This window comes from Pseudomonas sp. MM211, assembly GCF_020386635.1.
Classification (GTDB): domain Bacteria; phylum Pseudomonadota; class Gammaproteobacteria; order Pseudomonadales; family Pseudomonadaceae; genus Aquipseudomonas.
In genome coordinates this window covers 1,553,825-2,015,197 of sequence record NZ_CP081942.1, presented here as the reverse complement: position 1 = coordinate 2,015,197, position 461,373 = coordinate 1,553,825, and the positions used below count along the sequence as shown (strand labels likewise).

Here is a 461,373-nt window from a genome sequence, read left to right as displayed (position 1 = left end):
CCTGGCGCTGTCCTTCCTGTTCCCGTACATGGCCGATGAACTGCAGCTCAGCAACAGCCACCTGGGCATGCTGTCTTCGGTGCTGGCGCTGGCCTGGGCAGTTTCTGGTGCGCTGGTGGGCGCCTGGTCGGATCGCAGGGGTGTGCGCAAGCCACTACTGATTGTCGCCGTCATCCTGTTTTCCCTGTGCTCGGCACTCTCGGGCCTGGTTTCAGGTTTTCTCAGCCTGTTGCTGTTTCGCGCCATCATGGGGTTGGCCGAAGGGCCGATCCTGCCGTTGTCCCAATCGCTGATGGTAGAGGCTTCATCGCCCCATCGCCGGGGGCTCAACATGGGGCTATTGCAGGGGTCGGCAGCGGGTCTGCTGGGTGCGGTAATCGGCCCGCCGGTGCTGATTGCTCTTGCTGAGGCCTACGGCTGGCGGCATGCGTTCATTGTGTCGCTGCTGCCCGGGCTGCTGATTGCCTGGTTGATCTGGCGCTATGTGCGCAAGGATGAACCACGCCCGGCACCGGTTGCCGGCGCCAAAGCCACGGGGCATCGGCTGGCCTTACTTAAAAGTCGCAACATCCTGCTGTGTACGCTGATCAGCTGTGTGTTTTTAACCTGGTTCGTCATCCTGATCTCCTTTACCCCGACGTTTCTCGTCAGTGTTCGTGGCTACAGCCCGCCGAGCATGGGCGCGATCATGAGTTGCCTGGGCGCCGCCTGGGTAATCTGGGGATTCGTGGTGCCAAGCATCTCTGACCGAATCGGCCGACGGCCCACCCTGGTCATTTTCTCGTTGGTCGCCGCGTGCTGCCCGATTGCGCTGCTGTACGCACCTTCTCCGCTCGTGCTGGGCGTGCTGATGGTGATTACCTATACGGGACTGGGCTGCTTCACGCTGTTCATGGCGACCATCCCGGCCGAAACCGTGCCGCGTGAGGTGATGGCCACGGCGCTGGGCATGATCATGGGCGTGGGAGAACTGGTGGGCGGATTCGTGGCGCCTACCGTCGCTGGGTTTGCTGCTGACCAGTTCGGGCTGTCCATCGTGATGTGGATCTCCTGCGGTGGCGCCTTGCTGTCAGCGGGCTTGTCACTATTGCTTAAGGAAACCGCACCGACGGTACTGCAACGCCGCGCACAGGCGCTTTCAGCGGCCCAGGTAAATTCGCTGTAGCCATTCAACCGACCGGAGCCTGTACAAGGCGTGGTGACCTGCACCACGCCAACACACTCGCTCGCCACAACAACAATAAAAATGAGCCCCAAATCATGAGTCCTCTCATCCGTTTTTGTGTGTGTTCACTCGTCGCGTTCACCTACCCCCAGGCCTGGGCACAGGATCGTGAAGGGCCGCTGGCCGAACTGGGCAATCAGTTGGCCGATTACGGCATCCAGTCTCATGTGCTGATCACCAACATTTCGATGAAAAACCTCGACACCGGCCCTCGCCCCCACAGCTTCGGCAACAGCGGCAATCTGTATGTCGGCGCAGACATCGACCTGGGCACACTCAGTGGCCTGGATGGTGCGGCGGTGCATTTCGAACAAACCGTGTTCATCCTCGATAAAGGTACCGGCCAACCAACGGCAGGCGAATGGCAGGGTGCCGCCGGTACCTATTTCGCCGGAGCGCCGCTGCACAACGACATTACCAGCACCCAGTTGAGCCTGCTGACCTACGAACAGAAATGGTTCGATGGCCAGCTCGACATGCACATTGGGCGTACCAATGGCCGGCGGTATTTCTACATCTACAACTGCGAAACGGGCGTCACTTGCAATGACCCGATCCTGGAGGCTTCGAGCGGCATGCTGCCGCCGCCCTTCGGTGCCTGGGGCGGCTACCTGAAGTATCAGGTCAACCCGAGCCTCTACGTGCACGGCGGTGCGTTCGAATCCAACCCGGTGGATTACCTGAAAAAACGCAAGGGCCTGGATTTCAGCACCGACGATGCAAGCGGTACAACTTTCCTATTGGGCATTGGCAGCAAACCTGGCGATGACAACACTCAGTATGAGCTCAATGCCTACTTCAACTCGTCCAAACAGGTCGACCCGCTGACAGGGGAGAGCGAGCACGGCACTGCAGGCGGCTTCTTCAAATTCCGCCAGACGCTGTGGCGTGATGGGCTGCAGGGTTTGCAAGCATTCGGCTCGCTGTCAGCGGCCGCCGATGAAAAACAAGCCTTCAGCCATTTCGCCGAAGCCGGTGTGACCTACCTCGCCCCCTTTGATCGCCCGCAGGACAAGCTCAACTTCAAAGCCAGCTACGTGCAGGTCAATTCCCACCAACTGCAGTTCCAGCAGCGCCTGCGTACTGCCGCCGGTGGTGACCCCGAAATGGGCGAGCGCAACGTTTATGCGCTGGAGGCCAACGGCCATTTTGCTCTGACCCGCCACCTGGCCATCGAGCCCAGCATCCAGTACCTGATCAACCCGGACAACTTCTACAACCCCGGCGCACCGCAACTGAGCAACAACGGTTTCGTGATCGGCCTGGGCCTGACGTTCGACGCAGGCGGCGCGCTGGGCCTGTGAACGCCCAGCATCAATCAACGGTGATGAACTGTTTTACTGACCCATGAGGCATCGATGACTATGTTTATCAGCAATCTGTTTGCAGGAAAGGTCGCGCTGGTCAGCGGCGGGACTTCGGGAATCGGTCTGGCGACCGCCGAATACCTGGCTCGGCACGGCGCCCGTGTAGTGGCGATCGGGCTCGGCGCCGAGGCGACCGTCGTCGCCGATGGGGTGACGCTCGATCTTCGCGAAGTAAACGTAACCGATGACGAAGCCCTCAAGGCCGTTATCCAGAGCCTCGATCGCCTCGACATTCTGGTGCCCGCCGCGGGCGGCACACTGGGGGAAAAGGAGATGGAATGGGAGGCCTTCAACCAGGTGTTGTCGGTGCAGCTCAACGCCGTGTACCGGCTCATCAACCTGGCGTACCCGCTGCTCGCCCAGCACGGTGGCTCGATCATCAATATCGCGTCGATGTTTTCCTACTTCGGTGGCGGCAAGCTGGTGGCCTACTCGGCGGCCAAGGGGGCGATCGTGCAGATCACCAAGTCCCTCGCCGAGGCCTATGCACCGGATAACATTCGCGTTAATGCGGTGGCGCCGGGGTGGATCACCACGCCGCTGCTGGCGAAAATCGATGACCAGCCGAGGATTGACCGCCTGCTGTCGCGCACACCCATGAAGCGATTTGGCAGTGCCGAAGAGGTCGCTAAGGTAATCGCCTTCCTGGCTTCTGATGCGGCGTCATTCGTGAACGGCGTGGTGCTGCCCGTCGATGGTGGATACCTGACCACTGCTATCTGATATCAGCCGCTTTACACGTGCACCTCCTGGGAGGTGCACTTGAGTCCGACCGTTTAAGAAAACGCCCCGTGTCACCCGCAAGAGTGTGTATCAGTAGCAAGCGCTTTGGTTTGCGTGGCCAGGCAGGCACTCATTCGTTCTTAAGATCGAACCGTTTAGCTGATCGAACTGGGCTACCCCCACGGCGCCACGCATACATGAACATTTGCGGGTTGAGGCATCGGCAGCCAGCCGCAAACGCTTGCGCCAGGCCTGGCACGGCGGTTCTTGAACGGATGGGGCCTGGTAGACGAACTGCACTCAAGGTTGCTGAACACCTCTATTCGGAGGGCCGCTCGTAGCGCTGCCGAATACGTTCCAGTTCACCCGAACTGCGCAACTGCTCCAGCGCACGGGCCCAGGCTGCAACAAGCTCATCATCACTGTCACGACTGAAAGCGATATACAGCGATGAGCGATAGAGCTCGATAGGAATTCGCCGTAGGGTGCCGGGAGCGATGTTCAACTGGCGGCTGTAATACGCCACCCCGGAGTCAGTGTCGCCAATGATGATATCGGTGCGCCCAGCCAACAACATGCGATAAAGCTGCTGACTTTCGGTTGCCCGTGCGTCGAGGTTCCTGAAGCCCAGCGACTGCAGCATGCTCGGCACCAGGCCAGCATGCCGCGTAGTGACCTTCGGAGCACGCAGCAGTTGCTCCAGGGACGTCACGGGGCGCACTGCATTCGCCAACTGGTAGGGGTGGATCGACTCTTCCACGATCGGCCCGACCCACTTGTACAAAGCCTCGCGCTCCACCGTGCGGAACATGGAAAACATGATGGTTCTGGGCCGGCTTTGCAGTGTGTGTGAGGCACGCATGCTGGGCACCACCACCACCTCGAAATCATCGCCATTCAGCGCCATGATGGCGCGAACGATATCCGTGGCCATGCCGGTAAGCTGGTCGTTTTCCTGATAGTTGTAGGGTGCCCATTCTTCGGTGACGACCTGATAGGGCTCGGCCCAGACAGGGTTACCGAGCAACAGACAGAACAGCGCCGCGGTGAGTAATGAATGCTTCACGTGTTCTGCCTGGGATACTGTTCATCAGGGTAAAAGTGCCAGCTATGCAAGCATAGCCTCTGGCACGACTCGGCACCTGACGTACCTCGTAAAAGCACGAGAATGGCATGCAGTCTCCCTGCTCTCAGCAGGGCAGCCATCAACAAAGCTAGAGCGGACTGCAGCGCGGCAACCGACTCAGCCGCGGCGAATATCCCGCGCGGCACCGCGGAAAGAACGACGGCCCTTTCGGGCCGTCGCAGATAGTCATGAACCCTGGGTGTACGCCATCAAGGCAGCGGCTCGAACTTGAGTTCGCTCAGGCTCTGCACCTTGTCTTCACGCACCATCTTGTACTCGGTGTTGGGGCCGATCCAACGCTCCCAGATGGCGTCGATTTCACCTGCAGCTTCCATCGTGTAGAGCGTCTCGTTGACCTTGGCGAGGAAAGCCGGTTCGCCTTTACGCATACCGGCGCCGACGGGTTCAAGGGCCATGGGTTCCTTGGCGATGGCCAGCTCGATGCCGCTCTGCTTGGCTTGCCCGACCAGCTTGATGGCGGTCATGGTGTTGGTCACCAGGCCGACTACCTTGTTCTGCTGCAGGGCCATGTAGGCCGAGCCGGTATCCTGGAACGTCACGGGCGTGGCATCGGCCAGTCGGATGGATTGCTCGGAGGTGGAGCCCTTGGTCGAGCTGATGCGCTTACCCTTGAAAAATTCCTTGGGTTTGTCGCCATTGGCGGCACGCACCACCAGGGTTTCCTTGGCGATGTAGTACGGATCGCTGAACTGGATCTGGTCGGCGCGGCTCTTGGTGTAGGCCAGGTTGGCGAAGATCACATCAACGCGGCCCATCTTCACTTCAGGAATGCGTGCCTCGACGGACAGCGGCTTGAGCTCCAGCTCCACGCCCAGATGCTTGGCCAGTGCCTTGCACAGGTCAACGTCCATGCCCACCAGTTCGCGGGTTTTCGGATCCGGAGCGGAGAACGGCGGCACGTCGGCATAGACGCCGCAGCTCAGGCTCTTCTTGCTTATCACATCACTCAGTTGATCAGCCTGGGCCAGCGAAACCGCCAGCGGGGACAGCGCACATACAGCCAACAAACGCTTCAAGCTCATGGGATAACTCCTGGACTCGTGAATGGATCAGTGGTGGCCTGCGGCCTCAGTGGCTGCGCAGGTCGGAAATGAAGCGCTGAGCACGCGGGTGTTCAGGCTGCTGGAAGAACGCCTCGGGCTTGGACTTCTCCAGGATCTGGCCGGCATCCATGAACCAGATGGTGTCGGCCACCTCCCGGGCGAAGTTCATCTCGTGGGTCACGCACATCATGGTCATGCCCTCTTTCGCCAGGCCCTTCATGACGCTGAGCACCTCACCGACCATTTCCGGGTCGAGCGCACTGGTGGGTTCGTCGAACAGCATCACCGGCGGCTCCATTGCCAGCGCCCGGGCGATCGCTACACGCTGCTGCTGACCGCCGGAAAGCTGCGCCGGGTAAGCACCGGCCTTGTGCGAGAGGCCAACGCGATCGAGCAGCTGCATGGCCCGCGCCTTGGCTTCGGAGGCCTTGAGACCACGCACCTTGGTCGGGGTGAGAATGATGTTGTCCAGCACAGACAGGTGCGGGAACAGGTTGAAGCTCTGGAACACGAAACCCACCCGGCTGCGCAGGCGATTGACGTTGGCGTCGGTGCCATTGACGTCGTGACCGTCGAACAGGATCTGGCCTTGCTGGATGCTCTCCAGGCGATTGACCGTGCGAATCAGAGTCGACTTGCCGGAACCCGAGGGCCCGCACAGCACCACCACCTCACCGCGTTTCACGTCGGCACTGATGTTGGTCAGTGCCTGGTACTCGCCGTACCACTTGTTGACCTGGGAAAACATGATCATCGGATGCATGGGCGCGCCCTCAATTGTCGGTAGTCAGAACGGGGCGTTTGCTCGCCACCGGCTCGGTGCTGCCCAGGCGTTTGCGGGCGATACGGCGCTCGACCGCGTCGGCCAGCCGGGTCAGGCCGTAGCAGAGTACGTAGTAGGTAACAGCCAGGATGAAGAACACCTGGAACGGCTTGGTCAGCAGTTGGTTGTTGACCTGGTTGGCGGCGAAGGTGACCTCCTGGACGTTGATCACGTAGCCCAGCGAGGTCTCCTTGATGATCGAGATGAACTGGCTGATCAGGCTCGGCAGTGAGTTGTACAGCGCCTGCGGCAGAATCACCCACGCCGTGGTGCGCATGTAGCCCAGACCCAGCGCCCGAGAAGCTTCGTACTGCCCCGGCGGCAAGGCCTGGATGCCACCGCGCACGATCTCGCACAGGTAGGCGCTCTGATAAAGCACCAGGGTGCAGAGCATGGTGGTGAAGCCAGTGATGTTGTGGCCGATGATCAGCGGTACCAGAAAATAGGTCCAGAAGATCACCATCAGCAGCGGGATGCCGCGCATCACGTAAACCCACACCGTGGCCGGGTAGCGCAGCCAGCGCCACGGAGACACCCGCGCCAAGGCCATCAGAACACCCAACGGAAAGGCCAGGATCAATGCCAGCGCAGCGAGAGTTAGCGTGGTGGCGAGGCCACCCAGGGCGCCGTGGGGGTACTGGCCAACCAGGAACAGCGTCCAGTTGTCCCGCAGGATCGTGTAGATATCGAACATCGCCGCTTACCTCGCCATCGCTTTGTTGAAGTGGCGAGCCAGCAAGGCGCCCAGGCCCATCAGGGCCAGGGAGAACCCCAGATACACCACGGTGGCGACCAGGTAGGCCTCGAAAGTACGAAAGGTGTAGTTCTCCACTTCACGCGTGGCGTAGGTCAGCTCCACGACGCCGATGGCCATCACCAGGCTGGTGTTCTTGAACAGCAGCACCGTGTGGTTGATCAGCGACGGCAGGCTGTTGCGGATGCCTTGCGGCAGGATCACATAGCGCATCGAGCGGATGTAGCCCAGGCCCATAGCCCTTGCGGCCTCGGTCTGCCCCGTGGGAATGGCGCGCAGACCGCCACGGATGTCTTCGCTGAAATAGGCGGCCTGACACAGGCCCAGAGCGATCAGCGAGAAGAGAAATTCGGTGCTGTAGTTGGCCAGCCAGATCTGCGTGGATTCCGACAGCAGAGTTGGGATGCCGAAGTACCACAGCATCAGTTGCACCAGGGTCGGCACGTTGCGGTGATAGGACACATAAGCCGCCACCGCACCTTCGGCGTAGCGATTGCCGGTGAGGCGAACCGACACCAGCACCAGGGCCAGCACCATGGCCAGGCACCAGGCGAAGAACGCCAGTTGCAGCGTCATGCCGATGCCCTTCAGGATCAGCTCGGCGTACTCGCCTTGCAGGATCGCGGAAAGATCGAAATCAGTCGTCATGGTCAGGTTCCAGTGACTTCAGCTTGGGGCAGGAGCAAGGCGCCAGTCTGCGCTGGCGCGGATGAAGCAGGCGGCTTGGGCCGCTCTGGGAATGGAGCCTGACGAAACTGCGCCTTCAGATTTCCCCTGGGCGTGCGGTGGAAAGCCCGCCGGGTACTTGCAAGGTCGGGGTGATTTCCATATGGCCGATGTTCACGGCTACGGGGGCGGCGATGGCGAAGGCGATGGCATCGGCGATGTCCTTCGCCTCGGGCAGTTCAAAGCCCTCCAGGAAGCGTTTGCGCACCTCTTCGGAGTCGCCGTGCACATGGGCGAAGATGTCAGTGGCGACGCGCCCCGGACAGATCTCGGTGACCCGCACGCGCTTGCCGAAAGCATCCACCCGCAACTGCTTGGAGAGCATGCTCACTGCAGCCTTGGTCGCGTGGTAGGTGGCATTGCCACCGAAGTTGTAGGCGGCGGCGATTGAGCTGATGTTGACGATGTGGCCACGGTCGCGCTCGACCATGCCCGGCAACGCCAGGCGGGCGATCTGCAATACCGCACGCAGGTTGACGTCGACCAGCAGGTCGATGCCTTCGGCGTCGGCCTTGAGCAGCGAGCCAGGGCGGTCGACCCCGGCATTGTTGACCACCACGTCGAAGACATGGGTACGGAACAGCTCGGTCAGCCCGGCCAGATCGGTGACGTCGATGGCGTGGGCGATGCAGCCGGTGCGCTGCGCCAGCTCGGCCAGCTTGTCGGCGCTACGGGCCAGGGCATGAACCTGCAGCCCCTCGGCACACAGACGCTCGACGACGGCAGCGCCGATCCCGGAGGAAGCGCCGGTGACCAGCGCGGTTTGGTAATCGGAAAATGGCATTGCGGGTTCCTCTGATTCATCTGCCACCGCCAACCATGAGGGGCGATGGCCTTTCACTGGACTGTAACCACTGCCGTTCGGGGCGACCAAGACGCAATGATTGTGTGGCAATAAGCTGCGCTTATGACCCGCCCAACAGTTGTGTAATCGGGGTGATCACCCCGCCCTGGCGCTCGATGCTGTCGCGGATGCTGCGTGCGAAGCTGACCGCACCCGGTGTATCGCCGTGCAGCAGAATGGAACGTGCATTCACCGCCACACGCTTGCCGGTGATGGTGGTCACCGTGCCGTCTTCGAGCAATTGGCTGATGCGGGCCATCACTTGCCCGTGATCGCTGACTACCGCGCCGGGCGTACCACGAGGCACCAGCAGGCAATCGTCGTCATAGGCACGGTCAGCGAGAAAAGTGGTGGCCACGCGCAGCCCGCATTGCTCCGCTGCGCGCTCGATGGCCTGGCTGGTCGATGAGCTGATGATGATGTTCGGATCGAAACTCGCCACCGCCCGGATCAGCGGCGTCGCCAGATCCGCGTCCGCCGCGGCCATATTGCCCAGGGCACCATGCAAGCTCATGTGGCTGACGCGGTACCCGGCCGCCGCGGCGATGCCGGCGAGCGCACCGAGCTGGTAGACCACCATGCAGCACAACTCGCGGATCTCGACGTTCATCCGCCGCCGGCCGAACCCCTGCAGATCAGGGAAGCCGACATGAGCGCCGAGATCGATGCCTTGCGCCTTGGCGTTGCGCACCGTGGCATCCATGATCAGCGGGTCGCCGGCATGAAAACCGCAGGCTACGTTGGCCGAGGAAATCAGCGCCATCAGGGCTTCGTCCTCACCCATTTTCCAGGGGCCGAAGCCCTCGCCCAGGTCGGCGTTCAAATCGATCTTCACGATGCCAGCTCCTCCAACTCGAACAGGGTCTGGCCGAAACCCACGACCTGGCCGTCCGCTACCTGCACCTCGCGAACCCGTCCGGCGAACTCGGAGCGTACCGGCAGGAACAGCGCCCCGACCTGCAGCATGCCGACCAGTTGACCACTATCGATCTCATCGCCGCTGCGCACAAAAGGCGCGGCTTCATCCGGATGGGTGGCGAAGAACACGCCTGGGCCGCTGGCTTTCACTACCGCCGCCAGACGCTCCACGCCATACGCAGGTGTGCTGCGGGTTGGCAGCGAAGCGCCCGCGTCGCTTCGCACGCTACGCCGCAGCAGTACGCTCTCGTCGCCGCGCTTCAACTCGATGACGCTCAACCCGGCTTCGCCGAGCCAGCCGGCCAGTTGGCGGATCTCTTCAATCTTCATCAGCGATGTCCTCACGTGCGCCGCGCCAGTTGCTGGCGGGTGCGTTCGATGAATGCCCGATTGCTCTCCAGCGCATCCAGCGCCTCCTCATAGCTGCAGGCGACGAAACGCACCTTGCTGCCGATAGCGGCCTGGCCCAGTCGCCAGATATCCGCGTCGATCACCGTGGCGAATTTCGGGTAGCCGCCGCTGGGCTGCGCATCGCGCATCTGCACGATCGGCTGGCCGCCATGGGGAACCTGAATCACCCCCGGCACGATGCCGTGGGAGCGTATCTCCAGCGGCCGCTCCGGCAGCAGGGGCGTACCTTCCAGGCGATAGCCGTAGCGATTGCTCTGTGGGGTGATCTTCCATTCGGCGGCGAAGAACTCATCTCTCGACCGAGCGCTGAAACACTCGAACTCTGCAGCAGGCAATACGCGGATCGCGGCACGGCCCTCCACGCTCAAGGGCAAGGCCGCGAGCGCCGATACGACGCCGAAGTCGGCTGGCCGGTCGAACCCGGCATGGGCCGCCGGAATGATGTCGCCACGCTCCAGCGCACGCCCCTGCCAACCACCGAAGGCGCCGCGCAACTGAGTGCTGCGCGAGCCCAGCACCTGCGGCACGTCGACACCGCCAGCCAGGCACAGGTAGGCACGGCTGCCGGAACTCGGATACGTCAGCTTCAGCACCTGCCCCTTGCGCCCGTGCGCCACCCAGTTGGGCGGCAGACGCTGGCCGTCGAGACGTGCGGCGCAGGCGGCACCGGTGATGGCGAAGGTGCAGTCCTCGGTGAAGCGCACCTCGAAGGGAAACAATGGAATCTCGATGCCCGCGGCGCCAGGATCGTTGCCCAGCAGCAGGTTGCCGAGCTGCAGGGACAGCGCATCCATCGCCCCGGAAGTACCGACGCCATATCCCAGGCTGCCGTGGCGGCCAAGATCCTGAACCGTAGCCAGTGCCGTGGCGCTGATGATCTCGATCATCGGATGATCCTCTCGATACGCAGACGCAGTTGATCGCCCGGCTGCAGGATCGCCGGTGGCGTTCGCTCGGCATCGAAAAACACCATCGACGTGCGGCCGATGGTGTTCCAGCCGCTGGGGCCGGCCGACGCGGAAATACCGGTCTGCACGCCGCCGATGGAAACGGCGCCAGCACCGATGCTCAGTACCGGCACCTGGCGCCGCGGCGTGGCCAGACGCGGATCCATGCCGCCGAGGTAGCAGTAGCCCGGGTGGCTGCCCAGGGCATAGACCGGGTATAGCGGTTCGCTATGCAGGTTGGCGATGGTCTCGATATCCAGGCCGGTATGGGCGATGACATCGGCCATGTGAGGGCCGTCTTCGCCACCGTAAACCACCGGCAACTCGACGATGCGGCCCTCGATGGGCAGCGGCGCCACACGCTCCCAGCCTTCGAGCAACCGAGTACGCAGGCCGGCGATATCACGCGGCGGCGTGGCGAAGCTCAGCATCAGGTTGTTCATGCCCGGTACCGCTTCATGCACCGCGGGCCAGTCTTTCGCCAATCCTGCCAGGGCCCAGATACGCTGCTGAGTGACCAGTTCCAGTTCGCCAGGTGCCTCGAACAGCAAGGCCGTTGTGCCCAGCAGGCTGATGTGCGGTGTCATTGCGAAGCCCTCTGCTGCAGCCAGCGTTCAAGATGGTGAATGTCCACACCGCCCTCGCAGAACGCCGGATCCTGAAGAATCTCGCGGTGCAGCGCGATGTTGGTGGAGATGCCGCCCACGGCCATTTCGCTCAGGGCAAGCCGCATGCGCGCCAGCGCCTCGGCACGGGTCGCGCCCTGGGTGATGACCTTGGCGATCATCGAGTCGTAATAAGGTGGTACCCGATAACCCTGGCTGACATGGGAGTCGACACGCACGCCGATACCGCCCGGCAACTGCCATTCGCTGACCTGGCCCGGGGTAGGCATGAAGGTGCGCGGATCTTCGGCGTTGATCCGGCATTCCAGCGAGTGCCCGACCGTGCGAATGTCCGCCTGGGTCAGGCTCAGGCGCTCGCCCAAGGCCATGCGAATCTGTTGCTGGACGATATCGATACCGGTGGTCACTTCAGTTACCGGGTGCTCGACCTGCAGCCGCGTGTTCATCTCGATGAAGAAGAACGCATCGTTCTCGAAGAGAAACTCGAAGGTGCCAACGCCGCGATAACCGATCTGCCGGCACGCCTCGGCGCAGCGTTCGCCGACCTGGGCGATCAGCGCCAGATCTATGCCGGGTGCAGGGGCTTCCTCGAGTACCTTTTGATGGCGGCGCTGCATCGAACAATCCCGCGAACCCAACCACAGCGCATTGCCATAGGCATCGCAGAGCACCTGGATCTCAACATGGCGCGGGTGGCCAAGGAATTTCTCGATGTACAGCTCCGGGTTGCCGAACGCCCGGCGTGCTTCCTCACCAGTCACGGCGATGGCATCGAGCAGTTGCGCAGCTTCGTGAACCACGCGCATGCCGCGGCCGCCACCACCACCTGCAGCCTTGACGATCACCGGGTAGCCGATCTCCTCGGCAATCGCCTGGATCGCCCGTGGGTCGCCAGGCAGGCTGGAGTCAGGCCCTGGTACACAGGGCACGCCGGCCAGGCGCATGGCCCGCTTGGCGGCAACCTTGTCGCCCATGGTGCGAATGCATTCGGCACTGGGGCCGATGAAGGTCATGCCGGCCCGTTCGATACGCTCGGCGAAGCTGGCGTTCTCGGAGAGAAAGCCATAGCCGGGGTGAATGGCCTGAGCTCCCGTGACCTGTGCAGCGTCCAGCAGCGCCTGCTGGTTCAGGTAGCTCTGCCCTGGCGACGCTGGGCCGATACACAGCGCCTCATCGGCCAATTGTACGTAGCGGGCATCGCGATCGGCCTCGGAATACACCGCCACCGTCTTCAGCCCCAGGCCCTTGCAGGCGCGCTGGATACGCAGGGCGATCTCCCCACGGTTGGCGATCAATACCTTGTCAAACATCGTGGTTCTCCGTGGTGAGACCGCCCACACGGGCTACGCCCGCCGGGCAATTTGGCTTCGCCGCTGCGCCGCGTTGCGGCTGGTCACCACGGTTGGCGATTGATACGTTGTCGAACATCAGCATTCTCCCGCCCTTGCTCACGCGATACGCACCAGCACCTGGCCAGCCTCGACCTCGGTGCCGCTGGCCGCCAGGATCGCCTCGACCACACCGTCGGCTTCGGCCTTGAGCGGGTGGAACATCTTCATCGCCTCGAGTACCGCCAGGGTCTGGCCAGCCTTGACCTGCGCGCCAACCTCGATGAACGGCGGCTGATCCGGTGCAGGGGTGAAATGCACGATGCCGTGCAGCGGCGCCTTGGCCTGGTAGCCGCTGACCTGCGCCTGCGGCTTGCTGCTGGCTGGTCGAGAAATCACTGCCGGCGCGGCAATGGAAGCGGTGGCAAGCTGGCCGTGCTCACGCAGCAGACGCAATTGCGCACCCTCCTCGCTAAGGGTCAGCTCGCTCAGGTCGGATTCGGCCATCAGGTCGATCAATGCTTTTATGCGTTCGGGTTTCATCTATGGCCCCTGCCGATGAAAAATTGGCTGAGGGCAATGTATCGAGGCCATTTCGCAGCGGCCAAGACGGTTTGGCTGTGGGGAGATAAGACGACCTTATGACCCCTCACCCTCCGCTGGTGGGCGGCCTGCGCGCATTTCCGCGACCAGTTCGAGAAGGATCGCCTTGACCGCCTGCGCAGGCACCGACAGCGGCAAGTGGCCAGACAGACACAGCGCCAGCGGCGCTTCGATGTCCGGCTCGACGATGCGACTCAGGTACAGGCCATGGGTATCAGCCAGTACCTGGGCAGCCGACTCCGGCAGGATGGTCGAACCGAAGTGATCGGCAACCGCAGCGGCCAGGGTGGTGGACGACTCGATTTCCGCAACCACCTGAGCGCTCATCTCGATGCGCAGAAAGGCCTCGTCGACCAGCCGGCGCATCACGTTGTAGGTACGCGGCAGCAGCAGTTCGAAGGCGGCGACCTCGCTCAGGGTGACCCGCTCGCGGCCTTGCAAGGCCGGCTCAGCGCTGACCAGACAGAGCGGCTCGCGCATTAGCTGAATGAAGCTCAGGCCATGTACTTCGCGCCCACCATAGAGCACCGCCATGTCCATGCGGCCGTTCATGATCAGCTCGCTGAGAGTGGTCCCGAAGTTCTCGTTGAGGTAGAGCAGGATCCCCGGATGCTTTTCGCGCACGCGCCTGAGCAATGGCAACGACAGTGTCGACGCCGCGGTTCCCGGCGCCAGCCCCACCGACACCGGGCCGGACAAGGCCAGACCACTCGCGTTGACGTCACTCTGCGCCTGTTCGCACTGGCGCAGGATCACCTGGGCATGGCCGTACAGCACCTTGCCGGCCTCGGTCGGCGTCACTCCGCGCTTGGTGCGGATCAGCAGTTGCTGCTGCAACTCGGACTCCAGGGTGCTGAGCTGCTGGCTCAACGCGGGCTGGGCGATATGCAGTACATCGGCGGCCTGGGTCAGGCTGCCGATGTCGACGATCTTGACGAAATACTTGAGGCGACGGAGGTTCAAGGTGCACCGCTCTGTACGGATGAGTAGCCCGGACAGAGCAATAGGCGGGCCAACGCATACCGACGGCGCCCCAGGATGCATAAGCGTTTCGTATGGCTACACCTCAGTAGGCAACACTCCCTGTTCTGGAGCCTACGCCCCAGCTGTCGCACAGCATTGGTGCGCGGCACGCGGAGCGCTATCCATAAGCACTTCCTATCAAACCAGAACGAACTCGTCTTATGGCGCCTGTGCAGCCGAGCCGTAACGTAATCCTCATCAAGGCCCTAACCGAGGATCGTTCCCGTGACCGCTTCCCGCATCGCTGCCCGCGTGCTTCGCATTAAACCTTCCCCCAGCAGCGCTGCCGCCGACCGGGCCAACGAGCTGCGTCGTGCGGGCAAGTCCATCATCAACCTGGTGGTCGGCGAGCCCGATTTCGACACCCCGGAACACATTCGCCAGGCAGCCGCCCAGGCCATCGAAAACGGCGAAACGCGCTATACGCTCAACGCCGGTACCGCAGCCCTGCGCGATGCCATCGCCGCCAAACTGGAGCGCGAGAACGGCCTCAGCTATCCGGCCAGTCAGGTGGTGGTGACCAGCGGCGCCAAGGCCGCGATCTTCAATGCCCTGGCCGCAACGCTGGGCAGCGATGACGAAGTGCTGATCCCTGCACCCTACTGGGTCTCCTACCCGGACATGGTGCTGGCCTGCGACGGCCGCCCGGTGGCCCTGCCCTGCCCGGAAGAAAACCAGTTCAAGCTCACCGCCGCGCAACTGCGCGATGCGATCACTCCGCGTACCCGCTGGCTGCTGCTCAACTCACCGAGCAACCCGACCGGCGCCACCTACAGTGCCGAGCAATACCGTGCATTGGCCGACGTGCTGCTGGACTACCCGAACGTGCTGGTGATGACCGACGACATCTACGAGCACATCCGCTACGACGAGCGCCCCATCAGCCACCTGCTCAGCGTCGAGCCAGCTCTGCGCGAGCGGGTGCTGATCATCAACGGCGTGTCGAAGACCTACGCCATGACCGGCTGGCGAATCGGCTACGCAGCTGGCCCGAGCGACATCATCAACGCCATGGCCACCCTGCAGTCGCAGTCCACCAGCAATGCCTGCTCGGTCAGCCAGGCCGCCGCCGTGGCGGCGCTGGAAGGCGATCAGCGTTTCGTTGGCGAGAGCGTCAAGGTCTACCAGCAACGCCGCGACCGTTGCTTGGAGCTGATCAACGCCATCGACGGCCTGAGTTGCATCAAGCCAGAGGGCGCCTTCTACCTTTACGTCAACTGCGGTGCCCTGCTCGGCAAGCGCACGCCCGACGGCAAGGTGCTGGCAGCCGACACCGACGTGGTGCTGTACCTGCTGGAAAGTCAGGGTGTCGCGGTGGTTGCCGGAACCGCCTACGGCCTGGCGCCGTTCTTCCGCATGTCCACCGCCACGGCCATCGAAACCCTGGAAACCGGCTGCACGCGAATCGCGGCAGCCGTGGCCGAGTTGCGCTGAGCGGCGCGCCATGACGATGCCGAGCCAGCCGCCGATGACGTTCGCCCAGTCGCTGCTGGCGATGCTCGGCATCTCCCTGGTGCTGATGCTCTCGGCACTCGACCAGACGGTGATCGGCAACGCGCTGCCAAGCATCGTCAACGAGCTGCAGGGCTTCGAACTGTACGCTTGGGTCGCCACCGGCTACCTGCTCGCCTCCATCGTCACCATTCCGATCTTCGGCCGCTTGGGCGACTACTACGGCCGCAAGCCGTTCGTCCTCGCCGCCACGGTGATCTTCACCTTGGCGTCGCTGGTCTGCGCCCTGACCGACAGCATGCTGGTGCTGGTCATCGGCCGCATCCTGCAGGGCGTCGGCGGCGGCATGCTGATCGGCACGGCATTCGCCTGCGTGCCCGAGCTGTTCCCGGATACCCGCCAGCGCCTGCGCTGGCAGATACTGCTCAGCGCCATGTTCAGCGTGGTCAACGCCATCGGGCCGGGCCTGGGCGGTTACCTCACCGGCGAGTTCGGTTGGCGCTCGGTGTTCTGGTTGAATATTCCCCTGGGCGCACTGGCCCTGTTCTTCGCCTGGCGCTTCTTGCCCTGGTATCGCCCGCAGACCGGGGCGGCGATGAACCTCGACTGGGTCGGGGCGCTGCTGATCGTGCTGGTGCTGGGCAGCCTGCAGTTGTTCGTCGAGCGCCTGGAACAGGCCGACCTGCTGCTGTGCTCGCTGCTCGGCGCACTGCTCTGCAGCGCCGCATTCACCCTGTGGCGCTGGGAACGACGCTGCCGTTTTGCCCTGCTACCGAAAGAGCTATTCACACAACCGAGCCTGCGCCTGCTGTTCCTGCTATCGATGCTCGCCGGCGCGATCATGTTCACCCTGCTGTATTACCTGCCGCTGCTGCTGCAGGGCTGCTATGGCTACTCACCGCAGGACGCCGGCCTGTTGATCACACCGCTGGCCCTGAGCATTACCCTCGGGGCCATCGTCAACGGCCGTATCGTCACCCGCATGAGCAACCCCAATCTGCTGCCGCTCGCGGGCTTCTGCGCACTGCTGGCAGCCTGCCTAGGGCTGGCCTGGGTCGGTCTGTCGGCCAGTTTCAACCTGCTGCTTGGCCTGATCCTACTGGCCGGGCTGGGGCTCGGTTTCATCCTGCTCAACCTCACAGTGTTCACCCAGACTCTCGCCGCGCATCAGTTCCTTGGTATCGCTACCGCACTCACCCAGTCATTGCGCCTGGTCGGCGGCCTGCTCGGCACGGCCATGATGGCCGTGCTGGTCAAGCTGCTCTACGCCAGCACCCTGCAGCGCAGCCTGATCGCTGCAGGTGAAGGGGATGCCCTGGCGCAATTCGCCGACCCGCAGGTGCTGTTGCAACACGTAGCCAGCGGCGCACAGACACCGCTGCTGATGCTGGCGCGCGGCGCCCTCGCCCAATCGATCGGCGTCGGTCTGCTGCTCTGCGCCGCCCTCGGTGTTCTGGCCCTGATCGTTCTTTACCGCTTGCCGCCGGTGGCGTTACCGCGCGTGCGGGCTCCCGTTGCTCCCGAAAAACAACAACCTTGACTGCCAACCTTTGACTGCCTCCCACAACACTCAATGACAACCAGAGGATGAACACGATGGAGCGACTCAATCGCGCCCCCATGCTAGCGACAGGCCTGTGCGGCCTGCTCATCGCGCAACAGGGCCAGGCAGCAGGTTTCGTGGAAGACACCAAGGCCAGCATCCTGGCGCGAAATTTCTTCAGCAATGCGGACAACCGCAGCGGCAGTGCAGACCCGAGCTACACCCAGGAGTGGGGTCAAGGCTTCATGCTCAACGTGCAGTCAGGGTTCACCGAAGGCACGGTCGGTTTCGGCGTGGATCTCATCGGCCAGTGGGGCATCCGTCTGGACTCGGGCAAAGGCCGCCACTACAACCCCGAGAGCAACAACTTCAACGGCAACGTATTCCCCACCGACAGCGATGGCCGTGCGGTCGATCAGTTCGGTAGCCTGGGCGGCACGCTGAAGGCACGCTTCGCGGAAACCGAACTGCGCTACGGCACACTGATTCCCAAACTGCCGGTGGTGGTGTCCACCGATCGCATGCTGCAACAGACCTTCCGCGGCGGTCAGATCCAGTCCAAGGATCTGGATGGTTTCACCTTCACCGCCGGCCAGCTCGAACACGTCATGGGGCGCGGCTCGAGCAACCAGATGGGCATGTCGATTCCCGGCGCGAACAACCCGCGAACCGGTGAGTTCGTCAACACGTTCTACTACGCTGGGGTCGACTACAAGCCGCTCGACAACCTCACCCTGCAGTACTACTACGGCAACCTCGAAGACTTCTACAAACAGCATTTCGTTGGTGCGCTGTACGACCTGAAACTCGGCGAAGGCACGCTGCGCAGCGACCTGCGCCATTTCAACAACCGCTCTGATGGTGCCAACGGCCATGACTCGGCCTTCTACACCAATGGCTACTATGGAAACGGCGTGACCAGAGGCGAGGTCGACAGCCGCATGACCAGCGCCCTGCTCTCCTATCTGATTCAGGGCCACACCTTCGCGGCCGGCTACCAGGTGGTCAGCGGCGACAGCGATGCCGTGTGGCTCAACCAGGGGGATGGCTCCTCTGCCTATTTCATGACGGAATCGATGATCGGCAAGTTCCAGCGCGCCGGTGAACGCACCTGGCAAGTGCGCTACGGTTACGATTTCGCCAGTGCCGGTGTGCCAGGCCTGACCTTCGTCGGCATGTACGAAAGCGGCTCACACATCAAAGCGGCCGACGGTGACAAGAAGGAGTGGGAACGCAACGTGACCCTCGCCTATACCGTGCAGTCCGGCCCGGCAAAGAACCTCAACATCCAGCTTCGCCACGCGCAGTTGCGCTCCACCGTGGGCAATCAGCGCGACGCGGACGAGCACCGGATTCTGATCAACTACCCGATCAATATCCTCTGACCCCGCAGATCGCAGCGGCGCCAAGCCGCTGCACCGCAGGTCAGGCCTCACGACAAGCGCTGACGCAACCGTGCCGATGTCCACTCGGAGAAGATCAGCGTGGCCGGGTCAGCCGCTCCTTCTCGTTGCTCGGTGCGTCGGCCACCCTGTCGTCATTGGCGTCGGTGTAGCGTAAGCACTGCCCAGCGGCAACAGCGCGTAGAGCAGGCGGAACAGGTAACCGAACGCAGCATTTTCTCCTAGCAGAAAGCGTGGCGAATCAGCACAGCGGCGCCTCACCTCCAGGCTGCTCACCGAGCATCAGATCGATCCGGTTGGCCAGCGCCTCCAGCGAGAAGGGTTTGGTCAGCAAATGCATGTGCGGGCCGAGGAAGTCTTCACGCTTCATGGCGCCCTCGGCATAGCCGGTCAGGAACAGCACAGGCAAACCGGGTTTGAGCTGCTGCACAACCTCGGCGAGCTGTCGGCCGTTCATACCGGGCAAGCCGACATCCGTTACCAGCAGGTCAAGGCTCGGCAGATTGTTTAACTGCGCCAGTGCTTCTTCGGCCTCGCGTGCCACCACCACCCGATAGCCGAGCTCGACCAGTGCGGCCTGATTGATCAGGCGCACCGAGTCGTCGTCCTCGACCAGCAGAATGGTTTGACCGTTACCGGACAACCTCACCTCACTGGGAATCTGTATCTGCAGGCTGTGGCTACTGCTCACCGGCAGGCAGATCGACACGGTGGTGCCCTTGTCCTCAACGCTGTCGATGGAGAGTCGGCCGTCACTCTGCTTGGCGAAGCCATAGACCATCGACAATCCCAGGCCGGTGCCCTGCCCGATGGGTTTGGTGGTGAAGAAGGGGTCGAAAACCTTGTTGAGCAAGTGTTCGGGGATGCCCACACCGGTGTCGCTGACATCGATGCAGACATGCCCGGCCTCGCCCAAGCCGCCCTCCTTCACTGGCTCCAGAGGTGCGTTGCTGGCTCGGGTTCTAATCGTCAGGGTGCCGCCCCGAGGCATGGCATCACGGCCGTTGATCACCAGGTTGAGCAATGCGTTTTCCAACTGATTGGTATCGGCGCACACCCACGGATCGCTCTCGCAGAGGTCGAGCTGCACACTCACCTGCTCGGTCACCGTGCGTTGCAGCAACTCGTGAAGCGAGAGAATCAGCCCGTTGACCGACAAAGGCTTGGAGTCCAACGATTGACGCCGCGAGAACGCCAGCAGGCGCTGGGTCAGCGAGGCGGCGCGCTGGGCCGATGAGTAGGCGGCATCCATGAAGCGCTCGACGCCATCGAGCTTGCCCTTGGCCAGGCGTAGCTTCATGAGCTCCATGGCACTCATCACGCCAGTGAGCATGTTGTTGAAGTCGTGGGCGATCCCGCCGGTCAGTTGGCCAACCGCTTCCATTTTCAGGGACTGACGCAATTGCTCTTCGGCCCGGGCACGCTCGTCGCTCTCCAGCTTCAGTTTTTCGACCGCGGCATTGAGCGCCTGGGTGCGCGCCCTGACCTGAATTTCGAGCTCTTCGTTGAAGCGCCGGAGTGACTGCTCGGAGCGCTTCTCATCGTTGATATCGAGGATGACCGAAGCGGCGCCAATGAGGTGCTGGCTTTCGTCATAGAGCGGGATGGCGCTGACCCTCATCCAGGACTGATCGCCCTCATCCGTCTGGTAGCTGAAGTCGATACCGGCGACCGGCTCACCCCGCAGGGCTCGTGCCCCGGGAAACATGCTGGGTTTGAGCAGGTTACCGCGCTCATCGTGACCGACCCAGCGGCTCACATGCGCGGGGCTCAGGGAGGGAATCACATCGTCAGGTACGCAGCGTCGATAACGCGGGTTGCTGACCAGCGATTTGCCGTGGCTGTCCATGAAGCACACGCCGACCGGAATGTTCTCCAGCAGCGTATGCATGCGCGCGCGTTCTTCGGCCAGTTCGGCCAGGCGATCACGCATGTCGAACTGCCGCTCGCGGGAGCGCCAGGCCGCGGCAACGGCACTGATCAGCGACGCAGAGCTAAGCGGGCGTTCGAGTACCAGCACATGCCCGGCAGCCGCTGGCAAGCGCAGCCGGGCTGCTTCCGTAGCACGGCCGGTGCGACCTTTATTGGAGGCCAGAAGGATGATCGGAATTTCCGACCAGGCGGCCTGTTCTTCCAGAGCACGCCCGAGCATCGAGACGTCGCCGACCAGGGCTTCCTCGGTGAGCACTACCACGCCAGCCTGATCCCCAATCGCGCTGATCAAAGGGGCCAGACGATCATGCAACTGCACGGGGTAGGTCGCTGCGAACAGCTTGCTCAGGCTCAAGCCATCGCCCTTGAAGGGCGCGCAGATGAGTAAGCGCCGGCTCTCTCCATTCAGATCGTTAGCCACGCGATCGCTCTTCCATCAACGGTTGCTCGGCACCGTAATACTCCGGCGTACCGGTCAACACGCCGCGAAAGTCCACCAAGGGCTCGCCGACGCGCACGCCTTGAGCATCGATTCTCAGCTCTCGAATGGTGTCTTCATGGGCGCCGCCACGGTGCTTCATCACCGAAATGGCTTTGCGCAGGCGGCCTTGCGCCTCGAAGAAGCGGATCAGGATCACCGTATCAGCCACGTAAGAAACGTTGAGATTGGTGGCCATCGAGCCCATCAGCCCGTGCTGCGGGTTGATCAGGAAGGTCACCACGCCCTGCTGGCTGAGGTAGGACATCAGCTCGTGCATCTGCAAGATCAGCTGCTGCTCCTGGGGCATGGCAGCCATGTAGCCATTCAGGCTGTCCACGACCAGCAGCGAGCTACCGCGGGTCTCCACTTCAGTGCGCACACGCCATGCAAACTCACCCGGCGAGATTTCCGCGGGGTCGATCTGCTGAATCACCAACTGGCCGGTCGCCACGTAATGGCTGAGTTGCAGCCCCATGCTGTCGGCGCGCGCCAGCAGCGTTCCGATACGTTCGTCGAACTCGTAAATAGTGCAGTTCTCGCCCCGTGCACAGGCCGCTGCCAGGTAAACCAGTGCCAGGGTCGTCTTGCCCGAGCCTGCAGGGCCGGTGACCAGCGTGCTGGTGCCGCGGATCGGACCGCCAACCAGCAGGTCGTCGAGTTCCTGCACGCCACTCTTGATCGGCTCGTTGGTGTACTCGGCGTTGTGCTTGGCGGCGATCAGACGTGGATAGACTTCCAGGCCACCTTTGCGGATGGTGAAGTCGTGAAAGCCTGCGGTGAAGTCGACACCGCGCAGTTTCTGCACCTGCAGACGACGGCGGGCAGCGCCGAAATCAAGGGTCAGGCGCTCCAGGGTGACCACACCATGGCAGAGGCTGTGCAGATGGTTGTCACGCTCGCCGCTGATGGTGGTCAGGTCGTCGACCAGCAGGACGGTGATGTCGCGGCCGGCGAAGAACTGCTTCAACGCCAGCACCTGGCGCCGGTAGCGCAGCGGGTCCTGTGCGAGCAGGCGCATCTCCGAAAGGCTGTCGAATACCAGGCGCTTGGGCCGTAGCTGTTCAACACGCTGCTGGATAAGCTTGATGGTGCCGCCGAGTTCGGCTTCCCAAGGGTGGAGTATCGACTGTTCGTAGTCCTCACCGAGCACTTCTTCGGTGGAGGAGAACTCGAACAGGTCGATCCCTTCCAGCGTCCAGCCGTGAGACCTGGCAACGCTGTCCAGCTCTTCGCTGGTTTCCGAGAGCGTGATGTACAGAACCGGCTCGCCGGCGGCAACGCCCTCGAGCAGAAACTGCAAACCCAGCGTGGTTTTCCCTGCCCCAGGTGTTCCCTCAAGCAGGTACAAGCGATTGCTGGGCAAACCACCCTTCAGCACCACATCGAAACCGGCATTCCCTGTCGATACCACTGGCCTTGTCTCTACCATTTTCCACTCCAGAAGTGCTCCGCTGGATGGTCAGGGGAGTCGGCGCTTTCAGTATGGACGCACTCGAACGCCAGGCCAGTGATGACCTGATCAGTTCCAATATCCACTTGGGGTGAGACCACAGCAATCTATAGAAAGCCCAACAGATTTCATATTGGCCAGGCGATGCCAGCTGATGCTTCTAAACCGTGCGTTCTGATCAGCAAGTTTATGGCACGCAAAGCGCTGAGAAGAATCAGTATACGAAGCTGATTTTTAGGCTGTAATGGGTTGGCGTCATCTCGAGGGGCAGCAGCAATCATGGGTAAGTGGGTGCCATTCTGAAAAATCTGAGCCGTGAAGAACTGGAAGCAGAGGTGCTACGGCTGCGTGCCACCCTTGAAGCAGCGGGCATCGATCCGTCGTACGCGGACGTACAGCCTGCCCTGCAGCAACGCCTCGCCCCCCGAGCGGCGCCTGATCATGCACGCTCACAGGGTGATGCTCCCCAACAGACCAGCCAGATGGATCAGGCCAGGAAGGCGGCACGGCAACGCGCAGTGTTCGAAAGCGCCATCGATTTCGCCATCGTGCTGACCGACCCGGCCGGGTTCATCACCGACTGGAATCAGGGCGCGACGCACATCATGGGCTGGACCCTGGAGGAAATGCGCGGCCAGGACGCCCGGCTGTTCTTTACGCCCGAAGACCGCGCCAAGGGCAGGGTCGAGCACGAGATGCACTGCGCCCTGCAATACGGACGGGCAGCTGACGAGCGCTGGCACCTGCGCAAAGGCGGCCAGCGTTTCTGGGCCTCGGGCGAACTGATGCCTCTCTACGACGAAAGCGACGTGCATCTCGGCTTCATGAAGATCCTGCGCGACCGCACCAGTGAGCACCTGGCGGGCCAGGCGATGGAGGAAACCAAGGAACGCTATCGGCTCGCCGCCAGGGCGACCAACGATGCCGTCTGGGATTGGGATCTGGCCGCCAACCACGTCCTCTGGAATGAAGCCCTGGAAGATGCTTATGGCTACTCACCGGCGAGCACTGAAAACAGCGGTGACTGGTGGATGGCCCGCATTCACCCGGACGACCGGGCCCGTATCGATGCCTCGATCCACGCCGTCATCGATGGTACCGGCACGGACTGGACAGACGGCTACCGCTTCCAGCGCCAGGACGGCTCCTACGCCGAAGTACTCGATCGCGGCCATGTGATCCGTAACCCGGACGGGCGTGCCGTACGCATGATCGGCGCCATGCTCGATCTCACCAAAATGCGCAGCGCCGAAACGGCCTTGCGCAAAAGTGAAGAGCGCTTCCGCACCATCCTCGACACCATCGAGGCGGCTTTCGCTATCGTCGAGGTCAAGTTCGATGCTGACGATCACCCCGTGGACTACCGCTTCGTCGAGGTCAACCCGGCGTTCGAGAGGCAGTCGGGCGTCGACCTGCGCGGCAAGTGGGTAACCGAATATGCACCGGATCTGGAACAGTTCTGGTTCGATATGTATGGCCACGTGGCCAAGACAGGCGAGCCGACCAATTTCGAGAACTACGCCAAGGCGTTCGAGCGCTGGTTCGACGTGCGTGCAGTTCGAGTCGGCGAACCCGACGAGCGCAAGATCGGCATCTTCTTCAATGACGTGACCGAGCGCCGTAACGCTCAGGAACGTTTGCGCATCAGCGAGGCGCTCGCTCGCGAGAACGTCGAGCGCGTGCAACTGGCACTTGCCGCTGGTGCGATCATCGGCACCTGGCACTGGGATATGCAGGCCGACCGATTTACAGTCGACGAAGCCTTCGCTGTCGCCTTCGGCCTCGATCCGAACCTGGGTCGTGAAGGCCTCGACCGCGAGCAGGTGGTAGCGACCGTGCACCCAGACGACAGGGACGGGCTGATCGCTTCGGTCAACGAAGCAGCCCTGCGTGGCGGCGCCTACATTCATCAGTACCGGGTCAGACGCGCGGATGGCCAGTACTACTGGATCGAGGCCAACGGGCGCGTCGACCACGCCGCGGATGGCACGCCAGTGAGTTTCCCCGGCGTGCTCATCGACGTCGAAGAACGACGCACCGTGGAGGCCGAGCGGGATCGCGCCATCACTGCACTGCGAGTGCTCAACGACACCCTGGAACAACGCGTGGCCGAGCGCACCAATGAATTGATGCGGGCCGAGGAAAAACTGCGCCAGTCACAGAAGATGGAAGCCGTCGGCCAACTGACTGGTGGCCTCGCACACGATTTCAACAACCTGCTGGCCGGCATTTCCGGCTCGCTGGAGCTGCTCGGCATCCGCGTCGCCCAGGGTCGCCTGAGCGATATCGACAAGTACATGGCGGCAGCCCAGGGCGCCGCGAAACGGGCCGCAGCCCTCACCCACCGACTGCTCGCCTTCTCCCGTCGGCAGACTCTGGATCCACAGCCCACCGATGTGAACAGGCTGATGACTGGAATGAGCGAGCTGATTCAGCGCACGGTAGGCCCCAGCATCGCGCTCGAAACGGTCGGCGCGGCGGGCCTGTGGACGGCGCTGGCCGATGCCAGCCAGCTCGAGAATGCGCTGCTGAACCTGTGCATCAACGCCCGTGACGCCATGCCAGATGGCGGCCGCATCACCATCGAGACCGCCAATCGCTGGATGGATCGCGATATCGCACGCGCCCACGACATTCCCGAGGGGCAGTACCTTTCGCTGTCGGTTACCGACACCGGCACTGGCATGTCACCCGAGGTCATCGCCAAAGCCTTCGATCCGTTCTTCACCACCAAACCCATCGGCCAGGGCACCGGGCTTGGCCTGTCGATGATTTACGGGTTCGCCAAGCAATCGGGCGGGCAGGTGCGCATCCACTCCACCCTCGGCCAGGGAACCACCATCAGCATCTACCTGCCGCGCTATCACGGCGACGCCAGCGAAGACAGCAGCGAAGCCATCACCACGTCGGCCTCGCTTCCGGAAACGGGTGAGACGATTCTGGTCGTGGATGACGAACCGACGGTACGCATGCTGCTGACCGACGTGCTGAGCGATCTCGGCTACACCGTGGTCGAGGCAGCCGACAGCGTAGCGGGGCTGAAGGTGCTGCGCTCCAACGTGCAGATCGATCTGCTGATCACCGACGTCGGCCTGCCTGGCGGCATGAATGGCCGCCAGATGGCCGATGCCGGACGAGAAATTCGACCAAACCTGAAGACCCTCTTCATCACCGGCTACGCGGAAAACGCCGCCATCGGCAACGGCCACCTCGGGCCAGGGATGCAGGTGCTGACCAAACCGTTCGCGGTCGACACGCTGGTGTCACGCGTGCGCGACCTGATGAGCGTCTAGCGCCGAGTGAAATGCCTCAGCTGTCCGGGCTGATCGACAGCTCCGGCTGGTGGCTGACCGGGAAGTTCATCGAGCGGGCGATGAAGCATTTTTCATGTGCCGCGTGATGCAACGCTCTGGCTCGCTCGATATCGGAACCCGAAGCCAGAACCACCTTGGGCCGCAACACCACCGAGGTGAACTGGCCCGCGCCATCGCCCTGCTCGAGCATGACTCCCTGGGCGTTGTCCTCGTAGGCCGTGACCACGATTCCGGCTTCGGCACACAAGCCGAGGTACCAGAGCTTGTGGCAGGCGGACAGAGACGCGACCAGCAGTTCTTCCGGATTCCAGCGCGCCGGGTCACCACGAAAGCTCGGGTCGGACGAACCATCGATCGGGCTTTTGCCCTGTGCCTGGATGCTGTGCGCACGGCTGTAGCCACGGTAAGACGATGTGCCCGTGCCCTGATTACCCGTCCAGGTAACCAGAACGTCGTAGGTGTGCAGCTTGTCTGCCATCTGATCTCTCCACGCACTGGAATGCCGACCCGAAGTGGTCGGCAGAAGGGCGCCAGTCTCGGCGCTTCATGTACTCAGGCGCAAGCGCGTGCCTGCCTGTTTGCTGCCACCGGGCGCACCAGGCTGAGCAGGCCCAACAGCGCCAATCCAGCGCCGACCCACAGTGGCGCGCGCAGGCCATATCCCGCTTCGATGGCGGCACCGCCGGCCCAACTTCCCAGCGCCAGCCCGGCGGTGATCACCGAAGTGTGCAGGGTGTTGACCAGCGCCCCGGACTCGGCGGCCTTCATCACCCGCGCGACCATCGCCGGGTTGAGTGCCACGCCGGTCATGCCGAGGGCGATGAAGCAGGCCAGGTTCAGCCAAACCTGATCGCCAGCCAGGGCAAAGCCCGTCAAGGCGAGCACCAGCAGGGTCAGGCCCCAGCCCAGCGCAGTGAAGGTATGCCGATCGGCAAAACGCCCGACGATCATGTTGCCCAGCAGGTTGGCGACGCCGTAAAGCGCCAGCAGCGGGGCCACGTGCGCAGGCTCGACGCCTACTTCATGAATCAGGATGGGCGCGCAGTAGCTGAATGCCGCGAAGGTGGCACCGATGATCAGCCCGCTGGTGAGGTAGGCGCCCCACAGGCTGCGGTTGTTCAGCGAGGCCAGCTGTCGATTCAGACCGGCCTCGCCGCCTGGCGAGCTGGACGGCAGGCGCATGGCAGCCAGGGCGGTACAGATCAGCGCAAGCGCCACCACGACCCAGGAGCTGGCACGCCAGCCGTAATGCTGCTCGACCCAGGCGGTTAGCGGCACGCCTGCGACCGGAGAAAGCATCAGGCCTGCCAACACTACCGAGATGGCCCTGCCGCGCGCCGCCTGTTCGACCATCGCGGCGCAAACCGTCATGCACAGGCCGATGCAGGCAGCGCTGGCCACCCCCATGATGATCCGTGCCAGCGCCAATACCAGGTAACTCGGCGCAGCTGCGGCCAGCGCACCGGCCGCCACGTAGACGGTCAGCAGGCCGATCAGCGCGTGCTTGTTGCTGATACCGCGCGAGAGCAGCAGAAGGGTCACCGGCGGGCCACCGAGGGCCATGCCCAGAGCGTACAGGGCGATCAGATTGCCGACCTGCGCCAGGCTGACCGAAAAGGCCTCGGCCAGGGCGGGCATCATCCCGGCGACCATGAATTCGGCGGTGACCAACGAGAAGATCGTGGCCCCCAGCAGGTAGACGGTAGCGGGTAGTTTGGAGCGGCTGGTCATAAATACTCGGCGGGGTAAAACGGGCTGACACCCTATTCATACTTGAACGAGTGGTCAAATAAATGACCGCATCAGGCTCAACGCAAATGCGCGTCGTAGAGCGGCTCGAACCTGCGACAGTGTGTCCGCTTGACACTCGATCAAGAAACTATTTGTTACATTCAGCCTCGAATGTTAGCATCGATTTACCGTGATGAGCAGACGATACCCGAGTATCGCACCCCTTGATGTTGGGCTGGATGATGCCTTTTGCACGCCAGCTGTCCCGATGTGAATGAAGCACAATTAGAGCGGCCGCCAAGGTCTGCCAGCCCTGTTTTGGATGCAACCTGACGTGGAGCAAGCAGACCAGCGCGAGCCGCACTGCGCGGCAATTGCCCTATCTGGTCGTGGTTTCGAACCGTTGCCGCAGAGCGCCCACGCCAGCGTCCAGAACCTGAAAGTCGTCGCCTCCTGCTTGGGTGGTTGCGGCTGTCGCCATCCCGTTCGCACTGGGAGTTGGACTGCACGTGGAGGTGCCCGGCCTTGGCCCTGCAACATCCGGCTTTCTTGTGAGCAGTCATAGGTGGCCTCTACATGTTGTTGTCCAAACCCACTTCGCGACGGAAGTTTCTGCTTTCCTCGCTGATCGCCCTCCCCGCGCTGGGCGTGACCATCAAAGGCCTGAGCGCAGCCTCCGCTGCAGAGATGATCGCGCCAGCACTCGACAGCTACACACCGACCTTTTTCAGTGCCACCGAGTGGACTTTCATGATGGCCGCCTGTGACCGTCTGATTCCCGCTGGCGGCAAAGCGCCTGGGGCCCTGGAAACCAACGTCCCGGTCTTCATGGATCAGCAGCTGGCCAGCGACCTGGGTAGCGAAATCTACCTCGAGGGCCCCTTCGACCTCGCCGCGCCAGCGACCCTCGGCTACCAGATTCCCTACCTGCCGCAGCAGATCTATCGCAACGGCATCAAGGCCGTGGATGCCTGGTGCCAGGACGCCCACCACGACCGCTTCGCCCTGCTCGATGCCACGACGCAGAACAGCGTGCTGAAAAAGCTCGAAGCCGGTGAAGTCGACTTCGCGGCCTTCGGCGAAGAGGTGCTCGGCTCCAAGCTGTTCTTCAGCGAAATGCTGTCGCTCTCCCAGCAGGGCTACCTGTCCGACCCGATCTACGGCGGCAACAAGGGCATGAAGGCGTGGATCGCCATCGGCTTTCCGGGCGCCCGTGCCAGCTACCTGGAATGGGTCGCCCAGCACAACGTCAAGTACCCCCTCGGGCCGGTCAGCCTCAACGGCGACCGCGGCTGATTTTCTTTTCGCGCAGCGTTTAAGCAAGCAAGGTTTTTTATGTCAGACATTACCAATGACGAAGTCGATGTCGTCGTAGTCGGCCTGGGTTGGACCGGCTCCTTGATGAGCATCGAACTGGCCCAGGCGGGTTTGAAAGTACGCGCTCTGGAGCGTGGGGAAGATCGCAACAATGCCGACTTCGCCTACCCCAAGCCTGCTGACCAGTACGCCTACGCGGTACGCAACAAGGTCATGGTCAGTCCCAAGGATGGCGCCCTGACGGTGCGCCACAACAGCCACAGCACCGCCCTGCCGACCCGCAAGTGGGGCGCCTTCGTGCCCGGCACCGGCGTGGGTGGCTCGGGCCTGCACTGGACCGGCGTACTGATCCGCCCGACGCCGACCGACATCAAGCTCAAGACCTACGCCGACCAGGCCTACGGCAAGGGCATCCTGCAGGACGACATGCGCATCGGTGACTACCCGTTCACCTGGGACGAGATCGAGCCCTACCTCGACAAGTTCGACAAGATCTGCGGGCTGTCGGGCAATACCGGCAACCTGCAGGGCCGCATCATCGAAGGCGGCGACCCGTTCGAAGGGCCGCGCTCCAGTCCGTTCCCGTTGCCGGCGCTGGAAGACACGCTCAACAACAAGCTGTTCGCCGACGCCGCGCGCAAGCTCGGCTATCACCCGTTTCCCAACCCGTCGGCCAACGTCTCGCGCGCCTGGACCAACCCCTACGGTAACCAGATCGCGCCGTGCAACTACTGCGGCTACTGCAGCAAGTACCCCTGCCTGAACTACTCCAAGGCTTCGCCGCAAACGGCGGTGATGGACTCCCTCAAACGCCTGGAAAACTTCTCCTACCGCACGCGGGCCAACGTTCTGCGCGTCGAGCTGCATGCCGATGGCAAGACCGCACGTGGCGTCACCTACGCCGACGAACACGGCAACACGGTGTTCCAGCCGGCGAAGATCGTCGTGCTGGCCGGCTTCCAGTTCGTCAACGTGCGCCTGATGCTGCTCTCCGGAATCGGCAAGCCTTACGACCCGGTTACCGAGACAGGCACCATCGGCCGCGATTACGCCTACCTCAGCGTCGGCGGCTCGACCCTGTTCTTCAAGGACAAGCAGTTCAATCCGTTCGCCACGGCCGGCGCCACCGGGCAGATGTTCAACGACATCTCGCCGGGCAACTACGACGGCCCTTCGCTGGGTTTCATCGGCGGCGCCAAGATTCACAGCTCGCAGGCCACCGGCACGCCGATCGGCACCGCGCTGCCAGGCGGCACACCGGCCTGGGGCCAGGGCTGGAAAGACGGCATGACCGACTGGTACGGCCACTCCATGAAGGTGAGCATTTCCACCGGCTGCATGTCCTACCGCGGCCACTACCTGGATCTCGATCCCACCTACAAGGATCCATGGGGCCAGCCACTGCTGCGCATCACCTTCGACTGGAAGGAGAACGAGCTGAAGCTGCAGCAATACCTGCGCGGCATCGTGCAGAACATCACCCGCGAGCTGGGGCCGGACAGCGTCTCCGAGAGCTTCCTGGCGATGGATTCGCACTGGGACATCACCAAGTACGTGTCCACCCACAACGTGGGCGGCGCCGTGATGGGCGACAACCCGAAAACCAGCGCGCTCAACCGCTACCTGCAGAGCTGGGACGTGCACAACGTCTTCGTGCCGGGCGGTAACGCCTTTCCGCAGAACTTCCAGGCCAACCCCACGGCCCTGATCGGTGCACTGACCCTGTTCGCCGCCCAGGCCATCAAGGATCAGTACCTGAAGAACCCCGGCCCACTGGTGCAGGCATGAGGAGCGCAGAGATGAAATCCACACCCCGTTCTCTGCTCCTCAAGCTGCTGGTCATCGGTCTGCTGCTCGCCGCACTGGCCTGGCTGGCCAGCATCGCCCTGAACCGCTCGGGCGACGCCTCGGCGCAGCTCAGCCAGCCCGTCATCCCGGCATTGATCAGCCAGGGCGAGTACCTGGCGCGTGCCGGTGACTGCGTGGCCTGCCATACCAGCCGCGGCGGCAAGGCCTTCGCTGGCGGCCTCGGGATCGAGTCGCCGATCGGCACCATCTACTCCACCAACATCACCCCGGACAAACAGACCGGGATCGGTGACTGGACCTATGGCGAGTTCGAACGTGCCATTCGCCGCGGCGTTGGCCACGACGGCAGCGCGCTGTACCCGGCGATGCCCTACCCGTCCTACGCCAAGGTCTCGGATGCCGACATGCAGGCGCTGTACGCCTACTTCATGCAGGGCGTGCAGCCGGTGGAACAGGCCAACCAAGCCAACGACATACCCTGGCCATTGTCGATCCGCTGGCCTCTGGCCTATTGGCGCACGCTGTTCTCGCCATCGCCGGAGTCCGCTGCCGAGGCGCTGAAAGTCACAACCAGCGATGCCGATGCGCAGATCGCCCGCGGTGCCTACCTGGTGCAGGGCTTGGGCCACTGCGGCTCCTGCCATACGCCACGGGCGCTGACCATGCAGGAGAAGGGCCTCGATGAAAGTGCGCCCGACTACCTGAGCGGCGCCGAGCTCAACGACTGGGCCGTGACCTCGCTGCGCGGCATGCCGCACTGGTCACAGGAGGAAATCGTCGACTACCTGGGTACGGGCCGTAACGCCAAGGCCTCGGTGGCCGGCGAGATGACCGACGTGGTGGCCAACAGCACCTCGCACATGTCGGACGACGACCTGCACGCCATGGCGGCCTACCTGAAGTCCCTCGCCGCCGACAGCCAGCCGGCCACCGCCCATCAGCCCCAGCGCAGCGAGGCGACCACCCGCAAGCTGACGGCGGCCACCGACCTGACCCTCGGCGAGCGTCTGTATCTGGACAACTGCGGCGCCTGTCACTTCGTGGCGGGTGACGGCGCGCCTCGAGTGTTCCCACGCCTGGACGGTGCTTCGGTGATCAACGCGGAAAACCCCAGCGCCCTGCTGCACGTGATCCTCGCCGGTGCGCAAACGCCATCGACGGCACGCGCACCTTCGATCCTGCCGATGCCGGGCTTCGCCGATCGCATGGACGACGCCGAGGTCGCCGAACTGGCCACCTTCCTGCGTCAGGGCTGGTCGAACGACGCGCCTGCAGTATCTGCCGAGCAGGTCAGCAAGGTACGCGCCTCGCTGGCTAGCGAGCATGTAGGCGAAAAGGAACTGGCGCCGAGCGAGGAGTAGTCACCGAGGAAGCAGATACCCTGCACCTGTGCTGGCGACGACAAACCGCCAGCCCGAAGCCCCTGATGCTCGATGAGTGTCAGGGGCTTTTTCTTGTGCGGTTGCTGGCTCTCTCGTCGCCTGAGCGGATAGATGAACGGGCTCAGCCGGCCGCCCAGCGAAAACGCACGCCAGCCACTTCGCCGTCGGGTAGGACGCCTGCGCGAAGATTCCACAGCAGAGCGGGGATCAGCAACCTGGGTGGTTCCAGGCCTGCATCGCGCTCTTCACGCCATTCGATGAACTGCGCGGCACTGACGCCTTGATGCATGTGCTGGTTATGCAGGCGCTGCTCCTCAACGGAGCACCAGGCCCGTGGCGCGCGATCCTGTGGATAGTCGTGGCACATGAACAGGCGGGTGTCACCCGGCAGCTCGAGCAGACGCCGAATGGAGCGATACAGCTGGGCAGCACTGCCGCCTGGGAAGTCGCAGCGTGCCGTGCCGATGTCCGGCTGGAACAGGGTGTCGCCGACGAACACGTGCCGTTCCTCGATCAGAAAGGCCGTGTCGGCAGGCGTATGCCCGGGCACATGCAGCGCTCGGGCCGACAGAGCACCAATGGTGAAGTCTTCGTCGGCGGCGAACAGGTGGTCGAACTGGCCGCTCGCCCGGCAGTAATCCTCAGGCAGCTGGAAGCGCGCCTGGAAGGTGCGTTGCACCTCGCCAATATCTCGCCCGGCAGCGACCCGCCCACCGCTGCGCTCACGCAGATAGGCAGCGGCAGTGAGGTGATCGGCATGGATATGGGTTTCCAGAATCCACTGCACCTGCAGGTGCCTGGCCTCTATCGCCCGTAACAGGGCATCCGCCGGCGCACTGTCGAGCACACCGGACTCGACGTCGTAGCCAAGCAGCGGATCGATCACCGCACAGGCGCTGCCGGCTCCAGCGTGCACGAGATAGCTGAACGTCGACGTCTGCGTATCGAAGAAACTTTCGATCTGCAGCGCGTCCTCTTCCAGCGTGCTCATCAGGCGCTCACCGAACCGTCATTCAGGCAGACAGCGGCGAATGGCATCGATGGCCTGCTCAACGTCGGCGAGCGTGGTGTATCGGCCGAGGCTCAGGCGGATGCTGCGATACGCCTGGGTGTCATCGAGGCCGAGCGCCAGCAGCACATGGGACGGCGCACTGCTGGCCGAATTGCAGGCCGAGGTGGACGAGAACGCCAGCGTGCCCAACAGGTTCTCGGCATCGAACCAGGGATGGTCGATGCACAGGTTGAGGGTATGCGGCACACGGTTCTCGGCGCAGCCGTTGAGGCGCACGCCGGGTAGCGCCAGCAGCCCTTCGCGCAGTTGCGCGCAAAGGTGAGCAATGCGCGTGTTTTCTTCGCCCATCAGCTCGCCAGCAAGGGCGAAGGCGCTGCCCATGCCGACGATCTGGTGGGTGGCCAGGGTGCCGGAGCGCAGCCCCTGCTCATGCCCGCCACCGTGAATCTGTGCCTGGATCAACGAGCGCGCGCGCTCACCGACGTAAAGAGCGCCAATGCCTTTGGGACCATAGGTCTTGTGGGCGGAAAAGGACATCAGATCCACCGGCAAGGCGGACAGGTCGATGGCCACCTTGCCGGTAGCCTGGGCGGCGTCCACATGGAACAGCGCGCCGCGCTGACGAACCAACTCCCCCACCGCGGCGATATCGGTCAGCGTACCGAGTTCGTTGTTGATCAGCATCAGCGAGACCAGCAGGGTGTCGTCACGCAAGGCTGCCGCGACCGCCTCGGGCTGGATGATGCCGTTGGCATCGGGCTGCAGCCAGGTCACTTCGAAGCCTTCGCGTTCCAGTTGTCCGGCGGTATCCAGCACGGCCTTGTGCTCGAGGCGGCTGGTGATGATGTGCCGGCGGCCATCAGCCAGCGCGGCTACGCCCTTGAGCGCCAGGTTGTTCGATTCGGTCGCCCCGGACGTCCAAACCAGACGATCCGCAGTGGTGCCCACCAGCGCCGCCACCTGCTTGCGGGCCTTCTCGACCGCAAGACGAGCACGCTGCCCAAAGGAATGCGAGGCGGACGCCGGGTTGCCGAACACTACGTCACGGCCCATGCACGCCAGCATGTCCTGAATGACCGCGTCGTCGATGGGGGTGGTAGCGGCGTAATCGAAATACAGTTCTGGCATAGAGGTAACGGCCGTGCAGATGATTGAAGGCGCCGTGCTAGACGGCTTTGTCTGAGAGACCATGCTAAGAGAGCGAGACGTGAAAAATTTTGTTATTTCACTGTTCGCAAGCATAAGAAACGGAATAGATTTCCACCCTAGCTAAAGTAATCGAAATTATTTTCCAGACTTAGCCCATTTCATACTGACGATATTCCCTAATCGTCTTATCAGGAGTTTTCTCAACCGTGGACAAGTTCGACCGCGCTCTTCTCGCGCTGCTACAGCAGGACTGCACCCAGCCGCTAGGTGAGATCGCCGAGCGCGTCGGCTTGAGCAATACGGCCTGCTGGCGACGCATTCAGAAGCTTGAGGAAAGCGGCGTGATCGGCGCGCGCGTGGCCCTGCTCGATCCGCGCAAGATCGGTGTGGCGGTCACGGTGTTCGCCTTCGTGCGCACCAATCAGCACAACGCCGAATGGCTCAAGCACTTCCACAGCCAGGTGGCGGAGATCGACGAGGTGGTCGATTTCTATCGCATGGCGGGCGTCACCGATTACCTGCTGCGCCTGGTAGTGCACGACATCGAGGGCTACGACGCCGTGTACAAGCGCCTGATCGAGATTCCCGGCATCGCCGATATCAGCTCCAGCTTTGCCATGGAACGGATCAAATCGACCACGGCGTTGCCGCTTCATCAGGTGGGTAAGTGAGCGACCGAAGGGTGACTGGTGAAACCCGGGATTCCGGGTTAGTTTGGCCGCCCCGTTATCCATGACGATTTCTGCCATGTCTCTACGCAACCTGCATCGCCTGACCATTCTCGGCCTGGTGTTCTTCATCCTTGGCCTGATCGGCGTCGTCTATGCGCTGTACGCCATCTACAACGGGCCGAGCCCGACCAACCCGGATCTCACCCGCAGCCTGATGATAGCGGCGGGCATGCAGTTGACCGGCTACGTGCTGCTCAACCGCAACCGCTGGCGGATGATGGTCGGCAAGTCGAAGAAGTAGCGCCAAGCTCGCCTGGCGTGAGCTTGGCGCTTGATGCAGCTCTCAACGGAACGGCGGCTCGTCGAAGCTGCGCAGCTTGCGCGAGTGCAGCGAGTTGAGCTGGCCGCGCAGCAGATCCAGGGCGGCGATACCGATGTGCAGATGCTGGGTCACCGCCCGCTCGTAGAAGGCACCCGCCGCGCCCGGCAGCTTGATCTCGCTGTGCAGCGGTTTGTCCGACACGCACAGCAAGGTGCCGTACGGTACGCGCAGGCGATAGCCTTGCGCTGCGATGGTGCCGCTTTCCATGTCCACCGCCACGGCCCGTGACAGGTTGATCAGCGGCCGCTCCTGGGCCCAGCGCAGCTCCCAGTTGCGGTCGTCGTAGGTCAGCACGGTGCCGGTGCGCAGCCGACGCTTGAGATCGTCCCCCCGCTCGCCAGTCACCTGCGCAGCGGCATCCTGCAGCGCCTGCTGCACCTCGGCCAGGGCCGGCAGCGGAATGTGCGGTGGCAACACCCGGTCGAGAATGCCGTCGCGACGCATGTAGGCGTGGGCCAGCACGTAGTCACCGATGGTCTGCGACTGACGCAGGCCGCCGCAGTGGCCGATCATCAGCCAGCAATGCGGGCGCAACACGGCAAGGTGGTCGGTGATGTTCTTGGCGTTGGACGGATCGACGCCGATGTTGACCAGGGTAATGCCATCACCATCGGCGGCCTGCAGGTGGTAGGCCGGCATCTGGTAGCGGTGCCAGACCACGGTCTCGATGATCGCCTGCATCTCGCCTTCGGGCATGCCGCGCTCGATCACCACATTGCCCGGCAGCACCATGCGCTCGAAGCGCGACTCGCCGTTGAGCATGTCCAGACCGTTGCGAATGAACTGGTCGACGTAGCGGTGATAGTTGGTCAACAGAATCCATGGCTGCACATGGCGCCAGTCGCTGCCGGTGTAATGCACCAGGCGACGCAGGGAGAAGTCCACCCGGGCGGCGTCGAACAGCGCCAGCGGCAGCGGGTCGGTATTTTCCCAGTCGTACAGGCCATCGGCGGTGCCATCGGTGGCGGCCGACAGGTCGGTGCTGGGGAATACTCGCGCCAGCTCTGCCGCGGTCACACCGGAGCCGGCCAGCTCATCGCCCTGCTCCACCACGTACGGGTAAGGAATGTACTGCTGGCTGACGCCGACCTCGACGGTCAGGGTGAAGTCGGCCATCAGCGGCTGCAATTGCTCGAGCAGGTACTTACGAAACGCCGCCGGGTGGGTGATGGTGACGCTGTAGGTGCCGGGCACCTGCACCTTGGCGTAGGCACGCACGGTGGTCGGCACTTCGCCCTGGCAGTCGTAGGTCAGACGCAATTCGGGGTAGCGAAACAGCTCACGCTCTTCGGCATCCGGACGGACACGGTCTTTCAGGTAGCGCTTGAGCGCCTGGCTCAGGCCCTCGGTGGCGCGCTGGTGCAGCACCGCCAGACGATCGACGGCTTCTTCGGCAGAGTGGACGACGATAAAAGCGTCGTCTGTAGAAAGGGACATGCACGATTCCTTATCGTGGAGATCATGGGGTTATAGCTGACACGCATTACAGGCCGGGTGCAAGTGCGGCGATCATTGCGGCCATGCACTGACGATGCGCTCCAGCGCCTGTTTGAGTTCGGCGCGACTGCGGGCAGCCGCCAGGCTGATGCGAATGGCGTTGGCCGCAGCAGGGCCGACGGCGAACACTTCGGCAGGCACCACGTCGACACCGGCCGCTCGGCATTTAGCGGCCAGATCACAGCTATCGACAGACTCCAGCCACAGGTGTGGCGCCACCTCGCAGCCCTGCGGCATGCGTGCACCGAGCACCCGCGCGGCAAGGCGCCAGCGCTGCTGCAATTCGTCACGTTGCCAGGCCAGCTTGCGCGCGGCGGTGCCGTCTTCGATCCACTCGCAGGCCAGCGCCAGGCACAACGGCGAGACCGCCCAGCCGGTGGCGTGCCCTTGCGGGTCGATGCGCTTGAGCAGCGCCTGCGGCCCATGCACGAAGCCCAGTCGCAGGCCCGGGGCGACGGTTTTCGACAAACTGGTAACCAGCAGGCTGCGTTCCGGCACCGATGCGGCCAGCGGCGCCTGGCTGCCCAGCGCGCCGTAGACGTCATCCTCGATCAGCCACAGACCATGGCGCTCCACCAGCTCGGCGATGTGCTGGCGTCGTTGGCTATCCATGCTGCTGCCCGTGGGGTTCTGCAGGCAGGGCGTAAGCACCAGCACCCTAGCGCCGGTGGCACGCACCTGCCGGTCGAGATCCTGAGGGAGGATGCCGCGCTCATCCATCGCCACGCCGTGCAGGGGCAAACGCAACTGCCGCGCAGCAGCCTTGATCCCGGGCGCGGTGAAGGCCTCGACCAGCACCGGATCACCGGCCTCGCAAAGCGCCAGCAACGCCGCAGATACACCCTGCTGAGCCCCCGCGCAGAGCAACACTTGCGACGGCGGAGCGTGCAGACCACGTTGCTGCAGCCACAGACTGCCAGCCAGCCGCCCGCGCATTTCCAACTCCGCCGGCGCGTAGGCCTGCAGTGCGTCGAGGCGGCCCTCCGTAATCAGGCGCTGCAAGCTGCGTGACAGATCATCGCTGTCGCCGTCATGCACTGGCACGTTGGTCGACAGGTCGATGCCCTGCGCGGGCTGGCCGGGCTGCTTGAGGTGAAAAAGGCTGGCCTCGTGGCTATCCGCCAGAACATAGGTGCCGCGCCCGACCTCGCCGGACACCAGGTGGCGCCGCGCGGCTTCGCGATAAGCCTGCATCACCGTGCTCGGGTTGATACCCAGCGTCCAGGCGAGCCGGCGCTGCGGCGGCAGGCGCTCACCGGGCTTGAGCTCACCCTTGCCGATGGCGCTGGAAATCGCCTCGACCAGTGCCAGGTAAGTGGGCAGCGCGCTGCCTTGCAGATCAGGTAACCACATTGTTTGCCATGCAATATAAAGATTTACCCATACAATGACAGCGCCGTAGCATCGGGTCAAAGCCAACCGGGAGCCCCCAGATGTTCGACCTTGCCGCACTACGTCAAGCCGTTACCCTGATTCGCCCGAGCGTTCCGGCGACGCCGCAGTTCGCCTGGCCGCTGCTGGCTGAGCGACTGGGTTGCGAGGTATGGGTAAAGCATGAGAACCACACGCCAACAGGCGCCTTCAAGGTGCGCGGTGGCCTGGTCTATGTGGACGCGCTGCTGCGCCGCGAGCCGGCAACTGCCGGCCTGGTTTCGGCCACTCGCGGCAACCACGGGCAAAGCATGGCGCTGGCCGCAGGCAAGGCCGGGCTGCCGATCAGCATCGTGGTACCGCAAGGCAACGCCCGCGAGAAGAATGCGGCCATGGCCGCCCTGGGCGCCGAAGTGATCGAGTTCGGTCGCGACTTCGACGAGGCCCGCGCCAGAGCGGCAGAACTGGCAGCGCAACGTGGCCTGCATTTCGTGCCATCGCTGCACCCGGATCTGATCCGCGGCGTCGCCACCTATGCCCTGGAATTGTTCGAGGCCGCACCACCACTCAAGCGTATCTATGTGCCGATCGGCCTCGGCTCGGGTATCTGCGGGGTGATCCGCACCCGCGACCTGCTCGGCCTGGATACCGAAGTGATCGGGGTGGTGAGCAGCGCCGCCGATGCCTACGCGCAGAGCTTCGCGGCCGGGCGGGTCATCTGTACCGACAGCGCCGACACCATCGCCGATGGCATGGCCTGCCGCATGCCACAGCCCGAGGCGCTGGAAATCATCCGCGCCGGTGCCGCACGTATCGTGCGGGTCGATGACGACGAGATCCGCCAAGCCATTCGCATCCTCCATGAAGACACCCACAACCTCGCCGAAGGCGCTGGAGCGGCAGCTCTGGCGGCACTGATTCAGGAGCGTGAAATCAATCAGGACGAGCGCGCGGCGGTGGTGCTCAGCGGTGCCAATATCGACCGCGCGGCCCTGGCCTCGATTCTGACCTGAAGCGCTGCGCAGCCAGCTCTGGCGCAGCGGCTTAAACGCTGATCGACACCGTCGAACCGACGGAAACCGAAATGGAAAGGCCACCACCGCCCATGTCGCTGGCGGCCTTTTCGACGTCGGCCAGCTGCTTGTCGATATCACCGAGCAGCTTCTTGCTCTCCTCGTCCGGCGCGGCACTGAGCTGCGCCTTGACCATGGCCAGCAGTTGCTTGAGCTGACGGGCGACCTTTTTCAGCTCTTCGGCATCGGCACGGCGCTGCTGGTCGTCGCGGTCATTACGGCTTCGCTCCGTGGTGGTTTGCGCCTGCTCGTCGCCCTCGGCATCGCCATCCTCGATAGACGCCTCTTCGGTTGCCGCAACAGTAGCCGTAGCGGTTTCGGGGTTGGCGTCGACGTCTGGCTGCACCTCGCTAATCGCCTCTACAGGCGTGGCCGTTTCGGTTGCCTGAGCACCTTCGGTAGCGCTACTCGATGCCTGAGTGGCGCCAGCACTCAGAGTGCCAGTGCTTCCGCCGGAAGGCTCCTTGAGCACCGAAGCGGCCTGGCCGAGTTCCTGAGCCAGTTGCTTGATCTGCCGCAATGCGCCCTTCGCTGCGGCCGGGCCGAGGGCCATGACCAGTTGCTTGAGCATTTCGATGCGTTTCTTGATGTCTTCGAGGCGCTGGCGGGCGGCTTCCTTGCGAGACTCCTGCTGATTAGCCTGCATGTCGCGCAACTTGGCTGACGCTTCGCGCATGGTTTTCATGCGCTTTTGTGCGTAGTCGCTCAAGGTAACGGTTACCGAGGGCTGCTGCTTTTCGGGCTCGCTGGCAGCGGTCGGCGTTGCCGCAGAAGTGTCACCACTGGCACGAGTTGCCGACGTCTTGACGGGCGTTGTGGTGGTGACCGTGATAGTCGACATGCTACGTCCTGTGCCTGACGAATGTGCCAGGTTATCGGCTCATTGCAGGCAAACTTGAACCTGGGGCTCAATCAGGCGGCGGCGGTCGTGACGCCTGAAAACAAAAAGCCCCGGCAACAGTGGCCGGGGCTTTTCGTGAAAACGGTGGCGTATCGAGCGCCAGCGGCAAGTCAGTACTTGCTGCGGAAATCGCGCAACTCATCTTCTGCCTTTTCCTTGGTCCAGCCGTAACGTTCCTGCAGCTTGCCAGCCAGGTACTCGCTATGGCCTTCGGCGACATCCAGGTCGTCATTGGTGAGCTTGCCCCAGCGGGTTTTGATATCGCCGCTGAGCTGCTTCCACTTACCTTTGATAATGTCGGAATTCATGATTCAACTCTCCTGTTCACAGGGAAGAAAGCAGGCTCAGCGAGCCTGCCCGGAAACATGATCAGTCGGCAGTTTTCAGGCCGTCAGCCGAAACAGCTTGAACGCCTTTGATTTCTTTGGCTTTGGCGACAGCAAGGTCACGTTCAGCTTCGGTAGCCACGACACCGGACAGGGCAACGACACCCTTGTTGGTTTCGACTTTGATGTCCAGAGCGCTCAGACCATCGTCAGCCAGGAAGGTCGACTTCACTTTGCTGGTGATCCAGGTATCGGACACAGCCTCTTCAGCTTTGTCCATGGTGTTGGCAGCCAGCATGGTCGGCTGGGTGCTGCTGTAAGTGTCAGCGAAAGCGGTACCCGCCACGGACAAGCTCAGGGCGGTCGCGGTGATAGCAGCAAAAGCGAACTTATTGATTGGCTGTTTCATGGGTAACACTCCTGATTATTCGAGTTGGCCACATCCAACTACAGGCTGTGGCTTCCCCCTAGTTATCGCAAGCGCTGTGCCACTTTTAGAAAACAAATATATTCCTTTAAAAACAAATACTTAAACAACACAAAGAAATGCTTTTCCCGTGCAAACTGCATGCTCAAGCGAAACAGCTCAGGCAGATTGCACGAAATCTAAAAGCGCTCGATAAAGTGCGGATAACGGCCAGAAAAAAGCCGGTCAATTGACCGGCTTTTCGATTCGAGCAAGAGATGTACGCTTACTTGACGACCTTGAGGCTCGGTCGACCGGTTGGCCGTGGCGGCTCGTCGTCAGGTGGCCCCTGCTCGTCCTCAACATCCGCTACCTCGGGTTGCGTAACCGGCGGCTCCAGGTCGAAGACCATGCCTTGGCCATTCTCCCGGGCATAAATAGCCAACACCGCAGGCGATGGCACAAACAGGCTATGGGCAACGCCACCAAAACGGCCCTCGAAGCTCACGGCATCGTTTTTGATGGCCAATTCGCGCACCGCGCTAGGCGATACGTTGAGCACGATCTGCCCGTCGCTGACGAAACCCGTAGGTACCTTGACGCCCGGATACTCCGCGTTAACCAGCAGATGGGGCGTGCAATCGTTGTCGACGATCCACTCGTAGAGCGCACGAATCAGATAGGGACGACTGGAGTTCATCAAACCTCCTGGGTTTGGGCACGCCGCTGGCGGCGAGCAGGTAAAAATGGGCTAACGCATGTCACGTTCGACGTCGGACAGGCTCTGGCGAAAAGTCTCGCGGGCAAACTGCCGATCCATATAGTCGAGCAGCGGTTTGGCCGGCTTTGACAACTCGATCCCCAGCACCGGCAGGCGCCAGAGAATCGGCAGCAGGCAGCAGTCTACCAAGCTCAACTCATCACTGAGAAAAAATGACTTTTCGGCAAACAGCGGCGAGACGCCTGTCAGACTCTCGCGCAACTCCTTGCGCGCCTGGACACGAGCGGCTTCCTTGCTGCGCGGGTCGAGAATCAGGTCGACCAACGAGCACCAGTCGCGCTGAATACGGTGCATCAACAGACGCGTGTTGCCACGTGCTACCGGATACACGGGCATCAAAGGGGGATGGGGGTAACGCTCATCCAGGTACTCCATGATCACCGTAGGCTCGTACAGCGCCAGGTCACGGTCGACCAGAGTCGGCAGGCTCGCGTAAGGATTGGCCTCGAGCAACTTGGTCGGGGAACGCCCCCGCTCGACACTGATGATCTCCGCGGCAACGCTCTTTTCGGCGAGCACAATACGTACGCGGTGGGAATATTGGTCGGCAGGGTCGGAATAACAGGCCAACCTATTGGTCGCAGCCAAGGCGATCCTCCAGTTTTTTAGAGCACAAAAAATCGCCGAGAGAGACTTTCAAAGTCGCCCGCGACGGCCCGTGAGGGCGACCGCCAGGGATGGTAGGTCATAAAAAATCGCCAGGAGCAGTTTTGATGTCACTCACGACGGCCTAATAGGGTGGCCACCATAGAGCACAGGCCACAAAAAAACCTGCGCAACCCTAGAAGAATTGCGCAGGTCGGCCATGATACCGGATGCGGTCAGTGCACGTCTTTCCAGTACTCACGCTTGAGCAGATAGGCGAACACGAAGAACACCGCCAGGTACAACAATACGTAGGTGCCGATACGCTGCATATGCAGCTTGTTCGGGTCGGCCGAGTAGGCGAGGAAGGTCACCAGGTTACGCACTTTGTCATCGAATGCCTGCGGGCTGAGCTTGCCGCTGTTCGGCTCGAGCACCAGTTGATCGCAGGCCTCAATGGTGAGCGGCGTACCGGTCAGCGGGTCGTACTGTTTCTTGCCGTTGTCCACCACCTGCACCTGCTTGCAGCCCATGTACTGACGCCCTTGCAGGCCGCCCAGCACGTTGGGCATGCCGACGTTGGGGAATACCAGGTTGTTGGCCCCCAGCGGCCGCGCCGGATCGTCATAGAAGGTACGCAGGTAGGTGTACAGCCAGTCGTTGCCGCGCACCCGGGCGACCAGGGTCAGATCGGGCGGCGCGGCGCCGAACCAGCGCTTGGCGTCTTCGGGTTTCATGCCGATGTTCATGTGATCGCCGATCTTGGCGTCGGTGAACACCAGGTTTTTCATCATCTGCTCTTCGGAAACGCCAATGTCTGCGGCGACGCGCTCGTAGCGCTGGAACTTGGCACTGTGGCAACCCATGCAATAGTTGGCGAACGTACGCGCGCCATCCTGCAGCGCCGCCTTGTCGGTCAGGTCGATATCGGCCTTGTCCAGCGTCACGCCATGACCTCCGGCCGCCAAGGACAGCGCAGGCAGTAATGCGACTACACATGCAGCAAATAGCTTTCTCATCAGCCTGTCACCCTTTCAGGAACCGGTTTGGTCTTTTCCATCCTGGTGTAGAAGGGCATCAGGATGAAGTACGCGAAGTACAGGAAGGTGCACACCTGCGACAGCAACGTACGGCCCGGAGTCGGCGGCAGAACACCCAGCACGCCGAGGATGACGAAGGACACGCAGAACACCAGCAGCCAGAGCTTGCTCAGCCAGCCCTTGTAGCGCATCGAGCGGATCGGGCTGCGATCCAGCCAGGGCAGCACGAACAGCACGGCAATGGCGGCGCCCATGGCGATCACGCCCATGAGCTTGTCGGGGATCGCCCGCAAGATCGCGTAGAAGGGTGTGAAGTACCAGACCGGAGCGATGTGCTCGGGCGTCTTGAACGGGTTGGCCTGCTCGAAGTTGGGCTTCTCGAGGAAGTAGCCGCCCATTTCCGGGAAGAAGAACACCACGAAACAGAACACGAAGAGGAACACCACCACGCCGACGATATCCTTCACCGTGTAGTAGGGGTGGAAGGGGATGCCGTCGAGGGGGATGCCGTTCTCATCCTTGTACTTCTTGATGTCGATGCCATCCGGGTTGTTCGAGCCGACTTCGTGCAGTGCCAGGATGTGCAGCACTACCAGCCCGAGAATGACGATCGGCAGGGCCACCACGTGCAGGGCGAAGAAGCGGTTCAGGGTGATGCCGGAGATCAGGTAGTCGCCGCGAATCCACTCGGTCAGCGCATCGCCGATGAACGGAATGGCGCCGAACAGCGAGATGATCACCTGGGCGCCCCAGTAGGACATCTGCCCCCACGGCAGCAGGTATCCCATGAAGGCTTCGGCCATCAGCATCAGGTAGATCAGCATGCCGAAGATCCACACCAGCTCGCGGGGCTTCTGGTACGAGCCGTAGAGCAGGCCGCGGAACATGTGCAGATAGACGACGATGAAGAACGCTGACGCGCCGGTCGAGTGCATGTAGCGCAGAATCGCGCCGTGCGGCGTATCACCAGTACGGATGTCACGCATGATGCCTTCGACCGAAGCAAAGGCGCCTTCGGCGGTGGGCGTGTAGCTCATGGTCAGCCAGACACCGGTGAGCAATTGGTTGACCAGCACCAGCAGGGCCAGGGAGCCGAAGAAGTACAGGAAGTTGAAGTTCTTCGGTGCGTAATACTTGGCGAGGTGGTCGTTCCACATCTTGGTGGCGGGGAAGCGTGCGTCCACCCACTCCATGAATTTGCTCATCATGCTTGCTCCTGATCCACGCCGATGATGATCACGTCAGCCGACTCGTAGGTATGCGGCGGCACGGGCAGGTTCAGCGGCGCCGGCTGCGACTTGTAGACGCGTCCGGCGAGGTCGTAACGGGAACCGTGGCACGGGCAGAAATAGCCGCCGACCCAATTCTCGCCGAGATCGGCAGGCGCCACTTCAGGGCGGAACGACGGTGCGCAGCCCAGGTGCGTGCACAGCCCGACCAGCAGGAGGATTTCCGGCTTGATCGAGCGGGTTTTCGGATCAACGTAGGTGGGCTGCACCGAGCTTTTCGAGTCCGCGTCAGCCAGCTGCCCCTCGATCTTGCCGAGGTTGCTCAATATCTCCTCGGTGCGCCGCATGATGAATACCGGCTGCCCGCGCCACTCGGCGACCATCTGCTGGCCAGGTTCGATCTTGCCAACATTCACCTTGACCGGAGCACCTGCGGCTTTGGCCTTGGCGCTCGGATACCACGACCCCACAAACGGAACTGCAGCCCCCACCGCTCCAGCAGCGCCAACCACTGAAGTGGCCGCCACCAGAAAGCGACGCCGGCCCGCATTCACGCCGTCATTGCTCATTCAGTCGTCTCCCCATCGGCTTTCCAGCCTGTTGTTCAGGCCTTTAATAAGTAAGTGTTGGGTGCGCAGAAAAGCGGCCAGACGGTAATGAAGAAGCCATCCAGAAAATGCTTATGCCCACTTTCAAGAAGCTGAAAACCGTGCAGAACAGAGCGTCACGCGGCCGTAATCCATTCAGGGGTCATCGCAGACTTTAATCCATTCCCAGGTCTCAGCCGCTGCTGAAGCAGGTTATTACCTGCTACGTCACTCACGGGAATTGATGCAAAAGTCCAGATGGTCGCGTACACCGATAAGCCTGACTGCAACCCGGCGCGAGATTCGCACAGGCGGGCACGCTGACTCATGACGCGCATCAACGAAGCGATAGGTAGGCCGAAAACGCAGCGCTCGAGCGGAGCAGGCAAGAAAGCGTGGCCGAAAGTAGAAATGAAAAACGCCCAGCTCCGTGAGGAAACTGGGCGTTTTCGAGTACCGAAGCGAATTAACGCTTGGAGTACTGAGGACGCTTACGTGCTTTACGCAGACCAACTTTCTTACGTTCTACTTCACGAGCATCGCGAGTCACGAAGCCTGCTTTACGCAGAGCTGGACGCAGAGACTCGTCGTAGTCCATCAGAGCGCGGGTGATACCGTGACGGATCGCACCAGCTTGACCGCTCACACCACCACCGACAACGGTGACGTAGATGTCGAATTTCTCGACCATCTCGGTCAGCTCCAGCGGCTGGCGAACTACCATGCGGGCAGTTTCACGACCGAAGAAGGTGTCCAGGGTGCGGTTGTTGATGGAGATTTTGCCAGTGCCCGGACGCAGGAAAACGCGTGCGGTTGCAGTTTTGCGACGGCCAGTGCCGTAATTTTGAGTCGCCGACATAATGAACTATTCCGTTAAAACTTCAGTTCTTGGGGCTGCTGAGCAGTATGAGGGTGAGCAGCGCCCGCATAGACTTTCAGCTTACGGTACATGTCGCGACCCAGCGGGTTCTTCGGCAGCATGCCTTTAACCGCGGTCTCGATCACGCGCTCAGGCGCCTTGGCGATCAGCTTGTCGAAGCTGATCGACTTGATGCCACCCGGGAAACCGGAGTGAGAGTAGTACATTTTGTCGGTGGTTTTAGCACCGGTCACACGAACCTGCTCGGCGTTGATAACGACGATGTAGTCGCCGGTGTCAACGTGAGGGGTGTACTCAGGCTTGTGCTTGCCACGCAGGCGGCTAGCGATTTCAGTAGCCAGACGACCCAGGGTCTGGCCAGCAGCGTCGATCACAAACCAGTCGCGCTTTACTGTTTCTGGTTTAGCGGTAAAAGTTTTCATTCTTTATAGCCTCAGGGGCCGCCCTGCAAAATTAGACGGCGGATCTTACTGAATAGTGCTTACTTTGACAAGTCAAAGGCAGCCGAATTCGGGCGCTATCGGGGGCTCGGGTCAGCGCGACCGCGTACGGCAAGATTCTTCGGCAGGCGGCGCATCACTTCCACCGCAGAAAGAGGTGCGGAATTATGACGATTGCGAAAAAAATTTCAACCTGCTTGTATGCGCTTTTTATCAGAGGGCTCTCCAATGGAATACCGCCAGCTCGGCCGAACCGATCTCAATGTCAGCTCCCTGTGCCTGGGCACCATGACCTGGGGCGAACAGAACGACGCCCCTGAGGCGTTTGCGCAGATCGATCGCGCCAAGGCCTACGGCATCAATTTCATCGACACGGCGGAGATGTATCCAGTCCCGCCGCGCGCCGAAACCTATAGCAAGACCGAACAGATCATCGGCGAATACTTCAAGCAGCGTGGCGACCGCGCCGACTGGATCCTAGCCAGCAAGATCGCCGGCCCTGGCAATGGCATCACCCATATCAGGGGCGGCGATCTCAAGCACAACCGCCAGCACATCGTGGCAGCCCTGGACGCCAGCCTTGAGCGCCTGCAGACCGACTGGATCGACCTTTATCAGTTGCACTGGCCAGAGCGTCCGACCAATTTCTTCGGTCAGCTCGGCTACAACCATCAGGACAGCGACTTCACGCCCATCGAGGAAATTCTCGATGCCCTGGATGAGCAGGTCAAAGCCGGCAAGATCCGCCACATCGGCCTGTCCAACGAAACGCCATGGGGCACCATGAAATTCCTGCAAGCCGCAGAACGCCGCGGCATGTCCCGCGTGGTCTCCATCCAGAACCCTTACAACCTGCTCAACCGCAGCTTCGAAGTGGGCCTGGCGGAAGTGGCGATTCGTGAACAGTGCGGCCTGCTGGCCTACTCGCCGCTGGCGTTCGGCATGTTGTCGGGCAAGTACGAAAACGGCGCGCGCCCGGAAAACGCCCGCCTGACCCTGTTCAGCCGCTTCGCCCGCTATAACAGCCCAGAAACCGTAGCAGCCTGCTCGCGCTACGTGGCCCTGGCCCGCGAACATGGCCTGGATCCAGCACAGATGGCCCTGGCGTTCGTCACCAGCCGCCCGTTCGTGACCAGCAACATCATCGGCGCCACTTCGCTGCAGCAACTGGAGTCCAACCTGGCGAGCAGCGAGCTGAAACTCAGCGATGCCGTGCTGGAAGGCATCGAGGCGATCCACAAGACCCAGCCAAACCCGGCGCCCTGACGGCGGTTGTTTTCCGGACGAGCGGTGGCAGTTGCCAGTGGTGGGCTGAAGCCCACCCTACGACTGACCCGTACCTCGCAAGCGCCAATTGAGTATCCATTGAGTAGGGTGGGCTTCAGCCCACCAAATCCGCAACACAGGTAACCCTGGCTAAAGAAGTTTCGGCCCCTTGGTATCGCGGCGCGATGCCAAGCGGTCGGCTAGGCGGGTTGGTTCAGGCAGCCGATAACCTTTATCCCAGCTCATCACCAGCTCCACGGCTCGATCCATGCTGACTCGATGACCCGGCGAGACGATCAGTGGCCGCACCTTGCGTTTGCTGCGCAGCATCCAGGCGATCTGCCGCCCCTGACGGTCGAGCAATTCGACCTTGTCGCCCCGCTCTTCCCCCAATTCTGCGTGATGGCCGGTAAGAATCTTCTTCGCCACGCCGATGGTCGGCCGGCCGCTGACCACCCCAAGATGCGCCGCGATGCCTAGCCCCCGCGGGTGGGCGATGCCGTGACCGTCGACCACGATCAGATCCGGCTCTTGCGGCAGTCCCGCCAGCGCCGTGATCAGCGCCGGCAGCTCGCGAAAGGACAGCAGGCCCGGCACATAAGGCATGCTGGTGGGAATGCGCGCCACGCATTCGGCAAGCGGCTGCAAGGTCTCGGCATCCAGCAATATCGCCGCAGCGCGAGTGATCTCACCGCCCTCCTCGAAGCCGACATCGACACCTGCCAGCAGTCGCAGCGGCGGATAGTCATCCTCCAGACGAACCTGCTCGGCCAGTTGTTTCTGCAGGGTTCTCGCAGCAGCCGGAGTGCCATCCCAGCCGGCAAATGGCGAGGCGGCAAGTTCGGAAAAGGCAATCATGGCGACGGCTCCCAAGATGAAGGTTACAAGACCAGACTGGACGCAGCCGCTATAAAAGAAGACGCTTCAGCCACAGCCTGACGGCTTTACCATCAGGTTGACCCAATCACTCTAATAAGAACAACAGCCATGCCCAGCCCATCATCCTCACTCACTCGCGTGAGTATTCTCGCCACGCCCGGCGTATTCGCTTCGACCCTCATGCAAGCCAGAGATTTCTTTCATATGGCCGGCCTGCGCCATGGCAAGCAGCAGGGACTGGGGTTGGTACCGACCTTCGAGGTTCGCCTGGTCAGCCCGGACGGCTTGCCCGTGCGCAGTTTCAGCGATGTGCAGCTACCCGTCGATGGCCCGCTGGACGACAAGGCAGAGCTGATCATTCTGCCGGCGTTCTGGGACGATTACGACGCGCTGTGCGAACGTTATCCGCAGGTATTCGACTGGCTGCGTGAGCGTCATGCCGCAGGCGCCAGCCTGTGCGGGGAAGCCAACGGGGTATTCTGGATGGCGGCCAGCGGCCTGCTCGACGGCAAGGAGGCGACCACCTGCTGGCGTTTCTTCAGCGAGTTCGCTCAGCGTTTTCCGCCCGTGATACTGAACCAGGACAAGCACCTTACCGACGCCGACAACCTTTATTGCGTGGCCGGCCCGACCTCGGCCTGCGACCTGTATATCTACCTGATCGAACGCTTCTGCGGCACCAGCGTGGCGCAGAGCGTGGCCCGCGACATCCTCTACGAGGTACGCCGCAACTACACGCCTGGGCGTATCGGCTTCGGTGGCCAGAAGCAGCATCAGGATCCAAAGATCCTGCAGATCCAGCAATGGCTCGAAGACCACTTCGCCGAACGTTTCCGTTTCGAAGACGTGGCCCGCGAGCACGGCATGAGCATCCGCAACTTCATGCGCCGCTTCCACACCGCCACCGGCGACAAGCCGCTGTATTACCTGCAGCGGCTGCGCATCGAAACGGCCAAAGGGCTGCTGTCTTCGTCGCCGAAGAGCATCAAGACCGTCAGCTACGAGATCGGTTACGACGATGCCAGCTTCTTCGCCCGCCTGTTCCGCCAGCACACCGGCCTGTCGCCGAACCACTATCGGCAGAAATTTCTGCAGCAAGCACAGCAGGCAAGCAGCGACATCTAACACCAAAAAAGGCCGTAAGCCCTGCTCCTGTTCAGAAGCGAGCTTACGGCCTTTGGCGTTGCAGTCAGCCGATCAGGGCTTGTGCGGGCGCGACAGGAACTCGTGGGATTGCATTTCCAGCAGACGACTGAGGGTGCGCTGGAATTCGAAGCTCAGGCGACCACCGGTGTACAGATCCTTGAGCTCCACTTCAGCGGAGATGATCAGTTTGACGTTGCGGTCGTAGAACTCGTCCACCAGGTTGATGAAGCGGCGCGCCATGTCTTCCTTGGATACGCTCATCTGCTCGACGTTGGAGAGGATCACCGAATGGAAGATCTTGCCCAGCTCGATGTAATCGTTCTGGCTACGCGGGCCATCGCACAGCTCGCGGAAGTCGAACCAGCCCACATCACCGCCGACACGGCGAGCGTTGATGGCGCGGTTCTCGATCATCAGCGCTTCGTTTTCCTTAACGCTGGCCTTCTCGTGCAGCAGGCTCTTGAAGCTCTTCTCCAGGCTCTGCTCGGCAGCTTCGCCCAGCGGAAAGTGGAACAGCTCGGCCTGCTCCAGCGCACGCAGGCGGTAATCGATACCGCTGTCGACGTTGACGATTTCGGTGTGCACCTTGAGCAGCTCGATGGCTGGCAGGAAGCGAGCACGCTGCAGGCCGTCCTTGTAGAGACCATCCGGCACGATGTTGGACGTCGAGACCAGGGTCACGCCGTTCTTGAACATCTCTTCGAGCAGGGTCGCCAGGATCATCGCGTCGGTGATGTCGGAGACGAAGAACTCATCGAAGCAGATCACCCGGAACTGCTCGGAGAAGCGCTTGCCGATCACGGTCAGCGGGTTCTTGACGTCCTTGAGGGTGCGCATCTCTTCGTGCACGCGCTTCATGAAGCGGTGGAAGTGAGTACGTTCCTTTTCCTTGAACGGCAGCGCGTCGAAGAAGGTGTCGACCAGATAGGTCTTGCCGCGGCCAACGCCGCCCCAGAAGTACAGGCCCTTGACCGGGGTGACGGTCTTCTTGCCGAACAACTTGCCGAGCACGCCGGGCTTGCTGCGATCATCGGCGATCAGCTCGTCGTACAGACGCTGCAGGTGGCGCACGGCCTTTTCCTGAGCGGCATCGTGAAAGAAGTCCGGACGTTTGAGGTCGGCCTGGTAGCGTTCGAGCGGAGTCATAGTGCGTAAACCGGGCAAATGAAGCGGGGGCGACACTTTAACGACGCCCCCGAGGATTGGCAAATTGGCCCTATCAGCAGCGGGGCTATGGTCTCAGACCGCCCGACTGCTTATAGGTGTCAGGCTTCTTCCGGCGCCAGCGCTTCGCGCAAGCGCGCGACAGCAGCTTCGGTGGCTGCCGCATCGGCGAATGCGGGGCTTTCGCCGACCCGTTGCTCATCCAGCCACACGCCAAAGGTGTTGCCCTGCACGCGAATATCCAGCGGTTCGCCGGCCTGCAGGCGTTTGCTCACCTGGCCTGCCGCCTTGCCATCGGCGAAGGATGGCGACAGCAGCAGTTGCTCGCCGTCTGCATCCAGCAGACGGAAACGGAAGCTGCCGTCTTCGTCGCGGAAGCTGACGAAACGGGCGCGCTTGGCAGCCTTCTTCTTCACGCTCTCGCTACCTGCTGCCTGGCTACGGAACGAGCGCAGGCCAACCGCTTCGCGCAGCTCACCGAGGAACGGCGTCGCGGTACGCCGAGCCTTGGCGGCGCCAGCCAGCAGAATGTCCTCGAGGTCAGCCGGGCGGGCGATCAGCGTGTGGTAACGCTCGCGCGCTTCACCCAGCTCGGCATCCAGCAGCTCATAAAGCGCCTGCTTGGCTTCGCCCCAGGCCAGCCCGCCGATCAGCGCGGCGCGGAAGTCGGCCTGCTGGGTCGGTGCGGCAAAAGCTTGATAGAGGGTGAACAGGTGAGAGTTGTCCGGATCTTTCGCCTCGCCGGGCAGCTTGGAGTCGGTGACGATGCGCGCCACGGCGTCCTTCAACTGCTTGGGGCTGGAGAACAGAGGAATGGTGTTGTCGTAGCTCTTCGACATCTTGCGGCCGTCGAGGCCCGGCAAAGTCGCCACGTCTTCCTCGATCACCGCCTCGGGCAGCTTGAACAGATCCTTGCCCTGGCCAAACAGGTGGTTGAAACGCTGGCCAATATCGCGAGCCATTTCCACGTGCTGGATCTGGTCACGACCGACCGGCACCTTCTGCGCATTGAACAGCAGAATGTCCGCCGCCATCAGGATCGGGTAGCTGAACAGGCCCATGGTCACGCCGGCATCCGGGTCTTCACCCTGCTCGACGTTCTTGTCCACAGAAGCCTTGTAGGCGTGGGCACGGTTGAGCAGGCCCTTGCCGGCCACGCAGGTCAGCAGCCAGCACAGCTCGGTGATTTCCGGGATATCGGACTGGCGATAGAAGGTCGCCTTGTCGGTATCCAGGCCCAGCGCCAGCCAGGTGGCCGCGATTTCCAAGCGCGAACGCTGGATGCGCAACGGGTCATCGCACTTGATCAGTGCGTGATAGTCGGCAAGGAAATAGAAAGAGTCCGCGTCAGGGCTACGGCTGGCGACGATGGCCGGGCGAATGGCGCCCGCGTAGTTACCCAGGTGCGGCGTGCCGGTGGTGGTGATGCCGGTAAGAATACGAGTGGTCATGACGATCGCTTAAACAGAAGATAGACGGCTGACGGATGCACCCTCAGAGGCGAGGTAGCAGCAGATCTTTCAGGTCGGTCAACTTGCCGTGGAAGAAGTGCCCGCATTCTGCCACTTTCAGCAGCTCGTGGGCACGCCCGAGGTTGGCGGACCAATCGTATACACGCTGTGGTTCGATGACTTCGTCGGCGTCCGGCTGGATCACCACCAGCGGGCAGCGTTCGGCGGGCGGCGTATCGGCAGTCAAGCGAGTGACAGCCGGGGCGATCATGAACAACTTTGCGGGCTCGATGCCCTGCTGTTCCAGGCGGCCGCCGAGGCTGGCGGCGACGAAGCCACCAAAGGAAAACCCAAGCAAGGTCAGCGGCAGCTCGGGATAGCGTGCGCGCAACCAGTGAGCGACAGCTTCAGCATCATCGACCTCGCCCGTACCCATGTCATGGCTGCCGGCACTGGCACCGACACCGCGGTAGTTGAAACGCAGGGTATGAAAGCCCGCATCACGAGCGGTACGCTGCAACGTCGACACCACTTTGTTGAGCATGGTGCCGCCCTGCACGGGATTGGGGTGGCAGATCAGCGCGACACCGCGCGCTTCGGCCACCTCCAGGCAAAGGGCTTCAAGCTGGCCACTCGGGCCATCGATCATTACGGGGGTTTCGCGGATGAGCAACAGTGAACTCCGTGACCTTGATTCGGGTCGACTCGTCTAGCATTTAACCTTCGCGCACCAGCACTTAGCGGTGTACAGCGCAGGTTCCAGCCGTTAACGTAAAGCAAAGCCGTTTAGAGAGGAAGGACTCGTGGAACAGACGCTCACCGCCTGGTTGCTACCGGCACTTACCCTGGTCGCAGGCATCGCCATCGGTTTTCTGATCGCTCGCGTGGCGCCTCACGCTGCGCCCAGCCGCACTCAGCGCCAACTGGACGACATGCAAGAACGCTTCGAGGCTTACCAGAGCGAAGTGGTGACCCACTTCAACACCACTGCCAATCTGGTCAAGAAACTGACCCAGAGCTATCACGACGTTCAGGAGCACCTGTCCCACGGTGCCGATCGCCTGGCCCTCGACGAAGTGACGCGCCAGCGCCTGCTCGCCACCCTGCACGCCGAGCCGAGCAGCAGCGACAAACGCGAACGCCTGACGCCGCCGCGCGACATGGAAATCCCCAAGGACTACGCACCCAAAAGTGCCGACGTTCCCGGCATGCTCGATGAGGGCTACGGCCTGAAAAATCGTCACTGATGCAGTGGCGCGAGTAATCCAAACCCCGCCGCATGGCGGGGTTTTGCTTTACGATTCCGAATCGAGCTGAACAGGGAAGCGATTCGATGGCAGCAAACAGTTCACACCACCCTACCCGCCAGGCGCTGATGGATGCAGCCCGTCAGTTGCTGGACAGCGGCCGCGCCTTCAGCAGCCTCAGCCTGCGCGAAGTGACACGCGTCGCCGGTATCGTACCGACCGGCTTCTACCGGCACTTCAAGGACATGGACGCCCTGGGCCTGGCCTTGGTGGCCGAAGTGGGCGAGACCTTCCGTATCACCCTGCGCCAGGTACGGCGCAACGAATTCGAGCTGGGCGGCATCATCGACGCCTCGGTGCAGATCTTTCTCAGCGCCGTGGAGCAGAACCGCGGCCAGTTCCTGTTTCTCGCCCGCGAGCAGTTCGGCGGCTCGCTGCCCGTGCGCCTGGCACTGGCCACCTTCCGTGAAGACATCGCCGCCGACCTGGCCAGCGACCTCAGCCTGATGCCCAAGCTGCAGCACCTCGATGAGCCGGCGCGCAGCATGCTGGCGGATCTGGTGGTGAAAACCGTGTTCGCCACCCTGCCGGAACTGATCGACGCGCAGTCTTCTTCTCTGCCCCTGCACAAGCGCCCTGAGACCAAGATGATCGAGCAATTGCGCTTCATCCTGATCGGCGCCAAACGCTGGCGGGGGCTGGGCCTAAGCGACTCCGCAGAAGACTGAACCGGCGCCTGTCGCGATTGGCTGAAAAAACATCAGCCCGCGGCAGGCCCCAGATCCATTGGCCTGCACCAGGCTACTCCCACTTTATCCACAGCTTGCTCCACAACTGTCGTGGATAACCCTCCGCTCATCGCTCGATGGTTTTACTCAAGCAGCTGAAATCGTTGAAGTATTTCTTGACTTCGGAAGCCTTTCGCTAGGCTTTTTCCAGCCACCATGCACTGATCAGATAATGATCATCGCGCTACAAGCCACGTCACTCGTGCCCTGCAGACAGGCATGCTCATCTTATCCACAGCCCTGCCCACAGGAGTAGTGGACAATCTGACGCGTATCCAGGCGATGAATATAAGTCGCTGTTTTTGATCAAAAAATTGCCTGATCAAAAAAAGCGCTAAAGGCTACAGCCCAGGCGCGAGCGGCGCTACGTCGTGTTGCTCACACCTTCGAAACAGGCTTATCAACAGGCTTTGTGTGTAACTCTGCGGCAGCCAGGCTTTTTACACAGATGCAAAAAAGCCGCTGACGAAGCAGCGGCCTTTGCTGTACTCGGGATGCTTAGTCGACCAAGGTCAGCGCGCCTTTCATCAGCGCCGCGTGGCCTGGGAACGAGCAGAAGAACTGATAGCTTTGCGCTGCGTCCAGCTTGCTGACGTCGAAGGTCACCGAATCCGACTCGCCACCGCCGATCAGCTTGGTATGCGCGATCACACGCTCATCGCCTTCCTTCAGGTAACCCTTGTCGACACCGGCGGCGATGCCATCGGTGCTGACGCCTTGCACGTCAGCGGTTTTCGCCAGCACCAGGTTATGCCCCATCACATGCTTGGGCAGATTGCCGACGTGCTTGAGCTCGATGGTGAAGGTCTTGCAGCTCTTGCTGACCTCGATCTCCTTGGTATCGAAGGTCATCTGGTCGGTGGAGTGAACCTCCACCGTGCACTCGGCAGCCAACAACGGAGCACTGGCGAGAACCAGCACGGAGGCGACGACAAACTTGCGAATCATGGGAGTCTCCTTGGCAGTAGATGGGTGCAGCGTGCCCTATCGGAACGCGCTTGCCCATGACCTGAGGCAACAGACCGCAGTGTCATCCGCAAAACCTATCGACGCGATCCAGACAAACAAGCAGCCAGAGCGCGAGCGCAGGCTTACCTTGAGGCCATGTTCGAGAGGAGAAATGTCATGACAATGATGGAAAGCCTGCAACAGTGGTTTGCCGCTTATGCACAAGGCGCTACGGGTACTTGAGCGACGTGTGAGATCGCGTCGCGGGAGAAATCGAATCGCCGGCAAGCCGGCTCCTACGTACCCGAATCCAGTCTCGATGGGTAGGAGCCCGCTTGCGGGCGATAAAGGTGAAGGCGCTCAGTGCCCGCCCAGGTAGGCGTTGCGCACTTCCTGGTTGCCGAGCAGTTCCTGCCCCGTGCCGGTCATGCGGATTTCGCCGGTGACCATCACGTAGGCGCGGTCGCTGAGGCGCAGGGCGTGGTTGGCGTTCTGCTCGACCAGGAAGATGGTCATGCCGGTCTGCGCCAGCTCGCGCAGCGTGGCGAAGATCTGCTTGACCACGATGGGTGCCAAACCCAACGACGGCTCGTCGAGCAGCAGCAGCTTGGGTCGGCTCATCAGCGCCCGGGCGATGGCCAGCATCTGCTGCTCACCGCCGGACATGGTCATCGCCCGCTGATTGCGCCGCTCCTTGAGGCGTGGGAACAGCTCGAACATGCGCTGCATGTCCTCGGCGGCATGCTTGGTGCCGATGGGGATGGTGCCCATGAGCAGGTTCTCTTCGACGCTCATGTCAGGAAACACCCGGCGCCCTTCCGGGGACTGGGCGATGCCGTTGGAGGCCACGAAGTGGGTGCTCTTACGGGTGATGTCTTCCCCCTGATAGAGGATCTGCCCGCCACTGGCCCGCGGTTGGCCGAAGATCGACATCAGCAGCGTCGACTTGCCCGCACCATTGGCGCCGATCAGGCTCACCGTCTCGCCTGGATCGATGTGCAGGTTGACCTTCTTCAGCGCCTGGATCTGCCCGTAATGCACGTCGACGTCCTTGAACGCCAGAATCGGAGCCACGTTGATGTCGGTCATGCCACCTCCTCCTCGTCCGCACCGAGGTAGGCGGCGATCACTTTCGGGTCGTTCTTGATGGCGTCCGGGCCGCCCTGGGCGATGACCAGACCATGGTCGAGCACGATGATGTGGTCGGAAATGCTCATCACCATGCCCATGTCGTGCTCGATCAACAGCACGGTCAGGCCATGTTCGTCGCGCAGCAGGCGGATGATCTTGCTCAGCGCATGGGTTTCCGACGGGTTGAGGCCGGCGGCCGGTTCGTCCAGGCAGATCAGCTCAGGGCCGGTGCACATGGCTCGGGCGATTTCCAGACGACGTTGCTGGCCGTAGGAGAGTTCGCCAGCCAGATGATTGGCGTGGTCGACCAGGTTGACCACCTCCAGCCAGTAGAACGCTGTGTCCAGCAGCTTGCTTTCGGTGCGCCGGTAACCGGGGGTGTTGAGGACACCGGCGATCAGGCTGCGCTGGGCGAGCATGTGCTGGGCCACCAGCAGGTTCTCCAGCACGGTCATTTCCTTGAACAGGCGAATGTTCTGGAAGGTGCGTGCCAGGCCGGCGCGGTTGACCAGGTGGGTGCCGCCGAACATCTTGTACCAGAGCCTGGAACCGAACTGCCGGGGCTTGATGAAGTCGTCTGCGGCGAAGGGCTCGCCGAGGATGCGGATCACATCGGTCTGCTTGCTCTGCGCATTGAGCAGGATCTTGCCGCCAGTGGCCGAGTAGAAACCGGTCAGGCAGTTGAACACCGTGGTCTTGCCGGCGCCATTGGGGCCGATCAGTGCCGAGATGGTGTTGCGCTTGATGGAAAAGTTGACGTCGTTGAGCGCCTTGATGCCACCGAAATGCATCATCAGGCTGTCGACCGAGAGGATGTTGTCGCTCATGGCGCGACTCCTTTACGCGGGGCGATGCCGATGCGATTGATGCGGATCAGCCCGCGTGGCCGCCAGATCATCATCACCACCATGAGAATGCCGAACAGCAGCACCCGGTAGTCGGCGAAGCTGCGCAGCAGTTCCGGGGTGATGGTCAACACGAAGGCGGCGATCACCACCCCGACCGTCGACCCCATGCCGCCGAGCACCACGATGGCGAGAATCAGCGCCGACTCGAAGAAGGTGAACGAGGTCGGGTTGACGAAGCCCTGATAGGTGGCGAAGAACACGCCGGCGATACCGGCGGTGGACGCCCCCAGGGTGAAGGCCGAGAGCTTGACCAGCACGTGGTTCAGGCCCATGGAACGGCAGGCGATCTCATCCTCACGCAGCGCTTCCCAGGCGCGGCCGACCGGCATGCGCGTGAGGCGATGCTTGACGTACAGCACCAGCAGCACGACCAGCACCAGCACCGCGTAGATGAACAGGAACTTCATGTTTGGGTTGTAGGCCACGCCAAAGAACTCGTGGTACGGCACGCCGCCATCCTTGGCACGACGGGCGAACTCCAGACCGAAGAAGGTCGGCGCCGGCGCGCTCATGCCGTTGGGGCCGCCGGTGAGTTCAAGCCAGTTGGTCAGCACCAGCCGGATGATCTCGCCAAAGCCGAGGGTGACGATGGCCAGGTAATCCCCGTGCATTCGCAACACCGGAAAGCCCAATATCGTCCCGGCGAAGGCTGCCATCAGCGCCGCCAGCGGCAGCATGCTCCAGAAGCCCAGGCCCAGGTACTCATAGCCCATGGTCAGGCCGTAGGCACCGATGGCGTAGAAGCCGACGAAACCCAGATCGAGCAGCCCGGCGAGGCCGACCACGATGTTCAGGCCCAGGCCGAGCAGCACGTAGATCAGACCGAGGATGATCACCGTCAGCAGGTACTTGTTGGCGAAGAACGGGAAGATGATCGCCAGCACGATCAGCCCCGGAATGATCCAGCGCATCCGCGACACGTAGCCCGGTGGCTGCACGCCGACACCACCACCGGAGCGCTCGAAGCCCTCCAGCACCGTGCGCCCCTTGCTGGTCTGCAGGAACAGGCTGAGCAGCAGGCGGCCGACCATCACCGCGCCGACCATCCACGCCACGCGGTCGATCCGCATGTTGAAGTCATACCCCTGCAGCACTACGCCGACCACGGGGCCAAACACGATGAGCGCGATCAGGCCAGCCATCAGGCTGTCGATCAGGCTCTTTTTCACATCGATAGAAGAAGAAGTCGTACTCACGGCTTACACCTTGGTTACCTGAGGACGGCCCAGCAGGCCCTGGGGACGGAAGATCAGAATCAACACCAGCAGCGAGAAACTGAACACGTCCTTGTAATCGGAATTCACCATGCCGGAGAACTGCGCCTCGGCCACGCCGAGAATCAGCCCGCCGAGCATCGCGCCGGGCAGCGAACCGATGCCGCCGAGCACCGCTGCGGTGAAGGCTTTGATGCCGATGATGAAGCCGGCGTAGAAATCGAAGGTGCCGTAGTTGAGGGTGATCAACACCCCGGCCAGCGCGCCCATGGAAGCGCCGATGACGAACACGTAGGAAATCACCCGGTCGGTATTGATACCGAGGATCTGCGCCATCTTGCGATCCTGCTGAGTGGCGCGGCACATGCGCCCAAGGCGGGTGTTCTGGATGATGAAGGTCAGCGCCAGCATGCCGATGATGGCCGCCGCGATGATGAACAGCTTGGTGTAGGTGATCATCACGTAACCGTCACCTACATGCAGACGCAACGCGCCTTCGAGCATGGTCGGAATACCCTGCTGCCGCGCGCCCTGGCTGAGCTGCACGTAGTTCTGCAGAATCAGCGACATACCGATGGCACTGATCAGCGGCGCCAGCCGTGTGGAGTTGCGCAGGGGTTTGTAGGCGATGCGTTCGATGGCGAAGCCGTACACCCCAGTGACCACGATGGTGAAGACCAGCGTGCCGAGGATCACCAGCGGGAAGGAATGCACACCGAAGAAACCCAGTAGCGCGATGGCAATGGCAGCCAGGTAGGCGGAGACCATGTACACCTCGCCGTGGGCGAAGTTGATCATGCCGATGATGCCGTAAACCATGGTGTAGCCGATGGCGATCAAACCGTAGACCGAACCGAGGGTCAGGCCGTTGACCAGTTGCTGCAGGAAGATGCCGTCCATTGAAGAATCTCTGAGTCAGTGACGGAAAAAAGCGCGCAGTCGCCAGGCGACCGCAGCAGCCCCGGCAGGTCATGACCCACCGGGTTTGGAGGTTTGTTCGCGAGTGGCAGGGCAATGGAGATGGAGCAATCACTTGTGGAAGCGGCCGGGCGGCGATCCGCTTTAGCCGCGAGTGGTTCTGGCCAGGCTGAAAAGCTCGTGGCTAAAGCCACTCCCACACAGGCGATACCCACTTCTGCCCTGCTCCTCGTAAAACCCCTTCTCTTAAAGCTGCTTGTATTTGCCGTCAGCGCCCCACTGATACATCACGTAGTCAGAGACTTTCAGGTCGCCCTTCTCGTCGAACTCCTTCTTGCCCATCACGGTGGAGACTGGGTTGGCCTTCAGCCACTCGGCGGCTTTGACGCCGTCGGTGCCCTTGATGCCGGTGAATGCGGCGGCAACCACTTGCAACGAGGCATAGGAGTACAGGGTGTAACCTTCAGGCTCGTAACCGTTGGCGCGGAATTTCTCGAGCACCGCCTTGCCGTCCGGAATCAGGCGCGGATCGGCGCCGAAGGTCATCAGAACGCCATCGACGTATTGCGGATCGCCAGCGGTGCCGACCAGTTCGTCGGTCACGATGCCGTCGCCAGAGACGAACTTGGCGGTCACGCCCTGCTCGCGCATCTGCCGTACCAGCGGGCCGGCCTCGGCGTGCAGGCCACCGAAGTAGACCACCTCGGCACCGCTCGCGCGGATCTTGGTGACCAGTGCGTTGAAGTCCTTCTCGCCGCGGGTCAGACCTTCGTACATCACTTCCTTCACGCCACGCTTGTTGAGCTGCGCACGGGTGGCGTCGGCCAGGCCCTGGCCGTAGGTGTCCTTGTCGTGCACCACGGCGACCTTGGTGGCCTTGAGCTGATCGACGATGTAATCACCGGCGACGATGCCCTGCTGGTCGTCGCGGCCGCACATGCGCAGCATCGCGGACAGACCACGCTCGGTGACCTGCGGGTTGGTCGAAGCCGGAGTAACGGCGAGAATGCCCGCCTCGTCATACACCTCGGAAGCCGGCATGGTGGAGGACGAGCAGAAGTGCCCGATCACTGCGACCACCTTGTCCGAGTCGACCATACGGTTGGCTACGGAAACGGCCTGCTTCGGCTCACAGGCGTCGTCGCCCTTGACCAGCTTGATCTGCTCGCCATTGATGCCGCCCGCTGCGTTGATATCCGCCGCCGCCTGCTCGGCGCCACGCCACAGCTGATCACCGAAAGCTGCGTTGCCGCCGGTCATGGGGCCGCCCACACCTATAACGATATCGGCATGCGCAAGAGAGGAAAAACCCAATGCGCCGGTAACCGCTAGCGCCAGGAAAGCTTTCTGAAAAGACTTGTGAGGCATGGACGTGCTCCTGAGGAGTTTTAGGATTGGCCCTCCTGCAAGAGCAAGCCCTATGCCACTTCCACGTCCAGCGGCCGAAGGTATAACTGAAATGCGTGCTGAGAATGCCCAACGGCATAAGCTTGGAGAGTCGTTCCAAGGAATGCGTCATTTTCGATTAAAAAGGCGCCACGATCGCTGCAGACTGCTACCAACTACGCACCTTGACCGAGCAACGCATCGTCCAAGCTGGTGCAACAATCCGAAACACCGGGTTTATACGTGCACGGTTGGTGAGCGCCAACCGGGATCGTGTTTGGGAGATCGGAGGTTGATTCCAGAGCGGTCACGATGCTGACTGGGCTGCTGTAGGGAAAAGCCGCCCGTTGTAACCGGTAACAACCCGAAATCGCCCTGCACCGTTGCCGGGCAGGGCGATTTCATTTCGGTTCAGGCGGGGCTTATTGCGGCCACTTCATTTCGCCCTTGATGACCTTTGCACTCAGCTCCAGCGACGACTCTTCCGCAAGATTCGGGTAGCGCTCGCGCATCGCTGCAATCAGTTGCGCCGAGTCCTCTGCCTTTTTTGCTTCTTGCTCGAAAGCCAACAGATAGTCGCGGGTATCGGCAATCGCTTGCGGCGAATCCGGCACGCTGCCATCGGCATTGTTCAGGTAATGCCCCGGTACCACCTTGGTCGGCTTCAGCGCAGTGATGGCGTCCAGAGTGCCCAGCCAATCGCGGCGCGATTGCTCGGTCTGGGTATCGGCCAGCCACATATGGATATTGGCCGACACTGGAATGCCGCCCACCACCGTCTTCAGCGACGGAATCCACACGAAAGTACGCTTCGGCTCAGGCCCACGAATCTCCAGCACCTGACCGTCCACCGTCAGCTTCGGCGCGCTCAGCGCCTGCGGCACCACCAGAGCTTTGGGCGCGTTGTCCTTGAGGATCGGCCCCCAATGCGCCAGCTTGCCGTCCTTGTTCGCCTCGATGGCCGCAACGGTTTCGGCGGTGGCGACGATCTTCGCGTCCGGGAAGGCGCGGTGAATCACATCCAGGCCGAAGTAGTAATCCGGGTCACTGTGGCTGATATAGACAGTGGTGAGCTTCTTACCCGTGGCACGCACCATCTCGACCAGCGCCTGCGCATCGTTGCTCTGGAACTGCGCATCGATCAACACCGCCTCGGTCGACCCCGAAACGATCTGCGACGACACCGGAAAAATCGAGCGTTCGCCCGGGTTGTACAACTCCAACTTCAACGGCTCGGCCGCCAATGCATGGCCAGCCATGGACAGCACGACACTACCGAACAACAAAGGGCGCAACAGACGCAGAGCACTCATGGCATAGCCTCGGAGAGAAAGATTCCGGGCCATCATAGGGTGACGGATTGATTCGAAATACGGCCTTATCTGCAATGCTTTGTTGCTCATACCAGAGCAAATTCGTAGCACAGCGCGAACCAGTCTACGCAAACTCATGCAACGCTCTGCGACCAAAAGCCATCAGCACCCAGTGGCGCACCGCCAGTATTTCGCAGTAAGGTCGGCCATCGCCTTTCAAGGAAGAACCATGGCCAGCAAGAACGCGCCCGCCGCCCACCAAAAACACCTCGCCGTCCTCATCGATGCCGACAATGCCCCCGCCGCCATCGTCGAAGGCCTTTTCGAAGAAATCGCCAAATACGGCGTCGCCAGCGTGAAGCGCATCTACGGTGACTGGACACTGCCCAACCTGGGCAGTTGGAAGAAGGTGCTGCTCGACCACTCCATCCAGCCGATCCAGCAGTTCGCATACACCAAAGGCAAGAATGCGACCGACAGTTCGTTAATCATCGATGCTATGGATCTGCTCTATACGCGGCGATTCGATGGGTTTTGCTTGATATCCAGTGACAGCGACTTCACTCGGCTGGCTGCTCGGCTGCGTGAGGAAGGCTTGGAAGTTATCGGTTTTGGGGAGCAGAAAACGCCACAGCCATTCGTTAAGGCGTGCGACAAGTTTATCTACACCGAGCTGCTGCGTAATGACGTAGCGGAGATGGATAACTTACCACCGGTACAACCCGCTCTCAAATCACTATCAAGTGACTCCGCACCATTAGAAAACGAGCATACCGAAAACACCACGCCCAAAATTCCGGTGAAATTGATCACCAAAGTCATTGATGACATCTCTGACGAAGAGGGCTGGGTGCACATGGGTGCTCTGGGCGACAACCTGCGCAAACTGAAATCCGACTTTGACCCACGCCTCTACGGATTTAAAAAGCTCACTGATCTCATCAAGGCACGCAACGGTCAATTCGAATTGCGGGAACGCGGAGCGACACCGACAGGCGGGAAAGTATTATTTGTGCGAAATCGAAAAGCACTAATAAAGCTATAAGCACGCGGTTGCTTGCGCACTTACGACTCAACACGCACCAATTAAAATAAAGAGCTTACAAAGAGATGCAGATAATCAACAAAGTCACCATAAAATACTTCCGCTCACTTCATTACGCCGACCTAAAAAAATGCTCATCAATTAATATTATCTCCGGAAGAAACGACGTAGGAAAATCGAATATAATCAAATCACTGAATTTATTTTTCAACGGGCAAACCGACTGGGAAAGCAGCTTTGATTTTTACGACAACTTCTCAAAAAAGCGACTTGAAGAGGTACGAAAAGAGAGCGTTAAAGGAAAGCAGTTCATAAGTATTACAATTGAATTTATTCGCCCAACAAACTACAAAGGAAGCCTGCCAGAGAAATTCAACGTAGAAAGAAAATGGTACAGGGACAGCAGAACATATGAACAATCAAACAACTTAGCATCATTAGAAAAAGCAAAAAAACTACCATCAACACTAACAACCGCACAAAGAAGCCTAGCAACCTTTCTTAACAAAATACATTTTGAGTATGTCCCTGCAATACGAGACAGGGCTTACGTAAACGAGCTTCTTAGTCGACTGCAACGAACATTATTAGACTCTACAATCAACCAAAACGAGGCATTGCTTGCTACAGCCAATACTTTAGCAGAGCACATAGAAGGACAAATAGGCGATCTAAAATCGGATTTCGAGTCTGCAACACATATTGAAACCTCCATTACACCTCCAAGCAATATATCCGCCTTATTCCAGTCCTTTTTGGTTTCAACTAAAACAAGTGACGGTTCTGTACCTTTACGATTTAGAGGCGACGGATTACAGTCACGCTATATTGCTTCCGTGCTTTACTACATTGCGATAAACACCAATGATTTCTATATATGGGGTTATGAAGAGCCAGAAATTGCGCTGGAGTACTCACACGTTACCAATATAGCGCGAGACTTCCATAACAAATATTCAGATAGAGCGCAGATTTTTGTTAGCACACACTCGCCTGCGTTCATAGCATTAGAAGGTGAAAAAGTTAGCTGCTATCGCATATCTCAAGAAAACTCAGACACGATCGTAGCCAACATCGCACTTAGTGAAGACTTCAAACACAAGGAAAAGCTTAAAGAAGAGCTTGGAATACTGGAGATCCAAAAGGAAGTACATGAATTTTACTCATCAGAGCTGGAAAAGCTCAACAATCTAAACACGAGAATTCGAGAATTAGAAACAGAAGCTAACGAGCGAAATAGCCCACTCATCGTTACCGAAGGAAGAACTGACAAAGAAATAATTGATGAGGCCTTTAAAAAAACAGAAGGAACAGACATAAGTTTTCTTATTAGAGCATGTGACAACTCTGGCGGAAGTGGTGATAACGGAGGCGCGGGCACGCTAGCAAGGCTTATAGAATCAATTCACCCAGAAGATAACCGCCTCGTCATTGCAATTTTTGATAATGATGATGAAGGACAAAGTGAATTCAAAAAACTAAGCAAAAACTTCTCTACAGCCCACTGGAACGAAGAAGTCAAGCAACATAAGAACAGATTGGCATGGGCCGTTCTACTTCCAGAACCTGAGTTTAGGAAAGGGTTTGTGAAGGCAAAAAATCTTTGCATAGAGTATCTCTTTGACGATGAAATTCTAGCAAAGCCATTTTCAGACGGAAAAACACTAGAAATAAAACCAGCTCAATCTGCGCTTTTATTAGGAAACCAACGCCAAGAAAACTTGCCTTTTGAAATAACAAACTTCCTCCAAGAAGAAGCTATAAAATATAGAAAAATTGGTGCTGGTAAAGACAAATTTTTCAAGGAAATCATAAAGCCTCTTAAAAAAGAAAGTTTCTCGGCCTTTCTTCCATTAATTGAGATCTTAAAGAAAATATCTTCAACGCAACAAGCAATATAAACTCACTCTAAACTCATCTCTTAGAATGGATTATCACGCTGGGTCAGCAACGTGGAATCCTGTGCAACGGAATGCATCAGGCATACGCCCCTTCAGAGGGCCGAACGGAATCCTTGTGTAGAGGGTTGAGCGGCATGGATGCCGCGAGAGCCGCGATGGGCCAGGGATGGCCCTTCGTGGGGGGCCGCCTAGGCCGGGCCCTCGGAGCAATGATGGAGCGAGACCCGGATGCAGGGGCACAGACCTTTTGGTTCCTTTTGGGCGGGGCCGGCCATCCGGCGTTTGCCAAAAGGGACTCGCCGTAAGGGCGAAACCAGTTTGGCAGGCGATAAATAGGCGGCGCCGGAGTGCGATCCAAGAAGAGTGGATACAACCGCAAGAAATGCGTCGCTGCTGATAGAGATTCGCGGGCATGGCCCGCTCCCACAAGTTGCTGCCCCACAGTTCCCCTCCCACAGGCATGGGCAGCACGCAGACTTCTCGGGCACCAATAAAAAGGCCGATTAACTGATCGGCCTTTTCGCTACCTCACCCCACCTCAGCTATTACTCGGAAACGCAAACTGCGCGGCCTCGTGGCTCTTGCGTTGCGGCCAGCGCTGGGTGATGGATTTGCGGCGGGTGTAGAAGCGCACGCCGTCGGGGCCGTAGGCGTGGAGGTCGCCGAACAGGGAGCGCTTCCAGCCGCCGAAGCTGTGGTAGGCCACCGGTACCGGCAGCGGTACGTTGACGCCGACCATGCCCACTTCGATCTCGTCGCAGAACAGCCGCGCGGCTTCACCGTCGCGGGTGAAGATGCAGGTGCCGTTGCCGTATTCGTGATCGTTGATCAGTTGCATGGCCGCCTCCAGGCTGTCCACACGGACGATGCACAGCACCGGGCCAAAGATCTCGTCGGTGTAGATGGTCATGTCCGCTGTCACTCGGTCGAACAGGGTGCCGCCGAGGAAGAAGCCGTTTTCATTGCCGGACACGCTCAGGCCACGGCCATCCACCACCAGCTCGGCACCCGCCTGCACGCCGGCGTCGATGTAGCCGGTGACCTTGTCCTTCGCCGCGGCGGTGACCAGCGGGCCCATGTCGAGGCCGCACTGGGTGCCGGCGCCGATCTTCAGGGCCTTGATCTGCGGAACAATCTTGTCGACCAGCGCATCGGCGATCTGGTCGCCCACGCACACGGCCACGGAGATGGCCATGCAGCGCTCGCCGCAAGAGCCGTAGGCGGCGCCCATCAGTGCGCTGACGGCGTTGTCCAGGTCGGCATCGGGCATCAGCACCGCGTGGTTCTTGGCGCCACCCAGGGCCTGCACGCGTTTGCCGCGCTTGCTGCCTTCGGCGTAGATGTATTCGGCGATGGGCGTGGAACCGACGAAGCTCAGGGCCTTGACCTCGGGCGCCTGGATCAGCGCATCCACTGCGGTCTTGTCGCCGTGCACGACGTTGAGCACGCCTTTGGGCAGGCCGGCTTCGTGCAGCAACTGGGCGATGTACAGGGTGGAGCTGGGGTCGCGCTCGGAGGGTTTGAGGATGAAGCAGTTGCCGCAGACGATGGCCAGCGGATACATCCACAAAGGCACCATGGCCGGGAAGTTGAATGGAGTGATGCCAGCGACCACGCCCACCGGCTGGAAGTCGCTCCAGGCGTCGATGTTGGGGCCAACGTTGCGGGTGTATTCACCCTTGAGAATTTCCGGCGCAGAGCAGGCGTACTCGACGTTCTCGATACCGCGTTTGAGTTCGCCGGCAGCGTCTTCGACGGTCTTGCCGTGCTCTTCGCTGATCAGTTTGGCGATGGCGTCCTCATGCTGCTCGAGCAGTTGCTTGAAGCGGAACATGACCTGAGCGCGCTTGGCCGGCGGCGTGTTGCGCCAGACCGGGAACGCCTCCTTGGCAGAGTCGATGGCCTGCTGCACGGTGGCCACATCGGCCAGGGCGACGCGGCGTACCGCTTCACCGGTAGCGGGGTTGAAGACCTCGGCGCTGCGGCCGCCCTGGCCGTCGGTGAGTTCGCCGTGGATCAGGTGCTGGATGATGGTCATGGAGCTTCCTCGATTGGAGACGTTGTGTAGGAGCTGGCTTGCCGGCGATCAATCCTGCAAGCATCGCCGGCAAGCCGGCTCCTACAGAAATGGTTTCAATGCGCTTTGATTTCGGTTTCGACGAAGACCACTTCATGGTCGCTGGCGTTGATCACGTTGTGTTCCACCCCCGCCTTGCGGAAGTAGCTCTGCCCGGCCACCAGCGGGGCGTGCCTGTCGCCCTCCGGGGTTTCCAGCAGCAGCGTGCCGTCGGTCATGGGCACCACCACGTAATCGTAACCATGCCGGTGGCGACCGGTTTCGCTACCCGGCGCGAACCGCCATTCGGTGACGATCACCTCGTCGTTATCCACCTGCACGGTGGCTACCGCCTGCTGTCGGACAGCCATCAGTCGATCCTTTGCAGGACATCGCCCACGGCGCTGAACACGCGGTCGAGGTCTTCGATCTTGGCGTTGAACATCGGCCCGAACTGCAGGCCGTCGCCGCCGAAACGTACGTAGAAGCCGGCTTTCCACAGTGCCACACCGGCCTCGAAGGGACGGATCGACGGGTCGCCATCACGGGGCGCCAGCTGGATCGCGCCAGCGAGGCCGCAGTTGCGGATGTCGACGATGTGCTTGGCGCCCTTGAGGCCATGGATGGCGTTCTCGAACTTCGGCGCCAGCTCGGCGGACTGCTGCACCAGGTTCTCGCGTTTGAGCAGCTCCAGCGAAGCCAGGCCGGCGGCGCAGGCGACCGGGTGGGCGGAGTAGGTGTAGCCGTGGGTGAATTCGATCATGTGCTCGGGCGTCGGCTGGCCCATGAAGGTCTGGTAGATCTCGCGGGTGGCGATCACCGCGCCCATGGGCACGGCGCCGTTGGTGATCTGCTTGGCGACGTTGACGATGTCCGGGGTGACGCCGAAATACTCAGCGCCCGTCCATTTGCCCATGCGCCCGAACGCGGTGATCACTTCGTCGAAGATCAGCAGGATGTTGTGCTGGGTGCAGATCTCGCGCAGGCGCTGCAGATAACCGGCAGGCGGCACGAGGACGCCGGCCGAGCCGGACATCGGCTCGACGATCACCGCGGCAATGTTGGAGGCGTCATGCAGCTCGATCAGCTTGAGCATCTCGTTGGCCAGTTCGACGCCGCCAGTCTCGGCCGCGCCCCTGGTGAAGGCCATGCCCGGCTGCAGGGTATGCGGCAGGTGATCCACATCCATCAACTGGCCGTACATCTTGCGGTTGCCACCAATGCCGCCGAGCGCGGTGCCGGCGATGTTGACGCCGTGGTAACCACGGGCGCGGCCGATCATGCGGGTCTTGCTGGCCTGGCCCTTCAGGCGCCAGTAGGCCTTGGCCATCTTCACGGCGGTATCGGCGCACTCGGAACCGGAGCCGGTGAAGAACACGTGGTTGAGGTCACCCGGCATCAGGTCGGCGACTTCCTCGGCCAGCTTGAACGACAGCGGATGGGCGTACTGAAAGCCCGGCGAGTAATCGAGGGTGCCGAGCTGCTTGGCGACTGCTTCCTGAATCTCCTTGCGGCAGTGACCGGCGCCGCAGGTGCACAGGCCGGACAGGCTGTCGTAGACCTTGCGACCGGAGTCGTCGGTCAGCCAGGAGCCTTCGGCGCTGACGATGATCCGCGGGTCGCGCTGAAAGCTGCGGTTGGCGGAAAACGGCATCCAGTGGGCATCCAGCTTGAGCTGGCTGGCCAGGGGCGGCGTGGCGGTCTGCGGCATGTTCATGGCGATGGCCTCGGCAGTGGCGGCGTGATCGGGAGTAACGTGGGAGGGGCTTTAGCCGCGAGAATCGACAGCAATCGCGGCTGAAGCCGCTCCCACAAGTAAGTGCATCAGTTGCCTGGAAAGGTGCCACAGGCATAAAGTCACTCAAACCCGACTCTTCTTATCCTCAGTTCACTGGTGACTAAACAATGAGCGTTCGACGCCCGGAGCCCCTGGCTCAGGTCAGCGATTTCGATATTCGCCTGCTCAAGCTGTTTCGCAGCGTGGTCGAGTGCGGTGGTTTTTCCGCTGCGGAGAGCGCGCTGGGCATCGGTCGCTCGGCGATCAGCCAGCAGATGAGCGACCTGGAGCAGCGCCTCGGCCTGCGCCTGTGCCAGCGCGGCCGCGCCGGCTTCGCGCTGACCGAAGAAGGGCGCGAGGTGTACCAGTCGACACAGCAGTTGCTGGCCGCGCTGGAGAGTTTTCGCACCGAGGTCAACGGCCTGCACCAGCACCTGCGCGGCGAGCTGAATATCGGCCTGACCGACAACCTGGTGACGGTGCCGCACATGCGCATCACCGGCGCCCTCGCCCGCCTCAAGGATCGCGGCCCGGACGTACGCGTGCATATCCGCATGACGCCCCCCAGCGAGGTCGAACAGGGCGTGCTCGACGGGCGCCTGCACGTGGGCGTGGTGCCGATGGTTGGCGGCCTTTCCGGCCTCGATTACCAACCGCTGTACGACGAGCGCTCGCTGCTCTACTGCGCCGTCGGCCACCCGTTGTTCTATGTGGATGACAAGGAACTGCCGGACGAACGCCTCAATGCCCAGGACGCCATCGCCCCGACCTTTCGCCTGCCACCGGACATCCAGAACCACTACCAGGCCCTGAACTGCACAGCCAGCGCCTCGGATCGCGAAGGCATGGCCTTTCTGATCCTCACCGGGCGCTATATCGGCTACCTGCCGGATCACTACGCAGCCGCCTGGATCAAGGAAGGCCGCCTGCGTGCGCTGAAAGCCGACACGCGCTTCTACGACCTCAACCTGGCCTCGGTGACGCGCAAGGGCCGCCGCCCGCACCTGGTGCTGGAGACCTTTCTCGAGGAGCTGGCGGCGAGCGCGTGAGAGATCATTTTGATCAATTAGATGTGCGTTTGAATTGGCTGCTACAAGGCGGAAGCAGACGTTCGCGTAACTTGTGGGAGGGGCCGGGCGGCGATCCGCTTTAGCCGCGAGCTCTTTACGCCTAGCTAGGCAAAATCGAGGCTAAAGCCTCTCCCACAAAAGCTCTGCTCACTGGCCGCTTCCGCCACCACCCTGCCATGCAGCGCTTACTCGATCTTCTCGTAGCTGCCGCCACATGTGACGAAGCAGTTCTTGTAGACCTCCGAGCAGGTTCGGTAGTCAGGCCCGTCGATTGCCGTGGGCTTCGGGCACAGCGTTTTGAGATTGGGATCTTCGGTGGAATGCAGGCAGTTCTGGTAGCTCTGGTTCTGGCTGTCATGGATGACTTTGAAGCCTTGGTAGGACTCATCCTCACGGCGCTCACAGGCCCGCTGCGTTTCGTTGCACTGCTGGACGCAGGCCTGGCCTTCGGCAGTTTGCGGCGGCACTTCGCGGTACTGGGTACAAGCGCCCAGTAGTGTCAGCAGAGCAAATACGGGTAAAAACAGATGGCCAGACAACACGGGTTGCAGGATCCTTTGGCAACGGTTCAGGCAGGCAACCTGAACATTCCAGACGCATCAGAGAAGCTGATGGGCTCAGCTGTGATGGCCGTCGTAAAGCTTGGTTCCCTCTTAGCAGGTCAACCGTTAGCGACATACCCGGTAACAGGCTGTCGACAATCCATGAGGCTGGGCGTCTAGTCTCAAGCCATTGTCTCTTCAACCAGCCTCTGGAGCACGCCATGCCTAATCGTCGCCATTTCCTGCAGGGCAGCGCTGCCCTGATGACCCTCGCGGCCGGTAGCCAGTTGTTGCCGGGCTTCGCTTTCGCCGCGAATCCGGCCCCGCTGCTGCAACGCAAGATTCCCTCGAGTGGCGAGGCGCTGCCGGTGATCGGCCTGGGCACGTCGCAAACCTTCAACGTAAGCCTCGACGACGCCAGCCTGAAACCGTTGGACGAGGTAGTGCGCGCCTTCATCAATGGCGGTGCCACGCTGATCGATACCGCCCCCAGTTACGGCACCGCCGAAGCGGTGACCGGCGAGCTGCTCAAGCGCACCAAGACCCAGGGCAAGGCATTTCTCGCTTCCAAGCTGTCGAGCACCGGACGCGAGCGCGGCCTGGCGCAGTTCGAGGCGAGCCTGAAAGCCCTGCAGACCGACAAGATGGACCTGCTACAGGTGCACAACCTGCAGGACACCACCACGCAGTTGGCGTTGGCCCGTGAGCTGCGCGAACAGGGCAAGGTGCGCTACATCGGTATCACCCATTACATCGAGTCGGCCCACGACGACCTGCTCGAGGTGCTGGCCAAGGAGAAGGTCGACTTCGTCCAACTCAACTATTCGGTGGGCGAGCGCAATGCCGAGAAACGCCTGCTGCCCTACTGTGCCGAGCACGGCATCGCCACGCTGATCAACCGTCCGTTCCAGCGTGCGCAGCTGCTCGGCCGGGTGAAAGGCAAGCCGCTGCCGGAGTGGGCCAACGAGATCGATGCGACGTCCTGGGCGCAGTTGCTGCTCAAGTTCATCCTCGCCAACGAAGCGGTTACCGCGGTGATTCCGGCCACCTCGAACCCGCGCTATGTGGTCGACAATCTCAAGGCAGGCCAGGGCCGGCTGCCCAATGCCGAGCTGCGCGAGCGCATCGTCCAGGCCTTCAGTTGAGCGAATACATTGGCCGGCAGTGAGACCGGCCAGATATTTTCGGCGGCAAGCGCTTGTCACGTCGGCGGGTTCTGGAGTATCTGTTCTTGCGCTGTGCCCTCTGAACAGAACGGAAGCCTCCGATGTCCCTCGACGCCCTCGCCCCTAGCGCCACTTCCGGCAAGCCGAATGGCCGGATCCGGCAGAAGAACATAGAAGCGATCATCGCTGCCGCCGAAGACGAGTTCGCACGGCACGGCTTCAAGGGCACCAGCATGAACACCATCGCCCAGGCGGTGGGCCTGCCCAAGGCCAACCTGCATTATTACTTCAGCAGCAAGCAGGGCCTGTACCTGGCGGTGCTGAATAACATCCTCACCCTGTGGGACAGCGCCTTCAGCAATCTGCGCGTCGACGATGATCCGGCCGAGGCCCTGGAGCGCTACATTCGCGCCAAGATGGAGTACTCGCGCCGCTACCCCAAGGCTTCACGCATCTTCGCCATGGAAGTGATCAGCGGCGGTGTGTGCCTGTCGCAGCATTTCGGCAAGGATCACCAGAGCTGGTTTCGCGAGCGTGCGGCAGTTTTCGAAAGCTGGATCGCCGACGGCAAGATGGATGCGGTGGATCCCATGCACCTGATTTTCCTGCTCTGGGGCAGCACCCAGCATTACGCCGACTTCGCCTCCGAGATCTGTCGTGTCAGCGGTCGCTCGCGACTGACCAAGCAGGATTACCAGGCCGCTGCCGATAACCTGGTGCGCATCATCCTCAAGGGCTGCGGACTGAAGCCGAGCGTCTGATGTCCTTTCTGTTACTCGCTCCTTGCGACTACCGCGAGGAGATCCGCAAGAGCCGCTTTCTCGCCCAGGCCCGCGCCATTAACCATGCAGCGGACGCTCAGGCGCTCATCGAGCAGCTCAGCGACCCAAGCGCGTCGCACAACTGCTGGGCCTGGAAGCTCGGCCAACAGTATCGTTTCAGTGACGACGGCGAGCCCGGCGGCACCGCAGGCCGGCCGATCCTCGCCGCCATCGAGGCTCAAGGGTTCGATGGCGTGGCCGTGGTGGTGACGCGCTGGTACGGCGGCATCCAGCTCGGTACCGGCGGCCTGGCCCGCGCCTACGGCGGCAGCGCCAACAAATGCCTGCAGAACGCCGAGCGTCAGGAGCAGGTGGCGCGCCTCTCCTGTTCCTGCCATTGCGGGTTCGCCGAGCTGGCGTTGCTCAAATCACGCCTGGGCGAGTTCGATGCCGTACTGGAGCAGGAAACCTTCGACGCCCTTGGCGCCGAGCTGCAACTGGCCGTGCCGCAGACGCACATCGACGCCCTGCAGCGCCTGCTCGCCGACATCAGCCGCGGGCGTAGCCGCCTGCAATTGCCTGACTGAGGCTTGACCTCCCCGCGCATGACACGACAAGGTTGTGGCTTTGCACCGGGAGCCGCCCCATGAGCCTGCAATCCGTTCGTGCCTTCTTCGCCGAGAAGGCGCCTGACCTGCACGTCATCGAACTCGACACCAGCACCGCTACCGTGGCCCTGGCGGCCGAGGCCCACAGCGTGGAGCCCGGGCAGATCGCCAAGACCCTGGCCTTTCGCATGGGCGAGCGAAATCTGCTGATCGTCGCCCGCGGCGATGCGCGCATCGATAACCGCAAGATCAAGGAAACCTTCGGCAGCAAGGCCAAGATGCTCGATGCCGACAGCGTACTCGCCCTGACCAGTCACCCGGTCGGCGGTGTGTGCCCGTTCGGCCTCGCCACGCCACTGCCGGTGTATTGCGATGTATCACTGCGCGCGTTCGAAGAAGTGGTGCCGGCTGCTGGCAGTATCCACAGCGCAGTGCGTATCAGCCCGACGCGCATGGCCGAACTGGTCGAAGCCGAGTGGGTGGACGTGTGCCAGTCGCTGCCCGTTGAAAGCCACGAAGTCGCGGCCCCCTGAAACTGGAGAAACCATGAAACCGCACCTGCTGATTCTCAACCCGCTCAGCGAGGCCAGCCTGGCACGTATCGCCGAGCGCTTCGAGGTAACTCATGCGCCCAATGCTGCAGCGCGGGAAGCGGCCATCTCGGAGCACGCCGACCGCGTGCAGGCGGTACTGACCATCGGCACCATCGGCCTGACCGGCGAAGAAATCGCCCGCCTGCCGAAACTGGGCTTCGTCGGCACCCTCGGCGTGGGCTATGAAAAGGTCGACCTGGAGGCAGCCCGTGCCCGTGGCATCGCCATGAGCAACGGCGCCGGCAGCAACGCCGACTGCGTCGCCGATCACGCCATGGCCCTGCTGCTGGCAGCCATTCGCGATGTGCGCCGCCTGGACGTCGCCTGCCGCGCCGGCATCTGGCGCGATGCGCTGCCGATGACCGATGGTGTGTGCGGCAAGCGCCTGGGCATTCTCGGCCTCGGTGCCATCGGCGAAAAACTCGCCCGCCGCGCAGCGGCCTTCGACATGCCGGTGGGCTATCACAATCGCTCGGCCAAAGCGGACAGCCCGCATCGCTACTTCGCCAGCGCTCTGGAACTGGCGCGCTGGAGCGACTGCCTGGTGGTGGCCATTCCTGGCGGCGCCTCGACCTTCCATCTGGTCAACACCGAGGTGCTCGACGCGCTAGGGCCGCAGGGTTATCTGGTCAACGTGGCGCGCGGCAGCGTGGTGGACACCGCCGCGCTGGGCAGCGCACTGCGCGAAAAACGCATCCGTGCCGCGGCGCTGGATGTCTACGAAAGCGAGCCGCTACCGCCCAGCGAGCTGCTCGACCTCGACAACCTGACCATCACCCCGCACGTGGGCGGCAACTCGCCCCAGGCGCTGGAACAGTCGTTGACGCAGTTCCTCGAGAATATCGACCGGCATTTCCGCGGTGAGCCGCTGCTGACGCCGATCTAAGAATCTGTTCACGATCTTTTTAGGCGACATTAAAGAGGCTGCTACAAGGCAGAAGCGGACGTTTGCGCAACGTGTAGGAGGGGCCGGGCGGCGATCCGCTTTAGCCCCGAGCTTTTTATCAAGGCAAACAAAGAGCTCGGGGCTAAAGCCCCTCCTACAAAAGCCAGGCATTCACCGGCCGCTTCCGCCTTTTTGAAGTCAAGGCGCTGAAGTCGAGCCGAAAGATCGTGAACTGGCTCTCATACCTCAACCTCCCCCACTGACCTGCAAACCAATACCCAGGGCCTTGGCCAGCGAAAGCGGCAACAGCAGGGTATCGAGCAAGGCGCTGGCCGGCAGGTCGACCGCAGCATAGGCAGGCGCCTCGGCCCCGAAACGCTCGACCGGGCAGCAACCGCCCTGCAGCGCATACCAGTCCAGCCGGGTACCGGCGTAAACCACCGGCGCACCGGGCTTGGCGGCGTCCAGCGTGCGCGCGGTGGCGCAGCCGCCCATATGCAGGCAGGCCAGCAACACGGCGCAGAGCGTGTGCTTACTCATCGCCACTGTTGAGGTGATGCTCGCCCCAGCGCGGCAGCATGTCCTGAGGAATATTCAGGCAGTTGAGAATCCGCGCGACCACGAAGTCGACCAGGTCATCCACAGTCTGCGGCTGGTGATAGAAACCAGGCGAGGCCGGCAGGATGGTCACGCCCAGATTGGAAAGCTTGAGCATGTGCTCGAGATGAATGCTCGAGTATGGCGCCTCACGCGGTACCAGAATCAGCTGGCGGCGCTCCTTGAGGGCCACGTCGGCGGCACGCTCGATCAGGTTGTTGCAGGCGCCGGTGGCGATCGCCGACAGGGTGCCGGTGCTGCACGGCACCACCACCATGGCCGAGGGTGCGCCGGAGCCGGACGCCACCGGGGCCATCCAGTCTTCCTTGCCGTAGACACGAATCTGCCCATCGGTGGCGCCGGTGTATTCGGTGAGAAACGCCTGCATGGCCTGGGGCTTGGCCGGCAGGCTGACGTCCGTCTCGGTGGCCATCACCAGCTGCGCGGCCTTGGAAATCAGGAAGTGCACTTCCCGGTCCTCACGCACCAGGCAGTCGAGCAGCCGCAACCCATACTGCGCACCGGAGGCGCCGGTCATGGCGAGAGTAATGCGCTCCGGGCCGGCCACGCTCATGCCTCCAGCGCCGCGGCCAGCTTGCCGTGCAAGCCGCCGAAACCACCATTGCTCATGATCACCACCTGGGTACCAGGGCGAACCAGCGCCTTGACCCCAGCGATGATCGCCTCCAGCGAATCGCAGACCTGAGTGGGATTGGATGCGCCGGCAACAGTGGCCGCCAGATCCCAGCCCAGGTTCGGCGGCGCGTACCAGAACACCGCATCGGCCTGCACGGCGGAGTGCGCCAGGCCATCGCGATGGGCGCCGAGTTTCATGGAGTTGGAGCGCGGTTCGATGATCGCGATGACCTGCTCATCACCCACACGCTTGCGCAGGCCGTCGAGGGTGGTCGCGATGGCAGTCGGGTGATGGGCGAAGTCGTCATAGACGGTCACACCCTTCACTTCGGCGACCTTCTCCATACGCCGCTTGGCATTGATGAAACGTCCCAGCGCCTCGATGCCCAGCGCCGGCACGACACCGACATGCCGCGCCGCAGCCAGCACAGCCAGCGCATTGGCGACGTTGTGCTGGCCGGTCAGCCCCCACTCCACCACGCCCTCGACCTTGCCATCGAAACTCACCTCGAACCGCGAGCCGTCGGCTGCGAGCAGGCGCGCCTGCCACTGCCCACCTTCGCCAGTGGTCTGCACGGGCGTCCAGCAGCCCATGCCGATCACCCGCGCCAAGGCGGTTTCGCTGGCTGGGTGGATGACCAGGCCTTCGCCGGGAATGATCCGCACCAGATGGTGGAACTGCCGCTCGATGGCCGCGAGATCCGGAAAGATATCCGCGTGGTCGAACTCGAGGTTGTTGAGGATCGCGGTACGCGGGCGGTAGTGGACGAACTTGCTGCGCTTGTCGAAGAACGCGCTGTCGTATTCATCGGCCTCGACCACGAAGAACGGCGTATCGCCCAGACGCGCGGAAATGCCGAAGTTCTGCGGCACGCCACCAATCAGGAAGCCCGGCGCCATGCCCGCGTGCTCGAGCACCCAGGCGAGCATGCTCGAACTGCTGGTCTTGCCGTGGGTGCCCGCCACCGCCATCACCCAACGGCCCTGCAGCACATGGTCGGCCAGCCACTGAGGCCCGGACACGTAGGGCAGCCCCTTGTTGAGCACGTACTCCACCGCCGGGTTGCCGCGGCTCATGGCATTGCCTACCACCACCAGATCGGGTGCCGGCTGCAGGTGAGCGGGATCGTAGCCCTGCATCAGCTCGATGCCCTGGGCCTCGAGCTGGGTACTCATGGGCGGATAGACATTGGCATCGGAACCGGTGACGCGATGGCCCAGCTCCTTGGCCAGCACGGCCAGCGACCCCATGAACGTACCGCAGATGCCGAGAATGTGGATATGCATGAAAACCTCGAAAACAGGCGCGCCGAAAGCCGGGCGAACCGAGTGAAAACATGGCCGCAGATTAGCACAGCAGCGCCCCGCATCCTGCCTGCCAGGCGTCCCCAGGCGAGCAAGACTCAGTCGCGTAGCGCTGCCAGATGCATCTGCCAGGCAACCAGGCCTCCCATTGCGATCAACAGCGCGTAACGCCTGCGCGCTTGCGGTAAGCGGATGGCCTGCTTAAGGTGACGCCACCCTGCAATCGAGCTTTTGTCATGTGGTCGTTTAGCGCCTGGCGCCGTCGGCGCATCCTCTCCCGCAACCCTGTCAGCGACAGCAGCTGGGCCGTCGTGCGCCAGCGCCTGCCGATTCTCGACGGGCTCAGCGAAGAAGAGCAGCAGCGCCTGCGCGAGCGCGCCGTGCTGTTTCTGCACAACAAACACCTGACTACCCTGCCCGGCCTCGAACTCGACCACGACGACCGCCTGGCCCTGGCAACGCTGGCCGAACTGCCACTGCTCGGCCTGGCCGACCTCAACTGGTATCAGGGCTTCCACGAGGTCATTCTCTATCCGGACGACTTCGTCAGCCCGCAGCGCCATCGTGATTCCGGCGGTATCGAACATGAGTGGGATGGCGAGCACAGCGGCGAGGCATGGCAGCAGGGCCCGGTCATTCTCGCCTGGCCCGGCGTGCAAGCCAGCGGCGGCTGGGAAGGCTACAACCTGGTGATCCACGAACTGGCACACAAGCTGGACATGCTCGGTGGCGACGCCAACGGCCTGCCGCCGCTGCACAGCAATATGGATATCCAGCAATGGGCCCTTGCCATGCAGCAAGCGTTCGACAGCATGAACGCCGAGCTGGACGCCGATGAGGAGGCGCAGACCGCTATCGATCCCTATGCAGCGGAAAACCCCGCCGAGTTCTTTGCGGTGACCAGCGAGTATTTCTTCAACGCTCCCGACCTGCTCGACGAGGCCTTTCCAGCGGTCTACGCCCAGTTGCGTCTGTTCTATCGACAGGATCCGCTGGCACGTTTGCGCCGCCTGCAGGTCGAACACCCGGACTATCAGGAACCCAACCCCGCCCAGCCGGATACGACCAATGGCTGTAATGGCAACGACGCGGGAATCCACCTATAATCCGGCCACTTTTTTGGCCCACATCAGGGAGTCACCCATGAGCTACAGCAAGGTTCCGGCCGGTAAAGACCTGCCGAATGACATCTACGTCGCTATCGAGATCCCGGCCAACCACGCGCCGATCAAATACGAAATCGATCACGACACCGACTGCCTGTTCGTCGACCGTTTCATGGCCACCCCGATGTTCTACCCGGCCAACTACGGCTTCATCCCGCACACCCTGGCCGACGACGGTGACCCCCTCGACGTGCTGGTAGTGACCCCGTACCCAGTAGCACCAGGCTCGGTGATCCGCGCCCGTCCGGTCGGCGTGCTGCACATGACCGACGAAGCCGGTGGCGACGCCAAGCTGATCGCCGTCCCGCACGACAAGCTGACCACCATCTACAAAGACATCAAGGAATACACCGACCTGCCCCCGCTGCTGATCGAGCAGATCAAGCACTTCTTCGAGAACTACAAAGATCTCGAGAAAGGCAAATGGGTCAAAGTCGAAGGCTGGGGCAACGCTGAAGCCGCCCGCGCCGAGATCACCAAGGCGGCTGCTGCTTATCAAAAGTAAGCACAACCTGCCTTACGAAAGCCGGCCACAAGCCGGCTTTTTTATGGGCGCAATTTGCCTTCAGCCCAGAGTACGGCCGAAGAACGCGAGCAGTTGGCGCCAGCCATGTTCGGCGGCGTCCTGGTCGTAGACGGGAAAGTCCGGCTTCATCCAGCCGTGCTTGGCGGGGTAGGTTTGCGAACTGAAGGTCACGCCGGCATCGTTTAGTGCTTTCTCGAAACGCTCGGCCATCTCCGGCGGGTAACTGCCATCGCCCTCGGCCGCCGCAATATAGAGTTCGGCCTGGAGCGCAGGTGCAGAGCGGTGTGGGCTGTCAGCGGCGTCGGTCGCCAGGTTGCCACCGTGAAAGCTGGCGATGGCCGCGAAACGCTCGGGTCGCGTACCACCTGCAGAGATCGCCATACCGCCGCCCATGCAGAAGCCCACCGCGCCGACCCGCTGCCCATGCACGTCACTGCGCTGGTCGAGGTAAGCGAGATAGACATCGGTGTCCGCTGCCGCCTTGGCATTGCCGGTGGTTGCCATCAGTGGCCCGAGAATCACACGGAAGTCGCCCTTGAACACTTCCCTGGGGTCGAACGGCCCGTAGGCGCCGTAGCGGTAATACAGATCCGGCAGCAGAACCACATAGCCCGCATCGGCCAACCGCTGAGCCATGGCGAGCTCCGCGGGGCGGATGCCGCCGGCGTCCATGTAGAAGATGACCGCAGGGCCGCCCTGCCCGCCAGCCGGCGTGAACACGTGGGCCGGGCATCGGCCGTCTGGCGTGGTGATGACGATTTGCTCGTGAGCCATGTTGATCCTCCTGTTGAATGCTCCCCCCAGCGCCAGGCGATGACGGGCATAAGTGAACGAGGCTAGGTATTGGTCAACAGGATGGCAATCGAGTGCCCAGTGATTTCAAAGCGCCGCTCTTAGAACCCAAGCCACCAACAACACGTGAAACAGGCAATTGCCGTGGGCAGCGGTGATTCCCGGCACCGCTGACGGGCTGTACGTGGCAAGACCTTTCACTGCGCCCATAAAAAAGCCAGGGCATCTGCCCTGGCTTCGAGTGCACTGCCTCGGCGCTACACCGCTTTCAGGCGCAGTTCCTTGGGCATGGAGAAGGTCACGTTCTCCGGGCGGCCGTCGAGTTCCTGGACGTTGCTGGCGCCCCACTCGCCGAGCTTGTCGATCACACCACGCACCAGCACTTCAGGGGCGGAGGCGCCGGCGGTGATGCCGATGCCCTTGGCGCCCTCGAACCATTCGCGCTTGAGGTCATCGGCGCCGTCGATCAGGTAGGCAGGCGTGCCCATCCGCTCGGCCAATTCGCGCAAGCGGTTGGAGTTGGAGCTATTGGGGCTACCGACCACTAGCAGGACGTCGCACTCGTCAGCCAGTTGCTTGACCGCATCCTGGCGGTTCTGGGTGGCGTAGCAGATGTCGTCCTTGCGCGGGCCGCCGATAGTGGGGAAGCGTGTGCGCAGGGCATCGATGACCTTGCTGGTGTCGTCCATCGACAGCGTGGTCTGGGTCACGAAGGCCAGGGAGTCGGGGTCGCGCACCTGCAGCTTGGCGACATCCGCCTCGTCTTCGACCAGATAGATCGCGCCGCCATTGCTGGCGTCGTACTGGCCCATGGTGCCTTCGACTTCCGGGTGACCGGCATGGCCGATAAGGATGCACTCGCGGCCGTCACGGCTGTAGCGCACCACTTCCAGGTGCACCTTGGTGACCAGCGGGCAGGTGGCGTCGAACACTTTCAGGCCACGGTTGGTGGCTTCGTTGCGCACGGCCTGGGATACGCCGTGGGCGCTGAAGATGACGATGACGTCATCGGGAACCTGATCCAGCTCTTCGACGAATATCGCGCCGCGGGAGCGCAGATCCTCGACCACGAACTTGTTGTGCACCACTTCGTGACGCACGTAGATCGGCGGATCGAACACCTCGAGGGCGCGGTTGACGATCTCGATGGCGCGGTCGACACCGGCGCAGAAACCGCGGGGATTGGCGAGTTTGATATGCATGGCACGCTCGGCACGGAAGCTTGAGTGGAGAGTGTATCGCGTAAGCCCAAAAGACCTTACGCGATAGACAGCGCGTTCACGAGGAATGTCCGTCTGATCAGCTGGCGTCTCGTCAGATCGCCTGGACGTCGATGATCTCGACGTCGAACGTCAGCGTCTTGCCAGCCAGCGGGTGATTGAAGTCGATGGTCACCTGAGCGTCATCGAAGGCTTTGACCACACCGGGCAGTTCGGTATTGGCGGCGTCGTTGAAGATCACCAGCAGCCCCTCGGACAATTCCATGCCCTGAAACTGCGAACGCGGCATGATCTGCACGTTCTGCGGGTTCGGCTGACCGAAGCCCTGCTCCGGCAGCACGGTCACGCTGCGCTTGTCGCCGGCCTTGAAGCCATACAGCGCGGACTCGAACCCCGGCAGCAGGTTGCCGTCACCGACCTTGAAGGTTGGCGGCTGCTTGTCGAAGGTGCTGTCGACGACATCACCGTTGTCCAGCTTCAGCGCGAAATGCAGGGTCACCTGCCGATCCGGGCCGATACGTACATCAGTCACGTGCCACCTCTTCTTCCGACTTCTTGCTCTTGAACATGTCCAGCGCCAGCAGCACGGCACCGACGGTGATCGCGCTGTCGGCCAGGTTGAACGCCGGGAAATACCAGCGGTTCTGCCAGTGCACCAGAATGAAGTCGACCACGTGGCCAAACACCACGCGATCCACCAGGTTGCCCAGCGCGCCGCCGAGCACCAAGGCCAGGCCGACGGCCAGCCAGGTCTCGTCGGGCTTCAGACGCTTGAGCCACACCACCAGCACCACGCTGACCACCAGGGCGATCAGGGTGAACAGCCAGCGCTGCCAGCCGCCCGCACCAGCCAGGAAGCTGAAGGCGGCGCCGGTGTTGTAGGCCAGCGTCCAGCTGAAGTAGTCGGGAATGACCACGATGCGCTCGTACATCTGCAGGTTGTTGTCGAACCAGTACTTGGTGATCTGATCGACCACGAAGATCACCACGCTCAACCACACCCAGCCGAGCTTGCCGAAACGCGCGCTCATGACTGCATCTCCGCGATGCGGGCCAAAGCCTTACGCATGGTGGCGCACCTCACCCTTGCCTTCGATGTTGTCCACGCAACGGCCACAGATCTCCGGGTGGTTGGCATGGGTGCCGACGTCGGCGCAGAAGTGCCAGCAGCGCGCGCACTTGGTCAGGCCGGATTTGACGATCTTCAGCTTCAGCCCGCTGACTTCGGTCTGCACCGCGTCAGCCGGCGCAGCGGCCAACGGTGCCAGGCTGGCACCGGAGGTGATCAGCACGAAACGCAGTTCATCGCCCAGACGGGTCAGGTCGGCAACCAGCGACTCTTCACCGTACAGGGTCACTTCGGCCTGCAGGTTGCCACCGATCAGCTTGGCGCTGCGCTGGTTCTCCAGTTCCTTGTTGACCGCGGTCTTGACTGCCATGACGCGATCCCAGAAGGCGCGATCCAGCTCGAAACCGGCCGGCAGCTCGCTCAGGCCCTGGTACCAGGTGTTGAGCATCACCGATTCGTTACGCTCGCCCGGCAGGTACTGCCAGATTTCGTCCGCGGTGAACGACAGGATCGGCGCGATCCAGCGCACCAGCGCTTCGGCGATATGGAACATGGCGGTCTGGCAGGAGCGACGCGCCACGCTGTCGGCGGCGGTGGTGTACTGACGATCCTTGATGATGTCGAGGTAGAAGCCACCCAGCTCCTGCACGCAGAAGTTGTGCACCTTCTGGTACACGTTCCAGAAGCGATAGCTGGTGTAAGCCTCTTCGATCTCGCGCTGCAGCAGCAGGGCACGGTCTACCGCCCAACGATCCAGGGCCAGCATGTCTTCGGGGGCCAGCAGGTGCTGAGCCGGATCGAAGCCGCTGAGGTTGGAGAGCAGGAAGCGTGCAGTGTTGCGGATACGCCGGTAGGCATCGGCGCTGCGCTGCAGGATCTGGTCAGAGACCGCCATCTCGCCCGAGTAATCGGTGGAGGAAACCCACAGGCGCAGGATGTCGGCGCCTAGGCTGTCGATGACCTTCTGCGGCGCAACAACGTTGCCCAGCGATTTGGACTGCTTGCGGCCCTGCTCGTCGACGGTGAAGCCGTGGGTCAGCAGTTCCTTGTACGGCGCGTGACCGTCGATGGCACAACCAGTCAGCAGCGAGGAGTGGAACCAGCCGCGGTGCTGGTCGGAGCCTTCCAGATAGAGGTCGGCGGCCGGATCGCTCGGGTGCGCCAGCTCGGCATGGGAGCCGCGCAGCACATGCCAGTGAGTGGTACCGGAATCGAACCAGACGTCCAGGGTGTCACGGCTCTTGTCGTACTGGCCGGCTTCATCACCCAGCAGCTCGGCGGTGTCGAGATTGAACCAGGCTTCGATGCCTTCCTGCTCGACACGCTGCGCCACCTGCTCCATCAGCTCGGCGGTACGCGGGTGCAGCTCGCCGCTTTCCTTGTGCGTGAAGAACGGGATCGGCACGCCCCAATTGCGCTGACGCGAGATGCACCAGTCAGGGCGGCCGGCGATCATGCTGTGCAGGCGCGCCTGGCCCCAGGCCGGTACGAATTGGGTTTCTTCGATGGCTGCCAGCGAGCGCTCACGCAGGGTGGAACCCTCGTTCGGCTGCTTGTCCATGCCAATGAACCACTGCGCGGTGGCGCGGTAGATCAGCGGCGTCTTGTGACGCCAGCAGTGCATGTAGCTGTGGTTGATCGCTTCGTGCTTGAGCAGCGCGCCAACTTCTTCGAGCTTGGCGACGATGGCCGGGTTGGCCTTCCAGATGAACTGGCCACCGAAGAACGGCAGCGACTCGACGTAGACGCCGTTGCTCTGCACCGGGTTGAGGATGTCGTCGTTGCTCATGCCGTAGCGTTTGCAGCTGTAGAAGTCGTCCTCACCGTAGGCTGGCGCGGAGTGCACGATACCGGTGCCGGCACCCAGTTCGACGTAGTCGGCCAGGTAAAGCGGCGACAGGCGATCGTAGAACGGATGACGGAAATTGATCAGTTCCAGCTTGGCGCCCGCCGCGATGGCGACGACTTCGCCCTGCAGGCCATAACGTTGCAGGCTGCTCTCGACCATTTCTTCGGCCAACAGCAACAGGCGATCACCGACGTCCACCAGGGCGTAGTTGAATTCTGGGTGCACGTTCAGCGCCTGGTTGGCCGGGATGGTCCAGGGCGTGGTGGTCCAGATGACGATGCTGGTCGGCTTGCTCAGGCTGGCCAGGCCGAATGCGGCGGCCAGCTTGTCGGCGTCTTCGATCGGGAAGGCAACGTCGATGGCATCGGACTTCTTGTCCTGATACTCGACTTCGGCCTCGGCCAGTGCCGAACCGCAATCGAAACAGAAGTTGACCGGCTTCAGGCCCTTGAACACGAAGCCCTTCTTGACGATCTCCGCCAAGGCGCGGATTTCACCGGCCTCGTTGGCGAAGTTCATGGTCAGGTACGGGTTGTTCCACTCGCCCAGCACGCCGAGGCGGATGAAGTTGCCCTTCTGCTCCTCGACCTGCTCGCCGGCGTAGGTACGGCAACGCTCGCGGGTCAGGTCGGCCGGCTGGTTCTTGCCGAAAGTGGTTTCGACCTTGTGCTCGATCGGCAGGCCATGGCAATCCCAGCCCGGTACGTAAGGCGCATCGAAGCCCGCGATGGTCTTGGAGCGGGTGATGATGTCCTTGAGAATTTTGTTCAGCGCGTGACCGATATGAATGCTGCCGTTCGCATAGGGCGGGCCGTCGTGCAGGACGAACTTCGGCCGGTCGGCGCCAATCTCACGCAGCTTCTGATACAGACCAATGTCGTCCCAGCGTTGCAGGATTTGCGGCTCGCGCTGCGGCAGGCCAGCCTTCATCGGGAACTGGGTATCAGGAAGATTCAACGTGGCTTTATAGTCGGTCATCTCGGCTCTTCACTTAAGCGGTTGGCCGTGCCAATGGGCGCGGGCGGCGGCAATATCGGCAGCAATTGCCGTCTTCAGTGCCTCGAGTGAGGCGAAACGCTGCTCATCGCGCAGCTTGTGGTGGAATGCCACCGTCAAACGCCGGCCATACAGGTCGCCGGCAAAATCCAGCAGGTGCACCTCGAGGTGGGCGCTCCCGTCACCGGCCACGCTGGGGCGCACGCCAATATTGGCGACGCCGGGCCATGGCCGGCCATCTATCTCGGCGCTGACCAGGTAGACCCCGGTCAGCGGCGCGCGCTTGCGCTTGAGCTGCACGTTGGCGGTCGGCGCATTCAATTGACGCCCAAGCTTCTGCCCGTGCAGCACCCGCCCGACGATTCGGAACGGTCGCCCAAGCATGCCTTCGGCGACCTTGAAATCACCGTTGGCCAGGGCCTCACGCACGCGCGTACTGCTGACCCGCTGACCATCGACCTCCACGGTCTTGGCCGCCTCGACGGTAAAGCCTTCGCGCTGTGCGGCCTCGGCCAGAAAGGCGAAATCACCCGCGCGGTCGCAACCAAAGCGGAAGTCGTCACCCACTTCCAGATGCAGAACGCCCAGACCATCGAGCAATACGCGCTGCACGAACTCGGCCGCGCTCAACTCGCGCAAGCGTGGGTTGAAGGCCAGGCACAGCACACGGTCGACACCTTCGGCAGCCAGCAGCGCGAGCTTGTCACGCAGGCGGCTCAACCGGGCAGGTGCGCCCTTGGGGTCGAAGTATTCACGCGGTTGCGGCTCGAACAGCACCACGCAACTCGGTACGCCAAGCTCCGCCGAACGCTCACGTAAACGCGCCAGAATCGCCTGGTGGCCACGATGAACGCCGTCGAAATTACCGATGGTGGCGACGCAGCCCCGATGCTGGGGCCGCAGATTATGAAGGCCTCGAACCAGCTGCATAACGCACTTCTTGCTCACAAAGTGGCCAATTATACGCACAGCGGCTGGCGCCGGGTAGGTTGATACGGTGCTCTATTACTGGCACCACAGATTAGCCCGGCACACTCACTCAACCGACCGAACGACGGGCGAAGTCGCGCAGACGGAAACCGAGAATGCCCAGCACCGCGAAATAGCTCAACGCCCCAGCCGCAACCAATGCGCCCAGACGCAGCAAGCGCTGCAACATATTGCCATCGGCCCAAGCCGGCATCAGCCACAGCATGCCGCTCAGCACCACAACCATCACCAGCACCGCCGCCAGCAGCTTGCTGGCAAACAAGCCCCAGCCAGGCTGCGGCTGGTAGAAGCCGCGAGCACGTAATTTCCAGAACAGCAGCCCCGCATTCAGGCAGGCCGCCAAGCCAATGGACAAGGCCAAACCGGCATGCGCCAGGGGGATAACGAAGACGAACAGCACGTTCATCACCTGCGTCATCAGCAGGGTGAACATGGCGATGCGCACGGGGGTACGAATATCCTGGCGAGCGTAGAACGCCGGGGCCAGCACCTTGACCAGCAGCATGCCGAGCAGGCCTACCGAATAGGCGAGCAACGCGCGCTGGGTCATATCGGCATCGGCGGCAGTGAACTTGCCGTACTGAAACAGCGCCACCACCAGCGGCTCGGACAGCAGCGCCAAAGCCAACGCACAGGGCAGCGCGAGCAGAACGCAAAGACGCAGCCCCCAGTCGAGTAGCTTCGAGTAGGCGGCAGGATCCTCGCCAGCATGGGTCTTCGCCAGCGACGGCAGCAGAATAGTACCCAGCGCCACGCCCAGCACACCGGCAGGCAACTCCATCAGGCGGTCGGCGTAATACATCCACGACACCGAACCGGCCACCAGAAAGGAAGCAAACACGGTGTTGATGATCAGGGAAATCTGCGCCACCGATACGCCGAGGATCGCCGGCCCCATCTGCCGCAGCACACGCCACACGCCGCTGTCGCGAAGATTGAGGCGCGGTAGCACCAGCAGACCGATCTTGCGCAGGTGCGGCAGTTGATACAGCAACTGCAGCAACCCGCCGACCAGCACCGCCCAGCCCATGGCCATGATCGGCGGATCGAAATACGGAGTCAGAAACAGTGCAAAGAAAATCATGCTGACATTGAGCAGCGTCGGCACGAAAGCCGGTACGGCAAAGCGGTTCCAGGTGTTGAGCAACGCACCGACGAAGGACGACAGCGAAATCAGGAATATATAAGGAAAGGTCACTCTCAAAAGATCGCTGGTCAGCTCGAAGCGCTCAGGGTTGTCGCTGAAGCCCGGCGCCGATGCCCAGACGATCCACGGCGCGGCCAGCACGCCGAGCAGCGTCACCAGAGCCAGTACCAGAGTCAGCTGACCAGCCACATAAGCGACGAAGGTGCGGGTTGCTTCCTCGCCCTTCTGCGTCTTGTACTCCGCCAGGATCGGCACGAAGGCTTGAGAAAAAGCGCCTTCGGCAAATATGCGACGCAGCAGGTTCGGCAGCTTGAATGCCACCACGAAGGCATCCGAGGCGATACCGGCACCAAAGATCCTGGCCATGATGGTGTCGCGCACGAAACCGAGAACCCGCGACAGCATGGTGATGGAGCTGACTGCGGCCAGCGACTTGAGTAAGTTCATTCAGCGAAAGCGCCCTGGTTCAGGTTCGAAGCGTTGGTCAACGTCATGCACACCGACCAGAGTCGGTTGCTGCATTTCGCCAGACACAGACCACAAAATTTCCTGCTCGTGCGGCATTCACCTGCACGGGCGGCGAGTGTAGAATCCCCACGCCGAGAAAGCACCCTTCCCGTCCGGCAGTTCGTAATGATCGAGCAGTGATCCGCCTTGACAAGCACGCCACTCGCCTGCATGATTCGCGGCCTTATTTGTTTGTAACCCATAGTTTTCGAGGAGCTTGACGGTGGCCAATACACCTTCTGCCAAAAAACGCGCAAAACAGGCTGAGAAGCGTCGTAGCCATAACGCCAGCCTGCGCTCCATGGTTCGTACCTACATCAAGAACGTAGTCAAGGCTATCGACGCCAAAGACCACGAGAAAGCACAAGCTGCTTACGTTCTGGCTGTGCCTGTTATCGACCGTATGGCCGACAAAGGCATCATCCACAAGAACAAGGCTGCTCGTCACAAGAGCCGCCTGAACGGTCACGTTAAAGCACTCAGCCAAGCTGCTGCTTAAACGACCCGTTTCGTGAAAAACCGACCTCAGGGTCGGTTTTTTATTGCCTGCAGAAAAGTACAACGGGCAAGCCTCCAACCACTTCAAGCCCAAGATTGATCTGCCGATATCCTGACATCGTCCGTCGCATGGTGCGCGGATAACGAAAGGGATGTCTGCTATGTGGCTGAGAGGATTGGATATAGGAAAGCGCGCCGGCTTGGCGTTCGCACTGCTGGCAGCCCTGCTGCTGGGGCTTGGGAGCTTTGCGCTGTCGCAGATGAACCGTATGGACACCGCCTCGGATCAGATACGCGACAACTGGCTGCCCTCACTGATCACGGCCGAAGGCCTGGCAACCAACATAGGCCGTATACGCGCCCTGACGCTGCGCAGCGTACTGCTGACCGACGAAGCCGAACGGCAAAACACCCTCAGCATAATCGACGGCCTGGTAAAGGCAGTTCCTGAACAGTTCGACGCCTACGCCAAACTGGTCAGCTCACCCCAGGAGCAGACCCTTCTCGACCAGCTTCACAAAGCCTACGATGAATACGCCAACCTGCAACAGCAGGTAGTAGCCGCGGCACGCGCCGGGCGCATAGACGAAGCCACCCGCCTGGCCAACGGGCCGCTCTCCGCTTACGCCGACGGTCTGGCGGCAGCGATCAAGAACATCTCCAGCTTCAACAATGACGGTGCCATAAAGTCTACGGATGCCAGCCAGGCTGCGTTTGACGACGCCGAACGGATGGTCATCACCACGCTGGTCATCAGCCTTGCCCTCACCGTGCTATTGGCCGTCGTACTGACCCGCAGCATCGTCGGGCCACTGGGCGAATCCCTGCGCGTCGCCGAGGTCATCGCCGCCGGCGACCTGACCCAAAGCATTCAGGTGAAGGGCACGGATGAGCCGGCTCGCCTGATGACCGCCCTGCAGGCCATGCAGAAGAACCTGCACGCTGCCATCCAGAGCATTTCCGACTCCTCGAACCAGCTGGCGTCGGCCTCCGAAGAACTGCATGCGGTTACCGAGGACTCCACCCGCGGCCTGCATCAGCAGAACACCGAAATCGAACAGGCCGCCACGGCAGTCAACGAGATGACCGCCGCTGTGGAAGAAGTGGCGCGCAATGCGGTAAGTACCTCGGAAGCCTCCCAGGCCTCAAACACCACGGCGCTGAGGGGCCGCGAGCAGGTACGCGAAACCGTCGAGTCAATCAGCCAACTGACCCGGGATGTAACCGCTACATCCAGTGAAGTCGAGCAGCTCGCCGAGCGGATTCGTGAAATCAGCAAGGTGCTCGATGTGATCCGCTCGATTGCCGAGCAGACCAACCTGCTCGCGCTCAACGCTGCTATCGAAGCGGCACGGGCCGGCGATGCCGGGCGCGGATTCGCGGTGGTCGCTGACGAGGTTCGCGCCCTGGCGCACCGCACCCAGCAATCGACCCAGGAAATCGAGGGCATGATCGGCGGCATTCAGACGGGCACCGAAAAAACCGTCGCCGCCATGCAGAACAGCAATGACCGAGCACGCTCGACACTGGAAGTGGCAAAAGGCGCCGGTAGCGCACTGGAGCAGATCACCGAAGCGATCGCCATGATCAACGAACGCAACCTGGTGATCGCCAGCGCCTCGGAAGAACAGGCTCAGGTCGCCCGGGAAGTGGATCGCAATCTGGTGAACATTCGCGACCTGTCGCTGCAGACATCCGCTGGCGCCAACCAGACCAGCGCCGCCAGCCAGGAGCTCTCGCGCCTGGCCGTCGACCTCAACACACTGGTCGCGCGGTTCCGGATCTGAAGCTCGCCAAGGGAAAGAGGTTCGTGGGCAGACGCTCACGAATCCAAAGCGCGGCGACTTACTGCGCCTTCTGCCAGGGCAGAATCGGAATGGCGGTCACCGCATTCTGCGGGCTTCCTTCGATGATCCGGTCACTGTAGACCAGATACACCAGGGTGTTGCGCTTCTGGTCAAAGAACCGCACTACCTGCATGGTCTTGAACACCAGTGACGTACGCTCGCGGAAGACTTCCTCGCCATCCTTGAGCTCACCGGCGAAGCTGATCGGGCCGACCTGTCGGCAGGCAATGGATGCCTCGGCGCGGTCTTCCGCCAAGCCGAGACCACCCTTCACGCCGCCGGTCTTGGCCCGCGACAGGTAGCAGGTCACGCCCGCCACCTTGGGATCGTCGAACGCCTCGACGACGATCTTGTCGTTCGGCCCTACCCACTTGAAGACGGTAGACACCTGCCCGATCTCTTCGGCCATAGCCCCCCAAGGGCAAAGCCATCAACGTTGCTGCAACCAACAGAAGCCTACGCATCGCAACCTCCAAAGCAGCCATTTACACCAGAATCAGGTTATCGCGATGCACCAGCTCGGTTTCATCGACGTAGCCCAGCAGCCGCTCGATCTCATCCGAAGGACGGCCAATGATCTTCTGCGCCTCGAGCGCACTGTAGTTAGCCAGGCCGCGGGCGATCTCACGACCGTCCGGCGCCACGCACACCACCATCTCGCCACGGCGGAAACTGCCCTGCACGGCCTTCACGCCAACCGGCAGCAGGCTCTTGCGGTCGGACACCAGCGCCTTGACCGCACCAGCATCCAGCACCAGGGTGCCACGCGTCTGCAGATGCCCTGCCAGCCACTGCTTGCGCGCCGCCAGCATGCCGCGCTCCGGCACCAGCAGAGTGCCAAGCAATTCGCCGGCCTTGAGGCGCGCCAGCACCTGCTCAATGGCACCACCAACGATCACCGTATGCGCACCGGAGCGGGCCGCCAGGCGTGCGGCGCGAAGCTTGGTCTGCATGCCGCCACGCCCCAGCGCGCCACCGACACCACCGGCCACGGCATCCAGCGCCGGGTCATCGGCACGCGCCTCGTGGATCAGCTGGGCATCGGGGTTGTTACGTGGATCGGCATCGAACATACCGTCGCGGTCGGTAAGGATCACCAACAGGTCGGCTTCCACCAGATTGGCCACCAGCGCCGCCAGGGTGTCGTTGTCACCGAAGCGGATGCCATCGGTCACCACGGTATCGTTCTCGTTGATCACCGGCACCACGTCGAGATCGATCAGCGTGCGCAGGGTGCTGCGTGCATTGAGGTAGCGCTTGCGATCGGACAGGTCGTCATGGGTCAGCAGGATCTGCGCCGTGCGCCGGCCATGCTCACCGAAACTCGACTCCCAAGCCTGCACCAGGCCCATCTGGCCGATGGCTGCAGCCGCCTGTAACTCGTGGATGGCACTCGGTCGCGCAGTCCAGCCGAGACGGCTCATACCCGCCGCCACCGCGCCGGAGGATACCAACACCAGCTCGACGCCCTGAGCACGCAACGCCACCATCTGCTCGACCCACACCGCCATGGCGCCGCGATCCAAGCCTTTGCCGTCGGCCGTCAGCAAGGCACTGCCAATCTTCACCACCCAGCGCTGCGCACCACTTACCTTGTCACGCATGTTTTCCAACCTTAGCCAGACACGTACTTTCGCAAGCCATCACCGACGGCAACAGCCGAACTTACAAAAACGCCGCTAAAAAGCGGCGTCTGTCGTCCAATCAATCCCGGACGTAAATGATTTCCGGGCCGTCCTCTTCGTCTTCCTGATCCCAGAAGCTGTCGTCCTCGTCGACATCAGCAACCGCCCGCACACCAGTGCGACGCAGCGCACGCTTGTCATCCAGCGCCTGCAATTGAGCGCGCGCCTCATCTTCGATACGGGTATCGAGCTCAGCCAACTCAGCTGCATATTCCGGATTCTCCTGGATGCGCTCAGCACGCGCCTCAAGGAAGTCCATGATGTCATAACACAGCTGCTCAGTGCCCTCGCGCGCCAGCGCAGAAACTACATACACCGGCCCAGTCCACTCGATCCGCGCAACGATTTCAGCGACCCGCGCCTCCTGCTCCTCATCGAGGATCTGGTCGGCCTTGTTCAGCACCAGCCAACGCTCACGCTCCGCCAGCGACGGGCTGAACTTGGTCAGCTCGGCAACGATGACGGCAGCCGACTCCGCCGGATCGGTCAGATCCAACGGCGCCATGTCGACGAGATGCAGCAGCAAGCGAGTACGCGACAAATGCTTGAGGAAACGAATCCCCAGGCCGGCACCGTCGGAAGCGCCCTCGATCAGGCCTGGAATGTCGGCGACCACGAAGCTCTTGTAGCGGTCGACACTCACCACACCCAGATTCGGGATCAAGGTGGTGAAGGGATAATCAGCAACCTTCGGCTTGGCCGCCGAAATCGAACGGATCAAGGTGCTCTTGCCAGCATTGGGCAGGCCAAGCAGACCAACATCCGCCAGCACTTTCAATTCCAGCTTGAGGTCGCGTGCATCACCCGGCTTACCTGGCGTGGTCTGCCGTGGCGCACGGTTGGTACTGGATTTGAAGCGGGTATTACCCAGGCCATGCCAGCCGCCCTGAGCGACGAGCAGGCGCTGCCCAGCCTTGGTCAGGTCGCCAATTACTTCCTGGGTACCGGCGTCGATTACCGTGGTACCAATCGGTACCGGCAGAATCAGATCTTCACCCTTGGCCCCGGTGCAATCGGTACTACCACCCTTATCACCATTCGGCGCCTGGAAGCGACGGGTGTATCGGTAGTCCACCAACGTATTGAGGTTCGCGGCAGCCTCGATATAAATCGAGCCGCCGTCACCACCGTCACCGCCGTTGGGGCCACCGTTCTCGATGAACTTCTCACGACGGAAGCTCATCATGCCGTTACCACCATCACCAGCTTTTACAGAAATCGATACTTCATCGACGAATTTCATGGATACGCCTCCCGCTTAAAACGCGGGTCACTGAAACAAGAAACACCGGGTGCTTGCAAAATTGCCCTGAAACCGCCCGCGTTAACCCAGGACAGTTTGGCAAGAACCCACGCAATACGTGCCTTACAGCCTTTTTCCAGATCGGAAAGCAGAGCCAAGCCACGCCATAGGATACAGAAACAAAAAAGCCCCGTCGCAGGACGGGGCTTTTCCAGCAACGTCGCGATTAAGCTGCGACGACGCTCACGTAACGGCGGTTGAACGCGCCTTTTACTTCAAACTTGATCACGCCTTCGATTTTCGCGAAGAGGGTGTGATCTTTACCCATGCCAACGCCGTAACCAGCGTGGAATTGGGTGCCGCGCTGACGCACGATGATGTTGCCAGGAATGATTTTCTGGCCGCCATACATCTTCACGCCAAGGCGTTTGGCTTCTGAGTCGCGACCGTTGCGGGTACTACCGCCAGCTTTTTTGTGTGCCATGAGTTCAATACTCCTATAAAGGGCTCAGACGAGACGTATCAGGCCTGAATACCGGTGATTTTGATCTCAGTGAACCACTGACGGTGGCCCTGACGCTTCATGTGGTGCTTACGACGACGGAACTTGATGATGGTAACTTTATCGTGGCGACCTTGCGAAACGACTTCAGCTACAACCTTGGCGCCGTCAACGACTGGTGCGCCGATGGTCACGTCATCACCGTTGCCGATCAGCAACACGCGGTCGAAAGTCACTGCTTCGCCAGTGGCGATTTCCAGTTTCTCGACCTTGAGGTATTCGCCTTCGGTGACTTTGTATTGCTTGCCACCAGTAACAATTACTGCGTACATGGTAAATCTCCGTTAATCCTGCTCACCCAGCGCTTTATAGGAATAAGTGTCGGCTGGCATGGCTGCTTGGGGCCGGAAGGACACCCTTGCAATTGCGTAAGGCAGGGAAATACCCAGGGGGAAGTTCAGGGTGCGCGATTGTACGCAAGCCCCCAGAGCTGCGCAAGCGCCATAAGCGCTCGCCTTGACAGCCCCTACCCTGGCACATAGGGTCTGCTGCCTTTATCAGAGCGCCCCAGTAGCCCTTCGGCTTGCGCTGAAACCTCAACAGCACCTAACATGCCGCGCAACCTAGAAGGAGCACGTGTCGCTGATGCAACCCCAGGCTTTTTACAGTGTGGTAGCGGATGACTTTACCGCCGTGGACGGCATTATCCGTCAACAGCTGGTTTCCCGCGTCCCGCTGGTCGAGAAGATCGGCGACTACATCATTTCCGCCGGTGGCAAACGCCTGCGTCCGCTGCTCGTGCTGCTCAGTGGCAAAGCCCTGGGCATGAGCGATGACCGGCTGCGCCTGCTCGCTGCCACCATCGAGTTCCTGCACACCGCCACCTTGCTGCACGACGATGTGGTCGACATGTCCGACATGCGCCGTGGCCGCAGCACTGCCAACGCACAATGGGGCAACGCGCCAAGCGTGCTGGTCGGCGACTTCCTCTATTCGCGCTCGTTCGAAATGATGGTCGAGCTCGGCTCGATGCCGGTGATGAAGATCCTTGCCAAGGCCACCCGGGTGATCGCCGAAGGCGAAGTGCTGCAGCTGACCAAAATCCGCGACGCCAGCACTACCGAAGAAACCTACATGGAAGTCATCCGCGGCAAGACCGCCATGCTGTTCGAGGCCTCGACCCAGAGCGCCGCCGCGCTGGCTGAAGCCACGCCGGAGCAGAACGAAGCACTGCGCACATTCGGCGATCACCTCGGCGTCGCCTTCCAACTGGTCGACGACCTGCTCGACTACAAGGGCGATGCGGCCACCCTGGGCAAGAACGTCGGTGACGACCTGGCCGAAGGCAAGCCCACTCTGCCGCTGATCTACACCATGCGCGAAGGCAAGCCGGAACAGGCAGCACTGGTGCGCAAGGCGATTCAGAAAGGCGGCCTGGAAGATCTGGAAAGCATCCGCAATGCCGTGGAAGCCGCTGGTGCCCTTGATTACACCGCCAACCTGGCCCGCGAGTACGCCGAACGCGCCATCGCCTGCCTGGAAGTGCTACCACCGAGCCCGTATCGCGACGCGCTGGTAGAACTCAGCCACTTCGCCGTAGCTCGCACCCACTAAGCACCGCGAACAGCGTACCGAAGCCCGTCCATGTGACGGGCTTTTTTGTGACTCTCGCTTTGGATCGCTCGGTCGCCCCATCACCAGCGACAGAAAATCCCTACTGAAAGCCGGATCGACGAAAGGCCACGATTAAAGCTTGCTATTAACGTAATAAGAATTATTCTCATATCTACCACTGACTCAGGGAGATGATGAGCATGACTTACTTGATAGATGCCTGGCTGGATCGCCCTCATCCCTATCTGCGCATCCTGCACCGGGAAACAGGCGAAGTTTGCGCCGTTCTCGAAGAAGAAGCGTTGGATGAGCTGCGTAAACAGGGTGATCTGGATCTGCATGAGCTGAATTCCAGCGAGCCGCTGGTGCTCAAGGAACTGGTGCGTAGCCTGTTCCTGTACTGCTATGCCCGAGCCTTGCGCCCGTGACAGGTGGCGATAGTCGCCTCAAAGCTTAAGGTGGACGTTTCACCGCCCACCTTGTGCAATCGCGATGGTGGGCGGAAAGGACGGATCAAGCGCCCGATCCGACCCATGCAACGATTACAGAATGTCGAGCAGCTCGACATCAAACACCAGCACGCTGTGCGGTGGGATGCTGCCAACGCCTTGGGCGCCGTAGGCCAGTTCGCTCGGCACGTACAGGCGCCACTTGCTGCCGGTACCCATCAGTTGCAGGGCTTCGGTCCAGCCAGCGATCACGCCACCGACCGGGAATTCGGCCGGCTGGCCGCGCTCGTAGGAGCTGTCGAATACGCTGCCGTCGATCAGGGTGCCATGGTAATGAGTGCGCACGCTGTCGTCGCGCGATGGCTTGGCGCCCTCGCCTGCGGTCAGTACTTCGTACTGCAGGCCGGACTCCAGCACGGTAATGCCTTGGCGCTTGGCGTTCTCGGCCAAGAAGGCCAGGCCTTCACCGGCAGCCGCGTCGGCCTTGGCCTTGGCTTCAGCCTGCATGACATCGCGGATCACCTTGAAGCTGGCCGACAGATCGGCTTCGCTGACACGGCTTTCCTGACCGGCGAACGCATCGGACAGACCAGCCAATACGGCGTCAAGGCTGACGCCCGGCGGCGGGTTGTCACGCAGCTGGCCACCGAGTTGACGGCCAATGCCGTAGCTGACGCGTGCTTCGTCAGTAGAAAGATTGAGTTCGGACATATCGCCGCTCCGCAAGCTGGAAAAAAGGCCGGCTAGCCTAGCACGCCTTACCAGCGGCTGCGCAGGCTCACCGGCACGCGCAGCGCGTCGCGGGTGCCGCCGGGCAGGCCGCACATCTCGTCGTAGGCCGATGCATGCACCAGGAATAACGGTACTTCCGGTAGCTCCTGCAGCAGATCCCTGGCGTGCTCCACCGAGCGCAGGTGCAGATTGCGTCCGGCGTCATCGACGAGATGGCCGCGCTGCTGGCTGCCAATGATCTGCAGCAGGTAGATGCCGCCTTCCAGGGAGATCAGTTCGAGCTCGCTTACCGCACCATCGCGAGCCGCGCGCAGCAATTCGGGCAGAGTCATGGCATGTCCTCGATAGCGGGAGCGCCCACTATACGTTCGCAGCCCCGCAGATAACAAAACGCCCGGCTTTCCAGTGGAAAGTCGGGCGTCCTTGACCAGGTCGACGATCAGTCGTGCTTGGTCAGTTTGTCCAGGTAGCCCATGGCGAAGGCCGAAACGACGAAGGTCATGTGGATGATCACATACCACATGAGGTGATCGGGATCATGGTTACGCGCATCCATGAACACCCGCAGCAGGTGAATCGAGGAGATCGCCACGATGGAGGCCGCCACCTTCATTTTCAGCGAGCTGGAATCCATCTTGCCGAGCCAGCTGAGCTTTTCCTTACCTTCGTCGATGTCCAGTTGCGAAACGAAGTTCTCGTAGCCGGACATCATTACCATCACCAGCAGACCACCGACCAGGGCCATGTCGACAAGCGACAGTAGCACCAGAATCAACTCCGCTTCAGCCATGGCGAAGATGTTGGGCAGGATGTGGAAAATTTCCTGGAAGAACTTCAGTGCCAGTGCCAGCAGGCCGAGCGACAGGCCGAAATAGATGGGGGCCAGCAGCCAGCGCGATGCGTACATCGCGTTTTCGATAAAGCGTTCCATGGACTCTCACAGATGATTGAAACAGCGCGCGAGTATACCCAGCGCTGGAGCGCAGGCAAGCCACCACCGGCAGCCGCAAAGACGCCCATATAACGCAAATCGCGGCTGTCATGCAGATTGTGGATAAAAACTGCGACGCAACGCCGCAGTAGAAGGTTCGGCGCCCCAAAAAGGCGCCTGATACGACTTGCGATCAGCTATCGGGCCAGGACAGGTGCACATCGCCCGAGTGCCCGCTGTCGCCATTGAGTCGGCGCAGCTCCGCTTGGGCATGCAGGCGCCAGATGGGCGGCTCACTGCAGGCAGCATAACCTTGAACGGCCAGGCTTTCGGCAATCTCGTCGAGCAGCTCTTCGACCACCAAAGGCCCGTGGAATGGGCCTTGGGCCTTGACAGCGGAGGGTTGTCTAGCGGACATGCCGGCGATACAGATCAGTGTCCACAGCCCGCGCTCACCTGCCAGCGGTAGCACCGAACACTCGATGCGGGTGGTCACGCCCAGGTATTCACGGGTCAGGCAGAGGCTACGCGACATGGCGGCAATCCTCGCGGGAACAGACTTGCAGCCTACACCCGTAACCCTGTTCGGCAAAGGCAGGTTTATTCACAGAACCTGTGGATAACTCTGTGCATGACAGGTGAGCAAGCGCGGCCATCCAGCAGACTGAGTAGCCGCGGGCGAGGCGTTCATGAATTGATCAACTCGCCCGCGCCCGACTCACTCGAGCGACGGCTTTTTCTCCCGCGGCTTCTTCGGCGTCTTCTCTGGTAGCGCAGCGGTCAGCGCTTCCTTGGCCTGCTCAGGCTTGTCTTCCTCACCCATGCCGATCTCAGCGATCTCGCGCAGACGCTCGACCACTCGGGCATTGACGCTGCCTTTTGGGAACACGCCCTTGTCGTCCGGCGTACCCGCATCTTCGCCGACCAGCAGGCTCAGGGCCTCGTCGACATGGCGCACGGAATAGACATGGAATTGCCCGGCGCGCACGGCCTGCAACACACGCTCGTCGAGCATCAGGGTGGAGACGTTCGAGTGCGGGATGATCGCCCCCTGCTCGCCGGTCAGCCCACGGGCCTCGCAGAGACGGAAGAAGCCTTCGATCTTCTCGTTGACCCCGCCGACGGCCTGCACTTCACCGAACTGGTTGATCGAACCGGTAATCGCGAAGCACTGCTTGAGCGGCGTGCGCGACAAGGCCGAGATCAGCGTACAGACCTCGCCGAGCGAGGCGCTGTCACCGTCCACATAGCCGTAGGACTGCTCCAGCGCGATGCTCGCGGAGATCTCCAGCGGGAATTCCTGGGCGTAACGGCTGCCGAGGAAGCCGGTGAGAATCATCACCCCCTTGGAGTGGATCGGCTGACCGAGGTTGACCTCACGCTCAATGTCGACGATGCCTGAACCGCCCGGATAGACGGTCGCGGAAATCCGCGCAGGCACGCCGAACGCCGAGTCACCAACCTCAAGCACGGTCAGGCCGTTGCATTTGCCGATGGCCGCACCGGCGGTGTCAATGAGGATGATACCGGCCAGCATGTCGTCGATGATCCGCGCGGAGACCCGCCCGGTGCGCGTGGCCTTGGCCTTGAGCGCACGCTCGATATGGTCGGCGTCGGTGACGGTTTCACCGGCCAGGTTGCGGATGAAGTCCGCCTCGCTGACCAGTTGGAACAGATCACCGATGCGCGCCGACAGCCGACCCTGATGCTCTGCCAGGCGTGCGCTGTAGGTCGCCAGGCGAGCCACAGCCGCGGCGCTCAACGGCGCCATGCCTTCTTCGTTGGTGCGGGTTTTCATCAACTGGGCGAACTGCTCCAGGCTATCGTCCGCCAGGGGTATGTCCTCGTCGAAATCGACCAGCACCCGGAACATCTCCTGGAAGTCCGGATCGGCGTCCTGCAGCGCGTAATAGAGCTGACGCGAACCTATGATCACCACCTTGAGCTGCAGCGGGATGGTTTCCGGATTGAGGGTGACCGTGGCGATACGGCCCAGATCGGCCAGCGGCGACTCCATCTTCAGCTTGCGTGACTGCAGGGCGCGCTTCAGGGCTTCCCAGACGAATGGCTCGCTGAGGAACTTCTCCGCTTCGAGAATCAGGAAGCCGCCGTTGGCACGGTGTAACGCGCCCGGGCGCAGTTGGCGATAGCTGGTGTAGAGCGCCCCCTGATCGGTGTTGTACTCGATACGGCCGAACAGGTTGTCGTAGGTCGGGTGGGGTTCGAACACCACCGGCGCACCGCCGTTAGCGTGGTGACCGACGATCAGGCTCGGCGCATACAGCTCCTCGAGCATCTTGCGGGTCTGCGCGTCGGCCTTTTCCACTTCGATAAGCAGGTCGACGACACTTTTCAGCAAGTCCACCTGCATCGCTTGCAGGTATGCACAGACGCCCGCGTTCTCGGCGTATTTCTGCGAGAGCGGCGCCAGCAGCGGCTGCAAGGCGACGGTGATGGTGTCCTCGTTGAGCTGACGCAATTGGTTGCTCGACTCGCGCTTCCATTGCGGCAGGCTGGCCAGCTCCTCGTTGAGGCGCTCCTCCAGCATGGAGATATCGGCGTGGAAACGCTCTCGATCCGCTTCCGGCAACTGGGCGAACTCGGTCTCGTCAACGGACTTGCCTTCGAGCATTGGCGTGAAGGCGATGTTGGTGCTGTCACGGTACAGGGCGATGCCGCGCTCCAGAGACAGCCGCTCGATCACATCCAGTGCCTGGTCGTAGCGCTTGTTGAACGCGCGGTCGATGGCGCTCTTTTTCTGCTGAAACGATGGGTGCTCGAACACTGCGGGAAAGGTCGCCAACAGGTTGTCGATCAGCACGTTGATATCAGCGATGAACTCCCCGGCGGTACCGGCAGCCAGTTCCACGGCACGGGGCTCGCGGGGTTCATCGAAGTGATTGACGTAGACGCGATCCGGCGGGGTCTCCAGGCGCTTGCCCTCGGCCCGCAGGTAGCGTTTGACGAAGGAGAACCGGCCGGTGCCCGGCTCGCCCATGACGAATACGTTATAACCGGGGCGCGGCATGGCCACGCCGAACTGCAGCGCCTGGACGGCACGTTCCTGGCCAAGCACGCCACGGAAAGGTTCCAGATCATCGGTGGTGGTGAAGGCGAACTGCTGAGGCGAGAAGGGACGAGTGAGTGCATCGGGCGCCAGGCGCAGGCCGGCTGCAACGGGATCGGGCATCGGAGATCCTTAATTACCGCAGAGAAGTGTCTGCATTCTCGCGCCGCCCGCTTCCCCCTGGCAAGGCACCGATGCCAACCGGTATCGACCTGCCCCGCAGAAACCAAAACGCCCGCAGCAAGTGCGGGCGTCTGGTGTCAGCGTAAGGCTTACAGGTAGAAGGATTTCAGCGGCGGGAAGCCGTTGAATTCAACCGCGCTGTAGCTGGTGGTGTAGGCGCCGGTGGAGAACCAGTACAGGCGATCACCACTGGCCAGGTTCAGCGGCAGGCCGTACTTGTAGTGCTCGTACATAATGTCGGCGCTGTCGCAGGTCGGCCCGGCGATGACCACTTCTTCCATCTCGCCCTTCTTCTCGGTCCAGACCGGGAATTTGATGGCTTCGTCCATGGTTTCGATCAGGCCGCTGAACTTGCCCACATCGGTGTACACCCAACGCTCGACGGCGGTACGCGACTTGCGCGCGACCAACACCACTTCGCTGACCAGGATGCCGGCGTTGGCGATCAGCGAGCGGCCTGGCTCGAGGATGATTTCCGGCAGCTCGTCGCCGAAATCGTCCTTGAGGAAGCGGATGATTTCTTCAGCGTAGGTTTCCAGGCTGTTGGTACGGGTGATGTAGTTGGCCGGGAAGCCGCCACCCATGTTGATCATCTGCAGCACGATGCCGTCTTCTTCCTTCAAACGCTCGAAGATCACCTTGACCTTGGCGATGGCGGCATCCCACACGTCGATGTCGCGCTGCTGTGAGCCCACGTGGAAGGAAATGCCATAAGGCACCAGGCCCAGTTGCTTGGCGAGGATCAGCAGGTCCATGGCCATGTCGGTCTGGCAGCCGAACTTGCGCGACAGCGGCCAATCGGCAGAAGTCGAGCCTTCGGTGAGGATACGTACGTAGATCTTCGAGCCCGGTGCGGCCTTGGCGATGTTGCGCAGGTCGGCTTCCGAGTCGGTGGCGAACAGGCGCACGCCCTTCTCGTAGAAGTAGCGAACGTCACGGGCTTTCTTGATGGTGTTGCCGTAGCTCATGCGATCCGGGGTGACGCCAGCCGACAGCACCTTGTCCAGCTCGTAGATCGAGGCGATGTCGAAGTTCGAGCCTTTGTCGCGCAGCAACTCGATGATCTCGATCGCCGGGTTGGCCTTGACGGCGTAGTACACCTTGGCGAATTCGAAACCGGCGCGCAGGTCGTCATAGGCCTGCTTGATGATCGCGGTGTCGATCACCACGAACGGGGTTTCATGCTGGTCTGCGAAGTTCTTCATGCGGTTGAAGGTTTCGCGTGGGTAGTAATCTTCGACCTTGATCGACATGCGGGGCTCCAAATGGCTAAACCATGAACACTATGATTCGGGCAGTTGAACCGGGCACAGGTTCAACCGGGTGTCGGGGGCGGCCATTAACAACAGACCGGAAAGCCTGTTGCCAGGCCTGGAACGTCTGATCAGTTTCCCCACTTTGGTTCGCCTACTTCCCAAGGCATGTCGCCGAGAATTGCCGTGCCTGGAATCAGGCGCCGCAACCTCTCGTCGTCAGTACTTGAGCCGGATGGATCGTTGCCAGCATGGACGTTCGGCCGCGGACTTTAAGACCATGCCCCGCTCAGATCAATCAAAAATTGTCCCTGAGGGCACTGTCGTTTCCCGAGCGTTTTGGATTCCACACGCAACACAGCGAAATGCTGCACAGCCGCGGCCCCCACACGAAAACCCCGTGCCCGGCATTGAGCCTGGCACAGAGTGCTTTCACGACGATGACAGCGGGTTTTCAGATGCCCAGAACAGGGCAGCAAGGCGGCAAACGCGCAACTGCCAGACAGTTGCGCGTGCCGTAGCGAGCGCTTAGCGGAAGCGCTCGACTTCGCGGTGCAGATCGGCAGCCAGGGTCTCCAGTTCCTTGGAGGTGTGGGCCAGATTGGCAATCACTTCACGCTGCTCGCCGTTGGCCTGAGCGATGCTCTGCAGGTTGCTGCTGAGCACCGTGGCGGTGCTGCTCTGCTCGCTGGTCGCGGTGGTGATGGCGGCGAACTGATCGCCAGCGGCGCTGGTCTGCTCGGCGATATGGGTCAACGCAGCGGCGACCTTGGCGTTCAGTTGCAAGCCGTTCTGCATCAATTGACGGCCCTGCTCCATGCTGCTGATGGCGCTGCTGGTTTCACCCTGGATGCTGCCGATCATGCTGGAGATTTCGGTGGTCGCTTCACGGGTACGCCCAGCCAGGCTGCGCACTTCGTCGGCGACCACGGCGAAGCCACGGCCCTGCTCACCGGCACGGGCGGCCTCGATGGCCGCGTTGAGCGCCAGCAGGTTGGTCTGGTCGGCGATCGAGGTGATGACGCTGAGGATGCCACCGATCTCCTGGGAGCGCTGACCGAGGCTGTCGATGACCTTGGCGGCGCTGTTCAGCGACGAGGAGATCTGCTCCAGCGCATTGGAGGCCTCTTCCATGGAGGTACGGCCGATGCGGGTCTGGCTGGCGTTCTCGCTGGCCATGCGTTCGGTGCTGCGCATGTTGTCGGCGATGTTCAGCGAGGTGGCGCTGAACTCTTCCACTGCACCGGCCATGCTGCTGATCTCACCGGACTGCTGTTCGATGCCTTCATAGGCACCGCGCGACAGACCGGACAGCGCTTCGGCGCGCTGATTGACGTTGCCAGCGGCGGCGCGGACGCGCGCGACCATGGTCGACAGCGCAGCGCCCATCTGGTTGAAGTTGCGCGACAGCTCGCCGATCTCGTCGTTGCTGGTGACATCCAGGCGTACGCTCAGGTCGCCGGCGCCTAGCGCCTGAGCCTGACGCACCAGGTCGCCAAGCGGGCGCAGCTTGCGACGCAACAGCCAGATCACCGCGAGCACGGCAAGCACCAGGGTCACCAGGCTGCCGATCGCCAACTGGCTACCGACGCGCCAGGTCACCGCCTGGATTTCCTCTTCCGGCATGCTCGCCACGACCGTCCACGGGCCACCGGCGAACGGCACGGCAACGCTGTAGAACTGCTGCTCACCATCGCTCCAGAAACCACCTTTGCCCGGCGTACCCAGCACGCTGGCCATGTTGGCGGTCAGTTGCTCGGGGCGCTGTGCGGCATAAGGGGGAACCAGCCACTTGCTCTGATCGTCGAGCAGCGCCAGGGAACCGGTGCTGCCAATGCGGAAGCGCTGCAGGTTGGCGAACTGGGCGTTCTGCGCATCGGTGTAATCGAAGCCGACGAACAGCACGGCGATCACCCGACCCGCGCTGTCACGCACCGGGGTGTACTGGGTCATGTAGAAACGCTCGAACAGCAGCGCGCGGCCAACGTAGTTGTTGCCGGCCAGCAGCCGTGCGTAGGCAGGATGATTGCGATCGAGCACGGTGCCGATGGCACGGCCGCCGTCCTGCTTGGTCAGCGACGTGGTCACACGGACGAAATCATCGCCGTCGCGCACGAAGATGGTCGCCACACCCGCGGTGAGCTGGCGGAACTCGTCGACTTCCGTAAAGTTGTTATTCAACAAGGTGCTGCCCAGGTACAACGCTGGAGCCTGCAGTGAACCGACCGCAACCCGCTCGTCCGAGCTGACGTTCAACCCGCTGCTGAAGCGCCGCTCGAACAACCCAGCCAGCCGCTGTGTGCTCTCGCGCAGGCTGTCGTGAAAGGTGCTCAGTTGGTCAGCCAGCAGACGCGCTTCGCTGCCCAGGTGTTCTTCACGGGTAACGAGGTTGGCGCTACTCAGCGAGCGCAGGGCGAACAGCGTGCTGACGCTGATCAGTAGCACCAGCATGGCGGCAAGGGCCGTCGCCAGTTGCCAGGCGATACGGGAACGAGGTTGGTTCATGAATATCTCCGAGCTCCATCGTCCCTGTATGGAGTAATTGAATAAATTGTGATCAGCCTGTACGTCGGCGAGCGCGGAGAATACTTGAGAGTTTTAGTGCGTCAATGGCCATCATGACGCTATCACCCCATTTTTTACGTGGAGTAATAAAAACGTCTCGTCGATGAACGTTTTCAGCGACCTTCTAGCGGCGCAACTCAACCTCGGGCAATTGCATGGCCGCCACTTCGGCGAGCAGGAACTCGGCCAGCCGCTCGAAACGCTCCTGACCGCGGCGGGCTTTGGGCCACACCAGATAATAGCTTTCGCCGCTGGACACGGCGGTCGGCCAGGGCAGCGCCAGGCGGCCCAGCAGCACGTCCTCGGCGACCATGGCCAGATCGCCGATCGACACGCCGTAGCCACGGGCGGCAGCGACGATGCCCAACTCCAGGGTGTCGAACACCTGGCCGCCCTTGAGCGACACCTGGTCGGTCAGGCCCATGGCCTGCAGCCAGCGGCGCCAGTCACGGCGGTCGGGCGTCGGGTGTACCAGCTCGGCCTGCTGCAGGCGGCTGACGTCCCACGGCTTTTCGCCAGAGGCGCCTGGCGCGTAGACCGGGATCAACCATTCCTCGAATAGCCGCACGCTATGCCATTCGTTGCTGAAGGTGCCGGCACTGAGCAACACGGCGCAATCGAAAGGCTCATGGAAAAAGTCCACACGATCGAGATCCATCCAGGCGCTGGTGAGCTGCACTTCAAGGTCGGCATGCCGGGCGCGAAACAGCGACAGGCGAGCCAGCAGCCAGCGCATGGTCAGGGTCGAAGGCGCCTTGAGACGCAAGGTGCCGTCCTCCACGAGCAGGGTCGCGCAGGCCCGCTCCAAGGACTCGAAACCTTCGTGCACACCCGGCAACAGCAGACTCGCCGGCTCGGTCAGGTGCACCGCCCGGCCGCGGCGCTCGAACAGCCGGCAGGCGAAGTAATCCTCCAGGCTGCGAATGTGCCGGCTCACCGCGCTCTGGGTGATCGCCAGCTCATCAGCGGCACGGGTGAAAGAGCAATGCCGCGCGGCGGCCTCGAAGGCGCGCAGGGCATAGAGAGGTGGCAGGCGCCGCGTCACTGCATTGAACCATGAGTTTTAATCATGCCTGGCATCGCTATTTTCCTTTTGTGGGCACTGGCTACAAACCGGAGAATAGCCGTCATTGCTCATCTCCCGACAGTCTGGAGATGCTTACCCTACCGAAGTTTTACTCATCATGAAAAATCCCCTTGGTCACGAGCTGCGTGCACTGCTACGCCTGGCAGGCCCGCTGATCTCCGCGCAGCTGGCCCATGCGCTGATGATCTTCACCGACACATTGATGATGGCCATGCTCGGCCCTGGGCAGTTGGCCGGCGGCGCGCTGGGCGCGACCTGCTACTTCATTTTCTCGATCTTCTGCACGGGGTGTGATCGCCGCCGTGGGCAGCATGATCGCCATTCGCCACGGCGCAGGCGACCCGGAGGGCGTCACTCGCCTGCTGCGCAACGGCCTGTGGCTGGCCCTGCTGCTGGGCGTCATCAGCGCGCTGTGCCTCAATGGCCTTGGCCCGCTGCTGCCGCACCTGGGTCAGGATCCCGCCGCCGCCAGTCAGGCCATGAATTTCCTGCGCCCGCTGTCGCTGGGCCTGCCCGCTTACCTGTGCTTTATGGCCCTGCGCGGCTTCACCAGCGCCATCGGCCGTCCCGGCCCGGTGATGACCATCAGCATCGTCGGCACCCTTGCCAACTTTGTCATCAACTATGCGTTGATCAAAGGCTGGTTGGGCGTAGACCTGGGCCTGAGCGGTATCGGTCTGACCACCGCGCTGGTCAGCAGCGCCATGGCGCTGGCCCTGGGGCTGTACATCCTGATGTCGCCGAACTACCAGCATTACAAGCTGCGCGGCGGTCTGGGTCGCCCGCAGCGCGCCGAGATCCGCGCCCTACTGCGCCTCGGCCTGCCGATTGGCGGCACCTATGCCGCGGAGCAAGGCCTGTTTACCTTCGCCACCCTGTGCATGGGCGCCCTGGGCAGCGTGCAGTTGGCGGCACACCAGATCGCCATGCAGTCGGTCGCCCTGGCCTTTATCGTGCCCCATGGTCTTTCTTATGCGGTGACCTTTCGGGTCGGCATGCATTACGGCGCCGACCGCCTGCACATGTCGCGCCTGGCCGGCCACCTGGGCATGGGGATGGGCGCCGCGCTAATGCTGCTGTTCGCCCTGGCGTTCTGGTTACTGCCGGAGTGGATCATCAGTCTGTTCCTCGACCGCCACGATCCGGCGTTCGCCGATATCGTCACCCTGGCGGTGAGCCTGCTGGCGATCGCCGCCTGGTTCGAGCTGTTCGACGGCCTGCAGAGCATCGCCATGGGCGCGATACGTGGTCTTAACGACGGCCGTCTGACCCTGGTGATCGGTCTGACCGGCTACTGGTGCATTGGCGCGCCGCTGGCCTGGCTGCTGGCCTTTCCGGCCGGCTGGGGCGCCCACGGCGTGTGGTGGGGCTTGGCTGCGGGCCTGGCGGTGACGGCGAGCGGCCTGGTGCTGGGCTTTCGCTGGAAGACTGCGCGCCTGCAACGGCCGAAAGCCATGCAGGCCTACCTGTCATAAGCGGCTGCCTGCGAATCCGGATTGCAGCGGCTAGGGTCGACCGCAGCGTAGCGACTGGTGCACGCCCGCCGACAGAAAGCGCGCCAGCTCGGCCAACGGCATCGCCTTGCTGACCAGATAACCCTGCACCTGATCGCAGCCGAACTCACGCAGCAGTTGCAACTGTTCGGCGCTCTCCACGCCTTCAGCAACCACCTGCAGATCCAGGTTGTGAGCCAGATTGATCATCGCTTTCACCAGCTTCTGGCTGTGCGGGCGCAACTCCATGCCAGTGACGAAGCTGCGGTCGATCTTCAGCAGGGCGATGGGCAGATTGCTGAGGTGCTCGAACGACGAGAAGCCCGTGCCAAAGTCGTCGAGAGAAAAGCGCACACCCAGATGGCCGAGGCGCCGCATGGTCTGCTGCACATATTCACTACGGCGCATCACCGCGGTCTCGGTGAGTTCGAATTCCAGCCAGCGGCTGTCGATGCCACAGCTCTCGATCAGTCGCTCCAGGGTCGGCAGCAACTGGCTGTCCTGAAACTGGCGAAACGACAGGTTGACCGCCATATGCAACGTGGGATGGCCTCGCTCGCCCAGCCACTGCATGTCGCGCAGCGCGCGGTCGATCACCCAGTAGCCGAGCGGCACGATCAGCCCACACTCCTCGGCCAGCGGCACGAACGCACTCGGCATCAGCAGGCCATGCTGCTCATGCTTCCAACGTACCAGCGCTTCCAGCCCAACGATTTCGCCGGTATGCAGGCACAGCCGCGGTTGATAGTGCAGCTGTAATTCCTCGCGGCGCAGTGCCCGGCGCAACTCGCGCTGCAGATCAGCCTGGCTGAGCATGTCGCGATCCAGGCGCTCGTCATACAGGTGATAGGTACAACCCTGACGGCTCTTGGCCTGCTGCATGGCGACGTGGGCATGCCACATCAGAGTATCGGCATTGATCGCCGGTTTGGCGTGAACCACACCCAAGCTGCAGCCCAGCAGTAGGCTTTCACCCTCTATCCAGTAAGGCTCACCCAAGGCGTCGGCCACCTGTTGCACCCAGCGTTTGGCGCGCGTGGGGTCGTCACAGGTATCGAGCAGCAGAGCGAACTCGTCACCACCGAGGCGTGCCAGTTGATCGCCACGCCCCAAGTGCCCCTTGAGACGCGCGACCACCTGCAGGATCAGATGATCACCCGCACGGTGCCCGAGGGTGTCGTTAGCCTGGTGGAAGTTGTCCATATCCAAGTGCACCAGCGCCAAGCCGCGCCGGCTGTGATCGCCGAGGCGCGCGGCCAACAGCGTCTGGAAACCCTGACGATTGGCGATTCCGGTTAGCGCATCCTGTTCGGTCAGGTGCTGCAGGGTTGCCTGCAAGCGACCCTGCTCACGCACGTAGCGCAGGCAGCGACGAACGACGTCATCGCTCAGTTGATCGAGCACCAGCCAATCACAGACCTGGGTCGGCGCGTGTTCAGGCTCGCTTTCCAGCAACAGGATAATGGGTGCGAGGCATTGCCCCGGGGCAGGCAAATGAGCCTCAGTGGCCAGCAATACCACGTCATGGCTCTGCTCGAGTAGCACCGCGGCGGCAGGCCAACTGGCGGTGCAAATCAAGGAGACTGGGGCGCCCAGGGCCTCCAGGCGCTCGTGCAGCAACTCGCTCCACTGCGGCATCTCAGCCAGCAGGATCAGGCGCAATGGCTCAACGAATGCGCTCAAGAAAACTCCCCCGGTGCACGAAAGTACGGACGAAAATCGCCCCTGAATGCGCCATATCCGACGTCAAATCAAGCACTTCCATGTGAAACGCGGGACATCCTGCGACAAACACGCAGAGCCGACAAGCCCAGCGGCGAAACTCGCCGCCAACCCGGTCACATAACCGCAAGGGATTGAGCACCGTAAAAGCGCGGCCGTCGGCGGGGGCTAACTTCCGTCATCAAAGCAACGAATGACATAAGACTTTCAGCTAAAATGCGCGGCCATTTCCCTTAGCGGTAACCACGATGTCCCGACTCAATCCCCGGCAGCAAGAAGCCGTGAACTACGTCGGCGGCCCTCTTTTGGTGCTTGCCGGCGCAGGCTCCGGCAAGACCAGCGTGATCACCCGCAAGATCGCCCACCTGGTGCAGAACTGCGGTATCCGTGCCCAGCACATCGTCGCCATGACCTTCACCAACAAGGCCGCTCGCGAGATGAAAGAGCGTGTCGGCACTCTGCTCAAAGGCCCCGAGGCCCGCGGCCTGACCGTGTCGACCTTTCACAACCTGGGCATGAACATCATCCGCAAGGAATACGCGCGCCTGGGCTACAAACCCGGCTTCTCGATCTTCGACGACGGCGACATCAAGGCGCTGCTGACGGACATCATGCAGAAGGAGTACGCAGGCGACGACGGTGCCGATGAGGTCAAGAACACCATCGACAGCTGGAAGAACGACCTGATCCTGCCTGACGAAGCCCTGGCCAATGCCCGCGGCCCCAAGGAGCAGACGGCCGCCATCGTCTACCTGCATTACCAGCGCACGCTCAAGGCGTACAACGCGGTGGACTTCAACGACCTGATCCTGCTGCCGGTGAAACTGTTCCAGGAACACGCCGACATTCTGGAAAAATGGCAGAACCGCATCCGCTACCTGCTCGTCGACGAATACCAGGACACCAACTCCAGCCAGTACCTGCTGGTGAAGCTGCTGGTGGGCATGCGCAACCAGATCACCGTGGTGGGCGACGACGATCAGTCGATCTACGCCTGGCGCGGTGCGCGGCCGGAGAACCTCAACCTGCTCAAGGAAGACTACCCGTCGCTCAAGGTGGTGATGCTCGAGCAGAACTACCGCTCCACCAGCCGCATCCTCAAATGCGCCAACGTGCTGATCGCCAACAACCCCCACGCGTTCGAAAAGCAGTTGTGGAGCGAGATGGGCATGGGCGACGAGATCCGCGTGATCCGCACCCGCAACGAAGACGCCGAGTGCGAGCGCGTGGCGCTGGAGATTCTCACCGAGCACTTGCGCACCCAGCGCCCCTACAGTGATTTCGCCATCCTCTATCGCGGCAACTACCAGGCCAAGCTGATGGAGCTGAAGCTGCAGCACCACCAGATTCCCTATCGCCTCTCTGGCGGCACCAGCTTCTTCGCCCGCCAGGAAGTGAAGGATCTGATGAGCTACTTCCGCCTACTGGTCAACCCGGATGACGACAACGCCTTTCTGCGGGTGATCAACGTGCCGCGCCGCGAGATCGGCTCCACGACCCTGGAAAAGCTCGGCAACTACGCCAACGAACGCAAGATCAGCATGTACGCCGCCAGCGACGAAATCGGTCTCGGCGAGCACCTGGACAGCCGCTACACCGATCGCCTGGCGCGCTTCAAACGCTGGATGGACGGCGTGCGCGAACAGTGCGTGGTCAACGAGCCGATCGCCGCCATCCGCAGCATGGTGATGGACATCGACTACGAGAACTGGCTGCGCCAGAACGCCTCCAGCGACAAGGTCGCGGACGCGCGCATGGGCAACGTCTGGTTCCTGGTCGATGCATTGAAGAACACCCTCGACAAGGACGAAGAGGGCGACATGACCATCGAGGACGCCATCGGCAAGCTGGTACTGCGCGACATGCTCGAACGCCAGCAGGAAGAGGAAGACGGCGCCGACGGTGTGCAGATGATGACCATGCACGCTTCCAAGGGGCTGGAATTTCCCTCGGTATACATCATCGGTTTCGAGGAGGAAATCCTCCCCCACCGTTCCAGCATCGAAGCCGACACCATCGAAGAAGAACGGCGCCTGGCCTACGTGGGCATCACCCGCGCCAAGCGCAACCTGGCCCTGACCTTCGCCGCCAAACGCAAGCAGTACGGCGAGATCATCGACTGTTCGCCGAGCCGTTTCCTCAACGAACTGCCACCCGAAGACCTTACCTGGGAAGGCATGGAAGAGGCGCCAGTGGAGGTCAAAGCCGCTCGCGGTAACGACGCCCTGGCCAGCATGCGCGCCATGCTCAAGCGCTGATACCGAGCAATCGGTCGCCCGGGTCGAGCGCAGCGACACACGGTTAGATTTACCTGGGTATCTCGCTGCTCAACCCAGGCTACGTTTTCACCGAGCCCACTACCTCGACGGGCACCTGCATAACATTTCGTAGTCAGAGTGAGAGGCCGGCCATTGCTGCCGGCCATCCGTTATCGTCCAGCTACTTTTGCAAGAGGCCCGGAACCATGCGCACGCTCACTCTCGACCTCGACACCCTGACCCAGTTGATCAATGGTCGCGAAACCCTGGAGCACTGGCTCGATCTGGAGGCCGGTACCGTGCTGACCTTGTCATCGGAAGATCAGGGCAGCGACCAACAGCAGCAGATCCAGCTGAACCCCGAGCGCTACGCCGCCGTGCCCAACCTCGACGGTGCCCAGCGCGTTGCCATGCGCGAGTCCTTTCTGTTCACCCTCAACGACCTCAACGCACACCCGTTGCTCAGCGCAGCCCTGACCGGGCGCAAGCCGCTGCGCGCCTTCGATTACGAAATCGACTACTTCCCTGTGCTGCGCCAGCAATGGCACGACTACGAACAGAAGCAACTGCGCGAATACGCCCTCAACTGGTTGTTCGAACTGGGCCTGGAACCGGCGCCGGACAAGCTGCCGCTAGATACCCGCGGCATCCCCAAGGATATCCTGCGGCGGCTGACCAAAAGCGCCTGAGCCAGACGGCTAGAGTTGCGGCTGATAAACCGGCTTCGCCGCCGGACGGCGCAAGCCCACCGCCAGCAGCGCGCCAAACACGGCAATCAGGGCACTGAAGAAAAGTGCCCGGTTCAACCCCTCCACCGGATCGTCGGCGGCATTGGCAACCGACACCAGAATGGCCAGGCCCAGCGCCCCACCGATCTGCTGCACGGTAGATGTCATGCCACCGGCCACCCCCTGCTGGCCGGTGGGGATACCCTGCCCCGCGCACACCCACATCGCCGTCCAGGTCATGCCCTGGCCCAGGCTCAGCAGCGTGATGGCCGGCAGCAACTGCAGATAGCCGTCGACCCGTACCAGCCCGAACGTCTGCCAGGCAATTCCCAGAGCCCCGGCCAGCAGCCCCAGGAGCAGCGTCACGCGCGGGCCGAAGCGTGCCAGCATCGGTTCGGCCAGGGCGATACCCAGTGTGCACACCAGGGTCGCCGGTAGAAACGCCAAGCCGGTCTGCAGAACACTGAAGCCGTACACCTGCCCGTAGTAGATGGCCAGGAAGTAGTACTGAACCCCAAAGCTGCTCATGAACACCGCTGTGATCAGCATCGCCAGCCACAGGCTGCGGCGGCGTAACAGTTGCAGATGCATCAGGGGATCGGCCGCCCTGCGTTCGATCCATACGAACAGCCCCAGCAACAGCAACGCCGCCACGAATGCACTGGCGACTTCAGGCGTTGCCCAGCCCCACTCCGGCCCCTGGATGAATGCCAGCACCAGCAGGCTGCCCCCGGCGGTGACGCAGAACGCCCCAGGCAGATCGAAGCTGCGGCCCCTGTCGAGCGGTGCGTCTTCGCCGATCCAGCGCCCCGCTGCCCAGGCGCAACCACCCGCCAGCGGTACATTGACGAGAAATACCGCCTCCCAGCCGAAGCCCTGGGTCAACACACCGCCCAGTAACGCCCCCAGCGCCAGACCGGCAGCCGATGCCGCGCTCCAGATTGCCAGCGCTCGATTACGCGCGGCCCCTTCCGCGAAGTTGCCATTGATCAGGGCCAGCGTGGCGGGGAACAGCATCGCCGCGCCAACTCCTTGCAGCGCCCGGGCCAGTACCAGCAGCAGTGGCGAATCCGTGCAGCCACCGGCCAGAGACGCCACGGCGAAAAGGGTCTGGCCAATGCGATACATGCGGCGGCGACCAAGCAGGTCGGCGCAGCGCCCGCCAAGCAGTAGGCAACCACCAAAAGCGACGCTGTAGGCACTGATCACCCATTGCAGTTGCTGCGCAGAGAAATTGAGCTCTTCACCGATGCTCGGCAAGGCGACGAAAAGGATGGTCGCATCAAGGGCGATGATCAGTTGTGCGCAGGCAAGTAGTGCCAGCATCAGGCGGGGTTGGGGAGACGGCATGCAAAAGACTCTGCTGATGGACGGCTCCGCAGTTTCATTCATGCGCTGCAGATGATAAATACGCATCAAATCCTTTCAGTGATGAAAAAAGTCATGGATCTTAACGCGGTGCAATTGCTACTCAAGGTGGCCGAGCTGCGCAGCTTCACCCTTGCCGCGCATGCCACGGGCCTGACTCAGTCCGGTCTGTCACGCGCCATCGCTCGCCTGGAGCGTGAACTGGGCACACGCCTGCTCAACCGCAATACCCGCAGCGTGAGCCTGACGCCCGACGGCACCTTGTTGCGCGACCAGTGCGCGCCGCTGCTCGCGGGCCTGGAGGATGCCGAACGGGAGTTGCTCGACCGCCGCTGCGAGCCCAGCGGCGTGTTGCGCCTGACCGCGCCCTCGGCCTTTGGCCGCATCGTGTTGCTGCCGCTGCTGGGCGAGTTGAGCCAGCGTTATCCACAGCTGCACATCGAAAGCACCCTGAGCGACCGGGTGGTGGATATCGTCGAGGACGGCTTCGACCTTGCCGTGCGCACCGGGCGTATCGACGATCAGCGCATGATCGCCCGCCCGCTCAGGGCCACGCGCTGGATCTGCGTGGCCACGCCCGCTTACCTGGCTCGTCGCGGCGTACCGCAGAACCTCGACGACCTGGCCAGTCACGATTGCCTGGCCGTGCGTAATCCACGGGACGGAAAGCTGGTCGCCTGGCAGTTCATCGACACCGGTAGGCCGCAAGATGTGGAGGCCAGCGGCCGGCTGATCTTCGATAACGGTGACGCCCTGCTCGAAGCCGCTCGCCTTGGGCTGGGGGTCGCCCAGCTGATGGACTTCGCGGTGGCCGATGACCTTGCCGCCGGGCGCCTGATCGAAGTGCTGCAACCTTTCGCTGGCCGCCAGCGGGAAATCGCCGTCGTCTACCCACCATCACGACAGCGCTCACCACGGATCACCGCATTCACGCAGATCCTGTTCGAGCGCTGGGGCCGTGACTAGAGCCTGTTGACGTTTCACCCACGGCCGCGCCGCAGCCCTGCTAACGTCAACAGACCCTAGCCGCGATATTGGCTGCGCAGTTACTGCCTGCGGGTCAGCCGTCGGACGCCAAGTGGCGAGAGGTGCGGTTTCGCTACAAATGATCGGCAATTTGAGGGAAAATCCGCCGCTTTGCTCTTGAGCCCAGAGGATCGATCGTGGAGTCGTTGAAACAGAAGATATGCAGTGAAGGTACCGTCCTGTCCGATCAAGTGCTCAAGGTCGATGCCTTTCTCAATCACCAGATCGACCCACAGCTGATGCAGCAGATCGGCCACGAGTTCGCCGAGCGCTTCAAGGGTCAGGGCATCACCAAGATCGTCACCATCGAGGCCTCGGGCATCGCCCCGGCAGTGATGGCTGGCCTGGAGCTGGGCGTGCCGGTGATCTTCGCCCGCAAATACCAGTCGTTGACGCTCACCGACAACCTCTACATTTCCAAGGTGTTCTCGTTCACCAAGCAGACCGAGAGCACCCTGGCCATTTCCTCCAAGCACCTGAATGCCAATGACCACGTATTGCTGGTCGATGACTTCCTGGCCAACGGCCACGCCGCCAAGGCGCTGATCGATCTGGTCGGCCAAGCTGGCGCCAGCATCGCCGGTATCGGCGTGGTGATCGAGAAGTCGTTCCAGAGCGGCCGCGCGACGCTGGACGCCGAGGGTTATCGCATCGAATCCCTGGCGCGCATCCAGTCCCTGGCCGGCGGCAAGGTCACTTTCCTCGAGTAACTGTCGCTTTCAATCCTGAGAGCAACAGCCTTTGGTACAGCTCCTCGCGCAAGCCGTCGGGCTGTTCCAGCCCCATGCGCTGCAGGTGCGCGGGAAAGTCTTCGGCAGGCGGTGGATCGAGCGCCGCCTTGCCCAGTTCCAGCACTTCGCTTAGCCGGAACTTGCCCTTCAACCAGGTAAGGGCGCGCAACAAGTCCTGCTCCTCCGGGCTGAAATCGCTGCCCAGCGGATACTCCGCGAATGACGCCCCATGCCGATTGGCAATCGCCTGCAGGCGCTCGGGTGTGTTGTCTGTGAAGCGCGGGTCGAGCCGGAAATCCTTCGGCAGCTTGCCGGCCTCAATGGCTTGCTCCATCAGCTGTGCCTGAAAGCGTGAGTCGCTGACGCCCAGCAGGGCTTCGATCACTTGGGCGTCGGTCTTGCCGCGCAGATCGGCGATGCCATATTCGGTGATCACCACGTCGCGTAAATGCCGTGGGATGGTCACGTGACCATATTCCCAGACGATGTTCGAGCTCACCTCGCCTGCGGATTCGCGCCAGCTGCGCAGCAGCAGAATCGAGCGTGCATCCGGCAACGCATGGCCCTGGGCGACGAAGTTGTACTGCCCGCCCACGCCGCTGAGCACGCGCCCATCTTCCAGCTGATCGGCAACCGCCGCGCCAAGCAGGGTGACGGTGAACACGCTGTTGATGAAGCGCGCCTCGACGCGCTGCAGGCGCTTGAGCTCCTCCTCGCCGTACAGCTCGTTGATGAAGCCGATGCCGGTCATGCCGAAGCGACTGCGCTGCTGGGCATCCATGTCGGCGAGACGCTGATAGAACGACTGCGGCCCCAGAAAGAAGCCGCCATGCACCCACACGCCAAGCTTGGCCGGCGTCAGGTAATCGCGCAGGGCCGCCTGGCTGAGCGGGTCGGAGAGTTCGGTGGAGCATTGCTGATCGGTCGGCAGCAACAGGTTCTCGCCCTGCAGCTTGAGGTTGGCATCCAGCAGCCCGCCCTCCTGCATCCAGTTCAGGGTCGCTTCATCCAGGCGCTCCGGCAGGCCGGCGTCGAGCATGGCCTGCACGCCGCGTGGATGACCATTGGCATCCAGCGCACCGGCGCTGGCCAGACGCTGTACCCGCACATCCGGGTAAACGACGCGACGGATTACACCGGAGTCGGTCAGCGCCAGCAGGCCGTTGACGAACATTTCGCTGCAACCGTAAAGCCCCACGTCGAACGGTTGCTGATCGCCAAGCAGCGCGGTCAGCGGATGCGCCTGCCCATCGTGCAGATCGGCCAGCACCGCGCGGTAGCTGGCGTTACTCGCGTGGCGGCTCAGCAAAGCGGCGCTGACCGCATCGCCCATCGCGCCGATGCCGATCTGCAAGGTGCCGCCATCACGCACCAAGCTGCTGGCGTGCAGGCCGATACAGTGATCCTGCACCGTCACAGGCATGTTCGGGGTGGAGAACAGCGTGCTGGCTTCGCTTTCCTGCAGCTGAAGATCGAAGGTTTCACGGGGCAATTCGGCATCGCCGGGCATGTACGGCAACTGCTCGTGTACCTGAGCCAGGCAAAGAATGGTTTCGCCACGCTCGCGGCGCGCCTGAAGCAGGGGAAGCAGATCCAGGGTGATATCCGGATTGCAACTCAGGCTGAAGTGGCCGGGCCGGCTGGCGTCCTCGGCAACCAGCTGCGCTACCACATTGACGCCCTTGGCGTTGATGTCGCGGGCGGCGTGGCTGTAGTTGCTGCTGGTGTAGTCCTGCTGCGCCGAGGCGCTGTCGAGCAGGCTGCCGGGCTGCAGGAAGAACTGCTCGATGCGTACATTGGGCGGCAACGTGTCGCCCTGCAAGTCGGCGAGAAAATCCAGCTCGAGATAATCGCCATACACGCGCTCGACAAAAGGCTCGAGAAAGCGCCGCTGCAAATCCTGCCCCGCCCGAGGCCGTCCCAAACAGAGCGCGGTGTAGATGGTTAGCTCGCGCTCCGGCATGTCGCGCACCCTTGCATAGAGTGCATTGACCCACCGATTGGGTTTGCCCAGGCCGAGTGGCAAACCCAGATGGATAGGCCCGTCAATTTCGTTCAGAACGCGGTCAACGGCTTGCTCGATAGAACACTGTTGGGGCATGCAGCTCTCCAGGCAAATGGTCACGGCAGTGTGCGTTGGACTGCCTGATCTTGCCTTTTGCTGCAATTTTGTCATCACGCTGAAACAACAAAGCCGCCCTGGGGCGGCTTTGAGCTGTGCGCAAATCGCCGTTTACAGCCCGGACATTTTTTCGATGGCGCCGCGCAATTCGTCGTCCGAGCAGTCGCCACAGGTGCCCCTCGGCGGCATTGCATTGATGCCGGCAATCGCCTTGGCGAGGATGCCGTCAACACCACCCTGCTTGTCCGCGAGGACTTTCCAAGCAGCCGTATCGCCAATCTTCGGTGCACCGAGCAGCCCCGGCGTGTGGCACGCCGTGCAGTGCCTGGCGATGATGTCATCGGCGCTGCGTGAAGCACCGCCAGTAGCAACCGCAACAGCCTCGATACCTTCGCACTCCTGCCCGGAGACACACACCTGGCCGACGGGCTTGATCCGCTCGGCTATCGCCTCGTCGGTGGTCGCCTGGGCATTCAAGGCCCATAGCGCCAGGGCAAATGCTGGCACCGCTAGCATGCTTCTAATTGGGTTCACACAGATGCCCTCATGGGTGGCTAGTCACGCTTGCGGCCACGGTTTCGCAAGCCTGCGAATTATAACGACTGGCCCAGATGGCGGAAATGACCCAACTTGTCGCAGGGATATTGAACCCATGACGTAGATCAACGGCAGCGTGAATTGCCACGCTGCCGCTCACGGTTTTAGAAGTTTGCCGGGGTGGTGGCACTGATCAACCGGGCAGGTTGATCGAAGGGATTGCGAAAGCGATGGGGCTTGCTGCTCTCGAAGTAATAGCTGTCGCCACTCTCGAGAACGAACACTTCGTCACCCACGGTGAGTTCGAGGCGCCCTTCGACCAGCATGCCGGTCTCCTCGCCCTCGTGGGCGTACATCTCCAGGCCGGTATCGCTGTGCGGTGGGTAGGTTTCGTCGAGAAAGGAAATGGCCCGGCTGGGGTGCGCCTTGCCGATCAGCTTCATGGTGATCGCACCACTGTGGATATCGGTCAACTCGCTGGCGCGGTAGACCACCTGTATCTGATTGTCCTGCTCAGCTTCGGGAGAAAAGAACTCCACCAGCGACATGGGAATGCCAGCCAGCACCTTCTTCAACGAGCTGATCGAGGGGCTTACGCTGTTCTTCTCGATCATCGAGATAGTGCTGTTGGTAACCCCCGCCCGCTTGGCGAGTTCGCGCTGGGAAAGCCCTTTGAGCTTACGGATCGATTGCAGGCGTAGACCGACGTCCAATGTTGGATGCCCTCAGGAAAGACATGGAATTGGCCGCATCATGGCAACAGTGTTCAGTATTTACAACAGTCTGAACACTTTGAAACAGCCTAGCCTTCGCTGTAGATGAGCGGCACGCGCCGCACGTTGCAGAACAACTGATAGGGAATGGTGCCTGCGGCGATGGCGACATCGCTGGCCAACACGCCCGAGCCCCAGAACTCGACGCGACTGCCCAGCCCGGCAGCGGGCAGATCACTGAGGTCGACGGTCAGCATGTCCATCGACACACGGCCGATGATCTGCGATGGCTGGCCATCGATAAGCACCGGTGTGCCGGTCGGAGCGTGACGCGGGTATCCGTCGGCATAGCCCATGGCGACCACCCCCACGCGGGTGGCCCGCTCACTGGTGAAGCGCGCGCCGTAGCCGACCGGCTCGCCTGCGGGCAGGTCGCGTACGCTGATCACCCGCGACTCCAGCGTCATGACCGGTTTTAACCGGGCCGCGATGTCGTGAGCCTGCTCGAAAGGCGTGGCGCCGTAGAGCATGATGCCGGGGCGCGACCAGTCGCTGGGAATGCTCGGCCAACCGAGCAGCGCTGGCGAGTTGCGCAGGCTGACCTCGGCGGCAAGCCCTTCACGGGCCTTGAAGAACACCGCCAGTTGCTCGTCGCTGCGCACGTTGTCGAGTTCGTCGGCGCGGGAGAAGTGGCTCATCAGCACGATCTTCGCCACCTTGCCGCTGGCCAGCAGGCGCCGGTAGGCCGCCTGATAATCGGCCGGATGAAAGCCGACACGGTGCATGCCGCTATCGAGCTTCAGCCAGATGTTCAAAGGGCGCTTGAGACTCGCCTGCTCGATGGCTTCGAGTTGCCACGCCGCATGCACTACGCACCACAGTTCGTGCCTGTCGATCAGCTCCAGCTCGGCCGGCTCGAAAAAACCCTCGAGCAGCAGGATGGGCCCGCTGATCCCCGCCTCGCGCAGTTGCAAGGCCTCTTCGATACAGGCCACGGCGAAACCATCAGCACCCTGCAACGCTTGGGCACAGCGCACCGCTCCGTGCCCGTAGGCATCGGCCTTGACCACTGCCAGCGCGCGCGCGCCGGACAGTTCACGGGCCAGTTGATAGTTGTGACGCAGGGCTTGCAGATCGATCAGGGCACGGGCGGGACGCATGATTATCTCGGTTAACGGAAAAGACACACTACTAAGGCGGAAGCGGCCGTTCGTTGTGGGGCGCCAATTGGTGGGCTGAAGCCCACCCTACGGTTAGATGCGCGGTTGTAGGGTGGACTTCAGCCCACCAAATCGAATGTCCGCTATCGCCTTATTGCAGTCAGAACATCTCGTGTAGAGCGTGAGCCGGCCGTTAGGGTAAAGCAGCAATCACGGTCATCTCCACAAGCACATCCGGCGAATACAGTTTGGCTTCGACGCAGGCGCGGGCCGGAGACTGGCCAGCTGGTACCCAGGCATCCCAGACCTTGTTCAGGCCTTCGCGATCATCGATGTTCTTCAGGAAGATGGTGATCGACAGGATGCGCGTCTTGTCGGTGCCGGCTTCGGCAAGGAACGCGTCGATGCTGTCCAGGGTCGCCTTGGTCTGGGCCTCAATGCCTTCGCTATGGTCTTCATCCAGCTGGCCGGCCAGGTAGACGGTGCCATTGTGAATGACGATTTCGCTCAGACGCGGTTCAGTTCGCAGGCGCTGTATGGACATGGGTGTTCGACTCCTTGGTTGTGCCATAACGGGAAATATCCAGGCCTTCGCTGCTGATTTGCGGGCGTTTCCTGGCGATGATATCCGCGAGGAAGCGCCCGGAGCCACAGGCCATAGTCCAGCCTAGGGTACCGTGTCCGGTGTTCAGAAACAGGTTTCGATACGGTGTTGCGCCAACGATCGGCGTGCCATCCGGGGTTGCCGGGCGCAGGCCAGTCCAGAAATCGGCCTGACTCAGATCGCCGCCCTGTGGATACAGGTCACCGACGATCATCTCCAGGGTTTCCCGGCGACGTGGATCGAGGCTGAGATCGAAGCCAGCGATTTCGGCCATGCCGCCAACGCGGATGCGCTGGTCGAAACGGGTGATCGCGACCTTGTAGGTCTCGTCGAGGATGGTCGAGGTCGGCGCCATGTCCGGGTTGGTGATCGGCACGGTCAGCGAATAGCCCTTGAGCGGATACACCGGCGCGCGCACGCCCAGCGGCTTGAGTAGTTGCGGGCTGTAGCTGCCCAGCGCCAGCACGTAACGATCGGCGGTTTCCAGCTTGCCGTCGATCCACACACCGTTGATGCGGTCACCGGCGAAATCCAGGCGCTGGATGGTCTCACCGAAACGGAACTGCACACCCAACGCAACTGCCATCTCGGCTAGCTTGCGGGTAAACATCTGGCAATCGCCAGTCTGGTCGTTGGGCAGACGCAGGGCACCAGCGAGCTTGTCGGTGACGCCGGCCAGCGCCGGCTCGACCTTGGCGATGCCGGCCCGGTCGAGCAACTCGTAGGGCACGCCGGACTGCTCCAGCACGGCGATGTCCTTGGCCGCGTTATCCACCTGCGCCTGGGTGCGGAAGATTTGCGTGGTGCCCAGCTGACGCCCTTCATAGGCAAGACCGGTTTCCGCACGCAGCTCGTCGAGGCAGTCACGGCTGTACTCGGACAGGCGCACCATGCGCTCCTTGTTCACCGCATAACGGCTGGCGGTGCAGTTGCGCAGCATCTGCGCCATCCACAGATACTGGTCGATATCGCCGGTCATCTTGATCGCCAGTGGCGCGTGCTTCTGCAGCAGCCACTTGATGGCTTTGAGCGGCACACCTGGCGCCGCCCAAGGCGAGGCATAGCCCGGCGACACCTGGCCAGCGTTGGCGAAGCTGGTTTCCATGGCAGGGCCATTCTGGCGATCCACGACCACCACCTCGAAACCCTGACGGGCCAGGTAATACGCACTGGCCGTACCGATAACACCGCTACCAAGCACCAGAACCCGCATATGTTCTCCTCGCCGCGACGATGCACTGGCGTATTACGTTCTGAGAAGTCGATGCGTACAGTATAGAAAGTGGATAGCAGTGCTTTTCACTGTATATAGGCCTATATTCAAAAAGAGTTCTTGGTTTAATTGCCTTTCATGGAGGAGGCCGACCATGCGCACCCAACACCAGAGCCGCCGCGAGCTGGACAAGATCGATCGCAACATCCTGCGCATCCTTCAGGAGGACGGCCGCATCTCCTTCACCGAGCTGGGCGAACGGGTCGGCCTGTCCACCACACCCTGCACGGAGCGGGTACGCCGCCTGGAGCGCGAAGGCATCATCATGGGCTATCACGCCCGCCTCAATCCGCAGAACCTCAAGGCCAGCCTGCTGGTATTCGTGGAGATCAGCCTGGACTACAAATCCGGCGACACCTTCGAAGACTTCCGCCGCGCCGTGCTCAAACTGCCCCACGTACTGGAATGCCACCTGGTATCCGGCGACTTCGACTACCTGGTAAAAGCGCGCATCAACGAAATGGCCAGCTACCGCAAACTGCTCGGCGACATCCTCCTCAAGCTGCCCCATGTGCGCGAGTCGAAGAGCTATATCGTGATGGAAGAAGTGAAGGAGAGTTTGGCGCTGCCGGTGCCGGAATAACTACCTGATGGTTCCCACTCTCTGCGTACCGTAGGGTGGAAAACCGCGAAGCGTTTTCCACCGGTTGGCTCAACGCCGGCACAGCCTTGTGCAGTGATTAGTGGATAAGCTTCGCGTTATCCACCCTACTTGATGCCCGACGCAGCGCCCCCGGTTAACATTCTCACACAGGAACGTGGGCACCATCAGGCCCCGCCAAATGCCTAGACCAACACCTGCCGCGTAGTGGCGATAAGCTGGTGCACCTGGCGCTCGACGCTCGCCTCGATAGGCTGCTCGGGCGCACGTCCATGCGGGCACGGCAGGTTGGGGGTGGTGCCGAACAGGCGGCAGATCAGCGGGCGCTGGTCGTAGACCTGGCAACCCTGAGGGCCGAGGTGCACGCAGTTGTACTCGGCCAGCGCGGCGTCCTGCTCGGCGGCGGTCTTGCGCGGCAGGCGCGACATCTCTTCCGACGAAGCGGTCACCGGGCCGCAGCAGTCGTGACAGCCGGGCACGCAATCGAAGCGCGGGATCTGTCGGCGCAGCAGGTCTATCTTGCGGCTGGTGCAGCTCATGGTCACGGCTCGGAAATGGATGGCGCGCATGGTACAGGCGAGCCCGCCCGCCGCAAAGGATGCGACGGCAGCATCCTCTGCGCGCCATCGCGGGTTGGCGCAGGGCAAAGTCAGCGCTTATGCTTCGTCAATTTTTACAAACACAAAACTCAGGATTTCGCACATGACCGCCCGTGCCCACCCGCCGGTTCATAGCGCCGAGCATGCCCCGTCCTACTACGCCGCGAGCACCAACCTGCAAGTCGATTATCCGCCGCTGCAGGGTGAGCAGCGCGCCGACGTGTGCATCGTTGGCGGGGGCTTCTCCGGCCTGAACACGGCCATCGAGCTTGCCCAGAAGGGCCTGTCGGTGGTGTTGCTGGAGGCCCATCGAATCGGCTGGGGCGCCAGCGGGCGTAACGGCGGGCAGCTGATTCGCGGTGTCGGCCATGGCGTCGAGCAGTTCGAGTCGGTGATCGGCGCCAGCGGCGTGCGCGAGCTGAAGCTGATGGGCCTCGAAGCGGTGGAGATCGTGCGCCGCCGGGTCGAGCAGTTCGGGATTGCCTGCGACCTGACCTGGGGTTACTGCGACCTGGCCAACAAGCCCCGCGACCTCGCCGGTTTCGCCGAAGACGCCGCCGAGCTGCAGAGCCTCGGCTATCGCCACGAACTGCGTCTGCTGCAACCGGAACAGATGCACGAGGTGGTCGGCTCCAGCCGCTATGTCGGCGGCCTGATCGACATGGGCTCGGGGCACCTGCATCCACTCAATCTGGCGCTGGGCGAAGCCGCTGCGGCGCACAGCCTGGGCGTACGGCTGTACGAGCATTCGGCGGCCACACGCATCGACTACGGCACTGAAATCCGCGTGCACACGGCTCACGGCGTGGTACGTGCCGGGCAACTGGTGCTGGGTTGCAATGCCTATATCCGCGACCTGAACCCGACCCTGGGCGGCAAGGTGCTGCCTGCCGGCAGTTACATCATCGCCACCGAGCCGTTGAGCGAGGAGCAGGCCAGTGCGCTGATCCCGCAGAACATGGCGCTCTGTGACCAACGGGTGGCGGTCGATTATTACCGCCTGTCCGCCGACCGTCGCTTGCTGTTCGGCGGCGCCTGCCACTATTCCGGCAGCGACCCTGCGGATATTGCCGCCTACATGCGGCCCAAGATGCTGGCCGTCTTTCCGCAGCTGGACGATGTGCGTATCGACTACCAATGGGGCGGGATGATAGGCATTGGCGCGAATCGCCTGCCGCAGATTGGTCAACTGAAGGATCAGCCCAACGTCTTTTATGCCCAGGCCTACGCAGGCCACGGCGTGAACGCCACGCACCTGGCCGGCAAGCTGCTCGCCGAGGCCATCACCGGGCAGGCTGGTGGCGGCTTCGAGCTGTTTGCCAAGGTGCCGCACATGACCTTCCCCGGCGGCCGCTACCTGCGTTCACCGCTTCTGGCACTGGGTATGCTCTGGCACCGGCTGAAAGAGCTGGCCTGACGCAGCCCGCAGCGCAGCGATACTCAGGACGGAAAACCCCGGGTACCGCTGCGCTGCATGCCCACCTCTAGAGTTTCCAGAACGGCAGCGAGGCTTCTCTGCGGGCTTGATCCTGGGTCAGCCCGATATCGCGAAGTTGCGCATCGCTCAGCTCGAGCAGCGCGCGGCGGGTCACCAAGCGGCGCATGAACAGTTTCCAGCGATGGGTCAGCACCTCACGTGGCGGCACCAGCGCCGCCACAGGTTGCCGTGCCGAGCCATTCAGCTCGCTGCTGCTGAGGGTCAATCGCACATCGCTTAATCCGTTCATCTCGCTCTCCTGCACCGGGTGGTCATGGGAGATCATGATGGCAAGTGATGAAAGTGCATGACAGATCCAAAAAAACGGAATTAAATCCATACAGATCTCAGCGAAACCCAACTGAATGGTTGGTTACGCGGCCATCTGTACCGGTCTCCGATTCACTTTTTGCATACAGGCGCTGACCATGACCCTCTATACCAATCTGGCCGAGCTGATTGGCGAGCGTATCGAACAGGGCCTGTATCGGCCAGGTGATCGCTTGCCATCGGTACGCGCCTTGAGCCAGGAACACGGAGTCAGCCTGAGCACGGTGCAGCAGGCTTATCGGCATTTGGAAGATCGCGGCCTCGCCCTGCCGAAGCCGAAGTCCGGCTATTTCGTCCCCCAGGGCCGCGCCAAACCGGCGCTGCCGAAGATAAGCCGGGCACCGCAGCGGCCAGTGGAAGTGTCGCAGTGGGATCAGGTGCTGGAGCAGATCGCCTTTGCACCGCGCAACGATTTCATCCAGCTTGGTCGCGGCCGACCGGACATCGACAGCCCGACCCTCAAGCCGCTGCTGCGCTCACTGTCGCGCCTGAGCCGCAAGCAGGATCTGCAGACCCTGACCTACGGTAGCATTCACGGCGACCAGCGCCTACGCGAGCAGATCGCCCGCCTGACGCTCGACTCGGGTTGCCAGCTGAGCCATGAAGACATCGTCATCACCACCGGCTGCCACGAAGCGCTATCCGCAGCGATCCGCGCGATCTGCGAGCCTGGCGATATCGTCGCTGTCGACTCGCCAAGCTTCCATGGCGTGATGCAGGCGCTCAAAGGCTTCGGCATGAAGGCTCTGGAGCTGCCGACCGACCCGCTCACCGGCATCAGCCTGGAAGCGCTGGAGCTGGCTCTCGAACAATGGCCGATCAAGGCCATCCAGCTCACCCCGACCTGCAACAACCCGCTGGGCTACATCATGCCGGAGGCCAACAAACGCGCCCTGCTGGCCCTCGCCCAGCGCCACGACGTGGCGATCATCGAAGACGATGTGTATGGCGAGCTGGCCTTCCACTACCCGCGCCCACGCACCATCAAATCCTATGACGACGACGGCCGGGTACTGCTCTGCAGTTCGTTCTCCAAGACCTTGGCGCCGGGTTTTCGGGTTGGCTGGATAGCACCGGGGCGTTATCTCGATCAGGTGCTGCACATGAAGTACATGGGCACCGGCGCCACCGCCCAGTTGCCGCAGCTGGCGCTGGCCGAGTACATCGAAGGTGGTCATTACGAGCCGCATCTGCGCCGTATGCGCGCGCAATACGCCCGTGGCCTGGATCAGATGAGCGACTGGGTAAGCCGCTACTTTCCACCTTCGGTACGGGTCAGCCAGCCCCAGGGCGGTTTCATGATCTGGGTGGAGATGCCGGAAGGCTTCGACAGCCAGCGCCTGAACCGCGAACTGGCGGTGCACAAGGTGCAGATCGCGCCGGGCAGCATCTTTTCCGCCGCTGGCAAATACCGCAATTGCCTGCGCATGAACTTCGCCTCACGGCATACCGCAAGCATCGAGGCGGCCGTGCGCAAGGTCGGCGAAACCGTGGCGGCCATGTTGGAAGAATCTAGAGACTGAATCTTTTCAAGCGCAGCGGCGTCCTATCAGCACTCCCCCAGACAGCCGATGGAGGCTGCGACTGTGCCCTTGCGCTTGCTCTTTATTCTTCTGCTGAGCCTCGCTGGCTGCGCCAATCAGGTGCCCATCGTGCCCAGCCAGGCCATCCCCGCAGCCGACTCCTCGTTCGGCGCAGCGCTTGAAGCACGTGCAGCCGAGCATCAGGGCCACTCGGGGTTTCGCCTGTTGCCAGCAAGCAACGAGGCCTTCGCAGCCCGCGCCGAACTGATTCGCGCGGCGCAGCACAGCCTCGATCTGCAGTACTACATCGTGCACGACGGCTTGAGTACTCGGGCACTGGTCAAGGAGTTGCTGCAAGCGGCGGATCGTGGCGTGCGGATTCGCTTTCTGCTCGACGACACCACCAGCGACGGCAAGGATTATCAGATCGCCCTGCTGGCGGCTCACCCGAATATTCAGATCCGCGTGTTCAACCCGCTGCACCTTGGCCGCATGACCGGCGTCACGCGCCTGCTCGGCCGTGGCCTGAACCTGTCACAGCAGCACCGGCGCATGCACAACAAGCTGTGGCTGGCCGACAGCGCCGCGGCCATCGTCGGTGGCCGCAACCTGGGTGACGAATACTTCGACGCCGAGCCGAACATGAACTTCACCGACATCGACATGCTGGCCGTCGGCCCCGTGGCGCATGATCTGTCGCAGAGTTTCGACCAGTACTGGAACAGCTCCCTGAGCAAACCCATCGAGCAGTTCGTCTGGCAGCAACCTTCGCAAAAGGATCTGGACAAGGCACGCAAGGGGCTACGCGATTACCTGGACACCGCCCGCGTGGAGCAGCCGACACTCTACAAGCGCCTGCTCGCTTACCAACAGGAACCACAGTTGCAGAAGTGGCTGGGGGAGCTGATCTGGGCGCCCGGCTTCGCCCTGTGGGATGCGCCAAGCAAGGTGCTGGCCAGCGGCGAGCCGGCCCCGCACCTGCTGCTGACCACCCAATTAGGCCCCCATCTGCAGGCCACAAAGAGTGATCTGGTGATGGTGTCGGCCTACTTCGTGCCGGCCCAGGCAGGCTTGGAGTTCCTCACCGGCCTGGCCGACAAGGACGTGGATATCCGCTTGCTGACCAATGCTCTGGAAGCCACCGACGTACCCGCCGTACACGGTGGCTACGCGCCCTACCGGCAGGAAATGCTCGAGCACGGCATCCGCCTGTTCGAGTTGCGCCGCCAACCTGGCGCCGACTCGCCCCCGGCCTACAGTTTCAGTGGCGGCTCGGATTCCAGCCTGCACAGCAAGGCACTGGTGATCGACCGGCAGAAATCCTTCGTCGGCTCCTTCAACGTCGACCCGCGCTCGGTGCTCTGGAACACCGAAGTGGGTGTGCTGGTGGACAGCCCCAAGCTGGCGGCCTACCTGCGTGAACTGGCCCTACAGGGCATGAAACCCTCGGTCAGCTACGAAGTGCGCCTGCAGCCTGACGGCGACGGCACACGCATGGTCTGGGTCGGTGAGGACGACGGCAAAACCTTCGAGCTGCACGAAGAACCCGGCAACCGCTGGCAGCATTTCAATGCATGGTTCTCGCGAGTCATCGGGCTGGAGAAGATGCTATAGCGTGACGCGCTCGTCGAACGCATCAGGCCGCCAGGCCAGCCACACGAACCCCGCCGCGCCGAGCGCCATGAGGATCGGCAAGGCATGCCCGCTGACCCACTGGCTAACCGCCCCGGTCGCCAGCGGGCCGATCAGGCAGCCGATGCCCCATAGCTGAGCCACGTGGGAGTTGGCGCGAACCAATTGATCATCTCGAAAGCGCTCGCCGATCAGAATCAGCGACAGGGTGAACAGGCCGCCAGCACTGGCGCCGAACAGCACCAGCACCGGCCAGATCAGCGGCGTATGCAGGAGCAGCGGAATGCCCAGGCTGGAGAACAGCAGCACCACCCCGCAGCCACGAAACAGCGTGACCCGCGAGATGCGATCGGCGAGCAGGCCGATGGGTAACTGCAGCGCCGCGTCACCGACCACCACCACGCTGGCCATGAACAGCGCGACTTCCTGGGTGAAGCCCTGACGCAGACCGTAGATCGGCAGAAGGGTGAGCATCATCGCCTCGAAGGCGGCAAACAGCGCCACCGCCCAGGCAATTGCCGGCATACGTTGGCAGAACACCAGCAAACCGCGCCCCGAAGCGCTGTGCGCATCGACCACGGGCGCACCGGTACGGCCGATCAGCAGCAGCGACCCGCCGATCAGCAAGGTGATACCGAACCAGAAGCCCAGGTCCGTATCGGTACCGAGCACGCTCAGCAGCAACGGCCCACATAGCTGGCTCAGCGCATAACCGGTGCCATACAGCGCGACCAAGCGGCCACGCCACTTTTCCACGGCCAACTGGTTGATCCAGCTTTCACCGAGGATGAACACCACGGTCAGGGTCACGCCAAGCAGCAGGCGCAACAGCAGCCACACGGCGTAGCTCTGCATCAGCGCCAACCCGGCGACCGACAGCGCACCGACCAGCAGACACAGCTGCATCAGCCGTGGCGTGGGGCAACGCGAAGCCAGCCGGCCCGCCAGCGAGGCGCCCAACAGCACGCCGATGGCAGGCGTGGCCGCCATGATGCCGATAGCGAACGAGCCATAGCCCCAGCTTTCCAGACGCAAGGACACCAGCGGCATGGTGGTGCCCATCGCCAGGCCGATACTGATCACCGCCGCGCAAACGGCGAAGTAGGTTCCCCAACGCATTACTGGCTCCAAAGGCAAAGCACAGCGGCCGGGCTCCATGGAGCCCGGCCGCCGAGTCGATCTAGCCCGCCTGCTGGCGAGCTTACCCGTGGAGGATCAGAGTTTGATCCAGGTGGCTTTCAGTTCGGTGTACTTGTCGAAGGCGTGCAGCGACTTGTCACGGCCGTTGCCCGACTGCTTGAAGCCACCGAACGGTGCGGTCATGTCGCCACCGTCGTACTGGTTGACCCACACGCTGCCAGCGCGCAACGCACGAGCCGTCAGATGCGCCTTGGAAAGATCCGCCGTCCACACCGCCGCGGCCAGGCCGTAAACGGTGTCGTTGGCGATCTGCACGGCCTGCTCGGCACTCTCGAAACCGATCACCGAAAGCACCGGCCCGAAGATTTCCTCGCGGGCGATGGTCATGGCATTGGTCACGCCGTCGAAAATGGTCGGTTCGACATAAGTGCCGCCGCTCTCTTCCAGGGTGCGTTTGCCGCCGATCACCAACTTGGCGCCGTCCTTGTGGCCGGCCTCGATGTAGCCGAGCACGGTGTTCATCTGCTGGGTGTCGACCAGCGCACCGACATTGGTGTCCGGATCGAGTGGGTTGCCAGCCTTCCAGCCCTTCAGGGCCTCGACCACCATGGGCACGAAGCGCTCCTTGATGGAGTTTTCCACCAACAGACGCGAGCCTGCAGTACACACTTCGCCCTGATTGAAGGCGATGGCGCTGGCGGCGGATTCGGCCGCGGCCTGCAGATCCGGTGCATCGGCGAAGACGATGTTCGGACTCTTGCCGCCGGCCTCCAGCCACACGCGCTTCATGTTCGATTCGCCGGCATAGATCATCAGTTGCTTGGCGATCTTGGTAGAGCCGGTGAACACCAGGGTATCGACGTCCATGTGAAGGGCCAGGGCCTTGCCCACGGTGTGGCCATGGCCGGGCAGCACGTTGAGCACACCAGCCGGAATACCCGCTTCCACAGCCAGAGCCGCAACACGAATGGCGGTCAACGGGGATTTCTCGGACGGCTTGAGGATCACCGAGTTACCGGTAGCCAGCGCCGGGCCGAGCTTCCAGGAAGCCATCGTCAGCGGGAAATTCCACGGCACGATGGCGGCCACTACGCCGACCGGTTCACGGGTGACCAGACCGAGCTGATCGTGGGGCGTCGGCGCGACTTCGTCGTAGACCTTGTCGATGGCCTCGGCGCTCCAACGGATGGCACTGGCCGCAGCAGGAATGTCGATGTTCAAGGAGTCGCTGATCGGCTTGCCCATGTCGAGGGTTTCCAGCAATGCCAGCTCCTCGGCATTGGCCAGCAGCAGTTCGGAGAAGCGGATCATCTTCTGCTTGCGCTTGGCCGGTGCGAGACGCGACCAGGCGCCCGAGTCGAACGCCGCACGCGCCGACTTGACCGCCAGTTCGGCGTCAGCCAGATCGCAACTGGCGACCTGGCCCAGCACCCGGCCGTCGACCGGGCTGATGCACTCAAAGGTTTCGCCACTCTGGGCGGCCTGATACTTACCCTGCACGAAGGCACGGGTCTCGATCTTCAGATCCTTGGCACGCTGCTCCCAGTCGGCACGAGTCAAACGGGTCATTCGGTCATCCTCATTCGTCGGTAAAGGCGCCTAACGCCTTGGAAACTGCGAGCCACACTAAACCAGCGCCCGCAGGATTTTCAATATTCTTGACACTTCGTCGGGGAATCCCCTTGTTACGTTCAATTTATTAAACATAGACTCGAGCCAATCGTTAGCGGCCCGTTGCAAAGCGCAGGTGGTTTTCAACAGCCTGTTACGCCGCGCCGCCCCGGGCCGTCGATGGGCATGGGATGATCGCTGCACGTTCTCGGATTGACCACGGAAGCGAATATGAATATCCAACAGATTGTCGATTTCGCCCAGGGCGGCAGCAGCGCCGAAGAGTACCGCCCAGCCCCTGAAAAAATCCTCAAGGGCGACCCGCTGCAGCAGGTACGCAACCATTACGCCAGCCCTTGCGGCCAGTTCAATGCGGGCGTCTGGGAGGGCGACGTCGGCCAGTGGACGGTGAGCTACACCGAGCACGAATACTGCGAAATCCTCCAGGGCGTTTCCGTGCTGCGCGACGGCGAAGGCAATGCCAAGACTGTGCGCGTCGGCGACCGCTTCGTGATCCCGGCCGGCTTCGTCGGCACCTGGGAAGTGCTGGAGCATTGCCGCAAGGTCTATGTGATCTTCGAGCAGGCCTGACTACTGCCGCTGGTTGAAGCGGAGCCTTGAACGGTTACCGCTCGATCCGCCAGCACCAGCGGCCAGCCGGCGGTGCAACGCTCGATACGCGCCTCGACGCCATAGGCGAGTCGTAGCCAGTCGGGATCCAGTACTTGATCTGCCGTGCCCAGCCGATAGTGGCCGCCGGGCGCCAGCAACAGCAGGCGATCACAATGGCGCAGCGCCAGGTTGAGGTCATGGCAGGCGACCAGGGCGATGCAGCCTTGCTCCTGAGTGAGTTCACGTACCACCTGCAACACCCGCAACTGCCAGCGCAGATCCAGGGCGCTGGTCGGCTCGTCGAGCAATAACAGACGTGGCTCGCTGACCAGCACCTGGGCCAGCCCAACCAACTGGCGCTGCCCGCCGGACAGCTCACTGAGGCGCCGCAACGCCAGCGCCTCGATGCCCAGCCGTGACAGCACGGCGGAAATGCGAGCGTCCGTATCCCCTGCTGCGCCGCGAGCCCGGCAAGCGCCCTGCAGCAGTTCATAAGCCAGCAGCGAGGTCGCCTGGGGCAGATGCTGCGGCAGATAGCCGACGCGCGCGCTCTGTCGCCAGGGCGCAATACCGAGCAGCGCCTTGCCTCCCAACAGCACCTCTCCTGTCGCCTTGTGCATGCCCGCCAGGGCGCGGATCAGGGTCGACTTGCCCACCCCGTTCGGCCCCAGCACCGCCACCATGGCGCCGGGTTCGATAGGCTCCAGGCTCAGGTTCTCCAGCACCAACCGTTTGCCGTGAGCCAGACGCAGGTTACGAATCAGCAGGCTCATCCACTCACACTCCGCCCACGGGCCAGGATCAACGCCACGAACAGCGGCACACCGACCACTGCGGTCACCAGGCCGACCGGCAAGATGACGCCGGGCAGCAAGGCGCGGCTGGCCAGCGATGCCAGCGACAGCAGCAAGGCGCCGGCAAGGGCGCTGCCGGGCAGGAAGAAGCGGTGATCCTCCCCGAGCAGCAGGCGCGCTACATGGGGGCCGACCAGGCCGACAAAGCCCACTTCACCAACGAACGCCGTCGCCACCCCGGTCAGCAGGCTGACCCGTAACAGCGCCAGCGCGCGCAGGCGCTCGACACGAATACCGAGGCTGCGCGCCTGCTCCTCCCCTGCTCGCAAGGTGGTCATCGCCCAGGCCTGACTCATGGCCCACAACAGGCACAGCGACAGCACCCCGGCAACCAGCGCGACCCGCTGCAGATCGGCACGCGCCAGGCTGCCGAGCGTCCAGAAGACGATCTGCTGCAGGGCGTCGGCGCTGGCCAGGAACTGCAACATGCCGACCAGTGCGTTGAGCCCGAACAACAGAGCGATCCCGAACAGCACCAGGGTGTGCAGCGCGGGGCCGAGCAGGCGCGCCATCAGCAGCAACAGCAGGCAAGCAAGCAAGGCGCAAACGAACGCCGCCAGCGGCAACAGCACCTGCTGGCCCAGGCTGCCAAGCGACGGGTTGAACACGATGACCAGCGATGCGCCCAGTGTCGCGGCAGCGCCAACGCCCAGGGTGAAAGGGCTGGCCAGGGAGTTGTTCAATGCAGTCTGCATTTCCGCACCGGCCAGCCCAAGGCTGGCACCGACTACCAGGGCCATCAACGCGTACGGCACGCGCACTTCGTGAATGATCACCCACCGCGCAGGCGCCAGACTTTCCGGCTGCAGCAACCCCTGCAGCACCTGCCACCAGCCGAGGCCCGCCGGGCCGGTGGCCAGGTCGCTGATGAAGGACGCGCCAAGCAGCAGGGTCAGAATCCCCAGGCAGATCACCCGGCGCCAGGCCAGTCGCCGATAACCGCGGCGCAGTTCGCTCGCACTCACAGGCTGATCCAGTAGGTGCCTTGCAGCGGCACCGGTTGAAACTCGGCGTACAACTGCGCGAGCGTGGCTTGAGGGTCGAGGTCGGCGAATACGTCGGGGTACAGCCAGCGGGCGAATACCTGCACCGCCACCACATTGAAGGGGCTGTTGTAGAAACCGTGCCAGATGGCATGGGTCTGCCCATTGCGGATCGCCGCCAGGTGGCGGATGCCGCCCTTGCTGACCAACCGCTGCAACGACTCACGGGCCGGCTCGGCTTGCACGCCAGGCCCCAGGGCAATGTAGGGCGCGCCCTCGGCCAGGCTGTTCGCCGAACCCACCGCGCTGGCCACGTAATGATCCACCGGCTGGCTGAGCAGCAATTCGAGACTCAACACACCGGCATGCCCCGGCAGATAGTCCGTTGCCAGGCTACGACCACCAGCAGCTTCCAGCAGGCCGGCGAGCATGCCGCGCGCCATGCTTTCGCAGCAACCATCGCCCAGCCCGGCTCGGCTATGCAGGAACACCTGGGGGCCGGGCGGGCCTGGCAATGCATCGCTTACCGCAGCAAGTGCCCTGGCGTGCGCAGCGACGAATGCCTCTGCACGCGCTTCGCGCCCCAGGGCCCTGCCCAGCAGGCGGATGCTCAGCGGGGTATTGATCAGCGGCTGCTCGCGGAAATCGACGAACAACACCGCGACGCCAGCACGCTGCAACTGCTCGGTAAGACGCTGCTGGTGGCTGCCGGGGCCATGACCGGACAGGCTGAAGATCGCCAGATCCGGCGCCAGGCTCAGCACCTGTTCCAGGCTGAAGGTATCGGCCGAGCCCTGGCCAATGCGCGGCACCTGCTGCAACGCCGGAAAGGCTTCGCGGTACTGCCGGTCGGTGCCGGGATCGATCAACGCCAGGTCAGCCGGCATACCCACCAGACGGTCGAGCACCTGCTGGCCCTCGAGAATCCCCAGCACCGGCAACAGGCGCCCCTCGCCGAGAACGATGCGCTGCACCTGCGCGGGCACCTCGACCTGACGCCCGGCGATATCGGTGAGCACCTGCCCGGCGTTAGCCAAGGTGGACTGCAGTGCCAGCAAGATGAGCAAAACGCCCGGCATCACACCGGGCGCACGGATCGACCAACCCATCAGATACGCAGCGCCACACCGAGACGCACTTCGCGACCGGGCTCGTAGGAACCACGAACGCCCTCGAAGTCGGGTATGTGGGTGAAGTCTTCGTTGCTGGCGTGATCCAGGTACTGCTTGTCGAACAGGTTCTTCAGGGTCAGGGTCAAGGTCAGGCGGTCGGCCGCCAACGGCAACCACTCCGCGTACAGGTCATGCACGCCATACCCCGGTTTGCTCACCGTGCCCTCCCCGGTGTGCAACGAGTCGATGCTCTCCACGAAACGGCCCTGCCAGCCAACCGTGAGGTTCTCGTTGGCGCGGTAATCGGCGAAGGTCGTCCAGGTGTCGCCAAGGCTGGTGCCCTGGCCGTTGTGTTCGTAGACGTTCAGGCGGCGCCCATCGAGCCGGGCATTGTTGTGGTGATAGCTCAGGCCGGCACTCACGCGCTGCCAGTGGTAGGCGGTCTGCAGCAGCACGCCTTCGCTCTTCAGGTCACCGATGTTGCCGTAGACGTTGGGCGCGCCGATGGGGTCGGCGACGGCGTCCTTGATGCGCGTCTCGTAGAGTTTGCCAGACAGCTCCCAGCTGGCCAGCCGATACTCGAAACCGACCTCGCTGGTGCGAGCGCGCTCGGCCTTGGTGTTCGGGTCATTGCGCGAGGAGTCCATCTTGAAGGCATCGCGCACCTGCGGGCCACGCAGGGCACGGGTATGGCCGGCGAGCAGGGTCAGCTCGGGAGTCAACGCATAGCGCGCGCTGAGGTTTGGGCTGACGCCGTCTTCGCGGAAGCGCTGGTCGTCGCGATCATCGAGCTTGTAACGGTCATAGCGCAGGCCGGCACCGATCTGCAGGCGCTCGGTCAGTTGCAGGCTGTCCTGCACATAGAGGCCGAGGATGCTGCCATCTTCGCTGGTCTCTTCACGATTACCCTCTGGGCCGAGGGTGCCGCGGTCGTCGCGATAATCGACGCCGTAGGTCAGCGTGTGACGCCCCAAGTGGCTGGTGTTGCGCAGGTCGAAACCGCTGCTGCGCGTGCTGCCGAAGTACAGGCCGAAACGCCCGTCCTGCTGCAGCTCGACTTCGTTGTGGAAGGTGGTCAGCTCGACATCGACGAGGTCGTTGTCCAGCGGCTTGAAGGCGTAGTTGAGCGTCCAGGTCTCCCGCTCGCTGCGCATCGGATACAGGCGGTTGAAGCCGCTGGGAATCCACTGCGGGCGCTGGCTGCGCTCGCCGTCGTCGGTGCGCTGCTCATAGCTCAGACGCAGGGTCTGGGATTCGCTGAGCTTGCCCACCAGCTTGGTGAAGCCGAGCTTCTGCCGCGCGCCAGTACCCAGCACGTCGTCGTTGTTGCCGTCTTCGTAATCGTTCTGATCCTGATAACTGGCCACCGCCAGCGCCGACCAGTTCTCGTTGAAGCGGCCGTACAGGCTGGTACTGCTCTTGTAGCCTTCGCCGTTGCTGAAGTAACCGCCCTTGACCAACGCGCCAAAGGACTCGCCCTCGCGCAGCAGATCGTCCGGGTCTTTGGTCACAAAGCGGATGGAGCCACCCAGCGCACCCGGGCCAGCGGTTGCGTCGCCGGTACCGGCCTGCACCTCGGCGCGCTTGAGCAGCTCAGGCTCGATGCCGATTCGTCCGGTGTGGTGGAAGGTCTGCCCGGCCTGGCTGGCACCGTCGATGGTGATGTTCAGTTGGGTATCTTCGAAACCGCGCAGGTAGAGCTTCTGGGCGATCCCCGCGCCGCCACCGACGGTGACTTCCGGGTTGCTCTCGAACACGTCCTGCAGGTCATTAGCCTGCAGGCGCTCGATCTGCTCGGCCTCGACGGTATCAGCGCGCTCGCTGGCCACCGCCGTCACCGAACTGGGTGCCAGCTCCAGCGACGAAGCAGTGCTCTGCGCCTGGGCATTGCCCAGAAAACCGCCGGTGACCAAGGCGCCCAGCAATGACAGTCGATAAGGACAACGGTGCATGAATGATCCCTCCCCAAGAAAGATGCAAATATTTCGTATTTGCAAATTCTTATCGAATACAGCGCTGGGGACGTACAACTTTTACAACTGTTACGACTGGCCGCTCGCCTGCTGCGGCAGGCAGATGGTCATCTGCAGGCCGCCACCCTCTCGATTGCTCGCCCGGATGCTGCCGCCCGTGGCACGAATCTGCCGTTGCGCCAGCGCCAATCCGAGGCCGTAACCGGCACGCTCGCTGCCCGCCCGGAAGAACGGCTGGAAGATCCGCTCCAGCCACTGTTCGTCAACGCCCGGGCCCTGATCACGGATCTGCAACTGCCAGGCCTGCTCATCGGCCTGCAGGTCGACCTCGACCACTCCACCTGGCGGTGTGTGGTCGAGGGCATTGCGCACCACGTTCTCGATGGCCTGCCCCAGCGCGCGATGACTGCTGCCAGCCAGCACCGCCTGCCCCGGCAGATGCGCCAGCAGTTGGCGATCCGGGTACTCGAAGCGGGCATCATCGAGAATGCTGTCGAGCAACTCGGTGAGATCGAGGGTTTCGTCACGCAACTGCGGACGCTCGTTCTCCAGCCAGCTGAGGGTCAGGGCATCCTCGACCAACTGGCGCATGCCGTTGCAATCGTCACGGATGCGCTCGAGCAACACGCGGCTGTCGGCGCCCTGTTCGGCCAGGCTGACCGCCATTTCGATGCGGGTCAGCGGCGTGCGCAGTTCGTGGGACATGTCCGCCAGGCGCTGGCGCTGGTCGATGATCAGTTGCCCGGTGCGCTCGGCCATGGCGTCGAAGGTATCCGCCAGGCTGGCCAGCTCATCATTGCGCGAACCGAGCAGCGAGCGCACCCGCACGTCGTAGCGGCCATCGCTGAACTGCCGCGTGGCCTGTTCGAGTCGCCGTAGCGGCTGCATCAAGTGGCGGTACAGCACCAGGCACACGATCAGCAGCAGCACCAGCGGCACCACCAGTTGCAACAACAATTTGGCGTAGTGCCAGTTCAGGCCGGGGCGCATGCGTTGGGGCAACTGGATCAGAAAACTGGCACTGCGATCACTGAAGGGAATATCCATGATCGGGTTTTCCGCGAAGTACAGGTGGATCTTCCAGCTGACATCGCGGCCCAGGCCGAAACCTTCTTGAAAGCGTTCCGACAGCTCGCCGGCCAGCGGCCGCACCTCGGCTTGCACCACAGCGGCCCAAGTCTGCTCCTGCTGCTGCAACGTATTGAGCCAGCGCTCCAGCGCCTGGTGATCGCCACCGCGATACAGCGACTCGGCCTGTTCGCCATAGTGCCGCAACGTGCGCTGGTGCTCGGCGTCGATAAAGCTCATGCGCTCTTCGGTCTGCCAGGCGACCCGGGCGATGATCCAGAACAGCCCGACGCTGCCCACGGCGATGACGATGCACAGTTTCCAGAACAGGCGCCGGTTCATTGGAATACGTAACCCCGGCCATGCAGGGTCTGCAGGCGATCCGTCGCCAGGCCCGCCTCTCCCAGCAACCGGCGTATGCGGCTGATGTGCATGTCCAGGCTACGGTCATAGCTGCTGTAATCGCGTTCCAGCACCGTGCGATACAGGTAGGGCTTGCTGAGCGCTTCACCACGGTAGCTGACCAGATGCCAGAGCACACGAAACTGGATCGGCGTGAGGCTGACCTCGCGCTCGTTGACCGTGACCCGCTGGGCATGACGCTCGAGGCGCAATTCGTCGACCTGCAGTTGCTGCACGTCTGCCGGGCGCACGCTGTCGGTCACCCGGGTACGCCGCAACACGGCATCGATGCGCAGTTGCAGCTCGGTGATGTTGAACGGTTTGGGCAGGTAGTCATCGGCACCATGGCGCAGGCCACGAATGCGTTCTTCCTCGGCGCCACAGGCAGTCAGCATGATCACAGGCGTCTGCTGGTGCTCACGCAGGCGGCGCAGAACGGAAAAGCCGTTGAGATCCGGCAGCAGCACGTCCAGCAGCACCAGATCCGGCGCATCGCTGATCGCCATGCCGAGCCCCGCTTCGCCCAAGTGACTTGAGCTAGTGGCATAGCCTTGCCCGCGCAACAGCTCACCGAGCTGTGCGCACAAGGTACGGTCGTCCTCGATGATCAGAATGCGTGCAAGGCTGGCCGACATCCCCCCTCCAATTCGGCACGCCACGCGCCAGAACGTCAAAGATAATAATTATCAAGAAGGATAAGCCTATCAACTGATGGTGTCAGCCGTCGGATAAACCGACAGTTTTTAGAAGAGCCCCTAAAAAACTGGCGTCCAAAAGCCGCAAGATGACAAAATGCCACTACTCATAATCCTAGCGCGCAACAGTAGATTTACAGGAGCGCCTTCGTCGTGCCGGTTCCAACCCCATTTCCCTACACAAAGCTCGTGGTCGGCATGCTTGCCGCTTTACATGGGTTGTTTTTCGTCGAGACCTCTCAAGCACGAGGTAATGGTGGCAATGGGTACAGTACTGCGGGTAACGGCGGTCAGGGGGATGGCCAAAGCGGTGGCGGGGGTTACTGGGGAAGCTGGGATACACGCCAGACTGGCAGCGAAGGCAATGGCGCCATAGGTGGTCATGGTCATGTTGCCGATGGGGGGGCAGGTGGCAATGCTGGCCGCCAGTTGAATAGCAGCGTTGCACAGTTGAACAGCGCAAATGGGCAGAACGGAAGTGCAGGACAGAATACCCAGACGGGATACGGTGCCGGTGGAGGTGGCGCCGGAGGTGCAGGCGTTTTTCTGAACGGTGATGGCCTGTCAGTCAACCTGGCACCTTCCAGTCATCTGCAAGGAGGCAACGGCGGCAACGGTGGAGAGGCAATCCTGGCTGCAGGCGGTGGTGGTGGTGGTGGTGCCGGCATTCAGGGTACCGGCAACCGCACCTATATCCAGATTGGAACAGCGGCGCAGGTCACCGGCGGCAACGGTGGTAATGGCGGCAATAGCCTCAATAACGATCCGACCTCCGGTGGGGGAGGCGGTGGTGGTGGCGGCAGCGGTGTGAACCTACAGGGCAACGCCAATACCCTGGAGGTACTGGGGCAGATACGAGGCGGCAATGGCAGTACTGGCGGTAGCGCACCCGACAGCACCCGCAACGGTATAGGCGGCATGGGCGCCGCAGGTGTTCGCCTGCAGGGCAATGACAACAGACTGATTGTCACTGGTTTGATCAGCGGAGGCCTGAGCGCTACCGACGGACGCTATGCGGAGTCGGTAAGACTCCTGGGTAACAACAATCGCCTTGAGTTGCACGCTGGGTATTCGTTCCAGGGCAACGTGGCGTCTACAGGTACCGGCAATGCGCTGGTACTGGGCGGTACTAGCCAGGCCAGCTTCGACCTGGGTTCCATCGGCACGCAGTTGCTCAATTTCACATCATTCGAGAAGACGGGAAGCAGTACCTGGACACTGACCGGTACCAACCACAATAGCCGCAACTGGAGCGTGCTGGGCGGCACCTTGATCGGTTCGACGAACAGTTTTGGCAATGGCAACCTCAGCACTACTGCCCATCTGGTGTTCGACCAGTCTCAAGCCGGCACCTATAGCGGCTCCATCAGCGGTACTGGCAATCTGAGCAAAGCGGGGGCCGGAACCCTGACACTACTCGGCAACCATACCTATACAGGTATGACCACCATTGCCCAAGGCACTCTGCAGGTAGGCAGTGGAGGAAGCGGTAGTTCGCTAAACGGAAATGTGGTCAACCACGCCACACTGGTGTTCAACCACTCGAACAGCGCCCAACTCAACGGCACCCAATCAGGCACAGGGCAACTGATCAAAAGCGGCACGGGCACACTGATCCTCACCGGCATTAACAACCACACCGGAGGTACTCAGATCAGTACAGGCAATCTGCAGATCGGCAATGGCGGTACTACTGGCAGTATCACCGGCAATATCAGCAACAACGCGGCCCTAAGCTTCAATCGCAGCGACACCCTCACCTATGCAGGCAACATCACCGGCACCGGGCGCGTTAATCAGGCAGGCAGCGGCACGCTGATTATCACTGGCGACAATCAGCATACCGGCGGTACCCAAATCAGTGCAGGCACCCTGCAGATCGGTAACAGCGGTACAACCGGCAGTATCAGCGGCACTATCCTCAACAACGCCACCCTTAACTTTGATCGCAGTGATGACATCATTTACCTGGACACCATCTCGGGTACTGGCCAGGTAGTGCAAACGGGGAGCAGCAATCTCACCCTTGGCAATGGCAACAGCTATCAGGGTGGTACCCGAATCGTCAGCGGCAGCTTGACTGGCGACATAGGCAGCTTTGGTAGCGGCGCCATCGTCAATGACGCCACCCTGATCATCGACCAGCAATTCGACGGCATACTGAACAACAGACTGTCCGGCAGCGGCGCCCTGCGCAAGACCGGTACCGGCAAGTTGATCATCGAAACCAACAGCAGCGCAGGCAGTGGCACGCTGATCGAATCAGGCAGCCTGATCGTCGGCGGTTCGGCCGGCAGCGTTGCTACATTAAGCAGTGTGCTGATCAGCGCCGCTGACACCCGCCTCGGCGGGCACGGACGGATCATAGGTGACGTGCAGATGCTCAATGGCTCGACCTTGGCCCCCGGCAACTCCATCGGTACCCTTACCGTGGACGGCAACCTGAGTTTTGCCGCGGGGTCGACGTTCGAAATTGAGGTCGATCCCAGCGGCACCTCGGATCGGCTGATCAGTACTCAGACCGTCGACCTCGGTGGAACCACCTTACAAGTGCTCGCCAATCTCGGCGATTGGTCAGCGGCGACCACTTACACAATCATCAGCGCAGGTCGGGTCGACGGAACCTTCGCTGCGGTGAGCAGCAACCTAGCCTTCTTGACCACGAGCCTGGACTACAGCCTTGCCAACGAGGTGCACCTGACGTTGCTGCGCAACGACGTTCGCTTCGACAGCGTGGCCCATACTTACAACCAGCGCGCCACGGCCGATGCGGTCGAGTCGGCCGGTGTAGAGCAGCGTGTCTACAGGGCGGTCAGCGTACTCGACCCGGATGGTGCGCGGCTCGCCTTCGACAGCCTGTCCGGCGAATTGCACGCCAGCCTGCAAAGCGCGCTGCTCGACGATAGTCGCTACCTGCGCGACGGCATCAATGCACGCCTGTTGGCCGCTCAGCATCTGCTGGCAGGTAGCGGGCGGCTCAACAGCGGAGACGGCGTGAACCTATGGCTACAAGGCTATGGTGGACAGGCACAGAATGAAGACGACGGCAATGCCAGCAACCTGAATCGCGATAGCAACGGAACACTGCTCGGTGGCGACCTGGCCCTCGGCGATAACTGGCAAGTCGGCGCAGCCGTTGGCCTGGGTAAAACTGACATCAAGGACGGCCGCGACGCGTCGGCAGACATCGACTCACGCTCCCTGGCCGTCTATGCCAGCGCTGAATGGAATGCCATCAAGCTGCGAACGGGCGCGGCACGCTCCTGGCATGACGTCAGCACACGACGCAAGGTCAAGGCGGGGACATTCAGCGAGCAAACCCACGTTAGCTACGCTGCCAATACCACACAGGCTTTCGCCGAGCTGGGCTATCGTCTGCAGTTTGCAGACTATCAGGTAGAGCCCTTCATCGGCCTTGCCCATGCCCAGGTCGAGCGGGACGGTTTCCGCGAACGCGGTGGCGACAGCGCCCTGCAGGCTCGCCGCGAGAAACACGATCTAAGCTACTCGACGCTGGGCGTTAATGGTGTCCTGCCGCTCGGCAGGCTGGGCAATACCCCAGTGAGCCTGCAAGGCAGCCTTGGCTGGCAACGCGCGCTCCGCGACGCTTCTGCCGATAGCCGCCACGGCCTTGCCAGCGGCGAAATCTTTCGCGTACGCGGTACGCCCACAGAGCGCAACAGTGCCACAGCTAGGCTCGGTCTCAGCGCGCAACTGACCGCAAAAGTGAACGTAACACTGGACTACAGTGGGCGCGTCGGCGAAAGCGTTACGGACAATAGCCTCCGCCTGGGTGTATCCATCGGATTCTGAACAGCGACCAAACAAGCACAACGCTTATCAGGGAGCTCAGGGTGGTGTTAGCGGAAGCCACCAGAACTGGCCGATTGAATCCAATCCATACCGGATCGCCACGGAGGCGCCAGAGCAGTTAGCCATCGCCATACAACGCCACCTGACCTACCGCCTGCCAACGCGGCAAATACAGAAACGGTGGCGACGCGCTGGCCAGCGCATTGTCCAGTTCCAGGCGATACCAAGTGCTCTGTATGCCCTCCACGCACGCGGGATGTTCACATCAGGGAGGCCCACCTGTTGCCAATCGCCAATGCGCAACGCGCCAAGCAGCTCCGAGAGCTCCACCGTGGATGCGTGCTCAATCAGGCGCTAGGCCTCGGTAATTCACAGCGCATGCTTCGACTCGTCAGCCAACAAAGGCCCACCCAGCAGTCACAGGCAGAACAGCAGAACCGCTCTCACCCCTGCGTGCCCCACATGGATGGGGGAAATGCCGCGCGCCAGCCGGGAGCGGGCGCGGATCGCGGGAAGATCCTGCCCGCCCTAACCCGCCACCTGCTCCGCCGGCGAGACGATGCTGCTCTTGCCGCGCGAGCGCCCGGAGCTGAGGTAATCGGCGATGGATTCCTGGGTGACTTCGCCAAGGAAGTCGTTGTCGGCGCTGAGCACCGGTAGCCAGGAGCGGTTGAACTCGTACATGCGCGACAGCAGGATGCGCAGGTGTTCGTCGTGGGAGGCGGTGGCGTTGAACGGCTGCAGGAATGGCTGTACCGAGCCGCCCTGCCCGCGCAGGTCACGGCGGCGAATGTAGCCGAGGGCCTTCTTCTGCGCATCGGTCACCACCAGGTGGCGGCGGTCATGCTCTTCCATCAATTCCACGGCGTCGGCGACTGCGGTTTCCGGCAACACCGACGGGGCATCGTCGGCAGCGTCTTCGGCACGGATCAGCAGCAGGCGCTTGAGGGTGCTGTCCTGACCGACGAAACCGCTGACGAAGTCGTCTGCAGGATGCGCCAACAGGGTATCCGGGTGATCGAACTGGAGCAGCTTGCCATCCTTGAAGATGGCGATCTTGTCGCCCAGTTTGATGGCTTCGTCGATGTCGTGGCTGACCATGATCACGGTCTTGTTGAGCGCCCGCTGCATCTGGAAGAACTCGTTCTGGATGGCGTCGCGGTTGACCGGGTCGACCGCGCCGAAGGGTTCGTCCATCAGCAGTACCGGTGCATCGGCTGCCAGGGCACGGATCACGCCGATACGCTGTTGCTGGCCACCGGACAGCTCACGGGGATAGCGCGACAGGTATTGCTTGGGCTCCAGTTGCACCATGCTCATCAGCTCGACCGCCCGCTCGTGGCAACGCTTCTTGTCCCAACCGAGCAACTTGGGCACCACGGTGATGTTCTCCTCGATGGTCATGTTGGGGAACAGACCGATCTGCTGGATCACATAACCGATGTTGCGACGCAGGGTCACTTCGTCGATGCCGGTGGTGTCTTCGCCGTTGATCAGCACCCGCCCGGAGGTCGGTTCGATAAGCCGGTTGATCATCTTCAGCGTGGTGCTCTTGCCACAACCGGACGGGCCGAGAAACACGCAGATCTGCCCTTCGTCGACGGTCAGGCTGACTTCGTTGACGGCTACGACGTCTTTGCCTTTCTGGTGAAATTTCTTGGTCAGTTTATCGAGTTGAATCATGTCCGAATCCTCAGTGGGCGGCTTTCAGGCCACGGGGAGTGAGCGTTTTCTGCAGCCACTGCAAAAACAGGTCGGCGACGATGGCGAGCAGGCTCACCAGCACCGCGCCGACGAGAAGGGTGGCCATGTCGCTGCGACTGATGGCCGTGAGAATCAGCACGCCAAGGCCGCCAGCGCCAATGGTGGCGGCGATGGTCATCACACCGATGTTCATCACCACGGCGGTGCGCACGCCAGCCAGAATGACCGGCACGGCGATGGGCAGCTCGACCATGCGCAGGCGCTGCCAGAAACTCATGCCGATGCCTTTACCCGCCTCGCGAATGCCCGGCTCGACGCTGCTCAACGCCAGGTAGGTGTTGCGCAGGATCGGCAGCAGTGAATAGAGGAACACGGCGGTGACGGCCGGCAGCGGCCCGAGGCCCTGGCCGAACTGCGAGTAGAACGGCAACAGTAGCCCGAACAGCGCGATGGCCGGCAGCGTCAGCACCACGGTAGCGGCGCCCTGCAGCGGCCCGGCAATCCACGGGAAGCGGGTCATCAGAATGCCCAGCGGCACACCAATGACGATCGCCAGGCCAACGGCGATGCCCACCAGGGCGATGTGCTCACCGGTCAGGCTGACGACTTGTGCCCAGTCGATATGCTGAAAAGCGGTCATGAAATCCATATCAACGATCCCCCTCGATCAGTTTCTGTTCACGAAGGAAATCGGCGGCCACCGCAGCGGGTGTCTCGCGGTCGACATCGACGCGGGCGTTGAGGCGACGCATGGTGGCGTCGTCCAGGCGCTCGGCCAGGGGTTTGAGCAGGGCCTCCAGATCAGGGTGCTCCTTCAGGTAGTCGGCATTCACCACAGGGGCTGCGGTGTAGTCAGGGAAGTAGCCCTTGTCGTCCTCAAGCAGGCGCAGGCCAAAGGAGTCCAGACGGCCATCGGTGGTGTACACCAGGCCGACGAACACCTGACCGTTGCGCAGCGCGGTGTAGACCAGGCCAGGATCCATCTGGCGGATCTCGTTACGGGTGAAGGTCAGGCCATACTCCTTGACCAGCCCATCGAGGCCGTCGGAGCGGTTGGCGAATTCGATATCCAGTGCCAGCAGGCGATTGCCGTCACCCGATTGCTGCGTGGCTTCGGCCAGGTCGCTGATGTTTTTGATATCGGGGTGCTCCTCGGCGACCTTCTCCGGCAGTGCCAGGGCATAGGTGTTGTTGAAGCGGGTCGGCGTCAGCCAGATTGCACCGGTCTTGGCATCCAGCTCCTTGACCCGTGCGTAGGCAGCTTCCTTGTCGAGGCGCTCGGTCACCTTGTTGTAGGCCACCAGCGAGGTACCGGTGTATTCCCAGGTCAGATCCAGTTGGCCGTTCTTCATGGCATTCCAGGCAATGGTGCTGCCCAGATTGCCGACGATGCGCGACTGATAGCCGTGGGGCTGCAGGTACTGCGCGGTGAGTTCCGAGAGGATCGCCTGCTCGGTAAATACCTTGGCGCCGATGCGAATTTCCGCCGCCTGGCTGGTAGCGGCCAGTAGCATGCCGAGGCCAAGAACAAATGACTTCATCAAGGTCTCCATTAGCGGGCCAGGCCTCGCTCGAACCAGAAACGGCTGACCGCGGCCACCAGGCCGTCGAGCAGCAGCGCCAGCAGGGCAGTGGCTGCCGCGCCCAGAATCAGCAATGGCTGATCTTCCAGGGCAATAGCCGGAAAGATCAGACTGCCGAGGCTGTTGGCGCCGATCAGAAAAACCAGCGGTGCAGTGCCAACGTTCAGCGCCAGCGCGACGCGCACGCCGCCAACGATGATCGGTACGGCGTTGGGCAATTCGACCTGCCAGAGCACCTGGCCGGGTGTCATGCCGATACCGGTGGCCGCCTCCTTCAGCGAACCCGGCACGTTGCGCAAACCTTCATAGGTGTTACGCACGATGGGCAGCAATGAGGCGAGAAACAGTGCGAGCACCGCCGGGCCATTGCCGATACCGACGATGGACAGGGCAATCGCCAGCACCGCCAGCGGCGGCACGGTGTTGCCCACGTTGAACACCTGCATGATGCGCTCGGCACTGTGCTCGCGCCCCGGTCGACTGAGCAGGATGCCCGCGGGGATTCCCACCGCCAGCGCTGCGAACATCGACAGGAACACCAGATACAGATGCGCCTGCAGGTAGAAGATGAGGTCTTCGCGGTGCGAAGCGAGCACTGCGGGGGTGATCCAGTGGATCAGCAAGGCCAGTACCGCAACCAGCGCCACAGCGCCCAGCAGCACCTTGCCCAAGCTTTTCAGCATGTTTCGACTCCAATCAGCAACGGGCATCAGCCCGTCGAGCTGGCCGGACGCGTTGCGCGTCAGCCGTCAAACACCGGAAGGAAAAACAACTCGTCAGACTCTCTGCATGCCTCTGCAGATGTGCCTCACAGCCTCCCGGCCCATGTGTACTCGACCGCTCATACGCTGCTGCGGTTCAACCCTTTTGCCATCGTTCTGCCATGTGCGAACGCCCACCAGCGCCACACATCCAGTTACAAGCCAGGTATCATCGGCCCTCCGTGGTACTCGCCGGGATGGCGAAACCCAGCTCTCAAAGGAGACCTTGTGCTCGACCTCGTAGCCGCCTTCATCGTCCTCACTACCCTGCTCACCTACGTCAACTACCGCTTCATCCGCCTGCCGCCGACCATTGGCGTGATGGCCACCGCGCTGATCTTTTCGCTGATCGCCCAGGGCCTGAGCCAGCTCGGCTACCCGCTGATCGAGCTGGAAGCCCAGGAAATCATTCGCCGCATCGATTTCTCCGACATTCTCATGACCTGGTTCCTGCCGGCCCTGCTGTTCGCCGGTGCCCTGCACGTGGACTTGAGCGACCTGCGCAGCTACAAGTGGCCCATCGGCTTACTGGCTACCGTCGGCGTACTGATCGCCACCAGCGTGATCGGCACACTGGCGTTCTACATCTTTGCCCTGTTCGGCTGGCACGTGGATTTCATCTACTGCCTGCTGTTCGGCGCATTGATCTCGCCTACCGACCCGATTGCGGTGATGGGCATTCTCAAGTCGTCGGGCGCACCAAAGCCGCTGGCGACCACCATCGTCGGCGAGTCGTTGTTCAATGACGGCACCGCAGTGGTGGTGTTCACCATCCTGCTCGGCATCCTGCAACTGGGCAGTACGCCGACGCTGGGGACGGTGAGCTGGCTGTTCATCCATGAGGCCGTGGGCGGGCTGCTGTTCGGCGCGGCGCTGGGCTATGGCGTGCTGCTGATGCTGCGCAGCATCGACCAGTACCAGGTCGAAGTGATGCTCACCCTGGCGCTGGTATTCGGCGGCGCGGCACTGGCTGCACGGCTGCACGTGTCCGGGCCGATCGCCATGGTGGTGGCCGGCCTGATCATCGGCAACATGGGCCGCAAGCATGCGATGTCGGACGAATCGCGCCGCTACGTGGACGGTTTCTGGGAGTTGATCGACGAAATTCTCAATGCACTGCTGTTCGCCCTGATCGGTCTGGAGCTGCTGCTCCTGCCGTTCTCGTGGCTGCACATCATCGCAGCCTTCGTGCTTGGCGGCGCGGTACTGGTGGCGCGTCTGCTGACCGTTGCTCCAGCCATTCTGTTCATGCGCCGCAGCGCTGGCGGGCGCCGCCAGGTGTCCCACGGGGCGATCCGCATCCTCACCTGGGGCGGCTTGCGGGGTGGCGTATCGGTAGCCCTGGCACTGTCGCTGCCACTGGGTGAGGAACGTGACCTGCTACTGAGCCTGACCTATATCGTCGTGCTCACCTCGATCCTGCTGCAGGGATTGTCCATCGGGCCGTTGGTCAGCCGGCTGTACCGCGACATGCCGAAAGCCGCTACGGACGATCATCACTAGCCGCGTAAGCAAACTGGCGACATGCGTGTCGCCAGCTCTTCACATCTAAAGACGTGACTCCAACACCAGCAGGTTATTTTCCACGCGCCAGCCAACCCGGTTGAGATAGCTCATACCAAGCAGCGCCTCCTTCGGCGATGCGCCTTCCAGCACCACGGCTTCAACGCCCAGCACCTGCAGCGCGCCGACACTCACCTTGTCGAGCGTGATGCGCCATCCGCGGGCAGTACCACTGGCGGTATTGACCTGAATCGGCTGCCCGCGCGTGCGGTAGTCGATGCCAAGACGACGGGCCTGGGTTTCATTGAGGGCGACAGAAGTAGCGCCGGTATCGACCAGAAACTGCTGCGAGCGGCCATTGATCGCGCCCTCAGCCCAGTAATGACCACCATTGCTGCGGGCGATGCTCAGGGTCTGTTTCTGCGGCTCGACGAAACCGTCGGTGTTGTATTCACGGCTCAGGCTGTAGCTGCGCTCCACGCCGTCGACTCGCAACACGGCGCTGCGGCTGTCGGCGCTTACCACCTGCACGCCCCCCGGCCCACTCTGGCCCACACGCACCAACTTGCGCTGGCCATCGACAGAAATGACTGCAGCCCCCGGGAACAGGCCGACGACCTGCACCTGCGGTGCAGCCAGAGTCAACTGAGCAGCCAGCAGGCCGGCCATGCCACAGATCAATCGACGCATCCCTGCCTCTCTCGCCTAATCGAAGGGGTAGTGTTGGCCCCAGCGCTCGAAGACCGGACGCAACGCGTCGTGCTCAACGAGTTCGGCCATACGCTGGTCATACAGCTTCGCCAGTGCGCGGCCGCGCTGGGTATCGGCAAAGCCGATGTACAGCGGCAAACGAATCAGGTCGGTGACCCGGTACTTCGACGGGTCGGAAGCACCCGCAAGCACCTCCTGAACCTCGGGCTGGGCATCGATGTAGTAGTCGGCATGATCGTAGGCAAGCATCGGCAAGATGCCGCCACGGCGCAGCAGTTCGTTGTAGTGTTTGAGGCCAGGAATGTAGCGCTGGTACTCGTAACCGCGCATCCACACCAGACGCGAAGCGGAGAGCGCTTTCTGATCCGGCAGGGGCTTGCTGGCCAGGCTCAGGGCGCTGATCAAATCCGAGTCGTAGTGCCAAGTCGGGTACACCACACCGCCGCTGACCTCGTTCTGGTAGGACGCCACCCAGGCATCCGCCTCACCACGCTGCACAAGGCCGACTGAACGGGTGTAGGGCACGATCTGCATGTCCAGCTTGACCCCTGCGGGCTCGAATACCAGGCGCAGGATGTCCCAGGACAGGCCCGTGCCGTCAGCATTGATGCGATCCACCCAAACATCGCTGGCCATGCGGATGTTCGCGGGCACCTCGCTGCTCGCCTGGGCGCAGACGCTCAACGACAACAGTAAAGCCAGCCAGAAACCGTGAATCATCGCACCTCCAGGGTTAGGCGAAACCCAGGCTGGTCGCAAGGCCGTTGCCCCAGCCCCACACCAGCAACTGCATGGCCAGCCAGGCGAAAACACCCGCCAACACATCATCAAGCATGATGCCGAAGCCGCCGTGAACGTGCCGGTCAATCCAGCGAATGGGCCACGGTTTGAGGATGTCGAAAAAGCGGAACATCAGAAAGCCCACCAACACCCAGCCCCAGCCTTCCGGCACCAGCCACAGGGTGATCCACATACCGACCATTTCGTCCCAGACGATGCCCTCGTGGTCGTGTACACGCAGATCTTCGGCCACCTTGCCGCACAGCCAGACACCGAACAGCATGGTGACGCCCAGCATCAACCAGTACCCCCAGTCCGGCAACATCTGCCACAGCGGGATGAACGGCACCGCGACCATCGAGCCCCAGGTGCCAGGCGCTTTCGGCAGAGTACCTGAGCCGAAGCCAAAGGCGAGGAAATGCCAAGGGTTGCGCCACACTGAGGGCGGCACGAATTCGGCGGGGACTTGTTTGGGATGATCAGTCACGTTGCGATCCGAAATGTTGGTAGCCGCTTTTCAGCGGCTGGATGGCTCGGCCTTCGGCGTCCTGCACATGTACGCCCTGCCCGGCCTCGACCCGACCGATCACGTGTACAGGCTGCCCCATGGCGCGCAGCCCGTCCAGCCTCTCGGCAGGCAGAGTAAAGGCAAGCACGTAGTCATCGCCACCACCAAGCGCCAGCTGGCGTGCAGTTTCGTCGCCCGCGCAGGCACGCAGAGCGGTGGACAACGGCACGCGCTGCTGCTCGACGAGCAACGCCACACTGGATGCTCTGGCGATATGCCCGCAGTCGGCGAGCAGGCCGTCAGAGATATCCAGCGCCGCCGTGGCCAGACCTCGCAAGGCCTGGCCGAGCGCCAATTGCGGCAGCGGCGACCAGTAGTGCGCCAGCAACTGCGCGCTGCCCTCCTGCTCTTCACGCTCGCCCAGCACAAAGGGCAAAGCCCCCGCCGCATCGCCAAGCGGGCCGCCAACACACAGCAGGTCGCCAGCGCGCGCACCGGCGCGGGTCAGCGCCTGGCCTTTGGGCACACGGCCGAATACCGTCAGGGTCAGGCTCAAGGGCCCGCGCGTGGTATCGCCACCGACCAAGCACATGCCGCACTGGCTCGCCATGCTTTCCAGCCCGGCCGTGAAGTCGGCCAGCCAGTCAGGGGAAACATCAGGAAGGGTCAGCGCCAGGGTAAAGGCTAGAGGCGTCGCGCCCATGGCGGCCAGGTCACTGGCGGAGACGGCCAACGCGCGCTGGCCCAGTAAGCGCCCAGCAGCATCAGCAGGAAAATGCACGCCAGCGACCAGGGTGTCGGTGGACACCGCCAGTTGTTCACCGGCGGGCACTTCCAGCAGGGCGCAGTCGTCGCCAATCCCCAGCACCACACCATCGGCCGCCCGCGCGCAGGCGGCAGCAGCGAAGTAATGACGGATCAGCTCGAACTCGCCCAACACACTCAGCGCTTGCTGTTGAAGTCGCGGACTTCGTCGGCACGCAGCTTCGGCGCCAGCTTGTCCAGCACGCCATTGACGAACTTGTGCCCGTCGGTGGCACCAAAGATCTTGGCCAGCTCGATGCCTTCGTTGATCACCACGCGGTACGGCACGTCGATGCGGTTACGCAGCTCGTAGGTGGACAGACGCAGGATGGACAGCTCGACCGGGTCGATCTCGGCCAACGGACGATCGAGCAAGGGCTCGAACGCGCTGTCGATCTCGGTCTTCTGACGCGGCACGCCATGCAGAATTTCGTGGAAGTAGGCTCCGTCGACCGCACTGAAGTCGTTGTCGACGCGGAACTGGGCCTCGATCTCGTTGAGCGCCTGCCCGGCGATATGCCAGGAGTACAGTGCCTGCATGGCCAGCGTACGCGCCTGACGGCGGGCAAGTACCTTGGCGCTTGGGCCCTTTTTGACTGGCTTGCTGTCGTTCTGGCTCACTTGGCCTCCAACTGTGCCAGCAGGCTGACCATTTCCAGAGCAGACAAGGCAGCTTCAGCGCCCTTGTTGCCGGCCTTGGTGCCGGAACGCTCGATGGCTTGCTCGATGGAGTCGACAGTCAGCACGCCGAAAGCGACTGGTACGCCAAACTCCATGGATACCTGGGCCAGGCCCTTGGTGCACTCGCCTGCCACGTATTCGAAGTGCGGCGTGCCGCCACGGATCACTGCGCCGAGGGCGATGATCGCGTTGTACTCGCCGCGCTGGGCGACTTTCTGGGCAACCAGCGGAATTTCGAAGGCACCTGGCGCACGGATGATGGTGATGTCGCTTTCGCTCACGCCATGGCGTACCAGGGCGTCGACGGCGCCGCTGACCAGGCTTTCGACCACGAAGCTGTTGAAGCGGCCGACCACCAGGGCGAAGCGACCCTCGGGAGCGATGAAATTACCTTCGATAGTCTTGAGTGTCATAGCGAGTTCTCGAGCTGTCTTTTAAAGAGCCAGGGCCTGCCGTGGCAGGCCCTGAAAATAGTGTCGGTGGGCTAAAGGTAGCTCACCGCGATAGTCACCCGTTATTTCGGGGGCAGGTATTCTACAACTTCCAGATCGAAACCGGATATCGCATTGAACTTCATCGGCGCACTCATCAGGCGCATCTTGCGCACACCGAGGTCACGCAGAATCTGCGAACCAGCACCGACCGTGCTGTAGGTACTCGGCGTCTTGCTGGTAGCACCATCCGCTTCACGGATATGCGCCAGCACTTCGTCGCCGTCCAGCGAATGGCCGAGCAGCAGCACCACGCCGCTACCGGCATTGGCCACTTCGGTCATCGCCGCGCGCAGGCTCCAGCGGCCAGGCTGGCGCACCATCAGCAGGTCGCGCATCGGATCCATGTTGTGTACGCGCACCAGGGTCGGCTCTTCCGGGCAGATGGTGCCCAGGGTCAACGCCATGTGCACGTCGCCTTCCACCGAATCGCGATAGGTGACCAGATGGAACTGGCCGACTTCACTATCCAGCGGCTGCTCGGTCACGCGGGTAACGGTGCGCTCGTGCAGCATTCGGTAGTGAATCAGGTCGGCGATGGTGCCAATCTTGATGCCATGCTGTTCGGCGAACACTTCCAGCTCTGGGCGACGAGCCATGGTGCCGTCGTCGTTCATGATCTCGCAGATCACCCCACTCGGCTCAAAGCCACCCATGCGCGCCAGGTCGCAGGCTGCTTCGGTGTGGCCGGCACGCGCCAGCACGCCACCGGGCTGGGCCATCAGCGGAAAGATATGGCCGGGGCTGACGATATCTTCGGCAACCGCGTTCTTCGCAGCAGCAGCCTGCACGGTGCGGGCACGGTCAGCGGCGGAGATGCCGGTGGTGACGCCCTCTGCGGCTTCGATGGAGACGGTGAACTTGGTGCCAAAGCCGGAACCGTTGCGCGGCGCCATAAGCGGCAGCTTGAGGGTTTCGCAGCGCTCACGGGTCATCGGCATGCAGATCAGGCCACGGGCGAAGCGTGCCATGAAGTTGATGTGCTCGGCGGTCACGCATTCCGAGGCGATGATCAAGTCGCCTTCGTTCTCGCGGTCTTCGTCATCCATGAGGATGACCATCTTGCCGGCACGAATGTCTTCGACCAGCTCTTCGATACTGTTGAGTGCCATGGTGGCGGTGTCCTTAATTCTTCAGGTAGCCGTGTTCGGCGAGAAAACCTTCGGTGAGCCCGGCACTGCTGGGCTCGGCGGCCTTGTCACCGAGCAGCAGGCGCTCCAGGTAACGGGCCAGCAGGTCGACCTCGAGATTGACCCGGCGCCCGGGGCGGTAGTCGGCCATGATGGTTTCGGCCAAGGTGTGCGGCACGATGGTCAGTTCGAACTCGGCACCATCCACGGCATTCACCGTGAGGCTGGTACCGTCGACGGTAATCGAACCCTTGTGGGCGATGTACTTGGCCAACTCGCGCGGGGCCCGCACCTTGAACTGGATGGCGCGGGCGTTCTCCTCACGGGAAATGATCTCGCCGACGCCATCGACATGACCGCTAACCAGATGGCCACCCAGGCGAGTGGTAGGCGTCAGGGCCTTTTCCAGATTGACCGGGCTACCGGTCTTGAGATCGATAAAGGCAGTACGCGCCAGGGTTTCGCGGCTGACATCGGCCCAAAAGCCGTCGCCTGGCAATTCGACCGCGGTCAGGCACACACCATTGACCGCGATGCTATCGCCCAGAGCCACATCAGCCAGGTCGAGCTTGGCGGTCTTGACGTAGACACGCACATCGCCGCCCTTGGGGGTGATGGCGGCAATGCTGCCGATGGATGCGATGATTCCAGTGAACATTAAGTGCTCCTCGTCAGACCGGCAGTTCTTTGAGCTTGCGCAGCGTATCGGCACAAGTACGCGCCGCTTCGGCACCCTTGACCAGGAAATGCTCGCGGAAGAACGTCTGGTGCTCTTCGCCGGCATGGAAATGGTGGGGCGTAAGCACTGCAGAGAACACCGGTACGTCGGTTTCCAGCTGCACCTGCATCAGGCCCTCGATCACCGCCTGGGCGACAAACTCGTGACGGTAGATGCCGCCATCGACCACCAGCCCGGCAGCGACGATGCCAGCATAGCGGCCGCTCTTGGCCAGACGCTTGGCATGCAGGGGAATTTCGAAGGCGCCGCCGACTTCGAAGCAGTCGATCTCGCCAGCGGCATAGCCCTGGCGCTGCATTTCTTCGATAAAGGCATTGCGGGACTGATCGACGATTTCGCGGTGCCAGCAGGCCTGCACGAAGGCGACCCGGCGTACTTGAGAAGTAATGGACATGTTCAACTCCTGTTTATGGCTAAAACAGGGCAGCTTTGATCGATAGGGACAGTACAGACATGCGGCAGCCACAAGGGCGCCCAGCCAGGCAATCCCGCTCTCTCTTCATCCGGACTATACCGTCGGCTCCGGAATCACACCGGATCTGCTTGTCCCCGGGCGGCTGGTGGCCGTACCGGGCGCTCGCGGGCTAGGAGCATTGCGCGCCATTACCGCCGGTGGGGAATTACACCCCGCCCTGAGAACGTTTTGGCCGCGCTGTGCGGCCGACAGCTTTTTACCATAGTTGCAGCTGCGGTGCACGGCGGGCGTGCGCCAGCGGCGTCTTCAGGAGGCGGGGTCGGGCACGGCGATGATTCGCCAATCGTCACCCACTGCACGCATGTCGACGATCTTCAACGGCTTGGCCTCGGCCATCCGCGCCAGGGGCAGATCGAGCAGCGGCCTGGCACTGGAGCCAAGGAACTTGGGGGCGACGAACAACTGGTATTCATCGACCAGTCCCAGCCGGGCGAAAGCGCCAGCCAGTTTCGGCCCAGCCTCAACCAACACCTCGTTGGCCCCCCGACTAGCAAGCTCGAGCAGCAGCTTGCGCAGATCGACATGGCCGTTGTTGCCCGGTATCGCCAGTAGTTCGTGACCCTCATCGAGGTAGCGATCCCGCGAGGCTGCCGCCGCGCAAGTCGCCACCAACGCTGAACCAGCCTGGAAGAACGGCGCACTCAGCGGAACACGCAAACGCCCATCGACCAGCACGCGCAGCGGCGGGCGCGCCTGAGCCAGCGCCGTGAGTTCGGCGCCCAGGCCCAGCTCGTCGGGTCTTACCGTCAAGCGCGCTCCATCGGCCAGCAGCGTGTCAGCACCACTCAGCACAACACTCGAGCGCGCCCGCAGTCGTTGCACCGCAGCACGAGCGGCCGGCCCGGTGATCCATTGGCTTTCGCCGCTGGCCATGGCCGTGCGCCCGTCCAGGCTCATGGCGAGCTTGACGCGCACCAGCGGCAGGCCCTTTTCCATTCGCTTGACGAAGCCGGCATTCAGCGCCCGCGCCTCACTTTCCAACACACCGCCTTGCACCGAGATGCCGGCATTCATCAGCCTCAACAGCCCCCTGCCGGCCACCTGCGGGTTGGGATCCTGCATGGCCGCTACCACCCTGGCGACGCCTGCCTCGACCAGAGCATCCGCGCAGGGCGGTGTGCGCCCATGGTGGCTGCACGGCTCGAGGGTAACGTAGGCGGTGGCGCCGCGCGCTTTGTCGCCGGCCTGACGCAAGGCGTACACCTCGGCATGGGGCTCGCCGGCCTTGGCGTGCCAGCCTTCGCCAACGATCTTGCCGTCGCGCACGATCACGCAACCGACACGGGGATTGGGGTGAGTGGAATACAGCCCCTTGCGCGCCAACTCGATCGCGCGGGCCATGAATGCCTGATCGTTGGTGCTCATCTCAGTCCTGATTGGGCTCGCGGGAAAGACGGTCGATTTCCTCACGGAATTCATTGAGATCCTGGAAGCGGCGATACACCGAAGCGAAGCGGATATAGGCCACTTCGTCGAGTTTCTGCAGCTCGGTCATCACCAGCTCGCCAAGCACCAGCGACTTGATCTCGCGCTCGCCAGTGGCCCGTAGTCGATGTTTGATATGGGCGATGGCCGCCTCCAGCCGCTCGATGCTCACCGGGCGTTTTTCCAGCGCACGCTGCATGCCGGCGCGCAGCTTGTCTTCGTCGAAGGGCTGGCGGCTGCCGTCCTGCTTGATCAGGCGTGGCATCACCAGCTCGGCGGTCTCGAAGGTGGTGAAACGCTCACCACAGGCCAGGCATTCTCGGCGGCGACGCACCTGATCGCCCTCGGCGACCAGACGCGAATCGATGACCTTGGTGTCGTTGGCAGAGCAGAAGGGGCAGTGCATGGTTGGGAAAGCCAGGCGGGAAAGCCAGCATGGTAGCGCATCCACCCGACCCGGTGCCAAGCGCCGCAGGGCCACTTTCCTTTGCATTCACCGGTGGCTATGGGGAGAATCCAGGCATTGCCCGCCTGCCAGGATCCCTCCATGCCATTGCGCCCGCTCGCCCTGCTCAGTCTCGCCGCCTTGCTCGTCGCTTGCGCCGGCGAAACACCACCACCTGCCGCCCCACCCGCAGCGCCTGCGCCCCAACAGGAACCTGCTGCGACGCCGACGCATCTGCGCGAAATAACCGGCACGTTACTCGACGTGCCAGCAGGCGCCGATGTGGAACTGGCACTCATGACCATCAATGAACGCGGTCTGCCTCACAAGCTGCTGGGTAACATCCTGCTGCGTGGAACCGGTGCACCGTTGCCGTTCCGCCTGCAGTTCAACCCCGAGAACTTCGATCAGGGCATCCGCGTAGAGCTGCGCGGCCGCGTTCATCAGTCGGGCAAGCTGGTGTTGCACATGCCTAGCCAGTTGATCCGTGAGCCGCAGAGCCAAACACTCGGCGAAGTGCGCGTAACGCCTGCGCTGTGACACCACCGCACCACCTGCAGGCGGCCCTCGGCGAACTGCTCGGCGATGCCCGCGTGAGCGCGACCACCCTGCCGGGTACCGACCTGCGCCTGTGGTTGATCGACCCGGCGAACATGGATCGCTGCTTCAGCCCTGAAGAAACTCGACGCATTCTCGAGGAGCCACCTTACTGGTGCTTCTGCTGGGCCAGTGGCCTGGTACTGGTGGACTGGCTGGCCCAGCACCCGGAATGGGTACGCGGCAAACGGGTGCTGGATGTCGGTAGCGGCTCAGGCGTGGCAGCCATCGCTGCCGTGCGGGCAGGCGCGGCGCAGGTGGTGGCCTGCGACCTGGATCCGCTGGCGCTAGCGGCCTGCCAGGCCAATGCCGAACTCAATGGCGTGCAGCTGGAATACTCGAGTGATCTGTTCGCCGAACGGTGTGACTACGACCTGGCGATCGTCGCCGACGTGCTCTACGACCGCGCCAACCTGCCCCTGCTCGACCGCGTTCTCGAACATGCCCGCCAGGTGTTGGTTGCTGACTCTCGAGTGCGGGACTTCAGTCATCCGGCCTATCGACGCATCGGCGGCCTGGAGGGTTGTACCTGGCCGGATCTGGCAGAGCCGGAAACCTTCCGCCACGTCAGCCTCTATCATGCCGAAGGTGGCCCCTTGTAGCCGCGCACCTGCGCCCGCATTTATAGTCATACCCATTTTCGCCCGGACAGAGACCGACCATGAGCGACACCCCCTATATCTTCGAGATCAACGGCGCCGCCCAGTTTGAGCAACTGGTCATCGAGAACTCCTTCACCAAGCCTGTGCTGGTGGACTTCTGGGCCGAATGGTGCGCGCCCTGCAAGGCGCTGATGCCGTTGCTGGAGCAGATCACCGTGGGCTATCAGGGTGAATTGCTACTGGCCAAGGTCAACTGCGATATCGAGCAGGAAATCGTCGCCCGTTTCGGCATCCGCAGTTTGCCGACCGTGGTGCTGTTCAAGAATGGTCAACCGGTCGACGGTTTCCAGGGCGCGCAACCCGAATCGGCGATCCGCGCCCTGCTGCAGCCCCATGTCGCCGAGCCTGCTGCGCCTGAGGCCGACCTGCTGGAAGTAGCCCAGCAAGCCTTCGCCGATGGCCGCATCGGCGAGGCCGAAGCCCTGCTCAAGCAGAAACTCGGCGAGGACAACAGCAACGCTGCCGCGCTGATTCTGTATGCCCGCTGCCTGGCCGAGCGTGGCGAACTGGGCGAGGCGCAGCAGGTACTCGATGCGGTAAAGGGTGATGAACACAAACAGGCCCTGGCTGGTGCACGCGCGCAACTGACCTTCCTGCGCGAAGCGGCCGAACTGCCGGATGCCGCCACCCTGAAGAGTCGCCTGGCGCAGAATGCAGAAGACGACGAGGCCACTCTACAACTGGCCATCCAGCAGCTCGCCCGTCAGCAATACGAGCCGGCTCTGGAGGCCCTGCTGAAACTCTTCGTGCGCAACCGCAACTACGCCGACGGCCTGCCCCACAAGACCCTGCTGCAAGTGTTCGACCTGCTCGGCAACGACCACCCGCTGGTGACCACCTACCGCCGCCGGGTGTATCAGGCCCTCTATTAATTCCGAGAACCTGTCCCGTAGGAGCTCGCTTGCCGGAGATGCAATGTTGATGTCGACATCGCTATCGCCGGCAAGCCGGCTCCTACAAAGACTTGCTGGTTACGACTGTTCTACCCAGCAATAAACCGGCGCATCCGGGCCGGTTTCCATGCGTACCTGCTCGCAATGACGCAGGCGCACCAACAAGCGCTTGCCCGCCACCTCACCGCCAGCCAGAGCAGCCAGTTGCGCCAACAACTGCGGCCCCTCGACACGCCCGGCGCGGCGCAACAGCTCGAGTACCGTTTGCCATTGGCCGTCCTGATCAGGCTGAACCGTCTGAGGTGTCGCCGCGGCCGTGCTCTGCGCAGCCACCGGTACAGCTGCCGTCAGTTGCGCCCAGTCCTGTGGATCGAGTTCCACCGTCAAATCCACCGGCCAGTCGCCGATCCGTCCACGAATACGCACCATCACCACCTCCAAACTATCCGGATGCCATGCTCCCACAGGCAGGCAAACCAAGCATCCCCTCTATCTCCGCCCATAAATTTGTTATAACGTATCAATACCTTCAACGCATCGGAGCCTTTTCATGCGCCGCCTATTGCTCGCCCTGCCCTTCGCCCTGCTTCCTCTGGCCGCTGTTCACGCACAGAACCATGACCACGATCACGACCATGAACACGGTAGCCTCGGCAAACATGAGCACGGTGTCGCCACGCTGAACGTCGCGCTCGAGGGCAACACCCTGGAGATCGAACTGGAGAGCCCGGCCATGAACATCGTCGGCTTCGAGCATGCCGCAACCAGCGAGGCCGACAAGAAAACCGTCGCCGCCGCCCGCGCTCTGCTGGAAAAGCCACTCGCGCTGTTCAGCCTGCCCGCTGCAGCCGGTTGCAGCCTCACCGAGCATGAACTGCAAAGCCCGCTGTTCGGTAACGCTGAAGCCGACCACGACCACGACCACGACCACGATGAACATGCTGACGGCGACGAGCATCACCACGAGCACAGCGATATCGATGCCGACTACAGCTTTACCTGCAAACAGCCGGGCGCTCTGAAGACGCTCGACCTGTCGGCCTTCTACAAGCAGTTCCCGGCGACCCAGAAGATCAACGTGCAACTGATCGGCCCAAGCGGCCAGCAGGGTGTCGAGTCGACGCCGGCCAATGCACAACTGACGTTCTGATCGGCTTGGCGGATGCCTCCAGCAGGAGGCATCCGCATTCGCACACGTCCTGCAACACCCCTCGGGTCAGCATTTCGCGCCCATGACTGGCACACTTGCCCCTTTCATCTCCAGCGCCAGCAGTCCCCATGACCTCAGCACTGATCGAACTCACCGACCTCGGTTTCTCCTGGCCCGGCCAGGACGAGCTTCTGGATATCCCGAATTTTCACCTGCAGCGCGGCGAAACCCTGTTTCTCAAGGGCCCCAGCGGCAGTGGCAAGACCACCCTGCTCGGCCTGCTCGGCGGCGTGCAGAAGCCTGGCCGAGGCAACATTCGCCTGCTCGGCGAGGATCTCGCCGCCCTCTCGGCAGCGCGCCGGGATCGCTTCCGTGTCGACCACACCGGCTACATCTTTCAGCAATTCAACCTGCTGCCCTTTCTCAGCGTTCGCGCCAACGTCGAACTGCCCTGCCGCTTCTCCAGCCTTCGTGCACAACGTGCAACGCAGCGCTATGGCAGCGTGGATCAGGCGGCGGCGAAACTGTTGGAGCACCTGGGCCTGCGCCCAGAGTTGCTCGAACGGCGTGCGGACTCGCTTTCCATCGGCCAGCAACAGCGCGTAGCCGCGGCTCGCGCACTGATCGGCCAGCCGGAGCTGGTGATTGCCGACGAACCGACTTCGGCGCTGGACGCCGATGCGCGCCAGGCCTTCCTCGAACTACTGTTCGGCGAATGCCGAGATGTCGGCGCCAGCCTGCTGTTCGTCAGCCACGACCAGAGCCTGGCCCCGCTGTTCGACCGCAGCCTGTCGCTGGCCGAACTCAACCGCGCCAGCAAACCCCAGGAGGTCTGAGGTGTTCCTGTTACGACTCGCCTTGGCCAGTCTGGCCAACCGCCGCTTCACCGCTCTGCTCACGGTCTTCGCCATCGCCCTGTCGGTGTGTCTGCTGCTCGCCGTGGAGCGGGTGCGCACCGAAGCCCGCGCCAGCTTCGCCAATACCATCAGTGGTACCGACCTGATCGTCGGCGCCCGTTCCGGCAGCGTGAATCTGCTGCTGTACTCGGTGTTCCGTATCGGCAATGCCACCAACAACATCCGCTGGGACAGTTTCGAGAAGCTCGCCGCGCACCGCCAGGTCGACTGGGCCATCCCGATTTCTCTGGGCGACTCGCACCGAGGCTACCGGGTGATGGGCACCGACGCGGGTTATTTCGACCATTACCACTACGGGCGTGGACAGTCGCTGCAACTGGCTCAAGGCGAACGCTTCCACGACCTCTTCGAGGTGGTACTGGGCGCCGAAGTGGCCCAGGCCCTGAACTACAAGCTCGGCGACAAACTGGTGCTGTCCCATGGGGTCGCGACCATCAGCCTGCAGCAGCACGATGACAAGCCGTTCGTGGTCAGCGGCATCCTCGCCCGCACCGGCACGCCGGTGGATCGCACCCTGCATATTTCCTTGGAGGGCATGGAGGCGCTACACGTCGACTGGCAAAACGGCGTACCGGCCCGCGGCGCCGGCAAGATAAGCGCCGACCAGGCTCGGGAGATGAACCTGCAGCCCAAGGCCATCACCGCGGTGATGCTCGGCCTGAAGAGCAAGATCGCCACCTTCGCGGTTCAGCGCGAGGTCAACGAGTACCGCGGCGAACCGCTGCTGGCGATTCTCCCTGGCGTTGCGCTGCAGGAGTTGTGGAGCCTGATGGGCACGGCAGAAAAGGCGCTGTTCGTTGTGTCGTTGTTCGTGGTGCTGACGGGATTGATCGGCATGCTCACGGCCATCCTCACCAGCCTCAACGAACGGCGCCGGGAGATGGCCATCCTCCGTTCGGTGGGGGCGCGGCCGTGGCACGTCGCCAGCCTGCTGATCCTCGAAGCCTTCTCCCTGGCCGTGGCGGGCGTCGTCGCCGGTGTCGCCCTGCTGTACGGCGGCATCGCCAGCGCACAGGGTTATGTGCAGGCCAACTACGGGCTGTATCTGCCATTGAGTGCGCCGACACCCTATGAGTGGACGCTGCTCGGCGCTATTCTGGCGGCCGCTCTGCTGATGGGCTGCGTACCGGCCTGGCGGGCCTATCGGCAGTCGTTGGCAGATGGTCTGTCCATCCGCCTCTGAGAACCTACTCACGATCGGCTGCGCGTCGGCCCTGCGGCGTTGAAAACAAGCTCGGAAAGCTCATTTACATCAGTAAACTCCGCTTCCTCGCTTATTTTCGCCTTGCAGGGCTCTAGCTCGCACAATCGTGAATAGGTTCTGAATATTCGGAGCCGGCAGCGGCTCCGTTTTCAATCAAGAGGTAGTGTCATGTTCCGCGCTCTGCTCATCGCCCTTCTCATGACCCTGGCAGCTCCGCTGTGGGCTGCCAAACTGCGCACGCTGAACTGGCAGGAGCTGATTCCCGAGAACGCGCCGCCACAGATCGCCCAGATGACGCCGATGCATGACATGTCGCAGCTGGGCGACGCGCTTTCCGAAGGGGGCGCCGCCTCGCTGCAGCAGTTTCCGTCTGCGCCAGTGGTCAAGGAGATGGACGGCCAGCAGATCAAGATTCCGGGCTATATCGTGCCGCTGGACGTAACCGAGGAAGGTCGGGTTACCGAGTTCCTGCTGGTGCCCTACTTCGGCGCCTGCATCCACGTGCCGCCACCACCCTCCAACCAGATCATCCATGTCACCGCCGAACTGGGCGTGCTGCTTGATGCGCTGTACCAGCCGTTCTGGATCGAGGGCCCACTGAAGGTCGAGCACAGCAGCAGTGAGCTGGCCGAAGTCGGTTATCAGATGGCTGCGGACAAAATCTACCCATACGAGCTGCCGGCCAACTGACATCGTGGCAAAAAGTCGCACCCTGCCGTCCATGAGCATTGAGCTGAGTCAAAGGACGCTTCGCCAGGCGCCCTAACCTGACGTCATCCGAGATTATCGTATGACCCGTTAGGAGCTCACCATGTACAAGTCGCTGTTCTCTGCCTCTCTGATCGCCCTGGCGCTGGCTGCCTCTGCGGCGCAGGCGCACCAGGCCGGAGATATCCTCGTTCGCGCGGGCGCCATCACGGTCAACCCGAAAGCCGACAGCTCCACGGTCAAGGTCGACCGCGGCGGCCTTGCCGGTACCGACCTGAGCGGCAAGGCGACCATGAGCAGCGACACTCAGCTGGGCCTCAACTTCGCCTACATGCTCACTGACAACATCGGCATCGAACTGCTCGCCGCCACGCCGTTCGAACATGACGTGAAGATCAAGGGCACCGCGCTGGATGCCGCCAACGGCAAACTCGGCACCTTGAAACACCTGCCACCGACCCTGAGCGTCGTCTACTACCCGCTCGACTCGAAATCGGTGTTCCAGCCCTATGTCGGCGCCGGCATCAACTACACCTGGATCTATGACGAACACGTAGGCAGCCGCGCCAGCACAGCCGGCTTCGACAATTTCCGGGCGAAGAATTCCTGGGGCCTGGCCTGGCAGATCGGTGCCGACTACATGCTCACCGACAACCTGCTGATCAACGCCCAGGCGCGCTACATCGACATCGACACCACCGCCTACGTCGACCACCCCGGCCTCGGCGTACGCGCCAAGGTAGACGTCGACGTCGATCCGTTCGTGTACATGGTTGGCCTGGGCTACAAGTTCTAGGAACCTGCTTACGAGCGCAATGTGGCGGGAGCGGACATGGGGTGCTGCTGCTTTTGTGGGAGGGGCTTTAGCCCCGATTTGGTCTGTCTAGGTATAAAGAGCTCGCGGCTAAAGCCGCTCCCACGAGGTCGCTGAAAGTAAGCTTCTGCCTTGTAGCGGCCATTTGCCCAGGTCGAAAGTCCGTGCACAGCTGCCAAGCCCCCCTAAAACGCAGAAAGCCGGCAACGCCGGCTTTCTGCTTTCTGGTATCTGACGACTCAGCTATTGAGCAAAGCAGCCAACCCATCGCGCAGTGTGGTCTGCGCTGGCAACTGGTAGTGCTCGGACAAACGGCCATTGTCTGCACGGGAATGACGGATATCGCCCGCGCGTGAATCGAGGTGGGTAACCGCCGGCAGGCCGCCAAGCAATTCGCCGATCTGCGCCAACAGTTGTTTGAGGCTCACCGTCTCGTTCCAGCCAACATTTACCGCGCCCTGTGCCACCTGCTTGGCGTCCAGCGCCTGCTGCAGCAACTCGACCAGATCGGCGACATAGAAGAAATCGCGGGTCTGCTCGCCGTCACCGAACACACTGATCGGCAGGCCCTGCTGGGCACGCTGGGTGAAGATGCTGATCACCCCGGAATACGGCGAGGACGGATCCTGACGCGGGCCGAAGACGTTGAAGAAGCGGAAGATCGCCGGCTCCAGGCCATGCTGGCGCGCGTAGAACTCCAGATAATGCTCACTGGCCAGTTTGTCCGCCGCATAAGGGGTCAGCGGCGCCTTGGCGGTGTTTTCATCGATCGCCTGACCTTCCCCATTGTTGCCGTAGACCGCGGCGCTGGAGGCGAATACCACACGTCGTACACCGTGTTCGCGCATCGCTTCGCAGATGTTTAGGGTACCGATGAAATTGCTCTGGTGAGTGCTGACCGGATCGTCCACCGACGCCTGCACCGACGCCACGGCGGCGAGATGCACCACTGCGCCACAACCGGCCACGGCTCGACTAACGAGCCCTGCATCTGCCACGTCACCCTCGATAAAGGTCAACCGCGAATCATCCACCGGCAGATTGGCCAGCTTGCCCATGGACAGGTTGTCCAGCACACGCACACTGTGGCCGCGTGCCAGCAGGGCGTCGACCAGATTGGAGCCGATGAAGCCGGCGCCACCAGTTACGAGAATAGGTCGGTCAGACATGGCGATAATACTGCTCCAGCAAGCTCGGCAGGCCGGCACGCCAGGCGCGCGGCTTGACGCCGAAAGTGTGTAGGATTTTCTTGCACGACATCACGCCATGCTGCGGCTCTTCGGCAGCGTCGCCCCGTGCGGCGTGAGCCTGACCGGAGATGTCCTCAAGGAGGTTCTGACGAATGTGCCGCGCTTCGCTCAGGATCGCCTGGCCGAGCGCCAGCGACGTGGTCGCCTCGTGCCCACCATAGTGATAGGTGCCCCACAGCGGCGCGGCGCAGTCGAGCTGCTTGAGCACGGCAAGGATGACCCGCGCAGCATCGTCTACCGGAGTCGGATTGCCCCGCCGATCATCGGCCAGGAATAGCGCCTCTGCACGCTCGGCTCGCACCAGGAAACGCGCCAGCAACCCGTCCGGGCTGTCATCGAGCACCCAGCCGAAGCGTAGCAGCACATGCCGCGGGCACAGGGCGCGAACGCTCTGCTCCATGCGCGCCAGCACCTGCCCACGCAGGCCAAGGGGCTGCGCCTCATCCTTCTCGCTGTATGCGGTGGCGCGGGCGCCATCGAACACGCGATAGCTGGAAGGCTGCAGCAGACGAATATCATGGTGCTGACACAGCTCAGCCAGGCGCTCCACAGCACGTTCCTGAGCGACGAAGCGCTCCTCGCTGACCTGCGAGGCCTGAAACCAGTCGAAATAATAGGCGAGGTTGATCACCGCATCGGGGCGGGTATCGTCGACCAACTGAGTCAGGCTGGCGGCATCCCAACCCTGGGCCGGCGGGCGGGGTGCGAGGAAACCGATATCTTCTTCGGCTCCAAGGCGAATCAACGCCCGACCCAGCGTACTGCCACCACCCAGCAACAACAGGCGCATGCGCATAACGAAACTAGAGGCTCCACAATCAGGTTTGAGCGTGCACCGCGCAATGGCGCGCCAACCGCTAAATTCTCGGCAGATCCCGGACGGTTCAGCCCATGGCCTGCATTTTGCTGTTTTTACCCCGCGGCGTCATCAACCACGCACAACCTTGACGCCCATCGATGGATCGAGGACACCTGGTCACCCAATCGGCATCGCTGGCAACCCGAGCCAGATGCAGTGGTCATAGTGCCAAGCAAAGAGACAATGAAAGGACGAAAAATTTGAGAAAGCTGATGTTCCTGGCCTGCTGTGCGGTGCTCGCCTACGGCCTGTTCCGACCGGAGCCACCACCGGATCTGTTCGACGAATCGGACAAGTTCCTGCACCTGCTGGCCTTTGCCGGCCTGTCGTTGGTCAGCCGCATCGCCTTCCCAACCGTGCCGGGCTGGCTGCTGTGGAGCCTGCTCTACATCCAGGCGCCGCTGCTGGAATGGCTGCAGCACTACTTGCAGCCTAGTCGCGAATTCAGCCAGTTGGACGTTCTTGCCAACCTGTGCGGCATCAGCATCGCGCTGGTGTTATGGATCTGCCAGGGTCTGCTGCGTAAACGCTTCTTCAGCCCGGCCTGAACGCTGGCAGCAGGCTGAACGAAAAAGGCCCCGCATTGCGGGGCCTTTTGCTGTCACGGCTGACGATCAGAACGGGATATCGTCATCGAAGCTGTCGTAGTCCTGAGCGGGCTGCGGCTTCTGCTGCTGCGGAGCGGACTGACGCGGAGCCTGTTGCTGCGGCTCGCGCTGCGGTGCCGGGCGCGACTGACGCGGGGCGGAGTCGCCACCGCCCGCGTTGTCCGGGCGGCCGCCAAGCAGCTGCATGGTGCCCTGCATGTCGACGATGATTTCGGTGGTGTAACGCTTCACACCGTCCTTTTCCCACTCGCGGGTCTGCAGCTTGCCCTCGATGTAGACCTGAGAACCCTTGCGCAGATACTCACCGGCAATTTCCGCAACCTTGCCGAACAGCGAAACGCGGTGCCACTCGGTCTTTTCGACCTTCTGCCCAGTCTGCTTGTCCGTCCACTGCTCGCTGGTAGCCAGGCTCAGGTTGGTCACGGCGTTGCCGCTGGGCAGATAGCGCGTTTCCGGATCCTGTCCGCAGGTACCGACCAGAATAACTTTGTTAACCCCACGGGCCATAACGCTCTCCTACTTTCAGCACGTCACCGGCGCCGCTTCGATCAAGCGCTGCAGCGACGTGCGATCCAATTGTTGGGTATCCACTTTCACATAGATGGCAGCCTCTTCGGCCACCACTACGGCATCCGCCACTCCGGGCACTGCCTGAATTCGCTCGGCCAAGCCTGCTTCCTGCAACGCCACGATCGATAGCGGCAAACGCAGGCTGGTTACATACGGCGGTTCGCGCATAGTAACAGCAAAGGCAAGCCAAAGAAGCGTCAACAGCGCACAGCCGCCGAACACGCCGGCCAACCCGTAATGCTGATACAGCCAGCCGCCCATGATGCCGCCAAGGGCCGAGCCAAGGAACTGGCTGGTCGAATAAACGCCCATAGCAGTGCCTTTGCCGCCCGCTGGCGCCACCTTGCTGATCAGTGATGGCAGCGAAGCCTCCAGCAAGTTGAACGCGGTAAAAAACACCACGATGCCAAGCACCAGGTTGCGCAAGCCATGGCCGAACGCCCAGAAATACAGTTCACAGCAAAGCAGTACGATCACCGAGCCGATCAGCACGCGGCGCATCTGGCGCTTCTTCTCGCCGTAAATGATGAACGGCACCATCAGGAAAAAACCACCGAGCAGCGCGGTCAGGTAAACCCACCAGTGCTGCTCCTTGGGCAGGCCGCCCTGCTCCACCAGCGCCAAAGGCAGGGCGATGAAGCTGGCCATCAGGATGGCGTGCAATGCGAAGATGGCGAAGTCCAGCCGCAGCAGATCCGGATGCTTCAGGGTCGGCCACAACGCCTGCTTGGCGACCCCGGATTCACGGTGCTGCAGCGGCCCGGCGCTAGCGGGCACCATGCCGGCTACGATGATGATTCCCAGCAGCGCCATGGCGCCAGTGGCCAGGAACAGACCGGACAGCCCGAACGCGCGGGTCAGCAGCGGCCCGACCACCATGGCGATGGCGAAGGACAGGCCGATGCTCATGCCGATCATGGCCATGGCCTTGGTGCGGTGCTGTTCGCGGGTCAGATCGGACAGCAGGGCCATCACCGCCGCAGAGATCGCCCCGGCGCCCTGTAGCACGCGACCGGCGATCACCCCCCAGATGGAATCGGCATTGGCTGCCAGCAAACTGCCCGCAGCGAACACCACGAGGCCGAAGTAGATCACTGGGCGCCGGCCGATGCGATCGGACAGCACGCCAAAGGGGATCTGCAGAAAGGCCTGGGTCAGACCATAGGCGCCAATGGCCAAACCGATCAGGGCCGGGGTTGAACCGGCGAGCTCTTGCCCATAGGTAGCCAATACCGGCAGTACCATGAACATGCCCAGCATGCGAAATGCGAACACCAGTGCCAGCCCACCGGCTGCCCGAGTCTCCGCGCCACTCATGCGTTCGCTGTGCGAATCGCGCATCGTCGATAACCTGTTGAAACAAGCCGGCGATTCTACCAGTCGAAGCCCTATGGGCACAGCAGCGGCGCTTTGCCGCACGGCTGTCGCCCCCCGTATACTCGGCGGTTTATCCGCCCGCCACGCGAGGCTGTTTTGGACAAGATTCTGATCCGGGGTGCACGCACCCATAATCTCAAGAACATCGACCTGACCCTGCCACGTGACAAACTGATCGTGATCACCGGTCTGTCTGGCTCGGGCAAGTCGTCCCTGGCCTTCGACACCCTGTACGCCGAGGGCCAGCGCCGCTACGTCGAATCGCTATCGGCCTACGCCCGGCAATTCCTGTCGATGATGGAAAAGCCTGACGTCGACACCATCGAAGGCTTGTCGCCAGCCATTTCCATCGAGCAGAAGTCCACCTCGCATAACCCGCGCTCGACGGTCGGCACCATCACCGAGATCTACGATTACCTGCGCCTGCTCTACGCCCGCGCTGGCCAACCACGCTGCCCGGATCACGACCTGCCACTGGAAGCACAAACCGTCAGCCAGATGGTCGACCAGGTGCTCGCCCTGCCCGAAGGCAGCAAGCTGATGCTCTTGGCTCCGGTGATTCGCGAGCGCAAGGGCGAGCACCTCGCCGTGTTCGACGAACTACGCGCCCAGGGTTTCGTGCGCGTACGGGTCAACGGCAAGCTTTACGAACTCGACGAACTACCGAAGCTCGACAAGCAGAAGAAGCACAGCATCGATGCCGTGGTCGACCGCTTCAAAGCCCGCGGCGATCTGCAGCAGCGCCTGGCCGAATCCTTCGAGACGGCCCTCAAGCTGGCCGACGGGCTGGCGCTGATCGCGCCGATGGAGGGCGAAGAAGGTGAAGAAATCATCTTCTCCGCGCGCTTCGCCTGCCCGGTTTGCGGTCACTCGATCAGCGAGCTGGAACCCAAGTTGTTTTCCTTCAACAACCCGGCTGGGGCCTGCCCGACCTGCGACGGTCTGGGTGTGAAGCAGTTCTTCGATAACAAACGTCTGGTCAACGGTGAGCTCACCCTGGCCGAAGGCGCAATACGCGGGTGGGACAGACGTAACGTCTACTACTTCCAAATGCTCGGCTCCCTGGCCTCCCACTATGGCTTCAGCCTGGAGAAACCCTTCGCGGAGCTGGACAGCGATCACCAAAAAATCATTCTCAGCGGTAGCGGCTCACAGAACGTCGACTTCAAGTACCTCAACGACCGTGGCGACATCGTCAAACGCTCGCACCCGTTCGAAGGCATCGTGCCCAACCTCGAACGGCGCTATCGCGAGACCGAATCGACCAGCGTGCGCGAAGAGCTCGCCAAGTTCCTCAGCACCCAGCCCTGCCCTGACTGCCGCGGCACTCGCCTGCGCCGCGAGGCTCGCCACGTGTGGGTCGGTGAAAAGACCCTACCAGCGGTCACTGGAATGCCGATCAGTTCGGCCAGCGACTACTTCGGCAGCCTGACCCTGGAAGGTCGACGTGGTGAGATCGCCAGCAAGATTCTCAAGGAAATCTGCGAACGCCTGCAGTTCCTGGTCAACGTCGGCCTCGACTACCTGACCCTGGATCGCAGCGCCGATACCCTGTCCGGTGGCGAGGCGCAGCGTATCCGTCTGGCCAGCCAGATCGGCGCAGGCCTGGTGGGTGTCATGTACATCCTCGACGAGCCCTCCATCGGTCTGCACCAGCGCGATAACGAACGCCTGCTCGGCACCCTGCGCCACCTGCGCGATATCGGTAACACGGTGATCGTGGTCGAGCACGACGAGGACGCCATCCGCATGGCCGACTACGTGGTCGATATCGGCCCAGGCGCTGGCGTGCATGGCGGCCAGATCGTCGCCGAAGGTACCGCCGCCGAAGTCATGGCTCACCCGGACTCGCTGACCGGCATGTACCTGTCGGGTCGCAAGAAGATCGCCGTACCGGCCAAACGCACACCCCGTGATAAGAAGCTGTCGCTGAAAATCAAAGGCGCTCGCGGTAACAACCTGCAGAACGTCAACCTGGATATTCCCATCGGCCTGCTGACCTGCGTGACGGGCGTATCCGGTTCAGGCAAGTCGACGCTGATCAACAACACCCTGTTTCCGCTCAGCGCCACCGCCCTGAACGGCGCCACTACGCTGGAAGCAGCAACTCACGACAGCATCGACGGCTTGCAGCATCTGGACAAGGTCGTGGATATCGATCAGAGCCCGATCGGCCGTACGCCACGTTCAAACCCGGCCACTTACACCGGACTGTTCACGCCGATTCGTGAACTGTTCGCCGGCGTCCCCGAGTCACGCTCGCGGGGTTACGGCCCTGGGCGTTTTTCGTTCAACGTCAAGGGCGGGCGCTGCGAGGCTTGCCAGGGCGATGGTCTGATCAAGGTGGAGATGCACTTCCTACCGGATATCTACGTGCCCTGTGACGTGTGCAAGAGCAAGCGTTACAACCGCGAAACGCTGGAGATCAAGTACAAGGGCAAGAGCATCCACGAAGTGCTGGAGATGACCATCGAAGACGCCCGTGGCTTCTTCGATGCAGTGCCGGCGCTGGCGCGCAAGCTGCAGACACTGATGGACGTGGGCCTTTCGTACATCAAGCTCGGGCAATCGGCGACCACTCTTTCCGGGGGCGAGGCGCAGCGGGTCAAGCTGTCACGCGAGCTGTCCAAGCGTGATACCGGCAAGACCCTGTACATCCTCGACGAACCGACCACCGGCCTGCACTTCGCCGATATCCAGCAGTTGCTGGACGTGCTGCACCGCCTCCGCGATCACGGCAACACCGTCGTGGTGATCGAGCACAACCTCGACGTGATCAAGACCGCCGACTGGTTGGTGGATCTAGGTCCGGAGGGTGGCTCCAAAGGCGGCCAGATCATCGCCTGCGGTACGCCGGAAGAGGTTGCGGAAATGCCGCAATCACACACAGGGCACTTCCTCAAACCGCTGCTGGAGCGTGACAGGGCCTGATCACCCCCCACTAGCGAAAAAGCCCCGCATGTGCGGGGCTTTTTCTTGGCGGCGATTCACATCTGGCCTTGCAGATACTTTTCCAGGCCCAGCTTGCCGATCAGCTGCAGCTGAATCTCCAGCCAGTAGGCGTGATCCTCTTCGGTATCCTTGAGCTGCAGCAGCAGAATATCGCGGCTCTGGTAATCCTGATGGCGCTCGCACAGCTCGATGCCTTTGCTCAGCGCAGCACGCACCTGGTACTCCAGCGCCAGATCCAGCTTCAGCGCATCGGGCACGGTTTGGCCGAAGGTGAAGGCGTCGGGCACCATGTCCGGCACACCCTCGAGGAAGATGATGCGCTTGAGCAGCGCATCAGCGTGCTGCGTCTCTTCTTCCATCTCGTGATTGATGCGCTCGTAGAGCTTGCTGAAACCCCAGTCCTCGTAAAGCCGCGAGTGAATGAAGTACTGATCGCGCGCCGCCAGCTCACCCTTGAGCAGCACTTTCAGATAATCGATAACTTCAATATGGCCTTTCATGCCTAGGAATCCTTGCTGCACTCGGTGGAATGGATGAATGCTCCGCTCCACATACGCTACGGTCAAGTAAAAAGCACAACGCCTCCATTAAGGAGGCGCTGGCTGTATCGACTCGAAAGACCGGGCGGGCGCCCGGTCAGCCGTCAAGCAAGATCGAAACGGTCGAGGTTCATAACCTTGGTCCATGCCGCCACGAAGTCCTCGATGAAGCGAGCGTCGGCACTGGCATAGACTTCCGCCTGAGCGCGGAGGATGGCGTTGGAGCCGAATACCAGATCGACACGGGTGGCGGTCCACTTCAGCTCACCACTCTTGCGGTCACGTCCTTCGTAAAGGTTGCCATTACCCGGCACTGCCTTCCACACCGTGCCCATGTCGAGCAGGTTGACGAAGAAGTCGTTGCTAAGCGCCCCCGGCTTGTCGGTGAACACCCCGTGGCCCGCTCCACCCACGTTGATATTGATCGCACGCAGGCCGCCGATCAGCACCGTCAATTCCGGCGCGGTCAAGGTCAACAGCTGCGCCTTGTCGATCAGCAACGCCTCGGCAGGCACGCTGTAGCGCCCCTTGAGGTAGTTGCGGAAACCGTCGGCGACCGGTTCGAGCACAGCGAAGGATTCGACGTCAGTCTGCTCCTGCGAGGCATCAGCCCTCCCGGCAGAGAACGGTACGCTTACCGCGTGACCGGCCTTGCTGGCGGCCTGCTCGATACCGGCACTACCGGCCAGCACGATCAGATCGGCCAAACTCACCTGCTTGCCGCCGGTGGCGGTGCGGTTGAACTCGCCACGGATACCTTCAAGAATCGCTAGAACGCTGGCCAGCTGCTCAGGCTGGTTGGCGGCCCAGTCCTTCTGTGGCGCGAGGTGCAGACGTGCACCATTGGCACCGCCGCGCTTGTCGGATCCACGGAAGGTAGACGCCGAAGCCCAGGCCGTACCGACCAGCTCGGACACCGACAGACCGGAGGCCAGCACGCGGGCCTTGAGCGCCGCGACGTCAGCATCGTCAATCAACGGGTGATGGACAGCCGGCAGCGGGTCTTGCCAGAGCAGGTCTTCCTTCGGTACTTCCGGCCCCAGATAACGCGACTTCGGATCGAGGTCACGGTGGGTCAGCTTGAACCAGGCGCGGGCGAATGCTTCGGCGAATGCCTGCGGGTTCTCCAGGAACCGTCGGGAGATTTTCTCGTACGCCGGGTCGACGCGCAGCGACAGGTCGGTGGTCAACATGGTCGGCAGATGCTTCTTCGAAGGATCGTGCGCATCGGGAATGATCGCATCCGCGCCCTTGGCTACCCACTGGTGGGCGCCCGCCGGGCTCTTGGTCAGTTCCCACTCGAACCTGAACAGGTTCTCGAAGAAGTTGTTGCTCCACTGCGCAGGCGTGGTCGTCCAGGTCACTTCCAGGCCACTGGTGATCGCATCGCCGGCCTTGCCGCTGCCAAACGAGCTCGCCCAGCCCAGGCCCTGCTCCTCGAGACCGGCGGCCTCGGGCTCGGCGCCGACGTTGTCCGCCGGCCCGGCGCCATGGGTCTTGCCGAAAGTGTGGCCACCGGCAATCAGCGCGACGGTTTCTTCGTCGTTCATGGCCATGCGCGCGAAAGTCTCGCGGATGTCATGGGCCGCCGCGAGCGGATCGGGATTTCCCTCCGGGCCTTCAGGGTTGACGTAGATCAGCCCCATCTGCACGGCAGCGAGCGGATTTTCCAGGTTGCGCCCCTGGTCGTCGGTGCGATCATGCTCCTGGCCATGCAGCTCTTCATCGGCCACGACCACGCCTGTATCGTCATTACTGCCGGCCGCACCCTTGCCATAGCGGTTATCACCACCCAGCCAGGTCTTCTCGGTGCCCCAGTAGACGTCCTGATCCGGCTCCCACGTGTCCACACGTCCGCCAGCAAAGCCGAAAGTCCGGAAGCCCATGGTTTCCAGGGCGACATTGCCGGTGAGCACCAGCAGGTCGGCCCAGGAAATCTTCTGGCCATACTTCTGCTTGATCGGCCACAGCAGGCGGCGCGACTTGTCGATATTGACGTTGTCTGGCCAGCTGTTGAGCGGTGCGAAACGCTGCTGTCCACGCGCTGCGCCACCGCGGCCATCGCCGGTACGGTAGGTGCCGGCGGCGTGCCAGGCCATGCGGATGAATTGCGGGCCGTAGTGGCCGAAGTCGGCCGGCCACCAGTCCTGCGTGTCGGTCATCAACGCACGCAAATCTTTTTTCAGCGCCTCGTAATCAAGCGACTGAAAAGCTTCGGCATAGTCGAAAGTCTCGCCCAATGGGTTGGACTTGGAGGAATGCTGGTGCAGCAGGTCGACACGCAGCTGGCTCGGCCACCAGTCGCGGTTGCCAGTGCCGCCGCCAGCGGTATGCTTCGGCGTTGCCTCAGAAGCACTCCCCGAGAAAGGGCATTTGCCTTCAGTCTTCTCACTCATCGTCGTCTATCTCCTTACCAGGCTTAATCGTTCCCGACTAAGCGGGATTGGCATTGAGTATCGACGAGCGGTAGCGAACTCTCAAATGAATAAGGCCTTACAGACCGATAGTTTTTAACTAAAAATGAGGCATAAAAAAACCGGGCCTAAGCCCGGTTCTTCTTGCAACGATGCCTTACTCGGCAGCTTCTACTGCGCCACCGACCGGACGGTCGACCAGCTCAACATAAGCCATCGGGGCATTGTCGCCAGCGCGGAAACCGCACTTGAGGATACGCAGGTAACCGCCCTGACGGGTGGCGTAGCGCTTGCCCAGATCGTTGAACAGTTTACCAACGATAGCTTTCGAACGAGTACGGTCGAAAGCCAGACGACGGTTGGCGACGCTGTCTTCTTTAGCCAGGGTAATCAGCGGCTCGGCAACGCGGCGCAGTTCCTTGGCTTTCGGCAGAGTAGTTTTGATCAGCTCATGCTCGAACAGCGATACCGCCATGTTTTGAAACATGGCCTTGCGGTGAGCGCTGGTGCGGCTGAGGTGACGGCCACTTTTACGATGACGCATGGTTCAATTCCTTACCAAACTTCACGTTCGGTGATGATGACGATCAGGCAGTCGCCTTATCGTCTTTCTTCAGACTTGCCGGCGGCCAGTTGTCGAGGCGCATACCGAGGGACAGACCACGGGAAGCCAGAACGTCCTTGATTTCAGTCAGGGATTTCTTGCCCAGGTTCGGCGTTTTCAACAGCTCTACTTCGGTGCGCTGGATCAGGTCACCGATGTAGTAGATGTTTTCTGCCTTGAGGCAGTTGGCCGAACGAACGGTCAGTTCCAGGTCATCAACCGGACGGAGCAGGATCGGATCGATCTCGTCTTCCTGTTCGATTACAACAGGCTCGCTGTCACCTTTGAGGTCGACGAATGCAGCCAACTGCTGTTGCAGGATGGTTGCAGCACGACGGATAGCCTCTTCAGGATCCAGGGTACCGTTGGTTTCGAGGTCGATAACCAGTTTGTCCAGGTTGGTGCGCTGCTCAACACGAGCGTTTTCCACCACGTAAGACACGCGACGCACAGGGCTGAAGGAAGAATCGAGCTGCAAGCGACCAATGCTGCGGCTCTCGTCTTCATCACTCTGGCGCGAATCAGCTGGCTCATAGCCGCGACCACGAGCTACAACGAGCTTCATGTTCAACGCGCCATTGGAAGCCAGGTTGGCGATTACGTGGTCGCCGTTGACGATTTCAACATCATGATCCAGCTGAATATCGGCAGCGGTTACGACGCCAGAGCCCTTCTTCGCCAGAGTCAGTGTAACTTCGTCTCGACCATGCAGCTTGATTGCCAGACCTTTAAGGTTAAGCAGGATTTCAATTACGTCTTCCTGAATACCTTCGATGGCGCTGTACTCATGGAGTACACCATCAATCTCGGCCTCGACTACTGCACAGCCAGGCATGGAGGACAACAGGATGCGACGCAGCGCGTTGCCCAGGGTATGGCCGAAACCACGCTCGAGAGGCTCGAGAGTGATCTTGGCGCGGGTCGGACTGACCACCTGCACATCGATATGGCGGGGGGTCAGGAACTCATTTACCGAAATCTGCATGGATGCACCTATTTTCTAGCCCTTACTTGGAGTAGAGCTCGACAATCAGGCTTTCGTTGATGTCAGCGGAGAGATCACCACGAGCCGGGACGCTTTTGAACACGCCAGACTTTTTCTCGGTGTCTACATCTACCCACTCAACACGGCCACGCTGAGCACACAGCTCAAGAGCCTGAACGATGCGCAGCTGATTCTTCGACTTCTCGCGTACTGCAACCACGTCGCCAGCTTTAACCTGGTAGGACGGTACGTTTACAGTTTTGCCGTTTACGCTGATCGCTTTGTGCGAAACCAGCTGACGGGATTCAGCGCGGGTAGCGCCGTAGCCCATACGGTAAACAACGTTATCCAGACGGCATTCGAGCAGTTGCAGCAGGTTCTCACCAGTAGCGCCTTTCTTGCCGGCAGCTTCTTTGTAGTAACCGCTGAATTGACGCTCGAGTACGCCGTAGATACGACGAACTTTTTGCTTCTCACGCAGCTGGGTGCCGTAGTCGGACTGACGGCCACGGCGCTGGCCGTGAATACCTGGGGCTGCTTCGAGGTTGCACTTCGATTCCAGGGCGCGAACACCGCTTTTCAGGAAAAGATCTGTGCCTTCACGACGAGACAGTTTGCATTTGGGATCAATGTAACGAGCCATTTCTCACTGTCTCCTGATTACACGCGACGCTTCTTCGAAGGACGGCACCCGTTATGCGGGATGGGCGTCACATCGGTGATGCTGGCGATCTTGTAACCGCAACCGTTAAGAGCACGGACTGCGGACTCACGACCCGGACTATACCTTTGACGTTTACGTCGAGGTTCTTCAGGCCATATTCCAGCGCAGCTTGACCAGCACGTTCAGCAGCCACCTGGGCAGCGAACGGGGTGGACTTGCGAGAACCGCGGAAACCCGAGCCACCGGAGGTAGCCCAAGACAGGGCGTTACCTTGACGGTCGGTAATGGTCACGATGGTGTTGTTGAAAGAAGCGTGGATGTGGGCGATGCCATCAACCACCGTCTTCTTGACTTTCTTACGAGTACGAGCAGCAGGTTTTGCCATGACTAAATTCCTGTCGATTCGCGAACGCGATTACTTGCGGATCGGCTTACGCGGGCCCTTACGGGTGCGCGCGTTGGTCTTGGTACGCTGACCGCGCACCGGGAGGCCGCGACGATGACGCAGACCGCGGTAGCAGCCCAGATCCATCAAGCGCTTGATTTTCATGTTCACTTCACGGCGCAGATCACCCTCGGTATTAACCTTGGCGACTTCACCACGCAGCTGCTCGATCTGCTCGTCAGAGAGATCCTTGATCTTTGCCGCCGGATTTACACCGGTAGCTGCACAGATTTTCTGTGCGGTGGTGCGACCGACACCAAAGATGTAGGTCAACGAGATAACAGTGTGCTTGTTATCCGGAATGTTAACGCCTGCAATACGGGCCATTCAGTGGAACTCCAATTGACAGCTACCTACGCCCCGGAAGCCAAGAAATGGGGCGCAAGATATTATCGCTGTAGAAACAAATAATCAACCCGGCAGCGCACTAGCTGCCGGGCTTATAGCTTCGATCACACTCAGCCTTGGCGCTGTTTGTGACGCGGTTCCGCGCTGCAAATCACTCGCACAACACCTTCACGGCGAATAATTTTGCAGTTACGGCACAGCTTTTTCACCGATGCACGAACTTTCATCACCAACTCCTCGAACCTTATGGACACTTCAGCGGAGCATGCCGCTGCCGTAACCCTTCAGGTTGGCTTTCTTCATCAGGGATTCGTACTGGTGCGAAACGAGGTGCGATTGTACTTGCGACATGAAGTCCATCACAACCACTACCACGATCAGCAACGAGGTCCCGCCAAGGTAGAACGGTACGTTGGCCGCCACCACCAGGAACTGGGGCAACAAGCATACGGCCGTCATGTACAGAGCACCGAACATGGTCAAGCGAGTCAGAACGCCATCGATATAGCGCGCAGACTGCTCACCGGGACGGATACCCGGAATAAAGGCACCGGACTTCTTCAGGTTTTCCGCTACGTCTTTCGGGTTGAACATCAGCGCTGTGTAGAAGAAGCAGAAGAAAACAATCCCCGCACTAAACAGCAAAATGTTCAACGGCTGACCAGGAGCGATAGCCTGTGAAATATCCTGCAGCCAGCCCATACCATCGGACTGACCAAACCAGGCACCCAGCGAGGCCGGGAACAACAGAAGGCTGCTGGCGAAAATGGCCGGGATTACGCCCGCCATGTTCACCTTCAACGGCAGGTGGCTGGTCTGCGCCGCGAAGACCTTACGGCCCTGCTGACGCTTGGCGTAGTGCACAGCAATACGACGCTGGCCACGCTCAATGAACACCACGAAACCGATAATCGCTACTGCCAACAAACCGATGGCGATAAGAGCGAAGATATTGATATCGCCCTGCCGAGCAGACTCGAAAGACTGCCCAATCGCCGACGGCAGACCGGCTACGATGCCCGCAAAAATCAGCATCGAAATACCGTTGCCAACACCGCGCTCGGTGATCTGCTCGCCCAGCCACATCATGAACATCGCACCCGCCACGAACGTGGTGACTGCAACGAAGTGGAAGCCGAAATCGACCGAAAACGCTACACCCTGACTCGCCAGGCCAACGGACATGCCGATAGCTTGGACGAAAGCCAGGATCAAGGTGCCGTAGCGGGTGTATTGACTGATCTTGCGACGACCAGCCTCACCTTCCTTCTTCAACTGTTCCAACTGCGGGCTGACAGCGGTCATCAGCTGCATGATGATCGATGCCGAGATGTACGGCATGATCCCCAGTGCAAAGATACTCATCCGCTCCAGCGCGCCGCCGGAAAACATGTTGAACAAGCTAAGAATGGTCCCTCATTCTGTCGGAACAGATCAGCTAGACGATCAGGGTTTATGCCTGGAACTGGGATATGCGCACCGATTCGATAGACGATGATCGCCATGAACAGAAAGCGCAGACGAGCCCAGAGCTCGGACAACCCGCCACCAGCCAGCGCAGAGAGAGCACCTTGCTTAGCCATTTATTCCTCGAACTTACCGCCAGCTGCTTCGATAGCCGCGCGCGCACCTTTGGTGGCGGCGATACCTTTAAGGGTGACCGCACGAGTAATCTCACCGGACAGCATGACTTTCACACGCTGTACGTTTTGATTAATCAGATTGGCATCCTTCAGCGCTTGCAGAGTAACTACGTCGCCTTCGATCTTGTTCAGCTCGGAAGTACGCACTTCTGCGCGATCCATAGCTTTCAGAGACACGAAACCGAACTTAGGAAGACGACGGTGCAGAGGCTGCTGGCCGCCTTCGAAACCCGGAGCAATAGTGCCACCGGAGCGGGAGGTTTGACCTTTGTGGCCACGGCCACCAGTCTTACCCAAACCACTACCGATACCACGGCCCGGACGGTGCTTCTCGCGACGGGAACCCGGCGCTGGACTCAAATCGTTCAGGTACATGGATCAACCCTCCACACGGAGAAGGTAATAAGCCTTGTTAATCATGCCGCGATTTTCCGGGGTATCCAGAACTTCGACGGTGTGATTGATACGACGCAGGCCAAGACCCTTGACGCAGGCTTTATGGTTGGCCAAACGGCCATTGGTGCTCTTGATCAGAGTCACTTTGACGGTATTAGCCATGATTAGAGAATCTCCCCGACACTCTTGCCACGCTTGGCTGCAACCGAATCCGGAGACTGCATAGCCTTCAGACCTTTGAAAGTGGCATGAACCACGTTCACAGGGTTGGTAGAGCCGTAGCACTTGGCCAGAACGTTCTGCACACCAGCGACTTCAAGGACGGCACGCATGGCGCCACCAGCGATGATGCCGGTACCTTCGGAAGCAGGCTGCATGTACACCTTCGAAGCGCCATGGGCGGACTTCATTGCGTACTGCAGGGTGGTGCCGTTCAGATCGACTTGAATCATGTTGCGACGAGCAGCTTCCATAGCTTTCTGGATAGCAGCCGGCACTTCACGAGATTTGCCACGGCCGAAACCTACACGACCCTTACCATCACCTACCACGGTCAACGCGGTGAAGGTGAAGATACGGCCGCCTTTAACGGTCTTGGCAACGCGGTTCACTTGAACCAGCTTCTCGATATAGCCTTCGTCGCGCTTTTGGTCGTTATTTGCCATAACTTAGAACTCCAGCCCGCCTTCACGAGCAGCATCAGCCAGCGCTTTGACGCGGCCGTGGTACTTGAAGCCAGAACGGTCGAATGCAACCTGAGTCACACCTGCGGCTTTCGCACGCTCGGCAACCAGCTCACCAACTTTCTTGGCCGCGTCGACGTTGCCGGTGGCTTCGTCACGCAGTGCTTTGTCCAAGGTAGAGGCGCTGGCCAGAACCTTGCTGCCGTCGGCCGAGATGACCTGGGCATAGATGTGCTGCGAAGAGCGGTACACGCAGAGACGCACGGCTTCGAGCTCGTGCATTTTCAGGCGTGCTTTGCGAGCGCGACGCAGACGAGTAACTTTTTTGTCGGTCATTTCCTAGCCCCTTACTTCTTCTTGGCTTCTTTACGGCGGACGACTTCGTCAGCGTAACGAACACCTTTGCCCTTGTAAGGCTCAGGACGACGGAAATCACGAATTTCCGCAGCAACCTGACCAACCAGCTGCTTGTCGACACCCTTGATGAGGATCTCGGTCTGGTTCGGGGTTTCGGCAACAACGCCTTCCGGCAGTTGATAGTCGATAGGGTGAGAGAAGCCCAACGCCAGATTGAGAACCTGGCCCTTGGCCTGTGCCTTGTAACCAACACCCACCAGCTGGAGCTTGCGCTCGAAGCCCTGGCTTACGCCGATGACCATGTTGTTAACCAATGCACGGGTAGTACCAGCCATCGCACGAGTCTGCTGATCACCATTGCGAGCAGAGAAACGCAGCTCACCGGATTCTTGCAGGACTTCAACGGACGAGTGAACGTTCAGTTCCAGAGCGCCCTTGGCACCCTTCACCGAAAGCTGTTGGCCGGCGAGTTTGATCTCTACACCAGCGGGCAGCTTGACGGGGTTTTTAGCAACGCGAGACATGCTTATCCCCCCTTAGAACACAGTGCAAAGCACTTCGCCGCCGACACCGGCAGCGCGCGCAGCGCGGTCGTCATCACACCTTTGTTGGTGGAGACGATGGAAACACCGAGACCGCCACGAACTTTCGGCAGATCATCGACGGATTTGTACTGGCGAAGGCCAGGACGGCTGACGCGCTTCACTTCTTCGATAACCGGACGGCCTTCGAAGTACTTAAGCTCGATGGACAGCTGCGGCTTTGCTTCGCCGCTGATCTGATAACCCGCAACATAACCTTCGTCTTTGAGAACTTTGGCTACGGCCACCTTCAGGGTAGAAGAAGGCATGCTTACGACGGACTTTTCAGCCATCTGGGCATTACGGATACGAGTTAGCATGTCCGCTAACGGGTCCTGCATACTCATGGGCTAGACGCTCCTGATACAAAAAGAATTAGCCTCTCGGCTAAGAATCACCAGAACTCACGGAAATCCGGACTCAGGCGAGCCGGGCATTCTAGAGACTGATCAAAAATGAATCAAGCCCCAAAAGGGGCTTGATTCATATTGCTTGTCCGCCGGAGCTAACTCCGGCGGTTTCCGCAGCGGCTTACCAGCTGGCTTTAACCAGACCTGGTACGTCGCCACGCATAGCTGCTTCACGCAGCTTGATGCGCGACAGACCGAACTTGCGGAAGACACCGTGCGGGCGGCCAGTGATGCGGCAGCGGTTGCGCAGGCGCGAAGCGCTGGCATCACGGGGTTGCTTCTGCAGGGCTACCTGAGCTTCCCAACGCGCTTCCGGAGAGGCTTCCGGATTGACGATGGTAGCTTTCAGCTCGGCACGCTTTTTGGCGTACTTGGCGACCGTGAGCTGACGCTTCAGCTCGCGGTTTTTCATGCTCGTCTTGGCCATATTCCTACTCCAATCAGTTGCGGAACGGGAATTTGAAAGCACGCAGCAGAGCGCGGCCTTCATCATCCGAACGGGCAGTAGTGGTCAGAGTGATGTCCAGACCACGCAGCGCATCGATCTTGTCGTAATCGATTTCCGGGAAAATGATCTGCTCTTTCACGCCCATGCTGTAGTTACCACGACCATCGAAGGACTTGGCATTCAGGCCGCGGAAGTCACGCACGCGCGGCAGGGAGATGGACAGCAGACGATCCAGGAACTCGTACATACGTTCGCGACGCAGAGTAACCTTGACGCCAATCGGCCAACCTTCACGAACCTTGAAACCAGCGATCGACTTGCGGGCATAAGTCACGATGACTTTCTGGCCGGTAATCTTCTCGAGGTCGGCAACTGCGTGCTCGATGATTTTCTTATCACCGATCGCTTCGCCCAAGCCCATGTTCAGGGTGATCTTGGTGATGCGCGGAACTTCCATCACGTTACCCAGCTTAAGCTCTTCCTTCAGCTTGGGCGCGATTTCCTTCCGGTAAATCTCTTTTAGTCGTGCCATGGTGTTTTACCTATGATTCTCAAGCGCCAACCGGCTTCTGGGTGGACTTGAAGACACGAATTTTCTTGCCGTCTTCAACTTTGAAACCAACGCGATCAGCCTTGTTGGTTTCGCCATTGAAAATGGCAACGTTGGAAGCGCTCAGCGGCGCTTCTTTCTCGACGATACCGCCTTGAACGCCCGACATCGGGTTCGGCTTGGTATGACGCTTCACCAGGTTGATACCACCGACGACCAAACGGTCGTCAGCGAGAACCTTGAGCACCTTACCGCGCTTACCTTTGTCTTTGCCGGCGATCACGATGATCTCGTCGTCACGACGAATCTTTTGCATGTCGGATCTCCTTAAAGCACTTCAGGGGCAAGCGAGACGATCTTCATGAACTTCTCAGTACGAAGCTCACGGGTCACTGGCCCGAAGATACGGGTACCAATCGGCTCTTGCTTGTTGTTCAGAAGAACAGCAGCGTTGCCGTCGAAGCGGATGATCGAACCGTCGGCACGACGAACGCCGTGACGGGTACGAACTACAACCGCGGTCATGACCTGACCTTTCTTCACTTTGCCGCGCGGAATTGCTTCCTTGACGGTGACCTTGATGATGTCGCCGATGCCAGCGTAGCGGCGATGCGAGCCACCCAGCACCTTGATGCACATGACGCGGCGTGCACCACTGTTGTCGGCAACATCGAGCATGGATTGAGTCTGAATCATATAATTTCTCCGACCCCTAGTCCTTAGACTTCCACTGCGCGTTCGAGAACTTCAACCAGAGCCCAAGACTTGGTCTTGGCCAGCGGACGCGTTTCGGTAATCGAAACTTTGTCGCCGATCTTGCACTGATTGCTTTCGTCGTGCGCGTGCAGCTTGGTCGAACGCTTGACGTATTTACCGTAGATCGGGTGCTTAACGCGACGCTCGATCAGTACGGTGATGGTCTTGTCCATCTTGTCGCTGACAACACGGCCAGTCAGCGTACGGACTGTTTTTTCGGCTTCAGCCATGATTACTTACCTGCCTGCTGGTTGAGCACAGTCTTCACACGAGCGATGTCGCGCTTAACTTGCGAGAGCAGGTGAGACTGCCCCAACTGGCCAGTTGCTTTCTGCATACGCAGATTGAACTGGTCGCGCAGCAGGCCGAGCAGCTGCTCGTTCAACTGCTGTGCTGATTTTTCACGAAGTTCATTCGCTTTCATCACATCACCGTCCGCTTAACAAAAGTGGTGGCGAGCGGCAGCTTTGCAGCAGCCAGGGCGAAAGCCTCACGCGCCAACTCTTCAGAAACGCCTTCGATCTCGTACAGGACTTTGCCTGGCTGGATCTGGGCTACCCAATACTCGACGCTACCCTTGCCTTTACCCATCCGCACTTCAAGAGGCTTCTTGGTAACTGGCTTGTCAGGGAACACGCGAATCCAGATTTTCCCGCCACGTTTCACGTGACGAGTCAGAGCACGACGAGCGGACTCAATCTGACGGGCGGTGAGACGACCGCGGGCAACAGACTTCAGCGCAAATTCGCCGAAGCTGACTTTGCTACCGCGCTGTGCCAAGCCACGGTTGTGGCCAGTCATCTGCTTGCGGAACTTCGTACGCTTTGGTTGCAACATGTGGCGTACCCCTTACTTAGCAGCTTTTTTACGAGGCGCAGGTGCTTGCGGTTTCAGTTCTTCATGGCGGCCACCAATGACCTCACCCTTGAAGATCCAAACCTTGACACCGATCACACCGTAAGTGGTGTGCGCTTCGTACGTGGCATAGTCGATATCGGCACGCAGGGTGTGCAACGGCACACGACCTTCGCGATACCATTCGGTACGTGCGATTTCCGCACCGCCGAGACGACCGCTCACCTGGATTTTGATGCCCTTGGCACCAATACGCATGGCGTTCTGTACCGCGCGCTTCATAGCACGACGGAACATCACACGACGCTCCAGCTGCTGAGCAACGCTCTGTGCAACCAACATACCGTCGAGCTCCGGCTTACGGATCTCTTCGATATTGATGTGCACAGGCACGCCCATTTGCTTGGTCAGGTCCCTGACGCAGTTTCTCAACATCTTCACCTTTCTTGCCGATCACGATGCCGGGACGAGCGGTGTGGATGGTGATGCGTGCGGTTTGGGCCGGACGAGCGATCTCGACACGGCTTACGGACGCGCTTTTTAGTTTGTCGAGGAGGTATTCACGCACCTTCAGATCAGCGAACAGGTAGTCCGCATAAGTCCGGCCGTCTGCATACCAGACGGAGGTGTGTTCCTTGACGATTCCCAGGCGTATGCCAGTGGGATGTACTTTCTGACCCATCTGAACGACTCCGTTACTTGTCCGCAACCTTGACAGTGATATGGCAAGACCGCTTGACGATGCGATCAGCGCGGCCTTTGGCACGCGGCATGATGCGCTTAAGCGAACGCCCCTCGTTGACGAAAACGGTGCTGACCTTCAGGTCATCAACGTCTGCGCCTTCGTTGTGCTCGGCGTTGGCTACAGCCGACTCCAGCACTTTCTTGATGATTTCCGCGGCTTTCTTACTGCTAAAAGCCAGCAGGTTGAGCGCTTCGCCCACCTTCTTCCCGCGGATCTGGTCGGCGACCAAGCGGGCTTTCTGGGCGGATATGCGAGCGCCCGACAACTTAGCGGCTACTTCCATTTCCTTACCCCTTAACGCTTGGCTTTCTTGTCAGCCACGTGCCCACGATAGGTACGAGTGCCGGCAAATTCGCCCAGTTTGTGGCCGACCATGTCTTCGTTCACAAGAACTGGGACGTGTAGGCGACCGTTATGCACGGCGATGGTCAAACCGACCATTTGCGGCAGAATCATCGAACGACGCGACCAGGTTTTAACCGGCTTGCGATCATTCTTTTCTGCTGCCACTTCGACCTTCTTCAGTAGGTGAAGATCGATGAAAGGACCTTTTTTCAGAGAACGTGGCACTGTCGTATCCCTCTAGTTACTTGCGACGACGGACGATCATGTTGTCGGTGCGTTTGTTACCACGAGTCTTCGCGCCCTTAGTCGGGAAGCCCCATGGAGACACCGGATGACGACCACCAGAGGTACGACCTTCACCACCACCGTGTGGGTGGTCGACCGGGTTCATGGCAACACCACGAACGGTCGGGCGAACGCCACGCCAGCGTTTGGCACCAGCTTTACCCAGCGAACGCAGGCTGTGCTCGGAGTTCGAGACTTCACCCAGGGTCGCACGGCATTCGGCCAGTACTTTACGCATTTCACCGCTGCGCAGACGCAGGGTGACGTAGACGCCTTCACGAGCGATCAGCTGAGCCGAAGCACCAGCGGAACGAGCGATTTGAGCACCTTTGCCCGGCTTCAGTTCGATACCGTGAACGGTCGAACCAACCGGAATGTTACGCAGCGGCAGGCTGTTACCGGCCTTGATCGGCGCCATCGAACCTGCGACCAGCTGATCGCCGGCGCTCACACCTTTCGGTGCGATGATGTAACGACGCTCACCATCTGCATATTTCAGCAGAGCGATGTGCGCGGTACGGTTCGGGTCATATTCAACGCGTTCGACAGTGGCTGGGATGCCATCTTTGTCGTTACGACGAAAATCGACCAGACGGTAATGCTGCTTGTGACCACCACCGATATGACGGGTAGTGATACGGCCGTTGTTGTTACGACCGCCAGTCTTCGACTTCTTCTCGAGCAGTGGAGCATGAGGAGCGCCTTTGTGCAGCTCCTGATTGACCACCTTGACCACAAAACGGCGGCCCGGGGAAGTCGGTTTGCATTTAACGATTGCCATGATGCACCCCTTCCTTACTCAGCACTGCTGGTGGCGAAATCGAGATCCTGGCCTGGCTGAAGGGAGATGATCGCCTTCTTCCAGTCGTTACGCTTGCCCAGACCGCGAGCGGTGCGCTTGCTCTTACCCAGAACGTTCTGAGTAGTGACATGCTGAACCTTCACGCTGAACAGGCTTTCGACGGCCTTCTTGATTTCCAGCTTGGTTGCGTCAGTTGCAACCTTGAAAACGAACTGGCTTTTCTTGTCTGCCAGAGTCGTGGCCTTCTCGGAGATGTGCGGGCCAAGCAGCACTTTGAATACGCGTTCCTGGTTCATCCCAGCAGCTCCTCGAATTTCTTCACGGCAGAAACGGTGATCAGCACCTTTTCATACGCGATCAGACTGACCGGATCGGAACCCTGCACGTCACGAACATCGACATGCGGCAGGTTGCGAGCAGCCAGGTACAGATTTTGATCGACAGCGTCAGACACGATCAGAACGTCAGTCAGACCCATGTCGTTCAGCTTGCCCAGCAGCTCTTTGGTTTTCGGAGCTTCGACAGCGAAGTCTTCAACCACTACCAGACGGTCGCTACGGACCAGCTCAGCAAGAATCGAACGGATCGCAGCGCGATACATCTTCTTGTTCAGCTTCTGATCATGGCTCTGCGGACGAGCTGCGAAAGTCACACCACCGCCACGCCAGATCGGACCACGAGTGGTACCAGCACGCGCACGGCCAGTACCCTTCTGACGCCACGGGCGCTTACCGCCACCGGAAACGTCGGAACGAGTCTTCTGCTGCTTGCTGCCCTGACGACCGCCAGCCATATAGGCTACGACTGCTTGGTGAACCAGGGTCTCGTTGTAGTCGCCACCGAAAGTCGCATCAGAGACTTCGATCGCTTGAGCGCCATTTACATTTAATTGCATGTCAGCTTCCCCTTAACCGCGAGCCTTGGCAGCCGGACGTACAACCAAGTTGCCGCCAGTAGCGCCAGGAACGGCACCCTTGACCAGCAGCAGGTTGCGTTCAGCATCCACGCGCACTACTTCCAGGGACTGCACAGTCACGCGCTCAGCACCCATGTGACCGGACATTTTCTTGCCCTTGAAGACACGACCCGGAGTCTGGCACTGGCCAATCGAACCCGGAACGCGGTGGGACACGGAGTTACCGTGAGTGTTGTCCTGGCCGCGGAAATTCCAACGCTTGATGGTACCGGCAAAGCCTTTACCTTTGGACTGACCAGTCACATCGACCAGTTGACCAGCTTGGAATATTTCAGCGTTGATCAGATCACCAGCCTGGTAGTCGCCTTCTTCAAGACGGAATTCCAGAACAGTGCGACCTGCCGCGACGTTCGCCTTAGCGAAGTGACCTGCCTGAGCAGCGGTAACACGAGAAGCACGACGCTCACCAACAGTGACTTGCACTGCACGATAGCCATCGGACTCTTCAGTTTTAAACTGGGTAACTCGATTCGGCTCGATCTCAATGACCGTAACCGGAATGGAGACACCTTCTTCGGTAAAAATACGGGTCATACCGCATTTACGACCGACTACACCAATAGTCATGTTGTAACCTCATGAGTGTACGGGGCTTTCACCCGCTATGGCCGCCCATTTCAGAGCGTTACACGACTAAGACCTCAAACGGTCTTAGCCGAGGCTGATCTGCACTTCCACACCGGCCGCAAGATCAAGCTTCATCAGCGCATCAACGGTTTTATCCGTCGGCTGGACGATGTCCAGAACACGCTTATGAGTACGGATCTCGAACTGATCGCGCGCGTCTTTGTTGACGTGCGGTGAAGTCAGTACGGTGAACCGCTCTTTGCGGGTAGGCAGGGGAATGGACCACGCACCTGAGCACCAGTACGTTTCGCGGTTTCCACGATTTCCTGGGTTGATTGATCGATCAGGCGATGGTCAAAAGCCTTCAACCGAATACGGATTTGTTGGTTTTGCATTTTGACCTCAGATTCCAAGCTGCTATTCCCAACGGACGCAATACGCCCGTTAAAAGGAGGCGTGATTCTATAGACGCCCCTAGCAGGTGTCAACCCAATAAAAAAGCCCCCGCAAGCGGAGGCTTTTTCTTAAATCATCACTTACGCGATGATTTTGGCTACGACGCCGGCGCCGACGGTACGACCGCCTTCACGAATGGCGAAACGCAGACCTTCTTCCATTGCGATGGTTTTGATCAGAGTGACAGTCATCTGGATGTTGTCACCTGGCATTACCATTTCAACGCCTTCCGGCAGTTCGCAGTTACCAGTCACGTCAGTAGTACGGAAGTAGAACTGAGGACGATAGCCTTTGAAGAACGGAGTATGACGGCCGCCTTCTTCTTTGCTCAGCACATACACTTCTGCAGTGAAGGTAGTGTGCGGCTTAACCGAACCCGGCTTGACCAGAACCTGGCCACGCTCTACGTCGTCACGCTTGGTGCCGCGCAGCAGCACACCGCAGTTCTCGCCAGCACGACCTTCGTCGAGCAGCTTGCGGAACATCTCAACACCAGTACAGGTGGTTTTGACGGTGTCACGCAGACCAACAATTTCCAGCTCTTCCTGGATCTTGATGATGCCACGCTCGATACGGCCAGTTACCACGGTGCCACGACCGGAGATCGAGAACACGTCTTCGATTGGCATCAGGAACGGCTTGTCGATAGCGCGCACTGGATCTGGGATGTAGCTGTCCAGAGTCTCAACCAACTTCTTGACGGCAGTGGTGCCCATCTCGTTGTCGTCTTGACCATTCAGCGCCATCAGAGCCGAACCGATGATGATCGGAGTGTCGTCGCCTGGGAAATCGTAAGCGCTGAGCAGGTCACGCACTTCCATTTCCACCAGCTCCAGCAGCTCGGCGTCGTCAACCATGTCAGCCTTGTTCAGGAAGACAACGATGTACGGAACACCTACCTGACGGGACAGCAGGATGTGCTCGCGAGTCTGCGGCATCGGGCCGTCAGCAGCGGAGCAAACCAGGATAGCGCCGTCCATCTGCGCAGCACCGGTGATCATGTTTTTCACATAGTCAGCGTGACCTGGGCAGTCAACGTGCGCGTAGTGGCGAATCGAAGAGTTGTACTCAACGTGCGCAGTGTTGATGGTGATACCACGAGCCTTCTCTTCCGGCGCGCTGTCGATCTTGTCGAAAGCAACTACGGCGCTACCGAAAACTTCGGAGCAAACGCGAGTCAGAGCGGCGGTCAGCGTGGTTTTACCATGGTCAACGTGACCAATGGTGCCAACGTTGACGTGAGGTTTGCTACGTTCAAATTTTTCTTTAGCCACGACAATTAACTCCTTGCCTAAAGGGCTGAATCAGCCTTGTTTTTTGGTTACAGACTCGACGATGTGCGACGGAGCTGTATTGTATTTTTTGAATTCCATAGAGTAGCTTGCGCGACCCTGAGACATGGAACGGACGTCGGTCGCATAACCGAACATCTCACCCAGCGGAACTTCGGCGCGAATTACTTTGCCGGAGATCGTGTCTTCCATACCCAAGATCATGCCGCGACGGCGGTTAAGGTCGCCCATCACGTCACCCATATAGTCTTCAGGGGTAACAACCTCTACCGCCATGATCGGCTCGAGCAACTCACCACCGCCCTTCTGGGCCAGTTGCTTGGTTGCCATGGAAGCAGCCACCTTGAACGCCATCTCGTTGGAGTCGACGTCATGGTAAGAACCATCGAACACGGTAGCCTTCAGGCCGATCAGCGGATAGCCGGCTACAACGCCGTTCTTCATCTGCTCTTCGATACCCTTCTGGATAGCCGGGATGTATTCCTTAGGAATCACACCGCCCACTACTTCGTTCACGAACTGCAGACCTTCCTGACCTTCGTCAGCAGGTGCAAAGCGAACCCAGCAATGACCGAACTGACCACGGCCACCGGACTGACGCACGAACTTGCCTTCGATTTCGCAGCTCTTCGTGATGCGCTCACGATAGGAAACCTGAGGCTTACCGATGTTGGCTTCGACGTTGAACTCGCGGCGCATACGGTCGACCAGGATGTCCAGGTGCAACTCGCCCATACCGGAGATGATCGTCTGACCAGTCTCTTCATCAGTTTTGACACGGAAAGACGGGTCTTCCTGAGCAAGCTTGCCCAGAGCGATACCCATTTTTTCCTGGTCATCCTTGGTCTTAGGCTCTACGGCAACCGAAATAACCGGCTCCGGGAAGTCCATGCGAACGAGGATGATTGGCTTGTCAGCGTTGCACAGAGTCTCACCAGTGGTGACGTCCTTCATGCCGATCAGAGCAGCGATGTCGCCAGCGCGTACTTCTTTGATCTCTTCGCGGGCGTTTGCGTGCATCTGCACCATACGACCCACACGCTCTTTCTTGCCTTTGACCGAGTTGATCACGCCGTCGCCGGAGGCCAACACGCCCGAGTAAACGCGGACGAAGGTCAGAGTACCCACGAATGGGTCGGTAGCGATCTTGAACGCCAGAGCCGAGAAAGGCTCGCTGTCATCGGCGTGACGCTCCATCTCTTCTTCTTCGTTATCAGGGTTGGAACCCTTGATAGCTGGAATGTCGGTTGGAGCAGGCAGGTAGTCGATAACGGCGTCGAGAACCAGGGGAACACCCTTGTTCTTGAAGGAAGAACCGCAAACAGCCAGAACGATCTCACCAGCGATAGTACGCTGACGCAGAGCGAGCTTGATTTCCTCGTTGGTGAGTTCTTCACCCTCGAGGTACTTGTTCATCAGCTCTTCGTTGGCTTCGGCCGCAGCCTCAACCATGTTGCCGCGCCATTTTTCGGCTTCTTCCAGCAACTCAGCAGGGATGTCCTTGCGAACAGGAACCATGCCCTTGTCGGAATCATTCCAGTACACAGCCTGCATGTTGATCAGATCGATCTGACCCTGGAAGTTGTCTTCCGAGCCGATAGCCAGCTGAATCGGCACCGGAGTGTGACCCAGACGCTGTTTGATCTGACCGATAACGCGCAGGAAGTCTGCACCGGCACGATCCATCTTGTTTACGTAAACAAGACGCGGAACACCGTACTTGTTGGCTTGACGCCATACGGTTTCCGACTGAGGCTCAACGCCCGAGGTACCGCAGAACACAACGACCGCGCCGTCGAGTACGCGCAGAGAACGCTCAACTTCAATGGTGAAGTCTACGTGCCCGGGGGTATCGATGACGTTGAAGCGGTGCTCATCCTTGTACTGCTTCTCGGAGCCTTTCCAGAAGGCGGTGATAGCAGCGGAAGTGATGGTAATACCACGCTCCTGCTCCTGCACCATCCAGTCTGTGGTCGCGGCGCCATCATGCACCTCGCCCATTTTGTGGCTTTTGCCGGTGTAAAAAAGGACGCGCTCGGTGGTAGTGGTTTTACCAGCATCCACGTGAGCCACGATACCGATGTTACGGTAGCGATTAATCGGTGTAGTACGAGCCATAAAGCCCTCGCAAATTGAGTGACGCTAAAATTAGAAGCGGTAGTGCGAGAAAGCCTTGTTGGCTTCAGCCATACGGTGCACGTCTTCACGCTTCTTAACTGCAGCACCTTTGCCTTCTGCAGCATCCAACAGTTCGCCAGCCAAACGCAGGGCCATGGATTTCTCGCCACGCTTACGGGCGAAATCCACCAACCAGCGCATGGCCAGGGCGTTACGACGGGACGGACGAACTTCGACCGGAACCTGGTAAGTAGCACCGCCTACACGGCGCGACTTCACTTCGACCAGCGGAGCGATGGCGTCGAGAGCTTTCTCGAAGATTTCCAGGGGATCGCTGTTCTTACGCTCTTTAACCTTCTCCAGGGCGCCATAAACGATACGCTCAGCAACGGCTTTCTTGCCGCTCTCCATCACGTGGTTCATGAACTTGGCCAGGATTTGGCTTCCGTATTTTGGATCGTCAAGCACTTCGCGCTTGGCTGCTACACGACGTCTTGGCATTTGATAAGCCCTCAAACGGTCTTCAGGTTAGCCCGGAACTGTAACCATCTGGTTACGCCCGACCTTACTCTTATCGACTCAATAAAATTAGAAACTGCATTCAGTACCGACGGCCGATCACTTCGGACGCTTGGTACCGTACTTCGAACGACCCTGGTTACGGCCTTTGACACCCGAGGTGTCCAGCGAGCCGCGAACGGTGTGATAACGCACACCTGGCAAGTCTTTTACACGACCGCCACGGATCAGCACGACGCTGTGCTCTTGCAGGTTGTGGCCTTCACCGCCGATGTACGAGGAAACCTCGAAACCGTTGGTCAGGCGAACACGGCAAACTTTACGCAGTGCCGAGTTAGGTTTTTTCGGCGTGGTGGTATACACGCGAGTGCATACGCCACGACGCTGGGGGCAGTTCTGCAGCGCAGGTACGTCGGATTTCTCGACGATACGCTTGCGCGGCTGACGCACCAGCTGGTTGATAGTTGCCATCTACTAGCTCCACTGTCCGTCTTTCGACGCTATTTATTTACACCATAAATAAATGGCAGGGCTTATGCCCTGCCATATTTAGGGGTGCATGAGTCTAAAGAGACTAGCCCCCCCAGTCAAGACACGAGCCCCGACCGCTAAGCGGCCGGGGCACGTTCTCAATTTTCGCTGGAGTTCAACGCTTCGGTCAGCGCCGCTTCCACTTCGCTCGCGCTCACACGCACAGGCTTGTCAGCCTCGCGACGACGTTTACGCTCGCTGTGGTAAGCAAGACCGGTACCTGCCGGGATCAGACGACCCACGACCACGTTCTCCTTCAGGCCACGCAGGAAGTCGCGCTTGCCAGTAACCGCCGCCTCGGTGAGGACGCGAGTGGTTTCCTGGAAGGATGCCGCCGAGATGAACGACTCGGTGGACAGCGACGCCTTGGTGATACCCAGCAGTACGCGGGAATACTTGGCGATGAACTTGTCCTGCTCGGACAGACGCTCGTTCTCGCCCAGTACGTGAGTCAGCTCCATCTGGTCGCCCTTGATGAAGGTGGAATCACCCGACTCGGCAATCTCGACCTTGCGCAGCATCTGGCGCAGGATGGTCTCGATGTGCTTGTCGTTGATCTTCACGCCCTGCAGACGGTAAACGTCCTGGATCTCGTTGACGATGTACTTGGCCAGCGCGCTCACACCCAGCAGACGCAGGATGTCGTGCGGATCGCTCGGACCGTCGGAGATAACTTCACCCTTGTTGACCTGCTCACCTTCGAACACGTTCAGGTGGCGCCATTTCGGGATCAGCTCTTCGTACGGATCGCTGCCATCGGTCGGCGTGATGACCAGACGGCGCTTGCCCTTGGTCTCCTTGCCGAAGGCGATGGTACCGCTGATTTCCGCAAGAATCGCAGCCTCTTTCGGACGACGCGCCTCGAACAAGTCAGCAACACGCGGCAAACCACCGGTGATGTCACGTGTCTTCGAGGTTTCTTGCGGGATACGGGCGATAACGTCACCAACCGCAACCTGAGCACCGTCTGCCACACCAACAAGGGCGTTAGCAGGCAGGAAGTACTGTGCTGGTACGTCAGTACCTGGCAGCAGCAGATCCTTGCCGTTGGCATCAACCAGTTTCACGGCCGGACGGATGTCCTTGCCAGCAACCGGACGATCCTTGGCATCGAGAACTTCGATGTTGGTCAAACCGGTCAACTCGTCGGTCTGACGCTTGATGGTGATGCCGTCCTCCATACCTACGAAGGTGACGGTACCTTTCATCTCGGTAACGATCGGGTGGGTGTGCGGATCCCACTTGGCGACGATGGCGCCAGCGTCGACCTTGTCACCTTCCTTGACGGAAATGACCGCACCGTACGGCAGCTTGTAGCGCTCGCGCTCACGGCCGAACTCGTCAGCGATAGCCAGCTCACCGGAACGCGATACCGCGATCAGGTTGCCGTCCAGACGTTCGACGTGCTTCAGGTTGTGCAGACGAACCGCACCGCCGTTCTTCACCTGGACGCTGTCGGCAGCCGAAGTCCGGCTTGCCGCACCACCGATGTGGAACGTACGCATGGTCAGCTGGGTACCCGGCTCACCAATCGACTGTGCAGCAATAACGCCGACTGCTTCACCGATGTTGATCTGGTGACCGCGAGCCAGGTCGCGACCGTAGCACTTGGCGCAGATGCCATAACGGGTTTCACAGCTGATCGGCGAACGCACGACGACTTCGTCGATGCTGTTCAGCTCGATGAACTCGACCCACTGCTCGTCGACCAGGGTACCGGCCGGAACGATGACTTCTTCGGTGCCTGGTTTGAACACATCGCGAGCGATGACACGACCCAGAACACGCTCACCGAGCGGCTCGACCACGTCGCCACCTTCGATGTGCGGAGTCATGTACAGACCCTGCTCGGTACCGCAATCGATCTCGGTCACTACCAGATCCTGCGCCACGTCGACGAGACGACGGGTCAGGTAACCGGAGTTCGCGGTCTTCAGTGCGGTATCCGCCAGACCTTTACGAGCACCGTGAGTGGAGATGAAGTACTGCAGTACCGACAGGCCTTCACGGAAGTTCGCGGTGATCGGCGTCTCGATGATCGAGCCGTCCGGCTTGGCCATCAGACCACGCATACCAGCCAGCTGACGGATCTGCGCGGCGGAACCACGAGCACCGGAGTCGGCCATCATGTACATGGAGTTGAAGGACTCCTGATCGACTTCATTGCCGTCGCGGTCGATGACCTTCTCTTTCGAGAGGTTGGCCATCATCGCCTTGGACACTTCGTCGTTGGCCTTGGACCAGAGGTCGATCACTTTGTTGTACTTCTCGCCCTGGGTTACCAGGCCGGAGGCGTACTGCGATTCGATCTCTTTAACTTCCTCGGTGGCGGCGTCAATGATGCGCGCCTTCTCATCCGGGATAACGAAGTCGTTCACACCAATCGACACACCCGAGATGGTCGAGTAGGCGAAACCGGTGTACATCAACTGGTCAGCGAAGATTACCGTGTCTTTCAAGCCAACAGTGCGGTAGCACTGGTTGATCAGCTTGGAGATGGCCTTCTTCTTCATCGGGTGGTTGACCACGTCATACGACAGGCCGGCCGGAACGATTTGGAACAGCAGCGCACGGCCGACAGTGGTGTCGACGATACGCGTGTTCTTGGTGATGCTGCCGTCACGGTCTTTGATCACTTCGTTGATGCGCACTTTTACGCGAGCATGCAGCGAAGCCTGGCCGCCACGGAAAACCCGGTCAACTTCCTGCAGATCAGCGAATACACGGCCTTCGCCTTTGGCGTTGATCGCTTCGCGGGTCATGTAATACAGACCCAGTACCACGTCCTGGGAGGGTACGATGATCGGCTCGCCGTTGGCTGGCGACAGGATGTTGTTGGTCGACATCATCAGCGCGCGCGCTTCGAGCTGGGCTTCCAGCGTCAGCGGTACGTGCACGGCCATCTGGTCGCCGTCGAAGTCGGCGTTGTACGCGGCGCAGACCAGCGGGTGAAGCTGGATAGCCTTACCTTCGATCAGAACCGGCTCAAACGCCTGGATGCCCAGACGGTGAAGCGTTGGTGCACGGTTGAGCAGAACCGGGTGTTCGCGAATCACTTCAGCGAGAACGTCCCAAACCTCTGGCAGCTCGCGCTCGACCATCTTCTTGGCAGCTTTGATGGTGGTAGCAAGACCACGCATTTCCAGCTTGCCGAAAATGAACGGTTTGAACAGCTCGAGAGCCATCTTCTTCGGCAGACCGCACTGGTGCAGGCGCAGGGTCGGGCCTACGGTAATTACCGAACGACCCGAGTAGTCAACACGCTTACCGAGCAGGTTCTGACGGAAACGACCTTGCTTACCCTTGATCATGTCAGCCAGGGATTTCAGAGGACGCTTGTTCGAACCGGTGATAGCGCGGCCACGACGACCGTTGTCGAGCAGTGCGTCGACAGCTTCCTGCAGCATGCGCTTTTCGTTGCGCACGATGATGTCGGGAGCCGAGAGGTCGAGCAGACGCTTCAGACGGTTGTTACGGTTGATAACGCGGCGATACAGATCGTTGAGGTCAGAGGTCGCAAAACGACCACCGTCCAACGGTACCAGCGGACGCAGGTCTGGCGGCAGAACCGGCAGAACGGTCAGCACCATCCACTCAGGCAGGTTGCCCGAGCCGAGGAAGGCTTCCATCAGTTTCAGACGCTTGGACAGCTTCTTGATCTTGGTTTCCGAGTTGGTTTGCGGAATCTCTTCACGCAGACGGCCAATCTCGTGCTCCAGGTCGATCGCGTGCAGCAGCTCGCGGACAGCTTCAGCACCCATGCGGGCGTCGAAGTCGTCACCGAACTCTTCCAGCGCTTCGAAATATTGCTCGTCGTTCAGCAACTGACCCTTTTCAAGGGTGGTCATGCCTGGATCGATAACGACATAGCTCTCGAAGTAGAGAACGCGCTCGATATCACGCAGGGTCATGTCCATCAGCAAACCAATACGGCTCGGCAGGGACTTCAGGAACCAGATGTGAGCAACCGGCGAAGCCAGTTCGATGTGCGCCATGCGCTCACGACGAACCTTGGCCAGCGCGACTTCAACACCGCACTTCTCGCAAATCACACCACGGTGCTTCAGGCGCTTGTACTTACCGCACAGGCACTCGTAGTCCTTTACCGGGCCAAAGATCTTGGCGCAGAACAGGCCGTCACGCTCGGGCTTGAACGTACGGTAGTTGATGGTTTCCGGCTTTTTAACTTCACCGAACGACCACGAACGGATCATCTCCGGCGAAGCCAATGCAATGCGGATGGCGTCGAATTCTTCGACTTGACCCTGGTTTTTCAGCAAATTCAGTAGGTCTTTCAAGGCCTTTCCTCCTGGCGGAGCAGGCAGCGGGCATAAAGCCCCGCTGCCGATTCACGTCGTGTTATTCGGTTTCCAGATCGATATCGATACCGAGCGAACGGATCTCTTTGATCAACACGTTGAAGGACTCGGGCATGCCCGGCTCCATGCGGTGATCGCCATCCACGATGTTCTTGTACATCTTGGTACGGCCGTTCACGTCGTCCGACTTGACGGTCAACATTTCCTGCAGGGTGTAGGCGGCGCCGTAAGCTTCCAGAGCCCAGACCTCCATCTCCCCGAAGCGCTGACCACCGAACTGCGCCTTACCACCCAGCGGCTGCTGAGTAACCAGGCTGTAGGAACCCGTGGAACGCGCGTGCATCTTGTCGTCCACCAGGTGGTTCAGTTTCAGCATGTACATGTAACCAACAGTGGTCGTACGTTCGAACTGATTGCCGGTACGCCCGTCGATAAGCTGCATCTGACCGCTTTCTGGCAGATCTGCCAGTTTCAGCATGGCCTTGATTTCGCTTTCCTTGGCGCCGTCGAACACCGGCGTCGCCATTGGCACGCCGCCACGCAGGTTCTTCGCCAGATCCAGAATTTCCTGATCCGAGAAAGTGTCCAGCTGTTCGTTGCGACCGCCGATCTCGTTGTAGATCTCGTGCAGGAACTTACGCAGCTCAGCGACCTTGCGTTGCTCTTCGAGCATACGGTTGATCTTCTCGCCCAACCCTTTGGCCGCGAGGCCCAGGTGGGTTTCGAGGATCTGACCGACGTTCATACGCGACGGTACGCCCAGCGGGTTCAGAACGATGTCGACCGGCGTGCCATGCACGTCATGCGGCATGTCTTCGACCGGCATGATCACCGAGACCACACCCTTGTTACCGTGACGACCGGCCATCTTGTCACCCGGCTGGATGCGACGACGGATTGCCAGGTAGACCTTGACGATCTTCAGTACGCCTGGAGCCAGGTCATCGCCCTGCTGCAGCTTGCGCTTTTTGTCTTCGAACTTGTCGTCGAGCAGCTGACGGCGGTCGGAGATGTAGGCCTGAGCCTTTTCCAACTGCTCGTTCAGTGCATCTTCAGCCATGCGCAGCTTGAACCACTGGCCACGCTCCAGACCGTCGAGCACTTCGTCAGTGATCGCAGCACCTTTCTTCAGGCCAGCGCCGCCTTCGGCGACCTTGCCAACCAGAGCGGCACGCAGACGCTCGAAGGTCGCGCCTTCGACGATGCGGAACTCTTCGTTCAGATCCTTACGGATCTCGTCCAGCTGGCTCTTCTCGATCGACAGAGCACGAGCATCACGCTCGACGCCGTCACGGGTGAAGACCTGTACGTCGATAACAGTACCTTTGGTGCCGGTTGGCACGCGCAGGGAGGTGTCTTTAACGTCGCTGGCCTTCTCACCGAAGATCGCACGCAGCAGCTTCTCTTCTGGCGTCAGCTGGGTTTCGCCCTTCGGCGTTACCTTGCCAACCAGAATGTCGCCAGGGCCAACTTCAGCACCAACGTAGACGATACCGGCTTCGTCGAGCTTGTTCAGTGCAGCTTCACCGACGTTCGGGATGTCCGCAGAGATTTCCTCTGGGCCGAGCTTGGTATCACGCGCCACACAGGTCAGTTCCTGGATGTGGATCGTGGTGAAGCGGTCTTCCTGAACCACGCGCTCGGAGAGCAGGATGGAGTCTTCGAAGTTGTAACCGTTCCACGGCATGAACGCGACGCGCATGTTCTGACCCAGCGCCAGTTCACCCATGTCGGTGGACGGGCCGTCAGCCATGATGTCGCTACGCACAACCACATCACCTTTCTTCACCAGCGGACGCTGGTTGATGCAGGTGTTCTGGTTGGAGCGGGTGTATTTGGTCAGGTTGTAGATGTCTACACCGGCTTCACCCGTTTCGACTTCATCGTTGGCAACGCGAACCACGATACGGCTGGCATCGACGGAGTCGATCACGCCACCGCGGCGAGCCACGACGCAAACGCCCGAGTCGCGCGCTACGTTGCGCTCCATGCCAGTACCAACCAGCGGCTTATCAGCACGCAGGGTGGGTACAGCCTGACGCTGCATGTTGGAACCCATCAACGCACGGTTGGCGTCATCGTGTTCCAGGAACGGGATCAGCGACGCTGCAACCGAAACAACCTGCTTCGGCGAAACGTCCATCAAGGTAACGTCTTCCGGCGCCTTGACGGTGAACTCGTTCAGGTGACGAACAGCTACCAGCTCGTCGATCAGTTGACCCTTGTCATTCAGGGTCGCCGATGCCTGGGCGATAACGTGATCGGCCTCTTCGATAGCCGACAGGAAGACGATTTCATCGGTGACCTTGCCTTCCTGAACAACGCGGTATGGGCTTTCCAGGAAGCCATACTGGTTGGTGCGGGCATACGCCGCCAGGGAGTTGATCAGACCGATGTTCGGACCTTCCGGCGTTTCAATCGGGCACACACGGCCGTAATGGGTCGGGTGTACGTCGCGGACTTCGAAGCCTGCGCGCTCACGGGTCAGACCGCCCGGGCCGAGTGCAGATACACGGCGCTTGTGGGTGATCTCGGAAAGCGGGTTGTTCTGGTCCATGAACTGGGAAAGCTGGCTGGAACCGAAGAACTCTTTCACCGCTGCCGCAACCGGCTTGGCGTTGATCAGATCCTGCGGCATCAGGCCTTCGCTTTCGGCCATCGACAGACGCTCTTTGACCGCACGCTCAACACGTACCAGGCCAACGCGGAACTGATTCTCGGCCATCTCACCGACGCAACGTACACGGCGGTTACCCAGGTGGTCGATGTCATCGACGATGCCCTTGCCGTTACGGATGTCGACCAGAGTCTTCAGAACGGCAACGATGTCTTCTTTGCACAACACGCCCGAACCTTCGATCTCGGTACGACCGATACGACGGTTGAACTTCATGCGACCAACAGCGGAAAGGTCGTACCGCTCTGGGCTGAAGAACAGGTTGTTGAACAACGTTTCAGCAGCATCCTTGGTAGGCGGCTCGCCTGGACGCATCATGCGATAGATCTCGACCAGCGCTTCCAGCTGATTGGTGGTGCTATCGATCTTCAGCGTGTCGCTGATGAACGGACCACAGTCGATGTCGTTGGTGTACAGCGTCTCGATGCGGACAACCTGAGCCTTGGCGATCTTGGCCAGCAGCTCGACCGACAGCTCGGTGTTGCACTCGCAGAGGATTTCACCGGTAGCCGGGTGCACGATCGCCTTGGCGCTGGTGCGGCCGATCAGGTAGTCGAACGGTACGTCCAGCTCCTTGATACCGGCTTTGTCCAACTGGTTAATGTGGCGAGCGGTAATACGACGACCTTGCTCAACAATCACCTTGCCGGCGCCGTCCAGAATGTCCTGGCTGGCGATTTCACCACGCAGACGATGCGGGACGAGCTCCAGGCTCAGGCCTTCACCTTTGACGTGGAAAACGTTGGTGGTATAGAAGGCATCAAGCACTTCTTCAGTGCTGTAGCCCAGCGCGCGCAGCAGAACCGAAGCCGGCAGCTTGCGGCGGCGGTCGATACGTACGAATACCGCATCCTTAGGATCGAACTCGAAGTCCAACCAGGAACCGCGGTAAGGAATGATGCGAGCGGAATACAGCAGCTTGCCCGAGCTGTGAGTCTTGCCACGGTCGTGGTCGAAGAACACACCTGGGGAACGGTGCAGCTGGGAAACGATCACTCGCTCGGTACCGTTGATAACGAAGGTACCGTTCTCGGTCATGAGCGGAATTTCGCCCATGTACACTTCCTGCTCCTTGATGTCCTTGATCGCTTTGTTCGACGATTCTTTGTCGAAAATGATCAGGCGCACTTTCACACGCAGCGGGACAGCATAGGTCACACCGCGCAGCGTGCATTCCTTGACATCGAACGCCGGCTCGCCGAGACGATAACCGACGTATTCCAGAGCAGCGTTGCCGGAGTAGCTGATGATCGGAAATACAGATTTGAAGGCCGCATGCAGGCCGATGTCGCGGAACTGTTCCTTGCTCGCGCCTTGCTGCAGGAATTCGCGGTACGAATCCAGCTGAATGGCCAGGAGGTAAGGCACATCCATGACATCCGGCAACTTGCTAAAGTCCTTGCGGATACGTTTTTTCTCAGTATATGAGTAAGCCATCAGCGTTCCCCAGCTTGGTCACCTGCTTATTTGGCTTCTCCGACGGGAGCAGCCAGAAACTCGTGCAAACCCTAGGTTTGCTCCACCTCGTTGGTGGGTCTTTCACGTTCCAAGCCTGGGCTATCGAAGAGCCGAGTTAGAACGGAAAAAGGCCGGTGGCAAGAGCCACCAGCCGTCAGCCTTGTGCGATTCGCGCGGGCTGTAGACGCAATGTCGTCGCTTACTTGAGCTCGACTTTGGCGCCTGCTTCTTCCAGAGCTTTTTTGGCAGCTTCGGCTTCGTCTTTCGACACGCCTTCTTTGACCACGCCAGGAGCGCCGTCAACAACTGCTTTAGCTTCTTTCAGACCCAGACCGGTCAGTTCGCGAACAGCCTTGATGACGTTCACTTTCTTCTCGCCAGCTTCGGTCAGAATGACGTTGAACTCGGTTTGCTCTTCAGCAACAGCAGCAACAGCAGCTGGGCCAGCGGAAGCAGCAGCGGCAGTAACGCCAAACTTCTCTTCCATTGCTTTGATCAGTTCAACAACTTCCAGAACGGTTTTCTGGCCGATTGCTTCGATGATGTCTTCGTTAGACAGAGCCATGACTCTAATTCCTGTATTGGGGGACAGCCTTCGCGACCGTCAAATTAAACAAATAGCGTGAGAAAGAATGGCGTGCCTTAAGCGGCGGCGGCTTCTTTCTGATCGCGAACGGCCGCCAAAGTACGAGCCAGTTTGCTGGTAGCGCCTTGAATCACGCTCATCAGCTGGGAAATGGCTTCGTCATAAGTCGGCAGAGTTGCCAGTACGTCGATCTGATTGGCTGCGAGGAACTGACCCTCGAACGCAGCTGCCTTGATCTCGAACTTGTCCTGACCCTTAGCGAACTCTTTGAAGATACGGGCAGCAGCACCCGGATGTTCGTTGGAGAAAGCAATCAGGGTCGGGCCTTTGAACACGTCGTTGAGCACATCATATTGAGTGCCTTCAACAGCGCGGCGCAGCAGGGTATTACGTACAACACGTACGTACACACCAGATGCGCGGGCCTCTTTACGGAGTCCGGTCATAGCGCTTACGGTCACGCCGCGGGCATCAGCCACAACAGCAGACAGGGCAGCTTTGGCAGCCTCGTTGACTTCAGCGACGATGGCCTTCTTGTCTTCGAGTTTAATTGCCACGGGTTTACTCCTGGATGTTACCGTTTCGCCCGACCAAGGTCGGACGGCGTTTTGGTGTCTGATTCGGTAAGAATCGGGAGCACCATCTGCGTAGGGTTGAAGATTGCTCTTCGGGTTTGAGGCTAGCGCCCCCTACGGTCTTGGATAGCCCCCGCCAGGCAGGGAATACCCAATTTTTTCGCTGCAGGCGCACTACATGCGCCTGCAGTCATTCATTAAGCGTCCAGCGAACCTTGGTCAATCACCAGACCCGGGCCCATAGTGGTGCTCAGGGTCACGCGCTTGACGTAGATGCCTTTCGAGGTCGAAGGCTTCAGGCGCTTCAGGTCGGCCAGCAGTGCTTCCACGTTCTGTTTCAGCTTGTCGGCTTCAAAGCCAACCTTGCCAACGGAGCTATGGATGATGCCGTTCTTGTCAGTACGGAAACGCACCTGACCAGCCTTGGCATTCTTGACTGCAGTAGCAACGTCCGGAGTCACAGTGCCGACTTTCGGGTTAGGCATCAGGCCGCGCGGGCCGAGAACCTGGCCCAACTGGCCAACAACGCGCATGGCATCCGGAGAGGCGATGACCACGTCATAGTTCAGGTCGCCGGCTTTCATTTCAGCAGCCAGATCGTCCATGCCTACACGGTCAGCGCCGGCAGCCAGAGCAGCTTCAGCGCCCGGGCCCTGGGTGAACACGGCAACGCGAACGCTTTTGCCAGTGCCGTTCGGCAGCACTGTAGCGCCACGAACAACCTGATCTGATTTACGCGGATCAACACCGAGGTTGATAGCGATATCAACGGACTCGGAGAACTTGACAGCGGAGATTTCAGCCAGCAGAGCAGCAGCTTCGACGAAGCTGTAAGCCTTGCCCGGCTCTACTTTGGCCGCGATAGCCTTTTGGCGCTTAGTCAGCTTAGCCATTACACACCCTCCACGTTGAGGCCCATGCTACGAGCAGAACCGGCGATAGTACGCACGGCTGCATCCATATCAGCTGCAGTCAGATCAGCCTGCTTGGTCTTGGCGATCTCTTCGAGCTGGGCACGAGTAACGGTACCGACCTTGACGGTATTCGGACGAGCCGAACCGCTGGTCAGACCGGCTGCTTTTTTCAGCAGCACGGAAGCTGGGGTGCTCTTAGTTTCAAAGGTGAAGCTACGGTCGCTGTAAACAGTGATGATCACTGGAGTCGGCAGACCAGGTTCCATGCCCTGAGTCTTGGCGTTGAACGCCTTGCAGAATTCCATGATATTCACGCCGTGCTGACCCAGAGCCGGGCCGACGGGTGGCGACGGGTTGGCCTGAGCGGCCTTTACTTGCAGCTTGATATAAGCCGTGATTTTCTTAGCCATTAGCTACTCCAGTTACGGGTTCTAGCGCCTCGCGGCTCCCCGGTTATTGCCTGTTTATCCCAGTGACAACAAAACCCCGCAGTCTATGACTGCGGGGTATGGGATGCGGTTGTCAGTTACGACTTCTCGACCTGACTAAACTCCAGCTCGACCGGTGTTGAACGACCAAAAATGGTCACTGCCACCTGGATACGGCTTTTCTCGTAATTCACTTCTTCGACGACGCCACTGAAATCAGCAAACGGGCCATCGACCACACGAACCATCTCGCCCGGTTCGAACAAGGTTTTTGGCTTCGGCTTGTCACCATTATCGGCAACACGACGCAGAATAGCGTCAGCTTCTTTTTCAGTGATAGGCGCAGGCTTATCGGCAGTACCACCAATGAACCCCATGACGCGCGGGGTATCTTTGATCAAGTGCCAGGTAGCCTCGTTCATTTCCATCTGCACTAACACATAACCAGGAAAGAACTTTCGCTCGCTCTTGCGCTTCTGGCCATTACGCATTTCAACCACTTCTTCAGTGGGAACCAGAATCTCGCCGAAATCATCTTCCATTCCGGCGAACTTTACGCGCTCGATCAGCGAACGCATTACATGCTTCTCGTAGCCCGAGTAAGCATGCACAACGTACCAACGCTTAGCCACGGGAAATCCTATTTCAACTTACGATAAACGACACAAGCCAACCGAGGAGCGAATCGAGCCCCCACAACATCAAAGCCATGACAAGCACGACTAGGACGACGATCAGCGTGGTTTGCGTGGTTTCCTGACGACTTGGCCAGACAACCTTGCGAATCTCGACGCGGGCTTCTTTGACCAGGGCAAAAAACGCCTGACCCTTGGCCGTCTGCAGGGCAACAGCAGCAGCAGCTACCGCCAGAACCAGCAATGCAACGACACGGTACAGAATCGGTTCACCAGAGAAGTACTGATTACCGACCACCCCTACAACCACAAGCAGGGCCGCCACAATCCACTTAAGCAGATCGAAGCGAGAGTCTTTGGCTTCAGACTTAACATTCATGAACAAGGATCCTGTGAGAAGACACGCCAAATTCACTAGAAAATGGCAGGTCAGGAGGGAATCGAACCCCCAACCTACGGTTTTGGAGACCGTCGCTCTGCCAATTGAGCTACTGACCTAATACAAAATCAGGCCGACCATTATGCCGGCCCGACGGGGACAGATCAAACGATTATTCGATGATCTTTGCTACGACGCCGGCGCCGACGGTACGACCGCCTTCACGAATGGCGAAACGCAGACCTTCTTCCATTGCGATGGTTTTGATCAGAGTGACAGTCATCTGGATGTTGTCACCTGGCATTACCATTTCAACGCCTTCCGGCAGTTCGCAGTTACCAGTCACGTCAGTAGTACGGAAGTAGAACTGAGGACGATAGCCTTTGAAGAACGGAGTATGACGGCCGCCTTCTTCTTTGCTCAGCACATACACTTCTGCAGTGAAGGTAGTGTGCGGCTTAACCGAACCCGGCTTGACCAGAACCTGGCCACGCTCTACGTCGTCACGCTTGGTGCCGCGCAGCAGCACACCGCAGTTCTCGCCAGCACGACCTTCGTCGAGCAGCTTGCGGAACATCTCAACACCAGTACAGGTGGTTTTGACGGTGTCACGCAGACCAACAATTTCCAGCTCTTCCTGGATCTTGATGATGCCACGCTCGATACGGCCAGTTACCACGGTGCCACGACCGGAGATCGAGAACACGTCTTCGATTGGCATCAGGAACGGCTTGTCGATAGCGCGCACTGGATCTGGGATGTAGCTGTCCAGAGTCTCAACCAACTTCTTGACGGCAGTGGTGCCCATCTCGTTGTCGTCTTGACCATTCAGCGCCATCAGAGCCGAACCGATGATGATCGGAGTGTCGTCGCCTGGGAAATCGTAAGCGCTGAGCAGGTCACGCACTTCCATTTCCACCAGCTCCAGCAGCTCGGCGTCGTCAACCATGTCAGCCTTGTTCAGGAAGACAACGATGTACGGAACACCTACCTGACGGGACAGCAGGATGTGCTCGCGAGTCTGCGGCATCGGGCCGTCAGCAGCGGAGCAAACCAGGATAGCGCCGTCCATCTGCGCAGCACCGGTGATCATGTTTTTCACATAGTCAGCGTGACCTGGGCAGTCAACGTGCGCGTAGTGGCGAATCGAAGAGTTGTACTCAACGTGCGCAGTGTTGATGGTGATACCACGAGCCTTCTCTTCCGGCGCGCTGTCGATCTTGTCGAAAGCAACTACGGCGCTACCGAAAACTTCGGAGCAAACGCGAGTCAGAGCGGCGGTCAGCGTGGTTTTACCATGGTCAACGTGACCAATGGTGCCAACGTTGACGTGAGGTTTGCTACGTTCAAATTTTTCTTTAGCCATTTTGACCGTCTCCGCACGAAGTATTCAGCAAGTAATATCGCCATTAAAATAAAGGCAGATACTTTCATATCTGCCTTTATTAAATGGAGCTCATGAGCGGATTCGAACCGCTGACCTCACCCTTACCAAGGGTGTGCTCTACCAACTGAGCTACATGAGCAAACTATGTCGCAAGACCAAAAAAGCTGGAGCGGGCAGCGGGAATCGAACCCGCATCATCAGCTTGGAAGGCTGAGGTTCTACCACTAAACTATGCCCGCATAGCCTATAGCTCATGCTCAAATCTGGTGGAGGGAGAAGGATTCGAACCTTCGAAGTCGTAGACGTCAGATTTACAGTCTGATCCCTTTGGCCGCTCGGGAACCCCTCCATAACGAGGCGGCATTTTCAGTATCTGCCACCCTACTGTCAAGCACTTTCTCATTTAAAAACCTGAGCTTAGCGGCACTGACAGCAACTTCGCAGAATCACCAACTAAGGCGAGCACCCTGCGAAGCGGGCGCCATTCTATGCATTCTATCGAGGGCTTGCAACCCCCTCGCACGGCATTAATTGATGCTGTAAACCGTTGAAGTCCAAAGACAAACGCTCGAGCAACGAATCATCCACCAAACGCCGGCTTTCGGGAGCGATACGCACCCAATGACGGCGGTTGGCTCGCGGCAGTTCACGAAGCAATGGCTCGTAGCCCGAAACACGCAAACGGGAGATCACGCTATCGGCAGAATCATGACGAGGAAAAATACCCAGGGAGATACCATTGGACAGATCCCCCTGCGTAATGATGTAGCTGTCGATCTTGCGCGCCTGCAGCTCTCGCAACTGCCGCAACGATGCCTGACGCGAGGCCATCGGGGGTAGATACACCCAGTAGTCGACAGCCCCGGCAGACTCGACAACCTGCACCTGCGAGCGGATATCCAGACTGAGTAAGCGCTGCTCGACCTGCTCGGCACCCGCGTCCTCCTCAAAACTGCCTAGGAACAAGCACACCGTCTCGCTCGCCGGCGCCTCGTCAACTGCAGGAGCGCGTCGCTGCTGGGGCTCGGATTCGCTCAGCAACTGAATGTCACGCCGACTTTCCTGATAGAGCGACAGCGGAGCGACCTCTTTTGCATGCATTGGCGCCTGCTGTTGATGCCACACATAGTAGAAGGCATTCAGCACCACCAGCAGCATGAAAAACCAGCGCATAACTTACTCCCCCCCAATGGACAAGCGATCGCCAAGCCAACGAACACAAGATCCGGTACCACGCGCGCAGCGGCCACCCACTCGACGGCCAGTGCAGCGTCCCCCCCCGTCAGAAAAACCGTCACGTCATCACCACACTGCTGGCGAGCCAGGTCAAGCTGGGTAGCAACAAAACCGCGCAGCATCAATAAACAGCCGCGCTCTACCGCTTCGGCCGTAGAGTGACCAGGCGTCAAGCTGTGCTGCGCACGCTCCGCAACAGCATCGTCATAACGAATACGTCGTGTATGAGTGCGTAGCTGATTACGCATCAGCGGCATTCCCGGGCAGATGAATCCCCCAAGGTGATTACCAGCTGCATCAATGAAGTCAGATGTGATCGCAGTACCCAGATCAAGTACCAGGCAGGCACGTCGCTCTAAACTATAGGCGCCGACCACCGCAAGCCAGCGATCAAGCCCCAAGCGCTGGTATTCATCATAACCATTGCTCACACCAGCCAAGACCTTCGCAGGCGCAGCAACCACGCAGTCGATACCGAAACGCGCTGTCAGTGCATCTATCAGCTGCCGCGTTTCATCTTCTGTACGCACACTGACAAGACGACAGGAAAACAGCTCCCCTGGAAACCGAGCGTTCAAAGCGTTGAGCAGTTCTTCATCGCTACCGACAACCCCACCCTCAAGCACCCGGGCACCGTCGCCCCTAGGCAACACCCGCCACTTAATAAAGCTATTGCCGCAATCAAGCTCAAGAATCATCACGCAACCTCAAACTGAGCTCACCACCACTGAATACGCGCTCGTTTCCATCAATATCCAGGCGCAACGCGCCGGTGTCATCGACACCTAACACACGCCCTTCCACAACCTGCACGCCTGCGGCGAGCGAAACCGCACGCCCCTGCCATAGGTGGTTAGCCTCCCATTCCTCGCGCAGTGCGGCAAAACCATGCAAACCATGCAATTCCAGGTAACGCTCAAGCTGAGCACCTAGACGACTCAAGAAACTATTGCGATCAATCTGCGCTCCCAGTACCTGACGGATCGACGTCCATGGCTGATCGATAACATCTCGCGCCACTACACGCATATTAATATTGACCCCGATGCCAATGACCACATGACAGACGTCAGCAGGGTCACCAGATAACTCCAACAGTATGCCGGCGATTTTACGGCCGCCCACTAGCAAGTCATTGGGCCATTTAAGGCCAACACCTGAAACACCGGCCTCGCGAATGGTCTGTAGCAGAGCCAGGCCTACAACCAGGCTCAACCCCTCGATCTGACGCATACCGCCAGTAATACGCAGCACTAGACTGTAATAAAGGTTTTCCCCGAACGGGCTGACCCAGTTGCGCCCGCGGCGCCCGCGGCCTGCAGTCTGCTGCTCGGCAACGATCAGGAAAGGAGGCGCAGCTCCAGCCGCCAGACGGCGCATGGCCTCTGCATTGGTGGAGTCGACCTGCTGCAGAAGCGTGATGGGCCAACTCCCCAAGTGGCCAGAGGCGGCACTGACCAATAGAGAAAGCGGCGCCTCGAGGCGATAACCGCGACCACGCACCTTATGGATGCTGAGATCGAACTCAGCCTCAAGCGCCTGCAGCCGCTTCCAGATCGCCGCGCGGCTTACACCAACCGCAGCGCCGAGCTCTTCACCCGAGTGAAACTGACCGTCTTGTAGAAGTCGCAATAAAGGCTGCATGCTAAACCTGCCGTGCAATAAGGTGCGCATGATAGCGACGAGGCTCACCCCTGCCTACCGAGGCCGGAAATGCAATTCCCTCCTTCGGCTCAGAACAGTTACTGGGCACCGATATCAGAATGACTTACTCAGAGCATTACCACGATTGTCGCAGTCGTTACCGATGCTCGTGAGCTTCTCTCAGCCGGGCAATTCTCAGCATGACTGGGACTGATCCAAGCCTGCACTCCTAAGGAGCAAAGAATGAGCAATCCACTCAGCGACTGGATCAGACCGCAGCAATGCTGGCTCAACCAAAGCATTGCCACTATCGCCCGCGAACAAAGGGCTCTCAAAATCCAAGCCTCTCGCGCGCAGGATGGGCTTTGTAGGAGCCGGCTTGCCGGCGAGCAGCGGTTGAGGAGCATCGCCGGCAAGCCAGCTCCTACGTGCGGCCTGTGGCACGCCCTGGATCCCTACCCGCCGCTCCTCTTTCCCGCTTTTCCGGCGCCCAAAAGGACGAAACCCCAGACCTCTGTCGAGATCTGGGGTTTCTAGTAGAAGCTTGACGATGACCTACTCTCACATGGAGAAACTCCACACTACCATCGGCGATGCATCGTTTCACTACTGAGTTCGGGATGGGATCAGGTGGTTCCAACGCTCTATGGTCGTCAAGCAATCTGGTTGGGGAGTCGATGTTTAAGTCGCTTCCCCGAATTGGGTATGTGATATCAGTTGGTATTGCGTGTTCTTTTACAAATTTTCGGCATTACTGTCGACTTCTACCGTCTAACAGCCAAATTGTTTGGGTGTTATATGGTCAAGCCTCACGGGCAATTAGTACTGGTTAGCTCAACGCCTCACAACGCTTACACACCCAGCCTATCAACGTCGTAGTCTTCGACGGCCCTTTAGGGAACTCAAGGTTCCAGTGAGATCTCATCTTGAGGCAAGTTTCCCGCTTAGATGCTTTCAGCGGTTATCTTTCCCGAACATAGCTACCCGGCAATGCCACTGGCGTGACAACCGGAACACCAGAGGTTCGTCCACTCCGGTCCTCTCGTACTAGGAGCAGCCCCTCTCAAATCTCAAACGTCCACGGCAGATAGGGACCGAACTGTCTCACGACGTTCTAAACCCAGCTCGCGTACCACTTTAAATGGCGAACAGCCATACCCTTGGGACCGGCTTCAGCCCCAGGATGTGATGAGCCGACATCGAGGTGCCAAACACCGCCGTCGATATGAACTCTTGGGCGGTATCAGCCTGTTATCCCCGGAGTACCTTTTATCCGTTGAGCGATGGCCCTTCCATACAGAACCACCGGATCACTAAGACCTACTTTCGTACCTGCTCGACGTGTCTGTCTCGCAGTCAAGCGCGCTTTTGCCTTTATACTCTACGACCGATTTCCGACCGGTCTGAGCGCACCTTCGTACTCCTCCGTTACTCTTTAGGAGGAGACCGCCCCAGTCAAACTACCCACCATACACTGTCCTCGATCCGGATAACGGACCAGAGTTAGAACCTCAAGGTTGCCAGGGTGGTATTTCAAGGTTGGCTCCATGAGAACTAGCGTCCCCACTTCAAAGCCTCCCACCTATCCTACACAAGCAAGCTCAAAGTCCAGTGCAAAGCTATAGTAAAGGTTCACGGGGTCTTTCCGTCTAGCCGCGGATACACTGCATCTTCACAGCGATTTCAATTTCACTGAGTCTCGGGTGGAGACAGCGCCGCCATCGTTACGCCATTCGTGCAGGTCGGAACTTACCCGACAAGGAATTTCGCTACCTTAGGACCGTTATAGTTACGGCCGCCGTTTACCGGGGCTTCGATCAAGAGCTTCGCGTTAGCTAACCCCATCAATTAACCTTCCGGCACCGGGCAGGCGTCACACCCTATACGTCCACTTTCGTGTTTGCAGAGTGCTGTGTTTTTAATAAACAGTCGCAGCGGCCTGGTATCTTCGACCGGCATGTGCTTACGGGGTAAACCCTTCACACTCACCGGCGCACCTTCTCCCGAAGTTACGGTGCCATTTTGCCTAGTTCCTTCACCCGAGTTCTCTCAAGCGCCTTGGTATTCTCTACCTAACCACCTGTGTCGGTTTGGGGTACGGTTCCTAATTACCTGAAGCTTAGAAGCTTTTCCTGGAAGCATGGCATCAACCACTTCATCGTCCTAAAGGACAACTCGTCATCAGCTCTCGGCCTTGATCTCCCGGATTTACCTAAGAAATCAGCCTACCACCTTAAACACGGACAACCAACGCCGTGCTGGCCTAGCCTTCTCCGTCCCTCCATCGCAGTAATTAGAAGTACGGGAATATTAACCCGTTTCCCATCGACTACGCATTTCTGCCTCGCCTTAGGGGCCGACTCACCCTGCGTCGATTAACGTTGCGCAGGAAACCTTGGTCTTTCGGCGTGGGAGTTTTTCACTCCCATTGTCGTTACTCATGTCAGCATTCGCACTTCTGATACCTCCAGCAAGCTTCTCAACTCACCTTCACAGGCTTACAGAACGCTCCTCTACCGCTCATCCTAAGATGAACCCGTAGCTTCGGTGTATGGTTTGAGCCCCGTTACATCTTCCGCGCAGGCCGACTCGACTAGTGAGCTATTACGCTTTCTTTAAAGGGTGGCTGCTTCTAAGCCAACCTCCTAGCTGTCTAAGCCTTCCCACATCGTTTCCCACTTAACCATAACTTTGGGACCTTAGCTGACGGTCTGGGTTGTTTCCCTTTTCACGACGGACGTTAGCACCCGCCGTGTGTCTCCCGTGCTGACACTTGCTGGTATTCGGAGTTTGCATCGGTTTGGTAAGTCGGGATGACCCCCTAGCCGAAACAGTGCTCTACCCCCAGCAGTGATACACGAGGCGCTACCTAAATAGCTTTCGAGGAGAACCAGCTATCTCCGAGCTTGATTAGCCTTTCACTCCGATCCACAGGTCATCCGCTAACTTTTCAACGGTAGTCGGTTCGATCCTCCAGTTAGTGTTACCCAACCTTCAACCTGCCCATGGATAGATCGCCCGGTTTCGGGTCTATACCCAGCGACTAAACGCCCTATTAAGACTCGCTTTCGCTACGCCTCCCCTATTCGGTTAAGCTCGCCACTGAATATAAGTCGCTGACCCATTATACAAAAGGTACGCAGTCACCCAACAAAGTAGGCTCCCACTGCTTGTACGCATACGGTTTCAGGATCTATTTCACTCCCCTCTCCGGGGTTCTTTTCGCCTTTCCCTCACGGTACTAGTTCACTATCGGTCAGTCAGTAGTATTTAGCCTTGGAGGATGAATTCCCCCATATTCAGACAAAGTTTCTCGTGCTCCGTCCTACTCGATTTCATTGAAAAGAGATTTTCGTGTACGGGGCTATCACCCACTACGGCGGAACTTTCCAGAACCTTCCACTAATCTCTAATCAACTTAAGGGCTAGTCCCCGTTCGCTCGCCACTACTAAGGGAATCTCGGTTGATTTCTTTTCCTCAGGGTACTTAGATGTTTCAGTTCCCCTGGTTCGCCTCATGCACCTATGTATTCAGTGCATGATACCCAGCTTATGCTAGGTGGGTTCCCCCATTCAGAGATCTCCGGATCAAAGTCTGTTTGCCGACTCCCCGGAGCTTATCGCAGGCTACAACGTCTTTCATCGCCTCTGACTGCCAAGGCATCCACCGTATGCGCTTCTTCACTTGACCATATAACCCCAAGCAATCTGGTTACTGTCTATAACGTGAAGACGACATTCGCCGAAAATTTGCACTTGAGAACAACGCAAATTTTACCTTGACCAAATTAATTACCAGTGAAAGTAATTAATCAGTCACTTCTATCACATACCCAAATTTTTAAAGAACGATTTTTCTGACTGGTCAAAGACCAGAAATCAACACTCATCTGCCTAAACAGGAATGCTCATTTCTGAACTCTAATTCTCAACAATCTCGAGGCTGTAAGTGGTGGAGCCAAGCGGGATCGAACCGCTGACCTCCTGCGTGCAAGGCAGGCGCTCTCCCAGCTGAGCTATGGCCCCAAATACTTCCAAGGCCTGCACCCTCAACAATTGGTGGGTCTGGGCAGATTCGAACTGCCGACCTCACCCTTATCAGGGGTGCGCTCTAACCAACTGAGCTACAGACCCAATCGTCTTTCGCAATGAATCAAGCAATTCGTGTGGGTGCTTATGAATAAGCTGGGATCTTTCGATTAAGGAGGTGATCCAGCCGCAGGTTCCCCTACGGCTACCTTGTTACGACTTCACCCCAGTCATGAATCACACCGTGGTAACCGTCCCCCCGAAGGTTAGACTAGCTACTTCTGGTGCAACCCACTCCCATGGTGTGACGGGCGGTGTGTACAAGGCCCGGGAACGTATTCACCGTGACATTCTGATTCACGATTACTAGCGATTCCGACTTCACGCAGTCGAGTTGCAGACTGCGATCCGGACTACGATCGGTTTTATGGGATTAGCTCCACCTCGCGGCTTGGCAACCCTTTGTACCGACCATTGTAGCACGTGTGTAGCCCAGGCCGTAAGGGCCATGATGACTTGACGTCATCCCCACCTTCCTCCGGTTTGTCACCGGCAGTCTCCTTAGAGTTCCCACCATTACGTGCTGGTAACTAAGGACAAGGGTTGCGCTCGTTACGGGACTTAACCCAACATCTCACGACACGAGCTGACGACAGCCATGCAGCACCTGTGTCTGAGTTCCCGAAGGCACCAATCCATCTCTGGAAAGTTCTCAGCATGTCAAGGCCTGGTAAGGTTCTTCGCGTTGCTTCGAATTAAACCACATGCTCCACCGCTTGTGCGGGCCCCCGTCAATTCATTTGAGTTTTAACCTTGCGGCCGTACTCCCCAGGCGGTCAACTTAATGCGTTAGCTGCGCCACTAAGTCCTCAAGGAACCCAACGGCTAGTTGACATCGTTTACGGCGTGGACTACCAGGGTATCTAATCCTGTTTGCTCCCCACGCTTTCGCACCTCAGTGTCAGTATCAGTCCAGGTGGTCGCCTTCGCCACTGGTGTTCCTTCCTATATCTACGCATTTCACCGCTACACAGGAAATTCCACCACCCTCTACCGTACTCTAGCTTGCCAGTTTTGGATGCAGTTCCCAGGTTGAGCCCGGGGCTTTCACATCCAACTTAACAAACCACCTACGCGCGCTTTACGCCCAGTAATTCCGATTAACGCTTGCACCCTCTGTATTACCGCGGCTGCTGGCACAGAGTTAGCCGGTGCTTATTCTGTCGGTAACGTCAAAACAGCAAAGTATTAATTTACTGCCCTTCCTCCCAACTTAAAGTGCTTTACAATCCGAAGACCTTCTTCACACACGCGGCATGGCTGGATCAGGCTTTCGCCCATTGTCCAATATTCCCCACTGCTGCCTCCCGTAGGAGTCTGGACCGTGTCTCAGTTCCAGTGTGACTGATCATCCTCTCAGACCAGTTACGGATCGTCGCCTTGGTGAGCCTTTACCTCACCAACTAGCTAATCCGACCTAGGCTCATCTATTAGCGCAAGGCCCGAAGGTCCCTGCTTTCTCCCGTAGGACGTATGCGGTATTAGCGTTCCTTTCGAAACGTTGTCCCCCACTAATAGGCAGATTCCTAGGCATTACTCACCCGTCCGCCGCTGAATCAGGGAGCAAGCTCCCGTCAACCGCTCGACTTGCATGTGTTAGGCCTGCCGCCAGCGTTCAATCTGAGCCATGATCAAACTCTTCAGTTCAATACTGCATGGGTTTTGAGAAAACCCTAAACTTGGCTCAGCAATCGCAAACTCTTCAATTAAGAAGAAAAAACTCTATTACGAGTGTTTACTTGTGATGCTGATAATCTTGCGATCCTCAGTCTTAGCTCACAAGCACCCACACGAATTGCTTGATTCAATTGTTAAAGAACGTTTGGTTAAGTCTTTCGTCTCAACCGAGGCGCGCATCTTACAGCAGCCTCATTTCCTGTCAAGTTGTTTTTGAAGAATTTTTTCTTTCTTCTCAACACCTTGCAGCACCCAACCAGATCATCTTCTCTCCAGCGGGAGGCGCATTCTACAGCGTTACAACCTGCTGTCAACACCCTCTTTACCGCCTTCGATCAAACCTGATCGAACCACCAACAGAGCCACTCAAACCACCCTGTCGATGCCGGCGCATTCTACTCGAATTCGCCGTCCGTGCAACCCTTATTTTCTTCTAACTTCCTGATTAACAAGGAGTTTTCAGATCAGGCTGCGCCGGAAGTGGTGCGCATTATAGGCAGCCAGAATCTCAGGTCAATGGTTTATTTCAGGTTTATTCGGATTTAAGTGTAATCCGGGCAAAAGCCTTTTTGCCGGCCTGGCAGACATGGGTCGCCCCCAGCTTGAATACGAAGGCGCGATCAACTACCTGGCCATCCACCCGCACACCACCAGAGCTCAGCAGGTCGCGAGCGACTGCAGCGTTCTTAACCAATCCTGCCTTATTAAGGAGAGCGGCAATCGGCATGTCTTCGGCAGAAGCAAGCTCGACCTCTGGCAGATCTTCCGGCAGCTCGCCGTCCTTCATACGATTACCGGCGGAACGGTGCGCAGTGGCAGCCGCTTCCTCACCATGGAAACGCGCGACGATCTCTTCGGCCAGCTTGATTTTGATATCACGAGGGTTGGCGCCATTCTCGACATCCGTCTTGAACTGCCCGATCTCATCCATGGAGCGGAAGCTCAGCAATTCGAAGTAGCGCCACATCAGCGCATCTGGCATCGACACCAGCTTGTTGTACATGACGCCGGGCGCTTCCTGGATACCTATATAGTTGCCCAGAGACTTGGACATCTTCTTCACGCCATCCAGACCTTCGAGCAGCGGCATGGTGACCACGCACTGAGAAGCCTGACCGTATGCGCGCTGCAGCTCACGCCCCATCAGCAAATTGAATTTCTGATCGGTGCCACCCAGCTCGACGTCAGCGCGCAACGCAACGGAGTCATAGCCCTGCACCAGCGGGTAAAGGAACTCGTGAATGGCGATAGGCTGATTGCCGGTGTAGCGCTTGTCGAAGTCATCGCGCTCGAGCATCCGCGCCACGGTGTACTGGGAAGCCAGGCGAATGAAGTCGGCAGGCGTCAGTTCGTTGATCCATGTGGAGTTAAAGGCAACTTCGGTCTTCGCCGGATCGAGGATCTTGAACACCTGCTGTTTATAAGTCTCGGCATTGTCGAGAACCTGCTCGCGAGTCAGCGGCGGGCGGGTAGCACTCTTGCCGCTGGGATCACCGATCATTCCGGTGAAGTCGCCAATAAGGAAGATCACCTGATGGCCCAGATCCTGGAACTGGCGCAGCTTATTAATAAGCACGGTATGACCAAGGTGCAGATCCGGCGCCGTCGGATCGAAGCCAGCCTTGATACGTAGCGGCTCGCCACGCTTGAGCTTCTCGATCAGCTCCGCCTCAACCAAGACTTCTTCCGCACCGCGCTTGATCAGCGCGAGCTGCTCTTCAACCGACTTCATAAGGACTCACAATCACCGAATTCAAAGGGGAACCAACCATACAAGATCACGGACAAATGACAAGTTTTGCCCAGTGCAAAGCCAGAGACGTGCCAGCCATCACCTTCAGGGTTGCCTCAAGGTGGATTTGGTTATATTTTATACAGTTACTGCATATTCATCAGTTTCTTCTTTTTCCTCTTCATCTTTTCACTTCAAAAAGCAGCCCTATGACCTCGACAACTAAAGCGCCGCCGCTCTATCCCAAAACCCACATCATTGCAGCGAGCGGCGTAGCCGCGCTGCTCAGCCTGGCCCTCCTGGTGTTCCCTTCCCGGGAAGTAGAAGCGAAAAAGACCTTTCTCAATCTCGACATGGACAACGGCTCGGAGCAGGTGCAGCAGAACTTACCGACGCCTCCGGCAGACGTTGCACAAGAGCAACCTGCCGATGAGTCACCTTTCGCGCAAATAGAAGGTAGTGAAGACACTCAGAACGCTGAACTGGAGGCCGAGCCGCAGGTAGCCGAGCAACCGCCGGAAGATCCACTCAGCAAAACCGTTGCTGTGGCCAATGGCGATACGCTTTCCACGGTGTTCAGCAAGGTCGGCCTGTCTGCCAACACCCTGCATGACGTGATCAACAGCAGCAAGGAAGCCAAGCAACTGAGCCGCCTCAAGGTCGGCCAGGAGCTGCAGTTCAAGCTCAGCGAAGACGGCCAGCTGGAAGGCCTGCACAGCAAGCTCAGCGATCTGGAAAGCGTCAGCGTGAGCAAGACGGAAAAGGGCTACGACTTCAAGCGCGAGCTGGTCAAGCCGGATGTCCGTGATGCCTACGCTCACGGAGTGATCAATAGCTCGCTGTTCGTGTCTGCGAAACGCGCCGGCCTGTCGCATAACCTGACAATGGATCTGGCCAACATCTTTGGCTACGACATCGACTTTGCCATGGATATTCGCCAGGGCGATGAATTCGAAGTCATCTATCAAGAGAAGGTCGTTGCCGACAAGTCCGTTGGTACCGGCAACATTCTGTCCGCTCGCTTCACCAACCGCGGCAAGACTTATACGGCCGTGCGTTACACCGACAAGCAGGGCAACGTCAGCTATTACGATGCAGACGGCAACAGCATGCGCAAGGCATTCATCCGTACGCCGGTAGACTTCGCCCGCATCAGCTCGCGCTTCTCCAATGGCCGCAAGCATCCGATCCTCAACAAGATTCGCGCCCACAAAGGTGTGGATTACGCAGCCCCGCGCGGCACCCCGATCAAGGCAGCGGGCGATGGCAAGGTCATTCTCGCCGGTCGCAAGGGTGGTTACGGCAACACCGTGGTACTGCAACACGGCAGCCGCTATCGCACTCTGTACGCTCACATGCAGGGCTTTGCCAAAGGTGTGCGTACCGGCGGCAGCGTCAAGCAGGGTCAAATCATCGGTTACATCGGTACCACCGGCCTGTCTACCGGCCCGCATCTGCACTATGAGTTCCAGGTCAACGGTACTCACGTAGACCCGCTGAGCCAGAAGCTGCCGATGTCCGACCCCATCGCGCGCCAAGACAAACAGCGTTTCCTGCAGATGAGCAAGCCGCTGATGGCACGCATGGATCAGGAAAAAGCCACCATGCTCGCGCTGAACAAGCGTTAAGCCGATGCTCTACCTTGGCGTGATGTCCGGCACCAGTCTCGATGGGCTGGACATCGCCCTTATCGAGCAAGGCGAGCACAGCAAGCTGCTCGCCCATCATTACCAGCCCCTTCCCGACTCGCTCCGTGAACAGTTGCTGGCACTCTGCAGCTCTGGCCCGGACGAACTAGCACGTGCCGCCATCGCCGAACAGCAATGGGCACAACTGGTAGCCGAGGGCGTGCATCGCCTGCTGGCCGAACAGAATCTCCAGCCGCAAGCCATCCGCGCCATTGGCAGCCATGGGCAAACAGTGCGCCACGAGCCGGCCCGGGGCTTCACCATCCAGATTAGCAATGCCGCTCTGCTAGCCGAACTTACCGGTATCACCGTTGTGGCCGACTTTCGTCGCCGCGATGTCGCAGCGGGCGGCCAAGGCGCGCCACTGGTGCCGGCATTTCATGAGGCGCTGTTTGCCAGCCCCGGCTCGGCTCGGGCGATCTTGAATGTGGGCGGTTTCAGTAACCTTAGCCTGCTCGAAGAAGGCAAGCCGGCACTGGGTTTCGATTGCGGCCCAGGCAACGTCTTGATGGACGCCTGGATTCACCATCATCAAGGGCAGGCCTACGACCGCGATGGTGCCTGGGCGGCCAGCGGCCAGGTACAGGACGAGCTGCTCAGGGCGCTTGTAAGCGATCCATTCTTCCAGGCCACCGGCCCGAAAAGCACCGGCCGTGAACTGTTCAACCTGCCATGGCTGATGGAACAACTGGAAAGGCATCCAGAATACAAAGCAGAAGATGTGCAGGCCACGCTGCTCGAGCTGACGGCCACCAGCATCGTCACCTCGCTGCAACAGGCTCAACCGCATTGCAGCGAATTGCTGGTATGTGGCGGCGGCGCCCACAACAGGACATTGATCGGCCGCTTGCAAGCGCTGCTACCGGGCGCGCAGGTCAGCAGCACTGACGATCACGGCGTACCGGCCGACTGGGTGGAGGCCATGGCTTTCGCCTGGCTCGCCCATTGCTGCCTCAATGGCATCCCCGGCAATCGCCCGGAGGTCACCGGCGCCCGTGGCCGGCGAGTTCTTGGGGCCATTTACCCGGCGTAGCGCGCAACGAAAAACGCCGCGCAGATGCGCGGCGTTTTCATGCACGGCGGGATGACTCAGATCGAGAACGAAGAGCCGCAGCCACAGGTAGTGGTCGCATTAGGATTCTTGATCACGAAACGCGAACCCTCCAGACCTTCCTGATAGTCCACCTCGGAGCCCACCAGATACTGGAAGCTCATGGGGTCAACGACCAGAGCAACGCCCTCACGCTCAATGATCGTGTCATCATCGGCCACTTCTTCATCGAAGGTGAAACCGTACTGGAAACCGGAGCAGCCGCCGCCAGTGACGAACACACGCAGTTTCAGGCGCGGGTTGCCTTCTTCATCAACCAGGTTCTTAACCTTGCTTGCCGCCCCTTGCGTGAACTGCATCGCTGCGGTGGGGGTGAAGGTTTCGACGCTCATGTTTCTCTCCCGGCGCCAGGCGCCATACTGCGTTGTAGCGCTACATTATCCGCTTACCCTAGAAAAGCGGTCAACTATTCTACGTCGTCCACGCTCTCGGGTAGCTCCAACGGTCTGCCCTGCTCCTTGATCGGCCGCAAACCGCCCTCGACCTGTGCGCCCATGGCCATTTCCATCAGGCCGTAATAGAGGTTGCCGCGCACCCGAGCCTTCGGCCCCAGCTCGACATGCTGGCTGGCGTAGACATCACCGATGATCTCGCCATCGATCACTATATGGGGGGCGCGCACCTCACCTTCAACCTGCCCGTCGACACTAACCCGTACCAAGCCTTCCTCGGTGCGAATATCGCCAAGCACCCGGCCATCGATTTGCACAGCGCCCTGAAACTCCAGATCACCGCGGAATGCCGCGCCCGCTGCGATCAAACTGGTCTTGCCAGTGAAGCGCTGCATGTCTGCCTTGCCCTTACCTTTATTCCACATCGCGAACCATCACTTATCAGTCAGTCCATTCGATTTGACGCTCGACGGGCTTGCCACCCTCGACATCGGCCTTGATACGTATCTGCTGCGGCTCGAACCCTTCGGGGAGCTGCAGCTCACCGAGACGTCCGCCTTCTGGAATCGCTTGCAGGTGCTTGAAAGCGAATGGAATCGACTGCTCGGTCGAACCATCCGGCAAATCACCGCTCAACTGCGCCAGTTGCAGGCTTTTCGCCTTGCCGGCCTGCCGCCCATCAACCTGCACCTGCAATCGCCCCTGCATAGGTTTGTCATCCTTGCCGACCCGGCTGAGCATGATCTTGAAGCGGAACAACCCCGCCTGCTCGGTGGGGTGAATGTCGAAGCTGCGGATGAGCAGCCCATCGACCCGGCTGTCCGGAGCCAAGACACCTTTATAGAAGGCTAGCTCCTGTTGCTGCTTGAAGTTCTGTTCCTCGAGCAACTTGATATTCAGGCGACTCTGCTCATTGGACTGTTGTGCCAACTGCTCGCCACTGCTGAGCACCACCATGCGCTGACGCAGTTCGTCCACCTCGCGCGCCTGTTCGTCGAGGCGAACCTGCATCGACTGCGCTTCGACGCCCTGCTCCTGCATCGCCCTGGTCTGCCACCAGCTTCCCAGATAGAAAGCGCTGGGTACGGCCATCAGCAGGAGGATCAATGCAACACGAAGGCGCCGCTCATGGGCGCGATTGCTAGGACGGACTTCCCAACCCGACATCAGGCAAGCCACCCGCGCGCGCCGCGATGGCGGGCAGGCAGTGTTGTCGAAGTGATGGCGGATACAGGCATCGGGTGCCTCGAGGCTGGTAAGAGATGACGATCATAAAGGCGAGACCGCCTGCGGCCAACCGTCTTGATGACTATTGAGACCATGGGCACTAGTATCGAAGCACTTATTACCGAGAGGAACGGCAATGCTCTACCTGTGGATCAAAGCTCTGCATATCGTCGCCATGGTCTGCTGGTTCGCCGGTCTGTTCTACCTGCCACGTCTGTTCGTGTACCACGCCATGAGTGAGGACGCGCCGAGCCGCGAACGCTTCAGCGTCATGCAGCGCAAGCTGTACCGCGGCATCATGACCCCGGCCATGATAGCCACCCTGGTATTCGGCATTGGCTTGTTGGTGATGGTACCGGGCTGGATGAGTCAGGGCTGGATGCACGCCAAGCTGACTCTGGTGTTGCTGCTGGTTGGTTACCACCATGTCTGCGGCGCCATGTACAAGCGCCTGGCCCGCGGCGAGAACAAGCGTAGTCATGTGTTCTATCGCTGGTTCAACGAAGTACCGGTATTGCTGCTCATCGCCATCGTCATCCTGGTGGTGGTCAAACCCTTCTGACCAAGACCTGCCAAGGAGCCCTCCATGTCTCTGCCCGCATTGCTGGAAAAGCGTCTGCGTTTGCCGCTGGTCGCCGCACCGATGTTCCTGGTTTCCAACCCTGCGCTGGTGACCGCTTGCTGCAACAACGGCATCGTCGGCAGCTTCCCGGCCCTGAACCAGCGTGACAGCGCAGGCTTCGAGGGCTGGCTGGATGAGATCGAAGCAGGCCTGCGGGAAGATAGCGCACCCTACGCCGTCAACCTGATCGTACACGCCAGTAACCCGCGCCTGGAGCAAGACCTCGCCATCTGCGCAGCCCACCGGGTGCCGATCATCATCACCAGCCTCGGTGCGGTGAAGGAGGTCGTCGATACCGTACATGCCTATGGCGGCCTGGTCTTCCATGACGTCACCACCCGCCGTCATGCAGAAAAGGCCGCCGAGGCGGGTGTCGACGGGCTCATCGCCGTCGCCGCGGGCGCGGGTGGCCATGCTGGAACCTGGAGCCCCTTTGCGCTGATTGCAGAAATCCGCCAGTTCTTCGACAAGACCGTACTGCTGGCAGGCAGCATCAACAGCGGTCATGAAATCCTCGCAGCGCAGATACTTGGAGCCGACCTGGCGTACATGGGCACTCGTTTCGTCGCCACTCAGGAGAGTACTGCGGGTCAGGACTACAAGCAGATGATCATCGAGGCCCGTGCCAGCGACATCATCCACACACCGGCGGTCTCCGGCGTCCCTGCCAGCTTCATGCGCCAGAGCCTGGAACGAGCAGGTTTCGACATGCAGACCCTACAAGGCGCTCACCCTGGCGCCAAGCTCAAGCCACTCGACGAGGAAGCCAAGGCTTGGAAGACCGTCTGGTCGGCGGGTCAGGGCGTAGGCGGAATTGCTGATGTGCCCTCGGTCAGCGAGCTGATTACCCGCCTGGATCGCGAGTATCAGTTGGCCCTAACGTCGAAGCTGCCAGCAAGCTGAGAACCAACACTCAGCCGTGTGCGAAAGTCTCCCATGCTCACTTGCCGAAGGCATGATGGAACGATAGGGTCTGCCAACTCTCTCCCGTGCAGACAAGGACGCGCGCATGAGCCAGCTCCGCTACAAAATCGTCTTCGATGGCAGCCTGATGCCCGACACCTCGATGGACACAGTCAAGGCCAATCTGGCCAGCCTGTTCAAGAGTGACCGCGCGCGCATCGACACCCTGTTCGGTCGGGGGCCCATCGCCCTGAAGCGCGACCTGGCAGAAGACGAAGCCAACCAGTATTTGACCGTACTGCAGCGTGCCGGCGCCCAAGCACGCAAGGAGCCCGACCTGTCAGCTGCGCTGAGTCTTGTGGAAACGGACGAGGAGAAGGCCGTCAGCGCTGCGCCTATCGAACAATCTCAACAGGCGATGGACTGCCCGAAATGCGGTCATCAGCAAACGGTCGCAGCTGAATGCTCGGCCTGTGGCGTGATCATCGAAAAGTACCTGGCTCGCCAGGCGACCCTCGCCGAAAGCACACTGACGCAACCGGCGCCGATCGTGTCGAATCTGCAGCAAACGCCCTACACGCCACCTCGCGCCAATATCGACACCTACGCCGGTCAGGTCGGCGAATTGAAAGTCAACTCGTTCAATGGGCGTATTGGCCGCATGCGCTACCTGGCCTGGTCACTGGTGCTTATGTTTGGCTTCACTGTGCTGATCGCCGCGCTGTCCGCTGTCAGCCTGCTGTCGGAAATCCTGGGCAGTATCCTGATCATCGGCGCGGCTATCGGCATGCTGGTCATCAGTGTGCAGATAGGCGTCCAGCGTCTGCACGATATGGGCTGGACTGGCTGGCTATGGCTGCTCAACCTGGTGCCGATCGTCAACAGTGTGTTCTGGATCATCATGCTGGTAGTACCAGGCACCGTCGGCAGCAATCGCTTCGGCCCGGAACCGCCGCCCAACAGCCTGGCAGTCAACCTGCTGGCCGGCCTGTTTATCGTTCTGATGGTCGGCGGGTTGCTGACGCTGTTCCTCAGCGGTTTTGCCATCCTGGCCGTGCTCAGCATGTTCTTCGACCAGATGGTGAGCGGATCCTGATCGATCCCGCTGCATTTATTTTCCCTGTCGGCGTTGCCACTGCAGCGCTGACAGGCCTGTTGCGGATAGGCTATACGCCCGTCACGGACAGCATCAGGAGAACGCCATGCCCCGCTATGCCCTGGTCACCGGTGCTTCCAGTGGTATCGGCCTCGCCCTGGCCGAAGCATTGGCACGCCGCGGGCGTAACCTGATCCTCATCGCACGCCATCGTGACGCACTAGAAAGCATCGCCTACGAGCTGACGCAGCGCTTTTCCGTCGAAGTCCTGTTCCGTGTTTGCGACCTCAGTGAACCCCTGCAGTTATCCGGACTGATGCACGAGCTCGAGCAGAACGGTCTGGTCATCGAGCTGCTGGTAAACAATGCGGGGCTCGGCAGCGCCGGCGCATTCGTTGCCCAGGACTGGAGCCGTGAACAGGAGTTGCTGGAAGTGAACGTGCTGGCCCTGGCGCGCCTGTGCCACTCCATCGGCACGGTAATGGCCGGGCGTGGCAGCGGGCAGATCCTCAACGTGGCGTCGATAGCTGCTTTCCAGCCAGGGCCATGGATGAGCAATTACTACGCGAGCAAGGCTTACGTCCTGCATTTCTCCGAAGGCCTGCGCGAAGAGCTGCGACCTTATGGCGTCAAGGTGTCGGTACTCTGCCCTGGGCCGAAGCGTAGCGCGTTCTTCCGCAATGCCCAGCTTGATGCCAGCGCCCTGGAGAACGGCAAGTTGATGCTCAGCGCCGAGGAAGTTGCACTGATCGCGGTGCGTGGTCTGGACAACAACCGCGCGATCATCATTCCCGGCTGGCGTAATCGCCTGCTGAGCCTGGCGCCACGGTTCTTCCCACGGCTGTTGGTGCGCCGATTCGCGGCGCGGCTCAACCGGCGTTTTGGCCGAGCTTGATCGACCACTTCAATTTGCGCTGACCGTCCGCCCCCGCGCCCAATCCCGCAACTCGGCCAGTGGCTCAGCCATGATCACCGACAAAGGCGACGTGGCCTGGATACCACGCAGCAGCATGCCATGGTCGACGGACTGCTGCTGCGCCTGAGAGGCGTACAGCGCGCTGACCACCACCTGCTCGATCTCCGCCCCGGAAAAACCGCTGCTGGCTGCCGCCAACTGCGGCAGGTCGTAGGCCGTGGCATCCAGCTCGCGGCGTTGCAGATGGATACGGAAGATCTCGGCGCGGGTTTCCACGTCCGGCAGGTCGACGAAGAACAACTCGTCGAAGCGCCCCTTGCGCACCAGCTCGGGCGGCAGGCGACCAATGACGTTGGCCGTAGCGACCATGAACACCGATGATTTTCGCTCGGCCATCCAGGTCAGCAGCGTACCGAGCACACGCTGGCTGACGCCGCCGTCCTGATCGCCGCTTGCCAGGCCCTTCTCGATCTCGTCGACCCACAGCACGCAGGGCGACATCTGCTCGGCCAGCTTCAGTGCCTCGCGCAGGTTGCGCTCGGTTTCCCCAAAGAACTTGTTGTACAGGCAGGCGAAATCCAGGCGCAGCAGCGGCAAGCCCCACAGCCCGGCTACCGCCTTGGCCGCCAGGCTCTTACCCGAGCCTTGTACGCCGACCAGCAGCACGCCCTTGGGCAGGTCGACACCTGTGCCGTCGAAGAAGATTCGCTGGCGCTCGCCGAGCCAGCGCTTGAGGTTGCTCAGGCCACCGACATCGGCGAAACGCGCAGTGTCGTACTCGTAACTGAGTACGCCATCGAGGTCGAGCAGCTCGAACTTGGCCTTGTTGAGCTCCGGCAGGTCTTCCTGAGTGATAGCACCGTCGTCGCAGATCAGGTTGCGCGCCAGCAGCCGTGCTTCTGCGTGGCTCATACCACGCAAGTTCTTCACCACCTGCTGCAAGGTGCGGTTGTCGGTGCGGACACGGCGATTGCGGTTGCGCTCGCTCCAGCGCGTGGCCTCATCGCGGACGATCCCCAGCAGTTCGTCCTCCCCAGGCAACGCCAGGTTGAAACGCGCCGCATAGCGCTGCACTTCAGGCGGTAACTTGCAGGCGTGGGACACCAGCACCACCGTAGGCGCCTGGCTGCCATCAGCCATGGCGATTTCCTTGAGCAGGCGCACCAGCTTAGGGTTATCGACCATAAAGGGATGCAGGTCGCACAACACGTAGAGGTTTGCCTGAGGGTCGGCCTTGATCAGCCGCAACGCGGCTTCCGGTTCGGTACTACCGCTTTCGGCGAAAGTCTCTCCGGCAAAGCCGGCGCGCTGCAGCCCTTCGGTGACCGACCAAGTGAGCAGGCCCAGGCCACGGCGTACCGCCAGACCGGTCAGCGTCTCCAGCACCCGCCGTTCATCCCATGACTCGATGAGCACCAGCTTGACCTTGGAATCGAGTACCAATCCCAGGTCGTGAATATCGTTCTTCACAGCAACTCCTTATGCCCTAGAGGCAGCGCCATACTCCCGCCAACCGACAGCGCCGGGCAAGTGCCGAATGCACAACTGGAGAGGCAGCACACGTTTGCGGCTCGATGCCGCTGCCGCCCGCCGAACACGGCAGACCTTTTGCGGTAAACTGCTCGCTCATGTCCTCGCCGGAGAACCCTCATGGCCAACGACCGCCATTATTCGCCCGTCGACCGACTGCTGCTGCAAGCCGACATGGCGCTGCGCACGCTGCTGCCTTTCAGTGGCCAGCCGAGCCGTCCATCGCCAGCCATCGTCGAACCCGAGGCGCAGCTCGACGCGAAACAGACTCGCCACATCGCTGGTCTGATGCGCATCAATCACACTGGGGAAGTCTGCGCGCAGGCGCTGTATCAGGGTCAGGCACTGACCGCCAAGCTGCCACGCGTGCGTGCGGCGATGGAGCATGCGGCAGATGAAGAAATCGATCACCTGGCCTGGTGCGAACAACGCATTCGCCAGTTGGGCAGCCACCCGAGCGTGCTGAATCCGCTGTTCTACGGGCTGTCGTTCGGTGTTGGCGCCGTAGCCGGTCTGGTCAGCGACCGGGTAAGCCTGGGTTTCGTCGCGGCAACGGAAGACCAGGTGGTCAAACACCTGGATGAACACCTCGAACAGATTCCCGAAGAAGATGGCAAATCCAGAGCCATCCTCGAGCAAATGCGCCGCGACGAGCAGGAACACGCCAACAGCGCGCTGGATGCCGGCGGTGCGCGCTTTCCGGCGCCAGTCAAACTGGGCATGACGCTACTCTCGAAGGTCATGACCAAGACCACCTACCGGATCTGACCAATAGAAGAAGGGCGATCAATGCATCGCCCTTCTTCTTCAAGCACCCAGTTCGACGATTTCGTAATCGTGGGTGATTTCCACACCGGCACGGCCGAGCATGATCGAGGCCGAGCAGTATTTCTCGGCAGACAGCTCAACCGCACGCTTGACCTGGGCCTCTTTCAAACCACGGCCTTTCACCACGAAATGCAGATGGATCTTGGTGAAGACCTTGGGATCGTCGATGGCGCGCTCGGCTTCGAGAAAGGCTTCGCAGCTTTCGACTGGCTGGCGGGATTTCTTGAGGATGCTCACCACATCGAAATTGCTGCAGCCACCCAGGCCGATCAGCAACATCTCCATCGGGCGCACGCCCAGATTGCGGCCGCCATTTTCCGGCGGGCCGTCCATCACCACCGCATGGCCACTACCCGACTCGCCTAGAAACAGCGCTTCGCCTGCCCATTGAACGCGAGCTTTCATCGTTGCGGCCCCTCCTTTTAAAAGACCAAAAGCTTATCACAGGGCGACTTTTACGACGGGTGCCACAGATGCTGCTAGAGTTCACAAGCGGAACGTGCAATACCTCACAAAACAGTTCCTCTGGAAGTATCACTGTTCATGATGATGCCGTTTTAGTGGCACAATCACTGATATCGAAGCGCGACACATCGTTATCAGTCGATAAGAACAAGATATCCACCAGGGCGCTATCGATCACAACGCATTGCATGCAACGTCATATTCCGCTGCAAAAATGTGGGCATCTGCTGTGTTAAAGGCGCTTTCAGATATCGCTATACACACCAGAGAGCCGGCATCTGCCTTGCGAGATAGTCAAGCACTTGGGTCTAGGCGGCGTCACTTACCGCGTCTGTCAGGCTTATCTTTCTATATTCGGGACTCAGGCATGGTCGCAATCACTCTCACACCTAAAGTCAAAAACTTCGACAAACTCCTCGCGAATTGTCATCGCCGTCGCTATACAGCCAAAAGCACCATCATTTATGCAGGCGATCGCAGCGAAACGCTGTATTTCATCGTCAAGGGCTCGGTCACCATCCTGATCGAAGACGATGATGGCCGTGAGATGATCATCGCCTACCTCAATCCCGGGGATTTCTTCGGCGAGATGGGGCTATTTGGCAAGGAAGGTGTAGAGAAAGAGCGTAGCGCCTGGGTTCGTGCGAAGACTGAATGTGAAGTCGGCGAACTGAGCTACACCAAGTTCCGCGAACTGACTCAGCAAGATCCGGACATCCTCTTCGCGCTGGGCACACAGATGGCCGAGCGACTGCGCAACACGACTCGCAAGGTCGGCGACCTGGCGTTTCTCGACGTTACCGGTCGCGTTGCCCGCACCCTCCTCGACCTCTGCAAACAGCCCGATGCGATGACTCATCCGGATGGCATGCAGATCAAGATCACCCGTCAGGAAATCGGCCGTATTGTCGGTTGTTCTCGGGAGATGGTCGGGCGCGTACTCAAGGCTCTGGAAGAACAGGGCCTGGTGCACGTCAAAGGCAAGACCATGGTGGTCTTCGGCACTCGCTGAACCACTGGCAGGGCATCCGTGGATGCCCTGCCCTACTTTCAAGCCTTGGCAGCGACCGTCAGGGCTTCGACTTCAGGGCGCTTGATCAGCGCATAGACCACGCCGGTCACCAGACTGCCCGCCACGATTGCCAGCAGATACAGCAACGCATGGTTGATCGCGTTGGGGATCAGCAGCACGAACAAGCCACCGTGCGGCGCCATCAGCTTGCAGCCGAAGTACATCGACAGCGCACCCGTCAGCGCGCCACCGGCGATGCTGGCCGGAATGACCCGCAGCGGATCCTTCGCGGCGAAGGGAATCGCCCCTTCGGAAATGAAGCACAACCCCAGCACACCCGCCGCCTTGCCAGCTTCGCGCTCTGTCTGGCTGAACTTGCGGCGCGCCAGCACAGTGGCGATGGCCATGCCGATGGGCGGCACCATCCCGGCGGCCATGGTCGCGGCCATCGGTGCGTAACTCTGCGATGCCAGCAGGCCAACGGAAAACGCGTAGGCTGCCTTGTTGATCGGCCCACCGAGATCCACGCACATCATGCCGCCAAGCAGCAGCCCGAGCAGGATTGCATTGGTAGTGCCCATGTTCTGCAGGAACACCTCCAAGGCAGCCATGATCCCGGCGACCGGCGTACCGATCACGTAGATCATCGCGAGGCCGGTGACCAGGCTGGCCAGCAGCGGTATCAGCAGGATCGGTTTCAACGCCTCGATGCTCTGCGGTAGGCGCAACCAGCGATTCAGCGCCAAGGCTAGATAACCCGCAAGGAAGCCGGCGATGATGCCCCCCAGGAAACCGGTACCCAGGGCACTGGCCAACATGCCACCAATCATCCCTGGCGCCAGCCCCGGGCGATCCGCGATCGAATAGGCGATGTAACCTGCCAACACGGGAATCATCAGCGCAAAGGCTGCTTCGCCACCGATCTTCATCAGCGCGGCAGGCAACGTGCCCTCCTGCTTGAACGCCTCGATACCGAACACGAAGGACAGAGCGATCAACAGACCACCCGCCACCACCATCGGCAACATGAACGACACGCCGGTCAGCAGATGCTTGTATGGGCCGCTCTTGCTGCCCGACTTGCCGGCATCGGCGCTCTGCGACTGCCCAGCCCCCTGCTGCGCAACGCCCTCGGCCAGCGCCTTCTGCAGCGTTTGCTTCGGCTGTTTCAAGGCAACGCCGGTGCCGCAGCGATAGACTTTCTTGCCGGCGAAACGCTCGGTCTCGACCTCGATGTCCGTGGCCAGCAGCACCACATCAGCGGCGGCGATGCTGGCGTCGTCGAGCAGATTGCGCGCACCAACCGAACCGCGGGTTTCAACTTTCAGGTCGTAACCCAACTGCTCGGCAGCCTGTTGCAGCGCTTCGGCAGCCATGAAGGTGTGGGCGACACCGGTTGGGCAGGCGGTAATCGCCACCAGCTTCGGCTTGCCGCCAGACGAGGCAGCCGCCACCGGCGCGGCCTTTTCAAGCACCTGCGCCTGCTCGGCAGCGACCAGAAGAAACTGCTTCGGGTCGGCCAGCGCTTCGGACGGCGTGGATTGCACCACGCGTTTGCCAACGAAGCGTTGCAGATCCAGCTCGCCGGTTTTCACCACCAGCACCAGTTCGGCCGCGGCGATATCGGTTTCGCTCAAGGGCGAGCCGATCGCCTTGGGATCATGCACTTCAACCTGGGTGAACCAACCCAGACGCTCGGCGGCGGCCTGCAACAGGCGCGAACACAGAACGCTGGTGACCTGGCCGTTGGGGCAGGCGGTAATGATCAGCACATTCATTGCAACGACCTCTTGTTATTGTTTCGACGTCACAGCCACCGCCGCTTCCAGGCGGGCCAGCTGTTGCCGATCGTGAATTCCGAATCCGATTTGCGTGACCGCCTGGGCGGCCACCGCCGTCGCCAGGCGCAGCGTGCGCTCGGCAGGCCAGTCACTGAGCAGGCCATGCAAGGTAGCGGCGAGCAGCGAGTCGCCAGCACCAACGGTGCTGACCACCTCGACCTGTGGCGGCTGCGCGTGGAGCACGCCATGGGGGCCGAACCAGTCAGCGCCCTGCGCGCCGCGCGACAGCAGCACATGTTTGATGCCCCCCTCCTGCAACTCACGGATGGCGTCATCCAGGCGCTCGGGAGATGCCGACGCCAGGTCGCAGGCCTCGGCCAGTTCCTCTTCATTGGGTTTGATCAGCCAGGGTTCCGCCGTCAAGCCGGCACGCAAGGCTGCACCACTGGTGTCCAGCGCCAGCGGCAAGCCGAGGCTAACCAGGCGACGCAGCAGTGCGCCGAACCACTCGATCGTCACACCGCGCGGCAGACTGCCGGCGACGACGACAGCGTCGTGCCCAACGGCGATCTGTTCCAACTGATCCAGCAGTTGCTGCTGATGCGCCGCATCGACTTCCGGCCCGGGGCCATTGAGATCGGTGACACAGCCGTCACGCTCGGCAAGTTTGATGTTGCTACGGGTCTCGCCGGGCACCCGCACGAACGCGTCGATGAAACCACGACGCTGAAACAACTGCTCGAACGGCGCAGCATTGGCCTGGCCGAGAAAGCCGCTGACGGTGACTTTGTGGCCGAGATCGGCGAGCACCTGGGAGACGTTGAGCCCCTTGCCTGCCGCATGACTGCTCATCCCCAGACTGCGATTGACCGCACCGGGCTGCAGGGTATCGAGGCTGACGGTGAGATCCAGCGCCGGGTTCAGGGTCAGGGTGAGAATGCGCGCCATCAGTGTGTCTCCTCGACCAGCGCCCGCACCGCAGCGGCGCTGCCCAGGGTCAGGGCCTGCTGCGCCTGCACCTGGCTGTGATGAAGATCCAGTTCACGGACTCGCGCCTTGACCAGCGGGATGCTGCGTGCGGCGACACTCAGTTCGTCGACACCCAGCCCGACCAGCAGCGGGATGGCGAGCATGTCGGCCGCCAGCTCACCGCAGACGCCGACCCACTTACCTTCAGCGTGGGCAGCCTCGACGGTCATGCCGATCAGGCGCAGCACCGATGGATGCAAGCCGTCCGCCTGGGCCGACAGGGTGGGATGGCCGCGGTCGATGGCCAGGGTGTACTGGGTCAGGTCGTTGGTACCGATACTGAAGAAGTCCACCTCGCGGGCCAGCACCGGCGCCATCAGGGCGGCGGATGGCACTTCGATCATGATCCCCAGTTGCAGGTCGTCCAGCGGAATTTCCTGACGCAGCTTCTCGACCATCGCGCGCGCTGCGCGCCATTCTTCGAGTTGCCCGACCATCGGGAACATGATGCGCAAGGGACGACCATCGGCTGCCTGCAGCAAGGCACGCAGCTGGGTTTCCATAATGTCCGGGCGTTGCAGGGTCAGGCGTATGCCGCGCACACCGAGGAAGGGGTTTTCCTCCTCCGGCATCGGCCAGTAGGGCAAGGGCTTGTCGCCCCCCACATCCAGCGTGCGCACTACCAGCGGCCGGCCTTGCAGGGCATCGAGCACACGTCGGTACTCGGCCTCCTGAGTCGCTACGTCCGGCGCCTGGGAGTGATCCATGAACACCAGCTCGGTACGCAGCAGGCCCACAGCCTCGGCGCCCAGCTCGACCGCAGCGGCAGCTTCACCGCTGGCGCCAATGTTCACGGCGACCTCGACTGCGTGACCATCACGGGTACGCGCCGGGTGCATACGCTCGCCATGGGCGCGCTCGCGGCGCTGCTCGCTGGCCTGCCGCTCGCGTTCGGCCTGAGCCAGGGTGGCATCGTCCGGCGCGACCCAGACCTGACCGCGGTCACCGTCGAGCAGCAGTCGAGTGCCCTGCTGCAAGGCCAGCAGGCCTTCGCCGGCGCCGACCACACTGGGAATTCCCAGAGCACGGGCGATGATCGCGCTGTGCGCAGTGGCACCACCGCGAGCGGTGACGATACCGGCGACGCGTTTACGGTCGAGGCTGGCGACGTCCGAAGGGCCGACCTCGCCCATCACCAGAATGTAGGGTTCGGCGGGTTCTTGAGGCGCCTCGACGCCACAGAGATGCGCCAGCACACGGCGACCGATATCACGCAGGTCGGCGGCGCGCTCCGCCAACAATGCATCGTGGAGCGATTCCTGCTGAGTCGCGGCCGCCTCGATCTCGCCGATCCACGCGGCCTGCGCACTGGCGCCCGCCGCCAGGCGCGCATCGACGTCTTCACGCAGGGCAGGATCGCGCAGCATCGCCTGGTGGGTGACGAAAATGTCGCGCACGCTGGCTTCCTGGCTACGCTCGACCAGCCGTTGAATCTCGCCATCGATATGCTGCAGAGCGGCATCCAGGCGCGCCCGCTCTACGCTGACGCCCTCACCCTCGGCTGGATAATCGAGGCGCGGCACTCGGCGCACGAAAGCAGGGCCGCTGGCGATACCCGGCGACGCGGCGACTGCCTGCAAACGGGTGCCGGCAGATGGCGCGCTGGGCGCCGCATCCGCTTCAGGCGGGGGCGGTGAATCGACTACCTGCTCGGCTGACTCCGGGGGCAGCGGCTCGACCTCTTCACCCAGACCGGCACGAACAGCCGCTTCGATAGCCGGCAATGCGTCGTCAGCGATCGTGGGCTCGGCACTGAACTCCAGCACCTGGCCACGTCGTGCACCCAGCGCCAGCAGCTTACTCAAGCTCTTCGCCGAAACGCCGGCCGCAGCGCCCTCGGCCAGACGCACGCGGATGTCACCACTGAAACTTTGCGCGAGCTCGCTCAGTGTTTTGGCCGGACGGGCGTGCAGCCCGTGAGCATTGGCCAGAGTGATGCGCAACACCGGCCAATCCGGAGGAAGCTCGGCGCCCAGCGCTTCGAGCACGCCGCGGCTGGTGGTGGCATGTGCCAGGGCGTCACCCTGCCCGGCGATCAGCAGATCGCAGAGACGCTCGAGCACCTTGCGGTGTCCCTCCCCCAGGCAGGCGAGGCAGAACAGCCCGGCTACCGGCTGACCTGCCTGCTGCAGCGGCTGTGACGGCGTGACGAAAGCCAGGCCAGGGCGTTCGACGCTCTGCTCGCTGCTCAACCACCACAGCCCGTTGCCCAGTGGCAGGGGCTCGCCCTGAACCAGGCTGCCGGAGAAACCGGTGGCCGTGCAGCCCGCCTTCTTCAGCAGGCGAGCGCCTTGCCAGGCCAACTCGTCCAGATCTTCTGCGTTGACGCCCAGCCCGACCAGCTGGCTATCCAGCGCCAGCTCCTGAGGTGCACCCTGCAGCAGGGCGAGAATGGCATCTGCATCCTGTGCTTCGCGCAACGCCTGACTCAGGTCACCTTCGCCAAGCGCGCGAGTGAGCAGTTGCAGCAAACGCAGGTGTTCATCGGAGCGAGCGGCAATCGCGATGGCCAGGTACACGCGTTGGCCGTCGCCCCAGTCCACACCCTGCGGGTACTGGATCAGGCGCATACCGGTCTGGAAAACCTGATCGCGGGTTTCCGGCGTGCCATGCGGAATGGCGATGCCCTGCCCCAGGTAGGTCGAGCCCTGCCGTTCGCGGGCCTGCATACCATCCAGATAGCCGGACGCGACCAAGCCGTCGGCGACCAGGCTGTCGGCCAGATCGGCCAGCGCCTGTTGCTTGTCCGCGGCCTGTCGGCCCATCTGGATCTGCGAAGGGTGTAGTTCGAGCATGACGTTTCTCCTCGAGCAAGACCGGCGCGGTGCACGGGCTTGGCGGACATTCTTGTTAGCTTAGTCGACTCGTTTGCTGAATCGTTTCATCTAGCGCTGGCACGTTACCTGATAATCGGTAATCCTTGAAGTCCGCCAGAGGAGACGCACCTTGAAACTGACCGACATCGCCCGCCTGGCTGGCGTATCGCTAACCACCGCCAGCTATGTGATCAACGGCCAGGCTGCCAAGCGCCGGATCAGTGCCGCTACCGTGCAGCGCGTGCTGGAAGTGGTGGAGAAGCACGACTATCGCCCGAACTCACAGGCCGCCGGCCTGCGACGCGGAGAAAGCCGTTGCCTCGGTTTCATCCTTCCGGATCTGGAAAACCCCAGCTATGCGCGCCTGGCCAAACTGCTCGAACAGCGTGCCCGGGAAGCGGGTTATCAGTTGCTGATCGCCAGCTCCGATGACCGGCCGGACAGCGAGCGGCAGTTGCTCGAGCTGTTCCGCTCGCGCCGCTGCGATGCACTGATCGTCGCCAGCTGCCTGCCTCAGGACGCACCCGAATACCGTCAATTGATCGCGGTCGGCACCCCGGTGATCGCAGTGGATCGTGCCCTGGATCCCAGCCACCTGTACTCGGTGATCAGCGATGATCGTCAGGCCGGCGAGTTGCTGACCAGAAGCCTGCTGCAGCCGCTGCCACGCCAGGCCGCCTTGATCGGTGCCCGCCCGGAACTGCCGATCAGCCAGGCCCGCGAACAGGGCTTTCGAGACGCCCTGGCGGACTTCGATGGCCTGATCAGCGTCAGTCATGGTGAACAGTTCAGTCGCCAATGGGGTCATCGGCAGATGCGTGAGCTGATGGCTCAGGGCAGCTTGCCAGACGTACTGGTGACCACCGCCTACGTGCTGCTCGAGGGTGTACTGGACGCGCTGTACGAACATCCGGAAATGGATACCAGCCGCCTGCGCCTCGGCACGTTCGGGGATGCCCAGCTACTGGATTTCCTGCCCATGCGCGTCAACGCCATTTCACAGCAGCACGAGCGCATCGCCGACCGGGTATTCCAACGCCTCCTCGACGCCCTGGACGGAACCTACCAGCCCGGCCTGGACGCCATCGAGCGGCACCTGAAAATCCGCTTCAGCGGTTAGCGCCCTGGCGCATCTGTTCCAATAGCGGTGCGCATTCGTTGGGCTGGTCGCCGCTCGGCGCCACCAGCGCAACCAACCCCGCAGCGGGCGCCACCAGCGCGCCCAGCGCCAGCATGCCGGCGCCACGCAGTAGCAGGGGGCCGGCCTTCACGCCCGGGCGCGGCTCCTTGAACGTACCGCGCACGTACAGCGGCGAGCGCAGCGAGAACACCCGGAAGCCCTTGGACTCCGGGGTGATGGTCAGATCTAGCTGCTCGCTGCCGAAATTTACCGTACCGTCGATGCCGATCAAGGCATTCTCGGTGTCGATCACCATCAACTCCGGCTTCAATACACCCTGCTTGATATTCAGGTTGGCGGCTGCGCAATTGATCTCCACGTCGTCATCACCGAACAGGCGGCCAACCACATAGTTACCCACGTTCAACCCTGCGATCTCCATCAGGTTGCGACTGACGCGCCCGTCGTTGATCAGCAGTTTGATGCGACCGTTGGAACTGCCCAGCAGGGTCGCCACCGAATTACCGGTGCCGCTGATCGTCGCGTCGCCATTCAGGGCCCCTAGGCTGCTCTGCATCACTTCCACGCTGGGGAACAACTGACGCAGGCGGAAATTACGGGCGCGCAGCTGCGCCTCGGCTTTGAGCGGCGTGCCGCGGCCATCCAGACGCAGGGTGGAATCCAGGCGCCCACCGGCTACCCCGAAACGCAGAGGTTCGAGGCTAAGCATGCCTTCGTTGAGCACCACGTGAGTAAACAGGTCGGTGAATGGCAGCTCCTCGCTGTGCACGATGCGCTTGCCGGTGAAGCTGACATCGGCATCCATATCGCGCCAGCGCTCGGTCTGGAACGCCTCGACCGGCAATACCTTGTTGCCCGGCTGAACGCTGGCGGCGCCGCGCTCTTTTTTCTCGGCATTCGAGTCGGCACCGATCAGTGGCGCCAGGTCGGCGAAGCGCAGTTGGTTGGAGACCAGCGCGCCGGACAGTTTGGGACGCGGCTCGCGAGCCACGAACGTTAGGTCGCCATGGATGTCACTGTCGCCGATACGCCCATTGAATTTCTCGTAGCGGAACAACGGCCCATCAGCGTCCTGCAATTGCGCGACCAGACGGCCGTCGGTGGAATAGGCTGGAGTATCCGGTAGCGTAACGCCGGTCAATGGATAGAGATTGCCAAGGCTGGCGCCCGACAGTCGCAGGCGCAGGTCGAGAGCGCCGAGGCTCTTAGGATCGGTCAAGGTACCGGCGACCTGTACACGGGTGGTTCCAGCCCGCACGTCAGCCTGCACCGGGAATGGCTGGCGAGCATCCTGCAGGGCCAGCAGGCCGCCGATCTTACCGCTGCCGGTCAGCGCCTGGCCCTTGTAACGGCCCTTGGCCTGCCAGGCGAAGGCGTAATCCTGCGGCGTCACTGTGGTTTCGTCTTGTTGACTGGCGGTCTTGCCGACGATTTCGTTGAAGGCGATAGGCTCGCCGAGCGGCTCCACCAACAGGTTCACGCTGGCTTGCAGGGTCTGATCGTCGTAGCGCAGCTGCGCCTTGTCGAAACCGATGGTGCCGATATCCATCACCCAAGGTGCCGCAGGCTCCTCGTCCGGCTGCTCCTGTGCACCGAGATCGAAGGTCCAGTTGTCACGGCCATCGGCGAGCCGCTCCAGCGCCGCATCGGCGCCGGTCAGGTGAATGCGCGGGATGGAAACGGTTTTCCACAAAAGCGGCAGCGGTGACAGACTGGCCTCGACACGTTGCAGGCTGACGAAATGATCGCCCTTGGCCCACTCGGGATTACCCAGGCTAAGCTGCTCGGCGGAGACGTGCGGCCAGGGTATCCAGGCGCGCAACCCGGGCTCTTCGCGTTCGCGCTGCCAGCTCACGGCCAGGTTGCCTTCGATGGCGAAAGGACGGTTGAGCGCTTCGGACACTCGCGAATTGATCGTTGGCTTGAGCAGGTTCCAGTCGAACAGCACCAGAAACAACATCAGCGCTGCGATCAACAACAACAGACTGGCAAGGCACCAGCCAAGTATCTTGCGAAGACGCATCATGCGGCCGCCCTTTGCTTTCGGCGATCCCCACAACCGCCGTCCCTGTGAGGTTCGACTGGCCAACGGCAGGAATGACTCACAGAATGTTGCACCCCATTTGTACGCAGGCACCGTTCAAACCACTCTTCACCTGCCCGGCAGAACACTATGCAACTGATCGACACCCACACCCATCTCGACTTTCCCGACTTCGATAACGACCGCATCGAGGTACTGGCGCAAGCCCGCACGCTCGGCGTAGAGCGGCTCGTGGTACTGGGTGTCGAGCACGGCAACTGGCAACGCCTGTGGGATCAGGTGCAGGTGCACGAGGGACTGTACGCGGCTTTCGGCCTGCATCCGGTTTACCTGAATGAGCACCGTGCCGAAGATCTTCAGTTGCTGCAGGACTGGCTGGAGCGCCTACACGGTCACAAGAAACTCTGCGCCATCGGCGAGTTCGGCCTGGATTACTACTTGGAAGAACTCGATCGCGACCGCCAACAATCACTCTTCGAGGCGCAACTGGCGCTGGCGGAACGCTTCGAGTTGCCGGCTCTGCTGCACGTGCGCCGAGCCCATGCACCCGTAATCGCCGCATTAAAGCGCTTCAAATTGCCCCGCGCTGGCATCATCCACGCCTTTGCCGGCAGCTACGAGGAAGCCAGAGAATACCTGAAGCTAGGGTTCAAGCTCGGCCTCGGCGGGGCACCGACCTGGCCCCAGGCCAAACGCCTGCGCCAAGTGATTGCAAAGCTACCGCTGGATGTCATCGTGCTTGAGACCGACTCACCGGACATGGCGCCGGCCATGCATCCTAATCTGCGCAACAGCCCCGCTCACCTGCCAGACATCTGCCGTGAACTGGCACCGCTGCTCGGGGTTGCCCCAGAAGCGCTGGCGGCGGCCAGCAGCCGCAACGCCATGCAGCTGTTCGGCTGGCAGGACTAAAACAACAGCGTCCACAGGGCAATGGCGGCGAACCAGAGGATGGCAGTGCGCACCAGCAATTGCCACAGGCTGTCCAGCGTGGCCACGCCGGCTTCGCCCAGCAGCGGCTCCGGTGTCTCGGCTGCGGCGCGGGCGGCCCCGGAGGCCAGTTGGGCAGCGGAGATATCCCAACTGAGGGCTTCGTGGAGCAGAGCACGGCTCACAGCGATGAAATTGCCGACCAGCGCAAAGCTGGCAGCCAGCACACGCACCGGCAACCAATCGAAGGCATGACGCAACTGACCAGCACGCTCACGCAGGGCATCGGACTGAGTGTGCTCGACGAGCAACGCCAGCAGCCGATAAGCCAGCGCAGCCAGAGGCCCGAGCAGGACATACCAGAAGATCACCGCGAAAAAGCTCTGGTACGCCTGCCAGACCATGAAGGTCTGTACGTTGGGCAGCAGCGTGGCTTCACCCTCGCCGTCGACACCCAGATCACGCTGCGCCACCAGGTAGGCCGCTTCGCCATCACCGCGCCGCCAGCTGTCACGAAAAGGCCCGAGGGCGGCCAGCAGGTCGCCACGGCCAAGGCTGTAGGTCACCACCAGCAGGTGTAACGGCAAAAGCAGCCAGCCATAGGCCAGCGGCGCGAGCAACTTCAGGATCAACGCCAGTATCAACAGCGGCACACCAACCAGCAGGATGATCGCCAGCCACGGCGAATCGCTGGTCGTGCCGCTACGCTCCAGGCGCCCGAGCGCACGCAGCCAGGGCTCGTCATGTTGAACACGCTGGCGCCAGGAGGAGAACTTTTCGATCCACAGCACCAGCAGCAACACCAGGAAACTCATGATGCCTCCTTATCAGTCATCAATGCGCGGCGCAGCCGCGTCCAGTCGAATGCAGGCCCCGGATCGGTCTTGCGCCCAGGCGCGATATCGCTATGCCCGCAGATACGTTCGACGGTAATCGCCGGATACGCGCTCTGCAGCACGCGGGTCAATTCGGTCAGCGCAGCGTACTGCGCGTCCGTGAACGGCAGGTGATCGGTTCCTTCGAGCTCGATTCCCAGAGAGAAGTCGTTGCAGTTCTCCCTGCCATCAAAACAGGAAACACCGGCATGCCAGGCACGATCCAGGCACGATACGAACTGGATAACGGTACCGTCACGCTCGATCAGAAAGTGCGCTGACACCGCCATGCTGGCGATACCGGCAAAGTACGGATGCGCATCGGCTTGCAGACAGTTACTGAAGAACGCCTGCACCTGTCCGGTGCCGAACTGGCCAGGCGGCAGGCTGATGTTATGAATCACCAGCAAGGAAATCTCAGCCTGCGGGCGCTCATTGAAATTGGGCGAAGGACAGTGCTGAATCCCTTGATACCAGCCGTCTTCGAGTTGCTTGTGCATACGTGCTCCCCGAACGAGCGCACACTCTAGGGGCTGTTCAGGCTGCAGCGCAAGTTGCGGCGAGGTGAAAGCGTTTACAGGCGGCTGAAACGACTTGCGGCCTAATTAGGCCGCAAGGGGGAGGAACAGGTTGCGCAGAGAGCGGACTCAGGCGTTCTTTAGACGGCGCAAATTGCCGATTACCGACTCCAACGCACGGTCGAACAGCAACGCATCGTCCAGCAGGCGCACGGCATTGCGATGAAACTCGATCGCCAGGCCAGCGCGGGACTTCTCCAATACCTTCATCCCCGTACGATTGACGAAGATGAATTTACCGGTTGGCTTGATGATCGCGGCCAATTTACAGCGCAACTTGTGTTCTTCGTCTTCCTGAAACTCGACCCAGCTACCGACGCGCAGTGCATCTACATGCTGCAGCGCCTCGTCATCGCTGGCGATTACCGGCTCTTCTTCTTCGACACGCGTCTGCCCTGGCGCGAGCAAGACGATCTCCTCGAGCACTTCGACCATGGCCGAAACGCTCTCTTCATCTTCAGGAGGCAATTCAAGCAAAGGCAATTCAATGCCGACGGCAGAGAGTGCCGAACGCTGAACATCGTCCGACTCGCTTGAAGAACTGCGCTCGGCATCGGGCAGGGAGCGCTTGAAACGCTGGAATGCCTGCACGTGCAACGCTTCGAGCTGTGCGAAGAATTCACTGGTAGAGAACGGATCGAACGCGGCGCTGGCCATTCCTTCACGCAGCGCCTTGAGCAAACCGGGCACCAGCTCAAGCAGATGCAGACGCGCCTCGGGATTCTCGTGAAGCTCCACGCTCCAGATCAAATCGTCCATAGTGGCCAGAGATGCCAGCCATTGCTCGGAGTCGGTGCCGTGCTTGAGGCACGTCAGCATCATGACCTTGCTCCAGGCCTCACGGAGTAGGCGCACGACCACTTCTGGCATTGTTTTGCCCAGCAGCCGCTCATTTAGCGCCTGCTCGACCTCGCGGCGCGCCAACTCAGCACGTGCACTGCCTTCTTCGGCATCGCGGGTACGCTGCTCGAGCAGTTCGCTGCGCCGACGTTCATCACCGGTAAAGGCCAGGAAATCCGCCAGCAACTCGGAGAAGATCGCAGGATCGTCGGTAAAGTCGTTGAGCAGCCGCTGCACCACTTGTTCGATTTTCTGATACAGGCTGTCGCGCTGGCTGTGGTCATGCTCGCCCCAGCCCAACGCCGCAGTCGCGATCTCATTGAGCAAGCGGCGCGCTGGGTGACTACCACGACTGAAAAAGGTCTTGTCGATAACGGCGACCTTGAGCATAGGAATCTGCAGGCGCGCGATCAGCGCTTTCAACGAGTCCGGCAGGCTGCGGTCATCAAGGATGAACTCGAACAGCATCGACACCAGGTTGATAACGTCTTCATCGACTTCGCCTACCACCCGCACCCGACCGCTCTTGGCGCTGGCGCGAGTCAGCAGATGTTCCAATTGCGCGCGCAGATCGACATCCATCGGCGCCTGAATGGGTGCGCGCTGCTGCATGTGCGACAGCAAACGCATCAAGTCATTGGTGGAAATCGGCATCGCATTGGCCGGCGCCTGACGCCGTGTGGATTCGTCATTACGGGACTGCGACAGCAGCTCCTGCAACGCACCGAAGACTTCACGCACCTCGTCGTCGCCGTAACCTGCGGCAGACAGGTCAACGCTTTCTGCCTGCTCATGACGGGTAGGACGATTGGAGCTGGCAGGACGACGAGCCGACGTGGACTTCAACTCGGGCAACACGCCAGCCTCGACCAGAATGCCGTTGGCATCGCCATAGAGTTGTTCGAGGCCACTCAACACGTATTTCTCGAACAACTTGAGGATGATCAGTTTGACTTTGATCTCGACGCCCAGACCGCTGCACGAATCGAGGAACAGCTCGCTAAGCGAAACCGGCCCAAGCGGGTTGGATTTGTCATCGAGTTTCTTGCTGACCACGGCATTGAGGCGAGTGGTCAAGTGGGTGAGCGCCACTTGGTCGCGGCTCATCACCTTGGCAATCATGGAATCCAGTGCGACGGTTTCTTCAAGCTCATCGTTCTGCACAAGCGACAGACTGTCGAAGGAAACCGCATCGAGTGTCGGCGCTTTGCCAACCACATATTGATTCAGACTGGCGAAGGATTCGAAAACCTTCTGTAGAAAGCCACGCTCAATACCTTTGCGTTTGAGACGCAGGTCGCGCATGGCTTCGAAAAACGCATTCTGCTCGGCGTTGCTCGTGGCGCGATCGGCCATGTCGAACAGGGTGTCATCAGCATTGTCGAATAATGCTTGCAGAGCCTGCTTGAGCTGCGTGGCAGCCCGATCGCGAACCAGAACGATAGACGCAGGTAGCCTTACAGCCGCCGTGTGAGCCGTGTCAGAAACCATTTTGTTCAGATGCACCACGTTGGCATCGGTTTTCATCACGATCTCCTGCGCTCGGCGCTGACGGAGCAAGCTGGATCAGGAAGGCAAAAGTCATCTTAACGTCAACGATGTGACGTCAATACTTCCATAGCACAACAATATAGGAATGCTGCTGGAGATACCAAAGCAAATACTTACAGATATGACCTGCGTCACAGGTGCCTGGGGCTGTCGTCACCAAGTACGCGCATGTGACCGAGTGTTACCGCCAGGGTTCATTTTTAGCCGATGAACGTAGCACCGCCGGCGACTCCCCCTATAATCGCCGCCTCAGCCAATCGGAGGCCACATGCCGAATCTACTGCTCACCGAGCTCCGCGCCGAAATCGAGGCCAACGTCCGTCGCAGCTTGCGCGAAGATATTGGCAGTGGCGACATCACCGCCCAACTGATCCCCGAATCGCGCCTGGCCCATGCCACGGTGATCACCCGAGAAGATGCGGTGGTCTGCGGCACTGCCTGGGTAGACGAAGTATTCCGTCAACTCGACCCGCGTGTAGCGGTGCACTGGCAGGTGCAGGATGGCCAGCGGGTAACGCCTAACCAGGCGCTGTTCCACCTCGAAGGCCCGGCACGGGCGCTGCTTAGCGGCGAACGCAGCGCGCTGAACTTCCTGCAGACCCTGTCGGCCGTGGCGACCCGCTGCCAACATTACGCCGCGCTGGTGCAAGGCACTGAGGTCAAACTGCTCGATACCCGCAAGACCCTGCCCGGCCTGCGCCTGGCGCAGAAGTATGCAGTGACCCAGGGCGGCTGCCACAACCACCGCATCGGGCTGTTCGACGCCTTCCTTATAAAGGAGAACCACATCGCCGCGTGTGGAGGTATCGAAGCCGCAGTGGCTGCTGCACGCCACATCGCACCCGGCAAACCGGTCGAAGTGGAAGTGGAAAGCCTGGAAGAACTCGAACAGGCCCTGGCTGCTGGAGCCGATATCGTCATGCTTGATGAGCTGTCGCTCGAGGATATGCGCCGCGCCGTGAGTATCAATGCCGGCCGCGCCAAACTCGAAGCCTCTGGCGGCGTGAACGAAAGCACCTTGCGCAGCATTGCCGAGACGGGCGTGGATTACGTATCCATCGGCACCCTGACCAAGGACGTCAAGGCGGTGGACCTGTCCATGCGCCTGTCGCTCTAAGCGGCCGCCAGATACGACAATGGCGCCCTCGGCAGGCAGTGTGAAAACTACTGCGCTCGGTCATGCGGCGTTAAAAACCAGCTCAAAATGCTCATTTACAACTCGTAAACTGCGCTTTTTCGCCGGTTTTTGCCTTGCCTGACCTTCGCTCGCTACGTTTTCACACGGCCTGTCGGGCGCCGTTGTCGTATTCAGTCAGTCAACATCAGGGCTGACGATAAAACGCTTACGCTCGGGGAAGAACAGACGCTCCAGTTCGGCGCCCGGATTGTCCGCACGCATGAACGCTTCACCGACCAGGAAGGCATACACGTCGCTGATTTCCATCAGCTCCACGTCGGCACGGTTGAGGATGCCGCTTTCGGTAACCACCAGACGGTCGCGGGGAATGCGCGGCAGCAGATCCAGGGTGGTTTCCAGATTGACCTCGAAGGTGTGCAGGTTACGGTTGTTCACGCCGACCAGGGGCGTGTCCAGCACGTTCAGTGCGCGCTCGAGTTCATCGCCGTCATGCACCTCCACCAGCACGTCGAGATCGAAGGCCTTGGCCGTTGCCGCCAGCTCACCCATCTGCGCATCGGACAGTGCCGAGACGATCAGCAGCACGCAGTCGGCACCCAATGCCCGCGCCTCGACGATCTGGTACGGGTCGATCATGAAATCCTTGCGGATCACCGGCAGCGAACACGCCGCACGCCCTTCCTGTAGGTAGCGGTCTGCGCCCTGAAAGAAGTCGATATCGGTGAGGATCGACAGGCAGGTCGCGCCGCCATCCTGATAGCTCTGGGCAATTTCCGCCGGCACGAAGTTTTCACGGAGCACACCCTTGCTGGGCGATGCCTTCTTGATCTCGGCGATCACCGCCGGCTGCTTGCTCTTGGCCTTCTCGATCAGCGCGGCGGCAAAGCCACGTGGCGCATCGGCCGCGCGCGCTTCGCGCTCGACCTCGGCCAGGCTGACGATCGCACGTCGGGCCGCGACCTCCTCGGCTTTGCGGGCGAGGATCTTTTCCAGAACGGTGGGAATGCTCACCCTTCATTCTCCTGTTTGAATACCGCGGTAAAGGACACCAACTCTTCCATCTTTTCCCGGGCTAGGCCGGTGTGCAGCGCGTCATGAGCCAGGCTCATGCCATCGCTCAGGTTGTCGGCATGGTCTGCGGCATACAGCGCAGCACCGGCATTGAGCACGATGATATCGGCAGCCTTCTGGCCGACCTCGCTCTTGCGGCGGCCCAGCGCATCGCGGATCAGTTCCAACGACTGCACGGCGCCGTCAACGGTCAAGCCGATCAGGCTCTGACTCTTGATGCCAAAGTCTTCGGGCTGGATGCGGTACTCGCTGACCACACCATTCTTCAGCTCGGCGACGAAGGTGGGCGCCGCCAGGCTTATCTCATCGAGACCATCCTGCGCATGCACTACCAGCACATGCTCGCTGCCAAGGCGCTGCAGCACTTCGGCCATCGGCCGGCACAGCGCCTGGCTGAATACGCCAACCACCTGGTGCTTGGCGCCAGCCGGGTTAGTCATCGGGCCGAGCATATTGAACAGCGTACGTAGGCCGAGCTCACGACGTGGGCCGATGGCGTGCTTCATCGCGCCGTGATGGGACGGCGCGAACATGAAGCCGACACCGACGGTCTCGACGCAGCGCGCCACCTGTACTGGCGTGAGACCCAGATAGACACCAGCGGCCTCGAGCAGGTCGGCACTGCCGCTCTTGCCCGAGACAGCACGGTTGCCGTGCTTGGCCACTTTGCCACCCGCCGCAGCGACGACGAAGGCCGCCGCGGTGGAGACGTTGAAGATATTCATGCCGTCGCCACCGGTACCGCAGGTGTCGACCAGCCGTTCAGCAGCGATCTCCACCGGCGAGGCCAGTTCACGCATCACGCTGGCAGCCCCGACGATCTCGTCGATGGTCTCGCTCTTCATGCGCATGCCCATGAGAAAGGCGCCGATCTGCGCGTCGGTGCACTGCCCGGTCATGATTTCGCGCATCACGTCGCGCATTTCCTCGGTGGACAGATCCAGCTGGGTGACGATGCGGTTGAGGGCTTCCTTGATGTTCATGCGCGCACGCCTCCGGTCTGCTTGAGGAAGTTGGCGAACAGTTCATGGCCCTGCTCGGTAAGAATCGACTCAGGGTGAAACTGCACGCCCTCGACGTTCAGGGTCTTGTGACGCAGACCCATGATCTCGTCGACGGAGCCATCTTCATTGGCCGTCCAGGCGGTGATTTCCAGGCAGTCCGGAAGGCTGTCACGCTTGACCACCAGGGAGTGATAGCGGGTCACGGTGAGCGGATTGTTAAGGCCGGCGAACACGCCTTTGTCCTCATGGAACACCGGGCTGGTCTTGCCGTGCATCACCTGACGGGCGCGCACCACATCACCGCCGTAGGCCTGACCAATGCTCTGGTGGCCCAGGCAGACGCCGAGGATCGGCAGCTTGCCAGCGAAATGCATGATGGCCTCGATGGAGACCCCAGCTTCGGTGGGCGTGCACGGCCCTGGAGAGACGACGATGCGCTCGGGCTGCAACGCCTCGATTTGAGCAATGGTCAGTTCATCGTTACGGATAACGTGAACATCGGCACCCAGCTCGCCCAGGTACTGCACCACGTTGTAGGTAAAGGAGTCGTAGTTGTCGATCATCAGCAGCATTTTAGATTTAACCCTTTGATTTACTGCTCTTCAGCCAATCGCCTTGTTATCAACACCCTCATGGGTACCCGCATTATTTCATGCTGGGAACAATGAACGTCTGGGGCTGGAGCAAGGCAGAGAGAATCTTCCGGCATGGCCGGAGAAAAAGAGATCAGGCGCGCCAACGCCAACGGGCGTGGGCTTTGATGACTAGCATCAGAAGGGTACTGCTGGCATTCACGGGGAAGGTCTCGCGTTTATCTGCCCGCACAGTAGCCCAGCGCGTTACGGCGTGCAATATCACACTGCTCGTCATCCAACGGAGCTAGGGTCTGTTGACGTTTCAGCGCGAGCCGCGTTGCCGCGAGAAATCACGCCAGGCTAGGCGGAGGACGCAGGGAATGGTTGTTCTCTTGCCAAGTCCTCCAACAACGCATGGCGAGATTTCCCGCGCAACCCGAAGGGCCGGGCCAGTTTTAGCGCGATGCTGCGTTTCTCGGTGGCTCATTTGGCCAGCCAAACTTCGCACCTCGTGCCTTGCCTCGCGCTAAAACTGGCTCCGGCGCGGCCGTGCGTGAAACGTCAACAGACCCTAGGACACACACAGGCCACTGTAAAGTTCGGTGAGCGGTAAAAGCGACTGCGGTACTCTGTATTCTTTGCAATCGGAACGGCCAAGATGTCGACGATAAATTTTGGCCCCGACCTTCGCGCCGTTGCGAAGATCGAGGCAATTCCGATGATTCTGCGCATGGTCAAACATGTGACCGGCCTGCGCTTCGCGGCCGTCGCCCGAGTCACCGATAAGCAATGGGTCACGTGCGCGGTCGACGACTCGATCGACTTCGGGCTCAAGCCAGGCGACGAGTTGGCGCTTGAGACCACTATCTGCGATGAGATCCGCCAGCACCGCACGCCGGTGCTGTTTGGGCATGCCAGTGAACATCCCATCTTTTCCAGGCACCACACGCCCAAATTTTACGGCCTGGAAAGTTACGTCTCGATCCCGATCATCCGCGCCAATGGAGACTTCTTCGGCACGCTCTGCGCGATCGACCCGGCGCCAGCCAACCTCGATATAGACGTCATCACCGAAACGCTCACGCTTTTCGCACAATTGATCGCCGCGAATCTGGATATGCAGGCTTCCGTGGAGCAAAGCCAGCGAGAGCTGGAGGTCGAGAAAGAAACCGGGCACCTGCGTGAACAATTGATCGCGGTGCTTGGCCACGATCTACGCACACCATTGAGCGCGGTGCGGATGGGCGCCGACATTCTTGAATCCAAGCTGGTTGACCGTCCCGAGCGCCGGCTCGCCACCGCGATTCAAAGCAGTGCCAAACGTATGGGCTCGTTGATCGAGAACATCCTCGACTTCGCCCGCGGTCGGCTGGGTAGCGGTATTCCGGTCGAGCCCAAAATGGTTGCCAATCTGCAGACCGACTTCGAGCGCGTCATCAGCGAAATTACTGAGGCCTATCCTGCCGCGGTCATCGAGCACTCGGTGAACGTACCGCAGGCGAACCTGTGCGATCCGGTGCGCCTCTGCCAGTTACTTTCCAACCTGCTGGCCAACGCCGTCACCCACGGTCGCCACGGCACCCCGATCAAGGTGAATGTCGGCGTGGAAGACGGCCATCTGGTGCTCTGTGTGTGGAATGAGGGCGTGCCGATCGATCCCGAATTGATGCCCAAGCTTTTTCAGCCCTACACCCGCTCGGAACTGGGGCAGCGCGAAGGCTTGGGATTGGGCCTGTATATCGCCGCAGAGATCATCAGGGGCCACAACGGCACGGTTTGCGTTGTTTCCAATGAAACGGACGGCACCTCCTTCACCGCCCGGCTGCCTACCTTGGCTGCCGGGGATTAGCAGGCGCTACTCACCAATACCGAGCAAGCCTCCACGGATGCTCATCCGTAATGCGAATGGCGTCAGCAACATTAACGATCCAGGCTTATCGTTCGCGCATAGGCCTGGCACATCCCTAGGGCGATGATCGCCCGGTCTCCTCGTTCGGCGATACTGACAATTCGTTGAGCAGATCCCGCATCAATGTCGGCTCGGTGGGCTCCATCCACCAGGCGTCCGGTACTGGCGGTGGAGGGCACTGCGTCACCACCTGCATCGGCGGTACCGGGGTTGGCGAGTAGGACTGACAGCCGTAGCTCAGCAGTAGCGAGACGATCACGCAGGCGCTCAGCACTTGTTTGCGCATCGGTAAGTCTCCTGTGTTGGTTCTGGGATATCGCCTGCAGCTGCTGCTCCAGCGTCAGGCGCTTTTCATTTGCGCGCCGGGCCTCACCGGCTGCGGCGCTCTGGGCCATGGCCAGCGTGTCGGCATGCAGTTTGTCGCGCACGGCGATTTGCTGTTCGAGCTCGCGGCCCTGTTCGGCCATCCGCTCGCCCAGCCGCCAGCCTTGGGCAAGCCAGCCAAGGCTGGCGGCACCGACCAGTAGCGCCACAGCCAGGCCAGCGCTCGCGAGCACGCGGTAGTTGAGTGGGATCAGCGATAGCCAGCTCATGCTGCCACCTGCCCGCCGCCTGCGCTGTACCTGGCCAGCAGGTCAGACTGGTCGCAGGCTTCAGCAGCGCGTTCTTTTTCGTAGTTGCACAACAGTGCGCTCAGTTCATGTTCACGCTGACCGTAGCCAGCCCCTGGCAGGCTGGCCCAGATTGGCGCGGCAGCCGTGATGGCGCGTTCTATTCGCCCATCACGGATATGCGCAAGCGCGCCGCACTCATCGAGCAGTTTCACCGCAGCCAGATCCTGCGCCTCTGGCGTGAAGCGACCATGGAAGCGGTAAAGGCTGACGATCGAGTCCCAGGTACGGGCCAGAAACTGATAGCGCCCGGCCGCCGTGGACTTGATGCGATAGCGCGGCAGGTCGATCAGTTGTCGCGGGTGCGCGCGGTAATCGCCGAACAGCGTGCCACCTACCAGTACGTTGTAGCCGTCATCACTGTGGGGGATGGTCGAGGTGCCTTCGCTCCAGGCGAGCATGTCGAGAAAGGCGAGCACGTTGGTGCCGCCTGCCTGGGCAGCAGTAATACGGGCCATGAGAATTCTCCTATCTGGAATGGCCCACCGAAGCGGGCCATGTCAGGCTGTGTGAAAACTACTGCGCTCGGTCATGCGGCGTTAAAAACCAGCTCAAAATGCTCATTTACAACTCGTAAACTGCGCTTTTTCGCCGGTTTTTGCCTTGCTTGACCTTCGCTCGCTACGTTTTCACACGGCCTGATGTCGATTGGTTTAACGAGGCCCGTAGGCGGTGGTGGTGTTGCCGATGCGTGCCATCAACGAGCGCGTGTTCGGCTTCAGGGTGCCGTCGTTGCGATCCATGCCATTGGGCGCATCGTCGGCGTCACCGGGGCCAGCCAGCCACTGGAAGCGCAGGATATGGTTGGCATCGAAGTACTTGTGCAGCTCGGTGAAATAGGTGCGCATGCCGGGCACGTGATCCGGCCCACCGAACTCGCCAGCGATACCCCGCTTGCCGTTGGCCTTGAGCCAGTCGACGTAGGGACGCCAGTCCGCAACACGATCGCGGTAGCTGATCGACTCGCTGGCGGCCGTCCATTTGCCGCCGCCCACGCCGTCCTTGTCCGGGTACTGGTGCGCCTCGTAAAGCAGGCGACCAGCAGGGTCGGTGAGGTTCTTGAGCGCGTCCGAACGAGCCGGCCAGTGCAGTGCAGTACTGAAGGCATTGCCCGCCACGGTGATGAAGTGCCGCGAGTCCTCGGCACGAACCGCGTTGATAAGACGCTGCACATTGGCGCTCCACAAGGCTTCGACGTTCACCCCGCCATCGGCTTGAGTACCCGCATTGTGCGGCTCGTTCATCAGCCCGTAGCCGAGTACGCCTGGCTCGTCCTTGAACGTCTGCACAATGGCCGCCCAGATGCGCGCCAGCAGTGGGTAATCAACCGGGCAGTCAGACGCGCCGATCGATGTCCACAGCGCATAGCCACCGCCCCAGGACTGCACGGTGCGGCCGGCTACCGGGCCAGAGGCGCGGACATACCAGCGGGCGTAGTTATGCATGTCGAGCAGGGAATACCCACCCCAGCTATGCACATGGCGGATGGCCTTGCGGATTTCCTCGATGTAGCCCTGACGCAAGGTGAAACCACCTGCACCATCGAGAATGGCGATGCGTTCACCGGCGAACGGCAAGCGCGCAGCGAATGGCTTGCCATTCAAACCGCCCGCATAGGACTTGATGTAGTCAGGCTGATGCCCGCGAGGCGCGATGGTGCGGTAGTGCGTATCGAGGGAAGCAGTGGTGATGGCGTCCACGTAGGGGTTGTTACCCAACCCAGCAACGTTGAAACCGATAAGCGGAAACTCACCGGCTGCGGCCATCTGGTCAAAGGTTTTAATGCTCATGGTATTTCCTCCAGACGAAAAAAAGCCCGCATTGCCGCGGGCCTTGATGAAGTGGAACAGTTGAGTGAAGGGGCCAGCCAGCGGCCCCAAGGGGTCAAGGCAGGTGATCGCAGACAAGCTGCGCCACATGCTCGTTATAGGCAGACGCCAGTGCGTCAGTCGGGTACAGCTTTACGTACGATCTTCGACACGCTCTGCGTGCACGTCGGAACAGTGGGGTGGGCACTCACGGATGACGCCAGCCAGGTTGCCTCCCGAACGAAACACCGCCACGGCGAACACCGCCAGCAACAGCACCAGCGACCATGCCTGCGCCGGTAACTTCAGGTCGCCCAGCATGATCTGCAACATCGCGGATCCCGAGCTGCCCATCAGCAACATCGCCATGCAACTCATACCGCGTCTAAAACGTGCGCCATGCCGGCGGTAGGTGAACAAGCGTACGAATACAGCGCCACACAGGCAGAACGTCGCATGCGTGAGTACGAGACTAATCATCGTTGCCTCCTCGCGCCTCGACCCCAGGCGGGGCCCCGCGACGCTTGATTGCCGCCAGCATGATCGTTACCACCAGCCCCGCACCGGCAAACCCTGCCGGCCCGGAATAGGCAAAGGGACGCATACCGTAGAATTCGAAATCGACGATCGCCGGGGTAAACAGATAACCCATCACGAACGACGTCATGAAGAACGTCAGGCGATTCCATAACGGCAGCTCTTGTGTAGTGGTGAAGTAGACCAGTGCTCCAAACAAGGCCCCGACCGCAGCCTCTCCGTTGATGCTATTCAAGATCGCGGGCAGATTGACTCCCAAGGTGCTAGCCATTAACACGCTACCGGGCTCGCTCATTATAAAAATCCTCCCCGTGGCCAGCGGCCACGACGACGTCCCCATACGCAACGGGGTTTGTTATTAGAAGCCACAGCAACGCGAGGAGGGTTGCCTGGTGGCGAGCCCCCCGCACCTCGTTGAGCGGCGGAAATAAAAAGCCCCGCTCGTCTGCAAGGCCCTGGGTCACGGATTGCCGATAGGGCCGCCCAATGACGGAAACAAAAAACCCGGCGCGGAGCCGGGTTTTACGAGGCTGGCTGGTGGCCCACCTCGTTGACGTTGATCAATTTATATCCCCCGATTCTCAGGGTCACAAGGCACCTGCGGCCATCAGCGGAAACGCGCCGAGAAAAAGCGGACACGATGGGGTTTGGCACACGCAGCGCCTCGATAAATCAGACGCGCACGCCTCCACCGACACGGCGACTGGAACCGCGCAGGTGAACCATCAAAGGTTTTCAGAGGGATTATCGGAAGCGCCGCCGGGTGTTTCTAACACGCAGAGTGGACAGGAACAGAAGGAAAAAGCGCGCTCAAGCGGCGCGCTTCAGGAGTTGTGATTGGATAACCTTGTGCGCCTGCCCCAGGCGCCGATAGAACTGCGAGCGACTGCAATCGCATGCTGCCCACTTCTCGCCCGGTGAGCACGCGTCGCCACAGTAGTGTTCGATGACGACCTGCCGTTGCTCTGGTGAGAGGTGCTTGCTGACGATCCATTCGATCTCAGCGGTTCTGTCTAGCAGCACCCGGCTACCCCGCTCGCCTCGAATCAACACACCCTGTGTAGCCATCAGCGAAGCGATAACATTGCCACCGAACCCTGAGCCAAGATTTTTCTCGCTGCCCAGCCGTTCATCGGCCCAAATCTGTAGTGCGTCGTCGATATAGGAAATCATGATACTCCTCCTGCCGTCCCACTGACGGCGATAACGGGTAAGCCCCTAGCGCTCACTGCGCATGCCGGGCTGAAAACGGGTCGAGCCATACCGGTGATCGACAGATGAAAAAATAATCACGATTCGTGTTTTATTCAAGGTGAAAACTGCGCTATAAATATTTCACATCGTGATTACTGGAGCGCCGTCATGGAAACTCTCGGGAAACGCATCAAGCACCTGCGTAAAAGCAGAGGCCTTAGCCAACAGCTATTGGCCGAAGCGTGCGGCTGGTCGTCCCAGTCGCGCATTGGTAATTACGAAAGTGATCTGCGTGAGCCGAGCCTGGCGGATCTGCTGCTGCTCGCACCGGCACTGGGCGTGAGCATCGCCGAGCTCGCCGGCAGTGAGGCGCTACCCGAGCCTGCGAGTGCGGCAAGTGACACGCTGGACGTGGGCCACGCCCGCGGCGGCGAGGTGCCGGTGGTAGGGCATGCGCAGCTGGGCACCCATGGGTATTTCGAAGAGATCGACTTTCCTGTCGGCCATGGAGACGGCTACTTGCGCATCCACAGTGACGACCCGAACGCCTATGGCCTGCGGGTCAGCGGCGACAGCATGCATCCACGGATCAAGAACGGTGAGTACGTGCTGATCGAGCCGAACAAGGCCTTCCATGCCGGTGATGAAGTGATGGTACGCACCCTCGATGGGCAGGCGATGATCAAGGAATACATCTACCTGCGTGACGGCATGTACCGCTTCGACAGTGTCAACCAGAACCACCCGCCCATTCATATCCCGCAGGACAACGTCAGCAAGATTCACCTGGTGGGCGGCATCCTCAAATCGTCGCGTTTTACCGAAGATTGATCACACACCTGTCAACCAACCGGGAGTCACCCGATACCGAGCCCTTGCCATGAACACTCAGCCTGAGCCGCCCCTGCCGCTCCAGACGCTGGAGCTACTTTTTCGCACCCACGGCGACGTGCTGGTGCCCATCGACCGAGTGCGTACGGTGTACTTCCGTCACCTGAGCCCGGACAACTTCATTCGCGCCATCGCGTCCGGGCGACTGAACCTGCCGATCACCACCCTGGACAGCAGCGCCAAGGCGCCCAAGTTCATCGAACTGCATCATCTGGCCGCCTACATCGACAGCCGCGCGAGTGTCGCCCATGGGCAACCGGGCGGCGACCAGCCAAGCACATCCGCAGCCTGAAGACTGCTCAATGGGTGGCAGCGTCCACAGGCCTGCAACGAAACAGCCACGGTGTCCACCAATCGCTTCTGTAGGCGCCCCACGATGCAAAAAGCCCCATCCGCTTGGATGGGGCTTTTGTGCTCAGCCTAGAACTGTGGTGCTACGGTACTCAGGAGCCGCTTTGCTCGGCCAACGCCACGGCCTTGAACATGGCGCGGCGCTTGTTGAGCGTCTCCTCCCACTCCAGCGCGGGAACCGAGTCGGCGACGATGCCGGCGCCGGCCTGGACGTGCAATTCGCCGTCCTTGATCACTGCGGTGCGGATGGCGATGGCGGTGTCCATGTTGCCGTTCCAGGCGTAGTAACCGACCGCGCCACCGTAGACGCCACGCTTGACCGGTTCGAGCTCGTCGATGATTTCCATCGCGCGGATCTTCGGTGCGCCCGAGAGCGTGCCGGCCGGCAGAATGGCGCGCAGGGCGTCCATGGAAGTGAGGCCTTTTTTCAGCTCGCCAGTGACGTTGGAGACGATGTGCATGACGTTGGAATAACGCTCGATGACCATCTTCTCGGTAAGCTTCACCGAGCCGATTTCGGAGACGCGCCCGGTGTCATTGCGGCCCAGGTCGATGAGCATCAGGTGCTCGGCGACTTCCTTGGCGTCGGAGAGCAGATCCTCTTCCAGCGCCAGATCGGCCTCTTCGGTGGCGCCCCGCGGACGGGTGCCGGCGATGGGGCGCACGGTGACCAGGTTGTCTTCGACGCGCACCAGCACTTCCGGCGACGAGCCGACGACGTGGAAGTCACCGAAGTTGAAGAAGTACATGTACGGCGTCGGGTTGATGCAACGCAGCGCGCGGTACAGGTCGATGGGCGCGGCCTTGAACGGGATCGACATGCGCTGGGAGATCACCACCTGCATGCAGTCGCCGGCGAGGATGTAATCCTTAATGGCGTTAACCGAGCGCTCGTAGTCGTCGCGGCTGAAGCTGGAGCGGAAGGACGGCTCCTCACCCGACGCCTTGTTCAGGTGCACACCGAGGCGCGGCGTGAAGGGCTGACGCAGCTTGTGCAGGATGCCCTGCAGCTGTTCCTGGCCACGCGAGAAGGCTTCAGGCTCGGCAGGGTCGGCCAGCACGATGGCGTGCATCTTGCCGGCCAGGTTGTCGAACACCACCACGGCGTCGGAGACCATCAGCAGGATATCCGGGGTGCCCAGGGTGTCGGGGTTTACACCGCCGGCCAGCTTCGGCTCCACATAGCGCACGCTGTCGTAGGCGAAGTAACCGACCAGGCCGCCGTTGAAACGCGGCAGACCGGCAATGGTCGGTACGTTGTAGCGAGCCTTGAAGGTCTCGACGAACTCCAGCGGGTCGGCACATTCATGGCGTTCGACTTCGATGCCGTCGGTGCTGACGACCACGTCATGCCCGTGCACACGCAGCACGGTACGCGCCGGCAGGCCGATGATCGAATAACGACCCCATTTCTCCCCGCCCTGCACCGACTCGAGCAGGTAGGAATTGGGCGCGTCGGCCAGCTTCAGGTAGATCGACAACGGCGTGTCGAAGTCGGCGATGGTTTCGCAGGCAAGCGGAATGCGGTTGTAGCCTTCAGCGGCTAAACGCAGGAATTCTTCATGGATCATGATCAGCCTCGTGGCTTGGAAAGTCGGTCAGTGCGAACGGGCCGCCTGTTGCGGCAGATGAATGTCAGGCGCGCCAGCGCCAACGGGCCAGGGCCTTGATGACTTTCATCCAGAGTTTGCCGGTGACCACCACGGGAGTATCTCGAAGAGGGGGAATAACGAGCGGCCAAGGTAGCGCAGCCGCTCGCTTCAGGCAACCAAATGCCGTTAGAGCAGTTCGGCCAGGCTATCGACTACCCGTTGTGGCTCTTCTTCGGCGATTGGCCGGCCGTGGTTGTAGCCGTAGCTCACCGCCACACAGGGCACACTCGCGGCGCGGGCAGCGAGTACGTCGCTGCGCGAGTCGCCGATGAACAGCGACTGTGCAGCCGTCACCCCGGCAAGGTGCATCACCTGCAGCAACGCGGCCGGGTCGGGCTTCTGCTGGGGCAGGGTGTCGCCACCGATGATCCAGCGGAAGTACCCGCCCAGGCCAACCTGCTCGAGCAGCGGCGCGACGAAACGCTCCGGCTTGTTGGTGACCACGGCCAGCTCGACGGCGGCAGTGCTCAGGGCCTCCAGCAGTTCGTGAACACCCGGATAGAGGGTGATCAGCTCATGGCAATCGGCATAGATATCGAGAAAGCGCGCCAGGGCGACATCCGTCTCGGCGTCGCTGACAACGGCGTGCTCGATGCTGCCGGCCAGGGCGCGGCGAACCAGCACCCGCGCCCCATTACCGACCCACGTGCGCACCCGTTCGACGCCCGCCGGCTCACGACCCAGCTCGGTCAGCATGCGGTCGACGGCGGTGGCCAGATCCGGCACCGAATCGACCAGCGTACCGTCCAGGTCGAACATCACCAGACGGGGCAGCTCACCGGCGCACAGCGCGCGCAGCGGTTTCATCCACGCACCTGGGCCAGCTCGGCACGCATGGCGTCGATCACGGTTTTGTAGTCCGGCTGGTTGAAGATCGCCGAGCCGGCGACGAAGGTGTCGGCGCCCGCTTCGGCGATCTCGCGGATATTCTTGGCGCTGACGCCACCATCGATCTCCAGACGGATATCACGGCCGCTGGCGTCGATCAGGGCGCGGGCTTCACGCAGTTTATCGAGGGTGCCGGGGATGAACTTCTGGCCACCGAAACCGGGGTTGACGCTCATCAGCAGGATCATGTCGACCTTGTCCATCACGTACTTCAGTACGTCCAGCGAAGTCGCCGGATTGAACACCAGGCCGCACTTGGCGCCGCCATCCTTGATCAACTGCAGGGAGCGGTCGACGTGCAGGCTGGCTTCGGGGTGGAAGGTGATGTAGCTGGCACCGGCTTCGAGGAAGTCACCGATGATGCGATCCACCGGGCTGACCATCAGGTGCACGTCGATGGGCGCGGTAACGCCGTACTTGCGCAGCGCCGTGCAGACCATCGGGCCGATGGTCAGGTTGGGCACGTAGTGGTTATCCATGACATCGAAATGGACGATGTCCGCCCCGGCGGCGAGTACGTTGTCCACTTCCTCACCCAGACGGGCGAAATCGGCGGAAAGGATCGACGGGGCGATGGCGAAGGGTTGCATGGCGCACCTCTGAGAACGTTTTTACGACCTCGCGAGCTAGAGCCGGGCTAGGCAAAAACAGGCGAGGAAGCGGAGTTTACTGAAGTAAATGAGCATTCCGAGCCTGTTTTTAACGACGCCTGGCCGACGCGCAGCAGATCGTAAAAGGTTCGTAGTGCTTGGTCACGGTGGCGCGCATTGTAACGACTGGCACGTCTTTGATCGACAGGCACAGGGCTGGAGTCTGGGCCGCTCGTAGCTTGGGTTGAGCGCAGCGATCCCCAGGGCGACGTCCGGGCGCCGCTACGCTCGACCTGGGCTACACACTGAAGCCGATGCCACGCGGAAACGCGCTGACTGAAGATGGCGGCGGTAGCTGCCATCTCGGTGCGGCGAGTATCGTTTCGCTGGCAAGCCAGCTCCTACACGAGCCTATGCTCGTAGCCTGTGGTTGAGCGCAGCGATACCCAGGGGCGCTCCCGGATGTCGCTGCGCTCGACCCAGGCTACGCTTGCAAACCTCAAGCACGCTGATCAGCTTTTCTACCAACGCCTCGAAAGAGCCGCTCAAATACCCAGGCAGAGATACTTGATCTCCAGATACTCATCGAGACCGTACTTGGAGCCCTCGCGGCCCAGGCCGGAGGCTTTCATGCCGCCGAACGGCGCCACTTCGTTGGAGATCAGCCCGGTATTGATGCCGACCATGCCGTATTCCAACGCCTCGGCCACCCGGAAGGTGCGGCCCAGATCGCGGGTGTAGAAGTAGCAGGCCAGACCGAACTCGGTGTCGTTGGCCTGGCGTACCACGTCGGCTTCGTCGCTGAAACGGAATAACGGTGCGAGCGGGCCGAAGGTCTCCTCGCGGGCCACGCGCATCTCGGTGGTTACGTCTGCCAGCACGGTCGGTTCGAAAAAGTTGCCGCCCAGCGCCTTGCCGCCCTGCACGACCCTGGCGCCCTTCTCCAGCGCATCGGCCAGGTGCGCCTGCACCTTGGCCACCGCGTTGCCGTCGATCAGCGGGCCGGTGGTTACACCCGCCTCAATGCCCTGACCGACCTTGAGTTTGCCAACCGCTGCCGCGAGCTTCTCCGCAAAGGCATCGTAGACCGCATCATGGACATAGATACGATTGGCACACACGCAGGTCTGCCCGGCGTTGCGGTACTTGGCGACCATGGCGCCCTCTACTGCGGCATCCAGGTCGGCATCGGCGAAGACGATGAAGGGCGCATTGCCGCCCAGTTCCAAGGACAGCTTCTTGAGCGTCGGCGCGCACTGCTCCATGAGCTTGATGCCGACACCGGTAGAGCCGGTGAACGACAGCTTGCGCACGATGGGGTTGGCACACAGTTCGCCGCCCACTTCACGGGAACGCTCGGCATTGGCCGGCAATACGCTGAACAACCCGGCCGGGATGCCAGCACGCTCGGCCAATACGGCCAGAGCAAGGGCGCTGAAAGGCGTTTGCGGCGCAGGTTTGAGCACCATCGCGCAGCCGGCCGCCAGGGCCGGGCCGGCCTTGCGGGTGATCATCGCCGCCGGGAAATTCCAGGGCGTGATCGCAGCGGTCACGCCGACCGGCTCCTTGGTCACCAGCAGGCGTTTGTCAGGTTGGTGGCCGGGGATGGTATCGCCGTAGACGCGCTTGGCTTCCTCGGCGAACCACTCGATGAACGAGGCGGCATACAGCACTTCGCCGCGCGCTTCGCTCAGTGGCTTGCCCTGCTCGGCCGTCATGATCTGCGCCAGGTCTTCCTGGTTGGCAAGCATCAGCTCAAACCAGTTGCGCAGGCGTGCCGCGCGCTCCTTGGCAGTCAGCGCGCGCCAGGCTGGCTGGGCATCACGCGCAGCCTCGATGGCGGCGCGGGTCTGGGCGGCGCCCAGGTTCGGCACGCGGCCCAAGGATTCACCATTGGCCGGATTGAAGATTTCCGTGGTGGCGCCATCGTTGGCGTCGCTCCACTGGCCATTGATATACGCCTGATGACGCAGCAGATCGGGATCGTTGAGTTTCATGGTCACTCCTGTAGTCGGGAGCTCTCGGCTCCCGGCAATGCTGTTTAGTCTTTGTTCACGGGTTCGGCGGGCGGCAGATCCTTGCTGAAGGTCTGGTCGTTCTCACCGCGGAAGAAACGGGTGCCGTAGATCAGCAGGCACAGGCCGAGACCGATGGCGAACGCCCAGCCGGCGCCCTTGATCGCCAGCACCGCGCCGATCACCCCGGCGATGCCCAGGTCGCGCTGGCTGCGCGCTTCCATGATGCCCAGGCGTACGCTCACGTAGCCCTGGATCAGCAGGGTCAGCGCCAGGGCCACGCCGAGAATCGGTTGCACCAGGGTCACTACCGGCAACAGCAGCAAGCCGGTGTTGGTGCCCCAGCGGAACGAGCCGACGCCGCCGTAGATGGATTTCATCGCCTTGGCGCCGCCCTTGAAGCGCTCGGTGATCACCACCTGCATGGCTGCCCACTGCGGGCCGCACATGGCCACATCGGGATCGAGGATGCTCATCAGCGCGTTACGCCCGCCGAACAGCAGGTGCGAGCGATTGGGATCGAAGTCGATCTTCTCGTCGCGGCGCACCTTGCCGCCCTCGTCGAGGATCGCCTGGTTGCTCAGTACATCGCCGAATACCACCAGATAGGCGGCCAGCACGGTAGGGACGGCGGTGACGAACATCATCAGCGGCGGCATACCGAGGCCGAACACCGTGTATTCGTTCCACAGGGTGATGAAGTCGGGCTTGCTGATGCCCCACTCGATGCTCGGCCAGGGTGCTTCGCCGAAGATCGGCGCGACGATCACCGCCAGCAGGATGATCGGGAAGATGCCCAGCTTGGCGAAGTTCCACCAGAAGCGGTTGCGCTTCTTCAGCTCCTGGAAGTGCATGGAGAACACAAGGTAGAAGGCCACGCCGATGGCGATAGAGATCGTCCAAGGGAAGGCGTCGAAGCGGCCGCCTTCCTTGAACACGGTGACCACCGCACTGAGCCCGGCGCCCATGATGATCCCGGCCTTGAGCGCCGAGGGCACCAGCGACACCACCCGGCGCGCCATCCCGGTCATGCCCAGGCCGATGGAGAATATCCCCAGCATCAACTGGAAGGCGATCAGCGCGTGCACCCGCTCGGCGCCCTCCGGGAACTGGCTGCAATAGGCCATGAGCATGGGAATGGCCGGCGTGATCCAGCCCGGCACCACCGGGTCGCCAAGCAGGTGGTGTATCAGGTACAGCAGGCCGTTGAGCATGACCACCGCCAGCGCCACCTCGAACGGCATGCCGAGGAATTCGGTCATCAGCGGGATCGCCGCCAGATCCACCGCGCACATCAGCAGACCCTGCATGTAGTCGGAGATTTCGAAGCGGTAATGGATGAAAGGCAGACGCAGCTTGAATGGCCCAAGGGGCGTGTAGGGCGCTTCCGGGCCCTGCTCGTGCAGATCGGACATCTTGGATTTACCTAGTGTTATTAGTATGGACGTAAACCAGTACGCCCCGGCAGAACCGGGGCGCTTCATCAGCTGTTGCGGGTTATCAATAGGCGGCGCGGTAGATCTGCTCGATATCGCCGGCAGTCAGGCGACGTGGGTTGTTGCGCATCAGGCGGTCGATCTTGCTGGCCTCCTCGGCCATGGCCGGGATGGCGTCTTCCGGCACGCCGAAGCTGCGCATGCCCTTGGGGATATCGACGCTGGCGCACAGCTCGGCCATGGCCTCGACCGCCAGGTCGGCAGCGGCCTTGTCACTAAGCCCGTGGGTCTGCACGCCCATGGCGGTGGCGATTTCGGCCATGCGCTCGACGCAGGCAAGCTTGTTCCAGGCCATCACGTAGGGCAGCAGCAGCGCGTTGCTGACCCCGTGGGCGATGTTGAAACGCCCGCCCAACGGATAAGCCAGGGCATGCACCGCACCGACGCCGGCATTGCCGAATGCCATGCCGGCCATCAGGCTGGCGGTGGCCATGTCTTCACGCGCGACGAGGTCGGCCGGGTTGGCGTAGGCTTTGGGCAGCGCTTTGCTGATCAGCTTGATGGCGCCAATGGCCAGCGCATCGGTGATCGGCGAGGCATTCACCGACAGGTACGACTCCACGGCATGCACCAGGGCATCGACGCCACTGGCCGCCGTCACGCTGCGCGGGCAGGTCAGGGTCATCAGCGGGCTGACGAGGGCGACGTCGGGCAACAGATAGTCGCTGACGATGCCTTTTTTCAGTTGCGCCTTCTTGTCGGAAAGAATCGACACGTTGGTCACTTCCGAACCTGTACCCGCCGTGGTCGGGATGGCGATCAGCGGAGGGCCTTTACGCTTGACCTGGTCGACGCCGAACAGCTCTTCCAGCGCGCCGTCATGGCCGACGTAACCGGCCACCGCCTTGGCGATATCGATGGCGCTGCCGCCACCGACGCCGATCAGGCCATCATGGCCGCCCGCGCGGTACACCTTGGCGCAGGCTTCGACGATGGCGATCTCAGGCTCCGGCTCGACGCCATCGAAGATGCCATAGGCGCGCTCGCCCAGTTGTTTGAGGACGTGATCGACGGTGCCCGACTTGATCAGGATGGCGTCGGTTACGATCAGCGGGTTCTGTATGTTCAGACGGGGCAGTTCGTTCGCCAGTTGCTCGACGGCGCCTTGGCCGGTCAGCAGCTTATTGGCGATCTTGAATGCGGCAATACTCATCATCAGGCCCTTTTATGTGGTGTTCAGCTTTGCGGGTTCGGGCCTGTCATAGCGATTCCTGTGCCAGCCTGACGAAACCCTTGCTGTAGACGGGTTGCGTCGATTTGCCACAGGCTATTGGGGTGCTGCAGCGATCAGCAAATGGATCAAAAAGGCCTCGCTTGATCCACTTACCAATCAGCCTTGCTCCCAGCGCTTCATCTTCTGCACCAGGGTGGCCTGGCTCAAGCCGAGCACGCGGGCGGCTTCGCGGGTGGTCTTGTGCTGCACCAGCGCCTTGCGGATCAGCCGGCGCTCGAGCTGTTCGACCTGCTTGCGCAGTGGCAGCAGGCTGTCGTCACTGGCATCACGCTCACTGCTGCGCATCTCTTCGGGTAGGTCGAAGAGCTCCACCGCTGCGCCGCTGCAGGTGACTACCAGGCGCTCGACCAGATTGATCAGTTCGCGGATGTTGCCCGGCCAGGAATAGTCGGTCAGCGCATCCAGCGCCTCCAGCTCCCACTCCAACTCGCGCCCGTAGCGCTGATTGAATTCGGCCAGGTAGAAGTCGAGCAGCGGCTGGATCTCCTCGCGCCGCTCACGCAGTGCCGGAATGTGGATCGGTACCACGTTGAGCCGGTAGTAGAGGTCGGCACGGAAACGCCCTTCGCTGACCATGGCGCGCAGGTCATGGTGGGTGGCGGTGATGATGCGCACGTCCACTTCCTTCAACTCTAGGCCGCCGACCGGAATGAAGCGGCTTTCCTCGATGACCTTGAGCAACTTCACCTGCAGCGCCAGCGGCAGGTCGCCAATCTCGTCGAGAAACACCGTGCCATGGTGCGCCAGCTCCAGCAGACCACGCTTGCCCTTGCTGCCGGCGCCGGTGAAAGCACCCGCGACGTAACCGAACAGCTCGGCTTCGATCAGGTTTTCCGGCAAGGCGCCGCAATTCAGCGCCAGAAAGGGCTGCGCGGCCCGCGGGCTGCTCTTGTGGATGTACTGGGCGATCAGCGTCTTGCCGACACCGGTCTCGCCCTGCAGCAGCACCTTCACATCACTGGCGGCGACCTGGCGGGCCTGAGCGAACACCCGCCCGGATGCCGGGTGATCAGCCACCGGCGAGGCGTCGAGCAGATCGTCACGCTGGCCAGCGTGCAGGCGCGCGGTGCTGTTGCGCAGCTGCTTGAGCTGTTGCAACTCGTCACGCTCGTGCTTCATGCGCAGCAATTCGGTCATGTCGCGCACGGTGCTGACCACGTAACGCACCTGGCCTTCGGCGGTGAAGATCGGCGTGCCACTGACTAGCAGGCGCTTGCCCTGGCTGACGCTCTGCATCAGCGACAGCGCCCTGCCCTCCTTGAGCACCCGCAGCGACACCGACTGGGAAATCACCCCCTGCTCGACCAGCGCCTGCATGTGCTGGCCAACCACATCCTCGCTGCGCAGCCCGGTGAGCCGCTCGTAAGCGCTGTTGACCTTGAGGGTGATGCCATCGGCATCGGTGATGTACACGCCGTCGTGCAGCGCATCGAGCAGCTCGCGAAAACTGGGATCGTCGAAATCCATGGGGCTTTCCGGGAAACGCGGGAGAGCGCGGCAGTTTACCCGCATGCACTCACCAGGCATAAAAAATGGCCGGGAGCCATTTTTAACGTCGCTCGCGACGGCCCGCAGGGTGGCCGCCAGGGATGGCTGGCCATAAAAAAACCGCCGCAACCGAGGGGTGTGCGGCGGTTACGGCAGAGCCGTAGAAAACTTATTCGGCCTGGGTACGCAGCTTCTCGCTGCGCCCGCGCAGCCACTCGAGGGTCAGCAACAGCAGAATCGAGAAGCCGATTAGCAGGGTTGCTGCAGCGGCGATGGTCGGGCTGAGGTTTTCGCGAATGCCGCTGAACATCTGCCGTGGCAGGGTGACCTGCTGCGGGCCGGCGAGAAACAGGGTCACCACCACTTCGTCGAACGAGGTGGCGAAAGCGAACAAGGCGCCAGAAATCACCCCGGGCGCGATCAGCGGCAAAGTCACCCGGCGGAACGCGGTGATCGGTGACGCACCGAGGCTGGCGGCGGCACGCACCAGGTTGTAATTGAACCCCTGCAGCGTGGCCGACACGGTGATGATCACGAACGGCACGCCCAATACCGCGTGCACCACGATCAGCGACAGGTAGCCGTTGGCCAGGCCGAGCGGCGCGAAGAACAGGTAGCTGGCGACGCCGATGATCACCACCGGTACTACCATTGGCGAAATCAGCAGGCTCATCACCAGCGCCTTGCCGCGAAAGTCCGAGCGGGTCAGGCCGATGGCCGCCAAGGTACCCAGAACCATCGCCAGCACGGTCGCCGCCGGGGCGATGATCATGCTGTTCTTCAGCGCACGCATCCACCCGGCCGAGCCGAAGAAGTCCTCGTACCAGCGCATCGAGAACCCCTGCATCGGGTAGATCAGGAAGGTGCCGGAGTTGAACGACAGCGGCACGATCACCAAGATCGGCAGCACCAGAAACAGCAGTACCAAGCCGCAGAGCAGACGCAGGCCGTAGTACCAGGCGCGCTCCACGGGAGACATGTAGGGGCTCAGCATTTTCTATTCTCCATTCCATAAGCAGGTCGCTAAAAAACTACCTGCGTTGCCGCTACTTCGTTAAAACATCCTCAAAATGCTCATGTACAAAAGTACACTCCGCTTTTTCGTCTGTTTTGCCTAATAGCGGCTGCCTCGCTAACGTTTTTCAACAGACTGCTAACCCAGACGCAGGCGACCTGCGCCCACCAGCCAGCTGTAAACCATGTAGAGCAGCAGCGTGGCGACCAGCAGCAAGCCGCCCAGTGCGGTGGCCATGCCCCAGTTGATGGTGGTGTTGGTGTAGAAGGCGACGAAGTAGCTGACCATCTGGTCGCTCGGGCTGCCCAGCAACGCCGGGGTGATGTAGTAGCCGATGGACAGGATGAACACCAGCAGACAGCCTGCGCCGACGCCGGCCAGGGTCTGCGGGAAATACACCCGCCAGAAGCTGGCGAACGGATGACAGCCAAGCGAGATCGCCGCACGCATATAGCTTGGCGATATGCCCTTCATCACGCTGTAGATCGGCAGGATCATGAACGGCAGCATGATGTGCACCATGGAGATGTACACACCCGCTCGGTTGAACACTAACTCCAGCGGTTGGTCGATCAACCCCAGCTTGATCAGCGCCGAGTTGATCAGACCGCCCGACTGCAGGAGCACGATCCAGGCGGCGACGCGCACCAGAATCGACGTCCAGAACGGCAGCAGCACCATGATCATCAGCAGGTTGCCCTGGCGGGTCGGCAAGTTGGCCAGCAGGTAAGCCAACGGATAGGCCAGTGCCAGACAAATGGCGGTGATCACCGCGCCCATCCAGAACGTACGGGCGAAGATGTCCAGGTAGATGGCCTGATCCGGCGTGGTCTTGACCACGGCGCCGCTGTCGTCGACCCGATGATCGAGCGAAGCAAGCAGGTAGTAAGACGTCCAGGAACTGGTGTTGCGACGGATCACCTGCCAGTAGGCGGGGTCACCCCAGCGCTCGTCGAAAGACTCCAGGGCCTCCTTGTAGGATGCCGGCTCGGCCTCGAACGGCAATGCACGACCGGTCTTGGCCAACAGGCTGCGGTAGCCGGCCAGTTCCATGTTCAGGCGCTTGGACAGGTCGCCCAGTTTCTGCTGTTCACGGGCCTCGGCCAAATCAAGCGCCAGTGCCTGATAGACAGGTTCGGCAGGCAGGCCACGACCGTCCCACGACTCGATGGCGGTGACGGTTCTCGGCATCGAGCCGATCACGTCCGGGTTATCCACACTGCGGTTGAGCAGCGCCACGATTGGCACCAGAAAGGTGAAGACGAGAAACAGCACCAGCGGCAGGATCAACGCCTGAGACTTAAGGCGATTCATCCGCTCGGCGCGCGCCAGACGCTGCTTGAGCGAGGGGCCGGCGACCTCGGCATGGGGCACTGCTAGGGCCATGGGGCTAACTCCGGTGAAACAGAAAAGGAATTCGGGGGTAGAGCCAGAGCGCCTGCGTGCAGGCGCTCCTTGCAACGGGTGAAAGCAGCTGCGCTTTCACCTTTGAGCGAGCCGTTACTTGGCAGCCCAGGAGTTGAAACGCTGCTCCAGTACTTCGCCGAAGTCGGCCCAGAAGGTCACGTCCATGGCCACCTGATTGGCGATGTTCTGCGGTGCGGTCGGCAGGTCGGCAGCGATCTTGGCGTCCAGCAGATCCACCGCTTTCGGGTTGACCGGCCCGTAGGCGATGTTTTCCGAATAGGTCTTCTGGTTTTCCGCCTGCAGGGTGTAGGCGATGAACTTCAGGGCTTCGTCCTTGTTCTTCGCGCCTTTCGGGATCGCCCAGGCGTCGAAGTCGTAGATGCCACCGTCCCACACCACTTTCAGGCTGCTGCCTTCTTTCTGGGTGGCGGCGATGCGGCCGTTGTAGGCCGAACTCATGACCACGTCACCGGAAGCGAGATACTGAGGCGGCTGAGCGCCGGCTTCCCACCACTGGATGTAAGGCTTGAGCTCGTCCAGTTTCTTGAACGCGCGCTCCTGGCCGTCCTTGCTCGCCAGCACCTTGTAGACGTCCTTCGGCGCGACGCCGTCGGCCATCAGGGCGAACTCGAGGGTGTACTTGGCGCCTTTTCGCAGGCCACGCTTGCCCGGGAATTTCTTCACGTCCCAGAAATCGGCCCAACTGGTCGGTGCGGTGGTCAGCTTGTCGGCGTTGTAGGCCATGACGGTCGACCAGACGAAGAAGCCGACGCCACAGAAGGAGGCAGCACCTGGCACCAGGGCGTTCTTGTCGCCAACCACCGAGTAGTCGATCTCTTCGAACAGGTCTTCGTCGCAACCACGCGCCAGTTCTGGGGATTCCACCTCGACCAGATCCCACGACACGCTGTTGGTGTCGACCATGGCTTTGACCTTGGCCATTTCACCGTTGTACTCGCCAGCGATGATCTTGCCGTTACCCGCCGCTTCCCACGGCTGGTAGTAGGCCTTGACCTGGGCGTCCTTGTTGGCGCCACCGAAGTTGATGACGGTAAGGTCTGCAGCGTGAACCTGTGCAGCGCAGACCAGCCCCAGTGTCAGCGCGGAAAGGGAGAATATCTTCGACATTTTTATGTTGGCTCCAAGTGCTGTGGTAAAGCGCAAAACGCCGATCATTCCGCCGACAGCGGATCAAGGGCGCGAACGTGCTCGACCTGCCAGCCGAGCGGGATCACGTCACCGACGGCAAGCGCAGAATCGAGCTCGGCAATCGGCTGTTTGACGAAGAAATCGGTCTTGCCGCACACCTCGAGGCGCACCCGAACGTGGTCACCGAGGTAGATAAATTCGGACACACGACCGGAAAAGCGGTTGTCGCAGGTCTGCGCTGCAGCGTTCAGGCGAATGCGCTCCGGGCGGATCGACAGACTCACCGCATCGCCCGGCTGACCGACATTGACCGCCAGCGCCTGTACCTTCTCGCCACGGCTCAGCTGCACGATGCAGTTGTCGCCATTACGCTCCACCAACTGGCCGGCGAAGCGATTGTTCTCACCGATGAACTGGGCGACGAAGGTGTTGCACGGCGACTCGTAAAGTTCACGCGGCGGGGCGATCTGCTGAATCTCGCCCTGATGGAACACGGCGACGCGATCGGACATGGTCAGCGCTTCGCTCTGGTCGTGGGTCACATAGACCACGGTCACGCCCAGGCGCTGGTGGATGTGCTTGATCTCCATCTGCATGTGTTCACGCAACTGCTTATCCAGCGCCCCGAGCGGTTCGTCCATCAGTACCAGTTGTGGCTCGAACACCAGGGCACGGGCTAACGCCACACGCTGCTGCTGGCCACCGGACAACTGCGCCGGATACCGGCTGGCGAAGGCATCAAGCTGTACCATCGACAGCGCACGCTTGACCCGTTCACTGACGTCGGCCTTGCTCATGCCGCGCACAGTCAGAGGAAATGCCAGGTTTTCCAGCACGGTCATGTGCGGGAACAGCGCGTAATTCTGGAACACCATGCCGATGTCGCGCTTGTGCGGCGGCACGTTGTTGAGGCGCTTGCCGGCCAGAATAATTTCGCCAGCTGTGGGCGTTTCGAAACCAGCCAGCATCATCAGGCTGGTGGTCTTGCCGGAGCCGGATGGCCCAAGCAGGGTCAGGAACTCGCCTTTGCGAATGTCCAGGTTGAGGTCTTTGACGATCAGGTTCTCGCCATCGTAGCTCTTTTGCACGCCACGAAAGCTAACCAGGATGTCGCTCGAAGAAGTGTCGCCCATCACCGCACCTGCCTGTTGTTCTACCGTGCCTCAAGACTAGAACCGGCGTTAGAACCTGAAAATCGGGCGTGCTGACACTTTGATATAAGGGAGACGGAAAGGCGCTTGTAGGGCGAGCCCTACAGCTGTGTCGCAAATAGATAAGTCCTTGAGGCGCACCTACGATTCGATCAACTGCAACCTAGAAAGAACGTGTCGCGAATAGACACGTCGGTCTGTCAGACCAGCTTATGCTCGACCGCGTAACGCACCAGGTCGGCGACCGAATGCAGGTTGAGCTTCTGCATCAGGCGCGCCTTGTGGGTGCTGATGGTCTTGCTGCTGAGCGCCAGGTGAGCGGCGATCTCGTTGACGCCCTCTCCTTGCACCAGGCGCTCGAACACTGAAAATTCGCGTTCGGAAAGCCGCGCGTGAGGTGGCCGAGCATCAGTCAGGCCAACCTCGAAGACCATCCGATCGGCCAGATCAGGGTCGATGTAGCGCCCCCCGCCGGCCACCTTGCGGATCGCCGTCAGCAGCAAGGCCGGGTCGCTGTCCTTGGTGGCATAACCGGCAGCGCCGACCTTCAGAGCCCGGGCCGCCATCTGCGCTTCGTTGTGCATCGACAGCACCAGGATCGCTGGCGGCTGGGGCAGTGCACGAATTCGCGGAATCGCTTCCAGGCCGTTGACGCCGGGCATGGAGATATCCAGCAGCACAACCTCACAGGGCGTGTGCCGCAGGGTTTCCAGCAGTTGCTCACCGTTACTCGCCTCGCCGACCACTTGCAGGTCGCGGGCCATGCCGATCAGTTGCTTGATGCCTTCGCGGACGATGGTGTGGTCTTCCGCCACCAATACTCGGATCACGTGCTCAACCTCTGCTCAGTCATTGGACACACACTCATGCAGCGGCACCCTGACCCGCAACAGAGTACCTTCGCCGGGACGGCTGTCGAGGGTCAATTGTCCGCCGAGCATCAGCACCCGCTCGCGCATGCCCACCAGTCCAAAGGAATCGGTACGTACAGCAGCTGGATTGAAGCCGCGGCCGTCGTCACTGATCGACAGGCGCAGGCTGTCGCCCAGCAGTTCCAGGCGCACCGTCACCGTGTGTGCGTCGGCATGGCGCATGACGTTGGTCAGCGACTCCTGAAGGATGCGAAATAACCCGGTCGCCTTGGCATCACTCAGCGGCGGCACGTTCTCGGGCACCTCGACCAGGCAGGGAATCTGCGTGCGCGCTTCGAAACGCCGTGCCTGCCACTCAATGGCCGAGGCGATGCCAGCGTCCAGAATCGGTGGACGCAGCGCGGTGGCCACATCACGCACCAATTGGAACAACTGGGCGATCAGCTTCTTCATGTTGTTCAGGCGATCACGCAGGCCGGGGTCAAGATCGGCGTAACCCAGTTCGCACATTGAGGTTTCCAGCTTGAGCACGGTCAGCACTTGGCCTAGTTCGTCATGCACTTCACGGGCAATGCGCGCTTTCTCCTCCTCACGCACGCTTTCCAGGTGCGCCGACAGATCGCGCAGACGCACCTGCGATTCAGCCAGCGCCAGCTCGTTGCGTTTGTTCTCGCTGATGTCCCAGACCACGCCGTCCCAGATCAGCCGACCGTCTGCCATGCGCCGGGCCATGGCCTTGATGTCGACCCAGCGCGACTCGCCGGTGTGGGTGAGCATGCGCCCCTGCCAGTGCCAGTCGCTGTCACTGTCGAAGGCGCGATCCTGGACGCGGTGGTAGCCGGCCTTGTCGTCCGGGTGCACCAGGCTGCGCAGCCCATGATCGGGTGCCAGCAGCGTCGACGCGCGATAGCCGACCAGGCTTTCGCTGCCTTCCCCGATGAAGGCGAACAACGCCGGATCACCCGGGCGGGCGCGCTCCAGGCGAAACACCACGCCAGGCACGTTGGAGGCGATGCCTTGCAGCCGCGCCTCACTCTCCTGCAGCGCGGCCAGGGCACGGCGACGCTCGGTGACATCGGTGATGAACACCACCAGGTACTCGGTATCGCGGTACTGCAGAAAACTCAGCGATACGTCCACCGGCAAACGACTGCCATCGGCCCGCAGGCATTCTGTCTCGAAGCTCGGTGGCCGCTCGTCGCCACTGCGCGCCAGCCGCCATAGGTTGAGCCAGCGATCCATGCTCAGGCTCGGCTCGAAATCACTTAATGGCCGGTCGACCAATCCGCCACTGCGGCAGCCCAGCATTGCCTCCGCCGCACGGTTGGCATAACGCACATGGCTGTCCCAATTGACCCAGAGGATGCCCACCGTGCTGTTGTCGATGGAGAATTGCGACAGCCGCAGTGCATCGCGGGCAACCTCGCGCAGCTCAATCTCGTGACGCGCGGCGAGCAGACGAAACTCCAGGGTGTCGCGTTGGCGCCTCATCAACAGCGCCAGCAGCAGTGCGAAGACCAGCAGCAGACCGAGCAGCAGGCTGATTCCGCGCCAGAAGCTCGACGAGCTTTCCTGCTGCAGGTAACTCGGCGGCAACCAGCGATTGTGCAGATCGTCCAGCTCGCGGGCGGGCACACTGCGTAACGCAACGTCGACGATGGCCGACAGCTCCGGCCAGTCACGCCGTGTGGCGACGCGCAGTAACTGCGGAAAACCGATATCACCGACGATCGCCAAGCCAAGAAATTCCGGCTCACGGGACAGGCGCCCCAGCTGCGCTTCATCGAGTACCGCGTAGCTGGCCTGCCGATTGAGTACTCGCTGCAGGGCCTGGCGCGGTGAGCTGGCGCTGTCCAGCTTGAGCTTCGGATAGCTGCTGCGCAGGTAATCGAGCACGGTGTTCGATACTTTTAAAGCAATGGGCGAACGCCCGTCGAGCTGTTCCAGATCGACCGAGCCGCTGCTGTCCCGTTCACCGATCAGCAAGTGCGATACGCGCAGGAAGGGATCGGAAAACACCCAGCGGCGCAGCCCGGCGGGCGTCTGGCCAAGACCACTGGCCAGGTCGATCTGATCATTGTGCAGCGCCTGCTCCAGCTCTTCCTGAGTCTGGAAGGTACGCCAGCGCAACTGCACGCCCATCAATGCGGCCAGAGTGTGCATCATCTCGACATTGGCGCCGGTCAGACGGTGCAGGCGTCGGTCGAGTTGCGCATAGGGCGTCTGCAATACCACTCCAGCACGCAGTACGGGGTGGTCGGCCAGCCATTGCTGCTGCGCCGCATCGAAAATCGGCGCGGGGGCAGGCGGCGACTCATTCGCCCACAGCGCGGTCGGCAGGCTCAGCAGCAGGAGAAACAGCCAGCGGTGGATCATGCTCGGGCACCGAAAGACACAAGGAGGCAGCAGGGGCCAATGGCCGCCGCGAAAGCTGCATTAAGCTACATCAGGATCTGACAAATCCACGACAAGTTGGCGAGCGCCATGGTTTCAGCAAGACCGCGGCTTGCGCTGAAACGTCAACAGCCCCTAGTCTCTAAGCGCTATTCACATTCGAGCCATACGATGACGCGCTTTCGACACTCGCCACGCTACGTGCTGTGCCTTGCGCTCCTGGCAGGCAGCTTGTCTGCACAGGGCGAGCAGAGCACGCCGGCCGAAGCAGGCGAAAAGGCTGATGCTAAACCTGAGCAGCGCGCGCCTCTGGCCGAACGCAGTGACCTCGAAGCCCTGGCACTCGAACGGCAGCTGGCAGCCAATGAGCAGCAGCGCCTCGACGCCGCCGGCACACAGTTTCTCGCACTTTGGTTGCCAGCCAACGACCCTGCACCCAAGGGTGCAGTGGTTCTGCTGCCGGGCGATGACGAGAGTGCCGATGCGCCGAGGGTCATCGGCCCCTTGCGGCAAAAGCTACCGGATGCTGGCTGGCACAGCCTGAGCCTGAGTCTGCCGGATCCTCAGGGCGCCAACCTTCCGCTGCGCGTCGCCGAACCGCCCGCGGCGGCGGGCGAGGCGCCGGCCGAGAAATCTGCGGAGCCGGCCACGCCCGAGCCGACACCAGCACCAGCTACCGAGCCAGCCCAAAACGCAGAGGCCGCGCGCGCCGCGCATGTCGAGCGGGTGTTCGCGCGAATCGACGCGGGCATCGCCTTCGCCGCACAACAGCAGGCCAAAACAGTGGTGCTGCTGGGCCACGGCAGCGGCGCCTATTGGGCGGCACGCTATATCGCCGAGCGCAAACCGGCCAATGTTACGCACCTGCTGTTGGTGGACATCCATCAGCCAGAAGGCTTCGAGTCGCCAATCAATGACCTGCTGACGCAACTCAAGGCCAGTGTCGGTGACTTCTATTACCGCGACAGCCCTACCGCTCGACAGGCAGCGCTATTGCGCAAGCAGCTCAGTCAGCGGCAGAAGCAGCCGGCCTTCGTGCAGGTTGGCCTGGATGCGCTACCGGGCAATCCAGCAGTTGGCGAAGAGCAGTTGTTCCGTCGCTTGCGCGGCTGGCTGGACAAGCAGGCCGGCGGTGGCAAGTAAGCGTCCGCCCCAGCGCTGCTGCAAACTCGCCTCGCCGGCTTAACGAAAGCCCTGGCGCTGGCGGATCAAGGCATAGGCGTTGTGCAGCTCGCGGGTCTTATCGGTGGCCTCACGGACTTTATCGGGCGCCGCACCACTGCCGGCCATCTTGTCCGGGTGATGACGACTGAGCAGACGCCGGTAGGCTTTCTTGATCTGCTGCGCGTCGCTTTCCGCATTCACGCCGAGCAGACGCAGCGCTTGCTGATAGCTGTCAGGAGCGGCAGTCGGTGGCCCACGACGTGGTGAGTAGGTAGCGCTCAACGCCTCTTGGGCATTGGCCGAAACCCCCAGCCATTTACCCCACAGCAAGATCAACTCGCGTTCGGCCTGCCCCACCTTGCCATCGGCCCAAGCCATGCGCCAACAGGCTCGCAATAGTGCATCCGCATCGGCGCGCTGGCGTTGTAGAGCGCCACGCAGATTATCCTGCCCCGTCTTGCCCCGGGAAAATGCCTCGATGGCTGCAGCCTTGGCTGACTCGCCGACGGCCAGACGCTGCATCTCGGCACGGGCCTGGCGGATATGCGCCTGCTGCACCACACCATCGCTTTTCGCCAAGCGGCCAAGCATGACGAACAGCAAGTGTTCATCACCCACGGTTGATGAGCTACGCAGTCGCTTCCCCAACACCTTCCAGCCACGCAGACCGAGGCGCCGGTCGAGCACCTGCCCCAGCAGCCCGCCGAGCAGCAGCCCGGGGATGCTCGCCAGTGCATAGCCCGCCACGGCACCTACCAGCGTCAGCGGCCAGTACATCTCAGCGCTCGCCCGTCAGCAGGCGTTCGACTTCGGCCAGCCGCTCGTGGGTACCGACATCGACCCAGCACCCGGAAAAACACTCACCACTGACTTGCCCGGCCGCCATGGCGTCGCGCAGCAGAGGGGCGAGTTTGAAGGCACCCGGCTGGCTGCTCGCGAACAGTGCCGCGCTCAGCACGGCGATACCGCTGTAGGTGAAGCTGTTGCGGCCTGCGACGGCATCTTCGACCTGGCCGCCCTGCAGCTGGAAGTCGCCTTTCGGGTGGTGAGGCGGGTTGTCCACCAGCACCAAATGCGCCTGCCCGCTCAGCGGACGGCGCAGCTTGGCGAAATCGTAATCCGTGAAGATATCGCCATTGACCACCACGAAAGGCTCATCACCCAGCAGCGGCAGCGCCTTGAAGATCCCACCGCCGGTCTCCAGCGGCTCGCCCTCGGGCGAGTAGTGAATGCTTACGCCATAGCGCTCGCCATCACCGAGATAATCCTCGATCTGCTGGCCGAGCCAGGCGTGGTTGACTACCAACTCGGTAAAACCGGCACGAGCCAGAGCCCGCACGTGGTATTCGATCAGTGGCACACCGGCGGCTCGCACCAAGGGCTTTGGCGTATGCAGCGTCAGCGGCCGCAGCCGCTCGCCCTTGCCGGCGGCGAGAATCATCGCCTTCATCGGGCAGCCCCCGCAGCTTGCTTGAGCTGGGAAATCAGTTCGCCAAGCTCTGCCAGTTCCGGCCGCCTGCCGAGTACCGCGTCTATATAGGCGAAGAAACGCGGCACATCAGCCAGGTAGCGGGGCTTGCCGTCCCGGTGGCAGATGCGCGCGAAAATGCCAATCACCTTGAGGTGGCGCTGTACGCCCATCAGGTCGCTGGCGCGCAGGAAGTCCTGCACATCGTCCTGCACCGGTATGCCTGCGGCACGGGCCTGCTGCCAGTAATCTTCCAGCCAGGCCTGCACCCGCGCTTCCGGCCAGCTGAGGAAGGCATCCTTGAACAGGCTGGTGATGTCATAGGTAACGGGATCATAGACGGCGTCCTGAAAGTCCAGCACACCGGGGTTGGGCTCGCTGATCATCAGGTTGCGCGGCATGTAGTCACGGTGCACCAGCACCTTGGGCTGGGCCAGGGCACTGTCGATCAGCAGGGTACAGATGCGCTCCCAGGCGGCCTGCTGGGCGGAATCGAAGGTAATGCCCAGCTCTCGGGCAACATACCAATCCGGAAACAATTGCAGCTCACGGCGCAACAAGGCGTCATCGTAGTGTGGCAATGGCTCGTCCATCGGCAGTCGCTGATAAGCCAGCAACGCGTCAATGGCCGGGCTGAACAGACTATCGGCGTTGTCGCTGTCGATCACGTCCAGGTAAGTCTGTCGGCCAAGATCGCTGAGCAGCAGAAACCCCTGCTCGAGATCCGCCGCATGGATAAGCGGCACGTTGAGATCGGCGCGCGCCAGCAAGCTCGCTATGTCGACGAACGGTCGGCAGTTTTCCTGTGGCGGCGGCGCATCCATCACGATCAGGCTGCGGCCAGCGGCCTGCCAGCGGAAATATCGGCGGAAGCTGGCGTCGCTACTGGCTGGCTGCAATGAGGCATGTGGCACCTCGCCCCAGTGTTTTGCAGCGAATAATTCTTGCAACTGGGGCGCCAGCCACTGTTGCAGACGCTGCAGACGTACATCTTGATCAGGCATTACAAGGGTCTCCGACGGCGCTAGCCGTTGCGCGGGTCATGCTTTATTATCCAGCATCTTTTTCAGCCCATCGAGAGGCGTGCGGCCCCTGGGGCCAAAAGCGCACAGGAAGCCCGGAAAACAAGATGGCAGTAAAATACCCCGCTTTTCGTAAGAAATTCCCGCTTCTGGTAACGGGCGGCCTGTTGGCCCTTCAGCCTTTCGCCAGCCCATTCGCCACAGCTGCCGAGCAGTTCAACTGCCAGGCATCGCCTACCGGCGGTTGGGCCTGTGCGCCGCAAACCAGCACGGCCAATCTGCCTATACGCCCGACGCACAGCACCAATGCGGTGAGCGCCGGCACGGCTACTACGGCAGCAGCTAAGCCTGAGACCAAGGCGGCGCCAACGCAAGTCACCGAAAGTGGTGGCCGAGCGCTGGCTTCACGTAGTGCCGACTACAGCCACCTGGACTGGGTACCACGCGAGCAGCTGACCAGTGCGCAGCTGGCCGAGATCGGCCCATCCTGCTCAGGCTCTTATATCGAGCCGAGCCGCCCGGGCATGAACGACACTACGCCGATGAGCGAAGCGCCGATGTTCGTGTCTGCCAAGGCTTCTCGCTATCAGCAGGAAGAACAGGTCGCCACCCTCGCCGGTGATGTGGTCGTGCGCCAGGCCGGCATGCAGGTCGAGGCCGACGAGGCCAACCTGCACCAGGCCGAAAACCGCGGCGAGCTGATCGGCAACGTGCGCCTGCGCGACAAGGGGGCTCTGGTCGTCGGCGATCGTGCCGAGCTGCAACTGGACAACGGTGAAGCGCAGATCGAAAACGCCGAATACGTGATGCACGCCGCTCATGTACGTGGCAGCGCGGCCTACGCCAAGCGCGAAGAAACCGCCATCATCCGCCTCAAGGATGGTACTTACACCAGCTGCGAACCAGGCAGCAACGCGTGGCACCTGACGGGTAACAACATCACCCTGAACCCAGCCACCGGCTTCGGTACCGCGACCAACGTCACCCTGCGGGTCAAGGATTTCCCGGTGTTCTACACACCGTACATCTACTTCCCAATCGATGACCGTCGCCAGTCCGGCTTCTTGCCACCCAGCTTCGGCAGTTCCGGCAGCAATGGCCTGACCCTGCAGACACCCTACTATTTCAACCTGGCGCCGAATTTCGATGCCACTTTGTATCCGACCTACATGGCTAAACGCGGCCTGCTGCTCGAGGGCGAGTTCCGCTATCTGACCCAAAACAGCGAGGGCCAAGTCGGCGGTGGTTATCTTGACGACCAGGAAGACGAGCGCAAACTGCAGTCGGGTTACAAAGACCAGCGTTGGATGTATAGCTGGCAGCACAAGCAGGGCTTGAATGACCGCCTCTTGGCCGAAGTCGACTACACCGATATCAGTGACCCCTACTACTTCCAGGATCTGAAGACGGATCTGGGAATCGAAACATCCACGTATGTGAACCAGCGTGGCACGCTAACCTGGCGTGGTGACAGCTACACCGCACGGCTCAACGCTCATGCCTACGAGCTGGCCACTATCACCGACGTGACCCCGTACGATCGTTTGCCTCAGATCACTCTGGACGGCAAGCTGCCTTTCGAGCCGGGCGGTCTGAACTTCACCTACGGCACCGAGCTTGTACGCTTCGATCGCGACCTGCGTAGCGGAAACTACATCGACCAGAATGGCAACGTCGAAGGCCCATGGAACGACGTAAATATCCAGGGTCTAGCCCGCTCTACTGGCACTCGTATGCATGTAGAGCCAGCAGTCAGCCTGCCGCTGGACTGGAGTTGGGGCTTCATCAAGCCTCAGATCAAGTACCTGCAGACCAACTACGACCTGGATATCGATCAGCAAGGCAGGAACACGCTGCTCGCCGATGAGCAGTTCAGCAGCAGCCAGAACCGCGGCGTGGGTATGTTCAGCGTCGACAGCGGCCTATATTTCGACCGCCAGACATCGCTATTTGGGCGCGAAGCTCGCCAAACACTCGAGCCACGCCTGTTCTACCTCTATGTGCCCGAAGAAGATCAGACCGATATCCCGGTATTCGACACTGGCGAGAGCAGCTTCAACTACGCATCGCTGTGGCGCGAAAACCGCTTCAGCGGTAAGGATCGCATCGGCGACGAAAACAAGATTTCCCTTGGCGTAAGCAGCCGCTGGATCGAACCGAATGGTTTCGAGCGTCAGCGCTTCAGCATCGGCCAGGCCTTCTACTTCGAAGACCGTCAAGTGCAGATGCCTGGCATCGACTACCGCACACGTGATGAGTCGCAGTCCTCGGTATCGCCGTACGCTCTGGAATACATGTATCGCTACAACCAGGACTGGCGCTTCACCTCGGACTTCAACTGGGATCCGGACGCGCACCGTACCCGTTCGGGTAGCGCCATGTTCCACTACCAGCCAGCCGACAACCCACGCAAGATCGTCAACGTCGGCTATCGCTATCGCAACGACACCCTCAACTACGACCAGAGTACCGGTCGCTGGGGCTTCGGTAGTGACTACGGTACGCCAGGCACCGACACCTACATCAAGGACTACTACAAGATCAGCCAGCACGACTTCTCCGTCATCTGGCCACTCGGCCCGCAGTGGAGCGTTATTTCCCGCTGGCAGTACGACTACGGCCGCAACCGTACCCTGGAAGCCTTCGGCGGCTTCGAGTACGACAGCTGCTGCTGGAAGCTGCGCGTCATCAACCGCTACTGGATCGACTACGACGAGGTCAGCCTCAACCCCTCGCGTAACGACGAGCCAGATAACGGCATCTTCCTGCAAATCGTCCTCAAAGGCCTGGGCGGCGTGACGGGTAGCAACGTTGAGACATTCCTCGACCAAGGCATTCAAGGTTATCGTAAACGTGAAGATCAAGCTTTCTGAGTGCGTGCGCCCGCTGCTGCTGGGCGCGCTGTTTCTGGGTACCGCGGCACACGCCGATGTACAGCCCCTCAACCGCGTGGTGGCGATCGTCGATAACGACGTGATCATGCAGACCCAACTCGACGCCCGTGTTCGCGAGGTGCAACAGACCATCGCCAAGCGCGGTGCCGAGGTACCACCGGCCAATGTACTGACTCAGCAGGTGCTGGATCGCCTGATCATCGAGAACATTCAGTTGCAGATGGGCGAGCGCTCCGGCATTCGCATCAGCGACGAGGAGCTCAATGAGGCAATCACTACCATTGCCCAGCGCAATGGCATGAACGTCGAGCAATTCCGCGCCGCACTGGCCCAGGATGGCTTGTCCTTCAATGAAGCCCGCGATCAGGTTTCCCGCGAAATGGTCATCAGCCGCGTGCGCCAGCGCCGTGTGGCTGAGCGCATCCAGGTGACGGATCAGGAAGTGAAAAACTTCCTGGCCTCCGATCTGGGCAAGATGCAACTCTCCGAAGAGTTCCGCCTGGCCAACATCGTCATCCCTGTGCAGGAAGACGCGTCTTCCGATGCGCTGCAGACCGCCGAACGTCGTGCCCAGGATATCTACCAGCAAGCGCGCCAGGGCGCCGACTTCGGCCAACTGGCCATCGCCAACTCCGCCAGTGAAACGGCGCTGGAAGGCGGTGAAATGGGCTGGCGCAAAGCGGCTCAACTGCCGCCGCCTTTCGACAGCATGCTGGGTGCCATGAGTGTGGGTGACGTGAGCGAGCCGATCCGTACGCCAGGCGGCTTCATTCTGCTCAAAGTGCTGGAAAAGCGTGGTGGTGAGGCTGCAGCCGTACGTGACGAAGTCAACGTGCGCCATATCCTGATCAAACCCAGCGAAATCCGTAGCGAAGCGGAAGCTCAGGTTCTGGCAGAGCGTCTCTACCAGCGCATCCAGTCTGGAGAAGACTTCGCCGAACTGGCGAAAAACTTCTCCGAAGACCCGGGTTCGGCCCTCAATGGCGGTAGCCTGAGCTGGATCGATCCCAACGCCCTGGTACCCGAATTCCGCGAAGTGATGAACAACACCGCCAGCGGTGAAGTTTCCAAGCCGTTCAAGAGCCAGTTCGGCTGGCACGTACTGCAGGTCATGGGCCGACGCGCCACTGACAGCAGCGAGCAGATGCGTGAACAGCAGGCCCTCAACCTGCTGCGCAATCGCAAGTACGAGGAAGAGCTACAGACCTGGCTACGCCAGATCCGCGATGAAGCCTACGTGGAGACCAAGCTGTAAGCTTGGTTGTATGCTGCACGACTAAGCCCGGCCCAGCGCCGGGCTTTTTCATTTCTGTCTGCGCTAGAATCGCTAGCGACCTGCCTTCGAGAGTTGATCATGCCCCACAGCCTGCGCTTCGCCCTTACCCCCGGAGAACCGGCAGGCATCGGCCCGGATCTGTGCCTGTTGCTCGCTCGCGAGCGCCAGGCACATGCACTGATCTGCATCGCCAGTACGGCACTTATGCAGGAGCGCGCGGTGCAGTTAGGGCTGGATATCAGCCTGATCGAAGCCAGCCCCGATAACTGGCCGCAGCAACCAGCTCCTGCTGGCAGCCTGTATGTGTGGGATACACCACTCGGCCAACGGGTAGAAACCGGCCATCTGGACAAGGCCAATGCCACCTACGTACTGCAAACCCTGACCCGCGCCGGTCAGGGCTGCATGAACGGCGACTTCGCAGGATTGATCACCGCCCCGGTACATAAAGGAGTGATCAACGAGGCCGGCATCAGCTTTTCAGGCCATACCGAATTTCTCGCCGAACTGACTCACACTGAACAGGTGGTGATGATGCTGGCGACGCGGGGATTGCGCGTTGCCCTGGTGACGACACATCTGCCGCTCAAAGATGTCGCAAGCGCGATCACCCATGAGCGCCTGCTGCGTGTGACGCGCATCCTGCACACCGACCTGCGTGACAAATTCGGCATTGCCGAACCGCGCATCCTGGTCTGCGGCCTTAATCCACACGCCGGTGAAGGCGGCCACTTAGGGCGCGAAGAGATGGAGATCATCGAACCGACACTGCAGCAACTGCGTGCCGAAGGCTTGAACCTTATCGGCCCTCTGCCCGCCGATACACTGTTTACACCCAAACACCTCGAACACTGCGATGCGGTGTTGGCCATGTATCACGACCAAGGGCTACCGGTGCTCAAATACAAAGGATTCGGCGCGGCGGTGAACGTAACCCTCGGTTTGCCGATTATCCGTACTTCAGTCGATCACGGTACCGCCCTGGATCTGGCAGGTACTGGTCGCATCGATTGCGGTAGCCTGCAGGTCGCACTGGAGACCGCCTATGAAATGGCCCAAAGCAGCGGTGCACGCAAGACCTGAAGCCTTCAGCCCCCCTTCAACGGCGAGCAGCAACGCGCTTGACGGTCGTTCCCTGCTAGACTGCGCGTTTTCGCCTGACCGCTTTATGCTCTTGCTTGATGCTTGCAGCTTGAAGCTTGGAGCTGCTTTTTGATGTCCGAGCCCTACCAACACCGTGCGCGCAAACGTTTCGGCCAGAACTTTCTTCACGATGCCGGGGTGATCCATCGCATCCTGCGGGCCATCCATGCGCGCGATAGCGAACACCTGCTGGAAATCGGCCCAGGCCAGGGCGCACTCACCGAAGGGTTGCTGAACAGCGGTGCACAACTCGATGTGATCGAACTGGATCTCGACCTGATTCCCATCCTGGAAGCGAAATTCGGTGCAGAACCACGCTTCCGCCTGAATCAGGGCGACGCCTTGAAGTTCGATTTCGCTCGCCTGCAAGCCGAACCCAACAGCCTGCGCGTCGTCGGCAACCTGCCCTACAACATCTCCACACCGCTGATTTTCCACCTGCTGGCCAATGCCCACCTGATCCGCGACATGCACTTCATGCTGCAGAAGGAAGTGGTCGAGCGCTTGGCTGCCGGCCCCGGCGGCGGTGATTGGGGACGGCTGTCGATCATGGTGCAGTACCACTGCGAGGTGGAGCACCTGTTCAACGTCGGCCCCGGTGCCTTCAATCCGCCCCCCAAGGTTGATTCAGCGATCGTCCGCCTGACGCCGCACAAACAGCTGCCGCACCCTGCCAAAGATCACCATCTGCTCGAGCGTGTGGTGCGCGAAGCGTTCAATCAGCGCCGCAAGACCCTGCGCAACACCCTCAAGGCTCTGCTTCCAGCCAGCGAGATCGAAGCGGCAGGCGTCGATGGCAGCTTGCGCCCGGAACAGCTGGATCTGGCCGCATTCGTGCGTTTGGCCGACCAGTTAGCCGAACAACCCGTTCCCTCGCTCACCTGACTTACCGAGTGCCCATGTCCGACTCTCGCTACCAGATCGACGTCAGCATCATCACCCGTTACCTGCCGGAGCAGTCACAGCCGCAGCAGAATCGCTTCGCCTTTGCTTACGACGTGACCATCGCCAACAACGGCGAACTGTCAGCGCAACTGCTGTCGCGCCACTGGCTGATCACCGATGGCAATGGTCAGGTTCAGGAGGTACGCGGCGCAGGTGTGGTTGGCGAGCAGCCACTGATCGAGCCTGGCACCAGCCACAGCTATAGCAGCGGTACATTGATGGCGACCCAGGTTGGCACCATGCAGGGCAGTTACCAAATGATCGCCAATGACGGTCAGCGCTTCGACGCCCTCATTGCCCCCTTCCGCCTCGCGGTGCCGGGTGCCCTGCACTGATGGCAACCTATGCCATTGGTGATCTACAAGGTTGCCTGAAGCCGCTGCAATGCTTACTGGAGCGTGTCGCCTTCGATCCTGAGCGGGATCGGCTGTGGCTGGTCGGCGACTTGGTCAATCGCGGGCCCGAATCGCTGGAAACCTTACGGTTTCTGTACCGAATGCGTGATTCACTGGTCTGTGTACTGGGCAATCACGACCTGCACCTGCTGGCCGCCTCACGCAATATTGAACGGCTCAAGCGTGGCGACACGTTGCGGGAAATCCTTGAGGCAGCCGATCGCGACGACTTACTCGACTGGCTGCGCAAACAGAAGCTGCTGCACTACGATGAGCAGCGCGATATAGCGCTGGTACATGCAGGCATTCCCCCGCAATGGAACATGGCCAAGGCGCTCAGGCGCGCTGAAGAAGTCGAGAACGCCCTGCGTGACGACGCCCTCTACCCAATGTTCCTCGACGGCATGTACGGCAACGAACCCGCGCGCTGGAACAAGGAGCTGCAAGGTGTGACGCGGCTGCGGGTGATCACCAACTACTTCACCCGTATGCGCTTCTGCAAGGCGGACGGCACCCTGGATCTGAAAAGCAAGGAAGGCCTTGGTACGGCTCCCGCCGGCTACCTTCCCTGGTTCAGCCACAAGCAGCGCAAAACCCGTGGCCATAAGATCGTCTTCGGCCACTGGGCTTCCCTGGAGGGACATTGCGATGAACCTGGGGTATTTGCCCTGGACTCGGGCTGCGTGTGGGGGGGTAGTTTGACTTTGATGAATATCGACAGCGGCGAATACCATCGCTGCGACTGTAGCGAGGAAACAGCATGAGCGAGTTCAAACGCATCCCCCCGGAGCAGGCCCAGGCCCTGCGTGAGAATGGTGCTGTGGTAGTCGACGTCCGTGACCCACAAAGTTTCGCTGCCGGGCATATCAGCGGCTCGCAGCACCTGGACAACTACTCCCTGGCTGATTTCATTGCCAAGGCCGATCTCGATGGGCCAGTGATCGTCGCCTGCTACCACGGCAACTCCAGCCAGAACGCAGCCGCCTACCTGGTTGGCCAGGGTTTTTCCGACGTTTACAGCCTCGACGGCGGCTTCGAACTCTGGCGCAACACTTACCCACAGGAAACCGCCTCCAGCCAGCCGGAATGAAAAATCGCCGGGAGCCATTTGCAACCTCGCTGGCGACAACCCGCAAGTTGGCCGCCAAGGATGGCAGTCCATAAAAAATTTTAGCCGCCAGGCCCGCGCCAGCACTGGGCTCGGCTCTCCCCAGAGTGCTGCAACGGCACGACTGCCTGCGATTGCGCCTTGACCTTGGCGATTCCGAACTATCCTTACCTCAGGCCATCCCAATTCAGGTAGCCGGCCAATCGGCCGAACGGGCCATCGGTAACCACCTTCAGCAGACAGTCAGGCCATGCAACGAATGGTCATGGCGGGAGAAGGCAGCCGATACGCCGCGCGGGTATTACTCGCTCGGCGGCTGTCCTTGAACCTGCCACGCCACGGACAGGCCGACCACGAGGTTCTGACTAGCTGCGGGGTGCTCGGGGGATTCATCTCGGTAGCGCAAGCTCCGGGTCTGCATGCACCCGCTCGACCGATCCCGGCCGGCTCCAAGCATCGAGCGAGGTGAAGTCATGAGCATTTTCAGTCACTTCCAGCAACGATTCGAGGCGACCCGCCAGGAGGAGTACTCGCTGCAAGAGTACCTCGAACTGTGCAAACAGGATCGCAGCACCTACGCCAGTGCTTCCGAACGCCTGCTGATGGCAATCGGCGAGCCGGAGCTGCTCGATACGTCGCACAACTCGCGTTTATCACGCATATTTTCCAATAAGGTGATCCGCCGCTACCCCGCCTTCGCCGACTTCCATGGCATGGAAGAGTGCATTGAGCAGATCGTTTCCTACTTCCGCCACGCAGCTCAAGGCCTGGAAGAAAAGAAACAGATCCTTTATCTGCTAGGCCCCGTCGGTGGCGGTAAATCGTCCCTGGCCGAGAAGCTCAAACAACTGATGGAGAAGGTGCCCTTTTACGCCATCAAGGGCTCACCGGTATTCGAATCTCCTCTTGGGCTATTCAATGCAGATGAGGACGCCGCCATCCTCGCAGAAGATTACGGCATTGAACGACGCTATCTGGGTAGCATCATGTCGCCGTGGGCCAGCAAGCGCCTGGCCGAGTTCGGGGGCGATATCAGCCAGTTCCGCGTGGTCAAGCTCTACCCCTCGATCCTCAATCAGATCGCCATCGCCAAGACCGAGCCCGGCGACGAGAACAACCAGGATATCTCTGCGTTGGTCGGCAAAGTGGATATCCGCAAGCTCGAAGAGTACCCGCAGAACGATGCCGACGCTTACAGCTACTCGGGCGCGCTGTGCCGGGCCAACCAGGGCCTGATGGAGTTCGTCGAGATGTTCAAGGCACCGATAAAGGTGCTGCATCCACTGCTCACTGCCACTCAGGAAGGCAACTACAACAGCACCGAAGGCCTGGGGGCGATCCCCTACAACGGTATTCTGCTGGCCCACTCCAATGAATCGGAATGGCACACCTTCCGCAACAACAAGAACAACGAAGCGTTCATCGACCGTATCTACATCGTCAAGGTGCCCTACTGCCTGCGCGTCAACGACGAGATCAAGATCTACGACAAGCTGTTGATCAGCAGCTCGCTGGCCAACGCCCACTGCGCGCCGGACACCCTGAAGATGCTCGCCCAGTTCTCTACCCTGTCGCGCCTCAAGGAGCCGGACAACTCCAACATCTACTCGAAGATGCGCGTCTACGACGGCGAGAACCTCAAGGACACCGACCCCAAGGCCAAGTCGATTCAGGAATACCGCGATGCCGCTGGCGTCGACGAAGGCATGAATGGTCTGTCGACCCGCTTCGCCTTCAAGATTCTCTCCAAGGTGTTCAACTTCGACCCCCATGAAATCGCCGCCAACCCGGTGCATCTGCTCTATGTGCTGGAACAGCAGATCGAGCAGGAACAGTTCCCCAGCGAAGTGCGCGAGCGTTACCTGCGCTTCATCAAGGAGTACCTGGCACCGCGCTACATCGAATTCATCGGCAAGGAGATTCAGACCGCTTATCTCGAGTCCTACAGCGAATATGGCCAGAACATCTTCGACCGTTACGTGCTGTACGCCGATTTCTGGATCCAGGATCAGGAGTACCGCGACCCGGAGACCGGTGAAATCCTCAACCGCGTAGCCCTCAACGAGGAGCTGGAGAAGATCGAGAAACCGGCCGGCATCAGCAACCCGAAAGACTTCCGCAACGAAATTGTCAACTTCGTGCTGCGCGCCCGCGCCAACAACAACGGCAAGAATCCGACCTGGCTGAGCTACGAGAAGCTGCGCGTGGTCATCGAGAAGAAGATGTTCTCCAACACTGAGGATCTGCTGCCCGTCATCAGTTTCAACGCCAAAGCCAGCAAAGAGGATCAGCAGAAGCACAACGACTTCGTCAACCGCATGGTCGAGCGCGGCTACACCGAGAAGCAGGTTCGCCTGCTGTCCGAATGGTATTTGCGCGTACGTAAATCGCAGTAAGCGGCCTCAGGCTTCAGGCCATGGCGGCTCAGCCGCCCGTGGCTTGAAGCCTGTAGCGCCCGGAGGGCTTGTATGAGCTACGTGATCGACCGTCGCCTGAATGGCAAGAACAAGAGCACGGTGAACCGCCAGCGGTTCATCCGTCGTTACCGTGATCACATCAAGAAGGCCGTGGAAGAGGCGGTCAGCCGCCGCTCCATCACCGACATGGAACACGGCGAACAGATCAGCATTCCAGGGCGCGATATCGACGAACCGGTATTGCACCATGGCCGGGGCGGCAAACAGACCGTCGTGCATCCCGGCAACAAGGATTTCATCGCTGGCGAACGCATCCCACGTCCGCAGGGCGGTGGTGGCGGCCAGGGTGCTGGCAAGGCCAGCAATTCCGGCGATGGCATGGATGAATTCGTCTTTCAGATCACTCAGGAAGAATTTCTCGATTTCATGTTCGAGGATCTGGAGCTGCCCAATTTGGTAAAACGCCATCTGACCGGCGCCGAGACCTTCAAGACCGTACGCGCCGGTATCAGCAGCGAGGGCAACCCGTCGCGGATCAACATCATCCGCACCTTGCGTTCGGCTCACGCGCGGCGCATCGCGCTATCCGGCAGCAGCCGGGCAAAGCTGCGGGAGACCAAAGCCGAGCTGGAACGCCTGCGTAGAGAAGAACCGGACAACTTCGGCGATATTCAGCTCCTCGAAGCCGAAATAGAGCGGCTTAGCGCGCGCATTCACCGCGTTCCGTTTCTCGACACGTTCGACCTCAAGTACAACTTGCTGGTCAAACACCCCACTCCCAGCTCCAAGGCGGTGATGTTCTGCCTGATGGACGTATCCGGCTCCATGACCCAGGCGACCAAAGATGTCGCCAAGCGCTTCTTCATCCTTCTCTACCTGTTCCTCAAGCGCAATTACGACAAGATCGACGTGGTCTTCATCCGCCACCACACCAGCGCCAAGGAAGTGGACGAGGAAGAGTTCTTCTACTCGCGGGAAACCGGCGGCACCATCGTGTCCAGCGCCCTGAAAATGATGCAGGAGATCATGGCCGAGCGTTATCCGGTCAACGAATGGAACATCTACGGCGCCCAGGCTTCCGACGGTGACAACTGGAACGACGACTCACCGGTGTGCCGCGACATCCTGATCAAGCAGATCATGCCCTTCGTGCAGTACTTCACCTACGTGGAAATCACCCCGCGCGAACACCAGGCCCTGTGGTTCGAATACGAACGGGTCGCCGAAGCCTTCGACGAGACCTTCGCCCAGCAGCAACTGGTATCGGCGGGCGACATCTACCCGGTATTCCGCGAACTGTTCCAGCGGAGGCTTTCGACATGAGCAGCAACGCCAGCAGCAGGAAACGCCAGCCCCTGTCCACTGGGTCGGAATGGACCTTCGAGCTGATCCGCGACTATGACCGGGAAATCAGCCGGCTCGCCGAACGCTACGCACTGGATACCTACCCGAACCAGATTGAGGTGATCACCGCCGAGCAGATGATGGATGCCTATGCCTCCGTGGGCATGCCGCTGGGCTATCACCACTGGTCGTACGGCAAGCAGTTTCTCAGCACCGAGAAATCCTACAGCCGTGGGCAGATGGGCCTGGCCTACGAAATCGTGATCAACTCCGACCCTTGCATCGCCTACCTGATGGAGGAAAACACCATCACCATGCAGGCGCTGGTGATCGCTCATGCCTGCTATGGACACAACAGCTTCTTCAAGGGTAATTACCTGTTCCGCACCTGGACGGACGCCAGTTCGATCATCGATTACCTGGTGTTCGCCAAGCAGTACATCACCCAGTGCGAAGAGCGCCATGGCATCGATGCGGTCGAGGATCTGATCGACTCCTGCCATGCGCTGATGAATTACGGCGTGGATCGCTACAAACGCCCTTACCCGATATCAGCCGAGGAAGAGCGCCGTCGTCAGAAAGATCGCGAAGAGCACCTGCAGCGCCAGATCAACGACCTGTGGCGTACCATCCCCAAGAGCGCCAGCAAGGCCGGCGATGAGGACAACAAGCGCTTTCCGGCAGAGCCGCAGGAAAACATCCTCTATTTTCTGGAAAAACATGCGCCGCTGCTCGAGCCCTGGCAGCGCGAAGTGATCCGCATCGTGCGCAAGATCGCCCAGTACTTCTATCCACAGCGCCAGACTCAGGTGATGAACGAAGGCTGGGCAACGTTCTGGCACTACACCCTGATGAACGACCTCTACGACGAGGGCCTCGTTACCGAGGGCTTCATGATGGAGTTTTTGCAATCACACACCAGCGTGGTGCTTCAGCCGTCTTTCGACAGCCCTTACTACAGCGGCATCAACCCCTACGCCCTGGGGTTTGCCATGTACCGCGACATCCGCCGCATCTGCGAAGAGCCGACCGAGGAGGATCGCCACTGGTTCCCCGACATCGCCGGCAGCGACTGGCTGAGCACACTGAAATTCGCCATGACCAGCTTCAAGGACGAGAGCTTCATCCTCCAGTACCTATCGCCCAAGGTCATCCGCGACCTCAAGTTGTTCAGCATTCTCGACGACGACCAGAAAGACGAACTGAGCGTACCGGCCATCCACGATGAACCCGGCTACCAGGTCATTCGCGAAATCCTGGCTGCCCAGTACAACCTGGGCAATCGCGAACCCAACGTACAGATATGGAACATCGACCGACGTGGCGATCGCTCACTGACCTTGCGCCACTTCCAACACGATCGTAAACCACTGGGCAACTCCACCGAAGACGTGCTCAAACACCTGCACCGCTTGTGGGGTTTCGATATTCACCTGCAAACGCTGCAAGGTGAACAGATCGTCAATACTCACCACGTACCACCGAAGAACGCCGCCTCGGACGGCGACTTGCCACGTCTGGATCTGCACATCCCTCCCCTCTGAACACCGGGCCCAACCTGGGCCCGGTGATGCCTACGCGACGACAGGCTCCGACGCAGCGGTTATCCTCTGCCCATGACGGAGATCCCTATGCATATCTACAAAGTCGGCGGCGCGGTACGCGACCGCCTACTCGGGCGGCCGGTCACCGAGATCGACTGGGTCGTGGTTGGCAGCACTGCAGAGGCCATGCTGGAAGCGGGCTATCGCCCGGTCGGTGCAGATTTTCCGGTGTTTCTGCACCCGCAAACCGGTGAGGAATATGCGCTGGCACGCACCGAACGCAAGAGTGGCCGCGGCTACGGCGGTTTCACCTTCCACGCCAGCCCGGAAGTAACGCTGGAAGAGGATCTGATCCGCCGCGACCTGACCATCAACGCCATCGCCGAAGACCAATACGGCCAGCTTATTGACCCGTACGGCGGGCAACGCGACCTCGCCGCCAAACAGCTGCGCCATGTATCTCCAGCTTTTGCCGAAGATCCGCTGCGCGTTCTGCGCGTGGCCCGCTTCGCTGCCCGCTATGCACCGCTAGGCTTTACCGTGGCAGCCGAGACCCTGACGCTGATGCGCCAGCTTGCCGAATCCGGTGAGCTGGACGCTCTCACGCCCGAGCGCAGCTGGAAGGAGATGTCCCGCGCGCTGATGGAACCGAGGCCTGATGTTTTCATTCAAGTGCTGCGCGATTGCGGCGCCTTGGCGGCCATGCTGCCAGAGGTGGATGCCCTCTTTGGCGTGCCGCAGCCAGCGGCACACCACCCGGAGGTCGACACTGGCATTCATGTGCTGGCCGTGCTGCGCCAGTGCGCCGAGCACGGGCAACCTCTGCCGGTGCGCTGGGCCTGCCTGCTGCATGACGTGGGCAAGGGGCTGACCAAACCTGCCGATTGGCCCCGACACATAGCTCATGAGCACCGAGGTATCCCGCTGATCAAGGCGATCAACAGCCGCTGCAAGGTGCCTCGGGAGTGCCAGGAGTTGGCCGAGCTGGTCGGCGAGTTTCATACCCACGCACACCGTGCCCTGGAGTTGCGCGCCTCGACCCTACTGGAGCTGATGCAGCGCTTTGACGTGTTCCGCCGCCCGCAACGCTTCGAGGCCTTTGTCGCGGCCAGCGAGATGGATGCCCGCGGCCGTCATGGGTTGGAACAGCGTGAATATCCGCAGGCCGCCTACCTGCTGGACGCCATGCAGGCGGTTCGCCAAGTGGTCGTGCAACCGTTACTGGAGCGCGGCTACAAGGGCGCGGAACTGGGCGAAGCGCTTAATCGCGAGCGCCTTGCCGCGCTGAAGGCATTCAAGGGAGCCTAGGGTCTGTTGCCGTTTCACGCACGGCCGCGTTGAAACGGCAACAGACCCTAGGGCGACGGCAGCAACTCGTCAGGCGTCAGCTCGGCACCGCGCCACTGGAAGGAAACCGGCCACAGTTGCTGCTCGATCCGCGCCTCGCGCCACAACTGGGCGAAGCTGCGACCTACACCCGGATGCTCGACATCGGGCACCAGCAGAGCCAGCGGCCTGAGCACGAAGGCATTCCTGAGAATCTCCGCACGCGGTAGCACCAATCCATCGAAACTGCCGACCAACGTGTCATACATCAGCACGTCGATGTCCAGCGGCAAGCCCTTTCGATCCGGCGCATAGCGACCGTTATCAGCTTCGATGAATTTCAGCCGGCGATCCAGTTCAAGCAGCGGTAACTCGGTATATCCAGCAATCACCAGATTGAAGAACGGGCCACTCTTGATGCCAACTGCCAGGCTTTCGAAGACTGGCGAGCAGCGCATGTCGGTGATGATATCGGCCAGGGCATCGAGACCAGCGCGCAGGTGCACTTCGCGCTCCATGTTGCTGCCCAGGCCCAGCAGTATCGGGGTTAGCGACATCCGCGCTCGATCTCCACGCCAACACCACCACGGGCAGCAGGCACAGCGCCCGGCTTGGTCAGACGCAGGCGAACCCAGGGAATGCCGAACTCGCTCATCAGCAGTGCGGCCAGGCGCTCGGCGAAGGTTTCCACGAGGATGAACTGCGACTCGCTGGCGAAGGCCTGGATGCGCGTGGACACCGAGGCGTAATCCAGCGCCTTGCTCAAATCATCATCTTCGGCCGCCGGACGGTTATCCCAGCCCAGCCACAGATCCAGCTGCAGGCATTGGCGAATGGTGCGCTCCCAGTCGTAGGCACCGATAACGGTGTCGACTTCCAGACCCGCGATAAACACTGTGTCCAAGCATGCTCTCCACGGCACGACAAGCTCGCCGTACCTCGTTAGAATCGGGCATCCCCCGGCGCGGAATGGATACCATGTTTTGGTTGCTGGCGATCCTCGCCTACCTGCTCGGCTCGCTGTCCTTCGCTATCCTGCTCAGCCGCATGACCGGCCTGGCAGACCCGCGCGCCAGCGGTTCGGGCAATCCCGGCGCCACCAATATGCTACGGGTGGCCGGCAAACGCCTGGCCATTCTCACGCTGATTGGCGATCTGTTCAAAGGTTTGCTGCCGGTCATGCTTGCCGCCCACCTTGGATTCGAGCTGCAACAGCAGGCTTGGCTGGGGCTGGCGGCCGTGGTCGGGCACCTTTACCCGGTCTACTTTCGCTTTCGCGGAGGCAAAGGCGTCGCTACCGCAGCCGGCATGCTGCTGGGCCTGTATCCACCCGCGGCGCTGCTGGCGCTGTGCACCTGGCTGCTGACCTTCACGCTGACCCGCACCAGCTCCCTCGCCGCACTGACCGCTGCACCGCTGACATTGCCCCTGCTCGCCTGGCAACAGCCAGCCGCGCTGCTGCCGATGTGCGTACTGAGCGGGCTGATCGTCTGGCGCCACCGCAGCAATCTACGCGATCTATGGGCTGGCCGTGAGCGGCATTTCTAGATCCTCGCCATGAGCGAGCTTCATGCCACCAGACGGCGTCACAACGCCGGTAACTGCTCCATCGGCCAGCGCGCCTGCACGCTGATCGCCAGATCCTGATGCTGCCCGGCCAGCAGACGCTGGCACCCGGCGTAGGCGATCATCGCGCCATTGTCGGTACAGAATGCCGGACGGGCGTAAAAGACCTTGCCCTTCAGCGCTGCAAGCATGTCTTCCAGCGACAGGCGCAGTGCCTGATTGGCGCTTACGCCGCCGGCGATCACCAGGCTATTGAGGCCCGTCTGCTTGAGCGCCCGCCGACATTTGATGGTCAGCGTCTCGACCACCGCCTGCTGGAACGCCAGGGCCACGTCACAGCGAGTCTGCTCGCTGTCGTCGCCATTGGCGCAGCATTGCTGCCAGGTATTGAGGGTGAAGGTCTTCAGGCCACTGAAGCTGAAATCCAGGCCAGGGCGATCGGTCATCGGCTTCGGGAACACGAAGCGCCCTGGCGTGCCGCGCTCGGCAAGCCGGGCGATTTCCGGACCACCGGGGTAACGCAGCCCCATCAGCTTGGCGGTCTTGTCGAACGCTTCGCCGGCAGCATCGTCCAGCGACTCGCCGAGCAACTGGTATTCACCGATTCCGTCGACCCGAACCAGCTGGGTATGCCCACCCGACACCAACAAAGCGACGAACGGAAAAGCCGGCGGGTTAGGCTCGAGCATGGGAGCCAGCAGATGGCCTTCCATGTGGTGTACGCCAATGGCCGGTACATCCCAGGCAAACGCCAACGCCTGGGCGCAGGAGGCCCCGACCAGCAGTGCCCCTACCAAGCCGGGGCCGGCGGTGTAGGCAATGGCGTCGATATCGGTCGCCACGCAGCCGGCCTCCTCCAGCACCTGGCGGATCAGCGGCAGCATGCGTTTGACGTGGTCGCGCGAAGCCAACTCCGGCACCACGCCGCCATAGGCGCGGTGCAGGTCGATCTGACTGAACAGCGCGTCTGCAAGCAGGCCGCGCTCGCTGTCGTAGAGCGCGACACCGGTCTCGTCGCATGAAGTTTCCAATCCCAGCACCAGCATGGTTTCGCCTTGATTTAACAGCCCGCAGAGCGTGAAAGGCCGGCATAATAATCGTCGCTAAGCGGCACAGACCAGCGCTTTTCGATCAGAGGCTTTGCATTCCGCCTGACTAGGCGGTAACATCCGCAACCCTTAAAAACCTGTGATCTTTCCGTGCTATTGCCAGGAAGACACAAACCTCCGGTAATAAAGAAGGTAGCTCTGGATGCCAGCCGTCAAAGTTAAAGAGAACGAACCCTTCGACGTAGCTCTGCGTCGTTTCAAGCGCTCCTGCGAAAAAGCCGGTGTTCTGGCCGAAGTTCGTAGCCGCGAATTCTACGAAAAACCGACTTCCGAGCGTAAGCGTAAAGCCGCCGCCGCGGTCAAGCGTCACGCGAAGAAAGTGCAGCGCGAACAGCGCCGCAGCGTTCGCCTGTACTAATACAGTACACGCAACGCCTGAATGCCCGGTGCAAGCCGGGCATTATCGTCAAAAACTCCGCATAGCCCACGGGCGAATGTTCGGAGTTTTTGCGTTTTTGCCGCTATTGTTCCCTACAGCGCTGCAGCAGTACTGAGCACCTATGGCCGGCCTGATCCCGCAATCCTTTATTGATGACCTACTTAACCGCACTGACATCGTCGATGTGGTGAGTTCGCGCATCCAACTGAAGAAGACCGGTAAGAACTACAGCGCCTGCTGCCCTTTCCATAAGGAAAAATCGCCCTCCTTCACCGTCAGCCCCGACAAGCAGTTCTATTACTGCTTCGGCTGTGGCGCCGGTGGTAACGCCCTGGGCTTCGTGATGGATCACGACCAGATGGAGTTTCCCCAGGCGGTCGAGGAACTGGCCAAACGCGCCGGCATGGATGTACCGCGCGAGGACGGCGGGCGCGGCGGCAAACCCCGCCAACCCAGCGACTCGCCACTCTATGCGCTGCTCAAGGCCGCCGCGGACTTCTACCGCCAGGCACTGAAGAGCCATCCGCAGCGCCGCGCCGCGGTCGACTACCTGAAAGGTCGCGGGCTGTCCGGCGAGATCGCTCGGGACTTCGGCCTTGGCTTCGCACCTCCGGGCTGGGACAACCTGCTCAAGCACCTGGCTGGCGATAGCCTGCAGCACAAGGCAATGATCGATGCCGGCCTGCTGGTGGAAAACCCCGACAGCGGCAAACGCTACGACCGCTTCCGTGATCGGGTGATATTCCCCATTCACGACAGCCGTGGCCGCATCATCGCCTTTGGCGGCCGGGTACTGGGCGACGACAAGCCCAAATACCTGAACTCGCCGGAAACCCCGGTATTCCACAAGGGCCAGGAACTCTACGGCCTGTACGAGGCGCGCAAGCACAACCGCAATCTCGACGAGATAATGGTGGTCGAGGGCTACATGGACGTTATCGCCCTCGCACAGCAGGGCCTGCGCAACGCCGTGGCGACCCTGGGCACCGCGACGAGCGAGGAACACCTCAAGCGCCTGTTTCGACTGGTGCCGAGCGTACTGTTCTGCTTCGATGGCGACCAGGCCGGCCGCAACGCCGCCTGGCGCGCACTGGAAGCCGCCCTGCCGAACCTGCAGGATGGTCGCCGCGCACGCTTCCTGTTTCTGCCCGAGGGCGAAGACCCGGACACCCTGGTGCGCAGTGAAGGCACTGATGCTTTCCGCGCACGCATCCACCAACATGCCCAGCCGCTGGCGGACTACTTCTTTCAGCAGTTGAGCGAAGAAGCAGACCCTCGCTCTCTGGAGGGCAAGGCGCATCTGGTTACCCTGGCCGCGCCGCTGATCGAAAAAATCCCCGGCAATACCCTGCGCGCCCTGATGCGCCAACGCCTAACCCAGATTACCGGCCTCAATACCGAGACCCTGAGCCAGATGTCCGCGCCGCCAGCCCGCCAGGCACAGACTCCCGCTCGACAGGATAACGATCACCCCGCGCCGGCCTTCGAAGCCATCCCCGACAGCGCTTATTACGACGCGGCGCCAAGCTATGAAGAACAGCAACCCGCCCAGGCATTCGAGCGCCCAGCCAGAAAGCAGGGTAAGGGCGAGTGGAAAAAAGAAGGTGGCAAGTGGAGCAAGAAAGGCCGTGACGACTACCACCCGCCACGCACCGCGGTGAGCGTCGAGTCGCCCCACCTCAGCGCTCTGCGTAGCCTGTTACACCACCCCGAACTGGCGCAGAGGGTTGATGATGTCAGCAATTTCGCTGCCGAAGGCGACACCTATGCTCAGCTGCTGGTAGCCCTGGTGGGCACATTACAGAAGCAGCCCACCCTGCGCTCGCTGCAACTGATCGCTCGCTGGCACGGCACCGAACAAGGCCGACTACTCAAGGTTCTGGCAGAAAAAGAATGGTTAATCGATCAAGACAACCTTGAACGGCAGTTTTTCGACACCATAACTACACTTGTCCATAGTCAGTCATTACGACGCCGCGAAACCGCTCTGCGTAGCATCATGCAGAAAGGCCCTAGCGAACTCACCGACGAGGAAAAGGCCCTGCTACGTGAGCATTACAGCAGCCTTTCCTCGCACAGCAAGACCCCAACTGGCGCCTGAGCGCCTAGCTGAGGTATAATCCTCGGCTTGTTTTTAGCCCGCCAAGACCTTCAGTGGATAGGGTGTTATGTCCGGAAAAGCGCAACAGCAATCTCGTATCAAAGAGTTGATCACCCTGGGTCGTGAGCAGAAGTATCTGACTTACGCAGAGGTCAACGACCACCTGCCCGAGGATATTTCAGATCCTGAGCAGGTGGAAGACATCATCCGCATGATCAATGACATGGGGATTCCGGTACACGAGAGTGCTCCGGATGCAGACGCCCTGATGCTGGCCGATGCCGACACTGACGAAGCCGCCGCTGAAGAAGCTGCTGCTGCGTTGGCTGCGGTTGAAACCGATATCGGTCGCACCACCGACCCGGTGCGCATGTACATGCGCGAAATGGGTACTGTGGAGCTACTGACCCGTGAAGGCGAGATCGAAATCGCCAAGCGGATCGAGGAAGGCATCCGCGAAGTAATGAGTGCGATTGCCCACTTCCCGGGTACCGTCGACAGCATTCTTGCCGAATACACCCGTGTCACCACCGAGGGCGGCCGCCTGGTCGAGGTACTCAGTGGCTACATCGACCCGGATGATGGCACCGTTCCTGCTGAAGCGGCTGCTCCCGTGCCTGCGGTCGGCGATGCCGCTGCCGAAGAAAAGGGCGACGAGGAAGAAGACGGCGATAGCGACGACGAGGAAGAAGAAGGCGATGGTGGCCCGGATCCTGAAGAGGCACTGCGCCGCTTCACCGCGGTCTCTGATCAGCTGGAAATCGCCAAGAAAGCGCTGAAAAAGCATGGTCGCAGCAGCAAGCAGGCCATCGCAGAGCTCAAGGCTTTGGCTGAGCTGTTCATGCCGATCAAGCTGGTGCCCAAGCAGTACGAAGCCCTGGTGGTTCGCGTACGTGAAGCACTGGAGCGTCTGCGTGGTCAAGAACGCGCCATCATGCAGCTGTGCGTACGTGATGCACGCATGCCGCGCGCCGACTTCCTGCGCCTGTTCCCGGGCAACGAAGTGGATCTGGACTGGGCCGCCAGCCTAGCCAAGGGCAAGTCGAAGTATGCGGAAGCCATCGGCAACCTGCAGGCTGACATTCAGCGCTGCCAGCAGAAGCTGATCGCCCTGCAGACCGAAAGCGACCTGACCCTGGCCGAAATCAAGGACATCAACCGTCGCATGTCGATCGGTGAGGCGAAAGCCCGCCGTGCGAAGAAAGAGATGGTCGAAGCCAACCTGCGTCTGGTGATCTCGATCGCCAAGAAGTACACCAACCGTGGTCTGCAATTCCTCGATCTGATCCAGGAAGGCAACATCGGCTTGATGAAGGCGGTGGACAAGTTCGAATACCGTCGCGGCTACAAGTTCTCGACCTATGCCACCTGGTGGATTCGTCAGGCGATCACTCGCTCGATCGCCGACCAGGCCCGCACCATCCGTATTCCGGTGCACATGATCGAGACGATCAACAAGCTCAACCGCATCTCCCGTCAGATGCTTCAGGAAATGGGCCGCGAGCCCACTCCGGAAGAGCTGGGTGAGCGCATGGAAATGCCTGAGGACAAGATCCGCAAGGTTTTGAAGATCGCCAAAGAGCCGATCTCCATGGAAACCCCGATCGGCGACGACGAAGATTCGCACCTGGGCGACTTCATCGAGGACAGCACCATGCAGTCCCCGATCGACGTGGCCACCGTGGAAAGTCTCAAGGAAGCCACTCGCGAAGTGCTTTCCGGCCTGACTGCCCGCGAAGCCAAGGTACTGCGCATGCGGTTCGGTATCGACATGAACACTGACCACACCCTCGAGGAAGTGGGCAAACAGTTCGATGTTACCCGTGAGCGTATTCGTCAGATCGAAGCCAAGGCGCTGCGCAAGCTGCGTCACCCGACCCGTAGCGAACACTTGCGCTCGTTCCTCGACGAGTAAGGTTTCACGGGAATAAAAAATGCCGGACAGCGCGAGCTGCCCGGCATTTTTTTGTCTGCGATAAATCGAGGGTCTGTTGACGTTTCAGCGCGAGCCGCGTTGCTGCGAGAAATCTCGCCAGGCGAGGCGGAGGACGCAGGGAATGGCGTTCCCTTTTCAAGTCCTCCAACGACGCATGACGAGATTTCCCGCGCAACCCGCAGGGCCGGGCCCGTTTTGCCGCGATGCTGCGTTTCTCGCAGGCTCATTTAGCCAGCTAAACTTCGCGGCTCGTGCCTTGCCTCGCGGCAAAACGGGCTCCAGCGCGGCCGTGCGTGAAACGTCAACAGACCCTAGGCGCTGAGCGCGGCGAAGCCCTGACGGATCGTCTCCTCAGGCAGGTTATCGCCGATGAAGACGATCACGCTCTCACGCTTCTCGTCAGCACCCCACTCGCTGTCCCAATCGAAACCATAGAGCCGCAACACGCCCTGGAACACCATGCGACGGTCTTCCTCGGTAATGCTCAGCACGCCTTTGTAACGCAGCAGTGAATTGCCGTGCTCTTCCAGCAGGTCTTCCATGAAACCGGAAAGCCGATCCAGATCCAGCGGCGTATCGCTGGTAAGCACCAGCGTGGAAATACGGTCACTGTTCTTGCCAGGTGCAACCGGGCGCAGGCTCGGTGCGATATCGGCGTTGAGGTTGAAGCCACGCACGTCGAGCAGTTCGCCCAGGTCAATGCGGCCGTGCTCGACCACCCGGATGGGCGCCCTTCTGTTGATGCGCTGCAAGCGCGCGATCAGTGCCTCACGACTGGCCTCATCGATCAGATCGGTCTTGCTCAGCAGAATGCGGTCAGCGAAGCCGACCTGAGCCTGGGCGATGGTTTCCTGCAGGTGACGCTCGGCGTTGGCGGCATCCACCAGGGTGATGATGCCGTCCAGCACGTAGCGATCGCACAGCTCTTCCGTGGCGAAGAAGGTCTGCGCTACCGGCGCCGGATCGGCCAGGCCGGTGCATTCGATCACCAAACGGTCGAAGGCCAGCTCGCCACTGTCGAGCTTCTCGAGGAGCATAAACAGCGCCTTTTCCAGCTCGACGTGAATGGAGCAGCACACGCAGCCATTGGCCAGGGTCATCACCTGCACCGGCTCGCTACCGAGCAATTGGCTGTCGATCGGCACTTCACTGTATTCGTTTTCGATCACGGCGATTTTCAGACCGTGCTCGGCCTTGAGGATGTGGCGCAGCAGCGTGGTTTTACCAGCACCGAGGAAACCGCTGAGCACGGTAACCGGAATGGGGGTGAAGGACATAAAAAGCGTTCCTCTGAATGACACACGCCACGACTAGGCGTGGCGTGTGGTTCTTGAACCAGGCAGTCAGCCCGGCGAGATCAACAGCAGCGGATGGGCCGCCCCTTGCCGCCACCATAGCGCGCTTCCTGGCGCTCGCGGAAGAAGGCTTCGTAGCTCATTACCGGCTTATCCGGATGCTTTTTGGTCATGTGTTCGACGTACGTGTCGTAGTCGGGCATGCCCACCAGCATCCGCGCGGCCTGCCCGAGGTACTTGCCCATGCGGCTGAGATCATTGAACACGGGCCACCTCCGGTGCGTCGGCAGGAATGGCCTGATACGGCGCCTCATTGTCGCTGCGCGAATCCTTTTGCCAGGCAGCACGGCCGACCTTGACGGCATAGAACAGCACGCTGACTACCACGAACAGGAACAGCACGGTCAGGGTGGCGTTGGTGTAGGCGTTGAGGATCACGTGCTGCATCTGGCCAAGATCCTTGGCCGGAGCGAGGATCTGACCGGCATCTACCGCAGCCTGATACTTCTTGGCCAGGGCCAGGAAACCGACTGCCGGGTTCGGATCGAGGAGCTTGATCAGCCCTGCGGTGGTGGTGCAGATCAGCAGCCAGGTGGCCGGGATCAGCGTTACCCACACGTAGCGCTGGCGCTTCATCTTGATCAGCACCACGGTGCCGAGCATCAGCGCGATGCCAGCAAGCATCTGGTTGGAGATGCCGAACAGCGGCCACAGGGTGTTGATGCCGCCCAGCGGATCGATCACGCCTTGATAGAGCAACCACCCCCACAGCGCCACACAGCCAGCAGTGGCGATGACGTTGGCGAACCAGGACTCGGTCTTCTTCATCGAAGGCACGAAGTTGCCCAGCAGATCCTGCAGCATGAAGCGCCCTGCACGGGTACCGGCGTCGACCGCGGTGAGGATGAACAGCGCCTCGAACAGGATCGCGAAGTGGTACCAGAACGCCATGGTGTTCTCACCCGGCAGCACGCTGTGGAGAATCTGCGCGATGCCCACGGCCAGAGTCGGCGCACCACCGGCGCGAGCCAGGATGGTGTTCTCGCCGATGTCTCGGGCGACCGCTTCCAGCTCTTCGGGAGTGATCACGAAACCCCAGCTGCTGACCGCGGCGGCAACCGATTGCACATCCGAGCCGACCAGCGCGGCAGGGCTGTTCATGGCGAAGTACACGCCCGGCTCGATCACCGAAGCGGCGACCATGGCCATGATGGCCACGAAGGATTCCATCAGCATGCCACCATAGCCGATGTAACGGGCATGTGACTCGTTGGCGAGCAGTTTGGGCGTGGTGCCCGAACTGATCAGGGCATGGAAGCCGGACACCGCGCCGCAGGCAATGGTGATGAACAGGAAGGGGAACAGCGTGCCCTTCCACACCGGCCCGGTGCCATCGGTGAACTGAGTCAGCGCCGGCATTTTCAGCTCGGGCATGACCACCAGGATGCCGATGGCCAAGGCGATGATGGTGCCGATCTTCAGGAAGGTCGACAGGTAGTCACGTGGCGCCAGGATCAGCCATACCGGCAATACCGCGGCGACGAAGCCATAGCCGATCAGCATCCAGGTGATCTGCACACCGGTGAAGGTGAAGGCCGGGCCCCACACGGGATCGGCAGCGATCACGCCACCCAGCCAGATCGAACCGAGCAGCAGGATCACCCCGATCAGGGAAATCTCACCAATGCGGCCGGGCCGGATGTAGCGCATGTAGATGCCCATGAACATGGCGATGGGAATGGTCGCCATGACGGTGAACATGCCCCACGGGCTTTCCGCCAGCGCCTTGACCACGATCAGCGACAGCACCGCGAGGATGATGATCATGATCATGAAGGCGCCGAACAGCGCGATAGTGCCGGGCACCTGGCCCATTTCCTCGCGCACCAGCTCGCCCAGGGAGCGGCCGTTACGGCGCGTGGAAATGAACAGCACCATGAAGTCCTGCACCGCACCGGCCAGTACCACGCCGGCGATCAGCCAGAGGGTGCCGGGCAGATAACCCATCTGCGCAGCGAGTACCGGGCCGACCAACGGGCCGGCGCCAGCGATGGCGGCGAAGTGGTGACCGAAGAGGATGTGTTTGTTGGTAGGAACGTAGTCCAGGCCGTCGTTATTGAGTACGGCGGGGGTAGCGCGACTGGGGTCGAGTTGCATCACCTTGGTGGCGATGAACAGGCTGTAGTACCGATAGACGACGAGATAGATCGCCACGGCAGCGACGACAATCCACAGGGCGTTGATCGACTCACCGCGATTCAGCGCCACAGTACCTAGCGCGAAAGCGCCCAGTAAGGCGACAGCAAACCAGGCGATGTGGCTAGCCATTCTGGTCATTTGACCTCTCCTGCCGCAGACCTTGGTCTACGGCGTTCATTGTTATTGTTGTGCCCTGGAAATCGAGCCCTGCAACTATCCATCTAAGTACCCTTTCGGGTAATTCGCAAAACTACCCACGGGCCTCTACGTAGAACTACGCAGTTGCCACAGCCCCCGGCAGCCGTGCGCTGTGTGGTTTGTGTATGCTCTGCCGGCCGCGACCATAGCGCGGCCAGTTTTCAACCTGCCGCGTAGCCGCCATGCTCCGGCAAAGCGCCGCCCGGAGTGCCCTCATGCAACTCAAGCACAAGATCGTCGCGCTCAGCCTGCTGCCCATGCTGTTGGCCGTGGCCGTGGTCTGCCTGCTGGTTCAGGTGCAGAACCAGCGTCTGGGCAATCAACAGGCGCAACTCATCGAACGCAGCATCCTCAGCAGCAAGCAGGCCGAGCTCAAGCACTACGTTGAGATGGCGCTGAGTACCATCGGGCCGCTGTACGACAGCGGCCTCGACGACGATGAGACCAAGCGCCAGGTGCTCGCCCTGCTGGCGCGGATCAATTTTGGCAGCGACGGTTACTTCTTCGTCTACGACCGTAGCGGCAAGAGCCTGATGCACCCGCGCCAAGGCGCACTGGTCGGCAAGGATCTGTGGAACATGACCGACTCCAAAGGCCTGCTGGTGATCCAGGCGCTGATTCGCAGCGCGGCCCAGGGCGATGGTTTTCAGCGCTACGGCTGGCAGAAGCCCTCCACCGGGCAGATGGCCGACAAGCTCGCCTACGTGACCATGCTCGATCGCTGGGGCTGGATGCTCGGCACCGGTATCTATCTGGAGGACGTCGACAACGCCATCGCCCAGGTTCGCCATGATGTCGGCAGCGGGATTCGCACCACCATGCTGGCCATCGCCATCGTCGCCCTGATCGCCGTGCTGGTGGTGTTCGCCAGTGGCCTGACCCTCAACGTCAGCGAACATCGCCTCGCCGACCGCAAGCAGCAGCAACTGACCCAGCGCATTATCACTTCTCAGGAAGATGAGCGATCACGGCTGTCCCGCGAGTTGCACGACGGCATCAGCCAGTTGCTGGTATCGATCAAATTCAAATTCGAACTGGCAGCCCACGAACTGGAGGCCGGCAAGGCCAGCGCCGCACAAACCTTGCGCCAAGGGATCGAGCGCCTGGCCGGGGCGATTGGCGAAGTGCGGCGCATCTCCCACGACCTGCACCCCTCACTGCTCGACACCCTCGGGCTGGCCTCGGCCATCGGCCAACTGGCCAGCGAATTCGAGCAGCGCAGCGGCCTTAGCGTGAGCTACCACAACAGCCTGGGCGATACCCGCCTGAGCGATGACATGAACGTGGCGTTATTTCGGATTCTGCAGGAGGCGCTGACCAACATCGAACGGCATGCCCACGCCAGCCGTGTGGCCATCAGCCTGACGGGTAACAGCAGCCGGGTGAACCTGCGTATCAGCGATGACGGTGGCGGCTTCAGCCCACGCAAGGCCGAACAGCACAGCGGCGGTATCGGCCTGCGCAACATCCGCGAGAGGGTCGAACATTTCGGCGGCGACTTCAACGTCACTTCGACGTCATCCGGCACCAAGCTCGACGTCGCCCTGTTACTCTCCGCCGCCACGCCACCTACTCAGGATCAGCCGCTATGAAGACGATCCGTATCGCGCTTGTCGACGACCACGTACTGGTGCGCGACGGCATCCGCACGCTGCTGTCGATGGTCGAGCACTTCGACATCGTTGGCGAAGCCGGCAGCGGCAGCGAGGCACTGGAACTGGTGGCCCGCGAGCAGCCGGACATTCTGCTGATGGATATCGGCCTCAAGGACATCAACGGCCTGGAGCTCACCGGCATCATCAAGAAGCGTTATCCAGCCATCAAGGTGCTGATCCTGAGCATGTACGACAATCAGGAGTACGTCAGCAGCTCGCTGCGCATGGGCGCTTCGGGTTACGTGCTCAAAGAGGCGCCGTCACAGGAAATCATCTCGGCCATCGACGTGCTCGCGGTTGGCGGACGTTTCTACAGCGGCGATGTCGCGCAGAAACTGTCGCAGGAGGAGACCGAAGAAGGCGAGCTCACCCCGCGCGAGCGCCAGGTTCTGCTGATGATGGCGCAAGGGCTGAACAACAAGGCGATGGCCAGGGAGTTGCAGATCAGCGTGCGTACCGTGGAAACCTATCGGCTGAGCATTCGCCGCAAACTCGATATCGAAAAGCCCGCCGATCTGGTCAAGCACGCCATGGAATACGGCTGGGCACCAGAAACCTGACAACAAACCGCGGAATGTTTGCTTACCGCGGTAATCATATGCAGATGCGAGATCACTCGCCCCTACGACAGCGATCCACCGATTGGCGGCAGCGATAAGCTGGCTTGGCTATAGTGGACAAAACAAATAGAGGACACCCCCATGAGCGACACCCACGAACGCCGACGCTTCCAGCGCATCGACTTCGATGCCCCTGCGGAGATCGTCCAGGGCGAGCGAACCTGGCAAGTGGAGCTGCACGATATCTCGTTCAAGGGCGTTCTGGTGCGCCGCCCCTGGAACTGGGATGGCGACACCGGTGAGGATTATCTGGTGCGCGTCACCCTCGACGACAAGCTGCAAGTGGCGATGCAGGTCGAGCTGGTGCATCTCGAGGAGCGTGTACTGGGCTTTCAGTGCCACCACATCGACCTCGACTCCATGAGCCATTTGCGGCGACTGGTCGAACTCAACCTGGGTGATGAGCAACTTCTCGAACGGGAACTGGCTGCGCTTTGCGAGGAAGACTGAGCGCAGTGCGGCGTCCTGTCGCGCACGTGCTCCGGCAATGATTGACCTCGATCAAGGTTCTCCGAAGGGGCGAATCGCAGGATAGAGACGAACCCAACAGGGGAACATTCCCCACGGAGGCATCGTCATGATCAGCGCCCCTATCGCCAAGGCAATCGACTTCCCCTCGCAACGTCAGGCACAGCGCCCGGCTCGCCCGAATGCCTGGCTGGCACGCATTGGCCAGCGCATGCAGCGCCGCCAACAGGCCGATGTAGCCTGTCTGATCCACTGAGGCAAACCCCACCCAGGCGAGGACGCGCTTACTCGAAGAGCGCGTCCAGCGCCTGCTCCAGGCGGGTGACAGCGACTACCTGCAGACCCGGCGGCGCTTCTTTCGGCGCATTGCCCTTGGGCACGATGGCGCGCTTGAAGCCGTGCTTGGCGGCCTCCTTGAGGCGCTCCTGGCCGCTCGGCACCGGCCGTATCTCACCTGACAAACCAACCTCGCCAAACACCAGCAGATCGTGAGGCAACGGCCGGTTGCGCAAGCTGGATATAACGGCCGCCATCAGCGCCAGGTCGGATGCCGTTTCCAGTACCTTCACACCGCCGACCACGTTGAGAAACACGTCCTGATCATAGGTGGGAATGCCGCCGTGACGGTGCAGCACCGCCAACAGCATGGCCAGGCGATTCTGATCCAGCCCCAGGGTGACCCGGCGCGGATTGCCCATATGGCTGGTATCGACCAGCGCCTGCACTTCCACCAGCATCGGCCGGGTGCCTTCCCAGGTCGCCATGACCACGCTGCCTGGCACTTCTTCCTGAGCGCGGGTCAGGAAGATCGCCGACGGGTTGCTCACTTCCTTGAGGCCCTTGTCGGTCATACCAAACACGCCCAACTCGTTGATCGCGCCAAAGCGATTTTTCACCGCACGCAGCAGGCGTAAGCGGCCATCGGGGTCGCCCTCGAAATACAGCACGGTATCGACCATGTGCTCCAGCACCCGCGGCCCAGCCAGCGAGCCTTCCTTGGTGACGTGGCCGACCAGGAAGATCGCCGTGCCGCTCTGCTTGGCGAAACGCACCAGCAACGCCGCACTCTCACGCACCTGGGCAACGCCGCCGGGGGCCGACTGCAGCTGCTCGGTGAAGATGGTCTGGATCGAGTCGATCACCATCACCTTGGGCTTTTCCTGGCGGGCCGTGGCGATGATGCTTTCGATGCAGGTTTCGGTCATCACCTTGAGCTTGTCCTCGGGCAAGCCGAGGCGCCGGGCACGCATCGCCACCTGTTGCTGGGATTCCTCGCCAGTGACGTAAAGCGCCGGGAAACGCTGGGCCACATTGCACAGGGTCTGTAGCAGAATGGTCGACTTGCCGATGCCGGGATCGCCGCCAATCAATACCACCGAGCCATCCACCAGGCCGCCACCGAGTACCCGGTCGAGCTCTGCCGAAGCGGTGGAAAAGCGCGGCATTTCCTCGACGCTGACTTCGGCCAGAGTCTTGAGCTGCGCCTGCGCGCCCGTCCACCCCGTGCGCCCGCTGGGCGTCGCCGCGCCGGCTTCGATCATGGTTTCGGTCAGCGTGTTCCAGGCACCGCACTCACCGCACTGCCCGGCCCACTTGGGAAAGGTCGCGCCGCACTCGGTGCAGCCATACAAGCGTTTGGCCTTGGCCATGGGAGTCGTCCTGCTGGAAAGCGAAGCCCGAAACGATACCGAACAACTGGATAAATTTACAGACATTCGGTACGCAGGCTATCAGCGGGCAGCGCAGACGCCGATAATGCGCCGCTCATCCGCGAGATACCTGCCATGTCCATCGAACTCGTTCCCGCCAGCGCCGAGCAGCTACCGCTGATCCGCAACCTCTACCAGTTCTACGCCTACGAGTCGTCGGACTGGGAGCAGGAGGACGTCGAAATCGACGGACGCTTTTATGTTCATGAGCCGCATCTGCAGCGCTACTGGCAGGACGAAGGCTGGAGCGCCCAGCTGATTCTGGCCGATGGTTTCATCGCAGGGTTTCTATTGCTCGAGCGATACGACGACCCAAGCGTGGCCGAGATGGAATTCGCCGACCTGTTCGTTCTACGCAAATACCGCCGCCTGGGCATCGGCCGGGCTGTACTGCAACAGGTGGTGAGCGACGGACGCACCTGGCTGACCTGCTGCTATGAGCAGGACGAACTGGCGAGCGCCTTCTGCAAGCACGTACTGAGCGAGCTACCGCTGAACGTAAACGAGCTGAGCTCCACCGAGGCCGAACCCGGCCTGCGCCGCTTCGTGCTGCACCCGTAGCCTGCGGTTGAGCGCAGCGATACCAGGAAGCAATCTCGGCGTTGCCATCGGAGTTGGTCAAACCAACCCTGGGTATCGCTTCGCTCAACGCCAGGCTACGTCGATTTACGGGTTCCGCACTGCTTGCCACAGTTGCAGCAGCCACCATCGGCCTTGCGGATCTGCCGAGCCAGATCCTCGCGCAGACCGGAGCGTCGCAACTTGAGCGCGGAAAGCGGCACACCGTCAGGCCGTTCGATACCGTTTTCGATACGCGCGATACGCCTGTCAACATCGTCGTGCTGTTCGACCAGCGCGGCGTAGGCGGGATTGCTGCGCTGCAGCAGCTGCGACTGCGTTTCGGGCTGAACGGAGTAATCGATATGCATGGCTGGGCTCCCGACAAATGAATTAGCACCACTGTAGTCGGGTGAAAAGTGCTGGCTTTTGATCCTCGTCAACGCCCTGCAAGCAACGGATCAACCTCCCATCGATTAACCAAGAGAAGCGAAACAGAGCCCCCCGCGAAGCCCAGCATGGAATTGGCCAGTAATAAATTCGGACAATTTTCCAGCTGAGGGGTCACAACCGATACGCGCGGCCTGGAGGCGGTGCATGGCACAAGAGCAGGAGTGATTTACACTTCAGCGCACGAATCAGACCAACGGGGTTGCACATGAGCATCATCAACGAGTTCAAAGCGTTTGCCGTCAAAGGCAATGTCGTCGACATGGCAGTCGGCATCATCATCGGTGCCGCCTTCGGCAAGATCGTCTCGTCGTTTGTCGGCGACGTGATCATGCCACCACTAGGCTTGCTGATCGGTGGGGTGGACTTCTCCGACCTGGCTATCACCCTGAAGGCCGCCGAGGGTGACCTGCCCGCCGTGGTGCTGGCTTACGGGCGCTTCATCCAGACGGTTCTCGACTTCGTCATCGTCGCCTTCGCCATCTTCATGGGCGTCAAGGCGATCAACCGTCTCAAGCGCGAAGAAGCCGTGGCGCCTTCAGTGCCGCCAGCCCCTGGCCCTCAGGAAGTGCTGCTGACGGAAATTCGTGATCTGCTGAAAACCCAGCAGCACAAGGACTGACCGCCAACGTCAGGTATAAAAACGGCGCCCCGCGGGGCGCCGTTTTTCGTTGTAGCTGCCGTTTATGCGGCTGAGCCAGTAGCGTCTGGCTTCAGCAAAACCCGCGTAACTCGACGCTCCTTGACTTCGATCACGGTCAATTCCCAGTCCAGATACTCGACTTTGTCACCGATCAGCGGCAGCCGATCAAGCAGGCTCATGGCCAGGCCGGCCAGGGTCTGATAGTCGTCCGTCGGCCGCGCAGCGAAGTCCAGCCGATCGCGCAATACCGCCAGGTTTACCGCACCGTTAACGCGATAACCGCCCTCCACTTCCTCGACATCCGGGCCATCCACTTCGCTGGCATCCGGCAGCTCACCGGCAATCGCCTCGAGAATGTCGGTCAGGGTCAGCAGACCTTCGAAACCACCGAACTCGTTGACCACGAAAGCTACGTGGGTAGAACCCTGGCGCATCTGCTCAAGCGCACTGAGCACGCTGGAGCTGTCCGGCAGGTTGATCGGCGCACGCACCAGGCTTTCGATATCTGGCTGCTGGCCCTTGAGCAGTTCCTTGAACAGCTCCTTCTTGTGGATGTAGCCCAGGGGCTCATCACGGGAGTCGTTGCGAGTTACCACGAGGCGCGAGTGCGGCGAGTCGAGCAGCGCCTGGTGGATCTTCTCGGGAGCGTCGTCGAGGTTGATGCGGTCGACTTCCATGCGATCGGTCATGACCTTCTGAATCGACATTTCCGCCATGTTCAGCACGCCACTGATCATCACCCGCTCGCGGCGGTCGAAGAGTGCAGTTTCGCCCTGCTCGCCGTCGAGCATGTCGGCGATTTCCTCGCCAACTTCGTCGGCCTGCACCTTGCCGCCCAGCATGCGCATCACCGCATGGGCAGTGCGGTCACGCAGACCACGCTGGCCCTGCAGGCTGCGCTTGCGGCGCGAACGAGCGATCTGGTTAAACAGCTCGATCAGAATCGAGAAACCGATAGCCGCGTACAGATAGCCTTTCGGAATGTGGAAACCCAGGCCTTCGGCAGTCAGGCTGAAGCCGATCATCATCAGGAAGCCCAGACACAGCATGATCACCGTCGGGCGTGCGTTGACGAACGCGGTCAGTGGCTTGCTGGCGACGATCATCAAGCCCATGGAGATCACCACGGCGATCATCATCACTTGCAGGTGCTCGACCATGCCCACGGCGGTGATCACTGCGTCCAGAGAGAACACTGCGTCGAGCACGATGATCTGCGCCACCACTGGCCAGAAACGCGCATACACCTTGCTGCCGCCATGCTGATGGGTGCGCCCTTCGAGGCGTTCGTGCAGCTCCATGGTGGCCTTGAACAACAGGAACACACCACCGAACAGCATGATCAGGTCACGGCCGGAGAAGGTCTTGCCGAACACCTCGATCAGCGGCTCGGTCAAGGTGACCAGCCACGCGATACTGGCCAGCAGCCCCAAACGCATGATCATCGCCAGGCTCAGGCCGATCAGTCGGGCACGGTCACGCTGCTCGGGCGGCAGCTTGTCGGCGAGGATGGCAATGAACACCAGGTTGTCGATGCCCAGGACGATTTCCAGGACGATCAGGGTCAACAGGCCTAACCAGGCCGTCGGATCAGCGATCCATTCCATTTAGTGTGTAGCTCTCTCTAGGGGAAAACGAAGGCAGCCGAAAGCGCCGCGCATGCACAGGGCAGACACGGGAAATCTCGGCTGACGGGAAGAATGTGCAACGTTCGGCTGCACGGAAGGCTCGCACCGGGCGGCGCCGCCTTTGGGAAGTACCGCCCTCGTCCATAACGGCGAGGGCGATCGTCTACTGTCGCTGTCCATGAAGACCGGATAGTGGAAAACAGACCACGCAATCTACTGGAGCGCGAGTCACACTGAAAGCGCTGAGTTTGTAACGGCGCTTTACATGCTTTGTGAAAGCGTCACGAGCGAAGGTCAGGCAAGGCAAAAAACGGCGAAAAAGCGCAGTTTACGTGTTGTAAATGAGCATTTTGAGCCGGTTTTTAACGCCGCATGACCGAGCGCAGTAGCCTTCGCAAGGCATGTTTACCAGTAGTTTTCCACGGCTACTTGCCCAGGACGGCGGGTCAGGCTCAAGTTCAGGCCCCGCGCCTTCAGGCGCTGGCGGATGTCGTCGATCATCTGCGGGTTGCCACAGATCATCAGCCGCGAATGCTCAGGCGCCAGTTCCAGACCAGCGGCACGCTCCAACTCGCCGCTGTCGAGCAGTTCGGTGATGCGGGCATTCAGGCAACCCGGCGCCTGCTCGCGGGTAACTACCGGCAGGTAGGTGAGCTTATGGGTGTACTCGGCCAGGTGCTCGAGCTCGGCAAAACCGTGGATCATCGGCTGATAAGCCAGTTCGTCCAGCGACCTTGCGCTGTATACCAGCACGATGCGCTCGAAGCGCTCCCAGATTTCGAAATCCTGCAGCATCGACAGGAACGGCGCGATGCCGGTGCCACTGCCCAGCAGCCACAGATCGCGGCCATCGATGAAACGGTCGAGGGTCAGGTAACCGGTGGCCATCTTTTCCACCAGCAAGGTGTCGCCGACGCGTAGGCGACTCAGCTCACTGGTGAATTCACCGCCTGGCACGACGATGGAAAAGAACTCCAGATGCTCGTCGTGGGGCGCCGAGACCAGCGAGTAGGCACGCCAGACCACGGTGCCGTCAGCCTTTTCCACCCCGAGACGGACGAACTGCCCGGCGCGGAAACGAAACCCCGCATCCCGGGTGGTACGCAGGGTGAACAGGCTCGGGGTCAGGGTCTGCACCTCGAGCAAGGTCTGGCGGGTGAACTTGTCTTCGCTGCTCATCGACGGCTCCATCGGGACTCATGCGCCTAGTGTCGCGCAAAGCCACGCTGGTAAACACCGGCAAAGATCAGGGGCAACGCTCGGTCGGGTTCGGCGGGGCAGCGGTTTTGAGGTAATTGGTGGATAAGCTTCGCGTTATCCACCCTACTGGCTGACACCACTGTGTCTGTGGGAGCGGGCCATGCCCGCGATTCGCGCGCATGGCCCGCTCCCACAGGAGATCCGCCGTAGTCCGGGTCGAGCGGAGCGACACCCGGGGAACGAACCCCATCCACCGCCCACAAAAAAGCCGACCCGCAGGTCGGCTTTCTCTTAACAATGCAGCTAGCGCTTACAACGCGTCGCGGCTGCTGGCGCCATCCACCAGACGGGCGATGCCCAGCGGGTTGGCATTCTTCAGAGCGTCGGGCAGCAGAGCGTCCGGGCAGTTCTGATAGCAAACCGGGCGCAGAAAGCGGTCGATGGCCAAGGTACCGACCGAGGTGCCACGGGCATCGGACGTCGCCGGGTACGGGCCGCCGTGCACCATGGAGTCGCAGACTTCTACGCCGGTCGGGTAGCCGTTGAACAGCACGCGCCCGACTTTCTGCTCGAGCAGCGCGAACAGCTCTTCGCTGCCAGCCAGATCGCCCGGCTCGGTGATCAGCGTGGCAGTCAATTGACCGTGCAGCCCCTTGATGGCGGTCAGCAGCTCGGCCTTGTCGGCCACTTCGACAACGACAGTAGTCGGGCCGAAGACCTCTTCCTGCAGTCGTTCATCGCCGTTCAGCAACAGACTGACATCGGCCTTGAACAGTTGCGGGCGAGCCTGGCTGCCTTCTTGTTTAGCGCCGCTCAGATGGCTGATGCCGGGATGTGCAGCGAGTGCTGCAACGCCCTTGCCGTAACTCTCGAGGCCAACGGGGTTGAGGAGGGTCTGCGCCGGCTGTTCGGTCATTTTGGCGGTCAGATTCTGCAGAAAGGCGTCGAACTCTGGCGAGCGGATGCCAATCACCAGGCCCGGATTGGTGCAGAACTGGCCAGCGCCCAGCACCACCGAAGCTGCTAGCTCGCCAGCGACCTGTTCGCCGCGAGCCTTGAGGGCTTCGGGCAGCAGGATGACCGGGTTGATGCTGCTCATCTCCGCGAACACCGGGATCGGCTGCGGGCGGGCTGCTGCCATATCGCACAGGGCACGGCCACCACGCAGCGAGCCGGTGAAGCCGACAGCCTGAATGGCCGGATGCTTGACCAGCGCGGCACCGACGATGCCCCCGTAGATCATGTTGAACACACCTTTCGGCATGCCGGTTTTCTCGGCGGCGCGCAGCAGTGCCGCGCCAACCAGTGCGGTGGTAGCCATATGGCCGGGGTGAGCCTTGAACACCACCGGGCAGCCGGCGGCCAGCGCGGAAGCGGTGTCACCGCCCGCCGTGGAGAAGGCCAGCGGGAAGTTGCTGGCGCCAAATACGGCTACCGGGCCGAGGCCGATGCGGTACTGGCGAATATCCGGGCGCGGCAGCGGCTGACGATCCGGCAACGCGCGGTCGATGCGCGCGCCAAAGAAATCTCCACGGCGCAGCACGTTGGCGAACAGGCGCATCTGGCCGCTGGTACGGCCACGTTCACCCTGGATACGGCCAGCGGGCAGCGCGGTTTCCTTGCATACGGTGGCGACGAAATCGTCACCCAAGGCGTCCAGCTCGTCGGCGATTGCATCGAGGAAATCGGCGCGCTTAGCCGCCGGCAGGCTGCGGTAAGCCGGATAGGCAGCGGCCGCAGCTTCGGCAGCGGCGTCGACTTCTTCGGCGGTGGCCTCGACGAATTCATACGGCAGCGTTTCGCCGCTGGTGGCGTCGACGCTCTGCAGCTTCACGGAGCCGAGGGCGCTGTAGGCGCCGCCGATGATGTTGTGGCCGTTAACGGACATGAAATATTCCTCCTGGTCAGAACCCGGTCGAGGCCCTGAGGCCCCGCGGTGAATGACGGCTGGTGGTTACAGGGCAGTCACGCCGCCCGGCTCGAGCGGCTCGTCGGCCGCCACCAGCCCATTGCGCAAAGGTGCGCCAAACTCGTTCATTTCGATCTCGAAGGTATCACCCGGCTGGGCCTTGATACCGTCGGCATAGGACAGCGTAGCGGTTCCGAAATAATGCACATGCACATCACCCGGACGCAGGAACTGCTGATACTTGAAGTGGTGGAACTCCAGGTTCTCCAGACTGTGGCACATGTTCTCCTCGCCACTGAGGAACTCCTTCTCCCACAACACCTCGTTGCCACGGTGAATGCGGCTGGTGCCGGACAGATGGGCCGGTAACTGGCCTACGCGCAGCTCCGGGCCATAGGCACAGAAACGCAGCTTGGAGTGGGCCAGGTACAGGTAGCTGCGGCGTTCCAGCACGTGGTCGGAAAACTCGTTGCCCAGTGCGTAACCGAGGCGGTAGGGCTTGCCGTCATCACCGATGACGTACAGGCCGACCAGCTCGGGCTCTTCGCCGCCGTCCTCGGCGAACACCGGCACCGGCAGATCGGCGCCCGGGCGCACGACGATGCTGCCATCGCCCTTGTAGAACCACTCTGGCTGGGCGCCAATCTTGCCAGCGCCAGGCTTGCCGCCTTCGAGCCCCCAGCGAAACATGCGCATGGTGTCGGTCAGGGTGGCTTCGTCCTGGGCCTTGTGCTGGTGCATCTTGTCACGGGTCGAGGCGCTGCCGAGGTGGGTCAGGCCGGTGCCGGTGACCAGGCAATGGGCCGGGTCCTCATGATCCAGTGGCGGAAGGATGCGCCCGCCCTGCTGCAGATCGGCATACGCCGGGCCAGCCTCGGTACCTAGGCCGTTCACTTCGTCCTGCAGGCTGTGCCCGGCACGGATCGCCGCCAGCGCCAACTCACGGGTGCTGGTGACGCCACGAACGGTGCGGATGGCATCGCCTTCGACAACGCCAACCTGGCGCTGGCCTTCGGTGGATTCGAACTGGATCAGTCGCATGGCTTATCTCTCTTGTTGGATGGCTTGCCCATAGGGATACAGAGCAGACTTTACGAAGCGAGCGCCAGCCTGCCTAATGACAGCCTCTGATCAAGCAATAACTAATGGTTATCACCATGCTCGCTTCCCTGCCCGCTCTGGTTTCCCGACTGCGCCTGAAACAGCTGCGCCTGCTGATCGCCCTCGACGAACAAGGCTCGCTGCACAAGGCCGCCGACGCCGTAGCGATCAGCCAGCCAGGCGCGACGAAAGCCCTCAACGAGATAGAGTCAGCGTTCGGCATGCGCCTGTTCACGCGCACCAGCCAGGGGCTGGAAGCCAATGACCTGGGGCGTTGCGCGATTCGCTACGCACGGCTGATCCACAGTGACCTGGCTCACCTGCGTGAGGAAATGCTGGGGATTCTGCAGGGCCAGGGCGGCCGCCTGGTGGTGGGCGTGATCATGGGCGCGGTGCCACAGCTGACCCGTGCGCTGTCGCGGTTACGGGCGCGTCAGCCAGAGCTGTCGGTGGAAATCGTCGAAGACACCAGCGCACGCCTGCTCAGCCTGATCGACCAGGGTCGCCTGGATCTGGCCATCTGCCGCACCAGCGTCAGCCGCAGACCGGACGACTACGACTGCCTGAGCCTGCATCAGGAACAACTGAAGGTGGTCGCCAACCCCGCGCACCCGCTAGCAGCCACTCCGGGCCTGAGCCTGGCGCAGTTGGCAGCCTACAGCTGGGTGGTGTTCCCGGCGAACATGCCGATGCGTCTGGTGCTGGAGCGGGCATTCAGCGACGCCGAGCTGGAGTTTCCACGCTATCCGCTGGAAACCGCCTCGACCTTCGCCACCCTGATGCTGCTGCAGGAAGACCCGAACCTGGTCGCGCTGATGCCACGGGAAACCGCTCAATACGCGGCACGCTCAGGCCAGCTGGCATGCCTGGAGCTGGCCCAGGTGTTGCGCAGCGAGCCCTATGGCGTGATCAGCCGCCACGGCTCGCCGCTTTCGTCGCCTGCCCGCTTGCTGCTGGAGGAACTGCGCGCCTCGTAGGATGGGTCGAGCGAAGCGATACCCATCAGTTACAGCGACGTCAATCAGCGACGATTGACCGTCTGCGCCGCGCGCAGCACGTCGGCACCGATCTCGGCTTCGAAGGCCTGCCAGACCGGGCGCATCGCTTCACGCCAAGCGCTGCGCTGCTCGGGGGTCAGTGGCAGGATCTGGCTGCGACCGCCAGCGACGATCTGCTCGCGGCTCTTGCGGTTCTGCTCTTCGGCGTCCTGATTCACCTTGAAGCTGACCTCTTCGATGATCGCTTCCAGCTGCACGCGCACCTGATACGGAATGCTAACCCAGAACTTGGAATTGCTGATCAGCATGTAGTTGAGCGAGCCGTGATTGGTTTCGGTGATGAACGGCTGGGCACTGTCGAGCTTTTGGCTGGCCAGGTTCGACCAGGGGTTTTCCGCGCCTTGCACGGTGCCCTTCTGCAGCGCCGCCAGGGTTTCACTGAAAGCGATCTTGCTGGTGCTGGCGCCGATCTGCGCGAACTGCGCTTCCAGTACCGGCGACGGCTGAATGCGGAAGGTCAGGCCCTTGGCATCGGCAGGCAACTTCAACGCGCGGTTGGCGGAGAGCTGCTTCATGCCGTTGTTCCAGTACGCCAGGCCGTAGATGTCGTAGCTGGCCATGGAGCGCAGCAGCTCGCGGCTCTTCTCGCGCTTCTGAAAGCGCTTGACGGCTTCCAGATCGTCGAACAGGAACGGCAGGTCGAACACCTGCAGCTGCTTGGTGTAGGCATCGAATTTCGACAGCGAAGGCGCCAGCAGTTGCACCTTGCCGTCGCGCAGGGCCTGCAGCTCGTCGTCGTCACCGAACAGGGTGGAGTTGGGGTAGACCTCGACCTTCACCTGGGCACCGAGGCGCTCCTCCACCAGTTGTTTGAACAGTAGGGCGCCTCGGCCCTTGGGGGTATCATCGGCAACCACGTGGGAGAACTTGATGACGATGGGCTCGGCAGCGGATACCGACGTGCAGACCAGCAGCAGAGCAGACAGGGCAATGGTGACAACGGACTTGAACATGCAACACCTTGGCAATGGCAGGCAAAGGCGCATGCGCGAGGCAGGCACCTGAAGGAAATGGGTTATCGAGTGACCTCAACGAGGCATCGGCAAAGCGCTGTCGGCTACGCCCGGCGCATGGCGCGGGTGTGCGACTATTATTGGAAGGGCTGCGGCAAAGGGTCAGTGAGCTTGACCTTATCGGCAGGGGCGCGATTCTTGTCGATCCCCAGCCGCGGAACAAGCGGCAATAACGCGAACTGCAGCACAGCTTGAAGATTCGCCGCCCGCGGCATGGCAGAATGCGCGCCGCCACACCCACCACGAGATCAGCATGTCGTCGTCTTTCGTCACTCCTTTCGCCACCCTGGAACTGCAGCGCCAGCCCGAGCAACCCGGCATGCCGCTGCAGGCCTTCGACGCCGCAGACGCCTACCTGCTCGAACAGGTGCAGACGCTTTCAGGCACCACGCGCGTGCTGCTGCTCAACGACAGCTTTGGCGCCCTGGCCTGTGCGCTGGCCGGCCGCGCCCAGGTGACCAGCAGCGGCGACTCGCATCTGGGCCATCTGGCGCTGCGTCTCAACCTGACGCGTAACGATCTTGCCGAAGATACGGTGAACTTCGTGCCGGCCAGCGAGGGCGTCAGTGGCCCGTTCGATCTGGTGCTAATCCGCGTGCCGAAAACCCTCGCCCTGCTCGAGGAACAGTTGATCCGCTTGCACGGCCAGTTGGCGCCGCAAGCCCAGGTGATCGCTGGCGGCATGATCAAGCATCTACCCCGTGCGGCTGGTGATCTGCTGGAGAAATACATCGGCCCGGTGCAGGCCTCGCTGGCGGTGAAAAAAGCCCGCCTGCTGCATGCCACCCCGGAGGCCAAAGCGGCGCCGACGTCGCCCTACCCGACCCGCTATCGCCTCGACAAACCGGCACTCGAACTGAGTAACCACGCCAACCTGTTCTGCCGCGAAGGGCTAGATATCGGCACCCGCGCCTTTCTGCCTCACTTGCCAAAGCACCTGGACAACCGCCGGGTTGCCGACCTCGGCTGCGGCAACGGCGTGCTGGGCATCGCCTACGCATTGAGCAGCCCCAGCGCCGAGCTGACCTTAGTGGACGAGTCCTATATGGCCGTGCAATCGGCCGCGGAAAACTGGCGCGCGGCCTTGGGCGATCGCCCGGTAACCGTCCGCGCCGGTGACGGCCTGGCCGAGCAGGAAGCCGACTCGCTGGATCTGGTGTTGTGCAACCCGCCCTTTCACCAGCAGCAGGTGGTTGGCGATTTCCTCGCCTGGCGCATGTTCCAGCAGGCCCGCAACGCACTGGTCACCGGCGGTGAACTGTGGATCGTCGGCAACCGCCACCTGGGTTACCACACCAAGCTGGCGCGCCTGTTCCGGGGTGTCGAGCAGGTGGCGGCAACGCCGAAGTTCGTGGTGCTGAAGGCGACCAAGTAATCGCCGCGGCCCCGGGTGTCGCTTCGCTCGACCCAGGCTACAGAAACGGTCGTAGCCTGCGGTTGAGCGCAGCGATACCCAGGAGCGTGAAGCGCGCTCTACAAGGTCAGGGTAAACCGCGACAGCAACGCGCCGGGCAACGCCATCGAGCCGGTCTGCCGCGCGCCATAGGTGCCACCTGGCAACAGCAGCTCCGGCTCGCAGGTCAGGGCTTCCAGATTCGGGCCGAGGAAATCGAACAGCGAATCGTCGAAGCGCATGGTGTTGACCGGTGCCTGGATGCGGCCATCCTCGACCCAGAAGGTGGCGAAACGGGTCATGCCGGTGAGGCGCCCGGCCGGCAGGTCGGAGAAGTTGCTGTACCACAGGTTGCCGATATACAGCCCGGTGCCGAGCCGTTGCAGAGCCTGGCTGTCGTCCAGATCGCCGCCCTGCATACGCAGCGACAACGGATACTCCCCAGTCCCCGCGCCGTTGGCTATCAAGCCATATTCGGCTGCGCTGCGTGAGCTGACCAGGCGCTCGCCGGGCTGCCCTTCGCTCAGCAGCCGCAGCGGCTGACGCGGGCCCTCGCGGGTAAACGCCGGAGCCAAACCGCCTTCGATACGCTCGTCGATGGTCACCTTGGCACTGAGGCTGGCGCTCCCGACGAACAAGCGCTGCAAGGGGCTGCTGCCGGTGGCCAGCGCCTGGGCGGAAAAACCCCAGGCGAACAGGCCGAACAACTCTTCCAGTGCAGCAGGCGTCAGGTAGGCCCGGTAAGCCCCCGGTTTCAGTTCATGGGCGGGCTTGCCCAGGTGCTGCAACTGCTCGCGGGCGAACGCCAGCTTGCGATTGAAGACCTGGGCATCCCAGTGTTCCCCGGCGTAGTTGCTTTTCACCGCCTGGCCATTTTCATGGAACAGGCTGAATTCGAAGTTGAAGCTACTCGCCTCGTGCCAGCCGAAGGCGCCCCAGGAGCTGGCGAAGCCCTGATATTGCGGCCCGGCAGCATAGAAGCCGACCAGATCCAGCCCGGCTGACGCCTCATTGATCTGGGCGATGGCGGCCTGGCTGTTCTGAATCCCCTGACCCGCAGCGGTTTCACTGCGCCAGGCTTCACGATTCAGGCGCAGGTAAGGATCGTCGGCCAGTGTCGGCAGTACCGCGCGCAGGCGCTGCAGGGCCTGATCGAGGCGCAGTTGGTCATCCGCGAACACCCCGCTCAGGGCCAGCTCGAAATTGCCATGCCGCTCGCCCTGATACAGGGCCAGGGTGGCGTATGACTGCTGCACTTGGCCAGCCTGGCGCACACGGGCATGGTTGAAGCGGATGAAGTCCGAGGCCTCGGCCTGGTACTCCAGTGTAAAGCCCTCGCCGGCCTGCAGACGGGTATTCAGGTAGGCGAGCAGATCCTCGAAGTGTCGACGCGCGTCCATCAGGCAGCCCCTCCAAACACATCGATATCGGCGAACACGCACGCCGGGGTGGCGTGGCCGACGCGGATCACCTGATTCGGCTCGCCCTTGCCGCAGTAAGGCGTGCCCAGCACCTCGAAGGTACTGGCATCGCCGACGGCCTTGAGGTTGCGCCAGAACCGCGCGGAGATACCGCGGTAATTGGGGTTCTTCACCACGCCCTTGAGTTCGCCGTTCTCGATCAGCCGCCCCCACTCGCAACCGAACTGGAATTTATTGCGCGCATCGTCGATCGACCAGGAGCGGTTGTTGCTCATCAGAATGCCGTGCTCGATGCCGCCGATCATCTGCTCCAGGCGTTGCGTGCCGGGCTCGACATTGAGGTTGGCCATGCGGTCGAGGGTCGGCCGGTTCCAGCTGCAGGCACGGCTGTTGGCGACCCCTTCCAGGCCGCTGCGCCACTGCGACAGCGCACCACCAAGCGGTCGCTGCAGGATGCCCTCGCGGATCAGGTACTCACGCTGCGCCGGGGTACCGTCATCGTCATGGCTATAGCTGGCCAGCTCGCCCGAAACCGTCGGGTCGAAGGTCACGTTGAGCAGCGGCGAGCCGTACGGGTAACTGCCAAAATCTTCCTGACGGATAAAGCTGGTACCGGCGAAATTACGCTCGTCACCGAGGATACGATCCAGCTCCAGCGGATGGCCGATGGACTCGTGGATCTGCAGGATCATCTGATCCGGCATCAGCAACAGGTCACGGTGACCGCTCGGCGTGTTGGGCGCCAGCAGCAACTGCAGCGCCTCGTCGGCGATACGCGTAGCAGTACCAACCAGACCCAGCTGATCGATCACCTCGGCACCGCCCTGGCGAGCCAGGTGAGTGCCACCGAAGCTGCGGCTCTGGCTGTCGGCGCCATCGCTGGCGGTAACGCCCAGTTGCGGGAACACGTAGTGCTGAGCACGCCGTAAACGGGCACCGACGCTGTTGAGGTATATCTGCTCGGTGGCGGTAAAACTCAGGCCCGCGTACCAGTCCACCAAACGCTCGTCACGCGGCACCCGCGCCGACTCGGCCGCCAGCAGCTCGTACCAGTGGCCCGGGCTAGCCAGGGATCGTTCGTAGCCGGGCATCACGTCGTCGGCCTGCTCATGGGGCACCGGTAGCTCATGCATATCGAGCAGATTGCGACCCGCAAGCTGCCGAGCCAGTTGCTCGGCCTTGTCGAGCGCTGCCTGCAGCCCAGTCTGGCTGAGATCGCTGGTCGCCGCGTAGGCCTCCACGCCAGCGACACGCACACTGAGCATGGCGCCTGCATCGTCACCAAACGACGGCGCCAGCGCCACGTTGCGGCGTACCCAATAGCGCTCGGTGGTTTCCCGCACATGGCGCAGCGACCAAAAGTCGGCAGTGGAATGTAGGGCGGCAAAGCGGCGTTGCAGGGTTTCGCTGAAGGCGAACATCGGGGCTCCCTTTGGCTGGTGGCAAAGGGGGAGTATGGGAACTAAGGGTATGGTGGATCAACCGTGGGGCGCCGCGGCTGAATGTGTAAGGAGGCGGACGAGCTAATAGTTAACCGTTGCATACGCTCATCTGCCATGGACAGATGGCGATATGATGGCTTAGTGTCAACACCAGATTTCGACTTACACGCATGCCGAGCACAATGGCTTAGTAGCATGAGACCTATACGCTTTTATGCAGTCACCGGAACAATCCGAGTCCCAGTCTGAATCGGACTCAGGACACTGTTTAATTTCTTGGATGGAACCAGATGAAAGCCGAAGAAAGCACTGTTGGACAGATTCTCACCGATCAAATTTGCTACGAAATCCCCCCATACCAGCGCCCTTACTCGTGGAAAGTGGAGAATGTCCAGCAACTGCTGGAAGATGTCTGGGAGGCTTATGAAAATAGCGACGAGGAGTACTTTATTGGCTCTCTCATCACCATCGAAATTGAAAAGGGTAAACGCTACGAAGTAGTCGACGGACAGCAGCGTCTGACGACTCTCAACCTCATTCTTGCTCGCCTGCGTGATCACATTGAAGATAGTGCCGCCAAAGCCGTGCTGGGTAAGCGCGTGCTACCCCGTAATGAGCTGACAGGTGAAACGGAAACACCTCGTCTATTACTACGCCGTAAAGATCAAAGTTTTTTCCGCCGCCATGTTCTCGACTCTCAACCTTTCCCGCTGCCAGCCGAACGCAGCAAACTCAATGCCCCTCAACAGCGCATCATAGAAAATCTTGAGGCCATCGACTCGTTCCTAGGGCAAAAAGGTCAACAAAAACTCAAACTTTTCGCCAACTACTTGCTGATGAAGGTGTACGTAGTTTTCGTCAAAACCGAGTCACTAAAGTCCGCCTACCGCCTGTTCAACGTGCTCAATGCCCGTGGCATGTCTCTGTCGAATGCAGACTTAATCAAGAACACTCTTTTCAGCGAATTAGGCAGCCAACAGAACCTCAGCAGTGAGCTGGAGGATAGATGGCTGGAGTTGGAAGAGATTGTGGGTATCGAGCTGCTGGATGGCTTCCTCAGCCATCATAGAACTTCTCTGATGGCAGCTAAAGCCAGGAGTTCTCTGCATGAAGAATACCGCCCGATCATCGAAGGGCACAATGGCGGCACTTTTGTCTTCCTAGATCAGGTCATTCTCTCTGCCAGAAACTTTATGCGCATCTGGGATATCAACTTTCAAGATGCAGCATCAGCAAGAGCGCTTAATGCTCTTTGGCGTGTTAGCTACGACGAATGGATACCTCCTCTGCTCGCGTACCTGAATCAGCCAGTAGACGATCTGACCGAAGCGCAATTCCTTAGTCTGCTGGAACGAATCACCATGCAGAACTGGGTACGTCGTCTCGGACACACAGCCCGCCTAACCGCTTACTTCAAGTTAATCAATGCTATCAAAGCCGGAAAATCCTCTGAGGAGGTAGGTAGCATTTTTATAACCCACGCCAACAACGATGAATTTATCAATCTCCTTGGCGGTGAGATCTACGGTAAATCTTTTGATGCAGCGGTGCTCTTACGTTTAGAGGAAGCCTCACAGGACGACTCTGTCACAAAGACATTCAGTGGTCGGCTGACCATTGAACACGTAATGCCGCAGGCTTTAAAAGATACATACTGGAAAGATCGGTTCAGCTCTGAGAGCCATGGCCTCTGGCTTCATCGCCTTGGCAACCTTGCCATGCTGAGTGGTGGTAAAAACTATAAAGCGCAGTACTTCGATTTTGATCGCAAAAAGAAAATCTACTTGGATAGAGATAAAAAAGTCTCCTTCGACCTGACCAAAGAAATATGCAACGTGTCCGAATGGAGTGAAGACGCCTTGAAAGCACGCCAGGAACGGCTCATTAAGCTGGCGAAAGAGACTTGGTCGATTGCCTGACGGCACAACGCGGTAAGGCGGATAAGAAGCGTAGGATGGATTAGCGAAGCGTAATCCGTCGTTTACCGCGAACAACCTGGCCGCCTTCATGCGGCGGATTACGCCTTCGGCTAATACGCCCTACCAGAGCGCAGCTGGCCCCTCCCGAAAGCAAGTAGCCCGGGACATGTAGGGTGGACAACGCGAAGCTTGTCCACCATTCAAACGTGCACAGCCCATGACGAGCCACGGTTAGTCCATGGTGGATGGATAAAGCGCCATCCACCCTACGAGTTTGCCGTTTAGATCGTTCCCACGCTCTGCGTGGGAACGCCTTAGCAGGACGCTCTGCGTCCGATACATCGTCAACTCGGCTTACAAATGCGGCGCGGAGCGCCACGGGATGCGTTACCACGCGGAGCGTGGGAACGATCAGCCCTACGGGGTGCCTTTACGGCGTACTCAACCCCGCCGCATTCATGAATAGCCGCAGCAGATACGACACCAGCCCCAGGCTCAGCACGCTGACCGTCCAGATGCCGGCCAGCCAGGCGATGCGTTGCCAGAGTGGTTTCTTTTCGGTCGATCTTTCCATCAGTGGTACCCCTGATCAGGCGTCACCTTGCCGCGGAATACGTAGTAGCTCCAGGCGGTGTAGACGAGGATGAACGGAATGATGAACAGTGCGCCGACCAGGGCGAAGCCCTGGCTCTGCGGGGGCGCTGCGGCCTGCCAGATGGTCAGCGAGCCGGGCACGATGTTCGGCCACAGGCTGATGCCCAGGCCGCTGTAGCCGAGGAAGATGAGCACCAGGGTCAGCACGAACGGCTTGCTGTTGTCGTGGTTGGCCACCGAGCGCAGCAGGTAGAAGAAGGTCGTCAACACCAGCAACGGCACGGGCAGGAACCAGAACAGGTTGGGCAGGCTGAACCAGCGCTCGGCAATGCTCGATTGAGACAGTGGCGTCCACAGGCTGACGATGCCGATCACGGCCAGCAACAGCAGCGCCAGGGGCCGGGCCATCCTGTGCATCTGTTGTTGCAGGCGCCCTTCGGTTTTCATGATCAGCCAGGTGCAGCCGAGCAGTGCATAGGCGGCGATCAGCCCCAAACCGCTGAACAGCGGGAACGGCGCCAGCCAGTCCAGCGAGCCGCCGGAAAACGCCCGGCCTTCGACCGGAATACCCTCGATGAAAGCCCCCAGCGCCACGCCCTGAAAGAAGGTCGCTGCCACCGAGCCGCCGATGAAGGCCTTGTCCCAGATATGCCGTTTGTGATCCCTGGCCTTGAAGCGAAACTCGAAGGCCACGCCGCGAAACACCAGGCCCAGCAGCATGAACATCAACGGCAGATACAAGGCACTGAGCACCACCGAGTAGGCCAGCGGGAAGGCGGCGAACAGCCCGGCACCGCCCATCACCAGCCAGGTTTCGTTACCGTCCCAGACCGGCGCCACGGTGTTCATCATCACGTCGCGTTCGCCCTTGTCCGGCACGAACGGAAAGAGGATGCCGATGCCCAGGTCGAAGCCGTCCATGATCACGTACATCATCACGCCGAAAACGATGATCACCGCCCAGATGACGGAAAGATCGATACCCATGGTCATACCCTCCCGGTTGCAGTGCGGGTGATCGAATCGCTGTCGTCCAGGCCTTCCTTCGGCGCGGACAATGGTCGCGACTGCGTGTGCCGGGTACCCGGCCCGCCATCATCCTGATGATCGCCTTCGCCGCTGACCGGCCCTTTGCGCACCAGGCGCATCACGTAGCTCATGCCGGCACCGAACACGGCGAAGTAGACGACCACAAACAGCACCAGGGTGATCCCCAGTTGCGCCGCGCTGTGCATCGACACGCCATCGGCGGTACGCATCAGCCCATAGACCACCCACGGCTGGCGGCCGATCTCGGTGGTGAACCAGCCGGCGAGGATGGCGATCAGGCCAGACGGCCCCATCCACAGGCAGAAATACAGGAACGGGCGCGACTGGTAGAGGCTGCCGCGCCAACGCAGCCACAGGCTCCACAGCCCAGCCAGGATCATCAGCATGCCCATGGCGACCATCACCCGAAACGACCAGAAGACGATGGTCGAGTTGGGCCGATCCTCCTTGGCGAATTCCTTCAGCGCCGGCACCTGCTTGTCGAGGCTGTGAGTCAGGATCAGGCTGCCCAGGTACGGCACCTCGACCTTGAAGCGTGTTTCCTCGCGCTCCATGTCCGGCCAGCCGAACAGGATCAGCGGCGTCGGCTCACCGGAGCTGTTGTCCCAGTGACCCTCGATGGCGGCGATCTTCGCCGGTTGATGCTCGAGGGTATTGAGGCCGTGGAAGTCGCCGATCACCGCCTGTACCGGGGCGACCAGCAGGGCCATCCACAGCGCCATCGAGAACATCTTGCGCATCGCCGGCGTGTCGCGCCCTCGCAGCAGGTGCCAGGCCGCCGACGCGCAGACGAAGAACGCGGTGGCGAGAAACGCGGCGGTGGCCATGTGCGCCAGGCGGTAAGGGAACGAGGGGTTGAACACCACGGCAAACCAATCCACGGGAATGACCCGGCCGTCGACGATCTCGAAGCCCTGGGGCGTTTGCATCCAGCTGTTGGAGGCGAGAATCCAGAAGGTCGAGATCAGCGTGCCGATCGCCACCATGATCGTCGAGAAGAAGTGCAGCCCCGGCCCGACGCGGCTCCAGCCAAACAGCATGACGCCGAGAAAGCCCGCCTCGAGGAAGAATGCGGTCAGCACTTCGTAAGCCAGCAGCGGCCCGGTGACCGAACCGGCGAAATCCGAGAAGGCGCTCCAGTTGGTACCGAACTGGTAGGCCATCACCAGGCCGGAGACCACGCCCATGCCGAAGTTGACGGCGAAGATCTTCGCCCAGAAATGGTAGAGGTCGCGGTACACCGTTTCGCCGGTCTTCAGCCACAGCCCTTCGAGCACCGCCAGGTAGCTGGCCAGGCCGATGGTGATGGCCGGAAAGATGATGTGGAAGGAGATGGTGAAGGCGAACTGGATGCGCGCGAGATCCAAAGCCTCTAGGCCGAACATGGACGTGCCCCTCGATCAAAGTTATCGGTTATCGAATTCTTGTAGTGATTGCAGACGCCAACAGCCAAGGCGAAAGGCGCCTTGATCTGGATCAATGGATCGGTTTCAGATTACGCCTTGCGGTGCCACTTACCAGCGTGGCCGGATGCCGCGCGACAGGCTGTCGCTGTGGCGTTGTGCCTTAGTCTGCTCGATGTCGGCGCTTTGCCTGCAAAGTGGCGATACCAGCCCGTGGGAGAGGCTTTAGCCTCGAGCCTTGTAAGCCTATCCAGGCAAAATCGAGGCTAAAGCCTCTCCCACAAAAGTGTTCAACGAATGGCCGTTTTTACCTTTTAGCAGTCGCTTTATGTCGCCTAAAAAAGATCGTGAACACGCTTTAAGTTCTTCAGTTATCGCGCACCGTGCGCGTGATCGGACGAGGTGCAGAAGTGGCCTGGCACACGCGGGCGCCGTCCTACCCCGCGCTATCCCAAATACCGCTCCACGGAGAACCTGCCGAATGCCTTGCCTGCCCCCGTACGCCCTGCGCCCTCGCCACCTGCTGGCCGCCAGCCTGCTGACCTGCGCGGCACTTCCTGCCGCCCATGCCGAAACCAGGCCGGGCACCGTGCAACTGGAAGGCGTGCGGGTGACCGGCCAGGTGCTGACCGAGCAGCAGGCGGCCGAAGAGCAGCTCAAACAGGTACCGGGTGGCACCAACCTGGTGGACATGCAGCGCGTCGAGCAGGGCCGTGTGGCCGGCAACCAGGATGTGCTGGCCTACCAGCCGGGCGTGTACGCGCAGTCGCCTGGCAACGAGGGCATCAAGATCGCCATCCGCGGCTCGGGCATCAATCGCGGCACCGGCTCTCACGCCTCCGGCAACCACATCATGCTCGACGGTTTGCCGCTGACCGGCTCGGGCGGCACGCCTTATGAGCTGCTGGAACCGCTGTGGATAAGCCGCGCCGAAGTGCTGCGCGGCGCCAATGGGTTCGACAAAGGCTCGCTGGCCCTGGGCGGCGCCATCGACTACATCACCCGCACCGGCCGCGATGCCGACAAGCTGCAGCTGCGTTACGAAGCCGGCAGCCACGGTTACCAGAAACGCAGCATCAGCTCCGGTCAGGTGCTGGGCGATTTCGATTACTACATCAACCTCACCGACAGCCATTACGACGGTTATCAGGATCATGCCTCGGGCAAAGGCAAGGGCGTGGCCGCGAACGTTGGTTATCGCCTCAACGACAACCTGGAAACGCGCTTCTACCTGCGTTATCGGGAAACAGAGCATGACGTCCCCGGCCGCCTGACCAAAGCGCAGATCAAGCACGCCCCACGGGCTGCCGCCGCCAACAACCTGCGCATCGACGCGCACCGCGACCAACCCGGCAGCACCTGGCTGGCCAACAAGACCACCTGGCAGATCGACGACGACTCCACCCTGGTAGCCGGCCTGGCCTATCACCACTACCCGATGGATATCGTCGAGAACAGCTCGCCCAACGGCAACACCTACCGGGTGCGTGTGGATTACAGCGACGTCAGTGGCACCCTGAACTACAACCGCCGCCACACCCTGTTCGGGCTCGACAGCAACACCACCATCGGCTTTCGCAGCACCACCAATCTGCCAAGCAGCAAGTCCAAGGAAAATGCCGCGCTACCAATCAGCGTCGGTGGCACCGACTACCCAGCCGGCACCCTGATGCGCGCCTATGAACACCTGGGCTCGGACAACGTGCTGCACGCCAGCAACGAAACCGAGCTGGTGCCCGATCTGTGGCTGACCACCGGTTTGGCGCTGATCTATACCCGCCGTCAGGTCGAGGTGACCTGGCCGGCCACCGACGACACGCTCAGCGAACACACCTGGGATTACGCACCGCGCATCGGCCTGCGCTATCAGCTCAACCCCGAGGTGCAGCTGTACGGCAATATCAGCCGCTCCGTCGAACCGCCCCACGCCTGGTCGATGCTCTGGAGTTCGCCGCTGCGTTTCCCGGCCAGCAACCAGCCGTACAGCGCTCGCCAGCGCGCGCCGATCTCGATGGATAACCAGACCGCCACCACCTTCGAAGTTGGCGGGCGCGGCGACTCCGTGCTGGGTCAGTGGGATATGGCCTATTACTACTCGCTGGTGCGTCATGAGCTGCTGACCGTGGAAATCACGCCCGGCGTTCCTCCTTCCGAATCCAACGCCAGCCCCACCGTCCACCAGGGCATCGAGTTGGGCCTCGACAGCCCGCTGTGGCAAGGCGGCGCAGCCGGTGATCTGGCCTTGCGCCAGACGTATACCTTCAGCGATTTCCACTACCGCGACGACGACACCTACGGCGATAACCGACTGCCCGGCCTGCCGCGTCATTACTACCAGGCCGAGCTGCGCTACAGCCACCCGAGCGGTTTCTACGCCGGGCTCAACACCCAGTACGCCTCGAAGGTTGCCGTGGATTACGCCAACTCCTACTACGCCGATGCCTACGCCATCTTCGGCGCGACCCTGGGTTACGCCTCGCCGAAAGATGACTGGCAGACCTGGCTGGACTTGCGCAACCTGACCGACAAGCGCTACGCCGCCACCGTCACGCCGGGCTACAACGACAACGGCGCAGACGCCGCTCGCTCCACGCCGGGCGACGGTTTTGGCGCCTTCGTCGGGGTGTCTTACAGCTTCAACTGACGCGACTCGCCTGGCTGACTGCGCCGTGCATGGCGGCGAGTCAGCCAGGTAATGGCCGACCTCAAGGCCGATCGCGCTAACCTCCACCCACACCAATAGCAATAATTGTTATTTACGAATTATTGCCAATTGCCTATCCTCTGGCCGCTTCCAACACCCAGAGGGCTTATCGTGCCGATTGCCACGCTGCAGGCCAGCCAACCCGCGCTCCGCGACGCCGCCAAGGTCGACTGGCAAGGCATCGACCTTGGCTGGGCATACAGCGATCTGCTGCTCAGCCTCAGCCGTCGCACCCGCTGCGTGCAACGCGCTTACGATGTGCTGCACGATGCCCTGCTGCGCTTTGCCCTGGCGCAACATCAGCGCCGGATCGAGCAGCCCAATGCCTACCTGCGCCGTGTCGCCCACTCGGTACTGATCGATTTCTACCGCAGCGAGTGGAGGCTGGAATCGCTGGAATCGCATAACCCGGAAGACCTGGCCCCCGACCAGGTGGCACCGTCCTGCGAACACCTGCTCGATATCCAGCAGCGCCTCAAGGCGTTGCAGCGCATCCTCGACTGCCTGCCCGAGCGTTGCGCAGAAGTGTTCTGGATGGCCCGTATCGAGGGTTACACCCAGCCGGATATCGCCACGCGCCTGGGCATCAGCCTGAACATGGTCGAACGGCACATGATGCGCGCCCTGCTCGACCTGCGTCGCGCCCGCGACCTGCTGCAATCATGAGTGACCCGACCGAACAGGCCGCCGCCTGGTTTCTGCGCCTGCGCGGCGATGCGCGGCTGGCGGAGCAGGCGGAATTCCGCAGCTGGCTCGCCGCCGACCCGGCGAACGCCGAGGAATACCGTGCCTTCGAAGCGCTCTGGAACGACTTCGGCAGCACCCGCCAGACCGAGGCGCTGGCCATGGCCATGGAGCGCCAGCAACGCGGGCAGCCACGTTACCTGCGCCGGGGCGTCTGTGCGCTGGTGCTGATGCTCGCGTCGGCTGCGGGCTGGCTCGGTTATCGGCAGAGCCCTCAGCAACTCGCGTTGCACACGCCGATTGGTGAGCGCCAGCAGGTCACCCTGCGCGATGGCAGCGAGCTGCAGTTGAACGCCGCCACCCGGATCGACGTCCGTTATGGCTGGCGCCAGCGCAACATCGACCTGCGGCAAGGCGAGGCGCTGTTCGATGTCGCACGCAACCCTCTGCGCCCCTTCGTGATCGATAGCGGCCTGGCGCAGATCACCGTGCTAGGCACCCGCTTCGTGGTCAACCGCCTGCCGGATCGGCTGCGGGTCAGCGTCGATCATGGCCGGGTCGAAGTGGCCAGCACACGCCACCCAGACGAAACCTGGCAGGTGGGTGCCGGCCAGGTCGTGGAAGTCGATGGTAATGGCCACCTGCGCAAGATCGACCTGCCGGCCGACAATGCCCTGGCCTTCACCCGCGGCAACCTGGTGTTCGAAGACGCCGATCTTGGCGAGATCGCCGCCAGCTTGTCGCGCTATCGCGAACGGCCAATGCAAGCCCACTCCGGCTACCCGAGCCCGCGCATCAGTGCCGTGCTGCAACTGAGCGACGTGGAGGACTTCATCCGCGCCCTACCGACCATCGCCCCGGTACGCGTGACCGAAGGCAGCCAAAGCACCGAGCTGAGCGCGCGTTAGCGATTCGCCAGGGCCCCGAACATAGCGGCATAGCGGCGACCATTCGTCGCCGCTACATCAGGGGAAACGCCGGGCGTTCCGTCCTTCAGGCAAATTCCCATGAGAAGGATGTCTCGATGCGTCATTCGTTCGCGCTACGCAACCTGCTGGCCGTTGCCAGTTTCGCCTTGGTTGCGCCCGCGCTGGCTGCCCCTGTCGATCTGAACCTGCCCGCCCAGCCCCTGAGCCTGTCGCTGCGCCAACTGGGCGAAGCAGCCGGCTTGAGCATCGCCGCCGACAGCAGCCTGACCGGGCACCTGCACGCCCCCGCGGTAAGCGGCACGCTGGAACCCACGGTGGCGCTGCAGCAGTTGCTCGATGGCAGCGGCCTGACTTACCAGCGTGCGGGCAACACCCTGATCATCACCCGCCAGAGCGACACCGGCGCCTCGCTGGAACTGGGCGCCACCAGCATCACCGGCGCAGGCCTGGGTGACACCACCGACGGCACGGGCTCGTACACCACCGGCTCGACCAGCACAGCGACCAAGATGCCGCTGACCATCCGCGAAACGCCGCAGTCGATCAGCGTCATGAGCCGCCAGCGCATGGATGACCAGAACCTGACGCAGCTGACCGATGCGGTGCGTCAGACCCCAGGCCTGAGCGTGAACCAGAGCGGCAACATGGGCTCGGACAGCAGCGCCATCTACTCCCGCGGCTTCCAGGTACAGAACTACCAAATCGACGGCGAACCGCTGCTCAACAGCAATTACAACTCGGTATTCCAGACCAACGACCTGGCGCTCTACGACCGTATCGAAGTGATCCGCGGCGCCACGGGTTTGACCAATGGCATCGGCACTCCGGGCGCCACCATCAACCTGGTGCGCAAGCGCCCGACCAGCGAATGGAAGAGCAGCATTGGTCTGCAGGCAGGTTCCTGGGATAACAACGCCATCGAACTGGACAGCGGCGGGCCACTCAATGAGAGCGGTAGCGTGCGGGGTCGCATGGTCGCCGTTTATCGCGATGCCGGCTCGCATGTCGACCGCCTGCAGGAGCGGCACAAGGTGCTGTACGGCATCGTCGAGGCCGACCTGACACCAGACACCCTGCTCTCCATCGGCGCAGACGCACAGCAGCACGACGCCAACAACCACGCCCGTGGTGGCCTGCCGCTGTACTTCAGCGATGGCTCGCGTACCGACTGGTCACGCTCGGCCTCGGCAGCCAGCACCTGGGCCTACTCCGAACGTCACTTCGCCTCCGGTTTTGCCTCCCTCGACCAACAATTGAACGATGACTGGAAGGCCAAGCTGACCCTCAGCAGGGGACGCTACGCGTTCGACGAAGTGCTCGGTTATGCCGGTGCCCGGGTCTATCCGAATCGTGAAACCGGCGGTGGTGGCATGCTCTACGGCGGCCGCTGGGGCGCCAAACCGGTGCAGGACAGCCTCGACATGCACCTGCGCGGCAGCTTCGAGCTACTCGGCCAGCAGCATGACCTGGTGATCGGCCACTCCCGCCAACAGACCCGCTACAAAGCGGACAACTATGACCTCTGGCGTTTCGCCGGCTGGAGCAGCGACATTCCCAGCTATTACGGCTGGGATGGCAAGACTCCGGCAGAGCCCAATATTCCGGTTAACGGGCGCATGAATTACAACGAGAAGCAGCAGGCGACCTACACCAGCATGCGCCTGCGCGCGACCGACAAACTGTCGGTATTCCTCGGCGGCCGCGTGACCGACTGGGAGAACGTGCAGAAGACCGACAACTACGGCGGCGTCGACGATGAAACCACCCGACGTACCGAAACCGGTGTGTTCACGCCGTTCGCAGGTGTCGTCTATGAGCTGGACGACACCTGGTCGGCCTATGCCAGCTACACCAGCATCTTCAAGCCACAGAGCAATCGTCTGCTCGACGGCAGCTTCATCGACCCGCTGGAAGGCGTGGGCTACGAGCTGGGGGTCAAGGCAGGCTTCTTCGAGGATCGCCTGAATTTCTCCACGGCGATCTACCAGATCGAGCAGGACAACCTTGCCGTCTCCATACCGGGTGAGTTCGCCCCTAATGGTGATCAGGCGTACCGCGCCGAATCCGGCACCAAAACCCGTGGTTTCGAGGTGGAGTTGAGCGGCGAGCTGGTGCCGGATTGGCAACTGACGGCCAGCTATTCGCGCAATATCGTCCAGGACAGTAACGGTAGAGCGCTGAATACCGATATCCCGCAAAACACCGCCAAGCTGTTCACCAGCTATCTGCTCGACAACCTGGGCAATGGCCTGACCGTGGGCGGCGGGGTGAACTGGCAGCACGCTATCTACAGCGACGCCATGGGGCCCAACAGCGTGCGCTTCACCCAAGGCAGCTACGCCGTGGTCGACCTGATGGCCCGCTACCCCATCACCGAGCAACTCAGCGCAACGCTCAACCTCAACAACCTGCTCGACAAGGAGTACTACACCAGCACGTCATCGGCCTACTACGGCACGCCACGCAATGCGACGCTGGGGTTGCGCCTGACGTTCTGAGCGAAACCAGCCCGGCGTGCGAATGCGCCGGGCTGGTTAGCGTGACCTCAGAAGTCCAGAGTGGCCGAGACCTTCAGGGTGCGCGGCTCACCCTGGGTCAGATAGCCGCCGTTGGTGGACGCCCAATAGGCCTTGTCAGCGACGTTCTCCAAACCTGCACGCAGGGTCAGCTGCCGCTCTTCGTCGAGCCTCATCGCATAACGAGCGCCAAGATCCACTCGCGTCCAGGCGGGGATGCTCAGAGTATTGGCAGAGTCGTAGTACTGGCCGCCGGTGCGCAGCAACAGCCCGTTGAAACTCAGGCCCGAAACACCTGGCACGTCCCAGTCGGCGCCGACGTTGTACTGAAACTCCGGGACACCGACAGCGCGGTTGCCATCATTGGCGCCACCGGCAGTGCCGCGCAATTCGGTATCCATCAGGGTCGCGCCAGCAAGCAGACGCAAGCCAGGCAGCGGTTCACCGAACAGATTCAGTTCCACACCACGGTTACGCTGCTCGGCGTCGACCCGATAGACATTGTCGGTTCCCGTGACGCCTTGGGGCTGCTCGATCCGATAAACCCCGAGGCTGCCGCCAAAGGTACCCCAGTCCAGCTTTACACCTGCCTCGATCTGCTTGGTGCGATAAGGCGCGAACATGGCCCCACGATTGACGGCAGCAGCAGGGGCAGACGGCCCCTGCTGAAGCGACTCGATGCTATTGGCATACAACGAAACCACGTCGCTCGCCTTGAAAACCAGGCCATAGGCCGGCGTGGTGATGCTGTCTTCGTAATTGGCGGTACGCGCACCACTGGCGGCGCTCCAGGCATCGGCGCCGATGGACTGGCGGCGCAGCCCAAGGGTCAGCAGCAGTCGCTCATCGAAGAAACCCAGGGTGTCGGAAACTGCAACGCTGCGGGTGATCACCTTGGCGGTCTTACGGGGGTCGTGAAGATCGCCGCTGACGCTCGCGACCGGCTCATTCACGGGTTGCGGGTCGTAGAGATTGCCGGGCCGGCGATTGGCTACAGTCGTCGACTCGAAGGCATTTCGCCGCTCCTGCCAAAGACCATTGGTGGAGACATTCAACTGGTGGCTGACAGGACCAGTCTGCAGACTGCCACGCAACCCGGCCACGCTGCTGAAGGTCTCCTGGTCGAGAGGCGAATACAACCGACCGACCTGCCCGCGACCATCCGGGGACGCAACATACACCGAGGAATACACACCATTCTCCCGGGTGTACTTGCCGCCGCCGGCGAGGTAGGCCGTCCAGTTGTCGCTCAGATCGTACTCGGCGTTGAACATGCCGTAGGTATCTTCCAACTGCGACCAGCTCCAGGGCTGAGAGTAATTGGCATCCGAATCCGGCACCTTCGGTACCTTACCGCCCAGCCCAGCGGGGGTCAGATAGACCACCGAACGGCCTTCGTTGATGCGCTGCTTCTGATAGCCGAAATCGGTCGACAGGCGCAGCCGCTCACCGCGGTAGTCGAGACCGACGGCGGCCAGGCTGAAGTGCGAGTGCTCGCCGTCAACCGCCGTTTCACCATCACGCTTGGCCACATTGATCCGCGCTCCGAAGCGATTGTCTTCACCAAAACGGCGCCCCAGATCCACATGACCACCCGTACGCGCGCTACTGGCGTAATCGAGGGTGATACTGCGATTGGGCGTGTCCTCGGCACGCTTGGAGACCACATTGATCGCGCCGCCAACCCCACTTCCGCCCGGTGCAACGCCATTGAGAAACGCGTTGGCGCCTTTGAACACTTCGACACGCTCGACAGCTTCGGTGGAAATGATCTGCCGCGGCAGAATCCCGTACAGGCCGTTGAACGCAATATCGTCGGTGTACAGCTGGAAACCGCGCACCACGAACACCTGGGAGAAGTTGCCGAAACCGTTGGACTGACGGATCGCCGGATCACTGGCCAGCACTTCACCCAGGCTGCGCGCCTGGCGGTTCTCGATCAGTTCGCTGGTATAACTGGCCGCACTGAACGGCACATCCTGCATATCCTGATTGCCCAGCATACCAATGCGCGCACCTCTGGCGACCTGGCCACCGGCGTATTCCACCGGCAGGTCGAGACGGCCTTCGGCCTGGCCGCTGACGGTGGTGGCGCCGAGTTGCAGCGCGTCGTTGCCCTGGCTGAGCGGCACCAGTGTCACGGTGCCCTGCTGGTCGATCTGGTAGCTGAGGCCACTGCCCTGCAGCAGCAACTGCAGGCCTTCGGCAACCGAGTAATCGCCCTTCAAGGCAGGCGCCTGACGATCACTCTGGGTCAGGCTGGCGTCGTAGAGCAGACGCACATTGGCCTGCTCGGCGAAATCGGTCAGCGCAGCATCGAGGCGCTGGGCAGGCAGGTCGAACTCCAGCGCTGACGCGGTCGTGGCAACGAGCAGCAGGTGGGCGGCAGCCAGTGCCTGGAAAAGAGGAGAACGCGTCATGCGCATGCTGGGTTTCCTGTGTTCTGCCAAAGTTCATGCGAAAAAGTCGCATTTGCAGAAACGGAAGACGAAACGCCGATGCGTTTCTGAACCAGGAACGTAAGTATTTTTACGTCAGCCGCTAAATATCTATCGTGGAACCTGCAAGACCGGCCCGGCATCGCTGAAGACCGCGCTGCGAAAACCTCAGTTGCGGCTTACCAGCAGCAGCCCGGGCAGCCTTACCAAGCGCACCGGCAGGTTGCTTTCGATGGCGCGCAGCACCGCCTGCGGGTCGTCATGGGCGAAAACGCCGGTCACCTTAAGGTCACGCACGCTCTGGTCGAGAAAGATCACCCGCTGGCTCTGGCTGCGCTCCAGTTCGGCGAATACGTCGCTCAATGGCTGCGCGCGAAACACCAGCTTGCCGCGCTGCCAGGCCAGTTGCTGACGGGCATCGAGTGGCTGCACAGGCTCCAGTTGATCACCGCTCCAGCGCACTTGCTGGTTGGCGCCTACCGGCAGCGCTTGCTCGCGAGCATCGCTGGCCTGCACCTGCCCTTCGGTCACGGCAAGTACTACCTGACCACCGCTGTAGTCGACATCGAAGCGGGTACCGGTCACGCGAATACGCGCCAGTCCGGCCTCGACGAAGAACGGCCGGCTGGCATCTTTGGCCACCTGGAAATCCGCTTCACCCCGATACAGACGAATGCTCCGGCGCCCTTCGCTGATGCTCCAGTCCAGCGCGGTAGCGCCATTGAGCGTCAGCACGGTGCCATCTTCCAATTCGACGATGCGCACTTCGCCCGGAGCGGTCGCCAGGTCGGCGTACCAGCCCACCCAGGTGCCCTGGGGCAGCCAAAGGGCCAGGAGCAGTATGGCGGCGCTCGCCAGTGGTACAGCCCAACGCAGCCGCCGGCCACGACGCAGTGGCAGAACCACTGCAGGCGAATCCGCAACCGCGGGCTGCTTGCCAAGCTGCCCCAGCAGCGCCCACAAACGATCTACTTCGCTGGCGGCCTGCTCGTGAGCCGGCGATGTGCTGCGCCACACCGCGGCGGCGACACGGTCGGCAGCGCTGGCGCGACCGGAATGCAGCAGTACCTGCCACTCTCGAGCCTGGGCGAGAAGCGAAGAATCGGTGGTCACGACATCAAGTCCATTTTCTGCTGACACTGTTCCAGGGCCTTGAGGATATAGCGTCCGGCCATGCTTTCGGAAACACCGAGGCGCTGACCGATTTCCTTCTGGGTCAGACCCTCGAGGCGGTTCCATAACAGGGCCTGACGCAAATGAGGGGGCAGATCCTGAAGAATATCGTCCAGGCGGGCAAGCTGTTGACCATCACCGACGATCTGCTCGGGCCCAGGCTGATCCGACTCCAGCTCCACCGACACGCTTTCCTGCACTGGCCGTGCCTGCTGCTGACGACGGTGGTCGATGATCAGGTTGCGGGCGATGCGGTAAAGAAAAGCACGCAGATTCTCGACTTCTCCCGTGCCACGGCGCTGAAAGCGCAGCCAGGTTTCCTGGCGCAAGTCGGCCGCCAGCTCGTCGCACTTCACCTGGCGGGTGAAGAAGCGCAGCAACTCGCCCGCATGGCGCTGGAACTGGCCTTCCTGGGCATCGGAGTCATGGGGCGGGCGCACTCGGGAATCCCGTGCAGGAAAGGGGTTGCGAACATATATCCGCTGATAATTATTTTCAATAAAAGGCGACCAGCGTTCTACCGCCCCATCTCGGCACTCGCCATAACGGCAAGGCTGCGCAGTCACCTATACTGCGCAGCCCTGATGGAGCGCTGCATGTTTCGTGATGCCTGGCGCCACGCGCCGACCCACCGCAAGGTCTGGGCGCTGGCTGCACCGATGATCCTCTCCAACCTGTCCGTGCCACTGGTGGCGCTGGTCGACACAGCCGTGGTCGGTCACCTGCCCCATGCTCATCAATTGGGCGCAGTGGCGGTGGGTAGCAGCCTGTACATCCTAATCGTCGGTCTCCTCGGTTTTCTGCGCATGGGCACCACGGGCTTCGCCGCCCAGGCTTGCGGCCGGGGGGATGGCGGCGCATTGCGTCAGGTGCTGGTGCAGGGCCTGCTGCTCGCCGCATTGCTGGCACTGACCCTCGGTGCGCTGGCGGTTCCCTTCAGCGGTCTGGCCTTGGGGCTGATGAATCCGTCGGCCGAGCTGGATGCACTAACCCGCGAATTTCTGCATACCCGCCTGCTCGGCCTGCCGGCCGCATTGGCCAACTTCGCCTTGATCGGCTGGCTGCTCGGCGCCCAGAACGCCCGCGCGCCCCTGGTGATGCTGCTGGTCACCAACCTGCTGAACATCGTGCTGTCGCTGTGGTTCGTGTTGGGCCTCGACTGGGAAGTCGTTGGCGCTGCCCGCGCGGCGGTGCTGGCTGAGTGGGGTGGCCTGCTGGTGGGCCTGGCGCTGACCCGAGGCGCACTGCGTCGTCATCCTGGCAGCACGCAATGGGCGGCGATGGGCAAGTGGCAGAGCTGGAGCGCGCTGCTGGGCGTCAACCGCGATATCTTCCTGCGCTCCCTGGCGCTGCAGGCGGTGTTTCTGCTGATCACCATTCAGGGGGCACGCCTGGGCGACGCCACCGTGGCAGCCAACGCGCTGCTGCTCAATGGCCTGCTGGTAACCGCCTATGCCCTGGACGGGCTGGCCCACGCGGTCGAGGCACTGTGCGGTCACGCCATCGGCGCACGCGACCGCCTGGCGCTCAGACGCAGCCTGATCGTCGCCGGTTTCTGGTCGTTGCTTGCCAGCGTGCTATTCGCGCTGGCGTTTGGCGCCGGCGGCCACCTGTTCGTTAACCTGCAGACGGACATCCCGGTTGTACGCGAAACGGCCGGACACTACCTGCCCTATCTCGCCCTGCTGCCGCTGTTCGCGGTCTGGAGCTACCTGCTCGACGGCCTGTTTATCGGCGCCACACGTGCCCGGGAGATGCGCAACGCCATGCTCGTGGCCCTGGCCCTCGGCCTGCCAATCGCCCTGGCACTGCAGGGCTTTGGCAACCACGGCCTGTGGATGGCGTTCCTGGCCTTCATGGCCCTGCGCGGCCTGACCCTGGGCGCCCTGGCCTGGCACCTGGCGCGCCGCGACCTGTGGCTGGCAACTCCCAGCGGCCGGTAATGCCAGGCTACTATTGACTCGATCTGAAGGCGCGCTCAGTGGAAGGTTGATGGGCTTCGGCCCAACCATTTTCGTGGATCGGCCGCGAACCGCGTCAAAATCCCTCGCTTTGCGCTCCAGCCAGCGCCCTTATGCTCGCGGCCTTATGCTGCAGCAGCCGAACGCAACGGCTGCTGCCAGCCACTTGGCGCAACCACCACTTACAGCACACCCCATGGCGTAGCTCGCTGGCTCCGCTATCATGGCGCGATCAACGCCCCACGAGATGCCCATGCCACGTTTCCTCTGCCTGCTGTTGTTGCTCTTCGTCCTGCCTGCCAGCGCCGGTGTTTTCGACAGCCGCCCGAACGCCGCACCTCTCGGCCAGGCGCTTAATAACAGCGCGGATTTTCTGCCCGTACACGAGGCGTTCAAGCTGAGCCTGGTGAACAGCACGCCCACTTCCGCGACCTTGCGTTTCGTCGCGGCCGAGGGCTATTACCTCTATCATCACCAGTTCAAGTTCAAGGTCGAGCCCGCTGCGCTGGCGGGCGCGCCCGTGGAAGTGCCGGAAGGCCTGCACAAGAACGACCAGTACTTTGGCGACGTGCAGGTGTTCTACGAGGTGCTGGATGTCGAGGTGCCGCTCAACAATCCGGATAATCGCCCACTCAACCTCGCCGTCACTTACCAGGGCTGCGCAGACAAAGGCCTGTGCTATCCGCCAGAAACCGAGACGCTGGCCATCAATGGCGGGGTTGCCGCTTCGAGTGGCGAAGCGCTGTCGAGCAAAGCTGGGTGGAGCTGGGCCGATCTGGCGCTGATGTTCGCAGCCGGCCTGACGCTGACCTTCACGCCCTGCGTGCTGCCCATGCTGCCAATCCTCTCCGGCGTAGTGCTGCGTGGCCGCCCGAGCAGAGGTCGCGGACTGGCGCTGTCGCTGGCCTACGTGTTGCCGATGGCGGCCTGCTATGCCGCCCTCGGTGCCCTGATGGGGCTGTTCGGCGCCAAGCTCAACCTGCAGGCAATGCTGCAATCCCCATGGATTCTGGTGCCGTTCGCGCTGTTCTTCGCGGTGTTCGCGGTGGCCATGTTCGGCGTCTTCGAACTGCGCCTGCCGGCCTTCATCCGCGAGCGTCTGGATCGCAAGGCAGCGCAGACACAAGGTGGCACTCTGGCCGGCGCAGCGACGCTGGGCGTGCTTTCCAGCCTGATCGTTTCCCCCTGCATCACCGCGCCGTTCACCGCGCTGCTGCTCTATATCAGTAGCACTGGCGATGCAGTCGGTGGTGCGTTGCAACTGTTCGCTCTCGGCTTGGGCATGGGCACGCCGCTGGTGATCTTCGCAGCTGGCGGCGGCGCGCTGCTGCCCAAATCCGGTACCTGGATGGTCGCTGTGCGCAACGCCTTTGGTGTGATGTTGCTGGCGGTATCGGTGTGGCTGCTCGAACGAGTCTTGCCCGGCAGTTTGTCGCTGGCGCTGTGGGGCCTGCTGGCCGCTGGCGTCGCGCTGTTCCTGGGAGCGCTGGAGTTCACGCCGAAAAGCGCGCGGGGCAAACTGGCCCAGCTCGCCGGCCTGGTTTTGCTGGTCTACGCCCTGGCAGCCTGGACGGGCGCCCTGCAAGGCCGCGACGACCCGCTGCGACCGCTGGGCAGTGGTTCGGCGGGCGCCGAGCAGAACACCACGACTGCCGGCAGTTGGCAAACCATCAGCACCCCTGCGGAACTGGACGCGGCCCTGGCGCAGGCCAAGGGCGCAGGCCAGCCACTGTTACTCGACTGGTACGCCGACTGGTGCATCAGCTGCAAGAAGATCGAGCGCGAGGTATTCAACTCACCACAGGTCGGCCCGCAGTTGGCTGACTATCATCTGCTGCGTTTCGACATGACCGACAGCACGGCAGCCCAACGCGCGCTGCTCGACCGCTACCAGCTGTTCGATCCGCCAGCGATCCAGCTGTTCGATGGCCGCGGCCAGGAATTGCACGACCTGCGGGTGGTCGGCGAGATCGACGCCGCGGGCTTTTCCGAGCGCCTGAATCAAGCACGAGAACGTTTTTAGGCAATTCGGTCACATCTTCGGCGAAAGATGCGGACATCGTGCCGACTACTCCCGAAAACTGGACATCCCTACGGCACTTCTGGCAGAGTCCGCGCAGCTAAAAAGAAGGAAGCACGGATCATGTCGACCCTACTGGTTTTGCACGGCCCCAATTTGAACCTGCTCGGTACCCGAGAGCCCGGCACCTATGGCGCCACGACCCTCGAGCAGATCAATCTCGACCTGGAGCAACGTGCCCGCGAGGCCGGCCATCATCTGCTGTACCTGCAGAGCAATGCCGAGTATGAGTTGATCGACCGTATCCATGCTGCCAGAGGCGAAGGCGTCGATTTCATCATCATCAACCCTGCCGCCTTCACTCACACCAGCGTCGCATTACGTGACGCGTTGCTGGCGGTGAGCATCCCATTCATCGAAGTGCACCTCTCCAATGTGCACAAGCGCGAGCCTTTCCGGCATCACTCCTACTTTTCCGACGTGGCGGTAGGCGTGATCTGCGGTCTCGGCGCCAGCGGTTATCGGCTGGCCCTCGAGGCGGCCCTGGAAAACCTGGCGAGCCAAAACACCTGAAACCGGCGCCTTGAAGCGGCGGTTCATTCGCACAACTTGAACGACCCTGACCAGACTGGGAGTTGAACACCTATGGATATTCGCAAAGTCAAAAAACTGATCGAGCTGCTGGAAGAGTCCGGCATCGACGAACTGGAAATCAAGGAAGGCGAAGAGTCCGTACGCATTAGCCGTCACGGCAAACAGCCGGCCTATGCCCAGCCTGTCTATGCACCGGCTCCGGCACCAGTTGCTGCAGCCGCTCCGGTTGCTGCCGAAGCCGCCGCACCAGTTGCTGCCAAGCTGAACGGCACCGTAGTGCGTTCGCCAATGGTCGGTACTTTCTACCGCGCTGCTTCGCCAACCTCGGGCAACTTCGTTGAAGTTGGTTCGACCGTGAAGAAAGGCGACATCCTCTGCATCGTTGAAGCGATGAAGATGATGAACCACATCGAGGCCGAAACCAGCGGCACGATCGAATCCATCCTGGGCGAGAACGGCCAGCCGGTGGAATACGATCAACCGCTGTTCACCATCGTCTGATGCACGGGGAACCCGTAATGCAGAAGCTGGAAAAAGTTCTGATCGCCAACCGCGGCGAGATTGCCCTGCGCATCCTGCGTGCCTGTAAAGAACTGGGCATCAAGACCGTAGCGGTGCACTCCACTGCCGACCGCGAACTGATGCACCTGGCCCTGGCCGATGAGTCGGTCTGCATCGGCCCGGCACCCGGCAACCTGTCGTACCTGAACATCCCGGCGATCATCAGTGCCGCGGAAGTCACCGGTGCGACCGCCATCCACCCCGGCTACGGCTTCCTCGCGGAAAACGCCGATTTCGCCGAGCAGGTGGAAAACTCCGGTTTTGCCTTCATCGGCCCGAAAGCCGACACCATTCGCCTGATGGGTGACAAAGTGTCGGCCAAGCAGGCCATGATCAAAGCTGGCGTACCGGTGGTGCCTGGCTCTGACGGCCCGCTGCCAGAGGACGAAGCAACCGCTCTGGCGATTGCCCGCGAAGTCGGCTACCCAGTGATCATCAAGGCCGCTGGCGGCGGCGGTGGTCGCGGCATGCGCGTGGTGTGGAAAGAAGAAGAGCTGATCAAGTCGGCTCGACTGACCCGCAGCGAAGCCGGTTCGGTGTTCGGTAACCCAATGGTCTACCTGGAGAAATTCCTCGGCAATCCACGTCACGTGGAAGTCCAAGTGCTCTCCGACGGCCAAGGCAACGCCATCCACCTCTATGACCGCGACTGCTCGCTGCAGCGTCGTCACCAGAAGGTACTAGAAGAAGCCCCGGCTCCGATGATCGACGAGAAGGCCCGCGCCGAAGTGCTCAAGCGCTGCGTCGATGCCTGTATCGAAATCGGCTATCGCGGTGCCGGCACGTTCGAATTCCTCTATGAAGACGGTCGTTTCTACTTCATCGAGATGAACACCCGCGTACAGGTCGAGCACCCGGTTACCGAAATGGTCACCGGCATCGACATCGTCAAGGAGATGCTCAGCATCGCCGCGGGCAACAAGCTGTCGTACAAGCAGGAAGATGTGAAGCTTCTGGGCCACGCCCTGGAGTGCCGCATCAACGCCGAAGACCCGGATACCTTCATGCCTTGCCCCGGCAAGGTGAAGCACTTCCACGCGCCAGGCGGTTTCGGCGTACGTGTCGACTCGCACCTGTACAGCGGCTACACCGTACCGCCGAACTACGACTCGCTGATCGGCAAGCTGATCACCTACGGCACCACTCGTGACGAGGCCCTGGCCCGCATGCGTAATGCCCTGGAAGAAATCGTCGTCGACGGCATCAAGACCAACGTGCCTCTGCACCGCAACCTGGTTGTGGACAAGGGCTTCTGCGAAGGCGGCGTGAATATCCACTACCTGGAAAAGAAACTGGGTATGGATAAGCACTAAGCAACGAGCAGTATGTTGTGTGTATGACAGGGAGCGGCCAAGGCCGCTCCCTTGTTTTTTCCGGTCGTATTATCATTGACCGCCTTTTTTCTGCAGCCCGAGCCTCCGCCTCGAGGCTGCCTGCACGGGAGCCATCCATGCCCTGGTTACAACTGCGCCTCGCCATCACCCCAGAACAGGCTGAAACCTACGAAGATGCCTTGCTCGACGTCGGCGCGGTATCGGTTACCTTCATGGATGCCGAAGATCAGCCGATCTTCGAGCCGGATCTGGGCACCACGCCCCTGTGGAGCAACACCCACCTGCTCGCCCTGTTCGAAGCCGACACCGATGCCGAGGCCCTGAGCGCCCACTTGCAGTTGCTGACCGGCGGCGAATTGCCCGAACATCACTTCGAGGCGATTGCCGACCAGGATTGGGAGCGCAGCTGGATGGACGGCTTCGCGCCGATGCGCTTCGGCCAACGCCTATGGATCGTACCAAGCTGGCACGAAGCACCCGAGCCGGACGCGGTCAACCTGCTGCTCGACCCCGGCCTGGCGTTTGGCACCGGCACCCACCCAACCACCTCGCTGTGCCTGCAATGGCTCGATGGCCAGGAACTGGAAGGCTGCAGCGTGCTGGACTTCGGCTGCGGCTCGGGAATCCTGGCGATCGCCGCCTTGCTGCTCGGCGCACCATACGCAGTCGGCACCGATATCGATCCTCAGGCCCTTGAAGCTTCGCGCGACAACGCCGGGCGCAACGGCATCGCCGACGAGCGCTTCCCGGTCTACCTGCCGGCCGACCTGCCCCAGGAGCCAGCCGATGTCGTGGTCGCCAACATTCTCGCCGGGCCGCTGGTCAGCCTGGCGCCGCAGATCACCCGCCTGGTGAAAAGCGGTGGCCGTCTGGCACTGTCGGGCATCCTCGCCGAACAAGCCGAGGACGTGCGCGCCGCCTACGAGCCAAACTTCCTGCTTGACCCAACCGCAACGCTGGATGGTTGGGTACGTATCAGCGGTGTACGCCGTTGATGAGTGAAGGTGACTGACCTTCCCGCGGATTACGCCTTTGGCTAATCCAGGCTACTCAAGTCGCAACTGCCCGACGACGCCGATGCCGTAGTGTTGGCTCGTCAGGCAGTTGAGTTAGACTAACCGCCCGTTTTCGCCGCCACCCCGGCCGCCGGATTGCGCATGACCGAAAGTTTCATCACCCAATGCCCGAACTGCAGCACCAGCTTCCGCGTGAACCTGGCTCAGCTCGGTATTGCCCAGGGTTCAGTGCGCTGCGGCGCCTGCCTGCAGGTGTTCAACGCTGCTCGCCAGTTGCGCGAGCAGGGCCACAACATCCCGGACATGCGCGCGACCGCGCCTACAGCACCCAAGACACCTGCACCTGCACCTGCACCTGCACCTGCACCTGCACCTGCACCTGCACCTGCACCGAGTATTGCGCAAGAAGCGGCGCCGCCCGCCAAGCCTGCCAGCAAGCTCGATGACGAAACGCTGTGGATTCACGACGACCTGGATCTCGATGACCTGGACTTGGACGAAGAGCTGGCCAAGCTCGAAGCACAGGAACAGCAGCTCTCTCGCCAGTTCCTGGAGCTTGACCAGCCCTCACGGCAGACGCCGCGCTTCGACCAGCTGGAAGAAGATAACGAACCAGCCGATGACGAGCGCTGGGCCGAGGCACTGCTGCGCGACGATCCGCCCGTCAGCAAACTGGAGCTCGAACCACTCATTGAGCCGTCATTATTGGACTCGCCGGACTTCGGTCAGCCACCACCGCCAAGCACCAGCGTGCCTGACGATGTGCCACCGATTCCAAATACACCCGGCATCCGCGACCTGATCGACACCCCCCAAAAACGCAGCACTACGCGCACCGATGCCGAGCCAACCTTTAGCCTCAGCGCACAACGCGATAACGAACCTGCCGCCATTGAGCCTGAGCACCCAGACGACGACCTGGAAGAGCCGTCGCCGCCCAAACAGAAGAGCGCCCAGCGCACGCGCGCGCGCAGCGAACCGAACCTGCGTGGCGACGCGCTGTTCGAGCTCGAAGAAGAGCCATTGCAGCTCGACTGGCAGCCACCGCGCAAACCCTGGGGGCGCTGGCTAGGCTGGGGGCTGCTGAACCTGCTCGCTGCTGCTGCACTGGCTGGGCAATACGTGATCTATCACTACGCCGAGCTGGCGCGCCAGGATCAGTACCGCCCCTGGTTCGAGCAGGCGTGCCCGGTGCTCGGCTGCAGCCTGCCCTCGAAAGTCGATATCGAGCAGATCAAGAGCAGCAATCTTGTCGTACGCAGCCATCCGGAATTTAGCGGAGCACTGGTCGTCGACGCGATCCTCTACAACCGCGCGCCCTTCTCCCAGCCATTTCCGCTGTTGGAGATGCGCTTTGCTGACCTTAACGGTCAATTGATCGCCAGTCGCCGCTTCAAACCCAGCGAATACCTGGCGGGCGAGCTCGCCGGCCAGGCGGAAATGCCGCCGCAGACGCCGATCCATATCGCCCTCGACATTCTCGACCCCGGCGCCCGCGCGGTGAACTACAGCCTCAACTTCCACTCGCCAGAGTAGCCGCAGCCAGCCGATGGACGGCTGCAAGTGAGCAGCCGTCTGCAACGCGGCAACCAGGCAGCGCGACGGCAAACCACAGGTCAACTGTTCAGATTTTGTTCAAAACCACCTTTATCCGGTCATTCAGAGCGGGTATGATCTCCACCCTTTTTCGCACTCTCCTACTGGTCTCAACAGCACGTCTCTTGAGCAGGGAAGCCCTATGTCGGCGCTAAGCATCGGCCCCTATACATTGCCCAATCGACTGATCCTGGCCCCAATGGCCGGCGTCACCGATCAGCCATTCCGACAGCTTTGCCGCCGCCTTGGCGCCGGCATGGTGGTGTCGGAGATGGTCACCAGCGATGTGCGCCTGTGGAATACGCGTAAATCGAGCCTGCGCATGATCCACGATGGTGATCCGGAGCCACGCTCCGTGCAGATCGCCGGTGGGGATCCGCAGATGCTCGCCGAGGCAGCCCGCGCCAACGTGCAACTGGGCGCCCAGATCATCGACATCAACATGGGTTGCCCGGCCAAGAAGGTCTGCAACAAGGCCGCTGGCTCCGCGCTACTCAAGGATCAGCCACTGGTGCAGGCGATCCTCGAGGCGGTGGTCGCCGCGGTAGACGTCCCGGTCACGCTGAAGATCCGCACCGGCTGGGACAGACAGAACAAGAACGGTGTTGACGTGGCACGTATCGCCGAACAATGCGGCATCGTCGCCCTCGCCGTACACGGCCGCACCCGCGCCGACCTGTACACCGGCGACGCCGAATACGACACCATTGCCGCCATCAAGCAGGCGGTGTCCATCCCGGTATTGGCCAATGGCGATATCGACTCACCGGAAAAGGCCGCCCACGTGCTGGCCGCAACCGGTGCCGATGGTCTGCTGATCGGCAGGGCCGCCCAAGGGCGCCCATGGATTTTCAGAGAAATAGAGCATTACCTGCGCACCGGTGCCCATTGCCCCGCCCCGGCGCTGACCGAAATTGAACGCATTCTGCTCGAGCACCTGGCCGCCCTCCACGCCTTCTACGGCGATGTGATGGGTGTGCGCATCGCCCGCAAGCATGTTGGCTGGTACCTCGCCACGCTACCCGGCGCCCGCGAGTTCCGAGCCGAGTTCAATCGTCTGGACAGCCAGGAGGCGCAGTGTGCAAGCGTTCGCCAGTTCTTCGGTGAACGCTACAACGACGGAAAAGGGGTGGCCGCATGACATTGTTGAACGAGACTTTAGGAAGTGGGATTGCACCCGTGAGCGACAACACCAGTTTGAAACAGCACCTCAATACGCCGAGCGAAGAAGGCCAGACCCTGCGCGGCAGTGTCGAAAAAGCCCTGCACAACTACTTCGCTCACCTTGAAGGTGCGGACGTCACAGACGTCTACAATCTGGTGCTCACCGAAGTGGAAGCCCCACTGCTGGAAACCGTCATGAACTACGTGAAGGGTAACCAGACCAAAGCCTCCGAGCTGCTCGGCCTGAACCGCGGCACCCTGCGCAAGAAGCTCAAGCAGTACGACCTGCTGTAACTCACCGAATGCATGAAGAAGGGCGGCTCCAAAAGCCGCCCTTTTTACTGATTAACCCGCTCTGATGGATTCTGTAATGACCGACCAGACCACTCGCCTCCCCGTCCGCCGTGCGCTGATCAGCGTGTCCGACAAGACCGGCATCCTCGAATTCGCCCGCGAGCTCGTCGCCCTCAACGTGGAAATCCTCTCCACCGGCGGCACCTACAAGCTGCTCAAGGACAATGGCGTGGCGGCAGTGGAAGTGGCCGACTACACCGGTTTTCCGGAGATGATGGACGGCCGGGTGAAGACCCTGCACCCGAAAATTCACGGTGGCATCCTTGGCCGTCGCGCCCTCGACGGCGCAGTGATGGACGAGCACGGCATCAAGCCGATCGACCTGGTTGCCGTCAACCTGTACCCCTTCGCCGCCACCGTCGCCAAGCCGGGCTGTGACCTGGCCGACGCCATCGAGAACATCGATATCGGCGGGCCGACCATGGTGCGTTCGGCTGCAAAAAACCACAAAGATGTGGCCATCGTGGTCAATGCCGGCGATTACGCCGCGGTCATCGACTCCCTGAAAATCGGTGGCCTGTGCTACGCCCAGCGCTTCGACTTGGCCCTCAAGGCCTTCGAGCACACCGCGGCCTATGACGGCATGATCGCCAACTACCTGGGCACCATCGACCAGGGCCGCGACACACTGTCCACCGAAGACCGCAGCTTGTTCCCGCGCACCTTCACCACCCAGTTCATCAAGGCGCAGGACATGCGCTACGGTGAAAACCCGCACCAGAAAGCCGCGTTCTACGTCGAGCATGCTAGCGAAGCCTGCGTGGCGACCGCCGTGCAGCTGCAGGGCAAGGAACTGTCGTTCAACAACGTGGCCGATACCGACGCCGCGCTGGAATGCGTGAAGAGCTTCGTCAAGCCAGCCTGCGTGATCGTCAAACACGCCAACCCGTGTGGCGTGGCCGTGGCGCTGGACAGCGAAGGCGGCATCCGCAAGGCCTATGACCTGGCTTACGCCACCGATACCGAGTCGGCGTTTGGCGGCATCATCGCCTTCAACCGCGAACTGGATGGCGAAACCGCCAAGGCCATCGTCGAGCGCCAGTTCGTCGAAGTGATCATCGCCCCGAAAATCAGCGCCGCCGCCCGTGAAGTGGTCGCCGCCAAAGCCAACGTGCGTCTGCTCGAGTGCGGCGAATGGCCGACCGACCGCGCCCCGGGCTGGGATTTCAAACGCGTCAACGGCGGTCTGCTGGTACAGAGCCGCGATATCGGCATGATTACCGCCGACGATCTGAAGATCGTCACCCAGCGCGCGCCGAGCGAGCAGGAAGTCCATGACCTGATCTTCGCCTGGAAAGTAGCCAAGTTCGTCAAATCCAACGCCATCGTCTACGCCAAGAGCCGCCAGACCATCGGCGTCGGCGCCGGCCAGATGAGCCGCGTCAACTCCGCGCGCATCGCCGCGATCAAGGCTGAACATGCTGGCCTGCAAGTCGCCGGCTCGGTAATGGCCTCCGATGCCTTCTTCCCATTCCGCGACGGCCTGGATAACGCTGCTGCCAATGGCATCACTGCAGTGATCCAGCCTGGCGGCTCGATGCGCGATGCTGAAGTGATCGCTGCCGCCGACGAAGCCGGTATTGCCATGGTCTTCACCGGCATGCGCCATTTCCGCCACTGATTGGCTGGTGGATGGCTTCGGCCATCCACCCTGCGTCAGCCCTATTTCGTAGGGTGGATAGTAAAAGCACTATCCACCGAACGGGCCCAAGGCCCGCCTCCATTGGGAGAGAGACATGAACGTATTGATCATCGGCAGCGGCGGTCGTGAACACGCCCTGGCCTGGAAAGTGGCGCAGGACAAGCGCGTCGAGAAAGTCTTCATCGCCCCGGGCAACGCTGGCACCGCCACCGAAGCCAAATGTGAAAACGTCGCCATCGACGTCCTGGATATCCAGGCGCTGGCCGATTTCGCCGAGCAGAACGTGCAACTGACCATCGTCGGCCCGGAAGCGCCACTGGTCAAAGGTGTGGTCGATCTGTTCCGTACCCGCAAGCTGGATATCTTTGGCCCCACTGCGGCAGCCGCCCAGCTGGAAGGCTCCAAGGCCTTCACCAAGGATTTCCTGGCGCGCCAGAACATCCCTACCGCCGACTACCAGAATTTCACCGAAGTGGAGCCTGCCCTGGCCTACCTGCGTGAAAAAGGCGCGCCTATCGTGATCAAGGCCGACGGCCTGGCGGCAGGCAAAGGCGTGATCGTCGCCCTGACCCTGCAGGAAGCCGAAGACGCCGTGCGCGACATGCTCGCCGGCAATGCTTTCGGCGAAGCCGGTTCGCGGGTGGTGATCGAGGAATTCCTCGACGGCGAAGAAGCCAGCTTCATCGTCATGGTCGACGGCGAGAACGTGTTGCCGATGGCCACCAGCCAGGATCACAAGCGCGTTGGTGATGCCGACAGCGGCCCGAACACCGGTGGCATGGGTGCTTACTCGCCAGCTCCGGTGGTAACCGCCGAGGTGCACAAGCGGGTGATGGACGAAGTCATCTACCCAACCGTGCGCGGCATGGCGGCCGAAGGCAATGTCTACACTGGATTCCTGTACGCGGGCCTGATGATCGACAAGGCCGGTAAGCCGAAGGTCATCGAATTCAACTGCCGTTTCGGCGACCCGGAAACCCAGCCGATCATGGTGCGTCTGGAGTCCTCTCTGGTGCTGCTGGTAGAGGCCGCACTGGCCAAGGCGCTGGACAAGGTCGAAGCACGCTGGGATCCACGCCCAACCGTCGGCGTCGTGCTGGCTGCCGGCGGTTACCCAGGCGACTACGCCAAGGGTGACGTGATCGAAGGCCTCGACGACGCCGCCACGCTGGAAGGCAAGGTGTTCCACGCCGGTACCGCGCTGAAAGACGGCCAGGTCGTCACTGCCGGCGGCCGTGTGCTCTGCGCCACAGCCATCGGCGCCAGCGTTGCCGACGCCCAGCAGCAGGCTTACCGCCTGGCCGAGAAGATTCGCTGGAACGGCATGTTCCACCGCAACGATATCGGCTACCGCGCGATCGCCCGCGAGCGTGGCGAAAACTGAGGTAACAAGACGGCGGCATCAATCGATGCCGCCTGTCTGCAATACCTGAGCACTACGGATCATCGAGCTGCCCAGGCTGTCAGGATAGCGTCTCAGTGTCATAGTCTGCGCCCCTACAGCTGGCTATAATCCAGCCGTACCACCTAAAAGGGATTGCCTCGTGCGACGGCTCAGGATTGCCATAGGTTTACTCGTTAGCCTGCTATTAGCCGGTGCCTGCCTGCCGGGCATGGCAGCGCCACATAAGGCCTCAGCTCCCTATGCCAGTGGCTGGTCGGTATTCGTCGACGACAACGCCCAGATGACGCTGGAGGAGGTGCGCAACCAGCGCAACCAGTTCCTCCCACTCGATAACCTCGCCTTTACTTACCCTCCCAGCCAGAAAGCCGTGTGGTTGCGTTTCGACGTGCCTGAACACGGAGCACCCTACTGGCTTTGGGTATTCGCCCCGCGCGTGCAGTTGCTCGATTACTACCTACTGCAAGGCACACAGGTCGAGCAGAGCGTGCACACCGGCGAATCGATGCCGCTAAGCTCACGGCCGCTGCCCTCGCGTGCGTACCTGATGTCCTTACCCAATGACGGGCAGGCGCGGGAAGTCTATGTACGGATGACCTCCAACCATCCACTGATGGCCTGGTTCAAGGTCATCGACGAGAGCGAACTGGTCAGCCTGGAAAAACCTGCCTACCTGTTCGGCGCCCTGCTCGGTGCCCTGCTACTGGTGGTGGTCTACAACCTGCTTCGCTTCGCCTACGCGCGCTCGGTCTGCAGCCTCTGGCTCGCTGGCCTGCATAGCGGGCTGGCGATTTGCGCGGCGGCGAACCTGGGTATGCTCGCGTTATGGGTGCCGAGCCTCGGTTACAACCAGTCGCTGATCGCCGATATCAGCGCGCTGATTGCCGCGTTCTGCCTATCGTCCTTCGCGCTCGGTTTCTTTCGCAGCACGCCGATGCGGCACCACAAGCTCAACTGGCTGCTGCAGGGGCATGCGCTACTGGCCCTTGGGCTGGGGCTGATCATTGCGATCACTGGCCTGCTCTGGTACAGCGCGCTGGTCTACCTGACAGTATTGTTGGGCACGCTGAGTGTGCTGGTCGTTAGCAGCGTGCATTGGCATAACGGTTACCAGTCGGCACGGCTGCTCGTCAGCGGCATGGTGGTCTTCAATGTCGGTTTCGGACTGTTCATCCCGATTCTCCTCGGTTTCAATCAGCTCGACCCCGGCTGGCTGGTGACTGGCGTCTTCACCATCGCCACGCTAAGCGGTGTGGTGCTCAGTGCCGCCCTGGCCGAGCACCAGCGGCAGTTGCAGCGGGCCGCCTCGCGGGCACGAACCGCATTGGCCACCAACGATGCGGAGATGAAAGCCAAGGCCGAGTTTCTCGCCAAGATCAGCCACGAGATCCGCACCCCCATGAACGGCGTGCTAGGCATGACCGAGTTGCTGCTCGGCACGCCGCTGTCGGCGAAACAGCGTGACTACGTGCAGACCATCCACAGTTCCGGCAACGAGTTGCTCAACCTGATCAACGAGATTCTCGACATCTCCAGGTTGGAGTCCGGGCAGATCGAACTGGACGACGTGCAGTTCGATCTCAACGCCTTGACCGAAGATTGCCTGAACATCTTCCGCGCCAAGGCCGAACTGCAAAAGATCGAACTGATCAGTTTCATCCAGCCCCAGGTGCCAAGAATCGTCAGCGGCGATCCGACACGCCTGCGGCAAACCCTGCTGAGCCTGCTCGACAACGCCTTCAAACAAACCAGCGAAGGCGAGATTCTGCTGGTGGTGGCGCTCGATACCAGCGGTGAGCAACCACGCCTGCGCTTCGCCGTGCAGGACAGTGGCCATCCGCTCAATGCCAGCGAACGCGACGCACTGCTCAATACCGAACTGCAAAGCAGTGACTTCCTGTCTGCTACCCGCCTGGGCGGTCGCCTGGGGCTGATCATCGCACGCCAGTTAATTCGTCTGATGGGCGGCGAATTCGGCATTCAGAACGGCGGCAACCAGGGCTCGACCCTGTGGTTGACCCTGCCGCTGGACAACGCCCGCCTGCAACAGCCAAGCACCGATATCGACGCCACGCTACAGGGCGCCCGCCTGCTGGTGGTGGACGACAACGATACCTGCCGCAAGGTCTTGCTGCAGCAATGCAACGCCTGGGGTATGAACGTCAGCAGCGTGCCTTCGGGCAAGGAAGCGCTGGCCCTGCTGCGCACCAAGGCACATATGCGCGAATACTTCGACGCGGTGCTGCTCGATCAGGACATGCCCGGTATGAGTGGCATGCAGTTGGCCGCGAAGATCAAGGAAGACCCGAGCCTCAACAACGATATCCTGATCATCATGCTCACCGGCATCAGCCATGCGCCGAGCAAGGTCATTGCGCGCAATGCCGGCATCAAGCGCATCCTCGCCAAGCCAGTGGCAGGCTACACACTCAAAGCCACCCTGGCTGACGAGTTGGATCAGCGTCAGCGTGGACAGCGTGCCCCCATGGCTGTCAGTACCACACCGCTGGTGGTGCCGGAAGACTTCCGCATCCTGGTCGCCGAAGACAACAGCATTTCCACCAAGGTGATTCGCGGCATGCTCGGCAAGCTCAACGTGCAGCCCGATACGGCAAGCAACGGTGAAGAAGCACTGAGTGCGATGAAGGCACAGCGCTACGACCTGGTGTTGATGGATTGTGAAATGCCGGTGCTCGATGGTTTCTCTGCAACCGAGCAACTGCGCGCCTGGGAAATCGCCGAGCGCCGCCAACGCACTCCAGTGGTTGCATTGACCGCGCACATTCTCAATGAACACAAGGAACGCGCGCGGCTGGTCGGCATGGATGGCCACATGGCCAAGCCGGTGGAGCTGTCGCAGTTGCGTGATCTGATCGAATACTGGGTGGGCGAGCGCCAAGCGCAACCTGAAGACGACACCGTCCCCTCCTGATTCGGCTGCTAGAATCTCGCCGGCGCCAGCTGACATGGCGCTCTTCGTGCGCTTCATAGCGCCGCCTACGTCCAGACGAAGCGCCCCATGGATATCAAGCAGCTCAAGTTTCTGATCGCCCTCGACGAGACCCGCCACTTCGGCCAGGCGGCAGCGCGCTGCCACATAACGCAGCCGACGCTGTCGATGCGTCTGCGCAAGCTGGAAGACGAGCTGGGCCTGGAACTGGTGCGACGCGGACAGCGCTTCGAAGGTTTCAGCGCCGAAGGTGAACGCATCCTCGCCTGGGCCCGCAGCCTGATGGCGGCCCATGATGGGCTGTACGCAGAAGCAGCCGCCTGCCGTGGGCAACTGGTCGGCACCCTGCGCCTTGGCGTGGTGCCGCTGTCAGGTTTCGATCCGATGGATCTGGTACAGCTATTCGCCGAGCAGCATCCAGGGCTGCGCTTCCAGTTGTTCGCCCTGAGCAGCGACCAAATCCTTGAGCGCCTCGGCAGCAATCAGCTCGACCTCGGGCTGTCGTACCTCGACCGTCTCGACCGCGAACATTTCGACAGCCTGGAACTGGCCGCGACACACATGGGGCTGCTGTATGACCGTCGCCATTTTCAGTTCACGGAAACCACCCTGCGCTGGGAAAGCCTGGTCGACCTGCCGCTGGGCCTGCTGTCTGCCGGTATGCACTTTCGCCAGTCGATCGACCACAGCTTCCGCTCAAGGGGGCTGACACCTCTGCCGAAGCTGGAAACCGATGCCGTTCACCAGCTGCTGCAGGCCGTCAGCGCCGGCCTGTGCTGCTCGATCATGCCGCTGCGCAATGGCCTTGCCGAATTCACCAACGACTTGGTGCTGACGCCCATCGAAGACGCCCATACCCTGGCGCCGCTGGGCCTGATCATGCGCCGCAGCGCACCTCGTTCGGCACTGGCCGAAGCCTGCTTCGCCGAGGCGCGCTCGCTAATCAGCGTATGAGCGGAGGCTCGCCGCTCTCGCTCGGCGGCTGTACGCCGGTTTCACCGCGATCGGCGCGACCGCCCAGGTACCAGCCGAGCAGCCCCCAGATGGCCGCACACAGCGCTCCGATCACCGCAATCAACGCCACGCCGTAACCGAGCATGTCGATCAGGCTCTTGGCCCAACCGCTGACCGCATCACCGCCGCGATAGACCACGGTGTCGATGAAGTTCTTGGCCTTGTACTTGCTCTCGGCATCCAACGGCGCGAAGAGCATTTCCCGCCCCGGCCGTACGAATGCGTATTCACCGATACGTCGCACGATCATCAGCCCCGCCAGCACGGCGAAGGTGGGTGCCATGGCCAGGGCGAGAAAACCCACGCACATCAGCACCGGCACCGCCGCCAGCAGCGCGCGTACGCCCAGGCGCTGAGCGACCCGCCCGGTGATGAACAACTGGGCCAGTAGCGCTCCCGCCTGCACCACGAAGTCGATCAACCCGAACACGCGCACCTGCTCGTCACGATCAGGGAACAGCTCGGCCACCAGCCGCGCCTGCTCGAAGTACAGAAAGGTGGTGACCGTGGCGAGCAGGATGACGAAAGCGGATATCCCCAGCAGGTAGGAGGACTGGAACACCCGGGTCATACCGCTGAACGGATTACCCGCCACCGGTCGCCGCGGATTTTCCGCCTGGCTGGCGCCCGGCCGCCCTGCTCCGGCGCGCTCGCGCCAGCCCATCAGGAAGTGCTTGAGCGCCAGGGCCCCGGCCAGCAGCACCGCCGCCAGCAACGCCAGGCCACTGGCACCGATAGCGCCGACCAGCAGCGCACTGAGCGCCGGGCCTGCCAGGCCACCGACGCTGGCACCGGCTGCGATGAAGGCGAACAACCGCTTGGCCTGGGGCGAGTCGAACACATCGGCCATCAGGCTCCAGGCCACCGACACCACGAACAGGTTGTAGACCGAGATCCACACGTAGAACACCCGTGCCATCCACAAGCTCTCGCTGGTGACACTGAATGCCACGGCGAAAGCCAGCAGGTTGAGGCAGAAGAAGCCGTAGACCCAGTCGATGAAATGAATGCGCGGCACTCTGGAGTTGAGCCAGGCGAAGAGCGGCACGGCCAGTAACATGACCACGAAGGTCGCGGTGAACAGCCACTGCAGGTTCTCCACACCGGCCTGGATACCCATGGACTCACGGATCGGCCGGAGCATGAAGTAACCGCAGAACAGGCAGAAAAACAGCGCGAAGCCCGCCAGAGCGGCTGCCAGCTCTCCGGGCTGTGCATTGATCGCGCGGGCCACGCGCTGCGGCAGAGAAAGGGACATGGCAACGCTCTCGGAGTCGAAGCGTTGCAGTATGGCCTACTCGGGCGAGTGGTATTTCGACAGCCGGCTCAACCCGCGCTCAACCAGGCCCTGATCTCGCTGTACGGATAGTCCTCCAACGCCGCGAAACCACTGATCTGTCGGGCCTTGAGGCGGGTGAACAGCGGCACGCTGATGCCGCACAAGAAGCGCGCCAGACATTCGTTACTGGGCAATTCACCCGCGCGGGCGCCTTGGTACTTGCTGATGAACGCGCCACACAACTGATCACGATCAAGGCCCGCCAACGGCGCGAGCGAAGGCGGCTCCGGCAGGTGAGCGACCTGGCCGCGACAGACCGAGCAGTGCCCGCACTGCCGTGGCGCACGCTCGTCGCCGAAGTACACCGCTAGGCGATGGCTCAGGCACTGCTCACTGGCGAACAGCTCGAGCATGGCCTGGATACGCCGGATCTCGCTGCCCTCCTGAGCCTGGAAGTAGCCGTGCAGCTCGCCCGCCAGAGCCTGCGAGTCGTAGTCCTGCAACACGGCATAGACATCGGTCATTTGCTTGCTTTCCAGCTCGATCCAGCCGCGCTCCTGGAAGAAGTCCAGCGCTTTGACCACCCGCGCGCGCTCCGCCTGGTGGCTGCTATACAGGGCGTCGAAATCCACCGTGCACCAGGTACGCGCCCGGGTCGAGGCGTTGACGATGGCTTCGACGAACTGCCGGCGCTCCCCTTCGAAACGCGCCAGCAAGGCCTCGGGTTCGATCAGGTACTTGAAGCGGTATTCGGCGAAGTAGGCATAACGCGGCGCGATGATGCCGCGTAGCTCCAGTTGCACGAGCAGCGTCTTGAGCGGCAACTGGCGGATATTGCTGTGGTCGCTCAGCGCATTGATGGTCATTTCCCACTGACCGCCGCTGGCGTTGTCGCGAATTTCCTCGAGCACTCTGACGATGCCCTCTTGCTCCGGCGTATCGCCGTAGACAAAGTTTTCCAGCACGTTGAGGCTGTCGCGGTTGGCCAGCACCAGGCAATCCGAGGGTTCGCCATCACGGCCGGCGCGGCCAATCTCCTGGCTGTAGTTCTCTACCGACTTGGGCAGGTCGAAATGCACCACGTTGAGGATATCACGCTTGTCGATGCCCATGCCGAAGGCGATGGTCGCGACAATGCAGCCCAACTCACCCCCCATGAAGCGGCGCTGGATCGCCTCACGGATCTCATGCCCCATGCCGGCGTGGTAGGCGCTGACGGAAAGGCCCTGGTGGCTGAGTTGCTCGGCCACCTGCTCCGCGGTCTTCTGCTGGGTGACATAGACGATGCTCGGCTCGCCCCGCTTAGCGCCCAACCATTGCTGCAAGCGCCGTTGCTTGTCACGGCCCGCCACGGGCTCGACCAGCAGGTTCAGGTTGGGCCGATAGAAACCGGTGGTGACCACGTCCTCGGCGGCGATGGCGAACTTCTTCTGCATATCGGCAATCACCGGCGGCGTGGCCGTGGCGGTGAGCAGCAGCACCTGGGCGATAGCGAACTGACGCTGATAATCCGGCAGCTTCAGGTAGTCCGGGCGGAAGTTGTGGCCCCACTCGGAGATGCAGTGAGCTTCGTCGACCACCAGCAGGGAAATCGGCACGCCAGCGATGAAGTTGCGAAACCGCTCGTTCTTCAGGCGCTCGACCGAAATCATCAGGATCTTCAGCTCACCAGACTTCGCCTTGGCCATGGTTTCGCTGACCTGCTCGCGGCTCTGCGCCGAATCGATGCTGGCCGCACTGATGCCATGCCGATGCAGAAAGGCGAGCTGATCCTGCATCAGTGCCAGCAGCGGCGAGACCACCACGGTCAGGTGCGGCAAATGCAATGCCGGCAACTGGTAGCACAGGGACTTGCCCGAGCCGGTGGGGAAGATCGCCGCAGCCGAGCGGCCGGCGAGTACGGCGCTGATGACCGTTTCCTGGCCGGGCCGCAGCTGATCGAAACCGAAGACACGTTTGAGGGTACTGGGCATATGCTGTCACTCCATTGACCGCCTGATGGCCAATAACCGTAGCGTGTATGGAAAGCGTTTTACAGGCCGCGATAGCCCATAAATGACAAAGCCGCCCGAAGGCGGCTCTGTCGAACACGGCGCGAGCTTACAGCTGCGGGCCGGCTTTCTTGATGGCGTCGCTGACATCGAACTTGGTGAAGTTGTCGATGAACAGCTTGGCCAGGCCTTTGGCGGCCTCGTCGTAGGCATTCTGGTCAGCCCAGGTGTTGCGCGGGTTGAGCAGATTGGTCTCGACGCCCGGAACGGCCTTCGGCACGCTCAGGTTGATGATCGGCAGTTGCTCGGTTTCGGTACCAATCAGCGCGCCGCTCTGGATGGCAGCAATCACGCCACGCGTGGTCGGGATGTTGAAACGCTTGCCGACGCCGTAGCCACCGCCGGTCCAGCCGGTGTTGACCAGATAGACCTTGGAGCCGAACGCCTGGATGCGCTTGATCAGCAGCTCGGCGTAAACGCCAGCCGGGCGCGGGAAGAACGGTGCGCCGAAGCAGGTGGAGAAGGTCGACTTGATGCCAGGGCCGAACCCATTTCGGTAGAACCGACCAGAGCGGTGTAACCGGACAGGAAGTGATAGGCCGCCTGCTCTTCGTTGAGGATCGACACCGGTGGCAGCACGCCAGTCAGGTCGCAGGTCAGGAAGATCACTGCATTCGGCTCGCCACCGAGGTTCTTCTCGCTGCGCTTCTCGACGAACTCCAGCGGGTAAGCGGCACGGCTGTTCTGGGTCAGGCTATCGTCGGTGTAGTCCGGTGCGCGCTGCTCGTCGAGCACCACGTTTTCCAGCACGGTGCCGAACTTGATGGCTTTCCAGATGACCGGCTCGTTCTTCTCGGACAGGTCGATGCACTTGGCATAGCAACCGCCTTCGATGTTGAACACCACGCCAGTGCCCCAGCCGTGCTCGTCGTCACCGATCAGGTAGCGGCTTTCATCGGCGGACAGGGTGGTCTTGCCGGTGCCGGACAGACCGAAGAACAGGGTCACGTCGCCTTCTTCACCGATGTTGGCAGCGCAGTGCATCGGCAGCACGTCGGCGGCCGGCAGCAGGAAGTTCTGCACGCTGAACATGGCTTTCTTCATTTCACCGGCGTAACGCATACCGGCGATCAGCACCTTCTTCTGAGCGAAGTTGATGATCACGCAACCGTCGGAGTTGGTGCCATCACGCTCAGGCACGCATTCGAAGTTGGCAACGTTGAGTACTTGCCATTCCTGCCTGGCGGACGGATTGTACTGGGTCGGCTCGATGAACAGCTGGCGGCCAAAGAGGTTCTGCCAGGCGGTGGCAGTGGTCATCTTGACAGGCAGGTAGTGAGCTTCGGCGGAACCTACATGAACGTGAGAAACGAAGCTGTCCTGGGCGTCGGAGAACGCCTGAACGCGATCCCATAGGGCATCGAACTTGTCAGCCGGGAACTTGCGGTTGATCGGCCCCCAGCCGATGTCAGCCGAAGTGCTCGGCTCATCGACGATGAAGCGATCGACCGGAGAACGCCCGGTACGGTGGCCGGTGCGTACAACCAGAGCACCGCTGGACGCCAGTTCGCCCTCACCGCGACGAAGGGCTTCTTCGACCAGTTGAGCGGTGCTGATGTCGGTGTACACAGCGTTATTGGCTTGCGTCATGTGAGTCCCCGTCGGCCAACGGCCGAGTCTTCCAAACGTTTTGTAGTCATGCACGGAGCAGGACTACAGCTAAAAAAGTGCGCGGATTATGCCAGAAAAGCGAACTGCGAGGGCAGCCCCCAAATCCGAACACGCTGCGCGTTGCTGGCGGCCCTCAATGACGCGTGTCAGAGGGCTGCTGACTGCCTCCACCGGCGAACAACTGGGCGATGTCAGTGGCATCAAACCCATAGCGCTCGTTGCAAAATTGGCAGTCGACTTCCACACGGCCGTGATGCTCGCTGAGCAAGAGCTCGGCATCGGCCTGCCCTAAACTGACCAGCGCTTTGGCTGAGCGTTCACGAGAGCAGCTACAACGGAACTGCAGGAGGCGCGGATCGAACAGTCGAACCGACTCTTGATGGTAGAGACGATGCAACAGGGTTTCGTTATCCAACCCCAGCAATTCCTCGCTTTGCAGGGTGTCAGCGAGGATCACCAGTTGCTCCCAACTGGCAGCGCGCTCTTCGTCATCGGTAAGGCGATCGGCCGGCAGTTGCTGCAGCAGGAACCCGCGGGCACGCAGGCCGTCGGCACACAACCAGAAGCGCGTGGCCAACTGCTCGGAAGTGGCGAAATAGTTGGTCAGGCAGTCGGCCAGGGTGTCACCGTCCAGGGCGACGATGCCCTGATAACGCTGCCCCTGCTTCGGATCCACGGTCATGGCCATCACGCCTTCGGGCATCAGTTGCGTCAGGCCGTCAGCATCGGCAATGCGCTCAGCCTCGTAGCGGGCGATGCCACGCAGCTCGCCGTCGCTGGAGCACTCCACCATCAGCAGCGGCACCGGGCCCTCCGAACGTATCTGCAGCACCAGCAAACCGTCGAACTTCAGCGTACCGACCAGCAAAGACGCAGCGGCCAGCAATTCACCAAGCAATTGCGCCACTGGCCGTGGGTACTCGTGCTTGGCCAGCACCTGCTGGTAGCTGCCAGACAGCCCGACCAATTCACCGCGCACATCGGTATCGTCGAAAAGAAAGCGTTGGGTGAAGTCGGACATAACGGATCGCCTGCTCAAAGATGCGTAGCAGACCAGGGGACGGCGCCACTGGCCTGGAGGCCGGCAATTTTAGGCGCAAACGCGGCGCCGACCAAGCTGAATGCGAAGAACGGCTGAGGTGCGCCCCGCTGAACGAAGGCTGAACGAGAGCCTGAAAGGCACCAAGGCGGCGCCCAGGCTGCCTAGAATCGGCGGTTTTCCTCGAAAGCCCTTCCGCCATGCTCCTCAGTTTAAATGCCCAATGGCGCCCTCGCGCCCTGATCATCAGCCACCTGCTCATCGCTCTCCTGTTCGCCAGCTGGCTGTGGCCGGTGACTCGTATTTACTGGAATCAGTTCGATCTGTGGCTGTTCCACCTGCTCAACGACCCGGTACATGCCGGCGGCCTGTGGGCGCATATCTGGGCTATCGGCAGCATGCGCCCGGTAGACGCGGGTGTAGGTCTGGTAATGCTGGCGATCATGTTGCGCGCCGGCCTGGTATTTCCGGCCGCGCAGGTACGCACCGGGCTTTATGCGTTTCTGGTGGCGCTGACCGTCATGCTGCTGATGCGCGTGCTGTTCGCCGATCTGGTCGAGTACATGGGCTGGCAGCACGCAAGCCCCTCGCTGCTGGTGGAAGGCAGCGCGCGGCTCACCGAAATGTTCCCAGCCTGGGAAGAACGCTGGGATCTGAAGGATAGCGCCAGCCGCAGCTTCCCCGGTGATCACGCCTCGGTGCTGATGATCTGGGCAATATTCTGCAGCCTCTTCGTCAGCGGCTGGCGCCGGGCATTGGTCTGGGCGGTCGCGCTAATTGGCTCGATGCCGCGCCTGGTCGCCGGCGCCCACTGGGGTGCGGACGCTCTGGTCGGCGGTGTACTGCTCAGCGTCCTGGGTATCGCCTGGAGCTGCTACACACCGCTGGCCTTCCGCGCCAGCGCGGCGATCGAGCGCGTGACTCTGCCGGTGATGCGGGGCTTGGCGAAAGTGCCATTACTGGGATCGTTTAGCGTGATCAGCGCGCGCTGACCCCGACTACTCCACCCAATCGCCGGAGCCGCCGCGCAGGTAGAAAAGCTGCCGGCGCTGCTTCTTGCTGGGGCGCCCATCGGTTTGCACGCCCAAGGCGCCAGCCTTGCGCTGCTCAGCAGTCAGCTCGCGGCGCACGATGCTTTCGCCGGTTTCGGCATACAGCGCTTGGGCCTCTGGCGCGCCGCGGCGCACCACGGAGAGCGCCTGCACGGTCACCGTACGTTCCTCGAAACCGGTACGAATCACGTACTCCTCGCCTACTTTCGGTTCCTTGCCCGGCTTGCAGCGCTCGCCACGGCAATGCACCTTGCCGCCTTCGATCGCCGCCTTGGCCAGGGCGCGCGTCTTGAAGAAGCGCGCGGCCCACAGCCACTTGTCCAAGCGTACCTTGTCATCGGCATCCTGCTTTGCCACCATCACCTCACCGTCGATTGAATTGCCATCACAATTTCGCTGCCACATCAGCCTGTCCATATTGTCAGACGGACACAAGCATTGATCGTGCAACCGCTATTCCGGAGCAGCAGTGACCCATTTTCCCAGCGACCTTACCCACCCTGAAAAATGTCGCGGCTGCCAGAGTAGCCCGGAGTTGGATTTCGACTTCAATTTCGCTTTCCAACCCATCGTCGACATCCGTACCCGGCAGGTGTTCGCCCATGAAGCCCTGGTGCGCGGATCGGCGGGTGAAGGTGCGCTGAGCGTCCTCGAACGCGTCAACGATGACAACCGCTACCGCTTCGACCAGCGCTGCCGCACCCAGGCCATTGCCGAAGCGATGCAATTGGGCATGGACACCCACCTCTCGATCAACTTTCTGCCCAATGCCGTGTACCGCCCGGAGTTGTGCATCCGCAGCACCCTGGAAGCCGCAAGGCAGCACAATTTCCCGCTGCACAGACTGATCTTCGAAACCATCGAAAGCGATCATTTGCAAGACAGCCAGCACCTGACGAATATCCTCCGTCAGTATCAGGAATTCGGTTTCAAGACCGCGATCGACGATTTTGGCGCTGGCTATTCGGGCCTTACGTTGCTGGCTGACTTTCAACCCGACCTGATCAAGCTGGATATGGCGCTGGTTCGCGGAATTGATCAGGACAAGGCGCGCCAGGCCATCGTGCGAGGTATCGTCAGCATCTGTGCCGACCTCAACATCATGGTGATCGCCGAAGGCATCGAAACGGCAGAAGAGCGGGACTTTCTCGCCGCCACCGGGATCAGCCTGATGCAGGGCTACCTGTTCGCCAAGCCGCAGTTCAGGGGCTTGGCGGCAATTGCCGAGGCGGCATGGCCAGCAGCGGATGTTGCTCGCTGACAGCCTCGCACAGCACCTTATTTTCAGTACCATGGCCGCCATGAAGCTAGACCTCAGCCACGGAAACCTTTCTTGAAGACATTCGACCACCTCAACGTGATCGGCCTGCGCGAGTGGGTCAACCTGCCGGAGCTGGGCATTATCGGCCTGCGCGCCAAGATCGACACCGGCGCCAGCACCTCGAGCCTGCATGCCAGCGATATCCAGCCATTCGAGCGTGATGGCGAGCGCTGGGTGCGGTTCACCGCCTATATCGGCACTCAGGTGCAGCGCCGTCATCGTTGCGAAGCGCGCCTGGTCGCCTATAAGAGCATCAAGAGTTCCAATGGTCTGGCGCAGAGCCGCTACGTAATTCGCACTAGTTTGATGCTGGGCGATCTACAGTGGCCGGTGGAGTTCACCCTGGCCAGCCGCAAGACCATGCGCTATCGCATGTTGCTGGGCTCCAAAGCGCTGATCGAAGGCCAGTTGGTGGTCAACCCGGCGCTCACTTACGTACAAGACAAACCCGTGCTTCCCGACCCGAGCGGTGCCCAATGAAGATTGCTGTGCTGTCGCGCAACCCGCGCCTGTATTCCACCCGCCGCCTGGTAGAAGCCGGGCAGCAGCGCGGCCATGAAATGGTGGTGATCGACACCCTTCGGGCCTACATGAACATCGCCAGCCACAAGCCGCAGATCCACTACCGCGGCAAGCCGCTGGAAGGCTTCGACGCGGTGATCCCGCGCATCGGCGCCTCGGTGACCTTCTACGGCTGCGCGGTACTGCGCCAGTTCGAGATGATGGGCGTGGTACCACTCAACGAATCGGTGGCCATCGCCCGCTCGCGAGACAAACTGCGCTCGTTGCAGCTACTGTCGCGCCGCGGCATCGGCTTGCCAGTGACCGGCTTCGCCCACTCGCCGGACGACATCCCCGACCTGATCGACATGGTCAACGGCGCACCGCTGGTGATCAAGGTGCTGGAAGGCACCCAGGGTATCGGCGTGGTGCTGTGCGAGACGGAGAAGGCGGCCGAGTCGGTGATCGAGGCCTTCATGGGCCTCAAACAGAACATCATGGTGCAGGAATACATCAAGGAAGCCGGCGGCGCCGACATCCGCTGTTTCGTGGTCGGCGACAAGGTCATCGCGGCGATGAAGCGTCAGGCCAAGCCCGGTGAATTCCGCTCCAACCTGCACCGCGGCGGCACCGCCAGCCTGATCAAGATCACCCCGGAAGAACGCATGACCGCCATCCGCGCGGCCAAGGTCATGGGCCTGTCGGTAGCGGGGGTCGACATCCTGCGCTCCAATCACGGCCCGCTGGTAATGGAGGTGAACTCCTCGCCTGGCCTGGAGGGCATCGAAGTGACCACCGGCAAGGACGTCGCCGGAATGATCATCCAGTTTCTGGAAAAGAACGGCGGCCCCAACCTGACGCGTACCAAGGGCAAAGGATGAGTAAACCATTCGCAGGCCGCCTGGCACTCATCGCGCCCGCCTCGGCCATCGCCGACGACGTATTCGAAGCGACTCTTGCGCAGCTCGAGGTGCAGGGCATCGACTACCACCTGGGCCGCAATGTGCGCGCCCGCCATCGCTACCTGGCCGGCACACCTGCGCAGCGTCTGGATGACCTTCACGAAGCGTTCAGCCTGCCGGGTATCGACGCCGTATGGTGCCTGCGCGGCGGCTACGGCTGCGCGCAATTGCTGCCAGGGGTCGACTGGGCGCTGCTACAGAAAGCCACCCCGCGCCCGCTGATCGGCTATTCCGACCTGTCGATCCTGCTCGATGCCTTCGCCCGCCATGACCTGCCAGGCATCCATGGCCCGGTGACCACCGCGCTCGGCCTGCAAGCGCTGGCCGCGCCAGCCGGGCAGCGTGAACGGCTGGCCTCCATGCGCTCGCTATGGGATCTGTTGCAAGGGCGTAGCCAGTCACTGCCGGTACGCCATATCAGCGGCCCGCAATCTGCCGTAGAAGGCCCGCTGGTTGGCGGCAACCTCACCGCACTGGCCAGCGGCTGCGGTACCGTCGCCGGCATGCAGCTGCCCGCCAACGCCATCCTGATTCTCGAGGACGTCGGCGAGCCCTACTACCGCCTTGAGCGCAGCTTCTGGCAACTGTTCGAAAGCTTCGGCGAGCAGCGCCCGGCAGCGGTATGCCTGGGCAGCTTCACCGACTGCCCGCGGCGCGGTGTGCAGCACAGCATCGAGGAAATCATCGGCGAGTACCTCGCGCCGTTCGATATCCCGCTGTACGGCGACCTGCCCAGCGGCCACGGCGACGCCAATCGTGCCTGGCCCTACCGTCGCAACGCGCGCCTGCTGGGCGCTACCCTTGCCTGGTAACGCGACTTAGGGAAGCACCCGCGACGGCATGTCGAGCCTGGCCAGGAAGTCCGCCTCGACTACCGGTCTGCCCAACAGATAGCCCTGGCCGAATTCGCAGCCCAGCGCCTTGAGGTGCTCGAGCTGCTCAGCGGTCTCGATGCCTTCGGCTACGCATTCCAGGTCGAGATTGCGGGCGATCATCAGGATGGTTTCGACTAGCAGCGTGTTGCTACCAACCTCGCCAGTACCAAGATCCTGGGTGAAGCTACGGTCAATTTTCAGCCTGTCCAGCGGCAATCGCTTGAGGTAAGTCAGGGAGGAATAACCGGTGCCGAAATCATCGATGGAGAAGCGCACGCCCAATGCCTTGAGCGCCTGCATATTGGCGATGCACTGCTCGACATCCTCGAGCAGCACGCCCTCGGTGAGTTCCAGCTCCAGCGCAGCGGCCGGCACTGCATAGCGCTGCAGGCAACTGCTGACCCGCGCGACACAACCTCGGCTGCGCAGCTCACGTGGACTGAGGTTCACCGCCAACACCATCTGCGGCCGCTCCGGCAGCCAGCGCTGCAGAGCAGCACACGCCTGCTCCAGCACCCAGTTGCCGATATCCTGGATCAGTCCGGTTTCCTCGGCGAGGGGGATGAACTGCCCCGGCATTATCTCGCCGCGCTCAGGGTGCGCCCAACGCACCAGCACTTCGGCGCCGATGACGCTGCCATCGTCGAGCCGCAGCTGTGGTTGGAAAGCCAGGTACAACTGGTTGCGCGCGATCGCTTGGCGCAACTCACCCTGTAGCTGCAACCGCTGATCGATGGCAGCCTGCATCTCCGGCGCAAAGAAATGCAGGGCATTGCGGCCGGCCTGCTTGGCACGATACATGGCAGTGTCCGCCTGTTTCAGAACATCAGCGGCGTTCTGAGCGCCAAAGGGGTGCAGGGCGATGCCGATACTGGCGCTGACCGACAATTCATGGCCGTCGATCAGACACGATCCTTCCAGACTCTTGAGTAGTTTTTCTGCGATCAGCGCGGCCTGTTCACCAGCTAGCTGCGGATTGGCGTCCAGGGCTTCGAGCAGCACGACGAACTCATCGCCGCCCATTCGCGCCAAAGTGTCTTCAGCCCGCAACTGGCTCGCCAGACGTACCGTGACCTCACGCAACAAGCTGTCGCCCACCAAGTGACCGAGGCTGTCGTTAACGGTCTTGAAATGGTCGAGATCGATGAACAGCAAGGCGCCCAGGCTGCCCTCACGCATTTCACGATCCATGGCGTGCTGCAGTCGATCGAGCAGCAGCCGGCGGTTGGGCAACCCCGTCAGTTCATCGCTGTAAGCCAGGCGTTCGATTTCCCGCTGGTAGCGCTGACGCTCGGAGATATCGGAGATGCTGCAGCGGATCAGCGCCGGCTCACCAGGCAGCCGTACCAGGCTTACTTCACAGGGGAAACGCCGCCCACTGCTGTCGCGGTGCGTCCACTCGAATACGGGTGCAGCGCCCTGCAACGCCGCCTCGACATAGACCTTTCCGGCCTGAGCAGAGAGCGCTCCATTGGGCTGTCGTACGGGGCTCAATTCGAAGGGCCGACGACTGAGCAGATCTTCACGGCGACAGGCGAACATGCGCAGAGCGTTCTCGTTGAAATCGACCATCCCGCCATCCTCGGTGTACAGCAGGATGGCCTCAGGGGCATGTTCGACAATGGTGCGATAACGCGCTTCAGCCTCGAAGCGTGCGCTGATGTCCTCGACCAACAGCAGGAACATACTGATGCCACCACTGATGCCGCCGTTGCCACGCCGTACGGCGCGCAAGTTGAGCCGCGTTTGCACTTCGCTGCCGTCAGGTCGAACGAAACGCCGGTCGCGCTCGAAGCCTTCCCGGCTGCCTTGCAGCACATCATCGAGCAGCCATTGTTCGACCTCGAGATCGTCAGCGACGCTGATACTTTCCCAGTTGCAGTCCAATAACTGCTCACGGCTGCGCCCGAGAATGCTGCACAGCTTGAGGTTGACCTCTTCCCAGCCAAACGTAGGCGTGATCAACGCCATGCCGATCAGAGGTGCTTCGAAGAACAGCCGCAGGCGATCATCGCGCTCGCGCAACTGCTGCTCGGTACGGCGCCGCGCAGTGATGTCCTGAACGGCACCATACAGACGAACCAATTGCGTACCATCGCGCTCAGCGGCACCACGCAGGCGAATCCAGCGTGTCTTGCCAAGAAAGGTGGTCACTCGTACTTCGAGGTCGAAACGCTCACCGCCCTCGATCATCTCCTGCAGGGTTCGATAAACCAACGCCTGCCCGGTGGCATCGAACCGGCCCACCGATTCGTCGAAGGTAAGCGCTGCCTTTCGCGGATCCAACTCATAGATCGTGAAGCAGCCAGCACTCCAGTACATGCTCATATCGTGCATGTTGAGCACCCAACCGCCGATATTGGCTAGGTCTTCTGTCTGGCTGAACAGGTGGCTCTGCTGGAGCAACTCCTCGCGCTGACGAGCCACCTCTTGAGCCAGTTGCTCGCGCGCACTGACATCCTGCTGCATGACGATGAAATGACTGAGCCCCGACTCATCATGCATCGGCGCCAGAATCACCTCACTCCAGAACGGTTGACCGCCCTTGCGTTGCAGGTGCAGCACCGCATTACCCGGAGTGCCACGGCGGATAGCCGTTTCCAGCACCCGCATGTCTTCATGTCGCCGGTCATCGCGCAGCAACCGGCGCAGGCTCAGCCCCAGACTGCCTTGCACATCACGACCGGTAATACGTTCGAACGACGGGTTGCAGTAGATCAGCGGCAAATCTTCGCGCCTGGCATCGGCGATCACTACCCCGAGCGGGCTGGCGTCAAGCGCTAGGTTGGCCAACGCCAGCTGTTGCTGCATCGCTGCGCTGCGGACGAGCGCCAGGCGCAGATCACTGAGGCTACGCCCGACCAACATGGCCGCCAGCGTGAAAAGCAGGATGCTGAAGTGCAACTCCAGCCGCTGCGGCTCGATCCAGCTGGCACTGGCGGCCACGCCATGAAACCAGGGCAACACGAGGATACTCAGCACGCTCATCGCCGCACCACACAGAGCGCCGGCAAACCCCCAAACCAACGCCAGGCTCAGCATGAGCAGACCAATCAACGGCAGTTTCAGGGCCAGCGGCAGAAACTCCAGAAGCACTGGCAAACACACCAGCAGAATCAACAACAGAGACCTGGACGGCAGCGAACGCAACACCTCGGGCACCTGCTGCAGAGGTGCAGCAATGTTCTCGACGTTCATCAGCCAACCGCGCCGCCGCAGCCAAGGACTTAAGTAGGTCAGCAGCGCAGTGGAGATCACCAGGGCAGTCAGGCTGTCGGCCAACCACAGCGTGAGTGCCACCTGCGGCGCCTCATAGGCGGACAGGCTGCCCAACAGTAATAATGTACCCAACAATACCAAGCAGGTCAGCGCCGCTGGCAGCAATACGCCCAGCAGGATGAAGCGCAGCAAATGACTGATATCCGGTAACGCCGCATCGAATGGCCGCCAGCGCAACAGCAGATAACAGAACGTGACGCCCAAGGTCTCCGGCAGTGCATGCACCGGCGCCCAGCGCCAGTCGAGCCCCCACAGTGGCGCGCAAAGCATTGCATTGAGGTAGAGCCCCAGCAACACGCGCGGGCCCCACCAGAGCGTCAGTACCAACCCCAGAGCAAAAGGCAGGTAAAGAATCGCCATACCACCCTCGAACTGGGTGGTCAAAGAAAGCAAAGTGGCCAGATGGAACGCCGGAAGTGGCAACCACCATGTCCAGAACGGCAGGCGCTCGGAAGTGGGGGGCATGCAGACCTCATATCGATACGCCAGCACAGCATAAATCAGCCAGCACGGGCTGGGCAGCTGCATGCCTCGAATAAAGCCTAGCCCATAATCACGCCGCGTCGCGCGGCAACACCAATCCTAACGGTAAGCAGATACGCGCCTCCAGACCACCACCCGTACGATTACGCAACTCGACACTGCCACCATGCAGCGAAGCGATGCGTTTGACGATCGCCAGACCAAGTCCTGCGCCCTGTCCACCGCGCGCACGGTCACCGCGAATGAACGGGTTGACGATGTTGCCAAGCTCGCTCGGATCGATACCAGTACCGCGATCCAGCACACTGAGCACAACGTAGGGTGCACTGTGGTCATCGGCCACAGAGAGAACGATTTCCACGGCACTGCCACCATAGCGCAGGGCGTTTTCGATCAGGTTGACGATCAACCGCTTGATCGACACGCGGCGCAGCGGGAATGCCGGTACCGACTCCAGAAATAGACTCACCTGCTCCTGTTTCTGGTTGTAGGGCGCGACCACTTCGCGGATCAGCTCGGGCAGATTCAACTCTTCCACCGGCTCGTCACGCCCATCGCGGATGAATGCCAGGAACTGATCGAGGATGGCGTCCATATCCTCGATATCGCGCACCATGTCGTCAGTCAGCTCGGAGTCGTGATCGAGAAACTCCAACGACAGGCGCAGACGCGTTAACGGCGTACGCAGGTCATGGGAAACACCGGCCAGCATCAGCTCGCGCTCGCGACCCGCCTGTTCGACATCCTCGGCCATCTGGTTGAAGGCGCGATACACCTCAGCCATTTCGCTCGGCGTGTCACTGACCGGCAGCCGCACGCTGCGCCCCTGGCCGAACTGGCGGGCGGCGAATACCAGGCGCTTGAGCGGCGCGCTGAGCTGGCGGACGAAAATCCAGGCGGCAGCGGTGGATAGCAGACCGATACCGAGGAACCAGCCCAACACGCTCCAGATACGCTGGCCGCGCAGTGGATGGGGATAGAGCGGCACCCGCAGCCAGTCATTGCCCAGGGTCGGTGCATGCACCCATAAGGCCGGCGGGCTCTTGGCGCGCACCCGGGTTTCGGTATCCGGCCCGAGTTCGGACTGCATCTGCCGCTGGAAGATTTCGCTGTAGGGCCAGTGCTCCTCGCTGGCCGGCACCTCGGTACGCGGCACCCGCTTGAGGCCGGCGGCCTCGGCAATGTTGGCCCGATCCTCCGGGTCAGCTGCCCAGTAAGCGCGCAGCGTCAACGCTGCACCGTGGCTGTACTGACGGTCGACCAGCACATCCTCGTTCATCATCAGATAAACCAGGGTCAGCGCTTTGGAAAACAGCACGACGATCAGCACCAACCAGAGGGTGCGCGAGAAGAAGCTTTGCGGGAACCACAGCGGGGCTTTCATAAGGTAACGGCGCAATCCATCGGCAGGTTGGGCTAAGGCGGCGCCGAGCCTGGCAGACAGCAGGCTCGGCAGGGTGTTGGGCAACGCAGCGCACAGCCCGACCTACATAGAGGAAGTTACTTGTTGCCGTCCGGCACAAACACGTAGCCCACGCCCCAGACGGTCTGGATGTAGCGCGGCTTGGAAGGATCCGGCTCAATCAACCGACGTAGACGGGAAATCTGCACGTCGATGGAGCGCTCCAGCGCATCCCACTCGCGACCACGAGCCAGGTTCATCAGCTTGTCGCGGGTCAGCGGCTCGCGGGCGTGTTGTACCAACGCCTTGAGCACGGCGAACTCACCGGTGGTGAGCATGTGCACTTCTTCACCCTTTTTCAGCTCGCGGGTTGCCAGGGACAACTCGTAATCGCCAAAGGTAACGCTCTCATCCTCGGCGCCTGGCGCACCCGGCACCACCGGTGCCTGGCGACGCAGTACAGCCTTGATTCGCGCCAACAATTCACGCGGGTTGAACGGCTTGGCCAGATAATCATCTGCGCCCAGCTCCAGGCCCTGGATACGGCTGCTCTCGTCGCCCTTGGCAGTGAGCATGATGATCGGAACCTGATTGTTCGAGGCGCGTAGGCGACGGCAGGCACTCAGGCCATCTTCGCCGGGTAGCATCAGGTCGAGTACCACCAGATTGAACAGTTCGCGCGACAGCAGACGATCCATCTGTTCGACGTTTTCTACCGCACGTACGCGATAACCTTGCTCGTCGAAAAAACGCTCGAGCAGACGCCGCAGACGGGCATCGTCATCGACAATCAGGATTTTCTCACCTTCGACCGGTTGTGCTGCAGTGCTGCTCATAGTGGCTCCTTGATCGAGAATCCGCGACGCGACGCGCCCGACTTCAACGCGGCATTATGGCTCAGAGGCCGTATAGACCACGTATTGTCCATTGTTAGCAGATTTTTCGCTGCTCTTGGCGCACTTCGCCCTCTTTAACGGTCTGACTGCAACTTACGGCAGGTGGCATGAGCGCATCTTTGCGTGGCTATAATGCGCCGCTTTATCGTCCGGCCAATCATGAGCGAGGCCGGTTCTCGTAGTTTCAGGGTGGATTCTTCTTTCTTATGCTCAGCATCAATAATCGTATCGCCGAAGAACTGGGCGTACGCCCGCAACAAGTCGCCGCCGCTGTCGAACTGCTCGACGAAGGTTCCACCGTGCCGTTCATCGCACGCTACCGCAAGGAAGTCACCGGCAGCCTCGACGATACCCAGCTGCGTAATCTGGAAGAGCGACTGCGCTACCTGCGCGAACTCGACGATCGCCGCGCCAGCATCCTCGCCAGCATCGAGGAACAGGGCAAGCTGACCCCGGAGCTGACCCGCGAAATCAATCTCGCCGATACCAAGACCCGCCTCGAAGACCTTTATCTGCCCTACAAGCAGAAGCGCCGCACCAAGGGCCAGATCGCCCTGGAAGCGGGCCTTGGCGAGTTGGCCGATGCGCTATTCAATGACCAGAACCTGACCCCGGAAACCGAGGCAGTGCGCTTCATCGATGCGGAGAAGGGCTTCGCCGACACCAAAGCTGTGCTCGAAGGCGCCAAGTACATTCTCATGGAACGCTTTGCCGAAGACGCCAGCCTGCTCAGCAACCTGCGCGGCTTCCTCAAGGACAACGCCACCCTCAGCGCTCGCGTTGTTGCCGGCAAGGAGGCGGAAGGTGCCAAGTTCCGCGACTACTTCGAGCATGACGAGAAACTCAAGAGCGCACCCTCGCACCGCGCGCTGGCCATTTTCCGCGGCCGCAATGAAGGCATCCTCAGCGCCAGCCTCAAGGTCGGCGACGAATTACCCGGCACCTTGCACCCCTGCGAGGGCATGATCGCCGAGCGCTTTGGCATCTCCAACCAGGGCCGTGCCGCCGACAAATGGCTGGGCGAAGTGGTGCGCTGGACCTGGAAGGTCAAACTCTACACCCACCTGGAAACCGACCTGCTGGGCGAGCTACGAGAAGGCGCCGAGCACGAAGCCATCAGTGTTTTCGCCCGTAACCTGCATGACCTGCTGCTGGCCGCACCGGCCGGCCCGCGCGCAACCTTGGGCCTCGACCCGGGCCTGCGCACCGGCTGCAAGGTTGCCGTGGTCGACGCCACCGGCAAGGTACTGGATACCGCGACCGTCTACCCCCACGTGCCGCGCAACGACTGGGACGGCACCCTCAACGTGCTGGCCAAACTGTGCGCCAAGCATGGCGTCGATCTGATCGCCATCGGCAACGGCACCGCCAGCCGCGAGACCGACAAACTGGCCATCGAACTGATCAAGAAATACCCAGGCCTGAAGATGACCAAGATCATGGTCAGCGAAGCCGGCGCTTCGGTGTATTCGGCTTCGGAACTGGCCGCGAAGGAATTCCCGGATCTCGACGTGTCCCTGCGTGGCGCCGTGTCCATCGCCCGTCGCCTGCAGGATCCGCTGGCCGAGCTGGTGAAGATCGACCCGAAATCCATTGGCGTGGGCCAATACCAGCACGACGTTTCCCAGTTGAAACTGGCGCGCAGCCTGGACGCCGTGGTCGAGGACTGCGTGAACGCCGTTGGCGTGGACGTGAACACTGCCTCCAGCGCCCTGCTCGCGCGCATCTCCGGCCTCAATGCCACGCTGGCGCAGAACATCGTTTCTCACCGCGATGCCCACGGCGCGTTCAAGACCCGCGACGCGCTGAAGAAAGTCCCGCGCCTCGGTGACAAAACCTTCGAACAGGCCGCCGGCTTCCTGCGCGTAATGAACGGCGACAACCCGCTGGACGCCTCGGCAGTGCACCCGGAAACCTACCCGCTGGTGCAACGCATTGCCGTCGACACCGGCCGCGACATCCGCTCGCTGATTGGCGATGGAGGGTTTCTCAAGCGCCTGGATGCGAAGAAATTCACCGACGAGACGTTCGGTCTGGTGACGGTCGGCGATATCCTCAGCGAGCTGGAAAAACCCGGCCGCGACCCGCGTCCCGAGTTCAAGACCGCCGAGTTCCAGGAAGGCGTGGAAACCCTCAAGGATCTCGAGCTGGGCATGATCCTCGAGGGCGTGGTGACCAACGTGACCAACTTCGGCGCCTTCGTCGATATCGGCGTCCACCAGGACGGCCTTGTACATATTTCGGCGCTGTCCGAGAAGTTCATCAAAGACCCGCACGAGGCGGTCAAGGCCGGTGACGTGGTCAAGGTCAAGGTCATGGAAGTGGACATCCCACGCAACCGCATCGCCCTGTCGATGCGCATGGGTGATACACCCGGCGAGAAGGTGGAAGGGCCGCGCGGCGGTGCCCGTCAGGGAGGCGGCAAAGGTGGCCAAACGCCGCGCGCGGAGCGTCACTCAGGGCAGGAAAAACCGGCCCCAGCCAACGCCGCAATGGCCTCGCTATTCGCCAACGCCAAGCAGTTGAGGAAGTAAGCCATGAGCGAGCCTGTAGAAGAGATCGGCAAAAGCAGCGCCTTCGGGCGCCTGCTTGGCTTGAAGATCGTCAAAGCCGAAGCCGGCGAAGCAGTGATCAAGCTGAGCATGCACGATGGCCTGCGCAACCTGCACGGCAAGCTGCACGGCGGTGCGCTATTCTCGCTGATCGACAGCGCCATGGGCCAGGCCAGCCACAGCCTCAGTGACGGCGAGCCGAGCAGCGTCACCCTGGAGTGCAAGGTCAACTACATTCGCGGGGTTACCGAGGGTGAACTGAGCTGCCGCGCCTGGGTGGTACACGCCGGGCGTCGCACCCAAGTGATCGAGGCCGAAGTGCATCAGCACGACAAACTGGTCGCCAAGGCGCAGGCCACCTTCGCCTGCCTCTAATGGTGGCTCTGCGGCCTACCAAGCCCGTGGGGCCGGCTGGTTACGACGCCCACAGCAAGCGTGCTCAACTCGACTGCAGCTCTTCGCCAGAGCGCCTTGCAGCGGTAGAATGCGCGCTCTTTTCGCCAGACGACCAACGTCAGCAATCCGCCCCCTTGTAGAGTGCAGAATCCACCCCCATATTGGGGCGACCGCTGCGTGAAGGAATGCAATCTTGAGCGACCTGTTCTCCCGCCGTCTGGCACTGCTCGGTGAGCACGCCAATCTTTCCCTGCTTTCCCAGTGCCTGCATGGCATCGAACGCGAGTGCCTGCGCGTCGATGGCGAAGGCGAGCTGGCGCTGAGCGGGCATCCGGTCGCCCTCGGCGCGGCGCTCACCAACGCGCAGATCACCACGGATTACTCCGAGTCGCTGCTCGAGTTCATCACCTCGACCGCAGTCGATCCGAGCGACACGCTGGACGAACTCGATCGCATCCACCGCTTCGTCTACAGCAAGCTCGACGGCGAGTATCTGTGGAGCCCGTCGATGCCCGGCCCGTTGCCGGACGAAGAGACCATTCCGATCGCCCGCTATGGCCACTCCCATATCGGCCAGCTCAAGTACGTTTACCGCAAAGGCCTGGCGCTGCGTTACGGCAAGACCATGCAGTGCATCGCCGGCATTCACTACAACTTCTCCCTACCGGAGCAGCTGTGGGCCGTACTGCAGCAGGCCGAGGGCGACACGCGCAGCGCACGCGACTATCAGTCGTCGCGCTACATTGCGCTGATCCGTAACTTCCGCCGCTACAGCTGGCTGCTGATGTACCTGTTCGGTGCGTCCCCGGCACTGGACAAGAACTTCATGCGCGGCCGCGCCCACCAGCTGCAGGAGCTCGACGCCGACACCCTGTATCTGCCCTACGCCACCAGCCTGCGCATGAGCGACCTGGGTTACCAGAGCGAAGCCCAGGCCGGGCTGACGCCCTGCTACAACGACCTGACCAGCTACACCGACAGCCTGCGCCAGGCAGTCGGCACGCCCTACCCGCCCTACGTCAACATCGGCACCAAGAAGGACGGCGATTGGCTGCAGCTCAACACCAACATTCTGCAGATCGAAAACGAGTACTACTCCAACATCCGCCCGAAGCGCGTGACCTACAGCGGTGAGCGGCCGATCCAGGCGTTGGTGGCCCGTGGCGTACAGTACGTGGAAGCCCGCTGCCTGGACATCAACCCGTTCCTGCCAATGGGCATCGACCTTGCCGAATCGCGATTCCTCGACGCCTTCCTGCTGTTCTGCGCACTGCAGGACAGCCCGCAGTTGAGCAATGGCGAGTGCGGCAGCTGTTCCGACAACTTCCTCAAAGTGGTCAAGGAAGGTCGTCGCCCCGGCTTGCACCTGCATCGCCAGGGCGGGCCGGTAGTGCTGCAGAGCTGGGCTCATGAGCTGCTCGACGGTATTGAAGCGATCACCCGGTTGCTCGACAGCAGCCAGGGTGGCGAAGCCCATGCCAGCGCCCTGCAGGCACAGCGTGCGAAAATCGATGACGCCAGCCTGACGCCATCGGCTCAGGTGCTGGCAGAACTGCAGAAGGGTGAGAGCTTTTCGGCCTTCTCCCTGCGCCAGAGCAAGCGCCATGCCGAGCATTTCCGCGGGCAACCGCTGAGTGCCGAGCAACAGGCCGAATTCGAGCAGGCTGCACAGCGTTCCCTGCAGGAGCAGGCTGACCTGGAGGTGCATGAGGATGGTGACTTCGACAGCTTCGCCGCGGCCTATCAGGCCAGCATTCTGGCGTTGGCGGTCTGAGCAATAACTCGACTGCTCACGCCGACTACGTCACAAAAAAAACCAATGGTCATAAATCCGAGACCAGCGGCCCGTTTCTATCGGATGGATTTGGCTAGCATTGTGTGTAGGCACTCAATGCGAACCCCTCTCATGACCCACCGCGAAAAAGATCAGCACTGGAGCCTGGAGAGCCTTACCAAGGCTTACCAACAAGGCTACATGGCTGGTCTGGCAGGCCACTCGTCACAGACGCAGCCCTTCGATGACAGCGTCCCCGCTGCCGCCTGGGAAGCAGGCTGGGTCGACGGAGAAGGCCAGCGCCGACTCAGTGCAGAGAAGATCAACCGCGCCGCGCCCAATCCTTCCGTCACCAAAAAGCGCGCCTGATTCGACTCCTGAAGCAGCCATCGGCTCCTACGCCCTGTAGGAGCCATAGGTAACCCGCCCTAAAGCGCCTTCTCGAATATCTTCGAATTACGCTGGAAGTTGTACAGCGAAGCCCGCGCCGCGGGCATGCGCTCGACGCTGCTTGGCTCGAAACCGCGCTCGCGGAACCAGTGCGCCGTGCGGGTAGTGAGCACGAACAGGGTGTTGATGCCCTTGGCCTTGGCGCGTTCTTCGATGCGTTCGAGCAGTTCGTCGCCGCGGCCGCCGTGGCGGTATTCGGGATTGACCGCCAGGCAGGCCAGTTCACCACAGGTCGAGTCCGCAATCGGGTAGAGCGCGGCGCAGGCGATGATCATGCCGTCGCGCTCGACGATGCTGAACTGGCCGATCTCGCGCTCGAGCACTTCCCGGGAGCGACGCACCAGAATGCCCTGCTCTTCCAGCGGACTGATCAGCTCGATCAGGCCACCGACGTCACCGATGTTCGCCTCACGCAGCGATTCGAACTGCTCGGGGTCGACCAGGGTGCCGCCGCCATCGCGAGTGAACAGCTCGGTCAGCAGCGAGCCGTCGCCAGTGTAGCTAACGATATGGCTGCGCTTGACGCCGCTGCGGCAGGCCTGGGCTGCGGCATCCAGCAGCTCACCCTGATAGTCGCTGCCCAGGCGCGAAACATGGGCAGGAACCTGTTGCGGACGTAGTTCGCGGATCAGCTTGCCGTCGTCGTCGAGCAGGCCCTGTTGGCTGCTGAACAGGATCAGCTTGTCGGCAGCCAAATCGATGGCCGCGCGCATGGCCACGTCCTCGCAGGCCAGGTTGAATATTTCGCCGGTGGGTGAATACCCCAGCGGCGACAACAGCACGATATTGCGCTCATCGAGCTGGCGATTGATGCCCTTGCGGTCGATCCGCCGCACCTCGCCGGTATGGTGATAGTCGACGCCATCCAGCACGCCGATGGGCCGCGCGGTGACGTAGTTACCGCTGCTCACTCGCAGGCGCGAGCCCTGCATCGGCGATGCGGCGATGTCCATGGACAGGCGCGCCTCGATGGCAATGCGCAACTGGCCGACCGCATCGATCACGCACTCCAGCGTCGGGCTGTCGGTCACCCGCAGGTCGCGGTGGTAAACCGGGGTCAGCCCGCGATTGCTCAGGCGTGCCTCGATCTGCGGGCGCGAGCCATGCACCAGTACCAATCGCACGCCCAGGCTGTGCAACAACACCAGGTCGTGGACGATATTGCCGAAATTAGGGTGGGCCACCCCTTCGCCGGGCAGCATGACCACGAAGGTGCAGTCCCGGTGGGCATTGATGTAGGGCGAAGCGTGGCGAAGCCAGTTGACGTAGTCGTGCATGCGCAGCGAAACCTTTGTGAAAACGAAAGAAGCATCGGTGGGCGCGAAGCACTCGCTTCGCAGGCAGGCTCAGTGCGTTATCGTCGTCGCAAAAGCATCAGCGGTAGGCTCCCTGTTTTACAGACAATAGTGACGGATCAGCTGTTGCAGCAGCTTGACCGTAGGTTGCAGGCGGTCAACATCCAGGTACTCACCCGGCTGGTGGGCGCAGTCGATATCGCCAGGGCCAAGCACCAGCGTCTCGCAGCCAAGCTGCTGGAAATACGGCGCTTCGGTACCGAAGGCAACCGCAGCTGCAGTATGCCCGGTCAGACGCTCGGCAAGGCGCACCAGCTCGGCATCGGCGACCTGTTCGAACGGCGGCACGCTGGGAAACAGCGGGGCGAAGTCGATGCTCACTTCGTGGCGCTCAGCCAGGGGCTGCAGCTTCTGACGGATTGCTGCGCGCAAGGCTTCCGGCTGCATACCGGGCAACGGGCGCAGGTCGAACTCCAGAGAGCACTGCCCGCAAATCCGATTGGGGTTGTCGCCACCATGGATGCAACCGAAGTTGAGGGTCGGCTGCGGCACGCTGAATTGCGGGTTGCGATACTCCTGCTGCCATTGGCGGCGCAGTTGCATCAGCTCACCCATGACGTCGTGCATGGCATCCAGCGCGCTATGCCCCAGCGCCGGATTGGAGGAATGTCCGCTTTGCCCGAGGATGTCGATGCGCTCCATCATCACGCCCTTGTGCAGGCGGATCGGCTTGAGCCCGGTCGGCTCACCGATCACCGCAGCACGCCCGAGCGGCCGCCCGGCTTCGGCCAGGGCCCGTGCGCCCGACATCGAGCTCTCTTCATCACAGGTGGCAAGGATGATCAGCGGCTGTTTGAACGGCTGGTCGAGCAGGCTCTGAACGGCCTCGATGATCAGCGCGAAGAAACCCTTCATGTCGCACACGCCCAGGCCTACCCAGCGATCACCGGTATCGGTGAGCTTGAGCGGATCGCTTTGCCACAGGGCTTCGTCGAAGGGAACGGTGTCGCTGTGCCCGGCCAGCACCAGGCCGCCGGGGCCGCTGCCGTAGGTGGCGAGCAGATTGAATTTGCCCGGCTCGACCTGCTGCTTCTCGCAGGTGAAACCCAGGTCGCTCAGCCAGTTGGCCAGCAGATCGATGACCTGAAGGTTCGATTGATCCAGCGCAGGCTGCGTGCAACTGACCGATGGCGCGGCAATCAGCGCCGCGAAACGATCCTTGAGGGTAAATGACATGGCGGCTCTCTCGGGTCGGTCGCTTCATCATAAAGAGAAGCGAGGCCCGCGAGAACCGCCAATGGAGAATTGCCGCGTCCTTAAGCCGTACTGGCGACCTGCAGGGCAGATCGCTAAAACGTCTTACAGGAAGATCAGCATGAAGATTTCCAGATAGATAATCGCCAGCGCTGCGCCGATTGGCAGGGTGACGACCCAAGAGGTAAAGATCTTGCCGACTACGGCCAGGTTCAGGGCGCCAATACCACGCGCCAAACCGATACCCAGTACCGCACCCACCAGCGTGTGCGTGGTGGAGATCGGCAGACCAACGCCAGAAGCAGCGACCACGGTGGCCGCAGTGGCCAGCTCGGCGGCAAAGCCGCGGCTAGGGGTCAGTTCGGTTATCTTCTTGCCAATGGTGGCAATCACCTTCCAGCCGTAGGTGGCCAGGCCGATGACGATACCCACGGCGCCCATCAGCAGCACCCAGCCGGGCACCGAAGACTGACCGCCAATAGCCATGTCGCCACCCGCCTCGATCACACCGACAACCGCAGCCAGCGGGCCGACGGCGTTGGAGACGTCGCTGGCACCGTGTGCGAAGGCCATGGAGCAGGCAGTGAAGATCATCAGCACCGCGAAGACCTTCTCGACGCTGGCGAAGTGGAAGTCCTTATCGGCTTCCGGATCCAGCTTGATGCGACGCAGCAGCAGAATGCCCAGGCCGGCGACCAGCAGGCCGACACCAGCGGACAGCAGAATGCTCTGGCCGGTGGTGAAGTTCAAGCCAACGTGCTTGAGGCCCTTGGTGAAGGTCATCAACGCCAGCATGAAGCCGGTCAGGAACATGTACACCGGCACCCAGCGCTTGGCATTGCGGAACGGGTCTTCGGTGTCGAAGATCAACCACTGAACGCTCATGAACAGGCCAAAAGCGAGCAGGCCGGAGATGAACGGCGTGACCACCCAGCTGGAGACGATGGGTACCAGGCCGCCCCAGTTCACCGCATCGACCGACACGCTGACCGAAGCGAAGCCGATGATCGCACCGACGATCGAGTGCGTGGTCGATACCGGCCAGCCGCGCAACGAGGCGATCAGCAGCCAGGTGCCGGCCGACAACAGCGACGCCATCATGCCCAACACGAACATGTCGGCAGGAATCACCGATGCATCGACGATGCCGTTCTTGATGGTTTCGGTTACCTCGCCACCGGCAAGGTAGGCACCGCAGAATTCGAAGACCATGGCGATGAGAATCGCCTGCTTGATGGTCAGTGCCTTGGCACCCACCGAAGTGCCCATGGCATTGGACACATCATTAGCACCGACACCCCACGCCATGAACAAACCAAAGCAGCAGGCCATCACGAGGAGTACGAAACCGTAGTCCGCGACAAGAGACATAGAGATTTACCTGTAAACCCAGAAAGGATGCTGGCGGCTTAGCGCGCCAGCAGTTGTTCCAGCCGGTTGCCCACGCGCTCTGCGCGATCGGCAATGTCTCCGACCCAGTCGATGATCCGATAGAGGAACATCACATCGACTGCGGGAAGATCCTTTTCCAGTTTGAACAAGGTGCGGCGCACCTCGATCTGCTGGCGGTCGGTTTCGCGCTCGATTTCCTCGAGCTCCTCGACCATGCGCTCGACCAGGGTGGCCTCACGACCGGCAAAACCGGCCTCGAGCAGCGAATCCAGCTCCTTCATCGCCTTGAGTGCCTGAGCACTGGCGTCCACGCAGCGTTGCACATACGCCAGCATCAGCGGCTGCAGCGCGGCAGGGATGGTCATGGAGCGGCCCAGCATCAACCCGGCGATATCCTTGGCCCGGTTGGCGACCTTGTCCTGGGTGCTGAGCAGTTCCAGCAGATCGGAACGTGGCACCGGCAGGAACAGGCTCTTGGGCAGGTGCATACGTACATTTTTCTTGAGTTTGTCCGCTTCGTTTTCGAGGCGAACCATCTCTTGCTGCACCTGCTCGACGCGCGCCCAGTCTTCGGCCATTACCGCCTCGAAGAATGGCACCAGATTGGCTGCACACTCATGGGCCTTGGCAATGTGCTGCTGCATCGGTCCAATAGGTGAGCGGCCAAACAGGCTGCTGATGAACGGATTGCTTGGCATGGGGGTGACCCCTGTCTGTCAAAGAGGCGGCAAGTATACGGATGACATCCGAGGCAAGCCAGCGCGTGTCATCGTTCCGTCACAATGTCGCATTTCCTCACGGATTTTCAGCGAACGCCGGGGAAATATCAGCGAAACTGTAACCATGCTTAGTTCACCCACTCCGTTACCGGCAGCCAGCACCGTTCGCCGACCTGCATCCGCCGCGCTTTTCCACTACCCTGTACGCCCTAACGTGCCGGGCAGCGTCCAGCACCGTGCCACCCCCGCCGCCGTCGCCGTTTCACCGAGCCCTCGCAATGAATAAAGAAACCGAAATCAAACTGCGCGCCAGCCGCGAAATCCTGGCCGCCCTGCAAACCCACCCACTGCTGAAGAAGCGCAGCAAAACTGGCTGGGAGACAAGCGAGCTGTTCAACCAGTACTTCGACACCGAAGCGCGTGACCTCGCTGGCGCCAAGGTCGCCCTGCGCATTCGCAAGGATGGCGATCAGGTAATCCAGACCCTGAAGAGCCGTGGCCAGAGCGTGGCCGGGTTGTCCGAGCGTAACGAGTGGGACTGGAACCTGGCCAAGGCCAAGCTGGATCTGAAAAAGCTCGACGACAGCTGCTGGCCGGCCAGCCTGGCGGAGCTGGACAAGAAACAGCTGAAGCCGATCTTCACCACCGACTTCGTTCGTCAGCGCGCCGAGATCGCCTGGGGCCGTGGCAAGGCTCGAGTGATCATCGAGGCAGCCCTGGATCTGGGCAAGGTAATCGCTGGCAAGCAGCAGGAAGAAATCTGCGAGCTGGAACTCGAACTGCGCCAGGGTGAGCCCGAAGCCCTGCTGGAGCTGGCCGCCGAACTGGCTGCCGATCTGCCACTGATGCCCTGCGATATCAGCAAGGCCGAGCGCGGTTACCGCCTGTTCGACGAAGGCAGCTACAGCCTGCAGCTGCCCACCCCGGAGCTGCCGCCCGAGCAGAGCCTGGACGATAGCGTCGCCGCCATCGGCTGGTTCCTGCTTGGCAGCAGCCAGCGCCTGGCCGAGCAGTATCGCCACAACGGCCACTGGCGCCTGCTGGTTGACTGGCAGCAGTGCCTGATCGACTTGCGCGCCTTGCTCGGCAGCCTCGGCCAAGCCGCACCGCGCGCCAGCAGCAGCGAGCTGCGCAAGGTACTCGACGCGCTTCTGGAAGACTGGCGCCCACGGGTGCTCGCCGGTCAAGAGGACGAAGCGGCACGCCAGGACGCTCCTGCACAATTCACCGCCGAGCTGGCTCAAACCCGTTGGGGTCTGTTCTCGTTGAACGCCTCGCGCTGGTTGCTGAGCCGTGCCTGGACGGCCTCGCGCAACAAGCGTGGTGATCGTCAGGGCGCCGCCGCCTTGCAAAGCTGGCTGCCGACCTTTATTGCTGAAGAAGGCCGGGATCTGCAGCTCAAGCGCTACCAGCAGCAGCCTGAAGACCTCGCCGAACAGCTGCCACGCCTGGAGCGCCTGCTGCTTTGGCTGCACCTGGCGCGTGGCGTGCTCGACGTCGCCGAGACCGATCGCCTGTTCGGTGAACTCAACAAACTGGCTGAACTGGCCAAGCGCCCGCTGAGTCCAGAAGAACTGGAGCCACGCATGACCCAGGCGCAGATCATCATGAGCCTGAAGCCCTGGAAAACGCTGCTAAAAAACGGCTGAAAAACCCGGCAGGTAGCGCGTCTACCTGCCTCGCTTCGACGACAGGACGCCCCCTCGATGTTCAAACTTAGCCTGAAATCCATCATCGCGACCTGGCTCACTGGCCTGCTGGCCTTGCTGCCACTGGCGCTGACCATGGTGGTGCTGGCCTGGATCGTCAGCCTACTGAACAACCTGATCGGCCCGTCCACCGCCATCGGCAGGCTGTTCGCCGCACTCGGCACACCCTTCGCCAGCAACCCCTTTCTGGCCTACCTGCTCGGCACTCTGGTGCTGCTGATCAGCCTCTATCCACTGGGTCTAGCCGTGAAGCTGGGCTTGCGTAAGCCGCTTGGCTGGCTGATCGACGTAACCCTGCGCCGCACGCCACTGATCGGCAACTTCTACAACCTCGCTGACCGCTTCGTCGGCTTGCTGGACAAGAAGAACACCGATATCACCAGCATGCGTCCGGTGTGGTGTTTCTTCGGCGGTGATGGCGTGGCAGTTCTCGCCCTGCAACCCAGCTCGCAACCGGTGGTACTGGAAGGCCGTCCGCACTTCGCGATTCTTGTACCCACTGCGCCGATCCCCATCGGCGGCGGCCTGCTGTATGTCCCGGTTGAGTGGGTGAAATCGGCCAACATGGGCGTCGACGCGCTGACCAGCATCTATGTTTCCATGGGCCTGACACCACCGCCGGCACTGCCCGTGCAGAGCCTGGAGGACGACAGCGCCAAGGCCGAAGCTCAGGATCAGCCACCCCGGCAAGAGCAGTTGCCCCTGCGCGACGAGCAGCCGACTGCAAAAGAGTAACCGCGCGCAGAGCCTGCTCAAGCTTTGAACCGGCGCTTAGTCAACGTCACCGCAATCAGGCATGCTGACTGACCGCACGGAGCACACCCTTTACCGGATTCTCAGGAGCCCGCATGTCCAGCCTCTCGCCTCTAGCCCCCGACCGCCTGCTGGATCTCAACGAGCTGTTGCGCGAACTGGTCGCTCAGCGGCGAATCGCTCAGGAGAGCGCTGAGCAATGCCTGGCGATCCGCCGCAACGGTGCCAATAACGATCTGCATCCGCTGGAGTTTCTGGCAGCCCAGCAACTCGACGATCTGACGCGTGCGGGCCGCAAACTGGATCTGGAAGGGCTGACGCAATGGCTGGCGCAGCAGGCTGGGCAGCCTTACCTGCGCATCGATCCACTGAAGATAGACGCCGCCGCGGTCACGCCGCTGATGTCCTATGCCTTCGCCCAGCGCCACAAGATCCTCGCCGTCGCGGTGAACGCCGAATCGGTGACCATCGCCAGCGCCCAGCCCTTCATGCACGGCTGGGAAGCCAACCTCACCCACGTGCTGAAGCGCTCGATCAAGCGCGTAGTGGCCAACCCGGCGGATATCCAGCGTTTCACCGTGGAGTTCTATCGCCTGGCCCGCTCGGTCAGCGGCGCGACGAACAGCGATGCGAAGATCAGCAACGTCGGCAACTTCGAGCAACTGCTCAACCTCGGCGCTCAGGATCAGGAGCCGGACGCCAACGACGCCCACGTGGTGAACATCGTCGACTGGCTGTTCCAGTACGCTTTCCAGCAGCGCGCCAGTGACATCCACATCGAGCCGCGACGCGAACAGGGTAGCGTACGCTTTCGCATCGACGGCGTACTGCACACCGTCTACCAGTTCCCGGCTCAGGTGACCATGGCCATCGTCAGCCGCCTGAAGACGCTGGGGCGGATGAACGTCGCCGAAAAGCGCAAGCCCCAGGACGGCCGCGTGAAAACCAAAACGCCCGCCGGCAACGAGGTCGAACTGCGGCTGTCGACCCTGCCGACCGCCTTCGGCGAAAAGATGGTAATGCGTATCTTCGACCCGGACGTGCTGCTGCGTGGTTTCGACCAGCTGGGTTTCAGCCCGGACGACCTCAAGCGCTGGGAAAGCATGACCAGCCAGCCCAACGGCATCATTCTGGTTACCGGCCCCACCGGCTCGGGCAAGACCACCACGCTGTACACCACGCTCAAGCAGTTGGCGACCGACGAGGTGAACGTGTGCACCATCGAAGACCCCATCGAGATGATCGAGGGCGCCTTCAACCAGATGCAGGTGCAACACAACATTGATCTGACCTTCGCCAGCGGCGTGCGCGCACTGATGCGTCAGGATCCGGACATTATCATGGTCGGCGAGATCCGCGACCTGGAAACCGCCGAGATGGCCATTCAGGCGGCGCTCACCGGCCACCTGGTGCTGTCGACCCTGCATACCAACGATGCACCCAGCGCCATTACTCGTTTGCTTGAACTGGGCGTGCCGCATTATCTGCTCAAGGCCACCCTGCTCGGCGTCATGGCCCAGCGTCTGGTGCGTACGCTGTGCCCGCATTGCAAGGCGCCCCTGGAGCTCGACGAGGCGGATTGGCAAGAGCTGACCCGGCCCTGGAACGCACCGCTGCCAACCGGCGCGCACCGCGCCGTGGGCTGCGTGGAGTGCCGGGAAACCGGTTACCGCGGGCGTGCCGGGGTGTACGAGATCATGGTGCTGAACGACAGCCTCAAACCGCTGATCAGCGCCGATACCGACCTGACCCCGCTGCGCCGCCAGGCCTTCAAGGACGGCATGCGCAGCCTTCGTTTGTCCGGAGCCCAAAAGGTCGCCGCAGGTCAGAGCACCATCGAGGAAGTGTTGCGCGTGACACCGCAAAGCGAGCAGCGTTAATCTCCGCTGAACGGGCCCATCGGGCCCGACTCAGCCAGGAGCGGCGCCATGAACATCCGCCAGAAGATGCTTGCCTGCGGAGCTGTCAGCATCATTGCCACGCTTCTGGTGGGAGGCATTGGCCTCTGGGGTCAGGCGCTGCTGGGCAACGCGCTGGTCGCCAACGAAGTGAATGCCAACGCGCTGCGCAATCACATGGACGGCGACATGATGCACGATGCCCTTCGCGCCGATGTGCTGGGGGCCTTCCTCACCACTCCCGGTGACAGCGCTGCGGCCGCCCAAGTGCGTGATGAGCTGAAAGAGCACAGTGAGCGTTTTCGCCAGGCGATGGCAGAAAACGGCAAGTTGCCGCTGGCTGCCGACACTCGCAAGGCCATCGATGAGCTCGGCCCGGTGCTGGAAAACTACATCCAGTCAGCCACGCGTATCGTCGAGCAAGCGCTTGTCGACCCCGGCGCGGCACGCGCGTCGATGGCCGACTTCTCGCGCAGCTTCAGCGAACTGGAAGTGCGCAACGAAGCAGTCAGCGCGCTGATAGAAGCCAGCGTGGCACAGACCCGAACCGACAGCGAAGCCATGGTGCGCAAAGCATTATGGTGGCAACTGACTGGTCTGGGCCTGGCGTGCCTGCTGATCCTGTGGATCACCCGGCGTCTGCTGCAGTCAGTGCTGCGGCCCCTGGCGAAGGTCATCCACGCCGCGCGCACCATGGCCCAGGGCAACCTGAGCACCACCATCAGCGTCGACAGCCATGACGAAGCCGGCCAACTGCAACAAGCTCTGGCGGATATGCAGCTCAGCCTGCGCAAGATGATCGAGACGATTCGCACCGAGAGTGAAGAGCTGCGCAAAACGTCCCAGAGCCTCAGCCAAACCTCCAGTTCGGTGGCCAGAGGTGCCACCGAGCAAGCAGACAGCGCGACCAGCATGGCCGCTGCCATGGAGCAGATGATTGGCAATATCGCGCAGATCGCCGATCACGCACGCGGCGCACGCGACATCTCCGAACAGTCGGAGCACCTGACCAACAGTGGCGGGCAGGTCATTCTCGGGGTGGTAGACGGCATGAATCAGATTGCCGACGCGGTCAATCAGTCCTCGCAGACCATTACGGCACTGGGTCAGTCATCCGAGGAAATCAACTCGATCATCCAGGTGATCAGAGGCATCGCCGAGCAGACCAACCTGCTCGCGCTCAACGCCGCCATCGAAGCGGCACGGGCCGGGGAGGCAGGCCGCGGCTTTGCCGTGGTGGCCGATGAAGTGCGCAGCCTGGCAGCGCGTACCGCGCAATCGACCCAGGAAATCACCAGCATGATTCAGCGCATTCGTGAATCTACGGCTCAGGCGGTGAAGAGCATGGACTCAGGGGTCAGCCGGGTGAACGACGGCGTCGGCATGGCGCAGCAGGCCAGCACCTCGATCAACGAAATTCGCCAGGGCGTACAGCGCTCGGCGCAGATGGTCGACGAGATTTCCCACACCATCACCGAACAATCCAAGGCCAGCAACGAGGTTGCCGAACGGGTGGAGATGATCAGCGAGGTGGCCCAACGTAACAACCTGGCCATGCAGGATCTGGCCGCCATGTTGGTGCACATGGACAACTCAGCCGAGGCGGTGCAAGCCTCCGTGAAACGTTTCGAACTCTAAGTCCGCATCATTGCAACGCAATCTCCAGTACGCTTGCAGCCCATTCGAATAGACATTCAACAGGGATCTTCTTTTTATGGAAATCGGTACCGCAGTCATTTTCCTCTTCGTTGGTTTGGCATTCGCCATTGTATTCATGGGCTTCAAAGTCGTCCCCCAGGGGTCGGAGTGGACGGTCGAGCGCTTTGGACGCTACACGACCACACTCAAGCCCGGCCTGAACATCATCGTGCCAGTGATGGATCGCGTCGGCCGCAAACTCAACGTCATGGAAAGCGTGCTGGATATTCCGCCTCAGGAAGTCATCACCGCCGACAACGCCACGGTGCAGATCGACGCGGTGTGCTTCTTCCAGGTGATCAACTCAGCCCAGGCAGCCTACGAGGTGAACAACCTCGAACACGCCATTCGCAACCTGCTGCAGACCAACATCCGTACCGTGCTCGGCTCCATGGAGCTGGACGCCATGCTCAGCCAGCGTGACGGCATCAACGAAAAGCTGCTGAAAACCGTCGACGAGGCCACCGCGCCCTGGGGCATCAAGATCACCCGGATCGAGATCAAGGACATCAGCCCGCCTGCCGACCTGATGGCCGCCATGTCTGGCCAGATGAAGGCCGAGCGTATCAAGCGTGCGCAAATCCTCGAAGCCGAAGGCCTGCGTGCTGCGGCCATCCTCACTGCCGAAGGCAAGAAACAGGCGCAGATCCTCGAGGCCGAGGGCGAGCGGCAAGCCGCATTTCTCGAAGCAGAAGCACGCGAACGTGCTGCCGCTGCAGAAGCCGAGGCAACCCGCGTGGTTTCCGTGGCGATTGCCGAAGGTAACGTGCAAGCGGTCAATTACTTCGTCGCTCAGAAGTACATCGACGCCCTCGGCAAGCTGGCCAGTGCCAACAACAGCAAGGTCATTCTGATGCCGTTGGAAGCCAGCCAGATGATCGGTTCAATCGGTGGTATTGGCGAGATCGTCAAGGCCACTTTTGCCGACAAGAAGGCCTGAGTCATGCTGGCTTATCTGCAGAACCTGACGTTCTGGGACTGGCTGGCACTCGGTACCGTGCTGCTGATTCTCGAGGTGTTCGGTGCTGGTGGTTACCTGCTGTGGATTGGTGTGGCCGCTGCCAGTGTTGGCGTATTGACCTACGTGATTCCGGATACCCCGTGGGCGCTGCAATTCATTGTGTTTGGCAGCCTTTCCGTGCTTACCGCCGTGTTTTGGTGGCGTCGGCAGCGCAGCAGCGCTGGCGGAAACTCCGAGCAACCGGGCCTGAACAACCGCGGCCACGAGCTGCAAGGACGACAGTTCGTGCTGCACGAAGCCATTGCCGGTGGTCGCGGCAAGATCAAGGCCGGCGATTCGCTGTGGCTGGTAGTTGGCCCGGATATGCCAGTCGGCACCCTGGTCGAAGTGATTGGCCAGGATGGCGTTCTGCTCAAAGTGCGCGCGCCAGACACTTGAAGCGACTCACTCACAAGGCCTGCGCTGTGCGCAGGTTCCTATAACGAGAATACGGTGGAACCAGTCACGTAGCGGTGCACTCCTAAGCAGTAGGAAAACAAACAGGAGTTACTGCTATGCGCCGTTTAAGTTCGTTGCTGTTCGCTGGTCTGTTCCTTGCCGCATCCTCTCAGGCGTTCTCCGCTAACCTGCGCGATATCCTGTCGTCGGGTGCGACCACTGCGTCGACCTACCTGACGTTCAAGGACAACAAGATGGTCATCCCTGCGCAGGATGATGCCAGCAGCTACATCGCCAGCAATGGCGAGATCCGTGGCCCGTATCTGGAAGCGGCACTGCAGAAGATCCGTGCGGATCACCCTGATCTGCAAGCCAGCGATCTGGAGCTGGCCACCGCGATTCTCACTGCCCAGCAGTGATAAAAAAAGCCGGCTCGATAGCCGGCTTTTTCTATACAGCTTCTATACAGCCTTGACGACTCAGCCGTCGATACTCGCCTCATAACCAGCGCTGTCGAGCAGCTTCTCCAGTTGCGCGGCGTCGCTAGGCTGCAGCTTGAAGAACCAGCTGCCGTACGGATCGTTGTTGACGCTTTCCGGGCTGTCAGCGAGTGCTTCGTTGATTGCAATCACTTCACCGCCAACCGGCGCATAGATGTCGGAAGCGGCTTTCACCGACTCCACCACACCGGCTTCCTGGCCAGCGTCCAGTACCTTGCCGACTTCCGGCAACTCGATGAACACCACATCGCCCAGAGCTTCCTGAGCATGATCGGAAATGCCCACGGTTACGCTGCCATCGGCCTCCAGTCGCGCCCACTCGTGGCTGGTGGCGTAACGCAGATCGGCGGGGATAGAGCTCATGTTGTCGTTCCTCATCAGACAGGACGGCGACCGCGCCGTCAGGGAAATTTAGCAGGTGCGCACAGGTTGCATCCAGCCGCTCGCATGTAATGACCGTATCAGATCAACACTTTGCCGTGGCGTACGAAATTCGGCTGCACGACGCGTAGCGGGTACCACTTGCCGCGGATTTCCACTTCGGCGCGATCCCCCGTCTTGGCCGGCACACGGGCCAAGGCGATGGACTTGCCCAGAGTAGGCGAAAAGCTGCCGCTGGTAATTTCACCCTCACCCACGCCATCGACCCGCACCACCTGGTGGGCTCGCAGCACGCCACGTTCCTCGAGCACCACGCCAACCAGGCGTGAGTGCGAGCCGTCCTGATACTGACGCAGCAACGCCTCGCGGCCGATGAAAGCGCGCTCGGCTGGCTCCCAGGCCACCGTCCAGGCCAGGTTGGCGGCCAGCGGGGAAACCTGCTCGTCCATGTCCTGACCGTAGAGATTCATGCCGGCTTCCAGGCGCAAGGTATCGCGTGCACCCAGGCCGATCGGAGAAATGCCCGCGCCGACCAGGTCATTGAAAAAGGCCACCGCTTCGCCAGCCGGCAACATGATTTCCAGACCATCCTCACCGGTGTAGCCCGTACGCGCGATGAACCATTGGCCATCGGGCAGCCCCTGGAATGGCTTGAGCTCGTGAATCAGGCTGGCACGCGCCTGACTCACCAATTCAATGGTTTTGGCGCGGGCCTTGGGGCCCTGGATGGCGAGCATCGCCAGGTCGCTACGCTCGCGCAGTTCGACGGCGAAGTCGGTGCTCTGCGCGCGCATCCAGGCCAGATCCTTGTCGCGGGTCGCGGCATTGACCACCAGCCGGTAGGTCGGCGCACTGGAGGCATCGAGCAGGTAGACGATCAGATCGTCGATCACACCGCCTTCTTCATTGAGCATGGCGCTGTACAACGCCTTGCCCGGCACCTGCAGACGCGCCACATCATTGGCGAGTAGATTCTGCAGGTAGGCCTGGGCTTCGTCACCCAACACATCGACGACGGTCATGTGGGAGACGTCGAAAACCCCGCAGTCACGACGCACCTGATGGTGCTCTTCGACCTGCGAGCCATAGTGCAGCGGCATATCCCAGCCGCCGAAATCGACCATCTTCGCGCCAAGGGCGAGGTGCAGGTCATAAAGAGGTGTGCGCTGTCCCATGGGATCTCCTTCCGGGCGTTGCAAGGCTGTGGCGCGCGCAAATAGGGCCATTCCAGATGATTTTGGAAGTGGCTGCATGGCGGGCCGCAGCGAATGGCGCGCATTGTAGCCGCATGGTCGGAGCCGGTCATCTTGGACATTGACAGGCCTTGTAACAAAGCCTGCAGGACAGGCCACGAACCGGCCAGGCACCTGCCTGGCGACCGTTTATCCGATTCGCTGAGCGGAGCGGCGAATCAGCAGAATCACCGGCACCAAACCAACCAACACCAGCGTCAGGGCCGGCAAAGCAGCTCGCGCCCACTCCCCCTCACTGGTCATCTCGAAGATTCGCACGGCCAGGGTGTCCCAGCCGAATGGTCGCATCAGCAGCGTGGCGGGCATCTCCTTGAGCACGTCGACGAACACCAACAACGCCGCAGATAAGACGCCGGGCATCAGCAGCGGCAGATAGACGCGCAGGAACAGCGGCACGCCGCCGATGCCCAGGCTGCGCGATGCCTGAGGCAGCGACGGGCGAATTCGCGCCAGGCTGTTTTCCAGCGGCCCGTAGGCCACTGCCAGGAAGCGGATCAGGTAGGCCAGCAGCAATGCGCCAAGGCTACCGAGCAGCAATGCCTTACCGGCGCCACCCAGCCATGTCGACAGGGGGATGACCACCCCGTTGTCCAGGGTGCTGAAGGCCAGCATGATCGCCACCGCCAGCATCGAGCCTGGTAGCGCATAGCCGAGGTTAGCCAGGCCGACGGTGGCGCCCATCAGCCGCGTCGGCGCCATACGACGGGAGAACGCCAGCAACAACGCAACGGCGACCGTGATCAGCGCCGCCGCCACGCCCAGGTACAGGGTGTGCTGGATCAGCGCCAGGTAACGCTCATCCAGATCGAAGCGCCCGCGCTGCCAGAACCACACCAGCAGTTGCAGCACCGGGATGACGAACGCACAAGCGAACACCAGCAGGCACCAGCCGCTGGCCGCTAACGCGCGCAGGCCGCTAAGGTGGTACAGCGCCCCGCTACGCGGTCGCTCGACGGAAGGCCGCACGGCACCACGCGCCCGCCGCTCGCCATAGAGCACCAGCATCACCGCGAACAGCAGCAGGCAAGCCAGCTGCGCGGCGCTGCCCAGGCTGTAGAAGCCGTACCAGGTCTTATAGATGGCCGTGGTGAAGGTATCGAAGTTGAATACCGATACGGCGCCGAAGTCGGCCAGGGTCTCCATCAGTGCCAGCGCCAGGCCGGCACCAATGGCGGGTCGTGCCACGGGCAGGGCGACCCGCCAGAAAGCTTGCCAAGGCGAATGACCGAGGGTGCGTGCCGCCTCCATCAATCCCCGACCCTGGGCCAGGAATGCATTGCGCGCGAGCAGGTAAACGTAGGGGTAGAACACCAGCACCAGAACGATGATCACCCCGCCGGTGGAACGCACTCGCGGAAACCGCACGCCACTGCCGAACCATTCACGCGCCAGGGTTTGTACCGGCCCGGAGAAATCCAGCAGGCCGACGAACACGAACGCCAGTACATACGCGGGAATGGCGAATGGCAGCATCAGCGCCCAGTCCAGCCAGCGCCGCCCGGGGAATTCGCAAAGGCTGGTCAGCCAGGCCAGGCTCACGCCCAGCACCGTTACGCCAACGCCCACGCCAAGCACCAGGGTCAGAGTGTTGCCGATCAGCCGTGGCAGTTGCGTCTGCCACAGGTGCGACCAGATCTGCCGATCCACCTCGTGCCAGCTGGCCAGCAGAACCAGCAGGGGCATGAGCACCAACAGGGCCACGGCAAAGGCGATGGGATACCAGCGGCGCTGGGCGGGATGAGCCACGCAAACTCCTAGAAAGCGCAAAGCACGACGCCCCGGACAGGCCGGGGCGTCGAATTACCAGTGTCTGACGAGTGGGTTTAGGGCCCGTTCAGGCACAGCAGTCAGTGATCAGTTCCAGCCAGCACGATCCATCAGGCGGATAGCTTCGGCCTGGCGCTTGCCGGCCACTTCCACGGCGATGCTGTCGGCCTTGAACTCACCCCAAGAGGCGACTTCGGCAGATGGCTTCACCGCCGGATTGGCCGGAAACTCCTTGTTGGCGTCGGCAAAGATGTTTTGCGCCTCGGCACTGGTCATCCACTCGACCAGCTTCTGAGCGGCTTCGGGATTCGGAGCGTTCTTGGTCAGGCCTACACCGGACAGGTTGACGTGCACACCGCGATCGCTCTGATTCGGCCAGAACAGCTTGGCTTTCAGGTCGGGCTTCTGCTCGTGCAGGCGGCCGAAGTAGTAGGTATTGACGATGCCCACGTCGCACTGGCCAGCGGCAACGGCGTTGATTACCGAGTTGTCATCGGGGAATACGTCCGTGGCCAGGTTGTTGACCCAGCCCTTGACGATCTCTTCGGTCTTGGCCTCGCCATGGGTTTCGATCAGCGTGGCGGTGAGCGACTGGTTGTAGACCTTCTTGCTGGTACGCAGGCACAGGCGGCCTTCCCAGTTCTTGTCGGCCAGCGCTTCGTAGGTGGTCAGCTCGCCATCTTTCACACGCTCAGGCGAAAACACGATGATGCGCGCACGCAGCGACAGGCCAGTCCAGGCACCGCTGGTAGCGCGGTACTGAGCAGGAATGTTGGCGTCGACAACGCTGGATTTCATCGGTTGCAGAATACCCATCTGCTCGGCTTGCCAGAGGTTGCCGGCATCCACGGTGAGCAGCAGATCCGCTGGCGTGTTCTCGCCTTCGGCCTTGATGCGCTCCATCAGCGGCGCTTCCTTGTCGGTGATGAATTTCACCGCAACCCCGGTCTTGGCGGTGTAGGCATCGAACACCGGCTTGATCAGCTCGTCGATACGCGAGGAGTAGACGACCACTTCATCGGCCGCCTGCACAGCGCTGGCAAGCGTACTGAGGGTGAAAACAGCGAGAAGCGCGCGGCGTACCGACATGACAGAGACCTATTGGAGTTGGAAGAGCGAGGATGATAGTGACTCGCATCTACAACGCACACCGTTAGGTCATTGCCAGATATTACCGCTGTCCCTGAACAGCGAGTGCCCACGTCAGCGTGGGCACTCGACGCCTCATCAGTAGTTATATTGCAGGCTGGTCATGACGTTGCGCGGCGCGCCATACAAGCCTGCCGCCGTGGTGGTGAGGTACTCCTTGTCGAACAGGTTGTTGAGGTTTACCGATGCCGACAGCGCCGGCGTGAGCTGGTATTTGGCCATGAGGTTGACCAGCGCGTAGCTGCTCTGCGTGGTCGCATAACTGAGGTCGTAGCCACTCTCGCTCTGCCAGTTCACGCCGCCGCCGACGGTGAGTTTGTCCAGGGCGCCCGGCAGTCGATAGCTGGTAAACAGCTTGACGCTGTTACGCGGGATCTCGGTGACGATACGTTTGTCGTCATCATTGAAACTAACGCTGTAGGAGTAGCCACCCGTGAGCTGCCAACCGTCGGCCAGCTCACCATTGACCTCCAGCTCCACACCTTCGCTGGTGGTGCCATTTTCCGCCTTGTAGGCCTGGAAGCCGTTGGGCTGCAGCAAGCTGCCGTTAGCCACTGCGAGGTTGTCCTGCTCGACACGGAACACAGCCAGGCTGCCATTGAGGCGCCCGTCGTAGAAGTCGGCCTTCAGCCCAAGCTCGTAGCCGGTGCCTTCCTGAGGATCCAGAGGTGTGCCGTTGACGTCGCGGATGTTGGCATTCTGCGGGTTGAAGATCTGCGTGTAGCTCGCGTAGGCCGTCCAGGTGTCGCTGAGGTCGTAGACGAAGCCGGCATAGGGAATGACGATGCCGGTTTCGGTGCGCTCCGTTTTGCTGGTGGCGCCGCCATACAAGCGGCTTTTGCTTTCGCGATTCCAGTCCACCACACGCGTACCAAGGATCAGGCTGGCTGCATCGGTCAGGTGCCAGCGCGACGTCAGGTAGGCGGCGTACTGGGTTTCGGTCAGGTCGCTTTCACCGATCTTGTTGAATACTGGCTTCGGCGCCTGGCCGTCCCAGCCGTAGATGTTGTCGATGCTGCCGGCATAGCCGGAGCCCGGACGCTGCCAGCCGCCATAGTTGGAGGTTCCCCGCTCCTCGAGACGCGACAGGGTCACCCCGCCGATAAGCTCATGCTCACGCCCCAGCAGCGGGAAGAAACCGGTGAGGTAAGCGTCGAGATTGTCCTGCTCGGGGGTCGCCTGCCAGCGGGTCGGCATGATGTAGGCACCCGAGCCGGTGGCCGGGTTGATGAGGCCATCCATGTAGCTGACCACGGTGTCGTAATCGTTGCGCGCGTGGCTGTACTCCACCTTGCCGCTCCAGCCATTGGCGAACTGATGTTCGACGGAGGTGAACAGCGTGCTCTGCTGGCGATCGTAGTACGTCCAGTCAGGCGAGCTGTTGAACGAGCGCTTGATGTCGGTTCTTTCGCCGCTGGTGGTGAACAGCGGAAAGCCGGTACGCATCGGTGCGTTGCTGTTGGTCGTTTGATGGCTGAAGCCCAGGGTCAGCAGGGTGGATTCACTCAGATCCAGCTCGGTGATGCCGTACAAGGTACTCACCTCCTGGCTGAAGCGGTCGATCCAGGCATGCTGATCCTTGTGATCGACGACGAAACGCCCGCGCACATTGCCACTCTCGGTCAACGCGCCGCCGACATCCACACCCAGGCCATAACGATCCCAGCTACCGGCTTCTGCCGACAACTGCACCTTGGGCTCGATGCCCGGGCGTTTGCGGATCAGGTTGATGGTCGCAGACGGGTTGCCCAGGCCGCTGACCAGCCCGGTTGCGCCACGCACCACCTCTATCCGGTCGTACATGGCGGTGTTCTGGGTGTAGTTGTCCATGCCCGCCGACGTCGGTACGCCGTCGATGGCGAAGTTGCGGATGGCGAAGCCGCGCGACAGATAGGTGGTGCTGTCAGCGCCCAGGCTTTCGCGAATCACGGTGATGCCAGCGGTGGCATCCAGCGCATCGGTCAGGCTGTCGAGGTTCTGGTCATCCATACGCTGGCGGGTCAGCACGGTAACCGATTGCGGCGTTTCCTTGAGGGACAGGTTCAGGCGTGTCGAGCTGCTGGACGACTCCGTGGTGTAGGAGCCCGTGCCCTCGGTGGTCGACCCCGGCGCCTTGCCGGAAATGCTCAGTGCGGACAGCTCCAGTCCTCTACCCTGACCTTGACTGGTCGGCACCAGCACATAGCTGCCGTTGCCCTGGCGCTGGGCCTGCAAGCCACTGCCCTGAAGCAGGCGCGCGAGCCCTTCGTCAACGCCGTAGTCGCCCTGCAGGCCCGGCGAATCCAGCCCCTCGGTCTGCACCGCTGCGAATGAAAGCGTCACCCCGGCGACCGTCGCGAACTGGCTCAGCGCGGTGCCCAGCGAGCCAGGGGCAATGCGGTAGCTCTGTACCGCCGCCTCCTGCGCCAGAACCTGGCCTGGCATTGCAAAGAGAAGAGGTATCGACGCGCAGGTCAACCCGAACAGGGCCAGGTGAACGGCGCGGGCCATCGGCTTGGCCGGCGAGAGAAAGCGGGGCATGGTCATTTCCTTGTCATGAGCTGGGCAGATCCGCGGTGATGCAAAACCGCTTCATGTGCTTGGCCGAATGAGAATGAAAATCGGCAACCCCCAATAGCTATTTTTTTGCAAAACAGTTCAGGCAGGCTCGATACGCGCCCAATAGCGACTCAGGTAACGCACCCGAATGGGCAACGAGGCGCCCAGATTTTCCAGAATGATGTCCGTGTCGTCGATCCGAAAAGCGCCAGACAGGCGCAGACCAGCCACCGCATCGGCACACTTCAAATAACCGGGACGGTAACGCGCCAACTCGGCGATGAAGGCATCCAGGCGCCAGTCGATCACCGTCAGCATGCCCTGGGCCCAGGCACCCGCTCCCGGCGGCAATGCGCTGGGTGTACCGACCGCAGCGGCCTCGACATCGACCTGTTGATTGGCACCGATGCGCACCGCCCGATTGGGCTGCCGGGCGGCACGTACCTCGACCGCATCCTCCAGCACCGCAACCTGAGTGCTGTCGCCCTCGCAGCGCACGCTAAAACACGTCCCCAACGCTCGTACGCTGCCCTGCGCGGTATGCACCACGAAGGGCCGTCCGGCCGGATCAGCAGCGGTACGCACGAGTATCTCGCCGCGATGCAGCTGCAATTGCCGCAGGTTGGCGTCGAAACGGATATCCACTGCCGTCGCGGTATTCAGATCGAGCACGCTGCCATCGCTCAGTTGCAGGTGGCGGCGCTCGCCGGTAGCCGTGCGCTGATCGGCAAGCCAGCCCTGCTTAGGTGCGAGGTCGAAAGACGCCCAGCCCGCCGCCCCGGAGGCGAGCAGCAAGCCCAGCGTCTTCAGCACCACACGCCGGCGCGCCCGCACGCCGTCCAGCGCCGGTAGCGCGACATCGGCAGGCAAGCCGCCGAGCTGATGCTGCAAGCGCTCCACCCGCGCCCAGGCCTGGCGATGCCGGGGGTGCTGCGCCAGCCACTCACGGTGTGCCCTGCACTCGGCTTCGCTCGGCGGCGTGGCGTTGAGCTGCACGTACCAGGTGGCGGCCGCTTCCAGGGTCTGGCGATCCATGGCTCAGTCTTCCATCAGCAACAGGCAATGGGTCATGGCGCGGATCATGTGCTTCTTCACCGTGGTCACTGACACGCCCAGGCGCTCGCCGGTGGCGACATAACTGAGCCCTTCCAGCTGCACCGCCAGAAAGATCCGCCGCGTGCGCTCGCCAAGACCGTCGAGCATGGCGTCGACCGCAGTGAGGGTTTCGAGGATCAGCAGACGGGTTTCCGGCGAAATGTCCATCGGCTCCGGACGCAGTGCCAGCACATCGAGATAGGCCTGCTCGACGGCCTGGCGACGGAACTTGTCGATCATCAGCGCGCGGGCAATGGCGCTCAGGTAGGTGCGCGGCTCGCGAATGGCCTGCACGTCACGGGCACTGAGCACCCGCAGGAAGGTGTCCTGGGCCAGGTCAGCAGCATCGCTGGTATTGCCCAGGCGTGCCCGCAGCCAGCTTTTGAGCCAGCCGTTGTGTTCGCTGTAGAGAAGATGCAACGCGGAATGATCCGTGCCGGACATGGCAGCACCAGGGCGAAAGATGATAATGCATCGCATTGTCTTCCAGCCACAGGTATGACGCAAGGCCTGAACGCCCCGTGCAGCGCTTAGCGGGCCCTGGCCAGATCCGGCAGATCGCCGCTCAGGCCCAGTGCCTGGCGCACGAACAGCGCTTTGGCCTCGTCCAGGCCATCGACCACTCCCAAGCCAGTGTTGCGCAGCAAGCGCAGCGTCAGCGAGTCGCTCTGGAACAGCCGCTGGAAGCCTTCCATCGCCGCCATCATCGCCAGGTTGTGAGGCATGCGGCGGCGCTCGTAGCGGCTCAGTACGCGCTCGTCGGCCAGTCGTTCACCACGCCCGGCTGCCTGCGCCAGCACCTCGGCGAGCACTGCGGCGTCGAGAAAGCCCAGGTTGACGCCTTGGCCGGCCAGCGGGTGGATGGTGTGGGCGGCATCGCCGATCAGCGCTAGCCCAGGTTCGACATAACGCTTGGCGTGGCGCTGGCGCAGCGGGATGCACAGGCGGCGATCCACGTGCAGCACCTCGCCAAGGCGGTATTCGAACGCCTGGCCCAGGGCTGTGGAAAACTCATCGTCAGCCAGCGCCATCAAATCAGCAGCCTGCTCCGGGGTGGTCGACCAGACGATCGAGCACCAGTGCTCGCCATCGCGCTCGCCCAGGGGCAGAAAGGCCAGCGGGCCCTCGTCGGTGAAACGCTGCCAGGCGGTGGCCTGGTGCGCATTGGCACAGCGCACGCTGGTGACGATGGCGTGGTGCAGGTAATCCCACTCGCGGGTTTCACAGCCCGCCAGACGACGTACCGCCGAGTTGGCGCCATCGGCCGCGACCACCAGCGGGGTGCGCAATTCGCGGCCGTCGGCCAGGGTCAGCAGCCAGTCATCGCCGGAGTGGCGCAAGCGCTCCAGTCGCGCATCGGCGAGCAGGCGCACGTCGCTGGCGTGCAGGCGCTCGAGCAGAGCGTCCTGCACCACGCGGTTCTCGACAATATGGCCGAGGATATTGGCATGCACGCTGGCAGCGCTGAAATGGATGCTGCCGGTACCGCTGCCATCCCACACGCGCATATCGCGGTACGGGCAACTGCGCCGAGCCAGCACGCCGGGCCATGCGCCAAGGCGTTCGAGGATGCGCTGGCTGGCCATCGACAGTGCGCTGACCCGCGGCTCGTAGGCCGCGCTGCAATCGAACGGCTCGACCTGCAGCGGCCCGCCGTCCAGTACCAGGCAATCCAGCCCCTGCTCGCGCAGCGCCAGAGCCAGGGCGCTGCCGACCATTCCAGCGCCGACGATGATCAGATCTGCATGCATTTGGTCCATTCCTCAGGCTGCCTGCCGCAGGCGCGGCTTGAGCCGCACGTAAAGCGTCTTGTGTACCCGTGCGACCAGGGTGCCATCGCCATCACGGACTTCCACCTGCAACTCGGGCAGGTACTTCTCACCCGCAGCGGTGTGCTGACGCACCTCGTCGACAAATGCCTGGTCGATGGCGAACGAGGCGAATACCGGGCCTCTGCCGGGTGCGATGAAATCGATGCTGGCGGCCTTGTCCCAGACCACGTAATCGCGGCCCAGGTTCTCCATCAGCATCAACATGTAGAAAGGATCGGTCATCGAATACAGGCTGCCGCCGAACTGGGTGCCCACGTAATTGCGGTTGTACCAGCCCAGACGCATCTTCACGTCGACCTGACGAAAATCCGCTGCGATGCGCCGAATCCATACGCCAGCGCCCAGATAGGGCGGGTAGCAATTCATGACCCAGCGCAGCAGGCGAGCCTTGCGCGCCAGCCGGCGGGCGTTCATCGCTGGGTACCGCGAGTACCCATGCCCATGGCCTGACGTGCGAACCAGCGCTTGGCCGGCGGCAGCAATTCAAGACCGAGCAGGCCAAGGTTGCGCCCCGCGGCGAGCAGCGGCTGGTCGGTGCTGAACAGCCGGGTGACCTGATCCGAGAAGCCAACGGTGAAGGCCTGATCGCCAGCCTGAGCACTGGCGTAGCGCTGCAGAGTGGCCAGGTCGCCAAGCGGCGCAGAGCTCGCCAGCACGGTATCGGCCAGGGCCCGCACATCACGCAGCGACAGGTTGAAGCCTTGCCCGGCAATCGGATGCAGACTGTGCGCGGCATTGCCCAGCACCACCAGATTGGAACGTACCTGCTCGGCCGCTTCGACCAGCACCAGTGGATAAGGCACCCGCGCGCCGACCTGGCGCAACGCACCGAGGCGATAACCGAAGGCTTCCTGCAGCTCGGCGAGGAATGCCCGTTCGTCCAGCTTGAGCAGACGCTCGACATCGCCACTCGGGTGCGTCCACACCAGCGCACAGCGATTGTCGGACAGCGGCAGCAACGCCAGTGGCCCGGACTCGGTGAAGCGTTCGAAGGCTTCGCCAGCGTGTGGCCGCGAAGGCGTGATATTGGCAATCACCGCGGTCTGGTCGTAAGGCCGCTGATTCACCGTGATGCCCAACTGCTCACGCAGCGAGGAGCGTCCGCCATCGGCGAGTACCGCCAGGGAGCAGTCGATCAGGCTTTCGTCATCGAGGGTCAGGCGATAGCCATCCGGCAGCGCCTCCATCCGCTCGACCTGGGCCGGGCAGCGCCAAAGGATCACCTCAGGGTCGAGCGCCTGCCACAGGCAGTGGCCGAGCCAGGCGTTTTCCACCACATAACCCAGGGCAGGAACACCTTCCTCCTCGGCACTCAACCGCGCGGCGGCGAAGCGACCGCGATCCGATACGTGTATCTGCTTAATGGGAGTGGCGTGCTGGGCGATCGCCGGCCACAGGCCAAGATCTTCGTAGATCAGCCGCGAGCCGTAGGACAGTGCCGTGGAGCGGGCATCGTAGCTTGGCTGGTAGCCTTCGCCGGGAGCAAATGGCTCGACCAGAGCGATTCGCCAACCGCGCTTGCGCGCCTCGCCCTGCAGTGCCAGCGCCAGGCTGGCACCGACCAGACCACCGCCGATGATCGCCAGATCGACCCGCAGCATGGCCTCAGGCCACCTGCGCGCGGGCGGCGGCCATCAGCGCCTCGATCTCGTCGACGGCCTTGGGCACGTCGCCGGTGAGAATCTCGCAACCGGTCTTGGTCACGACGACGTCGTCCTCGATGCGCACGCCGATGCCGCGCCATTTCTTGGCGACATTCTGGTTATCCACGGCAATGTAAATACCCGGTTCGACGGTCATGGCCATGCCCACTTCGAGCACACGCCATTCGCCGCCGACCTTGTACTCGCCGACGTCATGCACGTCCATGCCCAGCCAGTGGCCGGCGCGGTGCATGTAGAACGGTTTGTAGGCTTCCGCGGCGATCAGCTCATCGACATTGCCCTTGAGCAGGCCCAACTCAACCAGACCGGCGGTGATCACCCGCACCGTGGCTTCATGCGCCTCGTTCCAGTGACGACCCGGCGCGATGTGTTTGAAGGCTTCCATGTTGGCCGCCAGCACAATCTCGTAGATGGCCTTCTGCTCGGGCGTGAAGGTACCGCTGACCGGGAAGGTACGGGTGATGTCGCTGGCATAGCAGTCGATCTCGCAGCCGGCGTCGATCAGCACCACGTCACCGTCCTTCAGCACAGCGTCGTTCTCGCGGTAATGCAGAATGCAGGCATTTTTGCCCGCCGCGACGATTGAGCCGTAGGCCGGCATCTTCGAGCCGCCCTTGCGGAATTCGTAATCCAGCTCGGCTTCCAGGTGGTACTCGTACAGCCCCGCGCGGCTGGCCTGCATCGCCTTGATATGGGCACGTGCGGAAATCTGCGCCGCTTCGCGCATCACCTTCACCTCCCCGGCCGACTTGTACAGACGCAGGTCGTGCAGGAAATGATTGAGGGCGACGAACTCTTTCGGTGGCGTGGCGCCCTGGCGCGCCTTGGAGCGGATCACGTTGACCCACTCCATCAGGTGGCGGTCGAACTCCGGATTGGTACCCACGGCGTAATAGACACGCTCGCGACCTTCGATCAGCCCCGGCAGGATGTCGTCGATATCGCCGATGGGAAAGGCATCGTCCGCACCGTAGCGACTGATGGCGCCTTCCTGACCGGCACGCAGGCCATCCCACAGCTCACGCTCGGGATCACGCTCACGGCAGAACAGCACGTATTCGCCGTGCTCACGACCGGGAATCAACGCGATCACCGCATCGGGCTCGGGAAAGCCGGACAGGTACTGGAAATCACTGTCCTGGCGATACACATGTTCAACATCACGGTTGCGGATGAACACAGGCGCCGCCGGCAGAATGGCGATGCTGTTGGGTTCCATCAACGCCATCAGCGCCTTGCGTCGACGGGCGTATTCCGCTTTGGAGATGCTGGTCATGGGCAGGCTAGGTTCCGATCAGTCGAATAAGGGGCGGGATCAGTGCAGTGAAGGCTTCGGCGCTGGGGCAGCCGGCTTGTTGCATTCGGAGAACAGCAGTAACGGCGCCACACGCAGGTACTCGGTGACCTCCATGTAATCGTTCTCGCCGTCCTCGGACTCATCCAGGGCATTTTGCACCTGAGCGATGGCGGACAAATCCTGCAGCACTTCCATGGCTTCGCCGCTCAGCGCTGCATCGCCAGAGGTCAGACCGAAACCACCGAGGAAGCCCTGGCACCATTGGCCTAGAGCGGCGGCACGTTCGGCCAGCGGGGCTTCGTCGGAGGGCAGCAGCAAGACCACGGTGACATCGTCACCGGTCAACTCGCCACGAACCATCTCCTGCAGGCCAATCAGCGCCTGGCGGACGTTGTCCGGCGGCTCGCTGCCGAGCAGTTCGATGGCATCGACCAGCCAAGGGCCGGCCTCGAAGCCGGCACCCGCACAACTGCGGCCCAGCAGCAGGCCATGCAATTCGGCAGGAGAAACAGAGGAACCACCACTGGCGAGCAAGGTGGCGAATGCAGCGTAGGGAGAACTGGAAGTCGGCATCGATCACTAGGCGCCAAGAGGCGCAATCACTAGAATAGAGGGCTTGTATCCTAGCATCGGCAGACGCGCCAAGACCATCAACGGGTTTTTACTCCTCTGCCGACGCGCCTATACACTCTGAACATGCCAAAGCGAGAGCCAATGGAAGACGCCGATTTACAAGCCCTGACGGCCAAGTTGGAGTTGCTTATCCAGCGCGTCGAGCGCCTCAAGGCTCAAAACCGTCTCTTGCTAGAGAGTGAACAGGCTTGGCGTGAAGAGCGCGCTCATCTGATCGAAAAGAACGAAATGGCTCGGCACAAGGTCGAATCGATGATTTCGCGCCTTAAGGCCCTGGAGCAGGACTCATGACCCAATCGAATACCGTTACCGTTCAGATCCTAGACAAAGAATATTGCATCACCTGCCCTGCAGATGAGCGCAGCAACCTGCAAAGTGCCGCCCGCTACCTGGACGGCAAGATGCGTGAGATCCGCAGCGGCGGCAAAGTGATCGGCGCCGACCGCGTTGCCGTGATGGCCGCGTTGAATATCACCCACGACTTGCTGCACAAACAGCAACACCTGGATCAGCAGGCCACTGCGAGCCGCGATCACGTACGTGACCTGCTTGGGCGGGTCGACAATGCCTTGGTCGATGATGCCGATGGCCGTGGCGTCTGACCAACGGTCGTCACTTTGCGTTATACTCGCCGCAGCTCCCTGGAGTGTGCGCCAGTTGGTGATGTCCCTGAGCCGATACGCACAACCCTGGGGGTTGTCAGTTGATGCCGGTGTGCATGTCCGCTCGACGGAAAGCCTTAAGGTTTCCTGCAACCTCCACCTTGAACTTTCGGGTTCAAGGGCCAAACCGACAGCGGCACGCTGGGGAGTCACAATTTATAGCCTGTTGCTGGCTCACGCTGGCAGCGGGCTTTTTGTTTCCTGCCTTTTGTCGCAGCAACGCTGCGGGCCGTCGCCCGTGACGTTAAAAATCGCTCCGCGCGGTATGTTCATCTGCGCATGATCGAAAGCGATAACCTCACTCGCACCCAACTGCGCCGCAAACTGCGCCAGCAACGCCGCGCGCTAAGCCCTGCCGCTCAGCGGAACGCCGCCCTGGCGCTGTATCGTCAGTTGGCCCAACACCCGCTGTTTCGCCGCGCCCGGCATATTGCGCTGTACCTGGCTAACGACGGGGAAATCGACCCGCATCTGCTCATCGCGGCGGCTCATGCCCGCGGCAAGCAGGTGTATCTGCCCGTACTGAAATCCTGGCCGCGCACCAGCATGGTGTTTCAGCGCATCGACGCGCACGAGAAATTGGCAGGCAATCGCTTCGGCATCCTCGAACCCCAGCGCAACAATCAGCGCCAGCGCAAAACCTGGGCACTGGATCTGATTTTGCTGCCACTGGTTGGCTTCGACCAGCATGGCGGCCGGCTGGGCATGGGCGGTGGCTTCTACGACCGCAGCCTGGCCTATCGCACACGGCGCAAAAATTGGCACAAACCGACGCTACTTGGGCTGGCTCACGCTTGCCAGCAAGTGGACAGCCTATCCATGGCAAGTTGGGACATACCGCTAAATGCCACCGTTACCGATGACGGCTGGCACTAACGCTTGATGAAGCCTGACTGAGCACCGACCGGCAGCATGGAGTCTTGCTGCCACTGGCTTTGCGTATACCCGGTCGTCACCACGCCCAGGCTGAACACCACAACCAACACCCACAATAAATCCGGTTTTCTCTTCATCACCACCGCCCCTCCGGATCAATCGCCCGGGACTAACAAGGTATATTTGCCGAAATCCCTTCGCACACTCACCGCCCTGATACCCCGAGAGCAAAGTTCATGCCCTACTGGCTGATGAAATCCGAACCCGACGAACTGTCCATTCACGACCTGCAGCGCTTGGGCGAAACGCGCTGGGATGGCGTACGCAATTATCAGGCGCGCAACTTCATTCGCAGCATGCAGGAAGGCGATCAGTTTCTGTTCTATCACTCGAGCTGCCCGCAGCCGGGGGTAGCCGGCATTGCCCGCATAGCGGGCAGTCCCTACGCAGACCCAGCGGCGCTGGACTCGAAAAGTCACTACTTTGATGCCAAGGCCAGCGCGGAGAAGAACCCCTGGACGGCCATCGACGTGGCATTCGTCGAAGCCTTCCCACGGGTCATCCCACTAGCCGAACTGAAGGCTCAGGGCGCGCTGGAGGAGTTGGCGCTGGTACAAAAAGGCAGCCGCCTGTCGGTGATGCCGGTTACCGAAGCACAGTGGACGGCGATCCTACTGCTGCGTTGATCAGCCCTGCAAAATCAGGTTGTTGAACAGCAGGTCTTCGACCAGTGGCTGGCCTTCTTCATCGCTGAGCACCTGCTGCACCTGCTTGAGGGCTTCCTGACGGAGCTTTTCCTTGGCGTCGGGCGTAGCCAGGCTTTCCTCGGTCTGCTGGGAGAACAGCATCACCAGTTGGTTGCGGATCAGTGGCTCATGGTGCGTGACCTTGGCTTCGGCCTCAGCACCGGTGACGCGTAGCGCGACGTCAGCCTTGTAGTACTTGAGCTTCGGGCCGGCGCCGAAGTTACCGACCAACGCAGGCGTCAGGCTGTGGTAGATGACCTGCGGCGCGGCGCCCTCGCCTTCTCCTTCCTTCTTTTCCTCATTGGCGAAAGCCGGGATCGACAGCGCGCAGGCAAGCAGAAGCGTGATGAGGGTTTTCACAGGGCGATCTCCATTGAGTTGCCCGCAAGCATAGCAACGCCTGCGGCGGATCCCAACGCTTATACCAAGCCATCAGACCAAGCCATGCTCGTTGACCCGCACAGCAGCCTACCTAAACTGCAGAGCCAACCGGCTAAAGAGTGGACTGCGATGAAAGCGCTGCTGTGCAAAGCCTTCGGTACCGCCGAAACCCTGGTACTCGAAGACCTCGAGAGCCCACGCCCCAAGGCCAACGAGGTGTTGATCGAAGTTCAGGCCGCTGGCGTGAATTTCCCCGACACGCTGATCATCGAAGGTAAATACCAGTTCAAGCCGCCCTTCCCCTTTGCGCCCGGTGGCGAGGTGGCTGGCGTGATCAGCGCGGTGGGCGACAAGGTTAGCCACCTGCAGGTCGGCGCCCGGGTCATGGCGCTGACTGGCTGGGGCGGCTTCGCCGAGCAGGTCGCAGTGCCGGCCTACAATGTCCTGCCGATGCCCGACAGCATGGACTTCATCAACGCCGCCGCCTTCGGCATGACCTACGGCACCTCCATGCACGCCCTCAAGCAGCGCGCAGCCTTGCAGCCAGGTGAAACCCTGCTGGTGCTCGGCGCGTCCGGCGGCGTCGGCCTGGCGGCGGTGGAGATCGGCAAGGCAATGGGCGCCCGAGTGATCGCCGCAGCGAGCAGCGTCGCCAAGCTGGAAGTCGCCAAACAGGCGGGTGCCGATGAGCTGATCGACTACAGCACGCAGAACCTCAAGGAGGAAGTGAAGCGCCTGACCAATGGGCAGGGTGCCGACGTGATCTACGACCCGGTGGGTGGCGACCTGTTCGACCAGGCAGCACGCAGCATCGCCTGGAACGGCCGGCTGCTGGTGGTCGGCTTCGCCAGCGGGCGTATCCCGGAACTGCCGGTGAACCTTATGCTGCTCAAGGGCGCTGCAGTGGTCGGCGTGTTCTGGGGTGCTTTCGCCCAACGTCAGCCCGCCGACAACGCCGCCAATTTCGGCCAGCTGTTCGTCTGGCATGCCGAGGGCAAGCTCAAGCCACTGGTCTCACAGACCTATGCGCTGGCAGATGGCGGCGCGGCCATCGATGCCCTCGCGCAGCGCAAGGCGGTCGGCAAACTGGTGGTCACAGTGCGCTGAGGATATCGGCACAAAGCGATCATGCTATGCAAATAAGAACCATTGCTATATAAAGCGCGCTTTATTTCTCCGGATATTGCGCGCATGTCGACCTTGTCCAGCCTGCACGACGGCCCTGCTGCTGCGCATCACCTCTACAGCGAGCACCACAGCTGGTTGCGCCTGCGCCTGCAGCAGCGCCTGGGCTGCGCGTTCGATGCGGCCGACCTGGCCCATGACACTTTCCTGCGCATTCTTGCCCGCCGCGATCTTTCCGATATCCGCGAACCGCGGCCCTATCTGGCCACCGTCGCCAAAGGCCTGATGGTCAACCACCTGCGTCGCAAGGCGCTGGAACGGGCGTACCTGGAGAGCCTGGCGAACCTCCCCGAAGACCTGCTGCCAGGCCCTGAAGCGCGTTATCTGCTGCTGGAAACCCTGCTGGAAATCGATGCTCTGCTCGATGGTCTGCCCGCCAAAGTGCGCCAGGCTTTTCTGCTATCGCAACTCGACGGCCTGACTTACCCGCAGATCGCCGAGCACCTGGGCGTGTCGCTCAGTTCGGTGAAGCAGTACATGTTCAAGGCCATCCGCCACTGCATGCAGCCAGGCCTCTGAACATGAGTTCCCGAGCGCCCTATCAACCGCTGTCCGATAACGCGCTCGACCAGGCTGCACACTGGTACGTCACCCTGCATGCCGGCGATGCCAGCGAACAGGACCACCAGCACTGGCGGCTATGGCTCGAAGCGTCGCCCGAGAACGCCCGGGCCTGGGCCTGCGCCAATGGCGTCGGCGGCCACTTCAAGGGGCTGCCGGCCGATCTGGCCAGAGCCACGCTGAATGCACCGGCGGGTATCGGCCGTCGCCGCGCGATAAAGCACCTGGCACTGCTGATGGGCGTTGCTGGCAGCGGCTGGTTCGCCTTGCGTGAGCAGCCCTGGCAGCGCTGGACTGCCGACTATCAGACCGGCCTGGCCGAGCAGGGTGAATGGCGCCTGGCCGACGGCAGCCTGCTGAACCTCAACAGCAGCAGCGCCGTTCGCGTCGAGTTCAGCCAGGCAGAACGCATCCTGCATCTGCTCGATGGCGAACTGCTGCTGGAAACCGGCCGCGATCCCCGTCCGCTAAGGGTGATCACCGCCGAAGGCAGCGTCCGCCCCATCGGCACGCGCTTCTCCGTCAGCCAACAAGCCGGACATTCACGGGTCGCGGTATTCAGTGGCCGCGTAGAGCTCACCCCCAGCGCCGCCCCGAGCAGCCGGCGCCAGCTCGACAGCGGACAGGTGTCGCGCCTGTACCGCGCCAGTAGCGACACGCCGATGCCTGCCAGCGATGACCTACTCGCCTGGCTGCACGGCATGCTGATTGCCGATGACATGCCGCTAAGCGAATTCGCCAGTGCCTTCGAGCGCCAGCGCCGCGGCAGAGTGACTTGCGCCGCAGCGGTGGCCGACCTGCGCATATCCGGCGCATTCCCCCTGAACGACAGTGACCGCGCTCTCGATTCCCTGACCGCCAACCTGCCGGTGCGCATCCGCCGCTTCACCCGCTACTGGGTGCATATCGAGCCGCGCTGAAAAAAATCCTCTGCGCGGCCTGTACCTTTTCGATTCTCGACTGGCCCTTCAATACACCACCCATTGGAGGGCAACATGGTCTCGCTCACGTCCTTTACCAGCCGTCACCCGCTCACCCTCGCCATCGGCCTGACCCTTGGCGCCCTGAGCACACTTCCGATCAACCTGGCCGTGGCCGCCGAGAACCCCGCGACCAGCACGGCAACCCACAGCTATGACGTGCCCGCCGGCCCGCTGGGTACTGCACTGTCGCGCTTCGCCGCGCAGAGTGGCGTGCTGCTGTCCTTCGATCCCGCTCTGACCGCCGACAAGAGCAGCGCGGGCCTGAAGGGTAGCTACGGAGTCGACGAAGGCTTCGCCAGACTGCTGCAAGGCAGTGACCTGAGCACCGAGCGGGACGCCGACGGCGGTTACCGCCTGCGGGCGCTGAGCAGCGTTGCCAGTGGCGAACCCCTGCAGTTGCAGGCCTCCAGCGTGGTGGGTGACTGGCTAGGAAGCGCCGATGCGCTCGATGTGTACAACCACCCGGGCGCTCGCGACGTGATCCGCCGCGAAACCTTCGAGCAGGTGGGCGCCAGCAGCGCCCGGGAAGTGCTCAACCGCATTCCCGGTGTCAACGCGCCGGAAAACAATGGCACCGGCAGCCATGACCTCGCGCTCAACTTCGGCATCCGCGGCCTCAACCCGCGCCTGGCCTCGCGTTCAACGGTATTGATGGATGGCATTCCGGTGCCCTTCGCACCCTATGGCCAGCCACAGCTGTCCCTGGCCCCGATCTCCCTGGGCAACATGGACGCCATCGACGTGGTTCGCGGCGGCGGCGCGGTACGTTACGGCCCACAGAACGTCGGCGGTATCGTCAACTTCGTGACCCGCGCCATTCCTGACCAGCCGACCATCAAGGGCGGCTTGCAGACCGAAGTCAGCCCTTCCAGCAGCCAGGATGGCTTCAAGAAGACCGGCAACCTGCTGATCGGCGGCACCAACGAAAATGGCCTGGGCGGCGCGCTGCTCTACTCGGGTACCCGCGGCAGCGACTGGCGCGAGCACAGCGACACGCAGATCGACGACCTGATCCTCAAGGGCAAATACAGCGCCGACGATGTGCACACTTTCTCGGCCATGGGTCAGTACTACGAAGGTGAAGCCGACATGCCTGGCGGCCTCAGTACCGCGGCCTTCGATGCCGATCCGTATCAGTCCACCCGCCCCTACGACAGCTTCTGGGGCCGCCGCACCCTGGCCAGCGCCAGCTACACCTACACACCGGACGCCGATCGCGAACTCAGCGTGACCAGTTTCTTCACCAAGACCCTGCGCAGTGGCTTTCTCGATCAGCGCAACATTCTTTCCCTGTCGCCTCGGGAATACTGGGTACGCGGTATCGAGACCCGCTACTCCCAGGCCTTCGATACCGGCGCACTGCACCACGAAGTGGGCGTGGGCTACCGCTATGTCAGCGAGGAGAGCCACGAGCAGCGCTTCGTCAATCCAGCCAGCAGCGGTGTATTACCGAGCACCAGCAGCCAGCGTGATCGCAACAGCCGCGGCGAAACCGAAGCCAGCGCGGTGTATATCGATGACCGTGTCGATATCGGCAACTGGACCATTACCCCTGGCGTGCGCTACGAGAAGATCGCCTCGCGCCAGGACAACAAGCTCAACGGCACCCGTGCCGCCGGGCGCTACAACACCGCCCTGCCGGCGCTGAACGTGCTGTACCGGGTCAATGATCGGGTCAACCTGTACGCCAACACCGAGGGCTCCTTCGGCGCCGTGCAGTACAGCCAAATGGGCAAGGCGCTGGCCAGCGGCGACGTCGAGCCGGAGAAGGCACGCACCTGGGAACTCGGCACGCGCTATGACGACGGCCTGCTGCAGGCGGAAATCGGCGCCTTCCTGATCAACTTCGACAACCAGTACGAGAGCAACCAGCAGACCAACGACGTGACCGCACGGGGCGAGACCCGCCATCGCGGCGTGGAAAGCAGCCTCAACTACGCCCTGGAGGCACTGAACCCGGCACTCAGCGGCCTGTCGGTGTACGCCACCTACACCTTCGTCGATGCCGAGATCCGCGAGAACGGCGCCAACAAGGGCAATCAGGTGCCCTTCTCGTCGCGTCACAAGGGCGTGGTGGGCGCTCGCTATGAAACCGGCCCGTGGCAGTGGGGCGTGGATGGCAGCTACCAGAGCAGCCAGTTCGCCGACAACGCCAATACCAAGGCGGAAAACGCGGCAGGCAACAACGGCGAGATTCCCGGCTACATGGTATGGGGGCTGCGCGGCGCGTACGACTTCGGCCCGCAGCTGTCCGACCTGACGGTCGCGGCGGGGGTCAAGAACGTGTTCGGTCGTGAGTACTACACCCGCTCGTTCGACGACAACAACAGCGGCAAGTACCTCGGCCAGCCGCGCACCGTCTATCTGCAGACGTCGCTGGCATTCTGATCGGTGGCGGTGAACGCCTGACCGTAGCCCGTCACTGAGCGCAGCGATGTGCGGGGAGCGTTCGTCGGGCATGTACCCATGTCACGATGAACACTGCCCTGGGTTTCGCTGCGCTCTACGCCAGGCTTCGCGGCGTTGCGCGGGTCAGCGTGGCGCGTAGGCGAATACGTCGGCGCGCATCTGGTGGGCGTCCATGCCGGCTTCGACCAGCGCATCCAGCGTGGCGTAGACCATGCTCGGGGAGCCGCTGGCGTAGACGTGCAGTGCGCCAAGGTCGTCGAAGTCCTCGCGGATCGCTTCGTGCAGCAGGCCGCAACGGCCCTGCCAGCCACACTGGTCGCTGACCACCTGGTGCAGGAACAGATTGGGCAGCGCCTGCCATTCATCCCAGTGCGGCAAGCTGTAGAAATCCTCGGGCTGCCGCGCCCCCCAGTACAGGTGTACGGGATGCTCGAAGCCGCGCGAGCGACATTCCTCGATCAGGCTATGCATCTGCGCCATGCCGGTACCGGCGGCGATCAGCACCAGCGGGCCGTTCGGCAGCTCGGCCAGATGGGCATCGCCGAACGGCAGTTGCACCCGCGCCACACCGTCCTCGCGCAGTTGCTGCAGCAGGTTCAAGGCGCTCGCTTCGCGGCCAAGGATATGCAGCTCCAGATCGCGACCTTCCTGGGGGGCAGACGCCATGGAAAACGCCGACTTCTCGCCATCCCGACGCTCGATCAGCAGGTACTGACCGGCGTGGTAGCGCGGCGGCTTGCCTGCCGGTGCACGCAAGCGCACACGCCAGACGTCGCCACCGGCATCGATGCACGCCAGCACCTGACAGCCCAGGCTGCGTACCGCGAGTTCACCAGGCGCCAGCACACCATCCCAGTGCAGCACACAGTCTTCCAACGGTTCGGCAATGCAGGTGTACAGCTCGCCGTGGTCGAGTTCGGCATCGCCTTGGCGCACGCGCCCTTCGACCAGCAGCGCCATACACACGTGACAATTGCCATTACGGCAGCTCTGCGGGCAGGTGTAGCCGAGGCGCCGGGCAGCATCGAGGATGCGTTCGCCGGCGTCGACATCGAGAACCGCACCGGACGGTTGCAGGGTGACCTTCATCAATCGATTCCCAACTGGCTCCAGATTTCATCCACACGACGCGTGACCGCGTCGTCCTTGACGATCGCCCGCCCCCACTCGCGATTGGTCTCGCCCGGCCACTTGTGGGTGGCGTCGAGGCCCATCTTCGAGCCCAGACCGGAGATCGGCGAAGCGAAATCCAGGTAGTCGATCGGCGTGTTCTCAATCATCACCGTGTCGCGCTTGGGATCCATGCGCGTGGTGATGGCCCAGATTACGTCGTTCCAGTCCCGGGCGTTGATGTCGTCGTCGGTGACGATAACGAACTTGGTGTACATGAACTGTCGCAGGAACGACCACACACCGAGCATCACGCGCTTGGCATGACCGGGGTACTGCTTCTTGATGGTCACCACCGCCATGCGGTAGGAACAGCCTTCCGGCGGCAGGTAGAAGTCAGTGATTTCGGGGAATTGCTTCTGCAGAATCGGCACGAACACTTCGTTCAGCGCCACGCCGAGAATCGCCGGCTCATCCGGCGGCCGACCGGTGTAGGTCGAGTGATAGATCGGGTCGCGACGCCGGGTGATGCGCTCGATGGTGAACACCGGGAAGGTGTCGACTTCGTTGTAGTAGCCGGTGTGATCGCCGTACGGCCCCTCTGGCGCGGTCTCGCCCGGATGGATAACGCCCTCGAGGACGATTTCAGCACTGGCCGGCACCTGCAGATCACTGCCGATGGCCTTGACCAGCTCGGTACGGTGGCCACGCAACAGGCCGGCGAACGCATATTCGGACAAACTATCGGGCACCGGCGTCACCGCGCCGAGAATGGTCGCCGGGTCAGCGCCCAGGGCCACACAGACTGGATAAGGTTTGCCTGGATGCTTCTCGCACCACTCGCGATAGTCCAGCGCGCCACCACGGTGGCTGAGCCAGCGCATGATCACCTTGTTGCGACCGATGACCTGCTGGCGGTAGATGCCGAGGTTCTGGCGCTCCTTGTTCGGCCCCTTGGTGATCGTCAGACCCCAGGTGATCAGCGGTGCCACATCGCCCGGCCAGCAATGCTGGATTGGCAGTTTGCCGAGGTCGACGTCATCGCCCTCCTCGATCACTTCGTGGCACGGCGCATCCTTGAGCACCTTGGGCGCCATGCTGATGATTTTTCTGAAGATCGGCAGCTTGCTCCAGGCATCCTTGAGCCCCTTCGGCGGCTCAGGCTCCTTGAGAAATGCCAGCAGTTTGCCGATTTCGCGCAGCTCCGACACCTCTTCCGCGCCCATGCCCAGCGCCACGCGCTTCGGCGTGCCAAACAGGTTGCCGAGCACCGGCACATTATGGCCAGTGGGGTTTTCGAACAGCAATGCCGGGCCGCCCTTGCGCAGGGTACGGTCGCAAATCTCGGTCATTTCCAGGATTGGCGACACCGGCGCCTGAATGCGCTTGAGCTCGCCGCGCTGTTCCAGGCCGCGGATAAAGTCGCGCAGGTCGCGATACTGCATGCTGGAGCCTCTCGAATCGGGGCGCAAAGTTTAGCGCCGAAGTCGGTATTGCAGAAGAATAGCGATACTACAGACAGACAAAAGCCGGGTTTCCCCGGCTTTGTCATACCACCAGACGTTACTTGCGCTTCATGGACATGAAGAACTCGTCGTTAGTCTTAGTGGCCTTGAGCTTGTCGATCAGGAACTCGATGGCGGCGATCTCGTCCATCGGGTGCAGCAGCTTGCGCAGAATCCACATGCGCTGCAGCTCATCTTCAGCGGTCAGCAACTCTTCGCGACGGGTACCGGCGCGGTTGATGTTGATGGCCGGGAACACACGCTTCTCGGCGATACGACGATCCAGGGGCAGCTCCATGTTGCCGGTACCCTTGAATTCTTCGTAGATCACTTCGTCCATCTTCGAGCCGGTTTCGACCAACGCGGTAGCGATGATGGTCAGCGAACCGCCTTCCTCGATGTTACGCGCGGCACCGAAGAAGCGCTTCGGCTTCTCGAGAGCGTGGGCGTCGACACCACCGGTCAGCACCTTGCCGGAGCTCGGGATCACAGTGTTGTAGGCACGCGCCAGACGGGTGATGGAGTCGAGCAGGATGACCACATCCTTCTTGTGCTCGACCAGGCGCTTGGCCTTCTCGATCACCATCTCGGCGACCTGTACGTGGCGGGTTGGCGGCTCGTCGAAGGTCGACGCAACCACTTCGCCGCGCACGGTGCGCTGCATTTCGGTCACTTCTTCCGGACGCTCGTCGATCAGCAGAACGATCAGGTGGCACTCGGGATTGTTACGCGCAATGTTCGCTGCGATGTTCTGCAGCATGATGGTCTTACCGGCTTTTGGCGGTGCGACGATCAAGCCACGCTGGCCCTTGCCAATCGGCGCGCAGAGGTCGATCACACGGCCGGTGATGTCCTCGGTGGAGCCGTTACCGGCTTCCATGGTCAGGCGCTTATTGGGGAACAGCGGTGTCAGGTTTTCGAACAGAATCTTGTTTTTCGCGTTCTCGGGACGATCAAAGTTGATCGTGTCGACCTTGAGCAGCGCGAAATAACGCTCGCCTTCCTTTGGAGGGCGGATCTTGCCAACGATGGTGTCACCGGTGCGCAAGTTGAAGCGACGGATCTGGCTCGGCGAGACGTAGATATCGTCTGGGCCAGCGAGATAGGAAGCGTCTGCAGAGCGGAGGAAGCCGAAGCCGTCCTGGAGAATCTCCAGCACGCCATCACCAGAGATTTCCTCGCCGCTTTTCGCGTGCTTTTTCAGCAGGGAGAAAATCACGTCCTGCTTGCGCGAACGGGCCATATTTTCTATGCCCATCTGTTCGGCCAATTCGAGCAGTTCGGTAATCGGCTTTTGCTTGAGTTCAGTCAGATTCATATAGGAATGACGTAATCGTAAAGGAGGGGATGGTAAGCATTGAGCTTGAGAGGCCGCGGCGCAGATAGGCGACAGGCGCCCGCTTTATTGTCGAATGTTCGATTAGGAATGCGTCGGCAGCGGCGTGCAGGGGGTCACTTAGGAAAAGCAACGGCCCCGAATGTAACATCGGCTTTACGAATGCGTCTAGCCTTTACACAGAAAAAAGCCCCGCTGTTTACGGGGCCTTTCGGGGCAGCTTACAGGTTGGCGTCGATGAAAGCGGCCAGCTGCGACTTGGACAGAGCGCCGACCTTGGTAGCTTCGACACTGCCGTTCTTGAACAGCATCAGAGTCGGGATACCACGCACGCCGTACTTCGGCGGGGTGTCCTGATTTTCGTCGATGTTCAGTTTGCAGATCTTCAGCTTGCCCTGGTATTCCTTGGAAATTTCGTCCAGAACCGGTGCAATCATCTTGCACGGGCCGCACCACTCAGCCCAGTAGTCGACCAGTACCGGGCCATCTGCCTGGATGACATCCTGGTCGAAGCTGGCATCGCTGACGTTGGTGATGAATTCACTCATGGGAAGTCTCCGTGTTCGCGGGCAATAACGATAAAGTGGCGCCATCATAGCCCGGCTAGGCTGACACAGGAAGGCGCGCGCCATTGAGCGTAGCCATGTCGCCTATCAACAATAACGATGGGAAATACCCCAGGCAGGCCACGCGGCACAACGTGCCGACCACACAATCCACCACCCCACAGCCGCAGTATGCGTTGGCGCGCGCGCCCTATCGTGGCACGATGACGGGGTTCTGCCTCGAGATAAACTGATCATGCCGCACACCCATGCTGAGTCCTTTCCCCTGGTCGCCGCCATCGACCTGGGCTCCAACAGCTTCCACATGGTGCTGGCCAAGGCCGATCATGGCGAAATCCGTATTCTCGAGCGGCTCGGTGACAAGGTGCAGTTGGCGGCGGGTATCGATGAACAGCGCCTGCTCAGCGAAGAAGCCATGCAGCGCGGTCTCGACTGCCTGCGCCGCTTTGCCCAACTGACCAACAGCCTGCCCCAGGGCGCCGTGCGTATCGTCGGCACCAATGCGCTGCGCGAAGCCCGCAACCGGGCCGAGTTCATCCGCCGCGCCGAGGCGCTGCTGGGCCATCAGGTGGAAGTTATCTCCGGTCGCGAGGAAGCGCGGCTGATCTACCTCGGCGTCTCCCACACCATTGCCGACACACCCGGTAAACGCCTGGTGGCCGATATCGGTGGCGGCAGCACCGAATTCATCATCGGCCAGCGTTTCGAGCCGCTGCTGCGCGAAAGCCTGCAGATGGGCTGCGTAAGCTACACACAGCGTTACTTCAAGGACGGCAAGATTACCCCGGCACGCTATGCGCAGGCATACACCGCTGCGCGCCTGGAAATCATGGGCATCGAGCACGGCCTGGCCCGCCTCGGCTGGCAGGATGCGGTGGGCGCCTCGGGCACCATCAAGGCCATCGGCCTGGCGATCCAGTCTGCAGGGCTGAGCACCAACGGCGAAGTGACCAGCGAAGGCCTGGCCTGGCTCAAGCGCAAAGTGTTCAAGTGCGGTGACGTCGAACGCCTCGATCTGGACGGCCTGAAGCCGGATCGCCGGCCAATCTTCCCGGCGGGGCTGGCGATTCTCGAGGCCATCTTCGATGCCTGTGAACTGAACCGCATGAGCCACTCCGAAGGTGCCCTGCGTGAAGGCGTGCTTTATGACCTGCTCGGCCGTCATCAGCATGAGGACGTACGCGAGCGCACGCTGTCGGCGTTCATGGAGCGTTATCACGTCGATCAGGAGCAGGCCGCGCGCGTCGAAGCCAAAGCGCTTTCCGCCCTGGACAAAGTGGCGAAGGATTGGGAGCTGACCGACGACTGGCACCGCGAATTGCTCAGCTGGGCGGCCAAAGTGCATGAAGTCGGCCTGGATATCGCCCACTACCAGTACCACAAGCATGGCGCCTACCTGATCGAGCACTCGGATCTGTCCGGTTTCTCGCGCCAGGATCAGCAGATGCTGGCCCTGCTGGTGCGTGGCCACCGCCGCAACATCCCCAAGGACAAGCTCACCGACTTCGGCGAGGATGGCGTGAAGCTGGTGCGCCTCTGTGTACTGCTGCGTTTCGCCATCCTGTTCCACCACATCCGTGGCAGCCAGAACATGCCGACCGTGCGCTTGAAAGCTGGCCCTACCAGCCTGGCGATTCAGTTTCCCGATGGCTGGCTGGCCGCCAATCCGCTGACTCAGGCGGATTTCGAAAGCGAAGCCGACTGGCTCAAGCGCATCGACATTACCCTCACCGTACGCTGATGCGGTGAGAACGGCACTGCTCCTGCAGTGCCGCTTGAACGCTCCCCTCGATACGCGACAGCTCCTGAAAGGCAGATACGTGCACCGCGCCTCAAGCAGCGGCTTCAGGCAGATAATTCGGCAGCCCATTGAGTTGTAACTATTTTTGACAGCGGCGCCAACACGCAGGCTAGAATCGGGCTCGCCTCATGACCCGGGAGTCACGCCGCCTTGGATGCCAGTACGATCAACAGCCTGCTTCTGGTCGGTGCCCTGATGGTGGGCGCGAGCATCATGGTCAGCTCGCTGTCCTCGCGTCTCGGCATCCCGATTCTGGTCATCATCCTGGCCGTCGGCATGGTGGCGGGCGTCGATGGTGGCGGCATCATCTTCAACAATTACCCGACCGCCTACCTGGTGGGCAACCTGGCCCTGGCCATCATCCTGCTCGACGGCGGCGTGCGCACCCGCGTCGGCAGCTTCCGGGTGGCCTTGTGGCCGGCGTTGTCGCTGGCCACGGTCGGCGTGCTGATCACCACCGGGCTGACCGGCATGGTCGCGGCCTGGCTGTTCGACCTGAGCCTGATGCAGGGCCTACTGATCGGCGCCATCGTCGGCTCTACGGACGCCGCGGCGGTGTTCTCGCTGCTCGGTGGCAAGGGCCTCAACGAGCGGGTCAGCGCGACCCTGGAAATCGAGTCCGGCAGCAACGATCCGATGGCGGTGTTCCTCACCGTGACTCTGATCGACATGCTCGCCAAGGGTCAGGGCGAATTCCACCTGAGTTTCCTCGGTCACCTCGTGCAGGAGTTCGGCATCGGTGCGGTGCTCGGCCTGGGCGGCGGCTGGCTGCTGCTGAAAATCATCAATCGCCTCGAGCTGGCTCACGGCCTGTATCCGCTACTGGTGGTCAGCGGCGGGCTGCTGGTCTTCGCACTGACCAACGCCCTGCATGGCAGCGGTTTCCTGGCCGTGTACCTGTGCGGTCTGGTGCTGGGCAACCGGCCGATTCGTTCTCGCCACGGCATCCTGCACATGCTCGATGGCATGGCCTGGTTAGCGCAGATCGGCATGTTCCTGGTGCTCGGGCTGCTGGTCACCCCACACGATCTGCTGCCCATCGCCCTGCCCGCCCTGGGCCTGGCGCTGTGGATGATTCTCTTCGCCCGCCCGCTATCGGTGATGGTCGGCCTGATTCCGTTCCGCGCCTTCCACAATCGCGAGAAAGTGTTCATCGCCTGGGTCGGCCTGCGCGGTGCGGTGCCGATCATTCTTGCCGTGTTCCCGATGATGGCCGGCCTGCCCAACGCGCAGCTGTATTTCAACCTGGCGTTCTTCATCGTGCTGGTCTCGCTGCTGCTGCAGGGCGCCAGCCTGCCGTGGGTGGCCAAGCTATTGAAAGTCACGGTGCCGCCGGACCCGGCACCGATTTCCCGCGCCGGCCTGGAGGTGCATCCAACCAGCCAGTGGGAGCTGTTCGTCTATCGCCTGGGCGCTGAAAAGTGGTGCATCGGCGCGCACCTGCGTGACCTGAAGATGCCCGAAGCCACCCGCGTCGCTGCCCTGTTCCGCAATCACCAGTTGCTGCACCCCTCGGGCAGCACCGTACTGGAAGCCGGCGACATGCTCTGCGTGATCGGCCATGAACACGACCTACCGACCCTCGGCAAACTGTTCAGCCAGGCGCCGCAACGTGGCCTGGATCTGCGCTTCTTCGGTGATTTCGTGCTCGAAGGCGATGCGCAGCTAGGCGCGATCGCGGCGCTCTATGGCCTGTCTACTGAAGGCCTGGACAGCTCGCTAGAGTTGGGCCGCTTCATTGCCCAACAAGTCGGCGGCGGCGCAGTGGTAGGCGATCAGGTCGAGTGGCAGGGCCTTACCTGGACGGTCGCGGAGATGGACGGGAACAAGATCCGCAAGGTCGGCGTCAGATTCCCCGAAGGCGCCCGCCCGGGGCCCGGTCTATCGTTCTGACAGATCGCCGCGCGGGACTCCCCACCAGTCTGTAGACTCAGCAGGACTCCACCCCCGCGATCATGACCATGCTCTCATTCCGTCGTTTCCTTGCCGTTTCCCTGCTGGGCCTGTGCCTGGCCCAGTCACCTGTCTGGGCCGATGCCAACCCGACCAGCGCCGACGTCCAGCGCAGCCTGGATACCCTCGCCGAGCGCAAATTGGTGGAGCCGGAACAGTCGCTGGTGCGCCAGACACTGGAAAAGACCCTGGCGTCGCTCAACGCTCAGAAGGATAGCCAGGAAAAGCTGGTTGCCCTGGACAAGCAGTTGGCGCAAGCGCCGCGCCAGACCCAGGACGCGCACCGCGAACTCGAAAAGCTCAAGGCCACCAACGTGGTGCCCGTGGCCCAGCGCTACGCCGCCAGCAGCGTTGTGCAACTGGAGCAGATTCTCAGCGAGCGCAGTGCTCAGTCGAGCGACTGGCAGAAGCAGATCAACGACGCCAATACGCTGATCATCACCGCGCAGACTCGCCCGGAACGCGCCCAGGCGGAGATCAGCAGCAACCAGACACGCACCCAGCAAATCAACAACCTGCTCAAGAACGGCAGAGAAGACGGCAAGCCGCTGACTGCAGAGCGTAACAATCAGCTCAAGGCCGAGCTGGCCCAACTCGGCGCGCAGACCCAGTTACGCCGCCAGGAAATGGCCGGCAACAGCGTGCTGCAGGATCTGGGCACTGCCCAGCGCGACTTGCTCGACGAGAAGATCAAGCGCCTGGACGTCGAGCTGCAGGATCTGCAAACGCTGATCAACGACAAACGCCGCGACCAATCCGAGCGCACCGTTGCCGAGCAGTCCATGGAGGCCCAGAAAATGGGCGGCTCCGACACCCTGCTGTCGCGGGAAAGCGCGCTTAACGTCAAATTGTCCGACTATCTGCTGCGCGGCACCGACCGCCTCAACGAGCTGACTCAGCTCAACCTGCGCACTCAGCAGCAGCTCGATAGCCTGAACCAGACCGATCAGGCCCTCGACGAGCAGATCAGCGTCCTGCAGGGCAGCCTGCTGCTGTCGAAGATTCTCTACAAACAGCGACAGGCACTGCCCAAACTCAAGATGGACAACGGCCTGGCCGACGAAATCGCCGATATCCGTCTGTATCAGTTCGAGCTCAACCAGCAGCGCGAGCAGATCACCAGCCCAAGCGCCTACGTCGACAAGATGCTGGCAACCCAGCCGCCGGAAAGCGTGACCCCGGAACTGCGCAGCGCCCTGCTCGACCTGATCGATACCCGTCGCGCGCTGCACGACCGCCTCAACCGCGAGCTCAATGCGCTGCTCAACGAATCGATCACCCTGCAGCTCAACCAGAAGCAACTGCACGACACGGCCTCGGCCCTGCGTGCCACCCTCGACGAGCAGATGTTCTGGATTCCCAGCAACAACCCGCTCAACCTCGACTGGTTCAAGAACGTCCCCACCCAGCTACAGCGGCAGATCGCCGACCTGCCCTGGCTCGACAACCTCAGTCAGCTCGGCGCCGGCCTGATCGAACGCCCGTTGCTGTTCCTGCCGTTGCTGCTGGTGATGGGCCTGTTGCTCTTCAAGCGCCGCTACCTCAGCCAGAAGCTGACCGACCTGCACAAGGACATCGGCCACTTCAAACGCGACAGCCAGCTGCACACGCCGGTGGCGATCCTCCTCAACGTGTTGCTGGCGCTGCCCGGCACGCTGCTGCTGGCGCTGTGCGGCTTCGCCCTGCAGATGGACGCCCGCGGGCTCAACGTCAACCTCGGCTCGGCGTTCCTTGGCATGGCCCAGGCGTGGCTGGTGTTCTACACCGTGTACCGCATCTTCACACCAGGCGGCGTGGCCGAGCTGCACTTCCATTGGGCGCGCTCCCACGTCGCCTACCTGCACCGGCAGATCCGCTGGCTCGGCGTGGTGGTCATGGCGCTGGTGGCAGTGGTCACCGTGGCCGAGCACCAGCCATCGAGCCTGTCAGATGACGTCATCGGCATCGCCGTGGTACTGACCTGCTATGGCCTGATGATCTGGCTGCTGCAGAAACTGCTGCTGCGTGGCCCGGCCCGGGAGAATGCGTCGTCGTTCCGCATGTTCATCGGCGTGCTGTTCAGCATGCTGCCCCTGGGCCTGTTTCTGGCGGTGTGCTTCGGCTACTACTACACCGCCCTGAAGCTCAGCGACCGGCTGATCGACACCCTGTACCTGCTGCTCATCTGGCTGATTGTGGAAGCGGTGTTCGTCCGCGGCCTGGCCGTTGCGGCTCGTCGCCTGGCCTATCAGCGCGCCACGGCCAAGCGTGAGGCACAGACCACGGAAGATGGCGAAGGCACGGAAATCCAGCTCGAGGCGCCGACCCTGGACATCGAGCAGGTCAACCAGCAGTCCATGCGACTGATCCGCCTGACCCTGCTGGGTACCTTCATCGCGGCGATGTACTGGGTCTGGGCCGATCTGATCTCGGTATTCGCCTACCTCGACAACATCACCCTCTACGAATACAACAGCAGCACCGTGGTTGGCAGCGCCGCCTCGTTGATCCCGATCAGCCTGCTCGACGTCCTGTATGCGCTGATCATCGCCGCCATCACCATGGCGCTGGGGCGCAACCTGCCGGGCTTGCTGGAAGTGCTGGTGCTGTCGCGTCTGCGCCTTGCCCAGGGCAGCGCCTATGCGACCACCACGCTGCTGTCCTACGTGATTTTCGGCACCGGCATCGTGGTCACCCTGTCGACCCTTGGGGTGAGCTGGAACAAGCTGCAATGGCTGGTCGCTGCGCTGTCGGTGGGGATCGGCTTCGGCATGCAGGAGATCTTCGCCAACTTCATTTCCGGCCTGATCATCCTGTTCGAGCGCCCGGTGCGTATCGGCGACCTAGTGACCATCGGCGGTGTGACCGGCACGGTGAAACGCATCCATATCCGCGCTACGCACATCATCGACAGCGATCGCAAGGAAGTGATCGTGCCGAACAAGACCTTCGTCACCAGCCAGTTGATCAACTGGACGCTGACCGACACGGTGACGCGCATCGTGCTGACCTTCGTGGTCAACCGCGGCGACGACCTGGAAAAGGTTCGCACCCTGCTGCTGCAAGCGGCCCAGGAGAACTCGCGGGTGATGCGCGACCCGGCGCCGACCGCTCAATTGAGCGTCTATGCACCGGGCGGCCTGACCCACGAGCTGAAGTTCTACGTCAAGGAGCTGGGCGACCGTGGCGCCGCCACCGATGAGCTCAACCGGCGCATCGACCAACTCTTCGCCAGCAACAACATCAACCTCTCCGGCACACCGAAGATGGATATCGTGCTCAGCCGCGCCGCTGCGCCCCATGACACCCTCAAGCTCGACGACGAACAGTTGGCGAGCGCCGAGAAGAATGGCGAGGCCAAACCGTGAAAACCCTCGACACCCTGACCTTCGAAAACCGTTTCGCCGGACTGGGTGACGCCTTTTCGACCCATGTGCTGCCCGAGCCCATCGCCGAGCCACGCCTGGTGGTGGCCAGCGAAAGCGCCATGGCGCTGCTCGACCTCGACCCGCAGGAAGCGCAGCGCGAGGTGTTCGCCGAACTATTCTCCGGCAACCAGCTGTGGAGCGATGCCGAGCCGCGAGCAATGGTCTACTCCGGGCACCAGTTCGGCGGCTACAGCCCGCGCCTGGGCGACGGCCGTGGCCTGCTGCTAGGCGAAGTGCTCAACCACGCGGGCGAGCACTGGGATCTGCACCTCAAGGGCGCCGGCCTGACGCCCTACTCGCGCATGGGCGACGGCCGCGCCGTGCTGCGCAGCTCGATCCGCGAATTCCTCGCCAGCGAAGCCCTGCATGCACTCGGCATCCCCAGCTCGCGTGCGCTGTGCGTCACCGGTTCGAGCACGCCGGTGTGGCGCGAGAAGCAGGAAACCGCGGCCATGCTGGTGCGCCTTGCGCAGAGTCACATCCGCTTCGGCAGCTTCGAGTACTTCTATTACACCCGCCAGCACGACCAGCTCAGGCAACTCGCCGACCACGTGCTGACCAACCATTACCCGCAGTGCCTGGAACAACCGCAGCCCTACGAGGCCTTGCTGCGTACCGTGCAGGAGCGCAATGCCGAGTTGATCGCTCGCTGGCAGGCCTACGGTTTCTGCCACGGCGTGATGAACACCGACAACATGTCGATTCTCGGCATCACCTTCGACTTCGGCCCGTACGCCTTCCTCGACGACTTCGATGCCAAGCACATCTGTAACCACTCCGACGACACTGGTCGCTACAGCTTCAGCAATCAGGTGCCCATCGCCCACTGGAACCTCTCGGCACTGGCCCAGGCGCTGACGCCGTTGGTGGAAGTCGATACGTTGCGATCAATTCTCGACCTGTTCCTGCCGCTGTACCAGGCTCACTACAACGACCTGATGCGCAAGCGCCTGGGCTTCACCACAGCCGAGGACGGCGACGAAGAACTGATCCAGCGTCTGCTGACATTGATGCAAGCGGGTAAATCCACGGACTACCACCTGTTCTTCCGCCACCTCGGTGAGCAGGCTCCCGCCGAGGCACTGCAGGTAGTGCGCAACGACTTCGTCGACCTCCAGGGCTTCGACGCCTGGGGCGCCGACTACCTCGCCCGCAGCGACCGCGAAGGCAGCGATCAGGCCGCCCGCCGGGCTCGCATGCACGCCGTCAACCCGCTCTACGTGCTACGCAACTACCTCGCCCAGGAAGCAATCGCCGCCGCAGAAGGGGGCGACTACGCGCCGGTGCGAGAACTGCACGAAGTGCTGAGCCGCCCTTTCGAGGAGCAAGCTGGCAAAGAACGCTACGCACAGCGTCCGCCGGATTGGGGCAAGCATCTGGAAATCAGCTGTTCGTCGTGAGGCCGTGCTAATGCTCTTTCCCTACTTTCGAGACCCTGACAACTTCGCCTATCGCCTCGCCGAGGCGGTGCCCTGCTCGTTGTGCAGTGCGTCTGGACTGTGGTTCTCGGCCGGAGGCTTCTACGGCCGCGAGACGATCGACTGCATCTGCGACACCTGCCTGGCTTCCGGCAAACTCAAGGCGCTGGGTATCGAAACCAATGACGCCATGGAAGGTTCGCAGGAAGAGATAGACATCATCGTCTACGCCACACCGGCACTACCGACCTGGCAAGACCGTGTCTGGCCGCGGATCGACGGCCGGTTCTGCGTCTTCGAGCGCTTCGCTTCCCGGGAAGACTTCATCGACAAGGCCGAATTCATGGCATCCTTCGGCGATCGCTATCCAGGCTCCGACCTGGACTGGCTCTGGGAAATTCTCCCAGCAAAGCGCCTGACTCATCACCGCCAAGGCGGCGACGTAACTGTCTACCTGTTCACGAGCAACGGCGCCAAGCACTGCACTTGGGACGCCAACTGACAGCTACGTAGGGCGTATTAGCCGAAGGCGTAATCCGCGAGCGTGCCTGCACGTACCGTCCCGCAACGCAACGTGCAGCATACTGCTCGGCAAGCACTTGCCGTTTGTCAGGCAACCTCTTATCGTCAAAACCCTCTGCGGGTGGATGCCCGCACGCGTAAACCATTGCCAAAAGGAACTTGCAGTGCACCTCGCCTATCTTCGTACCTCCGTCCCGACATCGCCGCCTGCATCGCCGGGCAGAAATGCTGTGCAGAACACAAGTCGCGCGAATACGCGGGGCACTGCGTATTCACGTGTCAACTCATTGTTTTCTATGGAAATCCAGCCTGCATCGTTAATGAGGCAGGGGAGTTATGCGGAATTCCGCCATAACGCACTAATGAAGAACTCCATCTAATCACTGTTAGGCAACCAAATGCAGCGAGAGTACGACAGAAGGATATGTAATAGATGCGGGAAACTAATTACTGCATATTGTCCTGCGGTTGAAACATTCTCACTGCTGAGTAAATTCAATATTTCAAGCAAAGAAACTACGCTGGAGAAAATCATTGAAATTGAGGGAGTTGATCGAAGCATCCTCACGGAGTACGCGGATCATCGTATGTACTCTAAGTGCCAACTAAAAATCGCTTATTGCCCATTCTGCAATGGTCAACTCCGAACGTGGCGTGCCAAACAGTGTATGCACTGCCTCAAGAACTGGAGAACATCAGATGAGTAGCGGAACGCCTAACAAGTGGTTTAAATCGTTCGCTACGCTCACTGGGAGGGCGTGCCGCCGCCCCTTAACCAAACGTTAGAGGCGTCAATTGATAACTCAGTACCTGACAGACTACGGATACGACGCGGCGCTACTTATTTTCTTTATCGCAGGGATATCATTATTCGCAGCCAGATACATAATCCCTGGCGTCATAGTGTTCTTAAGCGCATCAGCAATGATAACGCTAAGAGTAATGCACAAAATATCATTCAACGAACAAATGATTTCATATGTAAAGAACGAGGATGGTCAAGTGATTTCGGCCAATTTTGAGATGACACTCTGGCAGAGCACTTCGTTATGGGTTGATCCAATCTGCTTTATATTTATTTCTCTCAGCATCCTCCTGCTATCCAATCAAAGAATTCATAAAAACAAACAAAATATGAGCCTGCCAGGTTAATGGGTGCGCTTCTAACAACTGGTTCAAGCCACTCGCTTCGCTCGTTCGGACCGCGTTCCGCGGCCCCTTAACCAAACGTTAGAAACGGTTATTCGTTTTGGTGGTTTTATATGCACGGAAGCATTAAATCAGTTCATCAGCCAAACCTTTGCGCAGCTACAAGCATTAGGCATCGGCGCACCAGTCAGCTGAATGTCCGCAGCGTTCTGCAGTGGCCTTACCGGCCCATCGCCGGAGCAAGCCTCGTTGACCGCCTCACCTTTCTTTATCTGCCAACGCCCGCACGTTCGTTGCCCACCCTTTCGGTTCGGCTTGAGGTACATTTGGCGTCGCCTGCACATTCAATGCTCGATTTACCACTGCGTCTAACTAGTGGTTCAAGTCGCTCGCTCCGCTCGCTGGGACGGGCTAAAGCCCGCCCCTTAACCAAACGTTATACGAGTAAATAATGAGAGAAATAACTTTAGAAATCCCGGAAGAGAAACCTGAGCTATTTAAGTTCACGCAGAACAATTTGCCCGGTATAGTCTATGCAAATTCCGCTCTAAAAAAGTGTGAGCTAAAGGAAGTATTTGTTTGGCATTTATCAATAGTCATAAATCTAAAAGATCTTATTGAAAATGGCATGCCGTCCATTGAAGAGCGTGAAATAGTTGACCCATTTGGTGAAGAGCTTGAGCGGCGTATTTGTGGTAATACCGAAAAGCCCAATGCATTATTTCTTGCTCGTGTCACCTGGAATGCAACACGCGAAATCCTATTTAGAGTCTATGACCCTGAAGTGGCAAATGAATACTTGCAAGAAGTTGTATCAAGCCAAAGCTATCCGAGAGAGTTCGACTATCGAATGGAAGAGGACTATGAATGGGAAAAAACAAAATTTTATTTGGGTGATTATCAGTAGTAAAATCGTAGGCGTATAACAAGTCGCTCAAGCACTGCACACTACGTGTGCTGGACAGTTTTCAAGCCGCGCTTTTGTGGTTTGCTACGCAAAAGGCTTCCACAAAATCACAACTTAAAAACTGCCGCTTAGCTCGGCGTTAGGCGCTATGAACATACTGCTCTGTGAATCAAGATTCATGATCCTTGCTAACCGCATCGGGGCAGTATCTATGGCGGAGTTGACCGCATGGGCAGATGAGAAAGTACTTAGCACAGATGAACCGCCCAGCTTTATTATTGATCTTGCGCTAGGTGAGATACCAGTTAGTCCAAAAGAACTAGACTTTACTCGTAACGAAGCAAGCGAAGTTGAGATATCCCGGCTGGCGAGGCTGATTTTTGAAACACTAAACAGAACAGCTGATCTCAATGAATTCGGGTTTCATTGTTATCAATTGGCGTTAATTTCAAAAGGTCGTGCTTGTGAGCTACTACACTGGGCATCAGATGAAATATACCTATGCAGCGAAGGGGTTAAGTCATTTTCGGAGTCAGAGCCATTAATCAGAGGCGCGCTCAATGAAATCGTGGCAACTAGCGCCTAACTCGTGGTTCAAACCGTTCGCTTTGCTCACTGGGACGGGCTAAAGCCCGCCCCTTAACCAAACGTTAGGTGTAAATCTGAATGAGGTTGTCTCAAGCGCTACCTGGATTATTCAAAGAAATAGAATTGGGATTAAAAGAAATTGGAGAAAATGAATTAGCATCTTCATTGATAGATTTGGAAATCGTCGGGAGATGTACCTGCAGCGATGATAATTGCGGCACGTTCTATACGTTAAAAAGATCAACATGGCAGGACAAACCATTAAAGCATGTAATCCCTCAAGTCGATGGCTTATATACAATTGATGTTTTCAAAGGCCAATTGGCATGTGTCGAAATCTTCAATCGTACCGATGTCGCTAGTAAAATTAACGGGCTATTTCCACTCAACACCTAACAAGTGGTTCAAATCGTTCGCTTCGCTCACTGGGACGGGCTAAAGCCCGCCCCTTAGCTTAATCGTTAGAGGCATGCATGACGACACTGCGCATCGAGTCGTGGTCAGCGGAGCTAGGTTGGGTTGAGGAATCCCACTGGTCGCTGGAGTCTTTCGTATATCGGCTTGGACTTTGTACAAATCTCAAAGGCACTGAATTAAAGCGCGCAGCACGGAATATCAGAAAGAAAGAGGTTTTAGAAATAAAAATAATTAGCGCCGAGTCCGCTAACGCGCTAATACTTACGCTTGAGTCAATAGGGGTAAAAATCTCGGTCTCCGAGTAACGCCTCTAACAAGTGGTTAAAACCGTTCGCTGCGCTCACTGGGACGGGCTAAAGCCCGCCCCTTAGCTTATCGTTAGGATATTATGAAAAAATACATTTTTATTCGAACTTTAGTACTTGGCCCTTTATTTAGCGCCACGATATTCGTACTTATAGGTTTATTGTCACATTACTTCTCAGGTTCAAAACCCGGCCTAGGTACATCTGAGGTACTCGGAACCTTACTTATCACTATAATAGCTGCATACCTAATGGTATTTATTCCATCATTTGGTTTCCTGCCGGGTATAATTCCATTAGCGGCATATTCATTGCTGCTAACATATTTCACAGGTAGAGTTTTTTGTTTTCTGTCAAAATACAACGTAACCACCAGGACGAAGATAGTTGCAATAATAGTTCTCAGCATACTCATTGGCATTGTTATTTATGGCGGATTTTATTTATTAGCATTAGCATCTGGAAAGTCAGGGAGATTTGAATTTATATGGATAGTAGTAGTGCCGACATCTGCCATATTTGGTGCTTGGGCAGGCTTGACCTATGCGCGCAAACTCCCTAACTAGTGGTTCAAATCGTTCGCTTTGCTCACTGGGACGTGATAGAGCCCGCCCCTTAACCAAACGTTAGGTAACACAGGGAATACCGTAGTGAACTCTAACCTTGTAGTCATGTATTTAAATTTTGGGGCAGCCTTCGCGGCCTTAGCTGCAGCATATCTGTGGCACAAATCAGCTACAGTCAAGGTTCCGCACAAAGACGAACCTGATGCGAGCGGTATGTACCCTGCCGCCATAATTACTGACGACAATACGGACTTCATTGGTACGGTTTCGGTTCAATCAGTTTGGAGTAGGCGTGGGGCTTATGCAGCAGCAATAGCTGCAGCACTACAAGGTGTTGCACTTCTGATACAAAGCGTTGCCGCCTAACAAATGGTTCAAGTCGTTCGCTTCGCTCACTCGGACCGGCTAAAGCCGGCCCCTTAACCAAACGTTAGGTGCCATGGAAAGTTCTCAGAAAGCCTCGACCAAGAATATGGCAGTTCTGTGCAGCCTAGCTGAGCTGCCTGATGGCTCATTGCGAGTGACACTAGATGATGTCGCTAAAGGTAAGCAGCTGAACACTTGGGAGCACCAAAACCTGTTCACTTTCAAGGACTACCCGCCGGAAACTCTTGCTGAGCTAAATTCGTTTCCTGAGGAAGAGCTAGCAAGCTTTGGCTATTACATCCTTGCCCGTCTCATGGCAAGCAATAGCTATGGCACCTAACAATGCGCTCAAAGCGCTCACTTCGTTCGCTGGGGCCGCGTTCCGCGGCCCCTTAGCTTAATCGTTAGGCACTCTATGAAAACCAAGGACTGGATCAAGTTCTTTGACCTCTGCAACCAAGTGCTCGGAGAGGGAGACTATTCTCTTTACCACTCCAAGAACTGGTGCTCCTGGACTACATTCAAACGAGTAACTAGTGATGCCCTTTACTGGGCAAGAGGCCTTCCCAAAGTAGGTGAGTACGGCGAGCATGGTGTTAACGATGGAGGAAACTGGGGGCAACCATTCCCCTACACATCAATCGCACATCTAATAATCCCTCGTCGCTTCGAGTTCTGCGATATGTATCAAGGGCAGTTCGTTCATAAGCAAACAGAGCAAAATCAATAGGGTCAAATCAATAGGGTCAGAGTCGTTGATTGCGCCCCCCAGAATCAATCACTCTGCCCCTACCGATTGTTGACCACAACTCAATCAGGAGCCCTTATGCCCTCACGCGCCCTCAAACTCTTCGCCGACTACCACCAGTTCTATCTGCAGGATGAAGCGGCCGAAGGTGATCTCTCCCAGTGTTGGGGCACTGAAGCCGTCGAGCGGATGCTCGCGGTAGCCGATGGTGTGGTGGGCGTCGGCACGCTGCGCAATATGGAGGTTTCGGTGACGCTCGAACTACTCGACGCGGAACCAACCGCCGATCCGGCGGGCTTCGATCATATTGCCGAGGCCTCGCTCGTAGTTCGCAGTGGTACGCTGGTGATCGCCGGCTGCACGGACTATTTCCCGGATGCGGCGCGCTTCGCTCTGGCGGCAGGGAACTACAGGGTGCGGCTGTCGATTTCCGGCTTCGATACGCTGTCCGAAGATGGCCTCGATGGAGAGGATCACTACCTTGTGCAGCTGTGGCAGGCGCCGTTGATCGAGCCGGTGGTACTCAAGCAGGGTGAGTTCTAGCTCCATCGTCTAGCAGGTACGAGTGTCCGAACGCGGTAAGACGGAAAATAACTCGTAGATGGATCGGGACGCGCAGCCTAGCCAAAGGCGTAATCCGTCGTTTACCGCGAACCGCTTTGTCGAATTACGCCTGCGGCTAATACGCCCTACACCTCGGACAAGGCTGCTCAAATACCGGTAATGAGCAGATCAAGCGCCGCGATGATTTCATCACGCTGCGCCGCTAAATCCGCAACCTTGGCACCCAGCTGCTTTTTGGCAATACCGGCCATTTGCGGCGTCATCATCACGTAGGGCTCACCCTCAATATCAAACCGCGGGGTGAGGGTTCTCAGCATTTTCCCCTGCATGGCGCTGGCTGTATACAGCGGCACGACAACCCGCGTACCGAGCTCCGCGAGCAGGTCGCTCTGTACATTGAGCAGCAAGGGCACGGCGGCCTTGGTGGCAGGATTGGTGTTTTCGTAAACGGCAAACTGCGCCATCAGAAGCTCCGCAATTCGTCACTGAACACGCCATTTGACTCTACATGCTCATTGTATGCAGTGATGGCCTGTCGGTTGTCTGCCAACCATTGCTCACGCTGCTTTTCCTTTAGCGCCTGGGCCAATGCCTTCTCCAGAGTGGCAGAGAGGTTGATGTCGAGAGACTTGGCCTTGTTGAGCAGATCCTCGTTCACACGAAGGTTGGCGGCTCGTTTCGGGGCGTTCAGATCGTACGAAGACAGCATGAGAATTTCCTTGCCAAGTAATGCGCACAATTTATGCGCATAAAAGATCTTGGTAAAGCGGCTTTCCGATGCATTCAGCCAACAGGCCACCACTCAGCCGCCAACCCGCCGCGCACAAGACTTCCTGGCGAAAACCCGGATAATGCCGGCCATTCGTTTTACTCGCTGGTGCCCGCGCATGGAAATCAAGGTCAATTTTCTCGACAACCTTCGACTTGAAGCCAAGTTCGATGACTTCACGGTGATCGCCGATCAGCCCATCCGCTACAAGGGCGATGGCTCGGCGCCGGGGCCGTTCGACTACTTCCTGGCTTCGTCGGCCTTGTGTGCGGCCTACTTCGTCAAGCTGTACTGCCAGACGCGGGACATCCCCACCGAGAACATTCGCCTGTCGCAGAACAACATCGTCGACCCAGAGAACCGCTACGCGCAGATATTCAAGATCCAGGTCGAGCTGCCTGCCGATATTTCCGACAAGGATCGCTTAGGGATTCTGCGTTCCATCGATCGCTGCACGGTCAAAAAGGTGGTGCAGCAGGGCCCCGAATTCATCATCGAGGAAGTCGACAACCTAGACGCCGATGCCCAGGCGCTGTTGATGCCGGTGTCCGATACCACCACCTACATTGCGGGCAAGGATCTGCCGCTGGAGCAGACCATCGCCAACATGTCGGGCATCCTCGCCGACCTGGGGATGAAGATCGAGATCGCCTCCTGGCGCAACATCGTGCCCAACGTCTGGTCGTTGCACATTCGCGACGCGCAGTCGCCGATGTGCTTCACCAACGGCAAGGGCTCGACCAAGGAAAGCGCCCTGGCCTCGGCGCTGGGCGAGTTCATCGAACGGCTGAACTGCAACTTCTTCTATAACGACCAGTTCTGGGGCGAGGACATCGCCAATGCCGAGTTCGTCCATTACCCCAACGAGCGCTGGTTCAAGCCGGGCCCGAAGGATGCGCTGCCCGAAGAGATCCTCGACGCGCATTGCCTGGCCACCTACAACCCGGATGGCGAGCTGCGCGGCTCGCACCTGTACGACACCAACTCGGGCAACACGCTGCGCGGCATCTGCTCGCTGCCCTTCGTGCGCCAGAGCGATGGCGAGACGGTGTATTTCCCGTCCAACCTGATCGAGAACCTGTACCTCTCGAACGGTATGAGCGCCGGCAACACGATGGCCGAAGCGCAGGTGCAGTGCTTGTCGGAGATTTTCGAGCGGGCGGTGAAACGCGAGATCCTCGAAGGCGAGCTGTGCCTGCCGGATGTGCCGCAGGACGTGCTGGCCAAATACCCGGGCATCGTCGCCGGCATCCAGGGCCTGGAAGAACAAGGCTTCCCGGTGCTGGTGAAGGACGCTTCCCTGGGTGGTGAATTTCCGGTGATGTGCGTCACCCTGATGAACCCGCGCACCGGCGGGGTGTTCGCCTCCTTCGGCGCGCACCCCAGCCTGGAGGTGGCGGTGGAGCGCAGCCTCACCGAACTGCTGCAAGGCCGCAGCTTCGAGGGCCTCAACGACCTGCCGCAGCCGACGTTCGACAGCCTGGCACTGACCGAGCCGAACAACTTCGTCGAGCACTTCATCGACTCCAGCGGCGTGGTGTCCTGGCGCTTCTTCGGCGCCAAGGCCGACTTCGAATTCGTCGAGTGGGATTTCTCCGGGCAAGGCGCCGACTCCAACGAGCAGGAAGCCGCCACCCTGTTCGGCATTCTCGAAGACCTCGGCAAGGAGGTGTACGTAGCGACCTACGACGACCTCGGCGCCAACGCCTGCCGCATCCTGGTGCCGGGTTATTCGGAGATCTATCCGGTCGAAGACCTGATCTGGGACAACACCAACAAGGCGCTGCTGTTCCGCAAGGACATCCTCAACCTGCATGCCCTGAGCGACCGCGAACTCAAGTCGCTGCTGCGCAACCTGAACAACACCGAGGTCGACGACTACACCGATATCAGCACATTGATCGGCATCGAATTCGACGACAACACGGTGTGGGGCCAACTGACCATTCTCGAGCTGAAGCTGATGATCCACCTGGCGCTGAAGAAATACGACGATGCCAAAGAGCTGGTCGAGGCCTTCCTGCAATACAACGACAACACCGTCGAGCGCGGGCTGTTCTATCAGGCGGTAAACGCGGTGCTGGAAATCCAGTTGGAGGACGATCTCGAGCTGAGCAACTTCGAACACAACCTGCGGCGCATGTTCGGCGGCGAGCGCATGGACGCGGCAATCGGCTCAGTGGACGGCAGCGTGCGCTTCCATGGCCTGACGCCGACCAGCATGAAGCTCGAAGGCCTCGACCGGCATCTGCGCCTGATCGACAGCTACAAGAAGCTGCATGCGGCGAGAGCCAATGCAATGGTTTCAGCCAGCTGACAGCGCCCCAAAAGCAGTGAAACGCCACCACTGCAGAATCGTCGACCTCGGCGCGCTGCGATGGCGGTCATTTCGCAAGTACGCGCCATGGCCGCTATTCGCCGGCAAGCCGGCTCCTACATGGTCGGGTGCGTCACCAACTCCGTAGGAGCCCGCTTGCGGGCGATGCAATGATGGTCATTGCGTAAGTACGCGCCACGGCCGTCATTCGCCGCAGGGTCGCGGCTTACAGGGCCCGCCACCCGCATGGGCGATACGAACTACTGCCTAGTCGTCTCGAACCCGGCATGCTCAGCCAGCCGCTCGACCATATAGGGATAGAACGGATTGGACGTCACTCGCTGTAGCGCCTCCATGCTGACCAGCAGCACGCCCCGCTCACCACGCACGGACAACGCGCCGAGGTGCACGCCGTAATCCTCCGGTTCGTCAGGCTGCAACCCGTACAACGAATCGCTCAGCGGAAATGGCAAGGCGACGTGGGACAGCGAGAACACCTCGCGGGGAAATGCCAGGCCGAGTGGTGTCACCTGTTCCTCAGTGGCACCGGCTTCGATGATACGGGCGGCAGCATCCAGCGTCTGCGACGAGGTATTGCCGATCAGCGTGGTGCGGTAATGACGGGGCGTGGCTGGCAGCAGGTCGGTGGGTGATTTGGCGTGAGTACCCAGCAACGGCCCGAAGTCGACGAATCGATTGAGGTCGAACAGCACCAGCTCGCTCCCATTGGCGGGCAACTGCGCGTACAGGGCGTTGACCACCGCGGGCGTGCTGACCGTGTAATCGACCAACGACTGGAACGTCAGCAGCGGCGGCAGATCCTGCAACGCACCGCGTTGACTCAACGTGGCGATCTGCTCCTGCAGCGCCGAGGTGAACAGATACGACTGCCGCGCGGCGTTGAGGGCGAAGGAGTTGTACTTGAACGGGTTGTACTCGGGCAGCACATCCAGCCAGGCGGCCTTGGCGAAAGCCGGGAATATGGCTGGCAGCCCCGCCAGCCCGGCGAAGCGGGCATAACCGGCCACGCCGATCATCGGCGAGATCAGGGTCAGGCGATCCGGCCGCGCCAGCTCATCATTGCCGAGGGCATCGAGTGCGTACTTGAGGGCCAGACCACCGCCTGCCGAATAGCCGACCAGGTGTAGCGGATCACCGGCACTGGTCAGGCGCCTGGCCTCGCGAACGGCCAAGCGCGTGGCAGCCAGCCAGTCCTGCCAGGTCACGTCGGTGAGCGCGCCGGGCGTGGTGCCATGCCCCGGCAGACGCAGGCCGACGACGATGAAGCCAGCATCGCGATATAGCTTGGCGATGTGGCGCAGGCTGTAGGGTGAATCGGTCAGCCCGTGAAGCATCACGGCAGCGCCTTTCGGCTCGCCATCGGGCTCCAGGACGTAGGATCGGTTCCAGTCCCATTCGAAGCGCGAGGCGTTCAGCGGGCTGTCAGCGAAATAGCGGTTGTCCGGCACGCGCTCGGCATCGTCGAGGCGTTGGTAGACCCTGTCAGGCAGGGAGGCGAACAGCGCCTGTTCGGCCAGCAGGTAATCCTGCCAACTGGCGGAGTCCAGTTCATCGACACTCAGCTCGTGAGGCACGAAGGTATGCCAGGGACTGAGGTCAGGCTTGCTCTGGGCGTCGTAAATCCGCAGGGCGAAGAAGGTCATGGCAGTCACGGCAACTACCAGCCCGGTCAGGCGCACCCACTTTTTCACCACCGCCTTCATGCCTCAACTCCCAACCGCAAACGATCCATGATAACCCTCACCGCACGCGAACGCTGGTGCGCAGTCTTGGTATAGCCGACTGGTGAACATTTGCTTATCTATTAAACCGAATAGGCATATAGACCTTTCCAAAGGTTCTTAGACCTCCAGGAAAAAGCCGTTTATCGTCGCGCCGCTTCAACTCGCCTGTTCTACCACCCGCTGTCAGGCCTTTACACCGCATGAAAATTCGCAATCTCGATCTCAGCAACAGCCCGGTCAACGACGAACATCAGGCGCTGGGATTGCCCCCTCTGGAAGACCACGTCTCCCACCCGGACAACCATCCGATCCTGCGCGCCGCCATGTGGTTCGCCATCCTCACCCTGGCTGGCCTGCTGCTGTTCCTCGCCTGGCGCCTGTTCTTCGGCAACCACGAAAGCACCGGCTTGGAGATCATTGAAGATGCCCTGACCAGCCGCGCCTTCTGGAGCGCCGTGGCAGTCGGCTTCTTCGCTCAGGTCATCGACGGTGCTCTGGGCATGGCCTATGGCATCACTGCCACGACCTTCCTGCTCAGCACCGGCGCCACGCCGGCTGCAGCCAGCGCCAGCGTGCACATCGCCGAAGTGTTCACCACCGGGTTATCGGGGATTTCCCACGCCAAGCTGGGCAACGTCAACAAGGCGCTTTTTCTGCGCCTGCTGCTGCCGGGCATGATCGGTGCGATTCTCGGCGCGGTGCTGATCACCACCTTCGACGGCGACGTGATGAAGCCCTTCATCTCGGCCTACCTGCTGCTGATGGGCCTGTACATCCTGCACAAAGCCTATCGCCACGTGCGACTGGTGAAGAAGGAGCCCAAGCACGTCGGCAAGCTGGCGCTGTTCGGTGGTTTCGTCGACGCCGCTGGCGGTGGTGGCTGGGGCCCGGTGGTCACCAGCAGCCTGCTCGGCTCGGGCAGCGACCCGCGTACCACCATCGGCTCGGTCAACTTCGCCGAATTCTTCCTGACCATCACCAGCGCCACCTCCTTCATCCTGCTGGCGGGTCAGCCGGATACCTGGCTGATGGTCGCCGGGCTGGTATTCGGCGGCATGTTCGCTGCGCCACTGGCGGCACTGCTGTGCAAGAAACTCTCTGCACGCACGCTGCTGACCATCGTTGGCTGCCTGATTACCTGTATCAGTGCCTACAACATCTACGCCAGCCTGACTTGAGAACGACCTGCGCCTTGCGATGCCAGGGCGCAGTCCATAGGCTGCAGAGAGTTGTATGACTTTGCGGAGCCTGTCATGAGCGATTCACCGATCATCCCCTGCCCCAGCTGCAGCAGCCTCAACCGTATCCCTGCCGCCCGCCTGAGTGAGGCGCCGCGCTGCGGCCATTGCAAGGCCGAGGTGCTGCCGGGTGCCCCGTTCGACCTGAACCAGGGCAACTTCGCCGCGCAGCTAAAGGGCGATCTGCCGCTGCTGGTCGATGTGTGGGCCTCGTGGTGCGGCCCTTGCCGCAGTTTCGCGCCGACGTTCACGCAAGCAGCCAGCGAACTGCGCACCCGCTGCCGATTGGGAAAACTGGACAGCGAAGCCAACCCGCAGCTATCCACCCAACTGGGTATCCGCTCGATTCCCAGCCTGATTCTGTTTCGTGACGGCAAGGAAGTGGCCAGGCAGAGCGGCGCCCTGCCCTTGCCGCAACTGCTCGCTTGGCTGAACGCTCAGAGCGTTTGACGGGCAGCGCGCCGGGCTACCAGAGCAACATCACCGTCGCCTGCGGTTGAGCACAGCGATACCCAGGAAATCCCTGGGCTTCGCCGCGATCAGCGTTGCTGCAGCAGGTCGTGCAGCGCGACGTACTGCTGAGTGAGCTTGTGCCGCGGATCGAGATAGATCAGCGGCGTACAGGCCTGGTGTGATTCGCGCATCTTCACCGAACTCATCAGGTTCACCGGCAGCACCGGCAGGCCTTCGGCGATCAGTTCGTCGAGCAGTTGCTGCGGCAGCGTCGCACGTGGCTGGAACTGGTTGACCACAATGCCTTCCACTTCCAGCGTTTCGTTGTGATCCTCCTTCAATTCTTCGATCTCGCGCAGCAGGCCGAACAAGGCGTTACGCGAGAAGGTGTCGCAGTCGAAGGGGATCAGCACGCGATCGGCGGCGATCAACGCGGAAACGGTATAGAAATTCAGCGCTGGCGGCGTATCCAGATAGATCTGCTCGTAGTCCTCGGAAAGCTCCTCGAGCAGTTTGCGCAGCTTGTTGATCTTGTGCTTCTGCTCCAGCTTGGGCTGCAGCTCCGCCAACTCGGCGGTGGCGGTGATCACGTGCAGGTTGTCGAAGGGCGTTTCGTAGATATCGACTTTGCCCTTCTTGGCAGTCAGCCCGCTGGACAGGGTCTGCTTGAAGAAATCGGCGATGCCCATGGGGATGTCATCGCCAGTCAACCCGGTCAGGTAGTGGGACGAATTAGCCTGAGCATCCAGATCGACCAGCAGTGTCCGGTAGCCTTGGGAGGCGCTTACCGCGGCCAGATTGCAAGCAATGCTGGATTTGCCCACTCCGCCCTTCTGATTGAAAACTACGCGCCGCATCTGCACCTCCTCCTCTCTAGTACATTGATACTAGGCATATGTTCTTGACAGTCGTGAGAAGCGGGAAGAAACGCGTCACACATCAGAAAATCGCTACTTAATGTTTGCGAGGCCAAGTTATCACCCGGATAATGCCAGCGCAGCATAGCTCCCCATCGACAGGCTCTTGTCGCATAGGACAGTCGTTCAGACAAGGAAATGCCCGGCGGGCCAAGCAGAGTTTCATCTAGACATGCATTTCAGGATTGATCAATGGCGTGCCTGGGCTCCTGGCCTGGACAGTACGGATGACTGGCTCGCCTGGAGCAAGGCGCCCGAACGCCTGCACGATACTGGCGAACAGCCTGATGTCAGCTTCCTGCCAGCCCTGCAACGCCGTCGCTTGAGCCGCCTGGCTCGCATGGTTTTCCAGGTCGCCTGGCCGCTTGCCGAGGGTCACTCGGCGCTGCCGCTGGTATTCGCTTCGCGCCATGGCGAAACGCCGCGAAGCCTGGCCATTCTTCAAGACCTTGCAGTAGCAGAGCCGCTGTCGCCGACGCAGTTCAGTCTTTCAGTACACAACGCGATCATCGGTCAGTGGTCGATCCTACGCGGCGACACCAGCGAGATGACCGCGCTGGCTGGCGAAGGCGATGGCCTGGAGATGGCCATGCTGGAGGCAGCCACGCTACTCGCCGATGGCGCGCCAGCCGTGCTGCTGGTGATTGGCGAGGAAGCGCAACCGGAGCTTTACGCCCCATTCATCGATGATGTCCCGTTCCCTTACGCACTGGCTTTACTACTGGTGCCCGGCGACGACTGGGACTTGCAGCTACGCACGGGCACCGGCCCGCGCACGCAGTGGCCGCATCCACTGAGCCTGATACAAGCTCTGTGCAATGGCTGCGCAACCCTCGAACACACCTGGAAAGAGCGCCAATGGATCTGGTCACACAAAAGCCTGTGAAGCGCTACAGCGCGCCTTACTGGTGGCGGCTGATCGCCACGGCGGCGAGCTTTACCCTGTTCGGTATCGGCGGCGTGATGCTGCGTGTGCTGGTGTTTCCGGCTTTGTCTCTGCTACCGGGCGACGCCGCCGCCCATCAGCGCCGCGCCCGGCAAGTGGTGAGCTGGAATTTCCGTACCTTCGTCAAATTCATGCACCGCAGTGGCGTGCTCACCTATGAAGTCGAAAATGCCGAACGCCTGGGCCGCCCCGGGCAGATGATCATTGCCAATCACCCTTCGCTGATCGATGTGGTGGTGACCATCGCCTTTACCCGCAACGCCAACTGCGTGGTGAAACAAAGCCTGTGGAACAACCCCTGCATGCGTGGGCCGATCCGCTCAGCGGGTTACATCAGCAACAGCGGCAGCATGGACATGCTCGACGAAGCGGCCGGCGTATTGCAGCAAGGCCAGACCCTGGTGATCTTTCCGGAAGGCACGCGCACGACGCCTGGCTGCCCACCAGAGTTCCATCGCGGCGCCGCGGCCATCGCCTTGCGTGGCGCCCGTGTGATTACCCCGGTAGTTATCAGCGTCTCACCTACCACACTGACCAAAGCGGAGCCCTGGTACCGTATTCCAGCGCGGCGTTTTCACGTTCACCTGCGGGTGGGCCAGGACATTGACCCGGGGCAGTTCGCTGCCATGGGCGCGGCACCGGTTGCATCTCGCAAACTCAACGACCATTTGCATCAGCATTTCATTAAGGAGCTCGCAAGCGATGAGCGCTCTAAAGCTTGAGATCAAACAACTGATCATCGACTCTCTGGGACTCGAAGACATCACCCCTCTGGACATCGGCGACGACCTCACCCTGTTCGGTGAAGGCCTAGGCCTCGATTCGGTAGACGCCCTGGAACTGGGCCTGGCGATCCAGAAGCGTTTCGGCATCAAGATCGATGCCGAAGCCAAGGACACCCGCACCCATTTCGCCAACGTGGCCAGCCTGGCAGCCTTCGTTGCCAGCCGCCAGGCAGCCTGAGGACAACCACCATGCAAACCCGTGACGAAATTTTCGCCACCTTGCGCGACGCTCTGGTGGAGCTGTTCGAGCTGAGCCCCGAGCGGATCAGCCTGGACGCCAATCTCTACGAAGACCTGGAAATCGACAGCATCGATGCTGTCGACCTGATCGACCATATCAAGCGCCAGACCGGCAAGAAGATTGCCGCCGAAGCGTTCAAGTCGGTGCGTACCGTCGGTGACGTGGTCGAAGCGGTGTATCAGCTGGTCAACGCGGAACCCGCATGAGCCGTCTGCTTGGCCTGCTGGTAGCGCTGGTCAGTGTGGCCTATCCGTTCGCCGTGTATTTCGGCGCGGGCCACCTTTCACCGGCGTTGTTCGCCGGGCTGCTCGGCGGCCTTTGGCTGGCGCGCCTGCTCAGCAACCCGCACGACCGTAACAGCCGCCGCATGACCGGCGCGGTGCTGGTGTTTTGCCTGCTGCTCGCCCTGGCTGACGAGCCGGCGCTGCTGCGCTGGTATCCGGTATTAGTCAGCGCGCTGTTACTGGTGCTGTTCGCCAGCAGCCTGAAGATCGGCATGCCGATGGCCGAACGCCTGGCACGCCTGCACGAACCCGAGTTGCCAGAGGTCGCGGTGCGTTACACGCGCCGGGTGACCGAAGTGTGGGCCATTTTTCTGCTCGCCAACGGCTTGGTCGTGGTAGCCCTGAACCTGTGGGCGCCGCTGTCCTGGTGGGCGCTCTACACCGGGCTGATTTCCTACCTCCTGATGGGCCTGCTATTCGCCGGCGAATGGTTGGTGCGTCAACGTGTAAGGAGATTCGCATGAACTGGCTTAGCCTCGAAAACCTGCTGCTGGAGGCGGATGCCAGCCGCCCGGTAACCCCAGCGCTCGATCACGCGCAGCTGTGTCAACGCGCACTGAGCCTGGCGGCGCAGTGGCAGAGCGCAGGCGTGAAGCACGTTGCGCTGCACCTGGAGGACGCCTCCGAACTGGCCATCGCCCTGCTCGCTGCCTGGCAGGCCGACATTCACGTGCTGCTGCCTGCCGATGCCCAGCAACAGACGCGCCAGCGCCTTGGTGCCCAGGTCGACCTGTGGCTGGAGCGCCTCGATGATTCCATGGCCGCCGCCCCGCTGGCCGCTCGCCCGCTGGATCGCGAGCGCTGCCGCCTGACCCTGTGCACATCGGGCTCCAGTGGCGAACCCAAGCTGATCGACAAGAGCCTCGGCCAACTGGCCAACGAAGTGCAGGCACTGGAGAACCTGTGGGGCGAGCGCCTCGGCGATGCGCTGATCATCGGCAGCGTGGCCGCCCAGCACATCTACGGGCTGCTGTTCCGCGTACTCTGGCCACTGTGCGCCGGACGGGTATTTCTGCCCAGGGCACTGCCCTTCCCTGAAGACCTGCAACTGGCCAGCCTGCCCCACCCGGCTTTCGCCTGGATCACCAGCCCGGCGCTGCTCAAGCGCATGGGCGACAACCTGGACTGGCCGGCACTGAGCCGCGTACGCCAGGTGTTTTCTTCTGGCGGCGCATTGCCAGCCGAGGCGGCCGCCTCCGTGCAGCAGCGTCTGGGCCAGTGGCCGACGGAAATCTACGGCAGCTCGGAAACCGGCGGCATCGCCTGGCGTCAGGGTGGCGAACACTGGCTGCCTTTCGCTGACGTAAGGCTCGAGCTGAACGACGAAGGCGCACTGCGCCTGAGCTCGCCTTATCTGCCCGCCGGGCACTGGGAACAGATGGCCGACGCCGCGCAAATCGACGCCGATGGCCGCTTCATTCTCGGCGCGCGCCTGGATCGCATCGTCAAGCTGGAAGAAAAACGCATTTCCCTGCCCCTGCTGGAACAGGCCCTGGCGCTGCACGACTGGGTCGTTGAGGCACGCCTGGGTGTATTGCAGCAGGGCCGTGCCTTTCTCGGCGCATTGGTGGCGCTGTCTCCCGAAGGCCTGCACGTGCTGCGCAACCAGGGCCGCCGTCATCTGACCGAGGGCCTGCGCCAGCACCTGGCCGGCCATTGCGAGACCATCGCCCTGCCACGCCGCTGGCGCCTGCTGCCCCATCTGCCGTACAGCAGCCAGGGCAAGCTGGGTCAGGCACAGGTCAACGACCTGCTGGCCGCCGATCGCCCCACGCGGGTCGAGCCAATCAGCGCGCGGGAAGAGCAAGGCGAGTGGCATCTGGAGCTGGACGTGCCCCTGGATCTGGCGCATTTCAGCGGTCACTTTCCAGGCACGCCGGTGCTTCCTGGCGTGGTGCAGATCGATTGGGCGCAGCAGCTCGCGCGCACCCTGATCAGCGATCTGCCGCCATTGTTCGGCGGCATGGAAGTGCTCAAGTTCCAGCAACTGGTGCGCCCTGGCGACCGCCTGCAACTGACCCTGCGCTTCGACGCCGAGCGCAACAAGCTGTACTTCACCTTCCGCAACGGCGAGGCCAGTTGCTCCTCCGGCCGCATCCTGCTCAAGGCCGCGCCATGACGCCGATTGCAGCCGTTCATCGCCCTTGCGCGCTGATCCCGGTGTACAACCATGAAGGGCCGCTGCCCAACGTGGTGACCGCGCTGCTCGACGCCGGCTTGCCTTGCGTGCTGGTCGATGATGCATCCAGCCCGAGCTGTGCTGCGGTGATGGACGAGTTGGCCAAGCAAGCCGATGTCCACCTCTTGCGCCTAGCGGACAACCAAGGCAAGGGCGGCGCGGTAATGGCCGGCCTGCGCGAGGCGCAGCGCCTGGGTTTCAGCCATGCCCTGCAAGTGGACGCCGACGGTCAGCACGATCTGCTGGCGGTACAGGCCTTTCTCGACGAATCCCGCACCCATCCCGAAGCGATTGTCTGCGGCTACCCGCAGTACGACGCCAGCGTGCCTAAGGGCCGCCTTTACGCCCGCTACCTGACTCACGTGTGGGTGTGGATCAACAGCCTGTCGCTGCAGATCCGCGATTCCATGTGCGGCTTTCGTGTCTACCCGCTGGTTGCCAGCGTGGCGCTGATCGACTCGGCGAAACTCGGCAAGCGCATGGATTTCGACTCGGAAATTCTCGTGCGCCTGTCCTGGCGCGGGCAGCCCATGCGCTGGCTGCCGACTCGTGTGCACTACCCTGCGGACGGCATCTCGCACTTCCGCCTGTGGCAGGACAACGTGCTGATCTCGAAAATGCATGCGCGGCTGTTCTTCGGCATGCTCTGCCGGGCGCCCTGGCTGCTCTACCGGCGGTGGCGCTGATGGATCGCAGCAGGCATTGGGCCGGCCAGCGCGAGCGCGGCAGTTTCGCCCTGATGAAATTCACCGCCCTGGCCTCCCGCTACCTGGGTCGCCGTGCGCTGAGCCCGTTGCTGCACCTGATCGTCGCTTACTTTTTCCTGTTTGGCGCCAAGGCGCGGCGTAGCGTTCGCCAGTATCAGAACAACCTCGCAAGCTGGAGCGGCCGCCCTGAGCTGCGCCCGACCCGTCGCTCGGTATTCGCCCAGTTCATGGCTTTCGCCGACAGCCTGCTGGACAAGCTGGACGTATGGAGCGGCCGCCTAAATTTCAGCGATATCGAGCTGATCGATCCGCACGGCCTGCACGGCCAGATGAGCGGAACACGCGGCCAGCTATTGGTCGGCGCCCACCTCGGTAATCTCGAAGTATGCCGCGCCCTGGCCGAGCTGAGCGCCCAGGTGCGCATGAACGTGCTCGTTCACACCCGGCATGCCGAGCAGTTCAATCGCCTGCTCAAGGAAACCGGCGCCAACAACCTGCGGCTGATTCAGGTCAGCGAGCTGGATCCGGCGGTGATGATGCGCCTCGCAGATCACCTGGAGCGCGGCGAATGGCTGGCGATTGCCGGCGACCGCGTGCCACTGCACGGCGAGCGTACGGTGAACGTGGACTTTCTCGGCCAGTCGGCACCGCTGCCTCAGGGCCCCTGGCTACTCGCCGGGCTGCTGCAGTGCCCGGTCAACCTGATCGATTGCCTGAAGATCGATGGCCGCTACAAGGTCATGCTGCAGCCCTTTACCGATGCCGTGCAGTGGAAGCGCAGTGAGCGCGAAGCGGTCATCCAAGGCTGGGCACAACGCTACGCCGACCACCTGGCCCAACGCTGCCTGCAAGCCCCGCGGCAGTGGTTCAATTTCTATCCGTTCTGGAACGACCATGACAACCAATCAGCCTGAAACGGTGACCTTCGGCGCTCAGCCGCTGCGTCTTGAACAGATCGTCGGCCTGGCCCAGCGCAGTGCGCGCGGCGAGCTGGATGGCAGTGCCGAATGGCGCGATCGCATCGGCCGCGGCGCACGCTTCGTCGACAGCCTGCTCGACCGCGAAGGCATGATCTACGGCATCACCACCGGCTATGGCGACTCCTGCGTAGTGGCCGTGCCGCTGCATCAGGTCGAGGCGTTGCCGCGTCATCTGTATACCTTCCACGGCTGCGGCCTGGGCAAGCTGCTCGACGAGCAGGCCACCCGTGCAGTGCTGGCTGCTCGTTTGCAGTCGCTGTGCCAGGGCATGTCCGGGGTGCGCCTGGAGCTGCTGGAGCGCCTGCAGGCGTTCATCGAACATGACGTGCTGCCGCTGATCCCGGAAGAGGGCTCGGTGGGCGCCAGTGGCGACCTGACGCCACTGTCCTACATTGCTGCGACCCTGTGTGGCGAGCGCGAGGTGATGTATCGCGGCGAGCGCCGCAGCGCCGCTGACGTGCACGCCGAGCTGGGCTGGACGCCGCTGGTGCTGCGCCCCAAGGAAGCGCTGGCGCTGATGAACGGCACCGCGGTGATGACCGCCCTGGCCTGCCAGGCCTATTCCCGTGCCGATTACCTGCTCAAGCTGGCGACGCGCATCACCGCGCTCAACGTGATCGCCCTGCAGGGCAACCCGGAGCACTTCGACGAACGCCTGTTCGCCGCCAAACCGCACCCGGGCCAGAATCAGGTCGCCGCCTGGATTCGCCAGGATCTGGCCATCGACGCGCCGACCGCGCCGCTGCATCGCCTGCAGGATCGCTACTCGATCCGCTGCGCACCGCACGTGCTTGGCGTGCTGGCCGACAGCCTAGGGCTGCTGCGCCAGTTCATCGAAACCGAGCTGAACAGCGCCAACGACAACCCACTGATCGATCCCGATGAAGAGCGCGTGCTGCATGGTGGGCACTTCTACGGCGGGCATATCGCCTTTGCCATGGACAGCTTGAAGAACCTGATCGGCAACCTCGCCGACCTGCTCGACCGTCAACTCGCCCTGCTGGTCGACACCCGTTACAACCACGGCCTGCCAAGCAATCTATCCGGCGCCCCAACGGAAACCGCGATGATCAACCATGGCTTCAAGGCCGTGCAGATCGGCGCCAGCGCCTGGACGGCCGAAGCGCTGAAGAACACCATGCCGGCGAGCGTATTCTCGCGCTCCACCGAATGCCACAACCAGGACAAGGTGAGCATGGGCACCATCGCCGCCCGCGACGCCCTGCGCAGCCTGGAACTAGCCGAACAGGTCGCCGCGGCCACGCTGCTGGCTGCCAACCAGGGCGTGTGGTTGCGCCAGCGCGCCGAGGCCACCGTTTTGCCGGCAGCCCTGGCGGACATGCGCGGGCAACTGGGCGAAGACTTCCCGCCGCTGATCGAAGATCGCGCCCTGGAAGGCGAATTACGCCTGTGCCTGCTACGCATCCGTGCCCAGCACTGGAGCCTGTATGCGTAACGCATGCTGTGCAGGAGCCATGCTGGCGATAACGCGGTTGAAATCTGCTTCGGTGTTGCCGCGTAAATCGCTTTCGCTGGCAAGCCAGCTCCTACAGAGCGTGCAACACGACCGCGTAACGCAGGTATCCGTAGGAGCCGGCTTGCCGGCGATAACGATGTTGAAATCCACTTCGGTGTTGCCGCGTAAATCGCTTTCGCTGGCAAGCCAGCTCCTACCGAGCGCGCAACACGACCGCGTAACTCAGGTATCCGTAGGAGCCGGCTTGCCGGCGATAACGATGCTGAGATCCGCCTCGGTGTTGCCGCGTAAATCGCTTTCGCTGGCAAGCCAGCTCCTACCGAGCGCGCAACACGACCGTGCAGCTCAGGTATCCGTAGGAGCCGGCTTGCCGGCGATAACGATGTTGAAATCGGCTTCGGTGTTGCCAGGTAAACCGCTATCGCTGGCAAGCCAGCGCCTACAGGGACGAAGCAGTTATGCGTAGCAAGGGCGTACTCCAGGCCGAGGTGGAAATCCTCGTGCCGTTCTTCGACGTGGACATGATGGAAATCGTCTGGCACGGCCACTACGTCAAATACTTCGAACAGGCCCGTTGTGCGCTGCTCGACCGCCTCGACCACGGCTACCCGCAGATGCGCGACAGCGGTTATGCCTGGCCGGTGATCGACCTGCAGCTGCGCTATATCCGCGGTGCCCAGTTCGGCCAGCGCATTACCGTGTGCGCCGATCTGGTGGAGTGGGAAAACCGCCTGAAGATCCATTACCTGATCAGCGACACCGCCACTGGCGAACGCATGACTCGCGGCAGCAGCGTGCAAGTGGCCGTGGAAATCGCCAGCCGCGAGATGCAGCTGGCCTCGCCCACGGTGTTTATCGATGCCGTGCAGCGGGTGATCGGATGAAAGCCCTGGCCCGCATCGCCCTGGCATTCGGTCTGCTGCTGACGACGCTGGTCAGTCAGGCCGACGCCTTCAGCCTCGACCAGTTGAGCAAGCAATTGGCGCAACACCCGGTGGTGCGCGGGCCCTTCATTCAGGAGAAACACCTGCGCGCCCTGCCCCAGCCACTGACCAGCAGTGGCGAGTTCGTGCTCGCCGCCGACGCGGGTCTGCTCTGGAAACTGCAGAAACCGCTACAACAGGAATACCGCATCGACACCAAGGGCATTGCCCGACGCAGCGCCGACGGCTGGCAGATGCAACCGGGGCGCGATGTTGCCGCCCAGCAAAGCCGCCTGTTTCTCGATGTGCTCAAGGGCAACCACAGCGGCCTGGCGCGAGATTTCGACCTGCAACTAAGTGGCGACGCCAAGGCCTGGACGCTGACCCTGCTGCCGACCTCGATGCTGCTCAAGCAAGTGTTCAGTCGTATCGAGATCAGCGGTGGCGAACTGGTCGAGCGCATCGAGCTGCACGAAACCCAGGGTGACCGCACGCTGATGCGCATGCCCGCCAGCGTTTCGGCCGATGCCCTGAGCGAGCAGGAGCGCAGCGATTTTGCCCGCTGAAGCCGGAAAATCACTTATAGAACGCCGCCTGCCGCGGCTGTTCGCCGTGCTGCTGCTGGCGCTGCTCGCACTGACTGCCTGGCAGTGGCGCAGCGGCCCGCCGGTGGCGGCCAGCATGCTCGCCCTGCTGCCCAGCGGCGCAGGCGATGCACGCCTGCAACAGGCAGAAGCACGCATGCAGGAACCCATTCAGCACGACGTGCTGGTACTGGTCGGCCACCCTGAGCGCGAGCGTGCCGTCGAACTGGCAACAACTCTCGGCCAGCAATGGCGCGACAGCGGCCACTTCGAACGCGTGCGCTGGACACTCGACAGCGATCTCGATGCGCTGCGCCAGAACCTGCGCGAAAGCCGCCTCAACCTGCTGCCAGCAGCCGACCGCCAGTTGCTGACCGAGCAACCGCAAGCCTTCATCGAGCAGCGCGCTGCCGAGCTGTTCGATCCCTTCGCCTCCTTCAGCCTGCTCGCCCCAGAACAGGACTGGCTCGGCCTCGGCGGGCGCGCTCAACAGGCGCTGAGCTTTGGCGGCCGCGTGCAGCCGGACCTGGCCAGCGGCGCCCTGCTGGTCAAAGAACCAGGCATGACCTGGGTGGTGCTGAACCTACACAGCCGCGGTGACGCCTTCGATATGCAGGCGCCGCTGGCCATCGCCCAGAGCATCGAGGCGGCGCGCGTCACGACTGAAGCAGCCGGCGGCCAGTTGCTCGCCACTGGCGGCGCGCTATACGCCGCGGCAGGTCAGAGCAAAGCCATGGGCGAGATGACCCTGATTGGCGGCGCCGCCAGCCTAGGCACCCTGCTGCTGTTGCTGCTGGCCTTCAGGCGCCCGCGCGTGCTGCTCAGCCTGCTGCCCATCGGCGTCGCCCTGCTGGCTGGCAGCGCCGCCTGCGTGCTGATCTTCGGGCAGATCAACGCCCTGACCCTGGTACTCGGCGCCAGCCTGATCGGCGTCGCCGCCGACTACCCACTGCATTACCTGAGCAAGAGCTGGGGCCATGCCGAGTGGCGCAGCTGGAGCGCCCTGCGCAGCACCCTGCCGGGTTTGAGCCTGAGCCTGGGCACCAACCTGATCGGCTACCTGGCACTGGCCTTCACGCCGTTCCCGGCCCTTACCCAGATCGCGGCGTTCTCCGCCGCCGGCCTCATCGGTGCTTATCTCTGCTCGGTCTGCCTGCTCCCCGCTTGGCTGGACGGCATGCAACTGCGCCCGGCACCGCGCCTGTTGGCGGTTGCCACGCGCCTGTTGAGCTGGCATTCCCGCGTGCAGAGGGGCAACGGCAATTTCTGGCTGCTTGGCCTGTTCCTGCTGTTCTGCGCTGGCGGCATCTGGCAACTGCACAGCCAGAACGATTTGCGCCAATGGCTAGGCAAGGATCCGGCGCTGTTCGCTCAGTCGCAGCGCATCGTCGAACTCACCGGACAGCAGCCCACCAGCCAGTTCTTCCTGGTGCGCGCCAGCGACGAGGCGCAGCTGCTGCAGCGCCAGCAGGCGCTGGGCGCACGCCTGGATACGCTGGTGCAAAATCAGCAGTTGCGCAGCTACCTGTCGCTCAATGGACTGGTAGCCCCTGACGCCCAGCTGCAATCGCTGCGTGCTGCCCTGACAGAGCTGCCGAAGCATTGGCAGGCGCTGCTCGACCTCGGCGTGCCGGTAAGCGCCTTGCAGGCCGAGCTGCAGCAACTGCTGGAACAGCCGCAAACCACTCTGGATCAAGCCCTCGCCGGCCCACTGGGCGAGCCGTGGCGAACCCTGTGGCTCGGCCGCGACGACAGCGGCGTGGCGGCCATCGTCAGCCTGCAGGGCCAGACCGACAGTGCCCTGCTACAAACCGCCGCAGATGGCCTCGACGGCGTACAACTGGTCGACCGCCTGGGCGAGTTGAACAAGCTGTTCGCCGCCACCCAGATCAGCGCCGCCGAACTCAAGCTGATCTCCTGCCTGGCGATCGTGCTGCTGCTGTGCATCCCGTTCGGTATCGGCGGCGCCCTGCGGGTGGTCTGCCTGCCGCTGCTGGCCGCCCTCGCGGCGCTGGCCTGCCTGGGTTGGCTGGGCCAGCCACTGACCCTGTTCAGCCTGTTCGGCCTGCTGCTGATCACTGCCATCGGTGTCGATTACGCCATCCTGATGCGCGAGAACATCGGCGGCCCGGCAGTCAGCCTGCTCGGCACGCTGCTCTCGGCAGTCTCCAGCTGGCTGTCGTTCGGCCTGTTGCTGATCAGCCAGACGCCCGCCATCGCCAACTTCGGCCTGGCCATTAGCCTTGGTCTGATGTTCTGTTTCCTGCTGTCGCCATGGGCCGCCACACGGTCTGACAAGGAGGCCGCAGCATGACCGTGCTCGGTTTCTGGCTGCTGGCCCTGGCGATCTACGCGTTGGTCAGCATCGTTGGCGGTCGTCGCCTGATTCCCATCGTCGGCCAGTTGCTGGTCGCCAGTCTGGCGGTTCCCGCGCTGCTGCTAGGCTGGGTGGAACCACACCTGCAACTCAGCGCAACCGACCTGCTCGCGCCCATCTGGATAGACCTGCTTTACGGCCTGTGCTTCGCCCTGCTGCTGGGCTATATCCTCAGCGACGTGATCGATCTGGAGCTGAGCCCGGCATGCCTGAAGATCGCCCTGCCAAGCTTTCTGATTCCGCTGCTGGCCGGCCTGACTTGTGCGCTGTGGGTGCTGCCCGGCGACTATGGCTGGCTGAGCGCGGTGGGTATCGGTCTGCTGTTCTCGATCACCGCGATCCCGGTGCTCTATCTGTTCCTGCAGAGCATTGACTATCCGCCAGCGGCGACCAAACGCCTGCTGCACGCGGCGATCCTGATGGATTTCATGTGTTGGAGCCTGTTCGGTCTGGCCCAGGGCAGCAGCCACCCGATCAGCCTGCTGTGGCCGCTACTGGCCGCCGCCCTGCCGCTGCTGTTGCACGTACTGAAGCTGCGCCACCCGCTGTTCTACAGCCTGCCGTTCTTCGCGCTGATGGTGCTGCTGCACAACCTCAAGCTCAACGCGTTGGTATTCGGCATCGCCTACATGCTGTGCCTCGCCGCGATCCGCGTGCCGTTCCGTCTGCCGCTGCCAGAGCGCCAGTGGAAGCTGCTGATGAATGGCCTGGCCGTCCCGCTGATTCTCACCTGCGGCGTCCTGCGCGTGGACTTCCACGGCATTGACGCCACGGACTCCTGGTTCGCCGTCGGCGTGCTGCTGGTGGCGCCGGTGGTCAGCAAGGTCGTGGGCAGCTGGCTTGGCCTGCACTGGGCCGACCCGGCCGCATCGGCGCAGATCAAGTGGCGCGAAAGCATGCTGCTGAATATTCGCGGCCTGACCGAAATCGTGTTCCTCAACCTGCTCCTGCAATTGCAGCTGATCGATGCAATGGTCTATTTCGGCCTGCTGCTGATGAGCCTGTTCTCTACTCTGCTGCCAGCCCTGTTGGGCCGGCGCGCTTACACACGCGAGGCGAAACGCCGCTATGAAGTCTCCTGAAGTCCAACACCATCAGATCGTCGTAGTCGGTGCGGGCCCATCCGGCGCCATCGCTGCCGCCATCCTCAAGCGCAAGGGCCACGAGGTGCTGATCCTCGAGCGCCAGCGTTTCCCGCGCTTCTCGATTGGCGAGAGCCTGCTGTCCCATTGCCTGGACTTCGTCGAAGAAGCCGGGATGATCGACGCGGTGCGCGCTGCCGGCTTCCAGACCAAGCACGGTGCAGCCTTTGCCTGGGACGATCGGTATACCGACTTCGACTTTCGCGAGACCTTCACGAAAAGCTTCGGCTCGACTTTCCAGGTGCAGCGCGCCACGTTCGACAAGGTGCTGGCCGACGACGCCGAACGCCAGGGCGTGACCATCCGCTACGAAGAGGAAATCGTCGCAGTGGACTTCAGCGGCGAGCAACCGCTGCTGTCGGTGCGTCGCCTGGCCGACGGCTACGAGTACCAGGTGAGCTGCACCTTCGTATTCGACGCCAGTGGCTATGGCCGCCTGCTGCCGCGCCTGCTCGACCTCGAGCTGCCGTCCAACCTGCCGATGCGCAAGGCGCTGTTCACCCATATCGAAGACCGTATCGATCACCCGGCCTTCGACCGCGAGAAGATCCTCATCACCACCCATCCGACCCTGCGCGATGTGTGGTTCTGGACCATTCCGTTCAGCAACGGCCGCTGCTCCCTGGGCGTGGTCGGCTTGGCCGAGCGCTTCGACGGTTACCCGGAAGACAAGGACGCGGCGCTCAAGCAGTTCGTCGCCGAGACGCCGAGCCTGACCAAGGTGCTGGGCAACGCCGTCTGGGATACCCCGGTGGGCGAGATCAAGGGCTACTCGGCCAACGTCAAAACCCTGCACGGCCCTGGCTTCGCGCTGCTCGGCAACGCCGCCGAGTTCCTCGACCCGGTGTTCTCTTCCGGCGTGACCATCGCCATGCGTTCGGCGAGCATGGCCGCCAACCTGCTGCACCGTCAGTTGAGCGGGGAAAGCGTGGATTGGGAACTGGACTTCGCCGTGCCGCTCAAACGCGGCGTCGACACCTTCCGCGTTTACGTGGAAGGCTGGTACGACGGCAGCTTCCAGGACGTGATCTATTACCCCAATGCCTCACCCGAAATCCGCGCCATGATCAGCTCCATCCTCGCCGGCTATGCCTGGGACGAACGCAACCCGTACGTTGCCGAGCCGCGCCGTCGCCTGCGGGTTCTCGCCGAGTTGTGCGCCAGTGCCTGAGGAGATTGCGATGGATCGCGCCGCATCCAACTACGTCGAGGAAACCGGTTTCGGCTTCTGGTTCCTGCAAAGCCACGTGTGGCAGCACCATGTGCTGCGCGTGGCCATCGATGATCTGCACACGCTGATCAGCGGCCCGCTGCCGAGCGCTCCAGTGCTGCTGGACGCTGGCTGTGGCCAGGGCAAATCGTTCTCCCTGCTGCAACGGGCCTTTCAGCCAGCCAGCATCATCGGCCTGGATGCCGACCCGCACAGCCTCGACTGCTCGCGCGCCGAAGCACAGCGCCTGGGCCTGGACGTGCAGCTCATCGCCAGTGACTGCGCGGCAATCCAGCTGCCCGATGGCAGTGTCGACATCCTCTTCTGTCACCAGACGTTCCACCATCTGGTCGAGCAGCAACAGGCCCTCGCCGAATTCTGGCGCGTGCTCAAGCCGGGTGGCCTGCTGCTGTTCGCCGAGTCGACCAAGTACTACATCGATACCTGGGTGATTCGCTGGCTGTTCCGCCACCCGATGGAGGTGCAGAAGAGCGCCGACGAATACCTGAGCATGCTGCGTGACCAAGGCTTCGAGTTCAGCGAGCGCAATGTCTCCTACCCTTACCTGTGGTGGAGCCGCTCCCAGGACTTCGGTCTGCTCGAGCGCTGGGGCATTCGCCGGCCGAAGCCCTTTGGCCAGCGCAATGAAACCCTGGTCAATGCGGCAGTGCGCAAACCCTTCGAGCAGACGCCGACATGAACAAGCTGTTGCTGCTCGCCTGCGCGCTATTGCTGACGGCCTGTGCCGCCCGCACGCCGCTGCCCGAGTCGTCACCAGCGCTGGTAGCGCCCTTGCCGATATCGCTGCAAGTAAGCACAGCCGATGGCCAGGACTGGCTGCTGGTGATTCAGGCGGAAGGCGGCAGCCTGCGCCTGTCGCTGTTCGACCCGCTCGGCGTACCTCTGGCTCGCCAGTCACTGATCGCCGGCGCCTGGCACAATGACGGCCTGCTGCCGCCCAACGGCGATGCCCGCGAACTGTTCGCCGCGCTGCTGTTCGCCCTCACGCCGACTGATCAACTGGCCCATACCTACCATCAAGCCGATTGGCAGCAGCAAGGCGCCGACAGCCGACAGCTGGCGCCCAACTGGCACATCCAGTACACGGCGCCGCTGGCCATGCGCCTGGATAACGGCAAGCAGCGCTACCGGGTGAGCCCACTGGAGACACAACCATGATCGCTCGACTCGACGCCCTCGGTGTGGTCTGCGCCCTTGGCCAGGGTAAGCAGGCAGTGGCTGATGCCCTGTTCGCCGGCGATACCAGCGGCATGCGCCGCCAGGCCGGCTGGATAGCGGAGCGCAGCGTGACCGTCGGCGCGGTCGAGACGCCGTTGCCGGACATGCCAGCTGGCCAGGAACACGCGTCGAGCCGCAACAACAGGCTGCTGCTGGCCGCGGCGCTGGAAATCCACGACGAGATCCAGGCCGCCATCGCCCGGCATGGTGCCGGGCGCATCGCCGTGATGCTTGGCACCAGCACCTCGGGCATCGCCGAAGCGGGCGAGCATATCGCTGCCTACGTGAACGACGGCGTGCTGCCTGCCGAGTACCACTACAGTCACCAGGAAATCGCCGCACCGGCCACCTTCCTCGCCGACTGGCTGGGGCTGAGCGGGCCGGTGTACTGCCAGTCCACCGCCTGCACCTCCAGCGCTCGCGCCCTGCTCAGTGCCCAGCGCCTGCTGCAACTGGGCGTGTGCGATGCCGTGCTGTGCGGCGGTGTCGACAGCCTCTGCAAGCTCACCCTGAACGGTTTCGCCAGCCTGGAGGCGGTATCCGACGAGCGCTGCAACCCATTCTCGATCAACCGCCACGGGATCAATATCGGTGAAGCCGCAGCCCTGTTCCTGATGACCCGCGCGAGCGACGACGATCACGCCCCGGGCATCGCCCTGCTCGGCGGCGGCGCCAGCTCTGACGCCCACCATATTTCCGCGCCTCATCCCGAAGGGCTGGGCGCCCAGCAGGCTATGCACAAGGCGCTGAGCGCGGCAGGGCTGGCGGCTGAACAGATCAGTTATCTGAACCTGCATGGCACCGCCACCACCCACAACGACGCCATGGAAAGCATCGCCGTGCAGGCGCTGTTCCCTGCGGGCGTGGCCTGCTCGTCGAGCAAATCACTGACCGGTCATACCCTCGGCGCTGCCGGGGCACTGGAGGCTGCGTTCTGCTGGCTGACCCTGAGCGATTACAACGCTGCCAATCGACTGCCGCCTCATGTCTGGGATGGTCAGGCCGATACGCAACTGCCACGCCTGAATCTGGTCGATGCGACCGCCCCTGCACAATTGCCAGCGGATGGGCGCCGTTACCTGATGAGCAACTCGTTCGCCTTTGGCGGCAACAACCTGTCCTTGATTTTAGGAGACCTGCCGTGAGTGTCTGGCCCGTCGCCGAGCTGGTGCCCCACGCTGGCGACATGATTCTGATCGACGAAGTGCTGGCGTTTGGCGCCGAGCATATCGAGACCCGCCTGGTGGTACGCCCGGGCGGGCTGTTCAGTCATTCGGACGGCAGCCTGCCCGCGTCGGTCGGCATCGAGCTGATGGCCCAGAGCGTTGCGGCCTTCGCAGGTTGCCACGCGCGCCAGCAAGGCCGCCCGGTGGAACTCGGCTTCCTGCTCGGTACGCGCAATTTCACCTGCAATGCGGATCGTTTCCCGGCCGGCAGTACACTGCACATCACCGCCACCCGCTCGCTGCAGGATGACAACGGCATGTGCGTATTCGAATGCCGCCTGCAAGGCCCGGACATTCTCGTCGAGGCCAGGCTGAACGTGTTTCAGCCCCGCGATGTGGCCACCTATATTCAGGAACCCCCCTTTCTCAGGAGCCGTCTGCATGAGCGAGACCATTCTGGTCACCGGATCGAGCCGCGGTATCGGCCGTGCCATTGCACTGCGCCTGGCGCGCGCCGGTTACGACCTGGTGCTGCATTGCCGTTCGCGCCGCGATGAGGCCGAAGCGGTGCAGGCGCAGATCGAAGCCCTCGGCCAGAGCGCCCGCATCCTGCAATTCGACGTGGCCGACCGCGCCGCTTGCCGCGACGCCCTGGAAGCAGACGTGGAAGCCCACGGCGCCTATTACGGCGTCGTGTGCAATGCTGGCCTGACCCGCGACGGCGCCTTCCCGGCGCTCAGCGAAGAGGACTGGGATGTGGTGCTGCGCACAAATCTGGACGGTTTCTACAATGTCCTGCATCCATTGACGATGCCCATGGTGCGCCGCCGCAAACCTGGGCGTATCGTCTGTATCACCTCGGTTTCCGGGCTGATCGGCAATCGCGGCCAGGTCAATTACAGTGCCTCCAAAGCCGGTATCATCGGTGCGGCCAAGGCGCTGGCCATCGAGCTGGGCAAACGCAAGATCACCGTCAACTGCGTGGCACCGGGGCTGATCGATACCGAGATTCTCGACGAGCACGTACCGCTGGAGGAGATTCTCAAGATGATCCCGGCGGCGCGCATGGGCACTCCGGAAGAAGTGGCCGGCACGGTGAATTTTCTGATGTCCGAAGAGGCGGCTTACATCACCCGCCAGGTAATCGCCGTGAATGGCGGTCTGTGTTGATCAAGAGTGAAGTTGCACGATGAAGCGCGTAGTCGTTACCGGCATGGCCGGCATTACCTCCCTGGGCGATAGCTGGGACAGTATCTCGGCGAATTTTCGCGCCAACCGCAACGGCATTCGTGTCATGCACGAGTGGGATCGCTTCAGCGAAATGAACACCCGCCTGGGCGGCCCGGTGGATGACTTCGTCGTGCCCAGCCACTGGACGCGCAAACAGCTGCGCAGCATGGGCCGCGTATCGAAGCTGTCCGTCTATGCCGCCGAACGCGCGCTGGCCCACGCTGGCCTGCTCGGCGACCCGCTGATCGGTGACGGCCGCATGGGCGTGGCCTGCGGCTCGTCCACCGGCAGCACCGACGAGATCAAGGCGTTCGGCAACATGCTGCTCAACTCGATCGCCGACGGCCTCAACGCCAACTCCTACATCCGCATGATGCCGCACACCACAGCGGCCAATATCAGCATCTTCTTCGGCCTCACCGGCCGACTGATTCCGACCTCCAGCGCCTGCACCAGCGGCAGCCAGGGCATCGGCTATGCCTACGAAGCGATCAAGTTCGGCCGCTTGCCGCTGATGCTTGCCGGCGGTGCCGAGGAGCTGTGCCCGACCGAAGCCATGGTCTTCGACGCGCTCTACGCCACCAGCCTGAAAAACGATGCGCCGCACACCAGCCCGCGCCCCTACGATCAGGGCCGCGACGGTCTGGTGATCGGTGAAGGCGCCGGCATGCTGGTACTCGAAGAGCTCGAACATGCGCTCGCCCGCGGCGCCACCATCTACGCCGAAATCGTCGGTTTCGGCTGCAACGCCGACGGCCAGCACGCCACCAAACCGGTGCAGGCCACCATGCGCCGGGCCATGGAGCTGGCGCTGGAAGACGCCGCGCTGGCGCCGGATGCCATCGGCTACGTCAACGGCCATGGCACCGCCACCGAGCAGGGCGACGTAGCGGAAACCCAGGCCACCAGCAGCCTGTTCGGCACGCGCATGCCGATCAGCTCGCAAAAGAGTTACCTCGGCCACACCCTGGGCGCCTGCGGCTCATTGGAATCCTGGTTCAGCATCGAAATGCTCAACAGCGACAGCTACGTGCACACGCTGAATCTGGATCAGATCGACCCACGCTGCGGCGAATTGGACTATCTGCGCGGTGAATTCCGCGAGATGAACAATGAATACGTGATGAACAACAATTTCGCCTTTGGCGGTGTCAATACGTCGTTGATCTTCCGACGCTGGCACTGAAAAACCGTAAATTTCACACTGACAAGGAACATGGATGATGTCTCGTTTCAGCCGCATTGCCCTGCTCGCCCTTCTTGTTCTGGGCATCACCGCCTGCACCTCAAAGCCGGTGGTAAACATCGAAAACAGCGCACCGCCTTCCGCGGTTAAGGGCCAGGAAGACATGCGCCGGGCGATTCTCACCGCCCTGCAACGCCGTCAATGGACGGTCGAGAGCGCGGATCAGGGGCAGATCCTGGCGTCGGTCACGCGCCGCAGCCACCAGGCGAAAGTCACCATTCCCTATACCGCATCGACTTACTCGATCCGCTACCGCGACAGTCGCAACCTCGACTACCGCAACGGCAAGATCCACCGAACCTACAACACGTGGACACAGAATCTCGATCGCAGCATTCAGCAGGAATTGAGCAGCCCTTCCCTTTACATGCCCCAGTAAACACTCAAGGAGTTACCCATGAACGCAAAAACCTGGACCGCTGTTGCCCTACTCACCGCCGCCCTGCTGCCTGCCGTCAGCCAGGCCCGTGACACCGCCCACTTCCTGGATTTCCACTCGGTGGTCAACGAAGCCACCCAGGCTGGCCGCCTCGATGGTTCGGTTAAGTTCTACCTGAACAAGACCCCGGCTGGCGCCAAGATCATCAACGCCAACGTCACCACCAGCCAAAAGACCAACGCCTTCAACAAGACCGACGAAGCTGCCTGCAGCTGGGCGCTGCAGTCGGCGCTGATCAAACTGCAGAACTCGGCCAAAGCCGCCGGCGCCAACGCTGTGGTCGACCTGGCCAGCAACTACAAGAACAAGGAATACCGCGACAACAGCAAATACGAATGCCATGCCGGCGCCATCATGGCCGGCGTCGCGCTGAAGGCCAAGTACGCTCGCGTCAAGTAAGCGCTGCCCGGCTTCAGCAAGCCAAGCCGCCTGCGGGCGGCTTTTTCATATCAAGGAAGAAGCTCATCATGCCCAATGCCTTAGCCGCTATACCGCTGGCTGCACTGGTAATCGCCCTGAGTGCCTGCACCGCAGTGCGTGTGACACCGCTGCAAAGTGCATCGAACACGATGTGTATCGAGGAAAATCTCAAGGTAAAAGTCAGTGACTTCGTACCGGTGCTGCAGGAAGGCTTCGCTCGGCATGGCATCTATACGCAGCTGTATTCGCAGATACCCTGGGCCCAATGCCCTTACGTGGTGACCTACACGGCAAGGCGCTCCTGGGATATGGCGCCCTATCTGTCGAGTGCAGAGCTGACCATCCTCGGCCCACGGCGCCAGACGTTGGCAAAAGCCAACTACCACCTGCGCGGCAAGGGCGGCCTCTCCCTGATGAAATGGCAAGGCACGCAAAGCAAGATGGATCCGGTTATCGATGAGCTACTGAGCGATGCCCAGTTGATTACCGAGCCTGCCCCGAGTGCAGCGGCGAAAACCCCTGCCGCGAGTACCACCCGTCTCGATGAGCGACTGCGCGAACTGCAGCAGCAGAACCTCGACTATGAGGCCTATCAGCGAGCTTATCGCCAACTGATGCTCGAGAGTCAGCCAGTAAATCCCTGAACGCGGGGCTCAGAAAATGAACGGTACGAACATCCGGCTGCGCGCCATGTAGTCGCGATAGGCATCGCCAAAGTAGGCCTGGCACTCACGCTCCTCGCACCTGGCGGCGAGCCACAGCGCCACACTCGACAGCAATGCCAGTACCAGCGTCAGCGCAGTCGGCTGCTTCCAGGCAATGCCCCAGGCGAGCAGCAGCAGCGAGCAGTACATCGGATGGCGGATGTAGCGAAAGATGCCGCTGGTGACCAGCTTCGACGTGCGCTCGAAGGCGAACAACTCATCATCCTGGCGCCGCTCGTCGGCACGCCCGAAGCGACGCATCTGGTATATGCCGGCGAACAGCACCAGCAGTGAAACCGTCAGTAATACCCAGGAAACCTGTTGATGGGTCGCATCGCGGTTCTCGAACCAGAACGGCGCATTGAGCACTAACAACACCAGCATCAGTTCCCAGGCGATAAAGCGATAAAATCCATGACTACGCGGGTTACCCAGCGAGCGCCAGGAAATGCCCGTCAGAACGATGCTCAGTACCACGAAAACCAGTAATTGCCAGACCCCCACCACATTCCTCCCCAATCGCCCTCTGTTACACTGCTGCGCTCGCACGCCCAGACGCTCGCCATGGATCGCACCCAACTGCACACACTGCTGCCACACCAGGGCAAAGCACTCTGGTTGGACGCGCTGCTCGAACACGATGCGAGCAGCATCCAAGGTCTGAGCGGCTGGCACCATCTCGACAGCCTGGGCGAAAACGCTTCGCCTTGCCTGCTGTTCGAAGCTGCCGCCCAATTGTGTGCCGCGCATGGTGCCTTATACGGCAACGACAGCGCCATCAAAATGGCCCTGGTCGGCAAACTCTCGCAGCTGCAATTGCATGATCACCCCGCGCAACGTCAAGGCGATCTGCTGGTCAGCGCCACCCAAGAAGCAATGAGCCCGGCGGGCGCCCTGTATGGCTTCAGTGTGCACGATGAACAACGTTTACTGCTCGATGGCAAACTCCTGCTGGTGCTCGTCCGTGCTTGAACTCAAGAACCTCGGCTATCGCTACCCGGAAGCCCAACAACCTGCACTGCAGAATATCGACCTGCACCTGCAAGCCGGGCAATGCCTGGGGCTGCTCGGCAGCAACGGCGCCGGCAAAACGACCCTGCTGTCACTGCTCAGCGGAGTGCTGCAGCCGCTGAGTGGCGAAATCGTTTGGCATGGCGAACGGCGCCTGGGCCTGGTACCGCAGCAACTGGCGTTCTATGCCGGGCTGAAGGTGAAGGAAAACCTCGAGCTGTTCGCCGATCTCTATGAGCTGCGCGGCCCAGAGCGTCGTCAACGCCTCGATCTCTGCATCGCCAGTACGGCGCTGGAAGACAAGCTCGATCGCCGCGCTGAACGCCTGTCTGGCGGTGAGCAGCGACGCCTGAACTTCGCCATCGGCCTGCTGCAACCGGCAGAGCTGTATCTGTTCGACGAAGCCACCGTGGGCGTCGATGCCGCCAGCCGACAGATGCTCCTTGAAGCCGTCCAGTTACTGACTGCCGAGGGCAAGGCGGTGATTTACACCAGTCATTATCTCGACGAGGTGGAGCGGGTGGCGGATCGCATCCTGCTGCTCCACGAAGGTCGCGTGCAGCTGGATATCGACAAGCATCAGTTGCTCGGCGATCAGCCGGGGCTGTTTCTGGAATGGCCAGAGCGCCAGCCTGAAGCCTTGCTGCCGCTACTCGACAGCCTGGGTCTGAGTATCGAACAGCTGGCCAATGGCGTGCGCATCGCGGAACTGGATGTGGCGCAGTTGCTGGCGATCACCGGTTTCATCGCCGAACAGCCGCAAGCCCCCAGCCTGCTGCGCTTTGGCCGCCCATCACTGGAGCAGCTCTACCTGCGCCTCAATGGAGGCCGGCTATGAGGCTGCGCGCCCTGGTTCGCAAGGAAATCCTCCTGCTGCTGCGTGACCCGCACGCGCTGGCCGTGCTGTTCATCATGCCGACGCTGTTTCTGGTGATCATGGCCGGGGCCATGTCCAGCTACCTGCAGGATCGCCTGCCGCCCCTGCAGTTGGTAATCGATGCGCCGCAGCAAAGCGATTCCAGCCGTTTTTTCCACAGTGCACTGCAGGCGCAACTGCCTGACAGCAAGTTGCTGGCCAGCGGCCCGCCCGAGGTGACGCGCATCAGCCTGGCCGCCGACTTCGACGACAGGCTGCTGGATACGCCTCACCAGGGGCCGACCCTGAGCTTTCCCGCGCAGTTCGACCGTCTCTCGCGCCAGCGCCTGCATGGCGCGGTCACCATCGCCCTGGCGCAGACCCGACTGCTCGCCTACCTGCAGGACAGCGGTGCGCTGGATGAGGGGCTCACCCAGGCCGAACAGCTCGAGCTGATCCAGCAACGTACCGAGAGCCAGATCGACGAGCAGGAGCGCCTGGCCAGCGGCGACCTGAGCAACCAGGCCAACGCCACGCAGATGAGCGTCCCGGCCTGGCTGATCTTCGGCATGTTCTTCGTCGTGCTGCCGATGGCCGGCAGCTTTCAGCGCGAGCAGCGGAGTGGCGCGCTGCTGCGCTTCCGCTGCCTGGGCCTGGGGCTCGGCACCCTGGCACTGAGCAAGATGCTGCCTTACCTGGCCATCAACCTGTTGCAGTTCGTGCTGCTGCTGAGCATTGGCATGCATGGCCTACCACTGGTCGGTCTGCCGGCGCTGGAGCTCAATGGCAGCCTGCCCGCTTACGCTCTGCTGGCTGCGAGTATCGCACTGGCCACCAGCAGCCTGGGTCTGCTGCTGGCGGCATTGGCACGCAGTAGTGAACAAGCCCTATTGCTTGGCGGCGGGATCAATATCATCCTCGCCGCCATCGGCGGCATCATGGTGCCCAAGAGCGTGATGCCGGAGGCCATGCGCCAACTGGCGGAAGTTTCCCCGATGAGTTGGGCGCTCGACGCCTTTCTCACCCTGCTGGTGGGCCATGGCTCACTGAACGACATAGCCCCCTGGTGCGTACGCCTGCTGCTGTTCGCAGCACTGGCCGGCGCCAGCGGCTTGTTCCTGTTCCACAAACGAGTACAGCAAACGCAATGGACCACACACTACTAGAAGAAAAGCTCAAGCAATTGCTGATTCGCGAGTGCGACAAGGAAGACGACATCGACTGGCAAAGCATCGACGACGACGAGCCGCTGTTCGGCCAGCAGAGCCGCATCCAGATGGACAGCCTGGACGCGCTGCAAGTCTCGCTCGCGTTGCAGCAGCACTACGGCGTGCGCATCGAAGGCGCCAAGGACGGTCGGCGCATTCTCAATAGCATCGCCAGTATCGCGGCCTTCATCAGGCAGAAACAGTGACGCCCATCTACCTCCAGCGAGGCGCTCTGCACAGTGCACTTGGCGCGAACCTACGCGCGGCTGGTGAGGCGCTGCAGCGCGGCGTGCTGCCTGAGGCGGACACCTTCGTACTGCATGAACTGCGGCAGCCACGCCCTTACCTGGCCGTAGCGGCAGGCGAGAGCCGAGACCAGCACTTCGACCGACTGATCCGCGAGACCCTTGGCGACGACAGTGCGCTGGAGGATTGCCTGTTGATCGTGGCCAGTACCAGCCTGGACATCAATGAACTGGAAGACCTGGCGAAACAGGACGGCGGCTTTCGCCCCGATCATTCGACCTCCCTCGACCTGATCGCCGAGCAGCTGCGCGAGCGCTGGGGCTTCGCCGACGCCTTCACCCTCAATACCGCCTGTACCAGCGCCGCCAACGGGCTGCTGTACGGCGCCCGACTGCTCGGCGCGAACCTTTATCGCCGCGCTCTGGTGCTGGCTTTCGAAACGCCCAGCGCGATAGCCCAGCAAGGCTTCGGCGCACTGGATCTGATTTCGCCCAGTGGCCTCTACCGACCCTTTCACCCGCAGCGTGATGGCCTGGTGCTCGGTGAAGCGTACGTGGCCACGCTGCTGGCACTGGAACCTGGCCCGGCACCGCTGGCCAGGCTGCTGGGCGGTTTTAGCGCCTGCGACACCAGCAACCTGACCACCACCCGCGAAGACGGCAGCCACATCGACTGGGTGATGCGCGAGGCCTTGCGCAGCGCAGACACCAGCGTCGAGCAGATCGGCCTGGTGAAACTGCACGGCACCGCCACCGGCGCCAATGATCGCGCCGAGAGCAACGGTGTACGCCTGCTGTTTGGCGAGGCGCTGCCGCCGCTGTGCGTGCTCAAGCCGTGGATTGGCCACACCCTGGGCGCCTGCGGCCTCGCTGAAACCCTGCTGCTGGTGCAGAACCTCGGGCACCTACCGGCTTGTGATTACGCCAGTGAAGCCCTGCTACCGCTACCAGGCGAGCCACTCGCCATTGCCGATGACAGCCTGCTGTTGGCCAACTTCTTCGGCTTTGGCGGCAACAACGCCAGCCTGGTGCTGCAGCGCTGCACGGGAGAAACACCATGAGCACAGTCATCGCCGCGTGCAGCGTCAGTGGTGACGCCAGCGCTTCCGACAAGGATCTGAAGGCTACCCTGAGCCAATGGCTGGCCAGCCCGCCTCGACGCATCGACCGGCTGATCCTCCAGGCGCTGCTTTGCACCGCTCCACTCAAGGCGAAGGTACGCAGTGACTGCGGGCTTTATCTGGCATCCCGTCACCCAGCAAGAGGGACAATGGGCTCGCTGCTCGACGCGGTATGCGTGCATCAGTTGCAGCCCAAGCCCTTCGAATTCGTCAACAGCGTGAGCAACGCCGCGGGCTTCCACGTCGCAGCACAGCTGGGCCTGGAGGGGCCGAACCTGTTCATCGGTGCCGGGCCGCGTGCCTGGAAACAGCTGCAGGCATTGGCAGGGTTGGATCTGGCAGATGGCGTGGTCAGCCAGGCGCTGCTGGTGGTGATCGACGAGAACGGCGAGTTTCAGGCACAGGCTGTGCTGATCGAGGCACCGACCGCCGCAGAGGATTTCATTGAGCTGGCAGTCGGCATCGAGGTTGTAACGCTACAGATGTAGACGTTCCTCCGACGAACTCACCTCACAGGGGGTGGGGCGATCCGCTTAAGCCCAGCAGATCGATGCCCCGGTTGGACGCTTGGTGGGCTAAAGCCCACCCTACAACGGATCGCCCGCCCAGCTTGGCAGCACATCTCTCCGCGATGCACACTCTAACTGGGCGCAGAGCGCCCGCCAGGGGCGTTACCACGCGGAGCGTGGGAACGATCATGCGGCTCGTCCCGTAGGGTGGTGCTTTAGCCCACCAGCTCGCCTTACTTAGATCGGTGCCGCACTCAGCGCTTGGCCCAGGCGCCAAGCTCTTTCATCAAGGCGCGTTCCTGACTGGCAATGCCGCGCAGCCTATCGGCGATCGGCCGGAAGTCCGGCGCTTCGCCCTTGCTACGGCTGGCCCGTACGCACGCTGAGGCGAACTGGCGCCAATCATCGCCCACTGCGGTCATGCGCACCGAAGCTTCCTGCAGCGTGGTATCGCCAATCTTCTCGCCGGCCTCCTGCAGGAAGCTCGCGTACATGAAGCGGAAGCCTGCACCACCGGTACCGATCTCCTCCTGCATGCGCACGATGTGGGTGAGGTAAAGGCGGTTGTACTTGGCCTGAGCCGGATCGAGTGCCTCGACGCGCTTGGCCAGGTGGCCAATGCCACGAATGCCGATCCACGGCAGCGGCATGCCATCGAGGATACGCGCGGTCGACAGCACGCTCTTGCGAATCAGCCGCTCCCAGTCCTGATCGGGCGGCACGTCGTCCAGGTAATACATCAGCCCCTTGGCCGCCAGAGCACCCTTGGCGAAGCGTGCCTTCTGCAGATCCTCGGCGGCACAGCGTACCGGCGCCTCGAACACTGGGTCGCTGAGCAGGTATTCGTTACCCTCGCGACCATAGGCCAGCAGGTTGTGGGCGTTGAAGTGAAAGCGCATTTCTGGCGGAAAGTACGGCAGCCAGAAAACCGAGCTCTGCAGCCCAGCCAGGCGCCCACTGTCGAGTGCGGCATCGAGGGCGACACGTCCCTGCTCGGGATTGGAGAAGGTACGGCTAGTCAGGCGCACGCCCAGGCGCTTGCTCAGCGTCTTGATCAGGTGACGGGGCGGCATGCGGTAGGCAATCAGCGGCATGCCGCCCAGCTTGACGATCGGCAGGTAGGCGAACGCCAGTCCAGAGGCCAGGCCGAACGCCATCGGTTCGCTCATCGGCAGACCGGCATGGGTCAGCAGACTGGCCATCACGCCGCTTTCGCAGTGGGCGCTCTGGCGGTGCTCGAATGCGCTCATGGCAGCTCCTTCTGATAGCGACGCAATTCGTCGACGGGCAGGCCAAAGGCCTCGGCATAGCGGGCCAGCAGCGAATCGCTCAGGCGCCGGTAGATCTCGGGGCGAAAATGCCGGCGCACGCGCCATTGCCAGAGCCCGGAGATCTGCGCCAGCGCCGGCTCGTCCATGCGGTAGCGATACATCAGGCATTTCAGCGGCGACAGCTCGCCACGGCGCCAGGCTGCTTCGGCCTCGGCCTCCTGAGCCTCCAGCTCGGCGACCGCGAGCTGAGTGGAGTACGACTCGGGCTCCCAGCCATCGCTTTGGGTGCCCTGGTAATGGCCGCTGGCATCCACGGCGTAGACCAGCTTGCTGTGGCCACCGTAGGTGGAGCTGTGATCCTGAGGAACCTCGTCAAGCTTCATTGCCGACCACCGTGAGGTGCATGAATGCACTGGAGAAGCGCCCACTTTCCGGCACGTAGCACAGCAGCTTCTGGCCACTGCGCAGCTGCCCGCCATTGAACAGCTCTTCAAGGATGATGAAGATCGACGCTGCGCCAGTGTTGCCCTTGCTGGTCAGGTTGGTGAACCAGCGCTCCATCGGGATTGGCAGGTCGACATTGGCCAGCCCCACGGCCAGACGGTCGCGGAAGAACTCCGACGAGTAATGCGGCAGGAACCAGTCGATGTCCGCCACGCGCAGCTCACGGCGCGCCATGATGCGCCGCAAAGCCTCTTCCACGGTGTATTTGACGATGTTCTCGTTGAGCAGTTTGACGTCCTGCTTGATCGCCATCACCGACTGACGGGCGCGCTCATCGGCGTCATAGCGGCTCCAGCCACGCAGGCTGCCGTCTTGCATCTCGGCGCCGGCATACATACAGGCGGGCATCTGGTCGGCGAACGAGAGGATATCCAGCCAGTCGACACGCAGGCTCAGCCCGCTAGCGTTGGGATGATCCTGCAGCAGCACGGCGCCAGCACCGTCGGAAAGCATCCATCGCAGGAAATCCTTCTCGAAAGCGATCTCCGGATGGTTCTCCAGCTCCTCGACGCGGCTCTCGTACTCGGCATTGAAGTTGCGCGCCTGCATCAGCGTCGAAGCCACTTCGGAGCCGCAGGCCACGGCATTGCGACTTTCACCGCTGGCCACGCTCATCCAGGCGTATTTCAGCGCGGTCATTCCGCACAGGCAGATACCCGCCGTGGTCGCGACCTCGCAAGGCGGATTGCCCAGCTCGCCATGCACCATCACCGCATGGCCTGGCATCACTTGGTCGGGAGACGAAGTGCTGGCGACCAGACAGTCCAGGCTGTCCAGCGCGAACCCCTCCCCTACCAGACCCCGGATCGCCTCGGCGCTCAGTTGCGCATTGCTCATGCTCGGCTCACCGGTCAGCGGGTCGATGACGTAGTGGCGCTGCTGAATGCCATTACGGCGCAAGACCAGCTTGCGGGCGCGCGATGGCTTGCCGCCAACCATACCGAGGCGAGCTTCCATCTGCTCGTTGTCGACTGGGTCATGGGGCAGGCTGGCACTGATGCGATTGATGAATACGGGTGTTACCACGGGATTACCTCGGGTCACTTCACTCGCCGGACGGGCCGGCGAAGTAGGCCTTTTCACGCTGGATTCGCGCCTTGAACAGCGGGGCCAACAACTTTTTCAACAGGGCACTGATCGGCACCACGGTCAGAATCAGGCAGATCAGGAAGACGATGTACACCACCAGCCCGGCGCCGCGGCGCTTGCTTTGCTGCGGGCCGAGCGCGGTAAGCAGTCGGCTCCATAGCGTGAAGCTGCGATTGCCGACCTTTTCACTGGCGATCAGTTTTTCATCCACTTTGACTGCACCAAGGCCGCTGAGCATCGGCTGCTCGATGGGCTGCTCGTCTGCAAGCAGGCGGCGTGCCATGGCATCGCCGAAGCGGCCGGCATTGGCCATTTCCGTTTCGTCGATACCGGCGCGTGGCACCCAGCTGTAGGGCTTCTGCCGGCCGGTGAACATCCACAGTGGTGTGGCCAGGAAACTCGCCGCCGTACCACAAGCATCGGTGAGCACCACGTTGTCGACCAGCTTCGCGCCCAGTGCCTGCAGGCGTGCCTTGACCTTTTCCTGGGCCATCAGCCACATGTTGCGACAACCGATCAGGGTCACTACCGGCGTATCCTTCAACAACCGAGCGGCTTCAGGCGACGCGAGGAAACTGGTGAACGGCAGCGACGGCGACAGAAACCACACCTGATAGGCGAGAATGATCAGGTCGTAGCGTTTCTCGGGGTCGACCGTCAGCGGCAGCAACGGCTGCGGCTTCATCAACACGGTTTCCGGGAAGATCCGGAAGAAACCAAGAAAGGGCCACGGGAAGGGAAAAGGCTTGGCCGGTTGCAGCGCCAGGAAATCCACCTGAATGCCTTCACTCGCCTGCAACGGCGCACAGACCGATTGCACCAGGCGGTTCAATTGGCCAGTCTGTGAGAAGTGAACGACTAGAACCTGACGCATTTAAAGCGAATCCCTGCAAAATGGGCGGATTATGCCACAGAGAATTCTTCAAATCGTAACCAAACGCTGCACGGTCTGCGCAGTGGTTCTCCTGTTCGCCTCTTTGTCGGCGCAGGCGGGGGATCTGCTGATACGCGTGGAAGGCAACGAGAGTGCCGCCAAGCTTTACCTGGCACTGGTCGCTGCCGACCAGGAAAGCTGGGAACCGATGCTGCGCGAGCAGCAAGGTGAAGGCGAGCAACTGATCCTGAAAGACGTACCACCTGGGCAATACGCTCTGCAGTTGTTTCAGGACGCCAACGGCAACGGGCGTCTCGACCTCAGCCCGCGCGGCATTCCGCTCGAGCCCGTGGGCTTCTCCGGCAATCCGTCACTCCTGAAAGGCAAGCCCAAGCCCCAAGGCGCCAGATTCGAGCATGACGAAGACGACACCCTGATCGACATACGCCTGCGCCAACCTCGCGGAGGGCGCCAGGCGCAGTGATGCCGATCAGCGGTGATAGTCGGCAGACAGCTCGTGCACCGCTTCGAGGAAGGCCCCGGCATGAGCAGGATCGACTTCCGGGGTGATGCCGTGCCCCAGATTGAATACATGACCACTGCCAGTGCCGTAGCTGGCGAGGATACGCGCCACCTCGGCGCGAATCGCCGCAGGCTTGGCATACAGCACGGTAGGATCCATGTTGCCTTGCAAAGCCACTTGGCTACCGACACGGCGGCGCGCCTCGCCGATATCACAGCTCCAGTCCAACCCCAGCGCATCGGCGCCAGTGGCTGCCATCGACTCCAGCCACAGCCCGCCATTCTTGGTGAACAGGATCACCGGGATCTTGCGCCCGTCATGCTCGCGGATCAGGCCATCGACGATCTTTTGCATGTAAGCCAGGGAGAACGCCTGGTAGGCCGCTGACGACAGGTTGCCACCCCAGGTATCGAAGATCTGTACCGCCTGGGCACCGGCAAGGATCTGCCCATTGAGGTAAGCCGTGACCGACTGCGCCAGCTTGTCGAGCA

Annotated in this window: 422 protein-coding genes, 6 tRNA genes, 3 rRNA genes, 1 other RNA gene, 10 pseudogenes and 1 riboswitch (2 of these 443 only partly in view); of the genes and pseudogenes, 179 read left to right on the top strand and 263 right to left on the bottom strand. The window is 61.4% G+C overall.

The window, feature by feature from the left end:
- From K5Q02_RS09135 to K5Q02_RS09125, 3 genes are all read left to right on the top strand, one after another.
- Positions 1-1,165, top strand: partial view of an MFS transporter gene (locus K5Q02_RS09135; RefSeq protein ID WP_225838453.1) — the 3' portion only. 86 nt of this gene lie to the left of the window's left edge; the window shows 1,165 of its 1,251 coding nt (coding positions 87-1,251); the start codon falls outside the window, past its left edge; the stop codon is at positions 1,163-1,165.
- A 95-nt stretch (positions 1,166-1,260) separates the two neighbouring features.
- Positions 1,261-2,529, top strand: a complete 1,269-nt coding sequence (locus K5Q02_RS09130) for a carbohydrate porin (protein ID WP_225838451.1) — start codon at positions 1,261-1,263, stop codon at positions 2,527-2,529.
- Between the two features lie 54 nt (positions 2,530-2,583).
- Complete coding sequence (locus K5Q02_RS09125) at positions 2,584-3,315, top strand: SDR family NAD(P)-dependent oxidoreductase (protein WP_225838449.1); 732 nt, start codon at positions 2,584-2,586, stop codon at positions 3,313-3,315.
- A gap of 319 nt (positions 3,316-3,634) precedes the next feature.
- On the opposite strand, the gene K5Q02_RS09120 is transcribed toward K5Q02_RS09125, so the two are convergent.
- The 14 genes from K5Q02_RS09120 to nac form a co-directional block, all read right to left on the bottom strand.
- Positions 3,635-4,381 (bottom strand): substrate-binding periplasmic protein, encoded by a 747-nt coding sequence (locus K5Q02_RS09120; protein ID WP_225838447.1) that lies wholly within the window; start codon positions 4,379-4,381, stop codon positions 3,635-3,637.
- A 269-nt stretch (positions 4,382-4,650) separates the two neighbouring features.
- Positions 4,651-5,484: an ABC transporter substrate-binding protein gene (locus K5Q02_RS09115; RefSeq protein ID WP_225838446.1), complete on the bottom strand. Its 834-nt coding sequence runs from the start codon at positions 5,482-5,484 to the stop codon at positions 4,651-4,653.
- 46 nt (positions 5,485-5,530) lie between these two features.
- Positions 5,531-6,259 (bottom strand): amino acid ABC transporter ATP-binding protein, encoded by a 729-nt coding sequence (locus K5Q02_RS09110; protein WP_225839633.1) that lies wholly within the window; start codon positions 6,257-6,259, stop codon positions 5,531-5,533.
- Between the two features lie 19 nt (positions 6,260-6,278).
- Positions 6,279-7,022, bottom strand: a complete 744-nt coding sequence (locus K5Q02_RS09105) for an amino acid ABC transporter permease (protein ID WP_225838444.1) — start codon at positions 7,020-7,022, stop codon at positions 6,279-6,281.
- Between the two features lie 6 nt (positions 7,023-7,028).
- A complete protein-coding gene (locus K5Q02_RS09100; protein WP_225838442.1) occupies positions 7,029-7,730 on the bottom strand; it encodes an amino acid ABC transporter permease in 702 nt (233 codons plus the stop codon).
- Between the two features lie 115 nt (positions 7,731-7,845).
- Positions 7,846-8,592, bottom strand: coding sequence for an SDR family oxidoreductase (locus K5Q02_RS09095; protein WP_225838440.1), 747 nt, complete (start codon positions 8,590-8,592; stop codon positions 7,846-7,848).
- 121 nt (positions 8,593-8,713) lie between these two features.
- Positions 8,714-9,487 (bottom strand): LamB/YcsF family protein, encoded by a 774-nt coding sequence (locus tag K5Q02_RS09090; protein WP_225838438.1) that lies wholly within the window; start codon positions 9,485-9,487, stop codon positions 8,714-8,716.
- On the bottom strand, positions 9,484-9,900 hold the full coding sequence (locus K5Q02_RS09085) for an acetyl-CoA carboxylase biotin carboxyl carrier protein (protein WP_225838437.1): 417 nt from the start codon (positions 9,898-9,900) through the stop codon (positions 9,484-9,486). The genes K5Q02_RS09090 and K5Q02_RS09085 overlap by 4 nt, the downstream gene beginning before the upstream one ends.
- A gap of 11 nt (positions 9,901-9,911) precedes the next feature.
- Positions 9,912-10,868, bottom strand: a complete 957-nt coding sequence (locus K5Q02_RS09080; RefSeq protein WP_225838435.1) for a biotin-dependent carboxyltransferase family protein — start codon at positions 10,866-10,868, stop codon at positions 9,912-9,914.
- Positions 10,865-11,515 (bottom strand): 5-oxoprolinase subunit PxpB, encoded by a 651-nt coding sequence (gene pxpB, locus K5Q02_RS09075; protein ID WP_225838434.1) that lies wholly within the window; start codon positions 11,513-11,515, stop codon positions 10,865-10,867. The genes K5Q02_RS09080 and pxpB overlap by 4 nt, the downstream gene beginning before the upstream one ends.
- Positions 11,512-12,864: an acetyl-CoA carboxylase biotin carboxylase subunit gene (accC, locus tag K5Q02_RS09070; protein ID WP_225838433.1), complete on the bottom strand. Its 1,353-nt coding sequence runs from the start codon at positions 12,862-12,864 to the stop codon at positions 11,512-11,514. Before accC (K5Q02_RS09070) ends, pxpB begins: the two co-directional genes overlap by 4 nt.
- Positions 12,857-12,982: a hypothetical protein gene (locus tag K5Q02_RS24340; protein ID WP_268945254.1), complete on the bottom strand. Its 126-nt coding sequence runs from the start codon at positions 12,980-12,982 to the stop codon at positions 12,857-12,859. The genes accC (K5Q02_RS09070) and K5Q02_RS24340 overlap by 8 nt, the downstream gene beginning before the upstream one ends.
- Positions 12,983-13,002: 20 nt before the next feature.
- Positions 13,003-13,425, bottom strand: coding sequence for an acetyl-CoA carboxylase biotin carboxyl carrier protein (locus tag K5Q02_RS09065; protein WP_225838431.1), 423 nt, complete (start codon positions 13,423-13,425; stop codon positions 13,003-13,005).
- Positions 13,426-13,521: 96 nt separating this feature from the next.
- The gene (gene nac, locus K5Q02_RS09060) at positions 13,522-14,448 is read right to left on the bottom strand and encodes a nitrogen assimilation transcriptional regulator NAC (RefSeq protein WP_225838429.1); all 927 of its coding nucleotides are present in this window, start codon (positions 14,446-14,448) and stop codon (positions 13,522-13,524) included.
- Between the two features lie 285 nt (positions 14,449-14,733).
- On the opposite strand from nac, the gene K5Q02_RS09055 reads away from it, so the two are divergent.
- From K5Q02_RS09055 to K5Q02_RS09045, 3 genes are read left to right on the top strand one after another with little or no spacing between them, the layout of a single operon-like run.
- A complete protein-coding gene (locus K5Q02_RS09055) occupies positions 14,734-15,942 on the top strand; it encodes an aspartate transaminase (RefSeq protein ID WP_225838428.1) in 1,209 nt (402 codons plus the stop codon).
- A gap of 10 nt (positions 15,943-15,952) precedes the next feature.
- Positions 15,953-17,500, top strand: coding sequence for an MFS transporter (locus K5Q02_RS09050; protein WP_225838426.1), 1,548 nt, complete (start codon positions 15,953-15,955; stop codon positions 17,498-17,500).
- A 56-nt stretch (positions 17,501-17,556) separates the two neighbouring features.
- Positions 17,557-18,888 (top strand): OprD family porin, encoded by a 1,332-nt coding sequence (locus K5Q02_RS09045; RefSeq protein WP_225838424.1) that lies wholly within the window; start codon positions 17,557-17,559, stop codon positions 18,886-18,888.
- A 259-nt stretch (positions 18,889-19,147) separates the two neighbouring features.
- Here K5Q02_RS09045 and K5Q02_RS09040 read toward each other — a convergent pair whose 3' ends face one another.
- Positions 19,148-21,259, bottom strand: coding sequence for an ATP-binding protein (locus tag K5Q02_RS09040; protein WP_225838422.1), 2,112 nt, complete (start codon positions 21,257-21,259; stop codon positions 19,148-19,150).
- Complete coding sequence (locus K5Q02_RS09035) at positions 21,252-22,748, bottom strand: ATPase domain-containing protein (protein WP_225838421.1); 1,497 nt, start codon at positions 22,746-22,748, stop codon at positions 21,252-21,254. The genes K5Q02_RS09040 and K5Q02_RS09035 overlap by 8 nt, the downstream gene beginning before the upstream one ends.
- A 308-nt stretch (positions 22,749-23,056) precedes the next feature.
- On the opposite strand from K5Q02_RS09035, the gene K5Q02_RS09030 reads away from it, so the two are divergent.
- Positions 23,057-26,062, top strand: a complete 3,006-nt coding sequence (locus K5Q02_RS09030; RefSeq protein ID WP_442963979.1) for a PAS domain S-box protein — start codon at positions 23,057-23,059, stop codon at positions 26,060-26,062.
- 16 nt (positions 26,063-26,078) lie between these two features.
- On the opposite strand, the gene K5Q02_RS09025 is transcribed toward K5Q02_RS09030, so the two are convergent.
- Positions 26,079-26,561 (bottom strand): OsmC family protein, encoded by a 483-nt coding sequence (locus K5Q02_RS09025; RefSeq protein ID WP_225838419.1) that lies wholly within the window; start codon positions 26,559-26,561, stop codon positions 26,079-26,081.
- A gap of 74 nt (positions 26,562-26,635) precedes the next feature.
- The gene (locus K5Q02_RS09020; protein WP_225838417.1) at positions 26,636-27,814 is read right to left on the bottom strand and encodes an MFS transporter; all 1,179 of its coding nucleotides are present in this window, start codon (positions 27,812-27,814) and stop codon (positions 26,636-26,638) included.
- Positions 27,815-28,390: 576 nt separating this feature from the next.
- Between K5Q02_RS09020 and K5Q02_RS09015 the strand changes: the two genes are divergently transcribed.
- The 3 genes from K5Q02_RS09015 to K5Q02_RS09005 are packed head-to-tail and all read left to right on the top strand — an operon-like array spanning position 28,391 to position 32,301.
- Positions 28,391-29,110 carry a gluconate 2-dehydrogenase subunit 3 family protein gene (locus K5Q02_RS09015; protein WP_225838415.1) on the top strand — a complete coding sequence of 240 codons (720 nt, stop codon included), beginning with the start codon at positions 28,391-28,393 and terminating at the stop codon, positions 29,108-29,110.
- Positions 29,111-29,149: 39 nt separating this feature from the next.
- Positions 29,150-30,919 (top strand): GMC family oxidoreductase, encoded by a 1,770-nt coding sequence (locus K5Q02_RS09010; RefSeq protein ID WP_225838413.1) that lies wholly within the window; start codon positions 29,150-29,152, stop codon positions 30,917-30,919.
- Between the two features lie 11 nt (positions 30,920-30,930).
- Positions 30,931-32,301 carry a c-type cytochrome gene (locus K5Q02_RS09005; RefSeq protein WP_225838411.1) on the top strand — a complete coding sequence of 457 codons (1,371 nt, stop codon included), beginning with the start codon at positions 30,931-30,933 and terminating at the stop codon, positions 32,299-32,301.
- 142 nt (positions 32,302-32,443) lie between these two features.
- Here the strand turns inward: K5Q02_RS09005 and K5Q02_RS09000 are convergent, their stop codons facing one another.
- A complete protein-coding gene (locus tag K5Q02_RS09000; RefSeq protein WP_225838409.1) occupies positions 32,444-33,313 on the bottom strand; it encodes an MBL fold metallo-hydrolase in 870 nt (289 codons plus the stop codon).
- 18 nt (positions 33,314-33,331) lie between these two features.
- Positions 33,332-34,462, bottom strand: a complete 1,131-nt coding sequence (locus K5Q02_RS08995) for a cysteine desulfurase family protein (RefSeq protein WP_225838407.1) — start codon at positions 34,460-34,462, stop codon at positions 33,332-33,334.
- A 227-nt stretch (positions 34,463-34,689) separates the two neighbouring features.
- Between K5Q02_RS08995 and K5Q02_RS08990 the strand changes: the two genes are divergently transcribed.
- Both K5Q02_RS08990 and K5Q02_RS08985 read left to right on the top strand, forming a co-directional pair.
- Positions 34,690-35,154 carry an Lrp/AsnC family transcriptional regulator gene (locus K5Q02_RS08990; protein ID WP_225838405.1) on the top strand — a complete coding sequence of 155 codons (465 nt, stop codon included), beginning with the start codon at positions 34,690-34,692 and terminating at the stop codon, positions 35,152-35,154.
- Between the two features lie 76 nt (positions 35,155-35,230).
- Positions 35,231-35,455 carry a hypothetical protein gene (locus K5Q02_RS08985; RefSeq protein ID WP_225838403.1) on the top strand — a complete coding sequence of 75 codons (225 nt, stop codon included), beginning with the start codon at positions 35,231-35,233 and terminating at the stop codon, positions 35,453-35,455.
- 42 nt (positions 35,456-35,497) lie between these two features.
- Here the strand turns inward: K5Q02_RS08985 and amn are convergent, their stop codons facing one another.
- Both amn and K5Q02_RS08975 read right to left on the bottom strand, forming a co-directional pair.
- Complete coding sequence (amn, locus tag K5Q02_RS08980; RefSeq protein ID WP_225838401.1) at positions 35,498-36,973, bottom strand: AMP nucleosidase; 1,476 nt, start codon at positions 36,971-36,973, stop codon at positions 35,498-35,500.
- A gap of 72 nt (positions 36,974-37,045) precedes the next feature.
- Positions 37,046-38,386, bottom strand: coding sequence for an aminotransferase-like domain-containing protein (locus K5Q02_RS08975; protein WP_225838400.1), 1,341 nt, complete (start codon positions 38,384-38,386; stop codon positions 37,046-37,048).
- A gap of 80 nt (positions 38,387-38,466) precedes the next feature.
- Between K5Q02_RS08975 and K5Q02_RS08970 the strand changes: the two genes are divergently transcribed.
- A complete protein-coding gene (locus tag K5Q02_RS08970) occupies positions 38,467-39,417 on the top strand; it encodes a threonine dehydratase (protein WP_225838398.1) in 951 nt (316 codons plus the stop codon).
- A gap of 31 nt (positions 39,418-39,448) precedes the next feature.
- Here the strand turns inward: K5Q02_RS08970 and K5Q02_RS08965 are convergent, their stop codons facing one another.
- From K5Q02_RS08965 to rplM, 10 genes are all read right to left on the bottom strand, one after another.
- Positions 39,449-40,318 carry a hypothetical protein gene (locus tag K5Q02_RS08965; protein WP_225838396.1) on the bottom strand — a complete coding sequence of 290 codons (870 nt, stop codon included), beginning with the start codon at positions 40,316-40,318 and terminating at the stop codon, positions 39,449-39,451.
- A gap of 170 nt (positions 40,319-40,488) precedes the next feature.
- Positions 40,489-40,686, bottom strand: a complete 198-nt coding sequence (locus K5Q02_RS08960) for a CsbD family protein (protein ID WP_084306773.1) — start codon at positions 40,684-40,686, stop codon at positions 40,489-40,491.
- Between the two features lie 61 nt (positions 40,687-40,747).
- Entirely contained in the window at positions 40,748-41,113 is a 366-nt protein-coding gene (locus K5Q02_RS08955; RefSeq protein WP_042556356.1) for a BON domain-containing protein, read from the bottom strand.
- A gap of 283 nt (positions 41,114-41,396) precedes the next feature.
- Positions 41,397-41,810 (bottom strand): ClpXP protease specificity-enhancing factor, encoded by a 414-nt coding sequence (locus K5Q02_RS08950; RefSeq protein WP_225838395.1) that lies wholly within the window; start codon positions 41,808-41,810, stop codon positions 41,397-41,399.
- Positions 41,811-41,861: 51 nt separating this feature from the next.
- Complete coding sequence (locus K5Q02_RS08945) at positions 41,862-42,479, bottom strand: glutathione S-transferase N-terminal domain-containing protein (protein ID WP_225838393.1); 618 nt, start codon at positions 42,477-42,479, stop codon at positions 41,862-41,864.
- 233 nt (positions 42,480-42,712) lie between these two features.
- Positions 42,713-43,495 carry a cytochrome c1 gene (locus K5Q02_RS08940; RefSeq protein WP_225838391.1) on the bottom strand — a complete coding sequence of 261 codons (783 nt, stop codon included), beginning with the start codon at positions 43,493-43,495 and terminating at the stop codon, positions 42,713-42,715.
- The gene (locus K5Q02_RS08935; RefSeq protein ID WP_225839629.1) at positions 43,495-44,721 is read right to left on the bottom strand and encodes a cytochrome b; all 1,227 of its coding nucleotides are present in this window, start codon (positions 44,719-44,721) and stop codon (positions 43,495-43,497) included. The genes K5Q02_RS08940 and K5Q02_RS08935 overlap by 1 nt, the downstream gene beginning before the upstream one ends.
- Positions 44,721-45,314, bottom strand: coding sequence for a ubiquinol-cytochrome c reductase iron-sulfur subunit (petA, locus tag K5Q02_RS08930; protein ID WP_225838390.1), 594 nt, complete (start codon positions 45,312-45,314; stop codon positions 44,721-44,723). Before petA ends, K5Q02_RS08935 begins: the two co-directional genes overlap by 1 nt.
- A 484-nt stretch (positions 45,315-45,798) precedes the next feature.
- Complete coding sequence (gene rpsI, locus K5Q02_RS08925; protein ID WP_225838388.1) at positions 45,799-46,191, bottom strand: 30S ribosomal protein S9; 393 nt, start codon at positions 46,189-46,191, stop codon at positions 45,799-45,801.
- A 14-nt stretch (positions 46,192-46,205) separates the two neighbouring features.
- Positions 46,206-46,634 carry a 50S ribosomal protein L13 gene (gene rplM, locus K5Q02_RS08920; protein WP_225838386.1) on the bottom strand — a complete coding sequence of 143 codons (429 nt, stop codon included), beginning with the start codon at positions 46,632-46,634 and terminating at the stop codon, positions 46,206-46,208.
- Between the two features lie 246 nt (positions 46,635-46,880).
- Here rplM and K5Q02_RS08915 point away from each other — a divergent pair, with 246 nt between their 5' ends.
- Positions 46,881-47,918, top strand: coding sequence for an NADP(H)-dependent aldo-keto reductase (locus tag K5Q02_RS08915; protein WP_225838385.1), 1,038 nt, complete (start codon positions 46,881-46,883; stop codon positions 47,916-47,918).
- A 150-nt stretch (positions 47,919-48,068) separates the two neighbouring features.
- On the opposite strand, the gene nfi is transcribed toward K5Q02_RS08915, so the two are convergent.
- Entirely contained in the window at positions 48,069-48,776 is a 708-nt protein-coding gene (nfi, locus tag K5Q02_RS08910) for a deoxyribonuclease V (RefSeq protein ID WP_225838384.1), read from the bottom strand.
- A 225-nt stretch (positions 48,777-49,001) separates the two neighbouring features.
- Here nfi and K5Q02_RS08905 point away from each other — a divergent pair, with 225 nt between their 5' ends.
- Positions 49,002-49,922 (top strand): GlxA family transcriptional regulator, encoded by a 921-nt coding sequence (locus tag K5Q02_RS08905; RefSeq protein WP_225839627.1) that lies wholly within the window; start codon positions 49,002-49,004, stop codon positions 49,920-49,922.
- A 72-nt stretch (positions 49,923-49,994) separates the two neighbouring features.
- Here K5Q02_RS08905 and zapE read toward each other — a convergent pair whose 3' ends face one another.
- From zapE to K5Q02_RS08890, 3 genes are all read right to left on the bottom strand, one after another.
- A complete protein-coding gene (zapE, locus tag K5Q02_RS08900; RefSeq protein WP_225838383.1) occupies positions 49,995-51,089 on the bottom strand; it encodes a cell division protein ZapE in 1,095 nt (364 codons plus the stop codon).
- Between the two features lie 119 nt (positions 51,090-51,208).
- Entirely contained in the window at positions 51,209-52,558 is a 1,350-nt protein-coding gene (locus tag K5Q02_RS08895) for a tryptophan--tRNA ligase (protein WP_225838381.1), read from the bottom strand.
- 43 nt (positions 52,559-52,601) lie between these two features.
- The gene (locus K5Q02_RS08890; protein WP_225838380.1) at positions 52,602-53,231 is read right to left on the bottom strand and encodes an alpha/beta hydrolase; all 630 of its coding nucleotides are present in this window, start codon (positions 53,229-53,231) and stop codon (positions 52,602-52,604) included.
- Between the two features lie 130 nt (positions 53,232-53,361).
- Between K5Q02_RS08890 and K5Q02_RS08885 the strand changes: the two genes are divergently transcribed.
- Both K5Q02_RS08885 and K5Q02_RS08880 read left to right on the top strand, forming a co-directional pair.
- Positions 53,362-53,805 carry a YhcB family protein gene (locus K5Q02_RS08885; RefSeq protein ID WP_225838378.1) on the top strand — a complete coding sequence of 148 codons (444 nt, stop codon included), beginning with the start codon at positions 53,362-53,364 and terminating at the stop codon, positions 53,803-53,805.
- 86 nt (positions 53,806-53,891) lie between these two features.
- Positions 53,892-54,533 (top strand): TetR family transcriptional regulator, encoded by a 642-nt coding sequence (locus K5Q02_RS08880; protein WP_225838376.1) that lies wholly within the window; start codon positions 53,892-53,894, stop codon positions 54,531-54,533.
- 558 nt (positions 54,534-55,091) lie between these two features.
- On the opposite strand, the gene azu is transcribed toward K5Q02_RS08880, so the two are convergent.
- The 7 genes from azu to K5Q02_RS08845 all read right to left on the bottom strand — a co-directional run bounded on the left by azu (position 55,092) and on the right by K5Q02_RS08845 (position 62,411).
- On the bottom strand, positions 55,092-55,541 hold the full coding sequence (gene azu / locus K5Q02_RS08875) for an azurin (protein WP_225838373.1): 450 nt from the start codon (positions 55,539-55,541) through the stop codon (positions 55,092-55,094).
- A 360-nt stretch (positions 55,542-55,901) separates the two neighbouring features.
- The gene (locus K5Q02_RS08870) at positions 55,902-56,630 is read right to left on the bottom strand and encodes an ABC transporter ATP-binding protein (protein WP_042556338.1); all 729 of its coding nucleotides are present in this window, start codon (positions 56,628-56,630) and stop codon (positions 55,902-55,904) included.
- Positions 56,627-57,499 (bottom strand): ABC transporter ATP-binding protein, encoded by an 873-nt coding sequence (locus K5Q02_RS08865; RefSeq protein ID WP_225838371.1) that lies wholly within the window; start codon positions 57,497-57,499, stop codon positions 56,627-56,629. The genes K5Q02_RS08870 and K5Q02_RS08865 overlap by 4 nt, the downstream gene beginning before the upstream one ends.
- Positions 57,496-58,722, bottom strand: a complete 1,227-nt coding sequence (gene livM / locus K5Q02_RS08860; protein ID WP_230411034.1) for a high-affinity branched-chain amino acid ABC transporter permease LivM — start codon at positions 58,720-58,722, stop codon at positions 57,496-57,498. The genes K5Q02_RS08865 and livM overlap by 4 nt, the downstream gene beginning before the upstream one ends.
- Before the next feature lie 57 nt (positions 58,723-58,779).
- Complete coding sequence (locus tag K5Q02_RS08855) at positions 58,780-59,694, bottom strand: ABC transporter permease subunit (RefSeq protein WP_042556336.1); 915 nt, start codon at positions 59,692-59,694, stop codon at positions 58,780-58,782.
- A 264-nt stretch (positions 59,695-59,958) separates the two neighbouring features.
- Complete coding sequence (locus tag K5Q02_RS08850) at positions 59,959-61,080, bottom strand: branched-chain amino acid ABC transporter substrate-binding protein (RefSeq protein WP_225838358.1); 1,122 nt, start codon at positions 61,078-61,080, stop codon at positions 59,959-59,961.
- A gap of 440 nt (positions 61,081-61,520) precedes the next feature.
- Positions 61,521-62,411 (bottom strand): MBL fold metallo-hydrolase, encoded by an 891-nt coding sequence (locus K5Q02_RS08845; RefSeq protein WP_225838357.1) that lies wholly within the window; start codon positions 62,409-62,411, stop codon positions 61,521-61,523.
- Between the two features lie 229 nt (positions 62,412-62,640).
- Between K5Q02_RS08845 and K5Q02_RS08840 the strand changes: the two genes are divergently transcribed.
- Positions 62,641-63,456, top strand: a complete 816-nt coding sequence (locus tag K5Q02_RS08840) for an NYN domain-containing protein (protein WP_225838355.1) — start codon at positions 62,641-62,643, stop codon at positions 63,454-63,456.
- 65 nt (positions 63,457-63,521) lie between these two features.
- Positions 63,522-65,357 carry an ATP-dependent nuclease gene (locus K5Q02_RS08835; protein ID WP_225838354.1) on the top strand — a complete coding sequence of 612 codons (1,836 nt, stop codon included), beginning with the start codon at positions 63,522-63,524 and terminating at the stop codon, positions 65,355-65,357.
- A gap of 538 nt (positions 65,358-65,895) precedes the next feature.
- Here the strand turns inward: K5Q02_RS08835 and K5Q02_RS08830 are convergent.
- From K5Q02_RS08830 to K5Q02_RS08820, 3 genes are all read right to left on the bottom strand, one after another.
- A complete protein-coding gene (locus K5Q02_RS08830; protein WP_225838352.1) occupies positions 65,896-67,395 on the bottom strand; it encodes a CoA-acylating methylmalonate-semialdehyde dehydrogenase in 1,500 nt (499 codons plus the stop codon).
- A 95-nt stretch (positions 67,396-67,490) separates the two neighbouring features.
- Positions 67,491-67,784 carry a cupin domain-containing protein gene (locus K5Q02_RS08825; protein ID WP_225838351.1) on the bottom strand — a complete coding sequence of 98 codons (294 nt, stop codon included), beginning with the start codon at positions 67,782-67,784 and terminating at the stop codon, positions 67,491-67,493.
- A complete protein-coding gene (locus tag K5Q02_RS08820) occupies positions 67,784-69,130 on the bottom strand; it encodes an aspartate aminotransferase family protein (RefSeq protein WP_225838349.1) in 1,347 nt (448 codons plus the stop codon). Before K5Q02_RS08820 ends, K5Q02_RS08825 begins: the two co-directional genes overlap by 1 nt.
- 188 nt (positions 69,131-69,318) lie before the next feature.
- Here K5Q02_RS08820 and K5Q02_RS08815 point away from each other — a divergent pair, with 188 nt between their 5' ends.
- Positions 69,319-70,239, top strand: coding sequence for a LysR family transcriptional regulator (locus K5Q02_RS08815; protein ID WP_225838347.1), 921 nt, complete (start codon positions 69,319-69,321; stop codon positions 70,237-70,239).
- A 206-nt stretch (positions 70,240-70,445) separates the two neighbouring features.
- Here K5Q02_RS08815 and K5Q02_RS08810 read toward each other — a convergent pair whose 3' ends face one another.
- On the bottom strand, positions 70,446-70,802 hold the full coding sequence (locus K5Q02_RS08810) for a hypothetical protein (RefSeq protein WP_225838345.1): 357 nt from the start codon (positions 70,800-70,802) through the stop codon (positions 70,446-70,448).
- A 221-nt stretch (positions 70,803-71,023) separates the two neighbouring features.
- On the opposite strand from K5Q02_RS08810, the gene K5Q02_RS08805 reads away from it, so the two are divergent.
- The 5 genes from K5Q02_RS08805 to K5Q02_RS08785 all read left to right on the top strand — a co-directional run bounded on the left by K5Q02_RS08805 (position 71,024) and on the right by K5Q02_RS08785 (position 74,816).
- On the top strand, positions 71,024-71,947 hold the full coding sequence (locus K5Q02_RS08805; protein WP_225838344.1) for an aldo/keto reductase: 924 nt from the start codon (positions 71,024-71,026) through the stop codon (positions 71,945-71,947).
- A 122-nt stretch (positions 71,948-72,069) separates the two neighbouring features.
- On the top strand, positions 72,070-72,729 hold the full coding sequence (locus K5Q02_RS08800; RefSeq protein ID WP_225838342.1) for a TetR/AcrR family transcriptional regulator: 660 nt from the start codon (positions 72,070-72,072) through the stop codon (positions 72,727-72,729).
- Positions 72,729-73,316 carry an IMPACT family protein gene (locus K5Q02_RS08795; RefSeq protein ID WP_225838341.1) on the top strand — a complete coding sequence of 196 codons (588 nt, stop codon included), beginning with the start codon at positions 72,729-72,731 and terminating at the stop codon, positions 73,314-73,316. The genes K5Q02_RS08800 and K5Q02_RS08795 overlap by 1 nt, the downstream gene beginning before the upstream one ends.
- Before the next feature lie 59 nt (positions 73,317-73,375).
- Complete coding sequence (locus K5Q02_RS08790; RefSeq protein WP_225838339.1) at positions 73,376-73,870, top strand: YbaK/EbsC family protein; 495 nt, start codon at positions 73,376-73,378, stop codon at positions 73,868-73,870.
- 13 nt (positions 73,871-73,883) lie between these two features.
- The gene (locus tag K5Q02_RS08785; RefSeq protein WP_225838337.1) at positions 73,884-74,816 is read left to right on the top strand and encodes a 2-hydroxyacid dehydrogenase; all 933 of its coding nucleotides are present in this window, start codon (positions 73,884-73,886) and stop codon (positions 74,814-74,816) included.
- 246 nt (positions 74,817-75,062) lie between these two features.
- Here K5Q02_RS08785 and K5Q02_RS08780 read toward each other — a convergent pair whose 3' ends face one another.
- From K5Q02_RS08780 to mpl, 3 genes are read right to left on the bottom strand one after another with little or no spacing between them, the layout of a single operon-like run.
- The gene (locus tag K5Q02_RS08780) at positions 75,063-75,356 is read right to left on the bottom strand and encodes a YceK/YidQ family lipoprotein (RefSeq protein WP_225838336.1); all 294 of its coding nucleotides are present in this window, start codon (positions 75,354-75,356) and stop codon (positions 75,063-75,065) included.
- Complete coding sequence (ubiX, locus tag K5Q02_RS08775; RefSeq protein ID WP_225839624.1) at positions 75,349-75,981, bottom strand: flavin prenyltransferase UbiX; 633 nt, start codon at positions 75,979-75,981, stop codon at positions 75,349-75,351. The genes K5Q02_RS08780 and ubiX overlap by 8 nt, the downstream gene beginning before the upstream one ends.
- A gap of 2 nt (positions 75,982-75,983) precedes the next feature.
- Complete coding sequence (gene mpl / locus K5Q02_RS08770) at positions 75,984-77,336, bottom strand: UDP-N-acetylmuramate:L-alanyl-gamma-D-glutamyl-meso-diaminopimelate ligase (protein ID WP_225838334.1); 1,353 nt, start codon at positions 77,334-77,336, stop codon at positions 75,984-75,986.
- A 254-nt stretch (positions 77,337-77,590) separates the two neighbouring features.
- Here mpl and K5Q02_RS08765 point away from each other — a divergent pair, with 254 nt between their 5' ends.
- Together K5Q02_RS08765 and ppa are read left to right on the top strand one after the other, a co-directional pair.
- Positions 77,591-78,460: a zinc-dependent peptidase gene (locus K5Q02_RS08765; RefSeq protein ID WP_225838332.1), complete on the top strand. Its 870-nt coding sequence runs from the start codon at positions 77,591-77,593 to the stop codon at positions 78,458-78,460.
- Between the two features lie 37 nt (positions 78,461-78,497).
- Positions 78,498-79,025, top strand: a complete 528-nt coding sequence (gene ppa / locus K5Q02_RS08760; RefSeq protein WP_225838331.1) for an inorganic diphosphatase — start codon at positions 78,498-78,500, stop codon at positions 79,023-79,025.
- A 60-nt stretch (positions 79,026-79,085) separates the two neighbouring features.
- Here the strand turns inward: ppa and K5Q02_RS08755 are convergent, their stop codons facing one another.
- From K5Q02_RS08755 to murJ, 7 genes are all read right to left on the bottom strand, one after another.
- Positions 79,086-79,820 (bottom strand): dienelactone hydrolase family protein, encoded by a 735-nt coding sequence (locus K5Q02_RS08755; RefSeq protein WP_225838329.1) that lies wholly within the window; start codon positions 79,818-79,820, stop codon positions 79,086-79,088.
- 275 nt (positions 79,821-80,095) lie between these two features.
- Positions 80,096-81,040: a 4-hydroxy-3-methylbut-2-enyl diphosphate reductase gene (ispH, locus tag K5Q02_RS08750; protein ID WP_225838327.1), complete on the bottom strand. Its 945-nt coding sequence runs from the start codon at positions 81,038-81,040 to the stop codon at positions 80,096-80,098.
- Between the two features lie 112 nt (positions 81,041-81,152).
- The gene (locus K5Q02_RS08745; protein ID WP_042556314.1) at positions 81,153-81,590 is read right to left on the bottom strand and encodes an FKBP-type peptidyl-prolyl cis-trans isomerase; all 438 of its coding nucleotides are present in this window, start codon (positions 81,588-81,590) and stop codon (positions 81,153-81,155) included.
- Positions 81,583-82,089, bottom strand: a complete 507-nt coding sequence (gene lspA, locus K5Q02_RS08740) for a signal peptidase II (protein ID WP_042556313.1) — start codon at positions 82,087-82,089, stop codon at positions 81,583-81,585. Before lspA ends, K5Q02_RS08745 begins: the two co-directional genes overlap by 8 nt.
- A gap of 30 nt (positions 82,090-82,119) precedes the next feature.
- Positions 82,120-84,954: an isoleucine--tRNA ligase gene (gene ileS / locus K5Q02_RS08735; RefSeq protein WP_225838325.1), complete on the bottom strand. Its 2,835-nt coding sequence runs from the start codon at positions 84,952-84,954 to the stop codon at positions 82,120-82,122.
- 9 nt (positions 84,955-84,963) lie between these two features.
- The gene (gene ribF, locus K5Q02_RS08730) at positions 84,964-85,902 is read right to left on the bottom strand and encodes a bifunctional riboflavin kinase/FAD synthetase (RefSeq protein WP_225838324.1); all 939 of its coding nucleotides are present in this window, start codon (positions 85,900-85,902) and stop codon (positions 84,964-84,966) included.
- Between the two features lie 109 nt (positions 85,903-86,011).
- Positions 86,012-87,556, bottom strand: coding sequence for a murein biosynthesis integral membrane protein MurJ (murJ, locus tag K5Q02_RS08725; RefSeq protein ID WP_225838322.1), 1,545 nt, complete (start codon positions 87,554-87,556; stop codon positions 86,012-86,014).
- A gap of 283 nt (positions 87,557-87,839) precedes the next feature.
- Between murJ and rpsT the strand changes: the two genes are divergently transcribed.
- Entirely contained in the window at positions 87,840-88,115 is a 276-nt protein-coding gene (gene rpsT, locus K5Q02_RS08720) for a 30S ribosomal protein S20 (protein ID WP_042556309.1), read from the top strand.
- Between the two features lie 160 nt (positions 88,116-88,275).
- Positions 88,276-89,901, top strand: coding sequence for a methyl-accepting chemotaxis protein (locus tag K5Q02_RS08715; RefSeq protein WP_225838321.1), 1,626 nt, complete (start codon positions 88,276-88,278; stop codon positions 89,899-89,901).
- Positions 89,902-89,959: 58 nt separating this feature from the next.
- On the opposite strand, the gene K5Q02_RS08710 is transcribed toward K5Q02_RS08715, so the two are convergent.
- The 5 genes from K5Q02_RS08710 to rplU all read right to left on the bottom strand — a co-directional run bounded on the left by K5Q02_RS08710 (position 89,960) and on the right by rplU (position 93,723).
- Positions 89,960-90,370 carry a CreA family protein gene (locus K5Q02_RS08710; RefSeq protein ID WP_442963978.1) on the bottom strand — a complete coding sequence of 137 codons (411 nt, stop codon included), beginning with the start codon at positions 90,368-90,370 and terminating at the stop codon, positions 89,960-89,962.
- A 76-nt stretch (positions 90,371-90,446) separates the two neighbouring features.
- Positions 90,447-91,565: a glutamate 5-kinase gene (proB, locus tag K5Q02_RS08705; RefSeq protein ID WP_225838319.1), complete on the bottom strand. Its 1,119-nt coding sequence runs from the start codon at positions 91,563-91,565 to the stop codon at positions 90,447-90,449.
- Positions 91,566-91,665: 100 nt separating this feature from the next.
- Complete coding sequence (gene cgtA, locus K5Q02_RS08700; protein ID WP_225838318.1) at positions 91,666-92,889, bottom strand: Obg family GTPase CgtA; 1,224 nt, start codon at positions 92,887-92,889, stop codon at positions 91,666-91,668.
- A 226-nt stretch (positions 92,890-93,115) separates the two neighbouring features.
- Complete coding sequence (gene rpmA, locus K5Q02_RS08695; RefSeq protein WP_003176049.1) at positions 93,116-93,373, bottom strand: 50S ribosomal protein L27; 258 nt, start codon at positions 93,371-93,373, stop codon at positions 93,116-93,118.
- A 38-nt stretch (positions 93,374-93,411) separates the two neighbouring features.
- Positions 93,412-93,723 carry a 50S ribosomal protein L21 gene (rplU, locus tag K5Q02_RS08690; RefSeq protein ID WP_225838316.1) on the bottom strand — a complete coding sequence of 104 codons (312 nt, stop codon included), beginning with the start codon at positions 93,721-93,723 and terminating at the stop codon, positions 93,412-93,414.
- A 313-nt stretch (positions 93,724-94,036) separates the two neighbouring features.
- On the opposite strand from rplU, the gene K5Q02_RS08685 reads away from it, so the two are divergent.
- Complete coding sequence (locus K5Q02_RS08685; protein ID WP_225838314.1) at positions 94,037-95,005, top strand: polyprenyl synthetase family protein; 969 nt, start codon at positions 94,037-94,039, stop codon at positions 95,003-95,005.
- A 200-nt stretch (positions 95,006-95,205) separates the two neighbouring features.
- Positions 95,206-95,433 (top strand): PA4570 family protein, encoded by a 228-nt coding sequence (locus K5Q02_RS08680; RefSeq protein WP_042556302.1) that lies wholly within the window; start codon positions 95,206-95,208, stop codon positions 95,431-95,433.
- A 114-nt stretch (positions 95,434-95,547) separates the two neighbouring features.
- Here the strand turns inward: K5Q02_RS08680 and K5Q02_RS08675 are convergent, their stop codons facing one another.
- From K5Q02_RS08675 to K5Q02_RS08640, 9 genes and pseudogenes are all read right to left on the bottom strand, one after another.
- Entirely contained in the window at positions 95,548-96,165 is a 618-nt protein-coding gene (locus tag K5Q02_RS08675) for an FKBP-type peptidyl-prolyl cis-trans isomerase (protein ID WP_225838311.1), read from the bottom strand.
- Between the two features lie 47 nt (positions 96,166-96,212).
- Positions 96,213-96,518 carry a DUF6482 family protein gene (locus K5Q02_RS08670; protein ID WP_225838309.1) on the bottom strand — a complete coding sequence of 102 codons (306 nt, stop codon included), beginning with the start codon at positions 96,516-96,518 and terminating at the stop codon, positions 96,213-96,215.
- 107 nt (positions 96,519-96,625) lie between these two features.
- Positions 96,626-97,117, bottom strand: coding sequence for a TIGR00645 family protein (locus K5Q02_RS08665; RefSeq protein WP_225838308.1), 492 nt, complete (start codon positions 97,115-97,117; stop codon positions 96,626-96,628).
- A gap of 193 nt (positions 97,118-97,310) precedes the next feature.
- Positions 97,311-97,652 carry a PA4575 family protein gene (locus K5Q02_RS08660; protein WP_225838306.1) on the bottom strand — a complete coding sequence of 114 codons (342 nt, stop codon included), beginning with the start codon at positions 97,650-97,652 and terminating at the stop codon, positions 97,311-97,313.
- A gap of 183 nt (positions 97,653-97,835) precedes the next feature.
- Positions 97,836-100,307: a Lon protease family protein gene (locus K5Q02_RS08655; RefSeq protein WP_225838304.1), complete on the bottom strand. Its 2,472-nt coding sequence runs from the start codon at positions 100,305-100,307 to the stop codon at positions 97,836-97,838.
- A 149-nt stretch (positions 100,308-100,456) separates the two neighbouring features.
- A complete protein-coding gene (locus K5Q02_RS08650; RefSeq protein ID WP_225838302.1) occupies positions 100,457-101,620 on the bottom strand; it encodes a type III PLP-dependent enzyme in 1,164 nt (387 codons plus the stop codon).
- A 528-nt stretch (positions 101,621-102,148) separates the two neighbouring features.
- Positions 102,149-102,871, bottom strand: a complete 723-nt coding sequence (locus tag K5Q02_RS24540) for a methyl-accepting chemotaxis protein (protein WP_442963995.1) — start codon at positions 102,869-102,871, stop codon at positions 102,149-102,151.
- A gap of 180 nt (positions 102,872-103,051) precedes the next feature.
- Positions 103,052-104,071 (bottom strand): annotated as a pseudogene (locus K5Q02_RS24535) (Cache 3/Cache 2 fusion domain-containing protein); the annotation flags it as partial.
- 238 nt (positions 104,072-104,309) lie between these two features.
- Positions 104,310-105,230 carry a LysR substrate-binding domain-containing protein gene (locus tag K5Q02_RS08640; protein WP_225838297.1) on the bottom strand — a complete coding sequence of 307 codons (921 nt, stop codon included), beginning with the start codon at positions 105,228-105,230 and terminating at the stop codon, positions 104,310-104,312.
- A 139-nt stretch (positions 105,231-105,369) separates the two neighbouring features.
- Here K5Q02_RS08640 and K5Q02_RS08635 point away from each other — a divergent pair.
- Positions 105,370-106,747, top strand: a pseudogene (locus K5Q02_RS08635) (NorM family multidrug efflux MATE transporter).
- Positions 106,748-106,777: 30 nt separating this feature from the next.
- On the opposite strand, the gene K5Q02_RS08630 reads toward K5Q02_RS08635, so the two are convergent.
- Positions 106,778-108,448 carry a putative bifunctional diguanylate cyclase/phosphodiesterase gene (locus K5Q02_RS08630; RefSeq protein ID WP_225838295.1) on the bottom strand — a complete coding sequence of 557 codons (1,671 nt, stop codon included), beginning with the start codon at positions 108,446-108,448 and terminating at the stop codon, positions 106,778-106,780.
- A gap of 287 nt (positions 108,449-108,735) precedes the next feature.
- Here K5Q02_RS08630 and rep point away from each other — a divergent pair, with 287 nt between their 5' ends.
- Positions 108,736-110,745: a DNA helicase Rep gene (gene rep / locus K5Q02_RS08625; RefSeq protein WP_225838294.1), complete on the top strand. Its 2,010-nt coding sequence runs from the start codon at positions 108,736-108,738 to the stop codon at positions 110,743-110,745.
- A 206-nt stretch (positions 110,746-110,951) separates the two neighbouring features.
- Positions 110,952-111,434 (top strand): UPF0158 family protein, encoded by a 483-nt coding sequence (locus K5Q02_RS08620; protein WP_225838291.1) that lies wholly within the window; start codon positions 110,952-110,954, stop codon positions 111,432-111,434.
- 9 nt (positions 111,435-111,443) lie between these two features.
- On the opposite strand, the gene K5Q02_RS08615 is transcribed toward K5Q02_RS08620, so the two are convergent.
- On the bottom strand, positions 111,444-112,799 hold the full coding sequence (locus K5Q02_RS08615; RefSeq protein WP_442963994.1) for an MFS transporter: 1,356 nt from the start codon (positions 112,797-112,799) through the stop codon (positions 111,444-111,446).
- Positions 112,800-112,916: 117 nt separating this feature from the next.
- Between K5Q02_RS08615 and K5Q02_RS08610 the strand changes: the two genes are divergently transcribed.
- Together K5Q02_RS08610 and K5Q02_RS08605 are read left to right on the top strand one after the other, a co-directional pair.
- Complete coding sequence (locus K5Q02_RS08610) at positions 112,917-113,807, top strand: LysR family transcriptional regulator (RefSeq protein WP_225838287.1); 891 nt, start codon at positions 112,917-112,919, stop codon at positions 113,805-113,807.
- A gap of 197 nt (positions 113,808-114,004) precedes the next feature.
- Positions 114,005-114,577 carry a xanthine phosphoribosyltransferase gene (locus K5Q02_RS08605; RefSeq protein ID WP_225838285.1) on the top strand — a complete coding sequence of 191 codons (573 nt, stop codon included), beginning with the start codon at positions 114,005-114,007 and terminating at the stop codon, positions 114,575-114,577.
- On the opposite strand, the gene K5Q02_RS08600 is transcribed toward K5Q02_RS08605, so the two are convergent.
- From K5Q02_RS08600 to dadA, 6 genes are all read right to left on the bottom strand, one after another.
- On the bottom strand, positions 114,561-116,699 hold the full coding sequence (locus K5Q02_RS08600) for an acetyl-CoA hydrolase/transferase C-terminal domain-containing protein (RefSeq protein ID WP_225838283.1): 2,139 nt from the start codon (positions 116,697-116,699) through the stop codon (positions 114,561-114,563). The genes K5Q02_RS08605 and K5Q02_RS08600 overlap by 17 nt on opposite strands.
- A gap of 132 nt (positions 116,700-116,831) precedes the next feature.
- A complete protein-coding gene (locus K5Q02_RS08595; RefSeq protein WP_225838281.1) occupies positions 116,832-117,254 on the bottom strand; it encodes a c-type cytochrome in 423 nt (140 codons plus the stop codon).
- A 167-nt stretch (positions 117,255-117,421) separates the two neighbouring features.
- Positions 117,422-117,970 (bottom strand): cupin domain-containing protein, encoded by a 549-nt coding sequence (locus K5Q02_RS08590; RefSeq protein WP_225838279.1) that lies wholly within the window; start codon positions 117,968-117,970, stop codon positions 117,422-117,424.
- 89 nt (positions 117,971-118,059) lie between these two features.
- Positions 118,060-119,130, bottom strand: coding sequence for an alanine racemase (gene alr / locus K5Q02_RS08585; protein ID WP_225838278.1), 1,071 nt, complete (start codon positions 119,128-119,130; stop codon positions 118,060-118,062).
- Positions 119,131-119,323: 193 nt separating this feature from the next.
- The gene (locus K5Q02_RS08580; RefSeq protein WP_042553259.1) at positions 119,324-119,674 is read right to left on the bottom strand and encodes a RidA family protein; all 351 of its coding nucleotides are present in this window, start codon (positions 119,672-119,674) and stop codon (positions 119,324-119,326) included.
- Positions 119,649-120,947, bottom strand: a complete 1,299-nt coding sequence (gene dadA / locus K5Q02_RS08575) for a D-amino acid dehydrogenase (RefSeq protein WP_225838276.1) — start codon at positions 120,945-120,947, stop codon at positions 119,649-119,651. Before dadA ends, K5Q02_RS08580 begins: the two co-directional genes overlap by 26 nt.
- Positions 120,948-121,101: 154 nt before the next feature.
- Here dadA and dadR point away from each other — a divergent pair, with 154 nt between their 5' ends.
- Entirely contained in the window at positions 121,102-121,590 is a 489-nt protein-coding gene (dadR, locus tag K5Q02_RS08570) for a transcriptional regulator DadR (RefSeq protein WP_013789818.1), read from the top strand.
- A gap of 203 nt (positions 121,591-121,793) precedes the next feature.
- On the opposite strand, the gene K5Q02_RS08565 is transcribed toward dadR, so the two are convergent.
- Complete coding sequence (locus K5Q02_RS08565; protein WP_225838274.1) at positions 121,794-122,147, bottom strand: YkgJ family cysteine cluster protein; 354 nt, start codon at positions 122,145-122,147, stop codon at positions 121,794-121,796.
- A 163-nt stretch (positions 122,148-122,310) separates the two neighbouring features.
- Between K5Q02_RS08565 and K5Q02_RS08560 the strand changes: the two genes are divergently transcribed.
- On the top strand, positions 122,311-123,624 hold the full coding sequence (locus tag K5Q02_RS08560; protein ID WP_225838273.1) for an NAD(P)/FAD-dependent oxidoreductase: 1,314 nt from the start codon (positions 122,311-122,313) through the stop codon (positions 123,622-123,624).
- Between the two features lie 67 nt (positions 123,625-123,691).
- Here K5Q02_RS08560 and K5Q02_RS08555 read toward each other — a convergent pair whose 3' ends face one another.
- Positions 123,692-123,934: a DUF1127 domain-containing protein gene (locus K5Q02_RS08555; RefSeq protein ID WP_225838271.1), complete on the bottom strand. Its 243-nt coding sequence runs from the start codon at positions 123,932-123,934 to the stop codon at positions 123,692-123,694.
- A 178-nt stretch (positions 123,935-124,112) separates the two neighbouring features.
- On the opposite strand from K5Q02_RS08555, the gene K5Q02_RS08550 reads away from it, so the two are divergent.
- Complete coding sequence (locus K5Q02_RS08550) at positions 124,113-125,537, top strand: aminotransferase-like domain-containing protein (RefSeq protein WP_225838269.1); 1,425 nt, start codon at positions 124,113-124,115, stop codon at positions 125,535-125,537.
- Between the two features lie 63 nt (positions 125,538-125,600).
- Entirely contained in the window at positions 125,601-127,151 is a 1,551-nt protein-coding gene (locus tag K5Q02_RS08545) for a phospholipase D family protein (RefSeq protein WP_442963977.1), read from the top strand.
- Here the strand turns inward: K5Q02_RS08545 and K5Q02_RS08540 are convergent.
- Entirely contained in the window at positions 127,146-128,288 is a 1,143-nt protein-coding gene (locus K5Q02_RS08540) for an MFS transporter (RefSeq protein ID WP_225838266.1), read from the bottom strand. The genes K5Q02_RS08545 and K5Q02_RS08540 overlap by 6 nt on opposite strands.
- A 96-nt stretch (positions 128,289-128,384) precedes the next feature.
- Positions 128,385-129,878, bottom strand: coding sequence for an aldehyde dehydrogenase (locus tag K5Q02_RS08535; protein WP_225838264.1), 1,494 nt, complete (start codon positions 129,876-129,878; stop codon positions 128,385-128,387).
- 273 nt (positions 129,879-130,151) lie between these two features.
- On the opposite strand from K5Q02_RS08535, the gene K5Q02_RS08530 reads away from it, so the two are divergent.
- Positions 130,152-130,511, top strand: a complete 360-nt coding sequence (locus K5Q02_RS08530) for a cupin domain-containing protein (protein WP_225838262.1) — start codon at positions 130,152-130,154, stop codon at positions 130,509-130,511.
- Here K5Q02_RS08530 and K5Q02_RS08525 read toward each other — a convergent pair.
- The 6 genes from K5Q02_RS08525 to K5Q02_RS08500 form a co-directional block, all read right to left on the bottom strand.
- Positions 130,487-131,305 (bottom strand): ABC transporter ATP-binding protein, encoded by an 819-nt coding sequence (locus K5Q02_RS08525; protein ID WP_225838261.1) that lies wholly within the window; start codon positions 131,303-131,305, stop codon positions 130,487-130,489. The two genes, K5Q02_RS08530 and K5Q02_RS08525, sit on opposite strands and share 25 nt — an antisense overlap.
- Positions 131,302-132,351 carry a FecCD family ABC transporter permease gene (locus K5Q02_RS08520; RefSeq protein WP_225838259.1) on the bottom strand — a complete coding sequence of 350 codons (1,050 nt, stop codon included), beginning with the start codon at positions 132,349-132,351 and terminating at the stop codon, positions 131,302-131,304. Before K5Q02_RS08520 ends, K5Q02_RS08525 begins: the two co-directional genes overlap by 4 nt.
- Complete coding sequence (locus K5Q02_RS08515) at positions 132,348-133,478, bottom strand: ABC transporter substrate-binding protein (RefSeq protein WP_225838257.1); 1,131 nt, start codon at positions 133,476-133,478, stop codon at positions 132,348-132,350. Before K5Q02_RS08515 ends, K5Q02_RS08520 begins: the two co-directional genes overlap by 4 nt.
- A complete protein-coding gene (locus K5Q02_RS08510; protein WP_225838255.1) occupies positions 133,478-135,433 on the bottom strand; it encodes a TonB-dependent receptor domain-containing protein in 1,956 nt (651 codons plus the stop codon). Before K5Q02_RS08510 ends, K5Q02_RS08515 begins: the two co-directional genes overlap by 1 nt.
- Before the next feature lie 90 nt (positions 135,434-135,523).
- On the bottom strand, positions 135,524-136,864 hold the full coding sequence (locus K5Q02_RS08505) for a sensor histidine kinase (RefSeq protein WP_225838253.1): 1,341 nt from the start codon (positions 136,862-136,864) through the stop codon (positions 135,524-135,526).
- A complete protein-coding gene (locus K5Q02_RS08500; protein ID WP_225838251.1) occupies positions 136,861-137,559 on the bottom strand; it encodes a response regulator transcription factor in 699 nt (232 codons plus the stop codon). The genes K5Q02_RS08505 and K5Q02_RS08500 overlap by 4 nt, the downstream gene beginning before the upstream one ends.
- 510 nt (positions 137,560-138,069) lie before the next feature.
- On the opposite strand from K5Q02_RS08500, the gene K5Q02_RS08495 reads away from it, so the two are divergent.
- The gene (locus tag K5Q02_RS08495) at positions 138,070-141,432 is read left to right on the top strand and encodes an autotransporter outer membrane beta-barrel domain-containing protein (protein ID WP_225838249.1); all 3,363 of its coding nucleotides are present in this window, start codon (positions 138,070-138,072) and stop codon (positions 141,430-141,432) included.
- A 528-nt stretch (positions 141,433-141,960) separates the two neighbouring features.
- On the opposite strand, the gene K5Q02_RS08490 is transcribed toward K5Q02_RS08495, so the two are convergent.
- Genes K5Q02_RS08490 through K5Q02_RS08475 form a run of 4 tightly spaced genes read right to left on the bottom strand, consistent with a single transcriptional unit; the run spans position 141,961 to position 145,402 of the window.
- The gene (locus tag K5Q02_RS08490; protein ID WP_225838247.1) at positions 141,961-143,115 is read right to left on the bottom strand and encodes an ABC transporter ATP-binding protein; all 1,155 of its coding nucleotides are present in this window, start codon (positions 143,113-143,115) and stop codon (positions 141,961-141,963) included.
- A gap of 10 nt (positions 143,116-143,125) precedes the next feature.
- The gene (locus K5Q02_RS08485) at positions 143,126-143,785 is read right to left on the bottom strand and encodes an ABC transporter permease (RefSeq protein WP_042553276.1); all 660 of its coding nucleotides are present in this window, start codon (positions 143,783-143,785) and stop codon (positions 143,126-143,128) included.
- A gap of 1 nt (position 143,786) precedes the next feature.
- Positions 143,787-144,677: a glycine betaine ABC transporter substrate-binding protein gene (locus K5Q02_RS08480; RefSeq protein WP_225838245.1), complete on the bottom strand. Its 891-nt coding sequence runs from the start codon at positions 144,675-144,677 to the stop codon at positions 143,787-143,789.
- 11 nt (positions 144,678-144,688) lie between these two features.
- On the bottom strand, positions 144,689-145,402 hold the full coding sequence (locus K5Q02_RS08475) for an ABC transporter permease (RefSeq protein ID WP_225838243.1): 714 nt from the start codon (positions 145,400-145,402) through the stop codon (positions 144,689-144,691).
- A gap of 306 nt (positions 145,403-145,708) precedes the next feature.
- On the opposite strand from K5Q02_RS08475, the gene K5Q02_RS08470 reads away from it, so the two are divergent.
- Positions 145,709-146,983, top strand: coding sequence for a cation:proton antiporter (locus K5Q02_RS08470; RefSeq protein ID WP_225838241.1), 1,275 nt, complete (start codon positions 145,709-145,711; stop codon positions 146,981-146,983).
- A gap of 45 nt (positions 146,984-147,028) precedes the next feature.
- On the opposite strand, the gene K5Q02_RS08465 is transcribed toward K5Q02_RS08470, so the two are convergent.
- From K5Q02_RS08465 to nrdR, 11 genes are all read right to left on the bottom strand, one after another.
- Positions 147,029-147,673, bottom strand: coding sequence for a retropepsin-like aspartic protease family protein (locus K5Q02_RS08465; RefSeq protein WP_225838240.1), 645 nt, complete (start codon positions 147,671-147,673; stop codon positions 147,029-147,031).
- 15 nt (positions 147,674-147,688) lie between these two features.
- Positions 147,689-148,414 (bottom strand): ABC transporter substrate-binding protein, encoded by a 726-nt coding sequence (locus K5Q02_RS08460; RefSeq protein ID WP_225838238.1) that lies wholly within the window; start codon positions 148,412-148,414, stop codon positions 147,689-147,691.
- Between the two features lie 13 nt (positions 148,415-148,427).
- Positions 148,428-148,961: a phosphatidylglycerophosphatase A family protein gene (locus tag K5Q02_RS08455; protein ID WP_225838237.1), complete on the bottom strand. Its 534-nt coding sequence runs from the start codon at positions 148,959-148,961 to the stop codon at positions 148,428-148,430.
- Entirely contained in the window at positions 148,954-149,919 is a 966-nt protein-coding gene (gene thiL / locus K5Q02_RS08450; RefSeq protein WP_225839622.1) for a thiamine-phosphate kinase, read from the bottom strand. The genes K5Q02_RS08455 and thiL overlap by 8 nt, the downstream gene beginning before the upstream one ends.
- A 5-nt stretch (positions 149,920-149,924) precedes the next feature.
- Positions 149,925-150,407: a transcription antitermination factor NusB gene (gene nusB / locus K5Q02_RS08445; RefSeq protein WP_225838235.1), complete on the bottom strand. Its 483-nt coding sequence runs from the start codon at positions 150,405-150,407 to the stop codon at positions 149,925-149,927.
- On the bottom strand, positions 150,404-150,880 hold the full coding sequence (gene ribH, locus K5Q02_RS08440) for a 6,7-dimethyl-8-ribityllumazine synthase (protein WP_225838233.1): 477 nt from the start codon (positions 150,878-150,880) through the stop codon (positions 150,404-150,406). The genes nusB and ribH overlap by 4 nt, the downstream gene beginning before the upstream one ends.
- A 101-nt stretch (positions 150,881-150,981) precedes the next feature.
- The gene (ribBA, locus tag K5Q02_RS08435) at positions 150,982-152,070 is read right to left on the bottom strand and encodes a bifunctional 3,4-dihydroxy-2-butanone-4-phosphate synthase/GTP cyclohydrolase II (RefSeq protein WP_225838232.1); all 1,089 of its coding nucleotides are present in this window, start codon (positions 152,068-152,070) and stop codon (positions 150,982-150,984) included.
- Positions 152,071-152,083: 13 nt separating this feature from the next.
- Positions 152,084-152,746, bottom strand: a complete 663-nt coding sequence (locus K5Q02_RS08430) for a riboflavin synthase (protein WP_225838230.1) — start codon at positions 152,744-152,746, stop codon at positions 152,084-152,086.
- 13 nt (positions 152,747-152,759) lie between these two features.
- Complete coding sequence (locus K5Q02_RS08425; protein ID WP_225838228.1) at positions 152,760-153,221, bottom strand: 6,7-dimethyl-8-ribityllumazine synthase; 462 nt, start codon at positions 153,219-153,221, stop codon at positions 152,760-152,762.
- A 92-nt stretch (positions 153,222-153,313) separates the two neighbouring features.
- A riboswitch (FMN riboswitch) is annotated at positions 153,314-153,471 on the bottom strand.
- Positions 153,472-153,548: 77 nt separating this feature from the next.
- Positions 153,549-154,667, bottom strand: a complete 1,119-nt coding sequence (gene ribD / locus K5Q02_RS08420; protein WP_225838226.1) for a bifunctional diaminohydroxyphosphoribosylaminopyrimidine deaminase/5-amino-6-(5-phosphoribosylamino)uracil reductase RibD — start codon at positions 154,665-154,667, stop codon at positions 153,549-153,551.
- Between the two features lies 1 nt (position 154,668).
- Entirely contained in the window at positions 154,669-155,133 is a 465-nt protein-coding gene (nrdR, locus tag K5Q02_RS08415) for a transcriptional regulator NrdR (RefSeq protein WP_042553289.1), read from the bottom strand.
- 141 nt (positions 155,134-155,274) lie between these two features.
- On the opposite strand from nrdR, the gene K5Q02_RS08410 reads away from it, so the two are divergent.
- The 3 genes from K5Q02_RS08410 to trxA (K5Q02_RS08400) are packed head-to-tail and all read left to right on the top strand — an operon-like array spanning position 155,275 to position 157,303.
- On the top strand, positions 155,275-155,712 hold the full coding sequence (locus K5Q02_RS08410; RefSeq protein ID WP_225838225.1) for a YbaY family lipoprotein: 438 nt from the start codon (positions 155,275-155,277) through the stop codon (positions 155,710-155,712).
- On the top strand, positions 155,709-156,371 hold the full coding sequence (locus tag K5Q02_RS08405) for a class I SAM-dependent methyltransferase (RefSeq protein WP_225838223.1): 663 nt from the start codon (positions 155,709-155,711) through the stop codon (positions 156,369-156,371). The genes K5Q02_RS08410 and K5Q02_RS08405 overlap by 4 nt, the downstream gene beginning before the upstream one ends.
- A 59-nt stretch (positions 156,372-156,430) precedes the next feature.
- On the top strand, positions 156,431-157,303 hold the full coding sequence (gene trxA / locus K5Q02_RS08400; RefSeq protein WP_225838222.1) for a thioredoxin: 873 nt from the start codon (positions 156,431-156,433) through the stop codon (positions 157,301-157,303).
- 99 nt (positions 157,304-157,402) lie between these two features.
- Here the strand turns inward: trxA (K5Q02_RS08400) and K5Q02_RS08395 are convergent, their stop codons facing one another.
- A complete protein-coding gene (locus tag K5Q02_RS08395) occupies positions 157,403-157,753 on the bottom strand; it encodes a hypothetical protein (protein WP_225838220.1) in 351 nt (116 codons plus the stop codon).
- A gap of 121 nt (positions 157,754-157,874) precedes the next feature.
- On the opposite strand from K5Q02_RS08395, the gene K5Q02_RS08390 reads away from it, so the two are divergent.
- The 5 genes from K5Q02_RS08390 to K5Q02_RS08370 all read left to right on the top strand — a co-directional run bounded on the left by K5Q02_RS08390 (position 157,875) and on the right by K5Q02_RS08370 (position 162,099).
- Positions 157,875-158,474 (top strand): DUF2796 domain-containing protein, encoded by a 600-nt coding sequence (locus tag K5Q02_RS08390; protein ID WP_225838219.1) that lies wholly within the window; start codon positions 157,875-157,877, stop codon positions 158,472-158,474.
- A gap of 128 nt (positions 158,475-158,602) precedes the next feature.
- Positions 158,603-159,310, top strand: a complete 708-nt coding sequence (locus K5Q02_RS08385; RefSeq protein WP_225838217.1) for an ABC transporter ATP-binding protein — start codon at positions 158,603-158,605, stop codon at positions 159,308-159,310.
- A 1-nt stretch (position 159,311) separates the two neighbouring features.
- Complete coding sequence (locus K5Q02_RS08380; RefSeq protein WP_225838215.1) at positions 159,312-160,574, top strand: ABC transporter permease; 1,263 nt, start codon at positions 159,312-159,314, stop codon at positions 160,572-160,574.
- Between the two features lie 189 nt (positions 160,575-160,763).
- Positions 160,764-161,285 carry a DUF3299 domain-containing protein gene (locus K5Q02_RS08375; RefSeq protein ID WP_225838213.1) on the top strand — a complete coding sequence of 174 codons (522 nt, stop codon included), beginning with the start codon at positions 160,764-160,766 and terminating at the stop codon, positions 161,283-161,285.
- A 121-nt stretch (positions 161,286-161,406) separates the two neighbouring features.
- Entirely contained in the window at positions 161,407-162,099 is a 693-nt protein-coding gene (locus tag K5Q02_RS08370; RefSeq protein ID WP_225838211.1) for an OmpW/AlkL family protein, read from the top strand.
- Positions 162,100-162,356: 257 nt separating this feature from the next.
- On the opposite strand, the gene K5Q02_RS08365 is transcribed toward K5Q02_RS08370, so the two are convergent.
- Positions 162,357-163,286, bottom strand: coding sequence for an NAD-dependent epimerase/dehydratase family protein (locus K5Q02_RS08365; protein WP_225838210.1), 930 nt, complete (start codon positions 163,284-163,286; stop codon positions 162,357-162,359).
- Positions 163,279-164,163 carry a sugar nucleotide-binding protein gene (locus tag K5Q02_RS08360; protein ID WP_225838208.1) on the bottom strand — a complete coding sequence of 295 codons (885 nt, stop codon included), beginning with the start codon at positions 164,161-164,163 and terminating at the stop codon, positions 163,279-163,281. The genes K5Q02_RS08365 and K5Q02_RS08360 overlap by 8 nt, the downstream gene beginning before the upstream one ends.
- A 263-nt stretch (positions 164,164-164,426) precedes the next feature.
- Here K5Q02_RS08360 and K5Q02_RS08355 point away from each other — a divergent pair, with 263 nt between their 5' ends.
- A complete protein-coding gene (locus K5Q02_RS08355; RefSeq protein ID WP_225838206.1) occupies positions 164,427-164,774 on the top strand; it encodes a VanZ family protein in 348 nt (115 codons plus the stop codon).
- Between the two features lie 66 nt (positions 164,775-164,840).
- Here K5Q02_RS08355 and K5Q02_RS08350 read toward each other — a convergent pair whose 3' ends face one another.
- Positions 164,841-165,341, bottom strand: coding sequence for a single-stranded DNA-binding protein (locus tag K5Q02_RS08350; RefSeq protein WP_042553302.1), 501 nt, complete (start codon positions 165,339-165,341; stop codon positions 164,841-164,843).
- Positions 165,342-165,356: 15 nt separating this feature from the next.
- On the bottom strand, positions 165,357-166,745 hold the full coding sequence (locus tag K5Q02_RS08345; protein ID WP_225838204.1) for an MFS transporter: 1,389 nt from the start codon (positions 166,743-166,745) through the stop codon (positions 165,357-165,359).
- Between the two features lie 132 nt (positions 166,746-166,877).
- On the opposite strand from K5Q02_RS08345, the gene uvrA reads away from it, so the two are divergent.
- Positions 166,878-169,712: an excinuclease ABC subunit UvrA gene (uvrA, locus tag K5Q02_RS08340; RefSeq protein WP_225838202.1), complete on the top strand. Its 2,835-nt coding sequence runs from the start codon at positions 166,878-166,880 to the stop codon at positions 169,710-169,712.
- Between the two features lie 56 nt (positions 169,713-169,768).
- Here uvrA and bfr read toward each other — a convergent pair whose 3' ends face one another.
- The 56 genes and pseudogenes from bfr to tyrS all read right to left on the bottom strand — a co-directional run bounded on the left by bfr (position 169,769) and on the right by tyrS (position 214,783).
- Positions 169,769-170,233: a bacterioferritin gene (gene bfr, locus K5Q02_RS08335; RefSeq protein ID WP_225838200.1), complete on the bottom strand. Its 465-nt coding sequence runs from the start codon at positions 170,231-170,233 to the stop codon at positions 169,769-169,771.
- Positions 170,234-170,376: 143 nt separating this feature from the next.
- Positions 170,377-172,668, bottom strand: a complete 2,292-nt coding sequence (gene katG, locus K5Q02_RS08330) for a catalase/peroxidase HPI (protein ID WP_225838198.1) — start codon at positions 172,666-172,668, stop codon at positions 170,377-170,379.
- Positions 172,669-172,843: 175 nt separating this feature from the next.
- The gene (gene rplQ, locus K5Q02_RS08325) at positions 172,844-173,230 is read right to left on the bottom strand and encodes a 50S ribosomal protein L17 (RefSeq protein ID WP_042552930.1); all 387 of its coding nucleotides are present in this window, start codon (positions 173,228-173,230) and stop codon (positions 172,844-172,846) included.
- 43 nt (positions 173,231-173,273) lie between these two features.
- Complete coding sequence (locus K5Q02_RS08320; protein ID WP_131182235.1) at positions 173,274-174,275, bottom strand: DNA-directed RNA polymerase subunit alpha; 1,002 nt, start codon at positions 174,273-174,275, stop codon at positions 173,274-173,276.
- Between the two features lie 22 nt (positions 174,276-174,297).
- The gene (gene rpsD, locus K5Q02_RS08315) at positions 174,298-174,918 is read right to left on the bottom strand and encodes a 30S ribosomal protein S4 (protein WP_225838197.1); all 621 of its coding nucleotides are present in this window, start codon (positions 174,916-174,918) and stop codon (positions 174,298-174,300) included.
- Between the two features lie 17 nt (positions 174,919-174,935).
- Positions 174,936-175,324, bottom strand: a pseudogene (gene rpsK, locus K5Q02_RS08310) (30S ribosomal protein S11).
- Between the two features lie 30 nt (positions 175,325-175,354).
- Positions 175,355-175,711: a 30S ribosomal protein S13 gene (rpsM, locus tag K5Q02_RS08305; protein ID WP_010487012.1), complete on the bottom strand. Its 357-nt coding sequence runs from the start codon at positions 175,709-175,711 to the stop codon at positions 175,355-175,357.
- Between the two features lie 131 nt (positions 175,712-175,842).
- Positions 175,843-175,959, bottom strand: a complete 117-nt coding sequence (gene rpmJ, locus K5Q02_RS08300; protein ID WP_002555468.1) for a 50S ribosomal protein L36 — start codon at positions 175,957-175,959, stop codon at positions 175,843-175,845.
- Positions 175,960-175,987: 28 nt separating this feature from the next.
- A pseudogene (secY, locus tag K5Q02_RS08295) lies at positions 175,988-177,315 on the bottom strand (preprotein translocase subunit SecY).
- The gene (gene rplO, locus K5Q02_RS08290; RefSeq protein WP_013789770.1) at positions 177,316-177,750 is read right to left on the bottom strand and encodes a 50S ribosomal protein L15; all 435 of its coding nucleotides are present in this window, start codon (positions 177,748-177,750) and stop codon (positions 177,316-177,318) included. It lies immediately after the preceding pseudogene.
- Between the two features lie 3 nt (positions 177,751-177,753).
- Positions 177,754-177,933 (bottom strand): 50S ribosomal protein L30, encoded by a 180-nt coding sequence (rpmD, locus tag K5Q02_RS08285; RefSeq protein ID WP_013789769.1) that lies wholly within the window; start codon positions 177,931-177,933, stop codon positions 177,754-177,756.
- A gap of 2 nt (positions 177,934-177,935) precedes the next feature.
- A complete protein-coding gene (gene rpsE / locus K5Q02_RS08280; protein WP_225838194.1) occupies positions 177,936-178,436 on the bottom strand; it encodes a 30S ribosomal protein S5 in 501 nt (166 codons plus the stop codon).
- Positions 178,437-178,439: 3 nt separating this feature from the next.
- Positions 178,440-178,790: a 50S ribosomal protein L18 gene (gene rplR / locus K5Q02_RS08275; protein ID WP_225838192.1), complete on the bottom strand. Its 351-nt coding sequence runs from the start codon at positions 178,788-178,790 to the stop codon at positions 178,440-178,442.
- An 11-nt stretch (positions 178,791-178,801) separates the two neighbouring features.
- Positions 178,802-179,335: a 50S ribosomal protein L6 gene (rplF, locus tag K5Q02_RS08270; RefSeq protein WP_225838191.1), complete on the bottom strand. Its 534-nt coding sequence runs from the start codon at positions 179,333-179,335 to the stop codon at positions 178,802-178,804.
- Between the two features lie 12 nt (positions 179,336-179,347).
- Positions 179,348-179,739: pseudogene (rpsH, locus tag K5Q02_RS08265) on the bottom strand (30S ribosomal protein S8).
- A 184-nt stretch (positions 179,740-179,923) separates the two neighbouring features.
- The gene (gene rpsN, locus K5Q02_RS08260) at positions 179,924-180,229 is read right to left on the bottom strand and encodes a 30S ribosomal protein S14 (protein WP_225838190.1); all 306 of its coding nucleotides are present in this window, start codon (positions 180,227-180,229) and stop codon (positions 179,924-179,926) included.
- Positions 180,230-180,242: 13 nt separating this feature from the next.
- A complete protein-coding gene (gene rplE / locus K5Q02_RS08255; RefSeq protein ID WP_090243100.1) occupies positions 180,243-180,782 on the bottom strand; it encodes a 50S ribosomal protein L5 in 540 nt (179 codons plus the stop codon).
- A 19-nt stretch (positions 180,783-180,801) separates the two neighbouring features.
- Entirely contained in the window at positions 180,802-181,116 is a 315-nt protein-coding gene (gene rplX / locus K5Q02_RS08250; RefSeq protein ID WP_225838188.1) for a 50S ribosomal protein L24, read from the bottom strand.
- 11 nt (positions 181,117-181,127) lie between these two features.
- Positions 181,128-181,496 carry a 50S ribosomal protein L14 gene (gene rplN / locus K5Q02_RS08245; RefSeq protein ID WP_002555479.1) on the bottom strand — a complete coding sequence of 123 codons (369 nt, stop codon included), beginning with the start codon at positions 181,494-181,496 and terminating at the stop codon, positions 181,128-181,130.
- Between the two features lie 23 nt (positions 181,497-181,519).
- Complete coding sequence (gene rpsQ, locus K5Q02_RS08240) at positions 181,520-181,786, bottom strand: 30S ribosomal protein S17 (protein WP_131182239.1); 267 nt, start codon at positions 181,784-181,786, stop codon at positions 181,520-181,522.
- A gap of 2 nt (positions 181,787-181,788) precedes the next feature.
- Entirely contained in the window at positions 181,789-181,980 is a 192-nt protein-coding gene (gene rpmC / locus K5Q02_RS08235; protein WP_002555481.1) for a 50S ribosomal protein L29, read from the bottom strand.
- Positions 181,980-182,393 carry a 50S ribosomal protein L16 gene (gene rplP, locus K5Q02_RS08230; protein WP_042552939.1) on the bottom strand — a complete coding sequence of 138 codons (414 nt, stop codon included), beginning with the start codon at positions 182,391-182,393 and terminating at the stop codon, positions 181,980-181,982. The genes rpmC and rplP overlap by 1 nt, the downstream gene beginning before the upstream one ends.
- 12 nt (positions 182,394-182,405) lie before the next feature.
- Positions 182,406-183,093 (bottom strand): annotated as a pseudogene (gene rpsC, locus K5Q02_RS08225) (30S ribosomal protein S3).
- Positions 183,094-183,106: 13 nt separating this feature from the next.
- Positions 183,107-183,439, bottom strand: a complete 333-nt coding sequence (gene rplV / locus K5Q02_RS08220) for a 50S ribosomal protein L22 (protein WP_003210077.1) — start codon at positions 183,437-183,439, stop codon at positions 183,107-183,109.
- Positions 183,440-183,450: 11 nt separating this feature from the next.
- The gene (gene rpsS, locus K5Q02_RS08215) at positions 183,451-183,726 is read right to left on the bottom strand and encodes a 30S ribosomal protein S19 (protein ID WP_225838186.1); all 276 of its coding nucleotides are present in this window, start codon (positions 183,724-183,726) and stop codon (positions 183,451-183,453) included.
- 16 nt (positions 183,727-183,742) lie between these two features.
- On the bottom strand, positions 183,743-184,567 hold the full coding sequence (gene rplB, locus K5Q02_RS08210) for a 50S ribosomal protein L2 (protein WP_042552941.1): 825 nt from the start codon (positions 184,565-184,567) through the stop codon (positions 183,743-183,745).
- A gap of 14 nt (positions 184,568-184,581) precedes the next feature.
- The gene (gene rplW / locus K5Q02_RS08205; RefSeq protein ID WP_013789759.1) at positions 184,582-184,884 is read right to left on the bottom strand and encodes a 50S ribosomal protein L23; all 303 of its coding nucleotides are present in this window, start codon (positions 184,882-184,884) and stop codon (positions 184,582-184,584) included.
- Complete coding sequence (rplD, locus tag K5Q02_RS08200) at positions 184,881-185,483, bottom strand: 50S ribosomal protein L4 (protein ID WP_225838176.1); 603 nt, start codon at positions 185,481-185,483, stop codon at positions 184,881-184,883. Before rplD ends, rplW begins: the two co-directional genes overlap by 4 nt.
- A 12-nt stretch (positions 185,484-185,495) precedes the next feature.
- Positions 185,496-186,131: a 50S ribosomal protein L3 gene (gene rplC, locus K5Q02_RS08195; RefSeq protein ID WP_225838174.1), complete on the bottom strand. Its 636-nt coding sequence runs from the start codon at positions 186,129-186,131 to the stop codon at positions 185,496-185,498.
- 84 nt (positions 186,132-186,215) lie between these two features.
- Positions 186,216-186,526: pseudogene (gene rpsJ / locus K5Q02_RS08190) on the bottom strand (30S ribosomal protein S10).
- 141 nt (positions 186,527-186,667) lie between these two features.
- Positions 186,668-187,861 carry an elongation factor Tu gene (gene tuf / locus K5Q02_RS08185; protein WP_225838172.1) on the bottom strand — a complete coding sequence of 398 codons (1,194 nt, stop codon included), beginning with the start codon at positions 187,859-187,861 and terminating at the stop codon, positions 186,668-186,670.
- A 30-nt stretch (positions 187,862-187,891) separates the two neighbouring features.
- Positions 187,892-189,997, bottom strand: a complete 2,106-nt coding sequence (gene fusA / locus K5Q02_RS08180) for an elongation factor G (protein ID WP_225838170.1) — start codon at positions 189,995-189,997, stop codon at positions 187,892-187,894.
- Between the two features lie 30 nt (positions 189,998-190,027).
- Positions 190,028-190,498 (bottom strand): 30S ribosomal protein S7, encoded by a 471-nt coding sequence (gene rpsG / locus K5Q02_RS08175; RefSeq protein ID WP_002555493.1) that lies wholly within the window; start codon positions 190,496-190,498, stop codon positions 190,028-190,030.
- Positions 190,499-190,615: 117 nt separating this feature from the next.
- On the bottom strand, positions 190,616-190,987 hold the full coding sequence (rpsL, locus tag K5Q02_RS08170; RefSeq protein WP_003186084.1) for a 30S ribosomal protein S12: 372 nt from the start codon (positions 190,985-190,987) through the stop codon (positions 190,616-190,618).
- 158 nt (positions 190,988-191,145) lie between these two features.
- The gene (rpoC, locus tag K5Q02_RS08165; protein ID WP_225838167.1) at positions 191,146-195,345 is read right to left on the bottom strand and encodes a DNA-directed RNA polymerase subunit beta'; all 4,200 of its coding nucleotides are present in this window, start codon (positions 195,343-195,345) and stop codon (positions 191,146-191,148) included.
- Between the two features lie 61 nt (positions 195,346-195,406).
- Positions 195,407-199,480: a DNA-directed RNA polymerase subunit beta gene (rpoB, locus tag K5Q02_RS08160; protein WP_225838164.1), complete on the bottom strand. Its 4,074-nt coding sequence runs from the start codon at positions 199,478-199,480 to the stop codon at positions 195,407-195,409.
- 220 nt (positions 199,481-199,700) lie between these two features.
- On the bottom strand, positions 199,701-200,066 hold the full coding sequence (gene rplL / locus K5Q02_RS08155) for a 50S ribosomal protein L7/L12 (protein ID WP_225838162.1): 366 nt from the start codon (positions 200,064-200,066) through the stop codon (positions 199,701-199,703).
- A gap of 77 nt (positions 200,067-200,143) precedes the next feature.
- Positions 200,144-200,644: a 50S ribosomal protein L10 gene (gene rplJ / locus K5Q02_RS08150; protein ID WP_225838159.1), complete on the bottom strand. Its 501-nt coding sequence runs from the start codon at positions 200,642-200,644 to the stop codon at positions 200,144-200,146.
- A gap of 215 nt (positions 200,645-200,859) precedes the next feature.
- Positions 200,860-201,555, bottom strand: coding sequence for a 50S ribosomal protein L1 (rplA, locus tag K5Q02_RS08145; protein WP_225838157.1), 696 nt, complete (start codon positions 201,553-201,555; stop codon positions 200,860-200,862).
- Positions 201,555-201,986 (bottom strand): 50S ribosomal protein L11, encoded by a 432-nt coding sequence (gene rplK, locus K5Q02_RS08140; RefSeq protein WP_025167734.1) that lies wholly within the window; start codon positions 201,984-201,986, stop codon positions 201,555-201,557. The genes rplA and rplK overlap by 1 nt, the downstream gene beginning before the upstream one ends.
- A gap of 116 nt (positions 201,987-202,102) precedes the next feature.
- The gene (gene nusG / locus K5Q02_RS08135; RefSeq protein WP_225838154.1) at positions 202,103-202,636 is read right to left on the bottom strand and encodes a transcription termination/antitermination protein NusG; all 534 of its coding nucleotides are present in this window, start codon (positions 202,634-202,636) and stop codon (positions 202,103-202,105) included.
- Between the two features lie 13 nt (positions 202,637-202,649).
- Positions 202,650-203,018, bottom strand: coding sequence for a preprotein translocase subunit SecE (secE, locus tag K5Q02_RS08130; protein WP_225838153.1), 369 nt, complete (start codon positions 203,016-203,018; stop codon positions 202,650-202,652).
- 43 nt (positions 203,019-203,061) lie between these two features.
- A tRNA-Trp gene (locus K5Q02_RS08125) sits at positions 203,062-203,137 on the bottom strand.
- A 53-nt stretch (positions 203,138-203,190) separates the two neighbouring features.
- A complete protein-coding gene (gene tuf / locus K5Q02_RS08120) occupies positions 203,191-204,384 on the bottom strand; it encodes an elongation factor Tu (RefSeq protein ID WP_225838150.1) in 1,194 nt (397 codons plus the stop codon).
- Between the two features lie 84 nt (positions 204,385-204,468).
- A tRNA-Thr gene (locus tag K5Q02_RS08115) sits at positions 204,469-204,544 on the bottom strand.
- Between the two features lie 26 nt (positions 204,545-204,570).
- Positions 204,571-204,644, bottom strand: a tRNA-Gly gene (locus tag K5Q02_RS08110).
- A gap of 25 nt (positions 204,645-204,669) precedes the next feature.
- A tRNA-Tyr gene (locus K5Q02_RS08105) sits at positions 204,670-204,754 on the bottom strand.
- A gap of 146 nt (positions 204,755-204,900) precedes the next feature.
- The gene (locus K5Q02_RS08100; RefSeq protein ID WP_225838148.1) at positions 204,901-205,578 is read right to left on the bottom strand and encodes an SPOR domain-containing protein; all 678 of its coding nucleotides are present in this window, start codon (positions 205,576-205,578) and stop codon (positions 204,901-204,903) included.
- Positions 205,545-206,339, bottom strand: a complete 795-nt coding sequence (locus K5Q02_RS08095) for a pantothenate kinase (protein ID WP_225838146.1) — start codon at positions 206,337-206,339, stop codon at positions 205,545-205,547. Before K5Q02_RS08095 ends, K5Q02_RS08100 begins: the two co-directional genes overlap by 34 nt.
- Entirely contained in the window at positions 206,329-207,285 is a 957-nt protein-coding gene (gene birA / locus K5Q02_RS08090; protein ID WP_225839620.1) for a bifunctional biotin--[acetyl-CoA-carboxylase] ligase/biotin operon repressor BirA, read from the bottom strand. Before birA ends, K5Q02_RS08095 begins: the two co-directional genes overlap by 11 nt.
- Positions 207,286-207,827: 542 nt before the next feature.
- Positions 207,828-207,943, bottom strand: a 5S ribosomal RNA gene (gene rrf, locus K5Q02_RS08085).
- 140 nt (positions 207,944-208,083) lie between these two features.
- Positions 208,084-210,976, bottom strand: a 23S ribosomal RNA gene (locus K5Q02_RS08080).
- Between the two features lie 259 nt (positions 210,977-211,235).
- Positions 211,236-211,311 (bottom strand) — tRNA-Ala (locus K5Q02_RS08075).
- Between the two features lie 31 nt (positions 211,312-211,342).
- Positions 211,343-211,419 (bottom strand) — tRNA-Ile (locus tag K5Q02_RS08070).
- Between the two features lie 66 nt (positions 211,420-211,485).
- Positions 211,486-213,021, bottom strand: a 16S ribosomal RNA gene (locus K5Q02_RS08065).
- The 16S, 23S and 5S rRNA genes sit together here with 2 tRNA genes alongside, the layout of an rRNA operon.
- Positions 213,022-213,583: 562 nt before the next feature.
- A complete protein-coding gene (tyrS, locus tag K5Q02_RS08060; protein ID WP_225838139.1) occupies positions 213,584-214,783 on the bottom strand; it encodes a tyrosine--tRNA ligase in 1,200 nt (399 codons plus the stop codon).
- A gap of 209 nt (positions 214,784-214,992) precedes the next feature.
- Here tyrS and K5Q02_RS08055 point away from each other — a divergent pair, with 209 nt between their 5' ends.
- Both K5Q02_RS08055 and K5Q02_RS08050 read left to right on the top strand, forming a co-directional pair.
- Positions 214,993-216,411: a peptidoglycan DD-metalloendopeptidase family protein gene (locus K5Q02_RS08055; RefSeq protein ID WP_225838138.1), complete on the top strand. Its 1,419-nt coding sequence runs from the start codon at positions 214,993-214,995 to the stop codon at positions 216,409-216,411.
- Positions 216,412-216,415: 4 nt separating this feature from the next.
- On the top strand, positions 216,416-217,504 hold the full coding sequence (locus K5Q02_RS08050; RefSeq protein WP_225838136.1) for an anhydro-N-acetylmuramic acid kinase: 1,089 nt from the start codon (positions 216,416-216,418) through the stop codon (positions 217,502-217,504).
- 56 nt (positions 217,505-217,560) lie between these two features.
- On the opposite strand, the gene erpA is transcribed toward K5Q02_RS08050, so the two are convergent.
- From erpA to K5Q02_RS08035, 3 genes are all read right to left on the bottom strand, one after another.
- A complete protein-coding gene (erpA, locus tag K5Q02_RS08045) occupies positions 217,561-217,914 on the bottom strand; it encodes an iron-sulfur cluster insertion protein ErpA (RefSeq protein WP_225838134.1) in 354 nt (117 codons plus the stop codon).
- 74 nt (positions 217,915-217,988) lie between these two features.
- Positions 217,989-218,399: a bactofilin family protein gene (locus K5Q02_RS08040; protein ID WP_225838132.1), complete on the bottom strand. Its 411-nt coding sequence runs from the start codon at positions 218,397-218,399 to the stop codon at positions 217,989-217,991.
- Positions 218,400-218,415: 16 nt separating this feature from the next.
- Positions 218,416-219,141 (bottom strand): DUF6776 family protein, encoded by a 726-nt coding sequence (locus tag K5Q02_RS08035; protein WP_225838129.1) that lies wholly within the window; start codon positions 219,139-219,141, stop codon positions 218,416-218,418.
- Positions 219,142-219,337: 196 nt separating this feature from the next.
- Here K5Q02_RS08035 and hemJ point away from each other — a divergent pair, with 196 nt between their 5' ends.
- The 4 genes from hemJ to K5Q02_RS08015 all read left to right on the top strand — a co-directional run bounded on the left by hemJ (position 219,338) and on the right by K5Q02_RS08015 (position 222,717).
- A complete protein-coding gene (gene hemJ / locus K5Q02_RS08030; protein WP_225838127.1) occupies positions 219,338-219,763 on the top strand; it encodes a protoporphyrinogen oxidase HemJ in 426 nt (141 codons plus the stop codon).
- A gap of 24 nt (positions 219,764-219,787) precedes the next feature.
- The gene (locus K5Q02_RS08025) at positions 219,788-220,726 is read left to right on the top strand and encodes an NAD(P)H-dependent flavin oxidoreductase (protein ID WP_225838124.1); all 939 of its coding nucleotides are present in this window, start codon (positions 219,788-219,790) and stop codon (positions 220,724-220,726) included.
- Positions 220,727-220,832: 106 nt separating this feature from the next.
- Positions 220,833-221,822, top strand: a complete 990-nt coding sequence (locus K5Q02_RS08020) for a DUF805 domain-containing protein (protein ID WP_225838122.1) — start codon at positions 220,833-220,835, stop codon at positions 221,820-221,822.
- Between the two features lie 106 nt (positions 221,823-221,928).
- Positions 221,929-222,717, top strand: a complete 789-nt coding sequence (locus tag K5Q02_RS08015) for an SDR family NAD(P)-dependent oxidoreductase (RefSeq protein ID WP_225838119.1) — start codon at positions 221,929-221,931, stop codon at positions 222,715-222,717.
- 9 nt (positions 222,718-222,726) lie between these two features.
- Here the strand turns inward: K5Q02_RS08015 and K5Q02_RS08010 are convergent, their stop codons facing one another.
- On the bottom strand, positions 222,727-224,208 hold the full coding sequence (locus K5Q02_RS08010; protein ID WP_225838117.1) for an AAA family ATPase: 1,482 nt from the start codon (positions 224,206-224,208) through the stop codon (positions 222,727-222,729).
- Between the two features lie 180 nt (positions 224,209-224,388).
- Between K5Q02_RS08010 and coq7 the strand changes: the two genes are divergently transcribed.
- Complete coding sequence (gene coq7 / locus K5Q02_RS08005; protein WP_225838115.1) at positions 224,389-225,036, top strand: 2-polyprenyl-3-methyl-6-methoxy-1,4-benzoquinone monooxygenase; 648 nt, start codon at positions 224,389-224,391, stop codon at positions 225,034-225,036.
- A 39-nt stretch (positions 225,037-225,075) separates the two neighbouring features.
- On the opposite strand, the gene K5Q02_RS08000 is transcribed toward coq7, so the two are convergent.
- Positions 225,076-225,501 carry an OsmC family protein gene (locus K5Q02_RS08000; protein ID WP_225838113.1) on the bottom strand — a complete coding sequence of 142 codons (426 nt, stop codon included), beginning with the start codon at positions 225,499-225,501 and terminating at the stop codon, positions 225,076-225,078.
- 427 nt (positions 225,502-225,928) lie between these two features.
- Here K5Q02_RS08000 and crp point away from each other — a divergent pair, with 427 nt between their 5' ends.
- Positions 225,929-226,573, top strand: a complete 645-nt coding sequence (crp, locus tag K5Q02_RS07995; protein WP_225838111.1) for a cAMP-activated global transcriptional regulator CRP — start codon at positions 225,929-225,931, stop codon at positions 226,571-226,573.
- Positions 226,574-226,611: 38 nt separating this feature from the next.
- Here crp and K5Q02_RS07990 read toward each other — a convergent pair whose 3' ends face one another.
- Genes K5Q02_RS07990 through ptsP form a run of 3 tightly spaced genes read right to left on the bottom strand, consistent with a single transcriptional unit; the run spans position 226,612 to position 232,178 of the window.
- Positions 226,612-228,351, bottom strand: a complete 1,740-nt coding sequence (locus K5Q02_RS07990) for a PTS fructose-like transporter subunit IIB (RefSeq protein WP_225838102.1) — start codon at positions 228,349-228,351, stop codon at positions 226,612-226,614.
- A gap of 15 nt (positions 228,352-228,366) precedes the next feature.
- Positions 228,367-229,302, bottom strand: a complete 936-nt coding sequence (gene pfkB / locus K5Q02_RS07985; protein ID WP_225838100.1) for a 1-phosphofructokinase — start codon at positions 229,300-229,302, stop codon at positions 228,367-228,369.
- Positions 229,302-232,178, bottom strand: coding sequence for a phosphoenolpyruvate--protein phosphotransferase (ptsP, locus tag K5Q02_RS07980; RefSeq protein ID WP_225838099.1), 2,877 nt, complete (start codon positions 232,176-232,178; stop codon positions 229,302-229,304). Before ptsP ends, pfkB begins: the two co-directional genes overlap by 1 nt.
- Before the next feature lie 151 nt (positions 232,179-232,329).
- Between ptsP and cra the strand changes: the two genes are divergently transcribed.
- Positions 232,330-233,319: a catabolite repressor/activator gene (cra, locus tag K5Q02_RS07975; protein WP_225838097.1), complete on the top strand. Its 990-nt coding sequence runs from the start codon at positions 232,330-232,332 to the stop codon at positions 233,317-233,319.
- Here the strand turns inward: cra and K5Q02_RS07970 are convergent.
- On the bottom strand, positions 233,309-235,366 hold the full coding sequence (locus K5Q02_RS07970) for an AsmA family protein (protein WP_225838095.1): 2,058 nt from the start codon (positions 235,364-235,366) through the stop codon (positions 233,309-233,311). The two genes, cra and K5Q02_RS07970, sit on opposite strands and share 11 nt — an antisense overlap.
- A gap of 147 nt (positions 235,367-235,513) precedes the next feature.
- Here K5Q02_RS07970 and K5Q02_RS07965 point away from each other — a divergent pair, with 147 nt between their 5' ends.
- Positions 235,514-236,296: a TatD family hydrolase gene (locus K5Q02_RS07965; RefSeq protein WP_225838094.1), complete on the top strand. Its 783-nt coding sequence runs from the start codon at positions 235,514-235,516 to the stop codon at positions 236,294-236,296.
- Here the strand turns inward: K5Q02_RS07965 and ampE are convergent.
- The 3 genes from ampE to K5Q02_RS07950 all read right to left on the bottom strand — a co-directional run bounded on the left by ampE (position 236,293) and on the right by K5Q02_RS07950 (position 240,134).
- The gene (ampE, locus tag K5Q02_RS07960) at positions 236,293-237,129 is read right to left on the bottom strand and encodes a regulatory signaling modulator protein AmpE (RefSeq protein ID WP_225838092.1); all 837 of its coding nucleotides are present in this window, start codon (positions 237,127-237,129) and stop codon (positions 236,293-236,295) included. The genes K5Q02_RS07965 and ampE overlap by 4 nt on opposite strands.
- Positions 237,126-237,689: a 1,6-anhydro-N-acetylmuramyl-L-alanine amidase AmpD gene (gene ampD / locus K5Q02_RS07955; protein ID WP_225838091.1), complete on the bottom strand. Its 564-nt coding sequence runs from the start codon at positions 237,687-237,689 to the stop codon at positions 237,126-237,128. Before ampD ends, ampE begins: the two co-directional genes overlap by 4 nt.
- 147 nt (positions 237,690-237,836) lie before the next feature.
- Positions 237,837-240,134 (bottom strand): DUF1631 domain-containing protein, encoded by a 2,298-nt coding sequence (locus tag K5Q02_RS07950; protein ID WP_225838089.1) that lies wholly within the window; start codon positions 240,132-240,134, stop codon positions 237,837-237,839.
- 292 nt (positions 240,135-240,426) lie between these two features.
- Between K5Q02_RS07950 and nadC the strand changes: the two genes are divergently transcribed.
- Positions 240,427-241,275: a carboxylating nicotinate-nucleotide diphosphorylase gene (gene nadC / locus K5Q02_RS07945; RefSeq protein ID WP_225838087.1), complete on the top strand. Its 849-nt coding sequence runs from the start codon at positions 240,427-240,429 to the stop codon at positions 241,273-241,275.
- A gap of 195 nt (positions 241,276-241,470) precedes the next feature.
- On the opposite strand, the gene trpC is transcribed toward nadC, so the two are convergent.
- Genes trpC through K5Q02_RS07930 form a run of 3 tightly spaced genes read right to left on the bottom strand, consistent with a single transcriptional unit; the run spans position 241,471 to position 243,943 of the window.
- On the bottom strand, positions 241,471-242,307 hold the full coding sequence (gene trpC / locus K5Q02_RS07940) for an indole-3-glycerol phosphate synthase TrpC (protein WP_225838086.1): 837 nt from the start codon (positions 242,305-242,307) through the stop codon (positions 241,471-241,473).
- Positions 242,304-243,350, bottom strand: a complete 1,047-nt coding sequence (gene trpD / locus K5Q02_RS07935) for an anthranilate phosphoribosyltransferase (RefSeq protein ID WP_225838084.1) — start codon at positions 243,348-243,350, stop codon at positions 242,304-242,306. Before trpD ends, trpC begins: the two co-directional genes overlap by 4 nt.
- Positions 243,347-243,943 carry an aminodeoxychorismate/anthranilate synthase component II gene (locus tag K5Q02_RS07930; RefSeq protein WP_225838082.1) on the bottom strand — a complete coding sequence of 199 codons (597 nt, stop codon included), beginning with the start codon at positions 243,941-243,943 and terminating at the stop codon, positions 243,347-243,349. Before K5Q02_RS07930 ends, trpD begins: the two co-directional genes overlap by 4 nt.
- A 661-nt stretch (positions 243,944-244,604) precedes the next feature.
- Between K5Q02_RS07930 and K5Q02_RS07925 the strand changes: the two genes are divergently transcribed.
- Positions 244,605-245,795, top strand: coding sequence for a GAF domain-containing sensor histidine kinase (locus K5Q02_RS07925; protein WP_225838080.1), 1,191 nt, complete (start codon positions 244,605-244,607; stop codon positions 245,793-245,795).
- A gap of 71 nt (positions 245,796-245,866) precedes the next feature.
- Here the strand turns inward: K5Q02_RS07925 and K5Q02_RS07920 are convergent, their stop codons facing one another.
- From K5Q02_RS07920 to K5Q02_RS07895, 6 genes are all read right to left on the bottom strand, one after another.
- Entirely contained in the window at positions 245,867-246,448 is a 582-nt protein-coding gene (locus K5Q02_RS07920) for a lysis system i-spanin subunit Rz (RefSeq protein ID WP_225838071.1), read from the bottom strand.
- Positions 246,445-246,984: a glycoside hydrolase family 24 protein gene (locus K5Q02_RS07915; protein ID WP_225838069.1), complete on the bottom strand. Its 540-nt coding sequence runs from the start codon at positions 246,982-246,984 to the stop codon at positions 246,445-246,447. The genes K5Q02_RS07920 and K5Q02_RS07915 overlap by 4 nt, the downstream gene beginning before the upstream one ends.
- A gap of 195 nt (positions 246,985-247,179) precedes the next feature.
- Complete coding sequence (locus tag K5Q02_RS07910; RefSeq protein WP_225838067.1) at positions 247,180-248,316, bottom strand: glycoside hydrolase family 5 protein; 1,137 nt, start codon at positions 248,314-248,316, stop codon at positions 247,180-247,182.
- Between the two features lie 171 nt (positions 248,317-248,487).
- Positions 248,488-248,814: a phage holin family protein gene (locus K5Q02_RS07905; RefSeq protein WP_225838065.1), complete on the bottom strand. Its 327-nt coding sequence runs from the start codon at positions 248,812-248,814 to the stop codon at positions 248,488-248,490.
- Positions 248,807-249,166 carry a putative holin gene (locus K5Q02_RS07900; RefSeq protein ID WP_225838063.1) on the bottom strand — a complete coding sequence of 120 codons (360 nt, stop codon included), beginning with the start codon at positions 249,164-249,166 and terminating at the stop codon, positions 248,807-248,809. The genes K5Q02_RS07905 and K5Q02_RS07900 overlap by 8 nt, the downstream gene beginning before the upstream one ends.
- Before the next feature lie 515 nt (positions 249,167-249,681).
- A complete protein-coding gene (locus K5Q02_RS07895) occupies positions 249,682-250,044 on the bottom strand; it encodes a PA0613 family protein (protein ID WP_225838062.1) in 363 nt (120 codons plus the stop codon).
- 189 nt (positions 250,045-250,233) lie between these two features.
- On the opposite strand from K5Q02_RS07895, the gene K5Q02_RS07890 reads away from it, so the two are divergent.
- Both K5Q02_RS07890 and K5Q02_RS07885 read left to right on the top strand, forming a co-directional pair.
- Positions 250,234-250,896, top strand: a complete 663-nt coding sequence (locus tag K5Q02_RS07890) for an XRE family transcriptional regulator (protein ID WP_225838060.1) — start codon at positions 250,234-250,236, stop codon at positions 250,894-250,896.
- A gap of 49 nt (positions 250,897-250,945) precedes the next feature.
- The gene (locus K5Q02_RS07885; RefSeq protein WP_225838058.1) at positions 250,946-251,248 is read left to right on the top strand and encodes a pyocin activator PrtN family protein; all 303 of its coding nucleotides are present in this window, start codon (positions 250,946-250,948) and stop codon (positions 251,246-251,248) included.
- 151 nt (positions 251,249-251,399) lie between these two features.
- On the opposite strand, the gene trpE is transcribed toward K5Q02_RS07885, so the two are convergent.
- From trpE to K5Q02_RS07820, 13 genes are all read right to left on the bottom strand, one after another.
- Positions 251,400-252,878: an anthranilate synthase component I gene (gene trpE / locus K5Q02_RS07880; protein ID WP_225838056.1), complete on the bottom strand. Its 1,479-nt coding sequence runs from the start codon at positions 252,876-252,878 to the stop codon at positions 251,400-251,402.
- Positions 252,879-253,085: 207 nt separating this feature from the next.
- Positions 253,086-253,766, bottom strand: a complete 681-nt coding sequence (locus K5Q02_RS07875; protein WP_225838054.1) for a phosphoglycolate phosphatase — start codon at positions 253,764-253,766, stop codon at positions 253,086-253,088.
- Positions 253,763-254,437, bottom strand: a complete 675-nt coding sequence (rpe, locus tag K5Q02_RS07870; RefSeq protein WP_225838052.1) for a ribulose-phosphate 3-epimerase — start codon at positions 254,435-254,437, stop codon at positions 253,763-253,765. Before rpe ends, K5Q02_RS07875 begins: the two co-directional genes overlap by 4 nt.
- Positions 254,438-254,982: 545 nt before the next feature.
- The gene (gabD, locus tag K5Q02_RS07865) at positions 254,983-256,434 is read right to left on the bottom strand and encodes an NADP-dependent succinate-semialdehyde dehydrogenase (RefSeq protein WP_225838050.1); all 1,452 of its coding nucleotides are present in this window, start codon (positions 256,432-256,434) and stop codon (positions 254,983-254,985) included.
- 44 nt (positions 256,435-256,478) lie between these two features.
- Positions 256,479-257,867, bottom strand: a complete 1,389-nt coding sequence (locus tag K5Q02_RS07860) for a DUF3360 domain-containing protein (RefSeq protein ID WP_225838048.1) — start codon at positions 257,865-257,867, stop codon at positions 256,479-256,481.
- Positions 257,868-257,952: 85 nt separating this feature from the next.
- Entirely contained in the window at positions 257,953-259,101 is a 1,149-nt protein-coding gene (locus K5Q02_RS07855; RefSeq protein WP_225838046.1) for an iron-containing alcohol dehydrogenase, read from the bottom strand.
- Between the two features lie 177 nt (positions 259,102-259,278).
- Positions 259,279-260,649 carry a sigma-54 interaction domain-containing protein gene (locus tag K5Q02_RS07850; RefSeq protein WP_225838044.1) on the bottom strand — a complete coding sequence of 457 codons (1,371 nt, stop codon included), beginning with the start codon at positions 260,647-260,649 and terminating at the stop codon, positions 259,279-259,281.
- Between the two features lie 190 nt (positions 260,650-260,839).
- Positions 260,840-261,664, bottom strand: a complete 825-nt coding sequence (locus K5Q02_RS07845) for an ABC transporter permease (RefSeq protein WP_225838042.1) — start codon at positions 261,662-261,664, stop codon at positions 260,840-260,842.
- A 159-nt stretch (positions 261,665-261,823) separates the two neighbouring features.
- Complete coding sequence (locus tag K5Q02_RS07840; RefSeq protein WP_225838041.1) at positions 261,824-263,071, bottom strand: ABC transporter permease; 1,248 nt, start codon at positions 263,069-263,071, stop codon at positions 261,824-261,826.
- A 114-nt stretch (positions 263,072-263,185) separates the two neighbouring features.
- Positions 263,186-264,220: an ABC transporter substrate-binding protein gene (locus K5Q02_RS07835; RefSeq protein ID WP_225838039.1), complete on the bottom strand. Its 1,035-nt coding sequence runs from the start codon at positions 264,218-264,220 to the stop codon at positions 263,186-263,188.
- A gap of 44 nt (positions 264,221-264,264) precedes the next feature.
- Entirely contained in the window at positions 264,265-265,374 is a 1,110-nt protein-coding gene (locus K5Q02_RS07830; RefSeq protein ID WP_225838037.1) for an ABC transporter ATP-binding protein, read from the bottom strand.
- 218 nt (positions 265,375-265,592) lie between these two features.
- Entirely contained in the window at positions 265,593-266,222 is a 630-nt protein-coding gene (locus K5Q02_RS07825; protein WP_225838035.1) for a response regulator, read from the bottom strand.
- Positions 266,223-266,237: 15 nt separating this feature from the next.
- Positions 266,238-268,640: a PAS domain-containing sensor histidine kinase gene (locus tag K5Q02_RS07820; protein ID WP_225838033.1), complete on the bottom strand. Its 2,403-nt coding sequence runs from the start codon at positions 268,638-268,640 to the stop codon at positions 266,238-266,240.
- Positions 268,641-268,829: 189 nt separating this feature from the next.
- Between K5Q02_RS07820 and K5Q02_RS07815 the strand changes: the two genes are divergently transcribed.
- Positions 268,830-269,801 (top strand): alpha/beta hydrolase family protein, encoded by a 972-nt coding sequence (locus K5Q02_RS07815; RefSeq protein ID WP_225838031.1) that lies wholly within the window; start codon positions 268,830-268,832, stop codon positions 269,799-269,801.
- A gap of 39 nt (positions 269,802-269,840) precedes the next feature.
- Here the strand turns inward: K5Q02_RS07815 and K5Q02_RS07810 are convergent, their stop codons facing one another.
- Genes K5Q02_RS07810 through K5Q02_RS07800 form a run of 3 tightly spaced genes read right to left on the bottom strand, consistent with a single transcriptional unit; the run spans position 269,841 to position 272,294 of the window.
- Positions 269,841-270,599, bottom strand: a complete 759-nt coding sequence (locus K5Q02_RS07810) for a DnaJ domain-containing protein (protein ID WP_225838029.1) — start codon at positions 270,597-270,599, stop codon at positions 269,841-269,843.
- A gap of 1 nt (position 270,600) precedes the next feature.
- Positions 270,601-271,272, bottom strand: a complete 672-nt coding sequence (gene murU, locus K5Q02_RS07805) for an N-acetylmuramate alpha-1-phosphate uridylyltransferase MurU (protein WP_225838027.1) — start codon at positions 271,270-271,272, stop codon at positions 270,601-270,603.
- Positions 271,269-272,294: an aminoglycoside phosphotransferase family protein gene (locus K5Q02_RS07800; RefSeq protein ID WP_225838026.1), complete on the bottom strand. Its 1,026-nt coding sequence runs from the start codon at positions 272,292-272,294 to the stop codon at positions 271,269-271,271. The genes murU and K5Q02_RS07800 overlap by 4 nt, the downstream gene beginning before the upstream one ends.
- Positions 272,295-272,419: 125 nt before the next feature.
- Here K5Q02_RS07800 and K5Q02_RS07795 point away from each other — a divergent pair, with 125 nt between their 5' ends.
- From K5Q02_RS07795 to K5Q02_RS07745, 11 genes are all read left to right on the top strand, one after another.
- Positions 272,420-275,185 (top strand): LPS-assembly protein LptD, encoded by a 2,766-nt coding sequence (locus tag K5Q02_RS07795; protein ID WP_225838024.1) that lies wholly within the window; start codon positions 272,420-272,422, stop codon positions 275,183-275,185.
- A complete protein-coding gene (locus K5Q02_RS07790; protein WP_225838023.1) occupies positions 275,166-276,461 on the top strand; it encodes a peptidylprolyl isomerase in 1,296 nt (431 codons plus the stop codon). The genes K5Q02_RS07795 and K5Q02_RS07790 overlap by 20 nt, the downstream gene beginning before the upstream one ends.
- A gap of 99 nt (positions 276,462-276,560) precedes the next feature.
- Complete coding sequence (pdxA, locus tag K5Q02_RS07785; RefSeq protein WP_225838022.1) at positions 276,561-277,565, top strand: 4-hydroxythreonine-4-phosphate dehydrogenase PdxA; 1,005 nt, start codon at positions 276,561-276,563, stop codon at positions 277,563-277,565.
- A gap of 132 nt (positions 277,566-277,697) precedes the next feature.
- A complete protein-coding gene (rsmA, locus tag K5Q02_RS07780) occupies positions 277,698-278,510 on the top strand; it encodes a 16S rRNA (adenine(1518)-N(6)/adenine(1519)-N(6))-dimethyltransferase RsmA (RefSeq protein ID WP_225838021.1) in 813 nt (270 codons plus the stop codon).
- Positions 278,511-278,524: 14 nt separating this feature from the next.
- Entirely contained in the window at positions 278,525-278,905 is a 381-nt protein-coding gene (apaG, locus tag K5Q02_RS07775) for a Co2+/Mg2+ efflux protein ApaG (protein ID WP_225838020.1), read from the top strand.
- On the top strand, positions 278,905-279,729 hold the full coding sequence (locus K5Q02_RS07770; protein WP_225838018.1) for a symmetrical bis(5'-nucleosyl)-tetraphosphatase: 825 nt from the start codon (positions 278,905-278,907) through the stop codon (positions 279,727-279,729). The genes apaG and K5Q02_RS07770 overlap by 1 nt, the downstream gene beginning before the upstream one ends.
- Positions 279,726-280,055 (top strand): thiosulfate sulfurtransferase GlpE, encoded by a 330-nt coding sequence (glpE, locus tag K5Q02_RS07765; protein WP_225838016.1) that lies wholly within the window; start codon positions 279,726-279,728, stop codon positions 280,053-280,055. The genes K5Q02_RS07770 and glpE overlap by 4 nt, the downstream gene beginning before the upstream one ends.
- 491 nt (positions 280,056-280,546) lie before the next feature.
- On the top strand, positions 280,547-282,469 hold the full coding sequence (locus tag K5Q02_RS07760) for a PrkA family serine protein kinase (protein WP_225838014.1): 1,923 nt from the start codon (positions 280,547-280,549) through the stop codon (positions 282,467-282,469).
- Positions 282,470-282,541: 72 nt separating this feature from the next.
- On the top strand, positions 282,542-283,813 hold the full coding sequence (locus K5Q02_RS07755; protein WP_042556583.1) for a YeaH/YhbH family protein: 1,272 nt from the start codon (positions 282,542-282,544) through the stop codon (positions 283,811-283,813).
- Entirely contained in the window at positions 283,810-285,378 is a 1,569-nt protein-coding gene (locus tag K5Q02_RS07750; protein WP_225838012.1) for a SpoVR family protein, read from the top strand. The genes K5Q02_RS07755 and K5Q02_RS07750 overlap by 4 nt, the downstream gene beginning before the upstream one ends.
- Before the next feature lie 87 nt (positions 285,379-285,465).
- Positions 285,466-286,686: a multifunctional CCA addition/repair protein gene (locus K5Q02_RS07745; protein ID WP_225838010.1), complete on the top strand. Its 1,221-nt coding sequence runs from the start codon at positions 285,466-285,468 to the stop codon at positions 286,684-286,686.
- Between the two features lie 47 nt (positions 286,687-286,733).
- Here the strand turns inward: K5Q02_RS07745 and folK are convergent, their stop codons facing one another.
- A complete protein-coding gene (gene folK / locus K5Q02_RS07740; RefSeq protein ID WP_225838007.1) occupies positions 286,734-287,261 on the bottom strand; it encodes a 2-amino-4-hydroxy-6-hydroxymethyldihydropteridine diphosphokinase in 528 nt (175 codons plus the stop codon).
- Positions 287,252-287,608, bottom strand: coding sequence for a dihydroneopterin aldolase (gene folB, locus K5Q02_RS07735; protein WP_225838005.1), 357 nt, complete (start codon positions 287,606-287,608; stop codon positions 287,252-287,254). The genes folK and folB overlap by 10 nt, the downstream gene beginning before the upstream one ends.
- A 74-nt stretch (positions 287,609-287,682) precedes the next feature.
- Between folB and plsY the strand changes: the two genes are divergently transcribed.
- Complete coding sequence (plsY, locus tag K5Q02_RS07730; protein WP_225838002.1) at positions 287,683-288,252, top strand: glycerol-3-phosphate 1-O-acyltransferase PlsY; 570 nt, start codon at positions 287,683-287,685, stop codon at positions 288,250-288,252.
- Positions 288,253-288,290: 38 nt separating this feature from the next.
- On the opposite strand, the gene tsaD is transcribed toward plsY, so the two are convergent.
- The gene (tsaD, locus tag K5Q02_RS07725; protein ID WP_225838000.1) at positions 288,291-289,316 is read right to left on the bottom strand and encodes a tRNA (adenosine(37)-N6)-threonylcarbamoyltransferase complex transferase subunit TsaD; all 1,026 of its coding nucleotides are present in this window, start codon (positions 289,314-289,316) and stop codon (positions 288,291-288,293) included.
- A gap of 205 nt (positions 289,317-289,521) precedes the next feature.
- Here tsaD and rpsU point away from each other — a divergent pair, with 205 nt between their 5' ends.
- The 3 genes from rpsU (at position 289,522) to rpoD (ending at position 293,774) form a co-directional block, all read left to right on the top strand.
- Complete coding sequence (gene rpsU, locus K5Q02_RS07720; RefSeq protein WP_003296736.1) at positions 289,522-289,737, top strand: 30S ribosomal protein S21; 216 nt, start codon at positions 289,522-289,524, stop codon at positions 289,735-289,737.
- A 142-nt stretch (positions 289,738-289,879) separates the two neighbouring features.
- Positions 289,880-291,859 (top strand): DNA primase, encoded by a 1,980-nt coding sequence (dnaG, locus tag K5Q02_RS07715; RefSeq protein WP_225837999.1) that lies wholly within the window; start codon positions 289,880-289,882, stop codon positions 291,857-291,859.
- A 67-nt stretch (positions 291,860-291,926) separates the two neighbouring features.
- Positions 291,927-293,774 carry an RNA polymerase sigma factor RpoD gene (gene rpoD / locus K5Q02_RS07710; RefSeq protein ID WP_225837997.1) on the top strand — a complete coding sequence of 616 codons (1,848 nt, stop codon included), beginning with the start codon at positions 291,927-291,929 and terminating at the stop codon, positions 293,772-293,774.
- Positions 293,775-294,106: 332 nt separating this feature from the next.
- On the opposite strand, the gene yjiA is transcribed toward rpoD, so the two are convergent.
- The 3 genes from yjiA to K5Q02_RS07695 form a co-directional block, all read right to left on the bottom strand.
- Positions 294,107-295,072 (bottom strand): GTPase, encoded by a 966-nt coding sequence (yjiA, locus tag K5Q02_RS07705; RefSeq protein WP_225837995.1) that lies wholly within the window; start codon positions 295,070-295,072, stop codon positions 294,107-294,109.
- An 80-nt stretch (positions 295,073-295,152) separates the two neighbouring features.
- A complete protein-coding gene (locus K5Q02_RS07700; RefSeq protein WP_073267317.1) occupies positions 295,153-295,356 on the bottom strand; it encodes a YbdD/YjiX family protein in 204 nt (67 codons plus the stop codon).
- Complete coding sequence (locus K5Q02_RS07695) at positions 295,346-297,427, bottom strand: carbon starvation CstA family protein (RefSeq protein ID WP_042556573.1); 2,082 nt, start codon at positions 297,425-297,427, stop codon at positions 295,346-295,348. Before K5Q02_RS07695 ends, K5Q02_RS07700 begins: the two co-directional genes overlap by 11 nt.
- A gap of 275 nt (positions 297,428-297,702) precedes the next feature.
- Between K5Q02_RS07695 and K5Q02_RS07690 the strand changes: the two genes are divergently transcribed.
- The 4 genes from K5Q02_RS07690 to K5Q02_RS07675 all read left to right on the top strand — a co-directional run bounded on the left by K5Q02_RS07690 (position 297,703) and on the right by K5Q02_RS07675 (position 300,486).
- Positions 297,703-299,079: a cache domain-containing protein gene (locus K5Q02_RS07690; RefSeq protein WP_225837993.1), complete on the top strand. Its 1,377-nt coding sequence runs from the start codon at positions 297,703-297,705 to the stop codon at positions 299,077-299,079.
- On the top strand, positions 299,076-299,702 hold the full coding sequence (locus tag K5Q02_RS07685; RefSeq protein WP_225837991.1) for a response regulator: 627 nt from the start codon (positions 299,076-299,078) through the stop codon (positions 299,700-299,702). The genes K5Q02_RS07690 and K5Q02_RS07685 overlap by 4 nt, the downstream gene beginning before the upstream one ends.
- Positions 299,703-299,843: 141 nt before the next feature.
- Positions 299,844-300,212 carry a PilZ domain-containing protein gene (locus tag K5Q02_RS07680; protein ID WP_225837990.1) on the top strand — a complete coding sequence of 123 codons (369 nt, stop codon included), beginning with the start codon at positions 299,844-299,846 and terminating at the stop codon, positions 300,210-300,212.
- 127 nt (positions 300,213-300,339) lie between these two features.
- On the top strand, positions 300,340-300,486 hold the full coding sequence (locus K5Q02_RS07675; protein ID WP_225837989.1) for a hypothetical protein: 147 nt from the start codon (positions 300,340-300,342) through the stop codon (positions 300,484-300,486).
- A 28-nt stretch (positions 300,487-300,514) separates the two neighbouring features.
- Here the strand turns inward: K5Q02_RS07675 and radA are convergent, their stop codons facing one another.
- Positions 300,515-301,879: a DNA repair protein RadA gene (gene radA, locus K5Q02_RS07670; protein ID WP_225837988.1), complete on the bottom strand. Its 1,365-nt coding sequence runs from the start codon at positions 301,877-301,879 to the stop codon at positions 300,515-300,517.
- 135 nt (positions 301,880-302,014) lie between these two features.
- Here radA and K5Q02_RS07665 point away from each other — a divergent pair, with 135 nt between their 5' ends.
- Positions 302,015-302,500 carry a GNAT family N-acetyltransferase gene (locus K5Q02_RS07665; protein ID WP_225837986.1) on the top strand — a complete coding sequence of 162 codons (486 nt, stop codon included), beginning with the start codon at positions 302,015-302,017 and terminating at the stop codon, positions 302,498-302,500.
- A 95-nt stretch (positions 302,501-302,595) separates the two neighbouring features.
- Here K5Q02_RS07665 and K5Q02_RS07660 read toward each other — a convergent pair whose 3' ends face one another.
- Positions 302,596-302,868: a DUF465 domain-containing protein gene (locus tag K5Q02_RS07660; protein ID WP_225837984.1), complete on the bottom strand. Its 273-nt coding sequence runs from the start codon at positions 302,866-302,868 to the stop codon at positions 302,596-302,598.
- Positions 302,869-303,155: 287 nt separating this feature from the next.
- Between K5Q02_RS07660 and mscL the strand changes: the two genes are divergently transcribed.
- Positions 303,156-303,569, top strand: coding sequence for a large-conductance mechanosensitive channel protein MscL (mscL, locus tag K5Q02_RS07655; RefSeq protein ID WP_225837982.1), 414 nt, complete (start codon positions 303,156-303,158; stop codon positions 303,567-303,569).
- A 62-nt stretch (positions 303,570-303,631) separates the two neighbouring features.
- On the opposite strand, the gene K5Q02_RS07650 is transcribed toward mscL, so the two are convergent.
- The 4 genes from K5Q02_RS07650 to araD1 form a co-directional block, all read right to left on the bottom strand.
- Positions 303,632-305,197, bottom strand: coding sequence for a TerC family protein (locus K5Q02_RS07650; protein WP_225837980.1), 1,566 nt, complete (start codon positions 305,195-305,197; stop codon positions 303,632-303,634).
- Positions 305,198-305,623: 426 nt separating this feature from the next.
- Positions 305,624-306,397 carry a ferredoxin--NADP reductase gene (locus K5Q02_RS07645; protein WP_225837978.1) on the bottom strand — a complete coding sequence of 258 codons (774 nt, stop codon included), beginning with the start codon at positions 306,395-306,397 and terminating at the stop codon, positions 305,624-305,626.
- 331 nt (positions 306,398-306,728) lie between these two features.
- Positions 306,729-308,306, bottom strand: a complete 1,578-nt coding sequence (locus tag K5Q02_RS07640) for an aldehyde dehydrogenase (NADP(+)) (RefSeq protein ID WP_225837976.1) — start codon at positions 308,304-308,306, stop codon at positions 306,729-306,731.
- 66 nt (positions 308,307-308,372) lie between these two features.
- A complete protein-coding gene (gene araD1, locus K5Q02_RS07635) occupies positions 308,373-309,368 on the bottom strand; it encodes an AraD1 family protein (protein ID WP_225837974.1) in 996 nt (331 codons plus the stop codon).
- Between the two features lie 116 nt (positions 309,369-309,484).
- On the opposite strand from araD1, the gene K5Q02_RS07630 reads away from it, so the two are divergent.
- Positions 309,485-310,405 (top strand): LysR family transcriptional regulator, encoded by a 921-nt coding sequence (locus K5Q02_RS07630; RefSeq protein ID WP_225837973.1) that lies wholly within the window; start codon positions 309,485-309,487, stop codon positions 310,403-310,405.
- 44 nt (positions 310,406-310,449) lie between these two features.
- Here the strand turns inward: K5Q02_RS07630 and K5Q02_RS07625 are convergent, their stop codons facing one another.
- Complete coding sequence (locus K5Q02_RS07625) at positions 310,450-311,439, bottom strand: DctP family TRAP transporter solute-binding subunit (protein ID WP_225837971.1); 990 nt, start codon at positions 311,437-311,439, stop codon at positions 310,450-310,452.
- A 313-nt stretch (positions 311,440-311,752) separates the two neighbouring features.
- Between K5Q02_RS07625 and K5Q02_RS07620 the strand changes: the two genes are divergently transcribed.
- Positions 311,753-312,874, top strand: a complete 1,122-nt coding sequence (locus tag K5Q02_RS07620; RefSeq protein ID WP_225837969.1) for a methyltransferase — start codon at positions 311,753-311,755, stop codon at positions 312,872-312,874.
- A 98-nt stretch (positions 312,875-312,972) separates the two neighbouring features.
- Here the strand turns inward: K5Q02_RS07620 and K5Q02_RS07615 are convergent, their stop codons facing one another.
- Positions 312,973-314,292, bottom strand: coding sequence for a TldD/PmbA family protein (locus K5Q02_RS07615; protein WP_225837968.1), 1,320 nt, complete (start codon positions 314,290-314,292; stop codon positions 312,973-312,975).
- A complete protein-coding gene (locus tag K5Q02_RS07610; protein WP_225837966.1) occupies positions 314,292-315,734 on the bottom strand; it encodes a TldD/PmbA family protein in 1,443 nt (480 codons plus the stop codon). Before K5Q02_RS07610 ends, K5Q02_RS07615 begins: the two co-directional genes overlap by 1 nt.
- Positions 315,735-316,045: 311 nt before the next feature.
- Here K5Q02_RS07610 and K5Q02_RS07605 point away from each other — a divergent pair, with 311 nt between their 5' ends.
- Positions 316,046-317,674: a DUF262 domain-containing protein gene (locus tag K5Q02_RS07605; RefSeq protein ID WP_225837965.1), complete on the top strand. Its 1,629-nt coding sequence runs from the start codon at positions 316,046-316,048 to the stop codon at positions 317,672-317,674.
- Between the two features lie 430 nt (positions 317,675-318,104).
- Here the strand turns inward: K5Q02_RS07605 and K5Q02_RS07600 are convergent, their stop codons facing one another.
- From K5Q02_RS07600 to K5Q02_RS07590, 3 genes are read right to left on the bottom strand one after another with little or no spacing between them, the layout of a single operon-like run.
- Complete coding sequence (locus tag K5Q02_RS07600; protein WP_225837963.1) at positions 318,105-318,248, bottom strand: DUF2474 domain-containing protein; 144 nt, start codon at positions 318,246-318,248, stop codon at positions 318,105-318,107.
- A complete protein-coding gene (cydB, locus tag K5Q02_RS07595) occupies positions 318,248-319,255 on the bottom strand; it encodes a cytochrome d ubiquinol oxidase subunit II (protein ID WP_225837961.1) in 1,008 nt (335 codons plus the stop codon). Before cydB ends, K5Q02_RS07600 begins: the two co-directional genes overlap by 1 nt.
- A 2-nt stretch (positions 319,256-319,257) precedes the next feature.
- Entirely contained in the window at positions 319,258-320,703 is a 1,446-nt protein-coding gene (locus tag K5Q02_RS07590; RefSeq protein WP_225837959.1) for a cytochrome ubiquinol oxidase subunit I, read from the bottom strand.
- 499 nt (positions 320,704-321,202) lie between these two features.
- Here K5Q02_RS07590 and K5Q02_RS07585 point away from each other — a divergent pair, with 499 nt between their 5' ends.
- The 4 genes from K5Q02_RS07585 (at position 321,203) to K5Q02_RS07570 (ending at position 327,536) form a co-directional block, all read left to right on the top strand.
- Positions 321,203-323,365, top strand: a complete 2,163-nt coding sequence (locus K5Q02_RS07585; protein ID WP_225837957.1) for a TonB-dependent receptor family protein — start codon at positions 321,203-321,205, stop codon at positions 323,363-323,365.
- Between the two features lie 171 nt (positions 323,366-323,536).
- Positions 323,537-324,091 (top strand): RNA polymerase sigma factor, encoded by a 555-nt coding sequence (locus tag K5Q02_RS07580; RefSeq protein WP_225837956.1) that lies wholly within the window; start codon positions 323,537-323,539, stop codon positions 324,089-324,091.
- Positions 324,088-325,017, top strand: coding sequence for a FecR family protein (locus K5Q02_RS07575; RefSeq protein ID WP_225837955.1), 930 nt, complete (start codon positions 324,088-324,090; stop codon positions 325,015-325,017). The genes K5Q02_RS07580 and K5Q02_RS07575 overlap by 4 nt, the downstream gene beginning before the upstream one ends.
- Positions 325,018-325,133: 116 nt before the next feature.
- On the top strand, positions 325,134-327,536 hold the full coding sequence (locus K5Q02_RS07570) for a TonB-dependent siderophore receptor (RefSeq protein WP_225837947.1): 2,403 nt from the start codon (positions 325,134-325,136) through the stop codon (positions 327,534-327,536).
- 47 nt (positions 327,537-327,583) lie between these two features.
- Here the strand turns inward: K5Q02_RS07570 and K5Q02_RS07565 are convergent, their stop codons facing one another.
- From K5Q02_RS07565 to K5Q02_RS07555, 3 genes are all read right to left on the bottom strand, one after another.
- Positions 327,584-329,980, bottom strand: coding sequence for a TonB-dependent receptor (locus K5Q02_RS07565; RefSeq protein ID WP_225837946.1), 2,397 nt, complete (start codon positions 329,978-329,980; stop codon positions 327,584-327,586).
- A gap of 180 nt (positions 329,981-330,160) precedes the next feature.
- Entirely contained in the window at positions 330,161-331,105 is a 945-nt protein-coding gene (locus tag K5Q02_RS07560) for a FecR family protein (protein WP_225837944.1), read from the bottom strand.
- The gene (locus K5Q02_RS07555; protein ID WP_225837942.1) at positions 331,102-331,605 is read right to left on the bottom strand and encodes an RNA polymerase sigma factor; all 504 of its coding nucleotides are present in this window, start codon (positions 331,603-331,605) and stop codon (positions 331,102-331,104) included. The genes K5Q02_RS07560 and K5Q02_RS07555 overlap by 4 nt, the downstream gene beginning before the upstream one ends.
- A 156-nt stretch (positions 331,606-331,761) precedes the next feature.
- On the opposite strand from K5Q02_RS07555, the gene K5Q02_RS07550 reads away from it, so the two are divergent.
- From K5Q02_RS07550 to K5Q02_RS07490, 13 genes are all read left to right on the top strand, one after another.
- Positions 331,762-333,108, top strand: a complete 1,347-nt coding sequence (locus K5Q02_RS07550; RefSeq protein ID WP_225837940.1) for an MATE family efflux transporter — start codon at positions 331,762-331,764, stop codon at positions 333,106-333,108.
- A gap of 271 nt (positions 333,109-333,379) precedes the next feature.
- Positions 333,380-335,149, top strand: coding sequence for a protein-disulfide reductase DsbD (locus K5Q02_RS07545; protein ID WP_442963976.1), 1,770 nt, complete (start codon positions 333,380-333,382; stop codon positions 335,147-335,149).
- A 120-nt stretch (positions 335,150-335,269) separates the two neighbouring features.
- Positions 335,270-335,719 (top strand): type II 3-dehydroquinate dehydratase, encoded by a 450-nt coding sequence (gene aroQ, locus K5Q02_RS07540; RefSeq protein WP_225837939.1) that lies wholly within the window; start codon positions 335,270-335,272, stop codon positions 335,717-335,719.
- A gap of 72 nt (positions 335,720-335,791) precedes the next feature.
- Positions 335,792-336,241: an acetyl-CoA carboxylase biotin carboxyl carrier protein gene (gene accB, locus K5Q02_RS07535; protein WP_225837937.1), complete on the top strand. Its 450-nt coding sequence runs from the start codon at positions 335,792-335,794 to the stop codon at positions 336,239-336,241.
- A 17-nt stretch (positions 336,242-336,258) separates the two neighbouring features.
- Complete coding sequence (gene accC, locus K5Q02_RS07530; protein ID WP_225837935.1) at positions 336,259-337,614, top strand: acetyl-CoA carboxylase biotin carboxylase subunit; 1,356 nt, start codon at positions 336,259-336,261, stop codon at positions 337,612-337,614.
- A 137-nt stretch (positions 337,615-337,751) separates the two neighbouring features.
- Complete coding sequence (gene prmA / locus K5Q02_RS07525) at positions 337,752-338,630, top strand: 50S ribosomal protein L11 methyltransferase (RefSeq protein WP_225837933.1); 879 nt, start codon at positions 337,752-337,754, stop codon at positions 338,628-338,630.
- Between the two features lie 162 nt (positions 338,631-338,792).
- Entirely contained in the window at positions 338,793-340,187 is a 1,395-nt protein-coding gene (locus K5Q02_RS07520) for a DUF3426 domain-containing protein (protein ID WP_225837931.1), read from the top strand.
- A gap of 202 nt (positions 340,188-340,389) precedes the next feature.
- Positions 340,390-341,388, top strand: coding sequence for a tRNA dihydrouridine synthase DusB (dusB, locus tag K5Q02_RS07515; RefSeq protein WP_225837929.1), 999 nt, complete (start codon positions 340,390-340,392; stop codon positions 341,386-341,388).
- Positions 341,385-341,705 (top strand): DNA-binding transcriptional regulator Fis, encoded by a 321-nt coding sequence (gene fis, locus K5Q02_RS07510; RefSeq protein WP_075962785.1) that lies wholly within the window; start codon positions 341,385-341,387, stop codon positions 341,703-341,705. Before dusB ends, fis begins: the two co-directional genes overlap by 4 nt.
- Before the next feature lie 76 nt (positions 341,706-341,781).
- The gene (gene purH / locus K5Q02_RS07505) at positions 341,782-343,386 is read left to right on the top strand and encodes a bifunctional phosphoribosylaminoimidazolecarboxamide formyltransferase/IMP cyclohydrolase (RefSeq protein ID WP_225837927.1); all 1,605 of its coding nucleotides are present in this window, start codon (positions 341,782-341,784) and stop codon (positions 343,384-343,386) included.
- A gap of 115 nt (positions 343,387-343,501) precedes the next feature.
- Complete coding sequence (gene purD / locus K5Q02_RS07500) at positions 343,502-344,791, top strand: phosphoribosylamine--glycine ligase (RefSeq protein ID WP_225837925.1); 1,290 nt, start codon at positions 343,502-343,504, stop codon at positions 344,789-344,791.
- Between the two features lie 160 nt (positions 344,792-344,951).
- Positions 344,952-347,741: a hybrid sensor histidine kinase/response regulator gene (locus K5Q02_RS07495; RefSeq protein WP_225837923.1), complete on the top strand. Its 2,790-nt coding sequence runs from the start codon at positions 344,952-344,954 to the stop codon at positions 347,739-347,741.
- 87 nt (positions 347,742-347,828) lie between these two features.
- The gene (locus K5Q02_RS07490) at positions 347,829-348,713 is read left to right on the top strand and encodes a LysR family transcriptional regulator (protein WP_225837921.1); all 885 of its coding nucleotides are present in this window, start codon (positions 347,829-347,831) and stop codon (positions 348,711-348,713) included.
- Here the strand turns inward: K5Q02_RS07490 and K5Q02_RS07485 are convergent.
- The 4 genes and pseudogenes from K5Q02_RS07485 to hslO all read right to left on the bottom strand — a co-directional run bounded on the left by K5Q02_RS07485 (position 348,703) and on the right by hslO (position 354,735).
- The gene (locus K5Q02_RS07485; protein ID WP_225837919.1) at positions 348,703-350,031 is read right to left on the bottom strand and encodes an NTP/NDP exchange transporter; all 1,329 of its coding nucleotides are present in this window, start codon (positions 350,029-350,031) and stop codon (positions 348,703-348,705) included. The genes K5Q02_RS07490 and K5Q02_RS07485 overlap by 11 nt on opposite strands.
- Before the next feature lie 68 nt (positions 350,032-350,099).
- Complete coding sequence (locus K5Q02_RS07480; RefSeq protein ID WP_225837917.1) at positions 350,100-352,025, bottom strand: RecQ family ATP-dependent DNA helicase; 1,926 nt, start codon at positions 352,023-352,025, stop codon at positions 350,100-350,102.
- Between the two features lie 127 nt (positions 352,026-352,152).
- Positions 352,153-353,693: pseudogene (locus K5Q02_RS07475) on the bottom strand (phosphoenolpyruvate carboxykinase).
- A gap of 154 nt (positions 353,694-353,847) precedes the next feature.
- Entirely contained in the window at positions 353,848-354,735 is an 888-nt protein-coding gene (gene hslO, locus K5Q02_RS07470) for an Hsp33 family molecular chaperone HslO (RefSeq protein ID WP_225837915.1), read from the bottom strand.
- Positions 354,736-354,953: 218 nt separating this feature from the next.
- On the opposite strand from hslO, the gene K5Q02_RS07465 reads away from it, so the two are divergent.
- Positions 354,954-355,745, top strand: a complete 792-nt coding sequence (locus K5Q02_RS07465) for a phosphatase PAP2 family protein (protein ID WP_225837913.1) — start codon at positions 354,954-354,956, stop codon at positions 355,743-355,745.
- A gap of 6 nt (positions 355,746-355,751) precedes the next feature.
- Here K5Q02_RS07465 and K5Q02_RS07460 read toward each other — a convergent pair whose 3' ends face one another.
- Positions 355,752-356,165: an RNA-binding S4 domain-containing protein gene (locus K5Q02_RS07460; protein ID WP_442963993.1), complete on the bottom strand. Its 414-nt coding sequence runs from the start codon at positions 356,163-356,165 to the stop codon at positions 355,752-355,754.
- A 109-nt stretch (positions 356,166-356,274) separates the two neighbouring features.
- Between K5Q02_RS07460 and rimA the strand changes: the two genes are divergently transcribed.
- The 4 genes from rimA (at position 356,275) to K5Q02_RS07440 (ending at position 359,401) form a co-directional block, all read left to right on the top strand.
- Positions 356,275-357,066, top strand: a complete 792-nt coding sequence (gene rimA, locus K5Q02_RS07455) for a S6 modification regulatory phosphodiesterase RimA (RefSeq protein ID WP_225837911.1) — start codon at positions 356,275-356,277, stop codon at positions 357,064-357,066.
- 72 nt (positions 357,067-357,138) lie between these two features.
- On the top strand, positions 357,139-357,606 hold the full coding sequence (rimB, locus tag K5Q02_RS07450; RefSeq protein WP_442963975.1) for a retropepsin-like aspartic endopeptidase RimB: 468 nt from the start codon (positions 357,139-357,141) through the stop codon (positions 357,604-357,606).
- Positions 357,603-358,508, top strand: a complete 906-nt coding sequence (gene rimK, locus K5Q02_RS07445; protein ID WP_042554499.1) for a 30S ribosomal protein S6--L-glutamate ligase — start codon at positions 357,603-357,605, stop codon at positions 358,506-358,508. The genes rimB and rimK overlap by 4 nt, the downstream gene beginning before the upstream one ends.
- Complete coding sequence (locus K5Q02_RS07440; RefSeq protein ID WP_225837909.1) at positions 358,505-359,401, top strand: S66 peptidase family protein; 897 nt, start codon at positions 358,505-358,507, stop codon at positions 359,399-359,401. Before rimK ends, K5Q02_RS07440 begins: the two co-directional genes overlap by 4 nt.
- A gap of 6 nt (positions 359,402-359,407) precedes the next feature.
- On the opposite strand, the gene K5Q02_RS07435 is transcribed toward K5Q02_RS07440, so the two are convergent.
- The 3 genes from K5Q02_RS07435 to ompR form a co-directional block, all read right to left on the bottom strand.
- Positions 359,408-363,208 (bottom strand): bifunctional diguanylate cyclase/phosphodiesterase, encoded by a 3,801-nt coding sequence (locus K5Q02_RS07435; protein ID WP_225837907.1) that lies wholly within the window; start codon positions 363,206-363,208, stop codon positions 359,408-359,410.
- A gap of 88 nt (positions 363,209-363,296) precedes the next feature.
- Positions 363,297-364,610 (bottom strand): ATP-binding protein, encoded by a 1,314-nt coding sequence (locus K5Q02_RS07430; RefSeq protein ID WP_225837897.1) that lies wholly within the window; start codon positions 364,608-364,610, stop codon positions 363,297-363,299.
- A gap of 116 nt (positions 364,611-364,726) precedes the next feature.
- Complete coding sequence (gene ompR / locus K5Q02_RS07425; protein ID WP_225837895.1) at positions 364,727-365,464, bottom strand: osmolarity response regulator transcription factor OmpR; 738 nt, start codon at positions 365,462-365,464, stop codon at positions 364,727-364,729.
- A 266-nt stretch (positions 365,465-365,730) separates the two neighbouring features.
- On the opposite strand from ompR, the gene K5Q02_RS07420 reads away from it, so the two are divergent.
- The 4 genes from K5Q02_RS07420 to rmf all read left to right on the top strand — a co-directional run bounded on the left by K5Q02_RS07420 (position 365,731) and on the right by rmf (position 370,615).
- Positions 365,731-368,058 carry a Tex family protein gene (locus K5Q02_RS07420; protein WP_225837884.1) on the top strand — a complete coding sequence of 776 codons (2,328 nt, stop codon included), beginning with the start codon at positions 365,731-365,733 and terminating at the stop codon, positions 368,056-368,058.
- A gap of 3 nt (positions 368,059-368,061) precedes the next feature.
- Positions 368,062-368,451 (top strand): PaaI family thioesterase, encoded by a 390-nt coding sequence (locus K5Q02_RS07415; RefSeq protein WP_225837882.1) that lies wholly within the window; start codon positions 368,062-368,064, stop codon positions 368,449-368,451.
- Positions 368,452-368,665: 214 nt separating this feature from the next.
- Positions 368,666-370,246, top strand: a complete 1,581-nt coding sequence (gene gshA / locus K5Q02_RS07410; protein ID WP_225837880.1) for a glutamate--cysteine ligase — start codon at positions 368,666-368,668, stop codon at positions 370,244-370,246.
- Positions 370,247-370,378: 132 nt separating this feature from the next.
- Complete coding sequence (gene rmf, locus K5Q02_RS07405; protein WP_225837878.1) at positions 370,379-370,615, top strand: ribosome modulation factor; 237 nt, start codon at positions 370,379-370,381, stop codon at positions 370,613-370,615.
- Positions 370,616-370,674: 59 nt separating this feature from the next.
- On the opposite strand, the gene argA is transcribed toward rmf, so the two are convergent.
- The 4 genes from argA to K5Q02_RS07385 form a co-directional block, all read right to left on the bottom strand.
- Entirely contained in the window at positions 370,675-371,973 is a 1,299-nt protein-coding gene (argA, locus tag K5Q02_RS07400) for an amino-acid N-acetyltransferase (protein WP_225837876.1), read from the bottom strand.
- A gap of 117 nt (positions 371,974-372,090) precedes the next feature.
- On the bottom strand, positions 372,091-373,227 hold the full coding sequence (argE, locus tag K5Q02_RS07395; RefSeq protein ID WP_225837874.1) for an acetylornithine deacetylase: 1,137 nt from the start codon (positions 373,225-373,227) through the stop codon (positions 372,091-372,093).
- Positions 373,228-373,350: 123 nt separating this feature from the next.
- Positions 373,351-374,616 (bottom strand): inorganic phosphate transporter, encoded by a 1,266-nt coding sequence (locus tag K5Q02_RS07390; RefSeq protein ID WP_225837872.1) that lies wholly within the window; start codon positions 374,614-374,616, stop codon positions 373,351-373,353.
- 38 nt (positions 374,617-374,654) lie between these two features.
- Complete coding sequence (locus K5Q02_RS07385; RefSeq protein ID WP_225837870.1) at positions 374,655-375,335, bottom strand: TIGR00153 family protein; 681 nt, start codon at positions 375,333-375,335, stop codon at positions 374,655-374,657.
- A 299-nt stretch (positions 375,336-375,634) separates the two neighbouring features.
- On the opposite strand from K5Q02_RS07385, the gene K5Q02_RS07380 reads away from it, so the two are divergent.
- From K5Q02_RS07380 to K5Q02_RS07350, 8 genes and pseudogenes are all read left to right on the top strand, one after another.
- The gene (locus K5Q02_RS07380; protein ID WP_225837868.1) at positions 375,635-377,005 is read left to right on the top strand and encodes a CYTH domain-containing protein; all 1,371 of its coding nucleotides are present in this window, start codon (positions 375,635-375,637) and stop codon (positions 377,003-377,005) included.
- Between the two features lie 57 nt (positions 377,006-377,062).
- On the top strand, positions 377,063-377,800 hold the full coding sequence (locus K5Q02_RS07375; protein ID WP_225837866.1) for a DUF502 domain-containing protein: 738 nt from the start codon (positions 377,063-377,065) through the stop codon (positions 377,798-377,800).
- Positions 377,801-377,913: 113 nt separating this feature from the next.
- On the top strand, positions 377,914-379,698 hold the full coding sequence (locus K5Q02_RS07370) for a GspE/PulE family protein (RefSeq protein WP_225837864.1): 1,785 nt from the start codon (positions 377,914-377,916) through the stop codon (positions 379,696-379,698).
- A 48-nt stretch (positions 379,699-379,746) separates the two neighbouring features.
- A pseudogene (locus K5Q02_RS24530) lies at positions 379,747-380,448 on the top strand (methyl-accepting chemotaxis protein); the annotation flags it as partial.
- Positions 380,449-380,490: 42 nt separating this feature from the next.
- Positions 380,491-381,354 (top strand): methyl-accepting chemotaxis protein, encoded by an 864-nt coding sequence (locus tag K5Q02_RS24525; RefSeq protein ID WP_442963992.1) that lies wholly within the window; start codon positions 380,491-380,493, stop codon positions 381,352-381,354.
- A 76-nt stretch (positions 381,355-381,430) separates the two neighbouring features.
- The gene (locus tag K5Q02_RS07360; RefSeq protein ID WP_225837860.1) at positions 381,431-382,354 is read left to right on the top strand and encodes an SPFH domain-containing protein; all 924 of its coding nucleotides are present in this window, start codon (positions 381,431-381,433) and stop codon (positions 382,352-382,354) included.
- Between the two features lie 3 nt (positions 382,355-382,357).
- A complete protein-coding gene (locus K5Q02_RS07355) occupies positions 382,358-382,813 on the top strand; it encodes an NfeD family protein (RefSeq protein ID WP_225837858.1) in 456 nt (151 codons plus the stop codon).
- Between the two features lie 116 nt (positions 382,814-382,929).
- Complete coding sequence (locus K5Q02_RS07350) at positions 382,930-383,232, top strand: DUF2388 domain-containing protein (protein ID WP_131182188.1); 303 nt, start codon at positions 382,930-382,932, stop codon at positions 383,230-383,232.
- A 60-nt stretch (positions 383,233-383,292) separates the two neighbouring features.
- Here the strand turns inward: K5Q02_RS07350 and gcvH are convergent, their stop codons facing one another.
- The 12 genes from gcvH to K5Q02_RS07290 all read right to left on the bottom strand — a co-directional run bounded on the left by gcvH (position 383,293) and on the right by K5Q02_RS07290 (position 396,862).
- Entirely contained in the window at positions 383,293-383,676 is a 384-nt protein-coding gene (gene gcvH / locus K5Q02_RS07345) for a glycine cleavage system protein GcvH (RefSeq protein ID WP_131182187.1), read from the bottom strand.
- A 98-nt stretch (positions 383,677-383,774) separates the two neighbouring features.
- Complete coding sequence (gene gcvT / locus K5Q02_RS07340) at positions 383,775-384,869, bottom strand: glycine cleavage system aminomethyltransferase GcvT (protein WP_225837856.1); 1,095 nt, start codon at positions 384,867-384,869, stop codon at positions 383,775-383,777.
- Between the two features lie 207 nt (positions 384,870-385,076).
- Positions 385,077-386,693, bottom strand: a complete 1,617-nt coding sequence (locus tag K5Q02_RS07335; RefSeq protein ID WP_225837854.1) for an ABC transporter permease — start codon at positions 386,691-386,693, stop codon at positions 385,077-385,079.
- A gap of 108 nt (positions 386,694-386,801) precedes the next feature.
- The gene (locus K5Q02_RS07330) at positions 386,802-387,803 is read right to left on the bottom strand and encodes an extracellular solute-binding protein (protein ID WP_225837852.1); all 1,002 of its coding nucleotides are present in this window, start codon (positions 387,801-387,803) and stop codon (positions 386,802-386,804) included.
- A gap of 138 nt (positions 387,804-387,941) precedes the next feature.
- Positions 387,942-390,383, bottom strand: a complete 2,442-nt coding sequence (locus tag K5Q02_RS07325; RefSeq protein ID WP_225837850.1) for a TonB-dependent siderophore receptor — start codon at positions 390,381-390,383, stop codon at positions 387,942-387,944.
- Positions 390,384-390,500: 117 nt separating this feature from the next.
- The gene (locus tag K5Q02_RS07320) at positions 390,501-391,436 is read right to left on the bottom strand and encodes a FecR domain-containing protein (RefSeq protein WP_225837848.1); all 936 of its coding nucleotides are present in this window, start codon (positions 391,434-391,436) and stop codon (positions 390,501-390,503) included.
- A 3-nt stretch (positions 391,437-391,439) separates the two neighbouring features.
- On the bottom strand, positions 391,440-391,940 hold the full coding sequence (locus K5Q02_RS07315; RefSeq protein ID WP_225837847.1) for a sigma-70 family RNA polymerase sigma factor: 501 nt from the start codon (positions 391,938-391,940) through the stop codon (positions 391,440-391,442).
- Between the two features lie 86 nt (positions 391,941-392,026).
- Positions 392,027-393,247, bottom strand: a complete 1,221-nt coding sequence (locus K5Q02_RS07310) for a 2-octaprenyl-3-methyl-6-methoxy-1,4-benzoquinol hydroxylase (protein WP_225837845.1) — start codon at positions 393,245-393,247, stop codon at positions 392,027-392,029.
- Between the two features lie 12 nt (positions 393,248-393,259).
- Positions 393,260-393,742 (bottom strand): DUF4442 domain-containing protein, encoded by a 483-nt coding sequence (locus K5Q02_RS07305; RefSeq protein ID WP_225837843.1) that lies wholly within the window; start codon positions 393,740-393,742, stop codon positions 393,260-393,262.
- Positions 393,739-394,929, bottom strand: a complete 1,191-nt coding sequence (ubiH, locus tag K5Q02_RS07300; protein WP_225837841.1) for a 2-octaprenyl-6-methoxyphenyl hydroxylase — start codon at positions 394,927-394,929, stop codon at positions 393,739-393,741. Before ubiH ends, K5Q02_RS07305 begins: the two co-directional genes overlap by 4 nt.
- Positions 394,930-394,933: 4 nt before the next feature.
- Positions 394,934-396,268, bottom strand: coding sequence for a Xaa-Pro aminopeptidase (gene pepP, locus K5Q02_RS07295; RefSeq protein ID WP_225837840.1), 1,335 nt, complete (start codon positions 396,266-396,268; stop codon positions 394,934-394,936).
- Positions 396,269-396,307: 39 nt separating this feature from the next.
- A complete protein-coding gene (locus K5Q02_RS07290) occupies positions 396,308-396,862 on the bottom strand; it encodes a YecA/YgfB family protein (RefSeq protein WP_225837838.1) in 555 nt (184 codons plus the stop codon).
- Positions 396,863-397,003: 141 nt separating this feature from the next.
- On the opposite strand from K5Q02_RS07290, the gene K5Q02_RS07285 reads away from it, so the two are divergent.
- The 4 genes from K5Q02_RS07285 (at position 397,004) to K5Q02_RS07270 (ending at position 398,460) form a co-directional block, all read left to right on the top strand.
- Positions 397,004-397,213 carry a TIGR02449 family protein gene (locus tag K5Q02_RS07285; RefSeq protein WP_027908823.1) on the top strand — a complete coding sequence of 70 codons (210 nt, stop codon included), beginning with the start codon at positions 397,004-397,006 and terminating at the stop codon, positions 397,211-397,213.
- Complete coding sequence (locus K5Q02_RS07280) at positions 397,210-397,524, top strand: cell division protein ZapA (protein ID WP_225837836.1); 315 nt, start codon at positions 397,210-397,212, stop codon at positions 397,522-397,524. Before K5Q02_RS07285 ends, K5Q02_RS07280 begins: the two co-directional genes overlap by 4 nt.
- Positions 397,525-397,557: 33 nt before the next feature.
- Positions 397,558-397,736: non-coding RNA, 6S RNA (ssrS, locus tag K5Q02_RS07275), on the top strand.
- A gap of 127 nt (positions 397,737-397,863) precedes the next feature.
- Complete coding sequence (locus tag K5Q02_RS07270; protein ID WP_225837835.1) at positions 397,864-398,460, top strand: 5-formyltetrahydrofolate cyclo-ligase; 597 nt, start codon at positions 397,864-397,866, stop codon at positions 398,458-398,460.
- Here K5Q02_RS07270 and K5Q02_RS07265 read toward each other — a convergent pair.
- A complete protein-coding gene (locus tag K5Q02_RS07265; protein WP_225837833.1) occupies positions 398,457-398,597 on the bottom strand; it encodes a hypothetical protein in 141 nt (46 codons plus the stop codon). The two genes, K5Q02_RS07270 and K5Q02_RS07265, sit on opposite strands and share 4 nt — an antisense overlap.
- A gap of 99 nt (positions 398,598-398,696) precedes the next feature.
- Between K5Q02_RS07265 and K5Q02_RS07260 the strand changes: the two genes are divergently transcribed.
- A complete protein-coding gene (locus K5Q02_RS07260) occupies positions 398,697-399,146 on the top strand; it encodes an EVE domain-containing protein (RefSeq protein WP_225837831.1) in 450 nt (149 codons plus the stop codon).
- On the opposite strand, the gene K5Q02_RS07255 is transcribed toward K5Q02_RS07260, so the two are convergent.
- Positions 399,147-399,566, bottom strand: a complete 420-nt coding sequence (locus tag K5Q02_RS07255; protein WP_225837829.1) for a flagellar basal body-associated protein FliL — start codon at positions 399,564-399,566, stop codon at positions 399,147-399,149.
- A 150-nt stretch (positions 399,567-399,716) separates the two neighbouring features.
- Here K5Q02_RS07255 and K5Q02_RS07250 point away from each other — a divergent pair, with 150 nt between their 5' ends.
- The 4 genes from K5Q02_RS07250 to fecA all read left to right on the top strand — a co-directional run bounded on the left by K5Q02_RS07250 (position 399,717) and on the right by fecA (position 404,704).
- A complete protein-coding gene (locus K5Q02_RS07250; protein WP_225837827.1) occupies positions 399,717-400,694 on the top strand; it encodes an NADPH:quinone oxidoreductase family protein in 978 nt (325 codons plus the stop codon).
- Positions 400,695-400,778: 84 nt separating this feature from the next.
- On the top strand, positions 400,779-401,291 hold the full coding sequence (locus tag K5Q02_RS07245; RefSeq protein WP_225837825.1) for a sigma-70 family RNA polymerase sigma factor: 513 nt from the start codon (positions 400,779-400,781) through the stop codon (positions 401,289-401,291).
- 2 nt (positions 401,292-401,293) lie between these two features.
- Entirely contained in the window at positions 401,294-402,253 is a 960-nt protein-coding gene (locus tag K5Q02_RS07240) for a FecR domain-containing protein (RefSeq protein ID WP_225837824.1), read from the top strand.
- A gap of 75 nt (positions 402,254-402,328) precedes the next feature.
- Positions 402,329-404,704 (top strand): TonB-dependent Fe(3+) dicitrate receptor FecA, encoded by a 2,376-nt coding sequence (gene fecA, locus K5Q02_RS07235; RefSeq protein ID WP_225837822.1) that lies wholly within the window; start codon positions 402,329-402,331, stop codon positions 404,702-404,704.
- 144 nt (positions 404,705-404,848) lie between these two features.
- Here the strand turns inward: fecA and K5Q02_RS07230 are convergent, their stop codons facing one another.
- The 4 genes from K5Q02_RS07230 to trxA (K5Q02_RS07215) form a co-directional block, all read right to left on the bottom strand.
- Positions 404,849-405,814: a CDP-6-deoxy-delta-3,4-glucoseen reductase gene (locus K5Q02_RS07230; RefSeq protein ID WP_225837820.1), complete on the bottom strand. Its 966-nt coding sequence runs from the start codon at positions 405,812-405,814 to the stop codon at positions 404,849-404,851.
- The gene (ubiD, locus tag K5Q02_RS07225; protein ID WP_225837818.1) at positions 405,814-407,280 is read right to left on the bottom strand and encodes a 4-hydroxy-3-polyprenylbenzoate decarboxylase; all 1,467 of its coding nucleotides are present in this window, start codon (positions 407,278-407,280) and stop codon (positions 405,814-405,816) included. Before ubiD ends, K5Q02_RS07230 begins: the two co-directional genes overlap by 1 nt.
- A 118-nt stretch (positions 407,281-407,398) precedes the next feature.
- A complete protein-coding gene (gene rho, locus K5Q02_RS07220; RefSeq protein ID WP_042552300.1) occupies positions 407,399-408,658 on the bottom strand; it encodes a transcription termination factor Rho in 1,260 nt (419 codons plus the stop codon).
- A 239-nt stretch (positions 408,659-408,897) separates the two neighbouring features.
- On the bottom strand, positions 408,898-409,224 hold the full coding sequence (trxA, locus tag K5Q02_RS07215; RefSeq protein WP_073262724.1) for a thioredoxin TrxA: 327 nt from the start codon (positions 409,222-409,224) through the stop codon (positions 408,898-408,900).
- Positions 409,225-409,477: 253 nt separating this feature from the next.
- Between trxA (K5Q02_RS07215) and ppx the strand changes: the two genes are divergently transcribed.
- The 11 genes from ppx to K5Q02_RS07160 all read left to right on the top strand — a co-directional run bounded on the left by ppx (position 409,478) and on the right by K5Q02_RS07160 (position 423,932).
- A complete protein-coding gene (gene ppx, locus K5Q02_RS07210) occupies positions 409,478-410,983 on the top strand; it encodes an exopolyphosphatase (protein ID WP_225837816.1) in 1,506 nt (501 codons plus the stop codon).
- A gap of 210 nt (positions 410,984-411,193) precedes the next feature.
- Positions 411,194-412,936: a potassium/proton antiporter gene (locus K5Q02_RS07205; RefSeq protein WP_225837814.1), complete on the top strand. Its 1,743-nt coding sequence runs from the start codon at positions 411,194-411,196 to the stop codon at positions 412,934-412,936.
- Between the two features lie 68 nt (positions 412,937-413,004).
- On the top strand, positions 413,005-416,343 hold the full coding sequence (gene mscK / locus K5Q02_RS07200; protein ID WP_225837812.1) for a mechanosensitive channel MscK: 3,339 nt from the start codon (positions 413,005-413,007) through the stop codon (positions 416,341-416,343).
- Positions 416,340-417,803, top strand: a complete 1,464-nt coding sequence (selO, locus tag K5Q02_RS07195) for a protein adenylyltransferase SelO (protein WP_225837810.1) — start codon at positions 416,340-416,342, stop codon at positions 417,801-417,803. Before mscK ends, selO begins: the two co-directional genes overlap by 4 nt.
- Before the next feature lie 10 nt (positions 417,804-417,813).
- The gene (locus tag K5Q02_RS07190) at positions 417,814-418,323 is read left to right on the top strand and encodes a CbrC family protein (protein WP_225837808.1); all 510 of its coding nucleotides are present in this window, start codon (positions 417,814-417,816) and stop codon (positions 418,321-418,323) included.
- A gap of 1,620 nt (positions 418,324-419,943) precedes the next feature.
- Positions 419,944-420,399: a DUF695 domain-containing protein gene (locus K5Q02_RS07185; protein ID WP_225837806.1), complete on the top strand. Its 456-nt coding sequence runs from the start codon at positions 419,944-419,946 to the stop codon at positions 420,397-420,399.
- A gap of 178 nt (positions 420,400-420,577) precedes the next feature.
- A complete protein-coding gene (locus K5Q02_RS07180) occupies positions 420,578-420,985 on the top strand; it encodes a hypothetical protein (protein WP_225837804.1) in 408 nt (135 codons plus the stop codon).
- A gap of 80 nt (positions 420,986-421,065) precedes the next feature.
- A complete protein-coding gene (locus K5Q02_RS07175; RefSeq protein WP_225837795.1) occupies positions 421,066-421,383 on the top strand; it encodes a hypothetical protein in 318 nt (105 codons plus the stop codon).
- A 409-nt stretch (positions 421,384-421,792) separates the two neighbouring features.
- Positions 421,793-422,275 (top strand): hypothetical protein, encoded by a 483-nt coding sequence (locus tag K5Q02_RS07170; protein WP_225837793.1) that lies wholly within the window; start codon positions 421,793-421,795, stop codon positions 422,273-422,275.
- 439 nt (positions 422,276-422,714) lie between these two features.
- Positions 422,715-422,981, top strand: coding sequence for a hypothetical protein (locus K5Q02_RS07165; protein ID WP_225837791.1), 267 nt, complete (start codon positions 422,715-422,717; stop codon positions 422,979-422,981).
- A 486-nt stretch (positions 422,982-423,467) separates the two neighbouring features.
- Positions 423,468-423,932, top strand: coding sequence for a hypothetical protein (locus K5Q02_RS07160; RefSeq protein ID WP_225837790.1), 465 nt, complete (start codon positions 423,468-423,470; stop codon positions 423,930-423,932).
- 167 nt (positions 423,933-424,099) lie between these two features.
- Here the strand turns inward: K5Q02_RS07160 and K5Q02_RS07155 are convergent, their stop codons facing one another.
- Together K5Q02_RS07155 and K5Q02_RS07150 are read right to left on the bottom strand one after the other, a co-directional pair.
- On the bottom strand, positions 424,100-424,417 hold the full coding sequence (locus K5Q02_RS07155; RefSeq protein WP_225837788.1) for a CcdB family protein: 318 nt from the start codon (positions 424,415-424,417) through the stop codon (positions 424,100-424,102).
- Positions 424,417-424,662, bottom strand: a complete 246-nt coding sequence (locus K5Q02_RS07150) for a type II toxin-antitoxin system CcdA family antitoxin (RefSeq protein ID WP_225837786.1) — start codon at positions 424,660-424,662, stop codon at positions 424,417-424,419. The genes K5Q02_RS07155 and K5Q02_RS07150 overlap by 1 nt, the downstream gene beginning before the upstream one ends.
- 178 nt (positions 424,663-424,840) lie before the next feature.
- Between K5Q02_RS07150 and K5Q02_RS07145 the strand changes: the two genes are divergently transcribed.
- Positions 424,841-427,039 (top strand): OsmC domain/YcaO domain-containing protein, encoded by a 2,199-nt coding sequence (locus K5Q02_RS07145; RefSeq protein WP_225837784.1) that lies wholly within the window; start codon positions 424,841-424,843, stop codon positions 427,037-427,039.
- Between the two features lie 260 nt (positions 427,040-427,299).
- Here the strand turns inward: K5Q02_RS07145 and K5Q02_RS07140 are convergent, their stop codons facing one another.
- The gene (locus tag K5Q02_RS07140; protein ID WP_225837782.1) at positions 427,300-428,763 is read right to left on the bottom strand and encodes an alpha/beta hydrolase; all 1,464 of its coding nucleotides are present in this window, start codon (positions 428,761-428,763) and stop codon (positions 427,300-427,302) included.
- Between the two features lie 221 nt (positions 428,764-428,984).
- On the opposite strand from K5Q02_RS07140, the gene K5Q02_RS07135 reads away from it, so the two are divergent.
- On the top strand, positions 428,985-429,962 hold the full coding sequence (locus K5Q02_RS07135) for a sulfite exporter TauE/SafE family protein (protein ID WP_225837780.1): 978 nt from the start codon (positions 428,985-428,987) through the stop codon (positions 429,960-429,962).
- 75 nt (positions 429,963-430,037) lie between these two features.
- Positions 430,038-430,472 (top strand): thioredoxin TrxC, encoded by a 435-nt coding sequence (trxC, locus tag K5Q02_RS07130; RefSeq protein ID WP_225837778.1) that lies wholly within the window; start codon positions 430,038-430,040, stop codon positions 430,470-430,472.
- An 89-nt stretch (positions 430,473-430,561) separates the two neighbouring features.
- Here the strand turns inward: trxC and K5Q02_RS07125 are convergent, their stop codons facing one another.
- A complete protein-coding gene (locus K5Q02_RS07125) occupies positions 430,562-431,332 on the bottom strand; it encodes a ParA family protein (RefSeq protein ID WP_225837776.1) in 771 nt (256 codons plus the stop codon).
- Positions 431,333-431,564: 232 nt separating this feature from the next.
- On the opposite strand from K5Q02_RS07125, the gene K5Q02_RS07120 reads away from it, so the two are divergent.
- The 23 genes and pseudogenes from K5Q02_RS07120 (at position 431,565) to K5Q02_RS07010 (ending at position 451,611) form a co-directional block, all read left to right on the top strand.
- Positions 431,565-432,278, top strand: a complete 714-nt coding sequence (locus K5Q02_RS07120) for a beta-ketoacyl synthase chain length factor (protein ID WP_225837774.1) — start codon at positions 431,565-431,567, stop codon at positions 432,276-432,278.
- On the top strand, positions 432,251-433,060 hold the full coding sequence (locus K5Q02_RS07115; protein WP_225837772.1) for a lysophospholipid acyltransferase family protein: 810 nt from the start codon (positions 432,251-432,253) through the stop codon (positions 433,058-433,060). The genes K5Q02_RS07120 and K5Q02_RS07115 overlap by 28 nt, the downstream gene beginning before the upstream one ends.
- The gene (locus K5Q02_RS07110) at positions 433,041-433,301 is read left to right on the top strand and encodes a phosphopantetheine-binding protein (RefSeq protein ID WP_225837770.1); all 261 of its coding nucleotides are present in this window, start codon (positions 433,041-433,043) and stop codon (positions 433,299-433,301) included. The genes K5Q02_RS07115 and K5Q02_RS07110 overlap by 20 nt, the downstream gene beginning before the upstream one ends.
- A gap of 11 nt (positions 433,302-433,312) precedes the next feature.
- On the top strand, positions 433,313-433,570 hold the full coding sequence (locus tag K5Q02_RS07105; protein ID WP_042552284.1) for an acyl carrier protein: 258 nt from the start codon (positions 433,313-433,315) through the stop codon (positions 433,568-433,570).
- Entirely contained in the window at positions 433,567-434,112 is a 546-nt protein-coding gene (locus K5Q02_RS07100) for a hypothetical protein (RefSeq protein ID WP_225837768.1), read from the top strand. Before K5Q02_RS07105 ends, K5Q02_RS07100 begins: the two co-directional genes overlap by 4 nt.
- Positions 434,109-435,767 (top strand): acyl-CoA synthetase family protein, encoded by a 1,659-nt coding sequence (locus K5Q02_RS07095; protein WP_225837767.1) that lies wholly within the window; start codon positions 434,109-434,111, stop codon positions 435,765-435,767. Before K5Q02_RS07100 ends, K5Q02_RS07095 begins: the two co-directional genes overlap by 4 nt.
- Complete coding sequence (locus tag K5Q02_RS07090) at positions 435,764-436,513, top strand: glycosyltransferase family 2 protein (RefSeq protein WP_225837765.1); 750 nt, start codon at positions 435,764-435,766, stop codon at positions 436,511-436,513. Before K5Q02_RS07095 ends, K5Q02_RS07090 begins: the two co-directional genes overlap by 4 nt.
- Complete coding sequence (locus K5Q02_RS07085; RefSeq protein ID WP_225837763.1) at positions 436,513-437,448, top strand: LpxL/LpxP family acyltransferase; 936 nt, start codon at positions 436,513-436,515, stop codon at positions 437,446-437,448. The genes K5Q02_RS07090 and K5Q02_RS07085 overlap by 1 nt, the downstream gene beginning before the upstream one ends.
- A complete protein-coding gene (locus K5Q02_RS07080; protein WP_225837762.1) occupies positions 437,429-438,970 on the top strand; it encodes an HAL/PAL/TAL family ammonia-lyase in 1,542 nt (513 codons plus the stop codon). Before K5Q02_RS07085 ends, K5Q02_RS07080 begins: the two co-directional genes overlap by 20 nt.
- A 479-nt stretch (positions 438,971-439,449) precedes the next feature.
- Positions 439,450-439,875, top strand: a complete 426-nt coding sequence (locus tag K5Q02_RS07075) for an acyl-CoA thioesterase (RefSeq protein WP_225837760.1) — start codon at positions 439,450-439,452, stop codon at positions 439,873-439,875.
- On the top strand, positions 439,872-440,480 hold the full coding sequence (locus tag K5Q02_RS07070) for an outer membrane lipoprotein carrier protein LolA (RefSeq protein WP_225837758.1): 609 nt from the start codon (positions 439,872-439,874) through the stop codon (positions 440,478-440,480). Before K5Q02_RS07075 ends, K5Q02_RS07070 begins: the two co-directional genes overlap by 4 nt.
- Positions 440,470-442,812: an MMPL family transporter gene (locus tag K5Q02_RS07065; RefSeq protein ID WP_225837756.1), complete on the top strand. Its 2,343-nt coding sequence runs from the start codon at positions 440,470-440,472 to the stop codon at positions 442,810-442,812. Before K5Q02_RS07070 ends, K5Q02_RS07065 begins: the two co-directional genes overlap by 11 nt.
- On the top strand, positions 442,809-443,957 hold the full coding sequence (locus tag K5Q02_RS07060) for a sodium:proton antiporter (protein ID WP_225837754.1): 1,149 nt from the start codon (positions 442,809-442,811) through the stop codon (positions 443,955-443,957). The genes K5Q02_RS07065 and K5Q02_RS07060 overlap by 4 nt, the downstream gene beginning before the upstream one ends.
- Positions 443,944-445,188: an NAD(P)/FAD-dependent oxidoreductase gene (locus K5Q02_RS07055; RefSeq protein ID WP_225837752.1), complete on the top strand. Its 1,245-nt coding sequence runs from the start codon at positions 443,944-443,946 to the stop codon at positions 445,186-445,188. Before K5Q02_RS07060 ends, K5Q02_RS07055 begins: the two co-directional genes overlap by 14 nt.
- A gap of 10 nt (positions 445,189-445,198) precedes the next feature.
- On the top strand, positions 445,199-445,927 hold the full coding sequence (locus tag K5Q02_RS07050; RefSeq protein WP_225837750.1) for a class I SAM-dependent methyltransferase: 729 nt from the start codon (positions 445,199-445,201) through the stop codon (positions 445,925-445,927).
- The gene (locus K5Q02_RS07045) at positions 445,924-446,406 is read left to right on the top strand and encodes a DUF3261 domain-containing protein (RefSeq protein ID WP_225837748.1); all 483 of its coding nucleotides are present in this window, start codon (positions 445,924-445,926) and stop codon (positions 446,404-446,406) included. The genes K5Q02_RS07050 and K5Q02_RS07045 overlap by 4 nt, the downstream gene beginning before the upstream one ends.
- Positions 446,403-447,611, top strand: coding sequence for a beta-ketoacyl-[acyl-carrier-protein] synthase family protein (locus K5Q02_RS07040; protein ID WP_225837746.1), 1,209 nt, complete (start codon positions 446,403-446,405; stop codon positions 447,609-447,611). Before K5Q02_RS07045 ends, K5Q02_RS07040 begins: the two co-directional genes overlap by 4 nt.
- A gap of 41 nt (positions 447,612-447,652) precedes the next feature.
- A pseudogene (locus tag K5Q02_RS07035) lies at positions 447,653-448,048 on the top strand (ApeP family dehydratase); the annotation flags it as partial.
- Between the two features lie 25 nt (positions 448,049-448,073).
- Positions 448,074-448,802, top strand: coding sequence for a 3-oxoacyl-ACP reductase FabG (gene fabG / locus K5Q02_RS07030; protein WP_225837744.1), 729 nt, complete (start codon positions 448,074-448,076; stop codon positions 448,800-448,802).
- Between the two features lie 19 nt (positions 448,803-448,821).
- Positions 448,822-450,048, top strand: coding sequence for a beta-ketoacyl-ACP synthase (locus tag K5Q02_RS07025; RefSeq protein ID WP_225837734.1), 1,227 nt, complete (start codon positions 448,822-448,824; stop codon positions 450,046-450,048).
- Positions 450,049-450,085: 37 nt separating this feature from the next.
- Positions 450,086-450,487, top strand: a complete 402-nt coding sequence (locus K5Q02_RS07020) for a hypothetical protein (RefSeq protein WP_225837733.1) — start codon at positions 450,086-450,088, stop codon at positions 450,485-450,487.
- An 18-nt stretch (positions 450,488-450,505) separates the two neighbouring features.
- On the top strand, positions 450,506-450,946 hold the full coding sequence (locus tag K5Q02_RS07015) for an excinuclease (protein WP_225837731.1): 441 nt from the start codon (positions 450,506-450,508) through the stop codon (positions 450,944-450,946).
- Between the two features lie 68 nt (positions 450,947-451,014).
- Positions 451,015-451,611, top strand: coding sequence for an Sbal_3080 family lipoprotein (locus K5Q02_RS07010; RefSeq protein WP_225837729.1), 597 nt, complete (start codon positions 451,015-451,017; stop codon positions 451,609-451,611).
- A gap of 9 nt (positions 451,612-451,620) precedes the next feature.
- Here K5Q02_RS07010 and K5Q02_RS07005 read toward each other — a convergent pair whose 3' ends face one another.
- A complete protein-coding gene (locus tag K5Q02_RS07005; RefSeq protein WP_225837727.1) occupies positions 451,621-452,175 on the bottom strand; it encodes a methyltransferase family protein in 555 nt (184 codons plus the stop codon).
- Positions 452,176-452,235: 60 nt separating this feature from the next.
- Here K5Q02_RS07005 and K5Q02_RS07000 point away from each other — a divergent pair, with 60 nt between their 5' ends.
- From K5Q02_RS07000 to K5Q02_RS06975, 6 genes are read left to right on the top strand one after another with little or no spacing between them, the layout of a single operon-like run.
- Positions 452,236-452,643 (top strand): beta-hydroxyacyl-ACP dehydratase, encoded by a 408-nt coding sequence (locus K5Q02_RS07000; protein WP_225837716.1) that lies wholly within the window; start codon positions 452,236-452,238, stop codon positions 452,641-452,643.
- A complete protein-coding gene (locus K5Q02_RS06995; protein WP_225837714.1) occupies positions 452,636-453,520 on the top strand; it encodes an ABC transporter ATP-binding protein in 885 nt (294 codons plus the stop codon). Before K5Q02_RS07000 ends, K5Q02_RS06995 begins: the two co-directional genes overlap by 8 nt.
- Complete coding sequence (locus K5Q02_RS06990; protein ID WP_225837712.1) at positions 453,517-454,704, top strand: ABC transporter permease; 1,188 nt, start codon at positions 453,517-453,519, stop codon at positions 454,702-454,704. The genes K5Q02_RS06995 and K5Q02_RS06990 overlap by 4 nt, the downstream gene beginning before the upstream one ends.
- Positions 454,686-454,952, top strand: coding sequence for a hypothetical protein (locus tag K5Q02_RS06985; RefSeq protein ID WP_084304607.1), 267 nt, complete (start codon positions 454,686-454,688; stop codon positions 454,950-454,952). The genes K5Q02_RS06990 and K5Q02_RS06985 overlap by 19 nt, the downstream gene beginning before the upstream one ends.
- On the top strand, positions 454,949-456,052 hold the full coding sequence (locus K5Q02_RS06980; RefSeq protein ID WP_225837710.1) for a beta-ketoacyl synthase N-terminal-like domain-containing protein: 1,104 nt from the start codon (positions 454,949-454,951) through the stop codon (positions 456,050-456,052). The genes K5Q02_RS06985 and K5Q02_RS06980 overlap by 4 nt, the downstream gene beginning before the upstream one ends.
- The gene (locus tag K5Q02_RS06975; RefSeq protein ID WP_225837709.1) at positions 456,049-456,600 is read left to right on the top strand and encodes a hypothetical protein; all 552 of its coding nucleotides are present in this window, start codon (positions 456,049-456,051) and stop codon (positions 456,598-456,600) included. Before K5Q02_RS06980 ends, K5Q02_RS06975 begins: the two co-directional genes overlap by 4 nt.
- Before the next feature lie 275 nt (positions 456,601-456,875).
- Here the strand turns inward: K5Q02_RS06975 and K5Q02_RS06970 are convergent, their stop codons facing one another.
- Genes K5Q02_RS06970 through K5Q02_RS06955 form a run of 4 tightly spaced genes read right to left on the bottom strand, consistent with a single transcriptional unit; the run spans position 456,876 to position 460,359 of the window.
- On the bottom strand, positions 456,876-457,871 hold the full coding sequence (locus tag K5Q02_RS06970) for a BtrH N-terminal domain-containing protein (protein ID WP_225837707.1): 996 nt from the start codon (positions 457,869-457,871) through the stop codon (positions 456,876-456,878).
- Positions 457,868-458,275: a hypothetical protein gene (locus K5Q02_RS06965; RefSeq protein WP_225837706.1), complete on the bottom strand. Its 408-nt coding sequence runs from the start codon at positions 458,273-458,275 to the stop codon at positions 457,868-457,870. Before K5Q02_RS06965 ends, K5Q02_RS06970 begins: the two co-directional genes overlap by 4 nt.
- Positions 458,265-459,422, bottom strand: a complete 1,158-nt coding sequence (locus K5Q02_RS06960) for a beta-ketoacyl-ACP synthase III (RefSeq protein WP_225837704.1) — start codon at positions 459,420-459,422, stop codon at positions 458,265-458,267. Before K5Q02_RS06960 ends, K5Q02_RS06965 begins: the two co-directional genes overlap by 11 nt.
- Before the next feature lie 19 nt (positions 459,423-459,441).
- Complete coding sequence (locus tag K5Q02_RS06955; protein ID WP_225837702.1) at positions 459,442-460,359, bottom strand: dialkylrecorsinol condensing enzyme; 918 nt, start codon at positions 460,357-460,359, stop codon at positions 459,442-459,444.
- Positions 460,360-460,441: 82 nt separating this feature from the next.
- On the opposite strand from K5Q02_RS06955, the gene K5Q02_RS06950 reads away from it, so the two are divergent.
- A complete protein-coding gene (locus K5Q02_RS06950) occupies positions 460,442-460,843 on the top strand; it encodes a DUF2141 domain-containing protein (protein ID WP_225837701.1) in 402 nt (133 codons plus the stop codon).
- Positions 460,844-460,849: 6 nt separating this feature from the next.
- On the opposite strand, the gene hemE is transcribed toward K5Q02_RS06950, so the two are convergent.
- On the bottom strand, positions 460,850-461,373 hold the end of the coding sequence (hemE, locus tag K5Q02_RS06945; RefSeq protein ID WP_225837700.1) for a uroporphyrinogen decarboxylase. It continues 544 nt past the right edge of the window; 524 of the gene's 1,068 nt are visible here — the last part of the coding sequence; its start codon lies off the right edge, out of view — the gene reads right to left on this strand; it ends in the stop codon at positions 460,850-460,852.

Coding starts and splice junctions, on each gene's coding strand:
- K5Q02_RS09130 (WP_225838451.1), top strand. CDS start 1,261: ATGAGTCCTCTCATCCGTTTTTGTGTGTGTTCACTCGTCGCGTTCACC.
- K5Q02_RS09125 (WP_225838449.1), top strand. CDS start 2,584: ATGACTATGTTTATCAGCAATCTGTTTGCAGGAAAGGTCGCGCTGGTC.
- K5Q02_RS09115 (WP_225838446.1), bottom strand. CDS start 5,484: ATGAGCTTGAAGCGTTTGTTGGCTGTATGTGCGCTGTCCCCGCTGGCG.
- K5Q02_RS09110 (WP_225839633.1), bottom strand. CDS start 6,259: ATGATCATGTTTTCCCAGGTCAACAAGTGGTACGGCGAGTACCAGGCA.
- K5Q02_RS09105 (WP_225838444.1), bottom strand. CDS start 7,022: ATGTTCGATATCTACACGATCCTGCGGGACAACTGGACGCTGTTCCTG.
- K5Q02_RS09100 (WP_225838442.1), bottom strand. CDS start 7,730: ATGACGACTGATTTCGATCTTTCCGCGATCCTGCAAGGCGAGTACGCC.
- K5Q02_RS09095 (WP_225838440.1), bottom strand. CDS start 8,592: ATGCCATTTTCCGATTACCAAACCGCGCTGGTCACCGGCGCTTCCTCC.
- K5Q02_RS09085 (WP_225838437.1), bottom strand. CDS start 9,900: ATGAAGATTGAAGAGATCCGCCAACTGGCCGGCTGGCTCGGCGAAGCC.
- K5Q02_RS09080 (WP_225838435.1), bottom strand. CDS start 10,868: ATGATCGAGATCATCAGCGCCACGGCACTGGCTACGGTTCAGGATCTT.
- pxpB (WP_225838434.1), bottom strand. CDS start 11,515: ATGACACCGCACATCAGCCTGCTGGGCACAACGGCCTTGCTGTTCGAG.
- accC (WP_225838433.1), bottom strand. CDS start 12,864: ATGTTTGACAAGGTATTGATCGCCAACCGTGGGGAGATCGCCCTGCGT.
- K5Q02_RS24340 (WP_268945254.1), bottom strand. CDS start 12,982: ATGTTCGACAACGTATCAATCGCCAACCGTGGTGACCAGCCGCAACGC.
- K5Q02_RS09065 (WP_225838431.1), bottom strand. CDS start 13,425: ATGAAACCCGAACGCATAAAAGCATTGATCGACCTGATGGCCGAATCC.
- K5Q02_RS09050 (WP_225838426.1), top strand. CDS start 15,953: ATGACGATGCCGAGCCAGCCGCCGATGACGTTCGCCCAGTCGCTGCTG.
- K5Q02_RS09045 (WP_225838424.1), top strand. CDS start 17,557: ATGGAGCGACTCAATCGCGCCCCCATGCTAGCGACAGGCCTGTGCGGC.
- K5Q02_RS09035 (WP_225838421.1), bottom strand. CDS start 22,748: ATGGTAGAGACAAGGCCAGTGGTATCGACAGGGAATGCCGGTTTCGAT.
- K5Q02_RS09025 (WP_225838419.1), bottom strand. CDS start 26,561: ATGGCAGACAAGCTGCACACCTACGACGTTCTGGTTACCTGGACGGGT.
- K5Q02_RS09020 (WP_225838417.1), bottom strand. CDS start 27,814: ATGACCAGCCGCTCCAAACTACCCGCTACCGTCTACCTGCTGGGGGCC.
- K5Q02_RS09015 (WP_225838415.1), top strand. CDS start 28,391: ATGTTGTTGTCCAAACCCACTTCGCGACGGAAGTTTCTGCTTTCCTCG.
- K5Q02_RS09010 (WP_225838413.1), top strand. CDS start 29,150: ATGTCAGACATTACCAATGACGAAGTCGATGTCGTCGTAGTCGGCCTG.
- K5Q02_RS09005 (WP_225838411.1), top strand. CDS start 30,931: ATGAAATCCACACCCCGTTCTCTGCTCCTCAAGCTGCTGGTCATCGGT.
- K5Q02_RS09000 (WP_225838409.1), bottom strand. CDS start 33,313: ATGAGCACGCTGGAAGAGGACGCGCTGCAGATCGAAAGTTTCTTCGAT.
- K5Q02_RS08995 (WP_225838407.1), bottom strand. CDS start 34,462: ATGCCAGAACTGTATTTCGATTACGCCGCTACCACCCCCATCGACGAC.
- K5Q02_RS08985 (WP_225838403.1), top strand. CDS start 35,231: ATGTCTCTACGCAACCTGCATCGCCTGACCATTCTCGGCCTGGTGTTC.
- amn (WP_225838401.1), bottom strand. CDS start 36,973: ATGTCCCTTTCTACAGACGACGCTTTTATCGTCGTCCACTCTGCCGAA.
- K5Q02_RS08975 (WP_225838400.1), bottom strand. CDS start 38,386: ATGTGGTTACCTGATCTGCAAGGCAGCGCGCTGCCCACTTACCTGGCA.
- K5Q02_RS08970 (WP_225838398.1), top strand. CDS start 38,467: ATGTTCGACCTTGCCGCACTACGTCAAGCCGTTACCCTGATTCGCCCG.
- K5Q02_RS08965 (WP_225838396.1), bottom strand. CDS start 40,318: ATGTCGACTATCACGGTCACCACCACAACGCCCGTCAAGACGTCGGCA.
- K5Q02_RS08960 (WP_084306773.1), bottom strand. CDS start 40,686: ATGAATTCCGACATTATCAAAGGTAAGTGGAAGCAGCTCAGCGGCGAT.
- K5Q02_RS08955 (WP_042556356.1), bottom strand. CDS start 41,113: ATGAAACAGCCAATCAATAAGTTCGCTTTTGCTGCTATCACCGCGACC.
- K5Q02_RS08950 (WP_225838395.1), bottom strand. CDS start 41,810: ATGAACTCCAGTCGTCCCTATCTGATTCGTGCGCTCTACGAGTGGATC.
- K5Q02_RS08940 (WP_225838391.1), bottom strand. CDS start 43,495: ATGAGAAAGCTATTTGCTGCATGTGTAGTCGCATTACTGCCTGCGCTG.
- K5Q02_RS08935 (WP_225839629.1), bottom strand. CDS start 44,721: ATGAGCAAATTCATGGAGTGGGTGGACGCACGCTTCCCCGCCACCAAG.
- petA (WP_225838390.1), bottom strand. CDS start 45,314: ATGAGCAATGACGGCGTGAATGCGGGCCGGCGTCGCTTTCTGGTGGCG.
- rpsI (WP_225838388.1), bottom strand. CDS start 46,191: ATGTCGGCGACTCAAAATTACGGCACTGGCCGTCGCAAAACTGCAACC.
- rplM (WP_225838386.1), bottom strand. CDS start 46,634: ATGAAAACTTTTACCGCTAAACCAGAAACAGTAAAGCGCGACTGGTTT.
- K5Q02_RS08915 (WP_225838385.1), top strand. CDS start 46,881: ATGGAATACCGCCAGCTCGGCCGAACCGATCTCAATGTCAGCTCCCTG.
- nfi (WP_225838384.1), bottom strand. CDS start 48,776: ATGATTGCCTTTTCCGAACTTGCCGCCTCGCCATTTGCCGGCTGGGAT.
- K5Q02_RS08905 (WP_225839627.1), top strand. CDS start 49,002: ATGGCCGGCCTGCGCCATGGCAAGCAGCAGGGACTGGGGTTGGTACCG.
- zapE (WP_225838383.1), bottom strand. CDS start 51,089: ATGACTCCGCTCGAACGCTACCAGGCCGACCTCAAACGTCCGGACTTC.
- K5Q02_RS08895 (WP_225838381.1), bottom strand. CDS start 52,558: ATGACCACTCGTATTCTTACCGGCATCACCACCACCGGCACGCCGCAC.
- K5Q02_RS08880 (WP_225838376.1), top strand. CDS start 53,892: ATGGCAGCAAACAGTTCACACCACCCTACCCGCCAGGCGCTGATGGAT.
- azu (WP_225838373.1), bottom strand. CDS start 55,541: ATGATTCGCAAGTTTGTCGTCGCCTCCGTGCTGGTTCTCGCCAGTGCT.
- K5Q02_RS08870 (WP_042556338.1), bottom strand. CDS start 56,630: ATGACCGACATCAACGTGGCTCCGATTCTGGCGTTCAAGGACGTCGAC.
- K5Q02_RS08865 (WP_225838371.1), bottom strand. CDS start 57,499: ATGAGCGACAACATCCTCTCGGTCGACAGCCTGATGATGCATTTCGGT.
- livM (WP_230411034.1), bottom strand. CDS start 58,722: ATGGCTGGCCTGATCGCGCTCATCGTGTTTGGCCCCGTGGTCGGCGTA.
- K5Q02_RS08855 (WP_042556336.1), bottom strand. CDS start 59,694: ATGGACGGCATCTTCCTGCAGCAACTGGTCAACGGCCTGACCCTCGGT.
- K5Q02_RS08850 (WP_225838358.1), bottom strand. CDS start 61,080: ATGCCTCACAAGTCTTTTCAGAAAGCTTTCCTGGCGCTAGCGGTTACC.
- K5Q02_RS08845 (WP_225838357.1), bottom strand. CDS start 62,411: ATGAGTGCTCTGCGTCTGTTGCGCCCTTTGTTGTTCGGTAGTGTCGTG.
- K5Q02_RS08840 (WP_225838355.1), top strand. CDS start 62,641: ATGGCCAGCAAGAACGCGCCCGCCGCCCACCAAAAACACCTCGCCGTC.
- K5Q02_RS08835 (WP_225838354.1), top strand. CDS start 63,522: ATGCAGATAATCAACAAAGTCACCATAAAATACTTCCGCTCACTTCAT.
- K5Q02_RS08830 (WP_225838352.1), bottom strand. CDS start 67,395: ATGACCATCATCCAGCACCTGATCCACGGCGAACTCACCGACGGCCAG.
- K5Q02_RS08825 (WP_225838351.1), bottom strand. CDS start 67,784: ATGGCTGTCCGACAGCAGGCGGTAGCCACCGTGCAGGTGGATAACGAC.
- K5Q02_RS08820 (WP_225838349.1), bottom strand. CDS start 69,130: ATGAACATGCCGCAGACCGCCACGCCGCCCCTGGCCAGCCAGCTCAAG.
- K5Q02_RS08815 (WP_225838347.1), top strand. CDS start 69,319: ATGAGCGTTCGACGCCCGGAGCCCCTGGCTCAGGTCAGCGATTTCGAT.
- K5Q02_RS08805 (WP_225838344.1), top strand. CDS start 71,024: ATGCCTAATCGTCGCCATTTCCTGCAGGGCAGCGCTGCCCTGATGACC.
- K5Q02_RS08800 (WP_225838342.1), top strand. CDS start 72,070: ATGTCCCTCGACGCCCTCGCCCCTAGCGCCACTTCCGGCAAGCCGAAT.
- K5Q02_RS08795 (WP_225838341.1), top strand. CDS start 72,729: ATGTCCTTTCTGTTACTCGCTCCTTGCGACTACCGCGAGGAGATCCGC.
- K5Q02_RS08790 (WP_225838339.1), top strand. CDS start 73,376: ATGAGCCTGCAATCCGTTCGTGCCTTCTTCGCCGAGAAGGCGCCTGAC.
- K5Q02_RS08785 (WP_225838337.1), top strand. CDS start 73,884: ATGAAACCGCACCTGCTGATTCTCAACCCGCTCAGCGAGGCCAGCCTG.
- K5Q02_RS08780 (WP_225838336.1), bottom strand. CDS start 75,356: ATGAGTAAGCACACGCTCTGCGCCGTGTTGCTGGCCTGCCTGCATATG.
- mpl (WP_225838334.1), bottom strand. CDS start 77,336: ATGCATATCCACATTCTCGGCATCTGCGGTACGTTCATGGGGTCGCTG.
- K5Q02_RS08765 (WP_225838332.1), top strand. CDS start 77,591: ATGTGGTCGTTTAGCGCCTGGCGCCGTCGGCGCATCCTCTCCCGCAAC.
- ppa (WP_225838331.1), top strand. CDS start 78,498: ATGAGCTACAGCAAGGTTCCGGCCGGTAAAGACCTGCCGAATGACATC.
- K5Q02_RS08755 (WP_225838329.1), bottom strand. CDS start 79,820: ATGGCTCACGAGCAAATCGTCATCACCACGCCAGACGGCCGATGCCCG.
- ispH (WP_225838327.1), bottom strand. CDS start 81,040: ATGCATATCAAACTCGCCAATCCCCGCGGTTTCTGCGCCGGTGTCGAC.
- lspA (WP_042556313.1), bottom strand. CDS start 82,089: ATGAGCGCGCGTTTCGGCAAGCTCGGCTGGGTGTGGTTGAGCGTGGTG.
- ileS (WP_225838325.1), bottom strand. CDS start 84,954: ATGACCGACTATAAAGCCACGTTGAATCTTCCTGATACCCAGTTCCCG.
- ribF (WP_225838324.1), bottom strand. CDS start 85,902: ATGCAGCTGGTTCGAGGCCTTCATAATCTGCGGCCCCAGCATCGGGGC.
- murJ (WP_225838322.1), bottom strand. CDS start 87,556: ATGAACTTACTCAAGTCGCTGGCCGCAGTCAGCTCCATCACCATGCTG.
- K5Q02_RS08715 (WP_225838321.1), top strand. CDS start 88,276: ATGTGGCTGAGAGGATTGGATATAGGAAAGCGCGCCGGCTTGGCGTTC.
- K5Q02_RS08710 (WP_442963978.1), bottom strand. CDS start 90,370: ATGGCCGAAGAGATCGGGCAGGTGTCTACCGTCTTCAAGTGGGTAGGG.
- proB (WP_225838319.1), bottom strand. CDS start 91,565: ATGCGTGACAAGGTAAGTGGTGCGCAGCGCTGGGTGGTGAAGATTGGC.
- cgtA (WP_225838318.1), bottom strand. CDS start 92,889: ATGAAATTCGTCGATGAAGTATCGATTTCTGTAAAAGCTGGTGATGGT.
- rpmA (WP_003176049.1), bottom strand. CDS start 93,373: ATGGCACACAAAAAAGCTGGCGGTAGTACCCGCAACGGTCGCGACTCA.
- rplU (WP_225838316.1), bottom strand. CDS start 93,723: ATGTACGCAGTAATTGTTACTGGTGGCAAGCAATACAAAGTCACCGAA.
- K5Q02_RS08685 (WP_225838314.1), top strand. CDS start 94,037: ATGCAACCCCAGGCTTTTTACAGTGTGGTAGCGGATGACTTTACCGCC.
- K5Q02_RS08680 (WP_042556302.1), top strand. CDS start 95,206: ATGACTTACTTGATAGATGCCTGGCTGGATCGCCCTCATCCCTATCTG.
- K5Q02_RS08675 (WP_225838311.1), bottom strand. CDS start 96,165: ATGTCCGAACTCAATCTTTCTACTGACGAAGCACGCGTCAGCTACGGC.
- K5Q02_RS08670 (WP_225838309.1), bottom strand. CDS start 96,518: ATGACTCTGCCCGAATTGCTGCGCGCGGCTCGCGATGGTGCGGTAAGC.
- K5Q02_RS08665 (WP_225838308.1), bottom strand. CDS start 97,117: ATGGAACGCTTTATCGAAAACGCGATGTACGCATCGCGCTGGCTGCTG.
- K5Q02_RS08660 (WP_225838306.1), bottom strand. CDS start 97,652: ATGTCGCGTAGCCTCTGCCTGACCCGTGAATACCTGGGCGTGACCACC.
- K5Q02_RS08655 (WP_225838304.1), bottom strand. CDS start 100,307: ATGCCCGATCCCGTTGCAGCCGGCCTGCGCCTGGCGCCCGATGCACTC.
- K5Q02_RS08650 (WP_225838302.1), bottom strand. CDS start 101,620: ATGTCGATCAAGGTCGAAGATTACTACCCACGCGAAACCTTCAACCGC.
- K5Q02_RS24540 (WP_442963995.1), bottom strand. CDS start 102,871: ATGGCCGGTGCAGTGGAAGAGTTCAGCGCCACCTCGCTGAACATCGCC.
- rep (WP_225838294.1), top strand. CDS start 108,736: ATGTCCCGACTCAATCCCCGGCAGCAAGAAGCCGTGAACTACGTCGGC.
- K5Q02_RS08620 (WP_225838291.1), top strand. CDS start 110,952: ATGCGCACGCTCACTCTCGACCTCGACACCCTGACCCAGTTGATCAAT.
- K5Q02_RS08615 (WP_442963994.1), bottom strand. CDS start 112,799: ATGCTGGCACTACTTGCCTGCGCACAACTGATCATCGCCCTTGATGCG.
- K5Q02_RS08610 (WP_225838287.1), top strand. CDS start 112,917: ATGGATCTTAACGCGGTGCAATTGCTACTCAAGGTGGCCGAGCTGCGC.
- K5Q02_RS08600 (WP_225838283.1), bottom strand. CDS start 116,699: ATGCCCCAACAGTGTTCTATCGAGCAAGCCGTTGACCGCGTTCTGAAC.
- alr (WP_225838278.1), bottom strand. CDS start 119,130: ATGCGTCCCGCCCGTGCCCTGATCGATCTGCAAGCCCTGCGTCACAAC.
- K5Q02_RS08580 (WP_042553259.1), bottom strand. CDS start 119,674: ATGTCCATACAGCGCCTGCGAACTGAACCGCGTCTGAGCGAAATCGTC.
- dadA (WP_225838276.1), bottom strand. CDS start 120,947: ATGCGGGTTCTGGTGCTTGGTAGCGGTGTTATCGGTACGGCCAGTGCG.
- dadR (WP_013789818.1), top strand. CDS start 121,102: ATGCGCACCCAACACCAGAGCCGCCGCGAGCTGGACAAGATCGATCGC.
- K5Q02_RS08565 (WP_225838274.1), bottom strand. CDS start 122,147: ATGAGCTGCACCAGCCGCAAGATAGACCTGCTGCGCCGACAGATCCCG.
- K5Q02_RS08560 (WP_225838273.1), top strand. CDS start 122,311: ATGACCGCCCGTGCCCACCCGCCGGTTCATAGCGCCGAGCATGCCCCG.
- K5Q02_RS08555 (WP_225838271.1), bottom strand. CDS start 123,934: ATGAACGGATTAAGCGATGTGCGATTGACCCTCAGCAGCAGCGAGCTG.
- K5Q02_RS08550 (WP_225838269.1), top strand. CDS start 124,113: ATGACCCTCTATACCAATCTGGCCGAGCTGATTGGCGAGCGTATCGAA.
- K5Q02_RS08540 (WP_225838266.1), bottom strand. CDS start 128,288: ATGCGTTGGGGAACCTACTTCGCCGTTTGCGCGGCGGTGATCAGTATC.
- K5Q02_RS08535 (WP_225838264.1), bottom strand. CDS start 129,878: ATGACCCGTTTGACTCGTGCCGACTGGGAGCAGCGTGCCAAGGATCTG.
- K5Q02_RS08530 (WP_225838262.1), top strand. CDS start 130,152: ATGAATATCCAACAGATTGTCGATTTCGCCCAGGGCGGCAGCAGCGCC.
- K5Q02_RS08525 (WP_225838261.1), bottom strand. CDS start 131,305: ATGAGCCTGCTGATTCGTAACCTGCGTCTGGCTCACGGCAAACGGTTG.
- K5Q02_RS08515 (WP_225838257.1), bottom strand. CDS start 133,478: ATGGGTTGGTCGATCCGTGCGCCCGGTGTGATGCCGGGCGTTTTGCTC.
- K5Q02_RS08510 (WP_225838255.1), bottom strand. CDS start 135,433: ATGCACCGTTGTCCTTATCGACTGTCATTGCTGGGCGCCTTGGTCACC.
- K5Q02_RS08505 (WP_225838253.1), bottom strand. CDS start 136,864: ATGAACCGGCGCCTGTTCTGGAAACTGTGCATCGTCATCGCCGTGGGC.
- K5Q02_RS08500 (WP_225838251.1), bottom strand. CDS start 137,559: ATGTCGGCCAGCCTTGCACGCATTCTGATCATCGAGGACGACCGTACC.
- K5Q02_RS08490 (WP_225838247.1), bottom strand. CDS start 143,115: ATGATTCAACTCGATAAACTGACCAAGAAATTTCACCAGAAAGGCAAA.
- K5Q02_RS08485 (WP_042553276.1), bottom strand. CDS start 143,785: ATGGATTTCATGACCGCTTTTCAGCATATCGACTGGGCACAAGTCGTC.
- K5Q02_RS08480 (WP_225838245.1), bottom strand. CDS start 144,677: ATGAAGTCATTTGTTCTTGGCCTCGGCATGCTACTGGCCGCTACCAGC.
- K5Q02_RS08475 (WP_225838243.1), bottom strand. CDS start 145,402: ATGCTGAAAAGCTTGGGCAAGGTGCTGCTGGGCGCTGTGGCGCTGGTT.
- K5Q02_RS08465 (WP_225838240.1), bottom strand. CDS start 147,673: ATGCGTCGATTGATCTGTGGCATGGCCGGCCTGCTGGCTGCTCAGTTG.
- K5Q02_RS08460 (WP_225838238.1), bottom strand. CDS start 148,414: ATGATTCACGGTTTCTGGCTGGCTTTACTGTTGTCGTTGAGCGTCTGC.
- ribH (WP_225838233.1), bottom strand. CDS start 150,880: ATGACACTCAAGACTATCGAAGGTAATTTCATCGCTCCCGAGGGTCGC.
- ribBA (WP_225838232.1), bottom strand. CDS start 152,070: ATGGCACTCAACAGTATCGAAGAGCTGGTCGAAGACATTCGTGCCGGC.
- K5Q02_RS08430 (WP_225838230.1), bottom strand. CDS start 152,746: ATGTTCACTGGAATCATCGCATCCATCGGCAGCATTGCCGCCATCACC.
- K5Q02_RS08425 (WP_225838228.1), bottom strand. CDS start 153,221: ATGTCCATTACTTCTCAAGTACGCCGGGTCGCCTTCGTGCAGGCCTGC.
- ribD (WP_225838226.1), bottom strand. CDS start 154,667: ATGAGCACCAACGATCAGGCATTCATGGCCCGCGCGATCGAGTTGGCG.
- nrdR (WP_042553289.1), bottom strand. CDS start 155,133: ATGCACTGCCCCTTCTGCTCTGCCAACGACACCAAGGTCATCGATTCG.
- K5Q02_RS08410 (WP_225838225.1), top strand. CDS start 155,275: ATGCCATTGCGCCCGCTCGCCCTGCTCAGTCTCGCCGCCTTGCTCGTC.
- trxA (WP_225838222.1), top strand. CDS start 156,431: ATGAGCGACACCCCCTATATCTTCGAGATCAACGGCGCCGCCCAGTTT.
- K5Q02_RS08395 (WP_225838220.1), bottom strand. CDS start 157,753: ATGGTGCGTATTCGTGGACGGATCGGCGACTGGCCGGTGGATTTGACG.
- K5Q02_RS08390 (WP_225838219.1), top strand. CDS start 157,875: ATGCGCCGCCTATTGCTCGCCCTGCCCTTCGCCCTGCTTCCTCTGGCC.
- K5Q02_RS08385 (WP_225838217.1), top strand. CDS start 158,603: ATGACCTCAGCACTGATCGAACTCACCGACCTCGGTTTCTCCTGGCCC.
- K5Q02_RS08375 (WP_225838213.1), top strand. CDS start 160,764: ATGTTCCGCGCTCTGCTCATCGCCCTTCTCATGACCCTGGCAGCTCCG.
- K5Q02_RS08370 (WP_225838211.1), top strand. CDS start 161,407: ATGTACAAGTCGCTGTTCTCTGCCTCTCTGATCGCCCTGGCGCTGGCT.
- K5Q02_RS08365 (WP_225838210.1), bottom strand. CDS start 163,286: ATGTCTGACCGACCTATTCTCGTAACTGGTGGCGCCGGCTTCATCGGC.
- K5Q02_RS08360 (WP_225838208.1), bottom strand. CDS start 164,163: ATGCGCATGCGCCTGTTGTTGCTGGGTGGTGGCAGTACGCTGGGTCGG.
- K5Q02_RS08350 (WP_042553302.1), bottom strand. CDS start 165,341: ATGGCCCGTGGGGTTAACAAAGTTATTCTGGTCGGTACCTGCGGACAG.
- K5Q02_RS08345 (WP_225838204.1), bottom strand. CDS start 166,745: ATGCGCGATTCGCACAGCGAACGCATGAGTGGCGCGGAGACTCGGGCA.
- bfr (WP_225838200.1), bottom strand. CDS start 170,233: ATGAAAGGCCATATTGAAGTTATCGATTATCTGAAAGTGCTGCTCAAG.
- katG (WP_225838198.1), bottom strand. CDS start 172,668: ATGAGTGAGAAGACTGAAGGCAAATGCCCTTTCTCGGGGAGTGCTTCT.
- rplQ (WP_042552930.1), bottom strand. CDS start 173,230: ATGCGTCATCGTAAAAGTGGCCGTCACCTCAGCCGCACCAGCGCTCAC.
- K5Q02_RS08320 (WP_131182235.1), bottom strand. CDS start 174,275: ATGCAGATTTCGGTAAATGAGTTCCTGACCCCCCGCCATATCGATGTG.
- rpsD (WP_225838197.1), bottom strand. CDS start 174,918: ATGGCTCGTTACATTGATCCCAAATGCAAACTGTCTCGTCGTGAAGGC.
- rpsM (WP_010487012.1), bottom strand. CDS start 175,711: ATGGCCCGTATTGCAGGCGTTAACATTCCGGATAACAAGCACACTGTT.
- rpmJ (WP_002555468.1), bottom strand. CDS start 175,959: ATGAAAGTTCGTGCATCGGTGAAAAAGCTGTGCCGTAACTGCAAAATT.
- rplO (WP_013789770.1), bottom strand. CDS start 177,750: ATGTACCTGAACGATTTGAGTCCAGCGCCGGGTTCCCGTCGCGAGAAG.
- rpmD (WP_013789769.1), bottom strand. CDS start 177,933: ATGGCTAATACCGTCAAAGTGACTCTGATCAAGAGCACCAATGGCCGT.
- rpsE (WP_225838194.1), bottom strand. CDS start 178,436: ATGGCAAATAACGACCAAAAGCGCGACGAAGGCTATATCGAGAAGCTG.
- rplR (WP_225838192.1), bottom strand. CDS start 178,790: ATGACCGACAAAAAAGTTACTCGTCTGCGTCGCGCTCGCAAAGCACGC.
- rplF (WP_225838191.1), bottom strand. CDS start 179,335: ATGTCTCGCGTTGCTAAAAACCCCGTCAAGCTGCCCGCTGGTGTAGAG.
- rpsN (WP_225838190.1), bottom strand. CDS start 180,229: ATGGCCAAGACGAGCATGAAAAACCGCGAGCTGAAGCGTCAGCTCACG.
- rplE (WP_090243100.1), bottom strand. CDS start 180,782: ATGGCACGACTAAAAGAGATTTACCGGAAGGAAATCGCGCCCAAGCTG.
- rplX (WP_225838188.1), bottom strand. CDS start 181,116: ATGCAAAAGATTCGTCGTGACGACGAGATCATCGTGATCGCCGGCAAA.
- rplN (WP_002555479.1), bottom strand. CDS start 181,496: ATGATTCAGACTCAATCCATGCTCGATGTTGCCGACAACAGTGGTGCA.
- rpsQ (WP_131182239.1), bottom strand. CDS start 181,786: ATGGCTGAAGCCGAAAAAACAGTCCGTACGCTGACTGGCCGTGTTGTC.
- rpmC (WP_002555481.1), bottom strand. CDS start 181,980: ATGAAAGCGAATGAACTTCGTGAAAAATCAGCACAGCAGTTGAACGAG.
- rplP (WP_042552939.1), bottom strand. CDS start 182,393: ATGTTGCAACCAAAGCGTACGAAGTTCCGCAAGCAGATGACTGGCCAC.
- rplV (WP_003210077.1), bottom strand. CDS start 183,439: ATGGAAGTAGCCGCTAAGTTGTCGGGCGCTCGCATATCCGCCCAGAAA.
- rplB (WP_042552941.1), bottom strand. CDS start 184,567: ATGGCAATCGTTAAATGCAAACCGACTTCCCCGGGCCGCCGTTTTGTG.
- rplW (WP_013789759.1), bottom strand. CDS start 184,884: ATGAACCAGGAACGCGTATTCAAAGTGCTGCTTGGCCCGCACATCTCC.
- rplD (WP_225838176.1), bottom strand. CDS start 185,483: ATGCAATTAAATGTAAATGGCGCTCAAGCGATCGAAGTCTCTGATGCG.
- rplC (WP_225838174.1), bottom strand. CDS start 186,131: ATGACTATTGGTGTAGTCGGTCGTAAATGCGGTATGACCCGTATTTTT.
- fusA (WP_225838170.1), bottom strand. CDS start 189,997: ATGGCTCGTACTACACCGATTAATCGCTACCGTAACATCGGTATCGTG.
- rpsG (WP_002555493.1), bottom strand. CDS start 190,498: ATGCCAAGACGTCGTGTAGCAGCCAAGCGCGAAGTGCTTGACGATCCA.
- rpsL (WP_003186084.1), bottom strand. CDS start 190,987: ATGGCAACTATCAACCAGCTGGTGCGTCAGCCGCGCAAGCGTATCGTC.
- rpoB (WP_225838164.1), bottom strand. CDS start 199,480: ATGGCTTACTCATATACTGAGAAAAAACGTATCCGCAAGGACTTTAGC.
- rplL (WP_225838162.1), bottom strand. CDS start 200,066: ATGGCTCTGTCTAACGAAGACATCATCGAAGCAATCGGCCAGAAAACC.
- rplA (WP_225838157.1), bottom strand. CDS start 201,555: ATGGCTAAGCTGACTAAGCGCCAAAAGGCTATCGCGGCCAAAGTAGAG.
- rplK (WP_025167734.1), bottom strand. CDS start 201,986: ATGGCTAAGAAAATCACGGCTTATATCAAGCTGCAAGTAAAGGCCGCT.
- secE (WP_225838153.1), bottom strand. CDS start 203,018: ATGAATGTTAAGTCTGAAGCCAAAGACTCTCGCTTCGATCTGCTTAAG.
- tuf (WP_225838150.1), bottom strand. CDS start 204,384: ATGGCTAAAGAAAAATTTGAACGTAGCAAACCTCACGTCAACGTTGGC.
- K5Q02_RS08100 (WP_225838148.1), bottom strand. CDS start 205,578: ATGCGCTGGTTTTTCATGCTGCTGGTGGTGCTGAATGCCTTCTACTAT.
- K5Q02_RS08095 (WP_225838146.1), bottom strand. CDS start 206,339: ATGATTCTTGAGCTTGATTGCGGCAATAGCTTTATTAAGTGGCGGGTG.
- birA (WP_225839620.1), bottom strand. CDS start 207,285: ATGCAGCCTTTATTGCGACTTCTACAAGACGGTCAGTTTCACTCGGGT.
- tyrS (WP_225838139.1), bottom strand. CDS start 214,783: ATGAAGTCGGTTGAAGAGCAGCTCGCGCTGATCAAGCGCGGTGCGGAA.
- K5Q02_RS08055 (WP_225838138.1), top strand. CDS start 214,993: ATGACCTCGACAACTAAAGCGCCGCCGCTCTATCCCAAAACCCACATC.
- K5Q02_RS08050 (WP_225838136.1), top strand. CDS start 216,416: ATGCTCTACCTTGGCGTGATGTCCGGCACCAGTCTCGATGGGCTGGAC.
- erpA (WP_225838134.1), bottom strand. CDS start 217,914: ATGAGCGTCGAAACCTTCACCCCCACCGCAGCGATGCAGTTCACGCAA.
- K5Q02_RS08040 (WP_225838132.1), bottom strand. CDS start 218,399: ATGTGGAATAAAGGTAAGGGCAAGGCAGACATGCAGCGCTTCACTGGC.
- K5Q02_RS08035 (WP_225838129.1), bottom strand. CDS start 219,141: ATGTCGGGTTGGGAAGTCCGTCCTAGCAATCGCGCCCATGAGCGGCGC.
- hemJ (WP_225838127.1), top strand. CDS start 219,338: ATGCTCTACCTGTGGATCAAAGCTCTGCATATCGTCGCCATGGTCTGC.
- K5Q02_RS08025 (WP_225838124.1), top strand. CDS start 219,788: ATGTCTCTGCCCGCATTGCTGGAAAAGCGTCTGCGTTTGCCGCTGGTC.
- K5Q02_RS08020 (WP_225838122.1), top strand. CDS start 220,833: ATGAGCCAGCTCCGCTACAAAATCGTCTTCGATGGCAGCCTGATGCCC.
- K5Q02_RS08015 (WP_225838119.1), top strand. CDS start 221,929: ATGCCCCGCTATGCCCTGGTCACCGGTGCTTCCAGTGGTATCGGCCTC.
- coq7 (WP_225838115.1), top strand. CDS start 224,389: ATGGCCAACGACCGCCATTATTCGCCCGTCGACCGACTGCTGCTGCAA.
- K5Q02_RS08000 (WP_225838113.1), bottom strand. CDS start 225,501: ATGAAAGCTCGCGTTCAATGGGCAGGCGAAGCGCTGTTTCTAGGCGAG.
- crp (WP_225838111.1), top strand. CDS start 225,929: ATGGTCGCAATCACTCTCACACCTAAAGTCAAAAACTTCGACAAACTC.
- K5Q02_RS07990 (WP_225838102.1), bottom strand. CDS start 228,351: ATGAATGTGCTGATCATTACCGCCTGCCCCAACGGCCAGGTCACCAGC.
- pfkB (WP_225838100.1), bottom strand. CDS start 229,302: ATGGCGCGCATTCTCACCCTGACCCTGAACCCGGCGCTGGATCTCACC.
- ptsP (WP_225838099.1), bottom strand. CDS start 232,178: ATGCTCGAACTACACCCTTCGCAGATCCAGATGGGCCGACAGGCCGCG.
- K5Q02_RS07970 (WP_225838095.1), bottom strand. CDS start 235,366: ATGATGCGTCTTCGCAAGATACTTGGCTGGTGCCTTGCCAGTCTGTTG.
- K5Q02_RS07965 (WP_225838094.1), top strand. CDS start 235,514: ATGCAACTGATCGACACCCACACCCATCTCGACTTTCCCGACTTCGAT.
- ampE (WP_225838092.1), bottom strand. CDS start 237,129: ATGAGTTTCCTGGTGTTGCTGCTGGTGCTGTGGATCGAAAAGTTCTCC.
- ampD (WP_225838091.1), bottom strand. CDS start 237,689: ATGCACAAGCAACTCGAAGACGGCTGGTATCAAGGGATTCAGCACTGT.
- K5Q02_RS07950 (WP_225838089.1), bottom strand. CDS start 240,134: ATGAAAACCGATGCCAACGTGGTGCATCTGAACAAAATGGTTTCTGAC.
- nadC (WP_225838087.1), top strand. CDS start 240,427: ATGCCGAATCTACTGCTCACCGAGCTCCGCGCCGAAATCGAGGCCAAC.
- trpD (WP_225838084.1), bottom strand. CDS start 243,350: ATGAACATCAAGGAAGCCCTCAACCGCATCGTCACCCAGCTGGATCTG.
- K5Q02_RS07930 (WP_225838082.1), bottom strand. CDS start 243,943: ATGCTGCTGATGATCGACAACTACGACTCCTTTACCTACAACGTGGTG.
- K5Q02_RS07925 (WP_225838080.1), top strand. CDS start 244,605: ATGTCGACGATAAATTTTGGCCCCGACCTTCGCGCCGTTGCGAAGATC.
- K5Q02_RS07920 (WP_225838071.1), bottom strand. CDS start 246,448: ATGAGCTGGCTATCGCTGATCCCACTCAACTACCGCGTGCTCGCGAGC.
- K5Q02_RS07915 (WP_225838069.1), bottom strand. CDS start 246,984: ATGGCCCGTATTACTGCTGCCCAGGCAGGCGGCACCAACGTGCTCGCC.
- K5Q02_RS07910 (WP_225838067.1), bottom strand. CDS start 248,316: ATGAGCATTAAAACCTTTGACCAGATGGCCGCAGCCGGTGAGTTTCCG.
- K5Q02_RS07905 (WP_225838065.1), bottom strand. CDS start 248,814: ATGATTAGTCTCGTACTCACGCATGCGACGTTCTGCCTGTGTGGCGCT.
- K5Q02_RS07900 (WP_225838063.1), bottom strand. CDS start 249,166: ATGAGCGAGCCCGGTAGCGTGTTAATGGCTAGCACCTTGGGAGTCAAT.
- K5Q02_RS07895 (WP_225838062.1), bottom strand. CDS start 250,044: ATGATTTCCTATATCGACGACGCACTACAGATTTGGGCCGATGAACGG.
- K5Q02_RS07890 (WP_225838060.1), top strand. CDS start 250,234: ATGGAAACTCTCGGGAAACGCATCAAGCACCTGCGTAAAAGCAGAGGC.
- K5Q02_RS07885 (WP_225838058.1), top strand. CDS start 250,946: ATGAACACTCAGCCTGAGCCGCCCCTGCCGCTCCAGACGCTGGAGCTA.
- trpE (WP_225838056.1), bottom strand. CDS start 252,878: ATGATCCATGAAGAATTCCTGCGTTTAGCCGCTGAAGGCTACAACCGC.
- K5Q02_RS07875 (WP_225838054.1), bottom strand. CDS start 253,766: ATGAAACCGCTGCGCGCGCTGTGCGCCGGTGAGCTGCCCCGTCTGGTG.
- rpe (WP_225838052.1), bottom strand. CDS start 254,437: ATGCAACCCTTCGCCATCGCCCCGTCGATCCTTTCCGCCGATTTCGCC.
- gabD (WP_225838050.1), bottom strand. CDS start 256,434: ATGAAACTCAACGATCCCGATCTGCTGCGTCATCAGGCGTATATCAAT.
- K5Q02_RS07860 (WP_225838048.1), bottom strand. CDS start 257,867: ATGTCCGATCTGCACGAGCAGGGCCCGGAAGCGCCCTACACGCCCCTT.
- K5Q02_RS07855 (WP_225838046.1), bottom strand. CDS start 259,101: ATGAGTATTGCCGCATTCAAGATCGCCAATAAGCTGCTGACCGGCCAA.
- K5Q02_RS07850 (WP_225838044.1), bottom strand. CDS start 260,649: ATGGATTTCGACGATCCCAGTTTTCGCGAGCTGCTCGATGCGCTGCAC.
- K5Q02_RS07845 (WP_225838042.1), bottom strand. CDS start 261,664: ATGCTGAGCCCCTACATGTCTCCCGTGGAGCGCGCCTGGTACTACGGC.
- K5Q02_RS07840 (WP_225838041.1), bottom strand. CDS start 263,071: ATGGCCCTAGCAGTGCCCCATGCCGAGGTCGCCGGCCCCTCGCTCAAG.
- K5Q02_RS07835 (WP_225838039.1), bottom strand. CDS start 264,220: ATGTCGAAGATATTCTCCCTTTCCGCGCTGACACTGGGGCTGGTCTGC.
- K5Q02_RS07830 (WP_225838037.1), bottom strand. CDS start 265,374: ATGGGCGACACTTCTTCGAGCGACATCCTGGTTAGCTTTCGTGGCGTG.
- K5Q02_RS07820 (WP_225838033.1), bottom strand. CDS start 268,640: ATGATCCACCGCTGGCTGTTTCTCCTGCTGCTGAGCCTGCCGACCGCG.
- K5Q02_RS07815 (WP_225838031.1), top strand. CDS start 268,830: ATGACGCGCTTTCGACACTCGCCACGCTACGTGCTGTGCCTTGCGCTC.
- K5Q02_RS07810 (WP_225838029.1), bottom strand. CDS start 270,599: ATGTACTGGCCGCTGACGCTGGTAGGTGCCGTGGCGGGCTATGCACTG.
- murU (WP_225838027.1), bottom strand. CDS start 271,272: ATGAAGGCGATGATTCTCGCCGCCGGCAAGGGCGAGCGGCTGCGGCCG.
- K5Q02_RS07800 (WP_225838026.1), bottom strand. CDS start 272,294: ATGCCTGATCAAGATGTACGTCTGCAGCGTCTGCAACAGTGGCTGGCG.
- K5Q02_RS07795 (WP_225838024.1), top strand. CDS start 272,420: ATGGCAGTAAAATACCCCGCTTTTCGTAAGAAATTCCCGCTTCTGGTA.
- pdxA (WP_225838022.1), top strand. CDS start 276,561: ATGCCCCACAGCCTGCGCTTCGCCCTTACCCCCGGAGAACCGGCAGGC.
- rsmA (WP_225838021.1), top strand. CDS start 277,698: ATGTCCGAGCCCTACCAACACCGTGCGCGCAAACGTTTCGGCCAGAAC.
- apaG (WP_225838020.1), top strand. CDS start 278,525: ATGTCCGACTCTCGCTACCAGATCGACGTCAGCATCATCACCCGTTAC.
- K5Q02_RS07770 (WP_225838018.1), top strand. CDS start 278,905: ATGGCAACCTATGCCATTGGTGATCTACAAGGTTGCCTGAAGCCGCTG.
- glpE (WP_225838016.1), top strand. CDS start 279,726: ATGAGCGAGTTCAAACGCATCCCCCCGGAGCAGGCCCAGGCCCTGCGT.
- K5Q02_RS07760 (WP_225838014.1), top strand. CDS start 280,547: ATGAGCATTTTCAGTCACTTCCAGCAACGATTCGAGGCGACCCGCCAG.
- K5Q02_RS07755 (WP_042556583.1), top strand. CDS start 282,542: ATGAGCTACGTGATCGACCGTCGCCTGAATGGCAAGAACAAGAGCACG.
- K5Q02_RS07750 (WP_225838012.1), top strand. CDS start 283,810: ATGAGCAGCAACGCCAGCAGCAGGAAACGCCAGCCCCTGTCCACTGGG.
- K5Q02_RS07745 (WP_225838010.1), top strand. CDS start 285,466: ATGCATATCTACAAAGTCGGCGGCGCGGTACGCGACCGCCTACTCGGG.
- folK (WP_225838007.1), bottom strand. CDS start 287,261: ATGTCGCTAACCCCGATACTGCTGGGCCTGGGCAGCAACATGGAGCGC.
- plsY (WP_225838002.1), top strand. CDS start 287,683: ATGTTTTGGTTGCTGGCGATCCTCGCCTACCTGCTCGGCTCGCTGTCC.
- tsaD (WP_225838000.1), bottom strand. CDS start 289,316: ATGCTGGTGCTGGGATTGGAAACTTCATGCGACGAGACCGGTGTCGCG.
- rpsU (WP_003296736.1), top strand. CDS start 289,522: ATGCCAGCCGTCAAAGTTAAAGAGAACGAACCCTTCGACGTAGCTCTG.
- dnaG (WP_225837999.1), top strand. CDS start 289,880: ATGGCCGGCCTGATCCCGCAATCCTTTATTGATGACCTACTTAACCGC.
- rpoD (WP_225837997.1), top strand. CDS start 291,927: ATGTCCGGAAAAGCGCAACAGCAATCTCGTATCAAAGAGTTGATCACC.
- yjiA (WP_225837995.1), bottom strand. CDS start 295,072: ATGTCCTTCACCCCCATTCCGGTTACCGTGCTCAGCGGTTTCCTCGGT.
- K5Q02_RS07695 (WP_042556573.1), bottom strand. CDS start 297,427: ATGACCAGAATGGCTAGCCACATCGCCTGGTTTGCTGTCGCCTTACTG.
- K5Q02_RS07690 (WP_225837993.1), top strand. CDS start 297,703: ATGCAACTCAAGCACAAGATCGTCGCGCTCAGCCTGCTGCCCATGCTG.
- K5Q02_RS07685 (WP_225837991.1), top strand. CDS start 299,076: ATGAAGACGATCCGTATCGCGCTTGTCGACGACCACGTACTGGTGCGC.
- K5Q02_RS07680 (WP_225837990.1), top strand. CDS start 299,844: ATGAGCGACACCCACGAACGCCGACGCTTCCAGCGCATCGACTTCGAT.
- K5Q02_RS07675 (WP_225837989.1), top strand. CDS start 300,340: ATGATCAGCGCCCCTATCGCCAAGGCAATCGACTTCCCCTCGCAACGT.
- radA (WP_225837988.1), bottom strand. CDS start 301,879: ATGGCCAAGGCCAAACGCTTGTATGGCTGCACCGAGTGCGGCGCGACC.
- K5Q02_RS07665 (WP_225837986.1), top strand. CDS start 302,015: ATGTCCATCGAACTCGTTCCCGCCAGCGCCGAGCAGCTACCGCTGATC.
- K5Q02_RS07660 (WP_225837984.1), bottom strand. CDS start 302,868: ATGCATATCGATTACTCCGTTCAGCCCGAAACGCAGTCGCAGCTGCTG.
- mscL (WP_225837982.1), top strand. CDS start 303,156: ATGAGCATCATCAACGAGTTCAAAGCGTTTGCCGTCAAAGGCAATGTC.
- K5Q02_RS07650 (WP_225837980.1), bottom strand. CDS start 305,197: ATGGAATGGATCGCTGATCCGACGGCCTGGTTAGGCCTGTTGACCCTG.
- K5Q02_RS07645 (WP_225837978.1), bottom strand. CDS start 306,397: ATGAGCAGCGAAGACAAGTTCACCCGCCAGACCTTGCTCGAGGTGCAG.
- K5Q02_RS07640 (WP_225837976.1), bottom strand. CDS start 308,306: ATGTCCGTTAACGGCCACAACATCATCGGCGGCGCCTACAGCGCCCTC.
- araD1 (WP_225837974.1), bottom strand. CDS start 309,368: ATGCGACTGATCCAGTTCGAATCCACCGAAGGCCAGCGCCAGGTTGGC.
- K5Q02_RS07630 (WP_225837973.1), top strand. CDS start 309,485: ATGCTCGCTTCCCTGCCCGCTCTGGTTTCCCGACTGCGCCTGAAACAG.
- K5Q02_RS07625 (WP_225837971.1), bottom strand. CDS start 311,439: ATGTTCAAGTCCGTTGTCACCATTGCCCTGTCTGCTCTGCTGCTGGTC.
- K5Q02_RS07620 (WP_225837969.1), top strand. CDS start 311,753: ATGTCGTCGTCTTTCGTCACTCCTTTCGCCACCCTGGAACTGCAGCGC.
- K5Q02_RS07615 (WP_225837968.1), bottom strand. CDS start 314,292: ATGGACGCGCGTCGACACTTCGAGGATCTGCTCGCCTACCTGAATACC.
- K5Q02_RS07610 (WP_225837966.1), bottom strand. CDS start 315,734: ATGTTCGCCTTCAGCGAAACCCTGCAACGCCGCTTTGCCGCCCTACAT.
- K5Q02_RS07605 (WP_225837965.1), top strand. CDS start 316,046: ATGAAAGCCGAAGAAAGCACTGTTGGACAGATTCTCACCGATCAAATT.
- K5Q02_RS07600 (WP_225837963.1), bottom strand. CDS start 318,248: ATGGAAAGATCGACCGAAAAGAAACCACTCTGGCAACGCATCGCCTGG.
- cydB (WP_225837961.1), bottom strand. CDS start 319,255: ATGGGTATCGATCTTTCCGTCATCTGGGCGGTGATCATCGTTTTCGGC.
- K5Q02_RS07590 (WP_225837959.1), bottom strand. CDS start 320,703: ATGTTCGGCCTAGAGGCTTTGGATCTCGCGCGCATCCAGTTCGCCTTC.
- K5Q02_RS07585 (WP_225837957.1), top strand. CDS start 321,203: ATGCCTTGCCTGCCCCCGTACGCCCTGCGCCCTCGCCACCTGCTGGCC.
- K5Q02_RS07575 (WP_225837955.1), top strand. CDS start 324,088: ATGAGTGACCCGACCGAACAGGCCGCCGCCTGGTTTCTGCGCCTGCGC.
- K5Q02_RS07570 (WP_225837947.1), top strand. CDS start 325,134: ATGCGTCATTCGTTCGCGCTACGCAACCTGCTGGCCGTTGCCAGTTTC.
- K5Q02_RS07565 (WP_225837946.1), bottom strand. CDS start 329,980: ATGCGCATGACGCGTTCTCCTCTTTTCCAGGCACTGGCTGCCGCCCAC.
- K5Q02_RS07550 (WP_225837940.1), top strand. CDS start 331,762: ATGTTTCGTGATGCCTGGCGCCACGCGCCGACCCACCGCAAGGTCTGG.
- K5Q02_RS07545 (WP_442963976.1), top strand. CDS start 333,380: ATGCCACGTTTCCTCTGCCTGCTGTTGTTGCTCTTCGTCCTGCCTGCC.
- aroQ (WP_225837939.1), top strand. CDS start 335,270: ATGTCGACCCTACTGGTTTTGCACGGCCCCAATTTGAACCTGCTCGGT.
- accB (WP_225837937.1), top strand. CDS start 335,792: ATGGATATTCGCAAAGTCAAAAAACTGATCGAGCTGCTGGAAGAGTCC.
- accC (WP_225837935.1), top strand. CDS start 336,259: ATGCAGAAGCTGGAAAAAGTTCTGATCGCCAACCGCGGCGAGATTGCC.
- prmA (WP_225837933.1), top strand. CDS start 337,752: ATGCCCTGGTTACAACTGCGCCTCGCCATCACCCCAGAACAGGCTGAA.
- K5Q02_RS07520 (WP_225837931.1), top strand. CDS start 338,793: ATGACCGAAAGTTTCATCACCCAATGCCCGAACTGCAGCACCAGCTTC.
- dusB (WP_225837929.1), top strand. CDS start 340,390: ATGTCGGCGCTAAGCATCGGCCCCTATACATTGCCCAATCGACTGATC.
- fis (WP_075962785.1), top strand. CDS start 341,385: ATGACATTGTTGAACGAGACTTTAGGAAGTGGGATTGCACCCGTGAGC.
- purH (WP_225837927.1), top strand. CDS start 341,782: ATGACCGACCAGACCACTCGCCTCCCCGTCCGCCGTGCGCTGATCAGC.
- purD (WP_225837925.1), top strand. CDS start 343,502: ATGAACGTATTGATCATCGGCAGCGGCGGTCGTGAACACGCCCTGGCC.
- K5Q02_RS07490 (WP_225837921.1), top strand. CDS start 347,829: ATGGATATCAAGCAGCTCAAGTTTCTGATCGCCCTCGACGAGACCCGC.
- K5Q02_RS07485 (WP_225837919.1), bottom strand. CDS start 350,031: ATGTCCCTTTCTCTGCCGCAGCGCGTGGCCCGCGCGATCAATGCACAG.
- K5Q02_RS07480 (WP_225837917.1), bottom strand. CDS start 352,025: ATGCCCAGTACCCTCAAACGTGTCTTCGGTTTCGATCAGCTGCGGCCC.
- hslO (WP_225837915.1), bottom strand. CDS start 354,735: ATGTCCGACTTCACCCAACGCTTTCTTTTCGACGATACCGATGTGCGC.
- K5Q02_RS07465 (WP_225837913.1), top strand. CDS start 354,954: ATGCTCCTCAGTTTAAATGCCCAATGGCGCCCTCGCGCCCTGATCATC.
- K5Q02_RS07460 (WP_442963993.1), bottom strand. CDS start 356,165: ATGGTGGCAAAGCAGGATGCCGATGACAAGGTACGCTTGGACAAGTGG.
- rimK (WP_042554499.1), top strand. CDS start 357,603: ATGAAGATTGCTGTGCTGTCGCGCAACCCGCGCCTGTATTCCACCCGC.
- K5Q02_RS07440 (WP_225837909.1), top strand. CDS start 358,505: ATGAGTAAACCATTCGCAGGCCGCCTGGCACTCATCGCGCCCGCCTCG.
- K5Q02_RS07435 (WP_225837907.1), bottom strand. CDS start 363,208: ATGCCCCCCACTTCCGAGCGCCTGCCGTTCTGGACATGGTGGTTGCCA.
- K5Q02_RS07430 (WP_225837897.1), bottom strand. CDS start 364,610: ATGAAAGCCCCGCTGTGGTTCCCGCAAAGCTTCTTCTCGCGCACCCTC.
- ompR (WP_225837895.1), bottom strand. CDS start 365,464: ATGAGCAGCACTGCAGCACAACCGGTCGAAGGTGAGAAAATCCTGATT.
- K5Q02_RS07420 (WP_225837884.1), top strand. CDS start 365,731: ATGCTCAGCATCAATAATCGTATCGCCGAAGAACTGGGCGTACGCCCG.
- K5Q02_RS07415 (WP_225837882.1), top strand. CDS start 368,062: ATGAGCGAGCCTGTAGAAGAGATCGGCAAAAGCAGCGCCTTCGGGCGC.
- rmf (WP_225837878.1), top strand. CDS start 370,379: ATGACCCACCGCGAAAAAGATCAGCACTGGAGCCTGGAGAGCCTTACC.
- argA (WP_225837876.1), bottom strand. CDS start 371,973: ATGCACGACTACGTCAACTGGCTTCGCCACGCTTCGCCCTACATCAAT.
- argE (WP_225837874.1), bottom strand. CDS start 373,227: ATGTCATTTACCCTCAAGGATCGTTTCGCGGCGCTGATTGCCGCGCCA.
- K5Q02_RS07390 (WP_225837872.1), bottom strand. CDS start 374,616: ATGTCTCTTGTCGCGGACTACGGTTTCGTACTCCTCGTGATGGCCTGC.
- K5Q02_RS07385 (WP_225837870.1), bottom strand. CDS start 375,335: ATGCCAAGCAATCCGTTCATCAGCAGCCTGTTTGGCCGCTCACCTATT.
- K5Q02_RS07380 (WP_225837868.1), top strand. CDS start 375,635: ATGAATAAAGAAACCGAAATCAAACTGCGCGCCAGCCGCGAAATCCTG.
- K5Q02_RS07375 (WP_225837866.1), top strand. CDS start 377,063: ATGTTCAAACTTAGCCTGAAATCCATCATCGCGACCTGGCTCACTGGC.
- K5Q02_RS07370 (WP_225837864.1), top strand. CDS start 377,914: ATGTCCAGCCTCTCGCCTCTAGCCCCCGACCGCCTGCTGGATCTCAAC.
- K5Q02_RS24525 (WP_442963992.1), top strand. CDS start 380,491: ATGCAGCTCAGCCTGCGCAAGATGATCGAGACGATTCGCACCGAGAGT.
- K5Q02_RS07360 (WP_225837860.1), top strand. CDS start 381,431: ATGGAAATCGGTACCGCAGTCATTTTCCTCTTCGTTGGTTTGGCATTC.
- K5Q02_RS07355 (WP_225837858.1), top strand. CDS start 382,358: ATGCTGGCTTATCTGCAGAACCTGACGTTCTGGGACTGGCTGGCACTC.
- K5Q02_RS07350 (WP_131182188.1), top strand. CDS start 382,930: ATGCGCCGTTTAAGTTCGTTGCTGTTCGCTGGTCTGTTCCTTGCCGCA.
- gcvH (WP_131182187.1), bottom strand. CDS start 383,676: ATGAGCTCTATCCCCGCCGATCTGCGTTACGCCACCAGCCACGAGTGG.
- gcvT (WP_225837856.1), bottom strand. CDS start 384,869: ATGGGACAGCGCACACCTCTTTATGACCTGCACCTCGCCCTTGGCGCG.
- K5Q02_RS07330 (WP_225837852.1), bottom strand. CDS start 387,803: ATGTCGGTACGCCGCGCGCTTCTCGCTGTTTTCACCCTCAGTACGCTT.
- K5Q02_RS07325 (WP_225837850.1), bottom strand. CDS start 390,383: ATGCCCCGCTTTCTCTCGCCGGCCAAGCCGATGGCCCGCGCCGTTCAC.
- K5Q02_RS07320 (WP_225837848.1), bottom strand. CDS start 391,436: ATGGATCGCCAGACCCTGGAAGCGGCCGCCACCTGGTACGTGCAGCTC.
- K5Q02_RS07315 (WP_225837847.1), bottom strand. CDS start 391,940: ATGTCCGGCACGGATCATTCCGCGTTGCATCTTCTCTACAGCGAACAC.
- K5Q02_RS07310 (WP_225837845.1), bottom strand. CDS start 393,247: ATGCATGCAGATCTGATCATCGTCGGCGCTGGAATGGTCGGCAGCGCC.
- K5Q02_RS07305 (WP_225837843.1), bottom strand. CDS start 393,742: ATGAACGCCCGCCGGCTGGCGCGCAAGGCTCGCCTGCTGCGCTGGGTC.
- ubiH (WP_225837841.1), bottom strand. CDS start 394,929: ATGCTGCGGGTCGATCTGGCGATCATCGGCGGTGGTCTGGTCGGTGCC.
- pepP (WP_225837840.1), bottom strand. CDS start 396,268: ATGACCAGCATCTCCAAAGCGGAATACGCCCGTCGACGCAAGGCGCTG.
- K5Q02_RS07290 (WP_225837838.1), bottom strand. CDS start 396,862: ATGCCGACTTCCAGTTCTCCCTACGCTGCATTCGCCACCTTGCTCGCC.
- K5Q02_RS07285 (WP_027908823.1), top strand. CDS start 397,004: ATGGAAGACGCCGATTTACAAGCCCTGACGGCCAAGTTGGAGTTGCTT.
- K5Q02_RS07280 (WP_225837836.1), top strand. CDS start 397,210: ATGACCCAATCGAATACCGTTACCGTTCAGATCCTAGACAAAGAATAT.
- K5Q02_RS07270 (WP_225837835.1), top strand. CDS start 397,864: ATGATCGAAAGCGATAACCTCACTCGCACCCAACTGCGCCGCAAACTG.
- K5Q02_RS07265 (WP_225837833.1), bottom strand. CDS start 398,597: ATGAAGAGAAAACCGGATTTATTGTGGGTGTTGGTTGTGGTGTTCAGC.
- K5Q02_RS07260 (WP_225837831.1), top strand. CDS start 398,697: ATGCCCTACTGGCTGATGAAATCCGAACCCGACGAACTGTCCATTCAC.
- K5Q02_RS07250 (WP_225837827.1), top strand. CDS start 399,717: ATGAAAGCGCTGCTGTGCAAAGCCTTCGGTACCGCCGAAACCCTGGTA.
- K5Q02_RS07245 (WP_225837825.1), top strand. CDS start 400,779: ATGTCGACCTTGTCCAGCCTGCACGACGGCCCTGCTGCTGCGCATCAC.
- K5Q02_RS07240 (WP_225837824.1), top strand. CDS start 401,294: ATGAGTTCCCGAGCGCCCTATCAACCGCTGTCCGATAACGCGCTCGAC.
- fecA (WP_225837822.1), top strand. CDS start 402,329: ATGGTCTCGCTCACGTCCTTTACCAGCCGTCACCCGCTCACCCTCGCC.
- K5Q02_RS07230 (WP_225837820.1), bottom strand. CDS start 405,814: ATGAAGGTCACCCTGCAACCGTCCGGTGCGGTTCTCGATGTCGACGCC.
- ubiD (WP_225837818.1), bottom strand. CDS start 407,280: ATGCAGTATCGCGACCTGCGCGACTTTATCCGCGGCCTGGAACAGCGC.
- rho (WP_042552300.1), bottom strand. CDS start 408,658: ATGAATCTGACTGAACTCAAGCAAAAGCCGATTACCGAACTGCTCGAA.
- trxA (WP_073262724.1), bottom strand. CDS start 409,224: ATGAGTGAATTCATCACCAACGTCAGCGATGCCAGCTTCGACCAGGAT.
- ppx (WP_225837816.1), top strand. CDS start 409,478: ATGCCGCACACCCATGCTGAGTCCTTTCCCCTGGTCGCCGCCATCGAC.
- mscK (WP_225837812.1), top strand. CDS start 413,005: ATGCTCTCATTCCGTCGTTTCCTTGCCGTTTCCCTGCTGGGCCTGTGC.
- K5Q02_RS07190 (WP_225837808.1), top strand. CDS start 417,814: ATGCTCTTTCCCTACTTTCGAGACCCTGACAACTTCGCCTATCGCCTC.
- K5Q02_RS07185 (WP_225837806.1), top strand. CDS start 419,944: ATGAGAGAAATAACTTTAGAAATCCCGGAAGAGAAACCTGAGCTATTT.
- K5Q02_RS07180 (WP_225837804.1), top strand. CDS start 420,578: ATGATCCTTGCTAACCGCATCGGGGCAGTATCTATGGCGGAGTTGACC.
- K5Q02_RS07175 (WP_225837795.1), top strand. CDS start 421,066: ATGAGGTTGTCTCAAGCGCTACCTGGATTATTCAAAGAAATAGAATTG.
- K5Q02_RS07170 (WP_225837793.1), top strand. CDS start 421,793: ATGAAAAAATACATTTTTATTCGAACTTTAGTACTTGGCCCTTTATTT.
- K5Q02_RS07165 (WP_225837791.1), top strand. CDS start 422,715: ATGGAAAGTTCTCAGAAAGCCTCGACCAAGAATATGGCAGTTCTGTGC.
- K5Q02_RS07160 (WP_225837790.1), top strand. CDS start 423,468: ATGCCCTCACGCGCCCTCAAACTCTTCGCCGACTACCACCAGTTCTAT.
- K5Q02_RS07155 (WP_225837788.1), bottom strand. CDS start 424,417: ATGGCGCAGTTTGCCGTTTACGAAAACACCAATCCTGCCACCAAGGCC.
- K5Q02_RS07150 (WP_225837786.1), bottom strand. CDS start 424,662: ATGCTGTCTTCGTACGATCTGAACGCCCCGAAACGAGCCGCCAACCTT.
- K5Q02_RS07145 (WP_225837784.1), top strand. CDS start 424,841: ATGGAAATCAAGGTCAATTTTCTCGACAACCTTCGACTTGAAGCCAAG.
- K5Q02_RS07140 (WP_225837782.1), bottom strand. CDS start 428,763: ATGAAGGCGGTGGTGAAAAAGTGGGTGCGCCTGACCGGGCTGGTAGTT.
- K5Q02_RS07135 (WP_225837780.1), top strand. CDS start 428,985: ATGAAAATTCGCAATCTCGATCTCAGCAACAGCCCGGTCAACGACGAA.
- trxC (WP_225837778.1), top strand. CDS start 430,038: ATGAGCGATTCACCGATCATCCCCTGCCCCAGCTGCAGCAGCCTCAAC.
- K5Q02_RS07125 (WP_225837776.1), bottom strand. CDS start 431,332: ATGCGGCGCGTAGTTTTCAATCAGAAGGGCGGAGTGGGCAAATCCAGC.
- K5Q02_RS07120 (WP_225837774.1), top strand. CDS start 431,565: ATGCATTTCAGGATTGATCAATGGCGTGCCTGGGCTCCTGGCCTGGAC.
- K5Q02_RS07115 (WP_225837772.1), top strand. CDS start 432,251: ATGGATCTGGTCACACAAAAGCCTGTGAAGCGCTACAGCGCGCCTTAC.
- K5Q02_RS07110 (WP_225837770.1), top strand. CDS start 433,041: ATGAGCGCTCTAAAGCTTGAGATCAAACAACTGATCATCGACTCTCTG.
- K5Q02_RS07105 (WP_042552284.1), top strand. CDS start 433,313: ATGCAAACCCGTGACGAAATTTTCGCCACCTTGCGCGACGCTCTGGTG.
- K5Q02_RS07100 (WP_225837768.1), top strand. CDS start 433,567: ATGAGCCGTCTGCTTGGCCTGCTGGTAGCGCTGGTCAGTGTGGCCTAT.
- K5Q02_RS07095 (WP_225837767.1), top strand. CDS start 434,109: ATGAACTGGCTTAGCCTCGAAAACCTGCTGCTGGAGGCGGATGCCAGC.
- K5Q02_RS07090 (WP_225837765.1), top strand. CDS start 435,764: ATGACGCCGATTGCAGCCGTTCATCGCCCTTGCGCGCTGATCCCGGTG.
- K5Q02_RS07085 (WP_225837763.1), top strand. CDS start 436,513: ATGGATCGCAGCAGGCATTGGGCCGGCCAGCGCGAGCGCGGCAGTTTC.
- K5Q02_RS07080 (WP_225837762.1), top strand. CDS start 437,429: ATGACAACCAATCAGCCTGAAACGGTGACCTTCGGCGCTCAGCCGCTG.
- K5Q02_RS07075 (WP_225837760.1), top strand. CDS start 439,450: ATGCGTAGCAAGGGCGTACTCCAGGCCGAGGTGGAAATCCTCGTGCCG.
- K5Q02_RS07070 (WP_225837758.1), top strand. CDS start 439,872: ATGAAAGCCCTGGCCCGCATCGCCCTGGCATTCGGTCTGCTGCTGACG.
- K5Q02_RS07060 (WP_225837754.1), top strand. CDS start 442,809: ATGACCGTGCTCGGTTTCTGGCTGCTGGCCCTGGCGATCTACGCGTTG.
- K5Q02_RS07055 (WP_225837752.1), top strand. CDS start 443,944: ATGAAGTCTCCTGAAGTCCAACACCATCAGATCGTCGTAGTCGGTGCG.
- K5Q02_RS07050 (WP_225837750.1), top strand. CDS start 445,199: ATGGATCGCGCCGCATCCAACTACGTCGAGGAAACCGGTTTCGGCTTC.
- K5Q02_RS07045 (WP_225837748.1), top strand. CDS start 445,924: ATGAACAAGCTGTTGCTGCTCGCCTGCGCGCTATTGCTGACGGCCTGT.
- K5Q02_RS07040 (WP_225837746.1), top strand. CDS start 446,403: ATGATCGCTCGACTCGACGCCCTCGGTGTGGTCTGCGCCCTTGGCCAG.
- fabG (WP_225837744.1), top strand. CDS start 448,074: ATGAGCGAGACCATTCTGGTCACCGGATCGAGCCGCGGTATCGGCCGT.
- K5Q02_RS07025 (WP_225837734.1), top strand. CDS start 448,822: ATGAAGCGCGTAGTCGTTACCGGCATGGCCGGCATTACCTCCCTGGGC.
- K5Q02_RS07020 (WP_225837733.1), top strand. CDS start 450,086: ATGTCTCGTTTCAGCCGCATTGCCCTGCTCGCCCTTCTTGTTCTGGGC.
- K5Q02_RS07015 (WP_225837731.1), top strand. CDS start 450,506: ATGAACGCAAAAACCTGGACCGCTGTTGCCCTACTCACCGCCGCCCTG.
- K5Q02_RS07010 (WP_225837729.1), top strand. CDS start 451,015: ATGCCCAATGCCTTAGCCGCTATACCGCTGGCTGCACTGGTAATCGCC.
- K5Q02_RS07000 (WP_225837716.1), top strand. CDS start 452,236: ATGGATCGCACCCAACTGCACACACTGCTGCCACACCAGGGCAAAGCA.
- K5Q02_RS06990 (WP_225837712.1), top strand. CDS start 453,517: ATGAGGCTGCGCGCCCTGGTTCGCAAGGAAATCCTCCTGCTGCTGCGT.
- K5Q02_RS06985 (WP_084304607.1), top strand. CDS start 454,686: ATGGACCACACACTACTAGAAGAAAAGCTCAAGCAATTGCTGATTCGC.
- K5Q02_RS06975 (WP_225837709.1), top strand. CDS start 456,049: ATGAGCACAGTCATCGCCGCGTGCAGCGTCAGTGGTGACGCCAGCGCT.
- K5Q02_RS06970 (WP_225837707.1), bottom strand. CDS start 457,871: ATGAGCGCATTCGAGCACCGCCAGAGCGCCCACTGCGAAAGCGGCGTG.
- K5Q02_RS06965 (WP_225837706.1), bottom strand. CDS start 458,275: ATGAAGCTTGACGAGGTTCCTCAGGATCACAGCTCCACCTACGGTGGC.
- K5Q02_RS06955 (WP_225837702.1), bottom strand. CDS start 460,359: ATGCGTCAGGTTCTAGTCGTTCACTTCTCACAGACTGGCCAATTGAAC.